A 461,373-nucleotide genomic window follows, 5' to 3' on the forward strand; every position below is an offset into this window, starting at 1 on the left:
AAGATTTATCGCTTAGAGTTTGACAGTTTTCCTAAAAAATTGAATATATAGAGCTACAATCTAGGAGTATTTATGGTTTCTGATATATTTGACCCGACATTATGGACTGAAGTTGAAGGCTTTAACTTCAAAGACATCACTTATCACCGAGCAAAAGGGCAAGGTACAGTGAGAATAGCATTTAATCGACCTGAGGTTAGAAATGCATTTAGACCACAAACGGTAGATGAACTATACCAGGCCCTAGATCATTCTAGAATGACATCTGATGTCGGAACAGTACTTATCACAGGAAATGGTCCTTCTCCTAAAGATGGCGGCTGGGCATTTTGTGCAGGAGGGGACCAGAGAATACGTGGAAAAGATGGTTACCAATACGTCGGAGACGAAGGACAGAAAGATCCTGCGAGACTTGGCAGACTGCATATCCTTGAAGTTCAAAGGTTAATTCGCTTTATGCCAAAGGTAGTAATTGCTGTTGTTCCAGGTTGGGCCGTTGGTGGAGGTCATTCGCTCCATGTTGTTTGCGATATGACTATTGCCAGTGAAGAGCACGCAGTATTCAAACAAACAGACCCAGACGTAGGAAGCTTTGATTCAGGCTACGGTTCGGCCTACCTCGCTAGACAGTGTGGACAAAAACGTGCCCGCGAAATCTTCTTTCTAGGTCTAAACTACTCTGCACAAGAGGCCTTTGATATGGGAATGATAAATAAGGTCGTGCCTCACAAAGACTTGGAGAAAGTGGCGCTTGAGTGGGGAGCTTTAATTAACTCTAAATCTCCAACGGCAATGAGAATGTTAAAGTTTGGCTTCAACTTACTCGATGACGGCCTAGTTGGTCAGCAACTATTTGCTGGAGAGGCCACAAGACTTGCTTATGGAACTGAAGAGGCCAAAGAAGGACGTGATGCTTTTCTAGAAAAAAGAGATCAGGACTTCTCTAGCTTTCCATACCACTTCTAGTGTAGGTATATTTTATTTTGACACACTGACTCAGTGTAATAATTATCTCCTCGTGGCCTAAACGTCTAATTTTAATTAGTTTTAGGCCATGAAAATTCTCACCATAGCTATTGGCCTAACTCTTTCTATCCACGCCCAGTCGTCTGATCGTTTCAAGGTTATTTATGGTGAAGATGATAGATTTGAGCCCTATGAAGTCGAAAATGGTGCTCTTCAAAATGCATCAAAGGCCGTGGCCGCAATTATTTCAAATTACTCACTAGTTACATATCCAGATAGTTATGAATTGGCCGCCATAGACTACGGAGACTCAGCGAGGTTTTGCGAAGGTGTACCATACAGAGGTCAGCCTAAGGCCGCACGCTGCTCTTCGTTTTTAATCGGCAAAGATATTGTTGTTACAGCTGGACACTGCCTAAAGACACAATGGGACTGTCAAACGAGCTCATTTGTCTTTGACTTTAGATCCGACCTATTAGGTGAGAAATTTGAACCAATGAATAGATACAGAATAAAGAAAACAAATGTCTATGGTTGTGAAGAAATCCTAGAGAGAAAACTCAATTCTCAAACAAAAGAAGATTGGGCAATAATAAAATTAAAGAGACCCGTCACTGACCGTGAGTTTCTACAGACTAGAAAATTTGGAAAAGTTACCACAAGAGAGAAACTAGCATTAATTGGCTTTCCTTCAGGTATCCCAATGAAAATTGCGACAAATGGGAAACTTAGAAAGGATGATCATGAAAACTTCTTCGTCGCTGAGATCGATGCTTTTCATGTTAACTCAGGATCTCCTGTCATAAATGAAATTACAATGGATGTAGAAGGAATTCTAGTCCGTGGAGAGAAAGATTATCAACACAATGGTTTCTGCGAAGATCTGAAGATTTGCGAATCAGGAAGGTGCAGAGGAGAAGACGTAACTAAAATACTTACTCTTCCTATCTCTAAATATATTCAGCAAAATTAAGTTATAAGAAAAACTCTACGCTATTTGAAAATTTGATCTGCTGAAAGTTTCTTGTCGTCACTTCATGATTATCTATCTTAACAAAGTCTCCGAGCTTATTTAGAGCAGTTGCACTTGCTCCCCAAGAGTTTAGTTCGCTCAAAGACAGAAGATCATTACAGAGCTTTTCTACTTCACTTTCTTCACCAATCACACTAAAGGTAACTCTTTTGAGATTTAAACGATCATTAGTAGCTCCGGCCTCAAGAGATCTATTGTGGCACGCTCTTATGAGAGTTTTTCTAAACATTACACCCTGCACTTTTCCAAAAATTTCAAATGAAGCTTCAATCATATTCAAATTACCTTTACGAAGTTTTCTAATCATTGCAATAATAATCCCATGAAATTATCTAAATTAAAATTGAATTCAAGTTGGACTAAATTTCTCAAACAAGAATTTAATAAAGAATATATGAAAGAGCTTGAGGTTTTTCTTAATCATCAAATAAAAGCAGGTAAGACGATTTATCCCAAAGAGGAAAATATCTTCGCAGCTCTTAATGCAACACCACTAGATAAAGTAAAAGTTGTTATACTTGGACAAGACCCTTACCACGGAGAGAATCAGGCCCATGGGCTTAGCTTTTCTGTAAATAAAGGAGTGAAAATACCACCTTCACTTCGAAATATTTACCAAGAGCTCCACGACGACCTTTCTATTCCTATAGCAAATCATGGGAACTTAGAAAATTGGGCAAAGGGTGGAGTTCTCCTTCTCAATAATGTTTTAACTGTTGAGAAAGCTAATGCAGGCTCTCATCAGAAAAAAGGTTGGGAAATCTTCACTGACAAAATCATCAAAGTCATTAATGAGCAAAGAAGTGATATTGTTTTTCTCCTCTGGGGAGCTCCAGCTCAAAAAAAGGCAAAGAAGGTTGATTCAAAAAAGCACTTTATTCTAACCTCTCCTCACCCATCACCACTTTCTTCATATCGAGGGTGGTTTGGATCTAAGCATTTTTCAAAATGTAACACCTACTTAAAATCCAAAGGAATGCCTGAAGTTGATTGGTCCACTAATTAGGCGCTGCCAATTTATTTAGACGCTTAATTCTTCTAATAGGACTTGGATGAGTATCGAGCCAGTGATCACGATGATGAGTTTTATGAATAAAGAATTGTTTCATTCGACTTTTTTGAAATTTGTTAATTTTCAAAAGAGCACTTGCTAAAGCTTCAGGCTCTTCTGTTAGTTCTACCGCGCAGAGGTCTGCTTTTAATTCAGTATTTCTCATAAAGGCCAAGGCCAAAAGTTGAATTAAGTTAGGACATAGAAGAACAAATAAAATGAGAATACCTGAAAATTGAACACGACCAGTTAAAATTAAAGGTAGAGATAAAATAAGAATGATATTTACACTAAAGCTTATAAAGCTACTCATTGAATAAGCGATGTGAATGACTTTTAAGACCTTATGGTCTCTATTTCTTATATGTGATACCTCATGGGCCAAGACTCCTCTAAGTTCAGCATGACTTAGGGTTCTCAGTAGACCTTCACTAATTCCAATTCCCGCTGAATCATCTTCTCCAACTGCCAGAGCATTTGGAACTTCACCTGGAATCAGATACAGCTCTGGTACATGATCTAAATGAGAGAGGTAGGAAAGCTCTCGTATGATTTCATACACCTGTGGATATTTGTATTGTTCAAGTTCAACCGCTCCAAAAGAAGAAAGAGCGACAGTCTTACTAAGCTTTATAACTGTAGAAATAATAATAGGTGCGCCAATAAATATGAGAGCAAAAATAAAGTTCTTAAAGAAAATTAACCCTAAGAAACCCATAATTAACGCAAGGGCTAAGAGGTAGAGTAACTTCTGTCTATATAGATTTTCTAAATAAAATTTGAACTTTTCTTTGTTTAACAATAAGACCTCTAACTTTAAAATTTTTCTTTGCCTAATCGACAAAGTCTTTCGTATTATCTCACAATGATTAAGACAAATAAATTAAAGAAGAGCTTTAAAAGCTATAAGAAATCTCCAGGGTTTCTTGGTTCGATAAAATCCCTATATTCAAGAGATTATGTGATCAAGGATGCTGTCTCAAACTTTGATCTAGATATTCCAAAAGGCCAAATTGTCGGACTACTTGGTCCAAATGGTGCAGGTAAAACGACACTGATGAAAATGTTTACGGGCATTATCGTACCTAGCTCAGGGGAGTTAAATGTCTTAGGCCATGATCCATCTCAAAGAGACAAAGAGTTTAGAAAGAAAATTGCTCTTGTGATGGGACAAAAGTCTCAACTTTGGTGGGATATTCCTGCAATGGACTCTTTTCATTTATTACAGAAGTACTATGAAATTCCAAAGCTAGAATTCGATAAGAAAATTGAACATATGAGTAAGCTCCTTGGCGTGACAGAACTCCTCCATATACATGTTAGAAAGCTGTCTCTAGGAGAGAGAATGAAGATGGAGCTCATGGCATCACTACTACATTCTCCAGAAGTCATTTTTTTAGATGAGCCTACTATTGGTCTTGATTTAGTTGCTCAAGAAAATATCAGGGCCTTTATTAAGGATTATCACCGAAAGAACAACTGCACTATTATTTTAACTTCGCACTATATGACTGATGTTAACGATCTTTGCTCAAGAATTGTTCTCATTCTTGGTGGAAAGAAGGCCTATGACGGTAAAATTGAAGATTTTGAAAAGATATTAGGTACTGAAAAAAGAGTTTCATTTCAATTCAACGATAGTATTTCAAATGAGCAGAAAGAATTTCTAGCAAAGTATAAGTCCAGTTGGATATCAGATCATAGTGTTGAACTACTGATTGCCGAAGAAGAGCTTAGAGAAGTGAGTGCCAAGATCATATCTCAATATCCAGTCAGTGAATTCAACACCGATATTTTACCTATTGAAAAAGTAATGAAAAGTCTAATGAACAACCCTGAGATACTTTGCAATGAATAATTTCTCAAAGTGGATTCAGACAATGAAAATAAGCTGGTCACAGTTAACAGCTTATAGACTCAATTTCTTTTTGCAAGTAATTGGACCTTCTATTGTATTCTTCTTCATCAAGTATAATTTATGGTCGTCCATTTATGCTGGAGATCAAGAACAACTCATTAGTGGATACAACTTCAAACAAATGATTACTTATCACTCATGGAACTTAATTGTTTCATTAATTGCGGGAGGATATGCCTCTCATAATCTTGCTGAAGATATAAGATTAGGTCGAATATCGAGTTATCTCATCTATCCTTTTAACTTTTGGGAATTTCACACCGCTTCATTCTTATCATTTCAATTACTGCAAACCTTTATATCATTTGTGACAATTGGTATGATTGCTCTAATAGGGATAATAGAGCTACCTTCATTTAGTTTCCTATTCCAAGGATATGTATTTTGTTTTATCGTAAGTCTCATGTGGTTTACACTCCAGTACCTAACAGGGATCCTATCCTTTTGGTTAGAAGAAACATGGATTTTACGAGTTATTCTTCAAATTACAGCGGCATTTCTTTCTGGAGCAATTCTACCTCTAGAGTTGTACCCTAAGTGGTTCGTTGATATTTTAAACTACACACCTTTTCCTTACTTGAGCTACTACCCTATTAAAGTTTTTACAGGGGAATTTTCACTATTTAGTTCGGCTCCATTAGTCATAATAGGCTGGATGGCAATCTTTATATTAATAAATAAATTCATCTGGAATCGTGGAATGAAGCTTTATACTGCGGCAGGAATGTAATGAAGACAATTTCTCATTATTTAAAAGTCTATAGACTATTTGTTTCCACAAGCTTTTCCATGGCGACAAGCTTTAGACTTAATTTCTTTTTATTAATACTTATGGATTTGTTCTTTTACTTTTCAACATTAGCGACCGTCTCAATAATATATGACCACGTACAAACTATAGGGCCTTGGTCTAAAGAACAACTCATGTTCTTTACTTCATTCATGCTCTGTGTAGATCATCTACATATGACTTTATTGAGTGAAAGTTTCTGGGTCTTTTCCAGAGATTTAAAAATAGGTAATATCGATTTTGTCCTACTTAAGCCAATTAGTTCAATTTTTACTATTTTCTTTAGATACGTACGACCTTCTAGCCTGTGTAATATTTTTGTTATCTGGGCCTGTGTTATTTACTACGGTAGACAAATAGATTTAACGATACTTGCCTGGATAGCACTGCCTCTTCTAGTCATACTTTCCTTTATACTTTTAGCTATACTAGAAATTATCATTTCAACTAGTATGTTTTGGATGACAGAAGGAATGGGGATAAATTTTTTAAGAATGCAAATGCAAAATCTAAGTCGTTGGCCTGACTTTATCTATTCTAAACTCTCTAGAAGAGTGCTTAAGTTTGCTATTCCTATACTTATCATAGGCTCGGCTCCAGTTCATTTCTTACTAGATCAAAATATGTGGCACTATCTCATTTATCTTCTCGTTGCAATTGCAGCAAGTTTTATAATTATGGTGAAACTATGGAGTTTTGCTCTCAGACAATATGAGTCGGCCTCTAGCTGACTTATAGTTATCTTAAGTTAATTCATTAAAATAGTACGTCGATAAGCTTTTAATGAAATTAAATCAGAAACAAAAAAGTTTTCTCTATACATACTTACCAAGTAGTCTTTTACTAGTATTTCTCTTTGTAGGGATTTACTATTTGAGTGTTTCAGTTTTAAACGTAGAGACTCGCTATCTAAGCAAGTGGCTACCATTTGCCAATCGACTAGTCATAGGTTTCCTAGGTGCACTTCTGACTTCAATGGCGCTTATAATCACATTGACTTCTAACCTTTATACTCCTCGCCTAGCAAAACTATTTGTCCACAACCCAATTACCATACTTGGAATGGGATTCATTTTAGTTTGTAATCTAACATTAATATTAGTTAATCTATTTCCAGAAACACATCTACTTTACAGAGGTCTTTTAATACTTGGTTATGTACTTACAATCTGCGCCATAGGTGGAATAATTCCTTACCTCTACTTTATAAGTCTCTTTATCAAGCCAAATTACTTTCTACCTTTACTGCAGAAACAAATTCTTGACGGACTTATATATGTAAAGACTGTAAGTAATGAAGAAGCTGTTAAAAATGAGGTTTTCTATACATTTGATGTTTTGGCCAATATTGCTTACACGGCCTCTAAAAGAGATGATAAACAACTCATGTTTCAAGTTTTCGATAGCATTCATGAAATCTTGAGCGAGTTAATGCAAAACTATGACAAGGAATCAACACAGTGGAGAAAGTCAGACGCTTTCTTTATTCAGGGAATCTCCCAAGAAGGACGTTATCATTTAGAAAAAGAGTACACATGGCCTGAAGCATATATCTTAGGAAGAATAACGAAGATTCTCTCTCATCTAAAACCTTCTCACAATGAGATCATCCCCTTCGTCTGTGAAAAGCTTTTAGAGACAATTGACGAGGCCATATATCATGATCGAGAAAATATTGTAGAGATGCACCTGATGATTTTCAATACACTCTTTAGAACAAGTCTTGATAATAAAGACCTAGAGAGGTTTCAGTCTATGTCATACTACTATAGAATTTCAATTGAGCTTGTCGAAGAAAATCCTAAAATGATGAGCTTTGCTACTCGCAGTTTTATTCACTATGCTGATGTTGCAAGAAAAAAGAATATGCCAGTTGCTCTTGAAACAGTTTTATTTGATATAGGAAGAATTATTCTTTACTTTGCTTATGAAGATGAAAATGTGGCCATTAACTATATTAATCATTATATCCTGAAGTACTTCGATAAGGAGTATCTCAAAGAAAGCTCCTATAGCGATGTCTATTACCTTGCGATGGTAAAGACATACTGGGAATCAAAGGGCAAAGGGTTCACTCAACTTGCAAAGACTATTAATAGCACCTTAATTGCAAACGAAGAGAAACATTTCAATGCTCTTAAATGTCTATTGCTATTTGATAGAACTCTGCACTGGGAATTTAATGATCGACTACTAAGCTTTGCATACTTATCAGATAACGCTAGAGAGATAGCTCAAAAATACTACGAAAAAAGACAAAAGGCAGCTTAAACAAGAATTTCTTTTAAAATTTTAAAGTCTATTGGTTTTTGTAAAAAACCGTCAGCACCAATTCTCTTGGCCTTAATATTATTCTCTTCACTATTTGTACTTGAAATAATAAAGACTTTTTGATTTTCATTGAATCGTTTTATTGAGTCGAGAAGCTCAAGACCATTCATATCAGGCATATTGATATCACTTAATATATAATTAAAACTATCATTAGCAGACGATTCTATAAACTCAAGAACATCTCGAGCAGAAGTAAAGAAATTGAATTTGATTTCATTATTACGTATTTCTCTTTTAAACTTAACATTAAAGAGAGGAAATAAGTCTGTTTCATCATCTACAAGAATTACATTAATCATTTAATTATCATGTCATAATTCTAGGAGTTAATTGCTTAATTTAAACTAAATTTCACCTAAATGACTGGAACTGAGTAAGTATATTTCTGCTGTATCACTGGAAAGAACATCTCGATACACGTTCCTTCATTAACACTACTATGAAGCTCTACCTTTCCTTTGGAATCCTTCATGAAGCCATATATTTGACTAAGACCTAGACCCGTACCTTGACCAATCTCTTTAGTTGTAAAGAACGGCTCAAACACTTTATCTACGAGATGAGGGGCTATCCCCTTTCCAGTATCTTTAAAGCTTAGAACAATATACTCTCCGCGCTCTATCAACTCATCAGGGTCCTCAATAAAGACCTTCCGTGTGGAAAGTGAAATCACTCCACCATCAGGCATAGCATCTCTTGAATTTATTGCCATATTAATACAAGCATTCTCAAGCTCTATTGGGTCGATAAGCACCTCTGATTTATCAAGAGCAAGTTTAACTTTAAGTTCAATCTTCTCATTTAAACATTTCTCTAACATGTCCTGCATATCACTTATAAGAAAATCAATATTCTGTTTGGTCGGAGACAAGACCTCTTTTCTACTATAGATTAACAATTTCTTAGTTAATTTACGTCCTCTATCAACAGCACCTGTGGCAGATTTAAGGTATTTATTAAAGTCCTTTCCTCTTTCTATGGATTTTGAAATATTTCTAAGACTTCCCTGAATAATCATAAGAAGATTATTAAAGTCATGAGTCAATCCTCCAGTAATTTGTCCTAAGGATTCTAGCTTCTGCGACTGTCTCATCTGTTCTTTTTGTTGCTCAAGTCTATCTTGTAACAGCTTACTTTGAGTAATATCTTCTGAAATAAATCTATAGCCAATATGCCTTCCTTTATCATCAAAGAAAGGTTTAGCTGAAACAGACCAAAAACAAGGTGTTCCCATTAAGAGAAAGTTCACCTCTAGATCTCTGAAACTTTGTAAAGACTTTAAAATTAGTACCTTTTCTAATAGTGAATCTGAACAAGATGCCCAAGGCTCTAACTCTAACATATACTTACCTAATGTATTTGTCTTGAGAGAGTCTGAGACATAGGTAACAACGAAGCTTAAATCAGTTTCCCAAACAATTCTCTTTTTGAATTGAGACATATCCCTAAATCGCTCTTCACTCTTTTTGATCTCCTGAAAATTACGATCCAAATCAAAGTACATAAGCTTAATAGTATCTGCGACTTCAGCAAACTCATCTTTAAAATTAAAGTTATTAGCATCTCCATTTTCAAAGACTGTTCTACTATAAAGACTTAAATTATGAAGAGGTATAGCTATATAACGAGTAACAAGTAGAACGAGGGCAGCAGCAATGGCGAGAACTATTAGACCATTATAAAAGAATATGGAAATAAACTTTCTTTTAGAAGTTTCAAATAAGTACCTCTTATCACTTTGAAGAACTAGTCGCCCGAGTTTCTTACTTTCTTTTCTCTTATTAAAAAAAACATCTATTGAAGTGGATATTTTATTTTTTATATTCTTATCGCCAAACTCAACACTAACTCCGTCATTATTTTCAAAGTTTACATAATGAATATAATCACGGTTGTATAAGCTTAAAATGATATTATTAATTTGAATAAGATCTATATGCCAAACAGCATCTGTCAGACCTTCCATCAAATTCTTATCAATATTACTAATTTGATTTTCGATAAATTTTTCTTGTGAGATATATTCTTGGTAAGTTTGAGCTAATGAGAAAATAATTGTGACTAGAGTACTGAAAACAACCAATAAGACAAAAACTTTTGTAGCTATCTTATTGCTATTTTGAATATGTCCTAACCATTTAAGATTCAATTTCGTAAACTCCATTTACTAAAGAAGAAGTCTTAGTAAACAAATTTTATCAACGATTTTGATAACAAGGCCAGACATATTACGCACAAAGTCTAACAAGTTCTATCTTTTCTAAAGACAATCTAAATTTGGAGGAGCTTTATGAATCCCGGCATACCTCAATGCGCTGCTAAATAAGTATACCGGGACCGCAGAGATTTCTCCCCACTATTGATTTTAAACAAAATACATTTTATTTTTACTAATTTATTAAACTAAGACAAGTCTTAATTACAAAAGAAACTGAAAAAAATCATAAATTACTGATATTACATCTATATAGGTCATTAAGACCTATATAGAATATACTTTAAACTCTTTGAGTATCTATTTTAAATAGAAAACTATAGAGAACTGGAACAAATATTAATGTCAAAATAGTTGAAACTAATAATCCAAAAATAATTGAAACGGCCATATCAGTCCACAGGACTCCTCCAAAAAACCAAAGAGGTAGAAGACCCACAATCGTTGAAACTGTAGTCATTAGGATTGGTCTAAGCCTTCTCATTCCAGCTTCGATAACAGCATCGTAAGGCTCTCTACCAAAACGATCTCTCTCAATATCAATACGATCTATGAGTACAATAGCATTATTAATAACAATACCCGCTAATGAAATAAGACCAAGCAGCGACATAAAACCAAAGCTTCCACGTGTGATGAAAAGTCCAATAACGACGCCGATAAAACCAAGAGGTATAGTCAACATGATAATCGAAACCTTCTTATAAGAATTGAACTGAAGAATTAAAAGTAGAATGATGATTATACCTGCAAGAGGAAGTTGACTTGCAATAGCTTCAGTTGCTTGTGAGCTAGATTCTTTTTCTCCACCAAACTCATAAGAATAACCGTAACCCCATTTTGGTGAGTTCTCGTCAAGCCAAGGTTGTACCTTCTCTTTTATAACTTTCGCAAGGTTTGCCCCACCAGACGCAGCATATAACGTTAAAGTTCGAAGTCTATTTCTTCTATAAATAACACCATCTTCCCAAACAAGCTTTATCTCTGCCACTTGCTTAAGTGGGATCGAAGCGCCTGTTCTTTGACTAAAGATATCCATCGTCTCAAGCTTAGACAGATCATTTCTATTAGCATTACTAGAGCGTAGTAGCATTGTAATGGAGAACTTTCCCTCTCTATATTCCGAAACAGGAGTTCCATCAAAAACAGACTGCAATGAAGTCGCAATATCTTGATTAGTCACTCCGGCCCTAAAGGCCCTTGCTTTATCAATATCAATAATGACTTTTCTCTTCATGATTCCCCAGTCATCACCCGAAGATCGAAGGCCTGGAGTTGTTTCAAGAATACTCTTTAACTCTTTAGAATTTTCTTTAAGACGATCAGAATCAGTTCCTATAAATCTCACTTCTAGTGGATTCTTGCTTCCTCCACCACTCTTTAGTCCTTCAACTTTGGCAGTAACTTCAGGATAATTCTTTACGATAAAGTCATACGTTTCAGTTCTAATTTTTTCGTAAAAGTCCCAATCAAGATGAGAAAGCTTGGCAAGTAACACACCTGAGTATGGCTCAGCTTGCACAGGATTATGAGTTAGAGAAAAGCGAGGATCTCCCCCTCCAACAACTCCTACCCAATTAAGTGCACCCATTTCTCTTTTCTCATTTACTAGCCACGATTCATTTAAATAGCCTTCAATACCTTCAATGATCTCGGCAGTTCTTTTTATTGGGGTATTCTTAGGTGTTTCAATTTTTATTATCAAAATAGGCCGATCATTTTCTGGCATAAAGTTCTTTGGAATGAACCCTAAAAGAAAGAGACTAAATGCAAACGAAGCAACCAAAATTGCAACGACCGTTTTTCTATACTCCAGCGCCTTTTTTAATAATGACACATACTTAGTATAAAATGGACCTGCATAAACATTTTCATCCTCAGCACTAGCTTCAACTTTCAAAAACTTATAAGAAAACAAAGGAATCATTGTTAAAGATAGAATCCAAGAACAAAGAAGAGTAATAGTAACAACAACTGCCATAGGTGCAAGGTACTCACCAGTTTGGTTCTTCGCTGTGGAAATAGGAAGAAAGGCCGCACTCGTTGTTAGAGACGAAGTCAAAAGAGACACCTTCAATTCGTTGGCCGAGTCTATACAAGCATTGAGAAGCTTCTTTCCCTCCTGGACTTGAACGGTAATAGACTCAACCATTACAATTGCATTATCCACCAACATCCCTAAGGCTATAATTAGTGAAGCAAGTGTAATCTGATCAAGTGTATACTCAAGAAAGTCCATCCAAAATAAAGAGAACAAGATCGCCGCTGGAATAAGAGAAGCAACAATGGCCCCTGTTCTCGCCCCAAGAAAAACAAGCATGGAAAGAAAAACTATCACAATTGACTGGTATAGATTACTAAGAAAGTCACTTACCTTTTTATCAACAACCTCAGGCTGATACACAGGCATCTCTAGTTCAATACCTAAAGGTAAAATATTTCTCATTCTCTCAAGTAATAGAGTCAGCTCCTCTCCTTGAGCAACAATATTTCCTCCCTCTCGAAGCGAAACACCTAGAGCAAGCGCAACCGCACCATTTGCTCGAACCATTTGCTTTGGAGGGTCAATATAACCACGCCTAATATTTAAAATGTCTTTTAAATAAACAAGTCGTTTACTATTTGGTAGTTGAATTATGGTGTCTTTGATCTCTTGAACATTTAAGAAGTTTCCAGTCGGCTCAATCGTAATGCTATCACTATTTGTGTAGATAGTTCCTCCTGATTGGAGAATATTTTGTTCTTGAAGTAAAGAACCCAGCTGAACAGGAGAAAGTTCTAGCTCCGAAAGTTTTGCTTGATTATACTCAAGATAGATTTTCTCATCTTGAAATCCATACTTTTCAACACGACCAGTGTGCTTTAGCTTTAAAATCTCGTCTTTTAAATCATCTGCAAAGTCTCTTAGCTCTCTATAACTATAACCATTTCCAGTTATCGTTATAACAGATCCGAAAACATCTCCAAAGTCATCATTCACATATGGAGCAAGCGCTCCTTCAGGAAGGTCTTTAGTAGCATCATCAACTTTTCGACGAAGCTTATCCCAAATAGGTCTCATCTCTTTGTATTGATCTTTAATTGTAATAGTAACAACAGAGATACCTGTCTTAGATTGAGATTCGATATGCTTAAGCTCAGGCATTTCCTGAATTTTTTCTTCAATTGTATTAGTTACGAGTTGCTCAACTCTTTCAGGAGAAGCCCCAGGAAATGATGTCATAACAAGTGCTGTACGCACGACAAATCCAGGATCCTCTGCCTGAGGAATATTTCTCAGAGACATTATTCCCGTCAAGAAAACTATTGCAACAAAAGTAAGCGTGATTGTTTGCTTCTTGAGTGCAAATTCTGTTAATCCACCTTTCATGACTTTCTCTCTTTATTTTTTCTTATTAAATTTTTTCACTTTCATTGCATCTTTAGCTTTATCAACACCGGCAGTTAAAACTTCCTGTCCATCAACGACACCACTTAAGATCTCAATTCCCTCTTTTAGCAAAGCTCCTACTTCAACAGGAGTTTTCTTCAGAATTCCAAAGCCATCTTTTCCATACTCTACAAGAAAGACATAAGTACCTGTTTCATCTTTTAAAACAACATGAGACGGAACAACAATCAAGTTCTCCTTCCCCTTATCTAGAGCAAAATTAAGCTTCACACTAGCTGCCATACTTGCCTTAATAAGACCTTGTTCATTTGGAACTTTAACAGAGACTGGGTAAACAGCTGCACCGGCAGTTGACACACCTACCTCAAACACAACCCCTTCAAACTCCATATCTGAAAGCGAGTCGATTTGAACAATAACTTTATCTCCTTGAGAAATTTTAGAAATAATTTGTTCAGGAACACCGATTACAACTTTAAGATCTGTCTCACTTAACATCGAGACGATCGTTTGACCTTCACTAACATTTTCATTAACTTCAACTGCACGACTAGCAATCTTTCCGTTATTTGGAGCTCTAAGAATAGTGTAGCCAAGCTTTCTTTCGGCCAATTGAATCTTATATTTGTAACCCTGTATAGATGCTTTCAAAGCATCTACATTTGCTCTAGCCTCATCTAACTCAGATCTCGAAGCGTTACTATTGGAGTAAAGAGCAGTGATTCTGTTATACTCCTCGCTTGCTCTTTTATATCTCGACTGCTCTGAGCGATAACTTGACTTCAATTGATTGAGCTCTAGAACGAAATCTTTTTGAAGGATTTGGGCCAAAACATCACCCTTTTTAACAATTGATCCCACTTTCACATTTAGCTTTTCAATAGAGCCGGAGACTTTGAAACTCATATTGGCCTGTAGATCAGACTCTACAATACCTGAAAATGTTCTCTGTCTGTCACCACCTAAGTTAAATACAACTTCAGACTTAACATACATAAAGTCTTGCGTGACTACTTTCTTCTCTTTACATGAAACAACAAGTAATAGAAAAAGTACCGTTATTAATCTTTTCATATATTCCCCTATTTATTATAAAAGCTTTTTAATCTATTTAACATTGACTCTTGTTCAGTAGAATCTAATAAGAAATCATACTGACCAATAAGATTTCCAAGCTCAATATAACTTGAGAGAAAATCATAAATTGAGTCAACTTCATTTTGTGAAGCAGTTAAAAAATTATTCTGAGCATCAACTACATTAATAATATTTACTTTACCATTCTTATAAAGGTCTTTAATTGCACTAAAGTTATCTTCAGAGAACTTAACGTTTAACTTGTTCAACTCAATCGCAGACAACTGAGAGAATAAATCATCGATCTGATTACTAACAAAAGTATCAAGTTCAAATTCTAATGATCTTCGTTTAGACGTTGCACTTACAAGCTTATTTACAGCTTCTTTTCTATTAGAGAATTTTTCTCCACCAGCAAGAAGTGGAAGCGTTACATTTAAGCTGGCACCCCATGAATTTTCATTAATAGTAGTACCGACAGGAGCTGTTGATCCAATACCAGAACGGCTAAACGATTTGTTATAATTAAAGTTAACACCAACTTCTGGCATGAAGAAGGATCTGTTAGCAAGACCTACTGTCTTTTTAACAAGATCTTCATTCTCTATGGCCGCTAAATAAATAGGAGATTTCATTTTAGCTTCAGAAATAACAAACTTTCTTAAAGCTTCTAGAGCGAGAGGATTATTTGGTACTTTCTGCACATGTCTAAATAAGTAGAACATTGGGTGCAGATGATCTATATCCTCTAACTTGTATCTACTCTCTGCTGGTCGGTTTAGAATTCTATTCAATTCTGCATAATACTTCTTAAATCCTACTCTAGCATTTATCATTTGAATTTTAGAGGTTGCTAGCTCTGACTCCCATCTATAAACATCAGTTCTTCTACTAGCACCTGCACTATTTTTCGCCTTAGCAAGTCCAAGGTTTAGCTGAGTCTGCCTAAAATTTCGTGCTTGAATATCTGCAATCAACTTTGCACGTAGAACATTCAAGTACGCTATCGCGACATCCTTAATTAATGAGTTCTTAAACGCTACATTCTCTTGTTCTGAAACTCTTAAGCTACTTGCAGAAATAGAGATATTAGTAATTGCAGCATCTGAAAGTATTAATTGATCAACACTTACTGTCCCAACAGTTTGTTTCTCTGGATTAACGCCTAAAGAACTTGTAGCTTTAGCGGAGTCTTTATCAATAACTTGATGAGATGCTCCAAGATTTACTTGTGGTAGATACTTATTAATAGACTTCATTCTCACGGCTTCGCTTGCTAGATAATCAGCATTAGCACCTTTAAGATCAACGTTATCCTTCAATGCCGCAAGTACTGCTTCTTTCAGTTGAAGTTCTTCAGAAACAACATCCTTTCTAATAATTACCGCATTCATAATGGCATCCCAACTAGGTGTAAAACCAATTAATTGTGCAGTATCTAGATTTAAAACTATTTTCTTTGAGCGAAGTACTTTCGTCGTAAGTTCGCTGGCCTTATCTCCTAGGAACATTCTTTGAAGATTTAGTCCCGCTAGGCGAGTTAAATGTACATAGTCTAGATCATCACCAAAAACAGAGCCTAACATTCCCTCTTCAACGTGCTTCTTAGAAGACAGTGAAAAAGTTTTCAGCTTTCTCTTATTCATCTGTTTAATAAATTCAGAAAAATTTTCACTAGAAAAACCTAATAGCTCAGAAACAAAAACAGTTTCTCCCTCAGCTATTGTAGGAATTTTTTCCATATAGTTAGAACTATTTATCCTAAGAACATTATAAGTCATTTTCTTTTTAGAAAACTCTGCATCTAAATAAGACTTGATACGACCTTTGGTTAAGGCCTGACCTTGAGAGCTTATAATTGTTACTTTTTTTGTACCCGTAATTTTTTTTACTGCATCTAAATTTGAACTAACAATTGAAGAACTCTCGATAAAGTTAAAGTTAGATTTGATTCTAAAACCTTGGGCCTTAGCACTTAAAACATTTACTGCGACCGTTGGTTTGGCAAATTTCTTCATGGAAACAACACTAGAGCTTCCAATAAAGTCCATTAATAAGATTCCGTGAATATTCTTATTTTTATAAAGTTTCTGTAATATATCGAGCGTATTTTTTTGAGAACTATTATTGTAATAAACATGTTCTTTTGGCTGTCTTAATTTAATGTCATAAGTGGATAACTTAGAAATTTCTTTTCTTAGTTCAGGAAGGTAAGAAGTATTCTTTTCATTTTTGAAATCAAATACTAAGGCAACATTTCGAATTTGAGCAGCATAAGTGTTAAAGGTACTAACTACCAAAAATAATAGCAGGAAAGACTTCATTTAGATCTCGATTTTGATATTTAAATTTTGAGCAATCCTATACTTTTTTAGTCAATAAATCTAGATGAACTCTTATTATGCTCACAAAGAAATGGATATATGTAAGAAATATTACTTTTCAAATTTTATCCCCATAATGGCAAAAGATAGACCTGCAATAAAGGTTGAAAAGAGAATTTGAAACCCTACCCAACTTCTGGCCTCTTCACTACGTGGCAAAATATCTCCATAGCCAGTGGTAGTCGCAGTCACGATAGAGAAATACCAAAAATCTCTATCCCAAATATATATATTTGGGCTGTCCTTTATTCGGTTTGTTATCCATGAATTCTCTATAATCTCAGAGAATTGGTCCTTACTAATCGTTTCGGAAAGATATTTATGATAGTAGCTAATCATGGCCTTATAGAGTTCATTATAGCTGATAACCTCTACACTATCGCAACCTGAGTTATTCTCCACTCCATTAAGTAGTGGCTTAATGGCATGATCTAAAAAGTGCTGCTTATCAAAGTGCGGATTAGTACTTGGTGAACCAAAGAGAACTTTCGCTCTATATTGCTGAATATTACATGAGATATAGAAGCTAAGCGGGTCCTTATGATAAATATTAATATAAACAGATTTAAAAAAGACTAAGCTAAGTAAGTACGAGAAGAAAATCGTTATCAGTATATAGAATTTCTTATTTCTAAACCTATTTTTCATGTTTTAGAGGCCCTAAGTTTTTGAATTTTTATTAGAGTCTATTTATTCATATTTTTTAGACATTTAGAAGCTAAAATAAAAAGAAAAATGGGAGGAAATAATGAGTATTCCGTCAAATATTTCTGCTTATTTAGACAAGAACTCCGTTGAGTATTCCCATATACTTCATCCCAAAACTTATAGCGCTGAAGAAACTGCTCATAAAGTCCATTGTCAAAAGCATGAAATGGCAAAAATTCTAGCTGTTCATCTAGACCGAGGGGACTTTCTTATTATAATTCCTGCAAATGAACGTCTCGACATGAAACTAGTGAGAAAATCTCTTCACACAAAGAAAGTAAAGCTCTTTAGCGAGAAAGAAATGCTAAGGATATTTGCTGATTGTGAAGTTGGTGCAATGCCTGCCTTTGGGAACTTATATAACCTTCCAGTTGTTGCAGCGCACTCACTGCTAGAAGATGGCCATGTCTACTTTAACGCGGGTACACATACAGATGCCATAAAGTGCTCGATAAGTGAGTTTATAAAACATTCTCATCCCCTATTTGCAACAGTTTCAAAACTTAACAAAGATAACTTTGTATGCAGAGAGTTAAGTTACTGAAGATGCTAGTGACAGATCATTCATTTTTTATAATAATACTCCTAAAGGGAGTATTAAATGTCAGAAGAGTTGAATAATTTTAAAGAGCAAGTTTTAAAGAACCTTACAAATCATGGTTACCCTCAAAAGAAAATTTCACTTCCACTAGAGAAGATGTATGAAGTTGCTGATAATAAGGGGCTAAGCTTTAATAAAGTATTAGAATTACTCAAAGAAGAAGGTCATGAAAGCGAAATTACTACTGATAAAGTAATCTTCTACCCTGCTGAGCAAGAAGAAGATATGTCAGCAATGTTTTCACAGGCACAAGATATGATGGCAAATATGTCTCCTGAACAACTTCAATCAATTCAAGAAATGATACTTTCCATGAGTCAAGAAGATCGCGAAGAGCTACTCAAGAAAGGAAAAGATATGGGCCTAGTCTAAGGTCCAAACTCTTACAATGAAACGCTACTATAACTTAGAACTATCATACGATGGTCAAAATTACTTTGGCTGGCAAAAGCAAAAAGACTTTGAAACTGTTCAAGGGACTTTGGAAGCTACAATTAAAGAAATGATAGGTTCAAACTTTATTAAGTCAATTGGTTCTAGTAGAACCGATACAGGAGTACACGCATTAGCAAATATTTGCTTCTTACAGCTACCAACAGAATACACTCCTCAAGCATTAATGGATAACTTAAATAATAATCTTCCAAAAGATATTAGAGTGACAAGGTGTGAGAGAACTTACAAGCAATTTAAAGTGATTTACTTTGCCAAGAAGAAGTCTTACTTCTACTTATTTAAGAATCTGCCTCAAGAAATTGATTCTGACTATTTTACAAATATAACTACTCCACTTGATATTAATAAAATGAAAGAAGCGGCCAAATCTTTTGAAGGTCTACACAATTTTTCAAATTTTTGTTATAAAGCTTCTCCAAACTCAGAAAAAAATAAAGAGATCTTCACCTGTAAAATTATTGAGAATCAAGACATACTCACAGGACATAACCGGGAAGGTTCGTATGCCCTAATTGTCGAAGGAAGCGGTTTTTTAAAACAAATGATTCGAATTATTATGGGTACTCTATTTAATATAGGTATGGGAAAAGTAGAAATTAAAGATATTGAAGAGGCATTTAGTACGACAGATTTTAGGAAAACAGGCTTCATAACTCCTGGAGGAGGTCTCTACCTAAAAGAAATCGAATTTATCAGAGACCCTTTCAAAGGTCATAGCGTAAATTCGTGAAATTTCTAAAATCATATTTCAATCGAAAATTCTTCAAACAAAAAGCTCCACAGGCCTTTGAAAAAACTTATAAGTCGATTCAATCGTCTAAGACGTATTTGAAGTACTGTCAAAGTATTCATGGAATAAGTATTAAAATGTTGAATACCTTATCTCCTATTCAACTAAATTCTCTAAACGATATTGTAAAAAAATCTCAAGCTAAGAAGGTGCTAGATCTTGGCTCAGGCAATGGAGAACTCTTAGTCCATATTTGTAATGAGAATTCAATAAAAGGTATAGGAATTGACTTCTCATACCTACCTCCATCTAATAAATTTTGTAGTTTTATAAAGTCTGATCATGAAGACTTTAATTTAAATGATAAATTTGATCTCATATTATCAATTGATTCATCTTATATGATTGGAGATTTCAAAAGATATTTAAAGAATATCATTGATCATCTACATCCAAATGCTAGCGCACTTTTTTTCATGACTTTTACAGATACAAGCCTCGAGAGTTCCCCTTTTATTAAGGCCTGTAAGAAGTTAAAGATTAACCCCGAAATTATAGACTTCACAAATAATGACTACGAGTTTTGGCAAAATAGTAAAAAAGAACTAGATGCTTTAAATCAAGAATTCGTTGATGAAGAACACTTTAACTTGTGGAATATTAAGTATAAAGAAGTCCTTAAGAACCTAGAGCTACATCAAGAAAATAGAACCAAACGCTATCAAATACTTATTAGAAAATAAATTCTTTCTAAAGATCGGTCTTTTTTTCACTCTCAAATAATAGTCTTTTTATAGATATAATATTGCTACCAGTGGAGGAATAATGGCGATATCCGTAGATGATAATTATAAACACTCTCAAGAAATACAAAAGCTAGAAACGAGAAGAAGACACCAGTTCGACGAAATGAGAGCGGGACACGATAAAGAAATTGAGGCCAAAGAAACAACATTTGAAAATCGAATTGATAACCTTAAAGAGGGTTTTAAAAACGATAGAAAGGGAACAATTGAGTCTTACAATGTTCAACTAGATAGCTCTAAGAAAGATATTAAAGAAAAGTTTGATCGTTTAAATGAACAGAATCAAAAAGAAATATCACAACTGAATAAAGACTTTAGTAGAGAGAGACTTGAAAATAGAGAAAAGTTTCAAAATGAATTAAAAAGACTATCAAATAAATATAATTCTATTATTGAAGGAAAAGATAGAGATCTTGTTAACACAAAGAAAAATTACGAAAGTAAAATCGCAAAAATTAATAAGAGAAACGAAAAAGATATCTCTGAAATTCATGAAAACTATGAAACGAGAATCGATGAATTGAAAGATAAGCAAAGAAGAGAAATAAGAAGAACTGTTGAAAAATATCGAGGAGAGGGTTAGTAATAAATACTAACCCCAGCAGAATAGGAATCAAAAGAATCTTTAAAAGTCCCAAGCCTTCCATTACTAGTAGATTTTAACTCAAAAACTCCTTGAGTTGAAACAGGGATAGAAAGACCTAAACTATAGTCATAATAATATCTCTTTGAGAGCTCTCCCTTCCCTACTAAAGAATGAAAGTAATTAACATTTGCTAGTAACTTAGACTTACCAATAAGAAATCCAGAGACTAATTTTAAGTGAGGACCTACTCTAAAGAAGTTTTCATAGAACTCGTGGGCCTCAACCTTAGCGCCTATCAATGTAGAAAATAAGAATCTTGAATTTTGTTTTGATACACCTAGTTTCATTGAAAAGGAAGTTTTTAGAGAGCTCTCTTTGTAGTCCTCTATCATAGGGTTTACTTGAAGACTTAAATCCCACGAGATATTCTTATCAAGAAAAGAAAAATTAGGAAGACTTTGAACATCAACAATAGTCAGATTTTCAATACCTACGTTATTCTGATCATGATTAAAGTTAAAATCTAACTTTAAAACCTCTATAGCAGACCATGGCTCATGTCCTTTATCTGTATCATTAAGGCCATGATATAAAGGACGAATTTGAAAACTATTTACAGTATCTTTATTTCTCTTTCCAAGTAGTAATCCTACTTTAGCCGGAAGGTGACCTTGATCTGGTGAAATGGGAGTGTCGATAGCAATTTCTGAGCTTCTCCCTGCTTTTGCCGCCTTAGAAAGAATCTCTTTTTGATATTTAGCAAAGTTTTCATCAATTGCATTTTCATGATCGTGTCTCATGTAATCGTAATAATGAATGACTGCTTGATAGACTTGTGCATTGGTATCAACAACCTCTTTTTTTACAAGTTTATGAAAATCTTCTTTATCTGAGTCAGATAACTTATTATAGTGGGCCCAAAAAATTTTCCTTAAAGAAGGGTGATATCTTACGCTACCAACTTTCGATGAATCACTAAGAGTTCTGACCAATTCTGTCGGAAGCGAATAGCCCCTCATATTTTCAACATAACTAATATCAACAGAAACAAGATCTAAAATACGGGCAAGAACAGAGGTACAATTTTCATCAAAGAAGTAATAATCAAAGTTAGTATTAGCGAATATCTCCCATAAATGATTAAGAATAGAGTCTATTTCATCTTTATCTAAATTTAATTCATACTCCCATAGGTCGCGAGACTCTACTTTAGAATACTCTTTCATTGTTTGATAGAAAGGCTTTACATTGATAACTCCCTTATAGCCTCCAAAGAGGCCTTTTAAAGCGTAGAGAAAGCCCGGACTTGAATCTGAGTGCGCAGAAAAAGCAACGACGTAGTTGAACATATCTTCACTAAGCTTCTCAACATTTCGTTGATTAAACTTTAAAAAAGTATGTCCAAACATAGAAGATGGATTATTTACGTATGCAGAGGCAAAAACGAGAGAGACGCTTTCACCAACCACGGCCTTTTTCCATTTCTGAAAATCAGGACACTTTGCTTCTTTAAATTTAATTTCTGAAAAAGAGTTCTTAATAAAGTTAAAGCGTTCAGGAAAAGCACATTGGGCCGGCATTTTCTCTGGAGTGTATAAGCTTTCAATTTTCTTAAAGGCTTCAATATTTGCTTCAAGCTCTTCTAGAAGATTATCCCTACCATTTTTCGAGAGAAAGAATGTATCTGAGTCTGCTAGAGAAGAACTTGAGAAGAAGCCTTCCTCATAGTGAAGTAATTTTTTCCAATAACTAGAATTTGATACTTCAATTAATTTATTTTGATAATTTTGTGAAAAAACCTTCGTCTCAAATGAAACGAAGGTAATTATGATTAAGACTATATTTTTTAGATGATATGACAATTTGCAGATAACTCCTGATCTTCTTGAACACTTTTCAAGATATTCTTCAATGCTACATTTGGTGTAGTATTTACATCAGTGTAAATCTTATCAAACTTTTTCTGGATACGTGAATTAAAATTTTGAGTATCTTCACATCCAATTAGTCCCGAAAATGCCGTAACATATGGTCCGTTACCAAGAGCAATCTCTTTTTGTAATTGATAGAAATTTGCTTCAGAAAAATGAATGATTTTACTCTCATTCTTAACAATACTATGCTGAGCACAACCACTAGTTCCAAGTGTCATTCCAATAGTACTTGAAAAAGTGGCGTTGATAAATGTTCTAGTAAATGATGAAACGAGTGAATTCTTAGATAGTACGGCCCAACCTAACCCACAACCAGATGATGAATCTGCAGCCATTGTATAACTAGTGAATAAGAATGCACAAATAACTAATAATTTTTTCATATTTCCTCCCTGAAATGTTTTTCTTAATTATAGTCAAGATTTAGCATTTCAGGGAATAATATTACTTTAATTCTTTTGCGGCTTCTAAAATGATAGACTCTTTTAGTCTAACTTTATAGTTTGGGTTCACGTAGTTAAATAACACGCTACCGTCCTCACCAATTAGGTAAACAGCAGGAACAGGTAAAGCTCTATGTTTTTGACCCGAAGCTTCTTCTAGGTTTATTCCATAACCTAGAAGCTTAGTATTAGTCTTGTCATCAACTTTATAGGCCAATCCAAAACCTTTTGCAGCATTGACCAAACTATCAGAGTAGAGCTTGTAACCCAGGTTATGCTTGTTAATACTTTGAGAAATCGAAGATACAGAGTCAGGACTTATACCTACAATTTGCCATCCAAGTTTCTTAAGCTTCTTTTCTATTTTTCTAAGTCCTTGAAGCTGAACGTTACAGTAAGGACACCATCCTCCTCGATAGAAGACGACAACACTCTTTTTTCCCTTTAGTTCAGTGCTCAAATCCACAACTTTTCCTTTATGATTTGAAACCATCATTGAAGGTAGCTTTGCTCCATTTATTAATGGTGATATTTCCATCGCAGATGAAGGTAACTTCGATCCAGTACTAGAACTAGCGCAACTTATAAGAGAGACGAGAAAAAACAAACTTACTAAAAATTTCATACTATATTCCTTTTTTATTAAACTAAACAATTCTTGATACCTGCTTCTAATGATGGTCCGACTAATCCTTTTCCAATGAAGACTAACTTATTATATGACCTCTCATCGCCCCACTCTTTACCATGATCAAACTTTAATGATGAGTAGACACCTTGAAAAATAACTCTATTAGGATTACCACTAAAGTTTAAAATTCCTTTAGACCTATAGATTTCATTCTTATATTGCGTAAATAAAACATTTAGAAACATTTCAAATGAATGAGGGTTTATTTCTCCTTCAAATTCAAATGAAACAGAAGAAATTTGTTGCCCATGATTATGCTTAACCTTCTTAAAGTTCTTATCATTCTTAAAGGTTAACTTCTCTTGGGATTTATTAAAAATACTCATTTGTAGATGACTAGGAGAATCTGTTAAAAAGAATGCATACTTTCCAGAAAATTCTATATCTAAAATAAAGTGATTGCCCTGATCAAAGCTTAATTCCATATGTTCATCAGGAGCTAGGTTTTCACCACTTTTATGCTTTCTTAGAGGTGAATAAAATAGTGAGGATGCATAGCTAATCATCTTATCATTTAAAGTATCTTCATCGACTTTGAAAAAGATCATTCTTTCGCTGTGATGAGTATGATCAAAGGTTAATTTTAAAAAGGCTGCATCTAGCTCTACTACACCTGCCCAACTAAATGGGTACTCAACATTACTTTCTTTTGGAAGTGAATCTTCAACTTTATTCAGATCGAACGATTTTATTCCCATGACTTTATCAAGATCAATATCAGCATTTACCGTTTGATAGATCTTAGCATTTGGGTTTCTTTCACTCAGTTCATTTTCAATTTTTACGATATTCGATTGATCGAGTAAGTCCGTCTTATTTAAAAGAATTGACTCACTAAAAGTGATTTGATCATAGAATGCAATCTCCTCATCTTTTTCAAACTTCAACACATTTAAATCAAAATGCTTTCCATCTACAAGACCTATAACGGAGTCTAAATAGAAGTGTTCTTCAAGAGACGGTGAAGAAAAGAATGTCTCAATAATGGGTCCAGGGTTTGCCATACCTGTAGCCTCAATCAAAATGTGCTCAAAACTTTTCTTACTTTCAAGAAGTTTTTCTAACGAGCTAACAAGATCACCTTTCATATTACAACAAATACAACCATTGTTCATCTCGACAAAGAGATCATCATCATTTTTCAATAGCTCATCATCAATTCCAACTTCCCCAAACTCATTCTCTATAATAGCGATCTTCTTACCGTGATCACCATGCAATATATTGTTGATAAAAGTCGTCTTGCCCGAGCCTAAAAAACCTACGACAAGTGTTACTGGTATTGATCGATTCATAAACTATCCTTTGTAAAATTATTCTACCAAATAATCCTATAGTGGCTAGTTCTAGTATTATTATGTTAAGCTTAATTATGAAAAAAAATGAAATTAAAGACATAATTAAGAGTTCAGGACTTAGTGTAACTAAACCTAGAGAAGCGATCCTTAAGCTACTTACCCGTGAGCATGGACCTTTTTCGGCAGATGAAATTTTTGATAAGCTTCCAGAGGGAATATGCGACAAAGCGACTCTTTTTAGATCTCTAAAGCAGTTTAAAGAAAAGGAAATCTTAAATAGCGTTAGTTTCGATGAGGGGTTTTCACGTTATGAGTTTAATCATCCTGGCCACCACCATCATCATATTATCTGCAAAGAATGCAAGAAAGTTAAAGTTCTAGATCACTGCTTTGTAAAAGAAATTGATAAGAAAATTGAATTAATGGGATACTCTCAAGTCGAACACAAGCTAGAATTCTTTGCGGTTTGTCCCAATTGTTCAGTGCCTTAGCACTTCTTGCACTCTCTCTCTCTAAAGTTAATGAGGTGTGCATAAATCATGATTAGACCTGAAATAATATTTACCCCAATTTCTACGTCATGGAAGATCTCGTTATGATTTCCGCCTTCCATAAGAGTGTGAATGAGTAACCCAGACAAGAGTCCAAAAAGGCCTATAACTCCAAATACGAGTGGTTTCTTATGTCCATTTTTTCGGTAAGTGCTAATAAAACTATAGAGAGCGATTGGAACAACGAGAACAAACAGACCAATGTGAATAAATTCATTTTGAAAAATCTCTCCAAGAGCTGGAGCCATCATCAAAAGAACAGGCGTTAAAAGACAGTGAATACAGCATGAAAGGGAGAGAAAAATCCCTATTTTATCAATATTTTCACTCTCAGTCTTATCCACAAATTACCCCTTAACTGAGGCTATTTATACTCATGAATCAATATTTTTGCAAACCAATTGCAATTTTTGTCCTATTTATCCCAAACTTTCTTAAGAAATTGGTCCCGTCCTGAGTTATATCTATAAAACTTGTATCGAACAGGGCTTTTTTGATAGAAGTCTTGATGATACTCCTCCGCAGGAAAGAACTTATCTAATTTGGTTACTTCGACAACTATTTTTGAACTGAACCTACCGCTCTTTTCAAGGTCGCTCTTACTTTTAAGAGCAGCTTCTTTTTGGGTCTCGTCATGGAAGAAAATAGCAGGTCGGTACTGGCTGCCCTTATCAACAAATTGCCCATGAGCATCTGTTGGATCAATATTCTTCCAAAATGTGTCTAATAAAGTCTCATAACTTACTAAATTCTCGTCATAAGTAATTTGAATAACTTCAGTGTGTCCTGTTTTACCCGCACTAACCTCTTCGTAGGTCGGGTTTAAATCATGACCTCCAGCGTAACCAGAAATAGTGGACTTAACCCCTTTAAGCTTATCAAAAGGAGGCTCCATACACCAAAAGCAGCCTCCAGCAAATGTAGCCTGTTTAATATTTTCCTTGGCCATGACCACTCCTCCAAATAAAATAAAAAGAATTGTACAATATAGAGCTTTTTTCATAAATTCACCATTAATTAACTATTATTTAGTATCATAGAGATTGGCCTATATGGCCATAACACTTAGTGAGACAGAATATGGAATTGTTACAAAATATATTATTGCTTTGAGAGTTTAATGAAAGTCATTATTACAATAGTATTTCTAATTTTTAGTTTAAGTTCATTCGCTCAGAAGTACCCTAGAGTAGTTTTTGTCTCTCCAGATCCTAAGAACTCTGAAAATGAATTCTGGCCAACGACCTACTCTCATTTAATCAAATCAGCTTCAGATCTTGGTGTTGAACTTGAAATAATTTACACGAACTCTCACCATTCATTTTATATGGAAGCTATTAGACAATTAGTTCAGCGACCAATTGCAACCCGACCTCAATATTTCATAGGTCTACCTTACAAATACTTTGAGTTAGATATTCTTAGTCTATTACAAAAAGCAGATATTAAGGCCTTCTTTGTAAATATGGATATTGATCCATCAGGTAGAAAGAAGATAGCAAAGCCTAGAGAAATTTTTAAAAACTGGATTGGACACTTTTATCCTGATGATTACGATGCAGGAGAATTAATAACGAGAGAAGTTGCGAAGGCCTGCTCTATAAATAAAAATATTATTGCAATTACCGGAAATCATCTATCATACGCCTCTCTACAGAGGGAGCAGGCTTTTAAAGATATCTCTAAAGAATATCATTTAAAATTACAGCAAGTTTTCTCTGCCTCTTGGAAGAAGGCGAATGTAGAGAAAATGATCCCTCATATAGAATTGCGATATCCAACAACCTGTGGCTTTGTTGTCGCAAGTGACTCAATGGCAGAGGGAGTAATTGAAAACTCAAAGAGAAGTTATCATATCTGTGGAATAGACTGGACCTCTAACGGTTTTAAATTAATTGAAAAGGGTAAGCTTCTATGTTCTGCTGGAGGACATTTCTTAGAGCCAGCATTCGCTCTAGTTGCACTTTTTGATTATCACAACGGCATAGATTTTAAAAATGACTTAGGAGTGACTTATAAAACCCCTTTTGCCATCGCAACGAAGAAAAATGTTCGCAGTATCTTGCAGACATTTTATGGAAATAAGAAAAAGTTAAACTTTAAGAAGTTTTCAAAATTCTATTCTAAACATAAGAAATATAATTTTAAGCTGAACTGACCACCCTTTATAAGAGTGGCCAATAGTCTAACCTACAACTATATTTACTATCTTATTTGGAACAACAATGACTTTCTTAATTGTCTTTCCTTCTATCCATTTTTGAGCAACTTCACTTTCAAGAACTATTTTTTGAATTTCGTCTTTTGAAGCATCAATAGAAATATCCATCAAGAATCTCATCTTACCATTAAATGAAACAGGATATTTAAAAGTACTTTCTACAAGATAGGACTCATTAAGCTCTGGCATTGATGCAAAAGTAATACTTTCAGTATTTCCTAATTTCTCCCAGATTTCTTCACACAAATGAGGAGCAAATGGAGAAAGTATTTTGATAAGGTCAGTTAATACTTCTCTATTATTACACTTAAGCTTTGCAAGATCGTTTACACAGATCATAAATGCCGAAACAGAGGTGTTGAAAGAGAATGTATCAAGATCTTCTAAGACCTTTTTCAAACAAGTATGGAAAGTCTTCAATTCTTCTTTACTTGGTTGTTCATCACTTACACTGAATTGTTCATCGTTATGAAAGAGGGCCCAAACTTTCTTTAGGAATCTATGAACCCCTTCAATACCGTTGGTATTCCAAGGCTTTGATTGTTCTAAAGGTCCTAGAAACATTTCATAAAGCCTTAAAGTATCTGCTCCATAATTTTCAACAATTGTATCAGGGCTTACAACATTGAACATTGACTTACTCATTTTCTCAACAGCATAACCGCAATTATAGACTTCTTTTCCATCAATTGTTTCCGTTTCAAACTCTGCATCTTTAAACTCTGGTCTCCACTGTCTAAAAGCAGCAAGATCAAGCTGATCATTTTTCACAATATTAACATCAACATGGATTTCCTGAGTATCGTACTTATCCTTTAAACCAAGTGAGACGAACTTATTTGTCCCTTTAACTCTATAAACAAAGTTCGATCTACCTTGAATCATTCCTTGGTTGATAAGTCTTTTAAATGGCTCTTCTTTACAAACATGCCCAATATCAAAGAGAAATTTATTCCAGTATCTCGAGTAGATAAGGTGTCCGGTAGCGTGCTCAGCTCCTCCAATATAAAGGTCAACGTCTTGCCAATACTCATTTGCATCTTTAGAAACTAAAGCTTCTCCATTATGAGGGTCCATATACCTAAGGTAATATGCAGATGAACCTGCAAAGCCTGGCATCGTTGACATTTCTAAAGGATGGCCATCTTTGGTTTTCCAGTTCTTTGCTCTTCCAAGTGGGGGTTGACCATCTTCGGTTGGAAGAAATTTATCGACCTCAGGAAGTTCTAATGGAAGATCTTCCATTGATAGCGGATGTGCTATTCCATCTTTAAAGTAAATTGGAAATGGTTCTCCCCAATATCTTTGACGAGAGAAAATAGCATCTCTTAACCTAAAGTTAGTTTGCTTTTTTCCAAGACCTTTGGCGTCTACCGCCTCAATCATCTTTGCGATTGCTTCTTTAACTTCAAGACCATTTAGGAAATCTGAGTTCATCATCTTTCCACTTTTGGCATCGTATGACTCTTGTGAAATATCTCCACCTGAAACAACTTGTATAATTTCAATATCAAAATGTTTTGCAAACGCATAGTCTCTAGAGTCGTGAGCAGGTACTGCCATAATGGCCCCTGTACCATATCCACCTAAGACGTAATCACCAATCCAAATTGGAATGTCTTTTCCTGTGAAAGGGTGCACACAGTAAGCGCCAGTAAAAACACCAGAAACTCTTTTAACGTCTGCAAGTCTATCTCTTTCTGTTCTCTTTTTCGTCTCTAATAAATAGTCTTCTACTGCTGTTTTTTGAGCGCTCGTAGTTACCTGATCAACCAGTTCACTCTCCGGAGCAAGAACAACAAAAGTCGCACCAAAGATTGTATCGGCCCTAGTAGTGAAGACTTCAAACTGAACATCACTATCTTTAACCTTAAACTCTATTTGTGCACCAACTGATTTTCCAATCCAATTTTTTTGCATTTCTTTTAGTGAATCAGACCAGTCTAATTCATCCAAATTCTCAAGTAGTCTTGTCGCGTACGCTGAAACTCTTAAACACCACTGTTGCATTTTCTTTTGCTCTACTGGATGAGATCCACGAACAGATAGACCATCTTTTACTTCATCATTGGCCAAGACCGTTCCAAGAGCAGGACACCAATTAACAGCAGTCTGAGCAAGGTAAGCAAGTCTAAACTCTTGGAGAACTAGCTCTTTTTGCTTTTCATCGAATCCATTCCACTGCAAGGCAGAGAAGTGCTCAAATTCACCACAGTGTGCATTTACTGCTTCACTACCGTTTGAGCTGAATTTTGAAATAAGCTCAGAGATAGGTTTTGCTTTATTTTCATCTAAATCATAGTAGTGTTCAAACATTTGGATAAATGCCCACTGAGTCCACTTATAGTAATTTGGATCACATGTTTGAACTTCTCTAGACCAATCATAAGAAAACCCAATATTGTCCATCTGCGCTCTATAGCGAATAATATTTTCTTTAGTTGTATTGGCAGGGTGTTGCCCTGTTTGAATAGCATATTGTTCAGCAGGTAGCCCAAACGCATCATATCCCATTGGGTGGAGAACATTAAAACCAGACAACCTTTTAAATCTTGTATAAATATCGGAAGCTATATAACCAAGTGGATGACCTACATGTAATCCTGCTCCTGATGGATATGGAAACATATCTAAAATATAAAATTTTGGCCTTGTCTTATCTTCACTTACTTTAAAAGTTTGATTGTCACTCCAAAATTTTTGCCATTTATTTTCTATATCTACAAAATTATAGCTCATTGCAACATTCCTTTGAGGATGAATAATTTTAAAAGGTAATTTTTAAAAAAGTTTTGCTACATTGTACAGAAAAAGCCTGAGTTTTGTATGGAAAAGAGAGTATTGGCCCATTGTTTGGGCCAATTTCTAGTAGATATATTGACCGATTTTCAAGACACCTTCATATCCTGAATCATTTGTAGAGAAAGTCGTCTGTTCCATGCAATCATTTGCATAATTGTAGTTATAGTCATCTTGTCCAGAAACGAGAACTCCAACAACTTTACCGGTGTTCTTATTCACAACTGGAGAACCTGAGTTTCCACCAAATGAACTGATATGGGCCCCAAAATTCTCATCATCATCTTCATTGATAACAACTCTTCCTTCAGTAAATTTTAACATAAGTCCAAATGGATGACCCATCATTTGAAGTGGTTCATTTACTGATGGTCTTGCACTTGTATCAACCTGAAGTGGAGTAGCATTTTGAACAGCTCTATCTAAAGTTATTATCGTAAAATCTTGATTCTCAATTGTTGTATTAGCAATATTAAAAACTTGATCTTCAGAAATAAAAATTTCCGAAGAATATTGTGGATTATTTGAAACTATTTTTGTTCCAGCGTTATTAATAGAAAAAATAACTCTAACGTCTTCTTTGTCAGTATCCCAAAAACAATGACCTGCACTTAGAACACTCCTCTTGTCAGTATTTACAGCGTTATAAAGAAAGCCAGAGCAAAAACCTGGAGACTTCTCGTCCTTAAAAGAAACATTAGAACACGCAGGAGCTCCAAAGCTCTCCTCTAAAGTTTCAGAAATTAGTTGGTAAATCACCTTTCCATTTAATCTGCCAATCGCCTTAAGATTCTTTGCTTCAATTAACATGGCCGTGCTCTTCGCCATTTCATATTCACGCTTTCCAATTCTAGAAGAACAAATATCGACCCGATCATCAGTACCATAAATGGCCTTAAGCTTAACTTTGCTATCGCACTGAGAAACTGAAGAGAAATTATACTTTTGAACCGTAAGATCTGTTACACCCGACTGATCTGGTGATGAGTCATTTCCACTTCCACAAGAAGTTAGAATAGATAGAGTTAATGTAAATAATAATGAATATGAATGCTTCATATGACCTCAAATTTGTTTTAATTTCGGCCATACTCTTACAAATGACGCGCAAAGTCTACAGATTTGTATAAACTCAATACTATTTACAGAATTTAAAAATAAATCTACCTAAGGCACTGAAATTACTAAACCAAAGTTTCGAATGACTCTGGATCAAGCACTAGCTCCCCTGCTCTTTCTTTTTCCCTCATAAACTTTACAATCTCGTCTTGGGCCTTATTAATTGCAGAGGGCGCTTTGGCAATATCTAACTTATAAAGAAATTCCTCTCTCATCGTATCTGTTACTTCACTCATGAGCTCATAAACCAGCTCTTTAGAACTCATTCTCAGTGCCGCTGCAAGAAGGTCTAGATTAACCTCAAGAAGAAATTTTTGTTTCATCTGTGTCGTTAAGTACCTCAAGCGATCAATAACTTCAATTTGCTCCCTAATATTATTTGAGAGAACATGATTATCTTCTGAAATCTTACGTAATAGCTTTTCTTGTTCACTCTCCGTAAGTCCATTAAATGTATCAACACTTAAGCCCTTTAGCTTTGTTTGCTTTTTATCTACGATTGAATGAATAGACTTATAAGTGACAGCTTCCATTGACTCAGTAAATGCCACTCCAATTTTAAATAACTGAGAATCAGACTCCACTCCGACTGTGTAAGGAGCAATATACTTTATCTCACCAAGATGACCCGAATCCATTTTCTGATCAGTTATAGCAGTAATATAAACGCTATCTCCTTCACTAAGGCCCTTGATCTCTGATTCATGAATAACAAGACTAAGCCCTTCAGTAGAAAGGTCTTTTAAAATAGAAGACAAGGTCCTTACATTAGAATTGTCTCCATTAGAAGAAGTCTTAAAAGTTACATTTTTAAAATCTTGATACTTAAATGAGAAGCGTTCTATTTTTCTTCTCTCTTTCATCATAAGTTCAACAGGAGTTTTGAAATTTATCTCAAGCTCTTTAGTCATGAAAGTTTCTTTTTTAAAAAGAGCATCTCCGGCCGCATAGTGAACGAAGAGAGTTTCGTCTTTAGTAAGAGGATACTCTGATTTTTTATAGGACGGATCTAACTCTATGATAGTGTTTGAGTCATTAACTTCAGTGATAACTCCAGAGAACTTTATCTTTTCACCGTTTCTATTTTGCCAAAGAGTTACAACCTCTGAATTCTCACAGATTTTGCGTAGCTTAGAAATAATTATATCTTTTCGATACGTTGACCACATCTTCATAAAAATATCTTTCCTTGAAGAGGTTATTATCTCAAATTTTTCAATTATTTACAGCTATTTTTTAAAAAACTACAATAGATTCTCCATAAAGAAATTTAATGTATGACCTGTTTGTAGAGTTCTGTTCTTACGCTTTTTAACTCCGTGTCCTTCATCTCGAAAGAGAACTAAAGTTGACTTAATTCCTTTACTATCTAACATTTTTTTAAACTGAATAGACTCACCTGCAGGAACTCGCGGGTCGTTGACTCCTTGAATAATCATGAGAGGATTTTTTAATCTATCAATATAGTTAATTGGAGATAGCTTCTCTAAAACGTCTCGGTCTTTCTCTAGTGATCCATACTCTGTTTCTCGAACATATCTTCTATGTGGCGCTGTATTTTCTAAGAAAGTTACTAAACTGCTCATACCTACCCTCGCAACACCAGCGTCAAAGTAATCAGCGAAAACAGTCATAGCGTATAGAGTAGAATACCCTCCATAAGAGCCCCCTGTGACACCAATCTTAGGAACAACACCATCAAAACTCCAATGTTTTTGTACATGGACGGCACAATCTCGAATGTCAGTTATAACGTCCAATCTCTTGGCCCCATTATCCGCATTAAGCCACTTTTTTCCATAACCTCTACTTCCTCTAACATTAGGCTTAACGTAAACAAAGCCTCTACTGGCGTACATTTCTGAAACAGTGCTAAAGCTTGGAATAGATTGTCCTTCCGGACCTCCGTGAAAAGAAATTATGACAGGACAACTCTTTTTAATACATTGCTTAGGTCGCTTTACAATCATTGGTATCTTTGTTCCATCTTCTGCAAGATAGTATTCATTAGTCCACTGCGTGAAGTGATCTGTTTTAACTTCAGGAGTACTAGGCAATGTCCATTCAACTAAAGTCCCTCTACTCCAATCATAAACAAAGCTGCTTCGAGGTTTATTGTAGAAGCTCTGTCCAAAAATTGTGTAGCGCCCATTCGAAGTTGAGTCTCCAAAGTAAGTATGTAAAGCCGAACTCATTTTTGGAAGTCTGATTTGTTTATAGTTTCTGGCGCTAATACCTTCTATTTCATAACGTCCATTATTATTATAAAGAATTAAAATTCGTTCATCATTCCTAGACTTTGAAAAGCTCGAAACATCCATTGACTCTCTAGTTGATATTGCTTTAAATTTCTTTGTGTCATAAAGATAGAGCTTATGAAAATCAGAGAACTTATTTGTTTGTACGAGATAATGACCTTTTTGAGCGGAATATTTTACGTAGTAAGACTCCGACTCATTTTGACCTAGTAATGGTGATAATTTTTTAGTCTTTTCATTAAAAGTGTAGATCTCATTTGTGACATTTCCAGTCGCATGTGAAAGTAGCATTTCCCCATCTTCACCCAGATCAGTTATGCTCCAATAACCTTCCCCTTTAAACAACAACTCTTTATCCATTGTAGCTAGATTCATCTTATAAATCCCCCATACTGTTGGGGAGATATTATTGGCCCTAAAATAAATATATTTTCCATCTCTGGATTGTCGCATATAAGTGGTCTTAATCTTATCTTGCCCAAAAATAAGCTCTAAAGGCCCACCAGATGGAGACTGTTTATAAAGTGACGGATACTCATTTCCACCATCATCTCTGCTATGAATAAGCCATTTCCCATCTTCTGTTATATCCTGTAGATATGTTGGATTATCTCCCCCTGTTAACTGAATTGGAAACCTCATAGGACCATCTATCTTCCAGACCTGACTCGTCCCAGTTACAGACCATGAAAAGAATAGATTTTTACCATTTGGTGAGAGTTGGCCAAGACCAGTTGTCCTGATCTCTTGCTGAGATTCAATTTCATTAACAAGTTCTTTAGCCAGCGCCTTAGGTGCGTAGAGGTTTAAGTCCTCACTAGATACACTCTCTGCCCCATGGCCAGAATAAGTTTTTTTTGACGAAGATATATGAGAACAAGATAGAAGTACTAACGTACTTAGAAATAGTAGTAATTTCAAAATTTCTCCTAGATTTATTTATAATAAATCTAGAACTTATGAAGAAAATTGTCTACTTATTCAATATCACAGGATTTCTTTTGAACACTGAAAAACTCTTTTCGATTAAGAAGTTCTGCACGAGATTTTTCGACATTTAGAAGTCGATTTATTTTGGCCAATTCTTCAGTATTGTAAATTGCTTCACAAATTTGATCGCTCAACTCCACATACTTTATAAGAAATTTAACCGTTTTCTTTTTGCCAGATTCATTCTCACTAGCAGAGGCCATATAGCTAACATCTTTAACAGCTTTCATATACTCGCTAATCTCTTTAAGACCTAGAGTTGCCGCCGTTCCATAAATACGATCAACCAGCTGGCCAAAAGTCTCAAAACCGGAGTTATTTTCCATTTTAGACTCGATCAAGCTGCTTATTGCCATAGTCATATTCTTTCTAATTTCTTTGATCTCATCAACAAAGAAAGTTTTCATTTCATTATCCATAATGTCCTCTTGCTATATTTAACGGCACAAATTTGAATAAAATTTAATTTCAATACGAATCTTTTGCTATTTTAACAATAAATTAATATTTAGGGACAACATCTCAAGATTTCTTCATAAACTGATGTATTTATTACAGTTTACCAGCAAGACTCATTGCGCAAAACCTAGTGTAAATGCTATATAGCTCCTATGAATAAACTCAATAACAATCTCCTAAAGGTACCTCTTTGCAGTCTTAATTTAGACTTCTCAGACTCAGTCGTAGAGAAGGCCATTGAGATAGTGCGTAGTGAGCTCGACTTAAAGGGAATCAAGATAGAACTTCATTTTTGGATATCTGACGAATGGTTCTGTCCTGACGGTATCACAGGGATTGCTATTCCCTTCTATCTACTCAGCAAAGAGTTAATCGAACTAGAGAAACAATATATAGGATACGCAGAAGGAGAAGATCTTAATTGGTGTTTGAAGCTTATTAGGCACGAGGTAGCACATGCCCTAGATAATGCCTACGGCCTTAGAGAGCTTACAAAAAGAGCAGAATTATTTGGCCGTGTCCAAACCCCATACCCCAAAGAATATACCCGAAGGCCATACTCAAAAAGGTATGTAATCAATCTAGAGGAAAACTACGCTCAATCTCACCCGGAAGAAGATTGGGCTGAAACATTTGCTGTTTGGCTTGATCCGAACTCTAATTGGAAAAAGAAATACGCGAAGTGGCCGGCCATAATGAAACTAGAATATGTAGATAGTGTAATGAGAAAACTCAATCCTAGAGAGTTAATTACCTGTGAAGATACTCTAGATGAAATTTCAACTCTCTCAATTACAGTGGAGAAATACTTAGAAAGAAAACTAAAGTCAAAGAATAAGTATAAGAAGCAATTATTTGGAAGAAACTTAAATCGTATATTTAAACCTGGTAGTCATAATAATGCCTCTAGCTTTCTTTCCAAAAGAGAAAAAGAGATTTGCTCTAAAGTTGCAAAAACTACAAATCAATACCATTATATAGTTAAGGATGTTTTTAAAGAACTTAAGCAGGAGTGCAAAGCAAAAAGCTTAACACTTAAAAAACCGAGTTCTCAAACCAAGAAAGAAATTGAAGCTCTCTTGTATAGAAAAACAATTTCATATATCAAGCAAGGACAACATAAGGTTATTATGTGAAAATTTTGGTTCTCATGCACAAGGATCTAGTGCCACCACTTAGCAAAACAGAAGATGAATTCGACAGAGATGAAGTTCCTTGGATAACCGAGTGGGATGTCATGAGAGGTCTTGAGGCCCTTGGTCACACTGCAATCGCAGTTGGAGTGATATCAGATCTAAAAGTAATCAAAGATGCTATCGATGAATATAGTCCTCACTTAATCTTTAACTTACTTGAAGAATTTGATGGAGAGGTTCTATTCGATCAAAATGTTGTTAGTTATTTAGAACTCCTTAGAGTTCCCTATACGGGATGTAATCCACGTGGGCTTATGCTTGCTAGGGATAAGGCCCTGGCCAAGAAAATATTACTTTATCACCGACTAAAGACGCCTCGTTTTCAGGTTTTTCCAAAGAATAAAAAAACTAAGAAAAATAAGTCCCTGTCTTTTCCACTCATTGTAAAATGTCTTACCGAGGAAGCTTCCCTCGCCATATCTAAAGCTTCAGTTGTTCATAGTGAAGAAAAGCTCTATGAGAGAGTCCAATATATAAATCACAAAATTGGAGTTGACGCTATTGTTGAGGAGTTTATTGAAGGCAGAGAGTTTTATGTAGGTATTCTTGGTAATTACAAATTAAAGCCCTTACCTATTTGGGAATTAAAGTTTGAAAAGGTAGAACATCCTGAAAAAGAATTCTACTCCAGAAGCGCTAAGTGGAATACTAAGTACAGAAATAGAAAAGGAATCACGACAACTTTTGCAACTGTTAGCAAAGAGGAAGAAGAAATAATAAACAAAGTTTGTAAGCGTGCCTACAAGCATTTAAATCTAAATGGATATGCTCGTATAGATCTTAGAATGACTAACACTGGTGAAGTCTATATTATTGAAGTGAATCCAAATCCAAATATTTCTAAAGACGATGACTTTGCAACTAGCGCTAATCATTTAGGAATGACGTATCCAATGGTTCTCAAAGATATTTTAAAACTGGCAAAGGGCTGGGCCAAGAAAGTCTAAGGTGCATTTTTTACGACTTGAACAATTTTTTGATTCAATTTGTCTGGAGTTATAGGTTTTATCAAGTAACCAGATACTCCCGAATTAATCGCCTCAACGACATGTGCCCTATCGCTATCAGCAGTAATCATAAGAAAAGGAACTTCTTTAAAGTCATTGCTTTGTTTTAATTTATTTAAAAAACTGATTCCATCAAGCCGAGGCATATTCCAGTCAGCTAAGATTAATTGAATAGGCTTGTCTTCCATATAAGAAACTTTCATAACTTTGAGAGCATCCTCTCCATCGACCGCAGAAGATAGGTTTTTGAATCCTGTCTTTCTTAAAATGACTTTAATTAAGTTTCTCGTATCTACATCATCTTCAACAACAAGAATTCTTAGAGTATTTGTTAATTTCATGAATTAATTATAACGCTAGATTAAATAAGTAAATCATAAGATTTCTTTAAAAGATGCTAGAGGGAATCAAGCTCAGCAAGAAGCTTCTTTACTCCCGGAAGGTTCTCAGGCTTCTTTAATTGGGCCTCTTTTTCTAGAGCTTTTAAGAACTGAAGAGGAAGCATTTTTTGAAGCATATTTACTAGCCAAATAGGAATAGAACCTTTTGGATCAACTAAAATGGTCATCCTAACCCAAGCTTTTTTATCTTTTCTTCTAAATTCGAGTGTTCCGTACGGCATATCTGCTCGAACTATGTCATCAAAGTGAGGATACTTTTCGTGTGTGACAGAATGGGTATCAACGACTAAGACTTTATTTTTACGATCTAGTCTTAATTCATTAATTAAAACCATATCTCTATCCGTAGCAGGCCAAGGTAGATCATTATTATTATAAGTAACGGCCTTCACATCTGAAATATCTTCTATCGTTTTTTTCTCGACCATATTTGGGGCCCAACGTGACGTGCCCTCAACATCTCTGAGTACTTGTAATACATTTTCAAGAGATGCATCTAAGACCGACTCGGCCTTAAACCCTACTATTTGTGAATCCTTTGCTTTTTGAGAGTGAACCAGTACTCCATCTTTACTATAAACTTTTTCCCAGGCATCAGCTCGAAAGTGCTTTTCAAGTTCATTCCCAAAGACACTTGAACAAAAAAGTAGGATTATAAAAGTAAATTTTTTCAAAGAGTTGGCCTTATATTTGTGATTTTTTATATGCTAACATACTATGGTTTTTTTCAAATGGGAAAAATTTTTCAAGTAATAAGATCAAATCAAATTCAATAAAGTACTCCTCAATACCCTAACCATAAGCTCAACTATGTAATAGATCAAAAATAGTAAATAAAATTTTGTCTAAAGATACTTATTTTTATGAAGTATAAAAACCACTCCCCGATAAATAGAAATACTAAAAAGGAGAATTAATGAAGACACTAATAATAATTTGCTTAGCACTTTCTATGGTCCCTACTCTCGCTGACAACATAAAGGATCGAGCAAAATCTAAAGCGAGTAAATATATTTCTGGTGCCTTTACAGGTACGGAGATAATTACTCAATTAAAGAAATCAAACGCACCAAAAGCAAGAGAATCAAAAAATGCTCCTGCCGACATTGATGCAAAAGATAAACAATGGAGAGCATGGAAAAAAGGTGCTGCTCAACCACAATTTGTGAAAGATGTTTTAGACGCTCAGTGCTCACAATTACTAGCAGGCTTTAATTCTCGCTATAGATTTGCAACAGAAGCTTTTGTAATGAACAATCGAGGAGAAACAATTTGCGCCTCACCACCAACTTCTGACTATGACCAAGGAGATGAAGAGAAGTGGTTCAATGTTTTTGTTAATGGTGAAGACCCTCATATAAGTGAGCCAGAAAAAGATGAGAGTTCAGGGGAATTCCAATTACAAGTCTCATATCCAATAAAGGAAGGAACTTCAAAATTGGGTGTTATTACCATCGGCGTAAAAACGAAGTAAACCCTGATTTTAATCACTTTTATAGGTGCGATTAGTAGCAGATTAACCTAGAGAAACTTCTTAAACTATTTGCATACTACTTCTATAAGGAGATTAAGATGCAAGTAGAATCAACTAGAGAATCCTCTCTTGTTTCCATTAAAGTTAAAGATATAATGACAACTGAGCTATTCGTGCTCTCTCCAGATCATAATCTAAAAGACTTAGACACTATAATGAACTGGAAATCAGTAAGGCATATACCTGTTGTCGAAAATAATAAAATGGTAGGACTCATTACCCATAGAGACTTACTTAAAGTACTTGTCGAGATGTACTCATCACTTTCCACCAATGCAGACCTAAGAGAGTCAATACTTGTTGGAGAAGTAATGAACAAAGAGATCTTTGTTGTGTACCCTGAAACTCCTCTACAAGAAGCTGCTTCAATTATAAAAGAAAAGAAACTTGGTTGTTTGCCTGTTGTAGATGAGCAAACAAATTCCCTAATCGGTATTATTACTGAAGCTGACTTTGTGAAGTTCTTCGTTGATCAAGATATATTAACAATGAGCTAACTATTTAAAAAGGCGATGATCCTTCATCGCCTTGGCTTTTTTGTTATTTTCTACTAATATCCATTCATGATTCTACAACTAATAACAATTCTAGTCCTTAATCTATTTGCTAATCCATTTAGTGTTGAAATTGAAACAATTAGACCAACTCAATTTAGTATTGGAAAAAAAGAGGCCTTAAAGAAAATTAAGAAAATTGAAAAACTTTACGCCAAGGGTAAACTTTCAAAATATCTAGAAAAGAAAACTGCTCCTGCTATTAAAGGACCCGAGAATCACTTATGGATAATTGACAGACATCACACTAGCTACGCCATTTTAAATTCTGACATTCCATCAGCATATAAGAGAATACAAGTAAGAGTTATTCATGATTGGAGTAATCTAGAGCGTAAAGAGTTTCAAGCTAAGATGATCAAGAATAACTTTGTCTACCTTAAAGACACCGACTTTAGGCCAATTGCATTCAATAAACTTCCAAGACATATAGCAGACCTAGTAGACAATCCCTTGAGAAGTATTGCCTCCAGAGCATTAGATGAAAAATGTTACAAAAAAACAGATACTCCCTATCAGCAATTCTACTGGGCCGAACACTTCTACAATATGGGTACTCCAAATAAACTAGTAGAATTGAGTGAGGTTCTTCCTCTGTGCCACATTAGAGAAGCACGAGAACTGCCTGGATTTATTAAATAGAATCAATAAGTTACAAATATCTAAACGAATTAGTTTGCCTTTTCTACAAAAGTTTTATATATCAAACAGTAAATTTACTAAAGGATAAATATGAAAACTATAATCTTCTTACTACTAGTATCTGCCCTATCTATTCAGGCCAGTGAACTTACGATTTATACTTCAAGAAAAGAGCATTTAATAAAGCCAATTCTAGACCTTTACACTAAAGAAACTGGCGTAAAATTTAAATATACAACTAACAAAGATGGTGCCTTAATTGAGAGATTAAAAGCAGAAGGAAGCTCAACTCCAGCTGACCTACTCTTTACAGTTGATGGTGGAAACTTATGGTTTGCATCTACTCAGAACCTACTAGAGCCTATTAGCAGCAAAACACTAGAAGAAAATATCCCTAGCAATTTTAAAGATCCAAAAAATCAATGGTTCGGTTTATCTCTTAGGGCCAGAACAATAGTATATAGTACTAAAAGAGTTAAAGAGTCAGAGCTTTCTACTTACCAAGATCTAGCAGATAAGAAATGGAAAGGAAGGCTTTGCCTAAGAACTTCGAAGAAAGTTTACAATCAATCACTAGTCGCTGAACTCATCGATACTCTTGGAAAAGAAGAAGCTAAGAGAGTTGTTGCAGGATGGGTTGCCAATAATGTTGAGATCTTCTCTAATGATACTGCGGCAATAAAAGCTATTATTGCTGGTCAATGTGACGTCACAATTGTGAATACTTATTACTTTGGAAGACTACTAAAAGAAAATAAAGATCTTCCTGTAAAAATATTCTGGCCAAATCAGAAAACAAAGCTTGGAGTACATATAAATGTTTCAGGAGCAGGTGTTCTAAAATATTCTAAGCATAAGAAAGAAGCTACAAAGTTTTTAGAATGGCTATCTAGTGGAAAGGCACAAGAGCTATTTGCTTCTGTAAATATGGAATATCCAGCAAATCCAAATGTTAACTTAGACCCATTAGTAAAAAGCTGGGGAAGTTTCAAATCTGACAAAGAGTTTAATTTATCCAAAGCTGGAATGCTACAAAAGGATGCTATCAAGCTAATGCATGAAGTTCATTACAAATAGTTTTGGAGGCTTAAACAACAAGCATTCCACTCAAAAAGTATTCATTCTAGCAATATGTACTCTAATCATGTTGCCCTTTATGGCCTTAATTTATAAGGCCATTTTTGGTTTTGAAGCTGACCCTACAGTATGGGATCATGCTCTAAAGAATGTAGTGCCATCTGTTATTTATAATACATTCATGCTCGCCGTTTTGACTTTATTATTTTCACTGACACTAGGGCTTATCGCGGCATGGCTTTGCTCATTTACAAACTTTAAATACAAAAAGTTATTACACTTCCTCTCAATAGTTCCACTAATCTTTCCACTATATGTTCTAGCGTTTATTTATGTTGGATTATTTGAGTACTCTTCTGGATTCATGGAGTTTTTTCGTGAGTCTTTGGATATTAATCTTCATAGCTATTTTAAGATAAAGTCTATTCTAGGAAGTTCATTGATTTTTTCTTTTGGATTATTTCCTTATGTATATTTAATGTTAAAACAATCTTTTGATAATCAAGGGCCACAACTATTCCAAGTCTCGAGGTCACTGGGTCTAAGCAAAATACAAACATTTTTTAAAATCTCAATTCCTATGGCAAGGCCGTGGATTCTTGCCGCCACCACAATTATTTTAATGGAAACTCTCGCCGACTTTGGAGCCGTGTCAGTTTTCAATGTAGATACATTCACAACTGCAATTTACCAATCATGGACAGGTATGTACTCTCTTTCAACAGCAACGAAGCTAAGTACTTTCCTAATAGTAGTGGCAATTTTTATACTTTTAATAGAAGTGAAATATACTGAAAAACAAAAATACACTTCTAAAAAGAGTAACAAGAGTAATAATATCTTTATCCTTTCAAAATCGCAGCAACTTATTGCTTCAGTATGGCTACTAATTACAGCTTTACTAACTTTTATAATCCCGATAACTCAACTACTCTTGTGGGTAAGAAACCTTATTACAATAGAGCAAATTGAAAAGAATATTCCTTATCTTTTAAATTCAATTAAGATTGCTCTTACCACCGCTATCATAACTACTATAGTTGCATTACTTGTGTGCGCGGGAGCAAAACTTATAAACAGTAAGTTTTGGACAAGAGTGAATAAGGCATCAACTCTTGGCTATGCCATTCCAGGAAGCATAATAGCGGTAGCTGTTTTCAGTTTATTTACACAAATAAAATCAATTCTTGGCCCGTCCATAGATCAAAACACATTTCTCTATATTATTTTAATTGTTGGATTAATGACAAGATTTCTTTCTCTTGCCTTTAAAAGTATAGAATCTGCTTTAAAGAAAATTTCCAATAATACTGATAAAGCGGCTAGATCAATGGGAGCACGTCCCATTGAGATTCTTCATAAAATATATATCCCTATTATAAAGGGCGGTATATCGAGCGCTTTTATAATGATTTTCATTGAAGTTATGAAGGAGATGCCAATGACCCTAATGTTAAGACCATTTGGTCATGACACATTGTCAGTTAAAGTATATGAATTTACTTCTGAGGGCGAGTGGGAAAAGGCCTCCATTGCAGGTCTAATGATTGTGCTAACAGGAATGATCTCAGTTGCCCTATTAATTTTCTCATCTCGCCAAAAAAGGGAAAGAATATGAGTATCCTTACAGTAGAGTCTATTAATTTCAGCTATCCAGATAATAAAGTAATAAACAACCTTAGTTTCGATTTAGAAGAAGGCGAAATTCTTTGTGTTCTTGGAGAAAGTGGTTGTGGAAAGTCGACACTCTTTCATTGTATATCTGGGTTTGAAGATATTTCAAGCGGCTCGATAAGCTACAACGGTGAGATTATCTCTTCTAATAATTTTACGAAATCACCTGAGACAAGAAATATTTCTCTGGTTTTCCAAGATTATGCTCTTTTTCCACATTTAAATATCGAACAAAACATCCGTTTTGCAATACGAAAATCAAGTAAGAAGGATCAAGATAAAATCTTAAATGACGTTCTCTGTCTTGTTAATCTAGAGAAAGAAAATAAGAAATACCCTCACGAGTTATCTGGAGGCCAGCAACAAAGAGTTGCCATTGCAAGATCAATTGCAAGTGGTAGCAAGCTAATTCTCTTTGATGAGCCATTTAGTAACTTGGACCCTACTCTTAGAAAATCGTTACGATTAGAGCTTAGAGAAATTTTAAAAAAGGCAAAAATTAGTGCTATCTTTATAACTCATGATCAAAATGAGGCGTATGATATAGCAGACAGAATAGCTATTTTAGATAATGGCCAAATAATTCAAGAAGCTACCCCAAGAGAAATATATCAAGGACCTAAGAATTTATTTGTAGCGAACTTCTTAGGTAGTAAAAATACTATCCCAGCAAAATATAATAACGATAAAAATACATTCTACTGCCCTCTATTCGAAATGCAGGCCACTTGTAAACACGACTCTAATAGGAGCTATTTCTTCTACATTCCTTCGGATGCTATAAGCACAGAGCTATGTGACAAGAATAAATATATGTTCAAAGTTATCTCTAGCCAATTTAGAGGAGATCACTTCCACTTAGCTCTAGAGTGTAATGATATTCAACTACAACTCTCCCGATCGAGTAGTGACATGGAAGGTTTTTGTGACGATGAACTTTGCCTTTACTTCGACTTTGATAAGATTAGAATTATTACAAACTAATCAATTTGAGGAAAAGGAACTGAGAGGATCAGACATACCATTTTCAAATACATCAGCTCTATAGGAGTAACAACATTATCACTAAGAATTCCTCTGACTAATGACTTAATTAACTTTTCAGTCTCCTCGTCTTTCAGAAACTTTAACGACTCTAACGATTGTTTTACGCACTTATAATTTAACTGAGACTTGTCTCTTAACGTGATACTTACCCCTAGCTCCTTGATCGCCTGAGAAAAAGAACTCGTATCATTTTTAGAATTATTTGATGTCAAATTCCAAAAGCTTAGAACTACACTCACTTCCTCCAAGTTATCAGTGAGAAGACTTCCTTTCTTATACCTAGTATCCAACTTATTTTCATTAATTAAGCTCTCTAAAACACTTAGTAAAAGAAATTCGCGAACATTAGTTTTTGAGTCACTAAAGATTAGAACATTAATAACTTCGAACATCTTATCTCTGTCTTTTGACTTCAACCTCTTTAATGCGGGCATTGCTAATTCGATCAAAGAAAAGCGAGCTTTTTGTGGCATTGAAATCATGTTATCAACGATTTGAATTAGACTTTGTAAAGATGATTCATCTAATCGCTCCCTTAATAAATCAATTTGATCTTGTCTTTTTTTAAAATTATTGTGATCAACAAATAAGGAATAGATAACAAGAACACAGTCTTGCTTCTTATACAGAAAGTTTCTAACTTCAAGAGGTATAAGTGTATTTAAAATATTTTGACTATTAACAAGAGATGCGTCATCAACACTGCCAATGCGATTTATAATTCCTACTTGATTTTCTTCATCGTTAATTAACCCTTTCTTAATCAAGTGCTGCGTAGCCTTTTTCTTTTCTTGGGCCTTCCATTTTTCGTCAAAGACTTCTTTTTCAAAGTCATGTCTCTCATTTTTTAAAAAGTTCTCTCTATCAAACTTTGGATCAACATGTTCAATACGGCTAAGAATTGTTGGATGAGTGGCCATCATACTATTTAAGCTCAATCCCTGTGAAAAGAACATATGCGCAATTTGCTTAGAGCTTGTACTGCTAATCCATTTCGTTTGTTGTAGATATATTTTTTTAAATAATCTAATCAGTGATTGAGGATTTCGAGTGTACTGAACAGAACAACTATCTGCGAGATATTCTCTTTCTCTAGATATTCTCGCCTGAATTAGAGACGCAAAAAAGTGACCAATATAACCTACTACAAAGATAGCAAGTCCTACAATAACAATAGAACCAGAGGAGTCTTTACTATTAGATCTTCTCACAGTTCTTCTAGAAGATCGCGCTCTCATCAACACCCTACCGATTTCACCAATAACAAGTATTCCAAATAGGACTGCTATCAGTCTCATATTTAGTAGCATATCTCCATTAAAAATATGTCCGTATTCGTGAGCAACAACGGCCTGCAATTCATCACGGTCTAGGTAGTCTAATGTTCCTTGTGTTACACATATGGCGCAATCATTAATATCATGACCTGCTGCGAATGCATTGATACTCGACTCTCTGTCTAAAACAAAGATGGCCGGTATCGCTACTCCACTAGCAATACTAATCTCCTCAACCACATTTCTATAAATGAGTTCTTTTTCTGTGAGCTCACCTTTAAGTTCTCTGGCACCTAGCATTTTTGCAACACTTCTTCCTCCACTTGAGAGTTGAAGTTTTTTAAGGAAATAGGCTCCAGAGATGATAAGGATTGTTCCACAGGTCGTAATAGCAATACACTTAAGTATCGCAGCACTAAAAAATCCAGTCGCAGAAGTATTGTGACCTACGAACGAAATATAAGTGTAGATTCCAACAATATTGACGGCAATAATTATTCCTACTACAGAGAGTAGGAATAAATAAATATATGATCTTGTCTTTGAACGAGATTGACGTTGTTTTTCCCAAAAATTCATTTTTAGAATTCTACTTTAACTGCTTCTCTTTCAACATTATTAGTAATTTCCCAAAGAGTTGCCGCAATGAAATTAAACATTCCTGCAATAATATTAGAAGGAAAAACTTCTCTTGTATTATTATAATCTGTCACAGAATCATTATAGTGTTGTCTTGCGAATGAAATTTTATTTTCAGTACTCTTAAGTTCTTCCATAAGATCACTCATAGTAGAATCTGATTTAATTTCAGGGTAGCTCTCACTTACTGCAAATAACTTACCTAAAGTTTGAGAAAGCATTCCTTCCATTTGCATAGAGTTTTTCATTCCTTCTATATTTCCAGCATTACCACCTAAGGCCTTCATCGCTCCAGCCGCTTGATTTCTTGCCATAATTACTGCTTCAAGAGTTTCACGCTCGTGAGACATAAACTTCTTAGCTGTTTCTACAAGATTAGGAATTAGGTCATACCTTCTTTTAAGTTGAACATCAATTTGCTTAAAAGAATTCTGATACTCATTTCTCTTTCTAACTAAGGAGTTATATATACCTATAAAATAGAATATTAAGAACAAACCAATTAGAGCGAATACCGCCATGCCGATGAAAATAATTTCCATTATTACTCCTAAATTATCTTTATAATTTTATTATTAAGTATACTTTATTACATTAAAATAATTCTTACTGAAATTCAACTTGCCACCAAGCTTGAATCTCCGAACAGGGAGAATTATTCTTATTACCGCAAATATTCCCACCAGGATGTCCTTTACCATTATGGCTTCCTGCAGGCATATTTATCATCTCATTATTAGTCGCACTCCCTCCGGCACCTGGAGAAGGACTAAGAAGAGAATTAAAATGCTGGTCATAATTAACTGCGTGACAACTTGAGCATCTACTGTCTAGTAGAGGTTTTACATTATTTTGATAGAAGTCATACCCTTCGATACTTGGAGCATATGTATAAATATTTTGAGGAGAATTAGCTAGAGCGATCTCTTGCTGATTTGAATCAATAGCATAACCGTATAACTGGTGAGCGCTTCCATCTCTATATTGAGAAGGAATGAAGAATATGAAACCATGATTTCCTGTTACACTACCTCCAGGAAGATTCGCACTCACACTTCCTAGAAATGTTCCACTTCCCTTTGGTCCATCGAGATAGAATTCAACTTGAAGTGTACTATTGACATTAAAACTATCTCCTGCCCAACCATTAATCTTTCCCAAAGAGCTTATAACATCAACACTTCCCATGACACCGCTTCCACTATTAGTTGGAGGATTATCTACAACAGGAGGATTAAGTTGAGAAAACTCTAGGGCATACCAATTCGCAAATTTTTCACAAATACCTTCTGTAGAATTAGCACATTTGACTCCACCAGCGTGGGCCATACTTCCAATCATTTTCATATTAAGAGTTGAGCCTTGATAATTTGTAGAATTCATCATGAGCGCCTTAAGCTGATCATATTCTCCTACACTGATCGGTGCTCCGCCATTACTAGAGTGACAAAGAAGACAGTTTTGAGCTTGAAGTGCAGGACTAACAACTTCTTCATAGTAGCTATAGGCATTTGCATAATCAGTTGAAGGTGTACTAATTTCAGAAGGTGCAGTGCTTGAAGTATCATAAGAAGTTGAAGAACTGTTTTTATTCTTATAGTTAACTTTTGCATTTTGAGGAGTGATCATTAAGTCGCAGTGAGTATATGTTACTAACAAAACGACAACGAGAACAATACTTGACCATTTAAATTTATTTTCCATTTTTTCACCTTCTAAAGAAATACTATTTTCTATTCGGATGTTTGAGTAAAATATTAAGGTCGAAAATTCCCATTTTATGCTCTTGAGATATCAGGTAAACTAATACCATTGTGAGGTTTAAATGAAACAAAGTTTTTTAGTCAAGATTGTCTTATTTTTAGTTTTTTCTTTTTCTTCAATGGCCGCGAGTAAAGGCGTCATAGTTGATGTTAACCTCTCTCCAGCAGGCAGTTTTCAAATCAAAGGTAAGCTCAAGGGTTCAGTTACTCAAAAAGGCGACAAGTTAATTTCCAATTCACTTTATGCTTCTGTTCAAAAGTTTAAAACAGGAATGGATCTTAGAGATGACCACACAAAAAAGAAACTTGAGTATAAGAAGTATCCAAAAGTTGAAATATTGAAGGCCGCAGGAAAAGACGGGAAAGGTCAGGCCATTATCCAAATTAGATCTATAAAGAAGAAGGTCTCCTTTACATATAAGAAATTAAACTCAAAGTATATTCAAGCAGTTTTTAATTTAAGTCTTAAAGACTTTAACTTTGAGGGTATAAACTATATGGGTGTAGGTGTAAAAGATATTGTTAAAGTAACTGCTACTGTACCGGTTAAGTAATGATTAAGAAGACTTTACAATTACTCCTTTTAATAACTAGCACTTCTTGTGGACAGTCTTGGAATACAAACTCTAAAGACTTTCTTCTTAGTGGAAACGGAATTGACCCCTCAAATACAAATTTGGTTACGGCATTTGCAGTTATAAATGATGAATGTATTTCTTGTCACACGGGCTATCACAACTCTTGGTCAACTCTAAATACTGACCAATTGTGGATTGCCAATGGGTCTATTGTTGCAGGTAGTGCACTATCGAGCCCTCTAATTACAAGGCTAAAAAATAGAGGTGGAGATATGCCACTTTTAAGCCCTACTCTCACAGAGACTCAGTATAATGCTCTTATTAATTGGATTGATGCTCTCTAGTTTAGAGATTAGAAAATATAATTTACTCCAAAAGACATAGTCGTTGAAGAGAAACCAAATATTCGTCCAAGCTTTAGGTCTACTCCAAAACTCTTATACATCCATCCAGATTCAACCATTAGCCCAAGGCCCATCTGGGATTTTCCTTCAATTGTGAATCCATCTGGTTCAGTAAAGTCTCCTACTCTATAAACAAATGGTACCGACATCCCAAAAGAGACGCTTCCTGCTTTAGGTTTCCATCTAACACCAGGAAATAAAAAGAGCGCCCTTTCTGTAACATTGGACTGAAAGTAATCTATCTCTTTTGTGTCTTCTCCAACAGTAGCACTGGCAAATGCAATACAGGCATCCATTTTATAATTAATATAAGCATTAGCATATTCAAAGCCACCGCCTAAACATGTACCTTCTGCGGACGACCCAATATCTTGTTTAGTTCCGGAAGGAGAAACTAGAGTCAGCTTATCTTGCCAAGTAATATAACTAACCAGTAAGTTCTTACTCTGCTTATAAACCAAGCGTTGGTACTCATTCTTTCTCTCGCCTACAGCTTCAAATAATTCTTCAGCTTCATCTTCATGATGCTCAGCCGCGATACAAATTGCTGTATACATTTGAGCCGCTTTGTAAAAGAGTTCATTATTAGATTCGTCATATAGGGCCTTAGTATTATAGGCCTTTTTATAATAGTAAAAAGATAGTTTTTCATCAATGCCTTCGATATCTTCAGCATTACCATCTGCTCTATAAGAGCTAATAATCTCTTGGTTCTTCTGTGGGTATTTCTTTTTAATTAATACTGTATATATAACTAATGCATCTTTGTGATAGCCTAGCTTTTCATTTGCAAGAGCTGCCAATTCAAGTGCGCCAGAAGGAGTAGACATTCTTCTAAAATTATATCTCGAACGAAGTATATTCAAGCTAGTATCATATAGACCTTTCTTATAGGCTATCTTAGCATTTTTAAAGGCCTCTCTCTCCTCTACAGAGGCCTTCCTGGCCAGAGAGCTTCCTGCAAAACATAAAATTGAAAAAAGTAAAAGTAGATGTCTTATAGCCATAAATGTAGTTGTCCAGCAAAAGACCATGTGTCTTTTGAATAGTTTGAATCGCTAAAAACTCGAGAATTATATAGATCAAATCTAAGTTCTAGACCTTGAAAAGGAAGATATTGAAAACCCGGACCAATTCGAAGAACCTTATCCGTTTTCTCTATATTGGCCCATAGGAACTCTACAGAAGTTAAATAGAATGTTCCTCTTCTTAACAGAACATGATTTTGGAAAAATGCATATCGACTTGTCAAATCTTGTGCAGTTACAACAGGCGTCTTAGTGACCTGTCCAACTTCGGCCATAATTGAAGAGCCTTTATCAAATCCCCACCTTCCATGTAGAGCATACATTGAGTTTTTCAAGTATTCACTCTCAGACATTAACAGAGAAGCTCCTACTCTCGATTTAGGACCTAAAGTATATTCAAATTGAGATGTAAATCCACTTTGTCTCACTTCTTGATCTTGAGTAGGGTTTCCAACAAAATATTGAGCTCCTACTTCAAACTCTGCTCTAGTATAATGAACAACCACTCCTTGAGATTGATCATTCATAGTAAGGCCTGTAATCGCTCTTGAGAATGCTATATGATCAGGAACTCTAATGCCGAAAACCTTGTCCATTAATCCTGCATAGAGACCCCAGTTTTCATTTACTCTCATTCCAATGTAGGCTTCACGAGATCTATAGGTTGGCTCATCATTTGATTTATCACCGCGTGGTTTTGGAGCATATCCAAAAGTACCAGAAGCGTAGTATTTATCATTTTTACCAAATTTAGCGACCACATTAACATTGGCCATCATATGAATAACTTCGGTTTCTGAGTTCTTTTCTCCCAAATTAGTTCTAAGTGCCAAACCTCTATAATTAACAGATGGCCTAAGCCAACTAGTAAATGCCTTTTGATACATAAAGCCTGATCGCTCACCAATTTCATCTTCACTAACATCACTATTCCAAATGGAACGATCTGCAATAACAGTGGCGGATACAGCTCTTCCATAATCAGTAAGAGGGCCATTTCCATGAGGATTATAGTGGCAAGTTAGACATGAGGTATAGCCGTATCCAATATAATTAGGGTAGGCCTTCAGGCTAAATGAGATAAGAAAGAAAAATAGTATCTTAAGTGTTTTCAATAATCATCAACTGTTAAAATAAATATCTTTAGAGATACTAAATATTGTAACAGTGAAAATTGGCAAGTGCATACGCAGCGCAGTAATTATTTTGAATTTAAGTGAGTTTTTATCTTAGTAGCAACCTTTTCTAAGCGACGAAAGTTATCACCTTCTCTCAAAGAAAACTCTCCCCTCTCTACGCCTTCAATTAAGTCATCAATAAAGGACTCAAAAGCAAAAATTGGACCAACAGTTCTATGAGAAAGAACAATTCCACTAATAAAAACCACAAGAGCAAAACTGAGAGACAAGAAAATATAAGCCACAAGATATGTGATAAAGTATTTTTGATTCAAAAGACCAACTTCTACTAATAGAGTTCTAAAGTAAGTAAATGAAAAGATACCGAAGATCAAAGAGCAGCTAACTACAATCGCCGTTAATTTTGAAGCAAACTTTACTTGCTCATCAGAATATAGAAGAAGTTTTCCTCTTTGATTTTCAGGATGCCAGATAATTTTCTCTTTGCTAATTATTTTATAAAGAATTAGTCCCGCACCGACCCATTGGAAAACGTCTGCAATATTAAATGTAATCTCAATTCCAGGAATAATATTAAATGGAATGAAGTCAATACTTTTACCGATAAGAGTTCTATCTATCACATTACCAAAGATTCCACCTATAAATAATGATATCCCATATTTAAGAATAGCAAGTCGAGGTGAAAGCATATAAATCAAAACGGTATAAATGAAGAAAATAAAACCTGAGATACTTGTTAAAGCGATAATTCTAAGGGCACTAGGTATATCAGAATAGAGGCCAAAGATGACCCCTTCATTATAGTGTAACGTTGGCAAACCTCTTCCTAGATATTTAGAGATTTGATCAATAATTATGACAAGGGTAAAGATCCCAAGACATTTAAAAAATGTTTTTCCCATACTATTGTAATTCTAACACTTCAAACGAGAATGAGAAACGATCGGCAGTATTTCCATTCTCTTTAATTGCTAAAAGAGAAGATGATGATACTGAAGAGTCGGCGGGACCAACAACTTTATCTACAAAATTATATGTTGCGTGCTGAGGATTATAATTTCCATTAATGAGAAGCTTCATTCCCTTCACTCTAATATTTCGATTAGAAATAATCTTAGGGTTAAAGAACTGATAAGTATATTCGTCAAATTCTCTACATTCGACTTCAAGTCTAACTGACCCAGAGTTTAAACCAACCATTGCAGAAATATCATAACTAAAAGTAACACTTGTACCTAGGTCGAAAGTTGTTGGAGATTGATTGAAGTCATCAGTTAGTATGACGGTACTTATCTTTGTACCATCTTCTCTTTGTCTAATTTCTAATCTATTAGAATCCCCTTGAGGCATAAAGAAATTCATAGGGTTTCTATTTGTAGTAGTCGTAACTTCTCTCCACTCAAAACCATTCGTGGCAGGAATATGCCATTGCGCATAGTTACCATTATTTAATCTAATAAAGAAAGAATCATCACTATTTGCTTTCGCATCAACATAGGCCCACATTTTGTATGTGGCAGTTTTCATGCTTGAGAAATTAATAAAGGCCATCCCAGCAGTTGGGTCGTTTACATTCTTATTAACACCAGTTCCACCAACATAGAGATATTCAATATCTCCACTTTGCCCTCTCGTCATTGGGGCCTGTAACATCGCGGCTCCAGGCTGAAGCTTTATAAGACCAGTATTTCCTCCAGCATTTAAACTTTGATCTAGAGTTAAAGACTCATTTGTCGTCATACTAGAATTAGAAGATGCTTCATCATCAATAGGAGTGACATTAGCTGAATCTCTCATAGCGATCCACTGTTCTATCTCAGAAAGAATTTCATTGCTATTATCTGCACAATTAGACCAACAATTATGATTTTCGTCTTTTAATTTAAGAACCATTCTTGAATTTTCAGGATTTGTAAAATTGACTTTATAACTATTGATAATAGCATCATATGCAGTATTAACATCACTTGAAGCATGTAGAGGTTGTTGCAAGGAACCATGACAACTAGCACATCTATTCTTTGTAATCTGCCAAACTGTATTGGAGAAGAATTCAACATCATCACCAGTTGCTGTAGATACTATTCCACTATTACTGACACTAATATCATCAGGGTGTGAAAAAGTTAAATCACTTTTTTTCTTAGAAGCTGCTGGCATTCCACAATGATTATACGTCACCAACAAAAGTCCTAATACAACAACACTTGAAATCTTTTTCCACATACTTTTAAACCTTAAAGTTTATTAAAAATTAAATATTTATCCAAATCCTGTCCAAATGGATTATCTCCTACAATCGCGTCTAATCTTCCTTCTTCTCCACTAAGAGCGAGGTAATTTGCAACGATGGCCTTGGATAAATTCACAGAACTATTACTTGTGGCCATTGCACTATTTTCCACTGATCCACTTTCTTTAAACCAACCTACTTGCCTCTTTCCAGTTCTTAGAGTTGCTCTACCCGCATTTCTATAAACCATCATAAAAGCACTTGATCTTTGACCGCTATCTCCAGACCAGACGTACTTACCTCTCCCATTTGCCGAGTCATCTATTTCAGCTCTTGCAGTAACTCCACCATCTGTATAAACAAGAATCATAAGATCTTTTTGTTTTCTGGCCGCTAGTTCTAAGACTTTTCCTATTAATACACCGGCCGACTCATCTCTTTGTTCACCAGTTGCTCTTGTTCTATTATGATAATCATAGCCACCTTTCTCAATTGTCGCAGCTCCGATATAACCTTCTAGAACAAGCTTTGCTAATGTCGCCGTCTTTCTATCGTCACCATTATTTAGATTTCCAAAGACTGCCTGTACATCAGCATCACTTGATGCATTAATTGCTTCTTCTGAGAACTTATTTAAAACATCTTGTGACTGAATATAACCACAAGAAACCAAGGCCTTAATTTGTTCAGGAAGAGACTTAGAAGAGAAGTTATTAATTCTCTGTTCACTCATTCTTTGAGTGGCCTTTAAAATCCTCTGAGCTTGATTTCTAGAAAAGACAGTATTAAGTCTACCGATATTAACTAATGCTAATGCATCTTCTGGTCTATTTATTGTTACAGGTTGCGCAGCTGGGTTTATAGACATTGCAGGAGATCTAGATCTCCCTCCAGACTCACTATTTCTTGTACCCGCTAAATTTGTTAAAGACCCTTGAGCTCCAGCAGCATTGAGCCAGTACATTGGATTGAGTGGATTATTTTGAGTATCATCACTTGATGAACTGGCAAATACACCTCCATCAACCTTTGCTCTAGTCGCAGCAGAGGTATTGTCTTGAATTCCTCGCAAGATCCCACTATCTCCATGAAACGCCAACCCTAAGTCAGTATTTAATTGTCCTTGATTTTTTGGATGCATATCAGGCGGCAGCCCTAGAGTTGTATAAGATTGCAAGAAGTCCATTTGTCCTCCTGCTCCTCCTACCATAACATTAGAACCTGGAAGATTAGCTCCTCCGGCCAAATCAAAAATAAGTATTGGAGTTTTTCCTACAATGGCCTGAGCGACTTCACAGTCAACAGCAGCATATGCTTGATTTGAGAGAACTCCTAATAGAGATGGTACTGCCGTAAGGGCGCCCATAGAAATAAGTCCATGAGAGAGAAAATCTCTTCTTGTCTTTAGAGTATGACCTTCAGGAATAATTATCTTTTCTTCTTTTTTCTTAGTCATCATAATCTCCTAAAGCATAATTGCATGAATAGAACCTAGGGTTGATATACAAACGCCTTTGGCTATTTCTCTGGTCACTGCTGAAGAACCTTGATTCTCCCCTACCAGCAAATCATTAATTAAAGAATTTAATTCACTTTGAGCTGCAATTTTTGTTGAAAACTCCTGATCACTTAGCATCCAAAAGTGATCAATTGCACTATCTATTAGATAAGCTCTTCCTTCATTATCTAATTCAGAACTTGGCGCTCGACCAAAGTCTAAATCTGGCCAAATATTCGCCCTTAAACTTGCTGACTCAACCAGCTCATTACAAAATTCTGCCGCTAGCTTTACAATGGCAACTTGATTAGCAGACTGAAAGGACTTTATGCTATTTGTTGTTGGTAATTGGTCTTTTACTGCTGCATACGTATTTCTAATCTCTCTATCTTCGATGCTAACTCCAGTGAGTTGGGCCATAGTCATCAAAATCTGTTCATAATTTTTAACTCCAACTTCTACAGTCTGTGTAACCACTGGATTTGGATTAGGAATATTTTGATCTTCAATCGTCTCAGGAATACTCGAGTCTGACTGAGTATTATTAACCACTGTTTCATTTGTGCTCGTCTTAGTGCTCTTATTCTTTCCGGTCTTTTGACTGACAACACAGTGATTATAACTTAGTAGCAATAGAACTACAGTCGTTACTGAACCTAGTATTTTCATAGATCTTTTCTTCATTAATTACCTCCTTTAAAACAAATAGAGGCCATCTTAGAGAATAGATCTTTCATTCTAAATCCCATAGTCGACTCGAACATCGTTGCATAATTATCAATTTGAGTTTCACCTAAAGTTTCTTTTGCATCATTTAGACAAATAAGTTTGTAGCTTTTTTGCACCATACATCTAGAAAATGCTTTTGAACTGGATAACATTCTCCCCAGAGATTTGGCACCTGCTCCATTTTGACTTCCTCGCCATCCAAGAGATGCATTTTGTCCATTTGCCCAAAGGTTTAACCAAGAGTCATTCGTTGTAACATAACCTGCAGGAAAGAGATTATTGCGATTAATTTTTTCTACTACAGTTCCTGGAGTATGCTTAACTTCACCATCAACATAATCAAAGTAAGCAAATGCTCCACCGAGAGCATCTTGGCCAGCGTGACAACCAACACATTTATTCTTGAAAGTTCTTGAATCATTACCTGGTTTTCTATCAACGTCTTGCCTAACCCTAAAGTCAGGAAGATTCACATCATGTAAATCCTCAAAGTCCTTACAAAGAAAATTCATAAAAGTATATCTAGTCATGGCACGATTTGTTCCATCAGAAAAAAAAGCTTCACCAGCTGCTCTAGTTGTAATAATACCTGCAGTATCACTAATCCCATTCATCTGGGACTGAGTTGCTAGAGAGAGCGCTTCTTTTAAATCAATATTCTTCTCTTCCGCTTCTTTATAGTGATCATTAGAATCAGAAGAGTAAGGAGCAATATCTCCGCTATCTACAGTATATAGAATGTCATCATGAAGAACGCTTGAAAATGGTCTATCATCTCGAATGACACCAATAATTGTTGCAACGTAATCATTAAAAGGAATTCTATTGGTTTCATCTTCATTGGTCCAAGGCTTGGCCCAATTTTTAAGAACAACATTATAAAAATTCTTATTATTCATCGCTTCTTTAGCTGCTTGTTCAACTTGGTTAGAAGCAACAAGAATAGACATTCTTTGTAATACATCTTTAGAAGGAGGAACACCTGTTATACGATTATGAAGCTGATGAGCTGTTTTCCAAGAGTCACCAAAGCTACTCATGCTTACTAAGAGCATTAAGCCTATTTTTAATTTCGTTTTAGAATTCATTCCCTTCCTCATCATATAGATATAGTTAGTACACAACTTATATTATGATGAAAAATTATTGAGTAAAAGCTTTGGAACATTATACCGATTAGATCAGCTTCTAAGTTTTTGAAAACTCGTTATGTGCTTTTTAATCTATCAAAATTAGCAAGTATCTGAGTGATTAGCTCACCTTCTTCAAGTTTCTTAATCGATGCTAACTTTTCGTAAGCATCAAAGATTGAAAATCTTCTATGATCATCTGTTTCTAAGAATAACCTCTCAATAGGAATTGAGTTAAGAGAACGATATCCTTTAGAATTTGGAAAGAAGAGCATATTTCCATATGAGAAGTAACATCCCCTTTTGATTAAATCTTTTGTTGTATTTTCATCACCGTTGTAATCATGAAAAACAAGCTTGCCTTTAAACTTAGACTTTTTATAACACTCGATAATTTCATTGTAGGCTTTCACACAGTGAATAATAACAAAAGAGTCTCCTCTTTTAGCAGCAACATTTAATTGAAAAAGAAATACTTTTTTTTGAAGCTCAATAGAAATATCTTTACTAGTTCTATCAATTCCCATCTCCCCTAAGCATAATACATCTGCTTCAAGCATTATATATTCGAAGGAACTAAGCTTCTCTAAGTACTCCTCAGTTAAGTCCCAAGGATGGATACCTAAGCATTGGTATTTACCTTTTAAAAACTCTGCAGGTCCTTTTTTTAGGTCGATACTATAGAAATCAATTACTTCATCATGATTACTTAGAATATGGGTGTGAAAATTTAGATGCATAACCTAATTATAAACATATATAGAAATAAAAATAGGTAATTTTTCTTTTATTTAGAAATAAGATCTTTTATAACTTCATTAGCTGCAACAAAACCTAAAGTAGCAGTAACAGGAGTGATACTTCCATAACCAGAATAGCAATCTAGTTTATGCCCCTTTAGTTGTGCATTCGTAATCTGACAAACACTACCATCATCTTGATAAAGATACGGTAACTCATGAGAGAAGATACTCTTTACTCCAAACTTAACTTTCTCTCTTGGAAAGTCAAAGTGTCCCCTGAGATGTTTTCTAAGTTTTTGTAATAATCGATCATTCCAAGAATCACATAAGTCTTCAACCAAAACCTTTGTCGGGTCTTGTTTTCCACCGGCGCCACCTACTGTCACGACTTTAAGGTTTCTTTTTACACATTCATTAATAAGAATAGCTTTATTAACAAGTGAATCTATTGCATCAATAACATAGTCAAAATTATGAGATAGGATATCTTCAGCTGTATTTTCAGTGAAAAAGTCTTGAATACTATCGATTTGAATTTCAGGATTAATAACTAGTGCTCGAGATTTCATAACCTCAACTTTAGGACGACCGATTTGCCCATCAATTGCATGAATCTGTCTATTCACATTCGTAATACAGATATCGTCGAGATCAACAATCGTTATCTTGCCAACGCCAGAACGCGCCAGGGCCTCGACACTCCAAGAGCCGACTCCACCAATACCGATCACACAAACGTGAGAGCTTTTTAACTTATCTAAAGCTAAATTACCGTATAACCTTTTTATTGCGCCAAAACGCATATCATAATCTGTCATTATTTTTGGATTTATCACAGTTTTTATAATAATTAAAAGAAGAAATTAGGTGGTTTCAAATTGTCCCAAATAGAGTAAGTCTTACATACTTTGCCTATCTTCTTCTTACATTTTTACAACTCGGCCAAGGAAGACTTCTTATTTCTTGCACTTAAACATCAGAAATGATGAAATGCGATGAGTATCTAACAGTAATCTTTGGGGAGAGAGAATGTTTTTTAAACCTAATAAGCTATCAATAATACTAATTGCTTTATCTATGACACTATTAACTTCATGTAATGAAGAAGATAAGTGTACCGAAACCTTCATTAAAGACAAGCAATCACTAGAGTCAAAGTTTAAAGATTTATATTCTTCAAAGACATCTTCTGAAGAATTTGAAGAATTCAAAGAACAGATCTCTACTTTTATTAAAACCTATCCTACAAAGTGTGAACATGACGGAAAAGTTCAAGACATCAACTCTGAACTTACTCAGTTTTTAAAAACAGTTAATTCTAAATCTCTAGCAACACCAAAAGTCATTTATGGAAATGACGATAGACAAGATATTGATCAAGCTACTGATGAGAGATATAAGTTATGGGCCCAATCAGTTGCAGTCCAAATTAATACTAGTGATATTAGTTCAGATGGAACTCTACCTAGCACGACGATTGGCGATAATATGTCACTTTGCTCTAGCGAAAGATTTGTAGATCAAATAAATCCTGGAAGGTGCTCGGGGTTTCTTTTAGGTGAAGATATTCTCGTGACTGCTGGTCATTGTGTTCAAAATCAATCTGAATGTGAAAACTATAGCTGGGCCTTTGGATTTACAAATGGAGTGAGTAAAATAGAAGCGAAGAATCTATACAAATGTAGCTCGATCATTTCTAGAAAACTTGATAATGATACAGAAGCAGACTATGCAGTTTTAAAACTAGATAGAGTTGTGCAAGATAGAAAGCCGCTGAAATTTAGAGCTTCTGGAAAAATCGCTAATAATACTTCTATTGTTGTTATTGGGCACCCATCAGGGTTACCTATGAAAGTTGCCTCTGGTGCAAAAGTTAGAACCAATAGTGATAGCTGGTTCTTCGTTGGAAACTTAGATACCTTTGGTGGAAACTCTGGTTCGCCAGTCTTTAACAATAACACTGCTGAAGTTGAAGGTATTTTAGTTCGTGGTGAAAATGACTACAACTGGGTTACAGATGACTCAGGCAAGTACTGCAAAGTTTCTAATCAGTGTAAAGATAGTGAGTGTCGCGGTGAAGATGTTACTAGAATAACTAAAGTAGACTCACTACCTGAACAACTTACTGCCCAGTCAGTATTCTCTTCTCTCTACGAACTGAAAACAACGACTCTTGCAAACAAAGGAACTAGCTTTCCCGTATACTTTAGAGAAGATTCTACCCATTTTATTGCAGGACTTAAGTTTCTCTCAACTTGTGGTATTCACTTCGCGGATCAGTCTAGCACCAACGAGTGGATAAATTCTAAAGTAGTTGAATGTACAAGTGAAAAATCACAACTTCTTGAAATAATAGATCAGTATCTAGATCAAATTTAACTTTCTTTTTAATAAAATCTTCACACTTTCATTCTAGAATTGTGTGAAGATATTTACAAAGAGGTTTTAGATGATTACTCCCCTACTAAGTCCAATTAAAGATGCTTCCCCAGAAGAGATTGAACTTTACTACAAGGTTGAAGAGTCAATGGTAAGCTCAGGAGAGCTGAGAATTTCTCAAAAAGAGATGTACGAAGATATCGATAATCACGAAAGTATTTATCATCTAAAAAATCATGATCACTTTCATTACTTTTGCATACTAAGTGCCCTAGCAATCGGAGCACTTGCCTACTACAACTACCTTGAGGCCGGAAGTATTAATATTCACACTCTTGGACTTTTCTTTGCAACATTGGCCATGCTTCTTTTGACCTGGATTATTTGGCACCCTAAGCTCAAATATGAACGACAGTCACGAGAGTTCTTTAGAACACACAGACGACTTTTTCTATTTAAAGACTGATCAAGTTCATCAACCTTTGATAATTTTATTGGAATTCGGAATAATTTTCCTAATAAAATTGGAAAAAATTGCCGACATTAAGTAAACCTCAAGGAAAACTCATGAGGATATTTAGAAAAAGGTATTTCTAAATTTTAAAGGATTAAAACGGTCAAGGATTATGACTCTATCGTTACTTACCAATGTCGGTTCGCAGGCATCTTTGCATCAAATGGCAAAGAATACTTCTAGAACTGAAAAGACGATGAAACAGCTCTCTACAGGTTCGAGAGTGTTTGAGGCGGCAGTAGACCCATCTGGGTTGGCAATAACTGAAGTCATGCGTGCAAAAGATAGATCCCTTGGACAAACAATAAGAAATATTTCGGAAGGTATCTCCTTATTCCATACGGCAGAAGGTAGCCTTGGAGAAATAAGTAATCTTGCAATTCGTATGCGTGAGCTGGCCATGCAATCTGCCAACGATACTTTTGATACCACTGCCAGAACACTGATAAATAAAGAGTTTCAAGACTTAAGAAAAGAGGTTGATCGTATTAGCTCTACTTCTCAATACAATGGAAGACAACTTCTAGACGGAAGCGGAATAAACTACGAGTTTCAAGTCGGCTTTCGTGGAACGGATCAGAATAGAATTACTTTTGACTCTTCAAAACTGAAAACAACAACAAGTAGTTTAGGCGTGGCCAGCGCAACTATAGATTCCAAAGCAGGAGCTCAAGGTGCCCTTTCTAAGATTGATGGGATGATTGAAAAGCTAAGTCACAAAAGAGCTTTACTTGGATCAATGGGAACACGATTAGAAACTTCTAATGCTAATGCTCACACCGATAAAATTAATAACTCTGATGCTAAGTCCAGAATAAAAGACACTGACTTTGCAAAAGCGACAGCTGAGAAAGCTAAGCTCGATATCATTAGCAATGCTAATATTGCGACTCAAGGTTTACATAATAATAATCCTAGAAAAATAGCAAGGCTTCTAGCTTAGCATACTCCAAGATTGTCCATCATATTTAAAGTGTTGAAGCTTCAAAGTGTTCTGCTGACAGCTTTCACAAGGCCTAAAGTATGGGTCACTTTTAACAATAAACCAATCTTTATCAATAGTTTTAGAAAGTTGATCTAATAAAGTCACACTCTCTTTTCTAGCAAGTGAGAACCTCTCCCAAAGCATCTTCATAGGAGTAGAATGAATTTCTTCTAGAATTAGGGTGTTAATTTTGTTCGGTATCTCTGTCAAAATAAGATCTCTTTGCGTGACAAACCTTGCCCCACAACTAGAACAACAATGTACCTTTAAATCTTCTGGCCTAGAGTTTTCAAACTCACCTAGCTGGGTCGTAACTTCTTTATTCATTTCAGCACATTGAAAATAGATTGTTAGAATAGACCTTAGACGCCAAAATAAAGTGAGACTCCAAGGATCACTAAAATGAATATCATTTAATGTTCCAGCTCCACCATATGCTTGGGTGTAGCGATCATAGGCCGATGGTAAATCAGAGTCTAATAGATCCGAAACATTATTCATCCAATGCGACCAAACAGAGTGATTCTCATAATCCATTAGGCTTGAGAATGCCGATAAAAAAGATTTAAGCTTTGTTTCCATAGCTTTTTATAGCAAATTCAAGCCCCTATGTCGTGGAATTCTTTACACATTGATTGTTCTATCGACATTAATTTGCTAATTACAATCACTTATGAATAAAACACCTGAACTACTCTTACCTGCCGGAAATATGGAAATGTGCTTAGCGGCCATCCACAACGGGGCCAATGCTATTTATGTAGGCATGCCTGAATTTAATGCGCGAGGTAGAAGTAGTGACCATAGTTTTGAACAGCTAAAAGAAATTATTGATACTTGCCACCTATACAATGTAAAAGTTCATATCGCATTTAATGTTCTAATTTTTGAAGAAGAATTAACAAAGGCCAAAGAACTAATTACAAAACTCATCCCACTCAATCCGGATGCAATTATTGTTCAAGACCTAGGCCTTGTAAGGTTAATAAAGTCCATGGCGCCTAACCAAGTTATTCACGCTTCAACGCAAATGACTGTTACTAATGAACTCGCAATTGAACTGACCAAAGATTTAGATATTGAACGCTATGTCCTTGGCCGAGAGAATTCGCTTAGTGAAATTAAGAAGATGAAAGACCATACTGATAAGGAACTAGAAGTATTTGTTCATGGAGCACTATGTGTTGCCTACTCAGGTCAGTGCTTTACCAGTGAGTCTATCGGGGGCAGAAGTGCAAACAGAGGTCAGTGCGCTCAGAGCTGCCGATTTGAGTATGATTTAATTGTCGATGGACAAAAACAAAATCTAGTCGACAGAAACTATCTAGTCTCTCCTAAAGACCTTTGCGGAATTAATGAGATTGACTCCCTTGCACAACTTGGTGTTGACTCTCTCAAAGTAGAAGGACGTCTTAAAAGTCCTCAATTTGTAGCCTCCGTAGCGAGAAGTTATAGAAAAGCACTCGATGATTCGAAAGCACCAAAACAAGATCTAATAAATGAAATGGCCATTACCTACTCTCGTGGATTCTTTCCAGGTTGGCTTCACGGTGTAGATCATCAACAGTTAGTTGATGGACATTATGGAAGTAATAGAGGGTTAAAGGTTGGTCAAGTTCTGGAGCTACGAAAAAACTCTATAACGATTGGCTCAGACATTAAGATACATAAAGGAGACGGTGTTTTATTTAATTCTACCACCGATCGCAATCTAAAAGAAATTGGAACTAAAGTTTATGAAGTTTTTCCATTCAGAAATAATCGATATGAGTTGAGATTTTCTAAAGACTTCAAGATAGACAAAGTTGCAATTGGTAGTGATATATACATCAACTCTTCACCGGGCCTTACTAAAGAACTTACTAAAAGTTATAGTGATAAGAACTATCTTAAAAAATTAGAAATTGAGGTAAAACTCTTTGCAGTTGTTGGACAAGAACTCATTCTTGAATATAGGTATAATGATAAGATTGTCTCCTCTAAGTCTGAAGATAAATTAGAGCTTGCTCAAAAAACATTAGATATAGATAAAGTTAAAAAAGAAGTTTCCTCACTTGGAGCAACTATATTTAATGCTTCAAAGATTACAATTGAAACAGAATCGAGTTCCCCCTTTATTCCAAATAAAGTTCTAAAAGGACTCAGACAACAAAACTCCCAAAAACTACTTGAGCTACTTTCACAAAAGCGAGAACAAGAAGTTAGAGACTTTGACCTTAATCCTATCCAGGTAGTCTCATCTGTCAAAACGAGCAAGTTTAGAATTCTTCTAAGAGATATCGAGCAAGTTAGAAGCTTCACAGAAAAGTTAATGGAACAGCTTGAACTTAAAACTTACCTAGACTCAATTATTTTAGATTTCGAATACGGAAAAGATTATCAAGAATCTGTAGATATTTTAAAAGCAGCGGGCATAGAAAGTGCAATTGCTACAAATAGAATTTTGAAACCTGGTGAATATCATCACCTTAAAAGTATAATAAGAATAGCTCCTGACTATATTTTAGCGAGAAATTTAGGAAGTATGCAATTTATAAAAGAGAATTCTTCTAAAACGAGAGTCGCGGGAGACTTTAGTTTGAATATCTCCAACTCTCTTACTAGCGATTATCTCTTTAACAAAGGATTTGAGACATTAACACCAAGTTATGACCTAAATGAGCAACAACTTCTCTCTTTGATAGAACATAGCTCAAATAAGAACTTCGAAGTGACTATACATCAGTATATGCCAAGTTTTCACATGGAGCATTGTGTATATGCGGCCTTTCTTTCTAAAGGCAGCTCCTTTAAAGACTGCGGTAAACCTTGTGAGAAACACAAGGTAGAGTTACATGATCAATTCGGAAATAAGCACTTCATTAAGGCCGATCAGGAATGTCGCAACACTATGTATAATGCGACTTCTATCGGAGCTGCGAGTTTGATAACTAAGTCTAATCTACTTGGTGTCTCTTTATTTAGAATCGAGGCCCTTCATGAAGAAGGTTCAGTTATATTCGAAAAATTTAAACTCTATATTGAGCATATACTTGGAAATATTTCAATTGAAGATCTCAACAACTCTCTTGGCCAGCAAGAAAGTTATGGACTCTCATCTGGTCAACTTTTCAAAAGTGATGATTATCAAGATCGAAAGAAGAATTAAAGGGTGGTCTCGTCCATTTTTTCTACAGAGACTTTGAGCCTATGCTTTCCAGTATCTAAGAGCCTAAATACTCCTGAATTTGGATTGTCCAAATAGTACTCACTTCTATCTGCCATAAAAATATCTAAATAATCCACAACATTAGTATTAAAGAAGACAAATAGTGATTCTCCAGCTTTTAAGTCAAAGAGAACAGGTGGCAACGTTAAGCTTAATTTCGTCGGGCTTCCAACTTTAGAGTCAATGATAAATGAACTTCTAGTAGAATTTGATAACATCCAATGAACTCTCTCAAATTGCTGGTTCTTTAATTTAAAAACACTTACAGTTACATTGGATTTAAACATATCCCAAATCCCCTCTACTTCTAATTCCATCTTTCCATTAATTAAAAGATCTTCATTCGCTGTAAAGTGTAAATGGGTCTCCTTTCTATCCAAGGTATCATATCGATCATTTATTATTGTGTCTTGTGCCTCATTCGTGTAATGAGATAAAACGAGATCTCTATTTTCGAATCTCTTTGGAGTGACCTCTTCTATTTTTTGAGATGCCGACACTCTTCTATATTCACTAGCATAATTGCTGAATTTCCCATCAAGAAAATCACCTGCCAACTCTTGGATAAAGTCTCCACAACCATGCCCTTCGTGATGTATATATAAGTGATGAAGACTTGGATTAAGAGCATTTTTCTTTAAATGATCAAAGGCCAAAATAGTATCTCTTCCATCTTGGTCGTCATCAGTTCCAGCAACATGAAAAATAGGTATAGTAGATTTCTCGATGGCCTCTAAAATAGTTCGCTCTTTCCAATAAGTTGATAAGTCACCACTATTTCTCGCATCCATTAAATCTTGCCAATCAGCAATATCTCTAGAGTATAAGCGATTGTCGATATCTTCTAGCTTTGTATTTTGTTCTATTAAATAGTTTACCTTTTCATAAAATAAATTAATCTCATCAGGATTTTCTCTATTGGCAATATAGTTTAATAACCAAGCTTCAATTGTCTTACCAGCAGTAAACGAATCAGTCTGCGCGTTTGATGGTGCACTACAAGCAATAACAGACTCTAGGCCTTTAGGGGAATTTACACTAGAGGCTAAAGCATTAAAACCATCGTAGGAAACACCATAGCTAATGACTTTACCATTTGAAAAGTCTTGCTCTGTAATCCAATTAATAGCATCTTCTGAATCGTTTGCATTTAACTCATGTAGCCACTTAAATACACCTCCAGAAGCATGTGATCCCCTATTTGACTGGATAACGACATTATAACCTTTATTCGTCCATTCCATTGCTTTATACATGTAATAAGAATTGCTATCAGTATGAAAGTATGGAGTTTTAATAAAGATTGTTTTTGCTTTCTTATCTTCTAACTCAAAAGATAAAGTAGAGATTGTAGTCTTATCTCTCATTGCAACATCATGGTATCTAATATTAAAAGATGATTTAAAAAAGGGATACATACTCTTAACGAGTAGTGAATTATCAACCCTAAATGAAACATATAAGTTATCACTCTTTTCAAGTTCATACTCCACCAAGAGAAGAGGATATTTATCGAAGATTATTTTCTTACCAAGGCACTTATCATTTATAGAAGAAAGATCTTTTATAGAACTTAAATAATTATTAAATTGAACAGAAGAAGAGAAATTTTTCTCAAACTCAAATGGACTTTCAAAATTATCTTTTGAAATCATTTCGCAAAATCCATTTACAACTGGAGATATTCTATCTTCAATCTCGTCTCCATCATTATTTAACTCATAGGCTGTACTAGGTTCTTGTGAACTCATTAAAAGCTGCTGTTGCCTTAGAACTTCAAACCTTTCATCCACAGTAGTGTAGACAAATTCTTTTTCTTTTTTAGCACAGCTAAAGAGGAAACAAAGTCCGGCAATTAGTAATAGAAGCTTCTTCATAAGGTTCCAAGGTAAAGTGATTGCCCTATTACGAAGCAAAAACTATGCCATAGAACCTATTGGATAACTTACTAAATGTACTTCAAGTGAGTGTTACAAAAAAATGATAGTGTATAGTATTTAAACACTTACAAGTTCTCTCTAGCATACTTTGATGCCACATAGAGAGTAAGTTGTTTAATCGTTGTAGGATTATAAGGCTTATGCACATAGAGAATTCTATCCGTTGCTCCAAATTTCTTAAAAAGTGTATCGAAGTCATATTTTTGAAAAGAAGTGCAAACTAGAAACTCTGTTAAAGGATAGTCTTTTTGAATCATTTGAATTGTTTCTATACCGTCGATTCCAGGGGGCATTCTAACATCCATTAAAACAAGAGAGTAAGGGTTTTGAAGCTTATGCGCTTCTCGAACCCTAAGCACTGCAACTTCACCCTGATAGCAATGATCAAGACTAAAAGTCATGCCAAGCTCAGACTCATTCATTTTTTTTATCAATTTCTTGTAGAGCTCATGAATCTCTTGAGAGTCATCAACAATTAGTATTCTATGTTCCATAGCTTATTATCGACATAAATAACCCGAATTTGATCATAATTTATCTTAAAACTTTAAATTATCAAGAATTACCCAAGTTACTAAAATTACGACTTTCTTAAAAAGAAACACTCAAATTATTGTCAATATCATAGAAATACAAAAAAACTGATTTAGGCCAAGGCAAAATAGTTCAAATAGCTCATCAAAAAAAGTTCCGTAATAACAAATAGATAAGAGGTTATCATCAAGATCTAATAATGCCTTAAGCAAATGTTACGATTCCCTTAATGATAGAACCAGATTGACGATAAGATATTAAAATAACAAATCTATTAAGGAATTGATTTGATAAATAAGTATCTACTTTTCATATTCATCACTATTTTTATGGCGACTAGTACTAGTGTAAGTGCTGCATGTGGTGCGAATTCAAGAGTTTGGGCCGGCTCAACTATATCTTGGAATGATGCCTCCAACTGGAGTGGGTCAGATGTACCAGACACTGCTTTAGAAAATGCAATAATTGTTAACACTGGTGTCAATGCAAGAATGGATACAAACCTAACTGTTGGTTGTGTTGATGTTCAATCAGGTTTCTTCGAAGCAACACAGAATAGAACTTTAACAATTGTCGGAGATTACTTTCAAGCGCCATTTGCAAATACTCTAAATATTACAAGTAATAGATTTAATATTGATATGGCGGGAACTGCTCCTCAAACATTTGAGGCCGTTGATGACGTTAGAGATGTTACCTTATCCAATAATACTTCTGTAACCCTTAAAAATGATTTTCGAATTAGATCTGATCTAAATATTACGAGTACTGGGATCACTTATGTTGAAGGTGATATAACTCTAAACAATGGAAGTATTCAACAACAAATCCCAGCTGGTCATACCGTTGTTATAAAAAATGGTGGTTCAATATTTGCGAAAGGCGGATTATCAGTTAGCGGTGTTTTAAAAATAGAAGCTGGTGGAGAGCTTCGAATTTTTAGAGATAGAACTCTTAATGTTGCTAGTGGTGGTGTCCTACAGGTTCTAGGAGCTTCAGGAAATCCCGCAAAGATTGTTTCAGAAGCATCAAATAGAACTTTTATATTTACTATGAATGGAAATCTATCCGCAGATAACTTTACCATTCAAAGAACAAGTGCTTCTGGAGTAAATATTGGATCAACAGGAACAATTACTCAGATGGATAATGGGGAGTTTAGAGGGATACGTTCTAACGGTTTTGCAATCTCCCTTGCAAATGGGGCCAGTATCCCATCTACCATGAGTTCGATAGGATTCTATAACGATGATGCTCAATCAAATGTTTTTAACTTTAATGCAAATTCATATAGTGGTAGTGCAACCACGATTGATAATTATTCTGGCGATGTTGCAGGTTCAGCTTTTGAGGCAGATGCAAATGGAAGAATAAATTGGACGACTATTGCTCCAACTGAGCTTTCTGTTGTTGATGATGCTGAGACCGGAGAACCTCGAATCTTTACCGACCCTACTGATGAATTTACCTTTGCTGAATTTGCCTTCTCACTCACTCAAGATGATACAGTCACAGATATTACAAGTGTCACTCTTACAATGACAGGTACGGCATCAATATCTGACTTTGAATATATCCGGGCCTATATAGACTCGAATAATAATTGTAATTACAATGCAAGTAATGACACACTAATCGGAGACCTATCATTTTCAGGTTCTCCTGCTAAAGCTGTTGTAACGATTCCTCCTGGAGAAATTCAAACAACAGGACCTAGTGATCAAGGTTGTCTAATTATTAGAGCGAAGGCCTCTGCAAATCCAAGCGACTCGAAAACAATGAAATTTGGGATTATGTCAGCAGGGCATGTTACAAATTCTCAAGGTTACTCATTTTCTACAACAAGTAGCCCTCCAGTTGAAGGAAAGATGTCGACCGTAAGAAACTCTAACTACTCTTCGTGGAACGGATCTACAAGTAGCAATTGGACAGTAGCAACAAATTGGTCAGGTGATACACTTCCAACTTCTACTAGAGATTGCCAAATTGGTGTTGGTACAAATACGACACTTATAAATACTTCTCCCGTGGCCTGTGCGAATGCAACACTTCAAACGAACGGAACTATAAACTGGAATAGCTCGACATTTCACTTTGAAGTTTATAGCTCACTCAATATACAATCATCCTTTAACTTCTTAAACGCTAGTAACGGATCTATAGTGATGAAAGGTTCTGCAAATCAATCACTAACCTCCTCAACTACATTTCCAGGAAACCTTATTATAAATAATTCAGGAACAAGTGCTTCTAACACTGTCTCTGTACTATCAAATATTACTATTTCTGGAAACCTAACTTGTAGCGATGGACGTCTAGCAATTCCAAATGGTGTAACTTTAAATGTACTTGGTAACGTCACTGTTCAAAATGGGTGTGAAATCGACATTCAGTCTGGTGGAACGATAGCTCTAGGTAACGGAAGAACCTTCACTGTTGATAGTGGTGGTTCATTAAAAATGGTTGGAACTTCAGGAAATAAGGCGAAACTTACAACTACTAATAATAGTTATGCCATGGCCGTTGTTATAAATGGTTCCATCAATGCGAGATACTATATTTTCGATCATCTTGCGACTTCAGGAGTTACCATCAACTCTGGAGCGACAATAAATGTTACAAATCATTTACAAGACGGTTCGTTTACTTATCCAGTAAACTCATCTTCGACGCTACTGAACCTACATACACAAATACCGACAAACACTCTTTCAAATATGACTTTTGATTCAAATGGATCTTCTGCAACTAGTATTACTAATATAAATACTAATTCCACAAGCGCAGGTACTCTATCTATTACGAGTCACACAGGTAACTTAACAGGATCATCTTTTGATAGTACCGGAAGTTATCTCATATCATGGTCAGGAGAAACTAATACAATCTTACTTACGCGCGAAGCGAGTAGTCCCTCAACAGTAACGGTTGGTGGAACTTATAATATGGTAAGATACGGTTTTCAACAAGCATCGGCAGGTGCCTACTCTAATACAGATATAACAAGTCTAAAATTAACTTTAACTGGTACTGGTACTGCAAGTGATATTCAAAATATCCAAGTCTATTATGATAATGACTGTAACGGATCAGGAGGAGGACTTATAGGTTCAGGGACTTTCTCTGGAAACCCTGAAAGTAGGACTTTTACTTTTTCTCCCGGACAATTTACAGTTGAAGCGGATGCTATCTCACCACCTAAAAGGTGTATCTTTGTCTACTACACAATCGCAAGTAATGCGACAGGAAATAATACTGTTGGAGTTAGCATCGCCTCGGGAAGTGATATTGTAAACTCTCAAGGTTACGCTTTATCTGCCACAACTCCTACGCCAGTAACTTCTAATATTTCTTCGAGTATCTACGCACCATCGACGACAATCTGGACTGGTTCGACAAGTACTGACTGGAATAATGCTTCAAATTGGTCCGCAGGTGTACCAAGTTCAACGAAGTCTTGTCAGATACCAAGCGCTTCCAACAACCCTACCATCAGTAGTGGCATAGCAAGCTGCCAAAATATTGATATAACAAACGGAACACTTACTCTTTCAGCAAGTGCTACTCTGGAAACTTACGGCAACTTTACAAATAATGGAACATTCAATCAGTCAGGAACACTGGAAATTGAAGACAATGGTTCAAGTTCAAACCACAATATTACATCTACTTCTACTTTAACTAATTTACATATAAATAAAACGGGTGGCGGGACAATAGGAATTACAGATTCATCTTTACAGATTAATTCAATAATTATTAACAATTCGAATTTCTTATTTAAGATCTATAATGGTAGAAAACTTATTCTACCAAATGGTCTTAATATGTCCGCGGGAACATTTCAACTTGATAGTGGTGGAACGATTGAAATTGGTAACGGCCAAACGCTACTAGTAAATGGAGCTGTCTTTCTTATTGCTGGTACAAATGATTCATTCCCACAAAACTCCGCAACAAAAGGTCTAATCCAACCTATAGGAGGAAGTGGTACTTGGGGCTTAACAACAACTTCAGGACGAATTAGCTTCTCTGGATTTCACTTTAGCAAAATGAATACCTCAGGTTTAAATATTGGAGGATCAACAATTGTCACATCACTAAATGGAGGACAGTTTACTAATCTCTCAACAAGTTATGGATCAGTGAGAGCAATTCAAATTAATACAACAGGAACACTCCCTGCATCGGCGACGAATATCGCTTGGACATGGGGAACATTTAACACTTTCACTGCTTCAGCAGGAACTCCAACAAGCGCTAGTTCATATAATTTAATTTACTCAAGCGGCTGTTCAGGTCATTCCATAGATTTTAGTGGGTGGACAGGAGACTGGTATGAGTCGCAGCCTACATTTGATGTTAGTACTAAAGTGACTTCATCAAACTGTAATATTTCGCTATCGAGCTCTCAATCATCAGTTAGTTTAGCAAACTTTGAGGCCATACCATATAATTCAAAAATTGATATTAGATGGACTACTGTATTGGAATCAAATCATTTAGGCTTCAATCTCTTTAGATCAAGCTCATTAAATGGAAATGACTTTCAACAAGTTAATACAGATTTAATAAGAAACTTAAATAACGCTGGTCAAGCAAGAGGTACATATCGATTCGTAGATGAAGATGTTAATAATGATCAATTCTATTACTATTTTCTTGAAGATATGGAACATGGTGGAAAAAGAACTTTACATGGGCCAGTGTTTGCAACACCAAAACTTGCCCTTGGCAATCCTCCAGCGGATGATAGCTCAGATAACAATGGATCAAATCCAGATGATAGTGATGATGGAGGCACAGACTCCCCTACTCCAATCAAAAACCCAAGTTATAAAGACTTAGGAAATGGTATTGAGATACTTTCTCAAACGTCTACTAATATTCGCTTGAAGATCACTCCTCCAACTCCTACTTACTCTACAAGTTCATGGAATGGTTCGTATGAAAATATAAATATAGCAGGCTACTCTAAATCTTCACGACCTGGACACCCAGAACTTGCTGAAAAAGAAGTTCTGATAGAAGTTTACCAATATGCAACAAATGCAACACTAGCACAAGTTAATCAGACCGAGGTTATCACAAACTCTAAGGACATTGCTCCTGCGCCAAGCTATTCACAAGATGGTGATGGAAAATTAGTTGAATCTCACTCATTAGATACTGATGCATACGCACTTAATAGTTTTGCGCCAAATGAATATTTGGATATTGAATCTAATCTAATCAAAATTGGGAATAAGAAGTATCTAAGACTTATGATTAGGCCAGTTAGATATAACCCTACACTAAAAGATATTAAGTTTTCTAGCGTAATAAACGCTGAGATCTCAATTGATGGAAACGACTGGAATGTAACTCCACCTAGTAATGACTATCAGGCACTTGCGTACTTAATAAATAATTCGTTAAAAATCGAAGTCAATTCGACAGGTATGCATCAGCTCAATTATTCAGACTTAGTAAACACTTATACAAGTGATCCATTTGAAAATACTAATCTTAACGAACTTAGACTATACAATGGAGCTAGTGAAGTACCTCTTGAAATAGTAAGCAGTGACTCTCTATTTAACAGTGGAGACAAACTTAGATTCTTCGCAAAACATATACCTTCGAAAGAATCAAAAACAACGACTCTCATTCTTACAACAGTAGATGCGACCAATAGCTCGGCAACACCAAAACGTATCACAAGTTTTGATGGAACTCCAAGTGATTTTGATGAAGCATCTGAAGTATTAACTCAATTCAACAAAGAACTTGAAAATGATTTAATCTATGTTGATGGAATTAGTCTTGGTCATTCACAAGATCACTTCATGTGGAAGAAGATGTTCACATTCACAGGTTGGGACACTTTTTCGACATCAACTCAACTTAATGAATTAATCAACACTAGTGATGAGAACGTGATCGTTTCTTTTAATTTAAAAGGAAACCCTGGTCAAATCTATGGAAATCACATGCAACACCATATTGAATTATCTATTAATTCAAACTTAGTTGATGAAATGAAATTCTGGAGTAATGATTATCATAAAGTCTCTTTCGAAGTCCCTGCGGATTACTTTATAGCAGGAATGAATAGTATTTCATTAAAACTATTAGATACACACGTAATAAACTCTGATTTAGATTTTATGTATATTGATAAAGTTGCAATCAATTATATTGGAGAGATGACTGCGACAAGTAACACAACGAACTTTAATGTCTATGAAACATTAGTTAAGTATGAAGTAACAGGCTTTACTAGCAATGATATAAATATTTATGACACAACAAATGAACAAACTATAAAAATAGCCAACCCAACAATATCAACTCCAAATGGCGGTACAAGTTACAATGCTCTATTTGGTGTAGATGATCTTACAAACTCTAATTCAGAAAAAGAAATCTATGCTCTGACAGAGGCGGCTTTCTTGAGTCCAACGGCCCTATCACTGAATCAAGGGGTTGTATCATATCTAAAACAAAATTCGAATCGAGCGGACTTACTCATAATTGGGCACTCTAATCTTATCTATGCGGCCAGTGAACTTGAACAGTTAAGAAACTCTCAAGGGCTAGAGGTGCAAAGTATCTCACTTGAGCAAGTATATGCGGAATTCTCAAACGCTGCAGTGAGCACTAAGGCGATAAAGGACTTTATAAAATATGCCAGAACATATTGGGAAAAAGCGCCTCGTTATATCCTATTACTAGGAGACGGTTCAACAGACCCACTTGATCACAATATAGATAGCTATAGTAATCTTGAGAGAACATCTGATGATGTTGAGACAATTCCAATGCCACTTTCTGTTGGTCGATTCCAAGATTATGGAAATGATAATTACTTTGTTGAAAATACAACTAACCACCTACCTGCCCTGGCCATAGGTCGATTGCCTACAAATGACCCTGAAGTCATAAGAAACTATATTCAAAAAGTTAAAGACTTTGAAAATGGAGTAACAACTCCAACAAATATAAAGAATGTCAGTTTTCTAGCAGGTAGAGATAGCGGCTCATTTGATAAATTCTTAGAAAAGTCTAAACAAGTTGCTCTAAGCGTAAAGTCCCATAACTCATCACTTACAACTTCTATGAGTGATGCTGCAGATCATACGACTGACTTACAAATTAAAACACAAGTACAATCGATCTTCGAAAGTTCACCGCTTATAGTCTCTATGATGGGGCATGGTTCGTCTACGACATGGGGGAAGACAAATTCCTTTAAGAATACTGACGCCGCAAACCTATCTAATACTACTCATCCAATTGCGATGATGTGGAGCTGTGAGGGCGCTCAATATTACTCGCCTGAAAAAGAGAACCTATCGATTGGTGAACAGCTAGTATTCAATAAGAATGGCGGTGCAGTTGCCTACCTTGGATCCACAACTTTTACGACTCCTTCAGCACAAATAAAATTGGCCAATAGCTTCTTCACACAATTCTCCATTGAAACGAGTAAAGTATATAATAACCATAGAATTGGTGACATCTTACTGACTGCAAAGGCCGCGGTTGGGACAAATGAATATGAAAGAGATATCATTGGTAGTTTCTCTATAATCGGGGACCCTTCAATTCAACTTCCAAAAGAGATATTTGCACCTCCTCCAGCAGCGCTACAATTTGAAGCCCCAAAGGCAACAGGTGGCGGATGTTCAGCATTTGCAAGTGATGGATTAACTCAAATACCTTGGTACTATGGCTTAATGGAGTGGTTATTCTATTTTGGTCTAATTTTCTTGTTTACTCTTGGAAGAAAGAGGATATTGCGCTTATAATAGTCTTAAAGAGGATATCTATATGAATACAAAGAAGAATGAAGAAACAAAAACACTGGACCTTAAAGAAGATGGTAAAAAGAAGAAATATCTTAAGCCAGAGATTATTTCTGAAGACTTAAATGTATTTGGTGCTTCTTGTAACGGATCTTTAAGTGGTGGAAGAAAGTCTTCTACTGGAACTCCAAATTTTTGCAATGCGAATAAGCTTAACTCTTAATGCAATTTGAAACAAATTTCGAAAACAAGCCCCTTCTAGAGAAGAAATTAGAATTACTTAACAATATTCTTGTAAACTTCTGCGAGCAAAAAAAAACTTTGAAAAATGAAGTAAAAACTAGTTATCACGAAGAGGAGATATCTTTTTTCACTTCCAATAACAAGCTTGAAAAAGACTTCGCCAAAGTGCTCCCTGCTTCATGGTTACAACCGAGCAGAAAAAGAACTCATTCCATTTATATATTTAACCCAGAAGACTATGGTTTTACAATTTCTGATTGGCAGTTTGAAACCTCTCAGGATTGTTTCTTAGATAGCACTCAAAAGTCCGCTCTTCAACGTGACTTTATTTCTCATGAGTTGAATGATCAAGAGACGATACTTATTTGCCATAATTCGATGGACGATGGCCTTAATAACTTTCTAAGATGGTTCTTACCTCGCAGACTATTAAAGAAAGGTACACTAGTCTTTCATTCATCATGTGTAATAGAAAATGGACAGGCAAAGGTCTTCCTTGGTCATTCAGGTGCTGGAAAAAGTACAATGGTCTCACTTAGAGAAGGTAGAGAACATCTTAGTGACGATATGAATCTTATTACCATAGAAAATGACAAAATCTTTATTCAAGCTGGCGCCATAGGTGGCTTATTTTTTGACAAGGTAGATTACTCTAAGAAATACCCCGTTTCATCATTTTCATGGCTAGTACAAGATTCTCTGTTTTCATCACAAAAGCTTACTCCAACCAAGGCCTACACCAGGGCATTGGCTTCTGTATCCAATATTTTTTGGGATACATTAGAAGTGTCAGAAACTAATAAAGTAATGAAACTCGTGAAAAGTATAACGGCAGCTTGTCCTTTCTACTCACTTCACTTCAAGAAAGACCCAGAGGTTTGGAAATATGTGGAATAAAGATACAAAATTCAAAATAACGAACCAACTTCCAGCTAACCAAATTGGTGATGACTATATTTTACTTGATGCAAAAGCAACAAAAACTCACGAATTAAATGAAATAGGAAAGATTATCTGGACACAACTCCAATCACCCAAGAGCATAAAAGAGTTATCAACGTCTCTTCAAGACACTTTTGATATAGACAGAGAAACTTTAGAAAATGACATTACCGACTTTGTTGGAAAATTAGAGCAACTAAAGCTCATCTCAATCGATGAATAATTTTGAAATTAAAATTCAAGGCGATAGCATGTTTCCACTCATACTGAGTGACGACATACTTATTGTGGAACAAACTTCTAGCTATAATATTGGAGATATTATTATTTTCAGAGATGAAATGAAAGTCTACATAGCTCATCGAATTATTTCGCTCTCTCCCTTAAGAACAAAGGGAGATTTTTCAGTATTGAGCGAGATAGTAACTCATGAAACAATATTTGGCAGAGTGAGCGCGATAAAAAAAAATAAATCCGAAGTTTCCCTTTATGGAAAAGGTCTACCGATGAGACTCTTTGCAGAGATTTCTAAGATGCGACTAAAAGGACCTTTTTTAAGAAAGATCTCACTACTTTTACTTCATGTCATTACGACGATCTTTCTTTTAATTTATTCAAGGCCCAGAAGAGATCATATTTAAGAGACAGGAAAAGACTGTCTTTACTAAGATGTTTTATCAAAAAATACCTCAATCCTGACTGATGAACTTTCCATAATGTAATATGAGTGAAGAGATAGCTGTAGATGATAGTCGAGAATTGGAAGTTAATTTGTGTTTTAAAAAACTTGTTCAAACAATAGGAAACCATTTTTAAAGAGTTTACAACTTTGAGCTCTTTGGCCCTAGAATAGAGATTCGAATAATTTAGTTTCGTATTTTCAATATGAAGAAAGTAAATATCAAACAACCAAAATAGTTTTAAGAAAGTATGAGAAAAAGCGAGATGCGAACATAGGTATAAGAAGTGATCTTCATCACTTAGAGTATCATAGTACTCATCAAGCTTAACTCTATTCCACTTCTGAAAATCATGATGATAGAGAAGCTTAGTGTGAACTTCGACATTTATTTCAACGGCCTCAGTGTTTTTTGTAAATTCAATCTTAAATTCGTTCGCAAACCACTTAGATGTCTTTTGAATGGTAAAGCCACGAGATAAAAGGACCTTCTTCACTGTAGCTAAATCCTGGGGGTCTACGAGAAGATCACAATCGGACATAAACCTAGATCCAATATCAGCATAAATAGTTTTAAGCAGAGCAATACCTTTTAAAATGCAGACTCTTGAGCTTAGCTGCTCTTTTGAAAAACATTCTCCAAGCTTACTAACTTCATTTAGAAGACAATCATTAAAATGCCATTGTCTTTTCCAGGCGCTTTTATAAGTATTCAATGAGAATTTTGCAAAAAGAAGCCCTTCTATATGATTTTCTAATGCATCTTCTTTAGAAAAGTGAAATTCAAATATTGGCAATAGGTCTTTCATTTGAATATTATAACATTGTCTTGTCACATAACACTATTTTTACCTATAATTATTGTATGAACAGTCTTAGAAAAACTAAATTTCTCTCGTGGAAAAAATCTCCTACCCACACTCTAATTATAGACTCACGTTCTAAAAAGCAAATCCACAGATTAAATGAAGTTGGATCATTCCTATGGGAATCAATCGATAAAGTTCAATCATGTGAAGAGTTACTTCAACTATTAACTTCAGAGTATGATATTGACAATGAGCAAGCGAAGCAGGATATCGAGATTTTTATTACAGACTTAAATGAAAAAGGACTTCTTGGTGGATAAGAAAGATCAAATCATTCAATCATCGTTAGTTAAAGAAACTTTTAAAGAGGCATTTAGAACGAGCACTCCCCTGCTGACAACTATCGAGATAACTCAAAGTTGTAATTTTAAATGTACTCATTGCTATAATTATGATCGATCAAGTGCACCCCCTAAAGATCTTATAGAAGATTCGCTTAAAGATTCAGAAATCATACAATTAATAAAGCAAATATCAGATCTTGGTGGATTATATTTAAATTTATCTGGTGGAGAGGTCCTTACGCATCCATCCTTGGGTCGATTCATCTCTTATGCAAAAGAGCTAAATCTCCTTGTTAAGATCAAAACTAATGGAGCTCTTCTTACGCAGAAAAAAGTACAAGAACTCTACGATCAAGGCCTTGACGGTTTAGACCTAAGCCTATACGGAAGCAATGAAAAGACATACAAAGATTTTACAAATTCTTCAAATTTCTCAAACGTTCTAAGCTCTCTAAAGAGCTCTAAAGAAATTGGTCTTGATGTACATGCGAGTATTATACTTCATCGTAATAATGTTAATGAGCTTGATGAGATGATTAAGATATGTGAAGACTTAAAGATACCATTTCAAATTTCGTACGAAGTTACCAAGAGATATGATGATACAGAGAACTCTAGAGACCAGGAAATAACCATTGAACAGTTTGAAGCCCTTCTACAGGGAAAGCACTCTGATCGCTTTATGAGTTATAATACTGATAATAGTTTTCAATGTTCATGTGCACGAAGCGTTTGCGGAATAAGCTCTAGTGGGGATGTTCTACCTTGTGTTGGTGCCCCAATAAAGTCTGGAAATATAAGAAATCAATCTTTATCAGAAATTTGGAAAAATTCTGATGAACTTAATAAAATAAGACAGATCAAGAAAGATGATTTTAAAGAATGTGTTATTTGTGATGTTAAAGACTTCTGCACTCGCAGTAGCGGCAGTATTTTTATAAACACTGGAAACTATTTAGGCTGTGAAGAAATGACTTATAAACAAGCATCTCTTCGTAAGAAATACTATAAAACTAGTACTGACTAATAATCTTTAAAGACCCGTTCTTTCTATAGTACCTTATTCCTAGTGCAAAAAGTTTCCTTCCAATTAAAAAGACAATTCCCCACAGAGCTAAAAAAGCAATAGTTCGTAAGAAATCTTTATTTGTTAAAGCTCCACGATTAAGCAATCGAGAACTCTCGAGCATCAAAGTAAATGGAGAAAATGCTCTAAAAGCAGAAGCTAACCATTCAGGCAACACACTAAGAGGAAAGAAGCTTCCAGCACTTATAGCAACGAAAGTGTTTAGATAACCTATGGCCCCTGCACCTCTTCCAAAAAAAAGAAGTAAACAACTTAAACAAAGACCAAGTCCTAAGAATACAAAAATTGATACGATTTGAAGAAGGACAATTTTTACTAAAGATATAATTTCAAAATTCAGCCCAAAAATTGTTATGCTAAATAGTAACGTCAACAAAACCCTTTTTAAAGTTTGAACCAAATTCCAACTACTAAAAATCAAAATCAACTTATTAAGACCTATGGGTAAGCCGATATATACTAAGAAAGTGCCTTCCATTATTGAACTTTTCAATTTTTGATAAGGAGCATCTAAAAAGTACAATGGCAACATCATAAATATTTCACCAAAGACTACATAATCAAAGTATCTTCCTTCAAAAGGATTAGCTTCTTTACTGAGTCCATTATCAAAAGCCGCAGAGATATAATAATAAACTGTGAGACCTACTAAAATGCTAATAACTTCAGCAAAATGGCTCAACCTTCTTGTATATTGATTCTTAAGACTCACTTGAAACATTTTGAAAATCAAATTAATTAACAAGCTTCCCTCCTTCTAACGAGTATTCGACAATATCAAATGTCTCGCGAAAGCTCTGTGGATGGTGAGTGCTAAAGATAAGTATTGAGTCTTTAAACTCTTCGTTGAGCAGAAGTAGTAATCTTTTACGTGTTTCAATATCAAAACTCTTAAAACACTCATCAAAAATAATGACTAATGGTTCAACTAAAGTCATTATAAAAAGTGAAAGAACACGCTTCATACCTTGAGAACAATGATGAAAGGAGGATTCAATGGCCTCTCGAAATATGGGAATCTCACTCCATTTCAAAATTCTATTCTCTAACTTTTGAGAAGAAATATTCAAAATCTCTGCAAAGTATTTAATATTATCAAGCCCTGTGAGTCTTGGATAAATCACTTCATCTTGCGAGGCTATAAAAATGATCTTCGATTTCAATTCAGTAAAAGTCAAAGAGTTGAAATTTTGATTTTCGATAATTAGCTCAGAATGAGAGCACAAGAAATGACCACTTATAATTTTTAGAAATGTCGTCTTACCTACTCCGTTTTTACCTGTGATAATAATTCTTTGTCCTGATACAAATGAAAACTCACAATCACGAAGAACGATTTTTTCTTGGAAAGACTTAGAAATATTTTTGCCACTAAATTGAAACATTAATTTATATTATCAAAGTTTAGTAAAAACTAATACAACGAATTTCTACTCTCTTATTCTTCTTTATTTCAGAAGACCAAATATAGCCTTCTATAATACTATCTCTAACTAATAAGTACATTATACCAATACCGATACCACTGGCACCGTCTTGTCTTGAGTCTTGATCATGAGGTAGCTTCGAAGAGTCTAGAACTTTTATTGCCCAAAGCCCCTCTTTAATTTCTACAGGACTATCCAAAGCAACAGCAATATGTCCAGAGTCTCCACTTTTAGGAATCTTCTGCTTTTTCCAAACCAAACACTGCCCAGGGGTGAGTTGATCAATTCTTTGATGCCATTTAATTGGTATTGTTTCTTCTTCAGTTAAAGCGAAGTAATCTGCTGCTTTTAAACTTTCTCTATTACCTTTTATTTGTGCATAATAGTTCTTAGAGCATAAAAGTAATAAAGAGCTTATAAGCCCAGAACAGTCACACTCGTAGTGGCCATTCAAGTCTTCAAATAAAGCACCTCTTTTGAAGCTCGTCTTCACAAGACTTAACAAAAGCTCATCAATTTTTTGTAAAAAAGTATCAATATACATTAAACAATATGAATAAATTTTTCTTTCGCAAATCGTATTTGCGGTCCATACACACCATTTTCGGCCCTTTTACCGATGCTAATGACCATAACAAAGTGAGATCCACTTCCTAGACCTAAGAGCTCTTTAATACGCTTAGAATCTGCTCCCTCCATTGGACAAGAGTCATATCCTAAAGCTCTAGCAGAAAGCATAATATTTTCACAGGCCAAAGCTGTAGACTTCACTGCCCAAGTTCTCATTTGACCATGAGATACTGGCTCTCTGGGTGTAACCTTACTCATTCCCACAAAGAATAGTCCTACGCGCTTAAGTAGACCAAACAGCCCTAACGGACCTTGTGAATAGGCCAGAGGAACTAACTTTGAATAATAGGTTTTAGCTGCAGCAGGAGTTCCTTCTGTATTTTCAAGTAGTTGAACCATTTCCTGTGCATTATCTTTCCAAGTGTCTGTTCTGGCGATACAAACAATTAGCTCCTGAGCAGTCTTTGCTGCTGGCTGGGAAAGACACGCCTCAACCAGCGCCTGCTTCTTCTCGCTAGACTTAACCCAAAAGAAAGACCAAGGCTGTAAGTTTGATGAATTAGGGGCCAAAAGAGCAGATTCTAAAATAGTATTCATATCCTCTTCTTTAACTGGAGTATCATCAAAGACACGGACACTTCTTCTAGAGTGTAGAACACTAAAAAAGTCCTTATGATCCAAAATAGAAGTATCTTCTCTATGACCAGTATCAGGTATATCCGTAAAAATATTATCACTCATTTGAATTTCCCTTTCATTTAGTTCCATAAATGTTTAATGTAGGTCTATGAAAAACCTACTTATCTGTCTCACATTCTTATTGAGTTTTCAATCCTTTGCAAACGATAAACTCTTATGTTCAAGCTACTACCTATTTAAGTATAAAGATATGATTCCTGCTACAGAAGTTGATAAAGTAAAGCACTGTTCATTTTCATGTATTTTAGCTATGAAATGTACAAGGGTCGAGTCATACACAGTTGGGTATATAAAAGAGTTTGCTGATCTTCTTGGTATGGGAGAACCCGATTGGGCAGATATCGAGGCCAATAAAAAAGGAATTAAACTATCTAAAAGACTTAGAAACTTCAATCAATGTCTACCTAAGTGCCGCGAGCTTTATCCAAGATAATTTATGAAATGGCCTTTAATATTTCTTGCTTATCTGAGCTTATTTGCACTTTCATTTTTAGATAATGGTAGAGCTCCGAGCTACAATTCAATTCTTTCTGATCTTGCGATTGGTCCAGCTAAGGGATCCTATATATTTACAGTTGCAAGCTTTATAAGCCTACTTGTAAATATAAGTGCTAAGTATTGGCTACCAAAAATTGGACCTATTAAAGCGACTCAAATAGCTTTACTACTATTAACCAGTAGTGGGGCTTCAATGTATCTTACAGGCCATTATAGCAGCTACCCCCTACTCATTTTCAGCTCTTGTTTATTAGGTCTTGGTCTTGCCATTTGTACAATATGCATGAATATTCTGGTAACTAAAGGGTCTAATGAAAAGTTGCGATCTAAATTATTCTCAGGTCTTCATGCAATTTATGGACTATCTTCTTTTGCGGCTCCATTCGTCATCGCATTGATATTGAATCTAGGAGGAGATTGGAAACTCTATTTTCTAATTATCGCTCTCCTTCCTCTATTTGTCATGATTTATAGTTTTCGAGTAAATAAACTTAACCTCAAGGCCCCAAGCACAGATACATTTGAAACCGGGGTACCATTAAGATTTAGAATTCTTTTTGGGCTCATTTTTGGATGCTACGTTGGAAGTGAACTCGTTCTATCTTCGAGAATTCCATACTATCTTGAAAACTACCTTTCTTATTCAACAATTACATCAGGAAATTATTTAAGCCTATTTTTTCTTAGTTTAACAGCAGGAAGAGTATTATTTTCTTTTATTAGCTTTAAGCTTAGTACGCAAAAATTACTCTTTATATCGTATGCTTTAACCTTTATTTGCTTCTTTCTTGGACGCTTTGTTAGCCCTGTATTCTTATCTCTATGTGGCCTAACAATGTCTTTTGCTTTCCCTATGGCCATGGACTATCTTGTTCAAACATTTGGAACAAAGAGTGATTACATGATCACTTCAGTAATGACTTGGATAGGTGTTATTCTTGCAATAGTACACATGGGCTTTGGGTTAATTAATGAGTATTATGGTTCCCAGTACGCAATATTTCTAAGCCCCTTTCTCAGTTTAGTATCCGCACTAAGCTTAGTTATATTTCTAAAAATAAAAAAGAGTCATTTATGAAGATAGTTGCAGTCTCTGATACACATCAAGCTTATTTAAAAAATATGCCTGCCGGTGATATCCTAATTCATGCAGGAGACTTTAGCCTCTTGCCTAAGAACTCATACGAAAATAGAGAATTAATGCTCTCAGAACTCTCAGATTTAAAGAACTGGTTTGATAGTATCAGACATCTCTATAAACATACGATCTTAGTCCCTGGAAATCATGACTGGATTTTTGAAGTAGACTACAACTTTGCTTCAAAGTTTATGGGAGAAACCCTCGTTCTAAATGATAGTAGTGTCACGCTTGAAGGCCTAAAGATTTGGGGAACACCTATAAATTTAGAGTATCGAAATTGGGCCTTCAATAGGGCCGCTGGTGAAGAAATATTAAGACACTATAATATGATTCCAAAAGACACAGATATTTTAGTTACTCATGGGCCGCCACTTAAAATATTAGATCAGGCATATCCCCAAAAGAATAGTCCTCATTTAGGTGATCAAGACTTGCTCTCGACAGTTGAAGGCCTCAAATTAAAAGCACATATCTTTGGTCATATTCATGGATCTCACGGAACACTCGTCAGAGGAGAAACAACCTATATCAATGCAAGTATTATGGATGAGGCCTATGAGCCCTCTTTCTCCCCCATCATTTTCGAAGTATAGAGCTTTTCATGAAATGGTAAAAAAACAAGTATTAGAGCAAATAGATAGATTACTTTTGGCATAAATACAACATTTCCACCTTTATAATTTAAAATGATGAATACTGCTATTATTACAACTGCTTCACGACAATCAGAGTATAACTTCTTTGCCAACGCACTCATATAGCCAAAGTAAAGAATCATTCCGTAGATACCATATCGATAAATCTCTTGAACATAGAAACTATCAGAGTAGCTCTTTGAAGTTAAAACATTAAGTTTAAATTCATGCTTTGGACGTATGAGTATTAAAGGTCTTTGGTTTAAACTCTTAAAGAAACCTTCATTCCATTCCAAAAGAGTTGTTAATGATGATGAGCTCTCACTACCTTTGTCTGAAAAAATATCTAAAGCAACTAAAACCCATGACTTATTAACAAGTCCAGCATCTAGAAGAAGATTAATTCCAAGATACCCTAGAGGACCAAGAACAAAGGTAAAGAGCAGTATTCCACGAAACTTGCTTGCTAGCTTCTTCCCTTTAGCAAGAAGAAAGGCACTAATAAGAACCACTGGAATAAAAAGTAGAGACGTCCTTGCAACCATTGTTTGAATGACAAAAGTTATGACAAGTATTATCAGGACATGGATTTTTGCCTTTTTAGAAGAATCTACCTTATTAATATAGTAAAAGCATAGAAAGCTAAAAAGTATAAAGTATATCGCTGCTGTATAAAAATCTTTAAATATTGATGTATAACGAAATGAACTAAATACATCTCCTGAAGTGAAGAAGAATTTAGGCGTATAGATCCTCGTAATAATACTTCTAAACCCAAAAATATTTATCTTTTGCAAGATAACCACAACAGCGGGGATAAAACCTACAACTATAAGCCTATAAAGAAGTAAGCTAAACTGATCCTTCCCCTCCTCCATGACTCTAGTAAGTCTGTAATTAAGTATAGAGCATACCATCGCAGTTTGGACCATAAGCCTTAACATAAAAATGTCGTGACTATTCAAAACACTTCCAGCTAATAGAGAGGAAAATAGACATACAAAAAGAAATCCAAACGAAGCAATTGTTAGAATATGAAAATAGCGATTTCTAACAATATTTTTAGAATTAATAATGAAATTTATATAAATATAGAATTCAGCAAAGTTAATTCGAGCACCGCCAGGTTCTATAACTGGCGATAATAATAAGAATGCAAATAGTAAGACTATTGATCTAGCGTCTTTTGTAAGCATTCTACTCCTCAAATTTTGGAGAAACTCCTAGAACTTCAATATCAGGAAAGATTCTCTTTAAATCAGCTTCATCATAGATATTATCATCTGTAATAAATCTAAGGCAAAGAGCTCCTAAAATTGTAAACATAACAAAGAAAAAAGAATAGACAAAAATCATTAATCGAGAGATTTTCTTAGACTTTACAGGGAAAGTGGCAAAGTTATCAAACTTAAGATCACTCGTTGATGTAATTTCTAAAAGCTTTAACTGAATAACCTTTGACTCTAGAGCTTTTAAAAAATCTACTATAGGTCTCAGCTTTTCTAGCTTCTCCTGCGTTAATAGAAGATTATCTAAGAGAATAGAATTTCTAAGTGTTAACTCTTTAGAGTTTTCCTTCGCTGTCTCAGAATAATTCTTGTAGACATTAAAGTTAAACTCACTCTCTTCTACAGAGTCTTGTGTTTTATCTACAAATTTATTTAGCGATGCTAATGAGCGTTTATTTCCCATTTTCATTAGTTCGTTTTCGGACTTTCTCAACTCTTTTTTCAGAGAATTAAGGATTTCGATCTCTTTAGTACTGTGAGAGAATCTTAACATCTCAAGGGCATTTACATCTTTTCTTAAGTTATCAATTCTTTCTTTTAGAAACTCTCTTTTCTTATCTTGATTAAGTTCTCTACTATCAATTTGCTTCTTGATCATTGTATTTGACTTACTTACCTTGGCCTTGGCAATTGAAAGAAGAGATTGATTTTCAAGAGATAGCTTCTTCGAAATTTGAATTTCACTTTGGAGATTATCAATTTCTTTTCTTAATACTTCTTTGTTTTTAATTAGTGCTAAATATTGTTCATCCTCTAGCCTTTTCTTTTCTTTTCTAACTAGTTGCTCTGCACTTTTTCTCTGATCTGTATAAGTCATTCTTATTGAATCTACACGTGACTCACTGATCGAGTCAGAAATAATACTAAGAAGAATCTCAGTTGTACGTTTGTCTGCAGTGCCAACTTCAAGAACAAAATTGAGACCAGTCCGTTCAGGATCCTCAATTGAATAGAATCCAGGAATAAGAGCAACAAGCTTTTCGATCAAGCATGTCTCATCCTTTTCACATTCAGCGATTAGACTTGAGGCAAAGAACTCTTTTGTTTTATTATTAGTAGGATTGAAGTTCATATTATAGAAGTAGTCATCTTTCATGACTTTCTTGGCAACTTTTCTTGTAAAATCCATCGAAACTCTCAAGGCCTTTACTTCTTCTGCTACTGAGCTAGAAAAACTTCTATCCGATTTTTCTGATCCAAGTGCGACGCTTATAGCGTCCATAGGTGAATTAGACTTCTCTTTAAGATTTGAAAACCTAATCGAACTCCAATAAACCTCTACCTGCTTATTATATAAGTGATAAGTTACACCTAGACACGCAACGATAGTAAAGATAGACAGAAATTTGTATCTAAATACTAATTGAAATAATAAAGGAATATTTAATATAGTACTTTCATCAATGAGTCTGTCTATTTTACTTTTTAAATTCATTTTAAAATTATCCCCTCAATTGCTAGAGAGCTCTTTCTATAGTAGTCAATATATCGACTGATCGCTTTTTCTTTGGATTGTCTAAATTCTGCTAAGAAGGCAACACTGTCAATATGCTGAATAATTGGATAATAAAACTCTAGGTTACTCTCTATTTCTGTCAGAGGTGGCAGAGCAATGAAGTAAGCATTGTCTTTTTTCGAAAAAATATCACAGAGAATATTTTCATACTTTATAAGATCTACTTTACTATAAATATCTTTAATTCCATCTATACCGTATTGAGAAAGAGAATATGTTTTATGAAACTCTAAAAAGGTTCCATTGTAGTTTTTTAACTCTTTAGTCATATCTTCTTTAACTAGTTTAACAAATGAGCTATCTTCAAACTTAGGAGTAATAATGTCACAAGTTACACCGTGATCGTAGTTAAAATACGAGCCAAGAGCAAGGCACATCTGTTCTAAATTTGTGTCACTTCCAAATCCACTTATAGCAAAAACCCTTTTCCCCTCTTTGTAAGATTTGAAAAATTTCTTCCCTAAGTTTAGTAGCTCTATATGATTTTTAACTTTAAAATAACAACTAAGTGGTAACCGTTCCTTAGGATCTTCCGTTTCATTGGCCACATTAAATTTTAAAACAGAACCATAGAAATTCCCCTCACCTTGTGAGACTGACATATTCTTTGAATCGTTAAATTTCTTTGCTGTCATAAAAAACTTCATTAGTTAATAGTTTTATCTACAGACTTTTTCGACAGATTAATAAGATTTCTTTAAGAATGAAGGTGGCTACTAAATAAATATTTTACAGAGGCATTTTTTTCCGCACTAATTTCATCAACTCTTTTTCAAATTTTCCAAAGACAAGTTCTCTACTAAAAAACTCTACTACATTATTTTGCATTGCTAAACGGAGCTCATTATCAGTAGTTAGCCTTTCAACAGATTCTAAAAAGGATTTTTTATCCCGCGGTCTAAAAAGAAGTCCCCTTTTTTCATTTAGAACTAGACTATTTATACCGGTTTTTAGGTCTGGGGCAACGACGACTTTCCCCTGAGAAAAAGCCTCAACAATTGATATTCCATAAGTTTCAGATTTCGAGCTTGAAGTGACAATAAGAAATTTACAATTTCTTATTAGTTCAAGTTTACTCTCCTCATCTAGGTTTGGATAAAATTCTATATTAGGTTCTTTTGAGATTTCTGATGTTCCAATGATTTTTAAAGGAAGTTTATGACCAGACAGCGCATCTATAGCAAAGTCTAAACCTTTATAGTGTGACTTTCTAGCAATGAGCAGCAAGTAGTCACCATCTGTTATCTTCTGCGTTTCATTAACTTTTATATCACTTACAAAAGAAATAACAACGCACTTATCTCTATGTAGTGAAAGAGTATCACTAGAAGAAATTAACTCATTAGAAGAGCACAGTATCGTTTCAATATTTAGTAATAAGTACTTCGTTATAATTTGATAAACGCGTCCAATGAGCCCCCATTTTATTACATCGGAGTGATAGACACAGATAACTTTTTTTTTACTTTTTAGTGATAACAGCAAAGGTAGCAAACACAGAAAGTTTGGAAGGTGAATATAAATAAGGTCAAACTCTCTCGCACTTTTTAAGATCCACCACGCCCTTTTTAGATAAAAGAACTTTCCATCAAGGCCAAAATTTACAGAAGGGCCCCCATGACCTCTAACGATGTTCAATACTTTGTCACTATGATTTTCATGAGATTTTTGAATTGTTCTCACTACAGTTTCAATCCCTCCGTAATAATTAGAGGGATTAAATTTTGCAAGCTGTAGAACTTTCATTAGATATTATTTTTTTACTTGATTAAGAATGGCGTACGATGAAAGTAATGTAGCAAGAACGCCTATTAAACTTGTATAGTAGGCCCTATTCTCATAAAATCTTGTCTTTTTAATGAAGATTGTATCACCTGGCTTTAACTTATGTTCATAGGCTTCTTTGGTCCCACCTGTTGTTAAGTCAAAGTCCTTACTCTCTAAAACTTTACCATTCTTCGTCGTTACTTTTACACTTTCTAAGTCGGCAGTAGAAGTGAGCCCTCCGGCCAATGAAATACCACTAATTAAAGTTGTGTTGACAGGGACGTAGTGTAATCCTGACTTTTGTACCTCTCCCCAAAAATGAACAGGGACTAGAGGTTTTCCTTTAGAAGTCGGCGAATAGTAAATTGAGCCAGGGTTCTTTTTTAAATCCTTCACTTCTGACGGAAGTGCAAGATCATTTAATGATATTGAGTCATTCGCATATGAATTGAACGACAAAGTAATAAGAATAAACCAAGTGATAATATTTTTAATTTTTTTCATATTAAAAGGTTAACACCAGAGACAAATACTCTCAAGATAAATTAAAGACAAACCGCTTTCTCTAAAACAACTGTAAAATCGTAGAAAAGTCCTCTACGTAGGCTGGAGAAATATAAGTCTGCTATAACTCTATTTCCTTTAAACGTAAAAGAGCTATTGACCAAAAAGTCTACTTTTGATCTTCTATAATTCGAATTGATATAAAGTAAATCCTCATCCATCTTAAATGTTACTACATCTTGCGTTATACTCCACTGCCCCTTACTTAGAGGTAAGACTAAATTTGAAAATCCATACCAAGGTGAATTATAACCATTGAAAACAGAGATGATCATTGTTTCAAGTCTTTGCTCTGTTTCTAAGTCTCGATAATACTCATTATGAACGGTATAAACTTGCGACTCAGAGTTTTCGGGATTTGGTCCTTGAACAATATCTTGTCCATCAATTTGAATCGTTTTGTAACAACCGGCCAATTTATCTGTAGCCAAAATACTTGTGGATAAGAGGTATAAAAGAATTAAGGTTTTGATTTTCACATTATCTCCATGTTGGAAATATTTTAAACCTAATTTGAAATGTACACTAATAACTTTTTCTAACACTAAAAAAAGGCCTCTCGTTTTGAGAGGCCTTTTTTACACTATCTATAACTTATATTTTATAGATAAACTCAACATTGCGACCAGCTGACTTTTTAATCTCAACTGAACTAGAGTTCACACGCACTCTGACTGCAACTTCTTTTTTATTTTTAAAGTATCTCTTTATAAAAGACTTTATTAACTTATCTGAGCTTTTAGAAGTTTCTTCACTCATTACTAACTTCCAATCATCCTCATCTACAGCGACGAGAGAAAACTTTGCAATTGATCCAGAAGATACCTGAACTCTAATATTTATCTCAGAGTCTCTTTCTAAATTCTCTCCTGTTACAAATGCATTCTTCATATCAGAAGCGTATTGCTTATCGCCTCTCTCTACTACAGCAGCTCCAGCTCCATTCACCTCTTGAGTAACGATGTATACTTCTTCATCATCATTATCTCCCTCTGGTCTTGTGTAAGTCGCTTCACTCTTATCATTTCCTTCAGTAAGAATCACATAATCAGGAGCTAACTCATTTCTAAATCCACCCTTTACGATTTCTTCAGTTTTAGGATGAGAGTAGTTTTCCAAGAGTCCAGCATCTACGTAGTAAATACCTTTCATCTTATCTTCATCAACTCTATATACATTACCAGACGTACTTGTCTTCGCTTCTCTAGAACTTAAGTCTTCACCAGGAGTAAAGTTGTACATAGTTGGATAATTATCAACGCTAAAAGTTCCTTCTTCAATCCATCTATCTTTCCCAACACCTCTAGAAAGAACAGAGCTCTTATCAGCAGAGAAGTTCGTTGTAGAATATGCATTATTCTTTGTAAGGATATAATCCCAAGAATCATGCTCAAAAGTATACTTCGAACGATTCTTATCTAGTAAAGCTTCCTTAGCGTATACCTTAATGATTGGCGTACCTACTGGAAGTAATTCTCTTAAATAAGCAATTGCCTCATTATTCAATCTTGAACAACCCGAGCTTCTAGGGTTTGCAATTAGATTTATACTAAACTTCTTAGTGGCCTTAATAAGCTTATCCTTATCACTTCCCCACCCAATAGTTCCATGAGTCCACTGCGAATGATGATTAGGTCCAACCCAAGCTGTATACCATCCAAATGCTCCACGCATATCACCTTTTCTATCATCACCAATGACTGGCATATATCTACTTTTAAACCACTTTAAAAAACCAGACCCTGCCTTAGGTGGCTCCGGATAAGAATCTCGATACCAAGAAGGATAATGTCCAGCATGATCTTGGTAAAACTTCCACCAATCAGTTATTCTAAAAGAACCAACAATTGATCTTGTCTCTTTAGTATTCTCACCAACTGCCATCTCTGTTTCCATAACCATCTTATGATTACAAACCTTCTGAGCATTACAAATATTTTCGTAAACACGAAGTCTTTCTGTCGCTAGATTTTGGATAACAAAGTATTTCCCCTTAAAATCTCTATAGTCTTCAATTGACTCAGATAAATATTTAAGAGAAACAAAGAATTTCTCGGAATCTAAAATATTGTGATAACTCTTCTTTCGAAATGTTATTTGAACATAACCTGACTTGCCACTTATCCCGTCAAAAGACACTACAGTAACTTTATCATGTCTAGAAAGAAGACCTAATCGCGCCCCACTCTCATTTCTCACGGCTAAAGCGGCCGTAGTATAATAGTTCTGACCGAGAACTAGCTCATCAACTGAAGTCATAGACCCCATCATTTTTTCATAGACTGCAGAACCAGTATTTGGATACTCTTCTTGCTTAGCACCACAACCTGTGGCCAACATGCCAGTTACAGCTAGCAGCATCAATGGCTTATTCATATAATTCTCCTAAAATGCGTGTGAAACATTTAAATTTTAGGAGAAAGTACAACAAACAACACATCGCGTCAAAAGATTTAACCCCACGATGTAAACATTACAGCATCTAAATGGCTGATATTACTAAGCAGCACTCTTTCTAAGCCGATACTCTTCCAGCAGGATCTCCCACTCGGGCGTATTCTTCTTTAAAGTAAAAAGTTTAAGATGATTTCTTGCCTTACGCTGGCGAGAGGTGAGTTTACTTTTCTTACAACGTACTAACTCTTTAGAATTCTTTTTTCTCATATAAAAGACCTCCACTTGTTATTCTCATTATACGCCTCTCAAAGACACATCGCAACATTCCTCAACATCCATAATCAAACTAATGGTAAATATTAGATTAATTTAAGTTTTTTGTTGAAGTTTCGTATAACTAACATTAAATTCACACAACACATTATAAAGGACTTGTTCTTGAAAGCTATCTTAACAATATTTACACTTTCACTTTTCACTTTCCATGCAAATGCTTTGTCTTCAAAGTGTGAATCAAAATGGGGAAAAATAGAGTCTAACAAGTCAATCAAATCAAAGTATTCCAACCTAAGAAATATATGTGATCTTGAAGCAAAGATGATCATTGGAAAAATGGTTAGAAACTCTAGCTCAATTTCCTACAAGAGCGCAAAAGTTCAAATGTTTAAAAACTTAGATCATCACGATGGAAAAGTATGTTCAGTATACTCTAAGGAGTGCTTAAGTACACGAAGAGTACCAAACCACAGAGAAATGAACGCAGAACACACTTGGCCAAAGTCAAAGGGAGCAAGTAAGAAACCTGCCGTAAGTGATCTTCATCACCTATTCCCATGTAACTCCGAAGTTAATTCAATCCGTTCTAGTTACCCATTTTGTGAAGTAACTACCACAGATTGGACAAATAATATGTCTGCACTTGGTAAAGATAAAGACGGTACAACTTGTTTTGAGCCACCAAAAGAACATAGAGGTAATATTGCAAGAGCTATGTTCTACTTCTCTGCTAGATATCAAATGAAAATTGATCCTAAACAAGAAGCTTGGTTTAAGAAGTGGAATAAAGAAGATCCAGTTGACCAAGAAGAAATTGATAGAAATCAAGCTGTCTCTAGAATCCAAAAGAATACAAACCCTTTTATAGACCAGCCTGAGCTTGTAGACATTATTTCAAACTTCTAATTAAAAGTAAGGAGTTTACTCAATCTGACTAAACTCCCTTCATGGATTTACATTCTTGTAAGTGTATTCTTCTCAGTGTGATGAAAAATAGAATCTCTCCCTTTCATTAAGATTTGAGTATCCTCATCATAAGAAAATGAATTCTCGTTATTTTTAGTTATTTTTAAATCATAAGCGACAGTTTTGAACTCTTCATTTAAAAAAATATTTGAACAGATTCCATAGGTCTCACTACCTAGCTTTGCATGAACTTCAAAGCTATTGGCATCGCTACTAACAGTTCCACCGGCCAAGACACTCACTCCCCTTGGAACTACAAATGACTTCATCACCTGTTTGTTTTCATTATCCCAAATGAAATAGCCTACTTCTTCATGAAAAGGATCATCATCTCCTTCTTCCCACGCCATAGTACTATAACGAAGAACACCTAATACCTGTTCATGATTTTCAACATCATCTATTTGCTCAAACCTGTAAACTTGTTTGAATTTAGTATTCTCAGTATCTCTATCAGGTGAAGGGGCCGTATTTTCACCTGTAAAGTCTTCTCCACTCGACCAGAGTCCGACGAGATAAGACAGTGGACCTAAACTTTTCTTTTCATTACTCATATATTCTCCTATTTAAGAATATGATAACAAAATCAGCTGAATCCTCCACAACAAATCTATTATACCTACAGCGACCATACGCATCGTTTCAATTTCGAGAAAGTCCGATAGGATTAGTGCAATTTTCAACACACTATTTTAGGAGTTCTCGATGAGAAAACTAGCAATACTAGTCGCTATTTGCGCAATTGCAACAGCTTGTAATAAGCAAGGACCGAGCAAAAAAACTTTTGTTTACTGTTCTGAAGGAAGTCCAACTGCTTTTAACCCACAAATCACGTCTGATGGCACATCAAACAACGCATCGGCCCATACTATTTATAACAGATTAGTAGAATTTGAGTACGGCTCTACTAAAATAACCCCAGCTCTTGCGCAGAGCTGGAGTATTTCGGAAGATAAACTTGAATATACTTTTAACCTAAGAAAAGGCGTAAAGTTTCACACAACTAAATACTTTACTCCAACAAGAGAATTGAATGCAGATGATGTGATTTTTTCTTTTGATAGAATGAGAGTATCTACACACCCGTATTACAAAGTAAGTGGTGGTACTTATGAGTACTTCAACGGAATGGATATGGGTAACCTTATTAAAGATATTGTTAAACTCTCTGATCATTCTATTAAGATCGTTCTAAATAAACCTGAGGCTCCATTTCTTGCAAATATGGCCATGAGCTTTATGAGTATTCTTTCAAAAGAATACGCCGATACTCTTATCGCAGCTGATACTAAAGATAAAATTGATAACTTTCCTATTGGAACAGGCCCATTCTCTTTTTCTTCATATCAAAAAGATAATATTATTAAGTACAACTCTTTTAAAGATCACTTCGCCGGTGCACCAAAAGTTGATAGACTTGCATTTGCAATAACTCCAGATGCTTCAGTTCGTTACCAGAAATTAAAAATTGGAGAATGTCATTTAGTTATTGAGCCTTCTCCAGCAGATATAAACTCAATGAGAGATAATAAAGAGATCTCTTTGCTTGAAGGACCTGGCCTTAATGTTGGTTACCTTGCAATGAATACTCAAAAAAAGCCTTTCGATAATTTAAAAGTTAGACAGGCCATTAATCACGCTCTTAATAAGAGTGCATATATCGATGCAATTTACCTAGGTCATGCAAAAGCTGCAAAGAATCCACTTCCTCCTACTATTTGGTCATATAACAACTCTGTTGTTGATTACGACTATAATATTGAAAAAGCGAAATCTCTTTTAAAAGAAGCTGGCTTTGCCAATGGATTTGAAACTGAAATCTGGACTCTTCCAGTAACTCGTCCTTACAATCCAAATGGTAAGAAGATGGGTGAAATGATGCAAGCAGATCTTGAAAAAGTTGGCATCAAAGTAAAACTCATTTCATATGAATGGCCAACATATTTAAAGAAGTCATCTGCAGGAGAACACGCTATGGTTCAACTTGGTTGGACAGGAGATAACGGTGACCCAGACAACTTTCTCTACACTCTTCTTGGTTGCTCGGCAGTTGAAGCAGGCTCGAACTATGCGAGATGGTGTAATAAAGATTTTGAAGATCTTGTAGTAAAGGCAAAAAGAGTTACTGACCTAAGCGAAAGAACTGAGCTTTATGAAAGAGCGCAAACAGTATTTAAATCACAGGCCCCTTGGGTTCCTATTGCACACTCTATTATCTTTAGAGCCATGAGTTCAAAAGTAATAGGCTATAAAATAGATCCTCTTGGCGGAGATATTTTCAAGACGGTGGATTTAAAGTAATGCTAAAATTTCTTTTTAAAAAACTTCTAGACTTAATCCCTACTTTAGTAGGGATTTCTATTTTATCGTTTGTTTTAATAAGGCTTGTTCCTGGGGATCCAGTAATGCTCATGCTTGGTGAAAGAGGGGCCGACCCAGAAGTCTACTCACGAATGAAGAGCGAGCTTGGACTTGATCAACCAATGTACAAGCAATACGCGACTTTTATAGGCAATGCGATCCAAGGGGATCTTGGAAAGAGTATTATCTCTAAAAGATCAGTGGTAGATGAGTTCTTCTCACGCTTTCCCGCCACACTAGAACTTGGGATATGCTCTCTTATCTTTGCGGCGCTATTAGGCATCCCCTTTGGCATTCTAGCAGCAGTTAAAAGAAACTCCTTCTATGATTACTTCTTAATGGGTGGCTCCCTTGTCGGCTACTCTATGCCTATTTTTTGGTGGGGCCTTATCCTCATATTATTCTTCTCTGTCCAACTAGGAATTACTCCTGTCTCGGGAAGAATTGGAATAATGTTTGAAGTAGAAACTGTAACAGGTTTCATGCTTATAGATACTCTTCTACCACAGACTCTTAATGAAGAAGGTATTGGACCTTTTCTTTCGGCCCTATCTCACTTAGTACTTCCTGCTATAGCAATGGGGACGATTCCTCTTGCTGTAATGGCTAGAATGACACGATCAAGTATGCTAGAAGTTCTTGGAGAGGATTACATAAGAACTGCTAAAGCAAAGGGACTACCAATACGAAAAATTATAGGTATTCATGCCCTAAGGAATGCTCTCATTCCAATTGTTACCATTATTGGACTTATGTTCGGTTCAATTATTACAGGGGCAATTCTTACAGAAACCATATTCTCTTGGCCTGGTATTGGAAAATGGCTTGTTGCAAGTATTAACGGTAGAGACTATCCAGTGATTCAAGGTGGAATTCTCTTTATCGCTACAATGATTGTTATTATTAATTTACTCGTAGACTTAGTTTACGCAGTTGCTAATCCAAAGATGAGGTCTTAAATGGACCAAGTAAATGTAGAAGAAAAACTAGACCACCCTATTGTTGAATTTTGGCAATATTTTTCTCAAAACAGAGGAGCTGTTTTTGGACTTGCTCTAATAGTATTCTTTACTATTTTAGCTATACTTGCGCCTTTGATCTCTCCTTTTGATCCAACGTCTATTGATCCGACAAATCTTAGAATACCTCCTTCATTTTCAGCAGGAGGAAATCCTCTATTTGTTTTTGGTACAGATGATGTTGGTCGAGACCTTCTAAGCAGACTTATTTATGGAGCAAGAATCTCGATGATGATTGGTTTTTTCGTTGTCATTATCTCTTGTAGCATTGGAGTCTTTCTAGGCCTCTTATCAGGGTATTACGGAGGAATGATCGATAGAACGATTATGAGATTTATAGATATTCTAATGGCCTTTCCATCAATTCTACTGGCAATTGTCGTAGTTTCTGTAATGGGTCCAGGAATCTCGAATGCCATCATCGCAGTGGCCATCGTATCCATACCAGGCTTTACAAGAATCGTTAGAGCTTCAGTGCTTGCAGAGAAGAAAAAGCAATATGTGATGGCCTCAAAAACTTTTGGTGCTAGCTCGCTGAGAATAATGTTTATAGAAATACTTCCAAACTGCATGGCCCCGCTTATTGTTCAGGCATCACTAGGATTTAGTGATGGTATCTTAAATGCTGCGGCCCTTGGTTTTTTAGGACTGGGCGCCCAAGCCCCTACTCCAGAGTGGGGAACAATGTTAGCAGATGCACGTCCATTTATTGAAAGTTCTCCTTGGATGGTAACACTACCTGGGCTTTGTATTCTTTTTGTGGTTTTAGGATTTAATCTCTTTGGAGATGGTCTAAGAGATGCACTCGACCCAAGACTTAAGAGGTAATAATGCTTTTAGAAATAGATAAATTAAATTTAAAATTTAAAACCTCAAAAGGCACTATCCATGCCATTAGAGATTTAAGCTTTTCGCTTAACCAAGGAGAAACCCTTGGGATCGTTGGTGAATCCGGTTGTGGGAAATCAATTACTAATTTAGCAATAATGGGACTGCTTCCAGATACGGCAGAACTTTCTGCAAGTAAGCTTCACTTTGAAGGTAATGACTTACTCTCTTTAAAAGAAAAACAGTGGCAAGCTCTAAGAGGCGGAGATATTGCGATGATCTTTCAAGATCCAATGACTGCACTCAACCCATCTTTCACAGTTGGTTATCAAATAGAAGAAACTCTCGCCTTGCACAGAACCGATCTTACAAAAAATCAGAGAAAAGAATTTGTTTTTGATTTGCTAGATCAAGTTGGAATTCCTGCTCCAAGAGAGAGAGCAAAGTCTTATGCACACGAACTCTCCGGTGGAATGAGTCAAAGAGTAATGATTGCCCAAGCAATTGCTTGCAATCCTAAACTTCTCATTGCAGATGAGCCAACGACGGCGCTCGACGTTACAATTCAAGACCAAATTTTAAAACTCCTAAAAGATATTCAAGCTAAGAATAATATGGCCATGATACTAGTAACCCACGACCTAGGTGTCGTTGCTGAAAACTCTGATCGTATTCAGGTAATGTATGCAGGGGAAGTTATTGAAACAGGTAGCGCAAGAGACATAATCGAAACGCCACAACACCCATATACTAATGGTCTACTTAGCTCTTTACCAGGCAAGTCTAAAGGTGGTTTTCGATCGAAACTTCCTTCTATTGCAGGCATGGTTCCTGACCTAAGAGCGCGTCCATCAGGGTGCCAGTTTAATCCGCGTTGTGAGTATCAAACAGAACAGTGTTTAAAAGAGATGCCTTCACTTACGTTAGAAAATCATGCAGTAAGCTGCTTTCATCCATTAATTCAAGGTTAATTATGATTTTAGAAGTAAAAGACTTAAAAAAGCACTACCCAATTACAAAACCATTTCAAGATACAAAATATGTAAAAGCACTTGATGGAGTGAGCTTTTCAGTTTCTAAAAAGAAAACCTTAGGTATTGTTGGTGAGTCTGGCTGTGGAAAATCGACACTTGCAAAAACACTAATGGGACTTGAATCTAAAACTGATGGGTCAATATCATTTGAACAAAAAGATATATTTTCTCTTGAGTCTAAGGACTTCAGAAAAGCTATTCAAATGATTTTCCAAGACCCATACTCTTCACTAAATCCACGTAAAAAAGCCTGGCAGTTAATTAGTGAACCTCTAATGATTAATACAGAACTTTCTAAACAAGAGTGTTTCAATCAGGCCATTTCTCTAATGGAAAAAGTTGGTCTAAGAAAAGAGATGGCCGAACGTTATCCACATATGTTTAGTGGTGGTCAAAGACAAAGACTTGGGATTGCAAGAGCGCTTGCTCTACACCCAAAGGTTCTAATTTGTGATGAACCAGTCTCAGCATTAGATGTTTCTATTCAAGCACAAGTTCTAAACCTACTAATGCAACTGCAAGATGAGCTTGAACTAACATATCTCTTTATTTCTCATGACCTTCATGTAGTAAATCATATAAGTGATGAAATCCTAGTTATGTATCTAGGAAAGATAGTTGAATATGGCCCAAGAGAGAAAGTATTTGATAATCCGATTCATCCTTACACAAAAGCACTCATTGCAAGTTCTCCAAGCGTAAGCGTTGATAAGAATAAACATGAGCCTATTACGGGAGAGCTTCCTTCTCCATTAAACCCTCCTACGGGTTGTGCATTTCATAAGAGATGTCCAATAGCGACGCAGAAATGTTCGCAGCAAACTCCTCCCTTAGAAAGTAAAGAAGGTCGTATGACAGCGTGTTTCGAGGTATAAGAAACACGTTTTTGCAAATTCACTTTGAAAAAAATACAGTGTAGTGCCATTAAGTCTACTGACTTATGGTGCCACTCTGATACTTAATAAAGTGGTGCCAAGCGCCCCACTTTCAACAATAATGATTCCCCTTATTTGTACTCATGGTTTTTGGCATGCAAATCGCATATCTCTCAATCAAAGGCAATATTCCATGAACAGGAGAGAGACAAATGAGATCAAATTTGATTATGGCAAACGCTAAAAAGTACACAGAAACAATCAGCGTATTAATTCTATTAACACTACTTACTAGTATTAATGCATACGCATTAGAGAGAACACTTCTTTCAATAACTAATGATGAGAATTCCAATACTTTTAAAATGGTCATCGACACCAATGAGAATGAAGATATTGAGAAGTTCTACAAAGATACATTTGATGCTAAAGCAAAGAGGATCGAGCGCAAGCTGATAGCTCTAGATAGAATGGAAAGAGGTGTCAATATTGAAAAGATAGATGGTCACGAAATAGTTAATTTAAAAAGTGATAATTTCGCTTCCCATAATGGTGGTAACCTAGAGCTAGACACCCTCTACAATGGAGCGAAAGGAACAAGAAAGTCTTACCAATTAGAACTTGATCGAATTGGTGATTCTTGGGAAGTTCTAAAAAATGGAAAAAAGGTTTCCGTGCTTCACCTAAAATCCAACAAAGTTTTTCTACTTGGAACAGTTGGAATTAAAGATATACAGGTAAAAAAGTGAGTTCAATCAATTACAGAGTGGTGGTTAACACCACTCTTATTTATATCTATGCGGCCTTAGGAATAAATAAGTCATTACTTATTTCTGATTCAAAAATAGTTTCTAACATTTCTACAAAGTGTCCAAAGAGCTGATGTGTATTCTGTGAAGAACCAACTACTTCAATTTCAGAATATGGAATAAAGAAGAAATATTCGTTTCCATTACTGAAACTCGCATTTTCTAAATTACCGTCTCTTCTGATAGAGCTTCCATGAATATTAATATACTGCTCATGAGCATCACCAGAAGCATTAAAGCTTAGAACATCCTCACGATTCTTAATCTTTGCAAAACTCTCTAAATTGAGGGGTAGCTTAATGTCATTACAATTCGTAACTTTTTCAAAACTATGACCATTTATAGCAATAATAATTCCTTTCTTGGAAAATTGAGTAATCCTTAGGTCTACTCTTGAAAGTGGACAATGATCAACTTCCCCTGTTAATTCAATATCAGCGCTAACTCTAAAGTCTCTTAAAGGAAAGTAACTTGTGAGTAACTTTTTAAATACAAATAAAGAATAAGTTTCTTTATCCATCCATCTCATAGAAGTTAAAGAGATATATGGACCCGATTCATGATGAAGAGAGACTTGAGTATTACTTTGTAAAGTATGCCATGTCATTTTCAATCGTGGGTCCAAATAAGAAGTATATAACTCATAGAGGTTGGATTTAACTGTCTCTAAATTTCTTTGATACCAAATAGGATAGCTTTTTAAGAACTCTAATCCTTTTTCAAGTAACTCAATTTTAGAAGAATCATTTAGTATATTTTCTCTCTGAATAAGGCATGACTTATTCCAATTCGCCCAGTGGAATTTCAACTGACCATTATCGCTCAATTGAAGCTCCTTATCGAGATCACTTTCTTCAAAATAATTTTTAAGCTCGCCTACGCGTGCCTTTTTAGAATTAGCCATTATCTAAATATATAGACATTTGAATATTTTAGAACCCTAAAATTAATTTTTAGTTTTTTCCTCCTCTTATTAAAGACTTAGCAATAAGGTTTATCATTTCTTAGAACATATAAAAAGTCTGATAATTGCCCACTATATGTGGTCTTAAGAATAAATTTAGTCATTTTGTTTAGACTATAAACGATAGGTCGGTATATCGATTATTAATTCTGGAGGAAAGATGTCCCTTAATATTGAACTACTACGCTCTTCGTTTGAAAAAGTTAAACCAATGGCCTCTGATGTCGCAGATAAATTCTATGAGTTTCTATGGAGTGACTACCCAGGGTCCAAGGCCTTATTTGAAGGTGTAGATATGAATAGGCAGAAGAAGGCACTACTTGGTTCACTAGTATATATCGTTGATCACTTAGAATCAGAGAAATTAGTTCCTTATTTAAAGAGTATGGGTTCGAGGCATTTAGACTATAATACAGAACCCGAACACTATGATTTAGTAGGCGCTAGCCTTATTAAAACATTTGCTTTCTTTTTTGATGATGAATGGAGTGATGAACTCAATCAAGCATGGAGCGACGCCTACGGTGTAATTAGCTCGACAATGATCGCCGGAGCAAAGGAAAGCGTTAAAGAAGAAAAAGAAGCAGAGAAAATGGATATAAGAGAGTACACAAAGAAGCTTTGTGAAGAGCTAGTTGCTGAAGTCATCGAAGAAGAGCTAGAGAATTTAGTTAAAGAGATAGCTCGACCAAAGATCAAACAACTTATCTTGAAAACACTTGAAGAAGAGTCCAAGAACCTTCTTCGAAAACCTCTTAACGTCTAAAAAGTTCTGCCTCGAAAGAGGCAGAATTACTTCATCGACACAAATACATTTTCATTCTAAAATAGTAAGATATGAGTGCCTTTGATGCTTTAAAACAAAATTCACTTAGCTTTAAACTGCTTCCAATATCTATAAGAGAGCTTTTCTTTTTACAGGAAACTCCCTGTGATATTTTTGGTATGTCGGATGGTCTCTATAAACTCATTCTAAGAGAAAGATCTTATATAAATTCGCAAGTTCTAAAAGATTTAATCGCTAGAAACCACTCCATTGTATTTGTACATCAAGAAAAACGCAGCCAACTCATGGAACTTCAACAGAATAACCTGCGTACAGTGACGAGATCTTTATCAATTGGAGATCCTATTGAAAAAGGACGCAAGCAACTTGGTCTACTAACTCTAAATATGAGTTACCTCTATGAAGATCCTACTAATGATGAAACTCTAAAGCTACAACTACAGTCAGTAAAGAATCTGGGCTCGTTCCTCTATGAAAGACCAGAGATTCACGAAAAACTTTATCATGACTATCTAAAACAAAAGCATCATTTTATTTTTGCACAACCTCTTCTTTCTTCATTATTTCTGGTTGGAATTCTAAAATTAAGCCATATATATAGTTATAAAGAAGTAGAGAGTTTATTTGTAACCAGTTACTTCAAAGATATCGGAATGAGCGTTATTCCGACAGAAAAGTACGATCAACAAAACCTGACTGAAGAAGAGCGCTCTCTCTTAAGCTCTCATCCAAAAACAAGCGTTCAAATACTACAAGGAAGAATACAGCTATCACCTGCTCATTTTGGAATTATGGAAAATCACCATCTCTTCTCACTACTCAAAAAAGACTTACATGTGCCAGACACCTCTAAACTTGACGAAAAGAGTGCGAAAATGATTAGTGGGTTTGAAACGATGATTATCTCCGTTACAGATGTTATTGCTGCCATGATTACCCCAAGACCTTATCGAGAGGCCACAAGCCTCTTTGATGCCTTAGAGCTCTCAAAAATTCTTATTTCAGATGACTACCCTGGCGAATTTAAACTTATAGTTAATTATTTCAAAAGTATGTTCTTTAAGAAGTAAGACATTAACCGACCAAAATGCTCTAACTCTTTAATTTTATTTAATTTTCTCTTTTACATTTCGTAATCATTATTCGAGAATAAATGTAAGAGGAAATATTTGCACGGAAAGTGAATCCAACCTCGGCTCAGTATTTTATTCGTTTATCGTTCTAAGGAGGGAACATGGCGGCACAACAAGAAGTAAGTCCTGTAACAGGGATTATCGATGAATGCCTGGTCGTAATAGACTTTGGTGAACACGAAGGTAAGTCAGTTTTAGAAGTGGCAGATACTCAGCCCGAATTCTATGACTTCCTAATAGAAAGCCGTGAAGGTGGTCAATGTATGATACGTAGATCAAAAGACAAGTGCTTTAGGCTCTATGTCTCTTCAACTCTTCAGTAGATAAAAGAAAAATTAATCAATAAAATAAACCCCGCCTTTGAGTGGGGTTTATTTTTTGTAAAATATGCTATTCTTTATTAATGAAAAAAATATTTAAAATCTCAGTACTTCTAGGCGCACTATTTATAATTACTGCTACGGCCTCATTCTTCTTCTTTCTAAGTAAAATACCTAGTGAACAGGATTTAGAAAAAAGTATTAACGAAGATCAAACTCCTATTGCGAGAGTTCGAAATTCAAAGACTTTCTCTCAATTTTCAAACTTCAAAGGAGTAAACAATCTGACTCAAGAACAAAGGGATGCTATTAAAATTCCTCTTGAGAATATTGAAGAAGTTTTCAAAACCCTCAAAGAACTACAAGACAACCACTATAGAATTGATATTTGTAATCAACTAGAAAATAAGATTCAAGATTATGAAGTTAAAACACCAGGACTCTCCTATTTCTTTAGAGGCTCTTATGATGGATCAAATTCAAGACAAAGACATATTCTAGGAGAGATATACTCTGCACCTTGGTATTATGTTGCACGCTACGATGCTTTCCAGCAGCTCTACAAAGTCATCTCTGATGCGTTTAGAGCAAATATTTATGACGGGACTAAACTTAGTATTACAAAGAGTGAAATATTAATTTTAGGAACGAAGGTGACTTCTCAAGCGGCCCTTAATCATGATGAAATTGTCGTTGCAATTGATAAGTCTCACCACTTACTCAAAATGGTTAAACTCATTCAATACAAAAAAGACAATAAGTACGATAGTGAAATTCGTGAATACTGCGACAATGTTGAAGAGAGTATTATTGAAGAAAATGATTTCGACTACATCGCCGGATACAATAATTTATTAGAAATGTACGGTGCTAAAGAAGAAGAGTTTCTAACTCAGGAGCAAAGAAAGGGAGTTGATTTAGGGATGACTATTAACTTCGGTTGGCTTAGACCAAAAATTTCAGATACATTCAGCAGCAAGAAAGAAAAGATAATCAAAACAATAGAGTCAGACATAAATAAATAGTCTGACTCATAAAAGATTATTTACCGCTAACTAAACCTCTACCTCTTGGGTCTGAGACTCCATGAAGCCTCCCCTTTTCAAAAGCAATCGCTTGAATTCGACATCCTAAGTCTTTATATTCAATTTCATGTCTCATGCGTTTTAGGTCTTTTATTGTACCTTCAGGCAGTCCACTTTTTTCAACATAGAGAATATTTGGTTTCCACTGGTGATGAACTCTTGTTGCCGAGATCGATTCATAAAGTGGCATCTCATGATCTAGGTAATTCATAATCGTTTGAACGACGCATGTGAGAATTCGAGTCCCTGAAGGAGTTCCTAATCCTAAAATTGCCTTTCCGTCTTTTACTACAATTGTTGGAGACATAGAACTCAAAGGTCGCTTTTCCGGCTTAACTAAATTCTTCTCCCCTCCAACTGCACCAAAGAGATTATTCGCTCCTGGCTTTGTTGCAAAGTCATCCATTTCATTATTAAGTAATATACCTGTACCAGGAACTACTACTCCTGATCCCAAGTATCCATTTAAAGTTTGAGTAGAAACAAAGACATTTCCTTTGCCATCAGCAATAGTAAAGTGTGTAGTCTCATTTGATTCATGTCTCTTTAGAACTTCTTTTCCACTTTTAATATCAAATTTAAATGGATCGCTTGAATTTGCCCAAAGATCATTTAGAGCTTGGTTTTCAGGAATTGAATATCTTAGATCTTTTGCATAATCTAATGAAGTAAGTCCATTTACTGGAACATAAGTAAAATCAGCATCCCCTAAGTACTTCGCTCTATCAGAGAATGCAGTCTGCATAGCAGAGGCCCTTAAATGTACTGTCTTTGAATGCTGAACTCCATAAGTCGCAAGGTCATCATTTCTGAGAATATTTAAAATCTGAATAATGTGTACTCCACCAGAGCTAGGTGGACTCATAGAGAAAATTTTATGTCCACGATACTCAGCACTAACTGGGTCACGATATTTAACATTGTACTTATCTAAGTCTTTTTGAGTAACTAATCCGTTAAGCCTTTCATATTCAGCTACAATAGACTTTGCAACCCAACCTTTATAGAAACCGTCACGTCCATTTTTTGCTATTGTAGAAAGTGTTTTAGCTAAGTCTCTTTGGACTAACTTATCTCCAAGCTTAAGAATCTCTCCTTTTTCATTACAAAATATATCGCACGTCGCTTTATACCTTTTAATGATATTCTCTCTTTTAGATATGGCCTTTGCCAATTCTGGATAAATAACGAAGCCATTTCTTGCAAGTGCTATAGCATCGGCGAGAACAACATTTAACGGTAAAGACCCATGTTCTCTATGAAGTTCAAGCATTCCAGCAACCATTCCAGGAACACCTGCAGAGAAAATACCGTCTAAAGACATACGGGCTATAACCTCACCTTTGTCATCTAAAAACATTTTATCATGAGCTTTTAAAGGTGCCTTCTCTCTAAAGTCCACGGTTAAAGGAAAGTCTTTATTTCTTTTAACATCATGATATAGAGCAAATCCTCCTCCACCAACTCCCGTTGACTGAGGTCTTTCAACAGCAAGAACAAAAGAAGCTGCTACGGCAGCATCAATTATATTTCCCTTTAACTCAAACATTTTGTGAGCTGACATAGAGGCGAATTTCCCCTGAGTACTTATGAGAAAATCATCTCCCCATTTTTCATGATCCTCTTTAACCTGTCCCTCACCAAGTGATACATGACGAACTTCTTTTTCGTACGGTGTAGTCTTCTGTAAGTTAGAACAAGAACTTATAGTAAATAATAATAGTATATTTAGATATTTCACGACTTCTCCTTAAAGAGAACTATTCTAACGAGTTCGAAAGGAGCTGACTAGAAATAGTCTATACATCGGAAGCGCTCACGATAAATCACTGAAATTACATACAAAATATCTCATCTAGGCCAAAGAAGATAATGATCTAACACAATCCTAACAAAGCAAGTCTCAAGAACTGATATAAATAGTCAACTAAACATAAGCTTTAAGGAGCAATCAATGAAAAGAGTTTTATCTCTACTACTTGTACTTTTTTTATCAGCTAATACATCAGCATTAGTTAAAGTTAACGGGGCCGGTGCTTCATTTCCGTACCCAATATATTCAAAATGGTTTTCGGAGTATAAGAAAGTTGCAACTGACACAGAATTTAATTATCAAGCAATTGGTTCTGGTGGAGGTATCAGACAACTAATTAAACAAACAGTAGACTTTGGTGCCTCCGATGCCCCAATGAAAGAGAAAGATATTAAAAAAGCAGCATGGCCTGTAAAACATATTCCAACTGTTCTAGGAGCAGTAGCGGTTGCCTACAATTTAGAAATTGGAGACGTAAAGCTTGATGGACAAACTTTGGCAGATATCTTCATGGGAAAAATCTCAAAGTGGAATCACCCTTCAATTGCTAAACTCAATAAAGGACTATCTCTTCCTGCTCAAGATATACTAGTTGTAAGAAGAGCAGATGGGTCGGGAACAACGGCAATCTTTTCAGACTACCTTTCTACTATTTCACCAAGCTGGGAAAAAAATATCGGTAGAGGAAAGTCTTTAAAGTGGCCATCGGGAATTGGAGCAAAAGGAAATGATGGTGTAACTGCAATTATCAAACAAACTCAAGGAGCAATTGGATATATTGAATTGGCCTATGCATTGAAGAACAATATTAATACAGTTGCCCTAAAAAATGATGCTGGGGAATTTGTTAAGCCATCTGTAAAAGGTGTTTCTCTTTCTGCAGATACATTAAAAGGTAAAGATTCTAAAGTAACAGTCTCTATAGTAAATGCAAAAGGAAAAGGAGTTTATCCTATCTCAGCATTTACTTATATACTCTTGCCTGTAAAAGAAGAGACACAACAATTAAAAGAAGTTAAAAAGTTTTTAAAGTGGGCATTAACAGATGGACAGAACATGGCAACAGATCTTCACTATGCGCCTCTTCCAAAGTCTTTAGCAAAAAGAATGCTTAAGGAGCTTTAATAAGTGGGGAAAGATTCAGGACCTCAACTAATAAACTCAGCCTCAAGTCAAATTGAAGCTGAGATTTTTAGTATTAAGAAGAAATCGATATCTTTTCAACAACAAGATAAGATTGTTTATTATCTAATAAAGACTATTTGTATTCTTGTTATTATTTTACTTATTTTACTCATTACCCTTCTAGTAAATTCATCTCTACCCGCAATGAAGGAGTTTGGTTTCGGCTTTATCTCCACAGACAACTGGAACCCTGTAGAAGATGAATTTGGTGCTCTTCCATTTATCTTTGGTACTCTTGTTACATCTTTCATTGCCATTTTAATTGCAGCACCAATAAGCGTATGTGTGGCCTTATTTATTTCAGAAGTATTACCTAAGAAACTTTCCTCTTTTATCTCGCTCTTTATTGAGATGATTGCAGCAATACCTAGTATAATTTTCGGACTATGGGGAATATTCTATCTTGGTCCTTTTGTTAAAGATTTTGTATCACCATTTCTTAAGTCCACGCTTGGCTTTCTACCTCTATTTCAAGGGCCAAGCTTTGGTATAGGAATCCTTACGGCTTCAATCATATTAGCTATTATGATTATTCCGACTATTACCTCAATAAGTAGAGAAATATTTAAAACAATCCCCTCTTTACAAAAAGAAGCGGCCCTTGCGCTTGGTGCGACAAAAGTAGAAATGATAGAGCTCTCAGTACTAAAACCTTCGTTTTCAGGTATCGTTGGAGCAATTGTTCTAGGTCTTGGTCGTGCTTTAGGAGAAACAATGGCCGTAGCAATGGTGATTGGAAACTCTCCAACAATTACAGCTTCTCTATTTTCGCCTGCAGCAACAATGGCGTCAGTCATAGCGAATGAATATGCTGAAGCTGACAGTGATCTTCACTTATCAACTCTGTGTTATGTAGGAGTACTACTGTTCATAGTAACTCTTATCGTAAATACTTTTGCTAGACTTATAGTTTGGAAACAACAAGGTAGGTCTAAATGAACTACTTAAGGTACAGAAAAATTAAGAATATACTTTTCTACCTTTCTCTACTTCTAGGTGCACTAGTTACGATATTACCTCTATTTATGATCGTATCGTTTGTAATAAAGATGGGGGCTTCTTCACTAAATCTAGATTTCTTTACTCAACTTCCAAAGCCTGTTGGAGAATCAGGTGGTGGAATGAGGCATGCCATAATAGGAACCCTATATATTGTTTGTCTCGCCTCTATACTTTCAATTCCCATAGGCCTACTTTGTGGAATATATTTAAGTGAGTTTAAAAAGGGTAAAGTAGCTTCTCTTTTGAGGTTCGCAATTGACCTTTTAACAGGTGTTCCCTCCATTGTGGTCGGAATTTTTGCCTACTTAATGATTGTCGTCCCCTTTAAAGGTTTCTCCGCTATGGCGGGAGGAGTTGCTCTAAGTATAATTATTCTTCCAATCGTTTGTAGATCAAGCGAAGAAATACTTAAGCTCACCCCTAATCATATTAGAGAAGCTGGCCTCGCTCTAGGTCTTCCAAGATGGAAAGTGATATTCTTCATTATAGTAAGATCAAATTTCTCATCATTAATTACTGGAATTATGCTGGCGATCTCCAGAGCGGCAGGAGAGACTGCTCCTCTACTATTTACAGCATTTGGTAATATGTATTTAAGTTATGAAATAGACTCGCCAATGGCTTCATTACCAGTACAAATTTATAATTACGCAATCTCCCCTTTCGATGACTGGCAAAGACAGGCCTGGGCAGGTGCATTCGTTCTAATAATCCTTGTTCTTGGCATTAATTTACTTGCTAGAACAATTTTCGGTTTTAAGAAAATAAGAAATTCATTTAGTAGAGGAAATAACTAATGGAAAATATCGCTCTATCTGTAAAGGATTTAAATGTTTGGTATCATGACTTTCATGCAGTCAAAGGAATATCAGTTGATTATCCTCAAAAGACAATCTCAGCAATTATTGGACCATCTGGGTGCGGAAAGTCTACCTACCTGCGCTGCCTCAATCGAATTCATGAAGAAGTTCCTGGAGCAAAAGCAAAAGGACAAATCATTCTAGAAGGAAGAGATATTCTTAATAATAAGGTTGACCCAGTTGAATTGCGACAGAAAATAGGGATGGTATTTCAAAAGCCAAATCCATTTCCAGCAATGAGTATTTTTGAAAATGTTATTATTGGTTTAAAGCTACAAGGAATAAAGAATAAATCAACGCTAATGAATGTTGCTGAAAACTGCTTAAAGAAAGCCGCGCTCTGGGACGAGGTTAAAGATATTCTATCAAGACCAGGAACAAGTCTCTCAGGAGGACAGCAACAAAGGCTATGTATTGCTCGAGCTTTAGCAGTTAATCCACAAGTTTTATTAATGGATGAACCTACTTCAGCTTTAGATCCAATTGCTTCTGCAAAAATTGAAGAACTCATGACTGAGCTCAAAAATGATTACACTGTTATAGTTGTGACACACAATATGCAGCAAGCTGCAAGAGTTGCAGACTATACGAGCTTCTTTGTTCTAGGCGACTTAATTGAGCATGACTTAAGCTCGAATATTTTCACTAATCCAAAACAACAAAAAACAGAAGATTATATAACTGGACGATTTGGTTAAGAGGTAGAAATGAATATTACAAGTGAAGACCTAAGAGATATGGCCTTAAAAATGGCATCTGTTGTAGAAACGATTCTAGACAAATCGCTAAAGGTTGAAACAACTAAAAAAGAAGTATTTGCTCTTGAAAATGAAATCAACAAGTACCATACAACTATTGATGACAATGTATTTAAATATATCGCTCTTAAAAATCCTACGGCCAAGGACCTCAGACTTGCCCTGTCTGTAATGAAAATAAACTCTGAACTAGAAAGAATTGGTGACCAAGCAGTCAACATCAAGAGAAACTTAAAAAAAGTTAGCTCTGCCCTAGCTTCAATTGAGGGACTTAGTGAAGATGTAAAAATGATGGTTAAAAATAGTATAGATGCCTTTGTTAAACTTGATTCTAAACTCGCGACAGATGTTATACAGCATGATCAAGAGGTTAATGAGCAATATAGAGATATAATGGCAGAATTTATTAAGAAGATGAAATCAGATACAGTTAACTTTGATGATGGTTTCTATATTATAAGAGTTGCAAAGTGTCTTGAAAGAATTGGAGATTTAACAACTAATATCGCAGAAGATATTATTTTTCTAGAATCAGGTACTGACATTAGACACAATCCCGATGTAAAATTTGGAAGACGTAAAGAAGACAAAAAGGCACAAGCGAATGAGTAAAGGACATATTCTCGTTGTAGAAGACGAAAAAGACATCTCGGATCTAATCAAGCTTCAGCTAAGCTCTAATGGATATAAAGTAACTGTCATTGATAATGGTTCAGAAGCTATTGAGCTCGTTCAAACTCATCCGTCTCAACGAACGGATACAACTCCAATTGATTTATTTGTACTTGATAGAATGCTACCTGGTATCAACGGCCAAGATATTTGTAAATTCTTACGAGTTTTTAAACATACTAAGCAATCTCCTATTCTTATGGTCACAGCTTTATCTAGCACTGAGCATATTGTTGAAGGTCTTGATGCTGGAGCTGATGACTATATTACGAAGCCATTCGACATTAGTATTTTATTAGCGAGAGTAAGATCACTATTGCGTAGGTCAGATCTTTTGAGTTCGCAAGGCCCAAACGAAGATATTCTTTCATTAGGACCAGTCACATTAGACAAGGATCAATGCAAGGTATCCCTTAAAGGTAGCCCAATTGACTTAACTCTTAGTGAATATAAGCTCATGGTTGCTTTTTTACAGCAACCTGGAAAAGTCTTAACACGTAATCAACTAGTCGAGTTTATTCAAGATGGCCCTGTGCACGTAACAGATAGAACTATTGACACTCACATATTTGGCTTAAGAAAGAAGCTTAATGAGTACTCGGACATGATTGAAACAATTCGAGGAATTGGCTATAGAGTTAAGAATGATCTCTAAATCAATTTACGAAAAATTCTTATCTACTATTCCATGGAGATATTTTAAAAAAATAGCAATCTCTCAATTATTTCTAATGCTATTTATTGTTTTCACTACTGCGATAACTTCTCGATACTACATTAAAGTTTATATAACAAATCAGTCTAAAAATCAGCTCATTGAATCAATTGAGCTCATCAAACACTCACTCATCACTCAAGGTATCGAGCCTTTAAAATGGTGCCAATCTCTGAAAATGAATTGGAAAACCAGATATACACTCATACACTCTTCAGGAAAAGTTGTATGCGATAATTACCTTGATATTGAAAACCTAGATAATCATCTAGATAGACCTGAAGTACAAGAAGCTCTTGTTAAAGAAGTTGGTACTTCAATTAGATATAGTGAAAGTACTAATTATGACATGATCTATGGTGCAGGAACGATTTCTCACCCTATCACTAAGACCTTTTACATTATTCGCCAATCTGTTCCCTTAAGTGAAATATCAATTGCGATGAAAAAGCTTGATCGCTCTATTGCACTCTTCCTTATTCCACTACTTTTAGTTTCGGCCTTTATTAGCCTTTATACATCAATTCAAGTTGCATCTCCTCTAAAGTCTTTACTTAAGAAGATTTCCGAATTCGAAAACTTAACTATTACCTCTAAACATTTTGAAAGCTCATTAACTATCGATGACGAGTGGCACTTTGTAGAAAGAACTTTAGATAAAGCTGAAGATCAACTTGAAAAATTTATTGGTGAACTGCAGCTACAAAATAAAAAGTTCTCTATTTTAATGGACTCAATATCAGACTCTATTTTAGCTATTGATAAAGATGGACGTGTTTTATTTATAAATAAGAGATATATCAAAACTTTTGGTAACTCCCATAATAAAGATGCTAAGGACACTAAACTTGTTGAACTTACGCGTTCTATAGAAATCCAAAGAATTTTCAATCAATGCTTAAGTGAGAAGAAAGTTGTAAAATTAAGAAGCGTCGAACTCAGAACAACTTCAAGTAATGCTTGGTTCGATCTAACAACAAGCCCACTTATTGGAGAAAATAATGAAATATTAGGGGCCGTTTGCAGCTTTAATAATATCTCCGATAGAAAACTTGCTGATCAAATGCGAGAAGACTTTGTAACAAACGTGTCACACGAGGTTAGAACTCCACTGACAGCGATGAAGGGCTATGTTCAAATATTGTCTTCACAAAAAGAGCTACAGAGTAATGAATTAACGAAAGAGGCCTTAGAGAAAATAGAACATAACTCAAATAGGCTCACTGTTTTATTTCAAGAGATTTTAAATCTATCCTTGATAGAATCTCTAAATAAAATAAATAAGACCGAAATAATTGCTGAAGATATAAGTTCACAAGTCCTCGCAAATCTTAGATTAGTGCATCCGCAAAAGTCTAAAAAAATTGAAACGATTATAAATGTTGAAAAACTATGGGCTGACCCAAATCTTCTAGAGCAGGTTCTTACGAACTTAATAGATAATATCTACAAGTACGGCAATGATAATGGCCTCATTAGAATTAGCTGGAATAAAGAAGCGTCTAATATCATTCTAATAATAGAAGACGATGGCCCTGGAATAGACTCTAAGCACCACGGCCGTGTTTTTGAACGATTCTATAGAGTTGACTCTTCTAGGTCGAGTCAGCTAGGTGGAACAGGACTTGGGCTTAGTATTGTTAAGCACATTATTCAAAAGCATCAGGGTGATATTAAAATCTCCTCAAATTCTCTTGGAGGAACTTCATTTAGAGTTATTCTTCCTCAAAAGAGCCCGTTTTAGACACAAGGCATTATTACTTTCTACACACTAAATTTAAGATGAATCTTATTCAATAATGTGATCAATTCCATACTCTAAGTGTATTTACAACCACTTAAACAAGTTTTACTTACCCCAAACAAACATTAGCTCTACTTATGATTTTTAAACAAGTTTATTACTTGAAATAATACGACTCTACTTGTTATAAGTCCTCAAGATTATATTTTTGATTAGAGGGAAATTATGAAAGCAACATTGGCAACCATTTTAATTTTAACATCGATCAACACTAATGCTTCCGTTATCAAAGAAGCCTGGAACAGCACAAACAATCCTGAGAGAATGCAAATTACTAGAGGTAATAGAAACTACACTGTAGGAAAACTCAACTACATTAAAGATTTTTCTAAATTACCTACAAGTGCAAGCCTTGAAACGACACCGTGGAGTGGTGACTACTGGCCAACACACAAAGGTGGTATTACTCACAGATGGAATACTTACAGCTGGGACGAATCTGAAACTTATGGCTATGCCATTATGAATGATGATCAAGTAAAATCACTTTCTTCAACAGAAGAACTCTCTCCTGCCGAAAAGTATGATCTATTTCTTGGAAGATACGATTTCCCACTAACTAAATATGAGCGTGAAAGAACAAATATTATGAAGACTATTGAAGGCTCTGATCAATATGACTCTAACTTTGAAATTCCTTCGTGGGAAGGTCTTTGTCACGCCTGGGCGCCAGCAACTCTCGGCTTTACAAATCCAAATCCAGTAACTTTAAAAAATAAAGATGGTCTAGAAGTTAAGTTTGGATCTTCAGATGTAAAAGCACTACTTACATATTTTCTTCACTATGATAAGACTGCTGCGAACTTCTTTCTTGGAGGTAGATGTAATACAGACTTCGAAGAACTCAGATCTCAACTTAGAGAAGGTTCTATATCTGAAGAAGAATATGAAAGAGAAATAAACTCTTCTAAATGTAGAGATACAAATGCTGGTGCATTTCATTTAGTTCTAACGAATCAGATTGGTCTACTTAATGAAGGCTTTATCGTAGATGTTACAAGAGACTTAGAAGTTTGGAATCAACCTGTTCATGGGTTCAAATCAAGAATAGTAAAAGAAACTCAAGGGGCCTCTGAAGGTGCTGCAAAAGGTACTGTTAAAGAAATAGAAATTAGAACGAGAATGTACTACACAGTTGAAATAGACACTCAATGGAGCATGGTTCCGGCCGACTCAAGATCAGAGTCATTTAAAGATTATCACTATAGAGTAGAGATAAACAGAAATAATGAAATTATCGGTGGTGAGTGGTTAAGCTCAGAGAGACCTGACTTTCTTTGGAAACAAACAATTCCTAATTTCTCAGGCTTCTTTGCTCCATTAGAAAAAATATATAAAGAATCAATTAAATAGTACTCAAGGGCCCTCGCAAGAGGGTCTTTTTTATTCAAGCAACTTTAAAACTTTAGATGGATTTGAGTTCACTGTCTGCATCATCATAACTGTAGCATTCTTTTGGATACTACCTTTTACATTTTCAGCAGATTCCTTTGCCATATCAGCGTCACGAATTAGCGACTTAGCACTGATTAGATTTTCTTGACCTACTTGTAGATTAGCAAACATTGACTCAAGTCTATTTTGAGATGCTCCAATCTTTGCCCTAGACTCTCCCACCTGCTGCATCATTTTATCTACTTTAGAAATAGAGTTTTGAGCAGAAGTCTTTGTTCTTAAATCAATTGTGTCTAAACCAAAGTTCGACTTAGCATCTAGTATTTTTGAAAGATTATATTCAATTCTATCTTGGAAAGGATCATTATTCGTTCCAATTTGTAATTCATAATTACTATTACCATCTAAGATATGATTACCATTAAACTTGCTAGAAGATGTTAAGCGTTTAATCTCCTCTTTAAGGCTTCTAAACTCGTAGTCTGCCATAACTCTAGCTTCATCGTTCACAGTATCTGAGGAAGCTTGAATGGCCAATTCTCTCAATCTGATACCTAAATTTGATAACTCACTAAGAGAACCTTCTGCCACCTGAAGTAATGACACTCCATCATTAATATTTCTTTTAACTTGAGACTGAGAACGAATTGTAGCGTTCATTGTCTCAGAAATGGCCAAACCAGAAGGGTCAAAGGCCGCAGACTGTATACGATCACCAGATGCCATTTTGCTTTGGGCATTCTTTTGGTTTGTGCTAACGTTCTGAAAATTTCTCAGAGCTAACATTGAATTTGTGTTCGTATTAATTCTCATTTTTCTCCAAGGCGCAATATGCCTTAAAGAACATTTCGGAGCATTGGAGCTAAGGAAGTATTTTCCGGAGGAAAAATTAGACCACCGGAACTTTATACCATAAAGACAGGAGCAATTGAGAAAACTACTCTCGGTCTAAATCATTTAAGTTATTGAATAAACGTCGACCAACTTCAGAGTAAATCACTCTCTTATCTGCTGAAAGACAGATAGACTCGAAGGTACTACCCATAAAGTGTTGTTCCTTATCTTCTTCTAAATTAACAGAAAGAACCAATGGCATAAATGACCATAAACCTTTTAAGTTAAATCTATCATCACTCTTTTGAAAGACAAGAGCAGCGCTAACGCTTGTTCGTTTTAATTTTTGAATATCAATATCTTTTGAAAAAGAGCTACTTTCAGAAAAGTAAAGAGTGCATTCTTTTTCGTTATCATAGATTTTGTAAATACCAGCAAAGGTATTAGAACATAGAACAAATATTGAAATAATTAAAAACTTCTTCATTATATTCTCCTTAGATAAGTAATATTAACAGTTAAGATGAATTACTTAGTAATCAGGAGTAAAATTTATAGGGCCGTATAGTATTTAGACAATGAAATAAACGAGATAAATATGGGTATTTATTTAAAAGAACACCCCAGAAAAAGCCACCACTCTTTTTCTGGGGTCGAGACAGAGAGAGAACCAAAACTTACAAGCGAAAACTAGCTTGCAAGCTCTGAGAACATTGGTCTTTTAGAATGAAGGCGTCTTTTGTTATTCATCTTCTTTGGGAAAGCATTCTTAGCTTTAAGGAAGACTTTTGCAACAGACGCATATGCATTGCTTGCCTTTCCTACTAGTTTAAATCTTTTTCCATTAGCTACAAAACTAAGAGATGCTTTGTACATTTCAGCTTCTTTGGAGAAAACAACTTTAACATTAGAAAACTTTTCTCTAAAAAATGAATTTTCAGAAAATTTTTCTTTTACAAATTCGTTTAGAGCTTCAGAATTATTTAAACGTTGATAAGCTAATTTCATATAACCTCCGTATTAATAAGATAAGTTAAAGTTCTTATCTCTTTCTAATACTATTATGGATTCATATTAGAAAAAGGCCATAGGGCCGCTGTCAGTTGTATGTCAATTTTGTGTCAACTCGATTATTGATCTAAATCATAGTTTTATTTATGACTTAAGAGTACATTAATGCAGTAGCTAAGTTGTTATAATAAAGGAAATACTATGGGAAAGAAGTTAGTTGGATTATTTATGACTCCCTCACCACATACAATAAGTGCTGAGCAGAATCTAGTTTTTGCGCAAAGTAAAATGAATGAACTCGGCGTAAGACACCTACCGGTACTTAGAGGTGGTCAACTTATCGGAATATTGAGTGACAGAGACATCAGGTTTATTGAAAGTTTTGATGGTATGAATCCTGAAGAAATCGATGTGGAAGACGCATGTACTTACGATCCATATATAGTTGACACAAACACATCACTGAAAGAAGTTTGCCAAACAATGGCAGAAAAAAAGTATGGATGCACACTGGTAAAAGAAAATGGAAAGTTAGCTGGAATATTTACTTGGATTGATGCATTAAAAGTTCTCTCCACACTGTGTTAAAACCCTACTTCTCCAGTATTTAGCATGTTTTCATGGCCTTATTTTAAGGTTTTTGATAACTCTAAAACTGGAGAAAATTATGTCTAACACGTCACCAAAAAGACCTGCCTGGTTAAAAGTAAAGGCCCCAACAAGTAAAGGCTATTTTGAAATCAAAGATATGCTCAAAGAGCTAAATCTTGTAACTGTTTGCCAAGAAGCTCTCTGCCCAAATATGGGAGAATGCTGGGAAGGTGGTACTGCTACTTTTATGCTCATGGGAGATACTTGCACTCGTGCCTGTAGATTCTGTGCAGTAAAAACTGGAAATCCAAAAGGAGTTCTTGATCATGATGAGCCCTTAAAGGTAGGAAATGCTATCTCTAAAATGAATCTAAACTATGTTGTCCTCACCTCTGTTGACAGAGATGACCTTGAAGATGGTGGATCAGATCATTTTGCTAAAACCATAGAAACCATCAAAGAAAATAATCAAGATATGATTGTTGAAGTTCTAACTCCAGACTTTAGTGCTAACAAAGAACAAATAGCCAGAGTAATCAAGGCCAAGCCAGATGTATTTGCTCACAATATCGAAACAGTCGAAGCTCTTACAAAAAGAGTGAGAGATAGAAGAAGTGGGTACGCCCAATCACTTAGTGTTTTAAAAATGGTAAAGGAAATAGACCCTACTAGATATACTAAAACATCTATCATGTTAGGACTTGGAGAAAAAGACGAACAAGTACTACAAACTCTAAAAGATCTTCGATCAGTAAATTGTGATGTCGTCACTTTTGGACAATATCTCTCTCCTACTCAAAGACTAGCTAGGCACTTGCCAATCTATGAATATGTAACGCCAGAGAAGTTTTCTCATTGGGAAAAAGTCGCCAAGGAGATGGGCTTTCTTTATGTTGCGTCGGGACCTTTGGTAAGAAGTTCTTATAAGGCCGGTGAATATTTCTTAAAAGGTGTCATTGAAAAAGACCGCCAGAAACCTGATTCAAATAAGTTTCCAAGTCTAGCCGATCTATAATGGAAGTTATTAACTTAGGTCTTATTGATTACAAAGAAGCACTTGATATTCAACTGAACTATCTAGAGGAAGTTTTGATAGGAACTCGTGATGAAGTATTACTTATCTGTCATCATCCAAGTGTTGTAACTTTAGGCAAGAAATCTTCAATGAGTGACCTCACAGGATGGAAAGGAAAAACTTACGAAATAAGCCGCGGTGGAAAGGCCACCTATCATGGGCCTGGCCAAGTAGTAATCTACCCTATTCTTAATCTTGAAAAAAGAATGAATGATATCTATGCTTACTTAAGAAACCTAGAACTTGCAATGGTAAAGACTCTTGAAGAGTTTGGTGTAAAAGAAGCCAAGGGCGATCCAGACAATACAGGAGTCTGGATAAGAGACCATAAAATAGCATCAATTGGAATAGCGATAAAAAGATGGATTACCTACCATGGCCTGGCCATCAATATTTTTTATGATAAAGATGCTTTTAAAGGCATAAACCCATGCGGGCTCAATGTTAAAGTTATGACTTCGCTTGAAGAAATTCTAGGTCATAAAGTTGAGCGTTTTACTTTTGAAAAGCAACTTTCTTCGAATCTTCTTGAACTTCTTAAGATTTAAATTTGCCAAAAATACCTAAATTTATGACAATAGTGGTAGACTAATTTTCTAAAGGAGTTTTAATGAGAGTTATTGATTATATTGAGCAGGGTGGAATCATTATGTATATTCTACTTGCTTTAAACGTCATTGGTTTTGCCATAATGATTTCTAAGTTTTTCATTTTTACTAAAGAGGGCGCGAGAACTTCTGAAGTAACTGAAGAGCTAAAGAATAAGATTAAAAGTGTTTTAAGTGGAAATGATGTCAATGCAACAATTGAACTTGCTAAACAAGAGCTATCAGGTCATATCTCTTCGCTAGAAAAAGGCTTAAATACTGTTAAGATTATTGCTTCTATTTCTCCTCTACTGGGTTTACTTGGTACTGTTATAGGTGTTCTGGTTGCTTTTAGAGTTATGTCTCAAACTGGTTTAAACAATCCTGCCTCCTTTGCGCAAGGTATCTCTATGGCCTTAATAACAACAGTAGGGGGAATGATTGTAGCAATCCCTCACTATATCGGTCATAACTATTTACTTGGAATGTTAGATAACTTTGAAACTAAGTTAGAAAAAGAACTCCTCTCTAAAGTATTATAAGGATTAAATGTGAAGAAAAGATCTAGAGAAGCTGCGGCGCCAGATATTACTCCACTAATTGATGTAGTTTTCTTACTACTTATTTTCTTTATGGTTTCAACTGTTTTTAAAAAAGATGAGATGGCCCTATTACTTAACCTTCCTAAAACGGAAAAAGGTGAATCTGTCCAAAAGCAAGATAAGACAATCTACATTGAATTATCAAAGTCGGAAATTGCTTACAATGGTAAAAAAATCACTTTAGAAAGTATGGAAGAGTCTCTAAAGTCAGTTACTAAGAAAACCATACCAATCGACCTCAGAATTGATAAAGACGTTAAGTATGATAGAGTGGTTCAACTTATAGCAAAGCTGAAAAAGTATGAACTAACAAATGTGTCACTTATTACAGATGAGTAGAATACAAATTTAATAATGCTTGAGAAGTATTCTTCCAATGAAATTTCTGAACAAATTGATGGCCCTTTAGGGCCATTTCTTTTTGTAGTGCTACATCACTTAGGACTTCAACCATCTTATTAGATATATCTTTAACACTCGCTGGGTCAATATACTTGGCATCAGGTCCTCCTGATTCAGGGAAACAACTTCCAATAGAAGTAATTACAGGAGTTCTTGAAAAATGGGCCTCTAAGATTGGAATACCAAATCCTTCATAAAAGCTTGGAAAAACAAATAGTTTTGCTAGTTGATATAGTGCAGGAAGATCACCAGTCGGAACGTCTTCTAAGATCCTTACTCTATTAGAAAGATTTTTTTCTTTAATATAATCTTTCACCCTCTCTTTATACTCTCCTCCTCTACCGACGAGTATAAGGTTTTCTTCAATATCGTTTTTAGCGTTGTCAAATGCTTGAACAATGGACAGAGTGTTCTTGTTTGGCTCCATCGAGGCAACGTGGAAGACAAAATCATTAGAGATTTTATATTTATCACGTATTAATGCTAACTGGTCATCCGAACAAGTATCGTAATAGTCCGCAGAGCAACTCTGATAGACGACATAAATCTTTTTTTCATCAACCCCTAGGTACTCTATTATATCTCTTTTAGTTTGTTCACAAATAGCAATCACAATATCTGCATTGTGAACACTGTAGAGAAACTTCTTATGATAGACCTTGCGATCAATATATTTAAAATTTTGAGGAAACTTTAAGTAAAGTAGATCATGAATTGTAACTACTTTTAAAAAGTTGGATTTATTAATACCTGGTGGAATCTCATGGCTTAGGCCATGGTAGACATCTAGGTCGAATTTATTCAAATCTCTATTTAAAAGAACGCTTCTCCAAAGAGAAGGAGACAACTTACTTAGAAAGCCTTGTGGACCGATTACTTTGGTTGAATGACTTAGGCCTTCTTGCCAAGACATTATTTCCTTACTCTTAGCAGGATGGGAGAATAAAAGATATTCATTTTCAGGAAAGTGAATATCTAAACTTTTAATTAATGTTCTACTATAGTTGCCGAGCCCTCTAAGATTATGGAGAGCTCTTTTACCGTCAAAACCTATCTTCATAAGTTTATACTAGCGTATATATAGGTCTTTGCCTAGCTCTCACTAGGAATGAATAGCTTCTGACCTCTATAGATAATATGACCATCTAAATTGTTAGCGGCAACAAGAGTTTTTATCGATACTCCAAACTTCTTTGCAATATGAGTTAAATTATCCCCATTTCTTACCGTATACTTTGTACCATTCACTGGAATCTTTAATCTTTGCCCTATTCTAATTTTAGAAGATCTTAGTCCGTTTGCAGTCTTGATATTCTTAATAGGTAAATTAAACCTTCTAGATATTTTATAAAGGTTATCACCACGCCTAACTTTATAGACTGAACTAGATGTAGTACTTACACTTTGAGATACAGACTTCTTTCTACTGGCCACTGTGCGCGATCTCTTAGAGAAATTCAGAGATGCAAACTTCTCAGCTTGTCCCTTAGGAAGTAAAAGTGTCACAGGTCTTCTTCTCGTTACTGCAATCCAGCTTTTCTTAACTTCTGGATTAAGCTTACGTAGTGTAGCAAGTGATATATTCATTTTCCTTGATAAGTCGTCTATCGAGAGAGACTTCTTTGCAACAACCTCATCAACATTCAAATAAAATGCTTCACCTTTTCTCTTCACATGTAGGCCATATTTATTTCTATTTTTGAATAAATGTCTCGCTGCTGCAACTTTTGGAACGTAATAAATTGTTTCTTTAGGAATAAGTTTCTTTCTTACAAGTTCCCTATAGTCTCTCGTATTACCTTTACGAATAGCATTGATAATTCTGTACTCTCCAGCATTATATGCGCAAAGAGCAAGTTCCCAACTTCCAAAAATATTGTAAAGGTCTTTAAAGTAATTGGCAGCAGCATGAGAAGATTTATATATATTTCTTCTTTCATCTAGGTAACGATCAATTTTTAGACCATACCTATCTCCAGTTCCTTTAATAAACTGCCACGGTCCGACTGCCGAGGCATGAGAGCGTATATGTGTATTAAAGCCAGATTCGATTAAACCTACAAAGAATAGATCTGCAGGCAGTCCATGTTCTTCGAATACATCTCTGACTATTTTTTCAAACTTTAAACCATTGGCCATATGTCTTTTAAATCTGGCCGGCTCTCTTTTTGAGAAATACTTTAGCCAGAAGTCATAATGCTTTTTCTCATACTTTAATTCAAGATTATGTTCATCATTAGACGAATAATTCGACACTAATGGCTTTTGAACTTCTTCTCTCTTTGGCTCAATTAGTGAAATGAGATCTTCTTTCTCAGGCTCGACTTCAATAACTTCCTTTTTAACAAAGTGTTTCTTCTCAACTTTCTTATAAGTTTTTTCGGATGTTAATTGCTTAATACTCCTAGGAGCCTCTGTTTTCTTTTTAAAGATTGGAGAAATATGAGAGCAGCTAGAAAGGGCCAATAAGAAAAGTAAATTGCTTGTTTTTTTCACTAAATAAGATCCTTCATGATTAGAACGTTTACTTAGTATTTTAACGAAAAGTGATGGACAATTAAACGCGGAAATTTTGACTAAAAACCAGGATCAAACTTAATTTTGAAATCAAATCGTGTCTTGAGCTTTAAGTTGTTCTTAGGCACAGCGCCTACTTTCAGACGAATATCAATAATGAAGTTCGTATTTTGTTTAAGAATATCTTTTATTTTAGATTGATCAATTTTTAAGTTTATGCACTTACTATCACACTTAACCTCCTCTTTATCATTTTGAGAATAACTAAACAGAAGTGTCGACTTTTTACCTGAGTAAATTGTATTGGGCTCCTCACCTTCCATATAGGTCGGTGAAATATTTGGTATTGTGTCTGGCATTGAGTCTACTATTAAAAAAACCTGAAGCTCTTGGACGAAGTCTAGGCTTAAACTAGGATTTGTTGGTTCATTCTCTTCACTTTTCGCTTCTTCAGAGACCTCTACTGTTGATGTTGTATCAATTAGGTCTACCTGAACAGTTGTAAACTCAACTTCCTTTATATATGTAAAGTCTATATCTTTAAGTTCGGGAAATTCAAAAACCTGAAGTGGAATCTCTACAAAGGCCCCGCCATTTTCACGAAGTTCAATATCAGCAAAGCTGGTGGCCAAGCGTCTTAAAACTGAACCTACATCATCACCACCTACATCACTAAATTCTCCACCAAACCCATCTACCTCCTCATCAACATCATATGATAGAGAGATATCTCCAATTTGGTCCGAGATCTTTTCAATACCAAAAGCAGGAGTAATACTCTCTTTTGAGCAAGAGATTCCCATTAGGCAAAGTGAAAGAAGAATGGTGATTTTAATCAAATTCATAATAATCCATTAGATTTACAATGCGTCACGTTATAGCACAATAAATAAAGTAATCAAGTTTAATTGTACAAATTTCAAACCTATAAAACCTATTAATTACAATACTTTACAGGCAGTGTATTTTTTTCAATACAAGTGAAAATAAACTAAATTTACACTAAAATAACACCATGCATAAAACATCTTTAAAACGCTATTGCTTTGGGCTTGTACTTACATTGATAAGTGTAAACTCACTTGCCACAAGTTATGCAACTCTTCCTAAAGGTGTACGTGTTGGAGGGTATAGACATGTCTTTACCGGAGATATTACTTCTTCATATGGTGCAAATGCCTCTGAGAGTTCTTACGCTCTAAAAGAAGGTCTTACGGCCAAAACTCTTGAGAGTATAAATCAAGCTACGAAAGAGTATTTCAAGCAACTCAAGGCAATCAATCCTAAGGCCTATGAAGACTTCACTTTTGGAGAATATTCTGCTCAAGGCTCTGGAGAGGTAACCGTAAATGGTTTCGGTGCAGGCTGGGGAATCACAGACAGATTAACGGCCTATTTTTCAATGCCTATTTATAAAGCGAATGTAAATTTAGATATTCACAGAACTCAGGGGAATAATCACCAGCAAACGGTTCAACAGTTGAATCAAAATACCCAGCTAAGCGCTGATCAAAAACTTATAAGAGATATTACAGCGCAACTTCCAGACGCTAAACAAGAACTACTCCAATCTGTAGTTGTGAATTATTATAACTACAAACCAATTGGTAATTGGCAAGGACAAGGTCTTGGAGATGTTGAAGTTGGAGCAATGTACCGCCTTACGGACTGGAAAGGAGCAGGTATCGCCATTGCTGGAGGTGTAGTTCTCCCTACCGGAAGAACAGATCATCCAGATATTCTTCAAGACATTGCCTTTGGAGACGGACAGACGGATGTTTTTGCTGAAGTATTTATGGGTAAAAGCTTTATGTATAGACGACTAGACCTCGATCTTGGAATTAGATATACATATCAATTTGCAAAAGATAAGGAGATCAGAATTCCTGATAGCTACGAGTTTCCTCTGTCTACAAAAAAGGCCGTAGTTAATGAGAAGTTAGGAAATAAGATTTCAGTTGTCTTTGGTCCAAGCTATGGGTTTACAAATTGGTTCTCATTTAGTGCGGCCTATGCCTTAGATAAAAAATTTAAATCAACTTTTGAATCTGAATACACTTTGGCCAATGAAATACTTGCCATTAATACAGATAGTGAATCGCACTATATAAAACTCGCTGCAAACTTTAGCACAGTAAATCTCTACAGGATGGAAGTTTTCCCTATTCCATTAGGTATTTCACTTAGAGCTCAAGAGAAGATAGCCGGAAGAAATACTCCGAAACACTCTCAATATGAAATCGATTTTAGATTCTTTTTCTAATGTAAGTGATTCAAAAAGATCGTACCACCATCCTCATAAACATAACTATAAGGATCCTTTTCCAGGATTAAGAAGCCATCAAGGTCGCAATAATCAGCTCCGTAGGCGATATTCATAGCAGAGTTTATTCCAAGAGAACTTTCAATCATACAGCCGACCATGGTCTTGAGCCCTAACTCTCTTGCAGTTCTAAGCTGGTTTAAGGCCTTAAAATAACTCCCAGACTTCATCAATTTAATATTTACACCATGAAATTGATTAGCAAGGTCTCTATTTACCTCTCCATCTATCAAAGATTCATCTGCAATAATTTCTACAGGACTTATTTTCTTAAGCTCTAGATACTCTTGATGAGCACTACTTTTAAAAGGTTGTTCTAAAAACTCAATATTGATTCCTCTCAAATCAGTTTCTAACCATTTCATTACTAACTCGGGATTATCCCATCCTTCATTAGCATCCAGTCTGATCGGGCCGTCATAAACTTTAGAAAGTTCTTTAACTAGCTCGAGGTCACTTTGACCTCCTACTTTTAATTTAAGAGAACTAAAGCGAGTGAGGTTATGATCTTTAACAAAACTTGAAACCAAAGCTGGTTCCATAATTGGTAGAGAGAAAGAAGTTTTTACTTTCGAGATTGTATTGGCACCAATTATTTTAGATACAGGAATTTCTGAAATATGTGCCATATTATGGATAAAGGCAGACTCAAGGCCGAACCTCAAAGAGTTGCAGACCTTAGCTTCTTTAAATACTGGCTCTAGCTGACCGAGAGTTGTAATAGAGTTTGGGCATAACATTTTAAATCTTTCAAACTCTGCTCTTACAGATTCAATTGTTTCTCCATATCTTACATTAAAAGCAACCTCTCCTAATCCTAAAACACTATTAGACTTATATTCGACTATAAAGTTAGTCTTCTTAGGTGAAGAGTTTCTAGAAATGGACCATGTAAACTTCAGAGGCAAATCTATTTCTTTTAAATTCCAATTACTCATGTGACAACTGTACTCCGACAAATTAAACTATCCATACTATATTAACATTATCCGTAGAATTTGTATGAAATTAAATGTTGAAGACATATCGCAATATATTGTTTTACTAATATTTATCTTAATCATTTTAAAAGTAGTTGGACCTGGAGTTTCAGCTTACTTTGTTGAACGCTTTACTGGCCACAAGCCATCTAAAGGTTTTGAGCTCGACGAGTTGATAAAAGTGAAAGAGGGACAACTAAGAAGAGGAGAACTCTTAGAGACCCCCAAAGACCTATCAAAAGTAAATTTAGTGAACTTTCAATATGTACAAGAAGTACTTTCCTCTTTACAGTGGGGAGCACCAAAAGAAGAGTACTGCCCCAAGACAACCAAGCTTATTGGCAAGCCTCTATATAATGAAAGGCTAGCTCCACTTATACATTCACTCTTAGCGAAGAGTGACGAAGAGGTACTAAACAAAGATACGTTTTTCAAAATCTTTGACAAGTATGTTCTCTGGGTAAATATCTATAACGCTCAAAAAAATGACCTAGTACTTAATACTATTAATGCTAATTATTCTGCAAAATCTCTTTATAGATTTATCACTGATGACATCAATGAAGTTAATCGCCTGGACATTAAATCTATACAGGCAGAACTTGAGTCTTTTACTCAGGAGGAATTACTCAACAAACTCAATATAAATACACTATCAATCGAAGATTTCTTTCAAGATTGGTCAAAAAACGCATTTCTTTTCAAAAGCTTGGCCCCTATTGTGCCGTTAAGTAGTAATAAGAACAAAGATTGGGCAAAGGAAGTTTTGAAGCTAGATTCTGAAATTGATGGTAATCAACTAAAGATATATTATGAAAATATAGTGTCTCAAGTTCATCCAGATAAATTCAGCTCTTTAAATCTAGATGAAAATCTTCTAGAGATTTTAAATCATAATCTCTCCATTATAAATGAAGCCTATAATATTTTAACTGAACAGGTAGAAAATGAATAAAAAGAGAGAGCAACTCGTTGAGCAATTGAAAATAGAGTTTATTAAAATTATTAGTGAGACCAATGGAATATCGCTAAGGGATACTTTAGAGCTACTGCTCTACTCTGTTGCAGGAAGAGAGTACACACTCTTAGAAAAATCCATTCTAGAATTTAGTCATCTACTAACAGGTTTTCAAATCGATGAAGTTGATATTGATACCCTACTTACCCATCCCGTTGCGGAAGCCCTTTTTGGTTTCTTTAAGAACTTCCCTATTCCATACAATGAAGAACATATTCATCTAACAGGGTCTCTCAATGCTGAATTTATTTATCCAAGACTAAAGATTTTACTCGAGGGACCAAATAAAGAAATATATGAAAAGAAAATTGCTGACGTATATGGAGAAAGCTCAATTCCAATAACGAGTGTCGAAGATGTTGATGATCTTATCAGGTTAAAAGACGGAGAGCAGTTTGGTAGATATCTCCAGATCCTTTATCTTGCTAAGCTTGTTCTCGTTGATAAGCAAGCACATATAGATGCTGCTTATCATATGGCCGAAGAGCTTTACAAGAATTACAACGTAGGACAGATAAGATTAAAGTTTACTCTCTCTAGATCTACCGCTATTGAGACAGAACAGATTCCAGGGCTAGAGAATATAACGGAAGAAGATGTTGTACTTGGACTCTATGAAGGATTTATGAAGTTTCAAAAAGAGAATTCATTTTTTAAATTCATCCTATCTCCAAGCTTTAGAAAGGAAAATAACTTCTATGACACTGAAAACTTCTCTTCAAAACAAGAACATTTTGAATCACAAGTAAACTCACTATTAGAAATTTTAGATAAGTATGAATATTTAAGACCATATGTAAGTGAAGTTGATACAGTTGGAGATGAGAGAGAACTCTATAGAAAAGTGCATTTTAAACAAATGAAATCTGGCCTAAGGCGCCTACAATACAATGGGTTCCAAATTAGGTCTCACCATGGGGAAACTTGGAAGACTTTGAAAAAAGGAGTTCAATCAGTAGATAATGCTATGAATATTTGGCATATCGATACCCTTGAACATGGCCTAAGCCTTGGAATTAATCCTAACTTCTATTATCACTCACTCCTGCAAAGAGTTCTTGAAAAGAATAGAAAGTCTGAAGCTCTTATAGAAAATACACAAGAGTATAATGAGATAGTAGATATGGAGTGGTATGACGAAACTATCAAAGAAAAACTACTAAAAGGTGTCACTCTTTCTGCTGATGAAGTCATCAGCTTTACTAAAACAAAATTTCATACGGCAAGAGAAGTTGAACACTATCAACACGATGTTTTAAACCGTATGATAAATAAACAGGTCTCACTTGTTGCCCTACCATCTTCGAATTTAAAACTAACAGGCTGTTTTCCAGATTATAAAGACCACCCATTTTCATGGTGGGAGAAAAAAGGTGTACGATTAGGAGTTGGTACAGATAACTACATAACTCTTTCAACCAATTATATTCAAGAAATGCTTATACTTCTATTTTCAGATCCTACTAATTTAAAAATAACGAAACTCATTATGATTTCAACAAAAGAAAATAGAAGACCTTTCATTAGTCATTTATTGTGGGAAATGAGAAAGAGCTACACTATGAATACAGAAGACTAGCAATTGATTTAGAAACTCTTTCTGGCGTAATATCAACCATACATTTACGCCAGACATCTTGTGAGCACTTCCCTCTTCCATCTTTTGTGCATGGCCGACAATCCAGTTCAACGCTTAAAGTTTCAATTTGATCACCTGTGACAAAACCAAAAGCGGTTGGACCAATTAAGGAAATACCTTTAACATTCAAATGATCTGCAACATGAATCAGACCTGTGTCGGCCGAGACAATTAATGGAGACTTTGCAACGCTGTAACAACTCTCTATCAACGATAGCTTACCTGCAAAATTAGAGACTCTTGTTGGGTCCATATCTTCTAACTCCTGACAAAAGCTATCTGATGGTCCTCCAAGAATATTAAATTTTAAGTTAGGATTTAACTCTATTAACTTCTTCCAATGCTCAAGTGGCCATCTCTTCATCTCCCACGCGGCAGATGGAGCGAGCAGAACTCTTGAAGAATCAAACTCTTTAGGAAGGCTACATCGATCAAAGCTCCATTGAGATGATTTCAACGTTTCAATATTTGAAATATTCCAACTCTTCAATGGCCTTAAATAACTAAGAACTCCTTTATAAGGCCATTCAAATGTATTTTTTCTAAGCTTGAATAGAAGAAATCGCTTCCATCTCTCCTTACTTCTTCTTAAAGTAGGAATTGAAAATAGTATTGTACATAAAATACGAGAACGAATATTTGAGTGAGCATCATAAATATGAGTAAATTTCTCAGCTCGAAGTTTCAGTCCTAATTTAATCAGACCTAATAAACCAGATTTTCTATCAAAGCTCCACACACGATCAACCATGGGCGTCAATTTCAACAAACCTTCCATATCACTACGTGTTACCCAATGTATTTCAGAGGAAAAGTCCTCTTTGAGAGCAGGTAGAGCACTCATACACTGTACAATATCCCCGAAGCTTGAAAATCTTATTATTAATACTTTTTTAGTCATTTGATTTATATTACCGCAAATAAGTTAGTTTTACTAAATTACTCATTTAAAGTTCTCTTTTTTTTACAAAGTTATTAAAAAATAACTAAAATATCTAAATGAAAAAAATTTTTATACTACATCTGCTGCTTACTTCTGCGTATATACACTCTGCGACACAATCAGAGATTATTATCTCTAATCTATGGAAAAATATTGGACACCAGTTACCAGCAAATATTACTAAAAAGCCAATTGTAAAAAAGCCTGCCAAAAAAGAGACCAAGGTTCAAGAAGATCAAAAAACTTCTCAGAAGCTATCACCAGGTCAGCTTAAGATAGAGCAAATGAAAAAGGCCAATCGCGACAGGCTTCAAAAGATGAACCAAAAAAATAAAGAAACTAATACTTCTAAATCAGACAGTAAAGGCTCTATCTATCAACAGGCACAAGAGGGCCTGGCCCAAATGAAAAGAATGAATAAGCAGACACTCTCAAGCTGGAAGGAGCAAGAAAGACAAACTCTTGAGCAGTGGAAGAAAAAAAGACAAGAGTTTCTTTCAAGAGTAAAAATATATAAGAATAATACTTTTGAGCTTGAGAGTACCTCTCAATCATTTGCACTAAAGAAGTGGGAAACAGACCTTGCGCAGGCGCCAGCTTCCGAATACTTTATAGTCAAAGATGCTCTAGAAATAAATATTAGAGACCAAGGAAATAGACCTACTTGCAGCGCTTTTGCAGGAACAAGAGCAATAGAGATTGCCCTCGCCCAAAAGGGAGCTAAGACCAATCTATCTGAGCAATATATATACTGGGCCTCGAAACCTTATTGCCAAACAAGCCCCTGTAATAAGAAAGGCAGCTGGATAAGCTATGCCTATGATGACAGTATTAATTCAAAAGAAATGAATATCCCTTCTGAGAAAGACTGCCCTTATGTGAGTACTCCAATTGCAGGAAATGAAACACAGATCCCCTTTAAGCAATCATGTTCTCAGGGAATTGTTAAAGTTAATTCCTACAAGAAAATAAATTCAACGAAAGAGATCTTTGAAACTTTAAATAACAATATTCCAATTGTTGCTGGTTTTAAACTCTCTCCAAATTTTTACAAAACTAATGGAATCATATCTTACAAAGATTCTTTAGTTAATGGTAGAATGGATGAGCATGCAAATGGACACGCACTATTAATTGTTGGGTATATGAGAGTTCCAAAGAATATTAGAGAAGAAGGTAATGATTGCTTCATAGTAGCAAATAGCTGGTCCGAAGGTTGGGCGACGGGTGGTTACGGTTGTGTTACACAAAAGTGGCTCAATAACTACAAAGTCCCTAACCCATTTTTAGCGATTACAAGTATCAAGGAGTGATAGCATGGCATTTTCGCCTCAAAACTTTGCAGGATTAATCAAAGTTGCAGTACAACATAAAGCAAGTGACGTTCATCTCAGAACTGGTGAATCTCCCGGACTGAGAATCAATGGCGACCTAGTCCCTGTACAATCAAAACCATTTAGCTATGAAGACATATCTGATATTATAAGAATTCTACTTCCAAGCAAGCAAAGTGACCTAAATATTGATGAAATTGATGAACTTGACGGCGGTGTTGAGATCAAAAACCTTTGTCGTTTAAGATACAATATATTTAGATATAACAGTCAACTTGGAATTGTTCTAAGAATTGTAAAGTTATCTGTTCCTTCAATAGATGACTTGAATCTTCCTTCAGTAATTAAAACTATAAGCTCAAATAGAAGAGGTTTAGTTTTAGTAACAGGTGCAACAGGATCGGGTAAGAGTACAACTCTAGCAGCAATGATTAACGAGATTAATGCACAAAGACCTTGTCATATAATTACTCTAGAAGACCCTATCGAATACGTACATCAAAGTAATAAAGCGAGAATTTCTCAAAGACAAATTGGTAAAGATACTGAGAATTTTTCAACTGGCCTTAGAGGAGCTCTAAGACAGGACCCAGACATCATTCTAATTGGTGAAATGAGAGACCCTGAAACTATTGCCATTGCTCTAAAGGCAGCGGAAACAGGTCACCTTGTTTTATCAACAGTACATACAACTAATGCTACGACGACAATTGGAAGAATCATCTCGATGTTTCCACCAGAAGAACAACCTGAAATCAGAAAACGTCTCGCGGAGAACTTGAGAGCAACAATCTCTCAAAGAATGCTTAGGGCCGATACGGAATCAAAAGTTGCAATTGCTCAAGAAATCATGATTTCAACTCCAGGTATTAGAGAATGTATTCGTGGAGAAGAGCCGTTGAGTAGAATGTTAAGTATTATTAAAGAAGGTAAAGGGAAAAGTGGAAATGAGTCTCAGAGCTTTGATCAACATATTATGGATCTTTATAACGATAGGATTATTACTAAAGAACAGGCGCTTGCTTCAGTAGAGTCGGAGTCAGACTTTTTGCAACAATTAGACTTTGAGTAAGGACTCCTTACTCAAAGAGTTATTAACAATCTATTACTGAAGTTCCTGCAATAAAGTCATGTAGGCCCTTACGTTTATTTGTAAAGAGAATCATCAGCACACCAATCAAAGTGAACAGAGCAACGGGTTTAGCGAAGTACTCTCGTATAAATATTGCACCTAAGGCAACTTTAGGTGCTTGAACTCCAACAATTTTTAGCTTCATCATTCTCTTACCTATCGACTGCTGCGTCGAAGCTGTTGGTAGAATAACGAGTATTAAGTGTAGCCCTACTGCTGCCAGTAAACCTCCTACATCAAGCGGAATAGAAGAAATTATTTCTGGCCCAAGAAAGGACTCTATATCTTTTCCAATTTCAGGAAAGAAGACAATACAGAATTGGCCGGCGGCAATGAGAATCGCGAGCACACAAAGATCAAGTATAAAAGCAATAATTCTCTTTAGATGAGAAGCTGGATCAATTGAAGCTTCTCCTCCAATCCCCACTCCTCCAGAGGCCTCCCTGGCCAGCTGTCTTCTAGACTTTCTAGTTGCTTGAGCAGATGCTTCAACCTTTATTTCTTTTTTCTGAGCAGACTGTAGTAAAGGTTTAACCTTTTCTTTTCTACGAGTCTTCTTTACTTCAGAATCATCTAGTTTAAAGTTCCAATCATCATTGTCAGAATCACTCATTTCAGTCCTTATAACTCAAAAATTTCATTTACAACGGCATCTACTTTCTTCTTTGCCGTATCACATCTCTTTTTCCATTCATCATGACTAAGATCTTTATTTAAATTCATTAATAACTCACCTAATTCTTTGGTTGCATCATTGAATTCTTTTAATTTAACAACGGCCAATTGTTCATCTTCCATTGTTTCAAGCTTATTCATAACTTCTTCTAAACTAGTATCTTCTATATTCATTACTTCACCGCTGAAAGTTTCTTACCTTTTTGCATTGTAACCATGTCATTTAATATATAAATAGCTTCTTCTAAACCAGCGTCTTGACGTAGTGCTTTTACCCACTCATCATTTCTCGCCTCAAAGCCTTTTCTCCACTTCTTCTCGTCACCCTTTTTAATTTCTTCATGAAGCCTTACGCTTTCATCATAAAAAGAAACTTTTAGGTTCTTATTCTCTTCATCTAACTTGAGCCTCTCAGAGATTTCCTTATTCTTCTTATCTTCTTCAAGAACTTCTTTAAGATTTAAAGAAACAGTTGTCTCATTTCTTCTTTTAATTAGATAATCTACAGATTCATTAATCTTTGCGAATCTCTTATCTTTCTTAACTCTATTTTCACTTCTGTTTTTAAGCTTCTTTCTGTCAAACTTATTCTCAGTCCACATAGTAAAAGGCTTTGCACTTACTTTGTCCCATTTTAGAGAATATTCTAAATCTTGCTCTCTACTCTTAGTATATCCGTATGGATCAGGGATAATAATATCTGGAGTAACACCTTTATATTGTGTAGATCCTCCTGTGATTCTATAAAACTTTTGAATTGTTACCTTAAGAGCTCCAATCTCAGAACCAAACATTGACATTAGAGGTCCATGATTCAAATTAAGCACTGCCTGAACAGTTCCTTTTCCATGAGTATACTCACCTCCGACGATAACGGCCCTACCATAATCTTGAAGAGCTGCTGCCAAAATTTCAGAAGCCGATGCTGAGAATCTATTTGTCATAACAATAAGTGGTCCCTTAAAAGTTACAGAACTGTCTGTATCCTCTAAGACATCTACTTTCCCATCATGATTTCTAATTTGAACAATCGGTCCATCTTCTATAAATAGACCCGACATTTGCTTAGCATCTTCAAGAGCACCACCACCATTATTTCTTAAATCGAGGATAACTCCATCAACACCTTTTGATTTTAAATTCTCTAATTCTCTTCTCACGTCATTCGTACAGTTATTACTAGAATTATCAAAGTCTCTATAGAATTTAGGAACATGAATATAACCTACTTTCATATTCGTCCCCTCAAGCTCTAAAACTGAAGACTTAGCAAATGACTCTCCAATTTGAACCACATCACGTACGATTTCTATTAATTGTCTTGTTCCATCCGCTTTCTTTACTTGTAACCTTACAATCGTATCTTTCTTTCCTCTGATATATCTAACAGCATCATCAACTCTCATACCTACTAGATCCACAAAGTCACCAGTCTCCTGTCCAACAGCAAGAATTAAATCATCAACTTCAAGATTCTTCTCTCTCCAAGCTGCTCCGCCAGGGATAATTTTATTAACTTTAATATATGGATCTTCTTCAGAAAGAACCGCTCCGATTCCCTCTAAACTTCCCGAGATATCAATATCAAAATCTTCTTTTCTCTTTGGAGGTAAGTATTGAGTATGCGGATCATAAATGATTGCAATTGCGTTAAAGAATTTTTCAAGATAATCAATTCTGTCATCTTTTCTAAGTCTTCCAAAAAAGCTCTTATACTTTTTAGAAATTGCCTCATGGGCCTTTTTCTTAATCTCAGCATCTGTAAGGATTTTAACCTTAGGAGCTTTCTTCGCTTTCTTCTTAGTTTTCTTAGAAGGCTTTTTCTTATTATTTTTAAGGTCGTCTTGCTCTTCTTTTAAAGCAATATATCTTCCAAGTGTTGCTTGCTTGAAAACTTTTCTCCAATGATCGGCCAACTCTTTTTCGTTAGCAGCAAACTTTCTTTTGTCTGGATCTAATTCAAATCTCTCACTACTTGTCCAAGTAAATTGTTTTTTGAAAACTTCTTTTCGAACTTTATCAACATCAACAATTCTCTTTCTAAAAATTTTAATTGCATCGTTAACCATGTCATGATTACCCGACATCATCTCTTCATGCATTTTAGTTTTGTACTTCTCAAGCTTCTTTATATCGCTCTGTAAGAAGAATTGTTTTCCATAATCAAGTTTCTTGAAGAACTCTCCAAAGGCCTGCTTTGAGAGGTCTTTATCAATCTTATGGTCAATATAGTGATAGTTCTCAAGAGCATTTCGAATGATATTACCAATAATCTTTTCTTTTTTGAGATCAGCTTTAGTATCTGCAGTTATAAGATCAACCGCTCTGGTCTCTTCTTTTTTTATTTTCGCTTGTGCAATTGTCTTTGTATCTTTAGCTGATACACTCAGATTAAATGCAAGTGCCAAAATAACTAAAAGGTTTAATTTGTTTCTCATTGTATCTCCGAATTTATTCTCTTGAATTGGTACATTCTAATAATTTTACATCTTTATATCATAATTATAAAGCTTCACCGCTTAAAGAGAGAAAATATAACTCATTAAATTTAAAATTAGACAGTACCCGCCTAGAAAAGACGGGTATAGATTTTATAACTCTTCGTACTCACCCAGTACATCGAACTTATACACTTCTGCTTCATCAAGACACTTTTTTAGAAGTTCACTATAGTCATTTTCTTCATGATAACTATTCATATATTTAAAATCTGCTTTAATCACAGGGTGCTTCGGAGAGAATAGACTACAAGCATCATCATGAGGAATGATAGAGATATCATGAGTTCCTATCTTTTGTGCCAGTTTAATAATTTCTAATTTATTGAAGCCGACTAAAGGTCTCAAAATAATTTTTCTAGAACAAGAGTCCATGACAGACATATTTCTCATGGTCTGGCTCGATACCTGACCTAAAGCGTCTCCCGTAAGGATCGCATCACCTTTGATTCTATCGGCCAAGTAATTTGCAGTCTGAACCATGTACTTTCTAAAAAGTATCGTTCTATATTCTTCGTGGCAATCTTTAGCAATTCTATTTTGAACCTCACCAAATGGTACAACGTATAAACGGCAACCTCTTTGATACTGCGATAGAACTTCACAAATTTTGATAATCTTCTCTTTAACTTCATCTCCTACATACGGATAAGCGTAGAAGAAGATAAAGTCTTGCCTACAACCTCTTTTTGACATCATATAACTTGCAACTGGAGAATCAAAGCCACCAGAGATCATCGTGACAACATTCCCACTTGTGAGTACTGGTAACCCCCCAGTTGCAGTAAATTTTTCAGTAGATATGAGAATCGAGTCTTGCATGACTTTAATATCAATCATGATATCTGGATTTTTCACGTTAACTTTCAAACATGAAAACTTCTTTAATAGTAAATGACCAAGCTCTCTGGCAAGATCTAGAGAATTATGAGGAAATGTTTTATCCACTCGTTTAGACTTAACCTTAAAGGTAGTTGTCACAGACTTATCAAGTTCTTGATCCAGTTTTTCAATCAATGTTGGAAGGATAAGGTCCTTATCTTTAGCGATACTAATTGCCGGCTGTATTGAAGAGATCCCTGGAACCTTAACTAATGATTGTATGGCATCATTAGTAAACCCAGATTCACTTCTAGCAACAAGCCTCTGTTGCTCGTTTTTTAATTCCATAACTTGTTCTTTTGCATGGGCCTTAAGAACAAGCTTCACATGGTCTCTTAGAGTTTTAAAGTAGTACTTTCTATTTCTACCTTTTAGCCAAAGTTCATCTATATTAATTATTATACTCTTATACATTTTCACCTACATTATTCTTTTAATCTCTTTTACTACATTTTCAAATTCTCTTACAAATTCTTCGGCTTCATCAATTGTTGAACTCTCACTAAAAGATACTCTTAAAACAAATTTATGTTCTCTTTGATCGATCTTCATCGCGGCAAAGCCTTCATTATAACCTTTAGCTCTAGATGAGCAGGCCGATGAGCTGGCCACAAAAATATCTTTCATCTCCAAGTGTCTTAGAATGATATCGCTCGATACACCCGGACAAATAAAACTTAAAATATATGGACTGGTCTTCTCTAGAGGAAAAGGAAATTTGATATCTAAACCAGAATTAATAAGCTTAGTCCTTATAAGCTCGTTAATTGCCATTACTGATTGATTTTTCTCAGTAATATTCTTAATTCCACTTTCAATTACATATTCTAAAGCGAGAATCATTGGAGTATTTAGAGTCGATGATCTTAAACCATTCTCATGACCTCCTCCATGCAATTGTGCATTAATCTCAATTCCATTTTTTAAAAAAAGAGCAGCAACACCTTTTGGTGCTCCTATTTTATGTCCGGAAATTGTATAGGAATCAATAAAAGAGCTAAGATCTACTCCAAGCTTAGTGATCGCTTGAACACCATCAACATGGATGTGAATATCACTTCGATAATTCTTAATCTTCTTGGCCAAAGAGAGAATATCATACTTATTACCCGACTGATTATTAACATGACTAAATACGACTAGCCTAGATTGATCAGACAAGGATTCCATTAGCTTCGCTTCATCGATATCACCATCTGCATTTAAACTAATATCAGTTTTTATTCCATTGGTTTCCAAAGCAGGCATAACAGTCGAAGGATGATCTCCTCTGGAGAAGTGGATTTTCTCGTTATCTTTAATGCCTAATCCCTTAATAACTAAATTATTACCTTCAGTGGCCGAACCAAGAAAAACGAGTTGATCACTTTTAGATGCTTTAAGTAGCTTCAATATTTTTAAGCGTGCTTTTTCAATCTTCTTTAAAGCTGATTTGCCGTACTTATGAGCAGCAGAAGGATTTGCAAAATCTTCATCAATACTTTTCAGTAGTATTTGCTTGGCCTCATCAAGTACTTTAGTTGATGCGGCATGATCAAAATAAATCATGTATGTCCTTGTTATTGAGTGCGCATCTTGCCTCAGTGATCACTTTTTGTCAAAGTGCGTAAAGCTGGATCTAGCTATTATTCTCGTTGCCTATGGTAAATCTTAGGAATTTCGATACACTTATCTTTATAAAAATTTATGACTTTTTAAGGAGTGTTAAATGACACAAATCGGATACTACAAGTTACCAGAAATACATAACGACAAAGTCTATTTTGTTTGTGATGAAGATATTTGGATGACTGATCGTGACAATTGTTCAATGGCATCAAGATTAACTTCTTCTCCAGGAATTAGTACTCACCCGAAGATCTCCCCTGACGGACTAAAGCTTGCTTATCTCTCAAATACCTCAGGAGAAAATAATGTCTACCTAATGAACTCCCAAGGTGGAATAGCTTCTAGAATCACACACTTTCAAAATACAAACCTCTTAGGTTGGAAAGATAATAAAACATTGTATGTCAGCTCCTCACATCAACATTTTACAGATAGAGAAAAGCTTCTTTATGAAGTAAACACACAAGACTTTACATTTAAAAGAGTTGATATTGGTCCGACAAGTTGTATTACGACTTCATCTGAAGCAGAAATTGTAATTGGAAGACACACAGGTGACCCCGCGAGATGGAAGCGCTACAGAGGAGGAACGGCAGGTACTTTTTGGTATAAGAAGTCAAAAAAAGATCATTTTAAACAAATTCTTAAAAATATTAAAACCAATCTTGCAAATCCTCTCTTTATAGAAAAAAGACTTTTCTTTATTTCTGATCATGAGGGACATGGGAATATCTACTCTATGTCTCCGGCAGGTAGATCAATGAAGAGACACACAAACCATGAGGATTATTATGTAAGAAGTTTTTCATACTCAAATGGAGTGATTTCTTATTGTTGTGGAGCTGAGATTTATGAATTGAATCTTGAAACTAATATCTCTAAGAAGCTCACTATTGAAGTCAATTCTCAGTTTTTACAATCTAGAGAAAAATTTATTTCGGCCTTAGATTACTTACAGGATTTTGATCTTACTCAAGATGCTCAAGAATTACTGATTAACTCGCGTGGAAAACTCTTTTTCCTTCCTCCGTGGTCAGGCGGGCCAATTCGCTTAGGAACAGAAGCGGCAAGATATAAGAAATCTAGAATTATCTGGAGTGATGAATCAGAAGCTGTGTGTGCTATGAAGCTTGATGATGAGAATGAAGAACATCTTGTAACTCTAGATCTCACAACAAAAGAAGAGACATCTCTTGTTACAAAACAGAATTGGGGAAAGGTATTTGATATAGCATCTAATCCGAAAAAAGCATTTGTTGCAATATCAAATAATCGAAATGAACTTTTCCTAGTTGATATCGATAAAAATAAGGTTTCACTTATTGATAAGAGTGAGAACGATCATATCTCAAATTTAAAGTGGTCAGACGATGGAAGATTTCTCGCTTATCACAAAAAAGAAAATATTAATGACTACATCATTAAAATCTACGATATGAAAGAGAAGAAATCTCACCGTACTGTTAACAATGTTTTAACTGATTATGCACCGACATTTTCAAAAGATTCAAAGACACTTTTCTTTATCGGAGCAAGAGAGTTCAATCCGACAGGATCCGAAGTTCTATTTCAACTTGGCTTTCCATTTCTAACTAAAGTGTATGCAATGCCACTATTAGAACAAAATCTATCTCCTCACAAAGATTTTATGAATTTTGAAATTTCTAATGAAGAAGAGGAAGATCAAAAAGAAATAAATGAAGAAGAAATAAAAATAGATTGGTCTACATTGCACAATCGAATTGAAGCTCTTCCAATCGAACAAGGAGGACTAAAAGATTTATTTGTTCATAATGATACTCTCTATATTTTTAAATCTACAATCACACCAAGTGACCCTAATGAAATGAGATGGGAAGAAGGCAAATACAATCTGCTTAGTTTTTCATTTAAAGATAAGAAAGTAGAAACTCTGCTCAAAGATGTTAATGTCGATACGTACAAGAAAAATGGTAAGTATCTACTCATTGAAACTGAAGAAGAACTTCGTTTAATTGACCTTGAGTCTAAAGTTTCCAGTGGTGATGACTACTGTAAAAAAGATGGATGGATAGACCTAGAGAGAATTAAAATAAAGCTAGACCCTGTAGCAGAATGGAAGCAGATGTACAGAGAAGCATGGATTCTTCAAAGAGAGCATTTTTGGACAGAAGATATGTCGAAAATAGACTGGCAATCTGTCTACAAAAAGTACCACTCTCTACTTCCTAAGGTGAAATGCAGAAGTGACTTGAGTGATTTGATTTGGGAGATGCAAGGAGAGCTTGGAACAAGCCACGCTTATGAGTTTGGAGGAGATTATCCAAACGGCCCGACATCAAACCCCGTAGGATCTCTAGACGCTGAATTCACTTTCCATCCAAGAACGAAATCTTTTGAGATCACAAAAATCTACAATGGTGATAGTTGGGTAAAAGGTCACGACTCGCCTCTTTCTAAGGCAGCAGTTTCTCTAAAAGTTGGTGATCATATATACTCACTAGATGGCGAAGAATTTAGTGATGCCAACTCATTACAAGTTTTACTAGAAAACAAGGCCAGTACTGAAATAAGTCTTCTCGTTAAAAGATCTAACAAAAGAAGAAAAGAAAATATCTCTTTAATTGCAAACAAACTTTCGACTCATACAAGGTATAGACAATGGGTAGAGCAAAACAGGTCCTATGTAAAACAAAAATCTAGAGGAAAACTAGGATATGTTCACATTCCAGATATGTCTCTAAAGGGTATTTCTGAGTTTTGGAGAAGCTATAGCGTTGAACATGAATGTGATGGACTCGTAATTGATGTTAGGTACAACGGAGGTGGTTCAGTCTCTCAATTACTACTGAAAGAACTTCAGCAAAAAGTACTTGCTTTCAATCAAAGCAGATGGTTTGGACAATTCCACTACCCTGTTCACTCAGTGAATGGGCCTCTTGTATGTATTACTAATGAGCACGCAGGAAGTGATGGAGATATTTTTTCACACTGTTTTAAGTTATTAAATCTTGGGAAGCTCATAGGAAAGAGAACTTGGGGAGGAGTTATAGGTATTTGGCCAAGGCATTATCTAAATGATTTCTCTCTCACAAGTCAGCCCGAATTTTCATTCTGGTTCAAAGATGTTGGATTTGATGTGGAAAACTATGGAACAGATCCAAATATTGAGGTCGACATTACACCAGAGCAATGGGGAAAAGGCATTGACTCTCAACTAGACAAGGCGATAGAGGTTATTCTTAAAGACTTAAAAGTAAGGCCTCCCTTAAAGCTGAATACGAAGAACAGACCTATTCTTCGTGCCCCTAAGTTACCGAAATTATAGCTAATTTTCAGAGGGACCCCATTGGTCCCTCTAAATATATATAGTTTTTTCACGTATCAACACGACGCATCAACAAAGTGATATAAAGGGTCTTCATAAAGGAAGACTTATATGGCCCTAAAGCTGTTTATCACATTAATGATGTTGATTTCGACAAGTGCTTTTGCGAATTCAAAGCAAAGTAAATTTGTCGTCAAAACATATGAGCTACTCCCTGCTTCAGTTAAGAAAGTCATCACTCTTGAAAATACACCAATTAAATTTACGAAACTCAATTCAGTGGGACTTAACTCACCTTGTGATGACATTCCTTTTATTTTTGGAAAGCACAGCGATGGGAAAATATATTTAAGTGAACAATTAAATCCATACTTACTTGCAAGTGAACAAGAAGACTTTAAATGTAAACATAAGTCTTTTTATAAAACAGCTGTCTCAACACTTTTACATGAATTCATTCATGCTTATGAAAACAAAGTTTCTGATAGAGATTTGCTTCACAATAAGGCCGAGTTTAAAGCGCTTGGTTTTTGGAAATTAAAATCTAAAAAAACAAAGAACTTGAATACATACTCTCAAAGGTCTCCTAACAAGTATGAGTACAGTTCTTTAAAAGAGTTTATTGCTGTAAATTTCGAATATTTTATTTTGGATAAAGAATATAAATGTAGAAGACCAAACCTTTACAGTGCTTTCTCAAGGAACCTAAATCATATTCCATTTAACAATCATGTATGTAAATCATTAAGAGAAGTTTCCTTCTCAGACACCCATAAAGTGGGATCAATTGATATAAACTTCGATAATATTAGAGAAATTCATTACCTCTTTGCTTCTAAGGGTAAAGCAATGATGAGTAGATGGGGACATAGTATGTTTAAACTTGTCTCTTGCCCTCTTGATTGGTCTTTAGAGAAGTGTAGAAAGAGAGGGACATTCACAGTAATTGGTTTTCTTGCTCAAGTCTCAGATGTAAATATTAATGCAATCAAAGGAATCAGAGGAGACTATCCAAGCGATCTTGTTATCACCGATCTAGATTCAATGAAAAGACAGTATAATAGGGCCGAACTTAGAGATCTCATGAGTCTTCCTATTAAATTCACTTCTTTGCAAAAAGAGAGATTCTTAAACCACTTAATAAGAGTCTATTGGGAATATTCAGGAAGATATTACTTCTTTACCAATAATTGTGCAGATGAAGCCTTTAAATTTCTTCAAGTTTCATACAACGATGATGAAATTTACAAAAAAAGAGTTTTAACACCCCTAGGGATACTCAATTTTGTAAAAAAGAATAATATAATATTCGATTACAAATTCGATGAAACGAAAGTGAATATCTCCAAGGGTCTTCTTTACGAAAGCTTTAAATCAAAGTTAGATAGAAGTTATAAAGCTTTATATTCAAATTATAAAGATGTATTAAAAATTAGAATTAAGAGACCAAGTGTTAATAGAAATCAAAGAAAGTTTGCACCTGAATTCTCTTATATAGATAGTATAGAGAAATATACAAATCTTGATACATGGAAAAGACGAGAGTTCATTGAAGAAATTCTTAAAACAGCGAAAAAGAAAAGTATATTAAACCTATTTGCCGTTGAATCCCAGGCCCATTATGTAACAGGGAACCTGCTACTAAATTCAATGCAGTCAAAATCTCAAAAAATGTCAGACATCGAAGATGCTAAAGAGATTTTTCCAAAGATTGTTGAATTAAAAAACACTATTATATTTGGAACAAACTCAAATAATAGTGGCTATGGAATTCCTCAAGAAGGTGATCTTACACAAGTTGTATCTGATGACTCTTACTACGCTCAAGAGGAACTGGCCCAGCTAAAAAAAGACTTACAATCAATTTATAAAGAAGTTTTTCAAGATGAGTTTTCTCAGCTTGAAGAGTCAAATATTAATAAGTTAATAATTAAGAAGGCCCTTAAAAATGTCTTATAAACACACAATGGAGAAACACATGAAAAAATTATTAGTAACAGCTATTTTATTAGTAACTGCTGCACAATCACTTGCTCATGAAAGAACAAGATGTAGAACAACTAGAGATTCTTATGGAAGAAGAGTTGAAACTTGTAGAACGACAAGTCACTCACATCGTCACAATCATGCAGACTATGGAGATGGATTCTTTGATGGAATGCTTGCTTCTTCTTTAATTCTTCTAACAACTTCTGATGCGGCAGATGATGATTATAATAGAGACTTCATTGAATCAGAAATAACTTTTGCTCTTGCAACAGCAGAAGGCTCTTCATTAGAGCTTACTAGTGCATTACAAAAGCTAGTTGATGAGACTAGAGCAGCGAATGAAGATAAGGAACTTTCTGATGAAGAAATTCTTGAAGCTTACTTAATTGAATTATCTAAGTAATTTATAAAGGCCTTCTTCGGAAGGCCTTTTTTAATAGTCATTTATATACCAATCTTTAGACACTGATCAAATTACATACACTTCACACCACTTAAGTTACTGATTTTACCAAACACCCTTGGCATAAGCTTTGCTTTAATAAGAGTATGAGAAAACTACTATTACTTATTCTTTTAATTAGCTCAATAAGCACTCTTGCCTATGATGGTGGTTACGAATGCTCTTCAAATAATAAACTCCATTTTAACAAACAGGCACAACGCCTTATCGATGCTAAAGATTATTTAATTAAAGTAGAAGAGATGATCGAAAATGGAAATATTGGTCAAATTGATAAACAACTCGATCAAGCGGATCAACTGCTAACTCAAATTCAACTAGAGTTTAAATCTAGTAATTACTGTCATTCTCTTTCAAAGAATATGGAGTATATGACTTTGAATATTTCAAAGTACCAGCTTCAATCTAAGATATTTAGATCAAAATTTAATGCGACTGACTCATGTCAATTTTCAATAGAGTTGATTAAAAAGAAATTAGAAGATACTAGATCCCCTGCTTCGAGTGGGTCATCAATTAGCTATTTAAATTTGTCAAAAAGTCTTAATAAGACAAATCTTCTATTAGCTTCAAATGAATGTAATAGTAACCAAAAAAGTGAGCTCTTTGCTCTATTCGATAGCCAGTCTAATTTATTAGAAGAGATTTATGAATCAATGAAGTAGATTCTACTATCTAGAAAAGAGAGACTTGAATCCGAAGTCAAAGAGAAACTTAGCTCCAACTTGTATTGAAGTTGTAGTTCCCAGTTTATCAAATGAGTATCTATCAATTGAAGTATAAAGATTAAATCCTCTATTCACTTTAAAGAAGTCAAAGCTTAGGCCATAAGCAAGACCACCCTTAGAAGAGTTCATCATGCCATAAATATCTTTAATAGAAGCTTCTTTTGCTGAGGTAACACCGTTTTCTAATGTATGATCTACCTTGTACAGCGCGTATCCAAACTTAAAGTACAATCTTGGATTAAGGTAGAGATTTAGCATAGCTGCGTAAGTCCCTTGTGTGTGAATTATTGTATTATCAGCACTATCATGCCTAATCTTGCCCTTTGCTTTAAGTCCAGAGTATGAAAATTCTATTCCAGCAAATCCAGAACGCATTCCAAAGAGATAGCCAACACCTAAACCAATGGGTTCAACATTATATTGTGACATGGGTTCGTAACTAACTTTAGAAAGATTACCATTCACCCCAAGGTAACTTAATCCAAATGTGGAAAAGCAAGAAAGAATACTTGCGAAAATTAGTACAGTTTTAAATCGGTAGGTCAAATGTCCCCTCCTTCTTATGATGTTACCAAGAAATGCTACATTTTTCCTTAAGGAAGACTTTTCCGATCGATGAAATCAACGATTAATACTTGCTAAAATAATACAGGTGTAAACAAAGAGAACCTAAAGGATTCCGATGCAAAAGCTTAATAGTCAACTACTTCTACTTACAATGCTCTTTCTAATAATGGGTTGTGTTGAAGAACCTATAGAGACCTTTTCAAATTTTGTGGTACAACCAGGCGATGTGGTTGTAACCAATATTACTAATGATTCAGTAGTCCTTCTTGATAGTACCGGAAACTTTAAAAGAGTTCTTTACGATGTACAAAATAATGTAGAGGTCCCATATGGAGTTGGTTGGAAGGCAGACACTCTTGAAGTCTTAGTTGCCGTTGATGGAGCAGACAGAGTCATGGCCATTTCAGCTGTTGATGGCAGTGCCAGGGCCCTTATTCAAACACCTTTTCTCTCCGGTTCAATACGAGGAGTAGCTCAACTCACAGATGGAAGCATAATTGTTGCAGAATCAAATGGTGTTGAAAAATTTGATACCAATGGAAATAGAATAACGACAGGCTTTCCTCTGACAGGTGGTATAAATAATGTTGAAAATGTTTACCCTAAAGCTGATGGAGGCTTCATTGTCTGCGCCAGAGGTGGTGACGTAGTTAGAACCTATACAGCAGCAGGCGTTTTGCAAAACTCCACGGCTTCAGGAATTGGTGGAACGACAGATGGCTATGGATGTACCGAACTCAGTGATGGGACAATAGCGACAAGCTGGTCTGGATCAACTGACACAGTTTCTATCTATAATTCGAGCCTCTCCTCCGCCTCAGCTACCTACAACGATACAACAACAGTCCCTTCTCCTCGTGGTGTTGCTCAGCTAGCTAACGGTAATCTTATCGTTGCAGACGCCACATATCATCACATTATAGAAATCAACCCTGCCGATGGATCTTTTGTTGGAACATTTTCAAGCTACGGCTTATCGAGCCCTAATCAAATTTATGTCATCCCAAATTTCTTATAAAAAAAGGACCCTTTAAGGGTCCTTCTATATTTAAGCAAATTTCTCTTCAACTAATAAATCTGGATGTTTTCTTTTCTCATTCACCCTTTGCACTGCCGCTTCAATTGTAGTATCAGGCACACGCTTAAGTTTCGACGCTAGCCCAACCTTGTCTAAACTCCAAATAAGCCATTTCCCCGGATCAAAGTGATGCCATTTAATTCCATTTCTATAGTCGGCCTGAAATGTATGATGAAAGTTATGATAGCCTTCTCCAAATGTAAATAAGGCCATTAATGGACTATCTTTAGCTGTATGAGATTCAGAATATGGAGTTGTCCCAACCATATGACAAAGAGAATTAATAAAGAAAGTAGAGTGATGAACAAAAACAATTCTACTAAAGGCTATTATTGCAAGACCACCAAGAAGACTTCCTAATAAGTAACCTACAAATGCTGGAAGAATAATTCCAGCAATTACAGCAATTGGAAGATAGTACTTATGCTGCCACATTACGAGAGGATCTTTCAAAAGATCTTTTGACATTGGATACTCTTCTTTAAACTTTGATGGTTCCTTAACAAGAATCCATCCCATATGGGCCCAAAAGAATCCTTTATTAATATTATATGGGTCTTTTTCTTTGTCACAGTGTGTATGATGTACTCTATGGTCACTTCCCCACTTTAGTAATGAGTTTTGAAAAGCAGCTGCTCCAAAAATGAGTAGTAAAAGCTTGACTGGTGTAGCGGCTTCAAATGCCTTATGCGAATAGAGCCTGTGATAACCAACCGTAATTGACATACCACAAAGAACAGTAAAGCAAAAAGCTGCTACAAACATGCTAGGCATAAATCCATCTATCTTAAAGTGATAGTAGCTTAACACTATTGCAGCGAGTGGCGTTAAAGTAAGAAATAATGTGTTTACCCAATCTATTTTAGTTTTATTTTCCACGATGTCCTCTATCGTAAAGGTTACTAACTATAGAAAGTGTATCGTGATAGAAGTGTTTACTTTGTAAAAGCAATGTAAAAGAGAAGCCCCTCTTTTAATTTTAGATACTTACATTTTTTGAATGCGGAGCTTCTGCTAATGGAAGCGTTATGACAAAACTAGTATTTACGCAAAGCTTATCTAGGTAAAGATCCCCTTCATGCTTATTTATTATATTTTTAGATATACTTAGACCAAGACCGGTCCCCTTTCCGACAGCTTTTGTTGTAAAGAATGGGTCCATCATCTTATCACAGATAGTCTTATCTTTGATTTGTCCACTATCGGTTACAATCAGACTTACAAACCCGATCTCATGCCTTAAATCGACTTTTACCCATTTCTCTTCATTATCACTAATAGCATCGTAAGAGTTATTTAAAAGGTTTATTAGAACTTGAGAAATTTGAACCGAATTTGCATTGATATAAGTTCTAGAATCATGGATATTATTCTTAATTATAATACCTGCATTTTTAAATCGACTCTCAGAGAAGTTAATTGTTTCTCTAATTATATCCTCTAGGCAGATATCTTCAAAGTCGACTCCCTTATCATCCCTAGAAATGAGCTTTAAACTTTTTACTATTTTTGAAATTCTAGCGATAGTCTCATCCATCTTTAAAAAAGATGCCTGTTCACTAGTAGCACCTAATCCCCGTTGAATTTTCTTACTCAGCATTTGAATTATGGCGAGAGGATTATTAATTTCATGAGCAATTGAACTTGCCATCTCGCCAACAGATGCAAGTCGCGCAGATGTAACAAGTACATCTTGTTGTTCAAGTAATTGCTGTGTTCGACTCTCTACCCTATCTTCTAAAGTTCTGTTTAGATCAATTATTTTTCTCTCAAAAGATATTTTATTTTTAAGAATAATCGCCAAGAAAATAATTGAGAAAGTTAAAAATATTAAAGAGGTAATTGTTAACCAGAATAATTGAGGAAAGTTTTTATAAAAATATTTAATACCGAAAGGACTATTTACAATAGTTGCTGAAGATTCAACATCTTTAGAAGTCATACCGAACTTTTTAAGAACATTAAAATCAAAATAAGTCCTAATAGGACTTTCACTAACAATTTTTAAATCATCTATAGGTGTTCCAGAAATATATTTTAGAGTCATTTCAGCTGCCATCTTTCCATGATCGTAACCACTTAGAAAAACGCCTCCAATGACACCATGATTGAGAAAAAAATCAAAGAACGCGTAAACAGGCCGTGAAGAGTGCCTAGAGAAGTTTCTCATATTTTCAGTGAAGTGATAGTATTTACCTTCTGAATCTCTCGAGTAAGCACCAAAAAGAGCAACACTACTTTCGTCAAAGTCTTTGGAAAGATCATAGACATCTTGCATTTTTAAATTTTCTAAATAAATAAATTCTAAAGGAAAGTTATTTTCGTTAACAACCTTTTGAAATTCTTTTTTAACAAACCTTCCACTTGCAGAGTGTATGGTGTTAATGAAGTAAACTTTCTTCAAGTTTGCATGGGTCTTTAAAATAAGTTCAATATTTTCTTTAAGTGGAAGGCTCTCAACAATTCCTGTTATATTCTTCTGCGTTTTTAAAATAGTTTCTTTGTAATTTAGATAACCATTAACTCCGGAAAAGAAAATTGGTGTATCAACGTTGAGTTTCTTTCTTAATGAAATTGCAAAGTGAAAAGCATTATCATCTGAAGTAATAAATGCCTTAACTTTCTTGCCTTTAAGTTTAACTTTATAGGTTTCAAGTAAACTATCTAGGTACTTATCTCCAATATATCTTTTCGTATCTAAATATTCTGATGATATTTGATGAGCAAATAATTTACTTAAAAGCGTTGTCCGAACACCATTATCAATTGAATCTGTCCAGATATTACCTCTACTATAAGAATGAAGGACTACAACCATTTCATCTTCAGCGATTAAACCTGAAGCAAATGCCGGAGCAGTAAGAAAAAACAAAGATATTAATAGAAGTTTCATCGTTAGCAATAATAGAACTACTACATCCTTAGGAAAAGTAAAAAAATAAAATTTAGATAATCTTAAGAAACAAAAAGAACTCTAACTATCGACTCTATCGGATAGTAGGGCCCAACGGCCGCCCCCCTCCGAACGAATCATATAACCAAATGAATGTAACTTTCTTCGAAGATTATACAGGTGAACATCTACAGTTTTTGGATGAACATTCGTACTTCCCCAAACTTTTTCTAGAATATCATTTCGAGTAATACTTCTATCATGAGAGTCTAAAAATAGTGAAAGTAACTGCTTTTGTTTTGCCGTTAAGTTCTCGATATCGTTCCCATCTAGACTAACGCTTTTGTGGCCAGACTCAATACTTCTAGGTCTACTCGCGCCTGATAACACATTTTCAATTTTTACTAATAATTCATTCTTCTTAAAAGGCTTCGTTAGATAGTCAAGAGCGCCTTCCTTAAAACAGAATCTTAAAGCATCAATATCATCAATAGATGAAACAATAATAAACGGAATATTTAGAATATTAGAATCTTTCGAATTTGTTAGAAAGTTAAGAAAGTTGCCATCTCCTAGCATTAGATCAGCGACGATCATATCTGGGAATTGAGAAGACTCAGCGCTTTCTAGTGTAGCGACAAAGTCATCCAATCGTTCAAAGTACTTTGTCTTATATCTATGATCTAAAGTCTGCTCATAAACAAATTGGCAGCCCTTATCATCTTCTAGTAACCAGAGAGACTTATCTTTCGCATTCATTAAATCAGACATTGAGAACCTTTATCTTAAGAGAAACCAAAAAGTTCTCTCCTTCGTTTGAACATGAAATATCGTACTTACTTGAGTTCAAAATAATTTCATGACCTAAATTCTTTCTAAATACTTTCGCACCAGGTGAAGAAGAATCATCAAGCTTTAAAAAAACAGCTTCATCCACTGGTAGCACGCTTTCTAGTGTAAACTCAGAATATTTAGAGTCAAGTACTTTTAGCTTTAACTTTACAACTGAGTCAACAAGTTGGCCTTTTTTAAGCTCTTCAAGATAAATGGCCATAAGCGAAAAGAGAACAGAATGGAGTTCTTCATTTGACGCATCAAGACAGACAGAATCATCGATTTCAGAAGTATCAAATTTTAATTTCTTAAACTCGTTCCAAAAGTGTACCTGTAGAGAATGGACAACATTTTCAAAAAGCTTCTTAGGACTTATTTGGCCAGTAATCAGAGAAGATTTTTTGATATAACTTCGATAAAAAGTAATAAGATCAGTAACTTCATCCAAGCTATCTTGTAGGCGATTAAGATATTTAATCCCTTCAGTATCAATATGGTTTTCTAGCTCTTCCACACAAAACTGCATAACATGAATTTGTCCGGAAATATCATGAGCTGCGACACTGGAAGATTCCAGCATTGCGTCAACATACTTTTCAATTTTTACTGTTTCCATATTCTCACCTATCTCTTTGTAATTGATATTATAAACTAAAAATCTATAAGCATCTAGTCGAAGTTTATTTGGAACTTAAAAAGACAATTTATTTGAGCTATGCTACAAAGTTTCTCATGAAAAAGGACAAAGTATTCGCCACAGAACTGGAATCAATTAAGAGTTTTGAGTTTAATCAGGAAGTCGCAGAGGTATTTGATGACATGGTAAGTCGTTCAGTTCCTTTTTATGACGAGATTCATCGAATAACCCTAGATCTAATCGATCGAAACTATAATGGCGGTGCCATTTACGACCTAGGATGTTCGACTGGAACAACAATCTCTATTATCGACAAACACTTCAAAGAAAAGAGCAGAAAGTCTCCTGATTATATTGGAATTGATAACTCTCAACCAATGCTAGAAAAGTGTGAGCAAAAGCTCTCTCAAAACGGTGTTCAAAACGTTAAGCTTGAGTGCAAGAATATTCAGGATGTTCAGTTCAGAAAATCTGGACTTGTTATAATGAACTATACTCTCCAGTTCATAAAACCCACACAAAGAGCTGACCTTCTAAAGAAAGTTTACAAGTCTTTAGACAAGGGCGGAATGTTTATCCTCTCTGAAAAAATCAAAAGCTCAGGTCACACTATTAATGACCTACTAATTGAGCTTTATTATGACTTCAAAAGAAGAAACGGGTATTCTGAGCTAGAGATTTCTCAAAAAAGAGAGGCCTTAGAAAATGTTCTCATTCCACTTACTCCAGAAAAACAAATGGAACAACTTAGAAAGGCCGGCTTCAAAAAAGTGGAAATGATTTTCAGATGGTATAACTTTGCCTGCTACTTAGGAGTTAAATAGTGCCATTAGACTATCTTCTGCCATACAAAGACAAAGTCGATCTCGATTTTCTATCGCAATTAAAAAGTGATTGCGACACTTGGATAGATAGAAAATCCAATAGTGATTTAAAGGCGCTACTTAAAAGCCTTCCAGAAGTGGAAGGACACGCAACAGACCTAGGAGTAGATGCGGTAGTCATAGGTAACCCCTCAGAAATTACCCCGCAATTAAAGGATCAATATATTCAAGCCGCCAAGGCCTTAATTCCATGGAGAAAAGGACCATTTAATTTCTATGGTGAATATATAGACGCTGAATGGAGAAGTGACTTTAAGTGGAATCGTTTAAAAGACCACGTAGACGATCTAGAGGGAAAAACTGTTTTAGATATTGGCTGTAATAATGGTTACTTCCTATTTAGAATGGCCCATCAAAATCCGGAATTACTTCTAGGGATTGACCCAGTAATCCAGTGTGAGACACAGTTTAAATTTTTACAACACTTTGCAAAGGTACCAAATCTTCATTTTGAGATGTTTGGAGTTGAACATATAAACTCATTTAAAGAAATGTTTGATGTCATTTTCTCAATGGGTATTATCTATCATCACAGACATCCTCTAGAGCAACTCATTAATATTAGGAATGCTCTTAAGCCAGGTGGTCAAGCAATTATTGAAACGATAGGAATCCCTGGAGATGAAAGTTATGCTTTATTTCCAGAAGATAGATACGCAAAAATGCGAAATGTCTTCTTTGTTCCAACATTAAGCTGCTTCATTAATTGGCTTAAAAAAGCAAAGTTCATAGATGTTGAAGTTGTGGCCGCAACTCCACTTACATTTGAAGAACAAAGATTAACAGACTGGTGTCCACCTCCAAGTCAATCGCTTGAAGATTTTCTTGATCCTAATGACCTCACTAAAACTATTGAAGGACATCCAGCACCAATGAGATTCTGTTTAAAAGCAAGGAAGAAGCCGGCACAAAATGCTAACCAGAACAACTAAACTTCTATTCATAGCATTAGGACTTTGCACACTTGTACTAGGGGTCATAGGCATTTTTCTACCAATTCTACCTACTACACCATTTGTTCTACTGAGTGCTTATTTCTTTTCTAAAGGTAGTGAGAAGCTACATTCATGGCTAATATCAAGACCAAAAATAGGAAAAATTATACAGGACTGGGAAAGAGATCGAGTAATTGGACCAAAGTCAAAATTGCTCGCGACATTTATGATTACTCTTCTTTTTAGTTACACTATTATTTTTGTAAATGTACAAGCATGGATAAAAGTCATAGTCGCATTAAGTGGACTCTGTGTTCTATTATTTATACTCACAAGAAATAGTTATCCTAAATCTTCTTAGCAAGAGTTGCTAACCATGGCCTTTGCTCTATTGGAACTCCCTCAGGTCTATAATAGTGGTGAATCAACTCAAAACCCGAGTCTTCTAAATATTTTCGGTAAGTTTCAATTTCCATGTAATTTCCCCAACGATCACCGCTCCAACCTTCTCTGTCCCCTCTTGGGTTAGAAGAAAACAGAATTCCAGACGGTCTTAGGCTTTTGTGTAACTTTTTTAAGACACTAGTAAGTTCCCTAGCGGGCACATGAAACAAGCTTGCATTGGCAAAGATTCCATCAAATGATTCTTGCGAAAGATCAAGGCTTAGAAAATTTTGGTGAAGAACTTCACAACTGGTTAGCTCCTTTGCCATAGCAACAAAATTCTCACACCCATCAAGGCCTACTACCCTGTGACCTAGCTTGAAAAAAGACTTTATATCCCTTCCTGGGCCACAACCAAAGTCTAAAATATCAAAAGGTCCATCTCCTTGAATATGACTCAGAAGAGATTCAATATTTTGTGTAACATCATGGTCTTTTGTTCCTTGCCAAAATTCTTTAGATTTACCATTATAGTGACCTAACGTTTGAGCAGTTATAACTCTCAATTTTCCATCTAATTCATCGTTCAAGGAACTCTCCATGAGTATAAAAGTGATTGATTCCATTAATGATATCAAAGAAAGTGATTGGAATAAACTGGTACATGAAAATGACCCCTTTAACCAATATCACTTCTTCAAAGCATTAGAAGATAGTGGCTCTATTGGAGCCGAAAGAGGTATTAAGCCTCAATATATACTCTCTTTCCAAGATAATGAATTAAAAGCTGCCATGGTTCTATTTAGCAAAATGCATAGCTATGGAGAATATATTTTTGACTGGGCCTGGGCAGACTTCTTTCAGCGAAATGCAAAGTCCTACTATCCTAAATTAGTTTCTCAACATCCGTACTCACCTGTGACTAATAGAACCTTTATATCGATGTGCTCTAAGTCAACCAATGAGTTATTAACTTATTTAAGTGATGTAAGTAAAGATTCCCTCTACTCATCAACTCATCTACTCTTTCTAGAATCAACTGAGTTAGAAATAATACCTATCAGTTTCAAAATACGTCATTCCTTCCAGTATCATTGGAAGAATGAAAACTACGACAGTTTTTCTCACTATCTAGAAACATTCAAAACAAAGAAAAAGAAACAAATACTAAAGGAGAGAAATACTGAATTACATATTAGAAATATTTCATGTGAAGAACTAGGTAAATACACTGATGAGTTTTATGAACTTTACCTAAGTACAGTTGATAAAAAAGGTGCTCATGCATATCTAAATCGATCTTTCTTTGCAAGTATTTTCAAAAATATGCCACAACAACTATTACTAATAGGGGCTTTTAAGGATGAAAGGCTGGTAGCAGCGTCATTATTTTTTAAAGGAAGAGAGAAGCTTTATGGTAGATACTGGGGCTGTCTTGATATGTATTCTAACCTACACTTCGAACTTTGTTACTATCAAGGGATAGATTATTGTATAAAAAATAAGATAGATATTTTTGAAGCAGGTGCTCAAGGAGAACACAAAATTCAAAGAGGGTTTAAACCTGTTTTAACTTATAGTGCACACTTTATTAACGATGATACACTTGCTAAGCCTATTTATCACTTCGTCGATGAGGAAAAAGAACAAACGAAATTCTATATTCAAGAGTTATCTAAGAAACTACCCTTCAAAAAAATTACTTAATCTACTTGCTATCATTCACTAGCTTACAGAAGTTTTTCTCAAAGACTTCCAGACTATGATACTGCATGACATACTCTCTGGCCTTAGTGCTGTAGAAATCATAATTTGATAATATCTTTTCAATCCTATCATGATACTTTTGCCCATCATTTAAGTCTTCAGGCGACATAACAAAGTCTTCTATTTCCTTTTCCAACTCAAATGCATATCCAACTCGATTCATTACAATTGGTACACCACATGCCATCGCCTCTAAAGCAACAAGAGAAGCTGATTCAAATCGACTAGGAATAACGACAATTTTATGGGATTGATATATATTTACAATATCAAGATCAGGAGTTGACTCAATCCAGCGACAGTTAAAATCAGGTCTTATATCTGTTACACAAGTCAAATCATCTCTGATAAAGCTGAGTTTTTTAAGTAAATCAAAGCCTTTTACCCACTCTTTAAAGGTCCCGACATTCAAAATCCCACTCCTATCAATATGGTCAACAGGTTTAAATTTAGAAGTGTCAACGGGGTTAAGTAATATTGAGCTAACGATAATATTTTGCTTTCTAAGTTGCGAAGCATTGAACTGTGAAACGGTTACTATCTTCTTATTTGCACAGTCTTTAACCTGAAGTGCTCCCTGCCAAGTAAGACTTAAATAGTACTTCAAAGAAATTTGAGATTTCGTAAAATCTCTAAGACCAATGTAAGAGCCATGAAAAATATTGATGACATTTGGATGTTCAATCCCAAGATTAAACTCTCCATTACAAATAATCAGATCATATATAGACGAATCTATATTACAAAATCTATTTGCTGTGATTGTTGGTAATCCAAAAACCTTAGATTTAAGTCTTAGAAGTGTCGAGACTTCTCCATCTGTAGTTAAGTATTCAACTTCATGGCCATTCTTAATTAAAATTGACTCAATCAATTGATTGTAACTTTCTACCCCTCCAGGGAAGTTCTTAAAAGGTGTGACTATTAAAACTTTCATTTAAATCCATTTAAAATTTATAATAGTATAACAGCTTCTAAATTCGAATTATATCATTTTCAAAAGAAGAGTAGTTTTTTAATGGAAACTTGGAATTGATCATGATTTTTTGACCATTAAAGAAACAGTAAGCAGGACCGTGGAACTTAATGGTATGGTCTTCAATAATAATGCCACTTCCGTCTGGTAGAGCATATATTGGTATATTAATTTTTCGAGAATGCTGAACCAGGTCCTTATCATAGCGACTAGAATTTCTATAATGAGGAAAAAACTCAAATTTGACCAAGTTCATTGCTTTAAAATTACTAATATTAACGTCATTATCATCTCTATCGAACTCAGGAAATCCTGCTGTTGAAATATTTGGAGTCATAATAATGGCCCCTGCACTAAGGCCAGTCAGTATTCCACCATTTGCAACAAACTCTTTCAATAGCTTAAGCATTCCCTTTTTTCGTAAAGACTTTAAAAAATAATATGTATTTCCTCCATCAAGATGAATAATATCACTTTTAAATGCCTCTTTAAAAAGAATTTCATCATAGGGAATATCAACAGGAAAATGTAAAAATTGTGTTATACCATGCCTACTATATTGATCAACAAAGTTTCGAAAGTCATACTCTGACTCATACGACCAAGAAGGTATGAAAGTCATTCTTGGATTTTCTTTTTTACAGAGATCAAGGGTAATTTTATCAAGTTCAAAATTATCTTGCGAGCATCCGCCAGAATAAAAGACTAACTTCACAGCCCCTCTCTATAATCTCTAACTATTTTTAACATATTATTCATAAACTTCGATTGTACCTTATCTGGTTTAGGAGTGCCTATACATTTTTCTGGATCAAAGTTTTGATATTCACAAAACTTCTCTAAAAGAGAATAGAGCTGCTTAGGCTTTAGCTTCGGTCTATACTGTAATATTTTATCAACAATTGTTGCGACAGAGTCACCTGTAACACGATCATATTTATTAATAACACTAGACCTCATTGTTAACTCTAATAACAACTTTTCATATGTATAAGACTCTGTCTTGGATACAACCTGACATAGCTCGATATAGTAATTTTGAAAATCATTAATCATTTTCTTTCGATGAGAATTGAGCCTTAAGTCTCTTTCCGTAGCGTAAGAAGACTTAATGACCTCTAAAAATTCATCATAATTCAGCTTTTCTTTTCTAACTAGCAGCAACTGAGGCAGCTCTCTTAGAATATCTCGCATACAAAAAATTGCTGACCAATTGATACCATCAGCAACTTCATGAATCCCTACTTTAGATTTTGCTCTTTCAAAATAAACAAAACACTTTGAAAAACTTTCGACTAAATCAAGATGATTCTTTAGAAGATACTCTTTTTGCTCATCGGTAAAGCCTATTTTCAAAAGGAGGTTTTCGTACTTTGATTTTTGAAAAATTTGATCAAATTTTTCAAGTGATTTATCTTTTGAGAAGTCTTTAACCGATTTTCTCTCTTTAGTTTTTAAGTAGTCTACAATTTGAGCGAAACATTGAACTGTATACTTGGCCTTATTCTTTTGTTCTAGTATCGTTGTCGAATATCTTTCAACATCATCATAACGATACTCACTATGAAACAGACCAAACTGTCTAATAGATCCATAGTCAATAATTCCACCATTCATCAGGATATTATCACCATCCCAATCAAGCCAACAGAATATATACTCATCCTCTAACTTAGCGCTCATTTTAGCAAATATTTCAGTTTGTTTTTCTAGAAAATAATCATAGCGCTTCTTAGCACTCTTTGGAGCATCATTGAAATTTCCATTTCCTATTTCACGATCAATATAGAAATTCACGATACTTTTCAAATTTTCATAATCACCTTGCTTCAAATAATTAAACATATGAGAAGGTCGAAGAAGATTTTGTTGGGCCCTAATATTGATCGAAATACCTTTTTTAAACTCTATTATGCCTAGAACTCTTTCTGTCTCTAAATTATTCTTATTAAAAATCTCACTAAAAAAGAGTGTTCCCATTCCTTCATCGATTTCAGAATAACCACAACCGTAGGAGATAGTAGGGTCCCCAGTTTTCCAATATTTTCCATAAATATGAGTGGCAGGACTTAAGGCCGTTGCACCCGTCCCAGCACTAGAGATATCCCAAGTCTTACCTCTGTGCTTAACCTGTCCATTCCAAATACTTCTTCCATCGCCAGAAGTCTTTCCTTGTTTATTAGGATGCTGTAATTGTAAATATCTTGTCGCCATATATTCATGAGGGCGAACCTCATCTTCAGGGTATGAGATTTCATTTATTTCATCATACTCATTAATAATGACAAGGCTAAATGTATGTAAGATCTCTTCTTCAAGTTCGGGAGTCAATTCATTTGGATGACTCTTAGGTATTAGACCCATCTCTTTTGCAAGATCAAAGTTAAAGAAGGCCACCTTCCCACCCTTTCTTGTTCGTGCCTTATAGTTAAGAGTTGAATCAGGAACCTCTTTTTGCAAAGGATGCCTGCCATCTATAGACTTAAACTTTGAATAGCTGAATTCGACTTTTTCTTCTTTAGGTTGTTTTTTTAATCTTGTCATAATTAATAAGCTCCACACCACAATTATATCAAGCTTAGTGAAACGATCATCTTTATCGGTGTTTTTTTCCGTTTTATGCTCTATAATGACCAAGTACTCAAAAAACCAACTTTATTAATCAGAAATATAAGGTCCTGAAATGTCACAAAAAATGTGGGGCGACAAAGAAACCCAATTCTTTTACCAATTAGGCCCTGATCAAATACTAGATGCCATAGATAATCTAGGTCTAGAGACAACAGGTAGAACAATGGTCATGAATTCGATGGAAAATCGTGTTTATGAAATTGAGATTTATAGTAATTCGGATAATATTTCAGAACATTCTGTGATCGCTAAATTTTATAGACCTGGAAGATGGTCAAAAGAACAAATTTTAGATGAGCATAAGTTTCTTCAAGAGTTAGATGAAGAAGAGATTCCCGTCATTGCTCCAATGAGTTTTAATGGAGAGACTTTATTTCTCGATGAAAATTCAGGTCTTTACTACTGTGTTTTTCCTAAAAAAGGAGGAAGAGCACCTGATGAGATGAATATTGATGATCTTGAGATTCTTGGAAGAACTTTAGCACGACTTCACAATATTGGGGCCTCCAAGAAAGCCGAGCACAGACTCGAAATAACACCTCAAAACTACGGATTGAAAAACCTTGAGTATCTTCTGGATAAGAAAGTCATTCCACCTCATTTAGAGCAGAGCTATAAGTCACTGGTTGAAAAGATTTGCGCAATTAGTTCTCCACTTTTTAAGAAAGATAAATTTATTCGCCTTCATGGCGATTGTCATATTGGAAATATAATTAGAAGAGACGAAACAGCTCTTCATCTGATAGACTTCGATGACATGGTCATGGGGCCTGAAGTTCAAGATATATGGCTGGCCATTCCAGGAATTGACAATGAAGCCAGACAAGATAGAGAGATTCTACTTGAGGCCTATGAAACAATGAGACCATTCGCTAGAGAACAATTAAAACTTATAGAACCGTTAAGAACTCTTCGTTTCATTCACTTCAGTACTTGGATCTCCAAAAGATGGGAAGACCCAGCATTTAAGTTACATTTCCCACAGTTTGCTGAACATCATTACTGGGATATTCAAATTCAAGACCTAACAAACCAATTGAGAATCATTGAACAATCATTAGCTGAAACCCCATACTACTGATCTAGCTCTACGATATCCTTAAGCTCAACAGAGCTAGCAGATTCATCTAGTTCAATAACAGCTAAAGTGCCACTGATATGGACTTCATTAGAAAAATTTTGTTCTAAACCTAAGCTATTCATCAAAGTATCTAGTAGCTCTCTTTGATGATCTTCTTTAGAAGTCTCTCTCATTGAAATACAACCTGATGTTGTGACATGAGGGTAATGACTACTTAAAAAATTCTTATTTTTAAGTCCTGTTCCATGAATCCTAAGCAAGGATCTTCCTCGCGCTTGCGCAATAATCGCCTCTTTCCAAAAATGATGCTCAAGAAGTAATTCATCAAATTGCTCTTCGATAATCTCTCGATTAACAAACTCAAGCTTCAGTCTTCGATTATTGCCGAATAGTTTTTTTTCATTAGCTTCAGGCATAACAGAATCTACTTGGTAAATTCCACATGGAGTTTGACCATTAGAAACATAAAAAGGCTTATTCGCCCTTCCTTTACATAGTGCGGGAAGATTCCAATTTTTCTTTATACTGCCATCTGAGTTTAGCAGCACCATCTGACCAATATACTTTCTATCCCTCCTAAGGAAGAGAACGAGCTTAACCCCCTCTCTTTGCGCCATGAATTGTTTTAATGAACGCCAATGATTCCTTGAAAAATTAGAAAAGTTTGTGCTAAGTCCAGCAAAGTTCCAAACTTTAGAGAGATCTCGATCTATAGTAGCATCTAGAGTTATGTGAAATGCTTCTGAAAAGGCATGTTTATAGAAATAGATTAAATAAAGTTCACTAGCAGTAAAGGTCCCCTCTCTAAAAAAAGAGATTATTTTAACCTCACTTTCATTTCGATCCTTAATAGAATAGTTGTAAAGATTAGACAGTATATAAAAATGTAAAATATCCAGAGGAGAAGAAATAGAAGGCTCTATTTCTTTGAGATGGTACTTCATCTTTGAAGACTCCAAAATAGAGTTCCTCCAGTGTCCATTCCATATTTTATCTAATTCTTTATTTCTCATTTCTATAACCTTTGCTAAGCTTATTATTAACTAGGATGAGAAATGTTTAAAGTTTTAAAAGCAAATATTGGTGAACATTTACATAAAATTGTCGATTTTCAAGTTGCGATGGCAATGGAAACAGAGAATTTAGAGTTAGATAAAGAAACTGTTACAAGAGGAGTTACGGCAGTCTTCGAAGACTCTACGAAGGGAATATATTACGTGGCCCTTAATTCTAACCAAGAAATTATTGGCTCTCTTCTTACTGTAAATGAATGGAGTGATTGGCGCTGCAAAACCGTCAAATGGATACACTCAGTTTACATAATCAAAGAAATGCGCTCTCAAAAAGTCTTTAGAACAATGTATGAATACTTAAAGGATATTGTCGTAAAGGACGAAGACCTTGCAGGTCTTAGACTATATGTAGATAAATCCAACACGAAGGCCCAGAGTGTATATCATAAGATTGGTATGTCTAATGAACACTATGAGCTTTTCGAGTGGTTAAAGTAATTATTTCTTAACGTATACTTTCTTAATCATAATTGTTTCAGCAGGGAGGTCTGTGTGTGCTCCCTTAGGAGACTTTGCAGCTTTTTTGATTACATTAACAACACTCATTCCCTTAGTAACCTTACCAAAAACAGCATAACCAAACTCTCTTGGATCTGAGCTTCTGTGATCTAGAAAAGTATTATTATTAACATTGATAAAAAACTGACTAGTAGCTGAATTGACCGAAGAAGTTCTGGCCATTGCAATAGTGCCAGTAGAGTTACTAATTCTATTAGTTGCTTCATTCTTGATGGCAGGCATCGTCTTCTTTTCAACTAATTTTGAATCATATCCACCACCTTGAATCATAAAGTTATCAATAACTCTATGAAAAATAGTTCCTTCATAGAACTTGCTATCTACGTAGCTTAAAAAGTTCTTTGAAGAGATTGGCGCACTATCTTCGAATAGCTCAATTTCGATATTCCCTTTAGTCGTTTCCATTACTACAGTAGTACGTTTCTTAGCAGCAAATGTAGTAAGCGTTGTCATTGCAAGAATTAAGGCAATTAATACTTTCATCTTTATCCTTTAGTTAAATGGGTGATTATTTAAAAAGTTATTATATTTATCTTTATCCATTGGATCCTTACCTGCGATAGCAAGTTCCAAATACTTAGTTGAGTCATTCCCCCAAAAAAGTTCATCTTTATAGAAGAACGTTGGTACACCAAAAACTCCTCTATCGATAGCACCATTAACATTCGTTTTAAGAATCCTTCTAATATCTTTAGAAGTTGTCATTTCTAGCAGATCGGTACTAAAGCCTGCCTCTTCCAAAATAGACTTCAACTCAAACTCATCACTAATATCTTTTCCACTCCCCCAGCTTGCACTAAAAAGAGAGTCAATCATTTTAAATCTGTCACCTGGTTCATTAACTGCAAGAACAAGTCTTAGAGCATATAACGAATTGAATGGAAGAGACTTTGGGGCAACAAAGTCAATCTTGTTAACAGCACTATATCTCAAGCAATCTCGAAAGAGATAATTTCTCTTCGTTTCAATTTCGGCAGGGCCTTTCGTTTCATGTGAATGAATAATTTTTGCCATGGTCACAGGCACGAAGTTTAGCTCAATAGATAGACCATCAAGTAAGACCTTATTCTTCTTTAACCACTGAAATGCTAAGTAAGAATATGGAGATAAAAAGTCAAAATAAAAGTCCATGCTGTAACCTAGATGATATTCATTTAGTTCTTTATATAGTAGAGTAAAAAAGACTATGGTTAAGTTTATACATGTTCAATTTATTCGACTACTCATTTCAATCATTTTCTGTGTAGAAATTAATGATGCGTATGGATATGTTTCCAATCTCAGCGAAAAAGTCAGCGACAGAAGAATTGATTTAACTCAACATGTCGAGAAGATTCAAACTGACTCAAATGTATTATTTACAGAAGTTTATAATTCGGCAAAGAAGTTTCAAGTAAATAACAAAGCTGAGCTAAAGCAAGAATACACCAAATCTGCTCTTTGGGTGAAATTCACACTCTATAACGATACTGATAAAGAACTTAAAAGATACTTGTATCTAGACAGCACATTATCAGGAAAACTCGAACTATTTGTAATAAATGATAATGGGACGCTAGTTCATCAAGAACAAAACGGTAATTCAGTAAGCTATGCATTTAGAAAAGTAAAATCTTTAGTTCCTGCTTTTTATTTATCAATCCTCCCTAATGAAAAATTAACATATTACATAAAAAGAACCTCTAAACATAGATTAGATACTAAAATTTTCCTAGCAGATGAGGAAACCTTTAAAAAGGAAGATGATAGTAAGAAGCTATTTCTTTACTTCTACTTTGGAGCGGTTTTAGCAATCGCTTTATACAACTTGCTCATATGGTTTTTTACTAAAGATATTATTTATCTTCTATATTTCTTTCTTTGCGTAGGTATCTCATCATTAGTTCTTAATCTGAATGGAGCTCTAGATTACTTTTTCATGCCCAAGAACTTCAACTTTTCAAAATATGTTCTTCTATCATCAGCATTGGCAATATTGTTTACTTCAATTTTCTCTCTCAATTTTTTAAAAATTAAACACAATCTCCCCACGGCACTACGCTATTATAAATTCGCATTTATTTTCATACTCCTGCATATTTCAATTGTCTTCACACCTTTTTTTACAAAGTATTCTAATATTCTTGGAATAACAATTGACTTAACTTTAGCCTTAACACTTCTTCTTATCTTAGTTACAACCCTTCTATGTCTAAAGAAAAAAGTTATCATGGCCAAGTTCTATCTAGGCTCATTTATTTTTATATTTATAGGTGCTGGAATTTGGTTTTCTATGAACCTAGGACTTCTACCTGTAAATATATTTACAAAAAACTCTCTACTAATAGGCAACCTTTTAGAGGTCATCATAATTGCCCTAGGTCTAGCTTATAAAATTGCTTATATTGATAAAATTAACGACAAAGTTAAGCAAGAGTCAGTTCTACATCAAAAATTTCTAAGACTGTCTCGAGTTTTATCTCATGACATATCAAACTCCCTCTTTGTTATAACTGGGTTTAGTCGAAAAATTAAAAGAGATCCGAATCTTGTTAACAAGATCGAAACTTGGGAAAAAATAGATAGGGCTTCACAAAATATAAGTAATATTTTACACAACGTTAGAGCTGAGTTAATTGAGAATGAGAAAAGTCCAATAAATTTATCAGATGTAAATGTATATAAAACCATTGAAGACTCTAGATTTATATTTCAAGATAAGTTGAGCGAAAAGTCTATCTCCTTAGAAAATAATATAGATCCTGCATTCGAGGTTTATAGTGAGCCTACTATATTATTAAATCACATTATAAATAACCTAATGTCTAACTCCATCAAATTCTCTTACGAAAATTCTAAAATTTTATTTTCTTCTTACGAGACAAACTCAACAAAATCAATAGTAGTCTCAGATAGCGGTATTGGGATATCTAAAGAAAATATTAACAACTTTTTAAGATATAAATCTATTAATACAACACCTGGAACAAGTGGCGAAGAAGGAACGGGAAATGGATTAAGATTAATATCCAACTACATGGGACGCTTTGGAGGACATATTGAAATCGAATCTCAAGAAAAACATGAGAAAACTAACTCTTCCGGAACAAAAATAACTCTAACCTTTCCAAGCTTGAGTTAATTGCTCAATTCAAAAATTCTAAAAATAACTAGCATATTTACGATAAGACTTTAAAATATATTGAACCTTAAAAAGTGAATAGGAATCCCATGGCGTACACTCCTTTACGAATCAGAACTGTAAAACCAAGTCGAGAACTAACTTTCGATTTATTTATATTTTTCAAAGATCAATATATTATTTATGCAAATAGAGGCAGCGAAATCGAAGAAGAGAAATATGGAAAATTAAAAAAGCAAAAGATTGCAAAGTTCTATATTGATGAATCTGATGAGATGAACTATCAAAAGTTTTTGGATGCCTTATTAAATGAAACAATGAACTCTGAAACAGCTACGACCGAAGAGAAAGTAAACCTAGTAGAGGGAGTTTGTGGGACAGCTGTTGAGCGTATGCAAAAAGACCCTGAAAGTGAGACTTCTTACAAAATGACTGAGAACGCGGCAAGAAGTCTTAGACAGTGTATTAGTGATAACCCAGAAGCCCTTAAAGAGATTTTTGGCAAAAAGGTTGAAGAGGAAGACCTCTTAATTAAACATTCATTAAACGTAAGTGCACTTTCAATGAAGCTTGGTCAAAAAATGAACCTTAGTGAAGAAGAACTTGATGAAATTGCTGTTGCTGGACTACTTCATGATATCGGTCTCATGCAAATGGACCAAGAGGCCAGGGACTTATTCAAAAAGAATAGAAAGGATCTAAAGCCTGATGAAAGACTTCTCTATGGAGCCCATGTAAAAGACTGCATGGCCGTACTCGCTGAAAAGCCATATGTGAATAAGAAGACCATGAATCTGATTTTAAACCATGAGGAAGTGAAGTCTGGAGATGGACCGAATAAGAAAACACAACTTTCTCAAAGTGAATACATTCTCTCACTTGTTAATATTTATGACAAAATGTGTATCACTACAGAGATGACACCTAAAGAAGTAATAAAAGAAATTCTTATAGAAGAACTTGGAAATTTCGAGCTTGATTTATTAAATAAATTTAAAGGTGTTCTAACTGAGGAAGGTCTTCTTGACCTCTAAGTTTCTAATCATCTTAACGGTACTATTTTTTTCTTGTTCTAAGAAAGTCTATACATTAGACGAATGTGAAGAACTATCTATGAAAAAATTCAAGGGTTATCAAAGAGAGTCACATCTATTTGACAATAATTGCCAAGCTATGGATATTCACTATACTCAGCAAAGATGCCAGAAGTCTTTAAAAGCGCTAATTTTAGGTACAACTATGGCCCAATTAAAGGCAACTCAAGGGCCTTTAATTGAACAATGTTTTACTGAAAATGATATCAAGAACTTTTCAAAATAATTAAACAATCACTCTAAAACTATCGAGGCGAAGCTCAGCAATAGAAAGAATTTTCTGAAGTTCTTCTCGTTGCATTCTTACCCATTCAATCTCTTCATCACGTATTGAAGGATTAACTTTCTTTAAGTAAGTCAGTCTCTCTTCTTGTTCATTCAACTGATTAAGCATATTTTCTTCAAATCGTGCTTTTATAGTCAGCGACTTACTCTTAGCAAGCTCCCCTGCTTTGGAAATAACCTTTAGAACACCGTCCTTAGGGAACTTCGTAACTCTCAGGATATTTTCTCGTGAAGCCGTTTCAATTTTGCTATCAAGCATTTCTTTTGGCCACTTTTCGCTAAAGTCTTCTCCTTTAGTATCAAGTAGGACTCTAATTATTGTTGGAGGAAAGAATTTAGATGACTCTAACTCTTGATTATGAACTGTTTCTAAAACATAGAAGCACTCAAAGAATCCTTTCGAACCTTTTGAAATCTTTCTTTGTGCTACACTTACCGAACCTAAACCTTCACTAAGAATAAGATCACTAATACCTTGAACTAGTGGATGATCCCAATTTAAAAAGCCAAATTCCTCTCTTTCAAGAGCAATTTGCCTATTAAAAGTAAACGTCTGTCCATCTTTATTAAGGCCTGGAAAGTGAGGAAGAAGCATATTATCCGTTGGACGAACAAAGAGAACATCTTCACCAAGGTCTTCAGAATCAACTCCAAGGTGATGAAAAACAATGTCAAGAAACTCTCTTAGTTCTTTAGAGTTATCAATAGCTCTTATTTCTTTTCTTAAACTAAGAGCAACATCTTCTTTATAAGAGTTTTTCTCTATAAGGATATCTCTTCCATCTTCAAGTTCTTTCATTACAATCTCATACTCTTTCTTAGTATCTGAGATTAATTCTTCTATTGTTTCACTACTAAGGGCTTCAACTCTTTCTCTAAACTTGCGATACAACGTACCTCCACACTTAGCAGAAAGAGAAAAGGCGCTAAAGCCTTCGTTATACCATCTAAAAAGATGGTGCTCTGGTGAGTCCTTAACAAGTGGAACATGTATTTGGATATCTCTTTTTTGACCGATTCGATCAAGTCGACCAATTCGTTGCTCTAGATAATCTGGATTAGAAGGGAGATCGAAGAGTACTAAGTGAGAGGCAAATTCGAAATTTCTCCCCTCCGAACCAATCTCTGTACATAACAAGATTTGAGCCCCCTCAGCATCTGCAAAGAAAGCGGCCTGTCTATCTCTTGCCATTAAAGATAAGTCAGAGTGAAATACAGCTGTAGAAATATTAACAGCATTCTCTCTTATAAACGTCTCTAGTGCGAGAACCTTTGCCTTTGACTTACAAATAAGTAAGGCCTTATTACCATTTAATCTCTGAAGCTCTTCTAATAGCCAAAATGCTTTTGATCTGAAAACGTTAACGTCGTAATTATCAGTCTTGGCATCTAATTCAATAATATCTTCTTTTAGAATTCTTTTAGGAAAAAAGTCGAAGACTTCCTTCATTTTTTCTCTTGTGTTACGAATATAAATCCGACCTGTTCCATGTCTATCAAGAAGCTGCGAAATGATTGTATCTTTATCTAAGCTTGCATCAATATCTATATCACCTAACATTTCCTTATCATCAATATCAAGAGCAACACCAGACTCAAGCTTTTTTACAATTCCAGCAAAGTGCTCAAAACTTTCATGCTCTTTAATAAATTTTTCATAAGAGAAAAACCTATCCGCATCTAAGAGCTTTAAGCGACTAAAGTGTCCTTGTAACCCTAACTGCTCAGGAGTTGCTGTTAAAAGAAGTAGGCCAGGTGTTCTAGCTGCAACCTTCTCGACAACTTGATATTCAATTGAAGCTTCTTGTTCACTCCATTTTAAGTGATGGGCTTCATCAACAACTAAAACATCAAACTCAGCTTGATCAAGTAGTTCTCGAGCTGTTTGCGCTCCTTTCAGTAATCCCGTAGATACAATCATAATTTCATTGTCTATGAAAGGATTAGTACCTTCTTCTAAAGTAGTTTCTTGATTAATCACGGTAAAAGATAGAGCAAACTTTCTATGAAGCTCAATAAACCACTGATAAACAAGTGAATCAGGAACCATAATTAGAATTCTATTGGCCCTCTTAGACGTTAAAAGCTGATGAATAATCATCCCAGCTTCAATCGTTTTACCAAGCCCAACCTCATCGGCCAGAAGAACACGAGGAATGGGCCTATTATAAACTTCTTTGGCCACATATAGCTGATGAGGAATCAAGCTAACTCTTGGACCTAGAAGTCCTTTAACATTTAAGCAACTATAATCATTTCTATGAATTAAAGTGTCGTATCTTAACTGAAAGTGATCTAGCGGAGATACTAGTCCATTAAAAAGCTTATCTTGTGGCTTATTAAACGTCATCAAATCAGAAATATCTAATTCTGAAATAATCTGCTCTCCACAAAGGTAGAATGCCAAACCATTTTCTTGCTGAACTTTATCAACAGTCAGTTTTTGTCCATTTTCTACTAATATTTCATCGCCTTCACAAAATAAAACTCTCTTCAGAGGACAAGTTTTTATTCCGTAGTTTCTCTCTACCGCACTTGCACTGAATAAAACGGAGACTGTTTTATCTGTTAGGTCATTGATGACACCAAGACCTAGTTCTGGTTCAGCTTCACTGATCCAGCGTTGGCCTAAATTAAAATCTTTCATTTGTTATCTCCAGGTACTTAAAGACCCAGACCATAGAATATTATTCCAATACCTGCAACAATCATTGCCAGAAGAATGTAAAGATTCTTCTTTCCTTGCTTGAGTTCTGACTCAGTCGGTGGATGATTTACTGGACTAACTTTACGTTTTTTGCGAACTTTATTCTTCCCCATAATTCCTCTATATTTATTTAGGATTTAAACATTTCTTTAAAGAAAGTAATAACTCCAGGGCGAGTATTAATTTTCTTCATTTCGCTAGTTAGCTCTTTGATCTCTTGGTCTAGATGAAGCTCTTTTTGATCCACTTCCTCATCCCATTTACGAGATTCTTCTAACTCAACAAAGCCCTGCCGTAGTTTTTGAACCAAATCATTGTTGGACTCAACCTTTTCTCTAGCCTTTTTTACTGCTTCTCTGGCGCTTATTGTTCGAGTCTGTGCTCCAAGTCGATCAAATCCTTCCCAAGGTCTTAGGACCCTATTTTCATTAACTTCTTTGATAGCATCAGATTGATTCTTATTTTTAGAGCGAACATCATTAAGTCTTAACGCCATGAACTCTCCTGTGGGTTAGCCTGATTTCGACTGTACTGCCAAGATGCAGCTTCGGGAGTTCTTCTACTAATCGACTCTTCAATTCTTCTATGAACTTCACTAAGAACTTCAATAATTTCATTTGATGCCGGCTTACCTGGGCAATGCTCTATAAAGCTCTTATTCAAGGCCGTAGCTTCTTCACCTGAAACACCTTCTCTAATTGCTCCGTCAATGCAGCCATCAACATTTTCTCTATACCAACTTAAAATATCTTGGCTTAATTTTCTGTTTAAACTGTATCTTGTTGGAACAAAAATTGATTCGAAATCAAGTCTCATTTCTTGTTTAAATTCCTCTAAAAATTTAGAGAATACTTTAAAGTTTCTAAAGTTATTTATTTTGCACTCTAATGGAGAAATAAGAGCATCACATGCAACTAAAGCATTGGTTGTTAGCTTATTCCAATTTGGTGAGCAGTCCATTATAACTAAGTCGAAGTGTTGCTTTAGTGGATCAATAACTTTCTCTTTAAGCCAAAACTCTCGACGATTTATATTACTTAAGGAGTCATTGAGTGCAACAAGCTCTGGTGTCTCAGGAATAAGGAAAAGATTTTCCAAATCCGTTGGCACGATGGCCTCGTTTAAACGAATACTGTTATTAAATATATCTGAAAGCCCCTTAGTTCTATTGAGCTTTTCAAGAATATAATTGAGATCTGCAGAGTCTTCAAGACCATCGTCAAAGCCTAAAGCTGTTGTTACGTCACCTTGAATATCAAGCCCAACAACACAAGTTTTTAAACCATGAAGTGCAGCTGTTCGCGCTAAGTTTAAAGCTAAAGTGCTTTTTAACACGCCACCTTTAGTCGTAAATACACAAAGACTAGTGGGAGAATTAAATGTTTTAAAAAAGCCTAGTTTTTCGCCGATCTTAGAAATATCGTTAGAGCTGAACCCCTTACGATAAAGGGCCCCTGATCTAAACTTTACCTGAGCGCCTATCTCACCAGACTGTTCTAATCTAGTAATATCTTCCTTGAGGTGTTGACCACCAAACATGGCAGCAACTTTTTTGAGAGAATAGTATGTCTCGTTCACTCTTATCTTCCTGTTTTGAGTTATATAAAATTATAGAAAACAAAGAAGTGGAGTGTCAAAGTTTGGTTATGATTTATGCAATAATTTTAAGCCGATACCCTTAAATTGCCTCTTCCAACAACCTGTGTCATCAAGAAGACCAGCTCATTTAACTTAAATGGTTTTTCGAGAAGCAAAATATTACGATGCTTACTAAGTAGATAATGAATTCTCTCATCAGCATACCCAGTAGTTAAAATAATTGGTATATTGGGCAGAATCTCCATCATATGCAAAGCAAGCTCAACACCATCCATTCGAGGTAATTGATAATCTATTATAACGCAGGAGTATAAACTTGATTCATCATAGAACTTTCTAAGTGCTTGTAGTGGATCTGTTAAACAATCAACTGAGTGTCCAAGCTTCACCAAGCTTTCTTTCATTAACTCTAAAAGATCCAATTCATCATCAATGAGTAAAATTCTCTTTTGCATTTAAACTCCTTAGCTAATGCGTAATAGAATTTTAACAGTTACGAAGTAAAAAATAGAGTGCAGGACAATATCTCTATATAATAGATAATAGCTCATAATTATTCTCCCCTATTACTTCCAGTGTTGGTAGACTTAGAAACTATAAGTAAAGGAAAACTAAATATGGAAACTTCAACATTAGTAGGAATCGGAATTTGTAGTGTCATTTCATTTGTTATTATAAAACTACTGCTGGCCTTAAAAAAGGATACACGATTTCTTAAATATGACTTTCCTAGTGGCTGGGAAAATAAAATAGAGCAAAGATATGCCCTATACTCTCATTTAGACCAAAAACAAAAGTCACTTTTTAAAAGAAAAGTTCAAATGCTTATCGCTAAGAGAAAGATACAAGGACTAGAGGGACTTACAATTAACATAGACATTCGTCTAGCTTTGGCCTGTGAGATATCCTTTGTCTCAATGACCAAAAAATCACTCTATCCCTACAAGAAAATTTCTCCAATAGCTCTATTGCCTTTTGATAAATACGAAGAATTTAAAAATAGAGGCTCGCATACTCTCTTTTGGGATTCAAAAGACAATACGCTTTACTTAGAAAACGAATCTAATCAGCTTCTCAAATCATCTTATTACTTATGGCTAAAAGTTGATTCAAGATTTTCGAAGTTGTCTCACGAGCGACTCTTAGAGATTTCGAACTCACTAAGCTCTTCTAAGGTCCCTGATGAACAAGACCTCTTTCCTATTCTCGAAAATCTCAATGCATGATATATTGATAAAATGAAATCTATAACGGCAAAGAATGGACAAAATTTTGTTTTAAGACCTATCCAAAAAGAAGATAAATCAAGGCTAGTCCAAGGTTTATCTAATATGTCTGCACAATCAATTCACCATAGATTTCTCGGGTTTAAAAAAGAATTTACCGACAAAGAACTTAAATACTTAACAGAACTAGATGGCAAAAAGAATTTTGCACTAGCCGTTGGCACTCTAAATGAGAGTAATGAATTAATTGGTGTGGGTGTTGGAAGGTATCACGCTCTTTCTAATGATCCAAACAGGGCGGAAGTGGCCATCACAATTATTGATAAGTTTCAAGGGCTAGGTCTTGGGACCATATTAATGAAAGAGTTGATATTTCATGCCAAGAAGAATGATATTCAAGTATTTGAAGGGATTTTAGAAAATGCAAACGATGCGATGAAGTCACTCGTAAAAAAGCTTGATGGATTTAAGCTCTCACGCAGCGAAGATGATACTTTGAAAATGGTTGGTGATCTTACAATTTACTAAACAGAGATAAAGTTTAACCCATTCTTATCTATAACTAAGTTTAATAATCCAAAAGGCAAGGCTATACTAAAAGTTACAGGAATAATTATTCCCATAGTTACTCCCATATATAATGCCATCCATAGCATTTTTATAAACTGAAGAACTGACTTCATATGACTCCATTCATATATGTTAATATTATATTTTGATTGGTCTCAAGAGATTTGTCATTAATCACTTTCTAAAATATTATAACATCTATGCTGAAAAAAATTATTAAACAAATAGCCGTTATTGGAGCTGGACACCTTGGTCACCAGTTAGCAAACTTTCTTGTTAGCAAAGGTTATAGTGTGATTGCCTCCAATCGAACAAAAAATAAAGAAGATAAAAACTATAAAGGTATTTTATTCTCTTTAGAGAATATTGAAAAATCAGATGAGTTTTTTTTTGATATAGATTTATTTATAATAAATATTCCTCCTTCCCAAACAACTACAAATCAACTCTTCGAGTTTCGAAATAAATTTCCTAACAGGAGATTTATTTATATCAGCTCCACGTCTGTCTTCGAAAACAATCAAGGTATTGTGAATGAAGAAACTATACCAATACAAAAATCAGCAAGATCCAAGAATGTCTACGAACAAGAATCTATCTTTAGAAAAGATTGTATAATACGTTGTAGTGGTCTAATTTCTTCGACGAGACACCCTATCCACTCTCTAATCAAAAAAGTAAATAATTCTGGAAATCACCCGCTAAATCTTATTCACATTGATGATGTTGTAGAAATTATTTTTAAAACTATAAGTAATCAGATTTTTTCAACACTAATACACGCGACTCATTTGAATAATTACACTAAGCAAGAGTACTACTCTCAACTTGCTAAGAAGAGTGAGCTTGGAGAAATTTGTTTTAACTTAGATAGTTCAGAGGGAAAGAAGGTTGAATCCTTAACACTTAAGAAATGGAATTATCAGTTTAAGAATGATCTATTTTAATTTAATCATTTTCTGCCCTTCAGTATACTTATCTGTTTGCACAGAAGTTTCCTGAGAGACTTTATCAATTTTCTTAACAATTTCAGCTATTCTATTTAGAGCATGGTCTACTTTTTCCAGACCTTCAAACTCTTTTTTCATCATGCACTTTCTAAGCATGCCCATTGCAATTGTTAACGGGTTATTGATTTCATGATTATAAGTAACAATCATGGCATTAGCTGTTTCTAGCTCTTTTTTAATAATACTCTCTTTATTAAGAAGCCCCATAGATAAGTGGGTTCTAATTCTTGCCTCTGCAATATCCATATTAACAGGTTTCTGGATATAATCATTTGCCCCTTTTTTCATAGCATCTACCACGTCAGAGACTTCTCCTTTTGCAGTAACCATAATTATAGGCAAATCCATTGTAGAGTATTCTTTTCTAAGGTGAGTTAAAACTTCTAGGCCCGACAAGTCAGGCATCATGATATCTAATAGAACTAGGTCAGCATCTTTAGCTGATTCAATATAATCAATACAATCTTTACCACAATAAACAGTTTCTACTTCAAACCCTCTATTGAGTAGTCTTTTAGAAAGCATCTTTGCATTAATTTGATCATCATCAACGATGAGAATTTTCATCTATTACCTCTAGTTTCAGATTCAAGAATCTTAACTACTCTTCGGGTAAATATGTGAAGAAAATGAGTTATAACTTAATAAATATAAAGAAATTAAGAAAAATCGTTGAACTTACTGCAATTTAAATAGAGAGCTTAAGAAAAGCTCCCTAAAAAGAAAATCTATTTACTTAAGAACTCGACTCCACCAAGATAAGGTCTAAGTTTTTCAGGAACTCTTACACTTCCATCTTCTTGCTGGTGGCACTCTAAAAATGGTACCAGAGTTCTAGGTGTAGCAATTGCAGTATTATTTAGGGTGTGCACAAATTGAACCTTACCATCTCCATCTCTGTATCTAGTATGAGTTCTTCTAGATTGCCAGTCATGTAGCTGAGAACAACTGTGAGTTTCACGGTATTTTTCCTCACTAGGAACCCAACATTCAATATCAAACATTCGGACCTTTCCAGTTCCCATATCCCCAGTACAACACTCAACTATTCGATATGGAAGTTCGAAGTCTTGAACAATCTCTTCAGAGGTCTCTAAAAGCATCTTATGCCACTTATCTGACTCTTCAGCAGAGTTTTTACAAATTACATACTGCTCAACTTTCATAAACTGATGAACTCTTATTAAACCTCTAACATCTCTACCGTAGCTTCCCGCCTCTCTTCTAAAGCACGGCGAATAACCTGCATAGAGAATAGGAAGATCACTCTCTTGTAAGATATCTTTTGCATGTAATGAATTAAGCTGAACTTCCGCAGTTCCTGATAAATATAAATCATCTTCCGGGAGATAATAAACTTGATCTTTACCTGTAGGAAAATGACCTGTTCCAACGAGTGCTTCCTCTCTTGCAAGTGAAGGTGTCGAAACAAGTGTGAAGCCTTTAGACTTTAGTTTTTCAAGAGCATACCTATGCATGGCCATCTCAAGAAGTACCATATCATTTCGAAGAGAGTAACTTCTTGAACCACTTACGGATGCAATCTTCTCAAACTCGGCCCAACCATTCTTCTCTAGGATCTCAACGTGATCCAAAGGTTTAAAGTCAAACTTAGGAAGTGTTCCATGTAACTTCACTTCAACATTATCAGTATCATCTTTTCCAACTGGCGCTTTATCAGATGGAATCATTGGGGCCTGAAGTAAAAGTAACTTTAATTGTGCCTCTTTCTCGGAAAGACCAGGCTTTAAAGCATCAAGCTCTGTTCCAATTGCTCTTCCCTCTTCAATAAGAGCAGGTCTTTCTTCCTTACTTGCTTTTGGTATTTTCTTAGAGTGAGCGTTTCTTTTTTCTTGAAGTTCTTGAACTTGAACTTTTAGCTCAGAAATATCTTTATCCAGTTTTAACAAATCATCGAAACTGAAGTTAATGTTCTTTACTTTCGCAGCAGTTTTTACCGCTTCTAGATTTTCTTTAATAAACTTAACATCAAGCATGGACACACCTCTAATGAAACAAAATAAGGTATTAAACTTATTATAAATACTGTGATTTATCAAAGTTTCCGTGACTACGCGCTAGGCCAAAAAACTAAACAAAAATTTACTTGCATAAAGTCTTCCCCATGCAATAATACCCAAATGAGTAAAATACTAATCGTCGATGACGAAGAAATGTTAGCAGATTGCCTAAAAGATGAATTTGAATTTCTAGGTCACGAGGTTACTGTCTTTAATGACCCTGAAGTAGTTTGCAAGCAACCTTCAATTCCAAGTTTCGATGTCATTATTTTAGATATTAAAATGCCAAGAATGAATGGTATTGAACTATACGAGATAATTAAGCCCAAAAGTAAGGCCAAATTTGTTTTCCTATCCGCCATCTCCGACATGATGAGTCAAGAATCTGCTCTAAAAAAAGCTGATCTTATACTTGAAAAACCTTTCTCGTTAGAAGATATTAAAAAGATTGTCGATCTAGCAAAATAGGAAAAATAATGTCTAAATGTAAATATTGTGGAAAAGAAATATCATGGCTAAAAGAAGGTAGAAAGTTTTCTCCTATTGAAGGTGATGGAACTGTCCACAAATGTGATCAAATGATAAGCTCTCTCAGAAGTATAAAAAAAATGGAAAGAACTTCTCTATCCCCTGAAGAAATTAAAAAATACGAAGAAGCAATCAACAAGAAGAAATAACTACATTTCTCTTGTTAATGTTTTTGCCACGCTACGAGCCGCCTTTGGCCCAGTCCCAGTAACAAATGGGAAATCTGTAACATAGAACCATGGATTAATGAACGCCATAAACTTAGAAGATACGCCCAGGTTGGCACCATTTTCTATCAATGCTAATTCATTACTATAAGGTATCGGTAAGTAATTTTTTGAAACCAACCGTAACGTGACAAGTATTCGATCTAAAATCTCTGAAAAAGATACTATTTTTTTAGACTGGATAATTGATCGACCATTTGATTTCACAAAAGCAAAAGTCGACGTTGCATGACATACACCACTTAACAACTTACCTTGCTCATAAAGCTCTAAGATTTTTTGATGGAGCATCTCATTCTTATTGATATCGAATAAACAACCATGTCCACCAGGAAGATAAATGGCCTGGTAAGATGTTGTCTCTAATTCTATCAGTGGGCGAGCGCCAGAGAGTTTCCCTAACAATATTTGACCAAGAGCTGTTTCAGGACCAATTGATCTAGAAATACCTAACCCTACACATGAGAATGGACCGGTATAAGTAAGGCTTACAGGATCGGGCCTTGCCTCTATTCCAGTCGGTGTAAAAAAATCAACAGCAACTCCACTTTCTCTAAATACACAGTAGGCTTGATATAATTCTTCCCAATGGTATCCAACACTACTTACAACAATTGCTACTTTATTCATAAATACTCCAAGCCTATCTAATATTATTCTTAATATAAGAGTTGGTAAATAACTGATTTCAGATAAACTGAAACATCTTTACTCTCTACGCCCAGTATTCATGGTATGATATACTAGTAAAGAACCTGGAGGCGCCTATTAATCGAGTCTTTCACGGCATCTTAATTCTAATTATAAGTTATAACTCTTTTTCTAAAGAGCTTGGTCAAACGAGCCAATTCGATACCCTAGAGTTTCAATGCATTCAAAAAATCTTGGAACATAATTACACTAAGGCCAACTACCCCAACCTTCTTACTAATACAAAGCACCCTCTCTACTATAGCTTCTTAAAAGAAATAGACAAATTCTGCTTCTGTCAAAGCTCACACCAAAGAAAAGATCAACTGGAAAAGAAACAAGATTTTTTCAATTGGAGTTTTAAAGATAAGAAGATTGCTTTTGAAAAAGAAGACCAGTGTATGGCAGAAAACTTCTCTTCACATGCAATACATACATTCTACGTAATCTCTATTGATACGAGGATTAAACATCATCTCTCACTTAGGCTAAAACACAGATTGCCAAGCTCATCTCATTTCATTGCTTCAGAAGAATCAATCCAAGAGAAACTATCCTGCCTAGAAGAGAAGATAATAAAACGATGCTCAAAAGTAAAAAGTCTAAGGACAACGTATAAGTGTATAGAAAATATTACTAATCTTCATAAGAGCTTCAAAGAAATTGAAGCCCAATGTCCAGAGTTCCAGCAAGAGTTCAATATCGCAGAATCGAAAAGGTTAATCTAGCTTACCTTCTAGCAATCTGGAGAATCTTTTAGTCGTTTCGATACGACTAAAAACGATTTTGAGAACCGCAGTAATCGGAACAGCTAAGAACATTCCCGGAATCCCCCAAACGAGACCCCAAAAAAGTAAAAATAATAGAATAGCTATTGGATGAAGTCCTAAATTCTCGCCCATTAGTTTTGGTTCGATAACATTACCAATAATAAATTGAATTAAAAATGAAGCAAGAAGGATAATCGCCATTTTTAGACCAAAGCCAAATTGCAAAATGAGAACAGGCACAGGTAATAAAGTTGCGATAATCGACCCGACACTTGGAATAAAATTAAGCAAAAATGTTAAAACAGCAAACATAAAAGCGAGTTCAACACTAAAGCCGAAGAATAATATTGCGATAAGGAGAGCTGTTATAAAAGAAACTGTAAACTTAGTCGCAACATACTTTGAGACTTTATACTGAACCTGCTGGAGTGTAACGTTTTGAATTTCACTCGTCGCTCCCCCTCCAATAAGAAAGAGAACCATAATCATAATTAATATAGCGTTTGAAATGAAGGATACTAGCTGCCCCGTAAGTTTCTTAAAAATTGAAAATATTGGCAATTCACGAAAGCTCTCTCTAATTCGTTCACCATTAAGTTCGATTCCATAATCGTTTAACAAGCTCACCGACCCTTCAACCGTTTGAGTAAATCGCTCTTGATACTCATCAATACCGTTTATAAAAGTATTTAAACTCTTCACAACTAGTAGACTTACAAAAAAGGAACCTACAAGGAAAATCGCCATTGTTAATATCACTGAGATTGAGCGAGGTATTTTTAATTTTTTCTGAAACCAATCAATAACTGGTCCGGAAACCGAAAAAATAAATAATGAAATAACAAATGGAATTAGTACTGTTTTTGTATAAATTAGTGCAACCGTAATCGCAATAAAAGTCAAAATCACAATACAGGTATTATTAATTCTTTCGTACGTGTCTTTCATAAAATCTCCTCTGAGCTAAGAGTCTAACCATATATTGTTTTAAATTCAATTTTATTTTAAACATTATCAATAACTTAGATAATCAAGATAAAGGTTTTATACCCTTATTCCGATGAGCTAAGCTATGAAAAAGACACTAATTACAATCATATTACTCTCCCTTTGCTCATGTTCAACATTTAATAAACATAGTCAGATTTTTGATACCGTATCTTCACAAAAGAGAGATCCAGCGAGCATCAATTCTCCAGAAGAAGGCTGTAATAGAATAATCAAAGACTTTATAAGTGCAGACTACAATAAGAACCTTCTCAAAGCATTAGAAGACAAAGAACTAGTCAAGCGATCTTCGAAAAAGATGCAAATCAAATTACCAAAAGATGGATGGTGGACGAGACTTAAAGATTCATGGACACATACTTTTAAAAACTGGAACGATAATAAGTTTGTCTCGCTCTATATGTTTGATGAAGATGAGACCGTCGCAAGCGCTGCTGTCTATAACAAAATTTTAAAGAAGACATTTGATGGCAGTGAACTTAGCGAAGATGAACAAATTGTATTAAAGAACGTTGATAAATGGACCAGTGACTTCACTAATTACAAACAACAATTAGACAATCTAATAAATGAAAGAATCTCTATCGCTTACAATTTGGACATCTTAAAAAGATATTCTTTTGAAGGTGAAAGGGCCGAAGTTGAACTCTCTTTTGTTAAAGATGGAAAAGAGGTCATGGAAAAAATGGTCTTTTATAGATCGGACAAAAACCTCCAGTACTATATGAAACAACTGGACAAGCGTATAACTCAGCTTGATGGCGGTATCTTTGACTGGTGGTTTGATGAAGGAATTATAAAGCAGAGAATTATTCAACAGGCAATGCTAAAAGATAAAGTCACAATTGTGCACAGAGAACTAGAGTACTTCATACAAAACACAGAGTCTCTGGATGTAGAGGTTCGTCGCCAGCTAGAAAGCAAGCTATCTGAACTCACAGCGATGCTCGAAGAGTTTGACTTTAAACCTTCTCAATACGGTATTAATAAAGTAACGAATAAGGCCCTTAAAAAGGAATTATGGTCACTACCAAAAACAGTAAAAGGATATAAGAAACTACAAGATGGTAAGAAAGTTATGAATGAACTATTGAGCGATCAGGACAAGGATCGACTTAAGTTCTTTACTAATGGCCATGCTAGAGTTTTTCAAGGAACGGCTTTAGGTGCACTTCTATCAGGTTCAGGTGCATCAATATGGATAGGCGTTAAGGAATACTTTGTCTGGGATGAAAATAAGAAATATGAATGTGTGAAAATGAAAAAAGAAGAAGAGTTCTTGAACTGTATTCAAGAATATATAGAAAAGAAGTATCCAATAATTTTCCAAGCGGCAATCCTAAGTGGAGACTTCAATCCATTTGACTATGATAATATTCCAGAGGACGAAAAAGATAAATACAAAGAAGAACTTGAACATATAAAAAGGCTTCGAGTTACGTTTAATATACTTGAACAACGTAAGAAGAAAACTAAAGAAGATCTAAGAAACTCTATTCGCCTCATGTATGATTCAATTGTAATTGACGAAGCTGAGCTTCATTCTTGCGCAAGAGTAACAGTGGAACTTTTCCCAGGCTGTATGATTGACTATTTAAGAGGAAAGTTCCCTGGCGTATTTGATATGTGGGACACTTCTAGTAGCGAAATGAAGACTGAAGGCATTAATATATTTGATTTTGATTCTATTCCTCAAAAGTATAAGAAGGACTATGAAAAAGAAGTAAAATCTATTACGTCTCAAAGAGCTACTTATGAAGACTTTCATAGCAATTTTGCTAAAGAGGCTGTCTTTCTACTGGAGTAGTCTTTTTAAGACTATTAGCAATGATTATGAGACCTATTATAATCATTGCTAAACATAGGAACTGCCCCAACGTTAAGAGTTCAAAGAATAGCCCTATTTGAGGGTCAGGATTTCTAAAAAATTCTACGAAGAATCTACCAATTCCATATAACACTAAAAAGATGCCAGAACTGAAGCCAACTCGACTTAATTTATTTCTAACAAAGATCTGCATTACTAAAAATATCAACAATCCCTCTAGAAGGGCTTCATAGATTTGCGATGGATGGCGAGGAATATTATCATAGAATTTTGGAAAAATGACCGCCCACGACACATCTGTTGCTCTTCCTGCAAGCTCTCCATTCATAAAATTGGCCATGCGTCCAAAGAAGATTCCTAGAGGTGCAAACAAGCAAATAGGGTCAGTGAGTTTGAAAAGAGAAACTCCTTCTTTTCTTGAGCATATAAGAGCATATAATCCAATACCAATAATAGCTCCATGAAAGCTCATTCCACCTTCCCAAAGAGCAAAAATTTTAGCGGGATGATTTAGATAATAAGATAAGTTATAAAAGAGTATATAGCCTACTCTTCCGCCTAGGATAAGAATGAGAAAACCCCGAGATAGAAAACTATGTATAAACTTATGCCCAAAAGTGACGTCCCCTTTTTTCTTTAGAGAGAAAAAACCAAAATAGACGCTGAAGAATCCGCAAATATATGCTAGCCAATACCAAGGTAGGATAAACCAGCCAAGAGATATGGCCATAGGATTAAGGTCGTGAACATAGTAAGTCATAATTTATTTTATCATACTTAGTATTTTATAAAAAACCTTTTACTTCTTTTAACAATTTTTCACTTGCTTCGATAATTTTCTCACAATATTCATCCTCAAGTTTGAAGCGAAGTTGATCCTCTTTACTTCTTTCCTGAAGACTTAATTGACTTCTACTTTCATGAGTTTTTAAATCTTTTAGTTTTTGATATAGCTCTTCAAAGACAATATATTCTTGAGATTCTATATCTAAGGCGTGACAATTAAGAAGTAACATTCTTATTCTGATACATCCTTCTGAAATTTCACACTGCTCTTGGACTAAGGCCTTTGTTATAATTTCAAGACTTTCTAGGATATACTTTTCCTTCTCTCGCTCTTTGTGTTCAACGCTTTTGTTTAATTTCTTTTGCTCTTTAATTTTTCGCGATAGAAAGAATATCAGTGTACTCAAAAGAGATATAATAAATACAAGAGCAATAAGAATTTCGAAAAAATATTTTTCTAACATAATTTACCTTTATAGCATATGTGGAGGAACTTCAGGATAGACACCTTGTGGAATTTTACTAATCCATTCTCCGATCAGAGAGAGTAATTTCTCTTTATCTTGTGGCAAACTCCCTCCAATAGGAAATTGGTTTGATACATGATTGGCCCTAAAAAGAGTGTTATTCTTCAGTCCATTTATTTGTTTTAAAATTTCATACATTTCAGTAGTTAGCTCTTTAGTCGAAAGCTCCTCGATTAATCCCCTATCCACCATCGTTTTAAACGGTGTTCCCGGCACAGCAACAGTAGATAAGAATGAAAAAAACTCAGGAGAAATGAGACTGATTAATTTCGCCGTTTGTTCCACGTGATTCTTGGAGTGTTTAAGCCCGCCAACTCCCAACATTGCAATAACAGAAAGTTGAATCCCTGCTTCTTTAATCTTTAGAGACCCCTCAAGCATATCTTTTGCGTTATTACCTTTAACAATCATATGAAGTACTTTATCGTCTCCACTTTCCATACCTAAGTAAGCGATTGTTAATTTCTTTTGCGCTAAAGCTTTCAGCTCATCAATGGATTTATCAAGCATATTTTGAGCTGTGGCATATATACCAACTCGCTCAACGCTTGGAAAATACTTCGATATTAAGTCTAATACACTCAAAAGTAATTCAGTGGGTGCTCCAAGAGCATCGCCATCACAAAGAAATACTTTAGTAGGACTATAGCTAAACCTTTGGAAATACGTTTTAGTTTTCAATAAGTCAGCTTCAATCTCATCAAGTGATCTCTCGCGATAGCTTTTGCTACGATACATATTGCAATAGGTACACTTATTATTTGAACAGCCTATTGTTACTTGCAAAAGAAAGCTCTTACCTTCAGAAGGAGGTCTAAATACAGGCTCTTCATATTCTATAGGAAAGTCATACATACTTTAATCTCTTTCAAACATGTGTTAAATAGTGACAATGAATACTTATAACATGAATTACATAGCAGATAAAAATGAATACTGGGTCAGTTGTGTGCAAAAACAACAATATATCGTCATTTTTACAGACAAATCTTCTGCACACCAGTATAAGTTGGCCTTAGTTCTTGGTAATACACTAGGACCGTGGGATGAGCTTGAAAATTACGAACTAATTAGTTCAAACGATGGCAAATTCTATTACAAAATAAAAGTAGTAAAACAAAATGATGACTGGAAAGACGAAGCCTGTTGTCAATCAGGTTGTCCAGGTTGCCCTTGGACACTTTCTCAAGGATAGTATGAAATTAAAAAAGACCATTTTTAGAGGAGAAGTTAAAACAAACGAAGGTGTTTTGCTAGTAGACTTTCTTAGTGAAAATACAGGCCTCTCTAAAGCTCAAATAAAAAAGATTGCAACTAACGGTGGTGTTTGGTTAAAAAAGAAAGGTAAAGGGCCGCTTTCTCGAATAAGACGGGCAAAGGCCACTCTTAATAGAGCGGACTATCTTGAACTGCACTATGACCCAAATCTAGCTGAAGTTGATACTTCTGCATGCAAAGAAATATATAAAACTAAAACTTGGGGAGTTTGGTACAAACCATCTGGCATACTTTCTCAGGGTACAAAATTTGGTGATCAGGCTTCGATCTTAAGAGTTGCAGAAAAAGAAAAGCCAAATGTTTATTTAATCCAACGACTCGATAGAGAAACAGCAGGATTAATGATCATTGCCTATACTGACAAAGTTGCAAGGATTTTTACCAAGGCCCTTCAAAGTAAACTTATCAGAAAGTTCTATCAAGCTGAAGTGCTAGGAAAACTATCTGAGTCGGCTGGTGAATTAAACTACCGTCTAGAAGACAAAGAGGCCAAGACTCTATTTAAGCTTGCAAAGACCAAAGAAGAAACCTCTCTAGTTGAAATTGAAATTATCACAGGTAGATACCACCAAATTAGGCAGCACTTCGACAAATTTGAGCACCCTGTAATGGGTGACCCAAAATACGGACGTGGGAATAAAAATAAAGACGGAATGAAGCTAGTTGCTCACAAACTTGAGCTAAAAGATCCGATCTCTAAAGAAGATCATATTTTTGAACTTCCAAAAGAATTAAGACTATTTTAAAGACTTTCTTGAAGGCGACTTCTTCTTAGTCGTCTTCTTGATATTTACACTATTTACATTAGAAGCAACTTTTAAGATACCTCTTTGAATTGGATATACTACACCACTTCCAACCAAAAATGCTTTTCCTACTCTACCAATATTTGCCAAACTTAACTCCATGTTAAAAAGTATAAATATCCGGCATTCAATTCTTTGGCCATTGAACTCATGCGCGCAACGCACTAAGATTTTTCAATAAGCACTTCTCTATTTTTCTTATAGCCATCCAAATGATCTAGATCACGAGTGTAGTCTTTTTTCATTAACGGAGAAATGATGAGAAAATCAGCACTCGTTTGATTACAGGCCAGAGGAATATTCCAAACTGTAGCTAATCTTAGTAATGCTCTAATATCAGGATCATGAGGCATACTCTGTAATGGATCCCAAAAGAAAATAAGCATATCGACTTTCCCCTGACATATTGATGCGCCAATTTGCTGATCACCGCCCAAAGGACCAGATACAAACTTCTTTACAGGCATTTCAAGCTCCTTTTCCAACAAGATTCCAGTGGTTCCCGTTGCAAAGAGTTTGTGATTTTTTAGAATATTCTTATTTTTTGTGCACCACTTCAGAAGCTTGGCTTTCTTAGAGTCGTGTGCAACAAGTGCAATGTTTTTAGACTTAGTAATCATGACTATCCCTTCTTTTTTATAGGTGCTAAGATACTTCATTATAATATATAAATAGAGAGAATTGGGAATCAATATGTCTAAGGGTCAATTTCTTTTCTTCACACCTAATCGTGGAAATGAAGAGCATTTAAAATCAGAATTAAAATATGCACTTCCGGACCTCAAACTGAGCTTTTCAAGACCAGGTTTTTTAACTTTTAAGAATTCTGGGAACGATATAGATTTAAAAAGTTTATCTACAATGCACTTTGCATTTAGTCGCGTTCATGGTCTATGCCTTGGTCCAGTAGACGAAGAAAAAGTGACTGATGAAATAGAGAGCTATCTTAAGCACTACTCTATTCACTCTTACAATATTCATAATTGGAGTCGTGACGGTAAAAAAGCATCTAGCGATATTAACTCTTCAGCTGACTTCATCTTTGACGTCATAGAGGTTGATCGCAATAAAATCTGGCTCGGGCTACATTTGGCAGACATTAACTCAAATAGTGCTCCAGGGGGTTTTCCACAGCTATCGCTTCCTGAGGACTCCCCCTCAAGGGCCTATTTAAAAATAGCTGAAATCGTTCATTCATATAAGCTGAAAGTTTCTCAACAAGATACTATACTAGATATCGGTTGTGCTCCAGGTGGCGCCACTCAATTTTTTTTAGAAAGAGGAAATTGTGTCATTGGTATTGATCCAGGAGAAATGAATGAAATCTGTTCAAAAAATTCAAACTTTACTCACCTTCAGTCCCCAGTGCAAAAGATATCAAAAGCACAAATAAAGAAGAAAATTGACTGGATTATAATGGACCTTAACCTTCAGGCCGGTTTGTCTTTGAAAGAAGGAATTAGACTTGCAAAAGAATATCCTAATTTAAAAGGTCTAGTCTTTACGGTAAAGATGCCAACGCCTGATCTTAGTGAAAGAATTGTAGAATTCGTTTCTAAGTTTTATTCATTTAAATTTAACCATTTAATTTATTCACAGGTGCCGACACACAAGAAAGAGTTTGCAATTATTGCCTATAATTAACTTCGAGTTCTAATTGTTTCGCTCGAGCGATTGAGTTCATAGGCCCTTTTCATTTCTTTGATTCGTCTTTCGTAATTTGCAACCATTTGTTCTGAGCGAATCGTATTTTGTTGTACTATACGTCTAAGCTCCTCTCTATCCTTATTTGACTTCTTCTTTGACTCCGTTGTTAGTTCGGACAATTGCTTTTGAAGTTTGTCTTCATAAGCATTGGTCAGCTTAGCTAATTTTGTATCGGACTCACGCTTAACTCTGGCCATTTCCTCGTCATGATTTTGTTTCATAGCTGTAATTCTGGCTTCATACTGAACCCTTTGCGAGTCGAGGCGAGATTTAGAATCAGCTTGATTAAGATCTTTCGATTCTTTTTGAAATAGCTGTTGGGCCTGAAGCTCTTTTTTTGAACTTCGTTCTAAATTGCTAATGGCCTGATCCTTAACCTCAAGCATTCTTTCGTATTCATAATTTTTAGAGGATAATAGCTTTTCATACTTATCTACTAGGTTTTGAACTTTTTGAATATAGTCAGTTTTTTGCTCTTGGGTAACATTATTCAATAACTTATTTCCAAGATAGGCCATTTCCGATTTCTCTTTGGCAAACTCTTCTTGAAGATTATTTACATTTCGAATATTTGCTTCATTCAATTTATTAATACTGTCACCAAAAACCATCTTCTGTCTTGCGACACTATCTCTGAACTCATTTTCTTTTACTATATTTCTCTCTAAATGATCCCGATCCATAGTTTGTAACTTTCGTTGAAACTCATCTATCAAAGTTCTCTCTTTATTTCTCTGCTTCATCATAATGTCACTAAAGTTCGAATTATGAACCCTATCCTTTTCATCTAGTTTCTGTCTGACTAAGAAGTCTTTTGCTTTCGAGCGAGTTGAAATATCATATTCAAGATCATCTTTTAAAACCTCAAATTGGCTTCGTTGATCGCTCATCTGTTCTTGTAATCCCTTAAGTCTATTTTCATAACTATCTCTAAGAGCTTGTTTTTGAAACTCTACGCCCTTTCCTTTAATTGATCTATCTCTAACTTCATCAAGACTTCTCGTAAACTTATATCTATCCTGCTCTCCTTCTCTTTTAAGCTGAGTAATCACTTGTCCATTTTCTTTTTCTTGAATCTGTCTCTCTCTTTCGCTAGCATTATTTAAACTAGTCATAGCAGTAATAAACTTCGATTTTTGATTCTCTAATTTGACCTTTCCATCATTTTTAGTTTTATCTAAAGAGTTTTCAAAGCGCTCCCCTTGACGCTGGATTTCTTCATCTTTAGACTTTCTGAGTTCATCCATTTTCTTATTGAAGAAACTCTTAGTTGCACTTAATTGATCGCTAGAGTTACGTATTAATTCGTCTTTAGTAAAACGATGATCACGAACAAGTTCGTCCTCTCGCTTATTATAATCATTACGAATCTCTTTTATACTGTCTTGTGACTTAGTAGTAAGTTCATTAATTTGTGCAGTATGATTTTTCTTATTCGTTGAGATTAATGAATCAAAGTTTTCAGCTGTATTTTTTCTCTGTAAATTATCAAGGTATTTATGCTCTTTAAGTGATTTGGTGTAAGAGTCACTGATATTATCTAATTTCTTTTTATAGCCATTGGCAAGCTCATTACGACGTTCTGAAAACTCTTTCTTCTGTGTACTAAGATCTCCAAGATATGAGTCTCTTCTCTCTTCTAGCAATTTATTAGTTCTATTACTAAGTAATTCTATTTTATCTTGATTGTCTTGAATCAATTGTTCTTTTTGACCTTCTTGATTCTTTTTGAGCTTGATTTCTTTTCTATGTGCAGTTTTCTTTACATTAGACAAATCGGCTTCATAACTTTCTTTAAGCTTATCTACAGCGTTATACTGTTGTTCACGAATGTTGGATAGCTCTTGAGCGTAATCTATCTTCATTGTCAGTTATTTCACCTATCCCCACTGGGTCCATATTCATTAATATTATATAATTATCTGATCAAAAAATTTTCTAAGACTAGTACTTGAAAAATGAATAACTTAGTGATGTTAAGAGTAATCAACGATTTAAGCTTCGATCTAGCTCTATTGCATTAAGAAACGTCCATATTTTTAGATTAAATTTAGTTTGGCGAGGAATTTTTTACTCACAAAACCTTAAGAAAAAGTTAAATTTTAAAGTCCAAAGAGCAGTAAGTGAGTTAGAATAAAATGTATTAAATAATGAAAAGAGAGCTTTAATGTTAATCCGAAGTTTAGATACAATTGCGACAATAGAAACTATTACACAAATAAAAGAGATTAAGACAATTCTTTTTGACCTTGATGGAACTCTAGTTGATACTGAATGTCTGCATGCTGAAGCACTCCATATGACATTAAAAAAGATTGATCCAGCTAGTAACGAATCAATTATAAATCTACAGATAAAATTTCAAGGGATGTCCGATACTGATGTCTTTAAAAAACTCGATAGTATTAATATCTCTCTAACAGAGTTTCTCCAGATAAAAAATAATAACTTCATAGATATAATTAATTCTAAAAATGAAATATTACATACAGAAATTCGTAAACTTTTAAAAGATATAAAATCTCTCTCCTTCAAACTAGGGCTTGTAACGGCTTCAGAGAGAATTATCGCAGAAGTTATTCTTAAAAAGATTGGAATCTTCGAGATGTTTGATATTATTATTTGCAGAGACGATCTTACAAAATCTAAACCTGATCCATTACCGTATCTAACTGCAATGAAGGAACTAAATAGCTTTGCTAAAGAAACAATTATCTTTGAAGATAGTGAAACAGGCCTAGCTGCTGCTAAATCAAGTGGAGCTCATTATTTTAAGGTAAATTGGTTTAAGGACGTTTAAAAAAGAATATATTTTTAAAGAATTTATATACTCCATTCTTTCTATCTAAGCGTGGCTTCTTACCTCGTAAAAGTGAAGTGAAAGTTTCTTTTAGTACCTCATTTTTCTTTTTATCTTTAACAAGGTAGTGCCTATGCCCACCAAAAGTTAACTTAGAAAAATCTAGATATACAGCATTAGGTGCCCTACCAACTTTATTTTTCTTTAAATACTTTCCTAAGTTTCGACCCAATCTCGGCCCTTCAAACTCTTCAAAATCTTTATTAAAACGATCAAGCTGCTCACTTCCATATAAAACGACATCATCGTCATTGTAAGTGATGAAAACGCTCTTACTAAAGTCAATTTTTGATACCCATTCGTCATGTCTTTTCATCGGTAAGTCTGCAGCATTCAATGTTAGGGTTGAAAAGAGATTCCACTTAAAGTCACCCATATAGTGATTTTCAATCATTGATCTAAATACGATATTTCCCATTGAATGTACGAGCATACTTAACTTAACTCCAAACATCTTTATAGGATGTCTTCTCACATATGCATTTAGCTCTAACAAGAATGCATTTAGATCATTACCAGATTCAACTGCATCAGCTAAAGGTCTCTCAAGGGCAGATTCCCATGATGGCCAATGAAACATAAGTACTTTAACTCCATGCTTCTTTTCAATTTCTGGAATAACTTCAAGACCTTTTTCAGGATGCTTCCCTCTTCCATGAACAAATATATTTATATAACGAGGTTTAATTGCCTCATCAAAAATTTCAGACATGGCACCTTCTACATCAGTTATCTCGAACTTTTTTCCAGAGCTAGTATAAAGCGCTGTCTCGGCCCAAGAGCCAAAACTGACTAGTAACGTGAATGTGATTAATAGAAACTTCTTCAATCTAATCTCCAAAAGTATGTAAATACTTAATCGACTAGATAACTTGGAGACTTGAGAATAAAGGGAATATATTTCCGCATAAAATTTAAATACTAATAAACTTTAAGTACTTATTACTTATACCCGACAAAAACGCTTTTCACCTTTTAGCGCTTAGATTCGACAAATTCTTTTAGATTCTTTTCACTAAGCTTATCCATTTTAGTAAATTCGATTCCAAAATAAAAATCATTTTCTTCCCCAACATGCCTTACCGTTCCAAATGTCTTAATTGTTTTCTTCTGAGGTAGAGAGATTATGCATTCTACATTCTCTCCTATTTTGCAATCAATTATAAAGTGAGGTACCTTCACGGCGATTCCTCCTAATGAAATATCTTTACCTTTTACTATATCAACAAAGTTCTTCCCAACAATATCAATTCTTATATTTTCATTATCATTAGAATTAAAACCTACACGACGCTGATCTTTTCTAGATGGCTTTTCATCTTTAGCCCTAGATTCACTAATAAGCTCAAAGAGTGAATCTTTAAAATCATCTTTAGGTAAGAATCTAACAAAACTTAAGTCTTCTGCTGGCTCACCTGCCTCTAAGAATGCAGAAAGCATTATGACATTGCGAGGTCTATTTTTTTCAGGGATCGATTTTATTGATTTTATTAACTCCATTCCATTCATTACTGGCATATGGAAATCTGTAATAAGTAAATCATATTGAAAAGACTTCAATTTATCCAAAGCATTGTAGCCATTACTAGCTTCAGAGATAGAGATATTCTCATCAAAGCCCTTTATCCTTTCTCTCAAAAGTTCTACAAAATCTGTATTATCCTCAGCAATTAGTATATTGTAATTGATCATAAAAGCTCCTAGATCAATATTTTAACAATATAAAGCTATTAACGTTAGAGACAAAAAAATCACATTTTTTAAAAAAACTTGTCCAGACTTCTTTTATTGGTTTTACCAACTGGTTTGTTTCATCTTAGTAACAGCTTCTAGTATCATTTTGCGAGAGACAACTCCAACGACTCTTTGCTCTTCTACAACAGGATAAATTTGAAAATTATTTTTGAGAAAAAGCTCTACCACGTGCAAGAGAGTGTCACTTGGAGAAATTGTCATTACAGTTCGAGACATAAAGTGTTCTACACTTGAAGGTGTGTGGTTATAATATTTTGAATCAAGACTAAATTTCAGACAATCCTTCTCAGACAAAAAACCAATTAACTCCCCTTTATCTCCAACAACTGGAGCTCCCGTGAGATTCATTTTTAAAAGAGAAGTACTTGCTTCTGAAATGGTTATATCTTTACTCAAAGTAATGAAGGCCTTAGACATATGATCTCTAATGGACTCCTTTGAATTGATCTCACTTTTATTTAATCTTCCAACAACTGCTGGTGTAAAATTGACCATAATTTTCTCCATTTTCTAATCTTTACAATTAATCATACAGCGATCAATGACATCTCTAAGCTCTTCTATCAATTCACTGTCTTCGACTTTATTAATTTCGTATTTACTAAAAATCTCAAGGAAGGAAGAGTTATTAATAAACTCTTCAGTACTTGATTCTAAATTTAGAGTGTCCAAGTTCTCGACCGTAAAAGTTGAACTTGAAATCATTAAAATAATGATGATAAGTAACCTTTTCATGCCTTCCTCTAACTTATAGTAGAACTAAACTATTAAAGAATTATCAGTATCTTCTTACATCTATACTCGCATATCGTTAAAGCATGTAAGTCACTAATTTTATGTCAGCAAATCAAATAAAACCTTACTTTTTTTCACTTTTCTTGCACCAAATACAATAAAGTTATAACTTGTCGTAACTCAATTTAAAGGCCTTTATGAAAAAGCTTGGACTACTTCTTTTGCTACTGAACTCAATATCTCTTCTTGCGGCCAATAATATTATTAGCTCAGGCTTCTTTATCCAAGACATAGATAAAACCTTTTTAAAGCAAATAAAAAATAAGAAAGGCCTTATCATTGACCATGTCAGCTCAAAAGGCTTTGAATTATATGGTGACAACAAACTAGAGAGCTGGCTCGTAAAGAACTCTCCAGTCCTTTTTTATAAAATTGATAACAACATTCATAAATCAGCACTTCAGAACTACCCAAACCCAGAACAAATTGAAAGAACCCTAAAAACACTTGCTAAGCAAAACCCTAGCATTTTCAAACTATTCTCCATTGGTAAAACTCAAGAAGGTAGAGAGCTTTGGGTAATGAAGGTTTCAGATAATGTTGAAGTTGATGAGACTGAACCAGAGTTTAAGTATGTGGCCAATATGCATGGCGATGAGATTGTGGGTAGAGAGATGATGGTTTCACTATTAGAAGATCTTGCAAAAGGCTATTCTGAATCTCATCAAAATATCGTCGAGTTAATAAATAATACTGAAATATTCATTATGCCATCATTAAATCCTGATGGTGCTTCAAAGCGCAGAAGAGGAAACTCAAACTGGAGAGACTTAAATAGAGACTTCCCTGATGTTGATAGTGATGCTGATGGTATTAGACCACGTCAAAGACAGTTAGAAACTCTTGCAATGATGAACTTTCAAGAGTCTAGAAACTTTTCACTCTCGGCAAATTTTCACGGTGGAACAGAAGTTGTAAACTATCCATGGGATACTAAAAGAGCAGACTTCCCTTTGCTTGAGCTCGTGAAAGATTTATCACTCGAGTATGCGCAAGCTATTCCCTCTATGAGAGATAATGATGAATTTACGGATGGCATTGTAAATGGCTATGCATGGTACGAAATTAATGGAGGTATGCAGGATTGGAGTTATCATTGGCATAACGACTTGCAAGTAACTATTGAACTCTCTCATTCTAAATGGCCTAGCTATTCTCAAGTTCCAGGATACTATCAGAAAAATAAATCTTCACTGCTGACATTCATGAAAAGAATTCATCAAGGACTCGGACTTAAGTTTAACAAGAAAATAGATGGAAATATAGTGATAAGAAAACTAATAGGAAATAACTATCAAGAGATTATTTCTATGAAGCTTACTAAGAATGAATTCTATAAGGTTCTAGAGCCTGGAAATTATCAACTAGATATTCAATCTAATGGTGTTTCAAAGACTATTTATAAAGAAGTATTAGCTGATAAGATCTTTATAAATGGTGAGTTCGAAACGGTAGAGTTCTAATCTTCTACCGTTTACATACTTATTATCTTAATCACTAGGTGTTAGAAATTTTATTATAATAAAAGATATTAGACTTAGAAGAAAGAATGCCCCTACTAAAGGTATCACCGTTCCATTATAAAGCTGTCCAACCACCCCTCCTACACTTACAGATATAAAAGTCTGAAAAGAACTAATCACAGAATTGGCAACACCAGCAATATGTCCTAACGGCGCAATGGCAAGAGTATTTAGATTCCCAAAAAGTATACCAATAAATAAGAAAGAAAGACCTAAATAGATAACGAAACTTAACAGAGTTACGGGAGTCGAGATAGAGAATATGTACACAAGATAAAATATAGAAAGTAAATTCAATGAAGCGATAGATATAATAGAGAGATTTCTCATCCCAAACCTAGCTATTAATTTTGAATTTATAAATGAAGAGACACCAATACTTAATGCAAGAGCGCCAAAGTATAAAGAAAAACTATCTCCTAAATTAAATTGAAGTTGAAGAATTTGCTGAGCACTACTCAAATAACCAACAAAGGCTCCAAAAATAAGTCCAGCGCAAATAGTATAACCTCTAGAAGTTCCGTTGCTTACAGTTTCTTTAATCCCATTGCCAATTGAAGAAAATGAAAATGGGATTCTCTTATCCAGAGCTAGTGTTTCATCTTGAGTATATCTAAGTAGCAATATTCCACAGATAGCAAGTATAATAAAAACGAGAAATATAGACTGCCAATTACCAATATAAATTATGAGTTGGCCAAGTCCAGGAGCAACAGCAGGAACTACTATAAAAACCATCATAATGAGAGACATTACTCTCCCCATCGCTGGCCCATGAAATTTATCTCGTATCATTGCGACTGATACAACTCTACAAGATGAAGCTCCAAAACCTTGTAAGAATCTCCCTAATAACATGACTTCGATACTATGACTCAACAAGGAGATCAGGCTCCCTACACAGAAAATAGACAACCCCAAGTACAACGGTTTCTTTCTACCTATAGAGTCAGACAAAGGACCATAGAGCATGAGGCCGAACGACATCCCTAAGAAGATAGTTGAGATCACTAATTGAATATCATTTTCATTGACGACGGCAAGAGACTCTCTGATATGGTTCAGGGCCGGTAACATAGCATCTATTGATAAAGCAATTAAAGACATCAGAAATGCCATTAGTACAATAAATCTATTTTCAACTTTTTCCATATAATCCTTCTTAAGCTTTCAAGCTAGCATAAACGCTAAAATTGAAAATGTATTGCTCTTAGAGGTTGATTAAATTCATGAAAATAATTAAAAATTAGCTTCACTTATCGAAACTATTAGTTTAAGTTTCAAAAAAAGCAGGGGGAGCTATGAAGAAAATCATTTCTATAATTCTTATTTTAAGTGCTCAATACACTATGGCCAGTTGTTACAGTGATGTTCTAGATCAATATCTAGATTCTTCTAGAGGTACTAGGTTCGACTACATGCCTAAGTTGCACAAGCCTGTAGAACTTGAGCAAGGGGAAGTATTTCCTGTTCGCAGAAACTCAGATATTGGTCCTTTTGATGCAAGTAAGCTTGTATTTGTTGTAACAGGTTCGATTCACAGTGGTTGGTTCAGTCAGGGAATAGTTGTTGACCCACAAACATGTGAAATAGAGCAAGTATCTGAAATTGATTCTGAGTAATTATTATATAGGATAGGTCAAATGCACCTATCCTTGATATAGCTAAAAGAAAAAAGGTTAACAAAAAATGAAACTTCTATCACTTATTCTAGTATTTATCTTATCTATCGCGACCCAAGCAGCATCGGTTACTGTTGAAAAATTTGATCTTGATTTCTATCTTGATGAAACAAAGTATGAAATAGACTTTTCTTTAGAGATGGCATGTCGTTACGAGAAGTTTGTTATAAGTGATTCTTCGGAGTATGAATACATTACTAGAGAAGTCCCATTAACAATTAAAAAGAAAAAAATCACTAACACTGAAACACTAGTGACTATTTCAAATAAGAATAAGGCCTTTCTAAAATTAGATGGAATCTTTAGAAGTAATAAGCAATGCCAAACTTACTTAAATTTCTTTATCAAAAGTAAAATATACTCTATCGGGTGGGCCAATCAATACCATAGACCTATTCGTCTTGGAGTATTTGAACACTCTAGACTTGAAGCATATAAAGTTTTTGATATAGATGCACTTAAGGATATATTTGAAGATAAGAAAGTTTCTTTTAACTATAAAGAATCTTCAGTTCAGTTCAATGTTCGTTTAGCTTTCGATGGGGTTTCCACAACAGGTACATCAACTTATTTAAGTACATCTGTTGCGAAAGACCCTAAAACATCGAGGCCATACAAGCTCAAGAAGTAGGATCACTACTTCTTGTTTTTTAACTCTTATGCCATTTTACTGAGTAAAGATCGTGCCTACGATCTTTTAAATTTTGAACCGCTCCATGAGATCTCGCCTCAATAAGAGTATCTGTTCTTAAATCTGCAATTGTTACCATTTCCACATTTGGCGTTGCCTCAGCTGCGATACCATCTTTTGCAAAAGGAAAGTCACAAGGTGTAAAAATAGCACTTTGAGCATATTGAATATCTAAGTTTTTAACTCGAGGAAGATTTCCTACATTCCCAGCAATGGCCACATAAATTTGATTCTCAATCGCTCTGGCCTGACAACAATATCTAACACGACAATATCCTTGTCTGTTATCAGTTAAGAAAGGAACGAAGAGAAACTTAATTCCTTGATTTACAAGGTGTCTAGTCAATTCCGGAAATTCACTATCATAACAAATAAGTACACCAATAGGGCCACAGTCTGTATCAATAACTTTAACCTGATCTCCACCTTCAATTTTCCACCAATATCTTTCATCTGGAGTAGGATGAATTTTGGTTTGCTCATGAACCATTCCGTCTCGTAAACAAATATATGAAATATTTCGAACACTATCACCAACCAAAGTTGGGTGAGATCCAGCGATGATATTAACATTATACTTCATTGCTAATCTTTGAAAGAGTTCCTTAATTCGCTCCGTGTACATAGTCATCTTAACGATGGCCTCAGCAGGCTTTATTTCCTCATTCTCTATAGACAATAGTTGCATCGTAAAGAGTTCAGGAAATAATAGAAAGTCAGCTCTATAATCACCGGCGACGTCAACATAGTATTCAACGATTCCAGCAAATTCTTCAAAACTCTCAACTGCTCTTTGCTTATATTGAACACAAACAATTCTTACAGAGTTTTGTCTAAAAGGTTTATTCTTTTCAGTAAAGGCGGCCTTAAATTCAGGGTTGTCCCACTTAAGATGAACAGCATAACCACCACTTGCCTTATCTGTTGGAAGATAATTTTTAAGAACACCAACGACTTCGAAACCACTTCTTAAGTGAAACCCTAAGATAGGATCACTTATTTCTTTAGTTCGTACTTTCTCAATATATTCCTCTACACTAGAAACTTTCTTAATTCTCTTAGCATAGTTAGGAATCCGTCCACCAAAGACAATTCCTTTTAGCTGGTAGAAATTAACTAGCCCTTTTCTAGCATTATATATTCTTTGACCTATTCTTAGGCCTCTCTCTGAAGGATGAACACAAGTCTCATATCCGTATAAGTACTCACCATCTTCATCATGAGTAGAAGCGAAACCATTGGCTGAAATCGACTCCCAAGTATGAGGAGAAAGGGCCTTTTTTTCATCAATTATTAGACTTGCTGAGTAAGCTATAATATCGCCATCACGAAGAACAACAAAGCAGCCTTCTCTAAAGTTATTAATTTGCCCTCTAAGCATATCCTCTGTATATGTGCCAAGATCTCCATAGCACTCCTTAACAAGTTCAATGATTCTAGGAATATCCTTAATAGAAGCATTTCTAACATCAATAATTTTCTTCACTTTGGCTCCTAAGATAAATTTATAAGAAATAAACTACAGTAAGTTTAGCAGTTGATGTCTATTAGACAACTAGAATAATGAAGTAAAGATAATATGATCATATTAATTATAAAAATAGCATTATTTTAATGACAGAAAGATTAAAACTATTTAAATATCAAATTATATTTACCCATAAGGATGGAATTCTATGCAAAAAGGACCAATTTCTACATTTATTGATACTCACTTTCTGCACTTTAACAGTGCTGCGCTAGTAGATGCTTCCAATGATTATATTAAGCATCTTAATGAAGATGGTAAGATGATGATTACCCTTGCTGGAGCAATGAGTACTGCTGAGTTAGGAAAGTCTCTTGCTGAGATGATTCGACAAGATAAGGTTCAAATCATTAGTTGCACTGGGGCAAATCTAGAAGAAGATATAATGAATCTAGTTGCTCATGATCACTACAAAAGAATCCCAAACTATAGAGACCTCTCTCCCGAAGAAGAATTTAAGCTTCTTGAAAAAGGTTTTAATCGAGTTACAGATACATGTATTCCAGAAGAAGAAGCATTTAGAAGACTTCAAAAGCATATATTCTCTCAATGGAAAGATGCTGAAGACAAAGGAGAAAGATTCTTTCCACATGAATTTATGTACAAGATGATTCTCTCTGGTGATCTTGAGCAGTACTATCAAATTGATCCAAAAGACAGTTGGATGGTTGCAGCGGCACAGAAGAACCTACCGATTGTTGTTCCAGGATGGGAAGATTCTACAATGGGAAATATCTTTGCAAGTTACTGTATCAAAGAAGAGCTAAAACCAAGTACTACGAAATCAGGTATAGAGTATATGACTTGGCTGGCAAAATGGTACCTAGAAAATTGTAAAGGTAAAGGTATTGGTTTTTTTCAAATCGGTGGAGGTATAGCGGGCGACTTTCCAATTTGTGTTGTCCCAATGCTCTACCAAGATATGGAAGAAGAGAATATTCCTTTTTGGAGTTACTTTTGCCAAATTTCTGATTCCACAACAAGTTATGGTTCCTACTCTGGAGCGGTTCCTAACGAAAAAATAACTTGGGGAAAATTAGATATCGATACACCTAAACATGTGGTTGAGTCAGATGCAACAATTGTTGCCCCACTAATGTTTGCAAAGATTTTAGGACTCTAAAATAAAAAGGCCTCAGTTACTTGAGGCCTTACTTTTATTATCTCTATTTACCACAACATTTTTTATATTTCTTTTGACTCCCACAAGTACAGGGATCGTTACGCCCTACTTTTGGAGAAGTTCTCACTATCGGATCTAATTTATGATGATGTCCATGATTACAATTTGGTCCATGTACATGAACGTGCTCGTTACTTTCTTCTTTTGAGTTTTTCTCATTTTCTGTTGTCATTTTTTCCTACACAAGTTCAAAGTTATTTTCTCACTTCTAACATGATTTTTTTTGATTTGCGATCATAAAAATTACTCCTCGCTAGAAGTGGATCTTTTAGCTGCTCTACGCTCTTGTCTTCTTTCTTTTTTCTCTAGCATTTTGGCCCTTTGCTCTTCAGAAGCATTTGCATACTTTTCTTCCCACTTAGCTTTCCTAGCGTTTCTATGCTCTACACGCTGTTCTTGAGACATTGACTTCATTGCCTCTCTCCTAGCTTGACGGGCCTCACTATCCCCCCTAGAAAAAGAGTTCGTTGACAATAGTGCAAGTAGTGATATGGCCAAAACTTTCTTCATAAAATCTCCAGATTAGTTAAAGTCTCAGACTTATATTAATCCCATTCACAAGTAGTCCTTAGAAGAAAATATTCAAGGCAAATGATTAAGTAATTACGGTGTCTTAACTTGAAATAGAACTCATTTAGAGTTTCCAAAAGTGATGATTTATATTGGCAGTTACTAGTTATTGATCACAGAAAAGGTCAATTTGATTTCCATTAGGGTCTATAATACTAGCATACCTTTGTCCCCAGAAAGCATCCCAAGGAGACTTCTTAACTTTGAACCCAGCAGACTTGATACTCTCATAGATTGAGTCAACATCACTTACACTATCTTGTTTAAAACAAAGAACTATGGAACTGCCAGGAGAATCAGTCCACTTAGGATCTATTTTCTTTAATAATTCAACTGAATCAAGCATTAACCTAAGTCCACTTCTAGTTAATGCTTCATAGTGACCTTCACCTCCAAGCTCTTTGAATTCTATTCCAAGTAAGGAATAGAACTCAATAGACTCAGGGATATTTTTTGAACAAATTCCAATAGCATCTAAACTCAAGCGGAGTCCTTATTTGAAAATTGGATAGAAAACTTTAGAAAAAGCTTCGTAGTTTTCATATTGAGGCATATGACCTAATCCATCTAACAAATAAAGCTTAGAGCCCGGAATAAGCTTATGGGCATTCTTGGCCAATTTAGCGTATTGACCCAAAACTCTTTTTTCTCCATCTTTTTTCCATCCTCTTCCAGGACCTGTTTTATCTCTAGAACCAATTACTAAGTAAGTAGGTCTTTTGATTTTTGGAAACTTTGCAACAATATTCTCTGAAAAGATTGGTCCATAAGTTAAAGCATTATTCCAAGCAACGACTTCCCAGTCATTACCTTTTAACTGACCATCAAGTGGTACAAGTAATTTTTCATATTCAGCAGACCACTTTCCGTCGTAATAATTCTTCTTTTGATAATTTCTGGCCTTAACTAATGTCTTATTTAACTCATTTTTGTAATAGAAAGAGATATCTTTATATTGAACATAATCAGAATATGCTTCCAGACCAATCGGATTAATTAAAATAAGTTTATCGACACTTTTTGAGAATTGGTCAACCATTGTAACAGCTAACATTCCACCCATTGAGTGACCTACAACATTAAATTTCTCTATTTTTAAAGAATCAAGAAGGCCTTTAGTATTTAAAGAAAGTTGTCCGAAAGAATATTGATAATGCTCAGGTTTAGAAGACTTACCGAATCCAATTTGATCAGGAATTATAACTCTATGACCTTTTGCAACTAACTCTTTAGCAATCCTTTCCCAGTAATAGCCAGAGAAGTTCTTACCATGAAGTAACACTGTAACCTTAGAACTACTCTTGTCCCCTAAGTCCATATATCTCATCTTAAGATTCTGTCTTTGACTTGAGAATTCGTATGTCAGAACTTCGAATGGATATTCATAACTAGATAATTCTTTATCATAAGCTTTATCGCTAACAAGAACTGCACATGATTGTGAAAGTAAAATGATTAAGCAAAGTAAGTATTTCATATTTCTCCTTATATGGTTTTAATAAATACTATAGAGTTTACTAAAAAAAACAACATAGACTTTACCAATTACTATTAGACAATGACTTCTACAATTAACTAACGATTATACTCTGATATAATCGTCGTTGCTAAAACAGACTCTTCAAAATAAGTCTTCTTTATTTCTCTATAATTTGTATTTGAAAAAAAGTCATTCATGCTCTCTTTACTTTTAAAGAATATTGCGAAGACTCTATTAATTACTCGCCCCTCTTCATTCTTTAACGTCTCAGCAACTTTGAAATCATACCGAAAACCGCCACCATACTCTTCGAGTAAAGGAGTCATGGCCTCTCTATACTGTGAGTATTTTTCATCATTCTTGATATCTAGACCTACAATCATTTCATAACTCATAACAACCTTACCTATTCAAACTTTCTAAATGAAAATCTATATGCTCTTTAATGAAGCTTGAAATATAGAAATAGCTATGATCATAACCTTCCCGATATTTGATACTGACTTCTTGTCCAACACTCTTTGCTGCTTCTACTAAATTCTCAGTTAACAAATGTTCACTTAGGAATTCATCATTAAGACCCTGATCGATTAGAATAGTGTCTTCTCTTTTGTTACCTGCTAAAAGTAATTCTGTTGCATCATAACTATTAGCTCCAAGCAATTCTTCACCTAGATACCCTTTAAAAGCCTTCATTCCCCAACTAGACATAAGAGGGTTTACCATTGGCGAGAAAGCGGAGACACTTTTAAATAACTCTTTTTCCCTGATGCCTAAAACAAGTGCACCATGACCTCCCATAGAGTGACCCATAATAGAAATTTTCAGAGCGTTGAAGTTGTTCTTTAAAATCGCAACAATATCTTTGCAAATATAGTCATACATTTGATAATGATCTTTATACCCTTGCGTAGTAGCATTGAGATAAAACCCCGCCCCAGATCCAAAATCGTAAGAATCGTGTTCATCTTTTAAATTAAGACCACGAGGAGAAGTATCTGGGCATATAATCATTGTGCTAGAATCTTTAAGACAGCGCTGTGATCCAGCTTTAGTTATGAAGTTCTCCTCATTACAAGTAAGACCAGATAGCCAAATGATTGCACTATCAATCGTCTTAGATGCAGGAAGAAAGACCGAAAACCTCATCGTAGTTTTAGTCGACAGAGAATCATGCTCATAGTAAACAGTCTCTCCATCAAAAGTTTTATTCTTTTTAATGACTCTAATATCCATATATTATTCCTAAAATTCAATAACAGTTCTTACACTCTTGCCTTCGTGCATGTAATCGAAAGCTTCATTTATTTTTTCTAATGGCAATTTAAATGTTACAAGATCATCTAAATTTATCGTACCTTCCATATATTTATCAACATACCCGGGGAGCTCAGTACGTCCCTTAACACCACCAAAAGCACTTCCTCTCCAAACTCTTCCAGTGACTAGCTGAAAAGGTCTCGTGCTAATTTCTTTTCCAGCTCCTGCTACACCTATAACGATCGACTCTCCCCAACCTTTATGACAACACTCAAGAGCAGATCTCATAAGATCAACATTTCCCACACATTCAAACGAGTAATCTACCCCCCCCTCAGTGAGTTCAACAATCACTTCTTGAATAGGCTTGTCATATTTCTTAGGATTGATAAAATCTGTCGCTCCAAACTTCTTTGCCATAACAAATTTATCTTCATTAATATCTATACAGATTATTCTTTTGGCCTTTGCCATTTTTGCACCTTGAATAACAGAAAGGCCAATTCCACCAAGTCCAAATACAGCAATTGTAGCACCTTCTTCAACTTTAGCAGTATTTAGAACTGCACCTATACCTGTAGTTACCCCACAACCAAGAAGACAGACTTTATCAAGCGGAGCTTCTTTACTAATTTTGGCAAGAGAGATTTCAGGAACAACAGTGTATTCAGCAAAGGTTGAAGTTCCCATATAGTGATAGATAGGTTTTCCATCTTTAGAAAATCTACTTGTTCCATCAGGCATAACTCCCTTTCCTTGGGTCTCTCTAATTCGTTGGCACAAGTTTGTTTTACCAGACTTACAAAACTTACACTCACGACACTCTGGAGTGTAAAGAGGAATGACATGATCACCTACGGACAGACTTGTTACTCCCTCTCCAATTTCCGTTACAACTCCTCCGCCTTCATGACCTAGAATAACAGGAAATAGGCCCTCTGGATCTTCACCGGAAAGAGTGTATGCATCAGTATGGCATACACCTGTTGCAATAATCTTCACAAGGACTTCGCCTTTTTTTGGTCCTTCTAAATCAACCTCTTCAATTTTCAAAGGCTGATTAGGCCCCCATGCAACAGCAGCTTTTACTTTCATATAATCTCCATTAAATTTTATCTATTTATTACAGTATGTTAGAACACGAAGTAACAATTGCAAATAATTTTGGCCTGCACAGAGTTGAATTCTAACAGCTGATTAAATAATATACACAATATTTATGTAACCTACTGTTTTAACAACACTTTATTGGCCTAAATCTTGCTTCTTAAGACATATGATTAGAACTCTTATCTTAATTTTATTTCTTAATTTATCGTCATGGTCAGCAGACCTCTATCTTTACGATGATACTGGATCTTTTAATGATGAGTTCTCAAAAAATATTCTCACGAAAGACTTAAAGGACGGAGAAAGAATCTTCTTAAAAGATCGCTCAGTTATTTACAAGGGCGTTCTTGGAAGCGGTAACACAACGCTTATTCTAAAAGTAATTGATCCTGAATCTAATACGGAACTAGCACTAAGACTTCCTCACGGTAATGAAGAAAAGAACTTTCTCATTAGTGATGGGAAGCGATTCATTAATTACACTTACTCTGGTTTCAATGAACTACAGGAAATGAAACTACCTATACCTAAGATACATGAGTTTCAAAAAGACTCTTACTTACTAGTAGATCTTATCGAGCATGACTTTACTCTAAGAACTTTCTTCGCTAGAAATGAGCATATAGATGAAGTTTTAAAAACCAAGGTGGTTAATGCTCTGGCCGAGTTTTCAAAGAAGTCTGCAATATACGAAACAATCGGAGACTTTCACTTAGAACAACTCGTTTACTCCATTGAAAAAGATAAATGGTTCCTACTAGACTGGGTATCGGGTCACCAGCTTGCAAGACTTCCATCATCACCAAATATATTCAAGTATCATCATATCGATGATAACCGTTTTCAATTGGATGAAAATGGAAAAACTATTTACACTCTTAATACTGCTGGAAACTCTAAGAAAGTAGAAAGAGAAATTAGTGAATTCGAGCGAGATACATTAAATTTCATTAAAGAACAAATTGAAGAGCAAAGAGTTAAACAGGTCGCTATCGATGAAGCAAGGCTGGAATCACTAAAGCTTGAATTAAGTAAACTGACAAACAAAGAAGACATTTTAGAAGTTTATAAGAATAATAGCTCCAATCACCTTGCATCCTTTTATACTCTCTTACAAAAGGACTTTATCAACAATCATCTGTCTAAATTTCCGCAAGGCAAACTTACTTCAGAGGAATTGGATTCTCTATTAACGAATCTCGGGAAGTTCTCTCCTTATTACTTCTCTCAATTCACAGAGAAAATTCTAAGTAGTATAAATGATTTAAATGCCTTTATGATCTTGTACGACAAGATTAATGAAATAGGACTAGATGAAGAATTAGAAGACGATGTGGCCATAGCAATTTCTAAGAATATTGAAAGAATACTCTCAAATACTACGAATGATCCATCTGCGCTTAAAACAATTGAAGAGCTCAAAGGGAGTTTCGGAGTCATTAACTACCGAACGAGAGATTTACTATCCAATGCTCAAGAGTACTTACTCCCAAAAAATAGCTGCAATAATATAATTTCAAGCTTCTTCTAAATGGAAAATTATGAGCAATAGAGATTACTTTCAAGGATATCCAGATCACTTAAGAAAACAAGTGAATGAGTTGATAAATAGTGATCGACTCAGACCATATCTTTTAAAAAAGTATCCTAATTCTCACCAAATTAATACAGATAAACTACTCAACACATACGCAAATTCTTTAAAACAAAAATATATGAAGAAGTCAGCGCAAATTGACAAAGTCGTATATGAAAAACAAAAGGATCTTGTTTTGAATGCTCTTGGAACTCATACTTTTGTGAGTAGAAATCATGGAGGAAGATTAAAGAGTAAACATGAAATTAGAATAGCGACAAGCTTAAAAGAGGCTCCACAAGAGATGCTAGAAATGCTTGTTGTCCACGAACTAGCTCATTTTAAAGAAAAAGATCACAACAAGGCCTTCTACAAACTCTGTGAATATATGCTCAGCGATTATCATCAAATTGAGTTTGATATGCGACTATATCTAGCACTACTAGATCAAGGAAAAAGACTATATTCTACGAAAGATTAAGTATTTATGTCCTAAATAAAATCAAATTTACACTGTACTTAGACATTCCTGACTTTTTATCATATTTAATCACAATGAAATCTTCTCTTATAGTATTTTTCACCTTCTTTCTCTTAACAACGCTTACGCAAGCCTCCACTAGAGAAGGTATTAGACTGATGACTATGAAGAATCATCATGCTTTAGAATACGCGCAAGTTAAGAAGCTTTTATTTTCAATAGTGGACAATATAAAGGGACAAGTCTGTAGCGCCTACACTCCTAGCCAATGCAAAGAGAGATACCAAAGAGATATTAATCAAGCTCTCGACAGTAAGTCTCATCAAAACTTTAAACTAAATATCGAACACACCTGGCCTCAATCTAAAGGAGCAAAAGAGCTTCCTGCAAATAGTGATATGCACCACCTCTTTGTTACAAGTAAAGAGTCTAATAGCAAAAGAGCGAATCTTCCATTTTGTGATGCTGTATACGACTACTGGCAAATGGATGGAAGTATCCAAGGTTTTGATAACTTTTCACAGGACTGCTTTGAAGCTCAAGACCTTCATAAAGGAAATGTGGCCAGAGCAATGTTCTACTTTTCTATTAGATACAACTATCCTATCGATTCTCATCAAGAAAGTGTCCTTAGAAGCTGGCATGAATTAGACCCTGTAGATCAAAGAGAGATTGAAAGAAATTTAATCATTCAAAAACTACAAGGAAACTTAAATCCATTTATAACAGACCCGAACTTCGTTAATTTAATAAAAGACTTTTAAACTTAAGCTCTGATTAGAATTTTGAAAATTAATGAAACGAGATGGGCGATTATCGAACTGCGATACTTGAGTTAACTTACTTATTCATCAATATTACTTTTAAATAAAGATCACTTAGTTATTTTCTAAAAAGAATATCCATTCCATATAGGTGTTGTAAGAATTTTCTTGAATAAAAAAGACCTGTTTAAACAGGTCTTACAGTATATAATTTATAAAGATAATTAGTATTTTATTTTTACTCACAAAGTTTTTTTGATGCATCTTTAATGAGCTTCAATCCATCTCTTGTCTCAGAGATATCCACTCTTAAAGTATTTATACGGTCCTCTTTTCTTGTTATGTCAGTATCGATATCATTTTTTGATACACCACTTAGAGTATTTAAATCTGGGTTACTAATAAAACCTTCTTTGATTACACGTAGATGACTAAGTTCATTGCTTTGATACATTAGTGCAAACTCTAAGCGTCCTAAATCTTTACTACTATTAGAAACAAGATCGATCGACTCTCCACAATTCATAGCAGTTGCAGAAAACGACCCAAGTAAAATGAACCCGGCAATTAGCTTTTTCACGATTAAACTCCTTAAATATATTAATTTTTAAAACTATATATATTCACATTATGCCAGAGATAATGAACGGAGCGAGACATCTTGAAGTGATTACAAACCACTGTAAACAAATTATACATCTAGCTATAATTTTAGATAGATACAAGGGTGAAATTCATTGAAAGAACATGCTCGTGTTTATTTTCTAGATGCCCAAATCTTAAGGATAGCTCCTCCCCCCAGCTAAGGGACAAACTTAAAGGTTATTATCAAACTATGTATGTGACTTAAAGAAGCATTCTAAAGACAAGCAATTCGCCAAGAACTACTATGATAAGAGGAAATACAATTGTTAATTAGAGATGGAGCGCGTGACAAGATTCGAACTTGCGACATCCACCATGGCAAGGTGGCACTCTACCAACTGAGTTACACGCGCAGATTAAACCAAAAAAAGCCAGAATGGGTTAAATTCTGGCTTTTTAAAATACTCTAAAAGAATGGTGCCCCGACGCGGATTCGAACCACGGACACAAGGATTTTCAGTCCTTTGCTCTACCAACTGAGCTATCAGGGCATAATTCGTTTGAGTGAGATTAAAAATAAAGGAATGGAGTGATTTCGTCAAATTAAATCTTATTTTTTTTTAATAATTTATGTATGTTTATAGGATGAGTATTAAAATTATAAAATCCAAATTATCTTATTTAGACCAGACTATTAATGCAATGGTCTTCATCCCCTCTGAAGATCGTCCACTAGCAAAGAGTATCGCAGTATTTACGCATGGCTATACTTCTCATAAAGCAAGTATTCTTAGTTGGTGTACAAGACTAGCAGAAGAAGGGGTTGCAAATATCGTTTTTGACTTACCTGGTCATTACCTTGGTAGCTACAACGAAGTCTCTAACTTCGAAATGTTTACTTCTGAAGCTCCTAAGTTATTTATTCAGGCGAAGGGCCATTTAGAAGAAGTTATTGGGGAACAAAGCCTCGAGCTACAAAAACACTTTACATCGATTCATATTAAAACAGTCCTTGGAGGTCACTCTCTAGGAGCATTACTATCTTTAATTGCCTTAGAAGGGGATTTCTTTAGCCCTGAACGTACTCAATCTGTCTGTGTAGGCCTTGGAATGCCTCCTGAAGGAGTTACTCATATCTTTGATACTCCTTTTTATAAATCGACTTTAAACGTTCGTAGACAACTGGTCTCAAGTGCAATATCTCCAGAGAAGATCTTTCCTTGGATTAAAGAAAGAAAAGAGAAGTTAAAACTGAGTGGTCGCAGGATTCACTTCATCACTGGTAGCGATGACGTAGTTGTTGGAAAAGAAGGAAGTGAAATTATGAGAGACTATCTCATAAAAGATAATGAAGTGACTGTCGATAGGCCAAATAAGATACCTCATCATATGCCAGAACTTGCTGCTCCACATATAAAGAAATATCTTAAGGACCAAGGTCTTATATAGTTACTAAAACATCCAATAACTCATCTAGGTTTATTGGCTTTAAGAGTACTTCTTCAATATTGTGATCACTCAAATTACTTTCTGATAGAATATTTTCTTCATGTCCAGTTAGTAGAATGATAGGAGCTTTTCCTCCATTAGCACTATACTCTTTCGCAAACTCAAGCCCTGACATCTCAGGCATTGATAAATCTGCCAAAACAACGTCAATCTCAAGTCCTGCGAGAAGGTCTTCGAGAGCTTTTTTCGGGGAAGTATACATTCTAACTTGAGCATCGTGCCGCTCAATGAAATCACGATGAAGGTTAGCAATATATTCTTCATCATCTAAGATAAGTACTCTCTTATCTTTAAGAGAGTTTTGACTTGTGCTTCTCGCATCTTCTAAAGCTGGTTGCGAAGAAGAGTCCTGTTTAAAGATTGGTAGTGTTAACACGAATGTGGCACCCTTGCCCTCTTCACTTATTAATTCAATTGTTCCATTCATTTGTTGAATAATTGATTGAATAATTGAAAGCCCCATACCTGTTCCCTTATTAACGGGCTTAGTAGAAAAGTATGGCTCATAGATCTTGGCCTGAAGTTCCTTTGAGATACCTGAACCATTATCTTCAATATAAATCTTAACCATATTTGTTTGAGGATTGTCTTTAATTGAAATATTAATAATACCATTTTTCTTATCAATAGAATCTCGTGCATTGGTACAGAAGTTCATAATGATCTGTTGCATCTGCGTAACATCACCACAAATAGAAACATTTTTTTCAAAGTCGAAGTTAATTTTAATATTTGCAGGCAATGTGGATCTCATCATATCGAGAGCACCTTGAATAACCCCAACTAACTCAATCTCTTTATGCTCAACTTTCTTTTGATGTGTATACATTAGAATTTGCCTAATGAGCTTATCCCCTCTTTCTGCAAACTCTACAATATTATTTAAGTACTTTTCTAATTTATCGTATTTCTTGCTTTCAAGATAATAAACACATTGTTCAGCTGATCCCATCATCAAATGAAGAATATTGTTAAAGTCATGAGCAATCCCACCTGCAAGACGACCAAGCGCTTCCATTTTTTGAGATTGATTTAACCTATGGGTAAGGTCTTCATTCTCCCTTCTATCTTCTTCCATCTTCACAAGGTCTGAATAAAGATTTCTTCTCATTCGATTAACAGAATCAACAACAATATCTAGCTCATCTATATTTTCATTCTTCGGTCTATTTAACTTTATGTCCTCTGTTTCGAGATTATCTAACTTAAAGTTTTTAAGTTTGGAAGAAAGTAAGTTCAAATGAGTCATCACGTGCATTCTTAAAATATAAATCATTGCAAAGGCAACAATGAAAGTTTTGATAAAGTTCGCAATCAGAATAAAAATAGCAGTATCAAGAACATGGTTAATATATGGATCGAGATCGGTAACAACTCTTAGTGAACCTAACTTTCTTTGCTCTCCTTTATAAGAGTAAATAAGAGGCCAGGTTTTCTCTTTCTTTCTCGTAAACTCCTCTTCATTTCCAGAAACTAAGGCCTTTCCATCATAAATAAGTTCAACATAACTAAACTCTCCAGTCGAAGAGAGTGAATGGAGCTGCATATTCAAAGCTTTAATGTCTAGATGCCATAAGTTATAAGATAATTCAGGAACAATTAAATTCGAGACACTATTCATTTCTTTTTCAACAGCAGAGACATTATTAGAATAGTCTCGATACAGCTGTATACCTGTACTCAAAATAGTAATTAAAGAACTCATAGCTATAATTTTAAAAATTATGGCCTTACTTAGTGACGAAAATGCACTTGTATTTTCTATAGAAGAAGTTCTATCTTCATGATCATTCATATACTTTCCTTAATTTATAACTACTCTATTATACTTAAAAAATGGAAAATATTTAGTTAAGAATTGTTTTTTTTATTGGAGTAAAAAAGTAAGTTTTTGAGCATTCCGACTCTCCCTGTTCTTTGAAGAGGTGTTGCAAAAAATATTTTCTGATACTTTCGATTTGATAATAGCTTTAAGTCCTCAATTATATCTGGCAGTGGTCTAGTTAAGAAATATTTCTTAATAAAAGACTTCTCAGGAGATTCATCAGAGGTCTTATTATATTTACCAACTCTCTTTAGTCTTGTATTCCAGGGACAAACATCTTGGCAAATATCACAACCAAATATTTCCCCTCTACTTCTTTCCATTCCTTTCGGAGCTATAGCGTTATCCTTGAATTCTTCAATTGTATATGTACTAATACATTTAGAAGAAGTGATTGTACGTGTGGCAATGTCAATAGCATCAGTTGGACACGCATCAGCACACCTTGTGCATTGACCACAATGGTCAGTTTCTCCGACTACTTCTTGGCCCTCAACGTCTCTATTAAGTAAAAGAGACCCAATCAGAAAGAAACTCCCCTCCTTTTTAGAAATAAACATACTATTTTTTCCAAACCATCCAAGGCCTGCTCTATAGGCAAGATCTCTTTCTAAAACGGGCTGAATGTCGAGAGATAATTTGTACTCAAGGCCAGGGTAGCTAGCTTGCAATAGGCAGCCAATTTCTTCAAGGTCTTCTTTTAACTTATGATGATAGTCAACTCCGTCATACCCAAAGACATATCCGCCAATTCTCAATCCGTTACTTTCGGCCGATTCATAGAATTTATCCAATTCAAATTTATCTTGAGCATATGAAAATTGAAAAACAAGCGCAGATTGGAACTCAGGAAAAATAGAGAGTAAACTTTTTCGTTTATCTTTTCTTTCTCCTTCAAGATACTTTAAATTACCATGATGGCCCTTTTGAACCCAATCATCATACTTATCAAAGGATATTGGACTTGGATTTCTAGTTAGTCCCCAGTCTACAATATTCATCCTATCTAAAATTGATGAAGTTAATATTTTATCAAGGTCTATTTTCATTAAGTAAAACTAGAAATAATTTCTATTGCTCCTGTCGGACAGGCCTCAACGCATTCCATATCCATCTTACAATGTGAGATTTGATCAGCATTTAAGTTGGTATCTTTAGTCACCTTATCTACAACCCAAATCCCATGTGGACAAATCTCAACACATCTCTGGCAAGTCGCGCAAATATTATGATCTAAGAGAATTTTTTTTTTATCATCAGACGCTTCTTCAAGGGCCTCATCACTTCCCAGAACTTTAGGGGTATCTTTAATAATTTCAACTTTCACAGAATTTGAACTTCCCGCAGAGAAAAACTTCCCATCTCCTCGAGTGATGACGAGTTTATCTCCATTAACAAGTCCCAATAAGTTTTTAACTTCTTCTATAACGTGTTCTTGAAAATTAAATGAATCTTCAGAGTATCCTTTTAATAAAAAAGGCTCTATTCCCCAATAAAGGCACATTCTTCGAGCTGTCGCTTCTTTTGATGTTACCCCTAAACACGGCGTATCAGGTCTAAATTTAGCAAGCTTTAAACAAGAAGTTCCAGTATCAGTAACGGCCAAGATTCTCTTTGCAAAAACTTTCTCCCCAATAAGAGAAGCTGCAACCATAACAGAGGCATGAACACTGGATAGATCAACATGCCTTAGCAGTGGTCTCTCTTTTGGACTTTGCTCAGCATCCAAAATAATTTGAACCATTGTTCTTACGGCCTCTACCGGATAGCTTCCCGAAGCCGTCTCCCCAGATAACATAACGGCATCTGTTCCATCCCAGATAGCATTGGCTACATCTGAGGCCTCAGCTCTTGTTGGTGTAGGATTATGGGTCATACTCTCTAACATTTGAGTCGCCGTGATAACAGGAATTCCTCTTTCATTACAGAGCTTAATCAATTTTTTCTGAATAGAAGGTACAAGGTGATTTCCGACCTCGACTCCCATATCTCCTCTTGCAACCATGATGACATCGGTAACATCAAGAATTCCTTCGATATTATCAATGGCCTGAGGTTTTTCAATTTTAGAAATAATAGGAATATTAATCTTTAAATCGTGTAAGAGAGTTTTTACTTGTTGTATATCTTCTCTCTTTCTTACAAATGAAAGAGCGATGTAATCAATATTTTGGGTAAGTGCAAACATCAAATCAGCTTTATCTTTCTCAGTAAAGCTGGGTGCTGAGACGTCACAATCAGGCAAGTTAATCCCTTTGTTAGATTTCAGAATCCCACCTACGCTAACTTTTATTTTGTAAACTTCTCTGTCTCTCTCGATCGCTTCAGCTATCATAAGACCATCATCAAAGAGAATTCTAGCTCCATCAAAGCAGTCATCAACTAGTTTTTCATAGATCGTAGGGATATAGCAGTCTTTGTATTCTGGATACTTGTCTTGAACACTAGATGGCCCAATAACCCAAACAGAGTCATCTTTTAATTCAAGGTTAGTTGCTAACTTATCAACTCTAATCTTTGGTCCCTGCAGGTCCGCTAAAATTGCCACCTCTTTCTTTGCAAGAGCTGATGCCTTTCTAATATTTGCGATTAACTCTTTATGAGATTCATGAGTTCCATGGCTCATATTCACACGGCAAACATTCATTCCTGTTTCAATTAATTTTTGAATTTGATCGATGGTATTTGAAGATGGTCCTAGGGTCGCAATAATTTTTGCTCTTCTCATGATATTTCCTGCAGTCTAAATGTGATTAGACTTTAGTATATCACTTAGAAATTATTAACGACAATGTGTAATTACGCGCGCGTAGTCTTAGTATCAGAAAGTTCTTCAAGTTGCATTGCATTGACCTGCTTCATTTCTTCTATACGGCGCTCAAATTGGTTTCTAATAAGCTCTTTTTCAAGTTCACTTTGATCTGCTAGTCGCTGATAATTTGACTCTAACTCTTTAATTTTTGTTTTAAAGTGTCTTCGCGTGTCAGTTCTCTCTCTCTCAAGCTGAGTTTCATAACGCTGCACTGTCTTTGATAAGGTAACATCACTATTATGCTTTGCATTTGAAAGTTTACGGTCAAATTCATCTTTCATAGAAATCTTTTCCTTAGTAAATCCGTCAGACATCAGACGCATCTGACGCTTAAACTCTCTAAAGTCTTCAACTCTTCTATCAGCTTCAATTTTCTTTACGCTTTCTAGTTCTTTTTGAGTTTTTCCTGTAACTAAGGCCAGTTTATCTTCGTAGCGAGTTATAGTACTTTCTAGCTCTTTTTCCTTAGATTCTAATCTTTGATTTAAGCTACTTTCTTTCTTTGTAATTATATTATTGTAATTATCTTTTAGATCTTCAATCTTATCGTGCTCTTGTCTTCTACTATTTTCAATGAACTTAGTTTTTTCATCAGCATGTTCCTCTTGAAGTTTTGAAACAGCTTCTCTATTCATATCACTCATCTGATTTACAACACGACCAAATTCTACTCTCTGAGAGCTTAGTCTTTGGTTTGTTGATTTTCTGTCTTTAATAGAATTTTGCTCACTCTCAAGCAATGCTTGATTAAGCTTAAACTTATAATCTGAGACTATTTTATCATTACTTTCTCTAGTATCTTTCAACGTATTTGTTTTAAATTCACGCATATCCTTATCTTTTGCATCAATTTGTTGTGCAAATGAAAGGTTTCTCTCTCTTACTGAGTCCTGAAAAGAAGATGACATCCTCTCTTTGTCTAGCTGGTTCTTGTAACGAAGATCGTCAATATTAGAATTTACATTCTTCATTCTTGTATCGAATTTAGCTTGAAGCTCAGCAGACTTCAATTCATCCTTATCAAGAACATTTCCACCTTTAAGCTTTTCTTCCATCTCACGCTTATTCTGGTAATTAGTCTGAGCGTATTGCCTTTCAAGTTCTTTTATTTGTTCACGACTTTGCTTTGCTTGTCTTGTGTTATTAGCATTATTTCTTGCAGCGATATCATCAGTTAGCTCTCTAAAGTTCCCCGCTAATTTAGCAGTTTCTTTATTTTTTTGATCATAGATAATTTCACGTGAAGATGCATGATGATCTTTTAAGTTCCTTAACTCATCCATCTGAGCATTTCTTAAACTTTGTAGATCATTTTGTTGTTTTTCGACCATTTTATTTCGAGCGGAGTTTCCAGAACGAACTGTATCTTGCATTTCATTGGAATGCCTTGACTCTTGCGCTCTTTTCTCAATATCATGAGCATCTTTTTGCTCTTTCATGGCAGTTCTAGTTGAGTAGTCAAGATTATCAACAGATTTCTGGAAGTAATCCGAATTTCTATCTGTACGATTTTGATAACGATTTTCTGCCGAATCTAGCAGATCACTTTGAGTTCTTTCTCTTGAAGCCAAATCCTTGCCGTAAGAATCACGGAGATAATTTAATCTATCATCGAATTTTCGCTGAAGGTCCCTTCTATCTGCTTCGAATGCTTCTTGCTGAGAAGCTGTCTCATTTCTAAATTGCTCAGTACGCTTTTGCATACTTTCTTTAACTTCACTATTTTGTTTATCAACTGTTGCAGCAACATTTCTTTCAATTTCATTCTTACTTTCAGCAAAGTTTTCTCTTTGTTTTTTCTGAACACTTGAATGTAGATTACTTAGATCTTCAATTTCAGAATTATAGTGCTCTTTTAACTCATCTGCTGAGTCTCTATAATTCATTCTTGCTTGTGAAAGTCTAGTGTTATAGTCGTTAATATCCATTTTGCCTCTACCTTCCTGGTGTTTTGGCGTTTACTGTGACCTTTTAATTATACACGTTAACTTAAAATAAAAAGGCCTGGAAAATTTTTTCCAGGCCTTTTACTTAGGTATATGAATTTATATTATCTTAATTACTTAGCCATTTCCTGATCAATTAACTCGGAAAAAACTTCCACTGGATGAGCTCCATTTATCATCTTTCCATTTACAAAGAAAGTTGGTGTTGACTTAACTCCAACACTCTTACCTTCTTCCATAGTCGCTTCAACCTTAGAAGCATACTTTCCAGTATCAAGACACTTTGTAAATTGGTCCATTTTAATTTTTAAGCTCTTAGCTGAATTTACAAGCCCTTCTCTATCTAACTTAGTTTGATCAGCAAACATTTTGTCATGCATAGTCCAAAACTTTCCCTTATCTTGTTCATGAACGCAAAGTCCAGCTTGAGCCGCCAGTTTTGCATGGTTATGAAATGGAAGAGGAAAGTCTTTGAAAACAATCTTTACTTTATTTCCATACTTCTTCTTAATTTCATGCATGATAGTTGCTCCTTTTGAACAAAATGGGCACTGAAAGTCTGAAAATTCGACAATTGTTACTTTTGCATCGGCACTTCCCATAAAAGGAGAATCTCCTGCATTAACTGCGAATACTGGTCTTTCTGGTTTTTTAAAATAAATTTCAACCGGTGTCTTTTTAGTCTTAGCTGCAAGCCAAGTATCAACTGCTTTCTTTTTCTCTTCTATAAGTAGGAATTGCTTAATTCTACTTTTCATTTGATCATTCAAATGCTCTTTTGGAATTTTTCTTTCCGCAACGAAAGCATCAATTTGCTTATTAGAAATAGTAATCTTATTAGTTACATACTTTTCTAAATACTCATCGTTAGAAAGGCCTTTTTTCTTAGGGTCCTGATCCATTAAAATTTCTACAACTTTTGCTTTCATTGTATTCATTTTTATTTCAAAAACTTTCATTTCAGCATCGTACAAGTCGGCTTCAATTCCTTTAAAAAGTTCGCTTTGAGAAATTACCTGCGACCCTACTTTAACTCCAGCTGATTGATCCGGAGCGGCCTTAAAAAGAAAAGCAGGTTTCGACTCAACTGTTTTTGAACATGAATAGAAAAGAACTAACGCCAGCGTGGCTACAGAAAGTGTTGAAAAAATATTCTTTTTCATTATATGCGCTCCTTGCACTTAAACTAAATAACTTGGCTATTTTATATCAATTCTCTTAATGACTCAACTCTTGTAGAAATTGGCCATAAATAGTACACCTTTGTAGAAGTTCCGAATGACTCCCCTTGTCTACAACTGAACCATTATCCATAACAATGATTTGATTTGCCCCAATGACTGTCTCTAATCGATGTGCAACAACAAATGTCAAAGACTGTTTTTGAATAAGTTCAACCACTTTTCTCAAAGCGAGTTCTAGTTCTGAGTCTAACCCTGAAGACACTTCATCAAAAAGGACTACTGGTTTTTTCAAATAACACGACCTAATCGCAGAAAGAAGTTGCTTTTGCCCCAAAGAAATTGTTTTTTGATCTAGAACACTTTCATAATTAATCCCCCAAACATTTACGAGATAAGGAATTTGTTCTTCCACCCATTGCCAGAACTCAATAAAACTCTGAGGAATTTTCTCACAAAGACATATATTAAAGGCAACTGATTCAGAAAAAATATGAGATTCTTGAGAGACGATCCCTACAAGTTCTCGGTAGCGAATGACGTCTTCAAATCCGGCCCCAGGAAAGTTGACTGTCTCCCCCTCGCCTACTAGCTCTATATTTGAATTGGGAGCGATTATATTTCCACTTAAGATTTTGAGTAAGGTAGATTTACCACAGCCAGAAATTCCAACAATTCCTACGACATCCCCTCTTGAAGCGAAGAAATTTATATTATTTAAAGAAAAAGCGATTTCATCTTCGCTTCTCTTTGGGTACGCGAATGAGTCTACAGAGACGGACATATTTTTTACTGACATATCTTTTTTAAGAAAGTCCCTTGGTGAAGATACCGTCTTTTCTAAGTCTTCCATAAACTCACTTATTCTATCAATCCCGCTGGCCGCTCTTTGCACATTTGCAATTTTTCCTGCGATGTCCTTAACTGGGCCAATAGATCTTTGAATTAAATCCACAATAACTAATATTATTGCCGCCTCTGTAATTCCACTAAAAGGGAAAATGATAACAACAAGAGCAAGTAGAAGTGGATAGAGAGACTCAGCAATTGAATAATAACCCGAGTCCCATATATTAGATTTTAAAATTTTACCAAGATAGTCATCGAAAACACCTTCTGATTTTTTTGAGGCAAAGTTTCCATGATTAGTGAAATAAGTTTCTTCAAACCCTCCAACTAAGTTTGCCACCGTTTGATATACATCTCCTCTAGACTTTCGAACAGACAAAAAGACAGTACGCATATACTTACTCCCCCATACTAGAAGAATTGCAGCTCCTACTTGAGAAGCTACCAATGCCCCACCCATTACAGTATTTATTTTAACAAAGCTCAGCATGCAAGACACAACAAAGAAAAGATCAATAAATATTCCAAATGTTCCTGAAGTCACAAGCTCTCTGACAGATTCAGTGTCATTAACAATACGGCTTATAATTTCACCTTGTGGATATTTTTCCTCATGTCCAGTATCCCCTTCTTGAATCTCATAACTTAGCAGCCACTTTTCGTAACACCAACTTCTAACATTTTGTACCAGTAGTTTTACAAATTTGTTGATGCCGAGTTGATATAATGCTCTATTAAAATAAACACCCAAAAAAAGATAAAATAAGTTTTTTATACTTTGAAAAAAGAGTTCTTCCTGATCATAGCTTGCAGACAAGTCGGCAATCATTGAAGGAACAAAAGAACCTAAAGCAGCAGATATAATTAAACATAGTCCAATAAATGCTAAAAGAAGATAAGCTCCTTTAAAAGCTAAAAAATTAGACCATTTGATTTTTGAAGTATTCATATATTTTTGACTCATTTGTTAATATATTTTCAATATAACCATTATCAACAAGACCTAAATCTTTATCTAGATAGATAGCATAGTTAGAAAGCTTTACAGTTGTTAAGCGATGAGAGCTTAAAACAAAAGTTCTATTCTGTGATAGAGGATGATCTTTTAGTTTAGAAAAAATTTGCTTCTCTAAAATTAAATCGACAGAGGAAAAAGGGTCGTCCCATATAATGATCTCACCATTAGACATGAGGCTTCTGACTAAGCATAATCTCTTTGCCTGACCGCCAGAGAGACGTTTTCCATGCTCTCCTACTTCAAGATCAAATAACCCGCTTCTAGTCGATTCCAAATAATCTAATCCAAAGAGCTGTAATAGATCATAAGCTTGATCTTCTTTTTCTTTAGTCACCTCATTACCTAAGAAAATATTAGACCTTATAGAGTCATTATAAAGGTAAGGGTTTTGAGCTACGTAAGAAATAGATTTTCCACGAAGCCTTAAAATACTTGCGACTTGCTTAATGACTTCAGTTTTACCACAGCCAGTTTGTCCGACAAATACGTTCCACGAATTTTTAGGTAAATCCAAAAGAATTTCTTCATCCCAAAATTCTATATTGAACTTACTATCTTCTAAGTTTGAGTTTACTCTCTTCATTTTAACTTCTTGCTCGGAAGGTCTATCAATTGAAGTCATAAGTTCCTTAATTCTTGACCAAGCTCCAGCAGACCTTGCAAAGACGACCCCTATCCATGAAAGAAACATCATCGGCTCTAAAAAGAGAAATACGAAACCAGAAAATAATATAAGGGAGGATGCTCCCAGGGATTCCATTTTAATAATATAAGCTCCCCACAGTAACGAGATGCCGACACCGAGAGGTACTAAAGGGATAGAGAAAGCAATATTGTTACCTGCTTTATAGAAATTATATAATTCAGAAAAAGAATGTCTTTCAAATAACTTTATAAAAGAATCTTCTGAATGATAATTCTTAATAGTTTTCTTTCCAGTATAGGATTCCATAATGAAGTTTTGAACTTCACCTTGCAAGTCTTGGGTTTTTCTATAGTACTTCTTATTTCGACTTACAATAATGGTGAAAAATACAAACGAAACAAAAACAGGAAGCAATGCCAATAGCAGCTTTGAGTTAAACTTTGAAAGTTTAGGAATAAGAACACTCATCGCGATAATAATATTTGCAACTTGTAAAAGAGCAAAGCCAACTAATGCTCTGACTTCTTCGAGATCATTACCGACAGTTTGAAATAGTTGTCCAGCACTAAACTTCTTGTAACGAATTGGATTAGCACTTTCTAATCTTCTTATGGCCTCAATTCTTAGAAATTTTTGAAGCACACGAGCTGGGTAGAAAAAGAGTAGCCTTGAGGAAGTTCTAAAAACAATTATTCCTAATGAGAGATAAACGAACTGAATTGTATTAATTTTACCCGTTTCACTCATAACGAAATCGGCCAACTGCTTTGCTAAAAATGGCAACTCACTTTGAATATAATGAGTTCCATATAGTGCGACAAACGCACTTAAATACCATGGAAGAAATTCAATAAATTGATTTTTTAATAGGCCAAGTAGCCCTACGTCGAGTCTATTTTTCATAGAGCTAGTTATAGCTTAAAAATAACTACTAGCTAAGTAATATTAAGGATATCAAGCCATTTACACAAAAAGACACAGTGCAAGAAAATCATAAATTGACACAAACCTAAATCTTTCTTATATTTTTCCTATTCTTTTTGCACCCGTAGCTCAGTGGGAGAGCATTCCGTTGACATCGGAAAGGTCACAAGTTCAATCCTTGTCGGGTGCACCATTAAACTTACTTCACTATTAAATTAAAACGACTGTCTTTAGAGAATTTTTCATTTTTAAAGACCCCATCAGACTCATGAAAGTCTCGGCTAGTGAAACCTACAGTAATATGTGGGTAGAATTTAACTGGGTCAAACCGCGCATTTTCGGGAAGTAGTGTTAAGAGCTTCTTTCTTAAAGCAATAAGATCGGCACTATCTACTATTATAAAGAAGGTGTCATCTAAGTCTTTATATCCATTTCCTATACTTAACACTTTAAAACTAGATTGATTCCAATCTTCTACAACTTCTTTTATTTGATTAATTGATATACCATGCTTATTGAAAAAACACTGATACTCGACAGGCGTAATCACTGTGATATGGGCCTCTCCTCTATTGTTCAAAGTTGGATGAAATTTTTTTAGTTGTTTAAATATATCTAGAACTGGTTCATAAGGAATATTTAAAGTGACGTATTTTCCATATTCTCCACTTTTATCAAAAAAGAGAAAATTTGATTGCTTATAAATATTAGAACTTAAGTTCAGTGAAATATTTTGTTGCTCAACAAACTTACGAGGCTGCGGCGTGTAGCTTTCATTACAATTAATGGCAAAGATATTAAATGAAAAAAGCAAAACAAAGAAGATTTTCATACAACTCCCTGCTAAAAAGAAAGACCCATTGAAAGCCTAAATTCTTTTGTGCTTATCTCATTACTCACACTACTGAAACCGACCTGAATCCTGTCAATATATTTAAATTTATAATACTCAAAAATATATCCAGCTCCTAGAGATAATGAGTTAAAACTATCTCCAGTGGAGTTATTCCACTTTTGTAATCCAAAACCTAACTCGGCAAAGAGATTTCCTACTCTATAGAGTCCAAACCCTCCTATATCATAAATAAGAAATGACTCCTCAAGCGTTGTCGCAGTCTCAGAAAGTTTAAACTGATGAACCCCAAGCTGACCTCTTAAACCCCATGAATTTGAAAACCACATAAAAGGAGTCCATGCGGCATCAAAGGTTGCTAGTGAATTATCCAAACTATCAGAAACAGAAATGTAGCTCAGAGCAAAGCTTGTCCACTGATTTCTCTCTCCAGTCGGGGCCTTTTCTTGATCACTATATTTTTCATCTTTCTTATAAAGCTGATATTCTTCACGACCATCTGTTTTCTTATTCTTTTCTAAAACCCATTCTTCTTCTTTAGATTGATGCTCTACTTTAAAGTCTTCTTCTTTAAGTGCTGCAAGCTCAGCAAGCTCTTCTTGCTCAATTTTCTTTGCCTTAGCTGATTTCTTAGGCGCTTGAACTTTTTGAGTCGAACGAGCTTTCTTTTTCGATTGAGAGATTTTTTTAGATGGATTTCCACTTGAATAAGTTTTCGAAGAAGCTGCTAACTTTTGATGAGAAAAACTTTTTTGGGAGTGCTTAGCAGAGTCTACTACAAACTTCCCGCCACCAAGTTGCTTCATCACTTCTTTCTTATCTTCGTATATCAATGTAATAGAATACTTACTCTTAACCGCAGGCATTGAGCTTAATTGCTTACGAATTCTTCTAGTTTCAGTTAAACGATTAAATGACTTATTAACAAATTGACACTTATACTCTAGAACACAACTACTGACTTTAGGTGCCGAGCTTTTACAAGACCACTTCCCTGCTGCTTTAGGCATCATTGAGCCACGGCAGTACTTTGTACTTCTGGCCATACTTAGCTCTGAGCGCTTTTTAATATAAGAGAGCTCTGATCTCTTACCTTCTACCACAATACTAAAGATGCCTTTTGCATTTTGAGCAAAAGCTAGGGTTCCAAAAATAAAGTAAATAAGTACAAATCTAAACATATGTAATTACAATGATACATCCAATTATCAATCCTTTATAGCCCTAAAAAAATTGTCACTTTTAAAAAAAAATAAAAAAATATCTCCTATTTAGTTGTCACTTAAAAATCTATAACCATTTGTAATTAAAAGATTTTTTCAAAAAATCAAACATTTGAGGCATTTACACAGGTTTAAAATAAATAAAGGGATTAAATATCTCAATTTATTTAACCGAGAAGCTACTCAGGAAGATAAGCTAAATATGAAAATTTTAAACTATTTACTACTATTCACACTTTTCTATGGTTGCGTCGCTGGAGACGTCGGTGGAGATAAGACAGCTAAAGGGGCCGCATCTAGCTCAGGAGCAAGTGCACCTCTAAATCCTTCTTTAACATCAGTTTCCCCGTCGACAACACTACCTCTAACAACCTCAAGCGATCTTTCCGTTACAAGTCTTCCATTTACTTCAAGTGTATATAATCCTAATTCAATTGGTTTTGTTTCTACATGGTATCAAGATACTAATGGTGATGGTGATTTCTTAGATGCCTCAGAAACATTAGGTCCATTTTCAAATACAGTTCCTTCTTTAAATTTAAATCCAAGCACTCTAGGTGTAGGAACTTATAATATTTATCTTGAAATCAGTGATGGTCTCGGGACAGTCTATGATTCAAAAACTTGGAACCTTGATGTCACTTCTCCTTCATTTACAGGTTTTTCTGTCGCTTCTTCTCCGAGTACTATAAATACATTCCATGCTTTAAATGCGACTTCATATGCCCTGAATGGTTTTACCATGAATGGTACTAATGATTCTCGTGGAACATTGATGACAGTAACTGGCTTCGCCGGTGGTCAAGACTTCTGTTTACAACAAACTGGAGTCGGTCCAGGCCTAGCATCAGACTATAAAGTTGTATTTTTAGATTCTGCCGATTCTCCTCTATCACCTGCTCTACCTGTTGGAATACCATTTAGTGGACTAGCTTCTGAAGCATGTTTATTTTCATATAGCACTGCGATTAGTTTTGCTGGGGCCCCTACTACAAATAAAGTAAAGGCCGTTGTCTACAATACAAGTTTTGGCTCTAACCCAGAAGTAACAAGACAAGAATGGGATATTAACGTAGAAGCTCTTAATACTGCTCCTACAATCTCGATTGATACAGGTTCCAGTACTGCCTTAGCATCTATTGTTCAAGGTGGAGCTGCTAACTTTGCAATTACAGTTGAGGATAAAGATCAAAGTAGCGCTAATGCAGCAGACTTTGCTATCAACTATACAATCAACTCTTCTCCAGTAGATGGAGCCTCTAATATGCCTCTTGATTCAACAACTGTAACTCCAGATTGTACAAGAGCATTAGGAGATGCTACTGCTGGAAAATACACTTGTGCAATTACTTTTAATTACTTTGGAGATGCAGGCTCTATTAACCCTGCCGCTGTTTATACAGTACAAGTAACTGCGACTGATTCTACAGCACTAACATCTAGTACTCTAACTTGGCTCGTAACTCCAACAGAAGTAACAACCGCGCCAACATTTCAAAATGTTCTCACCGGAGTTGCTGTTGCAAACCCACTCACAAATAGTTATATCTATGACACTGGCGATAATACAGCTTCAATTGCAGCTGCAAATGAAGGCGATACTCTCGCTTTCCAAGTAAGTATTTCTGAACCTGAAAGAGACGATTACACTATTACTTGGGAATACTATGACGCAGTTGCAGGGGCATATCAAACAGCAGCGGCCTCAACAGTTGTAACAAGATCAACGGCAACAGATCCGGTTGCTACAACGTCGGCAAGCTTTACAGTTCCAGAGTCGGCCGTAACAGGAGCCGCATCAGCCAGTGTAAACTTTAGAGTTACTGTAACAGATGCACCAGATACTTTAGGTGCAAGTAGTGTTTCTCAAATTTTTCCATTAACAATTACCAACGTAAACCCTGCTCCAATCCTTACAGGTGGTGCAGCATCCCCTGCTCTAACTTCCGTAAACTACGTTAGCGAAGGAACAGGTATTTCACTTTCTCACTCTGGCGCATTTAGTGATGCTTCTACCGCCGATGGCGATACTATCGTCTATCAATGGCAATCAGATGTGGCATGTGATGGAACATACGCAAATATTTCAGGAGCAACAAGCGCTTCGATAAATTGGTCTCCTAACGTAGGTTCAGGTGGACTTACGGATGGAGCAGTTGTGTGTCTTAGACTTTGTTACGGTGATAATGGATTTGGTAATCCTGCAGACTGTACAGGTGGAGTCGTAGGCCCTTGGGTTGGAGGAGCATCGAACTTTGTCACAGTGAGAGAATCTGATCAACTAGCAATCGCTTCAACAAATACCAAACATGCAACTTGGATGGATGGACTAGATCAATATATTGTAACAAGTTCTACTAATCAAATTACAGTCACTCAAAATCAATATAATGCTACTACAGGTGCGTATACAACGGGAGTAGATACTGTCACTTTCAATTCTGATACAACCTCTAATGCGTCAGAAGTTCCTTTGGACTTAAGTATTGTTGGAGATGCAACATCAATTTGGGTTGCCTATAGAATCGAAGAAGCTGACTTCTTCGTTACTCCTACTTCTGTTATGAGAGTAAGAAGAATCGATCGAGCAACTTTAGCAACAATAGACTCATTTGATATAAATGAAGTAACAGCTAAAATTGGGAGAATCACAACGAATGGTACCAATTGGTATCTACCATATATCGACTTTAATAACTCTGACTATATTTCCTTCAAATATGCAGCAATTGGAACGGCCGGTGGAGCAACAACTTCTGCAACGAGTATTGTAACAACTGCCGCAAGTGATCTTTATTCAGCATACGATTCGGATAGTGCACATATAGTTCTGGTGATTAAAGACTTAATTCTTGGAACACATCATATGTACAGTATAGATCCATCGGGTGGAGCTCCAGTTCAATCTGCAAGTGTTTCAACGATTTTTGCTGGCGCTACTGTTAGTAGAGTGGATGTCTCAGGTGCTAGAACAGGAAATGGTTTCAACTATGTTGCGGCAACTAATACTTCAAACCAATTAGTTCTTTATAGAAATACGGCCTCTACATTGGCGTCAGGATTTTTACAAAATCCTGTAAATACTTTAACTCCTTCAATTAATACTATCTCTGCTTTAACTGTACAGACAGGTGTTGATGGAGCAAACCATGAAGTTTATATTGGAACTGTTGTTTCTAATAATGCCTACCTCACAAGATCAGGCGATACTGGTCAAAAATCTTCAAGAGTACTTAATCAAACTGCCTCAAGCATAACCGCCAGTACTGGAGACGATCTTACATTGTTTATTCAAGAAAACTTTGTCAGTGGAACAGGTGACGATAATACAAATGACACTATTTTCTCAACATTTAGCAACGGTACTAATGTGCGCAGTGTCCCTGTTAATATAGAAGATAGTTCTTTTTCCGAAGCAACTCCATTTTTTCAATAAGTTAGAGGTTCTCTAACTAACAAGCCGCTTCATTACGAAAGATGATTTTAGTGTTATAAATTGCCCTAATAAAGGACAAGATTATGACAATAAAAATAGACCCTAAGGCCATTGATGCCTTAACCAACTTCACTCTCCCTACCGAAATTGGCTTTGGAAAAACAATAGTTCCAATTATGGCCGTGACCGACTACAAAGATGGTGTTTGGTCTCCTCTAGAGTTACTTCCTTATGCGCCAATAGTTATGGACCCTACTTGTAAAGTACTACACTACGGTCAAGAAATATTTGAAGGTATGAAGGCCTATCATGTTGAAGAGAAAGGACCTTACCTATTTAGACCAATGATGAATGCAAAGAGATTTAATTTGTCTGCTCAACGTATGGCAATGCCAGATATTCCTGAAGAACTATATATGGAAGCTGTTAGATCTGTAGTCGAGTATTCAACTGACTTTATACCGACAAAATCTGGAGAATCACTCTACTTAAGGCCTTTTATGATAGCGACTGAAAATAGTCTTGGAATCAAACCTAGTGACTCTTATAAATTTATGGTCATTGCTTCACCGTCTGGCTCCTACTTTAAAAATGAAGCTTTAAAGGTACTTATTGAAAGAGAATTCATTCGCGCTAGTCCAGGAGGAATGGGCTACGCTAAAACAGGTGGTAACTACGCAGGCTCTTTAATTTCTGCTAAGAAAGCAAGAGACTTAGGTTATGAACAAACCCTGTGGCTCGATGGTCTTGAGAAGAAGTATATCGAAGAGATGTCTGGAATGAATTTCTTTGCAGTTATTGATGGAAAAATTGTTACTCCAACAATTCAAGATACAATTCTTGATGGTATAACAAGAAACTCTCTCATAACTATCGCAAAGGACCTAGGTTACGAAGTTTCAGAAGAAAAATTTGAAATTGAAAAACTTCTATCATCAATTGAAGATGGTAGTTGTACTGAATGTTTTGCTTGTGGAACGGCGGCAATCATAACTCCAATTGGACTCTTTGGAGACTGCACGAATAATACTTGGGAAGTAAAAAATCCTATTGGTCCTGTTAGCAGCAAACTCAAAGAGACTCTTCTAGCTCTCCAAGAAGGTAGATTAGAAGATAAGCACGAATGGAGAATGGAAGTTAAGTAAAAAAAAAAGGCCTTCAAAAGAAGGCCTTATATTTTCTAGTGTCCCCCACCGATTGATGGAAGAATTTCAAGACAAATCATAGCTATAATAGTCGGACCAATGGCCCCCATTAATAAACCTAGAGGGCTAATACCTTCTTTACCAAAAGAGCCTTTTAAGATACCAAAACCTGCAGGGTTTGGAGCGTTGGCAATAACTGTTAAACCACCACCAGCAACTGCACCAGCAACAAGATTATATTTAGCTGAATCAGTTAGATCAACTAGTGAACCTAAATAAGTTAATGCAGCGTTATCAGTAATAGCTGTAAGAGCTGTAGCACCAAAGAATAGTACTATATCGCCCATTCCTTGAAGAATTGGTTGTAGCCACCAAGCTTGAAGTGAACCAAGTGTTACAAGACCACCTAGAAAGAAACCAACTAGTAATGATTCTTTTAATTTAATTTCATCTTGATACTCTTGAGTTACTGTTGCAAACCCTAAGAAGAATAAGAATAATCCCATGAAAAATACCATGTGGTGAGCTGTATAAACAACTAGTGCCATAAAGATCAGATGAGTAAGAGTCATCCACCATGTTGGAACCATTTCATTTGTGTGCTTTTCTTTAACTTCTAGAGCACCACTTAGCTCATTCTTAAAAATTATTGCAACAAGACTAGTAGAAATTAGGATTGCGATTACAGCTTTATAACCAAAGTTTGTAAGCATATGCATCATACCCCAATGCCATTTACCAGCAACCATAAGAACTGGAGGTGCAGCAAAGTGAGTTAGCGTACCACCGATTGAGATATTAACAAATAATAGACCAAGAGTCGCATACATAAACTTCTTACTCATTTTTCCAGAGAAGAAGTAATCTAGAAGAATTAATGCTGTAACAGTCATCGCAGCAGGCTCAGTGATAAAAGACCCTAAAATTGGACCAACAACAAGTGCTGAAACATAGAAGGCCATTTTCCCCGGAAGAGGAATTAGCTTTGAAATAGATAGAATAATTTTTTCAGCAAAAAGAATTATTGGTCTAGTACCGGCCATACACATAATAACAAAAACAAAAGCAGGCTCAGTATAATTTAATGATTCAAGGTAATGAATCGCTCCACCTACTACAGTATGCCCATCAGCTCCACCGAGAACCATAAGACCTTCTGTTGAAGACATATAAATGATGAGGATCGCGGCCCACATACCAAATACGGCCTCTACTTCTCCAAGGAAGTGAAAGATATTTTCACCAATTGATCCCTTTGGATATTTATGAGCAAGATGCTCAAATTTTGAGACCATGAAAGTGTGGAGAACTGCAACTGCAAACAGAATAGTTCCCACCAATTGAACATTAGTTGGATTCACTTAATACCCCTAGTTGATTCCTGAGTATATAACTCGGATTAGTTTTTGTTTTTAAAATATAAGTACCTAGAATTTTAACTCAGTCTTGGCCATTGCGAAATAAATTTTTTCTATAGATTTAAATTATCTCTAGCCTTGTGGAAGATCGATTGAAATAAGTGTTCCTATTTCATTTTTGGAGATTGTGAAATGACCGTTCATTTTACTTAGATAATTCTTTGTCAGACTTAGTCCAAGTCCTGTTCCAACTTCTCCACAAGTGCCTTTAGTAGAGAGAACTTTTTCATTATTATTTATAGCTTGGATTACCTTTTCAGAAATTCCCTCTCCTTCGTCCTGAATATTTAGGAGAACTCTACCTTTTTGTTTAGTTGTTGAAATTCGAATTGTACTATTTGTATCAGAGAACTTTATTGCATTAGAAATGAAATTATTAAATACCGAATTTAAAAAGATTGTTTCATGAACTTTAACTTCTACATTATTATCACTTTCATTTGCCAAAAGTTGAATATCTTTACTCTTTAGTTTGTGATCGAAAATAAACTCTGCATACTTAATAACATCCGAAACTTTAAGAGTTTTAAATTCCAAATTACTATTGCCGGAAAAAATTTCTTTTACATTATTAATAATTTTTACAACTTGATCGACTGAGTAATCAATATTAAGAATACTCTTTTTAAGCTTATCCCCTTCTCTGTGACCTAAGCGCTGAACCTCTAAGGCAGCTACAGATAGTGGGTTTGATATATCGTGGAATATAGTCGCCATAAGCTTATTATTAGTTTCAAGAGCTTTTTCTAAAGAAGAGTTATCTCTTTGCAGTTGCTCCGTTAATCTTTCGAGCTCAAGAGTTCTCTCTTCAATTATTGACTCAAGCTCATTATTAATCGAAATAAGCTTTGACTCACTTTCCATTCTAAAGAATTCACTTGCGATACGAGCAGCAAAGAATTCACAAATTGTTTTTAAGCTATCTTCATTTTCAAGTTCTTTACTATCTAGAAGAACAATGAGTCCTAAGAGTTCTCCATCATTTGTTAAAATGGGAGCTCCAACATAACCTTCTACACCCATCTCTTTTAAGAGAAGATCTTCAGGAAATAAGTTTGCTACATTCTTTGCATGTAAGCACACCCTCTTTCCAGAAAGTACATTTAAACAAGGAGTACCCGCTAAATTATATTCAAAGTTATCTACGACTTGAGCGTCAACAATTGTAACATCCGTAAGAACTTTCGTTTCTTCAACAGGTCTACCAATTAATGCGTATTTTACATTCAGCTCTTTTGAGAGATTGATCGCCAAAGCTCTTAAGTAGTCAATCCCACTAAGTTTTTGGTCAATTCTTGAAATTGTATTAAGGCGCTCAATTAAATTCATGAGCTAAATTATACAATAGATAGTGTGAAAAAATATAAGGGAATAGATAAAATAACAAAAATTAAGGAGAAATTATGAAATAATAAAGGGCCAGAACTCTGGCCCTAATTGGATTTAACCGTCATTACCTATTGAAGCAACAGGACAAGCTTCCATTTGCTCAACACATAATTCGATTTCGTCGTCAGTAGTTGGCTGCTTCATGATGTAAGCATTTCCATCTTCATCTTCCGCAAAAAAGTCAGGTGCCCCAGTGTAGCAAACGTTACATGCGATACAACCTTCACCGTTATCATCATCAGGGTCAGTACAAAACCATGCACCTGGAACATTCTTTTCGTGTTTCATATCCTTATTGGCCATGAATATCTCCTTTCTATAAATTCTCAAACTTATCTAGTTAATTTTACTATTATATCAGCTTTTTGTCGCTGGCCATTTATTTTCAAAAGCATGATTAAAGTTTCTTAATGATTTCAGGAGTATGCATCACGTCATTTCTTGTCACTCCTCCATATTAATGGCAGAATCACCCTTTAAAAAAATATTCAAATCAATATATATAATGGAGTATAGACATGGAGCACAATCCAATCGAAAGGGCAAAGGCCTGGGCAACAAATGACTACTTTGATGAGAGTTCAAGAAAAGAAGTTCAAACTCTCTTAGATAATAATGATGAAAAAGAAATAACTGAAAGATTCTATAAAGACTTAGAATTTGGAACTGGTGGAATAAGAAGTATTATTGGTCAAGGAACGAATAGAATAAATACTTATACTGTTAGAAAGGCCACTCAAGCACTTTCTAATGAAGTGATTCGCTCTGGTAAAGAAGAAGGTCTAAAAGAATTTAAAGTTGCAATTTCTTATGACTCTCGAAAATTTTCTTTTGAATTTGCTAAAGAGGTCGCATCTGTTTTTGCAGGAAATGGTATTCATGCATATATTTATAAAAGACTAAATCCGGTTCCACTTTTAAGTTTCTCTGTTAGACATCACAAAGCACAGGCCGGAGTGATGGTTACAGCTTCCCACAATCCTCCAGAGTATAACGGTTACAAAGTTTTCTGGAATGATGGCGCTCAAGTTACTCCTCCAAATGATATGAATATCATAAATAACTTCTTATCTATTTCAGATTTCTCAACAATCAATACTATGGATTTTGAAGAAGGTGTTTCTAAAGGACTAATCCACTGGGTTGGTGAAGATGTTGAAAATGCATACTACGACGCTATTGGGTCAAAAACAGTAAGACCACAGATGTGTCAGGAAAAAGGGGATAAATTAAATATTGTCTACACTCCAATCCATGGTACTGGTTACCTTCCTTGCACAACAGCGCTAAAAAATATTGGTTTTTCAAACGTTCAAGTTGTTGAAGAGCAAAAACTTCCTAATCAAGACTTCCCTACTGTAAGCTCACCAAACCCAGAGAATCCTGAAGCGTTGGCCCTTGCTGTAAAGTTAATGGAAGATACAGGTGCTGATATAGCAATGGGTACTGACCCAGATACTGATCGAGTCGGTCTTGCTTTTAAGCACGATGGTGAAATGGTTTATCTTAACGGGAATCAAATAGGTATTGTAATGCTTCACTACATGTTGAAGAGCCTACAAGAGCAGGCAACGATGCCGAGTAACCCATACTTTGTAAAAACGATTGTTACAACTCCTCTTCAGGATGTCATAGCTCAGAGTTTTGGTGTTGAAGTTGAAAATACTTTAACTGGATTCAAGTGGATTTGTGGAAAGATGAATCAAATCGAAAAAACGAATCCTGAACGAAACTTTGTTTTTGCTACTGAAGAATCTTTTGGATACCTCAATCATGAGTATGTAAGAGATAAAGATGGTGTAAGTTCAATCACTCTATTGAGTGAAATATGCCTCTATTATAAACTTAAGGGCATGGACCTAGTTGATGCTCTTGACAAAATTTATGAAGAGTATGGATTCTCACATGAGACTCTATTAAATATAAATTATTACGGCAAAGAAGGTTCTGAGAAAATTGCACGTATCATGGAAGACTTTAGAACATATGACGAGAAGACTCTATGTGGTGACGAAATTAGCTATTTAGAGGACTTCAAGACCCAAAAATCTAAAAATTTTACAGACTTAACTACTACTAAACTTGACCTACCGAGCAGTAATGTTTTAGGTTTCAACTTTAAGAATGGAACAAAAGTTTACATGCGCCCATCTGGTACAGAACCGAAAATAAAGTTCTATATTATGATTCAAGAAACTGAAGGCACATTAGACGAGAAGAAGGCCCGTGCTCTCGCAAAAACGGAAGAATTTTTAACTTTCATAAAAGCGAGAGTTGAAAAGGCCTAAAAAATACAGAGGTAGAAAAATGTCACAGAAGTCCCAAGAGTTAGCAGTTGTTTTAGTTAGTGGTGGAATGGACTCTTTAGTGACTGCGGCCATGGCCCATGAGAATCATGAGAATATGGCCTTTCTACATCTGAATTACGGACAAAAAACTCAAGATCGTGAACTTAAGTGTTTTAATGAAATTGCTGATTTCTATAATGTCCCTTTAGAACTACGTAAAGTAATTGATGTGAGCTTTCTAAGTCAAATTGGTGGAAGCTCGCTTACTGACTCCACTATTGATGTTAAAAATTATCAAGGAGACAGTGACGAAATCCCTGACTCTTATGTTCCCTTTAGAAATACACATATTATTGCGATGGCCGTTTCTTGGTGTGAAGTTGTCGGTGGAAAGAAAATCTATATCGGCGCTGTATATGAAGATTCTTCAGGATACCCTGATTGCAGACCATCATATTATCAAGCAGTGAATGCTCTCATAAAAGAAGGTACTAAAGATGGAGATATATCCGTAGTAACCCCTGTTATTCATATGAAAAAAGAAGAAATTGTTCTTAAGGCCGTTGAGTTGAATGCTCCTTTAATATCTTCATACTCTTGCTATGCCCGTGATGACAAGGCCTGTGGAATCTGTGATTCATGCGCTCTTAGATTAAGAGGTTTTGAAAAAGCAGGTCTGGCAGATCCAATTGAATACGATCAAAGGCCGAGCTACTTATAATTAATTTATATCCTGAATATTGATAAAGAGATCTTCCAAGCACTCCAGCTTATTTTCTTGAAACTTCTTATCAATTCCCTCTTTAATATCAAAGAGAACCTTCGGCCCTTGGTAAATGAAAGATGAGTAAAGCTGTACCGCTCTACCTCCTGATTTCCAGAAGTCCCATAAGTCATCAAAGCCAGAAATTCCACCGACACCTATTATATCAAGATTTGAATGCTCTTTTGATATATCAAGTAATCGATTTCTTACTATTTTAGCTTTTTCAGTAAGTAACTTTCCAGAAACTCCCCCTATCCCTTTCTCTTCCATTATTGTTGTATTGGTCGCAATAATTCCAGATAATGAGAATTCATTTGCTAATTCAACAATACCTTCAAGTGATTCAAGAGGAAGGTCCGGTGAAATTTTTATAAATAACGGTGTAGTGCAAACTTTACGCTCTTGTTCTAGTGCTTCAAATATCTCTCTCATGCTCTCATGTCTTTGTAGGTCACGGAGCCCTGGAGTATTAGGAGAAGAAACATTAATCACTAAATAGTCACAAATATCCTTAAACTTTTGAAATAGTTTTAAGTAATCAAGCTTTGCATCTTCAGCACTTGTAATTTTATTCTTACCTAAGTTTACGCCGAGTACTTTATCTAACTTATTACTATTTAAAATATTCTCGTATAGCTGTTCACTTCCCGCATTGTTAAATCCCATGCAGTTACGTAATGACTGTTCTTCTAAAAGACGAAAGAGTCTAGGCTTTTCATTACCTTCTTGAGCAAGAGGAGTTACCGTTCCCACCTCAATAGCACCAAATGGAATTTTTGCAAAAAAGTCTACGGCCTTAGCATTCTTATCGAGACCGGCGGCTAGGCCAACTGGAAAATTCCACTGCATAGAATTTAAATTTGTTTGATACCTTTTGGAATGTGGAATATCCCCACCAAAGAGCTCTGAGCTTGCATGTGGAAACATTGAAAGTGTTTTAATGGATAACTCATGGGCCTTTTCTGCGTCTAATCGAAAGGCCATGAATTTAAAAAAATCGTAGAACAAACTTAAATCCTAATAAAGTTGAACAAAATCATTCTCGTGAACAGTCCCACCTGAGTGAAGCATCCCAATGGCGCCATCTGGCCCAAAGAATTCTACAATTTCAATTGTACCTTTCACTTCACCTTTTGAAACTCCGATCATTGCTCCTGTCTCAGGATCAAAAATCTCCTGGCCTTCGGCCATCACTTTTAAAATATCGCCTATATTAATTCCTGAAGATCTTCCGGCATTAATGTAGATCCTATTCCCCATAATTTTAGCAACTCTACCAACCCAATCAAGCTTCTCAGAAACACTTAGTATCTTCCCAATAGATTTTCTAATCGCAACTTTTACAACATAACGTAATAAGTCTCTTCTATATTCGAGCTTACTATCACGATCTCCTTGAAAAAATCTATAACTAGAATCATCAGTGAATGCTTTTATTGTATCCGTGAAGACTTCTTTATTCCCATTTACATCAAATATTCTTATTTCAATTTTAGCTTCGGCGTATGCCTTAGTTTCTCTGACAAGACCTATTTCATCTGCCTTTTCTCGAATCCTAGCATCGACAATTCTACCAAATACAACAAAATTAACACCTGCAACCTTGGCCTTTCTTGATAACTGAACAAGCTTGACTCCTCCACCAGCATAAATCTCTTTGGAGCTTCCAAAAATCTTATTCGCCATTGGATCAACTACAAACTCACCTAGTCTATTTACTTCTCGGCGAAATTCTTCAGTCGCTGTAATTCCTAAATCTTCACCTCCATAAGGAGATTCATTAAAGAAAGTAAGTAGAGCGACCTTTTTCTTTACACCATTAAAGTGTCTTCTTTGTTCTACTCTAGGAGTTCTTCCATGCGGATTACGCTCTATTGTCCCTAGACTACAAGAAACTAAAACTGTAACGACTAAGAAACCTACTAGAGATTTATAAATAGCGCTCGTTCTCATGACCTATCCTTGTCCATTTGAGTTAATAGATTTTTCAGATGACATCTTATCCATCAAATTTATTGCAAAAGGATTCGACTCATCTTTAAAAATAATGACTTTCTTCTTATCAACTTCCATATTTTTAGATTTTAATATGGTCGTCTTAAGCTCTTCAATATTTCCTTTATAGAATAGCTTCACAACAGCTCTGTCTCTATTGAATGATTCTAAATTTAATTTAAGATTATTCGTAAGACCGACAGTCGCTAGGTGCTTTTGAACCTCTTCAATTTGCTTAACAGAGCTCGCTCCAAAAACCTCCAAGTTAAAGCTCTGCACTCCCAATGGAAAGTGAGTAACTTCCTTGGCCAACTCCTGCCACTTGGCCACAGGTAGTCTATAAACCAAACTTGCAGTATTAGAACTCAATTTCTGAACATCAGTAGTTTCAAAAGTTGCTTCTTCAGAAATAAAGTCATAATGGGAGGCCAGCTTATTTGCTTTTAAATCAAATAAGAGATACTCCCCTCCAAATTTAAATGTTCTTTTTTTAAAAATAGCATTTTCAGAAATCTTATCCATATTAACTTGAACTTTTAGCCAAAGAGAATCTTTCAACTCATCCTCTACAGATAAAATTGTACTAGTGTCGCCACTTTCTAAACTTTTTTCTACATCAGTAACATTACTGAGAGGAAGTCTCGTTTCAGATAACATTTTTAGATGAGTATCTAATTTCTCGTATTCTGAGTCCGTAGTAATGATGACATTAGAGACTTTTCCGTTGAATTTATCTTCAAACCATCTTTTCCAATGTTCACTAAGAGCATTAGTAAAATCGCTTTCTAGCTCAACACCCAAATCCAACCAAGACATATCTTTCAATCGATAATGAATTGTAATAAAAAGATTCTTATAGTTTCTTGTTGAGCCACCTCTAGTAAAAGTATAATACAGGTCATTAAGTACCTTTCTATTAACTTTAGCCTGTACACTCATATAGCGACTGCTCGGATATTGTGGAGACCTAGACATTTTCTTTATTGAGTATGAACTAACAACCTTATTTAACTTTCCATAGCGAGACTTTAAGACAAGCTTTTTGGCCCTTAAATTTTTCTCAAAGCTCTCTTTTTGCTTACCGGTTAATGGCGTCTCTTCCGTCTTTCCGTATGTTTTTTCTAAATTTTCTTTAATTGGAGCGAAGTAAGCATCAAATTTTTCATTATACTTACTCCAAAAAACTTCAGAGTTATGCCCCATAGAGGAAAGCTCTTTTGAGATAACATCCTGAAAAGCAGAATACAGAAGCTGTTTCTTAACAAAACTTAGCGAATCATGGTCAGTCGAAACAAAACGACCCTGACCAGATATAAACTCATCTTTTGCACTAATTTGAAAATTTAGTACGACAACTAGAACTAGCGTGATCATTCCTTTCATCACTTATCTCCATCCTTGTATTACTTATTGTAGGGGGTCTTCGACTCTCCCATCCACAATAAACTGAACTGAATTACTACTAAAGAGCTCATTTAATCTAGCGGCCATTTGTGGAGTTGGATTAACTAAGAAATCCTCTCCAAGTGGTAACCTTGCTCGTCCTTGTTCATTCGAAAAAATCACATGAGCAGGTACAGACCCTCTGTAGCTTAAAAGTAGCTGCTTAAACCTATTTAGCTTACTTTCAGTAAGCTCATCCATTTTAACATTAATCCTGATTGAAGTAACCCTATCCTCAGCCTGATCTTTTAATAATTGTACCTTGCTAGGAAAAAATTTCCTAGGCTCTTCTGCCAAGTTTACATTACCACTAATAAGCAGCGGCTCATCACCATTAAAGAGATCACCATACTCAGCAAAAGTCTTAGGAAAAACGATACATTCTATCTTACCGGAAAGGTCTTCAAGCTGAGCAAAGCACATCTTGTCACCTTTTTTAGTCATAATTTCTCTCTTCTCAGCGATAAGACCTGCCAGCATCATTTCTCTTTTATCAGAACCTGGTAAATCATTTACGGCAGAAATATCCATAGAGGCCAATTTCCCCATTATATCGCTATATCTATCTAGAGGGTGCCCAGATACATAAATCCCCATTAATTGTGATTCATAAGCAAGCTTTTCTCTATCATCAAAGTCATTTGTGATTTGAATATCTAGCATTTTCATAGGGTCAATAGATGCATCGTCCCCTTCCTCAGTTGATCCGCCCATATCAAAAAGACTAACTTGTCCTAACTCCTTTTCTTGCTGTAATTTCTTAGCGTAAGTTACAACTAGCTCGGCGTTTTCAAGCATCGTTTTTCTATTTAAAGTTTGCTCACATTCATCAAATGCTCCCACTTTTATTAGAGATTCAATAACTTTATTATTTACGGCCTTTAAGGAAACTCTAGTACAGAAGTCGATAAATCCTTTATATGGTCCATTCTCTTCTCTTTCGCGAACAAGTTCTTCAACAGCAGTTTCTCCAACATTCTTGATTGCGCCCATACCAAAACGAATATTCTTTCCAATTACATTAAAAAGCCATAAAGACTCATTTACATCTGGAGCAAAAACTTCAACTCCATTAACTTTTGCATCATTAATGTAAACCGTTACTTTGTCCGTATTGGTCAGTTCTGTTGAAAGAAGTCCTGCAAAGAAACAAGCTGGATAATAGTATTTTAAATAAGCTGTTTGAAAAGAAATATAACTGTAGGCAACAGCGTGAGACTTATTAAATCCGTATTCAGCGAAACTCGCCATTAATGAGTAAAGTTCGTTTGCGATCTCTTGATCAAACCCTCTCTCTGCTGCACCTTTTAAGAAGATTGCTCTATGCTCTTCAATCAGATCAATTTTCTTCTTCCCCATCGCTTTACGAAGAATATCTGCTTGACCGAGTGAATAACCAGCAAGAACACGAGCAATGTTCATAACCTGTTCTTGGTAAACAATAATTCCGTAAGTATCTTTCAGTAAGGGTCTTAATTCTTCAAATGGGTAGTGCTCTTTTTGACGACCATGCTTAATCTCAACGAATTGATCATGCATTCCTGAGCCCATAGGTCCTGGTCTATAGAGAGCGTTAATGGCAGTAATATCATCAATACTATCTGGCATAATTCTCTTACAAAGATCTATCATCCCTGAAGATTCTAACTGAAATACTCCAATAGAGTTTCCTTTGCCGATAAATTCAAAAACCTTAGAGTCTTCGTAATCTATCTCTTCAATATCAAAATCTGCAACGTGATCTCTTTGTACAAACTTAGAAGCATAATCGATAACGGTTAAAGTTTTAAGACCTAAAAAGTCAAACTTGACAAGGCCTATCTCTTCTGAGAAGTCCTTATCAAACTGGACAACCTTCTCCCCTTTAGCGCCCTTAAAGAGAGGACAATATTCCACAAGAGGTTTATTTGTAATGATAACGCCAGCAGCATGAATTCCTGCGTGTCTGTACAGACCTTCTAATCTTCTCGAAATAGTAAAAATTTGTCTAATCTTTGGATCAGTATCAATAAGCTCCTGAATCTTTGGCTCCATCTCAATGGCGCGCTCAAGATTGATTCCTAACTCATCCGGGATTAACTTGGAAAGAATATTGGCATCAGCAAATGATAGATCAAAAACTCTAGAGACATCTTTTACTACGGCCTTGGCCTGTAGTTTTCCAAAAGTGATAATTTGACCGACTCGATCTGTTCCATACTTTTGTGTTACATATTCAATAACTTTTTGACGCCCGGCCTGACAAAAGTCTACATCAAAATCCGGCATCGAAATACGTTCAGGGTTTATAAATCTTTCAAAAAGTAAGTTATACGGTAATGGATCAATATTGGTAATAGTTAAAGCATAGGCCGCGAGAGAACCGGCCCCAGATCCTCGTCCAGGTCCAACAGGAATACCATTGTCCTTTGACCACTGAATGAAGTCGGCAACAATTAAAAAGTATCCAGGGAACCCCATCTTAATAATCATATCAACTTCGTACTTTAACCTTTCCCAGTACTTCGGTTCAATTTCTTGCGCCCAATTTTCCTGAGCAACTAATTTTGTAAAGTGAGGTCCTTTAAATCTCTCAATTAAGCCTTCTTTACAAGATCTTGAAAAATACTCATCCGGCGTCTCACCAGTATCTATTGGAAAGTCAGGCAGATGGTAAATCTGATTCCCATTCTCATCAGTCCAATTAAGTTCAACATTACACTTACTAGCTATTTCTAAAGTTGCATCACACGCTTCAGGCGCATAATGGAATTGTTCACGCATTTTCTCAGGAGACTTGTAATAGAATTCCTGAGAAGTCATTTTCATTCTATTTTCATCAGCAAATGACTTTCCTGTTTGAATACATAGTAGAACCTCCTGAGCTGTCGCATCTTCAGGAGTCATATAATGGGCATCGTTAGTTGCAACTATTTTTACGCCATTTGCTCTTGAATACTCTAAGACTTTTCTATTCACTTCCGCTTGTTCAGGTATGCCATTTTCTTGAATCTCTAGATAGAAATCATCTGGTCCAAAAACTTCTCGTAATTTTTCAATTGCTCTTACGGCCTTCTCATCTTGTCCGGTAAAAAAGTTATAACCAACCTCACCTTTTAAACATGCCGTAGTACAAATCAATCCTTCAGAGTACTCTTTGAGTAGTTCTATATCGGCCCTAGGTTTGTAATAAAACCCTTCAAGGTATGCCCTTGAGAGTAACTTACAGAGGTTTTGATAACCTGTATTATTTTTTGCAAGAAGTATTAAGTGGTGAATGTGATGGTTAGATTCTTCTTCATCTTGGTTGGAGACACGTGCCGATCTACGAGCAGACTTTCTATCAAAGCGTGAGCCTGGGGTAAAATATATCTCAGACCCTAAAATCGGGTTTATTCCTTCGGCCTTACAACGTTTGTAAAAATCAATCGCTCCGAACATATTTCCATGATCTGTCATCGCAATGGCAGGAACCCCCATCGCTTTAGCCTCAGGGATCAAGTCTTTCAGTCTGATTGCTCCATCGAGTAGTGAATACTGAGTGTGAAGGTGCAGATGAACAAAACTATTTGGATGAGTTTCAAGATATGATGGAGTAGAATTCTCACTCATGGAATATGCCTCGATATACTTTGCGTCGTGTGTGTGTTTCGCAATGTGTTTATAGTTCATTAAAGCAAAATTAGCTCAATTTGTCAGTTGATTTAGTAGATATCTGGCCTCTAATTCCTCTCAAATAGACTTACTATTCAACACTTAACGCGACTATGAAAAAATATTTACTCTACTCTATAAAAAATGTGAAATACTTATCTCTATAATCGTTAAAATGGAGTATTTGTGAAAAATTTGTTTTTTATTTCTATCTTTTTATTAAGTGCTAATACATTTTCATCTACAAAGAATATTGGTGATAGCGTTCAATACGAAATGAGCTTCCAAGGGATTAAAGCCACGAGTGAAACAACGATTACTTCACTCAACAGAAGTTCTGAAGAGTTTGAGGTTAAGACGACAACAGTTGTTCAAGGACAGGTAGAAACAACGACTGAAAGAGTTCCGCAAGAAGATATTATGACTAAAGAAACCGCTGCATACATGCTTGAAAATTGTAAGTTTATGGGTGGTTTAATCGAGCAGATTTTTTTAATTAATAAGAATCATACTACTTGTAAACTTCAAGTTGAGTCTGACTCAGTAAGGCCAATGCTTGAAAGAAGTGGAATTAAATTATCAAACAAAACAAATGGGTTTGTCTGGATAGGAGCATTTCCAATTAATGGTATAGGAAAACTAGATACTGCTGATGTTTCTATGAATTTAACAGGGATGAGCTGGTAAATATTTTTGTTGGGGGTAGGAATCTCTTGTCCCCCTCTTTTTTTCTGATAAAACGCTTGTGATTTTTAAATATTCTTATAGTATAGATCTTCTATATGAAGCTAATCACTCTCGCACTTATATTTTCATCAATATCAATCCATGCAAATTATGTAGAGGCGCCCAAGCTCTATACTCGTTCAGAGATGATTACTCTTTCTTCAATTGAGTTCAAACAAATTATTTCAGAGGCCCAGGAGATCTTGCCTAAAAAGCAAAAGTATCCACAACCTGCTCCAGGAGAGGTCGTCAAAATAAACTTACACTGGAAAGATGCAGGGGCTTCTCTCCATGAGATTGCTCAAATTATTAGCGTTAATAAGAAATATACAAAGAAAGGACTTAATTTCTTTAAAAAGTGCGCTAAAGACAAATCAGTAATGACTGAATTTGCAGCAATTTGTTTTACTCACTTTACTGTCTTTCATAAACTAAATAAGCTTGGTAAAATAAATACGAAGGATTTTCCACAGGATGTGGTGAATCTATCTTCTGTTGCTTTGGACTAAGAGAGTCACCCACCACACAAGTCACTTTTATTTAAAAGTGAATTAAATTGTACTTTATTACGATAGAGTTAGATCTATCGAGAAACAAGATCTATATACTTTCAAGTATATAGGTAGTTTTTTACTATTGAATTATTACATGGTCCCTTGTGGCCATTCTAGAGACGGGATAAGCTTTTAATAATATGGCAAAGAAGATGAAGAAAACAAATAAGTCACAATTGGAGCTTTTCTATGAAAGACCAATAGAGAAAGATCGTAATTACGATCTTGGGGGCAAGAGTTTTTACTTCTTTGACTTTGATGACAATGTAGCAACACTCGCTACGACAATTGTTATATTTCATAAAGCTACTGGACAAGAAGTTCATATGTCTAGTTCAGACTTTGCCCTTCATCATAGAGAGATTGGAATATCAGGAAAGTTCTCAGACTTCTATATCGATTTTAATGATGAAAATGGTAGTTTCAGAAACTTTAGAGATCAAAACCTACAAATTTTAGATAAAGTGAAAGGAAAGAAACAACGCTTTATTCAAGATATTCAAGAAGCATTGCTTAAACAAGACTTTGACTGGAAAGCTCCATCTTGGAATTGTTTCTTCCACGCCGCTCACAACCAAAGACCTATTTCAGTTATTACAGCAAGAGGACACGAGCCTGAGACGATCAAAAAAGGAATCGATCTTCTAGTTAAAGATGGTCATTTATCTAAGAGCCCAAATTATCTAAGTATCTATCCTGTAAGCAATCCAAAAATTAAAGAGTCTTTATCAGGTGGAGATATGAATGCATCTGTAGCTGATCTAAAGCGTGGAGCAATTAGGGAATCTGTTGAAATGGCCATTCAAAAGTATGGATATAGTGATCATCATAGATTTGGGATGAGTGACGATGATGCACACAATGTTGAACTAATTACTGAAGAGATGAAAACATTAAAGCAAGATTACCCTCAGATGAGCTTCTTCGTTATTCAGACTTTTAAAGATTCATTTACGAAAACAGAAGTTCTACAGCATAGAACTAGGGATATTATTACGAAGAAAGAATCTAAAGCAGATCAGCTTCACCTATTTCTTTAATCTTCGTCACTCATAGAATAAATTATTGCATAGACGATTCCCCCAGAAGTCGTGATCAAAGGAATCTTTTGGTATATAGGCATCTTGGCACCTAAGTTATCAATCTTTTGCTCTGGTATTTCATGTACATATTCAATAAACTGAAGTGCAGTATGCTTCCAAGAGTAATTCTGAGCATATTCTCGAACTTCTTTTCTATTCTTCGTGAGCGCTTCTTTGATTGCAAGCTCAAGGTTTTCATTTAAACCACCAGTCTTTTTTGTGACGACATCAATTGGTCCTTGAACCGGATAACCCGCAACAGGTGTACCACTTGCCATTGCTTCCAACTGAACAAGACCAAATGTATCTGAGCGACTTGGAAATACAAAAACATCTGAGCCAGCATAGAATTGAGCTAACTTTTCTCCACCTTGCCTACCAGTAAAAATGACATTCTTATATTGACCATTCTTTTGTGCCGCGAGGTATTCTTGCAACAAGGGACCATCTCCTACGATAATTTTTGTTCCGTCTATGTCAGCATCTAAGAAATCCCCTATATTCTTCTCCGGAGAAATGCGACCTACAAATAGAGAAAAAGGTCCTTCATTATTTTCAAAAATTTCTTTCACCTCAGGTATGAAATCAGCACGATCTCGCGGGTGAAAGTGATCAATATCAACTCCATGAGATCTTATTTTCAACTTATCTTGAGGTATTCCCATCTCTTTTAACCGCTTAACCATACTATCCGTAGCAGACATCACAGTGTCTGCAGACTTATGAAACCGAGAGACATACTTCTCTCCCAAAGAGACTGGAATATTAAACATTTCATGAAAGAACTCAGGCCATGCCGTGTGGTAGAATGTAGAAAAAGGTATCCCCTCTTGTAGAGCATAATTCTTTACACTTTCACCAATCATTCCTTCGGTAACCAAATGAATTGCAATAGGGTTTTCTTTTTTGAGTATTTCACGTAACTTTTTTTGAGATAGATAATGTATCCCCGTTCCTTGTGCCTTCTCATTCTTGATAACATAGCCTGGGACATTTTCAGGAGATATAAATTTAAATGGAACACCTAGTTCCTCGAGTTCATCTGTCATTTTCTTAACAACTGTAACAACACCGTTACTCATTTCTAATGAAGTATCAGTGACTAAAATAATAGGTCTACCATTAGTTTTTAGTTTCGAAATTTTTTGATGGTTCGAGGCAAGTAAATTACTAATAACATCGTTACAACTCTTCTCTTTAACACTGGCCAAAGACCTACTTGTAGAGTTAAATCCCAGCCCTGAGCAGGCACTATATAGAGAAAGAGTAAATATTAGAAAAAGTGTCTTTAATTTCATACTCACTTATCGGTTAGATAAGTATTGAAATGAGATAAAAAAGTGCTACACCAACCTTAAAAATCAAGCACTTAGCTATGTCTATTTTTTTAACACCTTTTGTAGATTCTTCACTTTAGTACAAATAATTCTTAAAGGAGCCTAGAATTAGTAAAACAACTAAGCAGGGAAAACCATATGAATTTTAAATCAATGTTGATTTCAACGATTTTATTATCTAGTGTTCTATCGACATCTTATGCATCTGAAGAAACTTTTAGATTCGAAGCGATCGATTATACACAACCTCAGAAGAGACAGCTTGAAGAAGGGCAAATAGATCCCTGGCTCATGAATCCGATTTCAAGATATATGGATGAGCACGAGTGGAATGAGATGACTACAGATATGCATAATGAGCGAGTAGCAAAAGAGAAGCGCGAAAGAATGTTTGGCCGAGGTAAAGTTGTCACCATCGATACAAGAGATACGGAAAAATGTAGCCAATTACAAAATAGTCTAAAAAAATCTCCTAATATAGATAAAAAATCTCTTTCTGAGTTATGTATTCAAGATGAACAAAATCCATATTCTTCTATTATTGTAGTTGATGGTCAATATAGAATGCCAATCTCTTTAGATGGATTAACTCCTGAGCAGCAGAGAATTGCAAAACAAACTAGAAACTTCACTGCACTAGGAGCAGCGGCAGTTGGACTACTCTGGATGCTTCCAGAAAGTGTAACAAAATGGGACAAGGAAGAAATTTCTAATACTGGCCTAGGTGATAAGTGGAAAGAAAATGTTAAAGCAGGACCAGTAGTTGATGAAGATGAATGGATGATTAATTACATTGGCCACCCTATTTCAGGTGCTGCCTACTATACAGTTGCTCGTCACGCAGGATTAAACAAAATGGAGTCATTTGGATATAGTGTTTTTATGTCTACAGTATTTTGGGAATATGGTTTTGAAGCAGTTGCTGAAACACCTTCAATTCAAGATTTACTCATTACTCCAATCATCGGTTCTCTCATGGGAGAAGCAATGTACCAAATGGAAGAAAATATCAGAGATAATGGTGGAGTTCTACTTGGGTCTAAAAAACTAGGTGGTTTCGCAATGGCACTTATGAACCCGGCAGGGGCAATGCTTGATGGCATAAATAATGTTTTTGAAAATAGAGTATTCGAAAGTGCGAGAACATATATTTACACTCAACCAGGTCAGCCTAATGGAGATTTTGGTTCTGATGGTACTATAGGAATAGGTATCGAATTCAAATTCTAATTAAAACTAGAACAAAAAAAGATCTCTAGTTCTGGAGATCTTTTTCTAGTAATTGAATTCCTGTTTTCTTTTTGATCCTCTTGTAAGCTCCATTCTTTCTCATTCTTTGTAATCCAACTTCAATTGAATCTCTTAAAATAATATTTCTTTTTGCCAACATCGGGTAGAGCTTAATCATATAACCAAGCTCATTAATAATTTTATACTTCTTGTTCCTACTTTTTTTCATAATATTCTTAAAATTTTGAATCGTCGTAACGACTCCGTCAATACGACCAATATCTAATAGATCGAAGGCCTGCTCTAATCTATTTACTTCATAGCGTACATCAACTGGAATTTTATGATGAATATAATGAGCACCTCTTGGTATGCCTAGAGTTAAACCAGTGAGTCCTCGCTGGCCAATATTCTTAAATTTTTCGGGATTATTAGTAATTACAGCAAAGTTCAATTCAACAATAGGAGTGTTAGTAAAAACCAATTCTTTAGAGTTTACATTATCTTTATGCCACCCAACTTCAACATCATAGGTTCCCTTAATGAGCTCTTTAATAACTCTTTTTGAAGGTATCTTAGAGATTTCGAATGTAGTATCCTTCATTTCTTTTGCAATTTCAGCATAAAGTAATTTAGAAATACCAACCCACTCCTTAGGAGAACCTAAGGAGACTTGATAGATTGTTTTTCCATGTGCTGAAAATAGAATTATGAAATATAGTAGAAGGCTTTTTAACACTTATTCCCACTCAATTGTTCCAGGAGGTTTAGAAGTTATATCGTAAACAACTCTTGTCACACCTTTTACTTCATTAGTAATTCGAGAAGATACCTTTGTCAAAAAATCTCTTGGCATATCAGACCAAGTTGCTGTCATTCCATCTGAACTATTAACCATTCTTAAGCATATGACCTCTTCATACGCTCTTGCATCGCCTTTAACTCCCACAGTTTTTACTGGTAAGAGAACCGTTAAGGCCTGCCAGGTGGATTGATAAAGTCCATGATTATTTAATTCTTCAAATAGTATTTGATCAGAATGCTGAACCTTAACTACCGACTCAGGCTTTAACTCCCCTAAGACTCGAATGCCAATGCCCGGTCCAGGAAAAGGATGCCGATATACCCAAGAGTGCTCCAAGTGAAGTTCTTCCCCAAGCTTTCTAACTTCATCTTTAAATAAGTATCTTAAAGGCTCTAAAAGTTTTAACTTCATTCTCTCAGGAAGTCCTCCAACATTATGATGGGACTTTATAGTTACAGATTTCCCATCTTTTTCATGAGGAGAAATTGATTCAATAACATCAGGATACAATGTTCCTTGAAGTAAATAGTCAAATTGAATACCATGATCTTTTTCATACTCATGAACCTTTTTTTCAAAAACTTCAATGAATGTTGTCCCAATCATTTTCCTTTTATCTTCAGGGTCTGAAAGTCCTTTAAGCTTGTTTAAGAAAAATTCCTTCACATCAATAATCTCAATATTGAGAGGAAGCTTCTCTTGTAAAAGTTTGATATGTCCTAAGTCCTGTGGTCTCAAAAGACCATGATCAACAAAGAAACAGTGAAGATCATCACCTAAAACATGATGTGATAACATTGCAGCAACAAGAGAATCGACACCGCCAGAAAAAGCACAAAGAACCTTCTTTTTGCCAATGCTTCGAACCAGCTCAGTAGCCTCTTCCAACATTTGTCCAGCACTCCACTCACTTTTTAGTTCTGCTATATTTCTCAAGAAATGATTTAAAATATCTTTACCATGATCACTATGTTCTACTTCGGGATGAAACTGCAATCCAAGAATTTTTCGAGATTGATGTTGAATACCTGCTATTAGTCCGTTATGACTTTTAATAACTACATCAAAATCTTTTGGTACTACAGAAATATGATCAGAGTGTGACATCCAGACATTAACTTTACTTGGACAATTCTCAAATAGATGCCCCTGTTCAAAATTAATTTCAGCATGACCATATTCACCAATAGTTCCTCTTTCAACTTTTCCTTCAAAGTATCGACCTAAGAGTTGCATCCCGTAGCAAATACCTAATATAGGTAAGTCCGTTTTACTAAATATAAATGAATAATCATTTTCGTCCTCAAAGACTGATTGAGGGCCTCCACTCAAAATTAAAGCTTCTGGCAATTGGCCATTTTCGAACAATTCTCTACACTCCGACAAAGTGATTATCTCACCGGAGTATCCTAGCTCTCTAGTCTTTCTAGTGATGAGCTGAGTATATTGTGAACCAAAGTCTACAATCCATATTTGTCTTTCTAATAGTTTTTCACTTTTCATATTGTGCCTAAGATTTTTGATAGTTTGGAGCTTCTTTTGTAATCATAACATCATGTGGATGAGACTCTTTTAAAGATGCTGCTGTGATTTGTATAAATTCAGATTTTTCTTGCAGTTGTTCTATTGTCATCGCGCCAACATAACCCATTCCAGCTCTCAGACCACCAAGCATTTGATAAATATTTGATGCAAGAGATCCTCTGTACGGAACTTGTCCCTCAATCCCCTCTGGAACTAATTTTTGAATTTCATCCACTGCACCTTGCCCATATCTATCTTTAGATCCAAGGGCCATAGCTCCAAGAGAGCCCATACCTCGGTATACTTTATAATGTCTTCCTTGATAGAGAATCATCTCTCCTGGAGACTCATCACATCCAGCAAAAAGAGACCCTAGCATTACACAACTTGCACCAGCCGCGATTGCCTTAACAATATCACCAGAGTACTTAATCCCTCCGTCAGCAATCATTGGAAGATTCAATTTCTTACAGGCCACAGCACATTCCATAACAGCACCAAGTTGAGGAACACCAATTCCTGCCACAACCCTAGTCGTACATATTGATCCTGGACCAATTCCAACTTTTACACCATCAGCTCCGGCCTTGTCTAAATCTTCACAGGCCTTCGCCGTAGCAACATTACCTGCGATGATATCAACTTCAGCAAATGTTGATTTAAGCTTCTTAATCATTTCGATGACACCAATGGAATGCCCATGGGCAGTATCAACAACAAGGGCATCAACCCCGGCTTCAACTAAACGAAGTGCTCTATCAAATTCTTTATCTCCTACTCCCATAGCTGCCGCGACTCTCAAGCGTCCAAATTGATCTTTATTAGAGTGAGGGAAGTCTTGTTTTTTTAATATATCCTTAATCGTGATAAGACCTGAAAGTCTTCCTTTTTCGTCTACAACTGGAAGCTTCTCTATCCTATGCTTATGTAACAACATCTGGGCCTCAGTTGGGTCAATCCCTTTTCTTGCAGTTACGAGCTCTTCTTTCTTTGTCATAATATCTTTTACTTTTGTACTCATACTCGTTTCGAATTGTGTGTCTCGACTCGTAATGATTCCAACGCAAACATTATTTGAATCTACAACAGGCATCCCAGTTACTTTCCTCTCTCTTGAGAGTTTATAAACCTCTTCAAGAGTAAAATCAGGAGAAACTGTTACAGGATCTAGAACCATTCCTGCTTCAAATTTTTTAACCTTCTCAACCTCTTTTGCCTGTCTTATTGGGTCTAGGTTTTTATGAATAACTCCTATTCCACCCTGTTGAGCAAGAACAATTGCAGCTCTTCCTTCTGTAACTGTATCCATTGCCGCAGAGACAATAGGTATATTAAGTTCGATATTTTTCGAAAATCTAGATTTTAAAATTGCATCCGCAGGAAGCATTTCAGAATATCCTGGCTTTAATAAAACATCATCATATGTCAGTGCTACGACTGGAGATAGTTTACTCATATTCACCTCTTAAAAAGTTAATTAACTTGCTGAAATTATAACTTATCTCAAGATAGAAAACGAGGTGGAATCCCTTGCTCAATAGACTGAAAATTATTAGTTGATTATTTTTGTTGCGGGACTAGATAGGACCATTGCTTAGCAGTGGTCCTAAAGAAATTTAATATGATTGCTTATAGTCTTGGTCATAATTCTTTAATTCTTGAATTAAAGAGTTTACTTCTTTTGAATGTCTAAGCTGTTTTGAATACTCTCTCATCAGTGAACTTTCAAAAGCATCATTTTTTAACTTAACAGCTGGCTCCATCTGTATTGAAGCAGGAGCTCTTGTTGATTTCTTTTTAACAGAAGCAATTGATCTAGATTTCTTCTTTTTCTGACCAAATACATAGACCTTAACTTTTGACTTACTAGCATAACTTGGCGCAAACTTCTTTTTCACCTTTTTTGCCTTTAATTTTGTTATATTCTGAGAATGATAATTCAATAACATATCATCTTTTTGAAGATCTCTCTTCTTAGGTCTTATATAAATAATTCCTGATTCTTGCGACATTGCCGAATTAGATACTCTACTTGGAGCGACAGGTTCTTCAGCAACAGAAGCAATTGTTCTTTGTACCGTTTTCTTACTTACTATCGGCGCAATATCTTCTGAAGATAGAATTGAAGCAACATTCTTAGTTGGCTTCTTCGCCACATTTTTCTTATCGAATAGACCTTGCACTTTAGCGAAAGTATTCTTTCCTACAGGTGTAGGATTTCTAGGTGCACCATTTTCATAATCTTTTGATATAAATGAAAACTTCCCTGATGAAACTTCAGTAGTCAAATGGTCCTGGAATAGATTTCCAAATTCAACTGTCCCATTAAGAACTAAAAGTTGTGTTTTACCGCTACTATTATCAAAGTCAATTATTGACTCTCCATTAGAGAATTCAAGACGAGCATTTGGAGTTTGAACTTGATAACCCGCAGACGATCCTGAAATTGATTCCATCCACAAATAACCATTTTGTAATTCAATAATACCTTTTAGAGACCTGATATTCCCGCCACCTGCCAAGTGAAACAACTGGTCTTGATAATTTACAAATGAAACCTGAGACCCTACTTCCGTAAATATCTGCTGAAAATCATATACATGATCACCAGCTTTTAACAAAGTAGTTTTCTCTTTCGTTACAAGAAAAGCATTACCTTTCACCGAACGTATCATTAGCTCAGGAGATTCACCTAAGCTATTAAAAGAGAATAATAATGTTGTAAGTAGAGCTAGTTGCCTAGTTCTTCTTATGACGTTGAACAATTTTTTCATAATGTGTACTCAAGATTTTCCATTCGGAAGTGTTTCTATATTTCATTCTAAATTCTTCAACTGTTGAGAAGAATTTTTCGTGATGTCCTAATTTTAAATTTGCCAAGGCCATCCATAACTTTGCTCCTCTATAGAACTTAGATGTTGGATACCCTTCAACTAGGCTTTCAAAGTTTTGAACGGCCCAATCATAATGTTTCCCAGACTCAAATGATGCAACACCAGCTTGAAATAAAAACTGGTCATCAAGACTCTTGTCACCTGGAAATTGTGTTTTGAAAGTATTAAAGAACTGAGCAGATTTTTCAAAATTCTTCAAAGAGAATTCCTTCTCTGCAACTGCTAAAACTTGACCTGGCTTCCATTTATAAACATCAAATTGTACCAAATCATTTCCCGCAGAAACTGGTCTTACAGAAGCGATTGTTCTAGCAGGTCTCTTACCTTCTTTAGCTTCTTGCAGTTGAACTTTTAAGTATTGATTCTTACTTTCTAATGACGTAATCTCAGTCATTAGACTAGAAATTTTCATTTTCAACATTCTATTTTCTTTCGAAATTTGTAAGATTGTATCTTCATGTTGATTAATGATCTGTGCTCTTCTTTCTATATGTGAACTTAGTTCACAAGAAGTAAATGTTGTTAGCAAAGCTAATATAAATGTCATTTTCATGGTCTGCTTCATAGGTTACCCTTATATAAAAACCTTAATCGTCCAATAGAGTATCGGAAGAAATTTAAATAAATTTAGGGAATTGTTGAGAAAAACCCTATTTAAGGGTCTAAGTGGTAAAAATTAAGAGATTATTTCTGAAAATTTGAAAAAATATCGAGTAATATATCGATACCATCAACTATCGGAGCAGGACCAGGCTGCAAAAAAATTGCGGGATCTAACTCAAATACGTTCTTATTTTTAATTGCCGCCACGCTTTGAATCGCTTCTCTATTTAAAATCGAGTCTATATCAACTTTCTTGCCACACCAACAAGCTAGAATAATATCTGGATTAAATGTCGAGATATCCTCTTGCTTTAAAATTCTGTCTTTTGCTAAAGTAGACCTACTCATTTCCATATGTACGACTTCTCCCCCACATATTTCAACAATTTCGCTAAACCATTGAATTCCACAAATCAATGGTTCATCCCACTCCTCAATATAAACTCTTGGTCTCTTTGTGAAAGTGGACGCGATCTCCTGCGCTTTCTCGATTTTAGCTTTTAAAGTATCTATATATATAGCTGTCTTGTCTTGCTCTCCAATTAGGTTTCCAAGCATGTGTATATAGCTTAAAATTTCAGCAATAGATCTGTGATTAGCAATGAAGACATTTAGCCCGGCACCGATTAAATCTCTGGCTATATCTTTTTGAATATCTGAAAATCCAAGCACTAAATCTGGCTTCATTTTTGTAATTTTCTTTATATTTGCGTGAGTAAAAGCACTTATTGTCGGTTTTTTCTTCGCCTCAAGAGGCCTTTCAACATAGACAGATACTCCAACAATTAAGTCTTCCCTACCTAAAGCATAGAGAGTCTCTACACTCTCTTCAGTCATACATATAATAGATTTAGGAAAAAAGTCACTCATAGAAACCTCTTTGTATCTCAATATAGAGAAAATTGTCATTTTTTAGTCAATTTTGACTATAAAGCTCAACTTCGATAGGCAAATAACGATAAAATGATAATATATAAAAATTGTAAATATTTAAATGGATTAATAAATGTTTTTTAGAATAGTAGTACTCCTTTTAGTATCCCTCTCTTCGTTTGCTGGCCAGGACAAGAGCGAAGAAAATATTCCAAAACTTCCTGTTAAGTTCTATGCTCAAGTTCTTAAAGTCCAAAATCAGAACTACCTTGCACTAAATTATTCAAACCACAAAAAATGGCACACTTATTGGAAGAACCCTGGAGACGCTGGGCTTGCCCTGGCCTTTAAATTTAAAATCAATAATCAAGAAACGACCCTTGAAGAATTAGAGTGGCCAGTTCCTAAGAAATATATTGAAAAAGGTGACATGCTTGCTTTCGGTTATGAAGATGAATACTCCATCTTTTTTAAACTCCCACAAAAATCCGAAGACCATAAAATTTCGATTTATTCAAACTGGCTTGTTTGTAAACATGTTTGTATACCTGGTGAAATTACCGTCTCTGGAAAAATATCGAATAATGAACTAACTGAATTAGAAGGGAATACATTTGTTCAAGATAAGGATACAACCCTTGAACACTTCCAAAAACTTCCTAAACAGATCGAGTTCCCTACTAACCTAGATCTAATACTTTCTAAAGGACCAGACAAAGATTCAAATAAATTAAACCTTTATTATAACTTTAGCACTAAGTCTGCACTTAACTACGATAGAAGTAGAAATCTACTTACTCCGTTTCCTGTTGAACCATTTAGCTGGACAAGAGAAAAAGTTTACAAAGATAAGAATGGTAACCTCTATGCTAGTTATCCTATAGAATGGGATGGAGAATATATGGAGCCGGAGATGCCCCTTCCAAAAGACGGTGTTTTCAAAGAACCATTTGAGCTAAAATTTCTTTTTGCAAATCCTGAAAATGGACAAATTTCAATCATAAAGAAAACTTTTCGTTCATTTTCTCTCGACTCGGGAGATCAGTTTCAACGTTTTACAGAGTTACTTAAACCAATATCTTTCTCAAATGAAATCAAGGCACAATCAACTTCTTTGGCCACTCTACCAATTGGAGAAAGTAAAACAGGGCTCTTAAGCTATTTAATTTTTGCATTCATTGGTGGATTAATTTTAAACTTCATGCCTTGCGTTCTACCAGTTATTTCCATCAAGCTCTTTAGTCTTATTCAGCATAAAGGACAATCTAAAAAGAAAATACTAAAACATAACTTGAGCTACACTCTAGGTATATTATTCACATTCGCGGTCCTAGCTCTTACAATCGTTCTTTTTAAGCAAGCTGGAGAACAGGTAGGATGGGGCTTTCAACTACAATCTCCCACTTTTGTACTCTCTATGATTTTTGTACTCTTCATTTTTGCACTCAATATGTTTGGGTTATTTGAATTTAGAACACCTGGAGGATCGAAATTAGGAAATATAAAAACTGATGAAAGCTTCATTGGTGACTTTCTATCGGGAGTACTTGCAACGATTCTATCTACCCCATGTTCTGCACCTTTTCTTGGGACGGCCTTAACCTTTGCCTTCACTTCTAGTACGGCAATGATCTTTCTGGTTTTTATTTTTATAGGTCTTGGTTTAGCATTTCCTTTTATCTTAACGGCCTTGATTCCTTCTACAATAGCTTTCCTTCCTAGACCAGGAATGTGGATGGAGAAGCTTAAAAAGTTTTTAGGAATCACCCTCATTCTAACAGCTATATGGCTAACAGATGTATTTCTAACTCTGCAAGGAGACTTTATTCTTCTTAAGCTTAATATTGCACTTGCTTTATGTTTCTTTGCATTTTATATGCAAAAAAATATTACTAAATCGAAGCTTTTTATTTGCTTAGCACATTTGCTATATATCCTTCTCATTGGAAATATTCTTTTGACTCCTCAGCAAACAATAGAAAGTACTTCTAGTATTAAAGAATCACATAGTGAACTCAAGTGGGAGAAGTGGTCGGAAACTGCTATGAATAAGGCCAAAGAAGACAATAAGCTAGTTTTTATGGACTTTACCGCGAAATGGTGTTTTACGTGTAAAGTGAACGAAAGACTTGTAATAGAGACAGACGACTTTAAAAAGCTAGTAAAGCAAAAAAATGTAACTCTTCTTCTTGGTGATTGGACAAAAAGAGACCCTATTATTGGAAAGTGGCTACGAACTCAAGGGCACGTTGGAGTTCCAGCATATTTTGTCATTAACTCGAAAGGAGAATTGATAAAGCTTGGAGAAACGATAACTATTAGTAAGATAGAAAAGAGCTTGAATTAATCAAGCTCAAACTTTGCGGGCTGCCTCATTAGTTTAGTCAATACCTCTTGTGGATCAGCATTTTCATACAATACTCGATACACACCTTGAAATATATTTGCTCTAATCTCGTACTTCTTCGAAACGAGATGAACTGCTTTTGCTGTCTTATAGCCCTCAACAACAGTTCTCTGAGAAGCTATTATTTCTTCGGCCGTTCTTCCCTTTGCTAATTCTAGTCCAAAACTCTTATTTCTCGAAAGATCTCCCGTCGTCGTCAAAATAAGATCCCCCATTCCACTCAATCCATAGAAAGTTTCAGGACGAGCATTGTACACCTTTCCGAAACGAAGCATTTCAGCAATTCCTCGTGTGATCATTGCTGCTCTAGTATTGTGATTATAGCCAAGACCTTCAACGATACCACCAGCAATTGCCAATATATTCTTCAAGGCCCCACCAAGTAGAACTCCTTTAATATCGTAGCTAGGAAGGACTTTAAAATATGAAGTATCTAACATTTTTGAAACTGACTGAAGAACTTTCCTAGACCTTCCCGCTAGAGTTACTAAAGTTATTTGTTCCTCTAGAATTTCTTTAGCAAAACTCGGTCCAGATAAGAAAGTAAAGAGTTCACGATGATGGCTCCATAAATCAAAGAAAAGATCATCTGCAAGCTCTAGAGTTTCAGGGTCGATCCCTTTAGATAAAGAAACAATTGGAATATTCTTATCTAGGTATGTAGAAAATCTATCAAAGTTTTCTTGGAAAAAAGAAGAAATGCCAGCAGTTGGTAGTCCTGAAACAATAATTTCTATCTTACCAGTAGTTTTCTCATCTACTTCCTCCCAAGTGAGGGCAGGAATTATATTGCTAGAAAGTTTTAGTCCAGGTAAGTAAACAGAGTTTTCACCTTCTAATAGTCCATTATAGACATCTTCAGATCTAACTTTAAGAATAACTTGTTTGAAATTATTGGCCAAAACTGATGCCAGCGCAGTTCCAAAAGCTCCTGCACCAACAACCAATGCACAATCATATGACATTATGAACTCCATTCATTAATTAAATATAACTATATCTTACTACAGAGATATGATTCCTGGAATAACAGAAACCTTTTCATAGAACTCAAGAACTTGCTGGGATGATTCGCAATTAACAGTAATACTAACAGAGGTATATTTACCATTTTTCGACGGCTTCTGTGTCATCACATATTTTGCCGTGAACTTTTCTAACGATGATAATTCAGAGGTAGGCACAATAAACTTGAACAAATATGGAGCTGGCCAAGTATATGACTCATCAAGCAATTCTTTTAATTTTTCCATTGATTCCATAACGTAACTCCAACTAATTAGCTCAACTTTTATAAGATATGGTTTTCATAGAGTCAAGGCTAAGACTTTAACATTTAACTAATTTCAATAGTTTCCGATGAGAATATATCGAGGAAAAATTGTGAAAATACTTATACTGATTTTAGTTTCAATTTCTAATTGTTATGCAAGTGATTACTTAAGCTTTGCCGATTTCTTAGAGAAAAATCCAGGTCAAGATATTATTCATCAAAACTTCTCTAAACAAGTAAGGCAATCATCGGTAAAAATAAAGAAAAATCAGCAAAAGAAAATAAAAATTTCGATAGTCTACCCTGGCAAGCAAATTTCAGATTACTGGAAAAGAAGTGTTAAGTCTTTTAAGCTGAGAATGGATGAGTTGAATATAGACTATCAAATTGAAGAATTTTCTACCGAAAAAAAACAAATTAGAGAACAGGCAAAGAATATAAAAAAATCTTTAAAAGGAAATCCTGACTACCTTGTTTTCACTCTTGACTCTAATAAGCACACCAAACTAATTTCTCAGATACTGGAGCAAAGAAAGACAAAACTCATTTTACAAAATATTACAACTCCTAAGAAAATGTGGCTAGAGAATCCTCCTTTCTTGTACGTAGGGTTTGATCACGAAAGAGGAAGTCAGCTACTTATTGAAAGGTTAGAAAAATCCTTCCCTAATGGGGGTAGATACGCAATGCTCTATTACACAGATGGCTATGTAAGTAAAATGCGAGGCGAAACAGTCATCAAGAAGCTTAACAAGAATAAAAAATGGACCCTCTTAGGAAAGTACTACACGGACGGAAAAGAAGAAAAAGTTAGAAAGGCCCTAATAGATCTAACAAAGAGAGAAAAGAATATAGACATACTTTTTACTTGCGCAACAGATATAGCAATCACTTCGGAAAAATTTGAAAAAGAAAGAAATTATAACTTCTTTATAAATGGTTGGGGCGGTGGAAGTGCTGAACTAGAGAGCATAACTAGTTCAAAAAAGAATGGAATTGATTACACTGTAATGAGAATAAATGATGATAATGGTGTAGCAATGGCAGAAGCAATAAAGTTAGATATAGAAAATAAGTCTCACTTAATTCCAAAAGTTTTTTCTGGAGAAATGGTCATTATTGATAAAGAGACTACTATAAATGAACTTAATTCACTGAAAGCTCGCTCCTTTAGGTACTCTGATAAATGAAGAAAGACTATAACCTATCCATACTTTTAGGTTTCATTATACTTATAACTAACTTTATAGTTATTACCCCTATACTATTTCTTCAGTATCAATCTTCGTCATCAATTTTTAGAGAAAACTTAATTAACAACTTCGACGAAGAATTTAAACTTTCCAAGCTATTTTTAGAATCAGAGTTTTCAAACCTACATAATCAAACTAAACGTGTTTCAGAAAACCTCTATATAAGAGAAAGCCTCGAGAGTAATAATGAAAGTAAAATCAAAAAATCTCTTGAAGATGCATACAATTATGACTCCTCTAGCGACTTTCTTGCACTTTCATATGAAGACGATAGGAAAATAATAGATGTTAGTATCAATATTTTAGAAACTAATGAAGTTCTTAGTAACTATATAAAAAATTATCACGAAAACAGAAGTTCTCTTATATCATATAAAGGACTACTCGTTTATTTTACAAGTCATCCAATTACTAGTCATGCAACCGGGCGAGTTCTAGGAACACTTCATAGTGGATTACTTTTAAATAAAAATACAGATTTAACGACTAGAATTGCTGAAAAACTAACCCATAAAACATTTAATATTGTTTATGAGAAAAGGCTTATATCTGGAACAAGACCAATCAAACAATCCATTCTTGATAAAATACATCCTTTGAATGAAAAAGAGCTTATACCTATTGAAAATAAGATCTATTACAAATCAATACTAAATATCAGCAACGTAAAGCTAGAGCTTCTTTTTATCTCTAAAAAGAATATAATTCAAAACCTTCGCGTCTCATTTTTAAAGACTTTTCTTTTTACTATTATTATTACAATAATATTAAGTATTTCAGCTGCAACAATTGCAAACAAGTCGTTATTACCTCCTCTAAATAGACTACTTGCATATCTAGAAAATTCAATAAAGGATGAAGAGTTAAAGATTCATCACCGAAGTACTATCAAAGAATTTAATCTTATCAGCGATAGCTTCTCTACTGTTTTTGTAAATTTTCAAAAAAAGAAAAATCAACTGTCTCGCTATATAGAGTCCTCAAATCTTCCAACACTTATATGGGATAAAGACCACAAGCTTCTCCAATACAACGACTCAGCTCAGCTACTTTTTGGGATAAAGAAGAATAGAGATAATATTGTAAATGACACTCTTCTTTCAAAATGCTTCAAGCTGAGCCAGCTCATTGAACAGGCCCAAAGAGGCGAACAGATTAATAATGAAGAAGTTATTTTTAAATCATTTGATGAATGGAAGTACACTTCATGGACTATGAGTTATGATCCAGAGGAAAAAACTTATTTTGCACAATGTTTCGATAACACGGAAAAAGTTCATGCCAGTAAAAAAATTGAAGAAGAAAGATCAAACACGATTCATAATCAAAAGCTAGCAGCTCTTGGTGAAGTCGCGGGAAGTATTGCTCATGAAGTAAATAATCCAATGGGTGTTATTTCCCTATCACTAGCTCTCTTAGAATCTGAGCTTAAATTGATAAAAATGGAAGAGACTAAGGCAAATATAATTAAGTCCTATTTAACAAATATCGATGATTCTGTTCAAAGAACTACTACAATAGTCTCTCACTTTTTAGACTTTTCTAGAGATTCCAAAAAAGATAAACAAGTGGTGCGAGAAGTTAATCAGATAATTAAAAAATCTCTTATTTTCATAGAAGAGAAGGTTAAAAGAAAGAAGATATCACTTAAGCTTAAGATTGAAGATGGTAGTCAATGCTTCATAAAGGAAACTCAATTTTCACAAGTAATGATTAATTTAATTAATAACTCCATCGACGCACTAGAAAATGCTAAGCAAAAGGAAATTATCATCGAAGCATTCACAGATGAGGAGTTTTGTTATTTGAACTTTAAAGACACTGGACCAGGCATACCAAAAGATATTATAGAATCTATCTTTACACCTTTTTATACTACCAAAGCACAAGGCAAGGGAACAGGCCTAGGATTATCTATTTCAAAGTCTATTATTATCGAGATGGGTGGAACTCTAGAATTAGTTAAATCTATTTCAGGAGCCCACTTTGTGATAAAGCTTCCTAAAAGTCCTAGTTAAACTTTATAAGCTCGCCATTAATATCTAAAATATCAGGATATAAGTTTCTTGAATATCGGATAATATCTATCACTTCTCTAACACAGCCAGGAGCTGGAGTAGAGGTAACATAATCAACTCTATCTTTTATTTCTTCACTCGTATTTGGAACCGTAGCAGAAAAGCCACTTGCCATAAGTAATGGAAGATCAAAGAATTCGTCTCCCATGAAGAGAACTTCTTCCGCTTTATAACCTTGATCAAGAAGCTTTTGAAATCCTTCTCTCTTATCCTCATTTCCGTAATATACAAAATCGAGTTTTAAATTCTCTTTGAATCTTTTAATCACACTGAGAGAATCTCCCCCAGTGATAACGCCTACTTTAAAACCAAAGTTCTTAAGCATTTTTAATCCATAGCCGTCACTTGTGTCAGTAAATCTATTCCATCCCATTTCGTCACCGCTGTACCAGACTCTTCCGTCAGTTAGGATACCATCCACATCAAAAGCAACAACTTTGATCTTATCTAGCTTTGCTTGAAACTTCTTGGCAACTTCTCTTAAATCACGACTCACGACATACCTCTTTAATTGTAATTAATTGCTTAACGATAGACTTAACACGCTTGATATCCAAACAAGTTGCTGAGTCTGAAAGTGCATTTGTTGGGTCTGGATGACATTCCATAAAAATACCATCTGCTCCCGCTGCTACGGCGGCTTTTGCTAAAGTTAAAATTTGCTCTCTCTTTCCACCTGTAAAAGTTCCATTTCCACCAGGCTTTTGAACACAGTGAGTAGCATCGTGGATTGCCCTCACACCAAAACTTTTCATTATTTCAAAACTTGCCATATCAACAACAAGGTTATTGTAACCAAAACTTGTTCCTCTTTCAGTTAAAAGAATTTTTTCTTTAGGCAAGAAGTTAACTGCTTTATCAACTATATTCTTTGTTTCTTCAGGGCTGAGAAACTGTCCTTTCTTTACTTTTAGTTGCCCGCCATACTTTTTACAGGCTTCAGCTCCTGCCAAAATCATATCTGTTTGACGACAAAGAAAAGCTGGTACTTGTAATGTATGTACAACACTTGCCACTTCATCGGCTTGAGCAGGTGAATGAAAATCAGTAATTGTTGTAATACCATAAGCCTTAGATACTTTTTCTAAAATTTTAAGACCTTTCTCAATCCCTGGACCTCTATATGAATCGATACTAGAACGATTAGCCTTATCAAAACTTCCTTTAAAGTGAAAAAGAATTTTATCTTCGAATTCAGCTAAATCCTCAACCAATTTACCGGCTATATCCATTGCAAGGGTCTCACTTTCTAAAACGCAAGGCCCCATGAAGAAGTCCATTTTATTAAATTTCATATTTATCTGCCTTTTCGATGAATGATCTAAATAGTGGATGTGGTGAATACGGTCTAGACTTAAACTCCGGATGATACTGGCAAGCAATGAAGAAAGGATGCTCTTTTATCTCTATTACTTCCACTAAGTCTAAATCCTTATTTCTTCCTGAAATAACCATTCCAGCCTCACTAACTTTACTAATGTAAAGGTTATTAACTTCTAGTCGGTGACGATGTCTCTCCGAGATAACTTCTTGTCCGTATATTTTCTTAGCAAGAGAGCCTTCTAATAACTCACAGTCGTAAGCTCCTAGGCGCATACTTCCACCTTTAGAACCTTCATCACTCTGTCCCTCCATATAGTGGATGAGTAAATCACCACCACTACCAAACTCCTCAGAGGTTGCAGTCTCTAGACCTACAATATTTCTTGCAAACTCAATCATTGCGAGTTGCATCCCCAGACAAATTCCAAAGAAAGGAAGATCATTCTCTCTAGCGTATTTAATCGCTTGAATCTTCCCTTCAGTCCCTCTTTGACCAAAGCCTCCAGGAACTAGAATCCCTTGAATTTCTTTTAAAGCATCAAGCTTTCCTTTCTCTAAATCTTCAGCATCAATATAAACAGGCTCTAGCTGTAACTGACACGAGTTAGCCGCATGGTTAAGAGCTTCATCCAATGATTTATAACTTTCCACAAGTTCAGTGTACTTACCAACAATTCCAATTTTAACTTTTCTAAGTGGATTTTCGAAATTATAAACGACACTTTTTAAATCTTCGATTTTTGGAGAGACGGCCCAAATTCCTAAAAGATCAGCTATTCTCTGATCTAATCCTTGCTCATGAAAACTTAATGGTACTCTATATATTGTGTCGACATCAATTGATTGGAAGACATTAACCTTAGATACATTACAAAAAAGCGAAATCTTGTCGATTAGCGACTCTTCAATCTGCCTATCAGAACGACAAATAATAATTTGTGGAAAAAGACCCATAGACCTCAATTCTTTAACTGAGTGCTGTGCAGGTTTGGTCTTCAATTCTCCTGCAGCTCCAAGATAAGGAACTAGTACCAAGTGAACAAAGAGTACATTCTCAGGTCCTACATCATGAGCAAGTTGTCTAATAGATTCGACAAAGGGTTGAGACTCTATATCTCCAACTGTTCCACCAATTTCGCCAATAAGAACTTCAGCTTTTTCTGCTGCTAAGTGAATTCGTCTTTTAATTTCATTTGTAATATGTGGGACAACTTGAACAGTTTTTCCTAGGTACTTACCTTCTCTTTCGTTTTCAATAACATTTAAATAAACTTGTCCGGTTGTAAAATTACTAGTGCGACTTAAAGTTAGAGAAGTAAACCTTTCGTAATGACCTAGATCTAAATCTGTCTCAGCACCGTCATCTGTAACAAAAACTTCTCCATGCTGAGTAGGGCTCATAGTGCCTGGATCAACATTAATATAAGGATCCATTTTCAACATATTTACACTTAACCCTCTACGCTCCATTAATCCTGCAATACTTGCAGCAGCAAGACCCTTACCTAGGGAGCTAGCAACTCCACCGGTTATAAAAATAAACTTCTTCGCATTTTTCTTAGCTGTCACTTAAAACTCCTTCAAGTTTTTCTATATCTTCTGGGGTATCTACTCCCATTAGAGTCATATCTGTTGTGATTGCACCTATAGTGTAACCATTTTCCAGTGCCCTTAATTGTTCAAGTTTTTCACGCTTTTCATAGTATGAGCTTTCAAGGTTACAAAAATCTTCAAGAACTTCTGGTCTATAAGAGTAAATACCTATGTGTAAAAACCATTGTCCGTTAGAATCTCCATCACGGTCCATCGGAATACTTTGTCTAGAAAAGTAAAGACATTGACCTTTTATAGGAGAATATATCGCTTTAACTTTATTCTTGTCCTGAAAGTCTGCCCTATTATTGAAGTGAGGCTTTACAACAGTCGCAATATCAAAGTCACTGTTAGCGTGATATTTTGACAGTCTGCACAGCAAATCACTTTCGATAAGTGGTTCATCTCCTTGAACGTTTATCACAAGATCCCATTTCTGGTGCGAAAAGTGTCTTCTCAGTGCAAGAGCAATTCTCTCGCTTCCAGATGGTACGTCATCATCAACTCGAACAACTCTGCCACCAAAGCTATTTACATGCTCTTCAATCTGATCATTATCAGTAACGACACTAACAACCGAGTTTTTTAATTGGTCTTTAATTAAAGAACAATTTTCATAGACTCTTTGAATCATTGATTTTTTAGAGATTAAGGCCAGAGGTTTTCCAGGAAACCTAGTAGAAGCATAACGAGCAGGAATGAGTACTAGAACTCTTAAATCATTCAAAATATCTCCGTGATCTCAAGGGTAGAATTTAACACTATCCTTTAAAGTTTCCAAGTTATGATATTATAAATATGACAAATGATAAGCAGAATACTTATAAACCTCATATTTACGCTTTGCTTCTTAATTGGACCTATATCAATTAGTGCACAGGACTATGAAAATACAGTTATTACTGATCCTACTATTTCCAGACGATGCGAAGAGTTACTTTTTAAGCGAAATCAGAAGGTATCGCATAAACAAAAACTCATGGAGCTAATTACAAGAAACAGAAGGCTCTTGAAGTATGTTCCAAAAGAAAAAGAATCTGTAAAAATTAAACTTGTAGATAATTATAGTAAGCTCAAAAATGAGCTACGCTTGTCGCTTATCAAAATTACTCATTTAGAAGAGAGTATAGTAAGAACTGGTTGTCCTGGCCTAACACTTTAAGTTAATTCTTTTCTTCACACCCCATCAATAATATCGTACCATTTTACTACACACACTTAAGTAGAGATATTATAAATGAACGGATTCATTAAAAAAACAGTACTGGCCCAGTCTATATTGGCCATTTCTATGACTTCAAGTATTGCGCAAACGACTCCAAAGCAGCTTAGAACAGATGCTTATGTTCAGTCTATTGATCAGTCATCACAAAGTAATACAAACTACAAGGCCCTAAACTTAAATGATGTCATCGAGCAAGGTCTTAGAAGTAATCAAGAACAAGAAATAAGAAAGTATCAAGGAGAAATTCTAGATCTCTCTTGGAAAGATAGCTGGGAAGAGTTTTGGATTCCCCAGGTCAGTATCTCTTTGGATACAAATGAGCAACGACTTGGAACATTGGTTAATGGCTCTAGTACAACTAATAAAAGAAGTAGCACACCGGATGGTACTTTATCGCTAAATTTTGGTGATTACACTATTTTCAATTGGGGTAAAGATTATCTTCAATACTTAAACACTAAAGAGACTTATAAGCGATCAAAAGATGTCTTAAAAGAAAGGTCTAGAGATTTAAAACATGATCTCATTCAAAATTACTTCAAACTCTATTTCTATCAAGAAGTTGAGCGATTGAAGCGTGATCAGCTTCGTCATGCTTCTTTTATTTATAGACTTAACAGAGAAAAGATTTCATTAAAGAAAACAACTAAAGAAGATTACTACTTATCTAGAGCTGAGTATCTTAGAGCGCAAAACGAATATCACGATGCCAAGAATAATGTTCAAATACAAAATGAACAAATTGCTAAGTTAATTAATGATGAAGTTGGTACTAAGTACTTATTGAGAGATTCATTAAAATATAAATTAATTAGTACCTCTTTAAGTGAGGCAATTAAACTGGCAAAAAAAACAAACCCTTCATCTTTAAATGCTCAAGTTGGTGTTGAGAATGCAAAAAGAAGTTATGAGCTGGCCCTAAAAGAGAATCTACCTCTTCCAAAGATCAGTCTGAAGTTAGGAGCCTACGACTACAGGTTTAACTCATCAACTAACTCAACACACTACTCTACTGGTCCAGGAAATTCAGATATTGATATTGTGGCAAGCATTAATGCAACTTGGTCAATCACTGGAAAGGGAGGCCTGTTTAACGATCGAGCAACTCGATCTTCTATGCTAGAAAAACATATCGCATTTTCAAGAAAAGGATTAGTTAATAGAGAAGTTGAAGCAGATATCAAAGCAAGATACTTCACAGTAACAAGTCTTCAAAACCAAATTAATATCTTAGATGCTCGAATTCCGACATTACAAAAAACTTTCGATACCATTCTAGAAAATTATATGAATAAGAAAACTCGATATATAAACTTTAAGAATACATTGATCGAATTGACTGAGACTCAGATACTAATGGAACAAACTAAATACATCCATCTTGTTAACAAAATTGAATTAGCAAGAACAATTGGCCTTGAAGACTTTCCAGGTGAAAACTTCGAAAATCTTGCTGTAAAAATTAAGGAATAGGATATGAACTCTAGACTTACTCGACTACTTTTCTCTTTCTTAGTAATGACTTCGACATATGGGCAAGATTCGACAGTTCCGCCTACCGACTCAGAACTCGAAAGTGATATTAAGTATCTTCGCTCTGATAAATCAAAAGAAGATAAAAGCCTGGATGAAAACTTACAGATAAAGAGATATGATCTCGAAAAAGGACTATCACTCGACAACTATTCAACTAAGCAAGATAGCTTCAGAATCACTGCTATGTATAACTTCAATGTTGACCCTATGGATATTACAGGAGTAACAGGATTTGAATTTCAAGCAGCAAAAAAACTTGATCATGCTTGGTGGGAATTTTACATAGCTCAATCATCTGCCGTTTTATCAAGTGTCACGAAAGACAATGCGCAATTTCCAGGCTTTTCGAATGAGCAAATTGACCAACAAAACCTTACGACTCTTTCTCTAGGAACAGGAATATCTTATAGAACAAGTTTAATTCAGACCCTCTTTAGTAGTGATAATTTGTTTGAAACTGTTGGTGCAATGCTCTCTTACAACTCTACCAAAACGGAGCTTGGGGAAAGCTATAGTGGACCGGGCCTTAAAGCAGATTTTGGGTTACACTTCCGTTCAAGCGAGACATTTCATTGGGGTGGAAGATTTAATTATAATCTAGCTCAAGTAAAAAGGGCCGCGACTACAGATGGCGAAACATCGAGTGCAAGATCCCTTCTACTTCAATGGACAACTTTTGCAGTAGATGTGTCATTTTACTTTTAAATGCTTAGCTTTCAAAGGAGAACGCTGTGATCTCAAGGTATGAATCAAAAGAAATTTCTTCAATCTGGACTGAGGAAAGAAAATTTCAAACCTATCTGCAAGTAGAGCTTGCAATAATGAAGGCATTAGAAGGAACACTAGTTCCACAAGGAACACTAGTTCCACAAGGAACAAGTGAGAAAATCTCACAAAACTCATCTATTAATGTTGAAAGAATTTGTGAAATTGAGCTGGAAACAAGACATGACATTATTGCCTTTTGTACCTCAATTACTGAAAACCTAAAACCCGAACTTGGAAAGTTCTTTCACTATGGGGTGACTTCAAGTGATATTATCGACTCTTCTTTAACTCTTCAAATAAAACAATCCTTAGAAGTAATCCTTCCGAGCTTTAAGAAGTTACTTAGTGCACTGATAATTAGAGCTGAGGAAACAAAGAATATGCCTACAATGGGCAGATCTCATGGTATGTATGCTGAACCTATGAGCTTTGGACAAAAACTTCTAGGACACTATGCTGAGTTCGCTAGAAGGTACCAAGAGCTCAAAGATTATTATGAAAAAGAGCTAAGAGTTCAATTCTCAGGAGCTGTAGGTAATTACACTATTCTCACTCCTGAACAAGAGTCTGTTGCCGCGAAACAGTTAGGCGTACGACCGGAAGAACATAGCACTCAAGTAATTCCAAGAGATAGGCTCGCAAAACTTATTAACATTATCTCAATGACTGGATCGGCTATAGAGCGCCTTTGTGTAGAGATCAGACATTTACATAGATCAGACATTGGAGAGCTTCATGAAGGTTTTTCTAAGGGTCAAAAAGGATCTTCAACAATGCCACATAAGAAGAACCCTATTAGTGCAGAAAATCTTACAGGTATGGCAAGAATGCTTAGATCCCATTCACAAATTGCTCTAGACAATATTGTGTTGTGGCACGAAAGAGATATTTCACATTCCTCTACTGAAAGAATGTACCTACCAGACAGCTTTGGAATTCTTCAGTACTCACTAAAGAGATTATCATCAACTGTAGAAAATCTTGTTTTTCATGAAGAGGTGATTTCGAATAGAGTTTATGAAAATACCACTTACCTATCGAGCTATTATTTGCATCAACTAATAGAAAAAACCAACTTTCAAAGAGATGAATTGTATACAATTGTTCAACAAGCTAGTTTTGAATCTGTAAAGAGTTCAAGTGCAGAAGTATTCTTGAAGACAATCCAGAACTTATTAAAAGATAAAGGTACAGAACTAGAACTTCCAACTCCTAATAGAGATGAAATAAAGAAAATATTTCTTTCATCTAGTCAGAAGGTTTTCGATAGAGTTTTAAAGAGCTACCCAGAAGGAAAAGAACTATAGCAGCTCTTTTCCCCAGTCTTGTTCTTTCAAGAAACTCACAACATTTTTAACATTTTGAGAGTCACTCTTTGGAAGAACAACTACATTCTTTTCATTGGATATAATAATTAGATCATTTACATTAATTAAAGATACAAACTTCCCTGGGGCAAAGATAATATTACCTTTTGACTCTTCAAAGTAATGATTGGAACCTGCAACGAGAGTATTACCATCAGTATCTTCAATAACCGAACTTAACGCATCCCAAGAGCCTAAGTCATTCCAATCAAAGTTCGCCTGACAAACAGAAACTTTTTGAGATTTTTCCATAACAGCATAATCAATAGAGTCTGCAGGCATTTGCGAATACACCTTCGCAACTTTACTATCATCCCCTATAGCTTCATAGAGATCATTATAAAAAGAAAAAGTCTCAGCAGAATGTTCTTTAAACTCATCTAATAGTACTCCTATTTCAGCGACAAACATTCCAGCATTCCAAAAGTACTTCCCTTCTTCAAGATATTTTGCAGCTGTTTCAAAATTAGGTTTCTCTTTAAAAGAACTAACTTTAAAGGAACCTTCGCTTAGTTCTTTGCCTCTTTGAATATATCCATATCCAGTGTGAGGAAAATGCGGAGGAATTCCTATCGTAACAATATTTTTAGTTTCTTTAGAAAGAAGAGTTGCCTGAGAGAGTGTTTGTTGGAAACCAGACTTATTTAAAATAACATGATCTGAGGGTAGAATAGCGACAACATCATCTTTACTTGCTCCATTTTTTAATAAAGTAGCAATCGATAAAAGGATACAAGGAGCTGTATTTCGACCGCTAGGCTCAAGGACTATCCCCGACTTACCAATCATTCCCTGTGAGTTTTGAGAAGCTAATTGTTTTTGGGCCTCAACGGTTACAATAAACCTCTTATCAACTTCAACAAGTCCCTCAAGTCGTGCAAGAGTATCCGCTAATAGACTCTGTTTAGAGACTAGAGATAAATATTGTTTTGGCTTTTTTGAAGTAGACTCTGGCCAAAATCTAGTTCCTTGACCACCTGCCATAATAAGAGCATATATATTTGTCATAACAATTCCTTAATAGAGATATAAGGATATATTACCAGACTATTTCATTTATGTGAATTATTCAAATTGTTTGAAATGATATTCTGAGGACTCGAATAATGACTTATGTTCAAGCACATAATCTTTAGCGTCACTTACATTATCAAAAACACCTAATGATACTCGATACCAAGTTCCTCTGTTGGGAATAACCGCTTCATTGATAATTGGTGTATATCCTCTGGCCTTGAATCCTTTAGCGAAGCTTTCTGCTTCGTCTAAGGAAGGGAACGCTCCTACCTGAATTGTGTGCTTACCAGTGAAGTCATCACTTTTTGGGGCCGGTACTTCTATTTGCTTTTCATTCTTTTCTACTACAGCAATTTCATTATTCTTTACTACATCCTGTGCTGCAGGAGTATCACTAGAATTAAACTTTGAATTTTCATTTAAAAACTCTTTTTCCATCTTCATTTTTAATGAATTATCTGTTTTTTCTTTTAAAGCTTTATATGTTTCTTCGTCATTTTTCTTTGTAGCTTCTTCAAGCTCATTCACCTTTTCTTCATCAGGAGAAAGAATATCAACTTTAACTTTATCCTCAACAGTGTAACCTGATTGTTCGAATGAGTTATTGACACCAATCTTCACACCTAAAAGGAAGGATGTTAATGATATTAAAATCATAAACACGAAGATTAAAAAGACTTCTTTTTTAGCGAATACATATAATTTAGTTTTATCGTCCATGAAGTTATTTTAATCTCGACACAAATCTCATGCAATCGTAATTACAGGTAGTTATTTTTTCCTAGTGGTCCAATAGCTGGACTCTTAAAAAGTGCAAAGCTCTGTTTTTTGGTTCCCGACATTGGCACCTCCCCTGCAACCGCTTCAGTAAAGACTTTTTCAAAGGAGAAACCATGAAAGCAACAATGAAATTACTAAGAAATCAACAAGGTCAGGGAGTTATGGAGTATGTCATCATATCATCTTTAGTAGGAATTTTCTGCCTAGTCGCAATGAAACAATTTGGGCAGACCATACAAACACGTGTTGAGAAAATGAAAAAAGAAGTCGTTAGAACCATACCTGTAAGATAATGATCATAACTTCAATAGTGTTGGGCCTCACGATAACTGTGGCCACAACAACCTACTCCATTTCATTGTTAAAAAGATCATCTTGTAACTCTATACACTATAGAAGGTCAATTCATTCATTAGAAGAAACAATTCTGACATCTAAGACAAGTTACTTCAATGTATGCGGAAGAATAAGAAAAGTTACATCAAATGATTTAAATATTATTCTAAACAAAGACTATACTCTTTCAAAATGATAAAAAATGAACGAGGCTCTTCTCAGTTAATAATGTGCTTACTCTTACTTGTTCTTAGTGGGATCATGGTCATTGTGATAGGTCATTCATTGAATACATACAAGCAAGCATCTACAAAACTAAATACACTAATCTGTATGCGAAAGTCACAATTTTATCTATCAGAGTTCGTCTCATCAATTGCTCAAGCTAATAAAATTATCAGAGTTAACTTCCCTCTTAAGCATTCAAAAATTCCATATGTTTCACAAACTGCATCGGTACTTATAAAGGGGTTAATATTAAAACAAAACTACGAATTATATAAATACTATAGAAATACAAATGCTATAAAAGAATGTGCAAAGAGCTGTAAAATGCACTTACTTCAAGCACACCCATATAAAGTAAAATTAGGATTTATTAGAAATCTAGATGAGACAACAAGCTTTAAAACGAGAACTTTTTCGGCCTTTTATTATTCGACCAACTTTTTATCTTCTCTAAAGTCAAAAGTAACTGTCAAATCTACTCTTTCAACTAAGGTTTATATAGAGACTCGAAAGACTCTCCATCCTCTAAATGATTTCTTAAACTTCTAAGATATTTATTCATTATCACACCATAGGACTTTTCTAAAACCTTCGCTGGGAGCGAAATTCCAATTGTAGCCTTACTCATAGAGGCCTCAAATTTAACAGTGTAAGTAAATAGAGTTCTATTATGATCAATCCTCTTTACCTGACGTAGACTTTCAAGGTAGTAAGGAGAATCTTTGGGTGTAATATAGAAAGCATAGTCTTCACTCTTGAGCTCAACTAATTGAGTTCTAGTTATAAAGTTCTTTGCAAAACCAATGTGAGCATCCTCTGTATAAATGGTCCCTATTTCAAACTCCCCATTCGAACTCATGTGATTAACCTCACTTCTCCAAAGATAATCATTCATTGTATTTTTAACAATATCAAAGACATCAGAGTGTGAACTCTCTATCAAGATGGACTTCGAAATAGTAGCAAGCTTACCTACGGCGAAAATCTGATTTGAAAAAACGGCAACTATAAGAAAAATAGATATTTCTTTGATCATATTGGCTCCTCTCTATCAAGCTTACATCCTTATAAATTAATTTGTCCAATTTCGCTTCACAAGTGAAAAAAATAGAGTCCTATTGTCCTGAAATCTAGCTCTTCCAAGATGTGTTGGATATATGAACTAGAGGTGACTATGGACAATAGAGGAATCAGTCAAATAGAAGTATCGGTATTCCTATTCGTGCTTTGCTTAAGTTTAATGAGCTTTACTAAGGCAATAATACATATACAAAAAATCGAAAAAAGAGAGCTACATGAATTCAAGTATAAATGGAATAGATTCAAGTCTAAAAATATTCAAAGAATCTACAGAGATCCGAAATAAGAAAAAACAGCGTTTTTTGATAATTAAATTTATTCTAATTTTCTTTATATCTCATGGCCTCAGGTCTATTTTGATGAATAAGCCAATTTCAGTACCTGCTCCACAGAAACAAGTAAAAGAAAATTTCTTAAGAATGAAGATAAAGGCCCAATCCTTTGTTAGCGAAGATGCGACAAGAGCAAACCTCTTTCACAAAATCAAACATATTGAAATTGAGAATATTGAAATCATAGCATTAAAAGCTGATTCCGATTTTTTTGAAATTGAAATACCTGTTGATAAAGTTGGCTTGATCCTAATGAATCAAGAAAATTGGCAACTCATTCCACAAAGAAAAGCTAAAAAAAATAAAAAGGAAAAAAGATATGAAATTCTTCTTTAGTATCACACTATTAATTTTAATGAATACTAGCTTTGCGACTCCCTATATTTTGGTTTCCTATAAGACCACCCAAAACGCTAAAGCTCTCCTAATTGAAAGAATTTTTAAGAATAGATTTAAGCTACCTAGTTCATACTATAAATTCGAATTAAATGAGAATAGCTGTATTAGTAAAACGAAGCCTAAAGCTGCGCATCTTTGCCTTGAAAATAATGATGAAATCAAATTAGTTTTTAGAAATAGATATATTTTAGAGCGAACTTTGGGGGTTTATTGGAAATAAAAAAAGGCCTATTAATAGGCCTTTAAATATATAAATTACACTTTGACTATTAGTCTTGGTGAATTGCAAACTTAGGAGTTGTTCCCTTGTTCTTATTAGCGGCCTTTCTTTTAGCACCAGCTTTTGTCTTCTTGTTTCTTCTTCTGTTTTCAGTAATTTTTGTGTTAGATACCATGATATCTCTCCTATATATTAAAATCTTTAAAGTACTATTTTCTTTAATTAGAACTGGTTTTTTACCTAGTTGCAGACAAATTGTCAAAATAATTGTGCTAGGCCATATTTTTATTCTCTCCCCCAATACTCTAAGTACTGAATATTATGAAAAGGAGTCATCATCTATTGTTTTGTCCATTGGAGAATATAGAAGACTTCCCTTTAGTCAGAGTTCATCTTACGCAATGAGTAATAAAGAGCTAATCATAGCGACGCCCTCAACTGACAAAAAATCACTCATCATAAGGGCAAAACACTTAGGGGTTTCGACATTAACAATTTGGAGTAAAAATACCCCTAAAACAAGAGTTATGGTGCAAGTCATCAGTAAAGTTCAAAAAATGTCTTTAGATGAAGATATTAAGGTACTTGATGGACAAGGTCTAAACCCTTCACTTAATAATGGAAAACTGAGTTTTTCAACTCCAGTTACAAATTTAGAGCAACTCAAAAGTCTTGGCGATGTATTAAAGAAACGAACTTCTAAGTTATACCCTCTTGATCAAAATATTCATCTAGAGAAAAACTTTAGCAAGCAATTGACTTCCATAATCTACACAAAACTTCTAGATAGTCATCTTACACCTGTCGAGTGTGACTTTAGTGAAATTCCCTTAAAGTGTACATTCGAAAAAAATTTAAGTACTCAAATAAAGCCAGAAAACTTGCTGATGCCACAAATCCCCATCGTATTTTTTGCGCTAGACAGAGCTTACCTTCGTCCAAATATATTACTAAAAGCAAGGATTATTCTCATTGAAAGTGCAACCGGAATTAATCAAGGACTAGGTATGAATGCTTTAAGTTCAAAAGTCGAAAATATTCTAAAAAAGGACTTTAACTCTCTAATAAATAATAACGAGGTCATCTTTACCAAGGATAGTGCGCAAATATCATCTTTAGCAACTCCTCAAATGATTTTATCAGAGGAGGAAAGTGCGACAATAAGTCTTGGAAGTGACATTCCTTTTACTATTAGAACAAAGGAATCATCAAATACACAATGGAAATTTGCCGGCCTAAAATTGACAACAGAAGTCAGAAAAAATGGAGACAAATACAAACTCTCTCTTGAAACAGAACTTTCAAAACCAAACGCAGGAGAGAACCCAACTATAACTTCAAATAGACTTTCAACAAGTCTTCTTCTGCCATTAGATTCTGTAACTAAAGTAAGTGAGTTGTTTCACACGGGAGTACAGTCTCAATCTAACAGCTTGCCGTATGTAAGTAGTATTCCTTTACTTGGAAAACTTTTCTCAAACGATAATGAATTAACCTCGAATAAACATATCTTAATTTATTTCAAACTAGAGGAAATTTAATGAACTTAAGTGATGATTTAAAACATTTATGTAGAAGTTATATAAAGAAGTCTATCCAAAGGGCTCACTGTCCGAGTGTGGAACAAATCATTTCAAATCTAGAAATTGAATTTGGAAAAGATTGGCAAATTCTACTACCAAAAGATTTACTCATAAACTGGTATGAAAAAATAGAGCACCTACAATTCATACAATATGATTCTACTATTGAAGAAATACTTATTCATAGTGCAAAAACAATTACATATATTTATGCAAATAGCAGAAAATCTACCGAATGTGGCATAAGTCAGCAAGATCTTGAGTTGTCACTAGAATTGCTTTGTATAAAAGAAAGGATAGATTGGAATGAGAACTCTCCCTTTGTTAGTTTTAAGTATAGAATTGGTAATCAAGATATAAGAATCTCTCTAACCCACAAATCTCTTAGTTGCGAACATTCACATAAAGCTTCTATTAGATTTCATACTAAGGAAAGCTACCCTATTTCTTCATATTTCTCTTCTTTAAAAGTCCAAAATATAGTTATTAATTTATTCAAAAATAGAAAGAATATTCTTATCTCAGGTTCAACAGGCTCCGGTAAAACATCATTTATATCTACACTTTTAAGTGAGGCCGATAAGGAAGAACACCTTATTATTATAGAAGATACTCATGAACTGATCTCTCCCAATCAGTGTTCTACAAGACTTCTATCTGGTCCCCAGAATGGTCACTCACTAAATGATTATTGTAATTATTCACTCAGACTAAGGCCTGATAGGGTTATTGTAGGAGAAATTAGATCCCACGAATGTATTCCTTTCATCCTCAATGCAAATAATGGACATAAGGGACTTATTGGTTCAATTCATGCGAATTCGGCCGCAAAAGTTCCTCAGCGACTCTCAACATTGCTATGTTTATATTCTAAAATGAACGGTATCAATAATGACATAGCACTAGAACTAATTGCATCAGGAATTGATATTATTATACACATGGAAGATAAGAAGGTCGTTGAGGTGATAAAGCTTCTTAATGTAGAATGTGGAGTTACACATTATGAAGATTTGTTAGAATCAAATCATGAATATGGTCAACAGCTGAGTTCATTTTCTGCTTAGCTATCTCGAAACTAATAGAGTTTTCCGTAGAGCTTATACTCAAAGGAGAAATTTCTTTTTCTAAGAGATAGTTTTTTAGAATATCTTGTGAAAGTTCACGACCAATTATTGAAATGAAAGAACCTTCAACTGCCATAGCAATATACTTGGACTCGTTTGGAATACTACTAATAACTGTTCCCGCTAAATCAGGCTTCATTGTCGACTTAACTCTCACTAGAAACCCTTCTTTTTTAGCAGGTTCAAGTGTTCTTTTAAATAAAACCTTCGCTCCGAGACTGGCCAAAGTTGCAGCTTGATCATAGCTCATCGTAGAAAGGAACTGGGCCTCACTGGAAAGCCTAGGGTCTAACGTCGCCACTCCCTCAACATCAGTCCAAATACAAACCTCATTACAGCCATGAGCTTGAGCGAGAAGGGTTGCACTAAAATCAGAACCTTCTCGTCCTAATGTTGTCGTAGCTCCGTCAACTGTTCTCCCAATAAATCCTTGAGTCAAAATAATTTCATTATTAGTAATTGGCCAAGCACAATCTTTTATTCTTTCAACTATTGGACAAGCAAAAGACCACTGCTCATCTGTAAACAAGACTTCTCGCACATCTTTTAAACTTACTTTTCGTGTAATTGCTTTTTGAAGATATGAATTCAAGATCAAAGTTGAGATCCTTTCACCTACGCTATAAAGTTGATCCATAAGTTTAGGTTCAATCTCATTTAAACAATTTAATGATTGAGTTAGTTCTAGGACTTCATCCGAAATATGTTCAAAAGATACGTAGACACCAAGATCTTCACAAATCTGTTGGTGCCTTTTAAGCGTACTTAACCATTGATGGCGGGCACGATCTAAATTATTTAAAGAGTACTTAGCTATCAACTCAAGTTCATTAGTGGTGTTCTTGGTTGCACTAATCACTACTATCGAACACTCTGGTTCTTCTTCAATAATTGAGGTGACCTTTCTCATAGCAGTAGCATCTTTGACACTACTGCCACCAAATTTATAAAGCTTCAAAAGCCTAGTCTCTCGTCAACTTTTTGTATGTGTGACGTTTTGGGTTAACAGCAGCTTCACCTAATCGCTTTTTCTTATCTTCTTCGTAGTCAGCAAAGTTACCTTCAAACCAAATAGTTTCACCATCACCTTCAAAGGCCAAGATATGAGTAGCTAATCTATCTAGAAATGCCCTGTCGTGAGAAATAATAACAGCACAACCGGCAAAATCAACGAGAGCTTTTTCCAGGGCCTGAAGTGTATTCACATCCAAGTCGTTTGTAGGCTCATCTAGTAGAAGCACATTCCCTCCACCTAACAGAGTCGTTGCAAGATGAACTCTATTTCTCTCTCCACCTGAAAGCTCAGAGACTTTCTTTTTTTGATCTTCACCTGAGAAGTTAAACTTTGCAATATATGCTCTAGCATTAATCTCTTGATCACCAAGCTTTAAAAATTCAGTTCCACCAGAAACTGTCTCATAGATAGTCTTTTCAGGATCAAGGCTTCTTCCTTGATCTACATAACTAAGACAAACCGTGTCTCCAATTTTAAATTCCCCTGAAGTCGGCTCCAGCTCTTTGTTAATCATTTTAAAAAGCGTTGTCTTACCCGCACCGTTGGCACCAATAATCCCAACAACACCACCAGGAGGTAGTTGGAAATTAAGGTCTTCATAAAGAACTTTGTCGTCAAAAGATTTACCAACTGAAATTGCCTCAATTACGGAGTTCCCTAAACGAGGACCTGTTGGAATGAAGAGTTCATTCGTTTCATTTCTCTTTTCTTGGCTTGATTTATATCTTTCTTCATAACTTTTAATTCTAGCTTTAGATTTAGCCTGTCTAGCTTTAGGAGAACTTCTAATCCACTCAAGTTCCTCTTTCATCGCTTTTTGCTTTTTAGATTCAGTCTTTTCTTCCTTAGCAAGACGCTTAGTTTTAGCATCTAACCAATCAGTGTAATTTCCTTGGAAAGGGATCCCCTCTCCTCTATCTAGCTCAAGTATCCAGCCTGCAACATTATCCAAGAAGTATCTATCGTGGGTAACGGCAATAACAGTCCCTTTGTACTGCTGTAGGTGACGCTCAAGCCACCAAACAGTTTCAGCATCAAGATGGTTAGTCGGTTCATCTAAAAGTAAAATATCTGGTTTTTGAAGTAGTAAACGACAAAGCGCTACCCTTCTTTTTTCACCACCAGAAAGAACTCCACACTTTTGATCACTTGGAGGACATCTTAATGCCTCCATCGCTAGATCAAGCTTACTATCAAGTTCCCATGCTTCTGCATGATCAAGCTTGTCTTGAAGAGCTGCTTGCTTGTCTAATAGAGCATTCATTTCGTCATCACTCATTGGCTCAGAAAACTTCAGAGAAATTTCTTCAAACTTAGCAAGCATTTCTACTACTTCTTGACATCCCTCTTGAACAATTTCTTTAACTGTTTTTTCAGGATCAAGCATTGGCTCTTGCTCTAGGTATCCAATAGTGTAACCTTTGGCCATGTGAGTTTCACCAAGGTGATCTTCATCAATACCAGCAAGGATTTTAAGTAGCGTAGACTTACCAGACCCGTTAAGACCTAAAACACCAATTTTTGCTCCATAAAAGTATGAGAGACTAATATTTTTTAGAACATGTTTACTTTTATAGACTTTTCCAACTCTATTCATTGAGTAGATTATTTGCTTATCATTAGGTTGTGCCATAATTTGCCTCGCGTTATTTCAATAGTATAAGTAGTCAATAAAATAGACTACAAGGACTCAAATTACAATGTTAACGCCACTAGTTTTGAGCTAAAAATGACTCCATTAAGGTAAATAAATATACAAAGTAGCTAAGAAAACCACTTATCAGTAAACACACTAACTTCGTGGCGCCCATATATTCCTTATATCTCTTCCACTGACTTTTTTTAATAAATAATATCTCTTCTTTAAGCTCTTTCAAGCCTATCTCAAGACCAACTCCACTAGCTTGCCATTTAGTCACAACTTCATAAAGAGTTGTATCCCATACCTTACAACTCGCAGAGTGAGATTTCTTCATTTTCGCCCAATTGATTTGAGAGAGAACTTTTGAAACGGAAAGTCCACTTTGTGAAAGACTTTTGAGAACCACCAAACTTTGATACCGTAATTGAGTAGGATAAATAAAGTAATTGAAAAGTAGTTTTTGCGCCGAAATCATTAGCAATACTGATAGCAGTTGTAAGATTGTAAGGGAGCTATAGGGAATTTCGACGGATTGAAATAACGATGTTGATATGAAAATCATAACAATTATCATGATGAACATAAGGGCCTGTTGCAGATAGCTTGCAAGTGAAATGGACCAAATCTCTTTTAATTGTCTTCTTTGCTCATGAATCTCTGCCTTTAAATTTATAAGGGCCGTATTTACTTTTGGTCCATATAATCTACGCAATTCTAAAAGTAATTCGACAGATCTATAGAACTCACACCTAGAATCGGCCAGGTGTTCCTTACCATCAATCAAACGCAGCGCAGCTATGTAATTTTTCTTTTGTAATCGAAACATACTAGGACGAAGAAATAAGAAAATGATTGGGAAAAATATTAATAGATTCTGCATAGTTACCTGTCGGATATCATTTGACGATTGACGTTAAAAGTTTTTTTTGAAATAAACAATAAACATGAAAACACAACATATAGATAATTCAAAAACGCAACGACCTTTAGGTTACAGAGAAGATAGCACTATTCTCGACCTTCAAATACTGATCGCTAAACTTAAGCAAATCTGCCAAGATATCGATCCGTATACTGAACTCTCGCTTAGTATGAAAGAAAGTCTTATTGATGTGGGCATAGAAGAGTTTCATGATCCATTCGCCCTAACTAATCAGTTACTTTTTATGACAGAAAATGCCATCGAAAAATTAGCTCAATTAAAAGAAGAAATTTAATTATGGTAAAAAAACATAAGCTTCCTAGAGTCGCACTTCACCCTGCAACTATTAAACACGCCAAGAAAGGACATCCTTGGGTAACTGCCGACTCTTTCACTAAAGACTTTCCTAAAAAAGAAAATTTATTAATAGGAAAAGACCCTAAGTCTGACGATCGTATTTTTTTATTACATGACCCAACTCACAAGAAAGTTAAAGCGAGAATATGGGAAATAGGTAAAGAGATGCCAGAATCACCGAATGGCTTTATTAGATCTTTTGCAACTAGGCTCGAAGACTCTATTTTAAAGAGAACTAAGGTCCAAGAAAAATTAAACCGTGACAATTTCTACTTAGCATTCGCTGAAGCTGATGGAATACCTGGGTTAATGATTCAAAAATTTAATAATATCGTACTCGTTCAGATATATTGTGACTTTTGGTACTACTTTAAAAATGATATTAGAAGAATTATTAAAAAGCTCTGTGCTCAATATTTTCCAGAGGTAGACAAGACAATTTTCCAACAAAGAAAAGAGGCTGACTCGGTTAAATTCTCCGACCTTGAGAATAAAGTTAATGAAATTACTATTAAAGAATTTGGCATTAATTACCACTTAAAGTTTGATTATAGGTACGATATTGGAATTTATTCTGATATGTCTTCAATAAGAAAAAAGCTTACAAATGAAATTAGAGGGTCGAAAAGAGTTCTAAACTTATACTCATATACTGGAGCCTTTAGTTTATTCTCTTTATCACTTAAGGCCGAACATGTAACAAGTGTAGACTTAAGTAAAGATTATATTGATTGGTTAGAAAGAAACCTTGCGCTAAACCCTCAACTTGATGCTTCTAAGCACACAAGTAAAATTTCATCTGTAGAAAAAGCACTTAAAGATTTTTCTATAGCAGGCGAAAAGTTTGATCTTATCATCTGCGATCCTCCAAGTTTCTCAAGTGATGGAAAAAGAAGTCAAAATTCTTTAAAAAGCTATGACAAACTTATTCCTCTTATGTCGGCCTGCTTGTCTGATTCAGGAAAAATTGTTGCCTTTATCAATACTCACCAAACTTCAAGAAAGAAGTTCAATGAGAAGATTGGAGAACTTGCAGGAAAAGAAAAGTTATCTATAGAGAAGCAACTCAAAATGGATGAAGATTGTAAGACATTAGGCGGTTTTGCAGAAGGCGACTACCTTAAAGGAGTAGTTCTAAAAAGGATTTAAATAATCTCTTTTATTAGTTCTTCTTCAATAATATCTTCGAAGCTTATTCCGACTTTCAAGCAATTCATCACAGATGTACCTTTTTGTGTTCTAGAGTGAATAACTTTAGCAAATGTCATCGGAAAATTTTCAACTCCAGAAATGGAAAGAACCTCAAAAGTTTCAAAGTGCTTAATAAAAGTATCCAATTCCTCTTGTACATACAAACAAGCTCCACCTTGAGAAATATCGATAATGCGCAGATCTTGCTCAAAGCCATTCGATCGGATTTTCATATATAATTTTGAAGTAAGAATAGTTCTTGGATGTCTTCTATTCTCTCTTATAAAGACTTCACTTGGAATATTAAAGCTTCCAAACTTCTCTCCAAAGTTTTCAGCAAAACAAGTAAACTCTATTCCCTCTTGCTCAACTTTTAAAAAAATATTTCTCTTCTTTTCAAAATTTGTGAAATTATCATCAACAGGTCTAATTGAAAATGTCCCATCTTTTGAACTAACCTTAAAGATTTGCCCAATCTTAAATGGAGGCGTCTCACAAGTTTCATCACTAAGAGGTTCGAAGACTTTTACTTCAAGATTCTCCTCGGTAAACCTCTTTAATAATTTTGTAATTTCGGCACGACTAGATAGTGTTCTAAGTTTCAATTCTTGAGCATTCATAAGACTAACTTAACATAAGTAAGAAAAATTACCTTAACCTTAAAAAACGAGCAATAATTTCAGTCCTTTACAAAGGCCTTTAGCTTAATAAATACTTAAAAACTGCCAACTTACATGTCTTTTCTCATGGTTTCACTAGATTATTCCATATAAAATAGTAGAATAGAGAAAGGAGAAAATATGTTTTATTTAACTCACCAGGGAAAGCTGATGACTTATCAGTTTAGTTACCTAGCAGATGGTGAAACCTCGATTCTTGATTCAACTAAGCCTAATAATATGACTACCGACCAATGGGAAAAAAGGAAGTCAGAGTCAAACCCAAACAAAAAAGACTTTAGGGCCATAGATGTTATGAGTAACTCTCCTATTACTGTAACTGACGAAGAACTTATCTCCAATATTGAAAAGCTATTTTCTAAATATCAATTTAGACATATTCCTGTTCTTAATAATGGAAAGATTTGCGGAATGATCAGCGATCAAGATGTTTTAAGACATAAGGGAAATGGCGGTTATAATTATTTGAAGAGCAAAGATATTATGTCTATTTTAATTATTTGCGCTCACGTGGATACACCAATTGAAAAAATTTCTCATGTCCTTTTAAGAGAGAAGATAAACTCTATACCTATTGTTAATTCAGAAGGAACTCTAGCTGGAATAATAACAACATCAGATATAATAAGATTAACTGTAGAGAATTCATTTTTTAAATTATGAAAATTAATAAAGAAAAGATTATTAAGCGATTGTTCTTGAGCTGCATTTTTATTTTGAATATTCAAGCTCATCAAGAAAAGAAAGTATTAACATTTGGAACACTAGACTACTGTCCCCTGATCTGCAAAGACAACCCAGAGAAACCAGGTATTATGATTGAGATTAATAATGAGATCTTTTCTAATGGACCTTATGAACCTACCTATAAATTCATGAGTATCAAGAGGGCCTATTCTGAAATTGAGAATAAAACGATAGATGGATTTGTTGGTGGATCAATTGAAAATTTTAATAATAACTACTTTCCAAATACCCCTGCTCTATCTCAACCTGTAAGTTTCTTTATACACAAGGACTCTGAGTGGAAGTATAACGATATAAACTCACTTCAAAATATTCAAATTGCTGCCATTAAAGACTTTAACTATAAAGTAAAAGAAATAAATGAGTTCTTAAAAAACTCAGAAAGAACATTGTGGCTAAGCAAGGAGACTGGTCACAGTCAGGCCTTCGAATTAATTAATCTAAAAAGAATTGACGTCTTCATTGGTGGTGCCTACACAACTCAACATATACTGAATCAAAATAAATTTTCAAAAGTTGTGAAAATATCAAATAGTATAGCCTTTTTTGACAACTTTATATCTCTAACTAAAAAAGTAACCGAAAAAGACCGAGCTAGAATACTCAATTTCTTTGATAAAGAAATGGAGCGCCTTAAAAAGTCAGGAAAACTTAAAAGCATTTATAATAAATATGGCCTTTCTATTATTAAGAAATAAGCTCATCTAGATTATTCTCCATTATAATAGCCTAAAATTATTACAATTTAGTTTAACTTCTCTATAGAGATTGATAAAAACTTCCTAAAAGAGGATTTTATGAATAAATTTATAGTAATTGCTTCTATGGCACTTTCTTGTTCTGCCTATGCCATAAGCTCTTTTGAAAAACTAAATCATTGCATAGCAATTCCCTCTTCAAAGATTTATATAGCGTATGACTTCACTGCTGACTTTCCCAAGAGAGCAAAGTTCTCATGTGATTACCAATGTAAAACTATAAATGGTCTACTAAAAATAAAGTCTATAAGTGAAAAAACCATCACGAATTCGAAAGATGAGGCCTTAAATCTTGTGTGCCAAGGCGTTCAAGTAAAGAAAACAAGCTGGGGCTATGACTTCGAAAAGGTACTCTCATTCTTTATTCATGACACAGACCTTAGAGAATTAAAAACAGCAGCGACACACAATGGTATTGATATTGATGACCAAGGTTCTGAGTATCTAATGGACAAGCTAATGAAAACTTTTAGCGAAGTCTCAAAATCATACGCAATTGCAGGAAGTACAAATACTCAATATTCTCCAGATTTTCTTGAGGCCTCCAATGAACTTTCTTTAATCGTTTCAGAGCTTCCAGAAAATACGTCTCGAATTGATTACTACGTAGAACTAATCTCGAAGTTAAATGATGACTTTAGCTCTAGAAGCTATTCAGAGCAGCTTGTACTAGGCCTAGTTAAAACCTATGCAAAGTGGAGAAAAAGGTAAAAAAAAAGCTTCCATCAAGGAAGCTTTCTAATATTTATTTTACGATACGATCTCGCCAAGCTCTTATGTCAGGAGCAAGGTAATCATACTTCATTGAATCAAGTGTATACTGAGCAAACTCGTAATCCGTAGTATGAGTTAGACATTCTGTAGGACAAACTGTTGTACAAAGCCCACAATAACAACAAAGCGCTGTATCGATTGTGTATTGCTGAAGATCCAATCTAATTGGATTACCATTTGATGCTTTCAACTTTGGTGCATCTGCATCTCTCTTAGTAGCTGTAATATAAATACAGTCTACTGGACAGGCCATGGCACACTGGTAACAAGAAATACAATTTTCAGCATCATTAAATAATCTAGAACGAGAGTTATCAGGAAGTACCTCTCTAACTTCTGGATATTCAATTGTTACAGGCTTTACACCGTAGACATACTTCATTGTAATCATCATACCTTTAGAAACAGAAACAACTGCTCTAACGATATTCATAAACCACTTTTTAAATGTAAGTCCTTCTTGATCTTTATTTACTGTAAGTGTAGTTGCATTACTCATCTGTCTACCTCTCCAAGAACAATATCAATACTACCAATAGATGCAACAAAGTCAGCAATCATCTGACCAGGGGCCATCTCAGGAAGCATAGAAACGTGAGTAAAGCATGATGACTTAACCTTTACTCTATAAGGAGTTTTACCTCCATCAGAAACAATATGGTAACCAAGCTCTCCTCTTGGACACTCAGTTCTCATATAGATTTCACCCTTAGGTACCTTAAGAACCTTTGGAACCTTCCCCATAATAGGTCCTTCTTCAATTCCCTCAAGACATTGACGAACAATCTTTATAGATTCAAAGATTTCAAGAATTCTAACATGGTAACGATCCCAACAATCACCTACTTGCCCCTTAAGACCTTTACCAGTGATTACATCAAAATCAAATTCTTCATAAATTGAATAAGGTCTTTTCTTTCTTAAATCCCAATCAATTCCAGAACCTCTTAGAACAGGTCCTGTTGCACCGTACTCATAGGCCATTTCTTCAGAAATAACACCTACGTTTGCAGTTCTTCCAATAAAGATTGAGTTCTCACCTACTAGAGAGTGATACTTTTTAACATTCTCTTCCAACTCTTCGAGGAAGTTTTCAATTCGCTTGAGTTGAGCATCATTAATATCTGTCCAAACTCCACCAATCCAAATGTAATTATAAAGTAACCTAGCTCCAGAAAGCTCTTCAAAGATTCTTAGGATAAATTCTCTATCTTGGAAAGCATATAGGAATGGAGAAAATGCCCCAAGGTCAATAGCATAAGTCCCAAAGAACATTAAGTGAGAAGCAATTCTTTGCAACTCAGCAACTATAACCCTAACATACTCAGCTCTTCTTGGAACTTCAGTACCAAGCATCTTTTCAATCGCTAAACAATATCCGTGCTCCATATTCATTGAAGCAAGGTAGTCCATTCTATCCGTATAAGGAATAATACCTCTGTAATCTAAATACTCAGAATGTTTTTCTTTACATCTGTGAAGGTATCCAAGGTGAGGAATCGCTTCTGCAATAGTTTCAGAGTCTGTCTTTATTTCAACTCTCAAAACCCCGTGCGTCGCCGGATGTTGAGGACCCATATTAAGTGTAAGAAGTTCAGTTTTTAATTTTTCTGTATTCATATCAGTCATCCTTACTCCCCTTCTCTTGAGCAGCTGCTTCCGCTGCCTTTGCCTTCTTAGCTGCTTTAACTTCAGCAACTCTATTTTTGGCCTTAGAAGAAAGGTCTTGATCAATCCACGCGTGGTCATCAACCCATGACCCCGAAACTGCTGTTGGATCTTCATGCTCAAGTCTCATCTTTGCAAAGAATTCGATATCGGCTTTATTAATTTTTTCTTCAGGGTCAACAACCATTCCGTTGTAAACTTTTTCGACAACATAATCTTTACGAAGTGGATAACCTTTCCAGTCATCACCACAAAGAATTCTTCTATGATCTGGATGATTTTCAAAAGTTACACCAAGCATGTCGTAAGTTTCTCTTTCAAGAAAGTTTGCAGATTTCCAAACATCACAAACAGACTCAACACTAGGAAGATTGGAATCATCTCCTCTTGGTACCCTTATCTTTAAGATAAATTCTGTATTCTCAATGAACGAAGCCAGCATATAACTTATTTCTATTTCACTAGTCTCAGGATAATCAACTCCAGAGATAACTTGAAGAACATTCATTTTAAAAGTTGAACTATTTTTCAGTGCAACACATGCAGGTTTAATATGTTTAGCATCGATAGTGATTGAGCTATCTCCAACTTCAGCAGTATTTAAAACAGCATTACACCCTGAAACTTCATTATTTAAAAATGTTACAATTTCATTAAGCATGCTTCACCCACTTATCTCTTAGAAGTCTCTCATTAGCGATCTTCTTTTGAAGAGTCATTAATCCTTCAATCAATGCTTCTGGTCTTGGAGGACATCCAGGAACATAAACATCAACAGGAACAATCTCATCAACACCTTTTAAAACATGGTAACCATGTTGCCAGTATGGACCACCTTTATTCGCACAAGATCCCATTGAGATAACGTACTTAGGCTCTGCCATTTGCTCATAAAGAGTGACTATTCTTGGTGCCATCTTAAGAGTTACTGTTCCAGCTACAATCATTAGATCAGCTCTTCTCGGTGTTGCCATAAAAGCTCCACAACCAAACCTTTCAAGATCATACTTAGCAGCACCTGTTGCCATCATTTCAATAGCACAACAAGCTAGACCAAAAGTCATTGGCCAAAGTGAGTTCTTACGACCCCAATTGAAGAAATCGTCCAATTTCATTAAAACAACGCTGTCTTGCATTCGCGTTTTCCTTTCTTATCAGTGTAATAAATTTTGAAAATTATCTCATATTTTTACCTTTCACACACGTTTTCGTCAATGTAAGGCCATGAAAAAATTGTGATTTGCTTAGAGAAACGCTTTGCACAATCTCGTGACAAATTGTATCAAACGAAGAATTTATTGATGAAATTGAGAACAACGCGCCCTGTAAGAGCTAAAAAGTCTAGTAAAAGAAGATTGAATTAATGAAGCTGGTGCACGTCCAGATGAGTCAGCAATACGCTCTCTCATTAGAGTTAGTCTATTGAAGTCATTTTGACACGCCTTGCCCATAATCGTCGTAAACTCAGAAATCGCTGCAACTGGGTACGGTAAACCATAGGCTGAAGAAATATAGAGGGCCTCTCCTTTTTGAACTTTAGGAAACTTTGATTTACTCCAACCATATTTATTTAAAATTTGCTTAAGAGAGTCATCATACTCACCAATTTCATAGAATTTTCTCACTCCGAGGTCCTTAGAAAGATGACCAGAGTTTGGGTCCACAACATTTTGACAGTTTGAATTACTTTTATAAGAACTTGGTCTAAGTTCCTTAAGAACTCTGCATTCAACTATATAGGCATCTACTTCCCCACCCTTTCCCTCGATAACAGATGAAACAAATTGATCTACAGTAAACTGAGTTACATATGGGTTAAATGGTTCTCTATAAGAGTAATGAGTTAGTTCATGGGCCAAGTCTAAAACAGCATCTCTAAAGGTAAGTGATTTATTTATAAATACTTTAGATCTTGTTTCGTAGGTAATCTCTGTAGGGTTAGTAGGTGAAAACTTTCTAATTAATGTTGTATCAGTCAAAGAGCTACGACCAACAACAACAATATCCTCTAATGTTTGACCATCTGCTTTTGCTTTTAAGAGGGCCTTATCTAAAATGGCCTTTCCTGTTTTCGACTTCTTTAGAGTGTTAATTATTTTATCTAAAGAAAACCTGTCAGCAATTGACGAGTTATACCAAGGCTTTCCCCAAGCTTGCTCAGAATCTATATGTATAACTCTTGCATGACGCTGGAAATTCTTAGCCAATAAAGCTTGTGAGCAACTCAAAAGTAGAAAAATGGATAATGATTTTAAATAAAACTTCATTAACCATTTTTCGGACTTTTAGAAACTAGACTTTAAAAATTTACTCTCGTTTGAATTAAGTGATTCTTTTGCTGCCCACTCACTATTAGCTGACCTATTTGGTGGGTTTTAGGGACTTTTGCATTAGAGCGCAGAACTAGCCTGTAGGAACCATTAGGAAGATAAAAGTCTAACATTCTTAAGGCCTTTGGAATTGTACTCCACTGGCGAACATCCGCTTGCTCAGAAGCCTCAATGCCTTTACTACTCGCTATATATTGTAAGATAGCAGCATTTTTCGCCAAGAATTCATTATCACCCTTATCACCTTTTAATGCTTGATAAGTTCCAAATGCTGCCACAATTGCAACAGCATGCTTAGTAGCTAACCTGGCTCCAATTTTCGGATATAACCAAGCAGACTGTTCGACTACAGCTTGCTCAGCGATATCGCCGAGAGGATTAACAACTGGCACGACTTTCTCTAGTACAATTTTATTTTTTTTCCACACTTCTAAAACTATAGAATTGTCGAGATTACTTTTTTCAATTTTTGGTAATTCAAATTGCACAGCAGCTTCTGAAAGAGCTAACTTAGCAACGTTATAGCCAAGATGGGCCCCAGCTGGATTATAAGACTTTGGTGGTGGAAACAATCCGAGAACATCGGCAGCAAAAATAGCTAGGATTGCTCCTCCAGGACTTTTGCTCAATTCTTTACCCAATCCATAGTACTGCTTTTCACCAAACTTATCTGGGATAATGCTCTCTTGAAGAACAAGGGTTATATTTGAGCTTTTCTTGGTCTTAATCTTTGATAAATCAATATCAAAAGGTCTAATTTCTTGTTTCCAAGACCTCTTGCGATACTTCTTAGCAAAAGTTAAAACTTTTGTTTGTAAAAACTCTTTTAGTTCCACTTGCCTATCAGTCTCTGTAATATAGTTCTTTTTAACTTTTAAGACTCCTAATGAAGGAAATTTTTCGAAATCTTTTACATAACTCTCAAAGTTTGAGTTAAATGTTTTGTAAGCTCCATAGTTTTTGACAAGTAAAATTAAAGCATCTTTATATAGTTGATAAGCTATCTGCAAATCATCTCTTGTCCCAATTGCCTCATGGATGAATCCTCCTAAAACCTTCGCAGCAAGGTCATTCTTGAAAACAGATTCTCCTGCACGTTCTGATCCCAATTCTTTTAAAAATGAATCCCATGCTAACAACTCTGCCCTAGCTTTAAAAAGTTCATCACGTCTATCTTTATCAGAAAGCTCAACTCGTTGGAAAACTTGTTTTCCATCTACAACCTTCTCAATCTCTTTATCTTGTGCGAATGAAAGAAGGTAATGATTTAATGATTGATAAAAGTAAAGCATTGAGAGTTCGTACTTTTCGCCATAGTAAATATCTGAACTATCGTTACCAATATAAGTGGTTAACTTCTTCGAAATCCTCACCGTATACTGCTTTCGAGCCAAGGTTTTTGCTTCCTCAAAGACTTCAATTGATTTAGCAAACCTACCCATACCATGATAAATCAATCCCTTTTCCATCAAGAATAATAATCTAGACTGCTGGTTTTCTTTAAAATACTTAGACGTCTCAAGCGTAGAAAGAGCTTTTGAATAATCTCCAGATATGACTTGAGAACGTAGCTTATATTTGACTTCCTTAGTACCTGTTGCACAAGAAGCAACAAGTACTAAAAAACCTAGAAAATAGAAAGACTTAAGAAGTTTTACCATCCACTAGAGCTCTGTTCAGAATATTTTGATAATTTAGAACGTGTTCTAAGAACTTCAAGACCAGTTTCAATATTAGTCATTCTAATATTAATAGAATACTGCTTAATCGTTTTGCCTTTTCTAGTCGCTGGCTTCATATAAACATTTCCAAAGATCATTAAGTCTGCACCGACCTGCTTTCCAATACTCTTAGCAGTATTTGGATCAACCATACCGTCGTGTTGGTACGTGATTTCTTTTAAAATATTCTCACGAGCAGAAGCATCGACTAGAATAAAGTCTCCACTCGAAGATATTTCATTTAGGAATTCATCGTTAATATCATTAATTGGAAAGTAAGCTTCAGATGTTAAGTTCTTAACTTCTCCAATGAAAACAGTAGGAGTTTTTCCACTTTTCATCAAATACCTTTTAAAGCCTTTATGCTTCGAGATATTTTCAATGATCTCACTTACAACTCGTTCAGTATCACCTTGAACCCACTGATCCGTTATCTCCATTGCTTTTTCATCAGACTTAGTAGAGTCTACTCTTTGGGCCTTAAAGCTTGAGCAACTAGCAAGTGTAAAAGACACTAATAAAATACTAAATATATTCTTCATTAAATTCCCCTATTAAATTTCGCCTTTCTTGGCCATTTCAAAATTCTTAGATGCATCTTGGAGTGCTTTTCTAACAGTTGCTTTTGTTTCAGGATCATCTGCTTTACCAGCAACATAATTTGCTGCCTCATCAACCGCTTTTGCAAGGGCCTTAGAATTCATTCTAATTAGAACTGCACATGTAAAAGCTTTAAAATCTCTTTTCGCTCCTAGCTCGGCTTTATAATCTCTCTTTTCCCAATAAGTCTTAACAATAGCTGCACCATGAATTAATGCTTGAACCTTTTCCGCAAGAGTATTTTCAACATATTCTCTTAACGGCTGCATATTTGGGTTATTCTCATCAACAGATGCATTCCCTTGAGTTGAAGTCGCTAACTGCTTATCAATAAAAGTTGCAATCTCTCCAGCGATATCGGCTTTAACATTAGCTTTAGCGATATTACAGGCAATATTTCTTGAAACTTTAGGTTCAGTTTCATACGAAAAGTATCTATCCATTTTAATATCTTTGCCTTTATCACGGGCCCATACTTCAGGATCTTCAATCCACCCTGGACGAAAATTAGAACTAGCGTCTTTAACAATGTACTCTCTTTGGATCTCAGTATTTTCTTTTTCTTCAACTTCTCTCTCTTTTTGTGAAGAGCCACAAGAAGTTAGAAGAGTTATTACTGAAAAATAAAAAAATGTCTTCTTAATCATTTTAAACTCCCTTTAATCAATATTTAATTCGTCAAATTTTTCATGTATAAATTTAGTCAAACCAGGTAGAGCATTATCATATGCTTGTTGTTTCGACCTACCTGTTTGAATAGTTTCGTATTTCAAGGCCCCGACCTTATTACCCAATGAGTCCGTACTACTTGCTTGCAATATATGCTTATACTTTACAAATCCCTCTACTTTCATAAACTGTTGCTCGCTCTCAAGGGAAACATTAATAATAAACTTAGGTGACTTATTACTTACTAGGTAATCATTATCAATAAGACTTTTAATCACACTTTTTTTAAGATCTCCTGCCTTTGAAATTTCCTTAATATTTACTTTTACTGAAACAGCAAGGGATCTTTTCTTGGCCTTAAGAGACATAATTCTATCTAGAGAAACGACATTGTTAAAAGATGTATTTCGTAAAACTTTATATCTAATATTTAAGTTCTCTCTAATTCTAAAAAGTTTCAAGGCCTTGTTTAAAGAGTTTCTTCTACCATCTTTGATATAAGATAAAATGAGCTCATCCATACTTCTCATTTTATCTTCCATAATACTTGAAGCTTTCATAATTGGTAATGCTACTAAAGAGTAATGTAAATCTGAAGATTCAAACCTCTCTTTTATATATGCCCCTTGAATAACTTCATCTGTAAACTCTCTAACTTTCTGGGTAAACTCTTCTTCTACTAATGCATTAATAGGCCCATCAGCATCAGATAACGAACTGGATATTGTAGTAATTGTCTGTTCACTCGATACCCTTGTTTCAAATATCTTTGCCAATGAATTTCTTGCCGCTATTTCTGAGCCCATAGCCCCTGTAGCTTCGCCGACAGCGCATAGTTCGGTTGTTGGACAAAAATCAACTGGTGAGTTAATCCATTTAGGTTGAGCAAAGATTGTACTTGAGAAAAAAAGAAGAAGACTTAGTCTTAAATATTCCATTAAAAACCACTTATTTAGATTTGATAAATGCTAACGAATTATGGATTAAAATACAATTTTTTATATTGAATACGATAAATCATATTAATTACTTAACGCGTAATTAGTCGGTATTCATCAAAAATAAGCTCTCCTAATTGAACAGTGCCCAACAACTCAAAGTTACTTTTAGCAGGTGGGGCCTTATATTGGTTTGAAGTGAGCTTTCTTAGTATAATATCTGCTTCAAACCTCTTATCTACTGAAATAACAAAAGGATGATCTTTAGATTGCACTAAAGGAAATATATATATTTTCTGAGATGTCATATCAATATCAATATAAAACATATAAATCCTAGATATTACGTTACGAAAAGTTGACAAAAACCCTAAACTTTTAGAAATCCTTGTCGATAAGTCTCTATGTAATTAATTACATTAAGGGGTCTTCATGAAGTCGAGTTTGTTTTTAAGTTTATCAATTATAAGTCTATTTTCTTACTCACCTAACCAAGTACTAGGTAAGACGACTTATGAGCATAATCAGCTTAGTCAAAATATACAACAAGCGCAATCCAATCAAGCACTTCAATTAAGTCTTACTCCGCACGATAGCACAATGAAATCATTAATAATTACACAGGACCAAAAAAATGCGGTTCTTAAGAATATTGATAAGATTCTAGCAAAGAAAAATCAAACTATCTTTGAGTATATGAAACTTACGAAGCAACTCGAGTCTAAGCTTGAAAAGATGAGCTTCAAAGACAGAATAAAGTCTGAGATGAAAAAAAGAGAGCTTAGCTCAGAGCTAGAAGAATCTAGTGACTCTCTAGCCTCCTTAAAAGGCATTATTGTTGAGAAAGATTTAAAAATTCAGTATCTACAAAAACTTTTAAAGAATCAAAATACTCAGCTTGCAAGTGAAGTTAAAAAATTGAACTTTAAACTTAAAAGACTGTCTCATCGCTATAATACCCAAACAAGTGTCACTGAAACATCTAAAGTGATAGAGCTAGAAAGTAAGCATCACGAAACACTTAGACGTTATCAAAATAAACTATACGAAAATCAAAAAACAATTAGTGAGTTTAATAAGAAGTTTAAATCGAATAAATCTTTTAAAGGTCTAATCGAAGAAAACTCAAAGCTAGCAGAATCTTTAAGAAGTACTGAAATAGAAATCAAAATCCATAAAGCGGCTTACGATACATTAGAGCAAAAATACCTAGCGAAAGTTAAAGAGAATAAAGAATTAGAGGCCCTTGCTAATGCAATGAAAGATGAATTCAACGTGGAAATGACAACCTTAAAAGAAAAATATGCTCAAGCTTTAAAACTTGGGGCAAATAAAAGAAGTGGAAGGGTACCAGCAAGTACTTCTGCAGAAGTTGTTAAGGCCAACAACTCAATACAGAATACAATAGAGAACTCTGGACTTGGTCACCTTATAGAAATAGATCCTCAACACATGAAACTTGTCCTAGATGAAACTCTAATTTTCTCAAGAGGTGGGACTAGTATTGATGATAAAGCGAAAGAAAATATAAAGAGAATCTTATCCGTTTACACAAAAGAGATTTATTCCAATCCAAAACTCAGAAATAGACTTTTAAAAGTTCAATTCATTGGACATGCTTCACCAATATTTAAAGGAAAGTTTGTTGAACCGCTAACGGCGACAAAAGAGGCCTATGATCTAAATATGGATATATCTCTTGCGAGATCTACAAAACTATTTAAAACGATCTTTTCAGAAGATTTTGGAGACTTTCCTAACAAGCAAGAGCTTAGATCGAAAGTTGTCATCTCTGGTAAGTCTTTTAGCGAACCTCTAGAAGTAAAAAGAGGTCCAGCAGCTTTGAATACATTTCAATGTGGAGAATTTAATTGCGAAGGCTCACAAAGGGTCGAAATATTATTCGAATTTGAAAAGGAAATTAAATAACAGTACCTTGGGCCTTAGTGGCCCATTTTTTTTGCGAATTTCATACATTAAATACCAATAGATAAAATCATAGAACAGCTCTTTTTTTCACAAATTCAACTTTAATTCTAATACCTTACACCTTTTTTCTGACCATTTCCCTCAGAAATAATTGAGTTAGTTTTCTAATCAGATAGAATTAGAACATTAAAAAGAGCTATATAAAGTGCACGTGAGTTGATGGCCATTTTTAAACTTAAAATCACCGGGGTTGGCGATGAAGAGTTTATCACTCACGACATTCATTCTCTTTATTTTCTGCTTATGTCTAAGAGGATATTCTTATTATACCTATTCAAAACTTCGCTCGAAAGTAACAAATAATAAATCTATTTTAAGTAATGATAAGAAGCAGTCTTTGGCACTACTGAACACTTTGAACGATCTTAATGATCTAAAATCAGAGCGTAAGATTGCAAGTGTTAAGTCAGATAATCAAGTAAAATCGGCCCTTGAGATTACATTTATAAATGACTTCTATGAGCCTAAGAATAACCTAGAAGAGCTACAGTCACTTCAGAAAAAGATAAGAGAGTCTAATCTTAAAGAAAAAATGAGTGATAACTCTTTAGAATCGTTTCCGATACGCTTTATATACTTCTTAGTTATAAGAGAGAATTTTGATTTGTCTGAACTTAAAAGAAGTGAAGCAGCTGTTTTATACAACTTTGATCGTGAACAAGTGAAGCAAATGAAAATCGAATCAAATAAGCACTCATTTTTAACCGAGATTTTAAATTTCAAAAACGTTAATACAGATGAACTTCAAGAGGATATAGAGTATCAAAATAGTCTTGCACGCCTTGAAGAAGTAAATAAGACTTTAGCAGCAAAGAATGAAACTAATCCTGAAGATGAAGAGAAAGCAGACTTCATTGATCAGTTGCCGGAAGAAGTCTTAGAACAATTGGCCATAGCCGAGACTAGTGATATTGACATTGAGGAAAAACTCAAAGAAATGGATTATACCGAACAAGAAGTTGCAGAAATAATAGAAGGATATGAATACTAATTCCCGGGGGAAATATGAATACATCAAACCAAAAGCCAGTTGAGAGGGCAAAGATTTATAGATTTTTATTCCAGGGAAGAAAATTCTTTATAAATCCTTCTTTTCAAAAAAAGTTTATGTCCTTTGTTCTCACCAGCGTGATTATTTCCATGGGGATAATGTATGGAGCAAATTGGGTATTCTTCAATAAGTTCTTAACCTATGGTGAAAAACTAAACTTACCCCAAAACCATCCTTTCTATAGGCTTTTACTAGAACAGCAAGAGTTTATGACAACTGTATTTATCATTAGTTCTTCCCTTTTATGTTTAGCTCTTGGTATTGCAGGACTATTTTTCTCACATAGAATTGCCGGTCCTCTTTTTAGACTTAATAAAGTATTCTCAGATGCACACAAGCAAAAAGTACAGCTCGATCAAATCCAATTCAGACATGATGACTTCTTTCAAGAAGTTCCAGTTGCCATTAACAAATATCTAAAGGATCAAAAAGAGCTAGAATTGGATAGAGATAAGAAAGTTAGTTAATTTCTTCTATGGCCTTGATTTCTAATTTAAGCGATAATAAGCTAAATTCAGGAGATCAAGGTGAGCGAGAAAAAAGATCAAATTTCAGATGAATTTGAGATTCATTCATTTTTTAGAGTGTTAAACCAAAATAGAGATAAGATTTGGCTTTGGCAAAAAGAGTTAGTAGATGGAAAAAGAATCGTCCAATACGGTATTGTAAAAAAAGTCGACCTCATAAAGCAAGTTGTTCACATTGCACCAAATAGCTCGAAAGGATTCAAGTTTGAAAGTCTTGATGAGTTCTTTTTCTATCACTCCCAAAAGTCACTGGCCTTCAAATTTAAGGCCCGAGAGATTACGAAAGAAATGATGATTGTCCCAATTCCGAAGTCTTTTCATAAGCTGTCATCTGATTTTTTAAAAAATGTCGAACTTATTGAAAAAGAAAATGAAGAACAATTTAAACACTTACGTGGAGCCCCAAGAGTTCAGCCCCAAGGTGACCAATTTGTATCCCTCGTGAGAGTTCTCCCGGACAACTCTTATTCTAAGCTTGAGATTTTTTCACTATACGACATTTCCCAAGGTGGAATGGGCTTTAAAGTTGAAGACCCGTCAGAGTTTGATATTGGAGAAGTTGTTGAAGTTAAAAATATTAATGAAAAAGAAGTTCCTAAATTAATGATTGGAGAAGTTGTTAGCATCCGTCAGCAAGAGTCAGAAAGAAGTGAATTCAAAGTCGGTGTTAAATTTAGGGATTAATTCCAAGTTTGCTCAGCACCAATACTAATAGTAAAACTAGTTTCGCTATACGATCTTGCCTGTTTCCAAGATGTAACATTTGTTTCATCTTCTGTTTCATACTCATAGTAGGCATAGAAATTTGCATCGCCACTAACTCTAGTTCCTCTTCCATATGTTAAAGCAGTAGCACTTCCAAAGCTTAGGACTCCAGGATTCAGAGGACCTCCAGGAGTACAAACTCCAGCATTATCATTAGGCCCAGTATCGTCTAAAGTAATATTAACCACCTCAGTGCAGACTATTGTTATATACTGAGATCTCCCAGGAATTATATAATCATCATTTAACTCATCTACGGCCCAAAATGTTTCAGTGTCTGTTCCATCACTATCTGCTTGTCCATTAGCAATCACTGGAAAGTTTGAAGTAACTCGAACACCAGTTGCTGCGTTTTGATTTCCTCCCCCACTTAAATCAACCGTACTTCCTTTATTTCCAGAAAAACCGACAGAAGTTCCATTGGAGTAATATATTGTTCCGAAGGTTCCGTTTTGAGTAATTCCAATCGATGCCCCAGTGGCCAATGGTCCAACAATATCCGTACTCGGAGGAACCATTTGAGCTCCATCAGAAGAGTTAGAAACATAGTATAGACCCACAATAGGTCTATCACTTTCAATTAATCCAAACTTTGATACATCATAATCAATATGTAGAAACGATTTCGCGCTCACAGTGTAATCGAAAGAATTTAAGAGAGTACCTGAACTGTCATAGTTGTAAAGTGTTAAGTTTGCGTCCACAGTATTTGGATTATAGAGATCCCAATCATCTACTCCACGAGATTTAGGATAGCCTAAAACTGAAGATGCAAATGAAATAGGCATTATTGAATCAGATCCAACAGAGCTTGTTTCAAAACGACCTGAAATTGGCCCAAGAACCGTAATTTCTCCGAAGAGAGTATTAGGAGTAATTGTTGGGGTTACAGGTGAGATCGTATTTGTTACATCCCCACCACTGGTCTTAACTGTTACATCATTCAATGATGTGTAAGAAGATATACTATGGTTTCTATTACTTGCTGCTTGGGATAACTCTAAGTATACAGCTTTAGCCGTATCATAAGTAAAAACAGCTTCTCTGGATGAGGCACTTGTGAGAAGAGAGTTACCATAGGACATGATAATTTTACTAGTCGCCGTATTTTGTATTTTTACCCAAACAGTCGAGTCTCCTGAAGTATTCCAGGACTCTATCCAATAGTCTTGGGAATTATAAAGAGTGTCAAAGAACCTCAAGTCACTTCCGTCAGCAGCAGCTTTAGAGTAATCAAAATTTGAAGCATTCAGTGTTAACTTTACTTGGAGTTCATCTTGATCCGTAGGAGAGCTTAAATCAATATCTCGATAGTATTGACCACTAAGTACATGAAATCGAAATGGAACCAGTTGAATAATCGGTGTTCCACCAACAGTTATTTGTATTGTATTTGGAGAACCAAAGCTTGTACCAGTTAAGGTTACATCATAGACCCCATTTCCCTGATCTCTAACAGCTGAAAAGGTACCAGCCGAAGTGCCATCCCCTAAAAGAGAAAATGCAACGGCAAGCCCCCCTTCTTTAATAGCAACTCCACTGCTATCTCTTCCAACGAAAGAAATAATTGTACTTTGAGTTTCGTAAACCCTTTCAGAAGTAATATAGGCAACCGAATTAATATAAGAGAGGTCTGCATTAGTTGGTGGAGTTGGAGCAGTCTTTGGAGGAGCTTCATACCGTCTTTGGTCTTCGACCTCAACTGACTCTGCAGCTTGCTTACAACTTTGCATTGTAGCGAGAATGAGAAGTCCCATAAATATGAATTTTAGTTTCTCAACCATGAAAACTAACCACAACTCAGACTAAAGATTCATTTCTTTAGTATATTTCTATAATTTTATCGGAATTTTACCTAAAAGATTGATAGCTTCTTGAGAATAGATATAGAAGTGATTAAGTCGGTTGTTAACTAGAAAGATAAAAAGCTATAAGTCACACCAAAATCAAAGGAAAATACGCCATATTCAATAGAATGGTGAATATAATTCATATCAACCAACCATTCTAATCCACTAATAAAAAGAGGTCCATGAAGACCTCCTCCTACGTAAAAGCTCATTGTGGCTCCAGCAATCGACTTCGAACTTAAGGTTGTACTTGATGAGCTTTCATACTCAACATTAATATCATGTAACACAAGTCCAAGATTATAATGAACAGATTGTGAACCATTGAAGCGCATCCCTAAACCAAAAATATTATCCTTAATATCTATATCGTAAGTACCAAAGGATGACGTATGTAAATTATTAAGTGTGTATGGACGAAACTGTAGCTCTAGCGCCAGTCGTTCAAAACGAATGCCAAATAGAAGGAGTGGAGCAGAACCTGATGCTCCATTCCAGTAGTCACTATTAGCTGTAGAAACCCCATACGTATAAGAAGCGCCTCCATACAAAGAAGCTGCATTTATATTAAATGTCAGTAGAGTTAAGCATATTAGCGAAAGAAACTTATTCATATTAAAAGCATAACAAAAAAATGCTTAAGGTTGAAGTCTTTCTATACTCCAAGAACCATTATCATCTAAAGAAAATATAAAGCGGTCATTTAATCTATGCTCACCATAAATGAAAAATTCAATCTTATCAGGACTAAGTTCGTACCCTCCCCAATTTTCAGGACATTTAATCTCTTCTGAATCATTGAGACTTTTTAGATATGCTTGGTATTGAGAGATCAGCACTTCTCGGCTTTCTATAGGAGCACTTTGAGTTGAAATAGATGAGGCTATTCGACTCTCAAGATCACGCGAATTAAAATAGTCCTCAGATGATTCTCTTGAAGTTTTCTTCACGCTTCCGCTAATTCGAACTTGCCTCTTAGAGTTTCTCCAAAAGAAGGCCATTGACGCTCTGGGATTTTCTTCAAGATCAGATGCTTTATGACTAGAGTAATTAGTAAAGAAACGAAATTTATCTTCGACTATACCTTTATGAAGTAAATAGCGCACACTTGGCTCACCATCTTTTGAAGAAGTTGCCAGAGCAAAGGCCCAAGGATTATCATCAACCACTATGGCGTCAGTTAGCCATTCGTCAAAAGTTTCAAAAGGATTATTTTTTATTTTAAATGATTCGTAGTTTTCCATAGCTAGAAATATGCCACTTTTTTTACTGAAGAACAATGATTGAAATCAGCTAGATTACAAAAAAAGGCCTTCATAAGAAGGCCCATATATTAATCCTGTGTTGTAATAGCTGGTTTTTTTACATCTTGCTCAGAGCTAAGTCGTAAGTCCCATGAACGATTATTGATTGCATTATGAGCGTACTGAAGTTCATGATAAAGTTTGGAAAACTTTTGATCACCATACTTTAATACTACCTCTTGAGTATCTTTTGCATGAAGATTTAAAGTGATAAAGAGATGGTCTTCTAGATGATCCTGGTCTAGTAAACTTATCAAAAATCCTATTCCGACCTTTTCAAATAATAGCTTCTCTCTTAAATCTAAGAGCTCATTAATTTTTGTTTTTCCAGTGATTGTCTTATCAGTAAGTATAAAATGTAATTTCTTAGCAATTTTTTTCAACTGTCTTTTTTCTGTTATTTTAACAATCGTTAAAGTTCGCCAAATTCTTTGCCATACTCCATGTACAGGTCCAGCTTGCAACAGTAGCCTATTTCTATAGTAATCTTGAATTTTTTCATTTAACTCTTCAAATGTTATATCACTTAAACTCTTAAAAGCAGATGCTTTAAAAATTATCTGAAAAAAACCTCTTGCAGAACGATGAGACTCTGTATCGTTAAACTCGGCCCAATCGATCGTATCATATAACTCTTTTGGAATATTATCCCTAACCTTTTGCTTGAATTTCACTTGTTCTGTTTGGAAGAATTCCTTATCTCTAACATCATATGTGAATCCATAATCCGAGTACTCATGACCTTCATCTCTTCTCTCTCTCACTGGAACCAGTCCAAAGAAGGAATAATTAACTTCTTCTTTATACTTAAATGGCCAAACTCCAAACTTCTTTCTTTTTTGCTTCATATGAATTGGATAATAAAAGAACTTACTTCTTCCATCACTTTCTTCGAAAGAAACTAAATTTTCTGTATATGAAATATCTCTTTTGTAACTAGCCAGAAGTAAACCTAATTTTATCTTATTTCTATCGTATTCATAATCGTTAGTTCCTTTAAAGACTCTTCTCACTCTCTTATCAACACCAAGGTGATCTTCATCAGCTAACTGGTCAGCAAGTTCATAACTTGATAAAAGTCTAACTTCCAACTCTCTTCCACTCAAGAAATCTTGGAATATTGAGAGATCTTTAAATTTATAAGTAGATGATAAGATTTGGTTATAGGCTTCTTTAGCATCAGAATCATTTAAGTCAAAAACGTAATCGATTAAAAATTGTGTCCCCTTACCTTTTGACCAGTCAATATCGATAGCATCCATATCAAAAATTTTGTCGATTTGATCATCTAGTATCGAAACACCAAATAATTCGACATCACCTTTTAATCCTACACCACCACCTAATCCATTTGACCTTTGGGCAATAAGTTTAACTCTTACTTTATTATCTTTCATTCTAAAGATATGAATTAAGAATTTACCATTTAAAACATAGTACACTCTTGCCGCGGCATCGATACCGTCAACTCTTTCTAGGAAGCCAGTTGAAGCTCCTACGGTTACAGACATATTTGCAGGAATGCTTACAAAGTCCCCAGGTTGTAGTTTCTCTATCGCTCTATCAGCATTAATAGGAAGTTTATTAAAGCTATATGGTATTGCAGTTATAGCATCTTTTTTAGATTCAAATTGTCTTACAAAATAAATGCTCGAATTTTTGTCAATATTTAAATAGATTGGGGAATCAATCGCGTCCTTAATAATATCACCGGGACGAATATCTGCTTTAATTTCCCACTTATCAACACGTGTGAAGTGGTTGGCCATATATGAAGGCTCTACTTCATATCGATAACGGGAAGAAATTCCTACACCTTCAAATAAATCAACATCTAATAAGTCCACATTAAAATGTATGTCCAAGTCAGCAATTTCTTCTCTAACTCTTTCATTAATTTCAGCAGGCTTGAGGAAGTCGAAAAATCCGGCTTGAGCACTAATGCTTAAAATAAAAATAAGGAAACTGGCCAAAACCTTCTTCATAAACTCTCCAAAGATGTAGATATCTACTCTCACTCTATAATATTTAGTGTGAAAAAGGCCTATTCTTGGAATTTTTACAATAACTGTCAATAAAATAGACTATTTAACGTGTTTTAGTGCTGTGAGTGAAGAAAGTACTAGGACACTTGAGATTATAGGAGCTTAGAGCTATAAGATGGCATGAAGTTCATCCTCATTATACTAACATTTATCTTATCCTTTAGTGGGACTGCATCAGTTTGGGATGCTCAAAGAAACTGGAATGAAAATGATCTCATTAGCTTCTCTGAATGGATCAGATCAGAAAGCTACAACCCTCTCATATTCTCTTCACCAACAGGTGCTTATTTTGGAACGAAAACGGACTGTGCTGATGCAATAATTGCGGCCAAAGTCATCTACGCATTTGAAAATGGACTGAACTTTAAGCTAAAAACATCAAGTTACAATAGTGATATCATTACAAATAAAACGCCTCTATTTGATTTTCTAGATAACCCTCATGAAAGAGTAATAGCATTTATACACTACTTAGGTGAGTCTATTGGTACAGAGGCGCTTGCTAGATTTAACTCGTATCCTGTTGACCCTAGAGAAATTAGACCATCTGACTTCTATGTATCTCGGTGGAAAACTAATGGTGAATTTGTTCGACACGCTTATATGATTAAAGATGTTCTACCAACTGGTCATTTAAAACTCTATAGCTCTACTACACCTGTAAAAGTAAGAGAGCTTGAAGTTCGAGAAGGTATGCCGTTACATATTCTTAGTGGAAGACCATGGGGCTTTAAAAGGTTTCTTCCTCTGGAGATCTCATTTGAAACTCCAATAGACTCTAGTGACAAGCAATATGAAATGCTAGAACAATATGGCGACGATCACTTTTTCTCAAGAGTTGTCGATGAACTCAAAACGGAGGAAGACACATTAGACTCTAACCTAAAAAGAAGAGTCAAAAATTTATGCTCACAACTCAAGCTGAGAAAGAGAGAGATTGACTTTACACAGACCTACTTAGAAGAAAACTCTTATAGATGTATGAGCTATGATGAGTATAATGAACACTCAACTCCTTCAAGGGATCAATCCCTTCAAAATGGCATAAAAAGGCTTCTCTATGGTTGGAAGAAAATAAGAACAAGCTCATATACACAGAGTATATCTTCAGAAGTTGTATTGGCCCTCGACTATCTCCTCAGAAAGAATACATCTCTCCAAGCATATGAGAGCTTAAATAATTTGTGTAGTATAAACCTGACACTCAATGGCACTACTGGTCAATTTAACTTAAAACATTTCTTTGATTTGAAACTAAAATCTAAACTTTCATATCATCCTAACGATAGTTATGAGATGCGTTGGGGGCTAGAAGGTAAAAAGACGCACTGCTCATCATTTTGACTAACAAATATCAACAAAAAATACGTATTATTTGATAAAAATCCTCGATCTTATTCAATTTTATTTGTAGTATTACCATGCATTCCACAGAAGGATTGACGCATGAATACAAAAGCGCATTGTCTTAGAGACAAAAAAATTGGTGAGTTTAGACTAGAAAATTTTGAAAACTTAAGAAGCATAAATAATTGCCATCTTGAGAATTCAACATTTAGAAGTTCAATAATGAACGAAATAAAGGTCAAAAACTCACACCTAACAAAATCGAATCTTGAAAAGTGTAATATCAAAAAAGCGCTCTTTCAAAATTCCAACCTTGAGAAGGCTTCATTTGCCTGGTCAAACTTAAAAGGAAATAGCTTCACTAGAGACAATCTAAGTAAAGTTAACTTTCAATTTGTTGACCTTAGCCACTCTTTAATTCTCGAGTGTGAAGCCAAGTCATCAGATTTTAGATGGTCAAAACTAAAGAATACAACTTTTTCGAATTGCAATCTAACGAATGCAAACTTTACAAACTGTGATTTGAGAATGACTTCTTTTAATGACTGTAACCTGACTGGAGCGATGTATAATATAAATACGCAGCTACCATTTAGTAAAGAGATGGCCACCCACTTAGGGATGAACTTCACTGGTATTAACTAACTCTTAAGGGCCTTTTTCATCGATGAAATTAGGCCCGCCAGTGGTTTGGTAAAATTGCCCTTACTAAAAGATTTCTCCATTCTTTGAATAAATTCATCACTATCTTTTTTAATATCCTTAAAATAAAGAAAATGAGACAACTCTAGAGATAGAATAAAAATAGCACTTACAGGAGATATTCTTGTGGAAGTTAAGTGTCTTGGAAATCCAGAGCCATCCGGTCTTTCATGATGATCTAAAATTAAATTCTTAACGTCACTTGGTATAGCATCCACTTCATCTAAAAGCTTCGCACTCTCAAACATATGATTTAAGACAAGGTTCTGATCTCTTCTATTTAAAGAACTAAACCGCTCATCATTTATACTCATAACATCACTAAGACTTTTATCAACAAGTCCAAGGTCATGAATTATAGAAGCATACGCTAACTTCTCAATAACCTTTTCTCCTGCATAATCTAGATGTAGACAAATTAAATAGCTTATATAGATACTCGTTACAGAGTGAGAAACGAGATATCCCTCTTCTTTAAAAAAAGACTCTAACAATAAGTTAAATCTATTATTCTCATTTAAATTATTTAGACAATTCTCAATCACGTTATCAATTAATTCTACATGAGAATCAAGTAATCCCATCTCTAGGACCGAAGAATGTACAAAGTCCAAACTATATACTGCAGCACTAATTGTATTTTTTGAGTCTTTACTATTTTCTAAATGACTTACTAAGCTCTCAGTTAAAATTTTAGTAAATCGCGAAAAGTCAGCACTTAAAATATATAAGTAGCGCTCACCTTTATCACGATACTTTTTCAGTTGATCAACTTCTTGCAACTCACCTTCATTTATGATTTTTATATATTTATCATTTGATAGGCATAAATAGATATCTATATTTTGATTAACTAGATACTGAGCATAATTAATATTAATCTTTTTATAATGTTCATCAGTCGCAACTTCAGGGTTATCAAAAGCATTTCGGATGAGATCAAATAGTTTTTCATCATCAACAGGCTTTTGAAGAAATCCATTTCGATGATTCACAGTCATCAAATCCTGCATATTATAATAGTCTTGAATAAATCCCCCTGAAACTAATAAAAAAGGAAGATTGCGAGAGTTCTTATTATATATAAACAATTCACCTCCGTTTTTACCAGGCATGGTGTAATCAGATATAATAAGTTCAATACTTGAATCTGTTGACAAGTAGTCTATGGCCTCTAGAACAGATGAGGCCTTAATAATTTTATAAGAGAACTCTGATTCAATCAAAATCTCAATAATATCTAGAATTTCAAGCTCATCATCAACGACAAGAATACTCTTGATAGTCATAAATACCTTATCTAAGTTAAACTTCTTTTACGCACTCTTTGGTAATTTTATAATAAATTCTGTAAATATTCCTTCTTCACTCTTTATATCTAATTCTCCATGATGTAATCCAACTATGATTTCATGGCTCAGAGAAAGTCCAAGTCCTGTTCCTTCTCCAGTTGGCTTTGTTGTAAAGAAAGGATCGAAGACATCTTTTAACTTCTCTTTTGGAATTCCTATTCCATTATCCTTTATATTAATAACAACACAGTTATCTTCTTCTTTAGAAGTTACATCAAGCTCAGGAGAAAAACTATGGTCAATATCTTTTTTCATATTCAGAGCATAGAAAGCATTTGCAAACATATTTAGGAAAACTCTTCCAAGCTCACTTTTTGCAATATTAACCTTACATAAATTTGGTTGTAGAACTAGATTAATTTTTGAATTGAATCCCCTGTACTTTGACTTTAAAGCGTGGAAAGCAAAATTAATATTCTCCTCAATAAGGCCATTAATATCTTCTTCAGATCTATCAGATTCTTTTAAGCGAGAATGATCGAGCATTGAACGTATAATCGTTTCAGCCCTTTTCCCATGGACATGTATTAGTTCATTGAATTTTACTTGCTCTGCTAAACATTCTTTAATCTCATTTTGCACTTCTAAATCCTCTATACCTTTTTCATTAAGCTCATTTAAAATATCTGAACAATTCTCCTGTCCGGCAAAAGAAAAGTTAATTATAAAGTTTAGAGGATTATTCAATTCATGGGCTATTCCTGCAGTTAAACTTCCAAGAGAAGCCAGTTTTTCTTGAGCAATCAACCGGTCTTGCATTTGAGTAAGTTCTTGAATATTTTTCTCTAATGCCAAATTTTTCTCATCAACTTCAAAAGTTCTTTTTTCGACTAATACCTCTAAATGCTCTTGATATTTTTTAAGCTCTTTTTCGGCCAAATCTTTTTTTGTAATATCTGCACCAAAACAAATTATTTCAATAATAACACCATCTGAGTCTCTGCGTAGAAGTGTAGACCAGGAAATCATATTTAAATTACCTGAACTATTTCTTAGAGGAATCTCAAAACCTTTTACTTCATGAATACGTGACTCAACGAAGAAGCTTTCAACTTTATCCAAACTACCGTTAGAAGAATAATCTTGAAAAAACTGGGAATTAATCAACTCTCTTTCATCAACCCCCGTTAATATGACTCCCATTGGGTTAATAAAGTTCAATTTTCCTTCAGGGGTAAGGCCACAAATTATATAAGGAGATCCATTAATTAAATCTTTTGTGTAATCTCTTTCTTGAATGATATACTCTTCACTCTTTTTCATCTTATCGATAGACATTTTCAAATGAATTCTCATTTGATTCATTGACTTTGCTAGTTCATCGATTTCATCAATTTTCTTTGTATCCCTCTTTAATAAAATTGGTGAGTCTAAGTTTTTAACCCTTAATTGTTTAGCAAACTCTACTAAGGTATTTATTTTCTTAGAAACAAGAACATGAATAATGTAAAGAATGCAGAAAGAGACAATAAATGTTTTGATAGTCTGAGTAACAAGAATTATTAAAACTTTATCAAAGAGACGTGAAAATAAACCTGTAAGAGATGCTTGAACATGTAAAATTCCTATTTCGATCAAGTTGTTGTCGCTTTTATAGAGCAACTTGTACTTCTTATTAATCACATTCTTTGTTTGAAAATCCCCTTGCTCAGTGAAAACTTGAAGACCATCTTCACGTTTCTCAGAAATCTTTATATATTCAATATCCTTTAGTTTAATTATTCCATTTACCTGAATCTTTATTTGCTCGTCATCTAAGTTCCACAGACTATTAGAAATAGAGCTCGTATAACTTCTTTGAATTTGATCTAAAGTAGTTTCAATCGTAGCAACACCGGTTCTATAGTCAGAATAGAACTGAACAGCCGTTCCTAAGAAGGTTAAAGCTGTTGAGCATACAAGAATCCACTTTAGTAGCTCGAATGAAAGTTTTGATGTTTGAAATCTACTCATTTATCTACATTTCGGAATCTATAGAGATGAGTAAAGTGATTGATGCGATATTAAAGTTTTCTTAAATTTGTTCTAGTTGCTGCCTTCACACATAAATTCGTTAATTTTTGGTAACTCATAAGACTCTATGTTAAGGCTTAAGCAAACATCGATATCCTGTTCTAAAAGATCGTCAATCTCTTGAACTAAGTATTCACAATAGGCATGATCAAGATCGTAAAGCTCCTCTGGAGCAGCATTTTGACCATTTTTTGAATCATTGTAAAAAGCTATTTGGGCCAAAAATCCCTGACAATCGATATAGATCCTATCGGACATAGATTTCATTTTATTTGAGCTCTCAAGAACAAATACTGAATCATAACCATCCACAATTGAAATAGAGTGAACTGGAAAAGAGAAGTACTCGGCCATAGAGAAAGAAGACATTATAAGTACGAGTAGTGCTAAGATAATCTTTTTCATACAATCCTCCTTAATTGTTTTTATCTATAATTAATAAATAGACTTCTATTAGGGTTATAGACATGATCTAGATCATGAATAAATATATATTTAGAATGCAAAGTTAATTATTTTTGTGCCTACACCATCTAAAGAACCAGAATAATTAATATTTAAATATGGTATATTTATCATCGAGGTATTTTCTCATGGAGCAGTAATGATAAATTATAGTACAGATACTCAATTGATAGATTCTCTCGATCTGAATGGATTTTTTATTGGTTGGCCAAATCCTCCGTCTATCGAAATTTTTAAAAGGATACTCATTGGTAGTTACAAGATCGTATTAGCTTACGAAAATGATAAATTACTTGGATTCATTAATTCAGTTTCGGATGGAGTTTTAACAGCATATATCCCACTACTAGAAGTTTTGCCAGAGTATCAAGGTAAGGGTATTGGAAAAAACTTAGTTCTCAGAATGCAAGATGAGCTAAAGCATTTATATATGATTGACTTACTTTGTGATGAAGAGCTGATTCCTTATTACGAAAAGATAGGAATGATAAGGACACAAGGGGTTTACTTAAGAAATTATGATAGACAGTCAGGACAATAGTGAGTTTTTCAAGTGAAAAAATGGCGGGGCGTGAGGGATTCGAACCCCCGACCAATTGGTTCGAAGCCAACTACTCTATCCAGCTGAGCTAACGCCCCGTATGCCATACTCTCTAAAGAAAGAGAGATTAATTTGAATTTTTCTTAGAACCGTAATTATCCATCACCATTACAGCAACAAAACCAACAACGATTAATATAATAGCAAGAATTGTCTCGCTATTTAGCTCACTTGGAAAAATATTTGCTTCACGAAGAATTTTAACTTTTCCACGAACTACTTTTGTCTCAAGAACTTCTTTCCAAGGCCAAACTTTCTTCATAGAACCAATTAATATTCCAGTGAGGATTGCCATAGTCTGGTTTCTATAATGCTTCATGAAGTAATTCAGAATCTTAGAAAATCCTAGCAAACCTGAAATTGTTCCGCAAAGGAAAATGGCCAAAACACTGATATTATCCACAACAAAAGGGTTTTTAATAGCACCAGTGATATATTCGTACTTTCCTAAAATTAGTAACAAAAATGAGCCACTCAATCCAGGAAGAATCATGGCAGTAATACCTATTACTCCACAAATGTAGATAAACCACCAATCTGACGGTGTTGAAACCGGAATCAAACTAACCATTACCCAAGCAAAGACTGCACCCAAAGAAATATAACCTAAACTCGATGCCTTAGTTGGATGATCTAAGTCTTTCCAAACAATCACAATACTTGCAGCAATTAGTCCGAAAAAGAGTGCCCAAGTCGGTATTGGTTGCTCATTAATTAAATAGTGCATGAGGCGAGCTAGCGATAAAATCGCAGTGATCATTCCTATAGCAAGCGGTAGAATAAATCGCGCATGAACCTGAGAAAGAGCATCTTTAATATTAAAGGTTAGAAGATTCTTAAAGAACTTCTTGTCTAGTGATGCTACAGCTTCAAGAAGATGATCATAAATTCCAGTTATAAAGGCTATTGTTCCGCCTGAAACACCAGGAATTAAGTCCGCTGTTCCCATACAAAAGCCTTTTGCTCCAAGCTTTAAATAATCGGCCTTTGTTACAGGACCCGGAGTTTTATTCCAAGCTTCTTTCCAACTACTCATTGAGCTGAACCTTTCAGCGCCGCTTCTTCGGCCTTTAGCTTTTCTTGTTCTTCTTTATAGAAAGGTGTTGATTCCCACTCTACTTTAAATTTACATTCTGGACACTGAAGATGTTTACCATCTCTTTTAGTTTCTCTCTGTCCCATTATTGCATATCCACAAGAAGGGCAATCATGAACATATGGCTTATCCCAAAGAGCTGTTTCACAGTCAGGGTAACTAGAGCACCCGTAAAAAATCTTTCCATATCTAGATTTCTTCTCAGCAAACTTGCCTTTTTTACACTTTGGACAAGTGATTTGTAAGGTATATGGCAATGTTGTGTCACACTGAGGATAGTCCTCACATCTCACAAACCTTCCATATTTTCCTTTTTTCTCTTCTAATCTTTTATGACAAGTTGGGCAATCATCATGAAACCACTTCTTAGGTAAAATCTCATAAGATCCATCAAGATGCTTTTTGAAGTCCTGAGTTGAGTTACAATCGGGGTAATTTGAACAGGCAAAGAATTGACCATTTCTCCCCCACTTAATATGATACTCTCCGTCCTCACATTTAACACACTTCATTCCCGTAGGAATGAGCTGCTTCTTGAGGTTCTTCATTTCTTCTTTTGCTTTTTCAAGCGTCACTTCAAAGTCTTTCCAGAAGTTTCTTAAAACTTTCTTGTACTTTATAGTTCCATCTTCAATCTGGTCCAGTAGTTCCTCAACACCAGCGGTGAACTTAATATTCATAATATTTGGGAAACTCTCAACGAGCATTCTACAAACAACTATTCCAAGCTCAGTTGGTAAGAATCTATTTTCTGTCTTCTCTACATATCCTCTATCTTGAATATTTGAAATAATCGCTGCATATGTAGAAGGTCTACCAATTCCATGCTCTTCTAAAGACTTCACTAATGAAGCTTCATTATATCTTGGAGGAGGTGAAGTCCAGTGCTCTACTTCACTTGGACCATCAATCGGCTTAAAGCTCTCACCATCAACAATCTCTGGTAGTAACCCACTTTTAAGCTCTCCGCTATCATCTTCATCGTCATCTCCACCTTTTTTAGATCTCTTCTCAGCAGCAGCTTCAAGATAAACTGTTCTAAAACCTGGAAACTTAATAATTGAGCCATTGGCCTTAAAGAAGTGACCTTCGCTCTCCAACATTACTGTTGTCTGGTCAATTATCGCCTGACTCATCTGTGAAGAAACAAATTTATTCCAAATGAGTTCGTATAATTTTTGCTGATCAGGTTCTAGGTCACCTTTAACAGATTCTGGAGTAAACTCTAAGCTCGTTGGTCTTATGGCCTCGTGAGCGTCCTGAACCTTAGAGCTTCCTTTTTTCTTGTAATCCATTGGCTCAACTGAAAGATATTCTTTTCCATACTTATCCTTCACGTAGTCTCTCAAAGACTGCATAGCCTCTGGAGCCGTTCTTACAGAGTCAGTTCTCATATAAGTAATAAGACCTTGCATTCCATGATCAGTAGTTTGGATACCTTCATAAAGCTTCTGCGCAGTCATCATTGTTCTTTTAGCAGTGAAACCTAGTTTATTTGCTGCTTCCTGTTGAAGCTTAGAAGTCGTAAATGGAGGAGTAGGATTTTGCTTTCTCTCTCTCTTTTTTACATCAATTACTTTTAAAGATTTCCCCTTAACATCTCCAAGGATTTGCTTTACGAATTTCTCATCGGTAAGTTCAGTCTTCTTAGTTTGTGTTTCACCGTAGTATTTGATTTCAAATTTTTGTTTGTCTTTTTCACAGACACCGTGGATTGAAAACCACTGCTCTGGAACAAATGCGTTAACCTCATCTTCTCTTTCAACAATGATTCTTAAGGCCACCGATTGAACTCGCCCAGCAGAAATACCACGCTGAACTTTGTCCCACAGGATTGGGGATATTTTATATCCAACTAGCCTATCTAGAATTCTTCTAGTTTGTTGGGATTCATACATAGACTTATTGAGCTCTGTAGGATTTTCGATTGCATTATTTACCGCAGTCTTAGTTACGGCATTAAATACAACTCTAAACATCTTTTTCTTCTTCCCGATTTCTTCTGCTAAATGGTAAGCGATCGCCTCACCCTCGCGGTCCATATCGGGAGCGAGGTAGATTTGTTGTGCATCTTTTGCTAATTCTTGTATTCGCTCGATTTTATCTTGCTTACCAGAAATTGGAACGAGGTCAGTAGCGAAGTCTTCTTTTATATCAACGCCAAGCTTAGACTTTGGAAGGTCCTTAATATGACCATTAGAGGCTACAACTTGGTAACCCTTTCCTAAGTACTTTTTAATAGTTTTAGCTTTTGAGGGTGATTCCACGATTACAAGGCTATAGATTCCGAGGTCTCTTTTACCTGTTTTCTTTCCTACTTTCTTCTTCGCTGTTTTTTTTGCAGTCTTCTTAGCTGTTTTCTTTGTCGCTTTCTTTGCAGTTTTCTTAGTAGTTTTCTTGGCAGCTTTCTTAGCAGTTTTCTTTCCTACTTTTTTCTTAGAAGAGCTGGCGGTCTTTTTAGTTGTCTCAGCAACATCTGAACTGGCCATCTTTGTTCCTTATGTAAATGTAAAAGGGTGAAGTTAACTTCACCCTATTTTGTGATATGCATTAATTAATTATTTCTAGTACTATAATGATTCAGAGTTCAACAACTCGTCAATCTCCTCAAGATCAAATTCGGTAAGACCATAAGGATTTTCTTTAGAATTAATGTCTTCATCCATATACTTTACTCCGAACTCATTTTCAATATCATTTAATGACTCGAACGCGTTAGGATCCTGACTAGCTTGTTGACCCTCTACAGTATTTAGATTTTGCTGCTCCAAGAACTTATCTTCATCAACTCTTGATTCATTTAATGCGGTCTCAGACTCAACTATCTCAGCTTCTAGACGCTCTAATTCAAGAAGATCTTTTTCATGATCCTTGATAATGGATTTTTCTCTTTCTTGTCTTTCTAACTCTTCGAGTTCATCATCTGTAAGCTGCACCTTGTCAGCAGCATTAAGTAGATCCTCTGAAATATTATCAAGATTTAGTTCTACATCAAGCTCATCTAAGACCTTCGCCTCTAACGCACTTACATCTTTAAGCTTTGCACCCTTATCAAGCATTGAAACTCTTGCGGCTTCTTCTTGTGTCTTAGATAGGGCCAGCGTGGCAATTGGAATATCTTTCTTACTATTTGAAACAAGAACTGTTGCAAAGTTATCTGTAAGAGAAATAACGACCGCCTCACCTATCTTGTAAGTAGGATCAGGAGTAATTTTTCTCTCTGTACCATAATCCTTAAATGAATATAGCTCAAAAACATTTCCTAGTTCAACTCCATCAGCACGGCCTCTATCTAAGTAGACCACATCACCAAATGATATTCCATTTAGAGTATCTCTAAAAGAATCGACTATAGCAGCTTCGATATTTCTTTTATTAAAAGTTTTAACAATCTTATTTATCTTTGGCGTATAAACTGTAATTCTATCTTTTCTAGAAACGAGACCTGAAAGGTCGAAAATTTCACATTCCCAAAGATTATTTATCTTTCGAAGTGCTTTAATTTGACCAGAGATATAGTACTTAAAACCTTTTCGATCTGAAATAGCATGTTCACTCTTACCTGCGGCAGAATAAATAGAAAACTTATCACCTGGTTTAACTTTTACAGACTTATCAAAGTTGACATATATTTTATCAAATTTTTGAACAAAGATGGCCTCTTTTTGAGACGCTTCAATTTCACCTAAGTCTTGTACGACGTTAGTTGTAATAAAAGTATTTAAGTAGAACCCTTCTTTAACTTCGAAAGATATTTTTGAAGTTTTATCAAAGCCTGAGCTATCGTACTGCTCACCTGGCTCTTGAATAACTATATCTGGAACAGGTGGATCATACTTTTTATATTCATTTCTTAGTTGTAAATTTCCTATGTCAAATAAGTCCTGATATGTTTCAACTGAAGCATATTGAAAATAAACACCTTCTTTAATTAATTTATTTCGCTCTTTAATCCAATCAGGTTCTACATTTTCACCAAATGCAGTAAAGTCTAATTGCTTTGGCTTATCAGGACTATCCGTTGTAAGATCCTCTTCTACAAAACTACTTACTTCAATCTTAGGAAGCTCATCAGATGAACCTGTATCAAAGGCAAGAACCATACCTGGTTCAATCTCATGTGGGTTTGTTATATGAGGGTTAAGAGACCATATTTTTGAGTAATAGAAACCAGAGCCGAATAATTTTTGAGAGATCTTCCATAGCCAGTCTCCCTCTTGAACGACATATTTTTCAAGTTGAGATCCGGTTGAAATTTCATCCCACTCTTTATCAGCAATTTTAGTCTCAACAAACTTAGAAAGCTCTAAGATTTGTTGTTCCTCAGCCCCTACGTCAAATATAACAGGCCCTTTACTATCATCTTCAACCATTTTTTTGGGTTCGTTAATAACATTCACTTTTTCTTTAACTATGATTTCAGGCTCTTCATCAAAAAGCTGAGGTGCTACTGGAGATTTTTTTTTCTTTTGAACAGTTTTACTTTTAGATTTATCTTCTTCTTCAGAAAATAAACTCTCTCCAATGTCTTCTTTTAAAGATTCAAGATCATCAACTTCTTCAAGTTCAGATAAATCTAAGGCCTTACTCGGAGAAGCAACCTCTTCCATTAATATTTTAGAATCAGTTGCATCCATAAGTTCTAAACTGTCAATATCCTCTGCCCCAGCAGAGCTACAAAGAAGTAGTAGAATAATGAGTTTTTTTAGCAAAGTATTCCCCATTAAGCTGACTCAAAGAAATCGTGAAGTATTGAGTAGTATTGCTGCTGCTTCTTTTGAAGCTTAAGTTTTTCACTACAAACAATAAGACGCCCTAGAGTTTTAAGAACTAAACCAGAAAATGCATCCTTTTGAATTATTTCTTCAAACACTTGCATAGACAGATCATATTCACCTTGGATAAATAGCATTTCTCCAATTTGAAACTTTGCTCTTACTCTTATTTGTCTAACATTTGAAAGCTCTAGATCTTTTAAAATTGTAAGCGACTGATCAAATTTATTTTGTGAAAGTAATAATGTTGCCCTTTCTAACTTAATAATTTGATCTTCAATTTCTTTAGGTGTGACATTATGGACAATTGCAGGAGGTCTCGAATCAAGCCCTTTTGGTCTTGCCATAACTCGCCCATCTTTTCCAAACACATCAACTGTCTCAACAAGTTCATTGGAATTCTTGGCCTTGTTCAATTGCTCTACTAGGTCTTCAGGAGGTATTTGTGAAGAACTTAGATCTTCTGCCTGCGCTGTAGGAGCTGGAGACTTCTTCATCTGTTCAACGAGTTGGTTATATTTTAGCTGTAGCTGCTCATACTGAGCTTTAGGTACCGTTTGAAGTTTAGAACTATCACTTTCTGCAGCACTAGGCTCCTCATCTCCAAACAAACTTCTTTTACTACTAACCCAAGAACAAGAAACAAGTGAGCTTATGACGGATAAATATACAAAATTACGTAGATGCCGAGAAGAAAAACTCGAATTTAAGTTTTTGGTCCAAATACTTTTCACTTTTCGTCCTCCATGACATATAAGCTCTTAATAATATAGTAAACGAAAATGAAATTGGTGGCAACGCAATGAACTACATCACTGAAAATAATCAAATACTGCACTTAATTATTCGGGTACCTAAAGAGGATGCAGCATTTTTCTACTTTCAACTAGAGGCCAATGAAGGCATATGTTTCTACTCAACTTTAGAGAACTCCATGAAAGAAAGCTACAGAGACATTACTGTCACTGCACATATTGGACTTGAAGAGGAATTGATGCATATAATCAGTAAACTTCAACAATCACATAAATTAGAAATATTAAAAAAAGAAATTAAAGAGGATGCGCAAATATGAAACTCACAATTTTTCTCATCGTAGCGGCATTTTTTTCCGCCTGTGGTTCCACTTCTAGAAATATAGCTCCAGACTTAGAGTTTGTCCTCACCAAGAAAGGTAAAATTGTTGGAGGAACCGTAGTTTACAACCCTTATGGCATTGACCAATTAACTCGTATGAGAAGAAATAAGGCAGTTCAAAGAATGCGTGGGCACTGTCACCCTGCTCCCTATCAAATAGTAAAAGAAGAAACACTTTCACCAGAAGAAAAAGATAAAAAATATGGTGGAAATATGAAAGTTCTTATTGGCTCAAAATTACGTTTTATAGACTTTGAATGTGTCTATCCTAAGTAAGCTATTTTACAATTTTAGAAGCATTTAAAATAACAAATGGAATGACAACTTTTAATTTTTTGGCCGTAGTAGCATTGATCTGAAACTGCGGCTTATCATCTACCTTGAATGGTATCTCACTAATACTTTTGTTTTTTTCAAAATGCTCTAAAAAGGACTGCGCTAACTTTCGACCGAGAATATCATCGCTTGCAACAAACCCTATTAGTGCTCCATCTTTTACAGGTTTAGCAGAATAAGATAAGACAGGAGTATTTAATGCCAATGAAATGATTTTTTTTGTATTTCTAATAATCAAATCCTCAGCCCCTAGAACAATAAAGTCATATTTAAGTTTTAAAGACTTCGTCTTCGTAAATAACTCCTTATCAGTCTTAAAACTATAGAAGTCACATTCAAGCTCATAACGTATACATTCTTGCTCTGTTTCTTTAATTTCAACTTCCGCTCCAGGGTGTCCATCCTCAGTAAATAAAGCAATCCTCTTCATTTGCGAAAAGATAGATTTGAAAATTTTGAAATGATTTTTTAAGGGTATATAGTAAGTTACTCCTGTCGCATTTCGGCTCGGTTTAGTCATCGAATCAGTAGCTCCTAGAGCAATAGGATTATTTCCCGCACCTAGGAAAGTTGGGATACTAATTGCTTTTTTTGAAACTCTTTTAAAAGAACTTGATCTAAATAGTAGTACTGCTTTTTTACTTTTTTCAAATTCAGTGATTTTTTCATTTAACTCTTCAATAGATTTAAGTTCAATAGCCTCTTCGAAATTAAACTTGTTTTTCTTTTCACCAAGTCCATCCAAGAAGCTTGAGTAAACTCTTTGGGCCATACCGGACTTTCCCTCCCAGGCCACTCCAATACCGATGGATTTTGCTAAAGAATTGTTACTTACAAAAACTAAAACTATCAAGATTTTAAACATAAGACTCCATCAATTTACTCACAAATCATTTAGTTTCGAATTGGTAAGTCGAAAAACTATATATATGACAACATCTTTAAGTAAGAGACTATTTACACCGCTTACACTAGTCATAGTGTTCACATGTTTATCCATATGGATTGCTGCAAGATATAATGTAAATAGCTTTATTAAAGAAACTTCATCTACTGAACTAAATAATATTAATCAAATACAAGAAAAGCTACTTAAGAAATCATTAAATGCGACCTATGAGATGCTATATCTCTTTGCTAAAAACCCTATCTTTATAAAATCACTTGAGGACTCATTTATTGGAGAGAGCGCAAAGATAACAGCGTCTAATGAAATTCAAAATATACTAAAGATTGATCCGTCGTACTACTCAATACATATTCTAAATAAAGATGAAGTTCACAGAATGAATTCTCTTAAGTACACATTAATCAACGACAGAATTGAAAAAAGTGAAATAATCCTTAAGGACTCAAAACACTACTTTTCACTAAGAACACCTCTTAAATACCTTGACGATGAAGTCGGATATATTATTCTAACTCTTTCACTTGAGCATTTTCTAAAAGAGAGTTTCTCCACTATTACTTCAGCTAGCAACTACTCATTTAAAATCAATTCATTCTCTAACTCAGAAGTAATAAAGTCTCGCAACTTCAAGAAAACAACATTCTACGAAAGAAAAGAAAGTGAAGTATTAGATATAATCTATGAAAACTATGCCACTAACATTCTAGCAATAGAGCTATCTTCTTCTCTCTTTAGAATAACGATATTCATTGCTCTTTTATCATCAATCATATTATTTCTAAGCATATATCTAGTGTTACAAAAGTATATATTAACTCCAATGGTAAAAATATCTAAGGCCGCAAATATTTTTGAAAAAAACAAAATAAATGATTTAGTAATAGATGACTCGAGTCTTGAATTTAATCAATTAACAACTCAACTCTATAAGATGAAAAATATTATCATTCAAAGTTTTGATAATATTGAACAAAGTAATCAAAAACTAGAAGAAACAGTAAAGCTTAGAACAAGGGATCTTGAAATATCTCTACTAAAAGAGAAGAGGTCGGCTCAAGCAAAAACTGATTTTCTAGCAAATATGAGTCACGAACTTAGGACTCCACTCAATAGTATCATTGGTTTTTCTCAAATTTTAAAAGATGAAAATATAAATGAAGAATGCGATCAATACATCTTTGATATAAATGAATCTGCTCGTTTCCTTAAGTCATTAATAAACGATATTTTAGATCTCACAAAAATAGAATCAGGACAGATTGTCTTAAATAAAGAGCTCATTCCTATTAATGACCTGATTCATTCGATACAAAGTATTGTAAAGATCAAACTTGATTCTAAAACATCAAATATTGAGTATGATCTATCTCCTCAGCTACCACCAGCTTTGAATATTGATTTTTACAAGCTCGTTCAAGTGCTTATCAACTTAATTTCCAATAGTGTGAAGTTCTCCTCAAAGCAAAAAGTTCCCAAAATAAAAGTTTCAATTTTTAAAAAAGAAAATTACGAGAATCGTTTGTATTTTTCGGTCGAAGATAATGGAAAAGGAGTTGATGTCAGTAGATCAGACTTCTTATTTAATTCCTTTCAACAAGAAGATATTTCACTTGTAAAGGAGTTTCAAGGGACTGGGCTAGGTCTCTACATTGCGAAGAAAATTATTCTCTACATGCAAGGAGATATTTATTTTTTAAAGAAAGAAACAGAAGGAGCCCTCGTTGAGTTCTATATTTCTCACAACGCGGAGGAAATAGCTGAAGACGATGCGAATGAAAAGCTCAACCTTAATAGCGAGCAATACAGGACATTAGTCGTTGAAGACAATAAGATTAATCAAAGACTTATTCTCTCAGCTTTAAAAAAAATGAATATTACAGATATTGAAATCGCAGATAATGGACTGATTGCTCTAGAAAAAACTAAGCAAAAAGACTTCGATTTAATTTTCATGGATTTACAAATGCCTAAAATGGACGGGCTAACAGCTACAAGTAAGATAAAAGCATTCTATGAAGTACGTAAAAACAGAAAAGAGCCCATTATTATAGCTCTTACAGCAAATGCGTTTAAAGAAGATGAAATCGCATGTTATAAGGTAGGAATGAGCTACTACCTAACTAAACCTCTCGATTTCAAGAAATTAAAGAAAATTCTTATCGAAATAGACTATAAAGTAAAAAAAGCTTCTTAACTTAGTCCCGTTTGAACATTCCAAAGACCATTATAAATTCCTGCCTTATCTAAAAGCTCTTGATGTGTTCCAGACTCGACAACTCTTCCTTGATCAAGAACATAAATACGATGAGCATTTCGAATAGTAGATAAACGGTGAGCAATAACAAGAGTGGTTTTGGATGAAGTGATTCTATCAAGAGATCTTTGAATAGCTGCTTCAGTCTCATTGTCGACAGCTGAAGTTGCTTCATCAAAAATAAAAATCGGAGAATCTTTCAACACTGCTCTAGCAATTGAAATTCTCTGTCTTTGGCCACCAGATAATTTCTGCCCTCTCTCACCTACAATTGTGTCATAGCCATTAGGCAAGGCCATAATAAAGTCATGTGCTTCGGCCATTTTAGAAGCATTTATGATAGCTTCCATACTAGTAGAACTTTGAGCATAGGCTATATTCTCTTTAACCGTTCCATGAAAAAGGTAATTATCTTGTCCTACATAAGATATATTATTTCTCAAATTTTCCTGAGTTATATGCCTTAGATCAATATCATCAATTACAATTTCCCCTGAATTAATATCATAAAACCTTAGCAGTAATTTAACGAGCGTACTTTTCCCAGATCCTGTTGCACCAACAATTGCAGCAGTTTCCCCAGCAGGAACATCAATAGAAATACCGTCTAATACGCTATGGCCAGCTTCATAACTAAAAGAAAGGTCTCTAAAAGAAATATCTCCTTTAACATTATCTAGCGATACTTCTCCATCTACTATTCCTAATGGAGTCTCCATAAGATCAAATATTCTCACAACAGATGCCATAGCTCTTTGGTATAGGTCATAAGTTTGCCCAAGAGAAGTAAGCGGCCAAAGCAGTCTTTGAGTAAGAAAAATCAAAACACTATAAGAACCGATTTCTAAAGTCTTATTTTCAACATAGTAAGCTCCCACAATCATGGTTACAAGGAAACCACAAAGGATCACCATCCTAATAAGAGGAGAGAACATTGAGCTAATTTTAATGGCCTGAGCATTAGACTCTGCGTACTTCATACTCTCTTGTCTAATTCTATTCAGTTCAAATTTCTCTGCGCAGTAACTCTTGATCGTAGAAATACCTTGAAGGTTATTATTTAGAACACTACTTAGAAGACCAGCCTGAGATCTTACATTAATATATTTCTTCTCTATTTTCTTTTGAAAGTAATATGAACCGAGTAGAACGATTGGAACGGGAACAAAAGAAAGAGCTGCAATTACGGGAGAAAAGTAGAAAAATATTATTCCAATACTTACTACTGTTGTAGCTACCTGGATGAGCGAGTTTGCACCATCATCTAAAAATCTCTCTAACTGATTAACATCATCGTTAAGAATAGAGATTAAGTTTCCTGTACTTTTGTTTTCAAAATAACTCAGCTCAATTTTTTGAACATGTTCATAAGTATCAAGCCTCAGATTACTTTGTACTTCCTGGGCCAAGTTTCTCCATTTAATCTTTAATAAGTACTCAAAAAAAGACTCTAACACCCAAACAATGACCGTAAGCACTGCTATCGCAAAGATTTGAGACATCATATCTTCAAAGCCAAATTTTGCAACAAATGACTTCTTCCCCTTAACAACGACATCCACTGTCATTCCTATTAGTAAAGGAGGGGCTATATCGAAAACCTTATTTAATATAGAATAAGAACTCGCAAGCAAAACATCTCTACGCTTTGCCTGCATATAACTTAAAAGTCTACTTAAGGGCGTGTCTTTGCTCTTCACTTTAGTATTTTAGATTTACGAGTAAAGGAAAGTGATCTGAATAACCTGCTCTTCTAGAAGAAGTAGAATTATGCTCATATCTAAAAGGTGTTCCTTTTATTGTAGAACCATAAAGATAATCACCTTTTTTTCTATACTCATACGTCTTTGTCGCAAAACTTGGAGCGTAGATTTTATAAGATGCAATATCCAACTCCAAACCTTTCTTATCTAATAAAGCTCCCGTAAAGAAAATTCTATCTAATAAATTCCATGTCATTGCTCTAGAGTAAAAGTATGTACCAGGAGGCATTTGGTTTTTAATATTCCAACTAATTGATCTATCTTCTTTATGAGTTGTGTGAAGGTCCTTAAAAAGATCATCTACAAATAGAACACTCTTAAAAGGATGTGGGTAATTGCTATCGATTGTATTAAAGTCTCCAACAGATAAGATATTCTGTTTAGGATTTTTAGAAAGTATTTCTTTAGTCCTTTTAGCAAGAGTATTTGCTGCAACTATTCGTGTTGAAGTTGGATTCCCTAGTGATGGCCAGTGATTTACAAAGATCGTCAGTTTTTCTTTCTTACCTACAAGAAACTCAACCTCTAAGATATTTCTACTTGGCCTTTCTTTAAAATAATCTCCAACAAGAACTAATTCATTTTTTGAAATAAACTTTAACTCTTCACTTTCTTTCCAAAGTACTGCGAGATCGATTCCACGTTTATCAGGTGAATTACTTACTAAGAACTTCTTATATCCGATTGATTTAGCTAATTGAGAAATAACATTTTCATTTTCAATTTCAACGAGAGCTAGAATGTCAGGAAGTTTTTCATCTCTAACAACCATTTTTTCAATATTTTCAATTTTTACTTCTAAGTTATCTTTTGCCCAATCTGTTTCTAAGCATTCTGTCTTTCTATAATTAGACTTAACTTTTTGACATGCTTCTTTTTTACCTTTTGTATTTGCAGGTAGAAATGTCCAGTCGTTCTTTCCTTCATCATGTTTAAGGTCAAAAAGGTTTTCGACATTATAAACCATAACTTCAATAGTTTTTCCAAAACATGGAAGTGCACATAGAACAAGAATTGATACAATAATTGATTTCACAAGATTCCCCTTTCATTAAAGATGGACACCTTTTATCAGACCAAACGCAATTCTTCTAGATTACTTATATTTTATTTTGATTTGTTTCATTTGGAGGCACATAATATGCCTCCAAGTTTTAGATACTTACAGGTTTTCTTTAAGCCAATTCAAAACATCTTCATGGTGAGTCTTAGTTTTAAACTTATCCATAACATTGATCAGTTTTCCATTCTTACCAATAATGAATGTTGTTCTCATGATCCCCATATACTCTTTACCCATAAATTTCTTAAGGCCCCAACAACCATACTTCTCAGCAAATTTGTGCTCAGGATCAGATAAGAGATCGAAATTTAGATCGTCCCTTTCAATGAACTTAACAAGACGTTTTTCTTCATCTGGAGAAACACCTAGTACTACAGTATCTAATTTCTCAAATTGCTTTTTATGATCACGAACACCGGCCGCTTGTACAGTACAACCTGGCGTCATCGCCTTTGGATAAAAATAGAGGACAACATTTTTTTTACCTTTAAAGTCCTTTAAAGAAACCTTTTCACCACTTTGGTTTAACATCGTAAATGCCGGTGCATTATTTCCTATTTTTGGAAAGCTCATTTTTTTCTCCCTAGAGTTACCAATTATTACGCAACTCTCTTAATCTTAAAAATACTTGTTTATCTGAGCTTACATTACCACTCAATCCACTGACAATTTCTTTACTGTCTAGTCTAAGAAAAGTATTAATTTCTCTTTCTATTTTCATATTCGTCGTTAATTTAGTTGTATCTACGTTTTTTAAGTTTTCTAACATTTCACAGGCGCATGTATTACTAGGCTCTCGATCAATAGTGAAGCCGAGATTATTTAGGATATAGTCATGTCCTGGATAAAGGATGACGTCATCTCCTAAATTCTGAAACTGTGTTGAGATCGTATGATAGAAAGTTTCAGGTTCACCACCTAAGCGACAGTGCCCTATTCCAGCATTAAACATGGTATCCCCTGAAAAAACAGCGACCACTTGATCATTCTGAATGTACTTAAGGCAAAGGTGAGCAAAAGTATGTCCAGGAGTGTCCATCACCTTTAAAACCCCACCCTTTACGGCGATGTCTTCATCTTTTGTTAACAATCTATCTATCCCAGGAATCTTCCCCTCTGCGTTATAATGAGCAAAGACCTTGGCCCCTAACTTTTTGACAATTCCTGGGTTTCCACAAATATGATCTGGATGTTCGTGAGTATTTATAATAGTATCGATTTCTAGGTTTAAAGAATCGGCAAATTCAATCATTTGCTCAGCATCAAATGGATCAATACAGATGGCCTTACCATTTGCGGCCTCAACTAAATAAGAGAAGTTGCGAAGTGGACTTTTTGTATAGAGTTGATGGACATACATCTTTGACACCTATTTTTGAAATTTGTAAGATCATAGCTTATTGTTCTTAAATAAAACACCAATTGGGGAATCTATGCAAACAGCGGAAATGGTCACAAAGGCCTTCCTTTTCTTTCTTTTTACTAAATCACTCATTGAGTCTTATCTAGATAATAGAAACAGAAAGAATATTCTGGCAAATAGAAATAAAGTTCCAGAGAAATTCGAAACTCAAATTACTTTAGAGGAGCACCAAAAAGCGGCTGATTACTCTATTGCTAAAATTCAAGTAGCCAAAGTTTTTAACTTTATAGAATTAGTTGTTCTCCTTATCTGGACACTTGGAGGCGGTATCCAAGCGTTGGATGTTTTTGCAAGAACTTTAGCTTTAAGCGAAATTATGACTAGTGTTGCTTTCTTCGCAATCTATTTACTTATAAGCATGTTGCTAAGCCTACCTCAATCAATTTATTCAACATTTGTACTAGAAGAAAAGTTTGGGTTTAATAAAACAACACCAAAAACTTTCATTGTAGATAACATCAAAGGTATTATTCTAGGAGCAGTTATAGGAATGCCAATTCTTTATGGAATCCTCTGGATGATGAATGCTCTAGGACAATACTGGTGGGCATATGCATGGGCATTCTTAACTATTGTTCAATTTGTTATTATCTGGGCATACCCACGTTTTATAGCTCCACTATTTAATAAGTTTTCAGAGCTTGAAGAAGGAGATGTTAAAGAAAAGGTAAATATCTTACTTGAAAAAACTGGCTTTGAAAGTAATGGCCTATTTGTGATGGATGCAAGTATCAGAAGTAGTCATGGTAACGCTTACTTTACTGGCTTTGGTAAGAATAAGAGGATTGTTTTCTTTGACACTCTAATAAAGAACCTTACCCCTGATGAAGTTGTGGCCGTGCTTGCTCACGAACTCGGACACTTCAAAAGAAAGCATATTATTAAAGGATTAGTTAAAGGTATTGTTTTCAGTTTCATAGGATTTGCGATCTTAGGTTTTCTTGCTTCTTGGGCACCTTTTTTCAAAGGCCACGGTGTGCTTACAACTAGTACTCACTCGGCATTACTATTATTTATGATGGTGGCTGGAGTCTACACATATTGGCTCATCCCTCTTAATGCAATGACATCTAGAAAGTATGAATTCGAAGCAGATGAGTTTGCTAGTCAATACTCAAGTGCGCGTGACCTAATAACCGCACTTGTAAAACTTTATAAGCACAACGCCAGTACGCTAACTCCGGATGAGGCGTATAGTAAATTCTATCACTCTCACCCTCCAGCATTAATCAGAGTTCAGCATCTAGAATCTCTTTAAAAATCACTCCAAACAAATGCCCTTTTGGCACCAAATTATAAATAACTCGATGTAAGAATCCTACTATTCTTACATCGCTTTTATAAGTCATTGAAACACCGTATCAACATAATTTATGGTTAAATTATTTTTTTGACACAGCGTAAGAAAAGAGTAATTTATGAGTTAGAAGTACTTAACTCTAAACAGAGAGAATTATGAAAGCATTACTAACATTAACATTCTTATTTTCTATCTTTGCCTCAACTTTTAGCAATACAACTACGGCCGAAAGAAAGCAAAGACCATTTAATGATGAAGGACCTATCTGTAAAGAGGGTTGTAACGGATCTGGTAAAGACAAAAGATCTTTTTCTAATGAATTTCAATTTGAATTAACTAAAGTAGTTGCCAAGAACGAACCAAAACCTCCTTTCAATGATGAAGGACCTGGTGGAAATAAAGGCTAGAAATAAAAAAAGAAGAAGTTAACTTGATTCAATTCTGAATCAAAACTTCTTCTTCTTTAGTTAGCTTATTTATATAACCTAACTTCCCCTCTTTCTAATAAATCGACTTATATCACATGAAATAAACCAAACAAGAAATATGTAAAAAAGTTAGATATTCTTCTGTTCGAGATCTAATAATTGTTGCTTTAGAACAAGTCCTCCAGCGTAACCTCCTAATTTTCCATCACTTTGAATCACTCTATGACAGGGAATGATAATTGGTAGAGGATTCTTATTATTAGCACCACCAATAGCTCTGGCCCCTTTTGGAAGATTAATTTTCTTAGATATATCTCCATAGCTTAGAGTTTTACCATAAGAAATTTTTGATAGCTCCTTCCAAACTTTCATTTGAAAACTGGTTCCTTTTAAATCTAGCAGCAGTTCAAACTTCTTTCTCTTTCCAGTGAAATACTCGTCTAGTTGTTTTTGAACATCTTTAGCAAAGATTGTTTTCTCTCCATCGTTTATACATTTACTAGGAATATCAAACGAGAGTAAACTGAGACCATTATCAGAAAATTGAATATAGTACTTACCCATTTTAGTTTTAAGGATTGCATCCATGAAAAAAATCTCCATTATTGATTGCGCAGTAAAGACTGCATCACACAATTGCTTCAATAGATTAACAGAGGTTTTTAATAGACCCTTTTTCTTTCACAATCCTGCGATTTTTTCTATGGACAGCTTAAAAAGAGTTAAAGCAGATGGCCATATAATTTTTGGAAGCTATTCAAATGTTTACGAAAAAATGGAATGGCAAATAGAGCTCGCCAAACTAATGAAAGAAGAAATCTTAAAAGGTGTCCCCGTACTAGGAATCTGCTTTGGACACCAACTTATGGCAGAAGCATTTGGTGGAAAGGTAGGTCCCGTTAATATGGAGATGAAGCTTTATTCTGGTAGTAGAGAAATTGAAATTTTAGAAAGTATTCATGGTTTTACAAAGGGAGAAAAAAGAAGAGTCTTTACTTCTCACAGATTTGAAGTCAAAGAGATTCCAAAAGACTTTGTTCATCTGGCCACTTCAAGTGAGTGCCAATTTGATGGACTCGCTCACAAAAAGTTTCCATACTTCAGCTTCCAGGGACATCCAGAAGCTTCTGACTACTTTGTTGCAAATGCTATTTTGAAAGACTCAATGACTCATAGTGAAGAGCAAAAATCTTATGAAGATGGGTTAGATATTGTTTCTAACTTTATAAAACTAGTTGATTCACTTTAAGGGAAAAGTTTTACAGTACTCTTTCATTTTCAGCTCTATCTCTTCACTAAATGCAGCTTTACGATTCGAGTCAATATCAAGTTCTGCAATATAATTTCCTGACCTATCAGTTAATGGAATAATGAGTTCAGAATTTGTTTTTAAGCTACAAGCAATATGTCTCGAATCGGCGTGAACATCATCCACATTTACAACTCTTTGCTCTCTAAGCGCTAGGCCGCAAAGTCCTTTTTCAATTGGGATTAAAGTGTGATCAGTAGACTCTCCAAGAAATGGACCTAAAATAAGGTTCTCACTCTCAATGCCTGCTAAGTAACCAGTTTTAAAGTAGACTCCAATCCAGTCAGCAATCTGCGGAATTAATTTCTTGGCCCCACTAACCCATTCTAAAACTTTTAAATTATACTCAAGCTCTTCGTCAATGTGTGCACTTCTAAGAACAGGAGCTATTTGTTTAGATAGTTCAGAAATATCTGATAGCCTTTTCTCATTAAAAAAGTTTTTTTCGTCACTTTCAAGATCTATTACTCCAACAAGTTCATCTTCATAGAATATTGGCTCTACTACCTCAGAAGCAGTTTGAATAAAACATTGGGAGTATTGTTCATCTGTAGAGACATCGGCAATAACTTTCCGAATACCTATATCAGCAGTTAAGCCGACATTACCTTTACCGAATTCAAACTCATGACATGGCGGCATTGGACCTACAAAACAGAGCCTTGAAGCTCTATCTTTCTTTCTTCTGTAGATTCCTGCCCAAAAATAAGTATTCTCTATAGGCGTCAAAAAAATTTCTTTTAATATATTTAGATTATTCATATTTATAAGTGACCTCGTACGCTAATTTGTTACAGAACACTTAAAAGAGATTCTTTTAAAAACTCAAAGTAAGGAGTCCTGTACTTCTCAATCTCGTTATGAATCTCATGATATGCCCCATCAATGACCTTAACCTTAAAGTTCTTATCAATTAAATTCAAGAAATTTTCGAGTTGTCCAACATGAACAACCTTATCTTCACTACCATAGGAGCAAAAAGCGGGACACTTTATTCTTAGCGGTCTAGAGAAGGTATTTTTAGATGCCTTAACAATTTCAAAAATAAGTTTAGAGTGTGGCCTTAACACATTAAACTCATCTTCAATATAATCTTTCTTAACTCTAGGATCATGGGAGAGATACTTTAGATCTACCAATCCTCCTAATTTTAGAGAAATAGGTAGTTCGGTTATCTTTGTTACAATCGAAAGAGGAGATGCATTCATTATTTCCCCCAGAATACCAGGAAAGCCAACAGGAGGAGCGTTAAGGTAAACTGCGCTTGGATAAAAACTCTCATTTGCTAGATTTTGCATATATCCCGCTGTAATAAGGGCGCCCATTGAGTGTCCAAAGAGACAGTATTTCTCCATTTTATATGAGTTTTTTAAAAAGTTGATTACTTCATTTAAATCATCATAGTAACTAGAAAAATCGTTAACATGCCCCCTCTTTCCACCTTGGCTTCTGCCATGCCCTCTCAAATCATACTTCAAGATATTAAAGTGATCACCAAAGACTTCTTCCATATAAGAATGACGTTCTAAGTGTTCACCGATTCCATGAGTAATGATTAACCAACAATTCTTCCCCTTCTCGGCGATTTCGAGATGTAATTCTTTACCATCAATCGTTTTTAAGTATTTATAGTCTCTTATCACTGGTATTCCCCTGTTATAAATCTATCATAGCTCATTATTTTAAGGTTTTCACTTTGAGAAATCATAACTTTGATTTAAAATGAGCTAATGTACTGTCCAATTTGTCTCAACAATACATTAAATGTAAACTCCAGAGGAGTTGTCCACCTTGTTGTAAATGGCAAGAAAATGGATTCCGGACGGTTTCTTTTCAATTTCAATGATATGACCAAAGACGAGTTTCTACAAAGCTTTATTGCTAAGATTGAGAGCTTTTTCAAATGGTACTCTAACTTTGAAAATAAGGAACCTATTGCCGTAGTCGAGCTTTTTACTAATGATATAGCCTGTCTAGATAGCTGTAAAATCCCTATTGGTCATTATGTTTCTGTCATCGACCTTCTTGTTAATAAAGAAACGTTAAAGAGCCTACTTAACGAGCACGCTCAAAAGTATCAAATGACCATTGAACTCAAAGAAGATGAAACATAAAGTCCCTCTCTTTATCTACGGAACACTACAAGATTTTGATGTCATGAAACTTGTTACTCAAAGAGAAACTCTCTCTCAGAGTGACTTTACCGATGCTAGCTTAAACCACTTTTGTCTAGAGGAAGTTAAAGATGAGAACTACCCTCTACTTGTAAAAAGAGATCATCATATTGTTATGGGAAAGATTTTTATTGTAGAAAGTGAGCAAGAGCTTAATAGACTAAAGTATTTTGAAGATGAGCAAGAGTACACACTTACAGAGCATATCGTAGAAACAAAAAGTGGGAAAAAAGAGTGCCTACTCTTTTTCCCCACTTCAAATATCGAGTCTTCGCAAAAGAGCTGGAGTTACAATAAATGGTCTCAAGTAACAAACAAAGTAGCTTTCTTGGAAAGAGTTAAAAACTATATGAGTCAATTCAATACTGAATCTCATCCCAAATGGTGATTACTCTTCCTCCTCTTCTGAGTTTATTAAACCAATATACTTTTCCAGTTTTCTTTGTGCCATAGACTCAAATTCATCTTCCATCTCAAAAGACAACTCCAGCAGTGGCTCCGACCTAGTCATGTTTCTCTCCCAAATGAAGTGATAGGACTATTCTAATTTGAATTCTTTACTCATGAAAAAACCGCTATTTATGAGCAATCAAAGACAATAAATACTCTTTACAAAATCTCAATAATATTACATGTTTTTTCGCAATAGAAGCTGATCAAATCCTATAATTACTAATACTTATATACACAGGTTACATAACTAATAAGAATAATTATGACATTTTTTTTAGGCAATTTAGGGTAAATCTTTAGTTAATCTTGATTTTACTCATTAAGACATTTGGTGGGAAAATATACTAACAAAAGCTCTACACAACGTAGATTTACAGCTTTTTTAGGACTTTAGTTATGATGACTTCACCTTATTTTGAAATGACAAATGATATTGAACTAAGAGTTACACCAATGTTTCTCAGTGAGTTCTCAGCACCTGAACAAAGAGAGTATGCTTTCGTCTACAAGGTGGAGCTTCAAAATAACTATGATGATGATATTCAACTTCTTAGTAAGCAAATAATCATAAGAGATGGAAATAAAGAACAGTACACTTTAGAGTTTGAAGATGTTAACGACGAACAAGCATGCATTCCTGCCGGAGAGATGTACGACTATACAACCTATTGCCCACTAGAAACTCCTACAGGAAGCCTTAGAGGATCAATGACTGTTATGAGCTTAAGCTCTAATGAGGTCTTTGAAGTTAATATTCCTCTAGTATTTTTTAGAACAGAGCTAAAAATTGATGCCATCACTGAACCTCAGGAGTTCATACCTCTGGCATTGTCAGTATAGACTACGACTCAATTGTTATAAAATACCCCTGATGCTTTCTAAGATTAAGAACACCAATGTCAAAGATTAAATACTGCCCTTTTACGCCTTGTAAAATCCCCTCGATAATAGGTTGTTTATCAAAGCCTAGAGATTTAATTTTTGTCGGGTATTCATTTACTGGATAGGTAATCTCAACAATTTCTTCATCCAAATCTTGCGCATCATAATCATCTAATAAATCGGCAAACTCTTCAAAGAGAGATTCCCTGGCCTGAATAAGATCAAGCTTCTCGACATCATTTTGAAGCATCTTTCTCCAATTAGTCTTATCTGACATAGACTTAGCTATTTCCTTTTCAATTAAGCCACTCGTAAGCCTATCATTAACTTTAAGAATTGGCAGAGCATAACTGGCCCCTTGATCAATCCATCTAGTAGGAACTTGTGACTGTCTAGTTATCCCTATTTTTAAATGGCTAGATACTGAAAGATATACAATATGGGGTTGAAAACAATTCTTCTCTCCCCATTCCGGCTCGCGACAAGTTCCGTCAGCAAAATGGCAGAGCTCAGGCTTAACAATGCAAATATCGCAAGCAGCAAGCTTTTGAGAAGCACGAAAAGAATAACCTTGGTTATAGCTCTTAGTAATTTTTTCTCCTGTAGAAATACAGTTTATAATGCCATCATAGGAGAGCTTGACCTTCTTTCCGATTAATTCATTGATATTTACGAAGCTATCTCCAATCGGAAGACTATATTGAACAGGCTTAGAAAGCTCTGAGGTCATCTTTAAAATATTTCCACTTATTTTCATTGTTCATCCCTTAGAAAAAGGTCGAGTTCATTTATTATTTCGAGTGGTACTTCGTGAGCACCTGAAAACTCATGATACTGATGGTCTAGATCGTAATTTTCCAAGAAAGATTTTAGCTCTCTAGCTCCTTCAATCGGAAGAACAGGGTCGCTTATTCCATGACTTTGAAAAATAGGAAATGAGAAATCTTTCTCGGCCTGCTTCTCCCAGCGCTCAGGAAATAGCATTGTAGATGAAAGTAGAAAGAGCTTGTCAATAAGATCAGGTCTATGAAAAGCAATATCAGCACTTAACATTGACCCTTGAGAAAAGCCACCAAGATAGATTTTATCGTACTTCTTTCTCAGTTCTTCAATGGCCCTTGTCACTTTTAAGCGTGCTTGCTCAATACCTTCTGGAACTTTTTCTTGAAAGAATGACAAAAACTTTCCTGTCATTAAAGCATTATTAAGTCCCATCATATCTATAGGAAACCAACATCTCCCAGTTTCATAACCTCCCATGGTCGTTGCTTCAACTCCGTTGAGAAAGTACCAACTAGGATTCTTTCTTTTCAAAATATAATTTGCAAACGGAACGAAGTCTTTATAGTCCGCACCATAGCCATGTAATACGACGACAACTGTATCAGAGTTTTCTTCTTTAACAATTGTTTGTAATCCACAAAAATCAATAGCATTCATAATTAGGCCTTATTGTATTTCTTTGCTCTTTTCCTATCAGGAAAACATGCCTGACAAATCTCACATTGTAGTCCATCACACTGTCTTGCTTGGCAGTATTCACGTCCAAAGAAAATTATCTGTAAATGTAGTTGATTCCACCTGTCTTCTGGAAAACATCTCTTAAGATCTTTTTCAGTTTGCGCAACATTCTTACCATTAGTCAAACCCCACTGTTGAGCGAGTCTATGAATATGTGTATCAACAGGAAAAGCAGGAACATTGAAGGCCTGTGCCATAACGACACCTGCAGTCTTATGACCTACGCCTGGAAGTTTCTCTAAATCCTCAAAGTTGCTAGGAACTTCTCCGCCATGTGATTCGATTAACATTTCACTTAAGCGATGAATTGCTGCAGCCTTCCTTGGAGCTAATCCGCAGGGCTTAACAATTGCTTCTATTTCGTCAACTGTTAGCTTAACCATATCGTAAGGATTATCGGCCTTGGAAAAAAGCCCAGGTGTAACCTTATTAACACGAACATCAGTGCATTGAGCAGAAAGTAGAACTGCAATTAACAGTGTGTATGCATTAGTATGATCTAATGGGACTGGCGTCTCAGGGTATAGTGTCGCTAATATCTCATCGATATATTTAGCTCTTTCAGATTTTAATTTCATAGAGCTAAACTACCAAGAACAATACACTTTTTCTACTTATAGATGAGCTTTGTACAAGTTTTCCCTCTATTAATGAGAAAAAATAAGAGAGAAGATTAGTTAGAAAAGTGGAGAACAAATGTCAAATGAATTGATTAACTTAGCCCATGAGCTAAATAAAGAAATGTCTGAGCTTAAGATTATATTGGCCAAGATGGAGCACGAAATTGCTCACCTAGAGCAGTCTGAGTCATTCGCACCTTTTATTGAGCAAATGAAAAGTAAGTTCGATAAAATTTCAGTTGATATGTTTCGTTACACACAATCAGATCAAATTATTAATGTGATTGCTTTTATTAATTCTAGACTTGAGGAGATAAAAAAAGGGACGAATTTTAATTTCCAATTCTTTGGAGAAGAAGAGTTTGTTATTAATACTTCGAATCAGAAGCTATTTACTTTTTTTAAAGTAACAATTTTGCTCGCATTAAAAATAGAAACAAAAAAGATTAGAATTTATCATACAAAGAATACACTATTATTTAAATTCGATTCACAAAAAGACAAAATACTTTCAACACAAGAACTCGAAAGTGATGATCAAATAGCGAAGCTTTTTTTATCAATTAAGAAATTTGCTAACCAGTGTCACCTGGAATTCAAAATGGAAAAAATGATTTCAGAAAAAGGTCACAAAATGACCTTGTCCAGATAGTTAATGAATTTCCACAACTACGATATCCTCACTCTTTGATTCAGGATAACTAGAAATCACACCGATCCCTTGAGGATTATTTTGAATATATTCTATTATGGAGTCATCTCTTAGTAGTTGCTTTGGTGGATGTGCCCTACCAGAGAACATCTTCCTTCTCCAATATGATAGAAATTGAGAAGAGTCCATTTGAACGACTTCACTTAAGAATGTCTTAAATGCCTTTGTTTGAACAGGCAAATGAACTGGTAGAATTCTCTCCCCAGACTCCCAGAACAGCTTATTACCAAGAAATATTTTTCTAACTACTTCTTTACTAATATTCGATTCTTTAACGTTAGTAGAACTCAAAACAAAGTATTCTTTAGAAAAACCCTTGGAACTAAAAAAAAGAAAGAGAACTAGAATTATTTTTTTACATTGATCCATACTACTCAGCGGGAATAATTTATACATAGATATATACTCTCAGCTAAAGTAATATATTACAAAAGAAAATTTAATAGGAAAAAAAATGCGCATTCTTATTCTTATAATTACACTTGTAATTTCATTCCAATCAAACGCGGCTTCTATAATGGATGGTCTTAATATAAATGGGTTCGGTACTTTCACCTATCAAAGAAGCGATTCTGAGGCCATTTACTACGACTCTATTACTAATAAGAATAATTTCTTTCTTGGTACTAAAGCTGGAATAAGTCTTAACAGATCCTTCAGTAATGAATGGGACTTTACGATGATGTTTCTTGCTAAAGCTGATCGAAATGGTGAAATTACTCCTCATATTGATATTCTTCAAGCTGCCTGGAAGCCAAATTCTAATTTTGTAGCAAGAGTGGGAAGATTTCGACTACCTGTTTGGATGATTTCAGAGTATCTAGAAGTTGGTATCCTCATTCCTTGGATTAGACCTCCTGATGAGGTTTACGCTACTATACCTTTAGAGGAAATTAACGGCTTAAATGCATCCTATAATTTTGAATTAAGTGACTTATACTTTAATATTGATGCTTTCACGGGAGTTGGAGCACTAGAGACATCCGGAGACAGTAAAGTGCAAGGAACTCTTGATAATGTATTTGGAGGCGTCCTTTCTGTTAATTATGACTTCTTATCACTAAGAGGCTCGTATACTCAGGGTGATTTTGCTTCAAATATCATAAGTACAACTCTAACACCTTCCGGTACTGCAGGATCTCAAGTAGAGGTCACAGTTATTACAGAATTTAATCTCGGTCGAACAAAAATGCTCTCGCTAGGATTTAAGAGCGAATGGGAGAATACATACTTTCTCGCTGAATACGCGAAATGGGAGGCATCATCGAATATCGTAAAAGAAAACCAAGGTTACTACCTTTTAGGAGGATATTACTTCCTCGATAAGTCCCTTTTTACACATTTCACTTACTCTCGAACAACAAAAGTAGATTCTCAGCTCAGTTTTTATCAAGGTCGGCAAGAGTCTTATATTTACGGTCTTAATTATTCAATTAATCAAAACTTAATGACTAAATTGGAACTCAGAAGAGTAAAGCCAGAAGGTAAGGCCTTTTTCAACAAGGATCTAATGGGAGAAGATATACACATTCTTGGTGCCAGTATAGACTTCGTTTTCTAATAAATCCTTAGACTTAACTCTCTTTCATAAAGATTTCTTCACTTTAATTTTAAGATTAAAGAAATCAGTTAAAATAGTCGATAAATTCTCTATGATATAAAGAGGATTTGATGAAGAGTAAATTACTCCCAAGAAAATTATCGATTTTTGCGCTTATAATTACTATCCAGTATGCGATTGGCAGTGTTGCACTACTTTATAAACTTTCTAACCAATTTGAAGAAGTTCATAAGTATCACTTCCCTATCTTAGAAATGAACGCAATAAACGTTCGACTAGGACAGTCCTTATCAAATACAACAAAGAACCTAATTTATGAATATTCTGAAGAAGGCTTTCAGGAATATATTTTTGAAAAGAACTCCCTACAGTTTAATATCTCAATGTATATTGCCGCACTCAAAGAAGCCGGAAAAGAAAATCTTATAAATGATCAACTCAATAGAGATAAATTAAATAAATTTGAAGAAAAGATAATTTTCCTGGCAAAGAATAAGAAAACCAAAGAAGCTTTAAAATTATTTAAAAGTAAAATCTATAGTGAATACAAAGAAAGCTATATTGATAATATTCAAATTGTTGCTGAAGAGCTAATTATCGATAGAGACAAACTACTGGAAAACAAGTCAAAGCTTTTTAAAATGGGAGTGGTTCTATCGGTCGTATTTTTTATCTTTCTAAGTCTATTGTGGATTAAAGTTTATATGTCCTATAAGAAAAACTCTCTCGAAAAGTATAAGGCAGAACTAGATCTAGAAGTAGAACGTGTAAAGTCATCTCAAAATGCGAAGATGGCCAGCTTAGGAGAAATGGCAGCAGGCCTAGCTCATGAGATCAACAACCCTCTTGCGATTATTATGGGATACTCTAATAAATTAGATAAATTAATAGAGAGGAAAATGCTTAACGAAGAAAACTTATTAGACCTATCTAGTAAAATAAAAAAAACGACATTGAGAATCTCAAGTATCATTAAAGGACTTAAAGCATTTTCCAGAGATTCACAAGATGACCCACCAGAAAGAACATCTGTCATAGATATAATTAATGATACTCTTAGTTTTTGCCAAGAAAAATTTAAATACAATGGTGTTCGCTTGGACGTTAATCATTCGAATAAAAATCTAGATGTACTAGTGAGACCTGTTGAGATTTCACAAGTTCTTCTTAATTTAATTAATAACTCATTTGATGAAATTTCTGATCCAAAATATAACGAACCGTGGGTAAGAATTGATACAGAAGTTAGAGAAGATATGATCACTATAGTCGTAAGTGATTGCGGAAAAGGTATTACTGATGAGATCGCTCAAAAAATGTTTGAACCATTTTTTACGACTAAGGATGTAAATAAAGGAACAGGTTTAGGCCTTAGCATATCTCGTTCTATAATAGAGAAACATGGTGGTTCATTTATATTAAACAGAGATTTTGAGAATACCACTTTTGAAATAACTCTACCTAGATATACTCCAGAAGAATCCGAACAAGACCAAAATAACTCAAGTGCTGCTTAAAAAAATTATCATATTGACCACTTCAGGGTGTCATTTAAGCGCGAAATAACTCACGAGCGCCATTATGTCACCATACTAAAATACAATTTTAACTAGTTAGGGCCGGCATAGCATTTGCTTAATGATTATTGAGTCAAGAAGACTCAGCAGAAAGAAAGGAGTTCTTAATGAATAACAAAACCACCGCCCTACTAATTGTAAAACCTATTATTATACTTGCACTGATGTTAGCGTTTAGACCTCAAACTGTAGACAAATCTAATCTCACAAATAACCAAATGACTGAAGAAGTTCAATCTATGAGGGGATATTTCTTAGAAGATCAGGCAATGAAAATAATTGTTTTTCATAAGAGAGTTCAAGCTTTAAAAAATGAGCTTGTCAGCTCAAAGTTAAAAATTAACGAAGAGATAAAGACTAGCTTCATCTCCATGGTTAAAGAATTTAACTTGGCGATAAATGAGTTTGAAAAGCTAGAAGAATATAAATCAGAAAATTGGAATAACCACCGTCAACAATTTATAACGTATATGAAAAGTGTAGAATTAAAGCAAATTTCACTGCAAAAGGAGCTTAGAACTTTAAGAACAACAGTAAGTATATAAAAATACGATAACTTGGACAAAAAAGAAGACACTACCTAAGTGTCTTCTTTTGGTTTTAATGCTATAAAATTTAAATGAAATTCTTGCTACTTAGCATTATAAAATTCTATCAATACTTCATCTCACCACTACTTGGACAAAAGTGTAGATTTCACCCGAGTTGTTCAAGTTACTGCAAAGAAGCTTTGACTATCCACCCATTACATAAAGCGATATACTTGGGAACGAAACGAGTGTGTAAGTGTCACCCATTTAACGAAGGTGGATATGATCCAGTTCCTAAAGATTAGTTTTATCTATTTTATTATAATAAGCATTCATGCCTTTAATTATACTTTAACAAGTAAAGACTCTAATGAGCTTGCGTGGAGTTTTAAGGCCATACATTCCGATAAGTCCATCTCATACAATGAGAAGAAAGTTTTTATTCCAGCGTCTACTTTAAAAGTAGTTAGTATGTTATTCGCTCTAGACACCTTGGGTGCAGATTATACCTTTAAAACAAAGCTCTATTACACGGGAAAAATCTCTAAAGGTATTTTAGATGGAGATTTGTATATTGTTGGTGGTTCAGATCCTTACCTAAATCATCCACAACTAATAAATCTTGCGAAGTCTGTACAAAAACTAGGAATAAAAAAAGTGAATGGTTTTTTAAACTATGACACAAGCTTGTACAAAGAACATAAGACAATTTCATCCATCGGACTAGGTGATCAAACCTATAATCCTTCATTCGGACCACTTAATAGTGAATTTAATAGACACAGCTTATGGATAAATAGCCAAAAGCAGTATCAGTCTATTATCCCTGAACTTGAAATTAAATTAACAAAGTCGAATCAATTATTACCGACTCAAAAATTTAAATGGGAAGAGTCTACAGATTCAGAAAGTTGGAAGATCAACCCAAATGAAAAGCTCTCACGCCGTGAAGACCTTCCTATAAGAAATGCGGCACTATGGACAACCAAGATGCTTAGTTTTCATCTAAGTTCATATGGAATAACGATAAAAGGAATAAGAAATAAGTTACTCCCTAAAGAATCTAATCTCATTTTTAGTAACAAGAGCTTACCTTTATGGAACCTTATTAGTTTGACAATGGAATATTCTAACAATCTCTTTGCTGAATCCATTGCAATGACGGCTTGTCAAAAAAAGGGGTCACAGTTCCGTGATCAACAGTCTTGTGCAAAAGAGATACAAAAATACTTCTTAAAGTACTCCAAGTCACAATCTAATATAGTTAATGCTTCAGGTCTTTCCGTTGACAACAAACTCACAGCAGATGCAATGAGTGAATTTCTTAAAAATAAGGGCAGCAAAGATTGGCAAGGCCATTCTTTGGAATCATTTCTCTCTATTTCTGGTCAATCCGGTTGGATGAGAGATAGACTTGAATCTCCAGAGTATAATTTGCGAGTATTTGCTAAAACAGGCTCATTAGATTTCATTAATAATATTGTTGGCCTGGTAAAAGTAAAAAGTGGAGCATGGTATAGCTTTAGTATTTTTCACATGGATGAAAAAAAGAGAAATCTCTTAGATCTTCTACCTAAGAAAAAACTTAAACGTTTAGAGAATGAAGCAAAGACCTGGAGAAGATCTTCGCTAGGTAAATTAGATAGTATTTTAGCGGAGTTTATCAATCAGCATTAATTAGCAGGAGTTATATATGGCAGATTTTATTTCAACAAAACATTTCATAGGTTTTCCTTGCACTCATAGACAATGGAAAGCTGATTCTCACTGTAGGTTTGTACACGGTTACAGCAGATCATTCTATTTTGAGTTCAAATCAAAAGAACTAACGAAAGAAGGCTGGGTCGTGGATTTTGGTGGATTAAAAGAAGTTAAGGTTTGGTTAGATGATATGTTCGATCACACTTTCTTAGCTTCAAGTGATGATCCCGCCATGGAGACATTCAAGATTCTCGATAAAGAAGGTGTAATTCAACTTAGAGTCTTGCCTAATGCCGGAATGGAAGGAACTGCCGAATATGTTTACGAAAAAGTTAATCCAATGATTAAGTCCCTTACTAATAATCGAGCTTGGATAAGTCGACTAGAAGTAAGAGAAAATGAAAAAAACTCGGCGATCTACATACCTAATAACTAGATTCATTAAACCAGCAGGAGGCTCGTTCTCCTGCTAAGTCTAGATCTTTCTTTATACAGGCCCCAATAGTTATATCCTTATCATCCATTAAGTATGAGTAATCGATTTCACACTTAATAGCTGAAACAATAGTATCTAATCGACACTGTGGACTAGGATGTTTTTGTAAAGTCGATGATGGATAAAATCTCTCATACTTACCTATCTCAGGAATAGAACCTCCAGACTTCAGTGAAGCGAAGAATCGAGTTGCCAAAAGACCGGAATAAACGACCTTCGAACAAACTTCGCCTTCACAAATTGATTTTACTCTGTCTTTAATCAAACTACTCTTTTGAGCCTCATAAACAGATATTCCTTCTGAATAAATCTTAGGTAAACACTTAGTCGCTGCAAAATAATCGGCCTGCCCTTCTACAGATGACCAACTTCTCTTACTACTTGCTCCACGAAAAGATTTAGGAGCACCTCCCATAAAGTGACCAAGCTCATGACAAAGAAGAAAATTTAAGACTTCTTCATTCATATCCGGATGCCTTAAAAGACCTCCCCTAATTCTTAGTATCGGGTTATTATCATCATCTCTAGAGCAAGATGCATTTACCCTATCATCCTCTAGATTAATATCAAAAATTAGTTTCTTACCATATTCTAGCCTGAGAGTTTCCCTCCATGCTTGTTCAAAATTATTTAAGACCTTTTGAAACCTTACAAGCTCAATTGAACTTGAGTTAACTCCCTTAAGTACCTTTCCAGAAGTTGGAAAGCGTAAACTATTTTCAGGAACAGAGGCCATAGCAAATGAAGAACAAAATAGAAATATTAAAGGTAACCGCTTCATAAACTCTCCTTTGATATAGAATTTATCTTCCATTGCGAACATTTTAAACATGACATAAGTCATGAATTTATAGATCTTCTATCATTCACCGCCTTAAACGATCTTTCTAAGCTCTACCTATAAATAAAAATATCCTATGGAGGGAATCATGAAAAAGTTTCTATTAACACTACTTGCCCTGTCTTCTATTTCAGCGCTGGCTTCAACTCCTGTTGAAATACATGTTCCAGTAGATAATGTTTTTTCACCAAAAGGTTTTGACAGTAACGATAATGCAGAAGTTATTATCTCAGGATATTTACCAAACTTATGTCATAAAGCACCAAGTACTTCATATAAAGTAATTGGTAATAAAATTCATATCGATGTAAAAGCATTAAAATATCATGAGTCAAACCCATTCTGCCCTGAAGTTCAGGTTCCATTTGTTGAAGCTATCAATGTTGGAGTCTTAGATAAAGGTCTTTATGAAATCGTTGTTAATGAGAAAACTCGCTATGAAAAAGATGCATCCATTAGAATTGATGAATCAAGTAGTGATGCAATAGATGACTATATCTACGCCAATGTTGAATATATCGAAAGAAAAGATAATGGATCAAGAATTGTGGAATTGAGAGGCTATAACCCTAGCGACTGTTTTGAACTTGAAGAGATAAGTGTTATGAACAACGGAAAAGATGTCTATTCTATTCTACCTAGAATGAAGCAAGTCGCTGATTTCTGTCCAATGAAAATGGTTCCATTTAGCTATGAAATGGAGGTGCCGAATAATCTAAAAGCAAAGAGTGTACTTTTGCATGTTAGATCAATGCAAGGAAAGTCAGTAAATTCAGTCTTTCCTAATCGCTAAAAAACAAGGAGGGTCATTTATCAAAATGACCCTCCTGAACTTTTTCAAAAGTATCAATAATAGCATCAAGACCCTCTCTAATCTTACTTAAAAAAGAGTCATTATTTGGTACAAAAATAAAATTAGGATGTTTACTCCAGATATCCCGAAGTTTCTTATCTAGTGCTACCGCCTCTTTTAACGATTCATTTCGAACAGGGTTTCCCCCTTCAATTGAAAGCCCACCAACTGCGGCTGTCTCAAAGAATACAACGGCATCATATCTATTTAGCTCAGCTTCATAAGTAGTGTTAAGATCTAAGAAATAACTCTGCGTATCTAGTGGCCAATATCCAGCCCCATCTAACGTCCCTCTATCACAGATTAAGACTCTGTTAGAGTAGAGTGTTTCGTGGAGAATTTCACTCTCCGTCTGAACACTGTATATTGCTCTTTGAATTGATTTAACTCCATCAATATTATTAGTTCGGGGTAAACCTCCTGAAAAAAGTATTGTTGCAGACTCTGGAACAACTACAACCTTATCACCTAGCTCTCGTCTAAATAGATCCGCTGCAGTTGTCTTTCCACCACCCGGACCACCTGTAAGACATATTTTTCTAACTTTATTCATAATTATATCCCCTATTTCCCTAACGCTCAGTGGCGCAGATCTGATTACATAGATCATACTTCTAATCAAGATTAATCAGATTATACATGCTCTCAAATCATTCCCCAAGAAGAAGTATAAACCTACTATCTAGTTGAAAAGAAATAAGGAGGATCCTATGAAAAAGTTATTCAAAATTATTGCAATGGCGTTAGCACTGATAATTGTCGCCGCTCCTGAAGCTGCAGTGATAATTGAAGATGTTCCAGTTGACCAAGTTTACTCACCAGAAGGTTATAAATCTAACGATGATGCAGAAGTCGTTATTAGAGGTTACTTGCCAGATCTTTGTTACAAATCACCACAAGCTAAAGTCGCTATAGAGGGTAAGAGAATCGATATATCTCTTCAGGCCTATAGAGAAATAGGAGAAAATGTTGTTTGTGCTGAGATGTTGTCAAACTTTCTAAAACCAGTTCCAGTAGGTGTCCTTGACAAAGGTAATTATGAAATCTTTGTTAATGGAAAACTTCAACCGAATCTAAAAATCGGAGAATTTGATAGTGATGCAATCGACGATCGAGTTCTTGCCAATGTCCATAATGCTGTGGCAGATAGTGAAATGAAGATTGTAAAACTTCAAGGTTACAATCCAAGTGATTGTTATTCGCTAGATGAAGTAGAAATCATTAGTAATGGTAGCAATTCTTATTCAATTCTTCCAAGAATGAATAAACTAAACGACTACTGCCCAATGAAGATGGTTCCTTTCGAAATAGAAGTTCAGGTTCCTGAAGAACTCGAAAGCGAATATATTCTACTTCATGTAAGATCAATGTACGGAAAATCAGTAAATGCTCTAATTCGTAATTAAATAAAACGTCTATTGAGCATACGAGAAGGGAGGATTTATCCTCCCTCTCTTATTTAAGATAATACTTTAATAAATTTGATAAGGGTCAACATCAATCTTATAAGATATGGAACTAATTCTTACGTAAGATCCTTGAAAGAATTTAAGCAAATTGTGGAGATGATTTACATCATTTGATCTAAGTGCAATATACCAACAAAACTGATTCGCTCTTTTTTCTATCATGGCAGGACTTGGTCCAAGAATTTGTACATTTAAATTATTATCATTAATCGTTTTCTTAAGAGCATCACTGACTGAAATAATATTATCTACAAGCCTCTCTTTAAATCTAGAGTTAAAATAAATTACGGCCATTTTACTAAAAGGAGGAAATCTAGAAATATCCCTTACAATAAGTTCATCATCATAGAATTCGTTAAAAGAATGCTTTTCTATATACTCAAAAAGCTTATTTTCGGGGCTCAGCGTCTGAACAACGACTTTAGCGTCTGGCGAGTACCTTCCTGCCCTACCGTTAATCTGAGTAATCAACTGATAAGCTTTTTCAATCGCCCTAAAATCGGGAAAGTTCATAATGGAATCTACACCTAAGACTACAACTAAATTAACTCTCTCAAAATTATGACCTTTCGAAAGCATTTGAGTTCCAACAAAGATATCAATTTCTTTATTATGAAATCTCTTTAACTTATCTTCTAATTGCTTAACATTCTTAATCTCATCCCTATCAAATCTCTCAACAGTGTAATTAGCAAGCTTATCACTCAATATAGATTGAATCTTCTCCGTTCCAAAACCCTTTTGAAGTAAACTCATATTTCCACATTCAGGGCAAATCTCTGGCATAGGGATTTCATATTCACTATGAGAACTAGATAGAACATTTCTTTGCTTGAAATAGCGAAGGGGTGTATTAGTATTTGGATCTTCGAACTTATGTCCGCATCCCCTACATTGGACATAATTAGCAAAACCAAGTCTATTAACGAAAACAAGAACTTGCTCTCCCCTTTCTAATCGAGATTCAATTTCTTCAAATGACTTTGGATGTATAGGCCACAGATCATCATCTTCAAAGTTATTCTGGGCCGTTCGTTTTGGTCCCTGTCTACAATCAACCAATTCAATTTTAGGGAAACTTCCTGATGCCCTTTTCTCTAAAGCGAAATAGTTTTGATTTTTACTTCCTTCTTTGAAAGTAAAATAGTTCTCAACCGTTGGAGTTGCTGAGCCCAAGACAATTGGACAATTTGAAAGTTGAGCTTTCTTTATTGCTACGTCTCTTCCATTATAAGGGCATCTATCACTTTGCTTAAAAGATTGGTCATGTTCTTCATCAACAATAACTAGGCCCAAGTCTTCAATTGGTAGAAAGACAGAACTACGAACTCCCATAACAACCACTGGAAGCTTATTTTCTTTAAGCTCTTTCCAAATAGCATTTTTTTCAGAATTGTTCACGCCACTATGATACGGAAAAACTTTACAGTTTAGAAACTTGGCAAATGTTTCAGTGAACTGAGGGGTTAAGTTAATCTCTGGAAGTAAAAATAAAACAGAGTTTCCATTATTGAGCGCTTCTTTCATTAAGCTTAGGTAAATCAAAGTTTTACCTGATCCAGTTACTCCATGAATATAGAATCGATCAAAACCGCTTCTTAATTTACTTGAGATATTTTCAAAAGCGAACGCTTGATCCGAATTCAACTCATGTTCTATAGGAAGACCTTGCCCTTCTACAAATGAGACTTTACGGGGCTTCTTTAATATTGTTGGTAAACACTCTAAGATCGTCATACCTAAGTTATAATGGTAATAACGAGACATCCACTCATATAAAGACAGCTCTTTTTCAGAAAGAGAAAAGAGCTCATTTTCTTTAGTACCAATTTCTTTTAATTTGTATTTATCTAATTCACTCTGAACATCACTAGTAGTAAGTCCTGAGGCAACAACACATCCAGCGGCCTTTCTTTTGCCAAGAGGAACCTCAACGAGGTCCCCTCTTCGAATAGATATATTCTCAGGTAACTTATAGGTAAGTATCCCCTCTGCACCAGGATACTTTACAGCAACTTTGCAATAGAGATCCACTAGGAGTTAAACCTTAACATTCCATTTAACCCCATCTGGAGTATCTTGAAAGTCTATTCCTAATGCGTGAAGCTCATCTCTGGCCTGATCAGCAGACTCCCAGTCTTTATTAGCTCTTGCTTCATCTCTCTTGCTTGCAAGGGCATCTACAGTAGCTCGGTCTATCTTCTTTTCTTTAAGCATCATCTCATCGATATCATATAGAAATTTAGAAGGAACTTCTTTAAAGAGTGCCATCATATCACCATAGCGACAAATCCATTCCTTGAGAGCATTAGCTGTTGTCCAAGAGTTTGGATCCTTCTTTTTCTTTAGAATATTGAGCGCATTAAAAGCTCGAATAACTTCAAAGATACTTGCAATCAATTCTCCGGTACCAAAATCATCATTCATAGATTTTTTAATTTTAGCATCTTGCTGAATAAGTAATTGAGAAAACGTCTTATTTACTTTTCCAGCATCACTTTGCTCAAATTCAGATAAAACAGTTTCAACCGTGTTTAAAGTTTCATAAACTCTTCTTAATCCAGAGATTGCCTGATGAATTTTATCATCACTCATAGTGAGTACACTTCTATAGTGGGCCGATAGCATTAAGAACTTTAGAACTTCGGGATGGTATTGATCCATAAAAGCGCGTCCCGTAATCACATTACCTAGAGATTTAGACATCTTTTCATTCTTCATATTTATGAACTCATTGTGCATCCAATAGTTACAATATTTTTCACAATTACAACCTTCTCCCTGAGCAATTTCATTTTCATGATGAGGAAAAATTAAATCTATTCCTCCCCCGTGAATATCAATTGTATTTCCAAGAATAGACTTAATCATTGCAGAACATTCAATATGCCATCCAGGTCTACCTTTTCCCCATGGAGAATCCCAGCTAGGCTCACCTTCTTTAGATGGCTTCCATAGCACGAAATCATATGGATTCTTTTTTCTATTATCCACCTCTACGCGTTGACCAGCATTTAAATCTTCCAAATTCTTATTTGAGAGTTTTCCGTAGTCAGAGAAGTTATCTAAAGAATAAAATACTTCGCCATCAACAACATAGGCCTTGTCATTTTTTACAAGAGTAGCAACGTACTCAACAATTTCATCCATAAACTCTGTTACTTTAGGATTGTGAGTATGTTTCTTAAGCCCAAGTCTATTGAAGTCTTTTTCAAACTCAGCAATAAATCTTTCAGAAATAACTGTTGAGTCCACGCCCTCAGCGATGGCCTTATTAATAATCTTGTCATCAACATCTGTATAATTATAAACAAAAGTTACTTCATAGCCGCTTAGCTCAAGCCAATTTCTAACAAGGTTAAAAAATATAGCTCCTCTAAAGTTACCTATGTGAAGATAATCATAAACAGTAGGTCCACATAGATACATTTTCACTTTCCCTTCTTCGAGTGGTGTAAATGTCTCCTTAGAGTTACTCAATGTGTTATACAGTTTAATTGTCATATCTTCTCCGTTTTTTATTCAATATTTAGCACAGCTATTTCTATTTTCAAGTCTAACATTGTACTATAAAGCCTGATTTTAAACGATTCGGAGCTTTAGAACTATGGAAAAATTTGATTTAATTGTAAGAAATGGCAATTGCATCCTAGACACAGGTATTTTTGTTAAAGATATTGGAATTTCTAAGGGAAAAATTGTTTCAATAGCCGATCAAATTAAAGAAGGTGCTCATCAAGAGATAGATGCTAGTGGAAAGCATGTCTTCCCTGGTATTATTGACACTCAGGTTCATTTCAGAGAACCGGGTCTCACCCATAAAGAAGACCTAGAGAGCGGATCAAGTGCTGCAGTGCTAGGCGGAGTTACGACATTTCTTGAAATGCCCAACACAAATCCGGCCACTACAACAAAGAAGGCCATCGAAGAGAAAATAGCTCTTGCACAATCTAAATCCCACGCAAACTTCGGTTTTTTTATGGGGGCCACAAGTGACAACCTTGAAGAGCTTAAAAAGATAAGTGAAATTAAAGGATGCTGCGGTATAAAAATTTTCCTTGGAAGCTCAACAGGTAATTTATTACTTTTTGAAAAGGGACCTATTGAGGAGATCTTTAAAAATACAAAAGGAATCATTGCCTTACACTCTGAAAATGAAGAGATGTTAGTTAGCAATAGCTCAATCAGAGATAATGCCGCTAGTGCTCACGATCATCCAAAATGGCGGAATGTAGAAACTGCTCTCAGTTCTACTTTAAGAATTATTCAAATAGCAAAACAATGTAATAGAAAAGTTCATGTTCTTCATATTACAACTCAAGAAGAGATTGAATTTCTTAAAAATAATAAAGATATCTGCACAGTAGAGGTTACGCCTCAGCACTTAACTTTAAGCGCACCTCAATGCTATGACAAACTTGGAACATACGCGCAGATGAACCCACCAATTAGAGAAGTGCACCACCGCGAAGCTTTATGGGTAGGTCTAAAAGATGGAACAGTAGATGTCATAGGATCAGACCATGCTCCTCACACTAAAGAGGAAAAGGACAAGGGGTACCCTAACTCACCTAGTGGTATGCCAGGAGTTCAAACAATTTTTCCAGTTCTATTGCATCACTATGCAAATAAAAGATTAACTCTTGATGAAATCGTAAAGTTTATGTGTGTAAATCCTGCAAAACTATATGGCCTAAATAAAGGTCATATCAAAGAAGAGTATGATGCTGATCTAACTATAGTTGATTTAGAAAAAGAAGTTGAGATCCAAGACCAAGAAATGCTATCTAAATGTGGATGGACACCATTTAATGGAATGAAGTACCATGGAGAGATATCTCATACTATTGTAATGGGAAAAGTAGCGATGCAAAATGGGAAAATTAATAAGTCTGTTCTTGGTTTACCCGTTGAAGTAAATAAGAGGTTATAAATGAATGAAAATATAGATAAAGCTTTTAAAGTTGCCCTAGAAGCTAGAAGTAATGCACATGCACCTTACTCAAAGTTTCAAGTAGGTGCTGCGATCAAAGTAGTTGGAGACGACACAATCTATCCAGGATGCAATGTAGAAAACGCGAGCTATGGAGCAACTGTTTGTGCTGAGAGAAATGCAATAATTGGAGCGGTAGCTAGAAATGGAAAAATTGAAATTGAGTATGTAGTTGTTGCTTGCAACACAGATCCAGTTACTGTGCCTTGTGCATTATGCCTGCAAGTAATTAGTGAGTTTGCGAAGCCAGAGATGCCAGTGTACTTAGGTGATTTAGAATCTGTCAAAAAGACTGTTTTATTTAAAGACTTACTTCCTATGCCATTTAATACTTTAGATTGCTAATTTAGTGAGTGTAGAGTTTTTCTAGATCCGTAATCACATTCGATACACTTAGCACTTTCTTCCATCACAAGTGTAGAAGTATCGGCCCAATGTGTAATGATCATTTTCTTTCCACACTTAGGACAGTCTTCGATGGTTTTTGTAACTTGTTCACTGTCCCCGTGGTACTTTTCAAAACACTCTAACTCTAAAATTTCCCTTGCAGACATTGGGTGACTCCTATTTTGTTTCTTACCTAAGACCTATCGGCTGGCCTTATGGGGAGTTAAGTTATTTAAATTTGAATGAATCGCTTTTAGTTTTTATATCGGTTATTGAGAAATAATTACAATTACTAGACTTTTAAATAGCTGATTTCATTAGTATTTATATTTGTCTAATCATTGAGTAATCTTGTTTTGATAAAGTTTGCTAAAATAGTAAAAAATAGGTATTTTTTTGACCTAATTGCAAGCTATGGAATTTTTATGAATTTAGATACATTAAGAAGTAAACACTCAGATATTATGGACTGTGAAGTAAAAGACTCAACGGGCCTTAATGACTTTCAAAAACTAACCAATGAGTTTGGTATAGCGATTCCTAAAGTAGGTATCGAACGTTTTAGAGTCCCTTTAAAGTTTAAGCATTCTGATGGAACTATCATGGGTCACGACTGCGAAGCTTCAATGTTTGTCTTTTGTGAAGCCCATAAAAATGGTGTAAATATGAGTCGCTTCTGTACTATTCTACAGGATCAAACCCAAGACTCCGTTATAGATGCAGACTTTTTCAAAACTATTCTAAGAAGATATAGAACTGAGTTAAGAGATAATCCAAATGAAGAACTTATTGCGGAGTCTTTTCTATCCTTAAAGTTTAAATATCCAGTAAAGCAAAAATCACTTAAGTCTGATAACTGGGGATGGCAATACTACGACTGTTCACTACAAGGGCATGAAAATAAGCATGGAGCAATTGACATGAAGCTCACTGTGAATTTTGAATACTCTTCAACTTGTCCATGCTCACTTTCAATGGCAAAACAATATGAACAAGAATATGCTGATGGTGAAACAACTGTCGGAAATGGTATAGCAACTGCACATAGTCAACGCTCTAATGCAGTAGTGACTATCAAGTATGATATTGACACTCCTGTTTCCATAGATGAGTTAATAGAAATGTTACGTGTTGCACTTCCTACTGAAACACAGAGTTTAGTAAAGAGGATTGACGAACAAGCATTTGCCATACTCAATGGTGAAAACCCTATGTTTGTTGAGCACTCATCAAGAAGAATTAGTGCAGTTTTAAATGCTCAAAAAAACATTATTGATTGGCACGCCAAAGTAGAACACTTTGAATCTCTCCACAGTCATAACGCTGTAGCATATATATCAAAAGAAAAATAATCACAGGCCTCTAAATTTAGAGGCCTTTTTTTGGAACTTTATGAAGACATTCACTTTTTTACTTCTATCGACCCTACTCCTTTCATGCTCAACAAATAAAACAATCAATCCTGAGAACTCTTATTTAAAAGTCGTTCATTACAATATTAAAGAGCTTGATTCAAAAAAGTTAAACTCAGACTCTCCTCAAATCAAGGCCGTAAAAAATATTCTTTCAAAATTTGAATTCGATCTTCTCTCAATCAATGAAATACAATATGATTTTCCAAATATACCTAATGCTAAATTCAAATCGGAAGGAGAGAACTTAGCTCTCTTTGCTCGAACAGTTGGACTCAAGGGCTATAATTCAATATTCTTTCCTGCAAACACTGGGAAAAATGCATTAAAGATAAACGCTACAGAATATCTCGATGACCTAAGTGATAAACGAGCACGTAGCTTTGCCGACCAAGACAACTTCGGAATCTATCCGGGTCAATATTCTACGGGAATTCTTATTAAAGAAGATATTGAAGTTTTAGATATTAAGTCTATTCAATCAATAAAATGGAAAGAATTTAATCCAACTATTGATCTAAGTAGTTTTGCACGGGCCAATGGTGATAAAGTTAATGAGAAGATTAGTCTTTTTGACAAAAACTTTACTGACATTAAAGTTAAAAAAGGTTTAAAAACCTTCCATATCATTTTACTGCATACAGTTCCCGCTTTTCACTTCGGAAATAAGTCGACGATTAACTATCAAAGAAATGCTGACCAACTAAGATTTCTCGAGTGGTATACAACTGGCTCGACAGATATAGACGTAAAGTTAGAAAGAATCAATCCACTACCAAAAGGAGCTTCATATATTGCCATGGGAGACTGGAATACTGAGTTTAATCACCCAAAGAATCCTGGTAGTAAAGTTTTAAGAAATTACTCCAAAAAGACAAATATTTGGCTTAAAGAACCTATCTCTCATACAAATGAATCCCCTTCTTTTGCTCCAAATAGATTAAAACTACAATTAGACTATATCAGCTATTCTAATGACTTCACTTCTATCCATTCTGGAATTTATACACCAGATGAAAAAAGAGTCGAACTAGGCTGTTCTACATCAACCTATCAAAAAAATATTAAGAGCTACTTTGACAAGAAAACTGGAAAAACTTGCTACGCAAAATTCTCTTCTGATTATCTAGAATTGAAAGAGGCTTCAGACCACCTCCCGATTTGGGTTAATTTAAATGTAAAGGATTAAGAAGCTTTTTTGTTTTCAAACTTTACAGATAATTCAACCATTTTATCCGCAATTTCATCTTTGTGTACAATATAACTAGCTCCATCAAGTTCTATGACTGCCTTTGGCATTCCGAAAACAACACAACTTTCTTCATTTTGAGCTATAGTTAGTGCTCCAAGATCTCTTAACTTTTTCATGCCTTTAGCACCATCACGCCCCATTCCAGTAAGCATCACTGCGATGAGGTTTTCCTTTGAGGCCATTTTTTCACACGAGTCAAATAGATAGTCCACAGAAGGTTTAAATCTGTTCACTGGAGCATCGTCTGTAATTTCAACAAAAGGTTTACCATGCTTTTGCTTTATTTTCATTTGCATCCCACCTGGAGCGATGTAAACAGTGTCGGCAACTATAGGCTCACCATCTTCAGCTTCCTTAACTCTAAAAGGACAAATACCATTAATTCGATCAGCGAATGCCTTCGAAAATACGGCCGGAATATGCTGAACTATTACAATTGGCGGAATGCTATTTGGCAAACGACTCAAAATATCTTTGAGTGCAGTAGTTCCTCCAGTAGAAGAACCTATTACAATAGTACAATCTTTATTGAAGCTTCTCATTGATCTCGTGCTAGACTGGTGCACAGACTTAGTAACACTCTTAAACTTCGATGCTTCAACGACTTTTTCAATCATTATTGGAGCAACTTCTTGGATTTCTTCCATTTTCGGTTTTTGAATATAATCAAATGCTCCTGAATCTAAGGCCTCAAGAACGAGAGGTCCTTCTTGAATACTTACAGAGGTAATCATAATCGTAGGTATATTATACTTAGGTTGGATTAACTTTAATAATTCTACACCATTCATTTCAGGCATATGTATATCTAAAGTAATTACATCTGGTTGAAACTTCTTTATCAGCTCTTCAACTTCACTTGGCTTTTCCGCTGTAGCGACGACCTCTATCCGAGAAGACTTAGACAAAATTCTCGACAATAAATTCCTAATTGTTTTTGAATCATCAACAATTAAAACCTTTACAATTTTAGGTTCATTATCTTCTTTTTCAGGTTTGGTAACTCTTAATTTACCTTCACTTGGAAAATAGATAATTTCAAAATTACCAAATCTTTCAACAAGCTTAACTGACTCGAAAGCATAGTTACTTGCACGAACTTTTAAAAGTTGAATAAAGCTAACCGCGCCAACAACTTTCAAAGTTAATTTATCTACTGGTTGACCTAGCTCACTTGAGGCTTTAGAAATGAACTCTTCGAAGTGTCCGCTTTGCAGCTCAATAGTGTTAACTAATAAACCGCAAGACTTACCACTTGAAGAGTTTAGAGTGATGAAACACTCATTTCCAACTTTGAAATAATACTCTTTTTGAATATATTCGCTGTAATACCTCATCACTTCATCTAATCCCTACTTAAGTACTCGCTAGACATGTAAGCAAAACTCGTCGTTGGAACAATATCTGTTGCAACTTCATTTAAGGATGAACTAACTCCTACATCCTCAATAAGTAACTGAGCATCGCTCCACTCTAGTAGTTGTTCTGCACTATGTGACGAACATTGCCCAAAGACTAAAATAGAAGACTTCTGATCCTTATGCTGTTCATAAGCGGGTTTGAATGCCTTTTTAAAGTCTGCAAGGTAAACCTTCCCAGGCTCTAGCTTAGCATCTACCGAGTCTAATATCTCTACAGGAAATCTTAACTTATCAGATAGTTCCTCTTGTATCGCTGCTAGCAAGTTATCCTGCCCCTCAAAGAGCATTAGAGTTGCAGGCTGCTTACCATGTAGTTCATGAAAGTATTTTACAACTTTTTTCTGATCACTGAGCGATGAAACAATTACTCTAAACTTTTCTTCAACTTTTTCTATAGCAACTTCTTTTTCAAAGGCCTTATCAATTGTACTAACATGGGCCTTGGTTAAGTTCTTATCAATATAGGCAACACGAAGCTTAGTTTTAATTTCTTCTCCACGCTCCATTAAGTTATTAAGCGCCGGCTTTTCAATAAAATCTGCCGCTCCTGCTCTCAAACACCTCATTGCGGCATCCGAATCTTCACGAGATGCAGACGAAATAACAACAACTGGAGGGTGATCATCATCATGATAAGTTTCAAGATATGTGACACCATCCATTTCAGGCATGTGAATATCTAAAGTTACAACATCAACCTTTCCTTTAAGGTCTTTAAGTTGATTTCTTGCATCGATACCATTACAAGCAGTCCCAACAACTTCAAAGTCATCCGTACTAAATACCTTCTTAAGAAGAGTTAAGATACTTGATGAGTCATCAATACTAAAAACTCTCAGCTTTGAAGGCATAGAAAGCTTTGGCTGACTAACAGCAGGAGTAAGTGGCGCCGCTGCTGGAGTAGATGCTTCTGCAGAAGGTTCAACAACTTCAACTTTATGAGCGTAAACAGAAGGCCCAACATTAGCGATATCTAAATTAAGCCCACCTAATGATTCAGAAATTCCAGAGTAGAATAATCCTGTCTCATGGAGGTGTTTAAAAAAGTTATTTGTTATTTCTTCAATCTGATGCGACTTAAAGTAAATGAAAACATTTCGACAGAAGATAACATCAAAGATCTCACTTCCCATTTCTTTATGAAAATTTAAGAGATTGTAAACCTTGAAAGTACAATTATTAGAAATAGATTTCTTTGCTTTAACGAACTCTGAAATCTCTCCAGTTCCTCTCGCCCAGTTATCACCTAGATAATTCATAGGAACAGACTTTATCTCTCGTCTATGATAAACGCCATTTGCACCGATTTTCACAGACTCAGGATCAATATCACTACCTAAGATAGTAAATTTCATCGTAGGGTCAAGTTTAGGAAGGTAGAAATTTAAAAACATTGAAAGAGAGTAAACCTCTTGTCCTCTAGAACAAGCAGCTGACCAAATCTTTAAAGTATTTTCACCTCTAGCTTTTACATTAGAGATTAATCGTGGAAGATTTTCTTTAAGATGTTCAAAGTGAGTAAATTCTCTAAAGAAGAATGTGTGATGAGTTGTTAGTAATGAAACTAAAACTCCAGATTCTTTATCTTTATGACTATCAATATAAGCAATATACTTTTCTGGAGTTGATAATCCAAGCTCACTCATTCTCTTTTTGATTCTTGTCTGAACCATTAGAGATTGTTTTTCGCCTAAAACATTCCCAGAAATTCTTGCTACTATACCACTAACTTTCTCTACTAATTCCTCATAAGGATCTTCATTCATACTTTTTGCAACGCCCATTTTTACACCTTGTTAGTTAAACATCTTCAAATCGTTCATCATCTGCACTTGGAACATCAAGTGAAGATCCGACTGCTTTCTTTGTTACAGCTGGGCTATCGGCTGTAAAGTCGTCTTCGCTTGACTTAATATTTTCTTCATTTGTAATATTTTCTTTTATATCAGAAATATTTATTACATTACTCTTTTCAACTTTTGCTTTTCCACCACTTACTAGTGAGCTAAGATCATCTACAACTTCAGCAAGGCGCTTTGACTCCGTATTTAATACTTCCGAAGACTGCAAGGCCTCAATTGAGATAGTTGAAGTACTATGTGTCATTTCATCTAGCTGGCTCATTGCTTTAGCAACCTCTTTAATTCCTGACGCCTGCTCATTTGATGCATTAGTAATTTCAGAAACCTTGTCATTTACTTCCAATACATTTACTAATATTTGATCTAGAACCTCTTCACACTCTTTAGCCGTCTTAGTTCCAAGCTCAACTTTCTCTTGCCCGACAGAAGAAAGTGAACCAATCTTAGATTTTGTATCAGATACGATTGATTCAACTCTCTTGACACTCTCTCCTAGCATATCACTAATCTCAGTTGCAGCTTTACCACTGGCAGTTGCTAAGGAACCAACCTCTTCGGCAACCACAGCAAAACCTTTTCCATGTTCTCCAGCTCTAGCGGCCTCGACAGAAGCATTGAAAGAAAGTAGTTTAGTTTGAAATACGATATCATTAATAACATTAGTCTTATCGCCAATCTCATTGATGACACTAATGATCTCATTCATCTTAGTACTAATATTATTCATTTCATTTACAATCTCTTCATTTGAATGATTAATCTCACCCATTGCCCCAATCATATTGGTTACTGAAACTTTTCCTCTTTGAGCAACCTCTTTAGATTCTTGTGACTTTTTACTTGAGAGTTCAACATTTTCTAAGTTCTTATTTACCATTGAAGATAATTCATCAAGGGTTGATACCGTCTCTTGAATTGCAGATGCAATTTGGTTAGCACTGTCACTTCGACCTTCAGAGTTTGATTTCATTTTATTTGCATTGCTATCAACTTCTTTAGCAACTTCCCCAAGAACCTCGTTAGCTGATACGATAGGAGCAACAAGTTTCTTACTAACAAACATCCCAATCAAGGCTATTAAAACTAAAGCTACTGTCGCCAAGATTGTTACAAAAATCATCATTGCTTTAACAGGTGCAAACATTTCGTCTTCTTGGATCTCTGTTACGAGTGCCCAATTTTGATTATACATTTTAATAGGAGAATAATAGCTTAGAACATCTTTGCCATTAGGGTCCTTAATAAAATGTGTTGCGCTCTTCCCTTCAATTGCTAAATCAACTGAGGGACTTTTCATAGGTTCATTGTTCTTAAATGAATTAAGAGTATTAAATTTTTCTTTATTTACATAGAAATCAGTTCGAAGGAGTTTATCTGCACCTACTAAATAGGCCTGACCAGTTTCCCCCATACCGACTCTTTGAGAGACAGTCGCGCTCATCAAGTCAACATCAATTTGAGTGATAACGATTCCCATATCATCACCCTTTTTAATCCCCTCAGAGAGGTGATCAAATTCAGCAAATTGCTTAATACAATAGAAGGCATCTACTGAATTACTAATTTTATTATATTCATATCCACTAAAAAATAATTTTCCAGTGGTGTCTGCAACTGCCTTAGAAAAGCACTTTTCTAGTAAAGTACCTTTGTAGCCTCCATTTAAGAGATTTCGTCCTAAGAAAATATTTTTCTTATCCGGAATCGCTGTCAGGATGACGGTAGAGTCAAGAGAAACTAACATAAAATTTTTCAAGGAAAAGTCTTTCGTTAGCTCTGTAGTTCTCTGTCCGTATGTTTGTTCTAAACTGTCATACTGTGAAGTATTAATGTCCTGATCTTCACCAGGAAATAAACTTGCACCATAAAAAGCCCCTTCATAAGCTAGAAAAAGTCCTTCAACGAGCCTATTCTTCCCCATTCTTTCTGAGAAAACTTTAGTCTGCCTCTCGATTTGAGTTAAACGACTTTTTATCATTTCTCCCATACTCGAAAACTGATTAATAGATTGTGCTTGAAGAGCTTCTCTTGACTTAAAGTATGAAACAGAAGCAACAATTGTGATGCATACAAAGGCAACAGTAATTATCACAAATAATACTTTAAATCTAAAACTAGCTTGATTGGGGCTTTTATTCATTTTTATTCCAAATTTTAAATTATTTCCAAATACCTGAACCAGCGATCCAGTTTAATCCACCTTCACACTTCTTAACATATGAAACTTTTGGTGTTGCTTTTTCTGCACCAGGCTTGGCCCATACATAATCAACCCAACCACCAGCAGCATCGGCCTTTGCTTTCTTGTCGAACTCAACAAATAAAGGAACGCCATTTTCGTCTTTACTTCCCTTAAGGTCCTTTCCATTTAGTCTTCTTTTAATAGGATGTAGAACCATTTTTACGTCTGAATCTTGAATCCAAACATAGTTAGACCCACAGTATCTATACTTTCCGATTTCTCCGAGAGCACCTTTACCTTTGGCCTTAATTAAATCACACATTTTCTCTACTGATTCTTTAGCTTGTTCTTTAGAACAGTCTGCTGCAAAAGTGTTTGACATGCACAGTGAGAACACGCCCACTGCTAATAGCGATAGTTTTTTCATAATTTCTCCTTTGTTGAAGAATCGTCCATTTCTCAATTTTTCTTAACTAAAAATAACCTTAATTTATAAATAAATTCAAAAAAAAAGCCACATAGTGGCTTAATTTATGCTGCTCTTTTTTTCATTGCATTGACGTCTTTTATATCAAGAACCTTTGCAACGTTTAGAAGAACTGTAAGGGAGTCTTCTTTTCGATAAACTCCGTAGATATATTCAGCATTAACTTGAGTTTCAATTTCAGGAACTTCATTTACTTCCTTTAAGGAAAAGGCCAGTACTTTATTTATCGAGTCTACGACTATTCCTAAATTCATTCCATCAAGATCAACAATAATAACGCTCTCTTCATTATTATTTTCTCTGGCCTTTATTTTTAGCTTCGTTCTCATATCGACAACAGAAATAACTTGTCCTCTTAAGTTCATAATTCCTAGAAAATGAGGAGGAGCTTTCGGTATGGGAGTTGTTTCAGGAACAGAAATTACTTCACGAACTGATAGTAATGGAATTGCATAATCTTCCGCTCCAAGACTAAACTCCAAGAATCTCTGAATTTCTGAGCTTTCTTCTTCAGCGAGTGAGAGATTGTGATTTTCATTGTTCATTACGCCACCTTTCCTAATAAGTCTTCTTTAATATTTGTATTATTCTTCTTCATTGATCCGCTATAAAGCTCATTTAAATCTAGAATAAAAGATGGTTTACCATCTCCTAGAATTGAACTTCCCATGAAGCCTTTAGTATTTTTAATTTCTTCACCTAAAGTTTTAATCACCACTTGCTGCTGATGAAGTATATCATCAACTAAAACAGCAAAAGGATTTTCTGAAGCCTGAATGATGATTGCAATCTTATCAGACTCAGTACCTTCATCCATCGCAACACTTAGAGTTTTTCCTACATTAAAAAGCGGTAATACCTGACCTCTTAAATTCAGACATTTTCCCCAACCTGTAACTTCATGAATAATTTCTTTAGTAGGCTTTAATGACTCATGTACTTGAGAAAGTGGAATTATAAATTTTTCTCCACCAGTTCTAACAACCATTCCATCAATAATCGCCATTGTCAGAGGAAGTACAACCTTAAACACAGAACCTTTTCCTTGCTCAGTTTTAACTTTAACTTCACCTGATAGCTTTTCTATATTTGTCTTAACAACATCCATCCCAACACCACGTCCAGATACTTCTGTAACTTGTTCTTTCGTCGAAAAACCTGGATGAAAAATATATTGGATAATATCTTCATCAGAAATAGACTGACCTGGCTTAATAAGACCTTTTTCTGTTGCCTTTCTTCTAATCACATCAGCAGGAATACCACTACCATCATCAGAGATTTCTATTACAAGGTTATTTCCTTCATGTAATGCTCTAATTGTGACATTTCCAACTTCATCCTTACCACTTTTAACTCTATCTTCTGTTGACTCTAAACCATGATCAACAGCATTTCTTACTATGTGAACAAGAGGATCTGATAAATGCTCAAGAACAGTTTTATCAATTTCTGTTTCTTCTCCAAAAAGTGTTAACTTAACTTTCTTATCTAGAGTTTTAGAAGTGTCTCTAACAATTCTACTCATTTTTTGTAGAGTTGATTTAACAGGAACCATTCTAAGTGACATTGAGATTTCTTGAATCTCTTTTGATAGTTTTCCTAGTTGCGATATAGATTTATTTGTTAGTTGATCCTGAACGGCACTAAACCTACTTTGATCTAATACTGTTTGTAGAATAACTAACTCTCCTACAACATTATTAAGCTTCTCTACTCTTGATAGTGAAACTCTTATACTTTCATCTTCCGTTATTTTTTTAGCCGGTGACTTAGAAGCAGCAGGTGCTTTTGGTGCAGCCTTTTTCTCTTCTACAACTGGCTTAATAGGCTGAACGTTATCCGCAGGAGCAGTAACAGTTGGTGTTTTATCAGCAGCATTTGAAAACTTTAAACCTTGTTCAGTCTTTGTGTCTTCTAGTCCCGATATAATATCATCGTCACAAGTTCCTAGCTCTCTAAGAGCTTCAATTGCTGCAGCTGATATCTCAGGAGCAGCTGCACTTTCTTCAATAATAGTTTCAGTTTTTGACTCTAATTCTGCCAATAAACTATCATCAACATTTCCTAATTCTTTCAAGGCCTCAAGAGCTGCCGCTGATATTTCTGTATCTTCGTTACTTGATGGCTCCTCACCAATAACTTCATCTAATATTTCTTCTAATTCACTTTCAAAGTCTATTGAATCTTCACTTTCCCAGTTTGATTCATCAGCTATGATTTCAGAACTAATTTGTTCTACTTCTTCAACATTAGAATCTGTAGCTTCTACAGCTTGCTCACCAGATAGATCTCCATTTAAAGCAGAGTGAATTTTTGCAACAATGGCTTCACTTTCAAATGTTGCATCCATATCATCTTTAAGGGTTTGAATCATATGTGTTATATGATCATTACACTCTAATAGAAGGGAAACAATTCCATCAGTTACTGGTAATTCACCTGTTTTAACTTTTAAGATTAGGTTTTCCATTTCATGGGTAAATTCAGCAACCTCACCGAAACCAACGGCCCTAGAAGTCCCTTTTAGGTTGTGGGCAAGTCTAAAAATTTGATCTAAGAGTTCAGAGCTTTCTTTATCATTTTCTAAAGCAAGAAATGACTGCTCCGTGTCTTCAAGTAACTGAAGTGACTCATCTAGGAAATCTTCTTTTAGCTCTCTTTCAAAATCGTCCATTAAAAACCTTCAAAATTATGAACATCAATGTTCTATTCCTTTGGCTTTTCGACATATATTTAGAGAAATTAATAGAAATATCCATATTAAGTTAAAATTAAGTTTTCTTAAGGATCAAAATACTCAGGTAATGGACAAGTGGACAAAAAAAAGCCATCTCGAAAGATGGCTTTTATATAAAAAATCTGGTGGGCGTGGCAGGGATTGAACCTGCGACATCTGCCTTGTAAGGGCAGCGCTCTCCCACTGAGCTACACGCCCAGATCTGTTTTGCTGTTTGGAGCGCTAGAATATATATCCCGCTTTTTTTTGTCAAATACTTTTTTAAAGAATTTTTGATTCAATATTAACTATTTACCAAGTTCCAGTATTTTCCATACTCACAAATGGCTCCATAGGTTCAATGGCACCACCCTTTTGGAGAAGTTCTATTGATATACCATCCGGACACTTTATAAAGGCCATATAGCCGTCTCTAGGCGGTCTAAGTATAGTCACACCCTTATCCATTAAAGTCTTACAAGATTCATTGATATCATCTACTTCAAAGGCCAAATGTCCAAAGTTTCTACCACTAGAGTACTCTTCTTGCTGCTCCCAATTATGAGTCAACTCAACCTCTGGCTCCCCTGGGGACGTGGCCAAGTAGATTAAAGAAAATTTTCCTTGAGGATAATCTGAGCGACGTGTCTCAATCAAGCCTAATTTATTAACATAGAAATCTAGCGACTCATCTAGATTTTTAACTCTTATCATTGAATGCAAAAATTTCACAACGACTCCTTTTTTAGGGAGTCTAACTCATTGGTCTAAAAAATTGAAATTTATTTTACTGAACAAAAAAGAAAAGGGAGACTAATGTCTCCCTTTTCACCCCAATACCATCAAGCATAAAAATACTATCTTTTAAGCTTTATCAGTTAGCAACTTCCATTGCTCCTGTATCTGAATCAATAACTTTAAGTGGTGTTGCCACATGTTGCATGAACTGCTCTGGGTTCTGTAACTCAAGAGCATATTTAAGAACATTATCAACTTGGAAACATGGAATGATTGTTAAACCATTCTTTACTTCAGTTGGAATATCTGGAAGATCCTTTTCATTCTTAATTGGGATAATCACAGTATCTATACCAGCTTGTTTCGCAGCTAATAATTTTTCTTTAAGTCCACCAATTGGAAGCACTCTACCTCTAATTGTAACCTCACCTGTCATCGCAACAGTTTGCTTTACAGGAATTCCTGTAATCGCCGAAGTTAAAGCTGTAACCATTGTAATACCGGCAGAAGGACCATCTTTTGGAGTTGCTCCCTCTGGTACATGAACGTGAATATCATTCTTATCATACCATTCAGCATCAATACCAAGTCTAGCACTTATAGATCTTACATAGCTTAGTGCTGCTGATGCAGACTCCTGCATAACTTCACCCAACTTACCTGTAACTTTAACTTGTCCTTTTCCAGGAAGAGTTACAACTTCAATATGTAATAACTCACCACCAACCGAAGTCCAAGCTAGTCCATTCACAAGACCGATTTGAGGTTCTTGCTCAATTGCAGTTCTATCAAACCTCTTAGGACCTAAGTACTTTGTTAGTTGCTTAGGAGTAACTGAGAACTTCTTCCCTGCTTTGTGATCCTTTGCAACAACTTCAGTAGCAATTTTTCTACAAACAGTATTTAAAAGTCTTTCGAACTCTCTTACACCAGCTTCTCTTGTGTAACCTCTTACAACCTGTAAAACAGATGAGTCACTAATTGAAACTTCATAATCCTCAAGTCCATTGCTCTTAATAGCTTTTTTAAATAGGTATCTCTTACCAATTTGTAATTTTTCCTGTGGAGTATATCCAGAGACATGAATAATTTCCATTCTATCTCTTAACGGTCCAGGAATTTGTCCTAAATCATTTGCAGTCATAATAAACATGACTTTTGATAGATCGTACTCACATTCAATATAGTGATCTCCAAAGTTCTTATTTTGTTCAGGATCAAGAACCTCTAACATTGCTGCAGCAGGATCCCCTCTCATATCTGAGCTCATTTTATCAATTTCATCTAAAAGAATTACTGGGTTACTTGTTCCAGCTTTCTTAAGTCCTGAAATAATTTTCCCAGGCATAGCTCCAACGTATGTTCTTCTATGACCACGTATTTCAGACTCATCTCTTACACCACCTAATGATATTCTTACGAATTCTCTATTAAGTGATTCGGCAAGAGACTTTGCAATTGACGTTTTACCAACACCAGGAGGTCCCGCCAAACAAAGGATCGTTCCCTTTCCTTCATCTTTTACAAGAGATCTAACAGAAAGATATTCAACAATTCTTTCTTTAACATCTTTCATTCCATAGTGATGATCATCAAGAACTTCCCATGCTCTCTTTATATTATTATCGTCTGTTGAGTACTCTCCCCAAGGAAGGTTAATCATCCAGTCAATATAATTTCTAACGACTGCTGCTTCAGCAGACATTGGAGACATAGATTTTAGCTTTTGAATCTCTTTTAAAGTTTTATCTCTTGCTTCATCAGGCATGACTTTAGCAGCAAGTTTTTCTTCCATTTCATTAATGTCAGTCTTACCGTCGTCTTTTTGACCAAGCTCTTTTTGAATTGCACTCATCTGCTCATTCAAATAATATTCTTTTTGAGACTTTTCCATTTGTTGCTTAACGCGAGTTCTTATTCTTCTCTCAACATTAATAACTTCAATCTCACCTTGCATCTTCTCTAAAAGAAGATGAAGTCTATCTTCAACATTTACAGCTTCTAAAATTTCTTGCTTCTCAGGAATCTTCATACTTAGATGAGCAACAATAATGTCTGCTAATCTCGATGGATCCGTAATAGAAGAAATACTCATTAGAAGTTCTGGTGGTATTCTCTTATTGAGTTTTACATATTGTTCGAATGTACTCTTAATGCTTCTCATTGTAGCTTCAAGATTTACAGCATCAACAACATCAACTTGTGCTTTTGTAACTTCGGCCCAGTAACCTTCAGGCTTCGCTACAAACTCATTAATATTGGCACGATACTTACCTTCAATTAATACCTTTACAGTATTGTCAGGTAATCTTAGCATTTGAATAATATTTACGACTGTACCTACTTCGTAAACATCTGCTCTTTCTGGGTTTAGAACATTAGCGTCTTTTTGTGTAACCAAAAATAGCTCATTGTTGTTCTTTGCTGCTTCTTCAAGGGCTGCAATTGACTTTTCTCTTCCTACAAATAGAGGAACCACCATATGTGGAAAGATAATAACATCTCTTAGGGGAAGAAGAGGGAATCTCTTTGAAGAGTTCACAGACTTAGTATTGTCTGACATAGTACCTCCTGCACTACTGGTATTGATTGGGTAACATACACAAGGACTTCATGTCGCTAAATCGTATGTCTTGTATAAATTGTCTCATAAAAAGAGCCTCGGTCAAAAGAAAAAAGAGAGGCCTATATTTCCTATAAAAAATTCTTATCGTTTGTTATATCCCTCATATAGCTTGTTTTGAGTACTCTAAATATTTGTTTTTCATGAAAGAACTGTGTTTTCTTGTCCAAATGTTAGAAAAAGTTATTAAACTTTTAAATCAAAAAATATTAATAAAGTTAATAAATGTTAGAAGAGACTAAAAAAGAAATATTTTCCAGGTATCATTTTGTCCAAAAAAAAAGGCCCTCCGGAGAGAGGGCCTTAAACTTCAAGTATAATTTTCTAACTTCTAAAAGTTAGCAATTAATCTAGCATAACCAGCAGTTCTTTTTTGCTTAATATTTGTTCCTGCTCCAAGAACACCATTAACATAAGATTTTTTATGAGTTTTACTCATATAACCTAGAACTAACTTTAGGCTTGAATTAAACTTAGTCATAGCAAAAGCATGTGATCCTTTAGAACCTGCTCCCCCATAAAAACCTATCGCGTTTTCAGTACTATCAAGTTGAAATGCTTTGTCCCCAATATCAATATACTCATAACCTACTTTATACTTATTACCAAAGTTATAAGCAGTAGCAAGAAGTAAAACATTATCCGAACTTTCTGTTACAGATGCAGCCGTAGAAGCAGGAGTATACATTCCACCAGCGGTTGCATACGTTCCAGTTGAAGTTGTTTTAACTTTCTTCCAAGTTAGAGAAAGATCAAGACCTGTTTTCGCAATACCATTCATTTCAGCGTAAAGAACAATTGTATCAAGCTTGAATCTTAAACTTGAAACCTTTTGAGTTGTTCCAGAACAAAGACCAGTTGTAGTACTACAAACAGGCAATACACCATCAAGGAAAATATCATCAGCTTTAAGATACTGCCCAATAATATTTAGACCGTCATACGAATCAGTTGGGTTTCCTTCATAATCTGCCATGACAGACCACATATTTGAAGTATTCTTAACTTTACGACCATTAGAATCATAAGAATCGTTATCAGTCCAATCAGCTGTCTTGTCGATGAATGCTGTAGGTGTATAAATCGCTCTTAAATTAAGTGTTCCTACATCTCCAGTCTTAAGTCCATAAGTAAGCGCCATACCGTCTAACATATAAGCGTATGAAACCATTGGATAGGCTCCTGAGCGAGCAGTACCTGCAGAAAAATGATATGGAGGACCATCGACAGTTGGCATTCTACCAATTGTATAAACTAAGTTATTAGTTATTGAGTAATTAATAAACGCTCTCTCAACATATAACTTTGTTCCTGCTCTATCACGTCCACCTGAACCAGAGTCAGTCGCAATAGAAGATCCTCCTCTAGCTGCGAAATCATTCCAACTCTTAGACATAGCAAGACGTCCATAAAAGCTTAATCTGTCATTAGGTTTCGCTGACATATTTAGCTTAAAATAAGTTGCCCATAAAGTTTTATTTGTATTTTCTACTGATGTAGAGTTTTTTTCATCCACTGAAGAATAAGTATCTACTCTATTTTCTAGTTGTCCATCAAATGAGAAAATATTTAAATCTCTTGATAGTTCAAGCTCTTCAACTCTTTCTTCTAATGTTTGCGCTGATGCTCCTGTTGCAAGAGCGGCCGTAGCAAAGGCCATTGTCATTATTTTTTTCATATTAACATCCTTGTATTTTATTTTTAGTTATCCACCAATAGAAGAAGAAGCATCTTTACATGGAAGAGAGCAGTCAGATGAGATTTGAACTGTTGCCCCACTGCAAGTTTTAAGCTTGATAACATTTCCGGCCCTTCCAGGAGTAGCTAAAGCAGCTGCATCTCCATCACTTTTTCCACAATGCTGTTTAACTGCACTAATAAAATCGTCCTTTGCACCAGCAAAAACTTGAGGCTGTAGCCCTAGTCCTACTAGAAAAATTAACGAGAAAATTTTCTTCGTCATACACTCTCCTTAGTCTATGTTCGATTAATAATCATTTTTTAAACTATTATCCATAGAAATTTAAAAGGATAAATATATTTATCTAAACTAAGTTAAGAAGAATATTGGAAGATTATTCATTTTGGACTAAATCAGCACCTCTGAATATGCAAAATAGCTCGTCATAGAAGCGTTTTCGAATAATTAGCTTGGTCAAAATACTTATAACCGAGTGGGAAGATATGAATTAAAAAATTATTGTTATCTTTAGAAATGAAAACGGCCTTTATTGAATAAAGACCGCCAATTTACACTTTTAGATATCTTCAAATCTTGGATCGTCTTGTTTTGGGATATCTGAGCCTACCGCCGAAGGAGTGTGGTGAACTCCAGAGTTCGTTTCTTTTTTAACACTTTCAGCTGCTGCAACTCGTGTACTTTCATTTTTCTTTTCCTTAAAAGAAAGAACTTTTCCAGACGGTTCTGCTCTCTTAGTACTTTCTGTGTTTTTTGATTCTACTTTATTTGGCGCTTGAATTCGTTTAGTTTGTGAAATACCAGTTCCACCTATAACTTCACTTTCAAGTGTTGCTACAACATCTTTTAAGTAAAGAGACTCTTCATTCAATTGTCTTGAACAAGTTAAAGTTTGATCTGCGATCTGAGAATTCTCATGAGTTGTTTCTTGAAGCTGGTTCATTGCTTCTGCGATTTGAGAAACACCTTGCTCCTGCTCTCTTGTTGCCGTCGAGATTTCTTGTGCCATAGAGGCAACAGTTTTAACATCATTAACGATACTATTTAAGGCAGCATCACACTTTCCAGAAACTTCGATCCCTTCATCAATTTTTTCTTTCGACTTAACCATGATACGTTCAATACTTGATTGAGACTCTTTAACAATATTTTCGACAGTTGCAATACTATCACTTAAGATTTCACCAATTTCATCTGCAGCTTTCCCACTCATTTGAGCAAGATTCCCCACTTCTTCTGCAACGACAGCAAAACCTTTGCCGTGCTCACCCGCTCTAGCAGCTTCTACAGACGCGTTAAACGAAAGTAGCTTCGTTTGAAACACGATATCATTTATAACTTTTGTTTTTTCAGAGATTTCGTTAATCACTTTAACAATGTCATTAATTTTCTTATTTCCTTCAGTTGTCTGATTAAGAATCTCTTCATTAGACCCTTTAATTTCATTCATAGCACTGACTACTTGAGAAACAATATGCTTACCATCATTTGCATTATCTTCAGAAGACTTTGCAACTTCAACCGATTTTTCAGCATTTTGTGCGCTCATCTTTACCATCTGTGAAACTTCATCAAGGGTCGAAGCAGTTTCTTGAATGGCAGAAGCCTGATTTGCAGACATGTCTGAAACTTTAGTAGACATCCCTTGCAGATCTCCTACGAATTTTGCATTTCTTCCAAAACTCTCCTTCAATCCACTAACGACTTCATTTAATTTATTATATAAATTATTTGAAATAAAATATGAAATGACTAAGCATGAAATAAGCAACACGACAAATGTTGTATAAAAAGTAGTTCTTAGTTCGATAATATCACCAAAGGCAACACTTGGATTCATTCCAACAACTACAGACCACCCAATTTTCTCTAAGAATTTTTCATTATTTATTTTTCTAAAAGCATAAAGAGTTTCACTATCCTCAGAAAAGGACTTATCAACGATACTTCCATTTTTTCCACTACTTAATAACTTACTTACTTCATTTCCAGAAGAAAAAATATTTTGTTTTAATAGTTTACTATCGAAATCTCTTTGTACCCCATAAACACTATCTTTATTCTTACCTAAGTAAGCAGTAACAAGACCTGCTTTATCGAGTAGATAAATTGAAGCATCGTCCTTTCCAGACTCTTTAAGAGCATCATACAGAGAGCTTAATTCATTTTCTACCCATGAGAAATTAGTAAAAGCAGTTAAAACTCCTAGAGGGTCACCGTATTCATCCTCTAGCATAGTTGTAAAATGTGTTCCATAGCGCTTATTCCCATAGGCCTTAGTTATAATTTCATCAACAATAGGATGCCCAAGTCTTGAACCAAAAATTTTCTTTTTAAAATTCTCTGTCATTTTCCCTGACACTGCGTCTTTAAACCATTTTTCATTTGAAAAATTATGAGACTTCAAAATCTTTGTATCTATTTTCTTTCCAGCAGAATCAATCGAACTAGAAGCAATTAAATTACCTTTAAGATCAGTAACAAGAAGGACATCATTCAGTGGATAGAGTGTTATAATTTCATTAAGAATAAATTCCATTTTTTCAGGGTCTTTTGTATTCTTAATTCCATCATTTTTCCCAAATGATTGAACGTTATGATACTGAGAGTAGAAAACTTGAGAGATGGAACTTTCAAGAGCATTTGAATAGAGTGAAAAGCCAGCAATAATACTATCTCTTTGTTTACTTAGACCCTTTTCAAATTGAAAAAGTACAACTAATCCAAAAAGAAATACCATACCTGCAGAAATTAAGAGAAGTTTTGTTTTTAATCTGATTTTTTTCATATTCTCACTCGGTAAAATTTAACAATATTATAAATCTATTCGGTATAGATGATTTATATATTAGTTTTTTCCATAAAAAAGCCCCGATATAATCGGGGCGAGGTGAAAATTAATTTTATCTTTAGATTAGAAGTCTTTATGAAGCAGACTCAATATCACTCTTAGTTTTTAAAGTACTTCCAGAAGTTTCTTTCTTCTTTCTCTCTCCTTCAACAACTTTAGGTGATTCTTTACCTTCGATCGATGCTTTAGTTACAATAATTTTACATGCTTTTTCATTAGCAGGTACATCATACATAACATCTAACATCGTTTGCTCTAGAATTGCTCTAAGGCCTCTAGCTCCAGTTCTCTTTTTCATTGCTATAGCAGCAACTTCTTTAAGAGCATCTTCTTCAAACTCTACTTCAATTCCGTCGTACTCAAATAATCTTTGGTATTGTTTTGTAATTGCATTCTTTGGTTCAGTAAGAATCTGAACAAGTGCTTGTTCATCCAATTCTTGTAAAAGTGCATTAACTGGAAGACGTCCAATAAATTCAGGAATTAATCCAAATTTTGATAAATCTTCAACTTCAATACCACCAAGTTTTTCAACAACTGACTGTTCAACACCTTCAGACTTTTTAACTAGTCCCATTGGTCTCTTAGTCATTCTTTTTTCAATAATTTTATCAAGCCCAACAAAAGCTCCGGCCACAATAAAGAGAATATTCTTAGTATCGACTTGAATAAACTCTTGTTGCGGATGCTTTCTTCCTCCCTTTGGAGGTACAGCAGCGACAGTCCCTTCTATTAGCTTTAGAAGTGCTTGCTGAACACCTTCTCCAGATACATCTCTAGTAATTGAAGGGTTCTCACTCTTTCTTGCAATCTTATCGATCTCATCAATATAAACGATCCCTCTTTGGGCTCTTTCAACATCGTAGTCACAAGATTGAAGTAGGTTGAGAATTATATTCTCAACATCTTCCCCTACGTAACCAGCTTCAGTTAGTGAAGTCGCATCAGCAATTGCAAAAGGAACATTTAAGTACTTCGCAAGGGACTGAGCAATCAATGTTTTCCCTGAACCTGTTGGACCAGCAAGAAGAATATTTGATTTCGCTAATTCGATATCATCCTTTCTTCCTTTGGCCGCTTGCCCATGAGAAACTCTCTTGTAATGGTTATGAACAGCAACAGAGATAATTTTCTTAGCTCTATCTTGTCCAATTACATAATTATCAAGATGTGCCTTAATCTCATGTGGTTTAGGAACATTATCAAGTGATGCTTTACTTGTTGATTTCATCGAATCTTCGAAAATAATGTCATTACAAAGTTCAATACATTCATCACAAATATAAACACTAGGTCCAGCAATTAACTTCTTTACTTCCTTTTGTGATTTTCCACAAAAGTTACAATGAAGAGTGCTGTTGTAGCTTCCTTTTTCTTTAGTCATCTTAGTGTTCCTTTATCTATTTCTTTTTTTCAATAATTTGATCAATAATTCCAAGCTCAATTGCTTCTTTAGGAGATAGGTAATTATCTCTATCTGTTTCAGCAACAATTTTATCCATCGTCATCTCTTTAGAAGAGTGATTAATATAGATACCATTTAATTGATCTTTAAGATCTTGGATTTCTTTTGCTTGAATCTGAATGTCTGAGCATTGCCCTTGAGCACCACCAAGAGGTTGGTGAATCATAATTCTAGAATGAGGCATAGAGTATCTGTGCCCTTCTGCTCCAGCAGTAAGAAGTAAAGATCCCATAGATGCAGCAAGACCAACACAGTAAGTATGAACAGGGCAAGAGATGTATTGCATAACATCGTAAATACCAAGGCCAGCATAAACTGATCCACCTGGACTATTAATATAGAAATGAATCGGCGCTTCAGGATCGTCTGTTTCCAAAAATAACATTTGCGCCATAATTAAGTTCGCAACTGTATCATTAACCTGCGTTCCAAGAAAAACGATTCTATCCAGTAGGAGTCTAGAATAAATGTCATATTGTCTCTCTCCCCTGGCCGTTTGTTCGATAACAATTGGATTTGGGATGTGCATTTTCGGATTCGTCATGGTTTTATTACCCTTTGTTGATTAAATAAATGATCGTATTCTTTGATACTTGTCGGCCAAAACAACAAATACTTTAATGTATAAGAGTAATCTTTGTTAAAGAAATCCACAATAGGAAAGAGTTGTAACACCCTGTTATTTCAAGGTAAACTACTCGGCCATTAGACAAAATTGTCATTGTATTTTATTGCAATAGCCCATTATGACTTTGTTTAAGTAAAATCTCATTTTATAGCTTGCCTAGTCTTGAATTTAGAAAGAATTGATCATAAAGTTTTTAAAATAATTTTTTTGAACACTTAAAGGAGATCATTATGACTACTGAAACTGTATATCCAACAACTCTTGTTGGTAAAAGTGCACCAGAATTTAAAGGTAATGCCGTTGTTAACGGAGAAATCAAAGAAATCGCTCTTTCTGATTACAAAGGAAAGTGGAAAGTTCTTTTCTTTTACCCACTAGATTTTACTTTTGTTTGCCCTACTGAGATTACTGCATTCTCTGACAAGATTAAAATGTTCAAAGACATGAACTGTGAAGTAATTGGTTGTTCAGTAGATTCTGAATTCTCTCACCTTGCTTGGACACAACAACCAAGAAACAAAGGTGGACTTGGAGAAATTGCTTACCCACTACTTGCTGACCTTACTAAAGAAGTAGCTAGAAGCTACGGTGTTCTTATGGATGATGCTGTTGCATTTAGAGGGACTTTTATCATTGACGATAATAATATTGTTCAACAATGTTCAATCAACAACCTATCTGTTGGTAGAAATGTTGAAGAAATTGCAAGACTTGTTGAAGGTTACCAGTATACAGCTAAGCATGGAGAAGTTTGTCCAGCTGGTTGGAACAAGGGTGCTGACACTATGAAGCCAGATCCAACTGGTTCTCAAGAGTACTTTAACAAATTATAATCAATTGATTTAAATTCAAATGTACGAAGGCCGCAATAATTTTATTGCGGCCTTTTTAGTAAAGGATTATCAAAGTGGAACAAATTATAGAATATATTCAACTCAATGTTGCCATTGCACCATACCTTATATTCGGTCTTCTCTTCTTAGCTGGATTCAATATTCCCGTATCAGAAGACTTGATGCTTTTTGTTTCTGCAATCCTTGCAGCCCAAAATCCAGAATATGCTACAGCACTTTTTATAGCCGTATTTGCAGGGGCCTATATAAGCGACCTTATCTGCTACGGCCTTATGGGAAGATATCTTGGTACTAAGATTTTTAAAATTAAATTTCTCTCCTCTATCGCTTCGCCAGAAAAAATTGAGAAAATAACAAATTTTTACGAGAAATACGGAATACTCACTCTTCTTTTTGGCCGCTTTATTCCTTTCGGTGTTCGAAACGCATTGTTTTTAAGCGCTGGATTAGGAAAAATGAATGCATGGAAGTTTGCCATTAGTGACTTCATTGCTTGTTCTATCTCCTGTGTGACTTTCTTTTCTCTTTACTATCATTACGGAAAAACAGTTATTGAATATGTTAAAAAAGGTAATATAATCCTGTTTTCAATAGCCATTATTGTTGCTCTCATATTATTTTTAAGAAAAAAGAACTCTAAATCATTGAAAGTATAAGATATTCACAAAACTTGTGTAAATTATATAGTCGCTACGCGTACTTCTTGAAGAGATATAAATATTTTGGGATAAGTGCTTCACAGAAATTGTGAAGATCAAAAAGTATCTTCACAGCTATCTAAATAAAGGGATAAATGTGAAAAATGTGCTGAACCTTAATAATTATACTGAACTTAAAGAAGAAAAATCTTTAATGAAATACTTAAAAGTTTTGAACTTTCATGACCTAATGGTTGAGGCAGAAGAGGCCTTAAAAGAACTTAATAATGGCAAACTAAATAAAGAAGTCTCTTTAAGATCTAAAACAATTATTAAAGAATTCACTAATAGGTTAAAAGGTGACTCTGATGTTTTTTCTAATGGATTAACTGTCATTAATGAGAACTTAGAAAAGAATTTTGGAAAGATAAAAGATATACTTTAAAATTTGATCAATAGATCAAATCCCTCTTTTTTGTGTAAAGAAAAGGCCACTCGAATGAGTGGCCTTTTTATATCTAAGTTTTAAATAAAAATTAGAATTTTAAAACAGTTCCTACTGAGAAGATTGTAGCGTCATTGTTTTTAACATTTGTAACAGCTACGTGTGCAGGATCTTTATGCTCAAGTGAAGTAAAGATTGCGTTCATAGAAACATTCTTATTAAACATATGATCATATCCTACAGAGATCTGAGTATCTTCAACTTTTGTAGTTGTACCACCAGTAACTTTTGTTTCATTTTCTAGCTTGTAGTAACCAAGGCTTGCTGTGTGAGCACCATGATTATACTTAAGACCAGCAGTCATTCTACCTTTTTCTACATCAGTAGTTGCATTTGTCTTCTTGTTTTCTTCTTGAGACCAACCTAGAAGAACAGTGAAACCATTCATTGAATACTTACCACCAAAAAGTAGGTTTGAATTATCACCTGTAGCAGACTTTGCCCAAGTAACCATACCTGCGTGAAGACCAAGCTTCCCCATTCCTAAATCTTTATCAAAAGAAAGTAGGTGCTCAAAGTAAGTTGGTTGTCCACCAGCATCTGTTGATGTGTTAGATCTGTCATCATTCTTATCAACAGAAATAGTATATTTCGCTCCACCAAATGAAGGAGTCGAATATTTAACTAGATCTTTTCTAGATCTATATAGGAAACCAACACCTGAAGCAGCATTTTGAACGTAAGCAGCATAATCAGCACCTACACCAGAAGCAACTGTTCCATTGAATGTATCAATTCCAAGAACAGCTAAAGCTGTTGCAGTATAATCTTGACCTACAGTAACTGTACCGTAAGCTGTTTCAAAATCAACTTTTGCAAGACGAACTCTGATTCTACCAGAAGTACCTGTACCGTCATTTGCAGCTGTTGAGTTAAATCCCATCTCTAAAGCATAATTAGCTTTCCAAGTTCCCATATCGTAAGAACCTTTAGCACCTAATCTTGATTCAGAGTTATCAACATCTACTAAACCTGGAGTAGACTTTCTGTTGTAAACATCTTCTTGAGAAACGTGAAGGTAAGACTTGTTAAGTTTACCGTAAACCGTTGGCATTTTCATTTCTGCTTGAGCAACAGGAGCTGCAAATACAGCTACAGAAGCTAGTGCTAATAATTTTTTCATTTATCCTTCCTTGTTAGTAATGAAACAAATTTATAATATTAATTTATACTAAATTCTAAAACTAAACTAATGAAGAAGCAAAGCTATATATTGATTAATTTAATAAAATTTAGATAATCTAAAGAAAGCAGACTATAGCGATTCAAGCGATTGATAATCGTGAAGAACTTTTTGACGTAATAGTGAAAGTTTCTGATCTGGATCATATCCTAACAAAGAAGATACATAACGCAGATGCTTCTTTTTTTGCTCAGAGTTCCCATGAGATTCAAATAAGTTTAAAAGATAAATAGTATTCTTAGCAAAGATTGACACATATTTCTTTATTGTTTCAATCGCTTCATCATTTAAATGAACAAACTCACAGCCAATTCGAGTTACAAATATTTGATCCACAGCACTGAGACCTTCAAATTGTCTCACTGTTCTAGCTTTGACTCTAATATTTTTTGTCTTCAACTCATCTATACCAATTTCAGCTATTCTCTCCGCACTGAGTGAGGAAAATTCAGGAAACTGAGGAATAGATAAAAGTAAAGGAATAGCATTAACCTCAGGAACACTTGGCAGGTTTTCTAGAAGAACTCCACCTTCAGAAATATTAAGACAATAGGCCTTAAAAACATAACGATCGCTCTGATAAAGAGCGATCGTTGTTAAAGGTGATCTTAAATGTTTTCTTTTAAATAAGGCCTCTGACATTTTTTATAACAGCTTACTGGCCGCTTCAGAGAGTGCCGATCTCTCACCCACTTTTAAACTAGTGTGAGCGACGATATCTTCTGTTTTTAAACGATCTACACAATAAGTTAGACCATTATTTATTTCATCTAAATAAGGACTATCAATCTGTTGAGGATCGCCAGTTAAAATAACTTTAGTCCCCTCTCCTGCTCTTGTAATGATTGTCTTAACTTCATGAGGAGAAAGGTTCTGTGCTTCATCTACAATTAAGTACTGCGCCGGAATTGAACGTCCTCTGATATAAGTTAGAGGTTCTACATGTAGAAGTCCGTGCTCTATAAGGTCATCATAAGAAGATCCGCCCCCTCTATTTTGATTAAATAGAAAGTCCATATTATCAAAGATTGGCTGCATCCAAGGAGCAAGCTTTTCATTCACGTCACCAGGTAAGAAACCAAGGTCTTTTCCCATCGGTTGAACAGGTCTTGAAACTAGTAGTCGCGTGTACTTTTCTTGATTGATAGTCATTTCTAAACCAGCAGCAATTGCTAGAAGAGTCTTTCCCGTTCCGGCCTTACCAACTAAAGTAACAAGCTTAACCTCATCATTTAGTAATGCATCTAGAGCAAATTGTTGCTCCATATTTTTAGGATAAATTCCCCATATCCCTTCACGCATTGGAATTAATGGAACTATCCCCTTTTTAGCAAGAGAATATCTTCCGAGGGCCCTTTTTCTATCATTTCCTTTAGCTTGAATAACAATATATTCATTTGGATAAATATCCATTTCCTCAGCATCTTCAAAAGGAAGATGACGATTCTTTTCAAAGTTTGCTAAGGCCGTCTCATCCATTTCTAAAACTCTATGACCATGATAAATCTCATCTAATGAAATATTCTTTTTTCCATAGTCTTCAGAGTTCAACCCAAAGATATCTGCCTTTAATCTTAAGTTAATATCTTTAGTTATTAAGTAAACATCATCCCCTTCTTCCTTAAGACTTAAAGCAGAAGAAAGAATAAGATTATCATTGATAGTTAAATCAATTGTATCTTCATATTGATTCTTAACTTTCTTATCGACAGAGATCATCAGAGTTCCGCCATTAGAAAGTTCTACACCTTTAGATAGTGGTCCTTTTTGACGAAGATCATCTACAAGTCGAGAAAAGTGTCTCGCATTACGTCCATTCTCATTCTGATCTTTCTTAAAGCGATCAACTTCTTCAACAACAACAAGAGGAATAAAGACAAGATGATCTTTAAACTGAAAAATTGAAGTTGGATCAAATAGAATAACATTTGTGTCTAGGACAAAAGTTTTTTTCAAAAGGAACCTCCAAAAAGAGTATTATTTCTCTTCTTAATATAGATATAAGTTTTAGTTATAAGGAAATTGGTTGATACGATAGGCTGAGAAATATTCTAATCCTTGATTATTTCTATTATTGTTTATTGTAGAGAAAAGAATAAGAAGATGCAAAAAAATTATAGATCTATATCAACATCAAGAAGATTTAATTGAATAACGGCCCTTTTTGATTCAAATTCTTTGAAATCTACACCTGCCTCAGCACTATAGAAGCCTGCAAGAATCTTAAAAGGCCAGAGCCTAAGTTCTGCTCCATAACTAATAAATCCCTCAGAATAGCCACCTAATAAGGAAATGAACGGCAATTCAATTTCTAGGCCCGTTCTAAAGCGTCTAGCAAAAGGCATATAGATATTTAAAGGAGCAAGATCAAAGGATAGTGAGTAAGCAAATGGACCTAAAGACTGCTTCCAATTACCACCTGCATTAACATACATTTCTTGCTCAGGAATCACCGCATTGCCAGACACTCTTCTAAAGTTAGTGCCACCCACATCTAAAATACTAACGCCCCATGAAAATTCACTCATGCCTGTATTAAAGGCCTGTTCAAAGCCCAAATCAACACCCCAGGCCTTTCCTTTTGACCAACCAATAGAATTACGTAAATCATCAATCGAGCTTGTATTACTTGTAATCTTTGCAAGAAGGTCAGTTCCAAATAAATCAAACTCACCGTCTATCCCTTCTCTTTGACTATGTTTAATAGAAATACCAACGGAAGTTCTATTTCCCATTTGCTTTTTCCCTCCACTTCCAAAGTTTAAAGCAAATCCAGCGACAAAACCTCTATCCACTCTATAATCGAGGTCAATTATTGGGTGAGTTGCATTTTGAAGAAGAAAACTAGTTCTCGTTTGAGCAAATAAATTAAACCCGAAAGTGGCCATTTTAAGCCCAGGAAAAACCCCTGCTTGTAAGTAAACAGGAAAACCAAGTAATCTATCTGCAATAGCAGCAGGATCGCTCGAAGGAAAATCTTTAAACCTATCAACTTCATCTAGCGCATTGGTAATTCCAAATTGAGGGTTAAGTGGAGTTATTTCTATTCCACCATTTCTTCCTAGTGCTGCAGGATTATAGAAGAGAGTATATTCATCATCTGCTCTTGCAGTATAGGCATCCCCTAAAACTAAAGCTTTCGGTGAGCGACCAATATGTATAATCTCTTTTGAAAAGAGATTAAATGGGAAAGTAAATAGTAAAACTAAGAAAAGTTTTTTCAATTGTTACCTGTGTAAAGTTTCAAAAATACCTGCATAGAAATACATTATGTCTTCGTCATTTCCTGCAAATAAATTTTCACATCTAGCCTGGCTAGTTGTATCAAAAAGCCGTGTATCAAAAGTTGGTTTAGCAACGAGTATGGCGGCTTTTAACAACTCTATCGCCGTCCCCAATAGTTTAAAATCACTAAATTCATCACTCGTTGCCGAGTTTATAAAGCTATCTAAAGTATCAATAAAGTTATTGAATAAGATGATTCCATGACAAGCATTTTGAAGGTTGACTAGATCAGCTCCTGCAACTAAATCTGTATGGCCACTATTGGAGCCCGGAGCACATGTCCCCGTTGTACCAATTGAAGTTAAAAAAGCATCAACGCTAGCATTGTAATCTAAATAGCAAGGGTTCCCTTGTCCCCCTCCCCCTTTAGCACCAGTTAAAGCACTAGCGTTACCATAGAAGTAATTAAATTTTCCAAGCTGGGCCATACTTAGATAAAAGCCAAAAGAATTAATATCTTTTCCCTTATCTCCAAATGCAGCCAAACGTAAATCAGATGTTGGATTAAGGGTTAAGCTAAGGCCACCAGCATAGAGAATGATATCTAATGCAGCTTGAAGATTTGTGAAATTAACATTATCAACGGCATCATTAGGACTAGTAGTAAAAGTACTAAACTCTCTAAAGAGTAAATTGACATCAGAGATTTTTGCTAAGTCTGTTCCAAAGAGCACAGTAGTACTATAGCCAGACTTACAAGCATATGCAGAAGCAAGTGTTTTTAAATAACTATCGTTATGATTTTGACGACCTTCTAATTCTAGTATCGAGATTGCTTCTTGGCACTGACCACGAGTCAATGCTAGGTTTGCTCTAAGAATTGCATTTTCAACTTTTTCATCTTTTTTTCCACAAGAGGAAAGAAGAAGAACAAAGAGAACAGATATAATTATTTTATTCATGAGTATTCCAATCAGGTTTTTGACCTGAAATTATACTCATTATCCCCTATTAGAGACTATTGAAGCTAGAGAGAAAAAAGCTCTATGATTTCATGAATTCAACAATTTTACCTATTGCTTCGGCAAAGAAGTCCTTAGTTGGCACTAAGGAAATTCTAGCAGAATTAGGGATTCCAAAGTCACCTCCAGGAACAATAGCTACGCCATGCTTTTCAAGTAAGTCACTGCATATCTGAGTGGAGTAATCGGTCTTGTCATCAGGACTAGTTAGATACTTATCCATAATTGGAGCACCTGAAAAATCTACTAAAAAGTAAAAAGCTGATTTAGTCTGGTACCAACACTGCGCAAGTTTATTCTCTCTAAATTTGTCCTGAACAGTACGTGAATTTTCTCTCAAGTGGGCCTTGATTGGTTCAAGATAATCTCCAATAAGATTAAAGTTGTACCCTTCTAAAGCTTTTTGAATCAGGCTATTTGCACCTGATGTAGTCTGTCCTTGTAATCTAGACATAGCAGAAATAAGGTCATTAGGAGCAATACAAAAACCTATCCTTAGCCCTGTTAAGGCCATATTCTTAGACACACCATCAATGATAATAGTCCTCTCAATAAGCTCTTTTTCATACTGATAAAAGTAGGTTGGTTTAGGATCGAAGTAGCTAAGCTCATAGTAAATTTCGTCACTAATAATAATAATGTCTGGGTATTTGAGCATTAGACTAGCAAAGTCTCGCATCCATTTTTCACTATAGTGAACTCCTGAAGGATTGTTAGGACTGTTGATAATAATTGCTTTAGTATTCTTATTAATTGCGCTTTCAATATCTTCTAAAGATGGATGGAATTCGTCATAAATATTAGAAGCAACCGTTACGGGCTTTCCATCATAGAAACTAACCATCTCAGGATAAGAGACCCAGTAGGGAGCAGGAATAATCACTTCATCATCTTTATCAATTATTGAAGCAAAAACATTCGCTAGACTATGCTTACCACCATTACTCACAAGAACACTATGTGTATCAGAGGCTTTAACATCTCTAGACTCTTCAAAATAAGTAAGGACCTTCTCTCTCAAAGTCTTAAAACCTGCAACAGGAGAATATTGAAAACTATTTAGAAAAACTAATTCTGTCCTAAGTGCTTCAGTAAATTCATGTCCTGGTCTAAAAGGTAGTTGTCCAGCTGTAAGATTCCACACCTGTTTTCCCTCTTTTTCCATTGCAACTGCTTGTGCATTAAGCTTCAAAGTTATACTTTCAGAAATAGTCGAAACTCTTTTACTTATTTTCATTAAAATCCTTAATTATTTAAAAGCCATTTATAGATTGTTTCTGGTAAGAAGCTCTTAACATTACCCTTATGATTATAGACTTCTTTAACTAGAGAGGAAGAAACAAAGTAATTTTGTCCCTCGGTCATTAGAAAAATAGTTTCAATTTCGGGGTAAAGTTTTTTGTTCATTGAGGCCATCTGGAACTCAAACTCAAAATCCCCCGTAGGTCTCAATCCTCTAATGATTGTATCAATTCCATTATTTTTAGCGTAATCGACAAGTAGCCCACCCCAAGAATCAACTTTAACTTTCTTTTCAGATTTGAAGTGTTCACTGATCATTTCAAGTCTTTGTTCAATTGTAAAAAGTGGTTTCTTAGTCGGAGATATTGCGAGTAAAACAGTTACCTCATCAAATAGCGCGAGAGATCTTTTTAAGATATCATCGTGCCCTGTAGTAAATGGATCGAATGTTCCTGCGTAAACTGCTTTTCTAGTCATTGAATACTCCGTAATTGAATTTATCAATATAAAGAATATTCTATAGATAAAATGAATAATTGCCTAGCCATGTAAGAGAATAAAACTTGTTCCTTGAGAATAAATCTTTCTTGCATCAATCATCTCTTCTAATACTTTTTTCTTTATTCCTTTTTGCTCATCAGATTCAATCCAAATCTCTCCAGAAAAATTAGCATTCTTTAAAAGTTTAATCGATTCTTCATAGATATTATGTATTTCATATGGTGGATCTATAAAAATAATAACCGACTCTTTTTCCTCTGCAGAGTAATTAGAGTAGCTCACTAGAAATGATTCAAGCCATTTTAATCCACAACTCTTTACAAGATTAATTTCACCAAGAGAGTCTGAGCTTCTTTTTGATTTGTTACAATTGTCCTTAAGCAGACCAAATACCTTGCTATTTTTCTCAACAATTGTCGCGCTTTCAGCTCCTCTAGATAAGGCCTCCAATGCAATTGCACCTGATCCACCACATATATCAACAAAGTGAAAACCACTCATATCTTGGCGAGCATCAAAGATTTTTCTTCTTAACATTACTGAAGTTGGGCGAATAAGATCACCCTTAGGAACTAAAAGGGTTTGACCTTTAATCAAACCCCCTAATATTTTTATAGACATATTTTTGTTTTAACCGGTTTTATGCGGCCTTCTTTTTAGACTCTTGTGATGATGTGGTCAATGGAATATTAAAATTAACACCACCTTCCATTGTCACTGTACAACCATTTGACTCTGTTATCTTAATTTCAACACCACCCATTTCGACAACAAGACCTGAATCTCCATCGACTTTTAGAGTTGCAGTTTCAGAACCAATTTTAAAATTAAGATTTAAATCCATTGAACCTGTCGCAGAAAAGTCCATATTTGCGCCAGATGACGCTACTTTATTTTCCGAAACTGGTAGCGACACAACATTTGAAACTTCATCAATAGATTCAGTTTCTACAGTTTCAGATACCACTTCTAGCGACTCTGTAACTTCTGGCTGCTCTACTTCAGCTTGCGGTGCTTCATTAACTTCTTGGGCAACAACTTCTTCCTGCATCGCTTCAACCTCAGAGACTTCTTCGCTTGCAGCAGTTGTCATTTCACCAGCAATTGACTCAACTTCTTTATCAATTTCATTTTGTAGTGAACTTGTAGGAGCTTCACTTAGGGCCAAATCTTCTGGAGACTTATCACCTTCGTCAACAAACTCTTTTTCAAGACTTTCAATTTCATTCATTATATCTTCTAGCTCTGTGTCATTAAAGCTTTGTTCTATAGTATCTGTCATTGCTTCTTCTAGTTTATTTTCGTCCATGTTTAGTCTCCTACTGGCCCCATATATAACGCGGCTATATATTTACCTCCAGCTTATCGCCCCCAAATGTAAGAAACTTTAACATTTTCAAAAAAAGGCAATAAATACCTATAGTTACCTACTAAAATGATCAATTAGCTGCTATAAAAACCGTCAAATAATGTGACAATTTAATAGTTTTAAGGTAGAAAGCTCTACCCACAATTTTAATGAGAAACAATTAAAAATATGCACTACAAAAGAGCAAAAAATATTCGGTGTAAAAGTTGAATCAAGAACAGTTTAAAGCATTGTCTTGGCTTAATTCATCCCCACTTAATAAAGGTTTAACTTCAAACCAAGAGGACTCCCTGCAAGGAAGTCTCGACCTTGAATTGCCTTTTCAAGAAAAAGAAGCCAAGCCTTCATTTACACCGCAAAACTTTCTCGTCCCAGGTTGGAAGGGTGAAGGGCTACTTTCTAGGCCTGCACTAATTATCAAAAAGTCTCATAAAGAACTTATTGAAGACGCAAAAAATCAATTTAGCGATATTATTAATAGAAATAGCTCTTACCAGCAGTCTGTATTTAATGAATTCCAGAATTTTCTAGAATATAAGAAAGTTAAGAATCATTTCCTAGATAGCTCTTCAAAATTTTGTAAATATATTTCTGCCCAGATTAACGAAGATATCGATGTAAAAAACTTTATCGAAGTCTACGCCTTTAGATCAGTTTCAATTTACATTTATAAAGCTAAGTTTCTTCTCACTCTTGCTAAGAAATTAGAAATCAGTTTAGAGAAAATAGACCTTCATAATCCTAACTCCTTTTTAAGTAGAATATTTAAAACTGGTTCTAGCACAGCTTTAAACTGTGAATCTTTTAAAATTAATCAGTATAGCTGGTATAGGCCTTCATCATCTACTAGAGATAGTGTTATTGACTTAAAGAATAACCTTCTTTCTGTCTCTACAACTGAAATGATTAAGATTGCGACTTATGACTTGAATGAGCTTGAGTATTCTCATTCTTATTCTCATAAAGCATTTGGTTTATTCGTGAACAATTTAATTATTCACTTCCCTAAATGGATTGAAAATGAAAAGGACACACCGACTACTTCATTTGAGAAGCTATTTAATAAAAAAGCAAATTCGAGACTAGAAACACTACTTACGAAATTTGAAGGAAATCACCTTTCTTCATTAGGGCTATCCCACTGGATGGCCCAAGAAAATAATGTTGTAGGTAGTTGGGATCAGGTTATATGTCCTGACTTTAACGGGTGTGAGTTTTCACATGGAATGTTTACTAGAATTTGCCAAGAAATACACTTCTTATCTTTTTTAGTTAATCTCGCCTCATACCAAGGCCATGAAGTTCTGACTCTTATTTGTAGTGTTATGAATGATAAGAAAAAGAAGTCAGCAACAGCAGAAGATGGACAGATGTCATTTCTTGGAGGAGAGCTAAAAGACTCTCCACAGGTATTTGATCGAATTGTACTTAATCTAACAACATTACCAAAGAAGAACCCTCACCATTACTTCCTTGCTCAGGTTAACAATCAACTTGCAGAGTTAAGTAAAGATGGCTATCTCTATGTTTTTTCTAATCAAAAACTATTTGTTCCGTCTCATAGTGAAAAGGTTGAACAATTATTGAAGAGCTACAAAGTTGAAGCAATCTTTAACTTTGACCAACTCCAGGGACGTGGAGAAATCTCTAACTACCTATATGTTTTAAGAAAAAGAAGAGTTTCACAAGAGCAGCTCTTCTTAGACCCTATTAAATCTTCTGAAAAAGAATCATGCCTCAGCTTCAGATGGAGTGGACATCTAGAAATTTTCAAACAATTTGGCTCACTTGTTGATGAATTTGAAACCTTTATGGCAACTAGATCTCATAACTCCACTCCTGTATTTCAGGCCGAGCCAGATGAGCATACTTCTTTTGAGTTTCATCAGGATGCCATTTTAGATGGTCTGCTACTTAGTTCAACTTCTAATGATACAAGTAATATTACTCACCCTAGCTTTTTTAAGAATTTAACAAAGTCCTGTGTTCCTTTTGATAACTTCTTTCAAATTGAAACACTTTCAAGTGACTACAATTCTTCAAAATCTAGCTCCCTGACTTCAGACATGCTAGGAATCTCGGTTAGAAATGAAGATAGATTTCCGCTTCTCCTCATTGTTAACTACACAAACTCTTCTGATATTAAGCTCGAGCTTACAACTTCAGATGTTTACCAGGCCAAGTTAGAGCAATACGGAATGGCATACTTCCAATATTTTGGAATCATTCCAAAAAGAAGCGATATCAATCTAAATGTTTTTAGAGAGTATTTTAATACTCAATTTGGAAAGCAAATTATTCAACTTTCTTTAAATGGCGGACATACAAAAATTAAATCGAAGCTTAGATCACTACTAATCCCAAGCTTCTTTTTAGAAACGAACCAGATTCCAGAAAATATAATTACATCTTTTGGTCTTTTTAATTTAAATTCATCAGAAATTTTGAATTCTCACCCAGAAGATCTCAGCAGTAAATTTGATAAGATTCTTCCGTTCCTTAGTTCTGTTGAAAAAAGATTTCCTTGGCACACGATGGGAATGCTTTCTCATTTTAAATTAAACCTACAAAATTCTCTTGATAAGCTTGAACAAACGCCTAGTGATTTATTTAAGAATCCATTTATTATTGATCAGCTTATAAAGACTCCTTCGGTTTCAATTTACCCAAGGTCTAATGATATTTTTATAAATACTCCACTCTCAAACACTAGTGATATTCATAAACCTCTGACGGCGATTGAATCTCACTTTGATGGAGAAAACTCTTATGTAAAGCTGCTCTCTAATGAAAATACCATTATTGAGCTCTACACTGACCAGTTGGTTGCCCAATTTGCAAAGTTTATTCTAGACTCGGCAATAGGCATGCCAATTTCCTCAATACTGCAAAACCTAAAGATACCTTCGGCTGCAGACCTTAAAAGTATTGTCTCAAACCACTCTGAGCTAAAAGAATCGATATCTAATATCGAGTCTATTTGTAATGCCAAAATACAAACAATTTTAACAAGCAAGATAAATTCATAGAATCCTTTTAAACTTTTCGAAATTGATTATAATGAAATTAACGAGAAAGGTTTATGAAAACAGATATCACTAAAATTCGAAAGAACATATATAGCTATATGAAGAAGAAGGCCCTTTCTTTAGAAGGAACTCCTTCGAAAGAGTTTCTATCTTATCAAAGAATACAGAAGAGGCACTCAAATAGAGATTTTCTCGTCTCAAACTTCCAAAGCCTGATTAAATCAATTAAGAAGTCTAAACTCATTTATCTAGGAGACTTTCACTCTCTAGATCAAAGTTCGAGAAACCTACACAGAATTATCCGGGCACTTACTGATTCAAAAGACCAATTAGTTTTAGGAGTGGAGTTTGTTCATATTAAACATCAACACCATATCGATCGTTTTCTAGCAGGACACTTAACTGAGATTGAATTCCTTGAAAATGTAAACTATTACGAATCGTGGAGATTTCCATGGAATCAATACAGAGTTTTCTTCGATCTTGCTAAAGAAAGAGGTTATAAGATTCTAGCTCTAAACTCTAAAGGATCATTAAGCGAAAGAGATACTCGGGCTTCTGAAATCATCGTAAATTACCTCAGTGCTTTTCCATACTCTAAACTCTTAGTTATGTTCGGTGAGTATCACATTGTTCCTACAAAGCTACCTAAAGAAGTTTCAAAGAAGGCCAGAAAAGAATATCGACAAACGATCATTCATCAAAACCTTGACGAGGTCTACTGGAAACTTGAGCAAACCAATATGGGCCGCAAGAAAACACAAGTTATTCAGTTTGAGGATAACGAGTATTCAATTCAATCCTCTGCTCCATGGGTTAAGTACGAAAGTATGATTTACTGGTATGAAAATTTATTAGAAGATCCTGAATTTGATATTCACGACTATGTAATGTCTTCTGGTCTGAAAAGTTTTAATGAGAATGCATCGGATACTTACCTCTTTCTAATTGAAAAGATGCTTTCTGGACTTAATCTGAAACTAGATAGATCTGCTTTAGAAGATTTCAATCTCTACGATCATCATAAGATGAGCTTTATACTTAAGAGACTTGAAAAAATCACAAAACCGACTGTTGGAAAATTCTACAAAGACCTGGTAATCAAAGGTAAGAGCTTTAAAGTTCCCAATTCAAATGATTTCTATTGCTCAAATTATTCAATGAATAGACTGAGCTACTTAGGTGGTATACACCTATGGCACTACCTCAGAAAGTTTGGCAATAATGAAACAGTAAAGATTCTCTCATTTCCTTCACAAGAAAAGAGATTTTCATTTCTAGTTTACCAATTCTGCTTTGCCTATTTTTGCTCAAAAATGATTAATCCATACAGAAAGTGCGATCTCTATGCAGACCTTTTTGAAAAATCTAAAGCGAAGACCTCTAAAGACTCAGACGTCTTTAAGTCTTGTTTAGAACTAATTGAACATGATACGAGAAAGATTAAATTATCACTTACCCTTAAGGGTCAAAGTTTAACTAGCATATATAAAATATCAAAGAGAATTGGATATATGCTTGGAGATATACTCTTTGATCAACACTTTGAAAAAGAATCTAAATCACTTGAGAAAATTTTCAATATTTTACATAAAGAAGAAATGAATGAAGAGAATTATCTAAAGCTTTTAAAGTTACTCCTACCTAAGAGAAAATATAAAAGCTTTAGAAAGAGATTTTTTTAACTATATGACCTGTTCTTGAATCGCAGCAAGAATTTCTTTCTTAGTACCCTTTTGAATGCTTGCAACTCTCTTTTGCTCTACTTCAACATGCTTAAGAACAATTTGAACCTTTGAACCTACAACTTCACTATTAGTATAAAGATTTTCAAAACTCATTGTACCATTAACATCTTCAACTAGTTCGCTCGAGATCTTTAACGCCAGAGGCATATGCTCATCAATATCTCCAAGCCCACTTGCGGCAGTGAGAAAGTCTCTCGAAAATCCAACCCCTGAGTCAGTTAAATTAACACAAACACTTGAGCCTACTCTCTTGGCATTTATAGAAATTCTGTTAGAACTATCACTGCTTTGACAATTCTTTACTGCATTCATTACAACGTTATAAATAACTTGTTCTAGAGCCTCACTCTCACCTTGTACATTTATATTTTCTTTAATATCCAGATCAATCATGACCCCATCTGCCAAAAGCTTATTTGAAAGGTGATCTACAACCTTACTAAGAACTTGATCTAATCCAGTCACTGGACCTTTATACTTAGGAACTTCTCCCTCAGCTTTTAATACTTTAGAATCATCCATTTCAGACTCTAACCAAATTGCATCAAGCTTCGAATCACCCAAGACAGGTGTCTCAAGATCTATAGTTCTCATCTTTGTAGTAGATATATCCGCAACAGGGTTTAAAGCATGGAACTGAGAAAATAGCTCCGAACAATAAACAAGCTGATTTTGCTCCAAAGCCTCTTTAATGATATTTCCAACTTCAGCATGTACAATAGCATCTCCATTTTCAAGCCTTCTTCTAGCGTCTACTTCAAGCTGATTATTCTTTTGTTGTAACTTCTTCTTTTCAACAAAATCCCAAAGAAGTAATAAAGGTGCAAGAATTGAAAGAACAATCAAAAAGAGGTTTAAATTTTCTTTTGATAAAGACATTCCTTCAACTTTTGAAATGACATCTCCCTCTAATTGATCGAATTTAATTTCTAACTTTTCAAATCTATCGCTTAAATTACTTAAAGCAATTTCTCCGCTTTGATCAGAAAATGAACTAGAAGACTCTTCAACTCTTTCATGAAACCAATTTACATCAGTCATTAGAGCATTTATCGACTGAGAAATTTTTCCTGCAACTGCACTAACCTCTTTTTCAAAGAATGCATTTGTTTCAGAAAAACATTCCTCTGTTGTTTTCATAAAACCAGATTCTAAGTACATTGAAGAAGCATCTCCAATAACTTTTGCAGTATAACTTTGATTAACTCTACTAAAGCAAGTCGATAAACCTGCTTGCATTGATTTTAAATTTGATACTTTGGTTGAGACTTGGTGCTGAAAAACACCTGAAAATATAAGCAGGGCCGTAGCTCCAATACCAGCGATTGTTTTTTTCTTACTAAACCAACTTTGAAGTTGCTGCTTCATTTTTCCATTCCTTGGAACCCATTGAGGTCTTATAAATAGATTAATTCGTTTAACCTATTGAAAATCCATGGTTTGTGACTCCATGGAATTATTTGCTACTCCTATTTTTGCAACTCCCATCAAGCGAGTCAAGAACAGGTGAAAAATACCTAATCTTTCCCAATTATGCCTATCTAAACACTTGTTTTTTGGTGTACATTTATAGCATGACCACTTGGGAAAACCTTCAGGTTGAACGAAACTTTATATCCTTTGCCTTCTCCGTAGTTTTGAATCTACTCGTCGTATTGATATGCGGTTTATTTATGAGTAAATCAAGTGAGTATTCTGGTGATCCTAATCTTAAGGGCAAGCAAATTTTTACAGTTGAAAGCTTTGAGAAATTACCACCTAAACAATTTAGAACAGCAGGAGTAAAGGGCGGGAAAAAAGATAGCTTTTCGTCCCAAACCAAACATAAAAGTGGAAATGGTTCTCAAGGTAGCTCAGCAAGTTCTAAAACTCAGCAAGTTAATGAGCAGGCATTAAAACAACTGGCCGCCAGCTCAAAAGCTGGACTAGATTCAAAACCACAAGAAGTAGAAAGACCTATTGAGCGTACTAAAAAAGTTAATGAAAACTCTCAATTTACTTACACTGCAAAAGAGCCTATGAAGCAGAAACTTCAAAGACAACAACAACAACTTCAAGGAGAAGTTCTTCAAAAACTAGCAGCAAGCCCCTACTCAGGTAATGCAATTGCTGGCAAAGGTTTTAATATTCAATTTGAACCACCGGAAGGTGTTCCAGAGGACGAGCTCAATAGTGCAGAAAAGATCTATTTTTCATTTCAAAAGAGAACATATGAAAAATATGTAAATTCATTTGTGAAAACATACTACGAAATTCTTCGTTCAAATCCGATTATTAAGGATGCGATTAATAACCAAAGGCATCGCCTAAATGGTCGAGTTACTTTTGACTCTAACGGGTATATTATTGCTGTAAAAATAATGAGGTCTTCGCAAAGCGATGAGATACATAAGCTTTTTGAAAAGACATTAGACCAGATGAGATCAATTCCTAATCCTCCAAAAGACCTCGTTCAAAAAGATGGTACTTTCACGATTTACTATTCTTTATATATTAATTAAGTAAATTGTAATAGGCCCAAGTTCCGCCCACTAAGGTAATACTGAATAGAAATTGCTTACTTAAAAAGGCGGTCTTAATATCTTTTAAGAACATCATCACTCCGGCCCTTACCTCGTTAACTCTTTTCTTTTTAAGAAGAGTTACTCTCTTTTTAACTCTTAAAGTAAACTCTCGACTCTCTTCTTGAAAGATATCTCTTATTTCTTTTGGTGCTGTTGCAAAAGGGATTTGTCTCTTAAGCGCAGACCTCTCCTGTTTGAGACTTTCAAGTTTAGTTCGACATGAATTACAGCTCTCATAATGCTTTGAAAGAAAACCATCACTTATATCTGAGTTCTCTAAAATTAAAGATGCTTTATGAGAATGAGGGCAATGACTTTGTACAGATTCTAAATTACTTTGCACTAATGATCTCCACAGGACGACCCATAAAGTCGTGAATAGAATCAATTCCTAAATGATAGTTCTGGATAGCGACAACTTTATCTTCACCGATTATCATCGCAATTCGCTCCCACGAAAAGGAGAATTTCTCTCTTAGAAAAACCACCGCTCTTCTATCCATAGGAGTTTGATAAAAAGCTCCAAAACCTTTTGGTATTATATAAGAACCATTCAGTTGAATAGCACGCTTTTTAGAGATTCTATAAATATGGGAAAGTAAATTATCAGTTATAAGCTTTTGTTCACTAGAAAGCGTCTGCGAATTTTGATAATAGCTAACAAGTCTTGGTGACAAATTAGAGTCAACTAATAAAAGTTCTACGGCATCAATTATAAGCTGAGAAGCCTGCAGATCATCAGGTACTAATGCATACGCAAACGGATATAATTCAGCTGATTTCTTTTCTATAAATTTTTCTAAATGCTCTATCATTACATTAATATTACCAATGAGTAGGCTAGGCCGCAACTTGTATTAGTTTAATATTATCATAAGCTTAGATAACCAACTAATTACCTCAAATTCTTTTCTAAAGTTATTTTAGCAACTTGACGATAAAACTAAAGAATAGAAAGAACGAGGATTCTTATGAAAAGAAATTATTTTACTCTTTCAACACTTTTGGTACTGCTTGCACTTACTTCTTGTGTTCAAAAGACAACTAATAAAAAGTCGAGTTCAACTGACAATACTCAGGTCTCTGTAGTTACACCGACTAATGATGGTGCTGACTCAGGAGGAGGAGATACAACAGTCGATCCTACTCTTCCGGCCTATTATAGTCTACCTATCGTTGCAGTTCATGGAACAGCAAATCCAAACTATAACCCACCTCCAAATGGAATTTTTTGGTCTTCCGAAAGAAATGTTGGAGTTAATGATCAGTATATTTTTCAAACAGACTCTAGAATGAATGTTAGAGTTAAAGCTTTATCAGCACCTACTGCAAACTCAATTGATTCAAATGGTATTGCATGTACTCAAAGACCTCTTAATTATACCAAACTACAATTAGATCTTTGTGTAAGAGCTAAGAATGGTAGTTGTGTATTTGAACATTCATTTACAGATGTTGCAGTTAACTCATATTCTCCAGTTAAAGAATTTAGTGTTCCAGCAAATACAAGTGAGCCACTTGTTATTGAAGTAAGAGATGTAAAATGGAACTATGATTATATCTACTATGGTTATGCTAATAGTAGCTACCAGGACGTTACAGAAATGTATGCAGTTTGGTACAAAGACTGCGTTAGGTTTCAAATAGAGTTCGCCACAGACGAAACTCAGGATATTCCTGGACCTAGATACTAAAGTAGATCAATAATATCAAAAGATAAGTTCCTGCCATAGGCCTTTGAAACTTCAACTAAAAGGCCTGGGCAAGTAATATTCACTTCGGAAATACTATCTCCTAGAATATCGAAAGCGACCCAATCAACTCCATATTCTGATAACTTACTACAAATTTCTTCACAAGATTTTCTCTGATACTCACTCAACTTGTAAGTATCGTACGTTGCTCCTTGAGCGATATTAGCTAAGAACTCACCTTCTTTAGGAACTTTCAAAATAGAACCGAGCTCTTTACCTTTAAAGTAGAGACTTCGAACCTCACCCTTAGTGACTTCTTTAGCAAAAGGCTGAGCAACAACTGGACCATTGTATTGTGAAACTTTTCTTAAGAAAATGCTCTTGAAATCGTCATTTAGCGAAACCTTCTCAACTCCAATTCCTTGATATAGGTCTAAGGGCTTCAAAATAAGCTCTGTGTGGCCTTTGTCTTTCATTTTCGTTACAAAGTTAATGAAACCTTCTTTAGAGCTTCCTACATATGTTTCTAGGCTTGATTCGTGCTCATAAGCATAAAGCTTCTCGTTAAAAAGCAAAACACCATCAGGATCATTCAAAACTTCAACTCCAATATGCTTTAAATATCTTTGCATCCAAAGAAATCTTAAATACCTTCCGTCAAATGGTGGATCTAATCTCATATGTAGAACTGATTTGGAATCTGCGTCCCAGAAACGCTCGGTAGTAAGTTTAAAATCTTCTATATAGCAACCATCTTCTTTAAAGTTACCTTCAAAATCATATACTCTCATTTGGGGTATCTCATTATTTACAATAAAGAAGTCATCTTCAAAGATTAAGGAAACATCATAACCTCTGCGCTTCAAAGAAAGAGCAAACATTAAGCTAGAATCTTTTTTAGGAACTAATTTTGAGAGTGGATCGATTAGAAGAATTTGTCTTTTCATATTGCTGCTTTAGTTTTTAGTTTTAATCTATTTATTTATTGATTTAAAGAGCCACTCTGAAAAAGAAATCTTCTTGTCGGAATTCTTATACAGCTTAAGCTCATTTTCAATATAATCAAAAAAATGGACGAGGTCACCCTCTGTCGAGCTTCTTAAAAGCTTAATTTTATCTACTTTATTTTGATATGTCATAAATGCAGCTAAGGATGCTTGATTCCAATCTCTCTTTAAAAAGTAACACTTATTGTCATCAACATTAAACTCCGAGCAAACCTGAGAAATTTTAGGCCTCAATTTTTCTTCTACAAGCTTATCAATTAGTTTAGATGAATCTTCTTTTGAAATTGCTGGATCGGAAGTAAGCTTTAAGTTCACTGCCCTTGCAAATTCCACCGTTTGCTTTGACAAGCTCTTTGATAAAAGGTCTTTCTTACGCAGTTTATCTTTTAACTCAACGTCAGATTTGAAATATTCAAGAACCATCTCTTTGGCAAAATAGTCAGCAAGGTTTTCATTGAGCTCAACCTCATCTTTTACAAAGAAGATAGTATGAAATAATTCATGAAATATAAGGTCTGCAAGTTCATATTCATCAAAGATAAAAAATGATGAAAGTATAGTATCTGTAAAGTATCCTAATGTTGAATAAGCATACACAGGCCTAATATATGTTACGAGCCCTTTTTTCTCTTGTTCGGTTGCATACTTCTTTGCCGAATCTTTTTGAAAAAAACCCAAATATGGAAAGCATCCCATTACCGGAAAGCATTCTTCTAAGGCCTCTATCTTATTATGCTTAGATACGATGACTAGATAAGTTACCGCTTCATCTTGTAAGATGGTCGTTTCAGAATAAATACTTGTCTCTTTCTTTTGCCAGTATTTATAAAAGAACGTCTTATATTCTTCAATTAATTTAATCTTCTCTTTATCTGCTTTGGAAACTCGAACATCCGATAAAACAAGCTCATTACTCCTTGCCTTACTCAACAACCCTAACTGACCACTTCCCTGCTCAGCTAAATATCCTATTTTCGCACAGGAAATCAAAGTTAATAGAAAAAGGTACTTTAAAGAAGACAAGTGAATCCGACGGTATATCTGAGATCGTCTTTCGCCCCATCCCAATCAAATGCTCGAATATAAGTTTGTACCGAACCTCTTAAACTAATACGTTTAGATAATCTCAGCTTTATACTAAAAGTTCCAAACATAGAATCATCTCTCGTCTTAAGAGTTGGTTGAACCGAAGTTGTTGTTACCCCGGTAGAGTCATTTCTAATTTTATAATCTGTTTTAGTTTTCTTAAAAATTTTAGCATAACCCAAACTTAAAGACGGAACTAAGAAGGCCTTTCTTGGTGCAAATGCTTGACGCAATCCAATTCCATAATTCTTAGATTCAATATGAGTCTGCTGACCTAATACGGAAATACTTAAATCCGTATAAGAAACCGTCTCATTAACAATTGTCGTATCTTCAGTGTCGTAATAGTTAAGCTCAATCGCTGTTGTAGACCATAAATGTGCAGCGATTGTCCCCCCCCAAGTTCTGGTAGTGGATTTACTTTGCCTATTTGTTCCGAAAATATCTCGATCATAGCTAAAATCACTACCGATCTCTATCAACGCAAGTGAATTACCGGAAATAAGAAATAGTATGATTAATTTTAAAATAGACTTTGGCATTTTTACCCCGTGCGATTTTATTCGCAGTATGTTGTCTATTTTACTAGACTTAGAGGGGAAAAATCCCCTACAGGCACTATTTGCATGCCTGCAGGTTAAATAAGCATCTAATTTTATTGAATTGTTGGAATTCTCTTACCTAGAACAACTTGAAGTTCTCCTTGGCAAGATAGTGCTGTGGCCGATGTCACTTTAACGTCAACCCAGTTCCACTGTAGATTTTCATTTTCGTCTTTAGGTAGAAAGTGGATGATTCTATTACAATTCGTTCTACCTTTCCATTTAGTTTCACCCTTAAAAGTATTCTTACCTTCGACTAAGATTCTAAAAGTTTTACCTTCCATCTTAGCTCTTATATTTGCCTGTAACTTTAACTGATGAAGTTGAATTTCTCGCAATCTTGCACCACGAATATCGTCACTTAAATGATCCTCTACTCTAGCAGCTCTTGTTTTATTTCTTTTAGAGTATGCATAAGAATAAATGAAATCAAATTGAGCGTTATCAAGTAACTTCAAAGTATCTTGATGTTCTTCATCTGTTTCATTAACAAAACCAGCAATAATGTCTGAAGAAACAACTATTTCAGGTTGAACTTCTCTAAGCTTATTAACTCGGTCAAGATAGTGCTCAATAGTATATTCTCTATTCATTCTCTTTAAAACTGAATTTGATCCCGATTGAACAGGCAGATGTAAGTGTTTAGCTAGTTTTTTAGAAATCCCATGAACCATTATTAATTCATCAGAAATATCGTAAGGATGACTTGTTGTGTATCTAATTATTTCAAGTCCATCTAATTCTTCGAGTTCTAAAATAAGTTGGGCCAAGGACTCTCCATTATCTTTTCCAAAAGAATTAACATTTTGACCAAGTAGTGTGACTTCCTGAATTCCCTGATATTTAACAAGACGGCGAATGTCCTCAACAACTTCTTCGACTCTTCTTGATCTTTCTTTCCCTCGCGTATAAGGAACAATACAGTATGTACAATACTTGTTACATCCTTTGATAATATTCACAAAGGCCTGTGGAGTATCATGAGAAACTTTAGTCTCTATAGAGAAGTTTTCAGATCTATCCCAACTATTAATTACAAATTTACTATCACCGGCGTAAGTTCTGTAAACCATATCGTTAATTGAATCGATTGTGTCTGGACCAAAAGCAAAGTCTAGATGCTTATATTTTTTTACAAGCTCCTTCCCTTCAGTCTGAGCAACACATCCACCTACTCCAACAACTAAATTGTCTTTTTTCGCTGCTTTTTGATGCTTCATATTCCCAAGGTGGGAGTAGAATTTGTTATTTGCCAGATCTCTAACCGCGCAAGTATTGAATAAAACCAGATCAGCGTCATCAACTTCTTCAACAGGTGTAAAGTTCAAGTTCTTAAGGTGGGCCAATAATCTATCAGTATCATGATAATTCATTTGGCAGCCGTAAGTTTTCATCCAAACTTTTCTTGGAGGAAAAATAACATCACCCATTTTTACGAAATTCTGGCCTGTGGCCTCATCAATAAACCATTGTTCTTTAGGACCGTTTTCATCACGTAGCCCTAAGCCAGTTGGATTTGTTTCCATTTAAGTAATCTCCGAATTAATCATGGGAAATGAAAGAAAGATGCTAAGGCAAAGAATCCAAAAGATCCTTACAAATAACAAAACTTTCCAATCCAAATCCCGTCAGTTATTTAGCCTGCCGATTAAGCTTGAAAGTGGGCGCAAGTTATCAATTTCATGAATAAAAGTAAACGAGTATTTTGGTTTGTGTCATCTTTTCAGGAGCTAAACTACTGATTACACGAAACATAACCATACAGCGAATTTCAAAAAGGGCTGCCAAGACCATAGGCAAATGCTGAGAATCGAAATTTGGGACAAAAAAAAAGGCCTCATAAGAGGCCTTTAAGTTATTGAAATAATTCAATTACTTTTTCTTAGCTGGTGCTTTTTTCTTAGTAGTTTTCTTAGCAGCTACTTTCTTAGTTGCTTTCTTTGCTACTTTCTTAGTTGCTTTCTTCGCAACTTTTTTCTTAGTTGCTTTCTTAGTCGCTTTCTTCGCAACTTTCTTCTTAGTTGCTTTCTTAGCTACTTTTTTCTTAGCAACTTTCTTCTTAGTTGCTTTCTTTGCAACTTTTTTCTTAGCTACTTTCTTCTTAGTTGCTTTCTTTGCAACTTTTTTCTTAGCTACTTTCTTAGTTGCTTTCTTAGCTACCTTTTTCTTAGCTACTTTCTTCTTTGCAACTTTTTTCTTAGCTACTTTCTTAGTTGCTTTCTTTGCAACTTTTTTCTTAGTAGCTGCTTTCTTAGTGGCTTTTTTAGCTACCTTTTTTGTAGCTTTCTTTTTTACTGCCATTGACATCCTCCTGGTTTTTAACACTTATAACTTCAGAATAAACATAATTTTATTTTAACGCAAACAAAAAAATACTCTTTTGAAGTGTTTCTGCTAAAAATCATTTATTCTTCGATTTCTTAGAATTTCGGCTAAAGTTTTAAATAACTTTACAAAAAAAAAACACTTCGCCCTAACACACGATGAACAAGTGCTTTCAACGTTTTCATTTTTTCATTTTTTTATAATTTCTTCTCAATGAGATAAGTTATTAGCAGTTTTTTTTTGAAAAAAAAGAATGAAAAAAAAATTTCGATGATTCTATATTTTTTTCAGTTAAGACGAAAAAAATGCCCCTTTAAGGGGCATAAGGGCAACTTTTATTGGCACTTCTTTTACAAATTTTCTCTAAAAGTTATCTTTTTATAATTATATATTTTGAATTAAGAGTATATAAAGATCAATTCTTCTGATGAATTTATCTCTACTGTTACCTTTCCACCCTTTTCTAGTTTTCCAAAAAGCACTTCATTAGAAAGTGGCTTCTTGATTTGTTGATCGATGATTCGGCCAATTGGTCGAGCTCCCATTTTTGGATCATACCCAGTTTTTGCTAACCATTCTTTCGTTTTTTCACTAACAATAAGCTCAACGTTCTTCGCAGCAAGCCTATTTTCTAAATCTAATAAAAACTTTTCTACAATTCTTAGAATGAACTCAGTTCCAAGCTTATTAAATTGAATTATTCCATCTAAGCGGTTACGAAACTCAGGACTAAAGAAGTTCTTAAGAGCTTGATCACGTTTCGTAGTGTTACCATCTAGAGAACTTCCTCCTAGACCTATTTTACCGGCCTCCATTTGCTTTGCACCCGCATTTGTTGTCATTATGATGACTGTATTCTTAAAGTCTGTAGTACGCCCCTGAGAGTCTGTGAGGGCCCCATGATCCATCACTTGTAACAGAATATTATATACATCTGGATGTGCTTTCTCAATTTCATCTAAAAGAAGGATACAATGAGGATTCTTTTTAATAGCATCTGTTAAGATACCTCCATTATCATGACCCACATATCCAGGAGGAGCACCGATCAGCTTAGCAACCGAATGCTTTTCCATATATTCAGACATATCAATTCTTTGTAAGTGGCTACCAAGATTTTCTGCTAATTGCTTGGCCAGCTCAGTCTTTCCAACTCCAGTTGGTCCTGCAAATAGAAAACTCGCCATAGGTTTATCTTCATGACCAAGCCCAGATCTTGATAATATAATCGCATCAGCAACTCTATCAACCGCCTCATCTTGTCCATAAATAGACATATGAAGATTAGACTTAAGATTCTTTAATCTATCCTTGTCATCTCCGCTGACACTAATGCGTGGTATTTTTGCAAGTTTAGCAACTATCAGCTCTATATCTCGCTTTGTTATATTAGCTTTTCTCTTATTTGCTGGTAATAAGTGAACACTGGCCCCAGCTTCATCTATAACATCTATAGATTTATCTGGATTCTTCCTATCATTTATAAACTTATTCGATAGCTCTACCGCCGATCGTAAAACAGCATTAGAGAACTTAACTCCGTGGTGTTCCTCAAATTTAAACTTCAATCCCTTTAAAATTTTATAAGTATCTTCTAAACTTGGCTCATCAACGTCAATTTTTTGAAACCTTCTGCTAAACGCATGATCTTTTTCAATAAACTTTCGATATTCATCTTGAGTTGTAGAACCTATACAACGAACTCTTCCAGAAGATAGCGCAGGTTTTAGTAAATTTGATGCATCCATCGAACCACCATTCGTGGCACCTGCTCCCATTACAGTATGGATTTCATCTATAAAGACAATAGTCTTCTCTCCTCTATCTTCCATAGCTTCAATATCTTTAAGTACATTTTTCAGTCTTTGTTCAAAGTCACCTCTAAACTTTGCTCCAGCTAAAAGTGCTGCCATATCTAAGCTAAAAATAGTCGTATTTAGCAAGACTTCTGGAACACTGCCTTGCTCGATAGACCAAGCAAGTCCTTCTGCAATAGCAGTTTTTCCTACACCGGCATCTCCTGTTAGCAATGGATTATTTTTTCTGCGACGACAAAGAATTTCTACAATACGATTAAGCTCATCTTCGCGACCAATAATTGGATCAATTTTGTTTTGCTTTGCAAGGGTATTTAGATTAATACAAAACTCTTCTAGACCTTTAGATTTTTGATTCTTCTTTATATCATGAGATTCTTCGGACTCACTATCTAGAGGAGCAAATTCTCCTTCTTCTTCACTTGTCAGAGGCTCATCTGGACCATGAGCAATATGTTTAACAACATCAAATCTTTCAATTCCTTGATTCAATATTGTGTATAGAGCAAATGACTCTTTTTCCTGAAACATTGCAACAAGAATATTAATTCCTCTAATATGTCTTTTACCAGATGACTGGACATGGATAGCGGCCCTTTGAATTACACGTTGAAGCGCAACAGAAATTTCTGGTTGATATATAATTCCATTATCACCAGCGAGTTTTCTAAGCTCTTCATCAACGAATTGCTGTTCACTTAGATCTTGGACTTCACCTTCACTTAAGATGCTAAAATTTTCATTATCATGAATAAACTGCTCAAGTTGTTGCTTAATTTCATCAACATTGGCACCACAATCATGCAAAACCTCTAATACCTGATCATCATCGAGCATAGATAGCAAAACGCTTTCTAGAGTTAAGTACTCATGTCTAAACTCATTTGCTAAGCGGATTGCTTGATTAATTATTACTTCTAATTTCTTTGACATCATATTTTCCTCTTATGACTCTGGCTCTATTGAGCATTTCAATGGATGTCCATTTTCCTTGGCCTCTCTTAAGACTTTGGAAGATTTACTTTCAGCGATTTCAAAACTATAGACTCCACAAACACCTACACCCTCTTTATGAACCTTCAACATTATCGCCTGAGCTTCATCCATATTCTTGTGAAAAATTTTCTGAAGTACATAAACGACAAACTCCATTGTTGTGTAATCATCGTTATGAATGAGAACTTTGTATTTTTTTGGTTTTTTGACCTTAATTTTCTTAATTGTGGCCAATTCACCATCATTTTCTTCATCCTCACCTGAATTAAAGATGGGTCTCATATTAAATTCGTCAAGGTTTTCCAATAGAAGTTGTTCAATCATTTTATTCTCTCATTTACACTAGTTACCAAAGTTATTATCCTTTTATTAAATACTCTTTTCAACTATGCATAAGCTTAATTGATGTAATTTTATAAAAAAAGGCCTTAACAATGAATTTTTGGGACATATTTACTACAAAAGAAGAGAAATCTAATATTTCTAATCTAAAACAAAAGATTAATGACAATTTTCCTCAATTAGAGGAGAACGCAAAAATCTTACTTGCTAGTCTTTCTGGCCTGTGTGCAAGAGTAGCATATGTTGACTTCGATATCTGTCCAAAAGAAGCGAAACAAATTAAAAACTCTGTTCTAAAATGGATGGATTTCTCAGAACAGGAGGCCCAATTCGTAGCGGACTTAGCAATAAATGAAGTCAAAGAACTCGCTGGCCTAGATAATAGAAGCTACTGTACAGCACTAAACGATATTTTAGATAATGAAAAAAAACTTCATGTCTTAGAGACTCTTTTTCAAATTTCAGCAGCAGATGGAAATGTTGAACAATTAGAAAGTGAAGAAATCCGTATTATTTGCACAGGTCTATTACTTGAGCATAAACATTTCATATCTGCGAGAGCAACAGTTGCAAACTCAATTGGCGCCTTAAAGAAAAGTTAAATTTAATAATTTCTTTTTTCGTTTATATTTATTCTTATTCAAAAGGAGTATTTATGAATGCATTGCTATTGAGCTTAACTATCTTACTTTCATCTAACGCATTTGCTCAAAGAGCAAAGAAAATGGAACTGGTTACATTTGTTAAAGAAGCAACAGAGTTTGCCAAAAATGAAGGTAAGGAAAAATCCTGCGCAGAATTTACCGATGGATCAAAGTTTAAGAGGGGTGAATTTTATATTTTTGCATATGATTATAAGGGTACTGTTCTCTGTCATGGTGGTAAAAAGGCCCTGGTTGGCAAGAACCTTATAAATCTAAAAGATAAAAAAGGTAATTTACTCATTCAAGAGCTGATAAAAAAAGCGCAATTAGGCTCTGGAAACTATAAGTATTATTGGGAACATCCAGAATCCAAAGAAGTTAAGCTCAAACTGGGATATGTCGAGTCTATTGATAAGACTTGGTGGATCGGATCTGGCATATATTACGAAGAAAAGAACTAGTCACAATATTTTTTAATCAGCGAGTTTCGGTACTTTTGTGGGATATTATCTCCTAGATCTAATGTACACATTAAGTTACCGCTCTCTCTTTCTAATTCAAAATAAACGATTTCTTCATTTCTTGCGTCATAATACTCAATATAACAGTCTCTAAAACCTAGTATATGCCCAAATTCGTGAGCGACAGTTTTTACTTCAAGCTCTCCTCTAAGAGAATTGCTAAGAAAAATGGTAGGGCCACTATCATCGGAAACCATAGATACTCTCGAGTTTGATTTTTTAATTGAAAACCCTTTAGCAGAAGATACGAATTCAATTTGAAAGTTCTGATTATCCCAGTACTTTTTAATGGCCTTTCTACTTAACACATCAACCGTTCCTTCTTTATATGGAACTTTTAGAAATACTTTTTTTCCACTCTTAGAACAATTTAGAGGAAGGCTTACACCTTTTGGTTCAAATAAAACCGAATTATATTTCTTTCTTACTACCTTCAGTAAATCACGAATATAAGAGTTCCTCTTATTTTTAATCGCAAAAAAATCATATTCTATTTCGCATAGTGCAGCTGCCTTTACTAAAGTACACATTCTAATAGCTTTATTTCTAATTTCAATACTGTCTTTTTCTATAATACGGCCATCACTAACTCTCACACAGTCTTCTTTACAGAATTGAGACTCTAAAGTTAAGAAGTCTTTTATTTCCTCATTATTGTTTCTGACAAGGTCTCCGAGGTGACACTGATGAAAACTCCATCTCGTCACAACTCGTTCTAAAGCATTTCTTTTCTTTATTAATTCAATCCAGTTTACTTCAGTAGTGCTTACAGTATTTATAGACTGAGATTTATTTATTTCTTCTTGTAAGTCTTGAATTAAGGACTCTATTAACTCTCTTCCAACAAGAAGCGGGGAAAGTAAATTACTATTTCCCATATTAATATTTTGAATAGGTAAAAGATATTGACGCCCACTACGTTGAATCATTCTCTCAGCGGTCATTATAATGTTTTTAGCTTCTTTTACTAAAACACTAGAATTAACTTGTGAACAATTTTGCATGCTCTTAGAAGCACTCATAATTGCCTCAGACTCACTTGATTGTAACGAAGAGTTTTTCTTCACTCCACAAGAGCTCAAGATAAACAAAATGATTATCATTTGAACAAGCGAAAAGCTTTTAGTCATAAGAGAGCTCCAAGTACCCATAATAAGATATTTAAATTAATAAGTAATACTTATTACAAATCTTAGGCCAACAAGAAGATCTGAGTATTTTGTCTAGTTTTTAGACACTCTAGGAGTTAATACGAATCACTATAATACATTTATCAAAATGTTCTAAAAGTAGAAATGAAAGTAATCCAAGAATTAATAGATAGAAGTAATAAAGAACTTTTGAGTTTTCTGGTTCAAAAAAAATGCCTCACTTAGTGAGGCATATTTATTTTAAGCTACGTAATCTTCGTCGTATTCACCCCATGCCATTTCTGGATCATAGACTTCAATATCTTTACCGGCCTTTCTTTGCTTATTATTCTTCCACTTACCTTTTCTCTTAGAAAGCTGTTTTTCAAGCTTATCTACAACTACATCAATAGTTTTATAGAGACTATCTGTGTGCCCTGTGGCGTGATAGTGAAACATTGGCCCATTGAGATCGACTTCAGCATAGTGTTGTCCATCTTTTACAAAACAGCTCCACTTTAGCTTAATTTCTCCATCAATAAACTTTTCAAGTTTAGCTGATTTTTCATGAATTCTTTCATCTAGCGCTTGAGTATGCTCTAGGTGAAGAAATGAGATAGTCACTTTCATAAACGTCCTACTCCTGTCGTTATGTTTACTACAGACTCAAATTGAGAGTGTAGCTACTTATCGTACATTCTACTTAAGATTTGACCTTTCTTTTCGAAGAAGAATCAATTCCTAATATTTCACGGTACTTGGCCACTGTTCTTCTAGCAACCTTAACGTCGTCACGACTTAAAAGGTCAGCAATTTTTTGATCAGAGAGTGGCTTTTTAGGTTGCTCATTCTCAACTAACTCTTTAATTTTTAGCTTAAGAACTTCACTTGAAATATCGACTCCACCATCTTTTCCACCAATTCCTGTATTAAAGAAGTACTTCAATTCAAAAAGACCAATTGGTGTGTGCATATACTTGCTTGTTGTTACTCTTGAGACAGTTGATTCATGCATTCCAATTTCATTAGCAACATCTTTTAAAACCATTGGCTTTAAATATTTCGGACCTTTTTTGAAGAACTCTTGTTGTTGTCTCACAATAGCTTTAGAAACCTTATAAATAGTCTGTTGTCTTGTTTGAATAGACTTTAACAACCACTTTGCAGACTTCAGTTTATCAAGAACATATTCACTTGCTTCAGTTTTCTCACTTCCTTTTGAAGTAAGAAGTTGTTGATAAAGTTTCGAGATTCTTAATCTTGGGATACCTTCATCATTCACCTGAACAACAAACTCTCCTCCAACATTTACAACATAAATATCAGGAGCAATATAGTGTGTTTCTTGACCCGAAATTAAACGTCCTGGCTTTGGATGAAATTGGTGTAACAACTTACTTGTTTCACGAATAACTTCCTCTGAAACTCCAGTTTCTTTACAAATCTTTGAATAATCCTTCTTATGTAAATCCGGTAAGTGATTACAGATTATCTTTTCAAGAAGTGGAGACCTCTCTTCTGCGATTCTAGCTTGTGCAAGAAGACAGTCAGTTAAGTTTGCAGCCCCACATCCAACAGGATCAAATCGTTGAACCATTTCTAATACATCAAATGCATGGTCACGATCTAAATCACTAGTTGCAATTACCTCATCATACGATAAGCTTAAATATCCATCGTCATTAATATTATGAATAATTTCTCGACCTAATTTAAATTCTTCTTCAGTAAGGTCTTCCATTCTCAATTGCCATTCTAGGTGATCTGCAAGTGAGTCTCCTTTAGAAATGATATTTTCATAATTTGGCGTATCATCCCCTGAAGCGGGTCCAACCATTGAAGGTGTTGATGAGGAGTTATTATATGTTTCAACATATTTCTGCCAATCAAAGTCTTCATCTTTTGATATAACTGGACTTTCATCAAAGTTCTCACTCTTGGCTTCAGCTCCTTGGGATTCAAGGGCTTCAACTTTATAATCTTCTTCTGATTTCTTGTCAGGTGTTTCATTACCATTGCCAAACTCTTCGAGCATTGGGTTCTCAACCATCTCTTCAGCAATCACACTGGTCATTTCTAAATGAGTCAGAGTTAGTAGCTTGATGGCCTGCTGTAATTGCGGGGTCATCATTAAATTCTGAGATTGTTTTAAACTTTGTGACAGTTTAACGGCCATAGTTCCACCTTTTATTATTGAGAAGGTTACATTTTGAACTCTTCTCCTAAATAGAACTTCCTTGCTCTTTCATTATTGACAATTTCATCGGGTGTTCCACTAACTAGAAGTTCACCACTATTCATAATATAGGCCCTATCAACAATACCTAAGGTTTCCCTCACGTTATGGTCTGTTATTAAGACACCTATATTTCTATTTTTCAAACTACGAATCACATTTTGTATATCACTAACGGCCAAAGGATCTACTCCTGCAAATGGTTCATCTAAAAGAATAAACCTTGGCTCTAGTGCAAGTGCTCTCGCAATTTCCACTCTTCTTCTTTCTCCCCCCGATAAAGATGAACCTAAGGACTTTCTTATATGCCCTAGACCGAAGTCTTCTATCAAGGACTCGAGTAAGTTATGTCTCTTTACTCGAGGAAGTTTTCTATTTTCTAAAACAGCATAGATATTCTCTTGTACTGTTAAATCTCTAAATACTGACGCTTCTTGAGGTAAGTAACCAACTCCCTTCAGCGCTCTTATATGAATTGGAAACTCAGTTAAATCTATGCCTGATAACTGAATGTCCCCTTCATCGGCCTTTACAAGTCCAACAATCATGTAAAATGAAGTTGTCTTTCCTGCACCGTTTGGACCTAATAGTCCTACGATTTCACCTTGCTCTACTCTGACGCTTACGTCTTTTACAACTGTTCGTCCCGAGTAAGTTTTCTTCAAATTCTTAGCTTCTAAAAAGCTCTTCTGTTCCATAGATTACCTTATAATAAAGTTTGTATTGGCATCATCAACTTCAACCACTTCGTTATTTTCTCGAAGTACAATTTTATTTCCAGTAATCACATCACTTTGTTGAAAAACCTTAGGGTACCCAGTGATAATAATCTTATTATCACTCATGATACCCTCAAGTTTCTCGCCAAAAGCTCGTCTCATAAAGGAGGAAACACGACCATCCTTTTCAAGCTCTACTTTCTCTACAACCTTCACATCGTCATAAAGAACAAAATACTTGAGCTTTTTGTTATAGTTTTCTAGAAATATTTCTCCACGAAGGGATTGTGCCGTAAGTTGTTGTTTTTTAATCTCTACACTATCAGTTAGATCTATCTTTAAGGTATTTAGATCAACTTCAACCTTTTCTGATTTAAAGTGGATACTCTCTTCGTAGACCTTATTTCTACGGATAGTTCCTCTAACATTTCCTATGTACCTAGAAATATTTCTCTCGGGGTATGAGTAAGAACTGTCCGACCAAACCTTAATTCTCTCAGGAGGTTTTCCTTTTACCTGAGAGACACTCTCAGTAAAAACATCACCACGAGAAAAAATCTCATCTTTGTTCATATAATAAGTCACTTCATTGGCCTGTAGTTTACTCTTATTTAGATCAAACTCTACTTCTCCTTCAAAGATAACTTTCTGCTCTCCTTGAATAAGAAAACCCTCCTGGGCCTTGTATTGAACTGGTCTCGCATCATTAGTAAATGCTACTCCTCTAGGATTTACGAAAAGAGACTTTTGGGTAGATGAATTAATAGTCATCTCATCAGCATCAAGATGTAAGGTAGCTGAGCCTTTCTCAACTCTATAGAAAGAAGCTTCTTGGAAATATGACTCTTGATCATAGCTATTTTGCTTCTTAGTACTCTCGTTCTTAAGAGCACTACTTCTTTTCCATTCTATGGTTTCGGCCCATAAAATGATTCCCCCCAAGACTGCGAGAAAGCTATAAACAATAAATGACTTCTTTAGACTATTCAAAAAGATACGCCTTGCAATATTCAGCAAAAATTATACCACTTCTGCACCTTCAGGATGCTATAAAGAACTATAATCTCGTTTTTTTCATTATATTTCAATAGTTTAGTTAATAATCTGAGCTCATATCCAGCTGCTTTTTATTTTACGATATATTTGCCCCTATGGTAGTGTTTGGCGGGAAATCATAAAACAATTCAAGGAAAATACATTGTCTAGCCACACACTCGAGACTTTGAATACAATCATCAATCATGGGGTAAAACTCACTCCAATGATGGATCAATTCTATAATATTAAAAAGAATTATGCGGATCATATTGTCATGTTTAGAATGGGAGATTTTTATGAAGTCTTCTTTGATGATGCTAAAGAAGCATCTAAACTTCTAAATATTACTCTTACTCACCGTGGAAAACTCGGAGAATTCCCAATTCCTATGGCAGGAATCCCTCACCATGCTGCCGCTGTATATATCGATAAACTTAGTAACTTCGGTCTTAAAGTCGCAATCTGCGAACAAATCGAAGACCCTAAAGAGGCCAAAGGTATTGTAAAGCGTGCTGTCGTTCAAGTGGTTTCACCTGCACTTCCTTATGATCTTGAAAAAACTGAAGCAAGTGAGCAAAGGTTCATAACAAGTGCAATAAAAAGTGGGGAAAACTATTATTTAGTTGCGATTGACTTTACTACTGGTGAATTCAGCGGACACAAGCTTTCTTCAAGTGACGAGTTTCTAGACAAATTAAGAATGCTTGGCCCTAAAGAGTTTATTTGTAAAATGGGTCAATGGGATGATTTAAAAGAGCTAGATATTCTCTTAAATGCTTTGGGGGTTTTAAAGACTCACCTTTCGGAAGAATACTTTACAGAGAAATATACAGATATTTATATAGAAAAAGTTATCCCTTCATATAAAAGGGATAAAATTATTGCTGCCACAAAAGAGATTCTCTCTCCTATTGGAGCTCTTGCCTATTACATTTGTTCAACTCAAACGACTGATGACTTTTGCCATATTAGACCTTTTAAACTCGTTAATGAATTTGGATTAATGAAGGTGACGGCCCCAACCCTAATAGGGCTTGAGATTCTTCCAAAGTCTAGAGAAACATATAATGATTCACTATTAGGTTTTCTAGATAAGACTAAGACAGCAATGGGTTCTAGAAATCTAAGGCAAGTTTTTTCCAATCCACTTAATGATTTAAAAGAAATTAGTAATAGACAGAACTTTATCTCATATTTTCTAGAAGAAAATGAATTACTAAGTACGGTCAGAGAACAACTTTCCGATGTGAGAGACCTTGAAAGGATAATGGCAAAAGTCTCAACGAATAAAACAACGCCAGGAGATTTAATAAACTTAGCCAGGGCCATAAGAGTTTACGAAGACCTCTCACCAATTCTTTCTCATGAAAGCGCAGAGTTTTTATCGCAACTAAAACCCTCTCAATTAAAGTCCCTCAAGTCTATTGCAAAGAATATTGAGGATTGTGTAAATGATGAAATTGGTGCGGCCTTAGACAAGGGTAATCTTATAAAAGAAGGGTTTAGTCCTGAAAGAGATCGACTAGCTCAGCTCAGCACCAATACAGCAAATGAATTACTTGAGTTAGAAAATAGATATAGAGAAGAAACCGGTATTCCAAAACTAAGAGTAAAGTCAAATAATGTAGCGGGATACTTTATAGAGGTTTCTAAAACTCATACCGACAAAGTTCCTGATCACTTTAAAAGAAGACAAACTTTAGTTAACTCAGAAAGATATACAACCAAAGAGTTAACTGCATTTGAAAAAGAAATATTTACAGCAAAAGAAAAGCTTGAAAGGCTAGAGAGAGAACTATTTAAAGCTCTAACGACTTCTGTTGCGGATAATAACTTAATCATTCTCTCACTTGCAAAATCCCTTGGTATGCTAGATGTATTCCAAAGTCTTTCGTGGATAGCGGATCAAGAAGAGTTTACTAGACCTGAAATTTTCAAAGATAAAAAGATAGTTGAGCTTGAAGGGGCATGGCATCCTCTCATAAAGTCCATTATTAAAGATCAATTTGTAGCTCACGACATTAAGCTAAACGAAGAGAACTTTTTTGGACTGATTACCGGTCCTAACATGGCCGGTAAAACAACTGTAATGAGGGAAGTTGCCATCATTCAACTACTTGCTCAAGTTGGCTCTTTCGTACCCGCCATCTCTTCAAAGGTTGGATTATGTGACTATCTATTTAGTCGTCTAGGTGCAAGCGATGATATCTTGAAAGGACAGTCAACTTTTATGGTGGAAATGGCCGAAACTGCGGAAATTCTACGTCATGCCACAGACAAATCTCTTATCATTCTCGATGAAGTTGGACGTGGAACCTCTACGTATGATGGATTAAGTATAGCATGGTCACTGGTTGAACACTTCGTTAAGAAAACAAAGGCCATAACGTTATTTGCAACTCACTATCATGAATTAATCGAAGTTGTTGACTTATTGCCTGGAGCGAAGAATTTAACAGTCGAGACTCAAAACCAAAATGGTAACGTACAATTTCTCTATAATCTTATTGAAGAAGGTGCTTCACAGAGTTTTGGTATATATGTAGCGAAACTAGCTGGACTCCCTAAATCAGTCCTTGATCGCTCAACAAAACTTCTATCAAACCTCGAAAAACAAGAGAATCACACTAATGCAACTATTGATACTTCTCAACTTAGCTTCTTTGATAAAACAGAAGTGATTATTGAGAAATCGACTGTACCTGATCACCTTCAACGACTAGAAGATGAATTCAGCACTCTTGATGTTATGAATATGACTCCACTGCAAGCATTGAATAAGTTAAATGAACTTAAGGAGTTTATGCAGTAGAGAATGTAGGAGTTAATCGGAAAGTCTTTCCGACTGACTTACTCTTTTGAAGAAAAGTTTATAATAAAGTATGAAAATACTTATTATCATCTTATCTTTTTACAGTTCTCTGAGCTTAGCAGCAATCAATATTCATCTAGACTCTTATAGTGACATTCTTGAGCATTTTGTAGCTAGTGAAGTACCTAGAAAACCACTTCAGCATGCGCTAGACTTCTATTTTGAAAATCAAGATATTTTAACTAATAAACGCTATATTACTATTGGTGACTACTCACAGAACTCAAGAGAAAAAAGACTTTATATTTTAGACTTAGAAACTGGTGAGTTACAAAGAGAGTACCTCGCTCATGGAAGTGGGAGAAATAGAGTGGGAAGACCTGTCGGCGATAAAGATCACGATGGTATTCTTAATAAATGTAAACATTCAAAGTTTTCTAAGTTTATGAGATTGGTTAAGCATAGAAGATTTGGAATGACACGCCCAGGATTTATGAGAGTTGACGAAACTTATTATTCAAAAAAATTCGACTATGGATCAATGCCTGGACATAACTCAATTTTCTTAACAGGTCTATCTCATTCATCTAAGGATGTGAGAAAACATAGCGTGGTTTTTCATGAAGCTAGTTATGTAAAAAATGAATCTGTAATTCAGGGAAGAACTCTTGGCTGTCCTGCAATTCCAGTAGGAAGAATGAAGTTCGTTCTTCCGAAAATAAGCGGTGGAAGCTTGTATTATTCTTATGTACCTCAATGTAATTAAAAGAGTCTTACCTCATTTATTTATAGCACTCGCTTCTATTTTATATATTAATAAAGTTATTATTTCTATTAATGGATATTCTCTTAACTTTGATGAAACATATACGTACTTTCTAACTACATTGTCTTACAGAGACTTCTTTGTAATCGTCTTCAACGACACTCAGCTACCTCTATACTTTCTTCTGCAAAAAGTTATTTCTTTTACTGGATTATTCGATTATCCAAATAAAATAAGATACCTCTCCCTATTTTTCTGTCTAATTTTTCTTGTTAGAACTTTTTATATGACAGTAAAAGACTACTCTATAGTCACCGCTTTTTTTATCACCATATTCATTATATATAACCCTATTTTTTCACACGTATCTTTTCTGGCCAGACCTTATTCATTATGTATCTTGCTTGTGAGTTTAAATTTAAATTACTTTATAAATTTGCACACAAAAGATAGATCGAACCGCTTCTTATTGACTCTTGTTCTACTCTCTTTTTGTCACTATTTATTTGTTTTTTATCTTTTAATATTGACTACCTTTATTACTCTAAACTTCAAACGCTATAAAGAACTTCTACTTGTTCATAGATTTAAAATTCTAGCATTTGCTACATATTTTTTCATTTGGCTTGGTATTCTTTTTAACCGACATACAAGTAGCCCAGAACTAACAAACTGGATGGGACTACATGACTTACAAAGTTTATACTATTCTTTGTCAGACTTGCTGAGCTATTATCCAAATAATTATTTTAAAAGATATACCTTTTTTTTCGTACTTGCTTTTTTAGTTCTATTTCATCGCAAGTTTTCAGAAAGAATAAAAATCTCCTCTCAGCTCCTTTTAATGGCCTGTTCATTAAATGCAATCGTCACCTATTTTGTGATGCCTATTACAACATATAGATTCATTTCAATATATTTCCCAATCTTAATTTTACTTATTCTTGAAATAGCTAAACAGTGGAAGTTTCGCTATATATTACTGGTGGGAGCTCTCTACTGCTTTAGTTTTCAAAGACCGACCAACTTTCTCCCACTCAACTATGAAGCTTTTGCAAAAACTATACAATTAGTTCTTCACTCGAGTGAAGATACTTTGTGTATATTACCCAGAGCACCTTTTAACCCTATTAATTTCTATAGCTCTGTCGATCTATGCAAACATACTGTAAATTTTGATCAAAAAGTAAATCTCGAAGAGTTCTCAAGTATTGTTCTTTTAGAAACGCACAATTTTCATGATGGAGTTTTAGGCGCAACAATCCCCCCACAACTACTTGACGACTTCTATCCAGTAATAAACGAAAAACCACTTTATATCCTCAAGAGAAAGGTTAATAAATTTAAATAGTTATACTTAACTTAACTTCCACTTATTTCTAAGAATATTATCCCTATAACCGATAAGACTTCTATGTGGAATGAAAAAAGAAAGGTATCACATTTAGTAAAAAAAGAAGCTCCAAGTAATGATGCTATCTTAAAAGATAGAGCATATGCCTTTTTTACGGATATATTTCTTATCTCTATCATTACAAGAGCAGTTCTTCTCACCTATAGTAATTTCATTAGAACATTTTTCTTTCAAATGGAATATACGGCCCAAAGAAGTATACAAAGTAAAATCATTGAAACTAATCTCCTTAGTTTCTGCGTGGTATTTTGGGGTTATTTTTTACTTTCCTATTATCTTTCGGAAGGAAAAACTCCTGGAAAGATAATTTTTCATTTAAAAGTTCAACATCCACACTCGCATAATGAACAACTCACTCTTAAAGAATGTTTTATGAGAACTCTTGGATATTTCCTAACATTACCAAGTTTTTTCACATTACTATCAATTGCATATATAAGAAAAGATCGAAAAGGCCTACCAGACTTACTTTCTAATACGTTTGTTATTAATACGATTGAAGAGAAAATAATTGAGTCTCTTGAGGATGAAACTTCTGTGGCCAAAGTAACTACTCTCTTTCCAGAAGACCCTATTTCGAAAGATATAGACAAGAAAGCTTCTTAATTAAAGAAAATCGGATATATTTCTAAAAAGTTCTTTTGCTCGCTCTTTTATCTTAATTCCCATTAATTCATCTTCACTTAAATTTGTCGAACTTTTTTCAAATGGCGCCATGATAGAGCTTTTTTTTATTTTATCTGAATATTGAATGAGTCCATCATGATGCAACTGCCATGGTCTTAGAACTTTCTTTTTTTGTTTTTTCCCAGAAAGCTTATCTTCTTTTCTTTCAATAATAACATCCAAGATAGACTTCATCCCTTTCTTAGATTTATTGTTAATTTGTTTTAAGCTTATTGCCATGAAAAAAACTCCGAATACTAATAGAATATCAGAATTCGGAGTTTTTTAAAGTACTTATTGAATTTTACTATTTACTTAGTTTTAGTCCAGTCAAAATGTAGCTCTTTAAGCTGGTTCTTCCCTGGTGTAGACGGAGCTTCGGCCATTAAGTCACTAGCTGATGTTGTCTTAGGAAAAGCGATAACATCTCTAATCGAATCAGTTTTTGCTAAAAGCATAACAATTCTATCAAGACCAAAAGCTAGTCCACCATGTGGAGGTACACCATAGTTTAAGGCCTCAATAAAGAATCCAAATTGTGTCTTAACTTCTTCTTCACTCATTCCTAAAACTTCAAACATTTTTTTCTGAACACTTTGATCATGTATTCTGATTGAACCACCACCTAACTCATAACCATTACAAACTAGATCATAAGCTTCTGCCGGTAAATCTTTATAGGCATTTGAGTCTTTAGAATCACCTGTCATAAATTTTTCAGTTAACTCTTTTTTCACCATAGTGAATGGATGATGGCGAGCAATGTATCTCTTATCATCAGGATTCCACTCTAGAAGAGGAAAATCATGAATCCATAGAAATTTATATCCTTCAGTAATTAAATTTAACTTCTTACCTAAATGACGACGTAGAGCATCTGCACAAGAGTGAGTAACATCACTATCAGGGTCTGCACAGAACATCCAAGTTCCATTACCAGCATTTTCTTCTAAAGCACAAAGCTTAGAATAGATTTCATCAGTAATAAATTTTGATATCCCTGCACTTCTTTCATCACCTGACACTTTAAAGAATGCGACACCTTTTCCACCGTGTGGCTTCACAACTTCAGTCAGAGCATCGGTATCTTTACGTGAGAAAGTTCCATTCTCTTCAGGAATGAAAATTGCTTTAATAAGACCATTGGCATTTGCAACACTTGAAAAAACAGAAAAGTCAGAGTCTTTAAAAATATCAGTAACGACTTTATGCTCTAATCCAAATCTTGCATCTGGTTTATCTGATCCATATCTGGCAAGGGCTTCATTATAAGTCATCATTGGAACAACAAAGTCTGCTGGAAGCTTGAATAATTCTCTGATAATTTTTTCTACAATATTTTTAATATATTCTGGAGTCGCAAAAGAGACCTCCATATCAATTTGAGTAAACTCTGGTTGCCTATCAGCCCTTAGGTCTTCATCTCTAAAACATCTACAAATTTGAAAATACTTATCAGTTGAGCCGATCATAAGAAGCTGCTTCAAAGTCTGTGGAGACTGTGGAAGAGCGTATACCTTAGAAGGGTGAACTCTAGAAGGGACAATATAGTCTCTAGCACCTTCAGGTGTTGATTTATATAGAATTGGAGTTTCAACTTCGATAAAATTCTCTTCTTCAAGCATTCTTCTAACTGCGTTAGTCGTTCTTGATCTAAGAGCTAAAATATCCTGAAGTTTCTTAGTTCTTAAATCAAGGTAGCGATACTTAAGTCTAAGATCCTCTGTAGCTTCAATCTGACCGTAAGGAAGAAATGGGATATTATCAATATCATTACGTGACAAGACTTCAAGCTCAGTAACCTGAACCTCAACCAGTCCAGTATCCATTTTTGAATTTTGAGCATCAGCTGGTCTTTCCTTAACTACTCCAACTGCTTTGATGACAGATTCAAGTGCACAATTTTTTAGAACTGCCATATCTCCCTTGTAATCATCAAACCCTAATTGAGTTAATCCAAACTTATCTCTCACATCAATAAAGTGTAGTGCACCTAGATCTCTATACTTATTTACCCATCCACAGATAGTAACAGTTTGTCCTACGTGTTCTTTTCTTAACTCCCCACAATTGTGAGTTCTTAGTAGTCCTTTTAATTCGGCCATTTGCAAAAGCTCCTCTTCTCTTTTAGAGTTGAATGATGAAGCAAAATATATCGCACTTTCTATCAATGCTCACTAAAAATGTTCTCCTGATTGCAATATTGTTATTACAAAGCTCATGCAGTGAGCCTGAATCAAACCTTCTTACTTTCCACGATAAAATAATATTCGAACTTCCAAGTGGAAAAAAGGCCTTAACATATGTTGCCATGAGTGAGAGCCAAAAGAGTCAAGGCCTTAGCGGCGTACAAGACAAAGACTTTTCAGTGAATCAAGCGATGATTTTTTATTACAAAGAAGACGGGGTGCGACATTTCTGGATGCCTGATACATATTTTAACTTAGAGATCTTCTTTTTAGATAAGGATTTTAAGATTTTAAATGTTGAGCGCGACGTACCCCATCACCCAGGTCTAGTTGAACCACCAAAGATCTATAGAACTAAGGGTTACTTTACAAGATATGTTTTGGAAATGAAGTCCAGCTCTCCCCTGGCGAAAAACTTGAAGCCAGGGCATAAACTGAGATTAATTAAAGGCTCTTTTCCCTAGGAAATAATATTAAATACTCATCTTTAGCAATAAATCCAAGATTATCTCTTACTAGCTTCTTTTGATAAGCTGAATCATTACCAATTTTCTTTATTTCTAGAGCAAGGTTTTTATTATCTTTGATTATTCTTTCACGTTCATAATTCTTATCTTCAAGCAGGTTTAGTGACGAGTAATAGTCCATAACACCACCTGTAGAGAAAATAAGTCTAAAGAGTAAGAAAGTACAAAATGCCCAGCCAAACTTTACTAAGTATCCAACAAAATTTGTATCAGAGCTCTTTTTACGTGTATTTACTTTTCGCTTAGCAGAAGTGTATCCAACTTTAGCAGGTGCTTTTGCAACGGCCTTTCTAATAGGTGCAACAAATTCAGTATCATCAGGTTTGGCAACAGCTTTTCGTGTGGGTTCTTCACTCTTTCTCAGAGATGAAACCTTCTTTTTTAGTAATCCACTTCCCCACCCTCTATCTTCCTTTGAAGGCATAGATTCTGGAGCAGGTGGCATTCCAGCTGGTCTTTGAGAAGGTGTTGAACTAGTAGAAAACCTTGGGTTTCCTCCAAGTCTTGTTTGACCTTCAGTAGGATTAGTATTTGTTGATCTTAATCTTGAGTTTAACCCACCACCAGCAACTCGAGGAGCTGAGTTATTTGAAAATAAAGGTCCATCACTTTGGGAAGCACCAGCATTTGCCGCTGTCTCCCCCATAGCATCTCTCTTGGCCTGTTTTGCTCTATTGCGCTCAATCGCCTTTCTCAAACGATCGTTCGCACTTCCAACCTGTGGAGCAGCACTGGCTTCAGATCCTCTTGATCTGGAGTCAAATGAAAATTCCAATTTTAAACATCCTGTTTAAAGTTTAGTACACCTTCAAAAACAAATTTCTTAAAAGTGACAACATCCTGTTATTACTATTGTAAGGTAAGGAGTCATTTCGCTCAAGGTTAAAAAGAGAAAAGTTTTAATTTAAATGAGTAATTGCTCTATTGAGATCCAAAAACCGCGAACAACAGCGATTTCTTCAAGGAAAAGTGCGAGTCTTTGATGTTCTAAGCAAAGTGAAGTTTTATCAAAATCAAAATGGTATGAGCCGTTTTCGAAAATATTTTTAAACATTAAGTAGTTCTTGTCAGTAGGGTTAACTGCACGAATTTCAAAACTCTTTTCTGTACTAGAATACTCCGCTATTGAGAAATACTTCTTGAGTAGCGATTCACACATGGCCAATTTCTTAGCAGCGATACGCCTGTCCCCGATTGGTCCAAGCCTTACATAATCGGTATCACGATTTACTGATTGGGCCTTAAAGAAAACATTAAAACCATTGTCATTAGATTCATACCACCAGCTAAAACCAGGGTCGCTTAAATTACAAACCATTTCCTCATGAATAGGAAATCTTCTATTAATTATATACTCTGAGATTATTTCAGCCTGCTCTATCGACTTTGTTTCAAAGTAATGAACATTTGAAAGGTCCTGTTTATCTCGAATCTTGAGTCTTTTTAATAAATTCTCATCTTCACACATGAGATCATGAATAGTTTGATTAATATTATGAGTTTGAACGCCTCGAACACAGAAAGTTGATACACTTTGATCTAGACAAAAAACTAGTCCTGTCCCCGTAGGAAAAGGTGCTGAGTCGACGATATCTTCATTTTTAGGTGTGACTATGCTTTCTTCTAATATAGGAGACTCAAGAACTTCTTCTTGCTCAAATTCGTTGAAGAAATCAACTTGATCAAACTGGTGAGAACCTTTTAAGGCCTCACTAAGAGCAAAAGTTTCTTTAGCTAAAAAATCTACATCAATAATTGGCGATTCCATTCGTCCCCTTTTTCCTTCCATGAAAAAAGAATCATTATGAAAATTTTGAACTATTTAATCTAAAAAGACAAGCATTCTCTTACCACAGAGCTTTTAGCAAAGTTAGTATAAGAATTACAATTAATGGAGAAAAGTCAAAAGGTAGATCTGGTGGCATATAACGACGAACAGGGTTACAAGTATAGTTTGCGAACTTATTAATTTTCATAACCCAAGAGTTTCTACGATATTGAGGAAGATAGCTTAAAACTATATCTATAATTAATAATAAAATATAAAGTTCGATAACTACTCTAATAAGTCCCAATGTATACTCCCTTATTACTAACTATAGGCTGAATTAAAACAATCTTCAAGCTACAACCTTCTTTGTCAGTAAATTCTTTTTAACAAGAGTTGTACAAACGCAAGCTCCAAAGTAAAAGAAGCTCATTGCTAGGTAAAGCCAAATAATAATAACTATTACAGTATAGTAATCTCCGTAATTTCTCATCAAAGTGGATCTGATATACATAAAATATATCCAAAATAAGTTTTTACCTAATATCAAAAGAGAACTAAATGTTAATGAGCCCACTAATGCTTGCTTCAGAGATAACTTCCATGAATAGAACCACCTATATAAGAAAGTAAAAAATAGAGAAAATATAAAGAAGTGAAAGAAGTTAGACTTCATTACAAATGAAAACTCAACAACTGACGGAGAGAAATGTCTTAGCTTAAATAAGAGCTGTGGAAAATGCTCTGTGAGAAAGTCTACAAGCATATTATTAGACATTAGTTTACTCACATAGAAAATTAAACTCGGAATAAAGAAAAGGATTGTTAAAAAAAGAATAGTTACACCAATAACCAGAATTCCTTTAATATGCTTTGAAATACTCAAATAGCTTTTATCATCGGTTATCAAAAATAATCCGTTCCATATTGAATTAAAAAAAGACAAAGATGAAACTAACAAAATAGCAAAATTAAGCAACGTAAACTGACCTTTCGCAAAAAGTGGTCCACTCACTACCCCCTGCAAACCTTTTAACATTTGAGGAGCTACATCCGGTAAGAACTTGCCTGCCAATTCAAAAATTTGCACTTCAGTACTTTGCATATCTCCCAGTAACATACCAATCACCCTAATGATCAAAAGAAAAAAGGGAACCATTGTTAATATTATGTAGAATGTAGAAGAAGAAGCTAAAGTAGTTCCACGCTTTTTTTGAAATAAAAACCATGAGCTCTTAGAAACATCATAAATTAATTTAAGCATGAATTATTGTAAGCGATTTACCAACAAGGTGGAAATGTATAACTCCCTAGATCTTAAAAAAGAACTAGGGAGAAGCTGTGAAGACCAGGAGAATGTCAATGGATGTTGATCCTCACAAACAATAATTTCAAATACTTACATGAGACTGTAAAAGTTCAAGCTATATACATATTTCATCGAAAGGCCTCTAGTAAAGCACCATTGTCCAAATTGAAATAAAATTAAATTACCAGCAAATGACACACAGCTCTCTTTAATATTACGAATCTCTACTTTGCGATGAAAAAACTTTGATAGATAATCATTAAATACTAAATACAAATTTAAAGGATTCACATGAAACTATCTCTATTAATTTTATCAATACTGACCTATGCGTTAACACTTACAAGTAGCGCCGAGACAATTCAAAGTACGTATGGAAAGAAATTTAAATATGATAAGGCCTATAGCTTAAATGAAATCTTAACAGATATTAATACCATTTCAGGTAAAGAGGTTACTCTAAAAGCAAAGGTTGTTAAAGTTTGCCAATCAAAAGGTTGCTGGATGGGACTGCAGGCAAATGATAAGTCTGTAAGAGTAACTTTTGAAGGATATTCTTTCTTCGTTCCTATGTCACTTATCAATAAAGAAGTAGCTCTAAAGGGAAAACTTTTTGAAAAAACTATCTCTAAGAAAACAGCGAGACACTATCTATCAGATGAAGGAAAATCAAAGGAAGAAATCGAAAAGATCACATCAGACGTAAAAGAGTATAACTTTATTGCTTCTGGGGTTCAGGTCCTTTAATTTTCTCACAAGCAAGTGAGTACTTAAGTTTACAACTTTTTTGCAGGTACTCATTTGCTAAAGTTTTCATCTGATGTTCGTTATATAAATTAGAAGCAACAAAACAAGCAGCTCCGTTTCCTTCGTTCTCACAAAACCACTCATAAATACTAATCTCATACCTTACATATAAGAGAGAGAGCGTGAAGAAAGAAAAAATAATTAATGCTAACTTGTACTGGTATTTCACAAAAGTCCTAAAATAGTGTTAGTTGATCACCTATAATCAAATCATCAAAAGACTTATCATAATTCGAAAGCACAGAGTCGGCCAGTGGTCTTATCTGTTTTTCAATATAATGATCATAATCAATATTTGAATATTCTAATTTTGCAGGATATGCCCCATTCATAGTCATTACATACTCAATTGACTTCCCTTGCTTCTTTCCAGTCTTGTCTCGATAAATAATTGCCGCCCTAACATGGGCAGGAATTACTTTTGTATATTCATCAATACTCTTAGTTAATCTCTTTCTATAAATAAGTTGGTCATCGAATTCTTTATTCTTAAGTCTATTTACAAAATCTTTAATATACGTCTCTAAATCTCCATCACTAAATAACTTCTCAAAAAGAGTATATTGAAATTTTTTTGCAACTTTAGTCCAATCTGATCGAACGACTTCCATACCTGCGAAGTAAAGCTCTTCTTTGGAGTTCTCAGTAATAAGACCTGCATACCTTTTTTTTGCTCCACCTTCACTACCTCTTGCCTTTGGTAAGAAGAACTTTTTAAATACTTTTTCGAATTCTATCTCTAAATGAGAGTCAACATTAAAGCGAGTCTTCAGCTTCTTAGTTAAGAATTCATTTGAGCTTCTTACTAACTCTTTAGCCTTTTCTTTAACTTTAAAAATATCTTCATGTTTAAGTTTTACAAAAACAGAGTCAGTATCTCCATAGATAACTTCGTACCCATGACTATCGAAATAAGTTATAGCTTCTTTTAGTATCCACTGCCCTGTCCCTGTTATAGCTGTTGGAAGATCAGCATGGTAGAACCGACAACCTGGAGATCCCATAACTCCATAGAATGAATTCATAAGAATTTTTATCGCCATTGAAAGATGAGAGTCTCCTACTTGTTTTGCTTGCTCTCTTTTTAGGAAAAGTTCTGATATAAAATTTGGTAATATATGCTCTGTTTTAGAAAATCTATGCCCTGTTGGTGTTTCAACACTTGATTCATCACTCATAATCCTAGAATAAGGATCGATTTTAAAAGTCTTAATAATCGAAGGATATAAACTCTTAAAATCAAGAACAATAATATTTTCAAACAATCCAACCTTCGGCTCCATTACAAAACCTCCAGCCGCCTGTGCTTCACGCTGTATATCAAGAACATTTGGAGCGACAAAACCTTTTCGGTGTATTAAAGGTAGCATTAAATGATCAAATGCGGCCGTCGAAGCGCCTAATCGATCTATAACCATTCCCGAGATTCTAGACCTTGTAATGCAAAGTTCAATAAGTTCCGTCTTCTTAAAAATATCGCTTACAAGTGTACAATCGAGCAAATTATACTTTGCAAGCGCCAGTTTATCTTCTCTAAACCGTCTTTCAATTTCAGCAACTTTATTAGCACCACCCTCATTAATATCTTTACCAATACCGAGTAGTTCACTTGCAACAGTATCAAGTTTAAAATTTTCAAAGCTGTAGAAAGCCCCCCTTAAAACAGGCGGTCCATCTAAAACGACCCTTCCTGGAATAGTTGCAAAAAATCCAATCCCTTTTCTCTCAACAAGACGATTCTTTTCACCATCGCGTCCAAAGTTGAAAGGTATATTGTATTGCATATACTTTTTTTCCAAAAACATAAGATCAAAGCCAACAACATGCCAACCTAATATAAAGTCAGGGTCCTCTTCAAGTAGATCACTTTTAAAAGCCAATAGAACATCTCTTTCAGACTTATAATAAGTAAGCTCTTGATTTATGACCTTATCCTCATCTGCTACCATATAGACTTTCTTGCTCTCCGCTGAATTAGAAAAATAATGTACTCCAATAGAAAAGAGATCATCTTTCATACTTGTTTCAATATCGAAAGAGAGAACTTTAGGAGCTACAGCAGACTTACCTTTTTTTAGATTGGGATTTAAAAAGACTTTTAACTTTCCCTGTTCGTGAAACTGTCCTTCAATAGAAATGTCTCCATTAATAAACCTCTCCATCAAATAACGTTCCGTAGGCCTAACGTCAGATTCGTAAGTCCTTACTCCTGCATTTGCCAAAGTATCTTTAGCAGAGAATAAGTCCCCTTGATTCTTAAAATAAATGGCATCAACTTGCTGACCTGTAAAAGATTTTAACTGCAACGTTTTTCTTTCCACCATATTTGGGATATCGATGTGCTTCGAATTCGTCTCAATAAAGAAAACAGGTCTAAAGTCAGTGATAACAACTTTGGCCGGACCAATATTAGTGGTTACATAAAAGTGCAACTCCATTCCATTACGGGTGTCATTATAGTGTGAAGAAAGAATAAAGCCATTGATGTCATTCATAAATGAACATTATCACAGCAAATGAGTAATTAGAAACCATACGTTATGATAAACACGCGAATACTTATAAATTTTAGAAGTTCTTTCAAGGACTTAGTCTATGACCATCATTTGTACACCTATGAATTTATTTCAAAATAACACAAAAAAAAAGTTAATATCTCTAAAATGAAAGTAATGAAAGCAAAGATATTACTTACCATATTAACAATACTCCTAATAGGTTGTGGCAAAAAACAAGACCCTGATCAAACCTATATCGTAATGGATGAATCAAGCTCGACTTCATCGGAAAGTATTGCTAAGAAATATGATGCTATATCAAAGACAAGTCACCTAGAAGGGATCAGCTTCACTGATGACTCTTGTGAAAACAATAATATTCAAACTGACATTCTTATTTTCTCTGATAAAATTGAGTCACTAGGTGGACAAATTAATGAACTCTCCTCCTATGACCAAGATGCTATTGGATTACAAAAGTTTCTTTCAGATTCAGGACTCACAAGTCTAAATGCCCAAGACTTTGCAAGAGCAGGAACCCAATCGACAATGAAGTCTTGCGACCTAATTGATCTAACTCCCCCTAAATCTTGTTGGTATAGGACTTTAGCCCTTGGTCTTCTCAGTGAAAAAATATCAGAAGAAACAGGTGTTCAAATTGAGCTAACAAGTCACTATCGCAGCACATGCTATAACGAAAAAGTTGGAGGCTCCAAAAAGAGTGACCATATTGGAGCAAAGGCAATAGATTTTTCAGTTAAAAATGAAGCCGAAAGACATAGAGTCGAACAATATATTTGCAACGAAATTTGGAAAGAAAACCTTTTTAAACAAAGCTCAGAGGGACAATTAAATAATATCTCCATTGGTCTTGGTCACACATTTATGCATATAGGCCTAGATAGTGTTCATGGTCGCCGTCATTGGATCTATGATAACTATATTCAAAATAACACCATGCCTAGTACTTGCTGGAAATCACTATAGTCTGACATAAATTTTCTTTATATGATTCATTGTTATTATTAATTATATTTAATTCCATTAATAACTTATACTCCAATCAAGTACTAAAGAATTACGTCTAAAAGCTAGACAGTTAATATTTTTAGGCAATTACAACTTGATTTAGCGACCAATTTCTCTATATTTAGAGCGTAAATTGCAAGCAGAAATGGCATAAAGTTTGCTCTTATCTACATATAAATCAATTATCTTGGAGAATGAGATGGACATATTACCACTCAATAAATGGATTCCTAACCTTAAAAAGCCTCTTGTCATAGCAGGTCCCTGTAGTGCTGAAAGTAAAGAGCAAATGCTTGCAACGGCCAATGAAATAAAAGCTGTAGATGATGTAAGAATCTTCAGAGCAGGAATTTGGAAACCAAGAACAAGACCTAATTGTTTTGAGGGAGTTGGTGAAGAAGGACTTAAATGGTTATCAGAAGTTAAAGAAAAGACAGGACTCCTCACTTCAACTGAAGTTGCAAACTCACAACATGTAGAACTAGCACTTAAACATAATGTTGATATTCTATGGATTGGAGCAAGAACGACAGTGAGTCCTTTTGCTGTTCAAGAAATTGCAGATTCATTAAAGGGTGTGAATATCCCTGTAATGGTAAAAAACCCCGTTAATCAAGATTTGGCCCTTTGGATTGGCGCACTTGAAAGAATGTCTGGAGCTGGAATAAATAAATTAGCGGCCATTCATAGAGGTTTTTCAACAGGAGACACTTCAAAATATAGAAATCTTCCATTATGGCAAATCCCTATGGAACTAAAGAGACTCTTTCCAACTCTTCCTATGATTTGTGACCCAAGCCATATCGCAGGTCGCAGAGATTTAATTGCCTACATCTGTCAAAAAGCTATGGATGCTGACATGGAAGGTTTAATGATTGAAACTCATGTAAACCCTGATGTGGCCCTTTCAGATGCAAAGCAACAGGTAACTCCAGGCCTTTTAGATGAGATCTTAAAAGGTCTCTCACTTAGAACAGAGTTCACTGCCGATAGAAATTTTGAGCAAGAACTTGATCACCTTAGAAGTGAGGTAGACAGAGTTGATAGAGAAATCCTAGATGCTTTGGCCTCAAGAACTGAGATTATAAAACGAATCGGCGAAGCAAAGAAAGCTAATAATATAATGCCACTTCAATTACATCGTATGGATGAATTAATGAACAAGCGTGTTGACTTAGGAAGTGAGCTTGGGCTTGGGAAGAAGTTTATAAAAGATATATATAATTCAATTCATTCGGAATCAGTTAGAATTCAAAGTGATATTGTGAATGACTTTAAAGTAAAGAAATAGTTTTTTTGTGTATAATAGTCACATGAAAAATTCTAATCGTATAAATAATATTGAAGGCTCTAAGAGTATTGCTCTATCTGCTAAGATAGAGCAATTAAAAAGTGAAGGACATAATATAATAGGCTTAAATGTAGGAGAACCAGATTTTCCAACACCAAGCCCTATTATTGAAGCAACAATCAATGCGCTACAAGAGAATAAAACTCGTTACTCTCTTGTTCAGGGAATAAATGAGCTGCGTTCCAAAATATCAAGTTATCTAAACCAAAAATATTCACTCGAAACGAATAAGAATAATGTCCTCCTGGGAAATGGTTCAAAACATATACTTTACTTAATTTTTCAAGCTCTTCTCAATGAAGGTGATGAAGTTATTATTCCGGCTCCATTTTGGGTAACATTTCCTGAGTCTGTAAAGCTAGCAGGTGGTGTTCCTGTAAGTGTGAATTGTAAGAGAGATCACCAACTAGACTTAGAACAAATAGAAAGTGCTATCACAAAGAAGACTAAGGCCATTCTAATAAATACTCCAAACAATCCTACAGGAGCTGTCTATAGTAAAGCAGATTTAGAACGAGTCGTTAAGCTAGCAAGTAAGTACGACTTAAGTATTATATCGGATGAAGCTTACGAGATTTTAACCTACAAAGGATGCGAACATATAAATATTAGCTCTCTTTCAGAAGAGGCCTTTAATAGAACTCTAACTGTTCAGTCTTTTTCTAAAAGCTTTTGTATGACAGGGTTTAGAATTGGATACTTATGCGCTAATGAAGAATTTATTAATGCTGTAAATAAACTACAGGGTCACCTCTCAGGAAATAATTGTACTTTCGCACAATATGGAGCTCTCGCCGCTTTAGATATGGACTATACTGTAGTAAAAGGTATGATTGATGAGCTAGAGGCCAGAAGAGATCTAGCTTATGAGCTCTTTAATCAAATATTTCCATTAGAGAAGCCACAAGGCGCCTTTTATCTTTTCCCAAATATTGAAAATTATATAAACAAACTCGGTCTTAAGAACTGTGAGGAATTCGCCCTTTATATTTTAGAAAAGGCCAATGTTGCAGTTCTACCTGGAAGTGCATTTGGTTGTCCTAATCATATAAGGATTGCATTTGCTAACTCTCAAGAAGATATACGAACAGCTTTTAGTAGAATAAAGGACGTACTATGAAAATTGGTGTTATAGGTTTTGGTCGTCTAGGAAAACTACTCGTAAGAAATATTTCTCAGGATGCAAGTGTTGCTGTATTTGACATTAATATAGATACTGACTTAGTGAGTTCTATGGGAGCAAAATCTGTTTGCTTAGAAGAAGTTTGTAAATCAAAAATTCTTATTCTGTGCGTACCTATTTCTAAAATCAGCGAAGTCGCAAATCAGATTAAAGACCATATCACTCCTGACACTCTGATCATTGATGTTTGTTCAGTAAAAGTTTACCCAATGGAAGAATTAACAAAACGACTTCCTGAAAATATTCAAATACTAGGAACTCATCCGATGTTTGGGCCTGATAGTGCGGCTAAGAGTCTCTATGGTTGTAAGATCGTGCTTTGCCCAGAGAGAGTTAGTGATAAAGTATTAAAAGATATTCAAGGCTACCTTGAGTCTCACGGCTTAAAAGTAATTGTATCAACAGCGCATGAGCACGATGAGCAAATTGCCCAAACTTTGATTCTTACCCATACAATTGGTCGAACACTAATGGATATGAATTCAATGGAAATGGAAATTGATACAAAAGGTTATAGACGACTTTTAAAGATTTTAGAAACGGTTGAAAACGATAGTGTTCAATTATTTAATGATATGAATAAGTATAATCCTTATGCAAAGAAAATGAGATCCTCTCTTTCTCATTCATTATCAAAAGTTCTAGCGAGTGTTGAAGAATGAAAATTGCATTTCAAGGTAAAAAAGGCGCTTATAGCGAAATGGCCATCCTTAGCTATTTCCAAAAAGATGTAATCGCGACAGGTTATGACCTTAGTGAAGAAGTTTGTGAAGCACTTGAAAACGACGAGGTTGCAATAGGAGTCCTTCCTGTTGAAAACAGTATTGTTGGAAATGTAGCCGTAAATGTTGATCTACTTCTCAATCACCACTTCTTTATTATTGGAGAGATTTATCTCCCTATTAAACATTGCCTACTTGCTAGAAAAGGAACAAAAATTGAAGATATTAAGACTGTAAAGTCTCACCCTATCGCCCTTGCTCAATGCCATGACTTTCTTGTTCGAAATAGGATTAAAGGCATTCCTGAATTTGATACTGCAGGCTCAAGTGAGTTGCTATCTAAGGATGACTCTTTAAAAGAAGAAGGGACAATAAGCTCTTCGTTAAGTGCCCAGTACTATGGACTTGAGATCTTAAGTGACAATATTCAAAAAGTAGAAACTAACTTCACACGCTTTGTAGTATTTGTTAAAGAAAAAAATATTCCAGAAACCTTACGTCAAGAAAAGACAAGTTTAGCTTTCTCCACCAATCATAATCCAGGAGCTCTTTTAAAGTGCTTAGAAGAGTTTGCCAATCATGGTCTAAACCTAACAAAGATTGAATCTCGTCCTATACCTGAGAATCCTTTCATGTATACATTCTTTGTGGACTTCCTAGGTAGTATTCATGATCAGAACGTTCAGGACTGCTTGATTAAATTAAAAGAAAATACGAAGTCTATAAAAATTTTTGGAAGCTATCCACAGGGAAAATTCTAAGGTTTAAAGCTTTTTAAAACATCTTTCTGCCTTTGAGCCAGAGCATAATCTTTAGCAAGTTTACGACACCAAAGAATTTCAAAAAAGTAAAAGACAGCAAAAATAATATAGTTACCTATAGTTTTAAAGAAGGCCCAAGTATCTGTTGAGTGAAATAGTGCTATGTAACCCATGAATAAACCTGTCACGAAAAAGTATATCGTTAGATGTTTTTCCATTGACTCGATAAAGAAGTGAGGTGGCTTATTTTTCATAGGAAGATCATTTACAAATTCAACAAGTAGCCCCGTTCCCTTTTTTAACCTATAGGCCATAAATGCTGAAATACCAATACCAGTAATACATGGTTGGAGCTTAAACCAGATTCCTTCGTCACCAAGTAAGCTCATCCCACCCAACAAAAGTATGAGAAAGAAATTTGCTTTTGATACGGTATGAATATGCTTATTAAAAATCCATTCTAGAATCATCTCTAAGATAGCTAGAGCTAGGCCACCTGCAACCGCGATTCTTATTGGATAGTTTGCTTCAAGATACCAATAAGCAATTGCAGGCAAAAAAGAGATGAGAAAAAAGCTCTTAGATATAGATTTGTCCATATATATTATCTAACACATGGGTCTATCTATTGGCCACTAACCTGCCTTCTTATATTCTTCTTCAATAGTTTCAAGCTTAGCTTGACAATATTCTAGATATTCTTTCTTTAAAGAACTTGGATCTAAGATTTCAATATGGTCATTAATGCTAAGTAACCACTCATAAAGCTCATCACTTCTTTCTACAGATGCGGCCCAAATCAAGTCCCCATTCATATTCGTCGTTACATAAGGATTACCTAAGAATTGGTAAGATGGCCTTAGGTCCACATTACTTGAAGAAACAATCTTTAAAACTAATCTTTCTTCTTGTCCAGAAACTGCTCTAATCGCTGCGATAAAGTCATTAACTTCAATGGAGCTATAATTTGGAATATACTGAATATCTAAATCAACTTTGAGCTCTTCAATCTCTAAAATATTGAAATAAACAAGACATCGATCATTACAATCTTCACCTACTAAACATAATTCCCCTTCTATAAAAACTGCTTTATGAGCAAAGTAGTCGAACTTTCTCCCATCATGCAATTCTATAGACATAACAAATCCACGCTTAATAGCTTCATCTGTTTTTTGTAAGTAGCTTCTATGTTTAAGATCAATCTTTTCTAATAGTTCAAATCTTTTTTCTTCATCATGGATTGCGCGAAACAGATCATGCTCAGCATATTCTGTTTCAATTGTAGATAATTTTTCACTTAAAACTTCATGATGAAAAGTACCTTTATCTTCATCCATCTTTGGAAAGTGTGCTTGAAAGGCAAGCCACTCTTTAAAAGTTAATTGAAGAGAGATTTTCTTTTCCAACTTTATTGGTGCAATAAATCTCCTACCTTGCACTTCATTAATTTCAACGAAGTAATTTAAATTTTCTAAAAATGCCACACAGTCAGTGAACATATTTTCATCTAAATCAGATAGAATAAGAAAATCTTTTAGCGGAAGTGTTTCATTTAAATTTTCTAAGCATGTTAGAAAAGTCCAAAATTCTTCCTTTAAAATCAATGAGTTATTATGCATTTGCATTCCTTTTTCATGGGCTGAGGTAAATAACCTACTAATCTTGTCGGCTAAGAGTCTCAATCTCTTTAGTGATTTTTCTCAAAACATAGTGCATAATATAGCTATGGTATCGAAATTATTAACAAAATATCCTATTTTTATGCTTGGTCTTCTGATGATGACCATCTTCTTATTCCAGCTTAGGGATAAGGGTTATTTTGGTTCTAGAAAAGAGAGAATGATCCCTACCTCTTGCCGCGCAGTTAGAGTAAAGCTAGCCAAGAGAATTCCTTCGAGTTGGAACTCATCTTGTGAAGGTAATAACCTAGCAGTAGAGATAAACTTCCTTATAGAAAAAGGAAGTGTTAACGACTTCAACTCTCTTCGTGCTGTAATGTATAGAGAGTTAGCAAATGATCTTATTTTAATCGCTAAGAACTCTCCTTCTGATAGTCTAGAAAGAACAGATATTATTAGAGTTAAAATTACTCACTCCGACTTAGAAATTAATGCTGTCACCGAGGGACGGTTTTTAATAAAGCTTTCCACTATAAAATCTAAAGAGCTTATCAAAGAACACTTAAAGGCCACTGTTCAAGTTAAAGAATCTAAGAAATAAATCACTTGGTCTTGCTATAGCATCAAGCTGATGTCCTTCAAACTCTAATTGATATCTATGAGCGTGTAAAAATAATCGCTCACTTTCACTCCCCCCATAAAGAATATCACCTAAAATAGGAAATCCAATTTGCGCTAATTGACAGCGAATTTGGTGTTTAACTCCACGACCTAGTAATACCTTAACTAGAGAAAGGTTCTCTTGTTCGTTATAATCTATTTTTTCAACTTCTAATGTTACTCCACTTCCTGAACAAGGAGTTGCTTTCATCGTGGCCCCTTTAGGGCCAAATGTCGTGAGTTCATGTTGATGTTGTCCATCTTTATTGAAATCTCCACGCACAACTGCTAGATACTCTTTTCTTTTTGCAATTTTAGAAAAATTTTCACGACATTTATTATGTAACTCTAAACTTTTTGCAAAGATTAGCACTCCGCTTGTTTCCTTATCTAATCTATACAATAGTGTAGACTCAGCACTTTCTTGAAAGTAAGTAAGATGCTCATAACAGTATTCGCTTCGAATTGAATTAAGCACAGTATCTGTTTCTAAGTAGGTGTGAGGGTGACCATGAATACCAAAAGGCTTATTTATAACTAAGAAGTTTTCATCTTCAAAAATCTTCTCAATTTTTTGATTGCTATAAATTGGGTTTATCAGGCCTTTATTTAGTATATCCAATGGTAAATATAGCTCGTCTTTGCTCATTACTTTCTTATTTAAAAAGTTCTTTGCAAAAGTTTTTTTCAGAAAGCTTTTTGAAAAAAGAAGCTCCTTACTAAGGAGCTCTTCTATAGTCGAATAATTTTTTAATATACACAGATTTGCTTTATTTTGAATCAACCTTATGTCCTGTAGTATCAAGATCTGTTTTACGAATAATGAACTCAACTCTTCTTGAAGCCTCTTCAATCAGCTTCTGACTCTTACCTGGAATATTCTCAGGACGAACATCTCCATAAAAGACTGTCGTTATTCTTTCTGGTTTTACACCTCTACGAACTAAAGATCTAGTAACAGCACTTGCTCTTGCTCCAGAGAGTTCAAAAGCATCTTTTTTCTTATCTGTAGACTCTTCACCTCTACTAGCATGGCCTTGGACGAAAACAGTCCAAGACTTATTAGTGAGTAATTTAATAAGCCTTGAATAAACATCTACAGATAGCTTTTCATTAGCGATCTCCAAAGACCCTTTTTTAAAGTAAATCTTATCCTTAACCCTAACCTTGATACCTTCAGGCATTTCATAGATATTTACAGAGTCGGATAGATTAAATTCATAGAGATCATTCTTCATCTTCTTCAAGTCTTCATCTGACTCTCGATTAATTTCATGCTTATCTAAAATACCTTCCATTGTGAGGAAGTCGATAGGAAATGGCCTAATAGGTTCCTGAGAGTCAATCATAGTTGGAGAATCATCAGGAGACTTACCTCTTTGAATTACCTCACCGTGCTTTAAGACGTTTCCACCAAAAGCATCACGAATAGAACCTAATGCTGCTTCATATTTAGCTGTTTCAGTTTTAGCAAATGATAGAAGTAAAACGAAGAATGTCAGTAGCAGTGTAACGAGATCCGAAAATGTCGCCATCCAGCCCGGAAGGCCAGGGGGACAATCGGGACACTTAACTTCTTCTGGTGGTACTTCATCACCACCACCAGCGGCTTGGTTTTCTGCTTCTTCTGCCATAGTTACCTCGTCATCCTAACGATTTATTATTCTGCTGCTTCCTCATTACCAGCATCTCTTTCAGAAGGTGGTAAGAACGCATTTAATTTTTCTTTTATTAGTCTTGGGTTCTCACCCGCAACAATACCTAGTGTTCCTGCAATAATAATACTCATCTTTGCAGCTTCAAGTCCGGATCTATAGGCCATTTTTGTTTTCATTGGATTACAAAAAACGTTCGCAATAATTGCTCCATAGAATGTAGTTAGTAGTGCAACGGCCATGGCTGGACCAATTGCAGAAGGATCTGAAAGGTTCTGAAGCATCTGTACCAGACCAATCAAGGTCCCAATCATTCCCATCGCAGGACCATCATCCGCCATCCCTTGGAACACTTCTACTCCTACCTTATGCCTTTCAATCATTGCATCAATTTCAAGTTGTAGAATTGAACTTATGACCTCAGGAGGTCTGTTATCTGCTGCAAGTGTCATTGCTTTTTTAAGAAATGGATCTTCGATTGGAACTTTTTCAAGAGCAAATACTGATTCTCTTCTAGCCGTTTCTGCTAAATTTCCAATTTCATCTATTGTAGACTTTGGATCAGCAGGAGAGAAGAAGAATGCTTTCATAGCAAAGCCAACAATATTTTTTACGATTTCAATTGGCCATCTAAAGAATGTAACCCCTATTAGACCAAGCCCAACAACTAGAGTTGAAGGAACGTCGATAAAAATACCTAAATCACCACCAACTAAAATTGATCCTAGAATCGCAACCGACGCAACTAGAATCCCGATAATGGACGCTATATCCATGAAATACTTCCTTGTAATATTTAAGTTATCTAAGTATCGGAAATTTTAGAATTGGCCTTACAAATTCTTTACTAACTATTTGAATGTAGGAATTTCTTCTTACATTAATAGACTTTCCTCTACTTTAGTCTTATTAAATAATTATAGATGAAGTTCAATGTGTTTTCGCTATGATAGCTTTTTCCTAGTTGGTTAATGCTCTAGAGCAATAACCAACTAATTACATCAGCTTTATAATGATTTTAAATAGACTTCTAACTCTTTAATCTCAGATTGAGATAAGCTTCCGCCTAGAGGCATTCTGTATTTTTCATCTTTAGATTTAACTCTTTTTAGAATTTTATTCTTATAATCTTTAAGCTTCGCCTTATCTTTAAAGGGAAGATTATCTTGGTGACAGATGGCACATTTAACTTGAAGCATTTTCTCAACAGGATTTGTAAGAGTAGCAATTGAAGGTTTTTTAATCTCTGATTCTGCCAAAGCATCGCATACCTTAATTAGTTCGGCCTTATCTTTGCCACGTGAACTCTTAGCGATTTGAATACAAAAATCATAAGGGATATTAAGCATCATAACTTTCAATGCAGAATTATCACCTCCATCCCAATCGGTACATATTCCCTTCCAAAGCTCAGCAAGCTTACTAAAGGAGTCATCAAACACCTCTCCTTTGAAGCAGCTACGAGCAATATCAATTGATCGTGGAGGAACATCAGGGATTTTTGAATAAACAAAGCTCAATTTCTGACCTGGTCTTTGATCAAGATAGATAATAGTATCGTTTTCAATAAAAACGGGAAAATAAGAATTTCCAATTTTATTTTGTGTTACAGGAGTGATGGATTTATTATTTCTATCATAGACAAATACATTTCGAACTTCTGCCTCATCATTAAACTTTGGAGGAAGTGCGATCTCAGCAGAAATTCTTCTTGCACGATTTTGATTAACTGTTTCAGTCACATGAAATGCTATTTTAGAAGAGTCGAAGTTAAAATCGGCCTTACCAGATGGATAATCTAAACGATCGATCTCCCTAATTCCTGAACCATCTTCTGCAATACTAAAAATAACAGTCTGATTAGTATTTACATCTAATAAGGATAACTCACGTCCATCTCTTGAGATCATTGGCAATTTATAGCCTTCAGCAGGAATTTTAAAATCTTCACTTTGAACACCTAAAATATCACTTCCATTTAATTTATAATCTCTAATCAAAAGCCGACCTACAGCCTGACTATCATCTAAGCTCAATACTCTATAGTTTCCATTATCTAGTGTTCCGACACTCTGGTAAGTACGTGATGTATTTGAATCAATCCTACCAGTACGCTTGTCAAAATCCCCTCTTCGATCTCTTATGATATCCCAATTTTTCATTTGCATTAAATTCAAAGACCAACGTGGTAAAGAAGGATTCCTCCAATTGATCGAAGTTAAGAACTTTCCATCTTGACTTGGTACTGGATCAGCTTCTCCTGGAAGTAATAACTCCTCACCAGTATGAGTATCAAGCCTAAAATTCTTATTCTCTCCAATGTAGTATATATACCTGCCATCAGGGGAGGCCTTGAAGAAGTAATTTGGCTCTAATTTAGGAACGATCCTTTTGATAATACTTTCGTTACTCATATTACACATTTTCTTATCAACTGCTGCAAAAGTTGGACACGAAAGTAGTATTAGAAAAAAGATGGATTTTTTCATATTTATTCCAGATATTTTTTGATTAAGGCCTGAAGCTTAATTTTATTATTATACCCAGGAACTCGAACTATTAATTTTGAATTTTTATAAAGGACCATACTTGGATAGTGAATGTTTATGCCAAACTTTTCTAGCTTTCTTGAATTCATTTTCTCTAAGTATTCTTTGGGTAATTTATACTTTCCAATTATTTTCTTAGATATTTCTTCTAGTGAATTTAGGTCTGCAAGAACTTTTACAGGAACCCCAAGTTCACTTATATACTCTTGCAACTCTACTAGTTCATAAACTGACAAGCTCATATGTGCAGACCAGACAAGAATAATTCCTTTCTTATTCTTCTTCATCAGCTTAGTCAGATCATCATCACTAAAACCGCTACCGATAAACTTTGACTTTAGAAGAACGACGCTACATTCAGGCATTGTAAAACTAAAACCAACTTCAACAGAAGAGTTATTCATTGTTACCAACGACTTATTGCCTTCAACTTGAAGCCTTACTTCTCCTCCTTCTTCTAATGGAGAACTAACAGTAGACTCAGAGGTCTTACTCCATTTCTCTGGAGTTCCAAAATTACCAACTGCTTCGAGGGTTTGATTAGTACAAGGAATCTTTGCCAAAAAATTATCTGACTTAGAATAAGTATTTAAACTATATAGGCAAAGTAGGACGAGGTGTAACTTAACAAAGTAATTCATCTAATAACTTTATCTTAAACTACTCTATAAGTTAGCCCTAAATATTTTTCTTATAGTGCTCTACAGTTGGCACGATAGTAATTGACGGAAATGATCTCATTTAAGTTTTGAAGACTTAAACCTTCATTATCAAAAGATAATTTCAAAAAATCACCTCTTTCCGTTTTAAAAGAAATCCCCTCTCTATTTTCAGACAAAGAAGTAAGATAGATTATTTCGTGATTATACTCGATTAAAGCATCACCTGAATCTAGAACTGTGAGATTTAATCCCTTATCCAGAGATCTTGGATTTGAACACTTATATGTACGCTTAGTAGAAGCGCTAACTGGTAGACTTAATAATATTGTAAATAGTAATAATAATTTCATAGCTTTCTCCAAAAAGATGGCGCTTTAAATCATTATTAAAAGAGTATGTATCGGTGTAGATAAATTTTACAAACTTTTAGATAAAAAAAGACCCGGCACTAGGCCGGGTCCATTAAATAGATGTCTACTCTTAAATTGAAAACAACTCCTATGTTTCCCCGCCCAAGGCTTAAGAGTGTCATCAACTAGCTTTTTACAAACTCGATCGTTGACTCCAAATAAGTGGCCATTGATTTTCTGAGTAGGGACATTGAAACAGGTTCCTCGTCTATAAGAAGTTCTTTCTTAATAAACTCAACTGGAAATCCCGTCATTTCTGAAAGAGTCGAAAACGAAACCTTTTCATCCATACTGGAAGTTTGCGAATTCAATTCTGCCGTCTTGGCCAAATCTTGTTGTGACACTTTACACTCCTTTGTACCTATCATCAGCTGCTATAACTTTAGGAAGATCTTATTCCTAATATTAGTTATGCCTATCCATGCCGATGGCCTCATTTCTTATGGTGCATAAAAATGTTATCTAATCCTGTTTCAGAGTGTCAAATATTTGCATCATCTTACAGCGAATTGTAAGACTTTATTAGATAAATAAAAAAGAACTAAAGTACTGATTTTAGAGGATTAAGAATAATTTTATCAACTATTTAATCTGGCTTTCTTACAATGATTTGTTAATTGAAACTTTAAAATATCACGATCGGAATGTAGAACTTCGACAAAATGCTCTATTAATCAATAAGTAATACTAATCTATGAGATAAGAATCTTTATAAAAGAATCTTTTTTCAAATGCATTTCTAAGAACTCATCTTCACAGTTACTCAATAATGTAATGCCTCCACCAGCACTATAATTAAGTTTTCTATTTTTAAGATCAACAACGGCCGTTCTGATATTAATGGAAGAGTTACACATTCTATTGGCCATTAGTATTGTACTTCCGCAGTACGCCCCTCTATTTCTCTTTTCTATGTCCTTAATTATTTGCATTACTTTAAGTTTTGGTGCCCCCGTTATACTCCCCCCAGGAAACATGGCGCGAACTACCTTTAAGAGATTAGCATCCTGAGAAAGCCTCGTGGTTATAAGGGAATACTGATGAATAATTTTAGGTACTAAAAGAGGTTCATTTTTTTTAACAACTCTAGAGGCGCTTAGTTCAATTCGAGTTAGATCATTTCTCAAAAGGTCAGTAATCATATTTAATTCGGCTTGGTCTTTATTAGACGATAGGAGTTTTTCCCAGTCTCTTTTCCAATTTTCTGTTCGAGGCAGGGTTCCTTTTATTGGCATTGACCAAATAACTGGTTCCGTACTTTCTACTCTTGAGTTAAATAAACATTCAGGCGAATTACTTAGTAGTAAAAGGTCTAATTCTTCAACAAAAGTGGCATGCGCATAAGGAGAGATATTTTCTCGTTTTGCCCAGAGCTTTGAACATATGTCATCTGCTGAATAATCTTCATTAATTGCAAACTCGAAATCATAAGTAAGGTTTACTTGATAACAGTCTCCATTTTTCAAATGTCGCTGAACTTTTTTAAAATCTTCTTTATACTTTCTTTTATGAACACCCTTTAAAGGTCTTAGGCTGATCTCTGTTGAAGAAGTGATCGGAGTCCACTTGTCTTGTCGCTCATACTCTAACTCTAAAACCAAGAGAGTATCATCTGAAGAAAATTCAAGATCATTAAATTCATATCCAGCTTCATAAAATAAATGAAAGATTCTCTTAGCTTCAAACTCTGTTGTCTGAAGCTTTATTGTCTCCAAATATTCTTTAAATTGATCAAACTTAAATGGGTGTGAAGCTCCCGTGAGAAGGTCAATATAATGATTGAGATAATAGGCCTTAGCCTTTAAAGGTTTTGAATAACGAGTAAATTTCTCACCATCCCAAAAAGTTGACCACATAGTAAACTAGTTATCATCAGTAGAAAAAGCAGGATTCTCGAAACTAGTATAAGGACCTACCCAAGATAATTTGGCCGTCCCTGTTTCACCAGCACGGTTTTTACCAACTATAATCTCAGCTATTCCAGGCTCTTTTGTATCAGGGTTATAATATTCATCTCTATAAACGAACATAATAATATCAGCATCCTGCTCAATTGCACCAGATTCCCTTAAGTCAGAAGTCATCGGACGTTTATTAGGTCTTGCCTCAACACCACGGTTAAGCTGGGAAAGTGCAATCACTGGACAACCAAGTTCCTTTGCCATGGACTTTAGACCCCTAGACATTTCAGAGATCTGCTGTTCTCTAGGAAGGTTTTTAGTACTAGCACTCATTAACTGAAGGTAATCAATTATTATTAAACCAATACCGGACTCAGTCTTAATTTTACGACACTGAGACTGAATATCTAAGATAGTTGAATCACCAGAATCATTTATATAGATCGGATATTGTGAAAGTTCTTGAACCGCTTTACCAATACTTCTAAGGTCAGTATCTAAGAAGTTCTTTTGCCTAATTCTCTTAGAGTCTACTTTTGCTTTTTGAGAAAGAAGACGCATTGAAAGTTCGTTAGATAACATCTCCAGAGAGAAAATTGCCACAGGTAGACCAGAGGCGGCACAAGCATTTTGTGCGAAGTTAAGGGCCAAAGCCGTTTTCCCCATAGCAGGACGAGCAGCAAGTACAATGAGCTGGCCAGGTTGGAGACCTAATAACATCTCATCAACTTTAGGATACCCTGTAGTCAGTCCATGAATCTCTCCTGGCTTTCTAGAAGTATCTTCAAGCTCTTTTAGATTAAGTTTGAGGCAGGAGTTTAGTTTCTGCATCTTTCCAGACTTGGCCTCATTAGTTAATTTAAAAAAACTAGACTCTACTTCTTGAATAAAGTCTTCAGGCTTACCACCGAAGTCATAACCCATGGCCGCGACTCTCTCCGCAGTCCGGACAACCTCGCGCATACTGGATTTATCTTTAACAACCTTAGCGTAATGATAAATATTTGCGGCAGAGGCTTGATCTTCTACAATTCCCATAACGGAAGCTTGACCACCTACTTCTTCAATTTTACCTAGTTCGGTTAATTTAGAGCAAACAGTAATGAGATCAATTGGTTGGCTACTATTATTTAAGTCAGTAATGGCTTCATAGATTACGCCATATTGAGGATGATAGAAGTCCTCTCTCTTTAGTTTTAAATCACTCATTTCATCAAAAGAATTACCATCCATAATTAGACAACCAAGTAATGATTTTTCTGCTAATAGATCGTGTGGAAGTTGCTTGAGATTTCTCTCCATAACTTTCTCCTGAATAATTTGAGGGGGATTTAAAAACAAGGCCTAGAGCAAGCTCTAGGCCCAAACAATAAGATCAATTATGATCTTAAAATTCTGTTAGCTTCTTCTTTAAGTTTTTCTTCTTCAGTAAGCTCTTTTACTTCTTCAGTTTCAACTTCAACAGTCTCACCGTTAGCAGCAGCTTCTGCAGCAGCAGCTTTCTTTCTTTCAGCATCTTCGTGCTTCTTTTTCATCTCTTCTGCTTGAACAGGATCGATTACAACATTTACTTTGAAAGAAGCTTCAACACCATCAACAAGTTTAGCAACAACATCAAATGTTCCTAAAGCTTTGATTGGAGCAGATACAGAAATCATTCTCTTCTCAAGAGAGATCTCTTCTTTTGCAAATTCTTTAGCGATTTCTAAGTTAGAAACAGCACCAAAAAGTTTACCTGAACCAGCAACTTTTCTTACGAATTCGATTGTTCTACCTTCAATTTTCTTTGCAATTACAGATGCTGCAGCTTTTTCTTCAGCGATCTTCTTAGCAAGAACTTTTTGGTGGTGGTTTAATTGTTTTGTATTTGCATCATCAGCAAGTACTGCAAATTTACCTGGGATAAGGTAGTTTCTAGCATAACCGCTAGATACGTTAACGATTTCCCCGATATTTCCAAGAGTATTTACTCTCTCAGTTAAGATAACTTTCATATTATATCTCCTTCATTATTATTTTTTTTTTGTAAGAACTTTCTAAAATTCACCCATAAGTCTAACACTCCCAACAGAGCAAGAACTTGATATCCTGCAAAGATTGAAAAGATGACTATAAAGCTTCTAAAGAATCCGAAAATTCTAAATTTATCAAGCGCGTCCGAGACGATTCCAAAACCTTGAAAAAAGTAAAAGATAGCTAATGCATAAACAACATTCCACCCAACTAAAGTAAGAAGCTCACTCTTTAAAACATAAGTTCCAAGAGGAATGAACGCCATGGCTAAAATTAGTATGAATATAAATTGTTCAGGCACTTTAAAGCGCACAAAATCCTTCATTGTAAAAGGATAATCATGAATTGATTTCCAAATACGTGAGTTTCTCATAAGCATGAATTGTGACATCCACAGAATAAAGAAAACTCCAACAAAGGCCCCTCCAATTGAAAGCTCTAAAATTCTAGTCGCGATCTCTTTAGGGTACTTAATTATATAGGCCCAATCATCGGCTTGAGCACCGCCAGTTGCCATAATTTCATTATAGCTAGGACTTGATTTTATAGTTTGTCCAATTACTTGAACTTGCTCTGTAACCAGATCAATTGCAGATTTTTCACTGACAATTAAAATCCCACCTACAATAAGTGATATTAATGTAAAAATAAAAAAGCCGTTCTTTATAAGACCTATAACAGGGTTTACTTTTTTCCAAACTACATTAGCCGTTAAATAGGCCATTAATGCTAGAACATTAAAGCCAACTCCTAAACTTTGAAAGCCTGCTAAACTTGGAATTGCAATAGATATCGCAAGAATAATTGCCCCAATTGATAGAGTCATTATCCAAGTCTTCTTCGCTCCATAGAGTAGAAAAGCTGTAGAAAGTGGAACAAGTGCAAACACACATAATGGTCCTAAAGAAGATAATATCAAAGAAACGACACCTAAGAAGATGAGCTTCCCATTAGTTAAATCACCAATTACCTTCTCCTTCGAGTTGGTAGATGTTTTAACGTATGTATTATCTTGGTCAGAATTCATTTTTACTTAAAACCCTAATTATTCAGCAAAAGTATTAGTAATGTGACTAACTAGACCCATGTTTCTCGCTCTTTTAATAGCAGCGTCAGCAAGTCTATGACTCTTACGACTGATACCTGAAACACGGCCTGGATTGATCTTACCAAATTCATTGATTAACCAACCGTAAGTCTTAGGATCTTTCCAATCTGGAGTTATACAGTTTGCAGCAAACCAACATGCTTTTCTTCTTGCAAATCTCTTCTTATCTTTTTCAAGATCTTTATCTGCATCACCGTCATCAACGATTGATCCATTAAATTTCTTAGAAAATGGAGACTTAAAAGTTTTAGCGAATTTTTCACCTTCTTCTTTAGTGTCGCCAACTTTTACGAAAATTTTCTTAAGGATAAGTTCGTTGTTCTTTAGACGTCTTTCAATTTCTTTAAGAGCGTCACCGTTTCCAGAAACAACTAGGTAAAGATAGTGACCTGTCTTAATACCGTTTGAAGTGGCTTGAGCAAAGTGCTTGTTACCCCAATCATCAGTTAATAAAACTTCACCTTTAAATTCTGAAACTACTTCAGCAACCATTGTATTAACTGCTGCTCTTTGTTCTTCTGTAGCTTCCGTCTTAGCCACGATGGCCAATTCATAAATCATGTAAACCTCCCGGACAATTTATGGCCCTAACCCGGCGGTTAGAGCGAGATTCTTCTTAAATGTTCGCACAAGATAGCAAAAATGAAGTAAAAGGTAAACGGATATGGAAGATTATTGACGCATAATAACTACCTGTAATTACTGTGTTATCAATAATAAAGAACATGAGTGATCACATTAGCGCAAGATATTGAATTTTTTCGTTAATATCATCAATTTCTAAGACCTTCTGCTTTGTGTCAGGACAGGCTATCAAAAGCTCAACATAGAGACCGACTATCCTACAAGGTTCATTAAGGTGGCCCAGCAAAACATCTTTTTGCCCCTGCATTTTGACATTTGAACAAATCCATTTCTCAAGACAGGTCGATAATCTTCTCATCAATAAAACATTTTCACATTCTAGTTTTTGAACTTCATTTATAATTTCATATTCAGCGGTGAGATAAGGCTTATCATTGGTAACAATCTTAGTTATGCGGGCCTTTCCTTCCCCAGGAAGCATGATGACCATACTTCCGTCATCACTTTTTTGAATCAATCGAGGTAAACCAAAGCCAGCAACCGGCTTAATACAGCTAAAGATCTCATGCTCAATTGAAATATCTCCAGGTTCAAGTTCACTTTTACCGTAAACGAGAGCAACCGGAGTCTCTGTTTGAATTGAATCTTCAATCATTTTTAAATAGCGGGGCTCAAAAATATTTAGCGGCCTTTGAATCCCGGTCTGAAGAGAAATCTTAGTTAATGGAAATAGGTTCACAGTCTTTTTCATAAACAGATAGTAAACCCAAGGACAGAACTGAGCAATAGAGTCTAACGAATTAATCGCTTGAACAAAATCTTAAGAATAATTAAAGCTGGCCATACAATAATTGATATTTTTTTAAGCTATAATACCTAAATGAAAAACTTAAAATCTGAGTTTCTTCCACCGGGTGGACTTTACTTTAGAACAACACCATCTTTAATATCTACCACTCTAGGTTCTTGCGTTTCGGTTATAATTTTTGACCCTATTAAAATGACAAGTGGAATTTGCCATTATCTTAATTCATTTCCTGAGCAAAATTCTAAGCATCATGAGAATGAATACGGTATTTTTGCAATTGAAAACCTAATTCAAAAGTTTCTACAAAATGGCTCTATGCGAGCTTCCTTAAAAGCGAAAATATACGGAGGAGCAAATGTCACTGGGGATAAATACACTGGATTGCAATTATGTCAGAACAATATTTCTATTGCGATAGACACTCTCGATAAACATGGAATTCCAATTCTAGATCGAAATATTCGAGGTAAATTTGGAAGAGAGATAACATTTAATACTTCAACTTTTGAAGTCACCTTAAAAACTTATGATCCTTCGAATATAAAAGGTATTGATGAAATTTTTGAATATATAACTTTTAAAACTGGCAATGAGTCGGAGACCAGAGCATCTGTGTTTCATGCTGAAATACGCTCACATATGAGAGCCTTAGGAATAACAGACTACATAGAATATAAAGACTTAGTTTTATCAAAACAAAAAATTTCTCAAGAGCTAATCTCAAAAATTACAAATCATACTACAGAATGGTTTCGCTACTCTACTCTACAAAGAGAAATATTAGACTTTGTTAAAAATAGGCAAGACCTTCAAAAGCTAGAAGTACTTAGTGCTGGATGCTCAACAGGTCAAGAGCCTTATAGTATTGCGCTCTTTTTAAAAGAATACTCCAACTCATTAAAATATAAGATTACAGGTATCGATGTAGATTCTAAAAGTATTGAAATAGCAAAGAAAGGGGAATACAAAATAATTGAACAAAAGTTCATACCTAATATTTATCAAAGTAAATTAAAGGTTAATGCCAATCACTTTACTATATCAAATATCATCAAGGACAACTGCTTTTTTGAAACTCGAGATTTAAGAAAGATCTTATCATTAGAAAAAAAATTTGATTTGGTCATTTGTTTAAATGTGCTCATGTACTTTTCAAACAAAGATATACAAAGAATTACTGATAATTTCGCGATGAAATTAAAAAAAGATGGTCTACTATTCGTGAATATTAAACAGAAAATTGATCATAATTCATTCGAGAAAGTATCAGATGGGGTATTTAAAAGAGTTTAAGGAGACTTATGTCTCCTTAAGCACTAAAACTCTTGAGAAAATATTTCGTATTGTTCAATATGATAGTTATTTTCAGATCTAATTTGTAGAGACTTCCCATAGGCTTCTTCTAAATTTTCGATCATATCTAAATCATCACCACATAGCCTGGCCGTTACTTCTGGATGCGCATATATGAAGACTTTTGTTCCCGTTGCTTTTCCTAAAACTTTAATAAGCTCTCTTATCAGATCATAACAAACAGTAAGAGTAGACTTTACTCTCCCCGTTCCCTCACAATATGGACAAGGTTCACAAAGAACACGAGTCAAAGTATCCCTGGTTCTCTTTCTTGTCATTTCCACAAGTCCAAGTCCAGAAATCGGAAGAACATTAGTTTTTGAACGATCTTTCTTAAGAGCATCTATTAAGTGATTATAAACAGTCACTCTATGTTCTTCTCTTTCCATATCAATAAAATCGATGATGATAATTCCACCACAGTTTCTTAAACGTAACTGATAAGCAATTTCTTTAACTGCTTCCATATTAGTTCTAAGAATTGTTTCTTCTAAGTTTTTTCTACCTACAAATTTTCCCGTGTTAACATCAATTGAAACGAGTGCTTCTGTTTGGTCAATATTCAAAGATCCACCAGAGCGTAAGTAAACCTTATTACTAATGGCCCTTTCGATTTCCATATCGATTCCATATTTTTCAAAAATAGGGGCCTGCTCATCATAGAGTCTGGACTTTCCTTTAATGAGTGGAAGATATTTAGCACAAAACTTATCCACTTCTTTTTGGTTCTCTTTCGAGTCGACGATAACTTCTGAAACATCTTCATCAGTAATATCTCTAAGAAGCCTTTGAATAAAATTTAGATCTCTATAGCAAACCATCGAAGGTTTAGATTTTTCAGATTTCTTTTGAATTTCTTTCCAAATCTTGACCAGCATATTGTAGTCTGACTTTAAAGTTTTTTGGCTCTGCCCCTCGGCAACCGTACGAGCAATAATTCCTTGCCCTTCAGGTCTAACAGCATCTAAAATATTTTTTAGTCTCTCTCTTTCACTCTCATTCTCAATTCTTCTTGAAACACCCGTATGCTCAATAAAAGGCATAAAAACAACATGTCTACCAGCAAGAGTAATCTGACGTGTTATTCTTGGTCCTTTCGTAGAGATTGGCTCTTTTGCAACCTGAACAAGTATTTCTTGCCCTTCCTTCAAAAAGCTCTCAATAGTTGTATGAGAAGGTCTAAACCTCATATTGACCGATTCATTCAATGTGCTGAACTCATCTGGAATAACTTCCCCAACTCTAACTTGAGACTCTATCATCTTCTTAGTTTTTTCTGCCATCTCACGCTGTTCTTCGAGCGTAGGTATATATGCATCATCAACATAGAGAAAGGCCGCTTTTTCCCAGCCAATATCAACGAAGGCCGATTGCATTCCCGGAAGAACTCTTAGAACAATCCCCTTAAAGATATCTCCTACCTGAGGAACTTTTCCCTCACCTTCGGTTGATCTCTCCATTAGAAAGTCTAAAATCTCCCCATTTTCCATTAGTACCGCACGGCACTCGTTCAGGGTTTGATTAATTATTAGCTGCTTTGCCATGATTTTCCTTAATTAGTAATTATAAAAACATTCCCGCAATACAAGCAGTCATAAAACAGGCAATTGTTCCACCAATCATTGACTTAAACCCTAGTCTTGCTAAATCTTGTCTTCTCTCTGGAGCAAGAACACCAATACCACCAACTTGAATTGCAATTGAGCTGAAATTTGCAAAACCACAAAGGGCGTATGTAGAAATATTTATTGAACGCTGAGATATAGAACCTGCAGTGATCATATCCTTTAAATCAAGATATGCTACAAATTCATTTAAAATCATTTTCTTTCCAAGTAGCGAACCTACTATTGTACAGTCCGCCCAAGGAACACCCATTAGCCATGCTACTGGAGCAAATAAAACTCCAGAGATTAATTCTAAAGTTAATTCTGGGTATCCAAACCATCCGCCAACAAGACCGAGAAGACCATTGGCCATCGCAATTAAAGCAATGAAGGCCAATAACATTGCCCCTACATTTAGCGCTAATTGAAGACCTTCACTTGCACCATGTGCAGCCGCATCTACTAAGTTTGCAGTTGTCTTTTCTACGTTGAGCTTTAAATCTCCATGAGTATGTGAGTCTTCAGTTTCCGGAACTAAAATTTTGGCACAAACAAGTGCAGCTGGTGCAGACATAACTGAAGCAGCTAACAAGTGAGCAGCATCAATTCCAAACCCAACATAAGCTGCTAGAACACCTCCAGCAACTGTTGCCATTCCTCCAGTCATTAAGGCCATGAGTTCTGACTTAGTCATCTTTCCAATAAATGGTCGAATCACTAGTGGAGCCTCTGTTTGCCCCGCAAAAACATTGGCCGCTGCCGCTAAAGATTCAGCACCAGACGTACCCATTATTTTCACCATCACTTTGGCCATAAATCGAATTACAATTTGCATTACTCCGACATGATAAAGAATGGACATTAAAGCACTCATAAAGAGAATTGTTGGAAGAACTTGTACAAAGAAAACAAAGCCAAATTTACTAACATCTGTAAAGCTTCCAAAGATAAATTTAGAGCCTTCATTTGTGTAAGATAGAATTCCAGCGAAAAATTCTCGGGCGTATTCAAAGAAGTTCTGCCCTACATCGGTTTTTAAAATAATTAAACCTAGAACTATTTGTAGAGTAATTCCGGAAAAAACTGTTCTCCAGTTTATCTTCTTTCTATCACTACTCATTAAAACTGCGGCCGAAACCATTACAATTAAACCAAATAAAGAAATGAATCTTTCCATATAAAAATACTCCGATTTATAAATTCAAATCAGAGTACCAGAGCTATATAGAAAAGAGAAATTTCACGCACAGCAAAATTAAGCGTTATTACAAATAATTAGAAATCAAATGCGTAACTAAATGTTGGAAAGTTCTTAGCATTCTTTCTAAAAGACTTTTCACTTTGTTTGCTTTGCCACGCAACTCGTTGAGAAGTTCCAAACTCTGCAGTTGGAATACTACCGAGGTTTTCGTAAGTTCCCTTACTCTTTGTCGCTTGTTGCCACGCAACAACTCCTACCCCTACAATTACACCGAAAGCACCACCGATTAAAATATTTTTAAGGTGATCTTTTGGCTCTTCAACAAATGACAGTGTAGAAAGTCCTAAGATTGCTCCCCCGAGTCCCATTCCTCCAACAAGTGATAAATCCCCTAATGACTCATCAAGAATGTCACTCGACTTTGCCTCAGCAAATGCGCTAGGCGTAAAGAGTAATGTAAAGAGACTAATAAAAACTATTGAGTACTTACGAAATTTCACTAACATTTAAAAACCGCCTTAAACGGGCCATTTACAGTTAAAGACCCGAAGAATATGATGTTTATTCTTTCATAAAGAAAGTTACCCTATAACGATGCGTTTTTTTTAATAATGAGTCAAGTTCATGAAAAATAAGAAATTAGAATTAAAGTTTACACCTTACGAAATTATCTCGAAAAAAAGAGATGGTCACAAGTTAAGTGATGAAGAAATTAAGTGGTTTATTAGTGGCGTAACTGACAAGTCCATTCCAGATTATCAGACCAGTGCTCTTTTAATGGCCATTTACCTTCAAGGTTTTGACAAGAGTGAAACGGCATCTTTGACAGATGCCATGCTCTATTCTGGAAAAACATTAAAATTTGAAGGAACAAATGTAATCGACAAACATAGTACAGGTGGCGTTGGCGATAAAGCTTCTTTTATTCTTGCCCCTATTGCCCATGCCTGTGGAGTAAAAGTTCCGATGATGGCCGGAAGAGGACTAGGACATACAGGTGGTACAGTTGACAAGATTGAAGCTGTAAAAGGATTTCAAACAACTCTTTCACTAGAAGACTTTAAAAAGGCGGTTGAAAAGGATGGAATCGCTCTTATTGGACAAACTGGAGAAATTGCTCCGGCCGATAAGAAAATATATGCTCTAAGGGATGTTACCGCTACCGTTGAAAGTATCCCTCTAATTACAGCATCGATTATGAGTAAAAAGTTGGCCGAAGGTGCAAACGGTATTGTGATGGATATCAAAACAGGCTCGGGTGCTTTCATGAAAACCAGAGCAAGGGCCAAAGCCCTTGGGAAAAGTTTACGAGATACAGCGACACGCTTTGATAAGAAAATGATGACTATTATCACTGATATGAATCAGCCTCTTGGTGATGCTGTTGGAAACTCTCTAGAGATTATAGAAAGCATTGAGACTCTAAAAAATAATGGTCCAAAGGATATAACTGAAGTATCTGTTCAATTGGCCGGAGGAATGGTCTATCTAGCTGGACTAGCAAAAAGCCATAAGGCAGGAATAAAAAAGGCTAAAGAAGTGTTAAAAAATGGTAAGGCGCTAGAGAGCTTTAGAAATTTAATAAAGAATCAAGGTGGAGATGAACTAATCGTTGATGACTACACTCGTCTACCAATTGCCAAGCACCAAAAAGAAGTTCTTTCTTTAAAAAGTGGATATATTACTTCAATTGCCTGTCAGGAAATTGGTGAGCATATTGTATCTCTTGGTGGCGGGAGAAAGAAGACCTCTGATCTTATCGACTTTGGAGTGGGACTAATTATACATAAAAGAATTGGTGAAAAAGTGAAAGCTGGCGAGAAGCTTATTACTCTTTACTATAATGAGGGACAAGAGTCGACAGTGACTTCAATTGAAGAAGAGATTCTTTCTAAAAATATTAAGATTAAGGCCACTAAGCCAACAACGTTAAAACCTCTTATCTACGACATAGATGAGAACCCAATTTGTTAAATTAGGAATTTACCATGCAAAAGAAACTAGCAGAAGCTGCAAAATATATTCAAGATACAAAGAAGTGTTCGCCTAAAGTCGGTATTATTCTTGGCTCTGGACTTGGAGCATTTGTAGATAAAATTGAGAACCCTACAATTATTTCTTATAACGACATTCCTCACTTCCATCGAACGACTGTTGAAGGTCATAAAGGAAGATTGATTATAGGAAAAGTTGATAATGTTGAAGTCGTAATTCTACAAGGAAGATTTCATTGCTATGAAGGTCTATCGATGGATGACGTAGTTTTTCCAACAAGACTCCTTTCTAAACTTGGAGCAGAAATACTTGTGCTTACCAATGCAGCAGGTGGAATTAACGAGAAGTATAGAGCGGGAGAATTAGTTGCAATTGAAGACCATATTAACATGATGGCAAAAAATCCTCTTATTGGTGACAATGATAACGAAATGGGTCCACGTTTTCCTGATATGACTAAAGCGTACTGCCCTGAACTAAGAGAAATAGTTAAAGCGTGTGCCAAAGAACAAAATTATGAAATGAAGTCTGGTGTATACGCAGGCGTGCTTGGCCCAACTTATGAAACACCATCAGAAGTTAAAATGCTTCGAATTATTGGAGCTGATTTAGTAGGTATGAGTACGGTTCCAGAATGTATTGCTGCAAACCATATTGGTATGAAAGTTTGTGGAATCAGTTGCGTGACTAATATGGCAGCAGGAATCGAGAATGTAGTGCTTAAACACGAACATATAAAGGATGAAGCTTTAAAGGTAATGGAGCTCTTCTCTAATATCTTGCTAAACTCAGTAAAGAAGTTTGGTAAGTTGTAAGTAAGGGAAATAATTCTCTCTTTAATTTTTTAAAGTAGTAGAATACAATAATAAAGTAATAACACGCGAGCGAATGCTCGGTGAGGAAATAAATGAACGAATCTCTTGAGTTAATAAAAAATTTAGAATTTTGTGTCTTTGATTTAGAAACGACCGGAGGCAACCATAAGAATGACAAGATCATTGAAATCGGCCTCGTAAAAATAAAAAATTTAGAAATTGTAGAGCAGAAAAACTATTTAATTCAACCCGAAATTAAAATACCTGAATTTATTCAAAAGCTGACGTCGATTACACCGGAAGATGTTAAAGACTCACCTCTTATTGAAGATGTCATTGATGAACTTCTAGAGTTTATGGGAGATACTATTCTTGTTGCTCACAATACCAGCTTCGATGTTCCTTTTTTCAATTCTGTTCTTAAAAGACTAAAGAAGCCAATTTTAAAAAATAAGAGCTTGTGTACTAATTTAATGACAAAGTATCTCATTCCTAACTTAATGAATTCGAACTTGAATTATATGAGCAAGGTATTTGGGATCAAACATAAAAAGGCCCACAGGGCACTCGACGATGCCCTAGCAACTGCAGAATTACTACAGATTTATCTTCAAATTTTTATAGACAAGGGTATTAATAAGATAAATCACCTCTATTACCCTAGAGGTAGATATGAACTTGATAGGGCCAACTTTAAATCAGATACTCCTCTTAGTGAAATAAAGGCAAAGTTTGAAAGGCTGCATACTCCTCATATTGTTACTCTCAAAGGAGAGAATGGAGTTATTCTTTTTGCTCTTCCATGTAAAAATACTTCAGGGGAAAAAGAGTTCCTCTATCAGAAGCTAAAAGAGTTACCATGGAAGAATATGACCATAAAGTTAATTGGTCCATTTGTAGAAACGCTAATTAACTTCAATAATTTGTTTAATAAGATTGATACTAACGATAAAGGTGAGATTATTCGATTTCTTTGGAAAGAGCATTTACCGGAGATGAAACCACCTTTAAAAGATGATATAAATGACGGTAATATTTTAGATGTAAACTTTGGTGACTTTATAATAACTAACCACCTTGTTCCTGAGCAATATATTATCTACCCTGTGTTTGCGATGAATCAGAAATCAGAACTAATTTTTAGGTTTCCAGGCCATAAGAAAAAACTGATTCAATATATAAACTCTAAGTCGAGTAAACTAAGTAATAATAAAATTAAATCAACACACTTCTTGCCTCAATATAAAGCGTTTGTTGATACATACTTAATGAGTAAGAAAGAATCAGAAAAAATACTCTTTATTTTCAAAAAGGGACTTCCCTTAAAGCAAACTGATCAATTCTTCCTAGATTTTGAAAATTTCTTCAAAAAGAATCCTAACAATTATAAATTTCCAAAAGAGTATATCTAGGATTATTTAAGAATGAATAATCCTATTAAAACTCCACATAAGATATTGAGAATAAAAACTAAGGCCGACTCACTATAGTTACCGGCCTTAATAAGTGTTACAATTTCAAAAGCGAAAGTACTAAATGTTGTTAGACTCCCTATTTTTCCTGTTTTTAAAAGTAGCTGCATTTGAGGATCTTTAAGTTCATATTTTTCCAATACAAAAAATAAAGTACAACCCAAGACATTAGCTATTAGCGTACCTATCCAAGGTCTTTGCCCATAGCTGAGAATCGTCAAAGAAATAAAATATCGAAGACTTGCTCCAAAGCCTCCTCCTAAAAAAACAATTGCAGTACTTTTATAAATATCAATTGTCATAACTTCTCAAGTAGATGCGCCCCTCTCTAGTCAATATCTCAATATTAAGAATATTAAGTAAATGTAGAAAAAGCTTAGAGTTTTGCAACTGTTCGTAGAGTTTTATCTCAGGGGAAAAGGAAAAACTCATCTCATGCTCTCTTTCAATTACTGATACATCAATTTGATTCAAGTCATTGATTAGTAATTTTTGATGATGGCCGAGTGTAAAACCTTCATTTAAAATAAGATAGAATATCATAGATGCAATCGAGTTATTTAGAGGTCTTTTAAATGAGTCATCAACCCTGTACTCAATATGCATTTTAAGATTTGATTCAACCATCCTTGACCTTAACAGGCTCAAAGACTGCTCAAGAGAGCTCTCAAGAGAATCGCACTTAGAATTCAATGGATCCAATCTTGAAAAGCCTAAAAAGACTTCGATCAACTTCTTGCAACGCTTAGCTCCTAATTCCATATCTTCTAAAATAAGAAGAGAGTCATCTGCCAAATCGTCTTCTAATTTAAGCAGAGTAAGAGCAGCAAGTATCCCTGCAATAGGATTATTAAGTTCATGAGCGATTGAGCCTGAAATTATTCCTAACTCTTCAGAAGAAATAGTAACATTACCTTCTCTTTTCAATTCGTTGTTAGTAATGAAAACAAAAGACTCAAAGTCTTTTCCCCCTACTCTTATAGAATCTTTAAATACTTTATAAATATTATCTTGGATTTCTATAGTTACACCATTATCAAGCTTTAAACAGTCATTCGCATAAAGACCAAGTGAAGAAAATGTTGAATTATGTAAGACTAACTCACCTCTTTGACTCACGAGGCAAGTCGGAAGAGATAATGAATTCAATATAATTTCCCAATCACTCTTTGAATAACTTTCAAGTTTTTCTTTTTCTAGTTTTTGATCCTGATAAATAAGTAAGAGAGTAAAAATAAGCTTAAACTCACCATCGATTTCAACATCATCTTTAAAGCAATAAAAGAGATCTAAATTATTAGAATGAGCTCTTAAAACATTCGAATACTTTACAAGGTTTTCTGAACTCGTAAAATCCTCATAAGTCTTTACCTCAACTTCAATATCTAAGGTTGATAGTAAAAAATATTTAACTTTTTCTATTTCAGAGTGTTCTGAAATTTCTTTCCAATTTGAAAGGAAACTTAAAATTTCATTTAAAGGAAAGTCATCATAGGATGTTATTCTAGACTCAAAGAGAGATTCAAATAACCTTGCTTCATCTTCCATTAACTCATAGGCAACATCTTTTTCAATACCATTAGCAATAGAAGCCAAGAGTCCTGCAATAGATTCTTCAGAGAAATCGTTGACAAGAACGACATTATCTCTTTCAAAGTCAGACTCTAAGGCAACTTGCCAACCTAAGATACCTTCACATGCAATATCGGTAAAATATACTTTTGGAGAATTACTCTTCTTCCAATTTAAACTAGAAAGAAATTCTTCAAACTTAGGATCACATATATTTGTAGCGTATGTTTTGAGATTCATTCTTTAATGACCTTTCTTTTTCCGTCATGAAAATGTATATCTACAACAGAGCGATTAGGTAAATCATCAAATTCATCAATACTACTAACAACACTTCCATCCGTTGAACTTAGGTAGCTATAACCTCTATTTAAAATATTCTTAGGATTTAGCGCTAAAAGAAGGTCATGTTTCTTTTCAACAATATTTACGAAATTTTCTTTTTTCTTCTCAATTGAAGATAAGGCCCGTTTAGACAGATCATCTAATCTAAACCAATAATCGTGAATATGTAATAATTCAACCTCTCTCTTATGGAGGGATAGTTTTTCTAAACGTCGAGCAAGTCTTGTATGATTTCTTTGAACTGTTGATAATAGTCTATCTGGTCTGGCCAAAGAAACTGTGTCTTTACGAGAATTTATAATCTCCTTAGAACTCATGACTAAGTGTCTTCTTGAATTTTCGAGTCTAGAGATTAGCCTTGATTGTTCTTCACTGAGAATTTGAGCAGCAGCAGATGGTGTTTCGCACCTAAGGTCACTCACAAAGTCACAAATAGAATAGTCAACTTGATGTCCTACCGCACTTATCGTAGGTATAGGGCAATTAAATATATCCCAAGCGAGGGCCTCATCATTAAAGCACCATAGATCCTCTAAGCTTCCACCACCTCGACTTAACACAATGACGTCTAATTTCTTATCCTCTGGTGCTTGCATCGAATACTTTATAGTATTGAATAGAGACTTTCTAATTGCTTGGGCTGCAGTATCTCCTTGAACCAAAGTTGGAACAACTAGCACATCAACCCAATGACTTCTTCTTTTCATAATATTTAGAAAATCAGCAAGGGCAGCACCTCTGAGTGCTGTAATAATGGCAACTCGTTTTGGAAGCTTAGGTATTTCCTTTTTAACTTCTAAATCAAACAGACCATCCGCAGCGAGTTTTTTCTTTAACATTTCAAATTGTTCTTTTAGATCACCCTTACCTTGTTTGGTGATTCTCTTTACAATAATTTGAAATGTACCTCTTTTTGCATAGACACCAATCCCTCCAACACATTGAACTTTATCCCCATCCTTGAGTGTTCTTATTTCGGGATTTCTCATCGCATCCATTTTAAATAAACATGCGGATAAAGAGGCATTCTTATCTGATATAGTGAAGTAGTAATGGCCAGATGAAGAAAGAGATAGATTAGTAATTTCTCCTTCAATTGAAACTGATCGAAATTGACCTTCGAGAAGACCTTTCAACTCATTTACTAAGGAGGAAACACTGACATATCTTAAATTATTCATGTCCAAATACTATCAATTTTTTTATAAATAGGCCAAGTACGAATTGACTTGGCCCTTGAGGGAATTATTTATTCATTTTCTTAAATAAATCGAAAGATCTTATATAGTTTATGGCCTGAATCACTTGATAATCTTCTTTCGCATCATACTTAACAAACCAGTCATACTCTGGCTTTTCAGATTTCTTCTTCTTATCTGCTTTAAGTTTTTTCAGTCTAGCTCTTCTCTTTTCTCTGTCTGCTTTTTCAAGTGCTAGCCTTTCTTTCTTTTCTTGTGAAGTCTCTATTGTTGCAGTCAAATGATTCTTTAAATCCGATTCTCTTATAAATCTCTGCTCTTTTCTGTGCGCAGCAACCCAAGAACCTTCCGCCTCATCTACTTGCACATCAGGAATGATACCAATAGCTTGAATTTTTCTACCTTTAGGTGTCATATATTGTGCAATAGTAAGTTTAACACCTTTTTCATCATCAATTTTAGCTACTGTTTGAACAGAGCCCTTTCCAAAGGATTGAGAGCCCATAATAATACCTCTATTCCAATCCTGAATCGCTCCTGCAACAATCTCACTTGCTGATGCTGAAGAAGAGTTGATTAATACGACCAATGGAACATCCACTTCTTTATATCCTGATTTTTTAACATATCTAATTTCTTTATTCTTTGGGTCTCTTCCTTCTGTACTTACCACAACTCCATCTTTTAAGAAGATTGAAGATACATCTACAGCCTCGTCTAGAAGACCTCCAGGATTTGACCTAAGATCAAGAACAATACCTTTAAGTCCACCATTCTTTTCTGTTATCTTTCGACTTTTCTTGATTGCATTAATTATTTCTTCAGCTGATCTTTTTTGAAATTGCTTTAGTCGTATATATGCATAGTTCTTTCTTACAACAGAATGCTTAACCGGAGTAATCTTAATAATCTGCCTTGTGAGTACAAAAGTTTTTATTCCTTCATAATTTTCTCTAACAACACCAATTGTGATTTTATCTCCATTTTTACCGCGCATTCTATTAACAGCTTCTTCAAGGGTCGATCCAATAGTACTTTCATTATTGATCTCAACAATTCTATCTCCAGGCATCATCCCCGCTTTAAAAGCAGGAGAATCCTCAATAGGAGTGACAACAATTAAGCTTCCATCTTGAGCTGTAACTTCAAGACCTAATCCCCCAAACTCTCCTTTTGTCTCTTCTTGCATTTTTGCAAATACATTCTTATCTAGAAAAGCTGAATGTGGATCAAGAGTACTCATCATCCCCTTTATCGCACCTTGGATAAGCTTGTCTGTATCTACATCACGATAGTATTGCGACTCAACTAAGAATAGAACTTTGTTGAATAGTTCTAACTTTTCGAATCGTGACTTAGTTACCGCCATAACTTTTTGAGTTGAAAAGAAGCCTAGAAATAGGCCTCCAACGGAAAGAGCGATACATAAACTAACAGCTCTAAGGCTGCGCTTACTACTCTTCTTATTCATAATATGTCCTTATATTAAATATTTACAATGTTTAAATTATTCTTCGCTAAAAACTTCTTGTCCATTAAAAGAAATGTATTTTGTGCTTTATTCTTTTTACGTACTTCAAAGTATATCTGCCCAAGACCGGTTGACCTTCTAACTCTGGTTTGTCCTATAACTTGATCAGCTTTAATTTTTTGTCCTTGCTTAAGTTTAGAAGAAAGGTCTCCAAGATAGATGGACCTTACTCCATCTCCATGATCTACCATGACAACATTACCATAATTAGCAAGTGTTCCTACGTGATTAACAACTCCGGCCAAAGTAGATTTTACAACTTGGCTATCTTTAAACTTAAATGTTATTCCTTTTTTCTGGTAATCAAGACCAGAGTAAGACTCAATTGGTGCTGAAAATTGTATATTTAAAGAAGGTTTTTCAGATTTAGCACTCTTGGCCATCTTTTTTTGTGAAATTTGTGACTTTATTGAAGAAAGCTTAGTTGCTAATTCTAGTTTATTCTTTTCGATACTAACATACTGAGCAGCATATTCTTTCTTTCTCTCTTCTAACTCTGATATGAATGTTAAAATCTCTCCCTCTTTTTGTTCAAAAGCAGCAAATCTCTTTTGCATCTGAGCAAGTTTATCCTTCTTAATTTTTACAATATTTTCTAAGCTTTGAAGCTTAATCAAACGCTTTTTTAGAACATCTGTGAATATTTTCTTACTCAAGATCTCCGAGCTAGTTTCTGTATTTGACATTGAATTTGCAACAACAGAACCTAAGACCTTCTTTGTTCTTACTTTCTCTTCATCTATTAAACTAAGGTATTTTTCAATTTTTTCAGAGCTAGTATAAATATTTGATTCAATTTTTCTTTTATTATCTAAGACTTCAATATAATTCTTATTTTTCTTACTTAATTTCTTTTCTAATAATATGATATTTGAGTTTATACGACTTAAGTTTCTCGAGCTTAATCTGATTTCATTTCTAACATCAGAGATATTAATACTTTTGGCATAAGCACCAGGCGAGAGACAAATTGTACCTAATAAAAAAACTAAAGCTAGCTTATTAGAAACTAATCCTGCCATTGAAGCGACCTCATTTGAAATGCTGTTGAAGCAAGCAATAGGACCAGCCCTAAGACCATACCTATTAAAGATAACTGACCGATACTTATAGTAAGTGCAAATGAAGTAATAAAAATTGTCATTGTAGCTAGAAGCATTACCTTTAGCCCAACCTTACTTCTTCTTTGAAACTTCTCAATTAGATATGAGCTCTTTTTAACTTGTACTGAAAAACCTACCGCGACAAGCGCCCAAATAATCACAAATGAGATGCTCACAACAAGAACACCCCACTCCCTAAATGTAGAAAATATTTGATTCTTTAATAATTGGCTTCTTGAAATACTTTTAGTCGCCCCTAAAGTAACATTAGAAGCTCCAACTAATCTTACAAGATAGTCTCTAATTAAGTTTTGACTTCTTGGCTGCAACCCTTGTTCTAATGAGATTTTTAATCCAACATAGTTCAAATCTAAGTCATCAAACTTCATCTGCAAATCAACTCCAGATAGAACACTCTTTACTTGAGATTGAATTTCTTCCTTACTAGAGAAACTTACTTTTTGTACCCCTGGCAACTCAAGAACTTTTCTAGAAATCCTTTGATGATTTTGATCTCCAGAAATAAGAGCATGAAAAGATGGTCCGCTATCAAGACTCAAGCTCGATTTAAAAATATAATTCTCAATACTAGAAAAGTTCATGGCACATAGAACCATAATCGATGTAGTAATAAAGAAAGCGCTTCCCCAAAAAGGGTGTCTTCTAACGTTTTGAATAAATAGATTTAAATAAAACATGCATGTCCTGAGTAAACTAACTTTCCTGCATCTAAGTGAACAATTCTTCCTGAGAATTGCTTCACAAGCTCTCTATTATGAGAAGCCCAAACCACAGTAAGTTTTCTTTTTACGTTATAAAGATTTAATATTTCAAATATTTTCCTAGCATTTTCAGCATCCAATGAACTTGTAGGCTCATCGCATACAATCACATCTGGTCTACTTAATAATGCTCTAACGATAGCGACCTTTTGCTTAAGTCCACCATTTGCATTTTTAATTTGAATATTTAGTCTATCAGTGATTCCGAGAATTCTAGATAGTTCATTAAGGTCTTTTTCAAAATCTTTACGTGAGCCGTAAAGTGATGGATCGTAAGAAAGCGACATATTCTCTTTACACGTCAGATTTCCCATAAGTCTAAGGTCTTGAAAAACTTGTGAGACAAATACTTTGGAGTTTGGTCTCTTAACTCTGCCGCTGGTAGGTTCAATGTCTCCAGCAAGTATTCTTAATAATGATGTTTTTCCTGCTCCAGAAGTTCCAGTAATGAAAACAATTTCACCTTTATCAATGCTAAGCTGAACATGACTTAAGGCCTTTATTGGACCAAATCCTAAAGAGATATCTTCTAAAAAGAATAAGTTATTATTTGAAACATGAATTTGTTTGTGGTTACCAAACGTTTTGTTTAACGAACTATTGATCATCCTGACCCATCCTTAATAACTTTCCAAATCATCCTAACTTGAAAACCATAAAACTATATGGCTACTATATTGTACCTAAGAGCTGAATTTTAGTAAAGAAACTCCTTGAGAAAAGAAACATTTTGAAAGAAATACTCTGGTATCATTTTGACCTTCTAGTTACTTAGATACCCTATCATGTCACTCTGGTATTCAAATTGAGAATATATTGAGTTAGTTTTTTTTCATGGAGTCCGTAAAATAGGTACATACAAATATAGAATAGAGGAATTTCTTATGCGAGTACTCATTGTTGATGATTCGAAGGCCATTTTTATGATGGTTTCACAGATGCTAGAAGAAAAAGGTCATGTTGGCATTTGGGCCGAGGATGGAGTTAAAGCAGTTGAGTACCTTCAGGAAAATAGTGATGTTGACGTAATTCTTTTGGACTGGAATATGCCAAATATGAATGGTCCTGAGTTTCTTGAAAAGAACTTAACTGACAGTTTCACTAAGACTCCCATTATTATGATGACAACAGAAAATAAGCCGGACTATATAAAGAAGGCTTTAAGTCTTGGAGCTGTTGAGTATATTATGAAGCCATTCACTAACGATATTCTATTTAACAAGTTCGAACTTGTAGATGAGATAGCATGAATCTTGCCGTAACTAAAGATGAGATTAGCAACACAGTTTTTAAGTTCTTTGCTGACTATATCTATAAACATTCAGGAATGGTTTACACAGATAAAGATTATTATCGACTTGAAACAAGACTAAGATCGCTAGTTAAGATCTTTGAAGTTGAAGCTGTTGATGATCTATATAAGAAGTTTCAGGGTCCAATTAGTCCTGATATGCATACCGTACTTATTAATATATCAACTAATAATGAAACTTATTTTTTCAGAGATAAGAGACCTTTTAGTATTCTTACCAATGAACTTCTTCCGATAATTATGGAAAATAAGAAGATGGCACCTATTTCTATTTGGAGTGCTGCCTCTTCTACTGGACAAGAGATCTATTCAATAATTATGCAAATCAAAGAAAAAATTCCTGAGCTCATCCCGAGGCTCGTCATTGATGCTTCAGATATTTCTACAGATGCCCTAGCAAAAGCAAAAAAAGGAAACTACAACGGTCTTGATGTGCAAAGAGGTTTACCAATAACAACTCTTATGAAGTACTTTGAGCAGCAAGAAGATGAAAGCTGGCAAATTGCCCCAGAGCTTTCTAGAATACCAAATTTCTTTGAATTTAACTTACTGACTGGGAGTTTTCCTCTCATGAGGTATGATATAATCTTCTGCCGCAACGTATTAATATATCAAAATATGGAAAATAAGCAGAAAATTGTTAGTAAACTTTATGAAAGCTTACGGCCTGGAGGATTCCTCGTACTAGGAAATGGTGAGAGTTTTATAGGACTTGAGACCGATTTCCAAAGAGAAACTTACGATAATCTAACTGTTTACGCAAAGAAGGCCTAAAACGCCTCTCCCCTTGAATTGAGCCTTCCAACTATGATAGAAATTTATAGAACAAAGTTGGGAGGTCATATGACGACATTTTGGAATATAGAGAAAAACCTTTTTATAAATACAAGGGTTAAAAACTATCATAATAAATTTCAAAAACTTGGATACTACGACATTGTCTTTGTTGAAATTGATGAGCAAGGAAATCCAGTCTTAAATGAAGACCAAATGTCTTATAATGCATTTACGACAAAAGAATTAGCTACTCGTGTGCAGTCTACTCATGATTTATCTCAAATCACACTAGATCAATTTTCAATTCCTAATATAATTATTAACTTAAGACCCTACATGCTTGGAGACTTAGTTTTCAGTCTGTGTGACTCTAAAAAAATTAAGTCAATTAAAATTAACCCTGTTCTTATTCTTGAAGAGAACAAGAAACTATTACTTCATGAAGAAGTTATTATCATTCCTATTAAGGATAAATTAACAGAGAAGTTCATGTTAACTTCTCCGGAAGAGGCAATGGCACTTCTTGCTCTAAACCCTGTTGATCAAAAGAGAATGGGTATGGAGATGGTATTTTATTGTCTTACAAATAAAAACCTATCCGAAAATATTGAAGATCGTGCCGCAGTACTAGGACAGAAAATAGAAGAACTATCATTTATCTCGCCCAGAGTTCCTATCAAAAAAGGAAGTGGTTCTCTATTATGTGTAATCCTTAACCTAGAAAGTACGATGGAAGAAATAGCGTTTATCAGAAACTACAAAACTCTTGATGAACATAGCAATATTATTTTTGTAACAAGTGATTTAAAAATTAAAACGGGAGATCTCCACCAAATCAATTATGATGGAGAATCAATCGACACTATCTTTGGACCAATAATTAATTGGCAAAGAAGCCAAGGTCTTGAGCACAGAGCTAAGCTCTAGCTCTCAATTAGGCCTGCATCCACTAATATTTTGTGCGCCGACTCTGAGCAAAAGACGTTCGGCGTATAATTCATCTTCTTGTGGAGACTAGAAATAACAGAATTCTCTACATCGGCCAATAGTTTTATATCACCATTTTCATAACTAATTTTTACCGGATCTCTCTCTAGGAGAAGATTCGCAGTTGTTCCACCTTTGGCTATAGCTTTAGGAGACTTTACATAAATTATATCTTTTTTAGGAAGGTCAGGAAGAATCCAATCTTTCGAACTTCCATTTTTAGTAAGATAATCCTGAAGCTCTTTAACTTTTTGCTGGGCCTTTTTAACAATTTTTTCGTTATCAGATACTCTATCTTGATCAAAGAGAATCTGCTTAAATTCATGACAACGGATGGTCTTTGCACCCTTCTCTAGTAAAAGTGTCATGGCCATATCTTTAATATCAGGAACACTATCTAAGTCTCCATTGGCCAGATGCTTTTGAACTAAATTTATAAAGTAGCTATCATTGAATCCATAAAACTTCATCGGCTCATTAGAAATCATATCTAATAAGTCGCTATATCTATAGATATATCCTTTCTCTAAAAAGTGAAAAGTTAATCTCTCTGCGATAGCATCATACTTTGATCCTCTAGGAGATCTAATCACCTGAGAATACCAAGCAAATCTAGACATTAAAAAATCTTCTACACAATGAAGAGCATTATGTCTTATGGCCAAAATATCATGCTTTTCGACCGTTCTAACTTCAAAGTGGTGAAGTAAATAATCTCTATCATATGCACCATATTTAAGACCGGTATAGTGTGCGTCTCTAAGAAGGTAGTCCATTCTATCGCAATCAATCTCAGAGTGAAGAATTTGGTTAGCTAGTATTGAAGGATCGACACCTTTCACAAGATCTGAAATAGTTTGTGGGTCTAATCCATACTTTTTTAAAATATGAGTAATACCACCTTCATAGTCTGTATTTTTGATGATAAATGAGCCAAGGTTTTCATGGTCATCCTTTAGACCTTTACCACCTTTAGTATTTGTTGTTTCTCCAAAAGTAATATATGCAGCTTCAGTAGTATGTGAGAAAACAAAAGTTCCAAGATCATGGAGCAAGGCCCCTATACGAAGAGATTTATGATATATAGCCTCTTTAGTTAAGCAGCTAGGGTCCATTAAGTCCGAATCTGATACGCCTCTTTCTATTGATTGAAGAATCTTATGTGCATTGAACATAACACCGATTGAGTGTCCAAAACGAGAGTGCTCAGCTCCAGGGAAAACGTAACAACTAAATCCAAGTTGCTTTATCCAACGTAGTCTTTGATAAAATGGTGAGTGAATTATTTCATATTCAACGGGAGTTAATTTGATGAATCCATATATAGGGTCGAAAACGACTCTTCCCTTCATTTCTACATCCATGTATGTCCTAGGGAGAAAAGCCGACTAAGAAGTCGGCTAACTTATTATTGTAATTTTTTGCTTTTTCTTTTCTTTCTAACTTTCTTCTTACTTTTGTTTAGCTGAGAAACAATAGTAGTAAAAATAAGCTTTGCTTCTCTTCTAAGGCCACTCTCATGAACAAATCTATAGAAGTTTTCTACATCAGCTGAGCTTCTAAAGTTTCTAACGCCTTTTCCTTCAGTTACTTCAGTATTAGTAATCGTTGTAGCTGTCATGTTTTCTCCTTAAATCGGAATAATTAGCCTCAGGCCATAAGCTTGAGGCGAATTAAAATGATACTTAGTATAATGTAATAATACAAATTTAATTTTTACTCACTGCGCCGGTATTAAGCTTCTTTTGGTTCAATCATTCCGTATGAGTGAAGCTTATTATAAAGTGTCTTAACTGTTATCCCTAAAGTCTTGGCAGTCTTTGTTTTATTTCCACCAAGGTACTCTAGTGTGTGGCAGATATGTTTCTTTTCTAATTCATCAAGAGTCATCTCTGAGAATTCAATTACTTTATCATCTTTTACCACTTCTACCTTTTCAGCTTCAGATACTGATTCTGATAAGTGGTCTTTACCGATGATCATTCCATCAGAAAGAATGAAGGCCCTTTCCATTACAGATTGAAGCTCTCTAACATTTCCTGGCCAGTGGTAATCTTGAAGAGAACTCAAGGCACCTGGAGATAAAGATTTCTGTGCATCAGTATTTTTTCCATTATTTAAGAAGAATGAAGCTAGTAGTTCAATATCTTCTGTTCTCTCTCTTAAAGAAGGAACTCTTAATGACATTGTATTTAGAGCATAGAAGAGATCTTCTCTAAATAATCCATTTTGCACTAACTCAGAGAAGTCTTTTGCACTAGAAGCAATTATTCTCACATCAGCTCTATAAGGAACTTGTCCTCTTACACGAAATGCCATTTTTTCACTAATAAATTTAATTAACTTTGACTGAATTACTAATGGCATTGACTCGATATTATTAATAAAGAGTGTTCCATTATTTGCTTGCTCTAAAAGACCTGGTCTTGCTATAGACGAGAAATCTCTCGCTTCTTCACCAAACATCTCTACTTCTAACTGAACTTCATTTAAAGCTGAACAATCAATTGAAATAAAAGCACCTTCTTTACGAGGACTTCTACAATGAACTCTTCTCGCAACCATTTCTTTTCCTGTACCCGATTCTCCGACAATTAACGTAGACACATTCGCGCACGCCACTCTATCAGTTATTGCAATAAGATCTTTCATTGATTGAGATTTACCAATAATATCTTTTTCTTGAATTTTATATGTGTCACTTACGTTAACACTTGATTTGCTCTGCTCTAGCTCTTTTTCTTTCGCTTCAATTTGTCTTGAAAGAGACTCATTTAAGAACTTTGCAGAAAGGTAAATTTTCATATTTCTAATTGGTTTTTGTATTTGCTCTAAAATCTCTAATACACAAGTTATGTCTTCTCTAGAAAATACTCTTTCTTCAGTATTAGATTGAATATGTAGAGTTCCAATCATGAAACCATCACAACCTACTGGAACACAAAGCTCTGCTAATGCATCACCATTATCTGTTGTAGAAAAAAGTGGATCTCTAGTGATTGAGTTTGAAAAATAAGACTTCTTTGTTCTTAGAACATGACCAGCTATTCCAGCACCTTTTTCTAAGACAACACCATTTTCAATTGATTTGTTATTTTCTGCTACAAGAACACAAGAACCGTTCTCTCTAGCTCTAAATACTTTTACATTATCAACATTCATTACATCATTAAGACATTTTGAGATTTCAGAAAAGAACACTTGCTCATCAAGAGTTGATAGTAATATAGACGAAAGTTCTTCAATTCTTGTAGAGTTTTTAGCCAGTATCTCACCCATTGTTAATCTCCTAGTCAGTTTGATTGTAATTAAAACTTTATTACACTAAGCGTTATCTAGGAAAATAATACAATGCGTCTGAACTTTTTACAAGACTAAAATACTCGGTTGTTTAAAAAAAATACAGAAATATCGTAATTATAAGGACTTAGTCCATCTAGGAGTTATACAATTTCCGAAATTTTCGGTGATCGACCCTATAATTTCTCCATCATTGTCCATAATGTATATATTTTGTACGGCCTTAGATCGTGAAATAACCCTCTGACTAGAAAAAGCAATAAACTGTCCATCATTTGAATAGGTAGGATCCTCATTTGAGCCAAAATCTTTAGTTAACCTAGCTAAATTATTACCGTTAGCATCAAGCCTGAATATATCAAAACGAGTGTCTAACCATGAGCTGAAGGCGATCTGATCACCCTCAGGTGTAAAGCGTGGAGTTGCATTAAACTTCCCTACATAGCTTATGCGCGTAACCTTTCTAGTGGCCATATCCATTGTGTAAATCATTGGCTTCCCCCCTCTTCCTGAGAGAAATGTCATCAATGTTCCGTCTTTATTAATAGATGGGTCTACATCTGGTGAATAATGATTAGTTAGTCTTGTAAGCGCCTTAGTCTTTAAGTTCATTATATAAATTTCAGCATTTCCAGTATGACTGAGTGTTAAAAGAATAGACTCATTATCTGGCATAAAAACTGCTCCAGAATTAATTCCTTTTCTACTTGAAATAAGGGATGTCTTATTAGTTTCTAAATCGAGAACATATAAATTGATATTCTTATTCTTATCTACGCCATCTTTTATTAAAGAATAAAGAACCTTAGATCCATCATTAGAAATGGCAGGAGAGATAACAACGCCTTTATGAAAAGTTAGCCTCCTTTTCTGGCCTCCATCAAAATCCATTAAATATAACTCTTTAACAGGGTTCTTTTTTGATCCGTGTCTATCTGTAACAAATAATATCTTGGATTTAAAAATAGACTCTTTTCCAGTTATTTCTTTATACGTGTAATGAGAAAACTCATGACCAATATCTCTTGCACTATCTCTAATATCGTAATCTTGTTGGATTAGAATTTTTTTCTTATTAATATCGTGGGCGGTAATAGAAACTCTAAGCCCTGTAGGAAGCTCTCTAAATACTCCTGTTACAAAATAATTAACAGACTCAGAATCATAATTAATATCTGCAGAGTTAATTGAGCGTAGTTCTGTTTCAACCGAGAACACTTTTTGATAAAATGAAAAATCATTTCTTACGGTATTCATTACCTCTTTGGCAATATCTCTATTTTTATTAGATATTGAACCTTGAGTAATTGCACTAGAAACAGCGACTTTCGATTGTTCCAGTTCTGCTTTACCAACAGCAACAATATTTAACTGAGCATTCACTCCAAATGATAAAAGTACTAATACCATTACTATAATTTTATTCACAATACTCTCCTAAAGCGGAAAGCCTAAAACGATCTCGCCGTTAAGGGCATTCAGCTTATTTTCAGCAGGAACTGTCGGAAAAGGAGATGAAAGTTGAACAGCTTTTAGTGCCCTTTCATCAAACTCTTTCTCCCCGCTTGATTCATAGATTTCGGCCTTTAATAAAGTACCATTCTCTTTTATAAAAATTCTTATTCTACACTGTAGATCGCGTCCAAGCAGATATCCTGGCAACTTCCAATGCACTCTTACGTGTGAAGGTAAAGAAGACATATATGCAGTAAAGCCAGTCATATCAACATTAGCTGAACCAGTTCCAGAGATAGCAACCCCCTTGGAGACTCTATTTCCTTCTGCAACGAGGTTTTTTAGTGTATTCGAATCTATATTTAGACCATTACGACTACCTTTCTTCTCTTTTTTCTTAACTTGTTTAGTTTTCTTAACTTCTTTATTAGATAGATCTTTCATCATATCGAGAAAGCTTGCTTTTTTTACTTTCTTTTCTAATACAACATCATCTTTTTCTATAACTTCTTTAACAACTTCTTTCTTTTCAATAACTGCTGTTTCAGATCCCTTAGAGATTTGTGGAAGTGCCTTTAATTCTTTTAAAGTCATTTTAGGCATTGCTACGACATCGACTCTAACGGAAGATTCTACTAATTTCATATTAAAATCTTTAGTTGCATTTATTTGATCATGAAAAAGTTTACCAATGAGTAAAAATAATAGAAACAGGCTTACATGAAAGAAGAAACTCCAACTAAAATAATACTTAAATGATTTATTTTCTAAAGTCTTTGTAATCATTTTTTTTCATCTATTTCTGTTACAAGTGCTACTTTAACAATCCCGGCCCTTTTTAAAAATGACATCAAAGAAGCAACTTTACCATATTGAACGGAGTAGTCGGCGCGTAGAAATAGTGTTTCAGTTTTATTTTTTTTAAATAAACTCTTAACTTCGCTAACTATTTCATCACGTAAAAATTTATCACTTCCAATATACATGTCCCCACTGGCCGTATAAGAAAGGATTACTTGAGATGTTGAAAGATTAATTGGGTTTACTTCTTTCGTCTTTGGTAAATCCAGCTTTATCCCATTCAGCATTAAAGGAGCTGTGATCATAAAAATAACTAGCAAAACTAGCATTACATCTACTAGAGGTGTAACATTTATTTCAGAGATCGCACCTTTTTTATTTCCTACATTGAAAGCCATACTTACCTACTTAGCTAAAGTTCTTTCCACTACATTTAAAAACTCTTGTCCAAAGCTTTCCATTTCTGATTGAACAATAGCATTCGAATTATTAAACTTATTATAGAACCATACAGCTGGAATGGCCGCAACCAGACCAATCGCAGTGGCGACAAGGGCTTCAGCAATACCTGGAGCAACAGCATCTAAAGTTGCCCCGCCCCCAGCAAGACCTGTAAATGAACCAATGATTCCCCATACAGTACCAAAAAGGCCAATAAATGGAGACACAGAACCAATACTTGCAAGAGTAGCTAATGATCTCTCAAGCTCAACATTTACCTCATGAACACCTTTCTTTAATCCTCTTTCAAGAGAATGCAATCCATATTTAGAAAAATGATCTTCTAATCGAGAATTATCATTACCAAGGTTTTCCTTTAGTTTCGATAATTCGGTATATCCATTGATAAATAGAGACCTATAAGGTGAAAATGGAAGTGCTTGGCAACTATGCATGACATCAGATAGACTCTTAGCGCTCTTGTAGGCATCAAGAAAGTCTCTGTTATTTTCATTAAGCTCCGCTAACAATTTCTTTTTCTTTAAAACTATTGCCCAAGAAACTATTGAAGCAAAGACTAGTGCTAAAAGTACTCCTTTAACAACTGGTCCCCCATCTAATAAAATTTGTAAAATATTTAACTCTGTTGAACTCAAAATTCACTCCTTAAGTTTTAACTATTCATTATTAGTATTTTATACTGTTAAAATAAAGCTGCAACCGAAAGACGATTATGCCTTAGCGAACTTATCAAGAATTTTAGACTGGCAAAAATTAATATACAAAAATGAGACAAAGAATAAAGTCAGATATACAACAAAGTGAGAAACGTCGTTGGCCACAAAGTACGAATAATCATTTCCCCAAATAAAATCAATTCCTAAAAAAGAGATCATAGGACAAACACAAAGAGTCAAATAAGTGAATGAATAACTCCAATTTAGACGCTTCCAAAAAGTTAATCGTATTAGTATAGCGTGATAGAGAAGAAGCGAAAACTCAGCATAATCAGAATATATAAATACTTTAGAATTTAATAAGAACATTAAAGAAATAAACAGCAGACTCGCAATAATACGTTTTTTCTTACTCATTGGATAAATTCTATGGATAAATGCGAGAAGGATGATGTCGCATCCGAGATAAATAAATGAACCAATAAATGACGAAAACACCTTAGAAAACTCAAAACTAACTTTATTTGCAAAGACAGGACGAAAAGAAAGAACTACAAAAAAAAGTGTAAAAGCAATAAGAGCAAAGAGCCTCTTGTCAGGCATCACAAAGTTATTAACAAAAAAGTCTCTTAAGGGTCTTCGTGAAATTGACCTTATTGAGACAAATTTAAATAATACAAAGAAAGAAATAATCTTAACTAAGGAAGCAATCTCCCACCCTTGGTCTTGATTCCAATTTTGGACAACAGTTAAAGTATGGTCTAGCTGCAAGTGAAAGAATGTTATAGTAGAAGAAGTTAATAAGTAAACTGCCCAACAAATTGCGAAGTACGATAGCATATAAACCACATGCATAATCAAAACTTCTTTATTCTTCTGAGTCTCTCGTTGCTTAATCATTATTAGGTGTTAACCAGTTAATTTGCAGCTCTGGTGAAGGGTAGATTTTGTTATACTTATCATAGAAAACATTTTCTTTTACAAGCTTGTCGATCTTTCTAAGCAAAGAAAAATATGAATTCCAAAGTTTCATATTATTCTTTAAAACCCTTTCCATGTCTTTAGTAACAGCAAATTGTTGCTTAAAATTAAAACCTGTCGAAAAAATTACGTCATCATACTTTTTTAATATATCTTTTACTATTTGAGGATTGACTTTTTTACCATGAAAATTAGTTCCTAACACACTAGTTAATTCCTTAGTCGTTACCATTTCATGAAAATATCTTTTTTCGATTCGTAAGTAATCTTCAAGTAGCAGTGTAGATATTTCTAGTTTCGACAAATCCATTGTTCTAATAAATGGAACTGATAGAAGAAATAGAATTTCATTCTTTCTATAAGGCAGAGAAAAGTGAGTAATATTTGGTGAGTCCACAAGAAGAATTTTGAATTTAACTTCATAGTATCCAAGTTCTTCTAGATAGCGTTTAAATGAATCTTCCAATCCGTAATCAGGCTTTTTCATATCCCATTTTAAAATTGGTGCATTCTTAACAATCCAATACTCACTCATGAAAGGCCAAAAATCATGCTCCGTGGGATAGTTAAACCTAGAAACATTCTTTTCAAGTCTTTTTTTCTTCTTAGCTAATGCCTCAAGAGACTTTTTCTTAGCTTGGGCCTCAAGTCCATCACTCTTTATAACATCTTTAATTTTTGAAAAATCAACAAGCTCGCTTTCTAATTCCTCTTTAGACTTTTTAGGTTCTTGAGCAAGCGAAAGATTTAATAGCGTAAGAAATATTATTATGAGCTTCATTATCTAACTCTCGATTTACCAGTTACATACTGATCATAAAGTTTTCCCCAGTAAAACATTTCATTTATACTGATATCGACACTATCGTAGAACTTAGGGTAATTATCTTGAAAGCACTCGCCTTTTTTTGAACTTAATTGTATAGCGTTCATATAGCCATCATAAGCACCTACTTTAACTAAGTGCCATGTTCTATTAAATAGTATTCTTACGGAGTCACCTTTTTTTGAGACTTTTTTATAAACTTTCACAGGGTGTCCACATTCAACAGTAGTCATATAATTTGAATACTTTGATGGATTCTTATGAACTTGAGCAAATAAGGATTTTACATACATAACCTTATCTAAGACATCCTTGTCTTGAGCGGAGATACTGGATGAAAGAAATAATAAACTTATAAGTATTTTAACCTTCACTAGACCTTCCATCGAAATTGAATTGTTTCCCATGAGTAGCATTGAGGACATCTCCAAAAAATTTCATCCGAATTATAGCCACATTCATTGCAATAATGCTTAGTAAGAGATTGGTGAAAAGTATTTAAGAAGTCTTTAGTAAACTTCACTACTTCCTCGCTCTTATTTAAATCAATTAATAACTTTATATATTCACTATAAATTGCTTGTGAGGTATGTGGATGACTTGTCACCCAAGGAGTCATAATAGAGTAAGCTTTTTCAATTTCATTTTTAGATTTAAGTGCTCGTACTTTAGAAAGAATAACTGAAGGAGAACTCATCATATCAGCGTCATCGAGTTCGAGAAAGTAATCCTTTAACATTAAAAGTCTAGCCTGATACTCATCTTGATCTGCAATTTCACCTTTAAAACCTTCTTCTAGTGACTCAAAAATAAAAGATGCATACATTGGATGCTCTTTAAGCAGCTCTAGTAAAGAAAACTTCGACTGCTCCAGGTCTCCATCGTGTAGTTGAATTCTAAGTCTAAGAATCTTCGCGGAAACTGAAGGAGCAAAACGAAATGCATCTTCTAGATCCTCTCTACTTTTTGCAAAGTCCCCTCTTTCAAAGAATGTTTTCGCTTTTTGCACAAGTATATGTGAGATTGTCTCTGCTTGATTATTGTGGCCAACTTTAGAGAGCATTATTCTATAATGATAAGCCTGATCCCAGTCTTCTATATCTTCATAAATTCTACAAAGAGATTGAATAACTTCAAATTGGTCTCTATTTATTTTCAATACGTCTTTATAAGTTTCTACGGCCTTATCAACAAAACCACCCTTATCAAAATCTACAGCAAGCTCCTTTAGTGCTCTCAATCTATGTGATTCTGATATATTCTCTCTGGCTATAAGAGAGCGATGGATACTTATCGCCTTTTCAATTTCACCATTACTCCTAAATAGTCCACCTAAAGCAAAGTAAGTTTCAATAGTTTCTCTATTAATATCAACAGCATTTAAAAATTCTTTAATTGCCAGATCTTTATTACCTGAAATCAGATACTGAGTCGCATTTAGAAAGACTTTGGACTGAGCTTCATAAATTGAATTTCTATATCTTTTAGAAAGTTTTACTCCAGTATCTTTTTCCACTAGATAATGAAAGAAGAGAATAATCATTATGACGACAGCAACTATCGCCAATAAGTATTCTTGAATCCAGTTTATATATATTTCCAAATTGATTTCCTATTGATCAAAAATTAATAGAGGCATTTTAGTGACCATTGTATTCATTTTAATATTTGCAATGGCCTGGTCTAAATTATCCATCATATCCCAGAAGTTACTCTTCTTCTTTTTCTTTATATATTTTAGAGAGAACTCCCCTTCTAGTTTAAGCTCTTTATGAATATCACGTCCAGCCTTCCAAAGACTTCCCATCTCATCAACAAGCCCTAGCTTTAAGGCCTCTTCGCCTGAGAATATTTGTCCTTGCGCTAATTCAACAATATCTTTTTGTAACTTGTCCTTTCTTGTCAGCTCAATATCTCTCATAAACTGTTTATGTACTCCGTTAATCATTCCTTGCATTAAAGAGCTCTCTTCAGCGGTCATATCCCTTGTAGGAGAACCAATATCTTTATATTTTCCCGCCTTCATTGGTTTTGGCTTAACTTTCGCAAATTCATATAATTTTGAAAGATCCGTAAAGTTCATGATAACACCGATAGATCCAGTCAAAGTTCCTGCTGAAGCATAAATCCTTCTAGCACCGGCACCTAGATAATAGCCTCCACTTGCTGCAATCGCCCCAAAACTTGCGTAAACAGGCTTTCCTTTAGATTTTTCATCTTCTGGGTTCCATCCACTATCTATTCTTCTCATTTCTTCATATATTTCTTGAGTAGGACCAACTGCTCCACCTGGAGAATTAATCCTCATAATAATAGCTTTAACAGTCTTATCTTCTTCCGCCTTAAATAATAGCTCTACAGTTTTCTTGGCATCCATAATAACACCTTCAACTTCTATTACTGCAATCTGGGCCTTTTTATTCTTAATATCAAACGCCTTTGACTCATCATTAAATGCTTTCATAGTAAAACTAGCGAAAACCATCATGATAATAAAAAAAAGAAAAACCATTAAAAGAATTCCAATTACTGCGCGATTTTTTGTCTTCAACTTATTACTCCGAGATTTATTTTATTTTCTAGGTATATCTTCCCAAAAACATTAGGTTACGTAAACTTTACCTAAAAGTTTCTCTAAGGTTTTTTACAAAAATTGTCGATATAGCTATAGAAATATCATACGGAGTCAATATGAGATGGTCCCTAATAAGTACTTTTATTCTTTTTCTAAGCCTTAATACAATGGCCCAGCACTATAAAGCGCCTCATTTGAAACTCTCCATGCATCCCGACAATTCTGGTCAGACAATACGAGAAGGACAATGGGAAAATGATTACAAAGTAGAGGAAAATGTTTATCCAGATAGAGATGTGGCCTCAGAAGAAGAAATAAAGAAGGATGATTCTAAAGAAAGAAGTCCTTCTTCAGAAAGAAAGCCGTCTTCAAAAGGAAAAAAGCCAGGGATTGAACCGTGGCCATTTAATCCAAATGAAGAATAATTAGTCCCAAAGATTTAATTTATCGTGCTCACTTTTTAGTTGACCACAAGCTGCCAAGATATCGTTACCCTTTGTTATACGAGTAGTACAGATATAGCCTCTTCTCATTAATTCATTTTGAAACCATTCTATTTGCTTATCACTTGGTCTTTTAAATCTAGATTCTGGATATTCATTAAAAGGTATTAGATTAACTTTTGAAACTTTCTTATCTAAAAGGTCACACAGACCCTCTATATCTTCAGGTCTATCATTCAATTCTGAGATTAGAATATATTCATAGGTGATATAACGATGGGCCTTTAATGGTATTTTCTTAATTGCACCAAAGAGTCTCTCTAAATCATATGCTTTATTGATTGGCATTAATTCAGTACGAATATTATTGTGAGCAGCATGTAAAGAAATTGCGACATTTACAGGAGGAAAATCTTGTAACTTCTCAATCTGAGGAACTAAGCCAGAGGTAGAGAGAGTTATTTTTCTTTGACCTAGTCCTATTCCCTGATCCTGCATGAAAACTTTAGTCGCTTGCTTAACATTTTCAAAATTATGTAGAGGCTCACCCTGTCCCATATATACTATATTGGTTAATCTAGCTTCTTCATCAACATTATCTCTAAGCCACTTAGTCACGGCCGTATACTGGCCTACAATTTCACCAGTAGTAAGATGTCTAGTAAGGCCCATCGTTCCCGTGTGACAAAATGTACAACCAATAGCACATCCTATTTGAGATGATACACAAAGAGTAAGGCGATTATTCTTGGCAGGAATTGCCACGGCTTCCACTGTATTTGAATCACTCATGCCAACTAAGAATTTTCTAGTTCCATCCGAACTTAGGCCATTCCAAACAATTTTTGGTAAAGAAGTATCAAAATTCTCTAAAAGATTTTCTTTAACCTTTGAAGATACATTGGTCCATTTGTCCATATCGAATTGATACTTTTTAAATATCCAATTATAGACTTGGTCCGCAGCAAACTTGGCCAGTCCACTATCCTTTAAATATGTTCTCAGCTCATCAATAGTGAGCGAATAGAGTGATTTCTTCTGTGCATTCAAAATGAAGCTCCAAATATGGTTATCTTAAGAGCCAGATATATATGTTTCTAGTAACTTATACAAGTATCGAGGCAAAGTTTACAATGATGACCCTTCTTATTTTCAGATACTTAGAAGTCTTAAAGGTTCATAAGTTTACAAAATGCAGCAAAAAAGTGAAAATGATTAAAGAGACGTTGTTGAAAGGCACTACGAATGATTAAGACTCTTATATTTTCAATTATTATCTTTGGATCGACTGCCAGTAGTTTCTCATGGCCAGGAATTTACGTACCAAAGGACAATGAAGTGCTTAGCCAATATGGTAAAAGCGAGTCAAAGTTTTTAGATAAAGATGAAATTGATGTTTTTGTTTGGAATATCTACAAGGCCGACTACTATCAATGGGAAGAGCAATATAACTCCCAACTTCCTAACTTTGATCTATTTCTAATACAAGAGGTTTTAACTAAACCTGAAGTAGTAGATATATTTGAGGGTAAGCACGGTATTCAATACACCAGTGCAACCTCTTTTAAATATAAGAAGACAGGGTTTTCAACAGGTATTGCAACAGGTTCAAGGTCACTTGCTCATTGGAAAAAATTCTTAAGAAGTTCTAAGCTTGAACCAATTATAGGCACTCCTAAACTTACACTTTTTACAAAGTATTCACTTAAAGGGAGTAATAAGGACTTATTAGTTGTTAATATACATGCAATCAATTTTGTTACATCGTTTGCCCTACACTCACAGCTAAAAGATGCCGCAAAGATAATTAAAAAGCATGACGGTCCCGTTATTTTTGCTGGTGACTTTAATACATGGACATACGAAAAACAGAGCTTCCTACGTGAACTAACTCAAAAAATGGGCTTTAGTGAAGTAACTTTTAAAAATGATACCCGTAAAAAGATGTTTGGATGGATATTAGACTTTATTTTTGTAAAAGACCTTGAGATTCTTTCCTCAAAAGTTCACGATGAACTTGATGGCTCTGACCATAAGGCCATTAGTGCAAAACTAAAACTTAAAGATTAGTCCTGATAACTTTTTCAATAAATGAGATGCCTCTACCCTTTGCTGCTTTTACCATATACTTAGATTTAGAAATTTTCCTTCTTAAATTATATATATGGGTATCTAAAGAGTGAACTTTAACTTGAGCTTCATCTTCCCAAAGAAAGTCTGCAATAAACTCTTTAGAGTGAAGTTTCTCTGGGTACTTCATTAAAATAGACAGTATTTTAAACTCTATCGGCGTCAATGATAGCTTATCACTATTTAAAAATACACTCTGAGACTCAAAGCTTAGAAATAAGTCTGCTAAGCGTAAATCACTCACCTTTAGAGGCTGGAATCTCTTTGTTTTATTTATTAAACGTACAGAAACTTCTTCATCACTCAAGCCCAAAGAAATATAGTCATCAATTCCATAATAGAAACTTTCAAT

Annotated in this window: 452 protein-coding genes and 5 tRNA genes (1 of these 457 cut by a window edge); 186 read left to right on the forward strand and 271 right to left on the reverse strand. The window is 35.0% G+C overall.

The annotated features are described in order from the left end of the window. Positions 1-72 precede the first annotated feature (72 nt). Together DPQ89_RS00320 and DPQ89_RS00325 are read left to right on the forward strand one after the other, a co-directional pair. A complete protein-coding gene (locus DPQ89_RS00320) occupies positions 73-966 on the forward strand; it encodes a 1,4-dihydroxy-2-naphthoyl-CoA synthase (protein WP_127713997.1) in 894 nt (297 codons plus the stop codon). Between the two features lie 88 nt (positions 967-1,054). Then, the gene (locus tag DPQ89_RS00325; protein ID WP_127713998.1) at positions 1,055-1,939 is read left to right on the forward strand and encodes a serine protease; all 885 of its coding nucleotides are present in this window, start codon (positions 1,055-1,057) and stop codon (positions 1,937-1,939) included. A 1-nt stretch (position 1,940) separates the two neighbouring features. Here the strand turns inward: DPQ89_RS00325 and DPQ89_RS00330 are convergent, their stop codons facing one another. Next, positions 1,941-2,306 (reverse strand): acylphosphatase, encoded by a 366-nt coding sequence (locus tag DPQ89_RS00330; RefSeq protein WP_127713999.1) that lies wholly within the window; start codon positions 2,304-2,306, stop codon positions 1,941-1,943. A gap of 15 nt (positions 2,307-2,321) precedes the next feature. Between DPQ89_RS00330 and ung the strand changes: the two genes are divergently transcribed. Further along, positions 2,322-3,005: a uracil-DNA glycosylase gene (ung, locus tag DPQ89_RS00335; RefSeq protein ID WP_127714000.1), complete on the forward strand. Its 684-nt coding sequence runs from the start codon at positions 2,322-2,324 to the stop codon at positions 3,003-3,005. Here ung and DPQ89_RS00340 read toward each other — a convergent pair. Beyond that, positions 2,998-3,852 carry a M48 family metalloprotease gene (locus DPQ89_RS00340; RefSeq protein WP_127714001.1) on the reverse strand — a complete coding sequence of 285 codons (855 nt, stop codon included), beginning with the start codon at positions 3,850-3,852 and terminating at the stop codon, positions 2,998-3,000. The two genes, ung and DPQ89_RS00340, sit on opposite strands and share 8 nt — an antisense overlap. A 63-nt stretch (positions 3,853-3,915) precedes the next feature. On the opposite strand from DPQ89_RS00340, the gene DPQ89_RS00345 reads away from it, so the two are divergent. From DPQ89_RS00345 to DPQ89_RS00360, 4 genes are read left to right on the forward strand one after another with little or no spacing between them, the layout of a single operon-like run. Next, complete coding sequence (locus DPQ89_RS00345) at positions 3,916-4,908, forward strand: ATP-binding cassette domain-containing protein (RefSeq protein ID WP_127714002.1); 993 nt, start codon at positions 3,916-3,918, stop codon at positions 4,906-4,908. Continuing rightward, positions 4,901-5,698, forward strand: a complete 798-nt coding sequence (locus DPQ89_RS00350; RefSeq protein ID WP_127714003.1) for an ABC-2 family transporter protein — start codon at positions 4,901-4,903, stop codon at positions 5,696-5,698. The genes DPQ89_RS00345 and DPQ89_RS00350 overlap by 8 nt, the downstream gene beginning before the upstream one ends. Then, positions 5,698-6,489 carry an ABC transporter permease gene (locus tag DPQ89_RS00355; protein ID WP_127714004.1) on the forward strand — a complete coding sequence of 264 codons (792 nt, stop codon included), beginning with the start codon at positions 5,698-5,700 and terminating at the stop codon, positions 6,487-6,489. The genes DPQ89_RS00350 and DPQ89_RS00355 overlap by 1 nt, the downstream gene beginning before the upstream one ends. A 52-nt stretch (positions 6,490-6,541) precedes the next feature. Next, a complete protein-coding gene (locus DPQ89_RS00360) occupies positions 6,542-8,029 on the forward strand; it encodes a hypothetical protein (RefSeq protein ID WP_127714005.1) in 1,488 nt (495 codons plus the stop codon). Here the strand turns inward: DPQ89_RS00360 and DPQ89_RS00365 are convergent. The 6 genes from DPQ89_RS00365 to DPQ89_RS00390 form a co-directional block, all read right to left on the reverse strand. Beyond that, entirely contained in the window at positions 8,026-8,391 is a 366-nt protein-coding gene (locus tag DPQ89_RS00365) for a response regulator (RefSeq protein WP_127714006.1), read from the reverse strand. The genes DPQ89_RS00360 and DPQ89_RS00365 overlap by 4 nt on opposite strands. A 56-nt stretch (positions 8,392-8,447) precedes the next feature. Continuing rightward, positions 8,448-10,241: an ATP-binding protein gene (locus DPQ89_RS00370; protein WP_164848201.1), complete on the reverse strand. Its 1,794-nt coding sequence runs from the start codon at positions 10,239-10,241 to the stop codon at positions 8,448-8,450. Between the two features lie 349 nt (positions 10,242-10,590). Continuing rightward, positions 10,591-13,677, reverse strand: coding sequence for an efflux RND transporter permease subunit (locus DPQ89_RS00375; protein ID WP_127714010.1), 3,087 nt, complete (start codon positions 13,675-13,677; stop codon positions 10,591-10,593). 12 nt (positions 13,678-13,689) lie between these two features. Beyond that, complete coding sequence (locus DPQ89_RS00380; RefSeq protein WP_127714012.1) at positions 13,690-14,772, reverse strand: efflux RND transporter periplasmic adaptor subunit; 1,083 nt, start codon at positions 14,770-14,772, stop codon at positions 13,690-13,692. 8 nt (positions 14,773-14,780) lie between these two features. Then, positions 14,781-17,099 (reverse strand): TolC family protein, encoded by a 2,319-nt coding sequence (locus DPQ89_RS00385; RefSeq protein ID WP_127714013.1) that lies wholly within the window; start codon positions 17,097-17,099, stop codon positions 14,781-14,783. Positions 17,100-17,210: 111 nt separating this feature from the next. Beyond that, positions 17,211-17,807, reverse strand: coding sequence for an ion channel (locus tag DPQ89_RS00390; protein ID WP_127714015.1), 597 nt, complete (start codon positions 17,805-17,807; stop codon positions 17,211-17,213). A 100-nt stretch (positions 17,808-17,907) separates the two neighbouring features. On the opposite strand from DPQ89_RS00390, the gene DPQ89_RS00395 reads away from it, so the two are divergent. The 5 genes from DPQ89_RS00395 (at position 17,908) to DPQ89_RS00415 (ending at position 21,043) form a co-directional block, all read left to right on the forward strand. Continuing rightward, positions 17,908-18,411, forward strand: a complete 504-nt coding sequence (locus DPQ89_RS00395) for an aminoacyl-tRNA deacylase (RefSeq protein WP_127714017.1) — start codon at positions 17,908-17,910, stop codon at positions 18,409-18,411. A gap of 57 nt (positions 18,412-18,468) precedes the next feature. Beyond that, positions 18,469-18,840 (forward strand): hypothetical protein, encoded by a 372-nt coding sequence (locus DPQ89_RS00400; RefSeq protein ID WP_127714019.1) that lies wholly within the window; start codon positions 18,469-18,471, stop codon positions 18,838-18,840. Positions 18,841-18,856: 16 nt separating this feature from the next. Next, positions 18,857-19,654 carry a tRNA pseudouridine(38-40) synthase TruA gene (gene truA / locus DPQ89_RS00405; protein ID WP_127714021.1) on the forward strand — a complete coding sequence of 266 codons (798 nt, stop codon included), beginning with the start codon at positions 18,857-18,859 and terminating at the stop codon, positions 19,652-19,654. Next, positions 19,651-20,397 carry a cyclopropane-fatty-acyl-phospholipid synthase family protein gene (locus DPQ89_RS00410; protein WP_127714023.1) on the forward strand — a complete coding sequence of 249 codons (747 nt, stop codon included), beginning with the start codon at positions 19,651-19,653 and terminating at the stop codon, positions 20,395-20,397. Before truA ends, DPQ89_RS00410 begins: the two co-directional genes overlap by 4 nt. An 82-nt stretch (positions 20,398-20,479) precedes the next feature. Next, on the forward strand, positions 20,480-21,043 hold the full coding sequence (locus DPQ89_RS00415; RefSeq protein WP_127714025.1) for a hypothetical protein: 564 nt from the start codon (positions 20,480-20,482) through the stop codon (positions 21,041-21,043). Here DPQ89_RS00415 and DPQ89_RS00420 read toward each other — a convergent pair. The 4 genes from DPQ89_RS00420 to DPQ89_RS00435 form a co-directional block, all read right to left on the reverse strand. Continuing rightward, positions 21,040-22,908 carry a DUF4105 domain-containing protein gene (locus DPQ89_RS00420; protein ID WP_127714027.1) on the reverse strand — a complete coding sequence of 623 codons (1,869 nt, stop codon included), beginning with the start codon at positions 22,906-22,908 and terminating at the stop codon, positions 21,040-21,042. The genes DPQ89_RS00415 and DPQ89_RS00420 overlap by 4 nt on opposite strands. After that, positions 22,893-23,363 carry a DUF3015 family protein gene (locus DPQ89_RS00425; RefSeq protein ID WP_127714029.1) on the reverse strand — a complete coding sequence of 157 codons (471 nt, stop codon included), beginning with the start codon at positions 23,361-23,363 and terminating at the stop codon, positions 22,893-22,895. Before DPQ89_RS00425 ends, DPQ89_RS00420 begins: the two co-directional genes overlap by 16 nt. Before the next feature lie 61 nt (positions 23,364-23,424). Then, complete coding sequence (locus DPQ89_RS00430) at positions 23,425-24,048, reverse strand: peroxiredoxin-like family protein (RefSeq protein WP_127714031.1); 624 nt, start codon at positions 24,046-24,048, stop codon at positions 23,425-23,427. 17 nt (positions 24,049-24,065) lie between these two features. Then, positions 24,066-25,409 (reverse strand): GTP-binding protein, encoded by a 1,344-nt coding sequence (locus tag DPQ89_RS00435; RefSeq protein ID WP_127714033.1) that lies wholly within the window; start codon positions 25,407-25,409, stop codon positions 24,066-24,068. Between the two features lie 62 nt (positions 25,410-25,471). On the opposite strand from DPQ89_RS00435, the gene DPQ89_RS00440 reads away from it, so the two are divergent. Next, entirely contained in the window at positions 25,472-25,903 is a 432-nt protein-coding gene (locus DPQ89_RS00440; RefSeq protein ID WP_127714035.1) for a Fur family transcriptional regulator, read from the forward strand. Here DPQ89_RS00440 and DPQ89_RS00445 read toward each other — a convergent pair. Both DPQ89_RS00445 and msrA read right to left on the reverse strand, forming a co-directional pair. After that, a complete protein-coding gene (locus DPQ89_RS00445) occupies positions 25,900-26,307 on the reverse strand; it encodes a MerC domain-containing protein (protein WP_127714037.1) in 408 nt (135 codons plus the stop codon). The genes DPQ89_RS00440 and DPQ89_RS00445 overlap by 4 nt on opposite strands. Positions 26,308-26,378: 71 nt before the next feature. Beyond that, entirely contained in the window at positions 26,379-26,966 is a 588-nt protein-coding gene (gene msrA / locus DPQ89_RS00450; protein ID WP_241558763.1) for a peptide-methionine (S)-S-oxide reductase MsrA, read from the reverse strand. A gap of 117 nt (positions 26,967-27,083) precedes the next feature. Between msrA and DPQ89_RS00455 the strand changes: the two genes are divergently transcribed. Continuing rightward, positions 27,084-28,121, forward strand: a complete 1,038-nt coding sequence (locus DPQ89_RS00455) for an ABC transporter substrate-binding protein (protein WP_127714039.1) — start codon at positions 27,084-27,086, stop codon at positions 28,119-28,121. Positions 28,122-28,148: 27 nt separating this feature from the next. On the opposite strand, the gene leuS is transcribed toward DPQ89_RS00455, so the two are convergent. The 5 genes from leuS to DPQ89_RS00480 all read right to left on the reverse strand — a co-directional run bounded on the left by leuS (position 28,149) and on the right by DPQ89_RS00480 (position 35,769). After that, positions 28,149-30,923 (reverse strand): leucine--tRNA ligase, encoded by a 2,775-nt coding sequence (gene leuS, locus DPQ89_RS00460; protein WP_127714041.1) that lies wholly within the window; start codon positions 30,921-30,923, stop codon positions 28,149-28,151. A gap of 126 nt (positions 30,924-31,049) precedes the next feature. Further along, the gene (locus tag DPQ89_RS00465) at positions 31,050-32,042 is read right to left on the reverse strand and encodes a serine protease (RefSeq protein ID WP_127714043.1); all 993 of its coding nucleotides are present in this window, start codon (positions 32,040-32,042) and stop codon (positions 31,050-31,052) included. A 125-nt stretch (positions 32,043-32,167) separates the two neighbouring features. Beyond that, positions 32,168-33,277, reverse strand: coding sequence for a FliG C-terminal domain-containing protein (locus tag DPQ89_RS00470; RefSeq protein ID WP_127714045.1), 1,110 nt, complete (start codon positions 33,275-33,277; stop codon positions 32,168-32,170). A 69-nt stretch (positions 33,278-33,346) separates the two neighbouring features. Further along, on the reverse strand, positions 33,347-35,281 hold the full coding sequence (locus DPQ89_RS00475) for a prolyl oligopeptidase family serine peptidase (RefSeq protein WP_127714047.1): 1,935 nt from the start codon (positions 35,279-35,281) through the stop codon (positions 33,347-33,349). Positions 35,282-35,337: 56 nt separating this feature from the next. Continuing rightward, positions 35,338-35,769, reverse strand: coding sequence for a hypothetical protein (locus tag DPQ89_RS00480; RefSeq protein ID WP_127714049.1), 432 nt, complete (start codon positions 35,767-35,769; stop codon positions 35,338-35,340). 192 nt (positions 35,770-35,961) lie between these two features. Here DPQ89_RS00480 and DPQ89_RS00485 point away from each other — a divergent pair, with 192 nt between their 5' ends. Further along, positions 35,962-36,945, forward strand: coding sequence for a putative zinc-binding metallopeptidase (locus tag DPQ89_RS00485; protein WP_127714051.1), 984 nt, complete (start codon positions 35,962-35,964; stop codon positions 36,943-36,945). After that, positions 36,942-37,952, forward strand: coding sequence for an ATP-grasp domain-containing protein (locus tag DPQ89_RS00490; RefSeq protein WP_127714053.1), 1,011 nt, complete (start codon positions 36,942-36,944; stop codon positions 37,950-37,952). The genes DPQ89_RS00485 and DPQ89_RS00490 overlap by 4 nt, the downstream gene beginning before the upstream one ends. Here the strand turns inward: DPQ89_RS00490 and DPQ89_RS00495 are convergent. Together DPQ89_RS00495 and DPQ89_RS00500 are read right to left on the reverse strand one after the other, a co-directional pair. Then, complete coding sequence (locus DPQ89_RS00495; RefSeq protein WP_127714055.1) at positions 37,949-38,353, reverse strand: response regulator; 405 nt, start codon at positions 38,351-38,353, stop codon at positions 37,949-37,951. The two genes, DPQ89_RS00490 and DPQ89_RS00495, sit on opposite strands and share 4 nt — an antisense overlap. 56 nt (positions 38,354-38,409) lie before the next feature. Beyond that, positions 38,410-39,087, reverse strand: a complete 678-nt coding sequence (locus tag DPQ89_RS00500; RefSeq protein ID WP_164848202.1) for an START domain-containing protein — start codon at positions 39,085-39,087, stop codon at positions 38,410-38,412. Between the two features lie 242 nt (positions 39,088-39,329). Here DPQ89_RS00500 and DPQ89_RS00505 point away from each other — a divergent pair, with 242 nt between their 5' ends. The 6 genes from DPQ89_RS00505 (at position 39,330) to DPQ89_RS00530 (ending at position 44,878) form a co-directional block, all read left to right on the forward strand. After that, positions 39,330-39,887: a PDC sensor domain-containing protein gene (locus DPQ89_RS00505; RefSeq protein ID WP_127714059.1), complete on the forward strand. Its 558-nt coding sequence runs from the start codon at positions 39,330-39,332 to the stop codon at positions 39,885-39,887. A gap of 98 nt (positions 39,888-39,985) precedes the next feature. Next, positions 39,986-40,444 (forward strand): CBS domain-containing protein, encoded by a 459-nt coding sequence (locus DPQ89_RS00510; RefSeq protein ID WP_127714061.1) that lies wholly within the window; start codon positions 39,986-39,988, stop codon positions 40,442-40,444. Positions 40,445-40,510: 66 nt separating this feature from the next. Next, entirely contained in the window at positions 40,511-41,143 is a 633-nt protein-coding gene (locus DPQ89_RS00515) for a ParB/Srx family N-terminal domain-containing protein (RefSeq protein WP_127714063.1), read from the forward strand. Between the two features lie 90 nt (positions 41,144-41,233). Continuing rightward, positions 41,234-42,220, forward strand: coding sequence for an extracellular solute-binding protein (locus DPQ89_RS00520; RefSeq protein ID WP_127714065.1), 987 nt, complete (start codon positions 41,234-41,236; stop codon positions 42,218-42,220). Next, positions 42,201-43,838 (forward strand): iron ABC transporter permease, encoded by a 1,638-nt coding sequence (locus DPQ89_RS00525; RefSeq protein ID WP_127714067.1) that lies wholly within the window; start codon positions 42,201-42,203, stop codon positions 43,836-43,838. The genes DPQ89_RS00520 and DPQ89_RS00525 overlap by 20 nt, the downstream gene beginning before the upstream one ends. Beyond that, positions 43,835-44,878 (forward strand): ABC transporter ATP-binding protein, encoded by a 1,044-nt coding sequence (locus DPQ89_RS00530; protein WP_127714069.1) that lies wholly within the window; start codon positions 43,835-43,837, stop codon positions 44,876-44,878. The genes DPQ89_RS00525 and DPQ89_RS00530 overlap by 4 nt, the downstream gene beginning before the upstream one ends. Here the strand turns inward: DPQ89_RS00530 and DPQ89_RS00535 are convergent. The 3 genes from DPQ89_RS00535 to DPQ89_RS00545 form a co-directional block, all read right to left on the reverse strand. Then, entirely contained in the window at positions 44,875-46,797 is a 1,923-nt protein-coding gene (locus DPQ89_RS00535) for a M48 family metalloprotease (protein ID WP_127714071.1), read from the reverse strand. The two genes, DPQ89_RS00530 and DPQ89_RS00535, sit on opposite strands and share 4 nt — an antisense overlap. Positions 46,798-46,799: 2 nt before the next feature. Further along, on the reverse strand, positions 46,800-47,399 hold the full coding sequence (locus DPQ89_RS00540) for a LemA family protein (RefSeq protein ID WP_127714073.1): 600 nt from the start codon (positions 47,397-47,399) through the stop codon (positions 46,800-46,802). Positions 47,400-47,463: 64 nt separating this feature from the next. After that, the gene (locus DPQ89_RS00545; RefSeq protein ID WP_127714075.1) at positions 47,464-48,561 is read right to left on the reverse strand and encodes a hypothetical protein; all 1,098 of its coding nucleotides are present in this window, start codon (positions 48,559-48,561) and stop codon (positions 47,464-47,466) included. A 121-nt stretch (positions 48,562-48,682) separates the two neighbouring features. On the opposite strand from DPQ89_RS00545, the gene DPQ89_RS00550 reads away from it, so the two are divergent. Then, the gene (locus tag DPQ89_RS00550; RefSeq protein ID WP_127714077.1) at positions 48,683-49,174 is read left to right on the forward strand and encodes a YceI family protein; all 492 of its coding nucleotides are present in this window, start codon (positions 48,683-48,685) and stop codon (positions 49,172-49,174) included. Further along, positions 49,174-49,542, forward strand: coding sequence for a hypothetical protein (locus DPQ89_RS00555; RefSeq protein WP_127714079.1), 369 nt, complete (start codon positions 49,174-49,176; stop codon positions 49,540-49,542). Before DPQ89_RS00550 ends, DPQ89_RS00555 begins: the two co-directional genes overlap by 1 nt. Before the next feature lie 8 nt (positions 49,543-49,550). On the opposite strand, the gene DPQ89_RS00560 is transcribed toward DPQ89_RS00555, so the two are convergent. The 9 genes from DPQ89_RS00560 to DPQ89_RS00600 form a co-directional block, all read right to left on the reverse strand. Further along, positions 49,551-50,609, reverse strand: coding sequence for a hypothetical protein (locus tag DPQ89_RS00560; RefSeq protein WP_127714081.1), 1,059 nt, complete (start codon positions 50,607-50,609; stop codon positions 49,551-49,553). Continuing rightward, a complete protein-coding gene (locus tag DPQ89_RS00565) occupies positions 50,600-51,745 on the reverse strand; it encodes a hypothetical protein (protein ID WP_127714083.1) in 1,146 nt (381 codons plus the stop codon). The genes DPQ89_RS00560 and DPQ89_RS00565 overlap by 10 nt, the downstream gene beginning before the upstream one ends. Positions 51,746-51,831: 86 nt before the next feature. After that, positions 51,832-52,674, reverse strand: coding sequence for a signal peptidase II (locus DPQ89_RS00570; protein WP_127714085.1), 843 nt, complete (start codon positions 52,672-52,674; stop codon positions 51,832-51,834). A 1-nt stretch (position 52,675) separates the two neighbouring features. Further along, complete coding sequence (locus tag DPQ89_RS00575) at positions 52,676-53,998, reverse strand: hypothetical protein (RefSeq protein ID WP_127714087.1); 1,323 nt, start codon at positions 53,996-53,998, stop codon at positions 52,676-52,678. An 11-nt stretch (positions 53,999-54,009) separates the two neighbouring features. Further along, positions 54,010-55,461 (reverse strand): general secretion pathway protein GspF, encoded by a 1,452-nt coding sequence (locus DPQ89_RS00580; protein ID WP_127714089.1) that lies wholly within the window; start codon positions 55,459-55,461, stop codon positions 54,010-54,012. Positions 55,462-55,470: 9 nt separating this feature from the next. After that, the gene (locus tag DPQ89_RS00585; protein WP_127714091.1) at positions 55,471-56,187 is read right to left on the reverse strand and encodes a hypothetical protein; all 717 of its coding nucleotides are present in this window, start codon (positions 56,185-56,187) and stop codon (positions 55,471-55,473) included. Next, on the reverse strand, positions 56,187-57,320 hold the full coding sequence (locus DPQ89_RS00590) for a hypothetical protein (protein ID WP_127714093.1): 1,134 nt from the start codon (positions 57,318-57,320) through the stop codon (positions 56,187-56,189). The genes DPQ89_RS00585 and DPQ89_RS00590 overlap by 1 nt, the downstream gene beginning before the upstream one ends. 119 nt (positions 57,321-57,439) lie before the next feature. Further along, positions 57,440-58,102 carry a TatD family hydrolase gene (locus tag DPQ89_RS00595; RefSeq protein WP_127714095.1) on the reverse strand — a complete coding sequence of 221 codons (663 nt, stop codon included), beginning with the start codon at positions 58,100-58,102 and terminating at the stop codon, positions 57,440-57,442. 47 nt (positions 58,103-58,149) lie between these two features. Continuing rightward, positions 58,150-58,923, reverse strand: a complete 774-nt coding sequence (locus DPQ89_RS00600; protein WP_127714097.1) for a ThiF family adenylyltransferase — start codon at positions 58,921-58,923, stop codon at positions 58,150-58,152. A 211-nt stretch (positions 58,924-59,134) separates the two neighbouring features. Between DPQ89_RS00600 and DPQ89_RS00605 the strand changes: the two genes are divergently transcribed. The 3 genes from DPQ89_RS00605 to DPQ89_RS00615 all read left to right on the forward strand — a co-directional run bounded on the left by DPQ89_RS00605 (position 59,135) and on the right by DPQ89_RS00615 (position 61,941). Further along, a complete protein-coding gene (locus tag DPQ89_RS00605) occupies positions 59,135-60,484 on the forward strand; it encodes a serine protease (protein WP_127714099.1) in 1,350 nt (449 codons plus the stop codon). Between the two features lie 70 nt (positions 60,485-60,554). Next, on the forward strand, positions 60,555-60,950 hold the full coding sequence (locus DPQ89_RS00610; RefSeq protein WP_127714101.1) for a hypothetical protein: 396 nt from the start codon (positions 60,555-60,557) through the stop codon (positions 60,948-60,950). Between the two features lie 160 nt (positions 60,951-61,110). Continuing rightward, on the forward strand, positions 61,111-61,941 hold the full coding sequence (locus tag DPQ89_RS00615; RefSeq protein ID WP_127714103.1) for a flagellin: 831 nt from the start codon (positions 61,111-61,113) through the stop codon (positions 61,939-61,941). Here the strand turns inward: DPQ89_RS00615 and DPQ89_RS00620 are convergent. Further along, positions 61,933-62,565, reverse strand: a complete 633-nt coding sequence (locus tag DPQ89_RS00620; RefSeq protein ID WP_127714105.1) for a hypothetical protein — start codon at positions 62,563-62,565, stop codon at positions 61,933-61,935. The two genes, DPQ89_RS00615 and DPQ89_RS00620, sit on opposite strands and share 9 nt — an antisense overlap. 91 nt (positions 62,566-62,656) lie before the next feature. Between DPQ89_RS00620 and DPQ89_RS00625 the strand changes: the two genes are divergently transcribed. Next, positions 62,657-65,131 (forward strand): U32 family peptidase, encoded by a 2,475-nt coding sequence (locus tag DPQ89_RS00625; RefSeq protein WP_127714107.1) that lies wholly within the window; start codon positions 62,657-62,659, stop codon positions 65,129-65,131. Here DPQ89_RS00625 and DPQ89_RS00630 read toward each other — a convergent pair. Together DPQ89_RS00630 and DPQ89_RS00635 are read right to left on the reverse strand one after the other, a co-directional pair. After that, entirely contained in the window at positions 65,128-67,068 is a 1,941-nt protein-coding gene (locus tag DPQ89_RS00630) for a CocE/NonD family hydrolase (RefSeq protein WP_127714109.1), read from the reverse strand. The genes DPQ89_RS00625 and DPQ89_RS00630 overlap by 4 nt on opposite strands. Before the next feature lie 128 nt (positions 67,069-67,196). Then, positions 67,197-67,625, reverse strand: coding sequence for a response regulator transcription factor (locus DPQ89_RS00635; RefSeq protein WP_127714111.1), 429 nt, complete (start codon positions 67,623-67,625; stop codon positions 67,197-67,199). Positions 67,626-67,952: 327 nt separating this feature from the next. Here DPQ89_RS00635 and DPQ89_RS00640 point away from each other — a divergent pair, with 327 nt between their 5' ends. From DPQ89_RS00640 to DPQ89_RS00660, 5 genes are read left to right on the forward strand one after another with little or no spacing between them, the layout of a single operon-like run. Continuing rightward, the gene (locus tag DPQ89_RS00640; RefSeq protein WP_127714113.1) at positions 67,953-75,458 is read left to right on the forward strand and encodes a C25 family cysteine peptidase; all 7,506 of its coding nucleotides are present in this window, start codon (positions 67,953-67,955) and stop codon (positions 75,456-75,458) included. Between the two features lie 22 nt (positions 75,459-75,480). Next, the gene (locus tag DPQ89_RS00645) at positions 75,481-75,678 is read left to right on the forward strand and encodes a hypothetical protein (RefSeq protein WP_127714115.1); all 198 of its coding nucleotides are present in this window, start codon (positions 75,481-75,483) and stop codon (positions 75,676-75,678) included. Further along, the gene (locus DPQ89_RS00650; protein WP_127714117.1) at positions 75,678-76,595 is read left to right on the forward strand and encodes a hypothetical protein; all 918 of its coding nucleotides are present in this window, start codon (positions 75,678-75,680) and stop codon (positions 76,593-76,595) included. Before DPQ89_RS00645 ends, DPQ89_RS00650 begins: the two co-directional genes overlap by 1 nt. After that, positions 76,585-76,863: a PqqD family protein gene (locus tag DPQ89_RS00655; protein WP_127714119.1), complete on the forward strand. Its 279-nt coding sequence runs from the start codon at positions 76,585-76,587 to the stop codon at positions 76,861-76,863. The genes DPQ89_RS00650 and DPQ89_RS00655 overlap by 11 nt, the downstream gene beginning before the upstream one ends. Positions 76,864-76,891: 28 nt before the next feature. Further along, complete coding sequence (locus tag DPQ89_RS00660; protein WP_164848203.1) at positions 76,892-77,281, forward strand: S26 family signal peptidase; 390 nt, start codon at positions 76,892-76,894, stop codon at positions 77,279-77,281. Here the strand turns inward: DPQ89_RS00660 and DPQ89_RS00665 are convergent. Next, on the reverse strand, positions 77,229-78,128 hold the full coding sequence (locus DPQ89_RS00665; protein ID WP_127714123.1) for a nucleotidyltransferase family protein: 900 nt from the start codon (positions 78,126-78,128) through the stop codon (positions 77,229-77,231). The two genes, DPQ89_RS00660 and DPQ89_RS00665, sit on opposite strands and share 53 nt — an antisense overlap. Positions 78,129-78,184: 56 nt before the next feature. Here DPQ89_RS00665 and DPQ89_RS00670 point away from each other — a divergent pair, with 56 nt between their 5' ends. Both DPQ89_RS00670 and DPQ89_RS00675 read left to right on the forward strand, forming a co-directional pair. Further along, on the forward strand, positions 78,185-78,448 hold the full coding sequence (locus DPQ89_RS00670; RefSeq protein WP_127714125.1) for a PqqD family protein: 264 nt from the start codon (positions 78,185-78,187) through the stop codon (positions 78,446-78,448). Continuing rightward, positions 78,441-79,499, forward strand: coding sequence for a radical SAM/SPASM domain-containing protein (locus DPQ89_RS00675; protein WP_164848204.1), 1,059 nt, complete (start codon positions 78,441-78,443; stop codon positions 79,497-79,499). Before DPQ89_RS00670 ends, DPQ89_RS00675 begins: the two co-directional genes overlap by 8 nt. Here DPQ89_RS00675 and DPQ89_RS00680 read toward each other — a convergent pair. The 4 genes from DPQ89_RS00680 to DPQ89_RS00695 are packed head-to-tail and all read right to left on the reverse strand — an operon-like array spanning position 79,486 to position 82,297. Then, complete coding sequence (locus DPQ89_RS00680; RefSeq protein ID WP_127714129.1) at positions 79,486-80,304, reverse strand: hypothetical protein; 819 nt, start codon at positions 80,302-80,304, stop codon at positions 79,486-79,488. The two genes, DPQ89_RS00675 and DPQ89_RS00680, sit on opposite strands and share 14 nt — an antisense overlap. Then, a complete protein-coding gene (locus tag DPQ89_RS00685; protein WP_127714131.1) occupies positions 80,294-80,944 on the reverse strand; it encodes an ATP-binding cassette domain-containing protein in 651 nt (216 codons plus the stop codon). The genes DPQ89_RS00680 and DPQ89_RS00685 overlap by 11 nt, the downstream gene beginning before the upstream one ends. A 19-nt stretch (positions 80,945-80,963) precedes the next feature. Then, the gene (locus DPQ89_RS00690) at positions 80,964-81,530 is read right to left on the reverse strand and encodes a hypothetical protein (protein WP_127714133.1); all 567 of its coding nucleotides are present in this window, start codon (positions 81,528-81,530) and stop codon (positions 80,964-80,966) included. Next, positions 81,530-82,297 (reverse strand): nitroreductase family protein, encoded by a 768-nt coding sequence (locus tag DPQ89_RS00695; protein WP_127714135.1) that lies wholly within the window; start codon positions 82,295-82,297, stop codon positions 81,530-81,532. The genes DPQ89_RS00690 and DPQ89_RS00695 overlap by 1 nt, the downstream gene beginning before the upstream one ends. 46 nt (positions 82,298-82,343) lie before the next feature. On the opposite strand from DPQ89_RS00695, the gene DPQ89_RS00700 reads away from it, so the two are divergent. From DPQ89_RS00700 to DPQ89_RS00710, 3 genes are read left to right on the forward strand one after another with little or no spacing between them, the layout of a single operon-like run. Then, complete coding sequence (locus DPQ89_RS00700) at positions 82,344-82,688, forward strand: hypothetical protein (RefSeq protein ID WP_127714137.1); 345 nt, start codon at positions 82,344-82,346, stop codon at positions 82,686-82,688. Positions 82,689-82,691: 3 nt separating this feature from the next. Then, a complete protein-coding gene (locus DPQ89_RS00705) occupies positions 82,692-83,831 on the forward strand; it encodes a sugar MFS transporter (protein ID WP_127714139.1) in 1,140 nt (379 codons plus the stop codon). Beyond that, complete coding sequence (locus tag DPQ89_RS00710) at positions 83,828-84,487, forward strand: metallophosphoesterase (RefSeq protein WP_127714141.1); 660 nt, start codon at positions 83,828-83,830, stop codon at positions 84,485-84,487. Before DPQ89_RS00705 ends, DPQ89_RS00710 begins: the two co-directional genes overlap by 4 nt. On the opposite strand, the gene DPQ89_RS00715 is transcribed toward DPQ89_RS00710, so the two are convergent. The 8 genes from DPQ89_RS00715 to DPQ89_RS18395 all read right to left on the reverse strand — a co-directional run bounded on the left by DPQ89_RS00715 (position 84,448) and on the right by DPQ89_RS18395 (position 92,329). Further along, positions 84,448-85,725 carry a hypothetical protein gene (locus tag DPQ89_RS00715; protein WP_127714143.1) on the reverse strand — a complete coding sequence of 426 codons (1,278 nt, stop codon included), beginning with the start codon at positions 85,723-85,725 and terminating at the stop codon, positions 84,448-84,450. The two genes, DPQ89_RS00710 and DPQ89_RS00715, sit on opposite strands and share 40 nt — an antisense overlap. A gap of 1 nt (position 85,726) precedes the next feature. Further along, positions 85,727-87,253 carry a hypothetical protein gene (locus DPQ89_RS00720; RefSeq protein WP_127714145.1) on the reverse strand — a complete coding sequence of 509 codons (1,527 nt, stop codon included), beginning with the start codon at positions 87,251-87,253 and terminating at the stop codon, positions 85,727-85,729. Further along, positions 87,250-87,981 (reverse strand): hypothetical protein, encoded by a 732-nt coding sequence (locus DPQ89_RS00725; protein ID WP_127714147.1) that lies wholly within the window; start codon positions 87,979-87,981, stop codon positions 87,250-87,252. Before DPQ89_RS00725 ends, DPQ89_RS00720 begins: the two co-directional genes overlap by 4 nt. Positions 87,982-88,063: 82 nt before the next feature. Further along, positions 88,064-89,080 (reverse strand): glycosyltransferase, encoded by a 1,017-nt coding sequence (locus DPQ89_RS00730; RefSeq protein ID WP_127714149.1) that lies wholly within the window; start codon positions 89,078-89,080, stop codon positions 88,064-88,066. A 6-nt stretch (positions 89,081-89,086) separates the two neighbouring features. Then, positions 89,087-89,605, reverse strand: a complete 519-nt coding sequence (locus tag DPQ89_RS00735; protein WP_127714151.1) for an SLBB domain-containing protein — start codon at positions 89,603-89,605, stop codon at positions 89,087-89,089. A gap of 41 nt (positions 89,606-89,646) precedes the next feature. Beyond that, positions 89,647-90,144, reverse strand: a complete 498-nt coding sequence (locus tag DPQ89_RS00740) for a hypothetical protein (protein WP_127714153.1) — start codon at positions 90,142-90,144, stop codon at positions 89,647-89,649. A gap of 115 nt (positions 90,145-90,259) precedes the next feature. After that, the gene (locus DPQ89_RS00745) at positions 90,260-92,041 is read right to left on the reverse strand and encodes a L,D-transpeptidase (protein WP_127714155.1); all 1,782 of its coding nucleotides are present in this window, start codon (positions 92,039-92,041) and stop codon (positions 90,260-90,262) included. A 123-nt stretch (positions 92,042-92,164) separates the two neighbouring features. Then, positions 92,165-92,329 (reverse strand): hypothetical protein, encoded by a 165-nt coding sequence (locus tag DPQ89_RS18395; RefSeq protein WP_164848205.1) that lies wholly within the window; start codon positions 92,327-92,329, stop codon positions 92,165-92,167. Between the two features lie 171 nt (positions 92,330-92,500). Between DPQ89_RS18395 and DPQ89_RS00750 the strand changes: the two genes are divergently transcribed. Then, positions 92,501-93,244: an endonuclease I family protein gene (locus tag DPQ89_RS00750; protein WP_127714157.1), complete on the forward strand. Its 744-nt coding sequence runs from the start codon at positions 92,501-92,503 to the stop codon at positions 93,242-93,244. A gap of 47 nt (positions 93,245-93,291) precedes the next feature. Here the strand turns inward: DPQ89_RS00750 and DPQ89_RS00755 are convergent, their stop codons facing one another. After that, entirely contained in the window at positions 93,292-93,858 is a 567-nt protein-coding gene (locus DPQ89_RS00755) for a heme-binding beta-barrel domain-containing protein (protein WP_127714159.1), read from the reverse strand. Between the two features lie 151 nt (positions 93,859-94,009). On the opposite strand from DPQ89_RS00755, the gene DPQ89_RS00760 reads away from it, so the two are divergent. From DPQ89_RS00760 to DPQ89_RS00785, 6 genes are all read left to right on the forward strand, one after another. Beyond that, on the forward strand, positions 94,010-95,605 hold the full coding sequence (locus DPQ89_RS00760) for an ABC transporter substrate-binding protein (protein ID WP_127714161.1): 1,596 nt from the start codon (positions 94,010-94,012) through the stop codon (positions 95,603-95,605). Beyond that, positions 95,605-96,624, forward strand: coding sequence for an ABC transporter permease (locus DPQ89_RS00765; protein WP_127714163.1), 1,020 nt, complete (start codon positions 95,605-95,607; stop codon positions 96,622-96,624). The genes DPQ89_RS00760 and DPQ89_RS00765 overlap by 1 nt, the downstream gene beginning before the upstream one ends. Next, complete coding sequence (locus tag DPQ89_RS00770; protein ID WP_127714165.1) at positions 96,625-97,512, forward strand: ABC transporter permease; 888 nt, start codon at positions 96,625-96,627, stop codon at positions 97,510-97,512. It abuts the gene before it with no gap. Further along, a complete protein-coding gene (locus DPQ89_RS00775) occupies positions 97,512-98,483 on the forward strand; it encodes an ABC transporter ATP-binding protein (RefSeq protein WP_127714167.1) in 972 nt (323 codons plus the stop codon). The genes DPQ89_RS00770 and DPQ89_RS00775 overlap by 1 nt, the downstream gene beginning before the upstream one ends. A gap of 2 nt (positions 98,484-98,485) precedes the next feature. Continuing rightward, on the forward strand, positions 98,486-99,421 hold the full coding sequence (locus DPQ89_RS00780; protein WP_127714169.1) for an ABC transporter ATP-binding protein: 936 nt from the start codon (positions 98,486-98,488) through the stop codon (positions 99,419-99,421). Positions 99,422-99,633: 212 nt separating this feature from the next. Beyond that, on the forward strand, positions 99,634-100,170 hold the full coding sequence (locus tag DPQ89_RS00785) for a hypothetical protein (RefSeq protein ID WP_127714171.1): 537 nt from the start codon (positions 99,634-99,636) through the stop codon (positions 100,168-100,170). A gap of 46 nt (positions 100,171-100,216) precedes the next feature. On the opposite strand, the gene DPQ89_RS00790 is transcribed toward DPQ89_RS00785, so the two are convergent. Further along, complete coding sequence (locus DPQ89_RS00790; protein ID WP_127714173.1) at positions 100,217-101,134, reverse strand: hypothetical protein; 918 nt, start codon at positions 101,132-101,134, stop codon at positions 100,217-100,219. 220 nt (positions 101,135-101,354) lie between these two features. Between DPQ89_RS00790 and DPQ89_RS00795 the strand changes: the two genes are divergently transcribed. The 4 genes from DPQ89_RS00795 (at position 101,355) to DPQ89_RS00810 (ending at position 104,459) form a co-directional block, all read left to right on the forward strand. Beyond that, positions 101,355-101,960 (forward strand): globin family protein, encoded by a 606-nt coding sequence (locus DPQ89_RS00795; RefSeq protein ID WP_127714175.1) that lies wholly within the window; start codon positions 101,355-101,357, stop codon positions 101,958-101,960. A gap of 71 nt (positions 101,961-102,031) precedes the next feature. Next, positions 102,032-103,051 (forward strand): hypothetical protein, encoded by a 1,020-nt coding sequence (locus tag DPQ89_RS00800; RefSeq protein WP_127714177.1) that lies wholly within the window; start codon positions 102,032-102,034, stop codon positions 103,049-103,051. Positions 103,052-103,215: 164 nt separating this feature from the next. Further along, on the forward strand, positions 103,216-103,437 hold the full coding sequence (locus DPQ89_RS00805) for a hypothetical protein (protein WP_127714179.1): 222 nt from the start codon (positions 103,216-103,218) through the stop codon (positions 103,435-103,437). Positions 103,438-103,517: 80 nt separating this feature from the next. Further along, complete coding sequence (locus DPQ89_RS00810; RefSeq protein ID WP_127714181.1) at positions 103,518-104,459, forward strand: hypothetical protein; 942 nt, start codon at positions 103,518-103,520, stop codon at positions 104,457-104,459. 16 nt (positions 104,460-104,475) lie between these two features. On the opposite strand, the gene ggt is transcribed toward DPQ89_RS00810, so the two are convergent. Next, complete coding sequence (gene ggt, locus DPQ89_RS00815; RefSeq protein WP_127714183.1) at positions 104,476-106,260, reverse strand: gamma-glutamyltransferase; 1,785 nt, start codon at positions 106,258-106,260, stop codon at positions 104,476-104,478. A 213-nt stretch (positions 106,261-106,473) separates the two neighbouring features. Between ggt and pstS the strand changes: the two genes are divergently transcribed. The 8 genes from pstS to DPQ89_RS00855 all read left to right on the forward strand — a co-directional run bounded on the left by pstS (position 106,474) and on the right by DPQ89_RS00855 (position 114,681). Next, the gene (pstS, locus tag DPQ89_RS00820; protein WP_127714185.1) at positions 106,474-107,457 is read left to right on the forward strand and encodes a phosphate ABC transporter substrate-binding protein PstS; all 984 of its coding nucleotides are present in this window, start codon (positions 106,474-106,476) and stop codon (positions 107,455-107,457) included. 3 nt (positions 107,458-107,460) lie between these two features. Further along, positions 107,461-108,456 carry a phosphate ABC transporter permease subunit PstC gene (gene pstC / locus DPQ89_RS00825; protein ID WP_241558764.1) on the forward strand — a complete coding sequence of 332 codons (996 nt, stop codon included), beginning with the start codon at positions 107,461-107,463 and terminating at the stop codon, positions 108,454-108,456. Continuing rightward, positions 108,453-109,316, forward strand: coding sequence for a phosphate ABC transporter permease PstA (gene pstA / locus DPQ89_RS00830; RefSeq protein WP_127714187.1), 864 nt, complete (start codon positions 108,453-108,455; stop codon positions 109,314-109,316). The genes pstC and pstA overlap by 4 nt, the downstream gene beginning before the upstream one ends. Then, on the forward strand, positions 109,316-110,077 hold the full coding sequence (gene pstB / locus DPQ89_RS00835; RefSeq protein ID WP_206611123.1) for a phosphate ABC transporter ATP-binding protein PstB: 762 nt from the start codon (positions 109,316-109,318) through the stop codon (positions 110,075-110,077). The genes pstA and pstB overlap by 1 nt, the downstream gene beginning before the upstream one ends. Before the next feature lie 9 nt (positions 110,078-110,086). After that, positions 110,087-110,749: a phosphate signaling complex protein PhoU gene (gene phoU, locus DPQ89_RS00840; protein WP_127714189.1), complete on the forward strand. Its 663-nt coding sequence runs from the start codon at positions 110,087-110,089 to the stop codon at positions 110,747-110,749. Then, positions 110,742-111,464, forward strand: a complete 723-nt coding sequence (locus tag DPQ89_RS00845) for a response regulator transcription factor (protein ID WP_127714191.1) — start codon at positions 110,742-110,744, stop codon at positions 111,462-111,464. The genes phoU and DPQ89_RS00845 overlap by 8 nt, the downstream gene beginning before the upstream one ends. Further along, positions 111,454-113,268: an ATP-binding protein gene (locus tag DPQ89_RS00850; protein ID WP_127714193.1), complete on the forward strand. Its 1,815-nt coding sequence runs from the start codon at positions 111,454-111,456 to the stop codon at positions 113,266-113,268. Before DPQ89_RS00845 ends, DPQ89_RS00850 begins: the two co-directional genes overlap by 11 nt. A 225-nt stretch (positions 113,269-113,493) precedes the next feature. Beyond that, complete coding sequence (locus DPQ89_RS00855; RefSeq protein ID WP_127714195.1) at positions 113,494-114,681, forward strand: hypothetical protein; 1,188 nt, start codon at positions 113,494-113,496, stop codon at positions 114,679-114,681. Positions 114,682-114,711: 30 nt separating this feature from the next. Here the strand turns inward: DPQ89_RS00855 and DPQ89_RS00860 are convergent, their stop codons facing one another. The 3 genes from DPQ89_RS00860 to DPQ89_RS00870 form a co-directional block, all read right to left on the reverse strand. Next, positions 114,712-115,536 (reverse strand): flagellin, encoded by an 825-nt coding sequence (locus DPQ89_RS00860; protein ID WP_127714197.1) that lies wholly within the window; start codon positions 115,534-115,536, stop codon positions 114,712-114,714. Positions 115,537-115,660: 124 nt separating this feature from the next. Then, positions 115,661-116,044, reverse strand: a complete 384-nt coding sequence (locus tag DPQ89_RS00865) for a hypothetical protein (protein WP_127714199.1) — start codon at positions 116,042-116,044, stop codon at positions 115,661-115,663. 203 nt (positions 116,045-116,247) lie between these two features. Next, on the reverse strand, positions 116,248-116,565 hold the full coding sequence (locus tag DPQ89_RS00870) for an HPF/RaiA family ribosome-associated protein (RefSeq protein ID WP_127714201.1): 318 nt from the start codon (positions 116,563-116,565) through the stop codon (positions 116,248-116,250). 231 nt (positions 116,566-116,796) lie between these two features. On the opposite strand from DPQ89_RS00870, the gene DPQ89_RS00875 reads away from it, so the two are divergent. The 5 genes from DPQ89_RS00875 to DPQ89_RS00895 all read left to right on the forward strand — a co-directional run bounded on the left by DPQ89_RS00875 (position 116,797) and on the right by DPQ89_RS00895 (position 119,762). Further along, positions 116,797-117,156 carry a CBS domain-containing protein gene (locus DPQ89_RS00875; RefSeq protein WP_164848206.1) on the forward strand — a complete coding sequence of 120 codons (360 nt, stop codon included), beginning with the start codon at positions 116,797-116,799 and terminating at the stop codon, positions 117,154-117,156. A gap of 79 nt (positions 117,157-117,235) precedes the next feature. Next, positions 117,236-118,174 (forward strand): lipoyl synthase, encoded by a 939-nt coding sequence (gene lipA, locus DPQ89_RS00880; RefSeq protein ID WP_127714205.1) that lies wholly within the window; start codon positions 117,236-117,238, stop codon positions 118,172-118,174. After that, the gene (lipB, locus tag DPQ89_RS00885) at positions 118,174-118,782 is read left to right on the forward strand and encodes a lipoyl(octanoyl) transferase LipB (protein WP_127714207.1); all 609 of its coding nucleotides are present in this window, start codon (positions 118,174-118,176) and stop codon (positions 118,780-118,782) included. Before lipA ends, lipB begins: the two co-directional genes overlap by 1 nt. Positions 118,783-118,844: 62 nt before the next feature. Beyond that, positions 118,845-119,363 (forward strand): MotA/TolQ/ExbB proton channel family protein, encoded by a 519-nt coding sequence (locus tag DPQ89_RS00890; protein WP_127714209.1) that lies wholly within the window; start codon positions 118,845-118,847, stop codon positions 119,361-119,363. Positions 119,364-119,372: 9 nt separating this feature from the next. Next, positions 119,373-119,762 carry a biopolymer transporter ExbD gene (locus tag DPQ89_RS00895; RefSeq protein WP_127714211.1) on the forward strand — a complete coding sequence of 130 codons (390 nt, stop codon included), beginning with the start codon at positions 119,373-119,375 and terminating at the stop codon, positions 119,760-119,762. Here the strand turns inward: DPQ89_RS00895 and DPQ89_RS00900 are convergent. The 3 genes from DPQ89_RS00900 to DPQ89_RS00910 form a co-directional block, all read right to left on the reverse strand. Further along, positions 119,749-120,885 (reverse strand): glycosyltransferase family 1 protein, encoded by a 1,137-nt coding sequence (locus DPQ89_RS00900; RefSeq protein ID WP_127714212.1) that lies wholly within the window; start codon positions 120,883-120,885, stop codon positions 119,749-119,751. The genes DPQ89_RS00895 and DPQ89_RS00900 overlap by 14 nt on opposite strands. A 32-nt stretch (positions 120,886-120,917) precedes the next feature. Then, entirely contained in the window at positions 120,918-122,321 is a 1,404-nt protein-coding gene (locus DPQ89_RS00905; RefSeq protein WP_127714214.1) for a LysM peptidoglycan-binding domain-containing protein, read from the reverse strand. Positions 122,322-122,401: 80 nt separating this feature from the next. Further along, complete coding sequence (locus DPQ89_RS00910; RefSeq protein ID WP_127714217.1) at positions 122,402-123,187, reverse strand: hypothetical protein; 786 nt, start codon at positions 123,185-123,187, stop codon at positions 122,402-122,404. Between the two features lie 170 nt (positions 123,188-123,357). Here DPQ89_RS00910 and DPQ89_RS00915 point away from each other — a divergent pair, with 170 nt between their 5' ends. Beyond that, entirely contained in the window at positions 123,358-124,605 is a 1,248-nt protein-coding gene (locus DPQ89_RS00915) for a hypothetical protein (protein ID WP_127714219.1), read from the forward strand. Here DPQ89_RS00915 and DPQ89_RS00920 read toward each other — a convergent pair. Beyond that, positions 124,602-125,603 (reverse strand): enolase C-terminal domain-like protein, encoded by a 1,002-nt coding sequence (locus tag DPQ89_RS00920; RefSeq protein WP_127714221.1) that lies wholly within the window; start codon positions 125,601-125,603, stop codon positions 124,602-124,604. The genes DPQ89_RS00915 and DPQ89_RS00920 overlap by 4 nt on opposite strands. A gap of 64 nt (positions 125,604-125,667) precedes the next feature. Here DPQ89_RS00920 and DPQ89_RS00925 point away from each other — a divergent pair, with 64 nt between their 5' ends. Beyond that, the gene (locus DPQ89_RS00925; RefSeq protein WP_127714223.1) at positions 125,668-126,600 is read left to right on the forward strand and encodes a DnaJ family molecular chaperone; all 933 of its coding nucleotides are present in this window, start codon (positions 125,668-125,670) and stop codon (positions 126,598-126,600) included. After that, entirely contained in the window at positions 126,593-128,242 is a 1,650-nt protein-coding gene (locus tag DPQ89_RS00930; protein ID WP_127714225.1) for a hypothetical protein, read from the forward strand. The genes DPQ89_RS00925 and DPQ89_RS00930 overlap by 8 nt, the downstream gene beginning before the upstream one ends. Here the strand turns inward: DPQ89_RS00930 and DPQ89_RS00935 are convergent. Beyond that, positions 128,223-129,203 carry a glycosyltransferase family 9 protein gene (locus DPQ89_RS00935; RefSeq protein ID WP_127714227.1) on the reverse strand — a complete coding sequence of 327 codons (981 nt, stop codon included), beginning with the start codon at positions 129,201-129,203 and terminating at the stop codon, positions 128,223-128,225. The two genes, DPQ89_RS00930 and DPQ89_RS00935, sit on opposite strands and share 20 nt — an antisense overlap. A 98-nt stretch (positions 129,204-129,301) precedes the next feature. On the opposite strand from DPQ89_RS00935, the gene DPQ89_RS00940 reads away from it, so the two are divergent. Together DPQ89_RS00940 and DPQ89_RS00945 are read left to right on the forward strand one after the other, a co-directional pair. Then, positions 129,302-130,558 carry a C1 family peptidase gene (locus DPQ89_RS00940; protein WP_127714229.1) on the forward strand — a complete coding sequence of 419 codons (1,257 nt, stop codon included), beginning with the start codon at positions 129,302-129,304 and terminating at the stop codon, positions 130,556-130,558. Between the two features lie 4 nt (positions 130,559-130,562). Then, a complete protein-coding gene (locus DPQ89_RS00945; RefSeq protein ID WP_127714231.1) occupies positions 130,563-131,651 on the forward strand; it encodes a type IV pilus twitching motility protein PilT in 1,089 nt (362 codons plus the stop codon). A gap of 22 nt (positions 131,652-131,673) precedes the next feature. Here DPQ89_RS00945 and DPQ89_RS00950 read toward each other — a convergent pair whose 3' ends face one another. The 5 genes from DPQ89_RS00950 to DPQ89_RS00970 form a co-directional block, all read right to left on the reverse strand. Further along, a complete protein-coding gene (locus tag DPQ89_RS00950) occupies positions 131,674-132,324 on the reverse strand; it encodes an RDD family protein (RefSeq protein WP_127714233.1) in 651 nt (216 codons plus the stop codon). A gap of 8 nt (positions 132,325-132,332) precedes the next feature. Beyond that, positions 132,333-132,560 carry a hypothetical protein gene (locus DPQ89_RS00955; protein WP_127714235.1) on the reverse strand — a complete coding sequence of 76 codons (228 nt, stop codon included), beginning with the start codon at positions 132,558-132,560 and terminating at the stop codon, positions 132,333-132,335. Next, a complete protein-coding gene (locus tag DPQ89_RS00960; protein WP_127714237.1) occupies positions 132,560-134,824 on the reverse strand; it encodes a carboxy terminal-processing peptidase in 2,265 nt (754 codons plus the stop codon). The genes DPQ89_RS00955 and DPQ89_RS00960 overlap by 1 nt, the downstream gene beginning before the upstream one ends. 153 nt (positions 134,825-134,977) lie before the next feature. After that, positions 134,978-136,180 carry a tRNA uracil 4-sulfurtransferase ThiI gene (gene thiI, locus DPQ89_RS00965; protein ID WP_127714239.1) on the reverse strand — a complete coding sequence of 401 codons (1,203 nt, stop codon included), beginning with the start codon at positions 136,178-136,180 and terminating at the stop codon, positions 134,978-134,980. Between the two features lie 6 nt (positions 136,181-136,186). Continuing rightward, positions 136,187-137,314, reverse strand: a complete 1,128-nt coding sequence (locus DPQ89_RS00970) for a cysteine desulfurase family protein (protein ID WP_127714241.1) — start codon at positions 137,312-137,314, stop codon at positions 136,187-136,189. Positions 137,315-137,474: 160 nt separating this feature from the next. On the opposite strand from DPQ89_RS00970, the gene DPQ89_RS00975 reads away from it, so the two are divergent. The 4 genes from DPQ89_RS00975 to DPQ89_RS00990 all read left to right on the forward strand — a co-directional run bounded on the left by DPQ89_RS00975 (position 137,475) and on the right by DPQ89_RS00990 (position 143,798). Further along, positions 137,475-140,681: a S41 family peptidase gene (locus tag DPQ89_RS00975; RefSeq protein ID WP_127714243.1), complete on the forward strand. Its 3,207-nt coding sequence runs from the start codon at positions 137,475-137,477 to the stop codon at positions 140,679-140,681. Positions 140,682-140,792: 111 nt separating this feature from the next. After that, entirely contained in the window at positions 140,793-142,640 is a 1,848-nt protein-coding gene (locus tag DPQ89_RS00980) for a DUF4105 domain-containing protein (protein WP_127714245.1), read from the forward strand. A gap of 19 nt (positions 142,641-142,659) precedes the next feature. Beyond that, complete coding sequence (locus DPQ89_RS00985; protein WP_127714247.1) at positions 142,660-143,073, forward strand: hypothetical protein; 414 nt, start codon at positions 142,660-142,662, stop codon at positions 143,071-143,073. Between the two features lie 146 nt (positions 143,074-143,219). Beyond that, the gene (locus tag DPQ89_RS00990) at positions 143,220-143,798 is read left to right on the forward strand and encodes a hypothetical protein (RefSeq protein ID WP_127714249.1); all 579 of its coding nucleotides are present in this window, start codon (positions 143,220-143,222) and stop codon (positions 143,796-143,798) included. Positions 143,799-143,804: 6 nt separating this feature from the next. On the opposite strand, the gene DPQ89_RS00995 is transcribed toward DPQ89_RS00990, so the two are convergent. Then, complete coding sequence (locus tag DPQ89_RS00995) at positions 143,805-144,407, reverse strand: hypothetical protein (protein ID WP_127714251.1); 603 nt, start codon at positions 144,405-144,407, stop codon at positions 143,805-143,807. A 136-nt stretch (positions 144,408-144,543) separates the two neighbouring features. On the opposite strand from DPQ89_RS00995, the gene DPQ89_RS01000 reads away from it, so the two are divergent. Then, positions 144,544-145,446 (forward strand): hypothetical protein, encoded by a 903-nt coding sequence (locus DPQ89_RS01000; RefSeq protein WP_127714253.1) that lies wholly within the window; start codon positions 144,544-144,546, stop codon positions 145,444-145,446. Between the two features lie 30 nt (positions 145,447-145,476). Here the strand turns inward: DPQ89_RS01000 and DPQ89_RS01005 are convergent, their stop codons facing one another. From DPQ89_RS01005 to DPQ89_RS01020, 4 genes are all read right to left on the reverse strand, one after another. Continuing rightward, positions 145,477-146,385, reverse strand: a complete 909-nt coding sequence (locus DPQ89_RS01005) for a fatty acid desaturase (RefSeq protein ID WP_127714255.1) — start codon at positions 146,383-146,385, stop codon at positions 145,477-145,479. Positions 146,386-146,485: 100 nt separating this feature from the next. Next, on the reverse strand, positions 146,486-148,399 hold the full coding sequence (locus DPQ89_RS01010) for an ABC transporter substrate binding protein (protein WP_127714258.1): 1,914 nt from the start codon (positions 148,397-148,399) through the stop codon (positions 146,486-146,488). Positions 148,400-148,480: 81 nt separating this feature from the next. Continuing rightward, a complete protein-coding gene (locus tag DPQ89_RS01015) occupies positions 148,481-149,170 on the reverse strand; it encodes a response regulator transcription factor (RefSeq protein ID WP_127714260.1) in 690 nt (229 codons plus the stop codon). Continuing rightward, positions 149,163-149,849: a hypothetical protein gene (locus tag DPQ89_RS01020; protein ID WP_127714262.1), complete on the reverse strand. Its 687-nt coding sequence runs from the start codon at positions 149,847-149,849 to the stop codon at positions 149,163-149,165. Before DPQ89_RS01020 ends, DPQ89_RS01015 begins: the two co-directional genes overlap by 8 nt. Positions 149,850-149,965: 116 nt before the next feature. Between DPQ89_RS01020 and cmoA the strand changes: the two genes are divergently transcribed. From cmoA to DPQ89_RS01035, 3 genes are read left to right on the forward strand one after another with little or no spacing between them, the layout of a single operon-like run. Further along, the gene (cmoA, locus tag DPQ89_RS01025) at positions 149,966-150,694 is read left to right on the forward strand and encodes a carboxy-S-adenosyl-L-methionine synthase CmoA (RefSeq protein WP_127714264.1); all 729 of its coding nucleotides are present in this window, start codon (positions 149,966-149,968) and stop codon (positions 150,692-150,694) included. Then, positions 150,694-151,686: a tRNA 5-methoxyuridine(34)/uridine 5-oxyacetic acid(34) synthase CmoB gene (gene cmoB, locus DPQ89_RS01030; protein ID WP_164848207.1), complete on the forward strand. Its 993-nt coding sequence runs from the start codon at positions 150,694-150,696 to the stop codon at positions 151,684-151,686. The genes cmoA and cmoB overlap by 1 nt, the downstream gene beginning before the upstream one ends. Beyond that, positions 151,667-152,050: a YbaN family protein gene (locus DPQ89_RS01035; protein WP_127714268.1), complete on the forward strand. Its 384-nt coding sequence runs from the start codon at positions 151,667-151,669 to the stop codon at positions 152,048-152,050. The genes cmoB and DPQ89_RS01035 overlap by 20 nt, the downstream gene beginning before the upstream one ends. Here the strand turns inward: DPQ89_RS01035 and DPQ89_RS01040 are convergent. Further along, positions 152,037-152,675, reverse strand: a complete 639-nt coding sequence (locus DPQ89_RS01040; RefSeq protein ID WP_127715034.1) for a class I SAM-dependent methyltransferase — start codon at positions 152,673-152,675, stop codon at positions 152,037-152,039. The two genes, DPQ89_RS01035 and DPQ89_RS01040, sit on opposite strands and share 14 nt — an antisense overlap. Between DPQ89_RS01040 and DPQ89_RS01045 the strand changes: the two genes are divergently transcribed. After that, positions 152,674-153,780: a peptidogalycan biosysnthesis protein gene (locus tag DPQ89_RS01045; protein ID WP_127714270.1), complete on the forward strand. Its 1,107-nt coding sequence runs from the start codon at positions 152,674-152,676 to the stop codon at positions 153,778-153,780. The two genes, DPQ89_RS01040 and DPQ89_RS01045, sit on opposite strands and share 2 nt — an antisense overlap. A 1-nt stretch (position 153,781) precedes the next feature. Here the strand turns inward: DPQ89_RS01045 and DPQ89_RS01050 are convergent, their stop codons facing one another. The 3 genes from DPQ89_RS01050 to DPQ89_RS01060 are packed head-to-tail and all read right to left on the reverse strand — an operon-like array spanning position 153,782 to position 157,360. Beyond that, entirely contained in the window at positions 153,782-154,777 is a 996-nt protein-coding gene (locus DPQ89_RS01050) for a glycosyltransferase family 4 protein (protein ID WP_127714272.1), read from the reverse strand. 37 nt (positions 154,778-154,814) lie between these two features. After that, positions 154,815-155,531: a Type 1 glutamine amidotransferase-like domain-containing protein gene (locus DPQ89_RS01055; protein WP_127714274.1), complete on the reverse strand. Its 717-nt coding sequence runs from the start codon at positions 155,529-155,531 to the stop codon at positions 154,815-154,817. After that, positions 155,528-157,360 (reverse strand): hypothetical protein, encoded by a 1,833-nt coding sequence (locus tag DPQ89_RS01060; RefSeq protein ID WP_127714276.1) that lies wholly within the window; start codon positions 157,358-157,360, stop codon positions 155,528-155,530. Before DPQ89_RS01060 ends, DPQ89_RS01055 begins: the two co-directional genes overlap by 4 nt. Before the next feature lie 139 nt (positions 157,361-157,499). Between DPQ89_RS01060 and DPQ89_RS01065 the strand changes: the two genes are divergently transcribed. Continuing rightward, positions 157,500-158,528 carry a serine/threonine protein kinase gene (locus DPQ89_RS01065; protein WP_127714278.1) on the forward strand — a complete coding sequence of 343 codons (1,029 nt, stop codon included), beginning with the start codon at positions 157,500-157,502 and terminating at the stop codon, positions 158,526-158,528. Here DPQ89_RS01065 and DPQ89_RS01070 read toward each other — a convergent pair. Further along, entirely contained in the window at positions 158,522-159,541 is a 1,020-nt protein-coding gene (locus DPQ89_RS01070; protein ID WP_127714280.1) for a hypothetical protein, read from the reverse strand. The genes DPQ89_RS01065 and DPQ89_RS01070 overlap by 7 nt on opposite strands. Before the next feature lie 42 nt (positions 159,542-159,583). Between DPQ89_RS01070 and DPQ89_RS01075 the strand changes: the two genes are divergently transcribed. Then, positions 159,584-160,039, forward strand: a complete 456-nt coding sequence (locus DPQ89_RS01075) for a GNAT family N-acetyltransferase (protein WP_127714282.1) — start codon at positions 159,584-159,586, stop codon at positions 160,037-160,039. Here DPQ89_RS01075 and DPQ89_RS01080 read toward each other — a convergent pair whose 3' ends face one another. Next, a complete protein-coding gene (locus DPQ89_RS01080; RefSeq protein ID WP_206611124.1) occupies positions 160,040-160,603 on the reverse strand; it encodes a peptidylprolyl isomerase in 564 nt (187 codons plus the stop codon). A gap of 9 nt (positions 160,604-160,612) precedes the next feature. Continuing rightward, positions 160,613-161,251, reverse strand: coding sequence for a 2-hydroxychromene-2-carboxylate isomerase (locus tag DPQ89_RS01085; protein WP_127714284.1), 639 nt, complete (start codon positions 161,249-161,251; stop codon positions 160,613-160,615). Between the two features lie 55 nt (positions 161,252-161,306). Between DPQ89_RS01085 and DPQ89_RS01090 the strand changes: the two genes are divergently transcribed. The 3 genes from DPQ89_RS01090 to DPQ89_RS01100 all read left to right on the forward strand — a co-directional run bounded on the left by DPQ89_RS01090 (position 161,307) and on the right by DPQ89_RS01100 (position 164,561). Next, on the forward strand, positions 161,307-163,241 hold the full coding sequence (locus DPQ89_RS01090; protein ID WP_127714286.1) for a sensor histidine kinase: 1,935 nt from the start codon (positions 161,307-161,309) through the stop codon (positions 163,239-163,241). 89 nt (positions 163,242-163,330) lie between these two features. Continuing rightward, positions 163,331-164,275: an HD-GYP domain-containing protein gene (locus tag DPQ89_RS01095; RefSeq protein ID WP_127714288.1), complete on the forward strand. Its 945-nt coding sequence runs from the start codon at positions 163,331-163,333 to the stop codon at positions 164,273-164,275. A gap of 79 nt (positions 164,276-164,354) precedes the next feature. After that, the gene (locus DPQ89_RS01100; protein WP_127714290.1) at positions 164,355-164,561 is read left to right on the forward strand and encodes a hypothetical protein; all 207 of its coding nucleotides are present in this window, start codon (positions 164,355-164,357) and stop codon (positions 164,559-164,561) included. Here the strand turns inward: DPQ89_RS01100 and rapA are convergent, their stop codons facing one another. From rapA to DPQ89_RS01120, 5 genes are all read right to left on the reverse strand, one after another. Further along, positions 164,562-167,267: an RNA polymerase-associated protein RapA gene (rapA, locus tag DPQ89_RS01105; RefSeq protein ID WP_127714292.1), complete on the reverse strand. Its 2,706-nt coding sequence runs from the start codon at positions 167,265-167,267 to the stop codon at positions 164,562-164,564. Positions 167,268-167,284: 17 nt separating this feature from the next. Then, on the reverse strand, positions 167,285-167,440 hold the full coding sequence (locus DPQ89_RS18400; protein WP_164848208.1) for a hypothetical protein: 156 nt from the start codon (positions 167,438-167,440) through the stop codon (positions 167,285-167,287). A gap of 17 nt (positions 167,441-167,457) precedes the next feature. After that, complete coding sequence (locus tag DPQ89_RS01110; RefSeq protein ID WP_127714294.1) at positions 167,458-167,823, reverse strand: hypothetical protein; 366 nt, start codon at positions 167,821-167,823, stop codon at positions 167,458-167,460. Continuing rightward, the gene (locus tag DPQ89_RS01115; protein WP_127714296.1) at positions 167,814-168,905 is read right to left on the reverse strand and encodes a ParA family protein; all 1,092 of its coding nucleotides are present in this window, start codon (positions 168,903-168,905) and stop codon (positions 167,814-167,816) included. Before DPQ89_RS01115 ends, DPQ89_RS01110 begins: the two co-directional genes overlap by 10 nt. Positions 168,906-168,991: 86 nt before the next feature. Further along, positions 168,992-169,381: a response regulator gene (locus DPQ89_RS01120; protein WP_127714298.1), complete on the reverse strand. Its 390-nt coding sequence runs from the start codon at positions 169,379-169,381 to the stop codon at positions 168,992-168,994. A 162-nt stretch (positions 169,382-169,543) separates the two neighbouring features. On the opposite strand from DPQ89_RS01120, the gene DPQ89_RS01125 reads away from it, so the two are divergent. Both DPQ89_RS01125 and DPQ89_RS01130 read left to right on the forward strand, forming a co-directional pair. After that, a complete protein-coding gene (locus tag DPQ89_RS01125; RefSeq protein ID WP_127714300.1) occupies positions 169,544-170,152 on the forward strand; it encodes a zinc-dependent peptidase in 609 nt (202 codons plus the stop codon). 12 nt (positions 170,153-170,164) lie between these two features. Next, positions 170,165-170,680: a GNAT family N-acetyltransferase gene (locus tag DPQ89_RS01130; protein WP_127714302.1), complete on the forward strand. Its 516-nt coding sequence runs from the start codon at positions 170,165-170,167 to the stop codon at positions 170,678-170,680. Here DPQ89_RS01130 and DPQ89_RS18405 read toward each other — a convergent pair. Beyond that, positions 170,677-170,835, reverse strand: coding sequence for a hypothetical protein (locus DPQ89_RS18405; protein ID WP_164848209.1), 159 nt, complete (start codon positions 170,833-170,835; stop codon positions 170,677-170,679). The two genes, DPQ89_RS01130 and DPQ89_RS18405, sit on opposite strands and share 4 nt — an antisense overlap. A gap of 87 nt (positions 170,836-170,922) precedes the next feature. On the opposite strand from DPQ89_RS18405, the gene DPQ89_RS01135 reads away from it, so the two are divergent. Then, positions 170,923-171,669 carry an NAD(P)-binding domain-containing protein gene (locus DPQ89_RS01135; RefSeq protein ID WP_127714304.1) on the forward strand — a complete coding sequence of 249 codons (747 nt, stop codon included), beginning with the start codon at positions 170,923-170,925 and terminating at the stop codon, positions 171,667-171,669. Here the strand turns inward: DPQ89_RS01135 and DPQ89_RS01140 are convergent. Together DPQ89_RS01140 and serS are read right to left on the reverse strand one after the other, a co-directional pair. Then, positions 171,661-172,299, reverse strand: a complete 639-nt coding sequence (locus DPQ89_RS01140) for a response regulator (RefSeq protein WP_127714306.1) — start codon at positions 172,297-172,299, stop codon at positions 171,661-171,663. The two genes, DPQ89_RS01135 and DPQ89_RS01140, sit on opposite strands and share 9 nt — an antisense overlap. A gap of 161 nt (positions 172,300-172,460) precedes the next feature. Beyond that, positions 172,461-173,729, reverse strand: a complete 1,269-nt coding sequence (serS, locus tag DPQ89_RS01145) for a serine--tRNA ligase (protein ID WP_127714308.1) — start codon at positions 173,727-173,729, stop codon at positions 172,461-172,463. Between the two features lie 144 nt (positions 173,730-173,873). Between serS and DPQ89_RS01150 the strand changes: the two genes are divergently transcribed. Further along, positions 173,874-174,221, forward strand: a complete 348-nt coding sequence (locus tag DPQ89_RS01150) for a response regulator (RefSeq protein ID WP_127714310.1) — start codon at positions 173,874-173,876, stop codon at positions 174,219-174,221. 8 nt (positions 174,222-174,229) lie between these two features. Continuing rightward, a complete protein-coding gene (locus DPQ89_RS01155; protein ID WP_127714312.1) occupies positions 174,230-174,430 on the forward strand; it encodes a hypothetical protein in 201 nt (66 codons plus the stop codon). On the opposite strand, the gene DPQ89_RS01160 is transcribed toward DPQ89_RS01155, so the two are convergent. After that, positions 174,431-175,138, reverse strand: coding sequence for a hypothetical protein (locus DPQ89_RS01160; protein WP_127714314.1), 708 nt, complete (start codon positions 175,136-175,138; stop codon positions 174,431-174,433). It lies immediately after the preceding gene. A 254-nt stretch (positions 175,139-175,392) separates the two neighbouring features. On the opposite strand from DPQ89_RS01160, the gene DPQ89_RS01165 reads away from it, so the two are divergent. Beyond that, positions 175,393-175,926, forward strand: a complete 534-nt coding sequence (locus DPQ89_RS01165; RefSeq protein WP_127714316.1) for a hypothetical protein — start codon at positions 175,393-175,395, stop codon at positions 175,924-175,926. Here DPQ89_RS01165 and DPQ89_RS01170 read toward each other — a convergent pair. Next, positions 175,918-176,916, reverse strand: coding sequence for an AI-2E family transporter (locus DPQ89_RS01170; protein ID WP_127714318.1), 999 nt, complete (start codon positions 176,914-176,916; stop codon positions 175,918-175,920). The genes DPQ89_RS01165 and DPQ89_RS01170 overlap by 9 nt on opposite strands. A 124-nt stretch (positions 176,917-177,040) precedes the next feature. Between DPQ89_RS01170 and DPQ89_RS01175 the strand changes: the two genes are divergently transcribed. Then, complete coding sequence (locus DPQ89_RS01175) at positions 177,041-178,783, forward strand: hypothetical protein (protein ID WP_127714320.1); 1,743 nt, start codon at positions 177,041-177,043, stop codon at positions 178,781-178,783. On the opposite strand, the gene lgt is transcribed toward DPQ89_RS01175, so the two are convergent. The 3 genes from lgt to DPQ89_RS01190 are packed head-to-tail and all read right to left on the reverse strand — an operon-like array spanning position 178,755 to position 180,972. After that, a complete protein-coding gene (lgt, locus tag DPQ89_RS01180; RefSeq protein ID WP_127714322.1) occupies positions 178,755-179,564 on the reverse strand; it encodes a prolipoprotein diacylglyceryl transferase in 810 nt (269 codons plus the stop codon). The two genes, DPQ89_RS01175 and lgt, sit on opposite strands and share 29 nt — an antisense overlap. A gap of 25 nt (positions 179,565-179,589) precedes the next feature. Next, positions 179,590-180,054 carry a DUF2489 domain-containing protein gene (locus tag DPQ89_RS01185; RefSeq protein WP_127714324.1) on the reverse strand — a complete coding sequence of 155 codons (465 nt, stop codon included), beginning with the start codon at positions 180,052-180,054 and terminating at the stop codon, positions 179,590-179,592. 9 nt (positions 180,055-180,063) lie between these two features. Next, positions 180,064-180,972 (reverse strand): radical SAM protein, encoded by a 909-nt coding sequence (locus DPQ89_RS01190; RefSeq protein WP_127714326.1) that lies wholly within the window; start codon positions 180,970-180,972, stop codon positions 180,064-180,066. 37 nt (positions 180,973-181,009) lie between these two features. Here DPQ89_RS01190 and DPQ89_RS01195 point away from each other — a divergent pair, with 37 nt between their 5' ends. Both DPQ89_RS01195 and DPQ89_RS01200 read left to right on the forward strand, forming a co-directional pair. After that, a complete protein-coding gene (locus tag DPQ89_RS01195; protein WP_127714328.1) occupies positions 181,010-181,312 on the forward strand; it encodes a hypothetical protein in 303 nt (100 codons plus the stop codon). Between the two features lies 1 nt (position 181,313). Further along, positions 181,314-182,141, forward strand: coding sequence for an RluA family pseudouridine synthase (locus tag DPQ89_RS01200; RefSeq protein WP_164848210.1), 828 nt, complete (start codon positions 181,314-181,316; stop codon positions 182,139-182,141). Here the strand turns inward: DPQ89_RS01200 and DPQ89_RS18410 are convergent. Beyond that, the gene (locus DPQ89_RS18410; protein ID WP_164848211.1) at positions 182,133-182,291 is read right to left on the reverse strand and encodes a hypothetical protein; all 159 of its coding nucleotides are present in this window, start codon (positions 182,289-182,291) and stop codon (positions 182,133-182,135) included. The genes DPQ89_RS01200 and DPQ89_RS18410 overlap by 9 nt on opposite strands. Positions 182,292-182,365: 74 nt before the next feature. Then, positions 182,366-182,860, reverse strand: a complete 495-nt coding sequence (locus DPQ89_RS01205; protein ID WP_241558766.1) for a methylglyoxal synthase — start codon at positions 182,858-182,860, stop codon at positions 182,366-182,368. Between the two features lie 34 nt (positions 182,861-182,894). Here DPQ89_RS01205 and DPQ89_RS01210 point away from each other — a divergent pair, with 34 nt between their 5' ends. Continuing rightward, positions 182,895-183,845, forward strand: coding sequence for an SAM-dependent methyltransferase (locus DPQ89_RS01210; protein WP_127714334.1), 951 nt, complete (start codon positions 182,895-182,897; stop codon positions 183,843-183,845). Here the strand turns inward: DPQ89_RS01210 and DPQ89_RS01215 are convergent. Next, complete coding sequence (locus tag DPQ89_RS01215) at positions 183,842-185,773, reverse strand: hypothetical protein (protein ID WP_127714336.1); 1,932 nt, start codon at positions 185,771-185,773, stop codon at positions 183,842-183,844. The genes DPQ89_RS01210 and DPQ89_RS01215 overlap by 4 nt on opposite strands. Positions 185,774-186,075: 302 nt before the next feature. Between DPQ89_RS01215 and DPQ89_RS01220 the strand changes: the two genes are divergently transcribed. Beyond that, complete coding sequence (locus DPQ89_RS01220; protein ID WP_127714338.1) at positions 186,076-186,708, forward strand: HAD family phosphatase; 633 nt, start codon at positions 186,076-186,078, stop codon at positions 186,706-186,708. On the opposite strand, the gene DPQ89_RS01225 is transcribed toward DPQ89_RS01220, so the two are convergent. The 4 genes from DPQ89_RS01225 to DPQ89_RS01240 all read right to left on the reverse strand — a co-directional run bounded on the left by DPQ89_RS01225 (position 186,695) and on the right by DPQ89_RS01240 (position 189,258). Beyond that, positions 186,695-187,597, reverse strand: coding sequence for an alpha/beta hydrolase (locus tag DPQ89_RS01225; protein ID WP_127714340.1), 903 nt, complete (start codon positions 187,595-187,597; stop codon positions 186,695-186,697). The two genes, DPQ89_RS01220 and DPQ89_RS01225, sit on opposite strands and share 14 nt — an antisense overlap. 146 nt (positions 187,598-187,743) lie before the next feature. Next, positions 187,744-188,460, reverse strand: coding sequence for a response regulator (locus DPQ89_RS01230; RefSeq protein ID WP_127714342.1), 717 nt, complete (start codon positions 188,458-188,460; stop codon positions 187,744-187,746). Positions 188,461-188,562: 102 nt separating this feature from the next. Then, positions 188,563-189,018, reverse strand: a complete 456-nt coding sequence (locus DPQ89_RS01235) for a CBS domain-containing protein (RefSeq protein ID WP_164848212.1) — start codon at positions 189,016-189,018, stop codon at positions 188,563-188,565. 15 nt (positions 189,019-189,033) lie between these two features. Next, positions 189,034-189,258 (reverse strand): hypothetical protein, encoded by a 225-nt coding sequence (locus DPQ89_RS01240; protein WP_127714346.1) that lies wholly within the window; start codon positions 189,256-189,258, stop codon positions 189,034-189,036. Between the two features lie 197 nt (positions 189,259-189,455). Here DPQ89_RS01240 and DPQ89_RS01245 point away from each other — a divergent pair, with 197 nt between their 5' ends. After that, positions 189,456-190,781, forward strand: coding sequence for a M14 family zinc carboxypeptidase (locus DPQ89_RS01245; protein WP_127714348.1), 1,326 nt, complete (start codon positions 189,456-189,458; stop codon positions 190,779-190,781). A 27-nt stretch (positions 190,782-190,808) separates the two neighbouring features. Here DPQ89_RS01245 and DPQ89_RS01250 read toward each other — a convergent pair whose 3' ends face one another. Beyond that, a complete protein-coding gene (locus DPQ89_RS01250) occupies positions 190,809-191,993 on the reverse strand; it encodes a multidrug effflux MFS transporter (RefSeq protein WP_127714350.1) in 1,185 nt (394 codons plus the stop codon). 149 nt (positions 191,994-192,142) lie between these two features. On the opposite strand from DPQ89_RS01250, the gene DPQ89_RS01255 reads away from it, so the two are divergent. Next, positions 192,143-192,463, forward strand: a complete 321-nt coding sequence (locus tag DPQ89_RS01255; protein ID WP_127714353.1) for a hypothetical protein — start codon at positions 192,143-192,145, stop codon at positions 192,461-192,463. A gap of 67 nt (positions 192,464-192,530) precedes the next feature. Then, the gene (locus tag DPQ89_RS01260; protein ID WP_127714354.1) at positions 192,531-193,154 is read left to right on the forward strand and encodes a hypothetical protein; all 624 of its coding nucleotides are present in this window, start codon (positions 192,531-192,533) and stop codon (positions 193,152-193,154) included. 19 nt (positions 193,155-193,173) lie between these two features. Here DPQ89_RS01260 and DPQ89_RS01265 read toward each other — a convergent pair whose 3' ends face one another. Further along, positions 193,174-194,700: a carbon-nitrogen hydrolase family protein gene (locus DPQ89_RS01265; RefSeq protein ID WP_206611125.1), complete on the reverse strand. Its 1,527-nt coding sequence runs from the start codon at positions 194,698-194,700 to the stop codon at positions 193,174-193,176. Between the two features lie 190 nt (positions 194,701-194,890). Here DPQ89_RS01265 and DPQ89_RS01270 point away from each other — a divergent pair, with 190 nt between their 5' ends. Then, positions 194,891-195,865 (forward strand): deoxyhypusine synthase family protein, encoded by a 975-nt coding sequence (locus tag DPQ89_RS01270; protein ID WP_127714358.1) that lies wholly within the window; start codon positions 194,891-194,893, stop codon positions 195,863-195,865. 43 nt (positions 195,866-195,908) lie between these two features. On the opposite strand, the gene DPQ89_RS01275 is transcribed toward DPQ89_RS01270, so the two are convergent. The 7 genes from DPQ89_RS01275 to DPQ89_RS01305 all read right to left on the reverse strand — a co-directional run bounded on the left by DPQ89_RS01275 (position 195,909) and on the right by DPQ89_RS01305 (position 200,330). Then, entirely contained in the window at positions 195,909-196,097 is a 189-nt protein-coding gene (locus DPQ89_RS01275) for an SEC-C metal-binding domain-containing protein (RefSeq protein WP_127714360.1), read from the reverse strand. Between the two features lie 71 nt (positions 196,098-196,168). Further along, the gene (locus tag DPQ89_RS01280; protein ID WP_127714362.1) at positions 196,169-196,435 is read right to left on the reverse strand and encodes a hypothetical protein; all 267 of its coding nucleotides are present in this window, start codon (positions 196,433-196,435) and stop codon (positions 196,169-196,171) included. A 166-nt stretch (positions 196,436-196,601) separates the two neighbouring features. Continuing rightward, entirely contained in the window at positions 196,602-196,979 is a 378-nt protein-coding gene (locus DPQ89_RS01285; protein WP_127714364.1) for a VOC family protein, read from the reverse strand. A 9-nt stretch (positions 196,980-196,988) separates the two neighbouring features. Continuing rightward, positions 196,989-197,972 (reverse strand): alpha/beta fold hydrolase, encoded by a 984-nt coding sequence (locus DPQ89_RS01290; RefSeq protein WP_127714366.1) that lies wholly within the window; start codon positions 197,970-197,972, stop codon positions 196,989-196,991. Between the two features lie 98 nt (positions 197,973-198,070). Continuing rightward, positions 198,071-198,370: a DUF1330 domain-containing protein gene (locus DPQ89_RS01295; protein WP_127714368.1), complete on the reverse strand. Its 300-nt coding sequence runs from the start codon at positions 198,368-198,370 to the stop codon at positions 198,071-198,073. 7 nt (positions 198,371-198,377) lie between these two features. After that, positions 198,378-199,211: an S-formylglutathione hydrolase gene (fghA, locus tag DPQ89_RS01300; RefSeq protein ID WP_127714371.1), complete on the reverse strand. Its 834-nt coding sequence runs from the start codon at positions 199,209-199,211 to the stop codon at positions 198,378-198,380. Positions 199,212-199,220: 9 nt separating this feature from the next. After that, entirely contained in the window at positions 199,221-200,330 is a 1,110-nt protein-coding gene (locus tag DPQ89_RS01305; protein ID WP_127714373.1) for an S-(hydroxymethyl)glutathione dehydrogenase/class III alcohol dehydrogenase, read from the reverse strand. Between the two features lie 181 nt (positions 200,331-200,511). Here DPQ89_RS01305 and DPQ89_RS01310 point away from each other — a divergent pair, with 181 nt between their 5' ends. The 3 genes from DPQ89_RS01310 to DPQ89_RS01320 all read left to right on the forward strand — a co-directional run bounded on the left by DPQ89_RS01310 (position 200,512) and on the right by DPQ89_RS01320 (position 203,166). Then, positions 200,512-201,876 carry a hypothetical protein gene (locus DPQ89_RS01310; protein ID WP_127714375.1) on the forward strand — a complete coding sequence of 455 codons (1,365 nt, stop codon included), beginning with the start codon at positions 200,512-200,514 and terminating at the stop codon, positions 201,874-201,876. A gap of 10 nt (positions 201,877-201,886) precedes the next feature. Continuing rightward, on the forward strand, positions 201,887-202,402 hold the full coding sequence (locus DPQ89_RS01315) for a M48 family metallopeptidase (RefSeq protein WP_127714377.1): 516 nt from the start codon (positions 201,887-201,889) through the stop codon (positions 202,400-202,402). A gap of 74 nt (positions 202,403-202,476) precedes the next feature. Then, the gene (locus tag DPQ89_RS01320; protein WP_127714379.1) at positions 202,477-203,166 is read left to right on the forward strand and encodes an endonuclease I family protein; all 690 of its coding nucleotides are present in this window, start codon (positions 202,477-202,479) and stop codon (positions 203,164-203,166) included. Between the two features lie 238 nt (positions 203,167-203,404). On the opposite strand, the gene DPQ89_RS01325 is transcribed toward DPQ89_RS01320, so the two are convergent. The 3 genes from DPQ89_RS01325 to DPQ89_RS01335 form a co-directional block, all read right to left on the reverse strand. Continuing rightward, positions 203,405-203,746: a hypothetical protein gene (locus DPQ89_RS01325; protein ID WP_127714381.1), complete on the reverse strand. Its 342-nt coding sequence runs from the start codon at positions 203,744-203,746 to the stop codon at positions 203,405-203,407. A 342-nt stretch (positions 203,747-204,088) separates the two neighbouring features. After that, positions 204,089-204,164 (reverse strand) — tRNA-Gly (locus DPQ89_RS01330). 62 nt (positions 204,165-204,226) lie between these two features. Continuing rightward, positions 204,227-204,302 (reverse strand) — tRNA-Phe (locus DPQ89_RS01335). 94 nt (positions 204,303-204,396) lie between these two features. Between DPQ89_RS01335 and DPQ89_RS01340 the strand changes: the two genes are divergently transcribed. Then, complete coding sequence (locus tag DPQ89_RS01340) at positions 204,397-205,200, forward strand: alpha/beta fold hydrolase (RefSeq protein WP_164848213.1); 804 nt, start codon at positions 204,397-204,399, stop codon at positions 205,198-205,200. On the opposite strand, the gene DPQ89_RS01345 is transcribed toward DPQ89_RS01340, so the two are convergent. From DPQ89_RS01345 to DPQ89_RS01375, 7 genes are all read right to left on the reverse strand, one after another. After that, positions 205,193-207,055, reverse strand: coding sequence for an ATP-binding protein (locus DPQ89_RS01345; RefSeq protein ID WP_127714385.1), 1,863 nt, complete (start codon positions 207,053-207,055; stop codon positions 205,193-205,195). The genes DPQ89_RS01340 and DPQ89_RS01345 overlap by 8 nt on opposite strands. A 56-nt stretch (positions 207,056-207,111) precedes the next feature. Then, positions 207,112-208,134, reverse strand: coding sequence for an epoxyqueuosine reductase (locus DPQ89_RS01350; RefSeq protein WP_127714387.1), 1,023 nt, complete (start codon positions 208,132-208,134; stop codon positions 207,112-207,114). Further along, positions 208,134-209,813 (reverse strand): pyruvate kinase, encoded by a 1,680-nt coding sequence (pyk, locus tag DPQ89_RS01355; RefSeq protein WP_127714388.1) that lies wholly within the window; start codon positions 209,811-209,813, stop codon positions 208,134-208,136. The genes DPQ89_RS01350 and pyk overlap by 1 nt, the downstream gene beginning before the upstream one ends. A 71-nt stretch (positions 209,814-209,884) precedes the next feature. Next, entirely contained in the window at positions 209,885-211,825 is a 1,941-nt protein-coding gene (locus tag DPQ89_RS01360) for a hypothetical protein (protein ID WP_127714390.1), read from the reverse strand. A gap of 131 nt (positions 211,826-211,956) precedes the next feature. Then, entirely contained in the window at positions 211,957-213,006 is a 1,050-nt protein-coding gene (locus DPQ89_RS01365; protein ID WP_127714392.1) for a DsbA family protein, read from the reverse strand. 55 nt (positions 213,007-213,061) lie between these two features. Then, a complete protein-coding gene (locus tag DPQ89_RS01370) occupies positions 213,062-214,837 on the reverse strand; it encodes an ABC transporter ATP-binding protein (RefSeq protein ID WP_127714394.1) in 1,776 nt (591 codons plus the stop codon). Further along, complete coding sequence (locus DPQ89_RS01375; protein ID WP_127714396.1) at positions 214,794-216,440, reverse strand: ABC transporter ATP-binding protein; 1,647 nt, start codon at positions 216,438-216,440, stop codon at positions 214,794-214,796. The genes DPQ89_RS01370 and DPQ89_RS01375 overlap by 44 nt, the downstream gene beginning before the upstream one ends. A 139-nt stretch (positions 216,441-216,579) precedes the next feature. Here DPQ89_RS01375 and DPQ89_RS01380 point away from each other — a divergent pair. Then, positions 216,580-216,654 (forward strand) — tRNA-Val (locus DPQ89_RS01380). Positions 216,655-216,660: 6 nt separating this feature from the next. On the opposite strand, the gene DPQ89_RS01385 is transcribed toward DPQ89_RS01380, so the two are convergent. Beyond that, positions 216,661-217,293 (reverse strand): 2'-5' RNA ligase family protein, encoded by a 633-nt coding sequence (locus DPQ89_RS01385; RefSeq protein ID WP_127714398.1) that lies wholly within the window; start codon positions 217,291-217,293, stop codon positions 216,661-216,663. A gap of 11 nt (positions 217,294-217,304) precedes the next feature. Further along, entirely contained in the window at positions 217,305-218,495 is a 1,191-nt protein-coding gene (locus DPQ89_RS01390; RefSeq protein ID WP_127714400.1) for a hypothetical protein, read from the reverse strand. A 244-nt stretch (positions 218,496-218,739) separates the two neighbouring features. On the opposite strand from DPQ89_RS01390, the gene DPQ89_RS01395 reads away from it, so the two are divergent. Together DPQ89_RS01395 and DPQ89_RS01400 are read left to right on the forward strand one after the other, a co-directional pair. Beyond that, entirely contained in the window at positions 218,740-221,973 is a 3,234-nt protein-coding gene (locus tag DPQ89_RS01395) for a hypothetical protein (protein ID WP_127714402.1), read from the forward strand. Between the two features lie 83 nt (positions 221,974-222,056). After that, entirely contained in the window at positions 222,057-223,118 is a 1,062-nt protein-coding gene (locus DPQ89_RS01400) for a branched-chain amino acid aminotransferase (protein ID WP_127714404.1), read from the forward strand. A 35-nt stretch (positions 223,119-223,153) separates the two neighbouring features. On the opposite strand, the gene DPQ89_RS01405 is transcribed toward DPQ89_RS01400, so the two are convergent. From DPQ89_RS01405 to DPQ89_RS01415, 3 genes are all read right to left on the reverse strand, one after another. Then, on the reverse strand, positions 223,154-224,479 hold the full coding sequence (locus tag DPQ89_RS01405) for a putative Na+/H+ antiporter (RefSeq protein WP_127714406.1): 1,326 nt from the start codon (positions 224,477-224,479) through the stop codon (positions 223,154-223,156). A 129-nt stretch (positions 224,480-224,608) separates the two neighbouring features. Next, positions 224,609-225,865: a GAF domain-containing sensor histidine kinase gene (locus tag DPQ89_RS01410; RefSeq protein ID WP_127714408.1), complete on the reverse strand. Its 1,257-nt coding sequence runs from the start codon at positions 225,863-225,865 to the stop codon at positions 224,609-224,611. Positions 225,866-225,979: 114 nt separating this feature from the next. Beyond that, positions 225,980-226,228 (reverse strand): ferredoxin, encoded by a 249-nt coding sequence (locus DPQ89_RS01415; RefSeq protein WP_127714410.1) that lies wholly within the window; start codon positions 226,226-226,228, stop codon positions 225,980-225,982. A gap of 215 nt (positions 226,229-226,443) precedes the next feature. On the opposite strand from DPQ89_RS01415, the gene DPQ89_RS01420 reads away from it, so the two are divergent. Continuing rightward, positions 226,444-228,213 carry a phospho-sugar mutase gene (locus DPQ89_RS01420; RefSeq protein ID WP_127714412.1) on the forward strand — a complete coding sequence of 590 codons (1,770 nt, stop codon included), beginning with the start codon at positions 226,444-226,446 and terminating at the stop codon, positions 228,211-228,213. Positions 228,214-228,232: 19 nt separating this feature from the next. Continuing rightward, a complete protein-coding gene (queC, locus tag DPQ89_RS01425) occupies positions 228,233-228,934 on the forward strand; it encodes a 7-cyano-7-deazaguanine synthase QueC (protein ID WP_127714414.1) in 702 nt (233 codons plus the stop codon). Here the strand turns inward: queC and DPQ89_RS01430 are convergent, their stop codons facing one another. Genes DPQ89_RS01430 through dnaE form a run of 4 tightly spaced genes read right to left on the reverse strand, consistent with a single transcriptional unit; the run spans position 228,935 to position 236,068 of the window. After that, positions 228,935-229,987 carry a quinone-dependent dihydroorotate dehydrogenase gene (locus DPQ89_RS01430; protein WP_127714416.1) on the reverse strand — a complete coding sequence of 351 codons (1,053 nt, stop codon included), beginning with the start codon at positions 229,985-229,987 and terminating at the stop codon, positions 228,935-228,937. It lies immediately after the preceding gene. A 9-nt stretch (positions 229,988-229,996) separates the two neighbouring features. Beyond that, positions 229,997-230,932, reverse strand: coding sequence for a hypothetical protein (locus tag DPQ89_RS01435; protein ID WP_127714418.1), 936 nt, complete (start codon positions 230,930-230,932; stop codon positions 229,997-229,999). 3 nt (positions 230,933-230,935) lie between these two features. Then, a complete protein-coding gene (locus DPQ89_RS01440; protein ID WP_127714420.1) occupies positions 230,936-232,357 on the reverse strand; it encodes a hypothetical protein in 1,422 nt (473 codons plus the stop codon). 24 nt (positions 232,358-232,381) lie between these two features. Next, a complete protein-coding gene (gene dnaE, locus DPQ89_RS01445; protein ID WP_127714422.1) occupies positions 232,382-236,068 on the reverse strand; it encodes a DNA polymerase III subunit alpha in 3,687 nt (1,228 codons plus the stop codon). 168 nt (positions 236,069-236,236) lie between these two features. Between dnaE and DPQ89_RS01450 the strand changes: the two genes are divergently transcribed. The 3 genes from DPQ89_RS01450 to DPQ89_RS01460 all read left to right on the forward strand — a co-directional run bounded on the left by DPQ89_RS01450 (position 236,237) and on the right by DPQ89_RS01460 (position 238,370). Beyond that, entirely contained in the window at positions 236,237-236,737 is a 501-nt protein-coding gene (locus DPQ89_RS01450; protein ID WP_127714424.1) for a hypothetical protein, read from the forward strand. 95 nt (positions 236,738-236,832) lie between these two features. Next, entirely contained in the window at positions 236,833-237,285 is a 453-nt protein-coding gene (locus DPQ89_RS01455; protein WP_127714426.1) for a hypothetical protein, read from the forward strand. Positions 237,286-237,470: 185 nt separating this feature from the next. Next, positions 237,471-238,370, forward strand: coding sequence for a hypothetical protein (locus DPQ89_RS01460; protein ID WP_127714428.1), 900 nt, complete (start codon positions 237,471-237,473; stop codon positions 238,368-238,370). Here the strand turns inward: DPQ89_RS01460 and DPQ89_RS01465 are convergent. Next, on the reverse strand, positions 238,367-239,710 hold the full coding sequence (locus DPQ89_RS01465; RefSeq protein ID WP_127714430.1) for a glycosyltransferase: 1,344 nt from the start codon (positions 239,708-239,710) through the stop codon (positions 238,367-238,369). The genes DPQ89_RS01460 and DPQ89_RS01465 overlap by 4 nt on opposite strands. 177 nt (positions 239,711-239,887) lie before the next feature. Between DPQ89_RS01465 and DPQ89_RS01470 the strand changes: the two genes are divergently transcribed. Further along, entirely contained in the window at positions 239,888-240,979 is a 1,092-nt protein-coding gene (locus tag DPQ89_RS01470) for a DUF3943 domain-containing protein (protein ID WP_127714432.1), read from the forward strand. A gap of 25 nt (positions 240,980-241,004) precedes the next feature. Here DPQ89_RS01470 and DPQ89_RS01475 read toward each other — a convergent pair whose 3' ends face one another. The 6 genes from DPQ89_RS01475 to DPQ89_RS01500 all read right to left on the reverse strand — a co-directional run bounded on the left by DPQ89_RS01475 (position 241,005) and on the right by DPQ89_RS01500 (position 247,675). After that, positions 241,005-241,718, reverse strand: coding sequence for an ABC transporter substrate-binding protein (locus DPQ89_RS01475; RefSeq protein ID WP_127714435.1), 714 nt, complete (start codon positions 241,716-241,718; stop codon positions 241,005-241,007). Further along, on the reverse strand, positions 241,719-243,287 hold the full coding sequence (gene guaA, locus DPQ89_RS01480) for a glutamine-hydrolyzing GMP synthase (RefSeq protein WP_127714437.1): 1,569 nt from the start codon (positions 243,285-243,287) through the stop codon (positions 241,719-241,721). 7 nt (positions 243,288-243,294) lie between these two features. Beyond that, a complete protein-coding gene (guaB, locus tag DPQ89_RS01485; RefSeq protein WP_127714439.1) occupies positions 243,295-244,764 on the reverse strand; it encodes an IMP dehydrogenase in 1,470 nt (489 codons plus the stop codon). A 160-nt stretch (positions 244,765-244,924) separates the two neighbouring features. Continuing rightward, on the reverse strand, positions 244,925-246,082 hold the full coding sequence (locus tag DPQ89_RS01490) for a hypothetical protein (RefSeq protein WP_127714441.1): 1,158 nt from the start codon (positions 246,080-246,082) through the stop codon (positions 244,925-244,927). Next, a complete protein-coding gene (locus DPQ89_RS01495) occupies positions 246,048-246,767 on the reverse strand; it encodes a hypothetical protein (RefSeq protein WP_127714443.1) in 720 nt (239 codons plus the stop codon). The genes DPQ89_RS01490 and DPQ89_RS01495 overlap by 35 nt, the downstream gene beginning before the upstream one ends. A gap of 119 nt (positions 246,768-246,886) precedes the next feature. Continuing rightward, positions 246,887-247,675: an ABC transporter substrate-binding protein gene (locus DPQ89_RS01500; RefSeq protein ID WP_127714445.1), complete on the reverse strand. Its 789-nt coding sequence runs from the start codon at positions 247,673-247,675 to the stop codon at positions 246,887-246,889. 136 nt (positions 247,676-247,811) lie between these two features. On the opposite strand from DPQ89_RS01500, the gene DPQ89_RS01505 reads away from it, so the two are divergent. Then, positions 247,812-250,025 (forward strand): thioredoxin family protein, encoded by a 2,214-nt coding sequence (locus DPQ89_RS01505; RefSeq protein WP_127714447.1) that lies wholly within the window; start codon positions 247,812-247,814, stop codon positions 250,023-250,025. Here DPQ89_RS01505 and DPQ89_RS01510 read toward each other — a convergent pair. Both DPQ89_RS01510 and DPQ89_RS01515 read right to left on the reverse strand, forming a co-directional pair. Beyond that, a complete protein-coding gene (locus DPQ89_RS01510; RefSeq protein ID WP_164848214.1) occupies positions 250,022-251,050 on the reverse strand; it encodes an NAD(P)H-dependent glycerol-3-phosphate dehydrogenase in 1,029 nt (342 codons plus the stop codon). The genes DPQ89_RS01505 and DPQ89_RS01510 overlap by 4 nt on opposite strands. 39 nt (positions 251,051-251,089) lie before the next feature. Beyond that, complete coding sequence (locus tag DPQ89_RS01515; RefSeq protein ID WP_127714451.1) at positions 251,090-251,347, reverse strand: DUF493 family protein; 258 nt, start codon at positions 251,345-251,347, stop codon at positions 251,090-251,092. Positions 251,348-251,468: 121 nt separating this feature from the next. Here DPQ89_RS01515 and DPQ89_RS01520 point away from each other — a divergent pair, with 121 nt between their 5' ends. Together DPQ89_RS01520 and DPQ89_RS01525 are read left to right on the forward strand one after the other, a co-directional pair. Beyond that, the gene (locus DPQ89_RS01520) at positions 251,469-252,548 is read left to right on the forward strand and encodes a substrate-binding domain-containing protein (RefSeq protein WP_127714453.1); all 1,080 of its coding nucleotides are present in this window, start codon (positions 251,469-251,471) and stop codon (positions 252,546-252,548) included. Next, positions 252,545-254,629, forward strand: a complete 2,085-nt coding sequence (locus DPQ89_RS01525; protein WP_127714455.1) for an ATP-binding protein — start codon at positions 252,545-252,547, stop codon at positions 254,627-254,629. Before DPQ89_RS01520 ends, DPQ89_RS01525 begins: the two co-directional genes overlap by 4 nt. On the opposite strand, the gene DPQ89_RS01530 is transcribed toward DPQ89_RS01525, so the two are convergent. From DPQ89_RS01530 to kdsB, 4 genes are read right to left on the reverse strand one after another with little or no spacing between them, the layout of a single operon-like run. Then, positions 254,622-255,185 carry an HAD family hydrolase gene (locus DPQ89_RS01530; protein WP_127714457.1) on the reverse strand — a complete coding sequence of 188 codons (564 nt, stop codon included), beginning with the start codon at positions 255,183-255,185 and terminating at the stop codon, positions 254,622-254,624. The two genes, DPQ89_RS01525 and DPQ89_RS01530, sit on opposite strands and share 8 nt — an antisense overlap. Then, entirely contained in the window at positions 255,175-255,984 is an 810-nt protein-coding gene (kdsA, locus tag DPQ89_RS01535; RefSeq protein WP_127714459.1) for a 3-deoxy-8-phosphooctulonate synthase, read from the reverse strand. Before kdsA ends, DPQ89_RS01530 begins: the two co-directional genes overlap by 11 nt. Then, a complete protein-coding gene (locus DPQ89_RS01540) occupies positions 255,974-257,581 on the reverse strand; it encodes a CTP synthase (RefSeq protein WP_127714461.1) in 1,608 nt (535 codons plus the stop codon). Before DPQ89_RS01540 ends, kdsA begins: the two co-directional genes overlap by 11 nt. Next, positions 257,571-258,332 (reverse strand): 3-deoxy-manno-octulosonate cytidylyltransferase, encoded by a 762-nt coding sequence (gene kdsB, locus DPQ89_RS01545; protein ID WP_164848215.1) that lies wholly within the window; start codon positions 258,330-258,332, stop codon positions 257,571-257,573. The genes DPQ89_RS01540 and kdsB overlap by 11 nt, the downstream gene beginning before the upstream one ends. Positions 258,333-258,410: 78 nt before the next feature. Between kdsB and DPQ89_RS01550 the strand changes: the two genes are divergently transcribed. The 4 genes from DPQ89_RS01550 (at position 258,411) to purB (ending at position 262,441) form a co-directional block, all read left to right on the forward strand. Further along, positions 258,411-258,767, forward strand: a complete 357-nt coding sequence (locus DPQ89_RS01550) for a hypothetical protein (RefSeq protein WP_127714465.1) — start codon at positions 258,411-258,413, stop codon at positions 258,765-258,767. Between the two features lie 75 nt (positions 258,768-258,842). Then, a complete protein-coding gene (locus DPQ89_RS01555) occupies positions 258,843-260,303 on the forward strand; it encodes a TolC family protein (RefSeq protein WP_127714467.1) in 1,461 nt (486 codons plus the stop codon). A gap of 3 nt (positions 260,304-260,306) precedes the next feature. After that, positions 260,307-261,071: a hypothetical protein gene (locus DPQ89_RS01560; RefSeq protein ID WP_127714469.1), complete on the forward strand. Its 765-nt coding sequence runs from the start codon at positions 260,307-260,309 to the stop codon at positions 261,069-261,071. Between the two features lie 26 nt (positions 261,072-261,097). Beyond that, on the forward strand, positions 261,098-262,441 hold the full coding sequence (gene purB, locus DPQ89_RS01565) for an adenylosuccinate lyase (protein WP_127714471.1): 1,344 nt from the start codon (positions 261,098-261,100) through the stop codon (positions 262,439-262,441). Here purB and DPQ89_RS01570 read toward each other — a convergent pair. Continuing rightward, positions 262,436-263,509 carry a mannose-1-phosphate guanylyltransferase gene (locus DPQ89_RS01570; protein ID WP_127714473.1) on the reverse strand — a complete coding sequence of 358 codons (1,074 nt, stop codon included), beginning with the start codon at positions 263,507-263,509 and terminating at the stop codon, positions 262,436-262,438. The genes purB and DPQ89_RS01570 overlap by 6 nt on opposite strands. Before the next feature lie 57 nt (positions 263,510-263,566). Next, on the reverse strand, positions 263,567-264,238 hold the full coding sequence (locus tag DPQ89_RS01575; protein WP_127714475.1) for an SPOR domain-containing protein: 672 nt from the start codon (positions 264,236-264,238) through the stop codon (positions 263,567-263,569). Positions 264,239-264,411: 173 nt separating this feature from the next. Between DPQ89_RS01575 and DPQ89_RS01580 the strand changes: the two genes are divergently transcribed. Then, the gene (locus tag DPQ89_RS01580; protein WP_127714477.1) at positions 264,412-264,591 is read left to right on the forward strand and encodes a hypothetical protein; all 180 of its coding nucleotides are present in this window, start codon (positions 264,412-264,414) and stop codon (positions 264,589-264,591) included. Positions 264,592-264,826: 235 nt separating this feature from the next. Continuing rightward, on the forward strand, positions 264,827-265,411 hold the full coding sequence (locus tag DPQ89_RS01585; RefSeq protein WP_127714479.1) for a hypothetical protein: 585 nt from the start codon (positions 264,827-264,829) through the stop codon (positions 265,409-265,411). Here DPQ89_RS01585 and DPQ89_RS01590 read toward each other — a convergent pair. Next, positions 265,350-265,898 carry a hypothetical protein gene (locus DPQ89_RS01590; protein ID WP_127714481.1) on the reverse strand — a complete coding sequence of 183 codons (549 nt, stop codon included), beginning with the start codon at positions 265,896-265,898 and terminating at the stop codon, positions 265,350-265,352. The two genes, DPQ89_RS01585 and DPQ89_RS01590, sit on opposite strands and share 62 nt — an antisense overlap. A 259-nt stretch (positions 265,899-266,157) precedes the next feature. On the opposite strand from DPQ89_RS01590, the gene DPQ89_RS01595 reads away from it, so the two are divergent. Next, a complete protein-coding gene (locus DPQ89_RS01595; protein ID WP_127714483.1) occupies positions 266,158-266,610 on the forward strand; it encodes a hypothetical protein in 453 nt (150 codons plus the stop codon). Next, entirely contained in the window at positions 266,594-266,893 is a 300-nt protein-coding gene (locus DPQ89_RS01600) for a hypothetical protein (RefSeq protein WP_127714485.1), read from the forward strand. Before DPQ89_RS01595 ends, DPQ89_RS01600 begins: the two co-directional genes overlap by 17 nt. 49 nt (positions 266,894-266,942) lie before the next feature. Here DPQ89_RS01600 and DPQ89_RS18725 read toward each other — a convergent pair whose 3' ends face one another. Further along, on the reverse strand, positions 266,943-267,068 hold the full coding sequence (locus tag DPQ89_RS18725) for a hypothetical protein (protein ID WP_255411277.1): 126 nt from the start codon (positions 267,066-267,068) through the stop codon (positions 266,943-266,945). On the opposite strand from DPQ89_RS18725, the gene DPQ89_RS01605 reads away from it, so the two are divergent. Together DPQ89_RS01605 and DPQ89_RS01610 are read left to right on the forward strand one after the other, a co-directional pair. Then, on the forward strand, positions 267,067-268,434 hold the full coding sequence (locus DPQ89_RS01605) for a hypothetical protein (protein ID WP_127714487.1): 1,368 nt from the start codon (positions 267,067-267,069) through the stop codon (positions 268,432-268,434). The genes DPQ89_RS18725 and DPQ89_RS01605 overlap by 2 nt on opposite strands. Beyond that, positions 268,434-269,543: a CpaF/VirB11 family protein gene (locus tag DPQ89_RS01610; protein ID WP_127714489.1), complete on the forward strand. Its 1,110-nt coding sequence runs from the start codon at positions 268,434-268,436 to the stop codon at positions 269,541-269,543. The genes DPQ89_RS01605 and DPQ89_RS01610 overlap by 1 nt, the downstream gene beginning before the upstream one ends. Here DPQ89_RS01610 and DPQ89_RS01615 read toward each other — a convergent pair. From DPQ89_RS01615 to DPQ89_RS01625, 3 genes are all read right to left on the reverse strand, one after another. Then, on the reverse strand, positions 269,473-270,561 hold the full coding sequence (locus DPQ89_RS01615; RefSeq protein WP_127714491.1) for an aspartate kinase: 1,089 nt from the start codon (positions 270,559-270,561) through the stop codon (positions 269,473-269,475). The two genes, DPQ89_RS01610 and DPQ89_RS01615, sit on opposite strands and share 71 nt — an antisense overlap. Positions 270,562-270,565: 4 nt before the next feature. Beyond that, positions 270,566-272,251, reverse strand: a complete 1,686-nt coding sequence (ettA, locus tag DPQ89_RS01620) for an energy-dependent translational throttle protein EttA (protein WP_127714493.1) — start codon at positions 272,249-272,251, stop codon at positions 270,566-270,568. 79 nt (positions 272,252-272,330) lie between these two features. Next, the gene (locus DPQ89_RS01625; protein WP_127714495.1) at positions 272,331-273,140 is read right to left on the reverse strand and encodes a hypothetical protein; all 810 of its coding nucleotides are present in this window, start codon (positions 273,138-273,140) and stop codon (positions 272,331-272,333) included. Positions 273,141-273,204: 64 nt separating this feature from the next. Here DPQ89_RS01625 and DPQ89_RS01630 point away from each other — a divergent pair, with 64 nt between their 5' ends. Then, complete coding sequence (locus DPQ89_RS01630) at positions 273,205-273,477, forward strand: hypothetical protein (RefSeq protein WP_127714496.1); 273 nt, start codon at positions 273,205-273,207, stop codon at positions 273,475-273,477. Positions 273,478-273,479: 2 nt separating this feature from the next. Then, positions 273,480-274,688, forward strand: a complete 1,209-nt coding sequence (locus DPQ89_RS01635; RefSeq protein ID WP_127714498.1) for a class I SAM-dependent rRNA methyltransferase — start codon at positions 273,480-273,482, stop codon at positions 274,686-274,688. Here the strand turns inward: DPQ89_RS01635 and DPQ89_RS01640 are convergent. Beyond that, positions 274,685-275,350, reverse strand: a complete 666-nt coding sequence (locus DPQ89_RS01640; RefSeq protein WP_127714500.1) for a PilZ domain-containing protein — start codon at positions 275,348-275,350, stop codon at positions 274,685-274,687. The two genes, DPQ89_RS01635 and DPQ89_RS01640, sit on opposite strands and share 4 nt — an antisense overlap. Before the next feature lie 180 nt (positions 275,351-275,530). Here DPQ89_RS01640 and DPQ89_RS01645 point away from each other — a divergent pair, with 180 nt between their 5' ends. From DPQ89_RS01645 to DPQ89_RS01655, 3 genes are all read left to right on the forward strand, one after another. After that, positions 275,531-276,073 carry an HPP family protein gene (locus DPQ89_RS01645; protein WP_127714502.1) on the forward strand — a complete coding sequence of 181 codons (543 nt, stop codon included), beginning with the start codon at positions 275,531-275,533 and terminating at the stop codon, positions 276,071-276,073. Positions 276,074-276,126: 53 nt separating this feature from the next. After that, the gene (locus DPQ89_RS01650; RefSeq protein ID WP_164848216.1) at positions 276,127-276,855 is read left to right on the forward strand and encodes an ABC transporter substrate-binding protein; all 729 of its coding nucleotides are present in this window, start codon (positions 276,127-276,129) and stop codon (positions 276,853-276,855) included. A gap of 99 nt (positions 276,856-276,954) precedes the next feature. Further along, positions 276,955-277,626: a hypothetical protein gene (locus tag DPQ89_RS01655; protein WP_127714506.1), complete on the forward strand. Its 672-nt coding sequence runs from the start codon at positions 276,955-276,957 to the stop codon at positions 277,624-277,626. 34 nt (positions 277,627-277,660) lie between these two features. Here the strand turns inward: DPQ89_RS01655 and DPQ89_RS01660 are convergent, their stop codons facing one another. The 10 genes from DPQ89_RS01660 to DPQ89_RS01705 all read right to left on the reverse strand — a co-directional run bounded on the left by DPQ89_RS01660 (position 277,661) and on the right by DPQ89_RS01705 (position 285,944). After that, positions 277,661-278,188, reverse strand: a complete 528-nt coding sequence (locus DPQ89_RS01660) for a 4Fe-4S binding protein (RefSeq protein ID WP_127714508.1) — start codon at positions 278,186-278,188, stop codon at positions 277,661-277,663. Continuing rightward, positions 278,185-279,318 carry an NADH-quinone oxidoreductase subunit D gene (locus DPQ89_RS01665; protein ID WP_127714510.1) on the reverse strand — a complete coding sequence of 378 codons (1,134 nt, stop codon included), beginning with the start codon at positions 279,316-279,318 and terminating at the stop codon, positions 278,185-278,187. The genes DPQ89_RS01660 and DPQ89_RS01665 overlap by 4 nt, the downstream gene beginning before the upstream one ends. Then, positions 279,311-280,018 (reverse strand): NADH-quinone oxidoreductase subunit C, encoded by a 708-nt coding sequence (locus DPQ89_RS01670; protein ID WP_127714512.1) that lies wholly within the window; start codon positions 280,016-280,018, stop codon positions 279,311-279,313. The genes DPQ89_RS01665 and DPQ89_RS01670 overlap by 8 nt, the downstream gene beginning before the upstream one ends. Further along, a complete protein-coding gene (locus DPQ89_RS01675) occupies positions 280,011-280,493 on the reverse strand; it encodes an NADH-quinone oxidoreductase subunit B (RefSeq protein WP_127714514.1) in 483 nt (160 codons plus the stop codon). The genes DPQ89_RS01670 and DPQ89_RS01675 overlap by 8 nt, the downstream gene beginning before the upstream one ends. A 159-nt stretch (positions 280,494-280,652) precedes the next feature. After that, on the reverse strand, positions 280,653-281,624 hold the full coding sequence (locus DPQ89_RS01680) for a hypothetical protein (protein ID WP_127714516.1): 972 nt from the start codon (positions 281,622-281,624) through the stop codon (positions 280,653-280,655). Between the two features lie 32 nt (positions 281,625-281,656). Next, the gene (locus tag DPQ89_RS01685; protein WP_127714518.1) at positions 281,657-283,348 is read right to left on the reverse strand and encodes a hypothetical protein; all 1,692 of its coding nucleotides are present in this window, start codon (positions 283,346-283,348) and stop codon (positions 281,657-281,659) included. After that, positions 283,342-283,950, reverse strand: coding sequence for a hypothetical protein (locus tag DPQ89_RS01690; RefSeq protein ID WP_127714520.1), 609 nt, complete (start codon positions 283,948-283,950; stop codon positions 283,342-283,344). Before DPQ89_RS01690 ends, DPQ89_RS01685 begins: the two co-directional genes overlap by 7 nt. A gap of 12 nt (positions 283,951-283,962) precedes the next feature. Further along, complete coding sequence (locus DPQ89_RS01695) at positions 283,963-284,655, reverse strand: hypothetical protein (RefSeq protein ID WP_127714522.1); 693 nt, start codon at positions 284,653-284,655, stop codon at positions 283,963-283,965. A gap of 12 nt (positions 284,656-284,667) precedes the next feature. Then, a complete protein-coding gene (locus DPQ89_RS01700) occupies positions 284,668-285,615 on the reverse strand; it encodes a hypothetical protein (protein ID WP_127714524.1) in 948 nt (315 codons plus the stop codon). A 92-nt stretch (positions 285,616-285,707) separates the two neighbouring features. After that, positions 285,708-285,944 (reverse strand): hypothetical protein, encoded by a 237-nt coding sequence (locus DPQ89_RS01705; protein ID WP_127714526.1) that lies wholly within the window; start codon positions 285,942-285,944, stop codon positions 285,708-285,710. A gap of 103 nt (positions 285,945-286,047) precedes the next feature. Between DPQ89_RS01705 and DPQ89_RS01710 the strand changes: the two genes are divergently transcribed. The 4 genes from DPQ89_RS01710 to DPQ89_RS01725 all read left to right on the forward strand — a co-directional run bounded on the left by DPQ89_RS01710 (position 286,048) and on the right by DPQ89_RS01725 (position 289,866). Beyond that, the gene (locus DPQ89_RS01710; protein WP_127714528.1) at positions 286,048-287,544 is read left to right on the forward strand and encodes a hypothetical protein; all 1,497 of its coding nucleotides are present in this window, start codon (positions 286,048-286,050) and stop codon (positions 287,542-287,544) included. Between the two features lie 256 nt (positions 287,545-287,800). Continuing rightward, positions 287,801-288,595 carry a hypothetical protein gene (locus DPQ89_RS01715; protein WP_127714530.1) on the forward strand — a complete coding sequence of 265 codons (795 nt, stop codon included), beginning with the start codon at positions 287,801-287,803 and terminating at the stop codon, positions 288,593-288,595. A gap of 14 nt (positions 288,596-288,609) precedes the next feature. Continuing rightward, entirely contained in the window at positions 288,610-289,122 is a 513-nt protein-coding gene (locus tag DPQ89_RS01720) for a hypothetical protein (protein WP_127714532.1), read from the forward strand. A 60-nt stretch (positions 289,123-289,182) separates the two neighbouring features. After that, positions 289,183-289,866 carry a PilZ domain-containing protein gene (locus DPQ89_RS01725; protein ID WP_127714534.1) on the forward strand — a complete coding sequence of 228 codons (684 nt, stop codon included), beginning with the start codon at positions 289,183-289,185 and terminating at the stop codon, positions 289,864-289,866. Here DPQ89_RS01725 and DPQ89_RS01730 read toward each other — a convergent pair. The 4 genes from DPQ89_RS01730 to DPQ89_RS01745 all read right to left on the reverse strand — a co-directional run bounded on the left by DPQ89_RS01730 (position 289,863) and on the right by DPQ89_RS01745 (position 295,086). After that, positions 289,863-291,731, reverse strand: a complete 1,869-nt coding sequence (locus DPQ89_RS01730) for an Ig-like domain-containing protein (protein WP_127714536.1) — start codon at positions 291,729-291,731, stop codon at positions 289,863-289,865. The genes DPQ89_RS01725 and DPQ89_RS01730 overlap by 4 nt on opposite strands. A 128-nt stretch (positions 291,732-291,859) precedes the next feature. Then, complete coding sequence (locus tag DPQ89_RS01735; protein WP_127714538.1) at positions 291,860-292,411, reverse strand: hypothetical protein; 552 nt, start codon at positions 292,409-292,411, stop codon at positions 291,860-291,862. Between the two features lie 24 nt (positions 292,412-292,435). Continuing rightward, a complete protein-coding gene (gene pdxH, locus DPQ89_RS01740; protein WP_127714540.1) occupies positions 292,436-293,041 on the reverse strand; it encodes a pyridoxamine 5'-phosphate oxidase in 606 nt (201 codons plus the stop codon). 89 nt (positions 293,042-293,130) lie between these two features. Beyond that, positions 293,131-295,086: a hypothetical protein gene (locus DPQ89_RS01745; protein WP_127714542.1), complete on the reverse strand. Its 1,956-nt coding sequence runs from the start codon at positions 295,084-295,086 to the stop codon at positions 293,131-293,133. 180 nt (positions 295,087-295,266) lie between these two features. Between DPQ89_RS01745 and DPQ89_RS01750 the strand changes: the two genes are divergently transcribed. Beyond that, on the forward strand, positions 295,267-296,490 hold the full coding sequence (locus DPQ89_RS01750) for a hypothetical protein (protein WP_127714544.1): 1,224 nt from the start codon (positions 295,267-295,269) through the stop codon (positions 296,488-296,490). A gap of 102 nt (positions 296,491-296,592) precedes the next feature. Next, positions 296,593-297,138, forward strand: a complete 546-nt coding sequence (locus DPQ89_RS01755; RefSeq protein ID WP_127714546.1) for a pentapeptide repeat-containing protein — start codon at positions 296,593-296,595, stop codon at positions 297,136-297,138. Here the strand turns inward: DPQ89_RS01755 and DPQ89_RS01760 are convergent. The 3 genes from DPQ89_RS01760 to DPQ89_RS01770 form a co-directional block, all read right to left on the reverse strand. Beyond that, entirely contained in the window at positions 297,135-298,484 is a 1,350-nt protein-coding gene (locus DPQ89_RS01760) for a response regulator (protein ID WP_127714548.1), read from the reverse strand. The genes DPQ89_RS01755 and DPQ89_RS01760 overlap by 4 nt on opposite strands. A gap of 27 nt (positions 298,485-298,511) precedes the next feature. Continuing rightward, positions 298,512-300,500 (reverse strand): ATP-binding protein, encoded by a 1,989-nt coding sequence (locus DPQ89_RS01765; protein ID WP_127714550.1) that lies wholly within the window; start codon positions 300,498-300,500, stop codon positions 298,512-298,514. A gap of 72 nt (positions 300,501-300,572) precedes the next feature. Next, entirely contained in the window at positions 300,573-300,965 is a 393-nt protein-coding gene (locus DPQ89_RS01770) for a hypothetical protein (protein ID WP_127714552.1), read from the reverse strand. A 199-nt stretch (positions 300,966-301,164) separates the two neighbouring features. Here DPQ89_RS01770 and DPQ89_RS01775 point away from each other — a divergent pair, with 199 nt between their 5' ends. Then, on the forward strand, positions 301,165-301,566 hold the full coding sequence (locus tag DPQ89_RS01775; protein ID WP_127714554.1) for a GNAT family N-acetyltransferase: 402 nt from the start codon (positions 301,165-301,167) through the stop codon (positions 301,564-301,566). A gap of 21 nt (positions 301,567-301,587) precedes the next feature. On the opposite strand, the gene DPQ89_RS01780 is transcribed toward DPQ89_RS01775, so the two are convergent. From DPQ89_RS01780 to DPQ89_RS01800, 5 genes are all read right to left on the reverse strand, one after another. Beyond that, positions 301,588-301,664, reverse strand: a tRNA-Arg gene (locus DPQ89_RS01780). Positions 301,665-301,693: 29 nt separating this feature from the next. After that, the gene (locus DPQ89_RS01785) at positions 301,694-302,662 is read right to left on the reverse strand and encodes a DUF368 domain-containing protein (RefSeq protein WP_127714556.1); all 969 of its coding nucleotides are present in this window, start codon (positions 302,660-302,662) and stop codon (positions 301,694-301,696) included. Then, positions 302,659-305,211: a type I DNA topoisomerase gene (topA, locus tag DPQ89_RS01790; protein WP_127714558.1), complete on the reverse strand. Its 2,553-nt coding sequence runs from the start codon at positions 305,209-305,211 to the stop codon at positions 302,659-302,661. The genes DPQ89_RS01785 and topA overlap by 4 nt, the downstream gene beginning before the upstream one ends. An 81-nt stretch (positions 305,212-305,292) precedes the next feature. Beyond that, complete coding sequence (locus DPQ89_RS01795; RefSeq protein WP_164848217.1) at positions 305,293-307,434, reverse strand: LysM peptidoglycan-binding domain-containing protein; 2,142 nt, start codon at positions 307,432-307,434, stop codon at positions 305,293-305,295. An 11-nt stretch (positions 307,435-307,445) separates the two neighbouring features. Beyond that, positions 307,446-308,231 carry a lipopolysaccharide assembly protein LapB gene (locus tag DPQ89_RS01800; RefSeq protein WP_127714562.1) on the reverse strand — a complete coding sequence of 262 codons (786 nt, stop codon included), beginning with the start codon at positions 308,229-308,231 and terminating at the stop codon, positions 307,446-307,448. 68 nt (positions 308,232-308,299) lie between these two features. Here DPQ89_RS01800 and DPQ89_RS01805 point away from each other — a divergent pair, with 68 nt between their 5' ends. Beyond that, positions 308,300-308,572: a hypothetical protein gene (locus tag DPQ89_RS01805; RefSeq protein ID WP_127714564.1), complete on the forward strand. Its 273-nt coding sequence runs from the start codon at positions 308,300-308,302 to the stop codon at positions 308,570-308,572. Further along, entirely contained in the window at positions 308,569-308,910 is a 342-nt protein-coding gene (locus tag DPQ89_RS01810) for a hypothetical protein (protein WP_127714566.1), read from the forward strand. The genes DPQ89_RS01805 and DPQ89_RS01810 overlap by 4 nt, the downstream gene beginning before the upstream one ends. Before the next feature lies 1 nt (position 308,911). On the opposite strand, the gene DPQ89_RS01815 is transcribed toward DPQ89_RS01810, so the two are convergent. Further along, on the reverse strand, positions 308,912-309,835 hold the full coding sequence (locus DPQ89_RS01815) for an ABC transporter substrate-binding protein (RefSeq protein ID WP_127714568.1): 924 nt from the start codon (positions 309,833-309,835) through the stop codon (positions 308,912-308,914). Positions 309,836-309,899: 64 nt separating this feature from the next. Between DPQ89_RS01815 and DPQ89_RS01820 the strand changes: the two genes are divergently transcribed. After that, the gene (locus DPQ89_RS01820) at positions 309,900-312,074 is read left to right on the forward strand and encodes a response regulator (RefSeq protein WP_164848218.1); all 2,175 of its coding nucleotides are present in this window, start codon (positions 309,900-309,902) and stop codon (positions 312,072-312,074) included. Here the strand turns inward: DPQ89_RS01820 and DPQ89_RS01825 are convergent. The 4 genes from DPQ89_RS01825 to DPQ89_RS01840 all read right to left on the reverse strand — a co-directional run bounded on the left by DPQ89_RS01825 (position 312,071) and on the right by DPQ89_RS01840 (position 316,320). Further along, positions 312,071-313,834, reverse strand: coding sequence for an ABC transporter ATP-binding protein (locus tag DPQ89_RS01825; protein ID WP_127714572.1), 1,764 nt, complete (start codon positions 313,832-313,834; stop codon positions 312,071-312,073). The genes DPQ89_RS01820 and DPQ89_RS01825 overlap by 4 nt on opposite strands. Position 313,835: 1 nt before the next feature. Then, positions 313,836-314,933 (reverse strand): hypothetical protein, encoded by a 1,098-nt coding sequence (locus tag DPQ89_RS01830; RefSeq protein WP_127714574.1) that lies wholly within the window; start codon positions 314,931-314,933, stop codon positions 313,836-313,838. Positions 314,934-315,059: 126 nt separating this feature from the next. Next, positions 315,060-315,533 (reverse strand): thioredoxin-dependent thiol peroxidase, encoded by a 474-nt coding sequence (gene bcp, locus DPQ89_RS01835; protein ID WP_127714576.1) that lies wholly within the window; start codon positions 315,531-315,533, stop codon positions 315,060-315,062. A 16-nt stretch (positions 315,534-315,549) separates the two neighbouring features. After that, positions 315,550-316,320 (reverse strand): hydroxyacylglutathione hydrolase, encoded by a 771-nt coding sequence (locus tag DPQ89_RS01840; protein WP_127714578.1) that lies wholly within the window; start codon positions 316,318-316,320, stop codon positions 315,550-315,552. A gap of 73 nt (positions 316,321-316,393) precedes the next feature. Here DPQ89_RS01840 and DPQ89_RS01845 point away from each other — a divergent pair, with 73 nt between their 5' ends. Both DPQ89_RS01845 and DPQ89_RS01850 read left to right on the forward strand, forming a co-directional pair. Next, positions 316,394-317,641: a M48 family metallopeptidase gene (locus tag DPQ89_RS01845; protein ID WP_127714580.1), complete on the forward strand. Its 1,248-nt coding sequence runs from the start codon at positions 316,394-316,396 to the stop codon at positions 317,639-317,641. A 197-nt stretch (positions 317,642-317,838) separates the two neighbouring features. Continuing rightward, a complete protein-coding gene (locus tag DPQ89_RS01850) occupies positions 317,839-318,090 on the forward strand; it encodes a hypothetical protein (protein ID WP_127714582.1) in 252 nt (83 codons plus the stop codon). Positions 318,091-318,240: 150 nt separating this feature from the next. On the opposite strand, the gene DPQ89_RS01855 is transcribed toward DPQ89_RS01850, so the two are convergent. Next, positions 318,241-318,699: a methylated-DNA--[protein]-cysteine S-methyltransferase gene (locus tag DPQ89_RS01855; protein WP_127714584.1), complete on the reverse strand. Its 459-nt coding sequence runs from the start codon at positions 318,697-318,699 to the stop codon at positions 318,241-318,243. Here DPQ89_RS01855 and DPQ89_RS01860 point away from each other — a divergent pair. Further along, positions 318,698-319,360 (forward strand): type 1 glutamine amidotransferase, encoded by a 663-nt coding sequence (locus tag DPQ89_RS01860; protein WP_127714586.1) that lies wholly within the window; start codon positions 318,698-318,700, stop codon positions 319,358-319,360. The genes DPQ89_RS01855 and DPQ89_RS01860 overlap by 2 nt on opposite strands. On the opposite strand, the gene DPQ89_RS01865 is transcribed toward DPQ89_RS01860, so the two are convergent. After that, positions 319,352-320,182, reverse strand: a complete 831-nt coding sequence (locus tag DPQ89_RS01865) for a GAF domain-containing protein (protein WP_127714588.1) — start codon at positions 320,180-320,182, stop codon at positions 319,352-319,354. The two genes, DPQ89_RS01860 and DPQ89_RS01865, sit on opposite strands and share 9 nt — an antisense overlap. Before the next feature lie 29 nt (positions 320,183-320,211). After that, positions 320,212-321,063 carry an alpha/beta fold hydrolase gene (locus tag DPQ89_RS01870; RefSeq protein WP_164848219.1) on the reverse strand — a complete coding sequence of 284 codons (852 nt, stop codon included), beginning with the start codon at positions 321,061-321,063 and terminating at the stop codon, positions 320,212-320,214. Positions 321,064-321,150: 87 nt separating this feature from the next. Between DPQ89_RS01870 and DPQ89_RS01875 the strand changes: the two genes are divergently transcribed. Both DPQ89_RS01875 and DPQ89_RS01880 read left to right on the forward strand, forming a co-directional pair. Then, positions 321,151-321,534: a hypothetical protein gene (locus DPQ89_RS01875; protein ID WP_127714592.1), complete on the forward strand. Its 384-nt coding sequence runs from the start codon at positions 321,151-321,153 to the stop codon at positions 321,532-321,534. Further along, a complete protein-coding gene (locus DPQ89_RS01880; protein WP_127714594.1) occupies positions 321,524-321,982 on the forward strand; it encodes a gamma-glutamylcyclotransferase family protein in 459 nt (152 codons plus the stop codon). Before DPQ89_RS01875 ends, DPQ89_RS01880 begins: the two co-directional genes overlap by 11 nt. On the opposite strand, the gene DPQ89_RS18730 is transcribed toward DPQ89_RS01880, so the two are convergent. Next, a complete protein-coding gene (locus tag DPQ89_RS18730; protein ID WP_255411278.1) occupies positions 321,983-322,105 on the reverse strand; it encodes a hypothetical protein in 123 nt (40 codons plus the stop codon). It abuts the gene before it with no gap. 338 nt (positions 322,106-322,443) lie between these two features. Here DPQ89_RS18730 and DPQ89_RS01885 point away from each other — a divergent pair, with 338 nt between their 5' ends. After that, positions 322,444-322,887 carry an ApaG domain gene (locus DPQ89_RS01885; protein ID WP_127714596.1) on the forward strand — a complete coding sequence of 148 codons (444 nt, stop codon included), beginning with the start codon at positions 322,444-322,446 and terminating at the stop codon, positions 322,885-322,887. Position 322,888: 1 nt separating this feature from the next. Here the strand turns inward: DPQ89_RS01885 and DPQ89_RS01890 are convergent, their stop codons facing one another. The 3 genes from DPQ89_RS01890 to nth are packed head-to-tail and all read right to left on the reverse strand — an operon-like array spanning position 322,889 to position 325,028. Next, complete coding sequence (locus tag DPQ89_RS01890; protein ID WP_127714598.1) at positions 322,889-323,686, reverse strand: DUF2797 domain-containing protein; 798 nt, start codon at positions 323,684-323,686, stop codon at positions 322,889-322,891. After that, a complete protein-coding gene (locus DPQ89_RS01895; RefSeq protein WP_127714600.1) occupies positions 323,683-324,369 on the reverse strand; it encodes an alpha/beta hydrolase in 687 nt (228 codons plus the stop codon). Before DPQ89_RS01895 ends, DPQ89_RS01890 begins: the two co-directional genes overlap by 4 nt. Before the next feature lie 2 nt (positions 324,370-324,371). Next, the gene (gene nth, locus DPQ89_RS01900; RefSeq protein WP_127714602.1) at positions 324,372-325,028 is read right to left on the reverse strand and encodes an endonuclease III; all 657 of its coding nucleotides are present in this window, start codon (positions 325,026-325,028) and stop codon (positions 324,372-324,374) included. A 118-nt stretch (positions 325,029-325,146) separates the two neighbouring features. On the opposite strand from nth, the gene DPQ89_RS01905 reads away from it, so the two are divergent. Beyond that, a complete protein-coding gene (locus DPQ89_RS01905) occupies positions 325,147-325,722 on the forward strand; it encodes a hypothetical protein (RefSeq protein ID WP_127714604.1) in 576 nt (191 codons plus the stop codon). Here DPQ89_RS01905 and DPQ89_RS01910 read toward each other — a convergent pair whose 3' ends face one another. Continuing rightward, complete coding sequence (locus DPQ89_RS01910; RefSeq protein ID WP_127714606.1) at positions 325,723-326,178, reverse strand: hypothetical protein; 456 nt, start codon at positions 326,176-326,178, stop codon at positions 325,723-325,725. 58 nt (positions 326,179-326,236) lie between these two features. Between DPQ89_RS01910 and DPQ89_RS01915 the strand changes: the two genes are divergently transcribed. The 6 genes from DPQ89_RS01915 to DPQ89_RS01940 all read left to right on the forward strand — a co-directional run bounded on the left by DPQ89_RS01915 (position 326,237) and on the right by DPQ89_RS01940 (position 331,587). After that, positions 326,237-327,343: a hypothetical protein gene (locus DPQ89_RS01915; protein WP_127714608.1), complete on the forward strand. Its 1,107-nt coding sequence runs from the start codon at positions 326,237-326,239 to the stop codon at positions 327,341-327,343. 110 nt (positions 327,344-327,453) lie between these two features. After that, positions 327,454-328,860, forward strand: coding sequence for a sensor histidine kinase (locus DPQ89_RS01920; RefSeq protein WP_127714610.1), 1,407 nt, complete (start codon positions 327,454-327,456; stop codon positions 328,858-328,860). 167 nt (positions 328,861-329,027) lie between these two features. After that, positions 329,028-329,465, forward strand: a complete 438-nt coding sequence (locus tag DPQ89_RS01925; protein ID WP_127714612.1) for a hypothetical protein — start codon at positions 329,028-329,030, stop codon at positions 329,463-329,465. 74 nt (positions 329,466-329,539) lie between these two features. Beyond that, positions 329,540-329,755, forward strand: coding sequence for a membrane protein insertion efficiency factor YidD (yidD, locus tag DPQ89_RS01930; RefSeq protein ID WP_127714614.1), 216 nt, complete (start codon positions 329,540-329,542; stop codon positions 329,753-329,755). After that, positions 329,733-331,127, forward strand: a complete 1,395-nt coding sequence (gene dacB, locus DPQ89_RS01935; protein WP_127714616.1) for a D-alanyl-D-alanine carboxypeptidase/D-alanyl-D-alanine-endopeptidase — start codon at positions 329,733-329,735, stop codon at positions 331,125-331,127. Before yidD ends, dacB begins: the two co-directional genes overlap by 23 nt. Positions 331,128-331,143: 16 nt before the next feature. Next, positions 331,144-331,587, forward strand: a complete 444-nt coding sequence (locus DPQ89_RS01940) for a 6-carboxytetrahydropterin synthase (protein WP_127714618.1) — start codon at positions 331,144-331,146, stop codon at positions 331,585-331,587. Here the strand turns inward: DPQ89_RS01940 and DPQ89_RS01945 are convergent. Beyond that, positions 331,577-332,428, reverse strand: coding sequence for a hypothetical protein (locus tag DPQ89_RS01945; protein ID WP_127714620.1), 852 nt, complete (start codon positions 332,426-332,428; stop codon positions 331,577-331,579). The two genes, DPQ89_RS01940 and DPQ89_RS01945, sit on opposite strands and share 11 nt — an antisense overlap. Before the next feature lie 148 nt (positions 332,429-332,576). Here DPQ89_RS01945 and DPQ89_RS01950 point away from each other — a divergent pair, with 148 nt between their 5' ends. Next, positions 332,577-333,281 (forward strand): hypothetical protein, encoded by a 705-nt coding sequence (locus tag DPQ89_RS01950; RefSeq protein WP_127714622.1) that lies wholly within the window; start codon positions 332,577-332,579, stop codon positions 333,279-333,281. Between the two features lie 13 nt (positions 333,282-333,294). Here DPQ89_RS01950 and DPQ89_RS01955 read toward each other — a convergent pair whose 3' ends face one another. Then, positions 333,295-333,894, reverse strand: a complete 600-nt coding sequence (locus DPQ89_RS01955) for an AAA family ATPase (protein ID WP_127714624.1) — start codon at positions 333,892-333,894, stop codon at positions 333,295-333,297. A gap of 157 nt (positions 333,895-334,051) precedes the next feature. On the opposite strand from DPQ89_RS01955, the gene DPQ89_RS01960 reads away from it, so the two are divergent. After that, positions 334,052-334,747 (forward strand): hypothetical protein, encoded by a 696-nt coding sequence (locus DPQ89_RS01960; protein WP_127714626.1) that lies wholly within the window; start codon positions 334,052-334,054, stop codon positions 334,745-334,747. Between the two features lie 66 nt (positions 334,748-334,813). Here DPQ89_RS01960 and priA read toward each other — a convergent pair whose 3' ends face one another. Both priA and cysS read right to left on the reverse strand, forming a co-directional pair. Beyond that, the gene (gene priA, locus DPQ89_RS01965) at positions 334,814-336,844 is read right to left on the reverse strand and encodes a primosomal protein N' (protein WP_127714628.1); all 2,031 of its coding nucleotides are present in this window, start codon (positions 336,842-336,844) and stop codon (positions 334,814-334,816) included. A 6-nt stretch (positions 336,845-336,850) separates the two neighbouring features. Beyond that, positions 336,851-338,314 (reverse strand): cysteine--tRNA ligase, encoded by a 1,464-nt coding sequence (gene cysS / locus DPQ89_RS01970; RefSeq protein WP_127714630.1) that lies wholly within the window; start codon positions 338,312-338,314, stop codon positions 336,851-336,853. Positions 338,315-338,417: 103 nt separating this feature from the next. Here cysS and DPQ89_RS01975 point away from each other — a divergent pair, with 103 nt between their 5' ends. Further along, positions 338,418-339,743 carry a dihydroorotase gene (locus DPQ89_RS01975; RefSeq protein ID WP_127714632.1) on the forward strand — a complete coding sequence of 442 codons (1,326 nt, stop codon included), beginning with the start codon at positions 338,418-338,420 and terminating at the stop codon, positions 339,741-339,743. Further along, positions 339,744-340,148, forward strand: a complete 405-nt coding sequence (gene cdd, locus DPQ89_RS01980; RefSeq protein WP_127714634.1) for a cytidine deaminase — start codon at positions 339,744-339,746, stop codon at positions 340,146-340,148. Here the strand turns inward: cdd and DPQ89_RS01985 are convergent. Continuing rightward, on the reverse strand, positions 340,145-340,357 hold the full coding sequence (locus DPQ89_RS01985) for a hypothetical protein (RefSeq protein ID WP_127714636.1): 213 nt from the start codon (positions 340,355-340,357) through the stop codon (positions 340,145-340,147). The genes cdd and DPQ89_RS01985 overlap by 4 nt on opposite strands. Positions 340,358-340,615: 258 nt before the next feature. Here DPQ89_RS01985 and folE2 point away from each other — a divergent pair, with 258 nt between their 5' ends. Next, positions 340,616-341,542: a GTP cyclohydrolase FolE2 gene (gene folE2 / locus DPQ89_RS01990; RefSeq protein WP_127714638.1), complete on the forward strand. Its 927-nt coding sequence runs from the start codon at positions 340,616-340,618 to the stop codon at positions 341,540-341,542. A gap of 40 nt (positions 341,543-341,582) precedes the next feature. After that, the gene (locus tag DPQ89_RS01995; RefSeq protein ID WP_127714640.1) at positions 341,583-342,791 is read left to right on the forward strand and encodes an endonuclease/exonuclease/phosphatase family protein; all 1,209 of its coding nucleotides are present in this window, start codon (positions 341,583-341,585) and stop codon (positions 342,789-342,791) included. Here DPQ89_RS01995 and DPQ89_RS02000 read toward each other — a convergent pair. The 14 genes from DPQ89_RS02000 to DPQ89_RS02065 all read right to left on the reverse strand — a co-directional run bounded on the left by DPQ89_RS02000 (position 342,788) and on the right by DPQ89_RS02065 (position 361,445). Continuing rightward, on the reverse strand, positions 342,788-344,191 hold the full coding sequence (locus tag DPQ89_RS02000; protein WP_127714642.1) for a chemotaxis response regulator protein-glutamate methylesterase: 1,404 nt from the start codon (positions 344,189-344,191) through the stop codon (positions 342,788-342,790). The genes DPQ89_RS01995 and DPQ89_RS02000 overlap by 4 nt on opposite strands. An 8-nt stretch (positions 344,192-344,199) precedes the next feature. After that, the gene (locus tag DPQ89_RS02005) at positions 344,200-346,059 is read right to left on the reverse strand and encodes a CheR family methyltransferase (protein WP_127714644.1); all 1,860 of its coding nucleotides are present in this window, start codon (positions 346,057-346,059) and stop codon (positions 344,200-344,202) included. A 16-nt stretch (positions 346,060-346,075) separates the two neighbouring features. Beyond that, the gene (locus tag DPQ89_RS02010) at positions 346,076-348,277 is read right to left on the reverse strand and encodes a methyl-accepting chemotaxis protein (RefSeq protein ID WP_127714646.1); all 2,202 of its coding nucleotides are present in this window, start codon (positions 348,275-348,277) and stop codon (positions 346,076-346,078) included. A gap of 19 nt (positions 348,278-348,296) precedes the next feature. Further along, complete coding sequence (locus DPQ89_RS02015; protein ID WP_127714648.1) at positions 348,297-348,746, reverse strand: cache domain-containing protein; 450 nt, start codon at positions 348,744-348,746, stop codon at positions 348,297-348,299. 104 nt (positions 348,747-348,850) lie between these two features. Beyond that, complete coding sequence (locus DPQ89_RS02020; protein ID WP_127714650.1) at positions 348,851-349,351, reverse strand: chemotaxis protein CheW; 501 nt, start codon at positions 349,349-349,351, stop codon at positions 348,851-348,853. After that, positions 349,351-351,483, reverse strand: a complete 2,133-nt coding sequence (locus DPQ89_RS02025; RefSeq protein ID WP_127714653.1) for a chemotaxis protein CheA — start codon at positions 351,481-351,483, stop codon at positions 349,351-349,353. Before DPQ89_RS02025 ends, DPQ89_RS02020 begins: the two co-directional genes overlap by 1 nt. A 186-nt stretch (positions 351,484-351,669) precedes the next feature. After that, a tRNA-Val gene (locus DPQ89_RS02030) sits at positions 351,670-351,744 on the reverse strand. A gap of 93 nt (positions 351,745-351,837) precedes the next feature. Beyond that, a complete protein-coding gene (locus tag DPQ89_RS02035; protein ID WP_127714655.1) occupies positions 351,838-352,257 on the reverse strand; it encodes a VOC family protein in 420 nt (139 codons plus the stop codon). Between the two features lie 142 nt (positions 352,258-352,399). Next, on the reverse strand, positions 352,400-354,826 hold the full coding sequence (lon, locus tag DPQ89_RS02040; protein ID WP_127714657.1) for an endopeptidase La: 2,427 nt from the start codon (positions 354,824-354,826) through the stop codon (positions 352,400-352,402). A 391-nt stretch (positions 354,827-355,217) separates the two neighbouring features. Then, positions 355,218-356,564, reverse strand: coding sequence for a DUF3373 family protein (locus DPQ89_RS02045; protein WP_127714659.1), 1,347 nt, complete (start codon positions 356,562-356,564; stop codon positions 355,218-355,220). Positions 356,565-356,591: 27 nt separating this feature from the next. Beyond that, positions 356,592-356,849, reverse strand: coding sequence for a hypothetical protein (locus DPQ89_RS02050; RefSeq protein ID WP_127714661.1), 258 nt, complete (start codon positions 356,847-356,849; stop codon positions 356,592-356,594). Positions 356,850-357,144: 295 nt separating this feature from the next. Further along, positions 357,145-359,373: a methyl-accepting chemotaxis protein gene (locus tag DPQ89_RS02055; RefSeq protein ID WP_127714663.1), complete on the reverse strand. Its 2,229-nt coding sequence runs from the start codon at positions 359,371-359,373 to the stop codon at positions 357,145-357,147. 136 nt (positions 359,374-359,509) lie between these two features. Next, positions 359,510-360,820 (reverse strand): ATP-dependent Clp protease ATP-binding subunit ClpX, encoded by a 1,311-nt coding sequence (gene clpX, locus DPQ89_RS02060; RefSeq protein ID WP_127714665.1) that lies wholly within the window; start codon positions 360,818-360,820, stop codon positions 359,510-359,512. Between the two features lie 16 nt (positions 360,821-360,836). Beyond that, positions 360,837-361,445 (reverse strand): ATP-dependent Clp protease proteolytic subunit, encoded by a 609-nt coding sequence (locus tag DPQ89_RS02065; RefSeq protein ID WP_127714668.1) that lies wholly within the window; start codon positions 361,443-361,445, stop codon positions 360,837-360,839. A gap of 314 nt (positions 361,446-361,759) precedes the next feature. On the opposite strand from DPQ89_RS02065, the gene DPQ89_RS02070 reads away from it, so the two are divergent. The 3 genes from DPQ89_RS02070 to DPQ89_RS02080 all read left to right on the forward strand — a co-directional run bounded on the left by DPQ89_RS02070 (position 361,760) and on the right by DPQ89_RS02080 (position 363,466). After that, a complete protein-coding gene (locus tag DPQ89_RS02070; protein ID WP_127714670.1) occupies positions 361,760-362,362 on the forward strand; it encodes a peroxiredoxin in 603 nt (200 codons plus the stop codon). A gap of 74 nt (positions 362,363-362,436) precedes the next feature. After that, the gene (locus tag DPQ89_RS02075) at positions 362,437-363,039 is read left to right on the forward strand and encodes a DedA family protein (protein WP_127714672.1); all 603 of its coding nucleotides are present in this window, start codon (positions 362,437-362,439) and stop codon (positions 363,037-363,039) included. Between the two features lie 139 nt (positions 363,040-363,178). Further along, entirely contained in the window at positions 363,179-363,466 is a 288-nt protein-coding gene (locus DPQ89_RS02080) for a hypothetical protein (protein ID WP_127714674.1), read from the forward strand. A 91-nt stretch (positions 363,467-363,557) separates the two neighbouring features. Here the strand turns inward: DPQ89_RS02080 and DPQ89_RS02085 are convergent, their stop codons facing one another. From DPQ89_RS02085 to DPQ89_RS02125, 9 genes are all read right to left on the reverse strand, one after another. Then, positions 363,558-364,649, reverse strand: coding sequence for a porin (locus DPQ89_RS02085; RefSeq protein WP_127714676.1), 1,092 nt, complete (start codon positions 364,647-364,649; stop codon positions 363,558-363,560). A gap of 132 nt (positions 364,650-364,781) precedes the next feature. Beyond that, the gene (locus tag DPQ89_RS02090; protein ID WP_127714677.1) at positions 364,782-365,351 is read right to left on the reverse strand and encodes a PilZ domain-containing protein; all 570 of its coding nucleotides are present in this window, start codon (positions 365,349-365,351) and stop codon (positions 364,782-364,784) included. Positions 365,352-365,354: 3 nt separating this feature from the next. Continuing rightward, positions 365,355-366,665, reverse strand: coding sequence for a PhoH family protein (locus DPQ89_RS02095; protein ID WP_127714679.1), 1,311 nt, complete (start codon positions 366,663-366,665; stop codon positions 365,355-365,357). Between the two features lie 158 nt (positions 366,666-366,823). Beyond that, entirely contained in the window at positions 366,824-367,933 is a 1,110-nt protein-coding gene (locus DPQ89_RS02100) for a hypothetical protein (RefSeq protein WP_127714681.1), read from the reverse strand. 3 nt (positions 367,934-367,936) lie between these two features. After that, positions 367,937-368,896: a hypothetical protein gene (locus DPQ89_RS02105; protein ID WP_127714683.1), complete on the reverse strand. Its 960-nt coding sequence runs from the start codon at positions 368,894-368,896 to the stop codon at positions 367,937-367,939. Between the two features lie 82 nt (positions 368,897-368,978). Further along, a complete protein-coding gene (locus tag DPQ89_RS02110) occupies positions 368,979-370,193 on the reverse strand; it encodes an aminotransferase class I/II-fold pyridoxal phosphate-dependent enzyme (RefSeq protein ID WP_127714685.1) in 1,215 nt (404 codons plus the stop codon). 8 nt (positions 370,194-370,201) lie between these two features. Continuing rightward, entirely contained in the window at positions 370,202-370,675 is a 474-nt protein-coding gene (gene coaD / locus DPQ89_RS02115) for a pantetheine-phosphate adenylyltransferase (RefSeq protein ID WP_127714687.1), read from the reverse strand. A 63-nt stretch (positions 370,676-370,738) separates the two neighbouring features. Beyond that, the gene (locus tag DPQ89_RS02120; protein WP_127714689.1) at positions 370,739-371,320 is read right to left on the reverse strand and encodes an RsmD family RNA methyltransferase; all 582 of its coding nucleotides are present in this window, start codon (positions 371,318-371,320) and stop codon (positions 370,739-370,741) included. 19 nt (positions 371,321-371,339) lie between these two features. Beyond that, positions 371,340-372,008: a hypothetical protein gene (locus tag DPQ89_RS02125; RefSeq protein ID WP_127714691.1), complete on the reverse strand. Its 669-nt coding sequence runs from the start codon at positions 372,006-372,008 to the stop codon at positions 371,340-371,342. 266 nt (positions 372,009-372,274) lie between these two features. Between DPQ89_RS02125 and DPQ89_RS02130 the strand changes: the two genes are divergently transcribed. Together DPQ89_RS02130 and DPQ89_RS02135 are read left to right on the forward strand one after the other, a co-directional pair. After that, complete coding sequence (locus DPQ89_RS02130; protein ID WP_127714693.1) at positions 372,275-375,097, forward strand: hypothetical protein; 2,823 nt, start codon at positions 372,275-372,277, stop codon at positions 375,095-375,097. Positions 375,098-375,150: 53 nt separating this feature from the next. Continuing rightward, positions 375,151-376,782 (forward strand): ChaN family lipoprotein, encoded by a 1,632-nt coding sequence (locus tag DPQ89_RS02135; RefSeq protein ID WP_127714695.1) that lies wholly within the window; start codon positions 375,151-375,153, stop codon positions 376,780-376,782. Here DPQ89_RS02135 and DPQ89_RS02140 read toward each other — a convergent pair whose 3' ends face one another. Further along, positions 376,783-378,213: a HAMP domain-containing sensor histidine kinase gene (locus DPQ89_RS02140; protein ID WP_127714697.1), complete on the reverse strand. Its 1,431-nt coding sequence runs from the start codon at positions 378,211-378,213 to the stop codon at positions 376,783-376,785. A 305-nt stretch (positions 378,214-378,518) separates the two neighbouring features. Between DPQ89_RS02140 and DPQ89_RS02145 the strand changes: the two genes are divergently transcribed. After that, positions 378,519-379,346, forward strand: coding sequence for a hypothetical protein (locus DPQ89_RS02145; protein ID WP_127714699.1), 828 nt, complete (start codon positions 378,519-378,521; stop codon positions 379,344-379,346). Here the strand turns inward: DPQ89_RS02145 and DPQ89_RS02150 are convergent. Next, positions 379,339-379,752, reverse strand: a complete 414-nt coding sequence (locus tag DPQ89_RS02150) for a hypothetical protein (protein WP_127714701.1) — start codon at positions 379,750-379,752, stop codon at positions 379,339-379,341. The genes DPQ89_RS02145 and DPQ89_RS02150 overlap by 8 nt on opposite strands. Continuing rightward, complete coding sequence (locus DPQ89_RS02155; RefSeq protein ID WP_127714703.1) at positions 379,742-380,224, reverse strand: hypothetical protein; 483 nt, start codon at positions 380,222-380,224, stop codon at positions 379,742-379,744. Before DPQ89_RS02155 ends, DPQ89_RS02150 begins: the two co-directional genes overlap by 11 nt. A 156-nt stretch (positions 380,225-380,380) precedes the next feature. On the opposite strand from DPQ89_RS02155, the gene DPQ89_RS02160 reads away from it, so the two are divergent. Further along, positions 380,381-381,103 carry a hypothetical protein gene (locus DPQ89_RS02160; protein ID WP_127714705.1) on the forward strand — a complete coding sequence of 241 codons (723 nt, stop codon included), beginning with the start codon at positions 380,381-380,383 and terminating at the stop codon, positions 381,101-381,103. Here DPQ89_RS02160 and DPQ89_RS02165 read toward each other — a convergent pair. The 7 genes from DPQ89_RS02165 to clpS form a co-directional block, all read right to left on the reverse strand. Next, on the reverse strand, positions 381,100-382,050 hold the full coding sequence (locus tag DPQ89_RS02165) for a hypothetical protein (RefSeq protein WP_127714707.1): 951 nt from the start codon (positions 382,048-382,050) through the stop codon (positions 381,100-381,102). The two genes, DPQ89_RS02160 and DPQ89_RS02165, sit on opposite strands and share 4 nt — an antisense overlap. A gap of 27 nt (positions 382,051-382,077) precedes the next feature. Further along, entirely contained in the window at positions 382,078-383,133 is a 1,056-nt protein-coding gene (locus DPQ89_RS02170; RefSeq protein ID WP_164848220.1) for an aminopeptidase, read from the reverse strand. Then, a complete protein-coding gene (locus DPQ89_RS02175; protein ID WP_127714711.1) occupies positions 383,121-383,738 on the reverse strand; it encodes a hypothetical protein in 618 nt (205 codons plus the stop codon). The genes DPQ89_RS02170 and DPQ89_RS02175 overlap by 13 nt, the downstream gene beginning before the upstream one ends. 113 nt (positions 383,739-383,851) lie before the next feature. Then, complete coding sequence (gene miaB, locus DPQ89_RS02180; RefSeq protein WP_127714713.1) at positions 383,852-385,324, reverse strand: tRNA (N6-isopentenyl adenosine(37)-C2)-methylthiotransferase MiaB; 1,473 nt, start codon at positions 385,322-385,324, stop codon at positions 383,852-383,854. Between the two features lie 346 nt (positions 385,325-385,670). Next, the gene (locus tag DPQ89_RS18805) at positions 385,671-386,099 is read right to left on the reverse strand and encodes a histidine biosynthesis protein HisIE (protein ID WP_127714716.1); all 429 of its coding nucleotides are present in this window, start codon (positions 386,097-386,099) and stop codon (positions 385,671-385,673) included. Positions 386,100-386,521: 422 nt separating this feature from the next. Next, entirely contained in the window at positions 386,522-388,873 is a 2,352-nt protein-coding gene (gene clpA / locus DPQ89_RS02190; protein WP_241558767.1) for an ATP-dependent Clp protease ATP-binding subunit ClpA, read from the reverse strand. Between the two features lie 12 nt (positions 388,874-388,885). Continuing rightward, positions 388,886-389,260, reverse strand: a complete 375-nt coding sequence (clpS, locus tag DPQ89_RS02195) for an ATP-dependent Clp protease adapter ClpS (protein ID WP_206611126.1) — start codon at positions 389,258-389,260, stop codon at positions 388,886-388,888. Positions 389,261-389,370: 110 nt separating this feature from the next. Between clpS and DPQ89_RS02200 the strand changes: the two genes are divergently transcribed. Then, entirely contained in the window at positions 389,371-389,880 is a 510-nt protein-coding gene (locus tag DPQ89_RS02200; RefSeq protein WP_127714720.1) for a TerB family tellurite resistance protein, read from the forward strand. Between the two features lie 53 nt (positions 389,881-389,933). Beyond that, positions 389,934-390,383, forward strand: a complete 450-nt coding sequence (locus DPQ89_RS02205; RefSeq protein ID WP_127714722.1) for a cache domain-containing protein — start codon at positions 389,934-389,936, stop codon at positions 390,381-390,383. On the opposite strand, the gene DPQ89_RS02210 is transcribed toward DPQ89_RS02205, so the two are convergent. From DPQ89_RS02210 to lptC, 5 genes are all read right to left on the reverse strand, one after another. Then, entirely contained in the window at positions 390,380-391,573 is a 1,194-nt protein-coding gene (locus DPQ89_RS02210; protein WP_127714724.1) for a hypothetical protein, read from the reverse strand. The two genes, DPQ89_RS02205 and DPQ89_RS02210, sit on opposite strands and share 4 nt — an antisense overlap. Before the next feature lie 261 nt (positions 391,574-391,834). After that, entirely contained in the window at positions 391,835-392,203 is a 369-nt protein-coding gene (gene hpf / locus DPQ89_RS02215; protein WP_127714726.1) for a ribosome hibernation-promoting factor, HPF/YfiA family, read from the reverse strand. Positions 392,204-392,276: 73 nt separating this feature from the next. Beyond that, positions 392,277-393,749, reverse strand: coding sequence for an RNA polymerase factor sigma-54 (gene rpoN, locus DPQ89_RS02220; protein WP_127714728.1), 1,473 nt, complete (start codon positions 393,747-393,749; stop codon positions 392,277-392,279). A 26-nt stretch (positions 393,750-393,775) separates the two neighbouring features. After that, positions 393,776-394,507, reverse strand: coding sequence for an LPS export ABC transporter ATP-binding protein (gene lptB / locus DPQ89_RS02225; RefSeq protein WP_127714730.1), 732 nt, complete (start codon positions 394,505-394,507; stop codon positions 393,776-393,778). 3 nt (positions 394,508-394,510) lie between these two features. Further along, positions 394,511-395,518 (reverse strand): LPS export ABC transporter periplasmic protein LptC, encoded by a 1,008-nt coding sequence (gene lptC / locus DPQ89_RS02230; RefSeq protein ID WP_164848221.1) that lies wholly within the window; start codon positions 395,516-395,518, stop codon positions 394,511-394,513. Positions 395,519-395,726: 208 nt separating this feature from the next. On the opposite strand from lptC, the gene mutS reads away from it, so the two are divergent. The 4 genes from mutS to DPQ89_RS02250 all read left to right on the forward strand — a co-directional run bounded on the left by mutS (position 395,727) and on the right by DPQ89_RS02250 (position 401,164). After that, positions 395,727-398,378, forward strand: a complete 2,652-nt coding sequence (mutS, locus tag DPQ89_RS02235) for a DNA mismatch repair protein MutS (RefSeq protein ID WP_127714733.1) — start codon at positions 395,727-395,729, stop codon at positions 398,376-398,378. Positions 398,379-398,448: 70 nt separating this feature from the next. After that, positions 398,449-399,144 (forward strand): murein L,D-transpeptidase catalytic domain-containing protein, encoded by a 696-nt coding sequence (locus DPQ89_RS02240; RefSeq protein WP_127714735.1) that lies wholly within the window; start codon positions 398,449-398,451, stop codon positions 399,142-399,144. A gap of 526 nt (positions 399,145-399,670) precedes the next feature. After that, positions 399,671-400,495, forward strand: a complete 825-nt coding sequence (locus DPQ89_RS02245) for a hypothetical protein (RefSeq protein ID WP_127714737.1) — start codon at positions 399,671-399,673, stop codon at positions 400,493-400,495. A gap of 63 nt (positions 400,496-400,558) precedes the next feature. Continuing rightward, positions 400,559-401,164, forward strand: coding sequence for an RDD family protein (locus DPQ89_RS02250; protein ID WP_127714739.1), 606 nt, complete (start codon positions 400,559-400,561; stop codon positions 401,162-401,164). Here the strand turns inward: DPQ89_RS02250 and DPQ89_RS02255 are convergent, their stop codons facing one another. Together DPQ89_RS02255 and aspS are read right to left on the reverse strand one after the other, a co-directional pair. Further along, the gene (locus DPQ89_RS02255) at positions 401,165-401,464 is read right to left on the reverse strand and encodes a hypothetical protein (RefSeq protein WP_127714741.1); all 300 of its coding nucleotides are present in this window, start codon (positions 401,462-401,464) and stop codon (positions 401,165-401,167) included. A 71-nt stretch (positions 401,465-401,535) separates the two neighbouring features. Continuing rightward, positions 401,536-403,329 (reverse strand): aspartate--tRNA ligase, encoded by a 1,794-nt coding sequence (gene aspS / locus DPQ89_RS02260; RefSeq protein WP_127714743.1) that lies wholly within the window; start codon positions 403,327-403,329, stop codon positions 401,536-401,538. A gap of 35 nt (positions 403,330-403,364) precedes the next feature. Between aspS and DPQ89_RS02265 the strand changes: the two genes are divergently transcribed. Next, positions 403,365-403,877, forward strand: a complete 513-nt coding sequence (locus DPQ89_RS02265; protein ID WP_164848222.1) for a DUF192 domain-containing protein — start codon at positions 403,365-403,367, stop codon at positions 403,875-403,877. On the opposite strand, the gene DPQ89_RS02270 is transcribed toward DPQ89_RS02265, so the two are convergent. The 4 genes from DPQ89_RS02270 to DPQ89_RS02285 all read right to left on the reverse strand — a co-directional run bounded on the left by DPQ89_RS02270 (position 403,858) and on the right by DPQ89_RS02285 (position 406,972). After that, the gene (locus DPQ89_RS02270; RefSeq protein ID WP_127714747.1) at positions 403,858-404,715 is read right to left on the reverse strand and encodes a septum formation initiator family protein; all 858 of its coding nucleotides are present in this window, start codon (positions 404,713-404,715) and stop codon (positions 403,858-403,860) included. The two genes, DPQ89_RS02265 and DPQ89_RS02270, sit on opposite strands and share 20 nt — an antisense overlap. Positions 404,716-404,844: 129 nt before the next feature. Beyond that, positions 404,845-405,708: a hypothetical protein gene (locus DPQ89_RS02275; RefSeq protein ID WP_127714749.1), complete on the reverse strand. Its 864-nt coding sequence runs from the start codon at positions 405,706-405,708 to the stop codon at positions 404,845-404,847. A 79-nt stretch (positions 405,709-405,787) separates the two neighbouring features. Next, positions 405,788-406,015: a YggT family protein gene (locus tag DPQ89_RS02280; RefSeq protein WP_164848223.1), complete on the reverse strand. Its 228-nt coding sequence runs from the start codon at positions 406,013-406,015 to the stop codon at positions 405,788-405,790. Positions 406,016-406,060: 45 nt separating this feature from the next. After that, the gene (locus tag DPQ89_RS02285) at positions 406,061-406,972 is read right to left on the reverse strand and encodes a YihY/virulence factor BrkB family protein (RefSeq protein WP_127714753.1); all 912 of its coding nucleotides are present in this window, start codon (positions 406,970-406,972) and stop codon (positions 406,061-406,063) included. 336 nt (positions 406,973-407,308) lie between these two features. Between DPQ89_RS02285 and DPQ89_RS02290 the strand changes: the two genes are divergently transcribed. Beyond that, positions 407,309-407,764: a DUF4920 domain-containing protein gene (locus tag DPQ89_RS02290; protein ID WP_127714755.1), complete on the forward strand. Its 456-nt coding sequence runs from the start codon at positions 407,309-407,311 to the stop codon at positions 407,762-407,764. Here DPQ89_RS02290 and DPQ89_RS02295 read toward each other — a convergent pair. Continuing rightward, positions 407,736-407,993 (reverse strand): hypothetical protein, encoded by a 258-nt coding sequence (locus tag DPQ89_RS02295; protein ID WP_127714757.1) that lies wholly within the window; start codon positions 407,991-407,993, stop codon positions 407,736-407,738. The genes DPQ89_RS02290 and DPQ89_RS02295 overlap by 29 nt on opposite strands. A 7-nt stretch (positions 407,994-408,000) precedes the next feature. Then, entirely contained in the window at positions 408,001-410,319 is a 2,319-nt protein-coding gene (locus DPQ89_RS02300; protein ID WP_127714759.1) for a DNA polymerase II, read from the reverse strand. Between the two features lie 177 nt (positions 410,320-410,496). Between DPQ89_RS02300 and DPQ89_RS02305 the strand changes: the two genes are divergently transcribed. From DPQ89_RS02305 to pheA, 5 genes are all read left to right on the forward strand, one after another. After that, positions 410,497-411,309: a D-Ala-D-Ala carboxypeptidase family metallohydrolase gene (locus DPQ89_RS02305; RefSeq protein WP_164848224.1), complete on the forward strand. Its 813-nt coding sequence runs from the start codon at positions 410,497-410,499 to the stop codon at positions 411,307-411,309. A 241-nt stretch (positions 411,310-411,550) separates the two neighbouring features. After that, positions 411,551-412,642, forward strand: a complete 1,092-nt coding sequence (locus tag DPQ89_RS02310; RefSeq protein WP_206611127.1) for a chorismate mutase — start codon at positions 411,551-411,553, stop codon at positions 412,640-412,642. 22 nt (positions 412,643-412,664) lie between these two features. Next, on the forward strand, positions 412,665-413,822 hold the full coding sequence (locus tag DPQ89_RS02315; protein WP_127714763.1) for a pyridoxal phosphate-dependent aminotransferase: 1,158 nt from the start codon (positions 412,665-412,667) through the stop codon (positions 413,820-413,822). Beyond that, complete coding sequence (locus tag DPQ89_RS02320; protein WP_127714765.1) at positions 413,819-414,547, forward strand: prephenate dehydrogenase/arogenate dehydrogenase family protein; 729 nt, start codon at positions 413,819-413,821, stop codon at positions 414,545-414,547. Before DPQ89_RS02315 ends, DPQ89_RS02320 begins: the two co-directional genes overlap by 4 nt. Continuing rightward, positions 414,544-415,368: a prephenate dehydratase gene (gene pheA / locus DPQ89_RS02325; protein WP_127714767.1), complete on the forward strand. Its 825-nt coding sequence runs from the start codon at positions 414,544-414,546 to the stop codon at positions 415,366-415,368. Before DPQ89_RS02320 ends, pheA begins: the two co-directional genes overlap by 4 nt. Here the strand turns inward: pheA and DPQ89_RS02330 are convergent. Continuing rightward, on the reverse strand, positions 415,365-415,967 hold the full coding sequence (locus tag DPQ89_RS02330; RefSeq protein WP_127714769.1) for a septation protein IspZ: 603 nt from the start codon (positions 415,965-415,967) through the stop codon (positions 415,365-415,367). The genes pheA and DPQ89_RS02330 overlap by 4 nt on opposite strands. Positions 415,968-416,003: 36 nt before the next feature. Beyond that, complete coding sequence (locus DPQ89_RS02335; RefSeq protein WP_164848225.1) at positions 416,004-416,990, reverse strand: WYL domain-containing protein; 987 nt, start codon at positions 416,988-416,990, stop codon at positions 416,004-416,006. A 106-nt stretch (positions 416,991-417,096) separates the two neighbouring features. On the opposite strand from DPQ89_RS02335, the gene DPQ89_RS02340 reads away from it, so the two are divergent. Beyond that, positions 417,097-417,591: a hypothetical protein gene (locus tag DPQ89_RS02340; RefSeq protein ID WP_127714773.1), complete on the forward strand. Its 495-nt coding sequence runs from the start codon at positions 417,097-417,099 to the stop codon at positions 417,589-417,591. Here the strand turns inward: DPQ89_RS02340 and DPQ89_RS02345 are convergent. The 13 genes from DPQ89_RS02345 to DPQ89_RS02405 form a co-directional block, all read right to left on the reverse strand. Continuing rightward, positions 417,553-418,434, reverse strand: coding sequence for an RNA pseudouridine synthase (locus tag DPQ89_RS02345; RefSeq protein WP_127714775.1), 882 nt, complete (start codon positions 418,432-418,434; stop codon positions 417,553-417,555). The two genes, DPQ89_RS02340 and DPQ89_RS02345, sit on opposite strands and share 39 nt — an antisense overlap. After that, positions 418,421-419,284 (reverse strand): flagellar motor protein MotB, encoded by an 864-nt coding sequence (locus tag DPQ89_RS02350; protein ID WP_127714777.1) that lies wholly within the window; start codon positions 419,282-419,284, stop codon positions 418,421-418,423. The genes DPQ89_RS02345 and DPQ89_RS02350 overlap by 14 nt, the downstream gene beginning before the upstream one ends. 26 nt (positions 419,285-419,310) lie before the next feature. Continuing rightward, on the reverse strand, positions 419,311-420,081 hold the full coding sequence (locus tag DPQ89_RS02355; RefSeq protein WP_127714779.1) for a motility protein A: 771 nt from the start codon (positions 420,079-420,081) through the stop codon (positions 419,311-419,313). Positions 420,082-420,312: 231 nt separating this feature from the next. Continuing rightward, positions 420,313-421,794, reverse strand: coding sequence for a hypothetical protein (locus DPQ89_RS02360; protein ID WP_127714781.1), 1,482 nt, complete (start codon positions 421,792-421,794; stop codon positions 420,313-420,315). Between the two features lie 2 nt (positions 421,795-421,796). After that, a complete protein-coding gene (locus tag DPQ89_RS02365; RefSeq protein WP_127714783.1) occupies positions 421,797-422,495 on the reverse strand; it encodes a hypothetical protein in 699 nt (232 codons plus the stop codon). A 50-nt stretch (positions 422,496-422,545) separates the two neighbouring features. Next, the gene (locus tag DPQ89_RS02370) at positions 422,546-422,866 is read right to left on the reverse strand and encodes a hypothetical protein (protein WP_127714785.1); all 321 of its coding nucleotides are present in this window, start codon (positions 422,864-422,866) and stop codon (positions 422,546-422,548) included. A gap of 185 nt (positions 422,867-423,051) precedes the next feature. Then, the gene (locus tag DPQ89_RS02375; protein WP_127714787.1) at positions 423,052-423,270 is read right to left on the reverse strand and encodes a hypothetical protein; all 219 of its coding nucleotides are present in this window, start codon (positions 423,268-423,270) and stop codon (positions 423,052-423,054) included. Between the two features lie 348 nt (positions 423,271-423,618). After that, positions 423,619-424,782, reverse strand: coding sequence for a chorismate-binding protein (locus tag DPQ89_RS02380; RefSeq protein WP_127714789.1), 1,164 nt, complete (start codon positions 424,780-424,782; stop codon positions 423,619-423,621). A gap of 6 nt (positions 424,783-424,788) precedes the next feature. Continuing rightward, complete coding sequence (dnaB, locus tag DPQ89_RS02385) at positions 424,789-426,129, reverse strand: replicative DNA helicase (RefSeq protein WP_127714791.1); 1,341 nt, start codon at positions 426,127-426,129, stop codon at positions 424,789-424,791. A 77-nt stretch (positions 426,130-426,206) separates the two neighbouring features. Further along, a complete protein-coding gene (gene rplI / locus DPQ89_RS02390; protein WP_127714793.1) occupies positions 426,207-426,821 on the reverse strand; it encodes a 50S ribosomal protein L9 in 615 nt (204 codons plus the stop codon). Continuing rightward, positions 426,818-427,867 (reverse strand): DUF2232 domain-containing protein, encoded by a 1,050-nt coding sequence (locus DPQ89_RS02395; RefSeq protein WP_127714795.1) that lies wholly within the window; start codon positions 427,865-427,867, stop codon positions 426,818-426,820. Before DPQ89_RS02395 ends, rplI begins: the two co-directional genes overlap by 4 nt. 18 nt (positions 427,868-427,885) lie before the next feature. Next, positions 427,886-428,509: a 30S ribosomal protein S18 gene (gene rpsR / locus DPQ89_RS02400; RefSeq protein WP_127714797.1), complete on the reverse strand. Its 624-nt coding sequence runs from the start codon at positions 428,507-428,509 to the stop codon at positions 427,886-427,888. Positions 428,510-428,681: 172 nt separating this feature from the next. Next, entirely contained in the window at positions 428,682-429,284 is a 603-nt protein-coding gene (locus DPQ89_RS02405) for an LON peptidase substrate-binding domain-containing protein (protein ID WP_127714799.1), read from the reverse strand. Positions 429,285-429,413: 129 nt separating this feature from the next. Between DPQ89_RS02405 and DPQ89_RS02410 the strand changes: the two genes are divergently transcribed. Further along, the gene (locus DPQ89_RS02410) at positions 429,414-430,634 is read left to right on the forward strand and encodes a CheR family methyltransferase (protein WP_127714801.1); all 1,221 of its coding nucleotides are present in this window, start codon (positions 429,414-429,416) and stop codon (positions 430,632-430,634) included. 23 nt (positions 430,635-430,657) lie between these two features. On the opposite strand, the gene DPQ89_RS02415 is transcribed toward DPQ89_RS02410, so the two are convergent. The 3 genes from DPQ89_RS02415 to DPQ89_RS02425 form a co-directional block, all read right to left on the reverse strand. After that, complete coding sequence (locus DPQ89_RS02415) at positions 430,658-432,238, reverse strand: Rne/Rng family ribonuclease (protein WP_127714803.1); 1,581 nt, start codon at positions 432,236-432,238, stop codon at positions 430,658-430,660. A gap of 19 nt (positions 432,239-432,257) precedes the next feature. Continuing rightward, positions 432,258-433,478: a NupC/NupG family nucleoside CNT transporter gene (locus DPQ89_RS02420; protein WP_127714805.1), complete on the reverse strand. Its 1,221-nt coding sequence runs from the start codon at positions 433,476-433,478 to the stop codon at positions 432,258-432,260. A gap of 98 nt (positions 433,479-433,576) precedes the next feature. Then, positions 433,577-434,008: a hypothetical protein gene (locus tag DPQ89_RS02425; protein WP_127714807.1), complete on the reverse strand. Its 432-nt coding sequence runs from the start codon at positions 434,006-434,008 to the stop codon at positions 433,577-433,579. A 118-nt stretch (positions 434,009-434,126) separates the two neighbouring features. Here DPQ89_RS02425 and DPQ89_RS02430 point away from each other — a divergent pair, with 118 nt between their 5' ends. The 3 genes from DPQ89_RS02430 (at position 434,127) to DPQ89_RS02440 (ending at position 437,724) form a co-directional block, all read left to right on the forward strand. Next, positions 434,127-435,476: a thymidine phosphorylase gene (locus DPQ89_RS02430; RefSeq protein WP_127714809.1), complete on the forward strand. Its 1,350-nt coding sequence runs from the start codon at positions 434,127-434,129 to the stop codon at positions 435,474-435,476. A 14-nt stretch (positions 435,477-435,490) separates the two neighbouring features. Next, a complete protein-coding gene (locus DPQ89_RS02435) occupies positions 435,491-436,312 on the forward strand; it encodes a purine-nucleoside phosphorylase (protein ID WP_127714811.1) in 822 nt (273 codons plus the stop codon). Between the two features lie 92 nt (positions 436,313-436,404). Then, complete coding sequence (locus tag DPQ89_RS02440) at positions 436,405-437,724, forward strand: PolC-type DNA polymerase III (protein WP_127714813.1); 1,320 nt, start codon at positions 436,405-436,407, stop codon at positions 437,722-437,724. 2 nt (positions 437,725-437,726) lie between these two features. On the opposite strand, the gene DPQ89_RS02445 is transcribed toward DPQ89_RS02440, so the two are convergent. The 7 genes from DPQ89_RS02445 to DPQ89_RS02475 form a co-directional block, all read right to left on the reverse strand. Beyond that, positions 437,727-438,086 (reverse strand): CrcB family protein, encoded by a 360-nt coding sequence (locus DPQ89_RS02445; protein ID WP_127714815.1) that lies wholly within the window; start codon positions 438,084-438,086, stop codon positions 437,727-437,729. Further along, positions 438,076-439,596: a histidine kinase dimerization/phospho-acceptor domain-containing protein gene (locus DPQ89_RS02450; protein ID WP_127714817.1), complete on the reverse strand. Its 1,521-nt coding sequence runs from the start codon at positions 439,594-439,596 to the stop codon at positions 438,076-438,078. The genes DPQ89_RS02445 and DPQ89_RS02450 overlap by 11 nt, the downstream gene beginning before the upstream one ends. Continuing rightward, on the reverse strand, positions 439,593-440,882 hold the full coding sequence (gene xseA / locus DPQ89_RS02455) for an exodeoxyribonuclease VII large subunit (protein WP_127714820.1): 1,290 nt from the start codon (positions 440,880-440,882) through the stop codon (positions 439,593-439,595). The genes DPQ89_RS02450 and xseA overlap by 4 nt, the downstream gene beginning before the upstream one ends. A 64-nt stretch (positions 440,883-440,946) precedes the next feature. Continuing rightward, the gene (locus tag DPQ89_RS02460; RefSeq protein WP_127714822.1) at positions 440,947-442,371 is read right to left on the reverse strand and encodes a S41 family peptidase; all 1,425 of its coding nucleotides are present in this window, start codon (positions 442,369-442,371) and stop codon (positions 440,947-440,949) included. Positions 442,372-442,385: 14 nt separating this feature from the next. Next, positions 442,386-443,453: a murein hydrolase activator EnvC gene (locus DPQ89_RS02465; RefSeq protein ID WP_127714824.1), complete on the reverse strand. Its 1,068-nt coding sequence runs from the start codon at positions 443,451-443,453 to the stop codon at positions 442,386-442,388. Continuing rightward, positions 443,441-444,232 carry a hypothetical protein gene (locus DPQ89_RS02470; protein WP_127714826.1) on the reverse strand — a complete coding sequence of 264 codons (792 nt, stop codon included), beginning with the start codon at positions 444,230-444,232 and terminating at the stop codon, positions 443,441-443,443. Before DPQ89_RS02470 ends, DPQ89_RS02465 begins: the two co-directional genes overlap by 13 nt. Next, positions 444,220-444,924, reverse strand: a complete 705-nt coding sequence (locus DPQ89_RS02475; RefSeq protein WP_127714828.1) for an ATP-binding cassette domain-containing protein — start codon at positions 444,922-444,924, stop codon at positions 444,220-444,222. The genes DPQ89_RS02470 and DPQ89_RS02475 overlap by 13 nt, the downstream gene beginning before the upstream one ends. A gap of 276 nt (positions 444,925-445,200) precedes the next feature. Here DPQ89_RS02475 and DPQ89_RS02480 point away from each other — a divergent pair, with 276 nt between their 5' ends. The 3 genes from DPQ89_RS02480 (at position 445,201) to DPQ89_RS02490 (ending at position 447,332) form a co-directional block, all read left to right on the forward strand. After that, complete coding sequence (locus DPQ89_RS02480) at positions 445,201-445,566, forward strand: response regulator (RefSeq protein ID WP_127714830.1); 366 nt, start codon at positions 445,201-445,203, stop codon at positions 445,564-445,566. Further along, on the forward strand, positions 445,563-446,402 hold the full coding sequence (locus tag DPQ89_RS02485; protein WP_127714832.1) for a protein-glutamate O-methyltransferase CheR: 840 nt from the start codon (positions 445,563-445,565) through the stop codon (positions 446,400-446,402). Before DPQ89_RS02480 ends, DPQ89_RS02485 begins: the two co-directional genes overlap by 4 nt. Before the next feature lie 69 nt (positions 446,403-446,471). Beyond that, positions 446,472-447,332 (forward strand): hypothetical protein, encoded by an 861-nt coding sequence (locus DPQ89_RS02490; protein ID WP_127714834.1) that lies wholly within the window; start codon positions 446,472-446,474, stop codon positions 447,330-447,332. Here DPQ89_RS02490 and DPQ89_RS02495 read toward each other — a convergent pair. From DPQ89_RS02495 to sppA, 12 genes are all read right to left on the reverse strand, one after another. After that, positions 447,329-448,756, reverse strand: coding sequence for an HD domain-containing protein (locus tag DPQ89_RS02495; protein WP_127714836.1), 1,428 nt, complete (start codon positions 448,754-448,756; stop codon positions 447,329-447,331). The two genes, DPQ89_RS02490 and DPQ89_RS02495, sit on opposite strands and share 4 nt — an antisense overlap. A 44-nt stretch (positions 448,757-448,800) precedes the next feature. Continuing rightward, on the reverse strand, positions 448,801-449,013 hold the full coding sequence (locus tag DPQ89_RS02500; protein ID WP_127714838.1) for a hypothetical protein: 213 nt from the start codon (positions 449,011-449,013) through the stop codon (positions 448,801-448,803). Between the two features lie 113 nt (positions 449,014-449,126). Next, positions 449,127-450,671 carry a sigma-54-dependent Fis family transcriptional regulator gene (locus tag DPQ89_RS02505; protein ID WP_127714840.1) on the reverse strand — a complete coding sequence of 515 codons (1,545 nt, stop codon included), beginning with the start codon at positions 450,669-450,671 and terminating at the stop codon, positions 449,127-449,129. Positions 450,672-450,809: 138 nt separating this feature from the next. Then, entirely contained in the window at positions 450,810-452,120 is a 1,311-nt protein-coding gene (locus DPQ89_RS02510) for a PD40 domain-containing protein (RefSeq protein ID WP_127714842.1), read from the reverse strand. Positions 452,121-452,129: 9 nt separating this feature from the next. Next, positions 452,130-452,933 (reverse strand): TonB family protein, encoded by an 804-nt coding sequence (locus DPQ89_RS02515; protein ID WP_127714844.1) that lies wholly within the window; start codon positions 452,931-452,933, stop codon positions 452,130-452,132. After that, the gene (locus DPQ89_RS02520; protein ID WP_127714846.1) at positions 452,930-453,346 is read right to left on the reverse strand and encodes a biopolymer transporter ExbD; all 417 of its coding nucleotides are present in this window, start codon (positions 453,344-453,346) and stop codon (positions 452,930-452,932) included. The genes DPQ89_RS02515 and DPQ89_RS02520 overlap by 4 nt, the downstream gene beginning before the upstream one ends. A 6-nt stretch (positions 453,347-453,352) precedes the next feature. Next, complete coding sequence (locus tag DPQ89_RS02525; protein ID WP_127714848.1) at positions 453,353-454,045, reverse strand: MotA/TolQ/ExbB proton channel family protein; 693 nt, start codon at positions 454,043-454,045, stop codon at positions 453,353-453,355. Positions 454,046-454,120: 75 nt separating this feature from the next. Further along, a complete protein-coding gene (locus tag DPQ89_RS02530; RefSeq protein WP_127714850.1) occupies positions 454,121-454,966 on the reverse strand; it encodes a hypothetical protein in 846 nt (281 codons plus the stop codon). Continuing rightward, a complete protein-coding gene (locus DPQ89_RS02535; protein WP_127714851.1) occupies positions 454,959-455,828 on the reverse strand; it encodes a hypothetical protein in 870 nt (289 codons plus the stop codon). The genes DPQ89_RS02530 and DPQ89_RS02535 overlap by 8 nt, the downstream gene beginning before the upstream one ends. Then, positions 455,828-456,247 (reverse strand): hypothetical protein, encoded by a 420-nt coding sequence (locus DPQ89_RS02540; RefSeq protein WP_127714853.1) that lies wholly within the window; start codon positions 456,245-456,247, stop codon positions 455,828-455,830. The genes DPQ89_RS02535 and DPQ89_RS02540 overlap by 1 nt, the downstream gene beginning before the upstream one ends. Continuing rightward, complete coding sequence (locus DPQ89_RS02545) at positions 456,247-457,476, reverse strand: hypothetical protein (RefSeq protein WP_127714855.1); 1,230 nt, start codon at positions 457,474-457,476, stop codon at positions 456,247-456,249. Before DPQ89_RS02545 ends, DPQ89_RS02540 begins: the two co-directional genes overlap by 1 nt. Positions 457,477-457,485: 9 nt before the next feature. Next, complete coding sequence (gene sppA / locus DPQ89_RS02550) at positions 457,486-458,424, reverse strand: signal peptide peptidase SppA (protein WP_127714857.1); 939 nt, start codon at positions 458,422-458,424, stop codon at positions 457,486-457,488. Between the two features lie 140 nt (positions 458,425-458,564). On the opposite strand from sppA, the gene DPQ89_RS02555 reads away from it, so the two are divergent. Next, entirely contained in the window at positions 458,565-458,873 is a 309-nt protein-coding gene (locus DPQ89_RS02555; RefSeq protein ID WP_127714859.1) for a hypothetical protein, read from the forward strand. Here the strand turns inward: DPQ89_RS02555 and rlmN are convergent, their stop codons facing one another. Beyond that, positions 458,874-459,941 carry a 23S rRNA (adenine(2503)-C(2))-methyltransferase RlmN gene (rlmN, locus tag DPQ89_RS02560; RefSeq protein ID WP_164848226.1) on the reverse strand — a complete coding sequence of 356 codons (1,068 nt, stop codon included), beginning with the start codon at positions 459,939-459,941 and terminating at the stop codon, positions 458,874-458,876. A gap of 195 nt (positions 459,942-460,136) precedes the next feature. Here rlmN and DPQ89_RS02565 point away from each other — a divergent pair, with 195 nt between their 5' ends. Further along, positions 460,137-460,961: an endonuclease/exonuclease/phosphatase family protein gene (locus DPQ89_RS02565; RefSeq protein WP_127714863.1), complete on the forward strand. Its 825-nt coding sequence runs from the start codon at positions 460,137-460,139 to the stop codon at positions 460,959-460,961. Here DPQ89_RS02565 and DPQ89_RS02570 read toward each other — a convergent pair. Further along, positions 460,951-461,373: the 3' portion of a winged helix-turn-helix domain-containing protein gene (locus DPQ89_RS02570; RefSeq protein ID WP_127714865.1), read on the reverse strand. The gene runs 276 nt beyond the window's last position; 423 of the gene's 699 nt are visible here — the last part of the coding sequence; its start codon lies off the right edge, out of view — the gene reads right to left on this strand; its stop codon occupies positions 460,951-460,953. The two genes, DPQ89_RS02565 and DPQ89_RS02570, sit on opposite strands and share 11 nt — an antisense overlap.

It is taken from the genome of Halobacteriovorax sp. HLS (assembly GCF_004006665.1).
Classification (GTDB): domain Bacteria; phylum Bdellovibrionota; class Bacteriovoracia; order Bacteriovoracales; family Bacteriovoracaceae; genus Halobacteriovorax.

What these genes read in the sequence shown, in the direction of transcription:
- thiI (WP_127714239.1), bottom strand. Translation starts at nt 136,180, where the DNA reads ATGTATAAGAGTATAATAATTAATATAGATGAACTTTGGCTAAAAGGT.
- DPQ89_RS00320 (WP_127713997.1), top strand. Translation starts at nt 73, where the DNA reads ATGGTTTCTGATATATTTGACCCGACATTATGGACTGAAGTTGAAGGC.
- DPQ89_RS01270 (WP_127714358.1), top strand. Translation starts at nt 194,891, where the DNA reads ATGCAAAAAGGACCAATTTCTACATTTATTGATACTCACTTTCTGCAC.
- DPQ89_RS02175 (WP_127714711.1), bottom strand. Translation starts at nt 383,738, where the DNA reads ATGCCAAAGTCTATTTTAAAATTAATCATACTATTTCTTATTTCCGGT.
- DPQ89_RS01950 (WP_127714622.1), top strand. Translation starts at nt 332,577, where the DNA reads ATGAAAAAGTTTCTATTAACACTACTTGCCCTGTCTTCTATTTCAGCG.
- DPQ89_RS02555 (WP_127714859.1), top strand. Translation starts at nt 458,565, where the DNA reads ATGAGATGGTCCCTAATAAGTACTTTTATTCTTTTTCTAAGCCTTAAT.
- DPQ89_RS01610 (WP_127714489.1), top strand. Translation starts at nt 268,434, where the DNA reads ATGAACTTAAGTGATGATTTAAAACATTTATGTAGAAGTTATATAAAG.
- DPQ89_RS01185 (WP_127714324.1), bottom strand. Translation starts at nt 180,054, where the DNA reads ATGTTAGAAAAATATTTTTTCGAAATTCTTATTGCTCTTGTATTTATT.
- DPQ89_RS01855 (WP_127714584.1), bottom strand. Translation starts at nt 318,699, where the DNA reads ATGGATGCAATCCTTAAAACTAAAATGGGTAAGTACTATATTCAATTT.
- DPQ89_RS02310 (WP_206611127.1), top strand. Translation starts at nt 411,551, where the DNA reads ATGGACATATTACCACTCAATAAATGGATTCCTAACCTTAAAAAGCCT.
- DPQ89_RS00355 (WP_127714004.1), top strand. Translation starts at nt 5,698, where the DNA reads ATGAAGACAATTTCTCATTATTTAAAAGTCTATAGACTATTTGTTTCC.
- dnaE (WP_127714422.1), bottom strand. Translation starts at nt 236,068, where the DNA reads ATGAACTATAAACACATTGCGAAACACACACACGACGCAAAGTATATC.
- DPQ89_RS00950 (WP_127714233.1), bottom strand. Translation starts at nt 132,324, where the DNA reads ATGAGTGATTCTGACAATGATGATTGGAACTTTAAACTAGATGATTCT.
- rplI (WP_127714793.1), bottom strand. Translation starts at nt 426,821, where the DNA reads ATGAAAGTTATCTTAACTGAGAGAGTAAATACTCTTGGAAATATCGGG.
- DPQ89_RS00645 (WP_127714115.1), top strand. Translation starts at nt 75,481, where the DNA reads ATGAATACAAAGAAGAATGAAGAAACAAAAACACTGGACCTTAAAGAA.
- DPQ89_RS00610 (WP_127714101.1), top strand. Translation starts at nt 60,555, where the DNA reads ATGATTACTCCCCTACTAAGTCCAATTAAAGATGCTTCCCCAGAAGAG.
- DPQ89_RS02410 (WP_127714801.1), top strand. Translation starts at nt 429,414, where the DNA reads ATGAAAAACTTAAAATCTGAGTTTCTTCCACCGGGTGGACTTTACTTT.
- DPQ89_RS01860 (WP_127714586.1), top strand. Translation starts at nt 318,698, where the DNA reads ATGAAAAAAATCTCCATTATTGATTGCGCAGTAAAGACTGCATCACAC.
- DPQ89_RS01880 (WP_127714594.1), top strand. Translation starts at nt 321,524, where the DNA reads ATGAAACATAAAGTCCCTCTCTTTATCTACGGAACACTACAAGATTTT.
- DPQ89_RS02495 (WP_127714836.1), bottom strand. Translation starts at nt 448,756, where the DNA reads ATGGATGTAGAAATGAAGGGAAGAGTCGTTTTCGACCCTATATATGGA.
- DPQ89_RS01955 (WP_127714624.1), bottom strand. Translation starts at nt 333,894, where the DNA reads ATGAATAAAGTTAGAAAAATATGTCTTACAGGTGGTCCGGGTGGTGGA.
- DPQ89_RS01655 (WP_127714506.1), top strand. Translation starts at nt 276,955, where the DNA reads ATGAATAAATTTATAGTAATTGCTTCTATGGCACTTTCTTGTTCTGCC.
- DPQ89_RS02430 (WP_127714809.1), top strand. Translation starts at nt 434,127, where the DNA reads ATGAAAAATAAGAAATTAGAATTAAAGTTTACACCTTACGAAATTATC.
- DPQ89_RS01420 (WP_127714412.1), top strand. Translation starts at nt 226,444, where the DNA reads ATGGAGCACAATCCAATCGAAAGGGCAAAGGCCTGGGCAACAAATGAC.
- DPQ89_RS01060 (WP_127714276.1), bottom strand. Translation starts at nt 157,360, where the DNA reads ATGACAAGATTAAAAAAACAACCTAAAGAAGAAAAAGTCGAATTCAGC.
- DPQ89_RS01360 (WP_127714390.1), bottom strand. Translation starts at nt 211,825, where the DNA reads ATGGATATTAACGACTATAACACTAGACTTTCACAAGCAAGAATGAAT.
- DPQ89_RS18725 (WP_255411277.1), bottom strand. Translation starts at nt 267,068, where the DNA reads ATGGTATCTAACACAAAAATTACTGAAAACAGAAGAAGAAACAAGAAG.
- DPQ89_RS02255 (WP_127714741.1), bottom strand. Translation starts at nt 401,464, where the DNA reads ATGGCAATAAGCTTAAAACAAATTAACAATAAATCTAAGAAAGGGATG.
- DPQ89_RS01280 (WP_127714362.1), bottom strand. Translation starts at nt 196,435, where the DNA reads ATGAAGAAAGTTTTGGCCATATCACTACTTGCACTATTGTCAACGAAC.
- DPQ89_RS02490 (WP_127714834.1), top strand. Translation starts at nt 446,472, where the DNA reads ATGACGACATTTTGGAATATAGAGAAAAACCTTTTTATAAATACAAGG.
- dnaB (WP_127714791.1), bottom strand. Translation starts at nt 426,129, where the DNA reads ATGGAGAGAAATCTCAAGCAACTTCCACACGATCTATTAGCAGAAAAA.
- DPQ89_RS00415 (WP_127714025.1), top strand. Translation starts at nt 20,480, where the DNA reads ATGGCGATATCCGTAGATGATAATTATAAACACTCTCAAGAAATACAA.
- DPQ89_RS00700 (WP_127714137.1), top strand. Translation starts at nt 82,344, where the DNA reads ATGAAAAACCTACTTATCTGTCTCACATTCTTATTGAGTTTTCAATCC.
- DPQ89_RS02370 (WP_127714785.1), bottom strand. Translation starts at nt 422,866, where the DNA reads ATGAAATTATTATTACTATTTACAATATTATTAAGTCTACCAGTTAGC.
- DPQ89_RS01700 (WP_127714524.1), bottom strand. Translation starts at nt 285,615, where the DNA reads ATGGAATATTTAAGACTAAGTCTTCTTCTTTTTTTCTCAAGTACAATC.
- DPQ89_RS02535 (WP_127714851.1), bottom strand. Translation starts at nt 455,828, where the DNA reads ATGAAGCTCATAATAATATTTCTTACGCTATTAAATCTTTCGCTTGCT.
- lptB (WP_127714730.1), bottom strand. Translation starts at nt 394,507, where the DNA reads ATGGAACAGAAGAGCTTTTTAGAAGCTAAGAATTTGAAGAAAACTTAC.
- DPQ89_RS02010 (WP_127714646.1), bottom strand. Translation starts at nt 348,277, where the DNA reads ATGAATAAAAGCCCCAATCAAGCTAGTTTTAGATTTAAAGTATTATTT.
- DPQ89_RS01600 (WP_127714485.1), top strand. Translation starts at nt 266,594, where the DNA reads ATGAAATTCTTCTTTAGTATCACACTATTAATTTTAATGAATACTAGC.
- DPQ89_RS00605 (WP_127714099.1), top strand. Translation starts at nt 59,135, where the DNA reads ATGTTTTTTAAACCTAATAAGCTATCAATAATACTAATTGCTTTATCT.
- DPQ89_RS01160 (WP_127714314.1), bottom strand. Translation starts at nt 175,138, where the DNA reads ATGAATAAAGTAGCAATTGTTGTAAGTAGTGTTGGATACCATTGGGAA.
- DPQ89_RS01995 (WP_127714640.1), top strand. Translation starts at nt 341,583, where the DNA reads ATGAAGACATTCACTTTTTTACTTCTATCGACCCTACTCCTTTCATGC.
- coaD (WP_127714687.1), bottom strand. Translation starts at nt 370,675, where the DNA reads ATGACTAGAAAAGCAGTTTACGCAGGAACATTCGATCCATTTACTACA.
- DPQ89_RS00665 (WP_127714123.1), bottom strand. Translation starts at nt 78,128, where the DNA reads ATGAAAGACCTATTGCCAATATTTGAATTTCACTTTTCTAAAGAAGAT.
- DPQ89_RS00570 (WP_127714085.1), bottom strand. Translation starts at nt 52,674, where the DNA reads ATGGGAAAAACATTTTTTAAATGTCTTGGGATCTTTACCCTTGTCATA.
- DPQ89_RS00620 (WP_127714105.1), bottom strand. Translation starts at nt 62,565, where the DNA reads ATGGAAACAAAGCTTAAATCTTTTTTATCGGCATTCTCAAGCCTAATG.
- DPQ89_RS02005 (WP_127714644.1), bottom strand. Translation starts at nt 346,059, where the DNA reads ATGGGCGTTGCAAAAAGTATGAATGAAGATCCTTATGAGGAATTAGTA.
- DPQ89_RS02420 (WP_127714805.1), bottom strand. Translation starts at nt 433,478, where the DNA reads ATGGAAAGATTCATTTCTTTATTTGGTTTAATTGTAATGGTTTCGGCC.
- DPQ89_RS02350 (WP_127714777.1), bottom strand. Translation starts at nt 419,284, where the DNA reads ATGGCAGAAGAAGCAGAAAACCAAGCCGCTGGTGGTGGTGATGAAGTA.
- DPQ89_RS01205 (WP_241558766.1), bottom strand. Translation starts at nt 182,860, where the DNA reads ATGAAGTATCTTAGCACCTATAAAAAAGAAGGGATAGTCATGATTACT.
- nth (WP_127714602.1), bottom strand. Translation starts at nt 325,028, where the DNA reads ATGAAATTAAAATCTGAAAGAGCTAAATATATCGATGAGATATTAGCG.
- DPQ89_RS02440 (WP_127714813.1), top strand. Translation starts at nt 436,405, where the DNA reads ATGAACGAATCTCTTGAGTTAATAAAAAATTTAGAATTTTGTGTCTTT.
- DPQ89_RS02285 (WP_127714753.1), bottom strand. Translation starts at nt 406,972, where the DNA reads ATGCTTAAATTAATTTATGATGTTTCTAAGAGCTCATGGTTTTTATTT.
- DPQ89_RS00455 (WP_127714039.1), top strand. Translation starts at nt 27,084, where the DNA reads ATGAAAGTCATTATTACAATAGTATTTCTAATTTTTAGTTTAAGTTCA.
- DPQ89_RS00395 (WP_127714017.1), top strand. Translation starts at nt 17,908, where the DNA reads ATGAGTATTCCGTCAAATATTTCTGCTTATTTAGACAAGAACTCCGTT.
- DPQ89_RS00850 (WP_127714193.1), top strand. Translation starts at nt 111,454, where the DNA reads ATGATCTCTAAATCAATTTACGAAAAATTCTTATCTACTATTCCATGG.
- DPQ89_RS01315 (WP_127714377.1), top strand. Translation starts at nt 201,887, where the DNA reads ATGAGCAATAGAGATTACTTTCAAGGATATCCAGATCACTTAAGAAAA.
- DPQ89_RS00785 (WP_127714171.1), top strand. Translation starts at nt 99,634, where the DNA reads ATGAGATCAAATTTGATTATGGCAAACGCTAAAAAGTACACAGAAACA.
- DPQ89_RS01130 (WP_127714302.1), top strand. Translation starts at nt 170,165, where the DNA reads ATGAAATCTATAACGGCAAAGAATGGACAAAATTTTGTTTTAAGACCT.
- DPQ89_RS00935 (WP_127714227.1), bottom strand. Translation starts at nt 129,203, where the DNA reads ATGACTAAAAAAGTATTAATAATAAGATTTTCAAGCTTCGGGGATATT.
- DPQ89_RS01505 (WP_127714447.1), top strand. Translation starts at nt 247,812, where the DNA reads ATGTTTTTTAGAATAGTAGTACTCCTTTTAGTATCCCTCTCTTCGTTT.
- DPQ89_RS02365 (WP_127714783.1), bottom strand. Translation starts at nt 422,495, where the DNA reads ATGAATTACTTTGTTAAGTTACACCTCGTCCTACTTTGCCTATATAGT.
- DPQ89_RS02380 (WP_127714789.1), bottom strand. Translation starts at nt 424,782, where the DNA reads ATGTGGTCAACTTTTTGGGATGGTGAGAAATTTACTCGTTATTCAAAA.
- DPQ89_RS18730 (WP_255411278.1), bottom strand. Translation starts at nt 322,105, where the DNA reads ATGACTAGGTCGGAGCCACTGCTGGAGTTGTCTTTTGAGATGGAAGAT.
- DPQ89_RS02275 (WP_127714749.1), bottom strand. Translation starts at nt 405,708, where the DNA reads ATGGAATCGCCAATTATTGATGTAGATTTTTTAGCTAAAGAAACTTTT.
- DPQ89_RS00365 (WP_127714006.1), bottom strand. Translation starts at nt 8,391, where the DNA reads ATGATTAATGTAATTCTTGTAGATGATGAAACAGACTTATTTCCTCTC.
- DPQ89_RS01525 (WP_127714455.1), top strand. Translation starts at nt 252,545, where the DNA reads ATGAAGAAAGACTATAACCTATCCATACTTTTAGGTTTCATTATACTT.
- DPQ89_RS02520 (WP_127714846.1), bottom strand. Translation starts at nt 453,346, where the DNA reads ATGGCTTTCAATGTAGGAAATAAAAAAGGTGCGATCTCTGAAATAAAT.
- DPQ89_RS01035 (WP_127714268.1), top strand. Translation starts at nt 151,667, where the DNA reads ATGCTAACCAGAACAACTAAACTTCTATTCATAGCATTAGGACTTTGC.
- DPQ89_RS01095 (WP_127714288.1), top strand. Translation starts at nt 163,331, where the DNA reads ATGGCGTACACTCCTTTACGAATCAGAACTGTAAAACCAAGTCGAGAA.
- DPQ89_RS01345 (WP_127714385.1), bottom strand. Translation starts at nt 207,055, where the DNA reads ATGAATGATCATGAAGATAGAACTTCTTCTATAGAAAATACAAGTGCA.
- DPQ89_RS01110 (WP_127714294.1), bottom strand. Translation starts at nt 167,823, where the DNA reads ATGGCGTTAAGACTTAATGATGTTCGCTCTAAAAATAAGAATCAATCT.
- DPQ89_RS01210 (WP_127714334.1), top strand. Translation starts at nt 182,895, where the DNA reads ATGTCTAAGGGTCAATTTCTTTTCTTCACACCTAATCGTGGAAATGAA.
- DPQ89_RS00470 (WP_127714045.1), bottom strand. Translation starts at nt 33,277, where the DNA reads ATGAAGATGTGGTCAACGTATCGAAAAGATATAATTATTTCTAAGCTA.
- DPQ89_RS01665 (WP_127714510.1), bottom strand. Translation starts at nt 279,318, where the DNA reads ATGACTGATATGAATACAGAAAAATTAAAAACTGAACTTCTTACACTT.
- guaB (WP_127714439.1), bottom strand. Translation starts at nt 244,764, where the DNA reads ATGAGTAAACTATCTCCAGTCGTAGCACTGACATATGATGATGTTTTA.
- folE2 (WP_127714638.1), top strand. Translation starts at nt 340,616, where the DNA reads ATGAATTTAGATACATTAAGAAGTAAACACTCAGATATTATGGACTGT.
- DPQ89_RS00465 (WP_127714043.1), bottom strand. Translation starts at nt 32,042, where the DNA reads ATGAAGCATTCATATTCATTATTATTTACATTAACTCTATCTATTCTA.
- DPQ89_RS00650 (WP_127714117.1), top strand. Translation starts at nt 75,678, where the DNA reads ATGCAATTTGAAACAAATTTCGAAAACAAGCCCCTTCTAGAGAAGAAA.
- DPQ89_RS00725 (WP_127714147.1), bottom strand. Translation starts at nt 87,981, where the DNA reads ATGAAGTTTTTTATGACAGCAAAGAAATTTAACGATTCAAAGAATATG.
- DPQ89_RS01985 (WP_127714636.1), bottom strand. Translation starts at nt 340,357, where the DNA reads ATGTCTGCAAGGGAAATTTTAGAGTTAGAGTGTTTTGAAAAGTACCAC.
- DPQ89_RS00495 (WP_127714055.1), bottom strand. Translation starts at nt 38,353, where the DNA reads ATGAAATTAACAAATACTCTAAGAATTCTTGTTGTTGAAGATGATGTA.
- DPQ89_RS00510 (WP_127714061.1), top strand. Translation starts at nt 39,986, where the DNA reads ATGCAAGTAGAATCAACTAGAGAATCCTCTCTTGTTTCCATTAAAGTT.
- DPQ89_RS01895 (WP_127714600.1), bottom strand. Translation starts at nt 324,369, where the DNA reads ATGAATGCTATTGATTTTTGTGGATTACAAACAATTGTTAAAGAAGAA.
- DPQ89_RS00790 (WP_127714173.1), bottom strand. Translation starts at nt 101,134, where the DNA reads ATGGCTAATTCTAAAAAGGCACGCGTAGGCGAGCTTAAAAATTATTTT.
- DPQ89_RS01015 (WP_127714260.1), bottom strand. Translation starts at nt 149,170, where the DNA reads ATGTCTGATTTAATGAATGCGAAAGATAAGTCTCTCTGGTTACTAGAA.
- DPQ89_RS01710 (WP_127714528.1), top strand. Translation starts at nt 286,048, where the DNA reads ATGAAGTCGAGTTTGTTTTTAAGTTTATCAATTATAAGTCTATTTTCT.
- DPQ89_RS01370 (WP_127714394.1), bottom strand. Translation starts at nt 214,837, where the DNA reads ATGAGTCAAAAATATATGAATACTTCAAAAATCAAATGGTCTAATTTT.
- DPQ89_RS00505 (WP_127714059.1), top strand. Translation starts at nt 39,330, where the DNA reads ATGAAGACACTAATAATAATTTGCTTAGCACTTTCTATGGTCCCTACT.
- DPQ89_RS00715 (WP_127714143.1), bottom strand. Translation starts at nt 85,725, where the DNA reads ATGCTTACAAAAGACGCTAGATCAATAGTCTTACTATTTGCATTCTTA.
- DPQ89_RS01765 (WP_127714550.1), bottom strand. Translation starts at nt 300,500, where the DNA reads ATGAGTAGATTTCAAACATCAAAACTTTCATTCGAGCTACTAAAGTGG.
- DPQ89_RS01805 (WP_127714564.1), top strand. Translation starts at nt 308,300, where the DNA reads ATGAACTACATCACTGAAAATAATCAAATACTGCACTTAATTATTCGG.
- DPQ89_RS02305 (WP_164848224.1), top strand. Translation starts at nt 410,497, where the DNA reads ATGAAAGCAAAGATATTACTTACCATATTAACAATACTCCTAATAGGT.
- DPQ89_RS00600 (WP_127714097.1), bottom strand. Translation starts at nt 58,923, where the DNA reads ATGACAGATTATGATATGCGTTTTGGCGCAATAAAAAGGTTATACGGT.
- DPQ89_RS00425 (WP_127714029.1), bottom strand. Translation starts at nt 23,363, where the DNA reads ATGAAAAAATTATTAGTTATTTGTGCATTCTTATTCACTAGTTATACA.
- DPQ89_RS02565 (WP_127714863.1), top strand. Translation starts at nt 460,137, where the DNA reads ATGATTAAGACTCTTATATTTTCAATTATTATCTTTGGATCGACTGCC.
- DPQ89_RS01595 (WP_127714483.1), top strand. Translation starts at nt 266,158, where the DNA reads ATGAATTCAAGTATAAATGGAATAGATTCAAGTCTAAAAATATTCAAA.
- guaA (WP_127714437.1), bottom strand. Translation starts at nt 243,287, where the DNA reads ATGAAAAGTGAAAAACTATTAGAAAGACAAATATGGATTGTAGACTTT.
- DPQ89_RS01120 (WP_127714298.1), bottom strand. Translation starts at nt 169,381, where the DNA reads ATGCAAAAGAGAATTTTACTCATTGATGATGAATTGGATCTTTTAGAG.
- msrA (WP_241558763.1), bottom strand. Translation starts at nt 26,966, where the DNA reads ATGAAAAAAGCTCTATATTGTACAATTCTTTTTATTTTATTTGGAGGA.
- DPQ89_RS01375 (WP_127714396.1), bottom strand. Translation starts at nt 216,440, where the DNA reads ATGAAAAATAGACTCGACGTAGGGCTACTTGGCCTATTAAAAAATCAA.
- DPQ89_RS02025 (WP_127714653.1), bottom strand. Translation starts at nt 351,483, where the DNA reads ATGGACGATTTTGAAAGAGAGCTAAAAGAAGATTTCCTAGATGAGTCA.
- truA (WP_127714021.1), top strand. Translation starts at nt 18,857, where the DNA reads ATGAAACGCTACTATAACTTAGAACTATCATACGATGGTCAAAATTAC.
- DPQ89_RS00930 (WP_127714225.1), top strand. Translation starts at nt 126,593, where the DNA reads ATGAATAAAAAGAGAGAGCAACTCGTTGAGCAATTGAAAATAGAGTTT.
- DPQ89_RS00875 (WP_164848206.1), top strand. Translation starts at nt 116,797, where the DNA reads ATGACTCCCTCACCACATACAATAAGTGCTGAGCAGAATCTAGTTTTT.
- DPQ89_RS02265 (WP_164848222.1), top strand. Translation starts at nt 403,365, where the DNA reads ATGAAGCAAAATATATCGCACTTTCTATCAATGCTCACTAAAAATGTT.
- DPQ89_RS00955 (WP_127714235.1), bottom strand. Translation starts at nt 132,560, where the DNA reads ATGAATATAGAAGATACTAGTTTAGAAGAAGTTATGAATAAGCTTGAA.
- DPQ89_RS02445 (WP_127714815.1), bottom strand. Translation starts at nt 438,086, where the DNA reads ATGACAATTGATATTTATAAAAGTACTGCAATTGTTTTTTTAGGAGGA.
- DPQ89_RS00580 (WP_127714089.1), bottom strand. Translation starts at nt 55,461, where the DNA reads ATGACTAAGAAAAAAGAAGAAAAGATAATTATTCCTGAAGGTCATACT.
- DPQ89_RS00350 (WP_127714003.1), top strand. Translation starts at nt 4,901, where the DNA reads ATGAATAATTTCTCAAAGTGGATTCAGACAATGAAAATAAGCTGGTCA.
- DPQ89_RS01945 (WP_127714620.1), bottom strand. Translation starts at nt 332,428, where the DNA reads ATGAAGCGGTTACCTTTAATATTTCTATTTTGTTCTTCATTTGCTATG.
- DPQ89_RS01260 (WP_127714354.1), top strand. Translation starts at nt 192,531, where the DNA reads ATGAAACTTCTATCACTTATTCTAGTATTTATCTTATCTATCGCGACC.
- kdsA (WP_127714459.1), bottom strand. Translation starts at nt 255,984, where the DNA reads ATGAAATTTAATAAAATGGACTTCTTCATGGGGCCTTGCGTTTTAGAA.
- DPQ89_RS01660 (WP_127714508.1), bottom strand. Translation starts at nt 278,188, where the DNA reads ATGAGTAATGCAACTACACTTACAGTAAATAAAGATCAAGAAGGACTT.
- DPQ89_RS00710 (WP_127714141.1), top strand. Translation starts at nt 83,828, where the DNA reads ATGAAGATAGTTGCAGTCTCTGATACACATCAAGCTTATTTAAAAAAT.
- DPQ89_RS02205 (WP_127714722.1), top strand. Translation starts at nt 389,934, where the DNA reads ATGAATGCATTGCTATTGAGCTTAACTATCTTACTTTCATCTAACGCA.
- DPQ89_RS01100 (WP_127714290.1), top strand. Translation starts at nt 164,355, where the DNA reads ATGAAAAAATTCAAGGGTTATCAAAGAGAGTCACATCTATTTGACAAT.
- DPQ89_RS01020 (WP_127714262.1), bottom strand. Translation starts at nt 149,849, where the DNA reads ATGGAAACAGTAAAAATTGAAAAGTATGTTGACGCAATGCTGGAATCT.
- DPQ89_RS01085 (WP_127714284.1), bottom strand. Translation starts at nt 161,251, where the DNA reads ATGGACTTTTATTTTGACTTTTTATCTCCATATTCTTACTTAGCATTT.
- clpS (WP_206611126.1), bottom strand. Translation starts at nt 389,260, where the DNA reads ATGATTGAACAACTTCTATTGGAAAACCTTGACGAATTTAATATGAGA.
- DPQ89_RS00360 (WP_127714005.1), top strand. Translation starts at nt 6,542, where the DNA reads ATGAAATTAAATCAGAAACAAAAAAGTTTTCTCTATACATACTTACCA.
- DPQ89_RS02090 (WP_127714677.1), bottom strand. Translation starts at nt 365,351, where the DNA reads ATGTCAGAGGCCTTATTTAAAAGAAAACATTTAAGATCACCTTTAACA.
- DPQ89_RS01155 (WP_127714312.1), top strand. Translation starts at nt 174,230, where the DNA reads ATGTCTAAATGTAAATATTGTGGAAAAGAAATATCATGGCTAAAAGAA.
- DPQ89_RS01305 (WP_127714373.1), bottom strand. Translation starts at nt 200,330, where the DNA reads ATGAAAGTAAAAGCTGCTGTTGCATGGGGGCCTAATCAGCCTTTGAAA.
- DPQ89_RS01075 (WP_127714282.1), top strand. Translation starts at nt 159,584, where the DNA reads ATGTTTAAAGTTTTAAAAGCAAATATTGGTGAACATTTACATAAAATT.
- DPQ89_RS00545 (WP_127714075.1), bottom strand. Translation starts at nt 48,561, where the DNA reads ATGGAAAATAAATTTAAATGGTCAAGTATTGTTCTCGTTGTCGTTTTG.
- DPQ89_RS00390 (WP_127714015.1), bottom strand. Translation starts at nt 17,807, where the DNA reads ATGAAAAATAGGTTTAGAAATAAGAAATTCTATATACTGATAACGATT.
- DPQ89_RS00330 (WP_127713999.1), bottom strand. Translation starts at nt 2,306, where the DNA reads ATGATTAGAAAACTTCGTAAAGGTAATTTGAATATGATTGAAGCTTCA.
- DPQ89_RS00380 (WP_127714012.1), bottom strand. Translation starts at nt 14,772, where the DNA reads ATGAAAAGATTAATAACGGTACTTTTTCTATTACTTGTTGTTTCATGT.
- DPQ89_RS00805 (WP_127714179.1), top strand. Translation starts at nt 103,216, where the DNA reads ATGGCGGCACAACAAGAAGTAAGTCCTGTAACAGGGATTATCGATGAA.
- DPQ89_RS00550 (WP_127714077.1), top strand. Translation starts at nt 48,683, where the DNA reads ATGAAACAAAGTTTTTTAGTCAAGATTGTCTTATTTTTAGTTTTTTCT.
- DPQ89_RS01090 (WP_127714286.1), top strand. Translation starts at nt 161,307, where the DNA reads ATGGTTAAGTTTATACATGTTCAATTTATTCGACTACTCATTTCAATC.
- DPQ89_RS00745 (WP_127714155.1), bottom strand. Translation starts at nt 92,041, where the DNA reads ATGAATAAGCCATTGATGCTGCTAGCTGTAACTGGCATGTTGGCCACA.
- DPQ89_RS01755 (WP_127714546.1), top strand. Translation starts at nt 296,593, where the DNA reads ATGAATACAAAAGCGCATTGTCTTAGAGACAAAAAAATTGGTGAGTTT.
- rapA (WP_127714292.1), bottom strand. Translation starts at nt 167,267, where the DNA reads ATGAAAGATTTTAATTTAGGCCAACGCTGGATCAGTGAAGCTGAACCA.
- DPQ89_RS01390 (WP_127714400.1), bottom strand. Translation starts at nt 218,495, where the DNA reads ATGTTTAGATTTGTACTTATTTACTTTATTTTTGGAACCCTAGCTTTT.
- DPQ89_RS00690 (WP_127714133.1), bottom strand. Translation starts at nt 81,530, where the DNA reads ATGTATATTGATACTTTTTTACAAAAAATTGATGAGCTTTTGTTAAGT.
- DPQ89_RS01365 (WP_127714392.1), bottom strand. Translation starts at nt 213,006, where the DNA reads ATGAAAAAGAATATTTTTTCAACACTTTCTGTAGCCACGCTGGCGTTA.
- DPQ89_RS00660 (WP_164848203.1), top strand. Translation starts at nt 76,892, where the DNA reads ATGTTTCCACTCATACTGAGTGACGACATACTTATTGTGGAACAAACT.
- DPQ89_RS02405 (WP_127714799.1), bottom strand. Translation starts at nt 429,284, where the DNA reads ATGAAAAAGACTGTGAACCTATTTCCATTAACTAAGATTTCTCTTCAG.
- DPQ89_RS00970 (WP_127714241.1), bottom strand. Translation starts at nt 137,314, where the DNA reads ATGATTTATTTTGATCATGCCGCATCAACTAAAGTACTTGATGAGGCC.
- DPQ89_RS01760 (WP_127714548.1), bottom strand. Translation starts at nt 298,484, where the DNA reads ATGACTATCAAGAGTATTCTTGTCGTTGATGATGAGCTTGAAATTCTA.
- DPQ89_RS00990 (WP_127714249.1), top strand. Translation starts at nt 143,220, where the DNA reads ATGAGAAAACTACTATTACTTATTCTTTTAATTAGCTCAATAAGCACT.
- DPQ89_RS02475 (WP_127714828.1), bottom strand. Translation starts at nt 444,924, where the DNA reads ATGATCAATAGTTCGTTAAACAAAACGTTTGGTAACCACAAACAAATT.
- pdxH (WP_127714540.1), bottom strand. Translation starts at nt 293,041, where the DNA reads ATGGAAAACTACGAATCATTTAAAATAAAAAATAATCCTTTTGAAACT.
- DPQ89_RS00435 (WP_127714033.1), bottom strand. Translation starts at nt 25,409, where the DNA reads ATGAATCGATCAATACCAGTAACACTTGTCGTAGGTTTTTTAGGCTCG.
- DPQ89_RS01695 (WP_127714522.1), bottom strand. Translation starts at nt 284,655, where the DNA reads ATGATTAAGAAGACATTTTTTTATTTTTCAGTAATAACTCTTCTAACT.
- DPQ89_RS01690 (WP_127714520.1), bottom strand. Translation starts at nt 283,950, where the DNA reads ATGAAGAATATATTTAGTATTTTATTAGTGTCTTTTACACTTGCTAGT.
- DPQ89_RS00810 (WP_127714181.1), top strand. Translation starts at nt 103,518, where the DNA reads ATGAAAAAAATATTTAAAATCTCAGTACTTCTAGGCGCACTATTTATA.
- DPQ89_RS01720 (WP_127714532.1), top strand. Translation starts at nt 288,610, where the DNA reads ATGAATACATCAAACCAAAAGCCAGTTGAGAGGGCAAAGATTTATAGA.
- DPQ89_RS01435 (WP_127714418.1), bottom strand. Translation starts at nt 230,932, where the DNA reads ATGAGAACGAGCGCTATTTATAAATCTCTAGTAGGTTTCTTAGTCGTT.
- DPQ89_RS02515 (WP_127714844.1), bottom strand. Translation starts at nt 452,933, where the DNA reads ATGATTACAAAGACTTTAGAAAATAAATCATTTAAGTATTATTTTAGT.
- lgt (WP_127714322.1), bottom strand. Translation starts at nt 179,564, where the DNA reads ATGACTTACTATGTTCACGACCTTAATCCTATGGCCATATCTCTTGGC.
- DPQ89_RS02070 (WP_127714670.1), top strand. Translation starts at nt 361,760, where the DNA reads ATGACTACTGAAACTGTATATCCAACAACTCTTGTTGGTAAAAGTGCA.
- DPQ89_RS01920 (WP_127714610.1), top strand. Translation starts at nt 327,454, where the DNA reads ATGAAGAGTAAATTACTCCCAAGAAAATTATCGATTTTTGCGCTTATA.
- DPQ89_RS01275 (WP_127714360.1), bottom strand. Translation starts at nt 196,097, where the DNA reads ATGACAACAGAAAATGAGAAAAACTCAAAAGAAGAAAGTAACGAGCAC.
- bcp (WP_127714576.1), bottom strand. Translation starts at nt 315,533, where the DNA reads ATGAGCTTTCCAAAAATAGGAAATAATGCACCGGCATTTACGATGTTA.
- DPQ89_RS00670 (WP_127714125.1), top strand. Translation starts at nt 78,185, where the DNA reads ATGAACAGTCTTAGAAAAACTAAATTTCTCTCGTGGAAAAAATCTCCT.
- yidD (WP_127714614.1), top strand. Translation starts at nt 329,540, where the DNA reads ATGAAATTCTTGCTACTTAGCATTATAAAATTCTATCAATACTTCATC.
- DPQ89_RS02435 (WP_127714811.1), top strand. Translation starts at nt 435,491, where the DNA reads ATGCAAAAGAAACTAGCAGAAGCTGCAAAATATATTCAAGATACAAAG.
- DPQ89_RS02500 (WP_127714838.1), bottom strand. Translation starts at nt 449,013, where the DNA reads ATGACAGCTACAACGATTACTAATACTGAAGTAACTGAAGGAAAAGGC.
- DPQ89_RS00535 (WP_127714071.1), bottom strand. Translation starts at nt 46,797, where the DNA reads ATGAATTTTTGGGAAAAACAACGTCAATCTCGTTCAAAGACAAGATCA.
- DPQ89_RS01560 (WP_127714469.1), top strand. Translation starts at nt 260,307, where the DNA reads ATGAACTCTAGACTTACTCGACTACTTTTCTCTTTCTTAGTAATGACT.
- DPQ89_RS00695 (WP_127714135.1), bottom strand. Translation starts at nt 82,297, where the DNA reads ATGAGTGATAATATTTTTACGGATATACCTGATACTGGTCATAGAGAA.
- topA (WP_127714558.1), bottom strand. Translation starts at nt 305,211, where the DNA reads ATGGCCAGTTCAGATGTTGCTGAGACAACTAAAAAGACCGCCAGCTCT.
- DPQ89_RS01150 (WP_127714310.1), top strand. Translation starts at nt 173,874, where the DNA reads ATGAGTAAAATACTAATCGTCGATGACGAAGAAATGTTAGCAGATTGC.
- hpf (WP_127714726.1), bottom strand. Translation starts at nt 392,203, where the DNA reads ATGAAAGTGACTATCTCATTTCTTCACCTAGAGCATACTCAAGCGCTA.
- DPQ89_RS02140 (WP_127714697.1), bottom strand. Translation starts at nt 378,213, where the DNA reads ATGAAGCAGCAACTTCAAAGTTGGTTTAGTAAGAAAAAAACAATCGCT.
- DPQ89_RS01555 (WP_127714467.1), top strand. Translation starts at nt 258,843, where the DNA reads ATGAACGGATTCATTAAAAAAACAGTACTGGCCCAGTCTATATTGGCC.
- DPQ89_RS01340 (WP_164848213.1), top strand. Translation starts at nt 204,397, where the DNA reads ATGAGTATTAAAATTATAAAATCCAAATTATCTTATTTAGACCAGACT.
- DPQ89_RS00855 (WP_127714195.1), top strand. Translation starts at nt 113,494, where the DNA reads ATGAAAGCAACATTGGCAACCATTTTAATTTTAACATCGATCAACACT.
- DPQ89_RS01840 (WP_127714578.1), bottom strand. Translation starts at nt 316,320, where the DNA reads ATGTATGTCCATCAACTCTATACAAAAAGTCCACTTCGCAACTTCTCT.
- DPQ89_RS01730 (WP_127714536.1), bottom strand. Translation starts at nt 291,731, where the DNA reads ATGGTTGAGAAACTAAAATTCATATTTATGGGACTTCTCATTCTCGCT.
- DPQ89_RS00920 (WP_127714221.1), bottom strand. Translation starts at nt 125,603, where the DNA reads ATGAGTAATTGGAATTTAAAAGAAATAGATTTGCCTCTGAAGTTTACA.
- DPQ89_RS02240 (WP_127714735.1), top strand. Translation starts at nt 398,449, where the DNA reads ATGAAAATACTTATTATCATCTTATCTTTTTACAGTTCTCTGAGCTTA.
- DPQ89_RS00915 (WP_127714219.1), top strand. Translation starts at nt 123,358, where the DNA reads ATGCATAAAACATCTTTAAAACGCTATTGCTTTGGGCTTGTACTTACA.
- DPQ89_RS01455 (WP_127714426.1), top strand. Translation starts at nt 236,833, where the DNA reads ATGAAGCTAATCACTCTCGCACTTATATTTTCATCAATATCAATCCAT.
- DPQ89_RS01200 (WP_164848210.1), top strand. Translation starts at nt 181,314, where the DNA reads ATGAAATTAAAAAAGACCATTTTTAGAGGAGAAGTTAAAACAAACGAA.
- lipB (WP_127714207.1), top strand. Translation starts at nt 118,174, where the DNA reads ATGGAAGTTATTAACTTAGGTCTTATTGATTACAAAGAAGCACTTGAT.
- DPQ89_RS02015 (WP_127714648.1), bottom strand. Translation starts at nt 348,746, where the DNA reads ATGAAAAAACTATCGCTATTAGCAGTGGGCGTGTTCTCACTGTGCATG.
- DPQ89_RS01495 (WP_127714443.1), bottom strand. Translation starts at nt 246,767, where the DNA reads ATGAAGCAGACCATGAAAATGACATTTATATTAGCTTTGCTAACAACA.
- DPQ89_RS01080 (WP_206611124.1), bottom strand. Translation starts at nt 160,603, where the DNA reads ATGAAAGTATTAATTGCCTTAATTCTTGCAATGACAACGCTTACTACA.
- DPQ89_RS00795 (WP_127714175.1), top strand. Translation starts at nt 101,355, where the DNA reads ATGTCCCTTAATATTGAACTACTACGCTCTTCGTTTGAAAAAGTTAAA.
- DPQ89_RS01680 (WP_127714516.1), bottom strand. Translation starts at nt 281,624, where the DNA reads ATGAAGTTTTATTTAAAATCATTATCCATTTTTCTACTTTTGAGTTGC.
- DPQ89_RS00720 (WP_127714145.1), bottom strand. Translation starts at nt 87,253, where the DNA reads ATGAATTTAAAAAGTAAAATAGACAGACTCATTGATGAAAGTACTATA.
- cysS (WP_127714630.1), bottom strand. Translation starts at nt 338,314, where the DNA reads ATGACAATTAAACTGTATAACACATTGAGTAACTCTAAGGAGACATTT.
- DPQ89_RS00870 (WP_127714201.1), bottom strand. Translation starts at nt 116,565, where the DNA reads ATGAAATTAGCTTATCAACGTTTAAATAATTCTGAAGCTCTAAACGAA.
- DPQ89_RS01670 (WP_127714512.1), bottom strand. Translation starts at nt 280,018, where the DNA reads ATGCTTAATGAAATTGTAACATTTTTAAATAATGAAGTTTCAGGGTGT.
- DPQ89_RS01125 (WP_127714300.1), top strand. Translation starts at nt 169,544, where the DNA reads ATGGAAACTTCAACATTAGTAGGAATCGGAATTTGTAGTGTCATTTCA.
- DPQ89_RS01440 (WP_127714420.1), bottom strand. Translation starts at nt 232,357, where the DNA reads ATGAAAGGAATGATCACGCTAGTTCTAGTTGTCGTACTAAATTTTCAA.
- DPQ89_RS01685 (WP_127714518.1), bottom strand. Translation starts at nt 283,348, where the DNA reads ATGGTAAAACTTCTTAAGTCTTTCTATTTTCTAGGTTTTTTAGTACTT.
- DPQ89_RS01845 (WP_127714580.1), top strand. Translation starts at nt 316,394, where the DNA reads ATGCAAACAGCGGAAATGGTCACAAAGGCCTTCCTTTTCTTTCTTTTT.
- DPQ89_RS01175 (WP_127714320.1), top strand. Translation starts at nt 177,041, where the DNA reads ATGAAAAAGACACTAATTACAATCATATTACTCTCCCTTTGCTCATGT.
- DPQ89_RS01885 (WP_127714596.1), top strand. Translation starts at nt 322,444, where the DNA reads ATGATGACTTCACCTTATTTTGAAATGACAAATGATATTGAACTAAGA.
- DPQ89_RS02480 (WP_127714830.1), top strand. Translation starts at nt 445,201, where the DNA reads ATGCGAGTACTCATTGTTGATGATTCGAAGGCCATTTTTATGATGGTT.
- DPQ89_RS01775 (WP_127714554.1), top strand. Translation starts at nt 301,165, where the DNA reads ATGATAAATTATAGTACAGATACTCAATTGATAGATTCTCTCGATCTG.
- DPQ89_RS01410 (WP_127714408.1), bottom strand. Translation starts at nt 225,865, where the DNA reads ATGAATTTAATTGAGCGCCTTAATACAATTTCAAGAATTGACCAAAAA.
- DPQ89_RS02320 (WP_127714765.1), top strand. Translation starts at nt 413,819, where the DNA reads ATGAAAATTGGTGTTATAGGTTTTGGTCGTCTAGGAAAACTACTCGTA.
- DPQ89_RS01230 (WP_127714342.1), bottom strand. Translation starts at nt 188,460, where the DNA reads ATGATCAATTACAATATACTAATTGCTGAGGATAATACAGATTTTGTA.
- DPQ89_RS00630 (WP_127714109.1), bottom strand. Translation starts at nt 67,068, where the DNA reads ATGAAGAAGCTTCTATTACTAATTGCCGGACTTTGTTTCCTCTTTAGC.
- DPQ89_RS00520 (WP_127714065.1), top strand. Translation starts at nt 41,234, where the DNA reads ATGAAAACTATAATCTTCTTACTACTAGTATCTGCCCTATCTATTCAG.
- DPQ89_RS00575 (WP_127714087.1), bottom strand. Translation starts at nt 53,998, where the DNA reads ATGTGGAAAAAGATTTCAAGTGTTGTTGTATTAGGACTTTTGTTGGTG.
- DPQ89_RS00780 (WP_127714169.1), top strand. Translation starts at nt 98,486, where the DNA reads ATGATTTTAGAAGTAAAAGACTTAAAAAAGCACTACCCAATTACAAAA.
- DPQ89_RS01865 (WP_127714588.1), bottom strand. Translation starts at nt 320,182, where the DNA reads ATGAATAATCTAAATATATTAAAAGAAATTTTTTTGACGCCTATAGAG.
- rpoN (WP_127714728.1), bottom strand. Translation starts at nt 393,749, where the DNA reads ATGGCCGTTAAACTGTCACAAAGTTTAAAACAATCTCAGAATTTAATG.
- DPQ89_RS02425 (WP_127714807.1), bottom strand. Translation starts at nt 434,008, where the DNA reads ATGTTAGTGAAATTTCGTAAGTACTCAATAGTTTTTATTAGTCTCTTT.
- DPQ89_RS01925 (WP_127714612.1), top strand. Translation starts at nt 329,028, where the DNA reads ATGAATAACAAAACCACCGCCCTACTAATTGTAAAACCTATTATTATA.
- DPQ89_RS02330 (WP_127714769.1), bottom strand. Translation starts at nt 415,967, where the DNA reads ATGGACAAATCTATATCTAAGAGCTTTTTTCTCATCTCTTTTTTGCCT.
- DPQ89_RS00760 (WP_127714161.1), top strand. Translation starts at nt 94,010, where the DNA reads ATGAGAAAACTAGCAATACTAGTCGCTATTTGCGCAATTGCAACAGCT.
- DPQ89_RS00685 (WP_127714131.1), bottom strand. Translation starts at nt 80,944, where the DNA reads ATGTTTCAATTTAGTGGCAAAAATATTTCTAAGTCTTTCCAAGAAAAA.
- DPQ89_RS00755 (WP_127714159.1), bottom strand. Translation starts at nt 93,858, where the DNA reads ATGAGTAATGAAAAGAAAAGTTTAGGTCCACTGTCTTATCTCGTCGGA.
- DPQ89_RS01975 (WP_127714632.1), top strand. Translation starts at nt 338,418, where the DNA reads ATGGAAAAATTTGATTTAATTGTAAGAAATGGCAATTGCATCCTAGAC.
- DPQ89_RS00485 (WP_127714051.1), top strand. Translation starts at nt 35,962, where the DNA reads ATGAATAAACTCAATAACAATCTCCTAAAGGTACCTCTTTGCAGTCTT.
- DPQ89_RS00865 (WP_127714199.1), bottom strand. Translation starts at nt 116,044, where the DNA reads ATGAAGAAGTTTTTAATTATTTCAATATTTGTTCTATGTTCTAATACC.
- DPQ89_RS02045 (WP_127714659.1), bottom strand. Translation starts at nt 356,564, where the DNA reads ATGAAAAAAATAATGACAATGGCCTTTGCTACGGCCGCTCTTGCAACA.
- lon (WP_127714657.1), bottom strand. Translation starts at nt 354,826, where the DNA reads ATGTCAGACAATACTAAGTCTGTGAACTCTTCAAAGAGATTCCCTCTT.
- DPQ89_RS00845 (WP_127714191.1), top strand. Translation starts at nt 110,742, where the DNA reads ATGAGTAAAGGACATATTCTCGTTGTAGAAGACGAAAAAGACATCTCG.
- DPQ89_RS01310 (WP_127714375.1), top strand. Translation starts at nt 200,512, where the DNA reads ATGATTAGAACTCTTATCTTAATTTTATTTCTTAATTTATCGTCATGG.
- DPQ89_RS00860 (WP_127714197.1), bottom strand. Translation starts at nt 115,536, where the DNA reads ATGAGAATTAATACGAACACAAATTCAATGTTAGCTCTGAGAAATTTT.
- DPQ89_RS01785 (WP_127714556.1), bottom strand. Translation starts at nt 302,662, where the DNA reads ATGAGTAGTTGGAAAGAAGCTTGGAATAAAACTCCGGGTCCTGTAACA.
- pstS (WP_127714185.1), top strand. Translation starts at nt 106,474, where the DNA reads ATGAAAAGAGTTTTATCTCTACTACTTGTACTTTTTTTATCAGCTAAT.
- DPQ89_RS00730 (WP_127714149.1), bottom strand. Translation starts at nt 89,080, where the DNA reads ATGAAAGTTCTACAGCTTGCAAAATTTAATCCCTCTAATTATTACGGA.
- DPQ89_RS01905 (WP_127714604.1), top strand. Translation starts at nt 325,147, where the DNA reads ATGTCAAATGAATTGATTAACTTAGCCCATGAGCTAAATAAAGAAATG.
- DPQ89_RS00430 (WP_127714031.1), bottom strand. Translation starts at nt 24,048, where the DNA reads ATGAAATTTTTAGTAAGTTTGTTTTTTCTCGTCTCTCTTATAAGTTGC.
- DPQ89_RS01585 (WP_127714479.1), top strand. Translation starts at nt 264,827, where the DNA reads ATGATAAAAAATGAACGAGGCTCTTCTCAGTTAATAATGTGCTTACTC.
- DPQ89_RS00635 (WP_127714111.1), bottom strand. Translation starts at nt 67,625, where the DNA reads ATGGAACATAGAATACTAATTGTTGATGACTCTCAAGAGATTCATGAG.
- DPQ89_RS02125 (WP_127714691.1), bottom strand. Translation starts at nt 372,008, where the DNA reads ATGGACGAAAATAAACTAGAAGAAGCAATGACAGATACTATAGAACAA.
- DPQ89_RS01580 (WP_127714477.1), top strand. Translation starts at nt 264,412, where the DNA reads ATGAAAGCAACAATGAAATTACTAAGAAATCAACAAGGTCAGGGAGTT.
- DPQ89_RS00480 (WP_127714049.1), bottom strand. Translation starts at nt 35,769, where the DNA reads ATGGATAATGAAATGAAAACTTTCTTTGTTGATGAGATCAAAGAAATT.
- DPQ89_RS01820 (WP_164848218.1), top strand. Translation starts at nt 309,900, where the DNA reads ATGACAACATCTTTAAGTAAGAGACTATTTACACCGCTTACACTAGTC.
- DPQ89_RS01745 (WP_127714542.1), bottom strand. Translation starts at nt 295,086, where the DNA reads ATGAAGAAGGTTTTGGCCAGTTTCCTTATTTTTATTTTAAGCATTAGT.
- DPQ89_RS00655 (WP_127714119.1), top strand. Translation starts at nt 76,585, where the DNA reads ATGTGGAATAAAGATACAAAATTCAAAATAACGAACCAACTTCCAGCT.
- DPQ89_RS02485 (WP_127714832.1), top strand. Translation starts at nt 445,563, where the DNA reads ATGAATCTTGCCGTAACTAAAGATGAGATTAGCAACACAGTTTTTAAG.
- DPQ89_RS02300 (WP_127714759.1), bottom strand. Translation starts at nt 410,319, where the DNA reads ATGAATGACATCAATGGCTTTATTCTTTCTTCACACTATAATGACACC.
- DPQ89_RS01815 (WP_127714568.1), bottom strand. Translation starts at nt 309,835, where the DNA reads ATGTTTAAAATCTTGATAGTTTTAGTTTTTGTAAGTAACAATTCTTTA.
- DPQ89_RS01350 (WP_127714387.1), bottom strand. Translation starts at nt 208,134, where the DNA reads ATGAAAATAGACCTTGATAAAATATTAACTTCATCAATTTTAGATAGG.
- DPQ89_RS00960 (WP_127714237.1), bottom strand. Translation starts at nt 134,824, where the DNA reads ATGAGAAACAAATTAAACCTTTTAGTTATTTTGGCACTTGCATTTAAT.
- DPQ89_RS00945 (WP_127714231.1), top strand. Translation starts at nt 130,563, where the DNA reads ATGGCATTTTCGCCTCAAAACTTTGCAGGATTAATCAAAGTTGCAGTA.
- DPQ89_RS01645 (WP_127714502.1), top strand. Translation starts at nt 275,531, where the DNA reads ATGTTTTATTTAACTCACCAGGGAAAGCTGATGACTTATCAGTTTAGT.
- DPQ89_RS01625 (WP_127714495.1), bottom strand. Translation starts at nt 273,140, where the DNA reads ATGCAGAATCTATTAATATTTTTCCCAATCATTTTCTTATTTCTTCGT.
- cdd (WP_127714634.1), top strand. Translation starts at nt 339,744, where the DNA reads ATGAATGAAAATATAGATAAAGCTTTTAAAGTTGCCCTAGAAGCTAGA.
- DPQ89_RS00900 (WP_127714212.1), bottom strand. Translation starts at nt 120,885, where the DNA reads ATGAAGATAGGTTTTGACGGTAAAAGAGCTCTCCATAATCTTAGAGGG.
- DPQ89_RS00985 (WP_127714247.1), top strand. Translation starts at nt 142,660, where the DNA reads ATGAAAAAATTATTAGTAACAGCTATTTTATTAGTAACTGCTGCACAA.
- DPQ89_RS02020 (WP_127714650.1), bottom strand. Translation starts at nt 349,351, where the DNA reads ATGAACAATGAAAATCACAATCTCTCACTCGCTGAAGAAGAAAGCTCA.
- DPQ89_RS01850 (WP_127714582.1), top strand. Translation starts at nt 317,839, where the DNA reads ATGAAAGCATTACTAACATTAACATTCTTATTTTCTATCTTTGCCTCA.
- DPQ89_RS01240 (WP_127714346.1), bottom strand. Translation starts at nt 189,258, where the DNA reads ATGAAAAGGTTACTTATCATCATTATTTTAATGATTTCAAGTTCAACT.
- DPQ89_RS01070 (WP_127714280.1), bottom strand. Translation starts at nt 159,541, where the DNA reads ATGAGAAATAAAGAATTAGATAAAATATGGAATGGACACTGGAGGAAC.
- DPQ89_RS02315 (WP_127714763.1), top strand. Translation starts at nt 412,665, where the DNA reads ATGAAAAATTCTAATCGTATAAATAATATTGAAGGCTCTAAGAGTATT.
- DPQ89_RS00540 (WP_127714073.1), bottom strand. Translation starts at nt 47,399, where the DNA reads ATGGAAATTATTTTCATCGGCATGGCGGTATTCGCTCTAATTGGTTTG.
- DPQ89_RS01465 (WP_127714430.1), bottom strand. Translation starts at nt 239,710, where the DNA reads ATGAAATTAAAGACACTTTTTCTAATATTTACTCTTTCTCTATATAGT.
- DPQ89_RS18400 (WP_164848208.1), bottom strand. Translation starts at nt 167,440, where the DNA reads ATGGGGAAGAATAAAGTTCGCAAAAAACGTAAAGTTAGTCCAGTAAAT.
- DPQ89_RS01590 (WP_127714481.1), bottom strand. Translation starts at nt 265,898, where the DNA reads ATGATCAAAGAAATATCTATTTTTCTTATAGTTGCCGTTTTTTCAAAT.
- DPQ89_RS01735 (WP_127714538.1), bottom strand. Translation starts at nt 292,411, where the DNA reads ATGAATAAGTTTCTTTCGCTAATATGCTTAACTCTACTGACATTTAAT.
- DPQ89_RS02160 (WP_127714705.1), top strand. Translation starts at nt 380,381, where the DNA reads ATGAAAAGAAATTATTTTACTCTTTCAACACTTTTGGTACTGCTTGCA.
- DPQ89_RS01140 (WP_127714306.1), bottom strand. Translation starts at nt 172,299, where the DNA reads ATGAAAATTCTCATCGTTGATGATGATCAAATTAATGCAAAGATGCTT.
- DPQ89_RS02530 (WP_127714850.1), bottom strand. Translation starts at nt 454,966, where the DNA reads ATGATTAAGCAACGAGAGACTCAGAAGAATAAAGAAGTTTTGATTATG.
- DPQ89_RS01235 (WP_164848212.1), bottom strand. Translation starts at nt 189,018, where the DNA reads ATGGTCAATTTTACACCAGCAGTTGTTGGAAGATTAAATAAAAGTGAG.
- DPQ89_RS01630 (WP_127714496.1), top strand. Translation starts at nt 273,205, where the DNA reads ATGAAAACACAACATATAGATAATTCAAAAACGCAACGACCTTTAGGT.
- leuS (WP_127714041.1), bottom strand. Translation starts at nt 30,923, where the DNA reads ATGAGCTATAATTTTGTAGATATAGAAAATAAATGGCAAAAATTTTGG.
- DPQ89_RS01705 (WP_127714526.1), bottom strand. Translation starts at nt 285,944, where the DNA reads ATGTTTTATATTGATATTGATATGACATCTCAGAAAATATATATATTT.
- DPQ89_RS01715 (WP_127714530.1), top strand. Translation starts at nt 287,801, where the DNA reads ATGAAGAGTTTATCACTCACGACATTCATTCTCTTTATTTTCTGCTTA.
- DPQ89_RS01220 (WP_127714338.1), top strand. Translation starts at nt 186,076, where the DNA reads ATGTTAATCCGAAGTTTAGATACAATTGCGACAATAGAAACTATTACA.
- DPQ89_RS01750 (WP_127714544.1), top strand. Translation starts at nt 295,267, where the DNA reads ATGAAGTTCATCCTCATTATACTAACATTTATCTTATCCTTTAGTGGG.
- DPQ89_RS00705 (WP_127714139.1), top strand. Translation starts at nt 82,692, where the DNA reads ATGAAATGGCCTTTAATATTTCTTGCTTATCTGAGCTTATTTGCACTT.
- pyk (WP_127714388.1), bottom strand. Translation starts at nt 209,813, where the DNA reads ATGAGAAGAGCAAAAATTATTGCGACCCTAGGACCATCTTCAAATACC.
- DPQ89_RS02155 (WP_127714703.1), bottom strand. Translation starts at nt 380,224, where the DNA reads ATGATAGAGCATTTAGAAAAATTTATAGAAAAGAAATCAGCTGAATTA.
- ung (WP_127714000.1), top strand. Translation starts at nt 2,322, where the DNA reads ATGAAATTATCTAAATTAAAATTGAATTCAAGTTGGACTAAATTTCTC.
- DPQ89_RS02135 (WP_127714695.1), top strand. Translation starts at nt 375,151, where the DNA reads ATGAAAACAGATATCACTAAAATTCGAAAGAACATATATAGCTATATG.
- DPQ89_RS02355 (WP_127714779.1), bottom strand. Translation starts at nt 420,081, where the DNA reads ATGGATATAGCGTCCATTATCGGGATTCTAGTTGCGTCGGTTGCGATT.
- DPQ89_RS02465 (WP_127714824.1), bottom strand. Translation starts at nt 443,453, where the DNA reads ATGGCAGGATTAGTTTCTAATAAGCTAGCTTTAGTTTTTTTATTAGGT.
- DPQ89_RS01940 (WP_127714618.1), top strand. Translation starts at nt 331,144, where the DNA reads ATGGCAGATTTTATTTCAACAAAACATTTCATAGGTTTTCCTTGCACT.
- DPQ89_RS02395 (WP_127714795.1), bottom strand. Translation starts at nt 427,867, where the DNA reads ATGAATTCTGACCAAGATAATACATACGTTAAAACATCTACCAACTCG.
- ettA (WP_127714493.1), bottom strand. Translation starts at nt 272,251, where the DNA reads ATGGCACAACCTAATGATAAGCAAATAATCTACTCAATGAATAGAGTT.
- DPQ89_RS02105 (WP_127714683.1), bottom strand. Translation starts at nt 368,896, where the DNA reads ATGAATAAAATAATTATATCTGTTCTCTTTGTTCTTCTTCTTTCCTCT.
- fghA (WP_127714371.1), bottom strand. Translation starts at nt 199,211, where the DNA reads ATGGATATTAGAGTCATTAAAAAGAATAAAACTTTTGATGGAGAGACT.
- DPQ89_RS02085 (WP_127714676.1), bottom strand. Translation starts at nt 364,649, where the DNA reads ATGAAAAAATTATTAGCACTAGCTTCTGTAGCTGTATTTGCAGCTCCT.
- DPQ89_RS01245 (WP_127714348.1), top strand. Translation starts at nt 189,456, where the DNA reads ATGAAAAAGCTTGGACTACTTCTTTTGCTACTGAACTCAATATCTCTT.
- DPQ89_RS01170 (WP_127714318.1), bottom strand. Translation starts at nt 176,916, where the DNA reads ATGAAAGACACGTACGAAAGAATTAATAATACCTGTATTGTGATTTTG.
- DPQ89_RS01040 (WP_127715034.1), bottom strand. Translation starts at nt 152,675, where the DNA reads ATGGAGAGTTCCTTGAACGATGAATTAGATGGAAAATTGAGAGTTATA.
- DPQ89_RS02340 (WP_127714773.1), top strand. Translation starts at nt 417,097, where the DNA reads ATGGTATCGAAATTATTAACAAAATATCCTATTTTTATGCTTGGTCTT.
- clpA (WP_241558767.1), bottom strand. Translation starts at nt 388,873, where the DNA reads ATGTCAAAGAAATTAGAAGTAATAATTAATCAAGCAATCCGCTTAGCA.
- DPQ89_RS01770 (WP_127714552.1), bottom strand. Translation starts at nt 300,965, where the DNA reads ATGAAAAAGATTATCTTAGCACTACTCGTACTTATAATGTCTTCTTTC.
- DPQ89_RS01400 (WP_127714404.1), top strand. Translation starts at nt 222,057, where the DNA reads ATGACAATAAAAATAGACCCTAAGGCCATTGATGCCTTAACCAACTTC.
- DPQ89_RS01255 (WP_127714353.1), top strand. Translation starts at nt 192,143, where the DNA reads ATGAAGAAAATCATTTCTATAATTCTTATTTTAAGTGCTCAATACACT.
- DPQ89_RS01215 (WP_127714336.1), bottom strand. Translation starts at nt 185,773, where the DNA reads ATGAAGATAGATTACGCTCAAGAGCTATCCAACATTCGTGAACAACAG.
- DPQ89_RS00735 (WP_127714151.1), bottom strand. Translation starts at nt 89,605, where the DNA reads ATGAAAAAAATTAAAAATATTATCACTTGGTTTATTCTTATTACTTTG.
- DPQ89_RS01875 (WP_127714592.1), top strand. Translation starts at nt 321,151, where the DNA reads ATGTACTGTCCAATTTGTCTCAACAATACATTAAATGTAAACTCCAGA.
- aspS (WP_127714743.1), bottom strand. Translation starts at nt 403,329, where the DNA reads ATGGCCGAATTAAAAGGACTACTAAGAACTCACAATTGTGGGGAGTTA.
- DPQ89_RS02505 (WP_127714840.1), bottom strand. Translation starts at nt 450,671, where the DNA reads ATGGGTGAGATACTGGCTAAAAACTCTACAAGAATTGAAGAACTTTCG.
- DPQ89_RS01045 (WP_127714270.1), top strand. Translation starts at nt 152,674, where the DNA reads ATGAGTATAAAAGTGATTGATTCCATTAATGATATCAAAGAAAGTGAT.
- DPQ89_RS18805 (WP_127714716.1), bottom strand. Translation starts at nt 386,099, where the DNA reads ATGGCAGTAAAAAAGAAAGCTACAAAAAAGGTAGCTAAAAAAGCCACT.
- DPQ89_RS02335 (WP_164848225.1), bottom strand. Translation starts at nt 416,990, where the DNA reads ATGCATAATAACTCATTGATTTTAAAGGAAGAATTTTGGACTTTTCTA.
- dacB (WP_127714616.1), top strand. Translation starts at nt 329,733, where the DNA reads ATGATCCAGTTCCTAAAGATTAGTTTTATCTATTTTATTATAATAAGC.
- DPQ89_RS00615 (WP_127714103.1), top strand. Translation starts at nt 61,111, where the DNA reads ATGACTCTATCGTTACTTACCAATGTCGGTTCGCAGGCATCTTTGCAT.
- DPQ89_RS01470 (WP_127714432.1), top strand. Translation starts at nt 239,888, where the DNA reads ATGAATTTTAAATCAATGTTGATTTCAACGATTTTATTATCTAGTGTT.
- DPQ89_RS01395 (WP_127714402.1), top strand. Translation starts at nt 218,740, where the DNA reads ATGAAAATTTTAAACTATTTACTACTATTCACACTTTTCTATGGTTGC.
- DPQ89_RS00595 (WP_127714095.1), bottom strand. Translation starts at nt 58,102, where the DNA reads ATGCATCTAAATTTTCACACCCATATTCTAAGTAATCATGATGAAGTA.
- miaB (WP_127714713.1), bottom strand. Translation starts at nt 385,324, where the DNA reads ATGGAAACAAATCCAACTGGCTTAGGGCTACGTGATGAAAACGGTCCT.
- DPQ89_RS00560 (WP_127714081.1), bottom strand. Translation starts at nt 50,609, where the DNA reads ATGGCTATAAGACATCTACTTTTACTTTTTTCAATTTTATGTTTTGCA.
- DPQ89_RS00325 (WP_127713998.1), top strand. Translation starts at nt 1,055, where the DNA reads ATGAAAATTCTCACCATAGCTATTGGCCTAACTCTTTCTATCCACGCC.
- DPQ89_RS00975 (WP_127714243.1), top strand. Translation starts at nt 137,475, where the DNA reads ATGACACAAATCGGATACTACAAGTTACCAGAAATACATAACGACAAA.
- DPQ89_RS01050 (WP_127714272.1), bottom strand. Translation starts at nt 154,777, where the DNA reads ATGAAAGTTTTAATAGTCACACCTTTTAAGAACTTCCCTGGAGGGGTA.
- DPQ89_RS01065 (WP_127714278.1), top strand. Translation starts at nt 157,500, where the DNA reads ATGTCACAAAAAATGTGGGGCGACAAAGAAACCCAATTCTTTTACCAA.
- DPQ89_RS01320 (WP_127714379.1), top strand. Translation starts at nt 202,477, where the DNA reads ATGAAATCTTCTCTTATAGTATTTTTCACCTTCTTTCTCTTAACAACG.
- DPQ89_RS01460 (WP_127714428.1), top strand. Translation starts at nt 237,471, where the DNA reads ATGGCAAAGAAGATGAAGAAAACAAATAAGTCACAATTGGAGCTTTTC.
- DPQ89_RS01250 (WP_127714350.1), bottom strand. Translation starts at nt 191,993, where the DNA reads ATGGAAAAAGTTGAAAATAGATTTATTGTACTAATGGCATTTCTGATG.
- rpsR (WP_127714797.1), bottom strand. Translation starts at nt 428,509, where the DNA reads ATGATTTATGAATTGGCCATCGTGGCTAAGACGGAAGCTACAGAAGAA.
- DPQ89_RS01515 (WP_127714451.1), bottom strand. Translation starts at nt 251,347, where the DNA reads ATGGAATCAATGGAAAAATTAAAAGAATTGCTTGATGAGTCATATACT.
- DPQ89_RS01910 (WP_127714606.1), bottom strand. Translation starts at nt 326,178, where the DNA reads ATGTATAAATTATTCCCGCTGAGTAGTATGGATCAATGTAAAAAAATA.
- queC (WP_127714414.1), top strand. Translation starts at nt 228,233, where the DNA reads ATGTCACAGAAGTCCCAAGAGTTAGCAGTTGTTTTAGTTAGTGGTGGA.
- DPQ89_RS02050 (WP_127714661.1), bottom strand. Translation starts at nt 356,849, where the DNA reads ATGACGAAGAAAATTTTCTCGTTAATTTTTCTAGTAGGACTAGGGCTA.
- DPQ89_RS02065 (WP_127714668.1), bottom strand. Translation starts at nt 361,445, where the DNA reads ATGACGAATCCGAAAATGCACATCCCAAATCCAATTGTTATCGAACAA.
- DPQ89_RS02165 (WP_127714707.1), bottom strand. Translation starts at nt 382,050, where the DNA reads ATGAAAAGACAAATTCTTCTAATCGATCCACTCTCAAAATTAGTTCCT.
- DPQ89_RS00525 (WP_127714067.1), top strand. Translation starts at nt 42,201, where the DNA reads ATGAAGTTCATTACAAATAGTTTTGGAGGCTTAAACAACAAGCATTCC.
- DPQ89_RS00375 (WP_127714010.1), bottom strand. Translation starts at nt 13,677, where the DNA reads ATGAAAGGTGGATTAACAGAATTTGCACTCAAGAAGCAAACAATCACG.
- DPQ89_RS01915 (WP_127714608.1), top strand. Translation starts at nt 326,237, where the DNA reads ATGCGCATTCTTATTCTTATAATTACACTTGTAATTTCATTCCAATCA.
- DPQ89_RS00400 (WP_127714019.1), top strand. Translation starts at nt 18,469, where the DNA reads ATGTCAGAAGAGTTGAATAATTTTAAAGAGCAAGTTTTAAAGAACCTT.
- DPQ89_RS02360 (WP_127714781.1), bottom strand. Translation starts at nt 421,794, where the DNA reads ATGAAAAAATCCATCTTTTTTCTAATACTACTTTCGTGTCCAACTTTT.
- DPQ89_RS02120 (WP_127714689.1), bottom strand. Translation starts at nt 371,320, where the DNA reads ATGTCTATAAAAATATTAGGGGGTTTGATTAAAGGTCAAACCCTTTTA.
- DPQ89_RS01575 (WP_127714475.1), bottom strand. Translation starts at nt 264,238, where the DNA reads ATGGACGATAAAACTAAATTATATGTATTCGCTAAAAAAGAAGTCTTT.
- DPQ89_RS02250 (WP_127714739.1), top strand. Translation starts at nt 400,559, where the DNA reads ATGTGGAATGAAAAAAGAAAGGTATCACATTTAGTAAAAAAAGAAGCT.
- DPQ89_RS02450 (WP_127714817.1), bottom strand. Translation starts at nt 439,596, where the DNA reads ATGAATCTCAAAACATACGCTACAAATATATGTGATCCTAAGTTTGAA.
- DPQ89_RS01195 (WP_127714328.1), top strand. Translation starts at nt 181,010, where the DNA reads ATGAATACTTATAACATGAATTACATAGCAGATAAAAATGAATACTGG.
- DPQ89_RS00555 (WP_127714079.1), top strand. Translation starts at nt 49,174, where the DNA reads ATGATTAAGAAGACTTTACAATTACTCCTTTTAATAACTAGCACTTCT.
- DPQ89_RS01570 (WP_127714473.1), bottom strand. Translation starts at nt 263,509, where the DNA reads ATGACAAATATATATGCTCTTATTATGGCAGGTGGTCAAGGAACTAGA.
- DPQ89_RS01415 (WP_127714410.1), bottom strand. Translation starts at nt 226,228, where the DNA reads ATGGCCAATAAGGATATGAAACACGAAAAGAATGTTCCAGGTGCATGG.
- DPQ89_RS01960 (WP_127714626.1), top strand. Translation starts at nt 334,052, where the DNA reads ATGAAAAAGTTATTCAAAATTATTGCAATGGCGTTAGCACTGATAATT.
- DPQ89_RS01510 (WP_164848214.1), bottom strand. Translation starts at nt 251,050, where the DNA reads ATGTCATATGATTGTGCATTGGTTGTTGGTGCAGGAGCTTTTGGAACT.
- DPQ89_RS00800 (WP_127714177.1), top strand. Translation starts at nt 102,032, where the DNA reads ATGAGTGCCTTTGATGCTTTAAAACAAAATTCACTTAGCTTTAAACTG.
- DPQ89_RS01295 (WP_127714368.1), bottom strand. Translation starts at nt 198,370, where the DNA reads ATGAGTTATGAAATGATTGTAGGTCTAGATATCAAGAATGATGAAAAA.
- xseA (WP_127714820.1), bottom strand. Translation starts at nt 440,882, where the DNA reads ATGAATAATTTAAGATATGTCAGTGTTTCCTCCTTAGTAAATGAGTTG.
- DPQ89_RS02145 (WP_127714699.1), top strand. Translation starts at nt 378,519, where the DNA reads ATGAGTAAATCAAGTGAGTATTCTGGTGATCCTAATCTTAAGGGCAAG.
- DPQ89_RS01605 (WP_127714487.1), top strand. Translation starts at nt 267,067, where the DNA reads ATGATATCTCTCCTATATATTAAAATCTTTAAAGTACTATTTTCTTTA.
- DPQ89_RS00530 (WP_127714069.1), top strand. Translation starts at nt 43,835, where the DNA reads ATGAGTATCCTTACAGTAGAGTCTATTAATTTCAGCTATCCAGATAAT.
- DPQ89_RS00940 (WP_127714229.1), top strand. Translation starts at nt 129,302, where the DNA reads ATGAAAAAAATTTTTATACTACATCTGCTGCTTACTTCTGCGTATATA.
- DPQ89_RS01385 (WP_127714398.1), bottom strand. Translation starts at nt 217,293, where the DNA reads ATGAAAATCTTCTTTGTTTTGCTTTTTTCATTTAATATCTTTGCCATT.
- cmoA (WP_127714264.1), top strand. Translation starts at nt 149,966, where the DNA reads ATGAAAAAGGACAAAGTATTCGCCACAGAACTGGAATCAATTAAGAGT.
- DPQ89_RS01640 (WP_127714500.1), bottom strand. Translation starts at nt 275,350, where the DNA reads ATGAATGCTCAAGAATTGAAACTTAGAACACTATCTAGTCGTGCCGAA.
- DPQ89_RS02000 (WP_127714642.1), bottom strand. Translation starts at nt 344,191, where the DNA reads ATGAGGTATTACAGCGAATATATTCAAAAAGAGTATTATTTCAAAGTT.
- DPQ89_RS01010 (WP_127714258.1), bottom strand. Translation starts at nt 148,399, where the DNA reads ATGAAACTTCTATTAATATCTTTGTTTTTTCTTACTGCTCCGGCATTT.
- pstB (WP_206611123.1), top strand. Translation starts at nt 109,316, where the DNA reads ATGGAAAATATCGCTCTATCTGTAAAGGATTTAAATGTTTGGTATCAT.
- DPQ89_RS01500 (WP_127714445.1), bottom strand. Translation starts at nt 247,675, where the DNA reads ATGAGTGACTTTTTTCCTAAATCTATTATATGTATGACTGAAGAGAGT.
- DPQ89_RS18395 (WP_164848205.1), bottom strand. Translation starts at nt 92,329, where the DNA reads ATGAGAAAAAAGAATTCTAAAGAGTTAGTACGTTGTAAGAAAAGTAAA.
- DPQ89_RS02290 (WP_127714755.1), top strand. Translation starts at nt 407,309, where the DNA reads ATGAAACTATCTCTATTAATTTTATCAATACTGACCTATGCGTTAACA.
- DPQ89_RS01135 (WP_127714304.1), top strand. Translation starts at nt 170,923, where the DNA reads ATGCTGAAAAAAATTATTAAACAAATAGCCGTTATTGGAGCTGGACAC.
- DPQ89_RS00765 (WP_127714163.1), top strand. Translation starts at nt 95,605, where the DNA reads ATGCTAAAATTTCTTTTTAAAAAACTTCTAGACTTAATCCCTACTTTA.
- DPQ89_RS02200 (WP_127714720.1), top strand. Translation starts at nt 389,371, where the DNA reads ATGAATTTTTGGGACATATTTACTACAAAAGAAGAGAAATCTAATATT.
- DPQ89_RS01290 (WP_127714366.1), bottom strand. Translation starts at nt 197,972, where the DNA reads ATGAAATACTTACTTTGCTTAATCATTTTACTTTCACAATCATGTGCA.
- DPQ89_RS02210 (WP_127714724.1), bottom strand. Translation starts at nt 391,573, where the DNA reads ATGACTAAAAGCTTTTCGCTTGTTCAAATGATAATCATTTTGTTTATC.
- phoU (WP_127714189.1), top strand. Translation starts at nt 110,087, where the DNA reads ATGAATATTACAAGTGAAGACCTAAGAGATATGGCCTTAAAAATGGCA.
- DPQ89_RS02055 (WP_127714663.1), bottom strand. Translation starts at nt 359,373, where the DNA reads ATGAAAAAAATCAGATTAAAAACAAAACTTCTCTTAATTTCTGCAGGT.
- DPQ89_RS01675 (WP_127714514.1), bottom strand. Translation starts at nt 280,493, where the DNA reads ATGCAAGACAGCGTTGTTTTAATGAAATTGGACGATTTCTTCAATTGG.
- DPQ89_RS00590 (WP_127714093.1), bottom strand. Translation starts at nt 57,320, where the DNA reads ATGAATTCTAAAACGAAATTAAAAATAGGCTTAATGCTCTTAGTAAGC.
- DPQ89_RS01635 (WP_127714498.1), top strand. Translation starts at nt 273,480, where the DNA reads ATGGTAAAAAAACATAAGCTTCCTAGAGTCGCACTTCACCCTGCAACT.
- pheA (WP_127714767.1), top strand. Translation starts at nt 414,544, where the DNA reads ATGAAAATTGCATTTCAAGGTAAAAAAGGCGCTTATAGCGAAATGGCC.
- DPQ89_RS00440 (WP_127714035.1), top strand. Translation starts at nt 25,472, where the DNA reads ATGTTAAGCTTAATTATGAAAAAAAATGAAATTAAAGACATAATTAAG.
- DPQ89_RS00925 (WP_127714223.1), top strand. Translation starts at nt 125,668, where the DNA reads ATGAAATTAAATGTTGAAGACATATCGCAATATATTGTTTTACTAATA.
- clpX (WP_127714665.1), bottom strand. Translation starts at nt 360,820, where the DNA reads ATGACTAAAGAAAAAGGAAGCTACAACAGCACTCTTCATTGTAACTTT.
- DPQ89_RS00515 (WP_127714063.1), top strand. Translation starts at nt 40,511, where the DNA reads ATGATTCTACAACTAATAACAATTCTAGTCCTTAATCTATTTGCTAAT.
- DPQ89_RS00980 (WP_127714245.1), top strand. Translation starts at nt 140,793, where the DNA reads ATGGCCCTAAAGCTGTTTATCACATTAATGATGTTGATTTCGACAAGT.
- DPQ89_RS00385 (WP_127714013.1), bottom strand. Translation starts at nt 17,099, where the DNA reads ATGAAGTCTTTCCTGCTATTATTTTTGGTAGTTAGTACCTTTAACACT.
- DPQ89_RS02415 (WP_127714803.1), bottom strand. Translation starts at nt 432,238, where the DNA reads ATGGCAAAGCAGCTAATAATTAATCAAACCCTGAACGAGTGCCGTGCG.
- DPQ89_RS00910 (WP_127714217.1), bottom strand. Translation starts at nt 123,187, where the DNA reads ATGAATTTGATTAAAATCACCATTCTTCTTTCACTTTGCCTAATGGGA.
- DPQ89_RS01190 (WP_127714326.1), bottom strand. Translation starts at nt 180,972, where the DNA reads ATGTATGACTTTCCTATAGAATATGAAGAGCCTGTATTTAGACCTCCT.
- DPQ89_RS00585 (WP_127714091.1), bottom strand. Translation starts at nt 56,187, where the DNA reads ATGAAGAAAAGATCTATGAAAATACTAGGTTCAGTAACGACTGTAGTT.
- DPQ89_RS01890 (WP_127714598.1), bottom strand. Translation starts at nt 323,686, where the DNA reads ATGAAAATAAGTGGAAATATTTTAAAGATGACCTCAGAGCTTTCTAAG.
- DPQ89_RS02110 (WP_127714685.1), bottom strand. Translation starts at nt 370,193, where the DNA reads ATGAAAATAAGTAAAAGAGTTTCGACTATTTCTGAAAGTATAACTTTG.
- DPQ89_RS00345 (WP_127714002.1), top strand. Translation starts at nt 3,916, where the DNA reads ATGATTAAGACAAATAAATTAAAGAAGAGCTTTAAAAGCTATAAGAAA.
- DPQ89_RS18405 (WP_164848209.1), bottom strand. Translation starts at nt 170,835, where the DNA reads ATGAAGTCAGTTCTTCAGTTTATAAAAATGCTATGGATGGCATTATAT.
- DPQ89_RS02460 (WP_127714822.1), bottom strand. Translation starts at nt 442,371, where the DNA reads ATGAATAAGAAGAGTAGTAAGCGCAGCCTTAGAGCTGTTAGTTTATGT.
- serS (WP_127714308.1), bottom strand. Translation starts at nt 173,729, where the DNA reads ATGCTTGATGTTAAGTTTATTAAAGAAAATCTAGAAGCGGTAAAAACT.
- DPQ89_RS01000 (WP_127714253.1), top strand. Translation starts at nt 144,544, where the DNA reads ATGCAAAAGCTTAATAGTCAACTACTTCTACTTACAATGCTCTTTCTA.
- DPQ89_RS01490 (WP_127714441.1), bottom strand. Translation starts at nt 246,082, where the DNA reads ATGAAAAAATTGTTCAACGTCATAAGAAGAACTAGGCAACTAGCTCTA.
- DPQ89_RS02470 (WP_127714826.1), bottom strand. Translation starts at nt 444,232, where the DNA reads ATGTTTTATTTAAATCTATTTATTCAAAACGTTAGAAGACACCCTTTT.
- DPQ89_RS00890 (WP_127714209.1), top strand. Translation starts at nt 118,845, where the DNA reads ATGAGAGTTATTGATTATATTGAGCAGGGTGGAATCATTATGTATATT.
- DPQ89_RS01550 (WP_127714465.1), top strand. Translation starts at nt 258,411, where the DNA reads ATGATAAGCAGAATACTTATAAACCTCATATTTACGCTTTGCTTCTTA.
- lipA (WP_127714205.1), top strand. Translation starts at nt 117,236, where the DNA reads ATGTCTAACACGTCACCAAAAAGACCTGCCTGGTTAAAAGTAAAGGCC.
- DPQ89_RS00770 (WP_127714165.1), top strand. Translation starts at nt 96,625, where the DNA reads ATGGACCAAGTAAATGTAGAAGAAAAACTAGACCACCCTATTGTTGAA.
- pstA (WP_127714187.1), top strand. Translation starts at nt 108,453, where the DNA reads ATGAACTACTTAAGGTACAGAAAAATTAAGAATATACTTTTCTACCTT.
- DPQ89_RS01810 (WP_127714566.1), top strand. Translation starts at nt 308,569, where the DNA reads ATGAAACTCACAATTTTTCTCATCGTAGCGGCATTTTTTTCCGCCTGT.
- DPQ89_RS00625 (WP_127714107.1), top strand. Translation starts at nt 62,657, where the DNA reads ATGAATAAAACACCTGAACTACTCTTACCTGCCGGAAATATGGAAATG.